The organism is Cohnella hashimotonis (assembly GCF_030014955.1).
Lineage (GTDB): Bacteria > Bacillota > Bacilli > Paenibacillales > Paenibacillaceae > Cohnella > Cohnella hashimotonis.
In genome coordinates, this window is record NZ_JAGRPV010000001.1 from 8,068,187 (window position 1) to 8,529,559 (window position 461,373).

Consider the following 461,373-nt stretch of genomic DNA (forward strand, 5'->3'; position numbering starts at 1 on the left):
ATGACATAGTTTTCCTGAAGGTTGGGGATCATCCCGTGAATGAGGTGAAGGTCCGAACCGCAAATGGCGGAACTGGTGATCTTTACGATCATATCGTCCGTTTTCTCGATCTTCGGATCCGGCACCTCTTTGACCACGACATTTTTAATCCCTTGATACGTTACCGCCTTCATGCTTTATGTCCTCCAATATGTTCATCTGGGGTACGATCGAACATCCCTTTACGCGACGTATCACCCGGGAACAAATTCATCTGCGCGATCATCGCCGTATTTTTCGCCGAAAGCTGGTCGAGTTGATACTGTTCGTTCAGCTCGTAAGGATGGAACCATTTTTTGCGAATCATGAGCTCCGTGATTTCCTGGTGCAGCGCAATCCCTTGCTTAAGATGATTGCGCAGCAGCGCTCTCACATCCGGAGAAGCGGTCTCCGTCAGGGCGACGGACAAATTTCTCACGCCTTCCTTGGCGCGAAGAAGGAAATCCATTGCGAAAGTCATATCCGCCATTTCCGGCATATTTAACGAATTAATCGGGTCTAAATAATCCGTATTCATTTGCGTTCCCCTTTTAATGAGTGATAGGTGTGGGGCTATTCGGAACAGGCGCTTGGAAAGGAACTCTTGCGTAGATGGCTTGCAGCTCGGCGATCTGTTGCGTGGATTGAATGACGTCTTTCTGCATCAACGCTTTCAGCTCTTGGTCAAAGACCAGGCCTTGCATCAGTTTTGACTTAGCGACGCAGAGCGTTTTAAAGTTTAACGCTTCATGCAGTTCCATCGATTCGTGCGGCGCTAGCGTGGTTGCATTCATTTTCATTGCGTAACGATCCTCTCCTCTCTTTCGTTCGAAATAGCTTTTCCTGAGTATTGAATCCTATACAAAATGGATTGCCCGGAATGTGGGGCCGAATATTCCCATGCAATCGTAGGAATATAAACAAAATCTCAACCGCATACTTCTTGCGGTATAAGTGATTGTCTTTGCTCAAGAAGGAGGAGTCACCTTGCCCAATGAAGACAAAATTGATCTGGCCACCGAAAATGCAAGAAAACCGGCGGAAAGTGCACTTCACTCGGTCGGCAATACGTTAGAGCAGCATACATCCAACGCGGTTTCTGAGGCGCAAACGGCTTTAAATCAGGCGATAAGCTCGATAAGCGAATCGAATGGGGCAACAAATTCACAAGCTTTGGAGACAGCCCGGCAGCAATTGACCCGAGCAGAGGAATTTTTAGATCAAGCGCAAACTTCGGCAAACGCATTACGACTGCCGGACGCCGATCCTCACCGCGTGGGCAAATGACCTGCTTGACGCTTGGACAAAAAAGAGCCTTCGATTCCACTGTAATAGTGGTTTCGAAGGCTTTTTCAGTCATATAAATAGGTGACAGCGGTTCGAACCAGTCGAGGAGGCGTTTATACAAGTGATGTTACCTAGTGAAAGGTACTTTGGTGAGTTGGAGGCGGTTTTTTTATTTAACGGAGCCATGCCTACAGGCGTTGCCGTTTCTGAAGCCGGGCGTATTTTCATTTGCTTTCCGAAATGGGGAGACGACGTTCAATTTACGGTGGCTGAAATCGTCCAAGATACCTTAGTGCCTTATCCTAGTTTGGAAGCTAATGCGGTAAGCCCATTGAACATAACTACGTCCTTTATTAGTGTCCAAAGTGCCTTTGCTGACGGAAAAGGTACGCTCTGGGTACTGGATACAGGTGCTCCTAATTTCTCGGAACCCATCAAAGGGGGAGCAAAGTTAGTCGCGGTCGATTTAAATTCAAATACAATAAGACGTGTATATACATTTACGGAAGATGTTGTCCTGCCGACCACTTATCTGAATGATGTCCGATTTGATTTTCGTGTCGGTCAAGCAGGTTATGCTTACATAACGGATTCGTCTTCCCGAGGGCCAGGAGCCATTATTGTCGTTGATTTAGAATCCGGTTATGCCTGGAGACGGTTAAACGGAGCCTGCGCGACTTCGCCCGATCTCTTTTTCTTACCGAAAGTGGAAGGCCAAATTCTGATGAATAGAAACAAGGACGGATCTACTTCGCCTTTTAGATTGGCATCCGATGGTATAGCGATTTCCCCGGACGGCAAGATGTTGTATTTTTGTCCGCTCTCCAGTCGTCATCTGTACGCCATTTCAACGGACGCTTTAAGAGACCGAGCGATACCGGATATGAATTTACAGTATCACGTGAAGTATTGGGGAGAAAAGGGCGCTTCGGATGGAATGATCACCGATGCCAAAGGAAACGTTTACGCTGGAGACTATGAAAACAATAGTATCCGAAAGATATTGCCGAATGGAATCATGGAAACCATCGCTCACGATCCGACAATTTTATGGCCGGATACTTTTTCTATCGGTCCGGATCGATACTTATATTTCATCGTAAACCAATTACATCGGCAGCCCAGATTTCATTATGGAAATGACCTGCGGCAGAAGCCTTATATTTTACTCCGTATGAAAATAGACGAACCAGCCGCGCCTGCCTTTTAGTAAATATTAAAGGGCACCGAATGTAGATTCTGTGCCCCGCTTTTTTTGTGCCTACGTTAGCTGACTGAATCAGCGCGGCCATTCGATTGTCGGCTGTAGACGGACGTCGCTGCGCAGATCCGGCGCAATCCCCCTTTTGTTGCATTCAGCTCAAGGTAGCAGTATACTAGATCTGTTATTGATCAATCACTATCTCCTAGGGGGGTCATATGTTGGCTAAATCTGATTTTACGTCCGTTAATCGCAAAGCGGAGATTATTTCCGCGGCGATCGAGGTATTCGCCGAAGTCGGCTATTACCGGGCTACGACGGCACAGGTGGCACAGCGGGCGAACATTTCACAGCCCTACGTTTTCAAGTTTTTCTCGACGAAAGAACTTCTGTTGCTCAGCGCGGTGGAAGCCTCGTGGTCCAGAGTGGTCCAATCGTTCCGTCAGGTGGTAGAGAAAACGTCGCCGGAATTGTTGGAGGCAACTCTCATTCAAGAATACGAGCACATTCAGGCGATGCACCATAACGAGATGTTACTGCAGATGCAGGCGCAGACGATTCAGGAGGAAGCGATCCAGCAGTCGATGAGGAACGGCTTTAAGGAAGTCCGCGAAATGGTGCTGGCCGCATTCCAAGAAGCCGGTATCGAGAAGGCCGAAGAGCGGACGATGCTGTTTCTTGCGCGAGGCTTACTATGTAACGTCGCTGTTGCGCTAAATATGCCCGAATTAATGAAGGGATGAGGCGCAGAGTCTTTTATTCAAAAGTAGTTATTGACCAATCACTCACTATTTGCTATAGTGAAAACACAAAGTTAGTAATTGATCAATCACTCACAGGAGGGGATTAAAATGAATTCCATGCTACAACCGGCAATTGCAAATTCTCGCACGATAGCGTATCGGTGGTGGGCGCTGATTGCGCTCGCGCTCGCGCAATTTTTAGTGGTGCTTGACGCATCGATCGTGAACATCGCGCTCCCCTCGCTTGGTTCGGAGCTCCACCTAAGCACGAATACGCTAAGTTGGGTCATCACGGCTTATGTGCTTCCTTTCGGAGGTTTGCTGCTGCTGGGCGGAAGGTTGTCAGACAGATTCGGTCACCGAAAGTTGTTTATGATCGGAGTCGCCGGATTCGCGCTAGCATCGGCCGCAGCCGGACTGTCAACCTCGGGAGCCTGGCTGCTCGCGGCGAGAGCGATTCAAGGCGCATCGGCCGCTCTCCTCGCCCCGGCCGCGCTTGCCCTGGTCACCAAGCTGTTCGCGGATCCGCGGGATCGGGCCAAGGCGCTCGGCATCTGGGGCGCGGTTGCCAGCGTCGGCAGCGCTGCGGGCGTTCTGCTGGGAGGGGTGCTGACGGCTTCGCTCGGCTGGTCCTCGGTGTTCTACGTTAATGTCCCTGTAGCCGCTTTGGTTTTGGCGGCGATTCCCTTCCTCATCGTCAAGGACTCGCTCGGCGAACGCGTAAGTCTGGATGTGCCGGGTTCGGCTTCGGTGACGGCCGGCATCGTAGCGCTCGTCGCAGCACTCTCCGGAACGGAGCAGGTCGGCTGGACGGCTCCGCAGACGCTGGTACTCGCCGGCTTGGCGGTTGTACTGCTCGGATCGTTCATTTTTCTCGAGAAGCGCGCTTTAAACCCGCTTATGCCGCTAGGCATTTTCCGCAACAAATCGGTTACGGGCGGGAATCTGGCCATGTTCCTTATCGGAGGAGCGACGACGGGACTGTTCTTCGCGCTCTCGGTCTACATGCAGCAAGTGCTTCATTACGACGCGTTAAAGGCAGGACTCACCCAGCTCCCGCTGGCCGGTGCGCTGGTCGCCATCGCCGGGGTCGTTCCCGCGGCGGTCAAGGCCGTCGGTACGCGTAAGACGCTGGCCGCATCGCTCATCCTGCTGGCCGCAGGGCTCATCTGGCTGTCTTTCTCGCCGAGCGATGCTACATTCGCAGCCAATCTGCTAGGTCCCTCCATCTTGATCGGAATCGGATTGGGCGGCGCCTTCGTCTCCGGTACGGAACTGGCCGTGAATGGCGTGGCCGATGGAGAAGCAGGGCTTGCTAGCGGCTTGGTCAATACGAGCCAACAGATCGGCGGCGCTATTGGACTCGCGCTGCTGACCACCGCGGCGTCGTCTCGAATCGATCGCCTGCTGGGCCGCGGCGCAGCCGAAGCGCAAGCGTTGACCGGGGGATTCTCCTGGGTGTTCCTTGGAGCAGCCGCATTCGCGATCATCGGGGCGATCGTCGTGCTCGCGATTGTACGATCATCGTCGTCTTCCAAAGTAAGTGACTGATCAATCACAAAGGAGCGATTCATATGATCAAAGCAATGGTAGTGAGAGCAGGCAGCGGCTGGGGAAGGGTATTGGTCAAGCACTTAATCGGGGCGAATGTCGAAGTCGTCGCCTATTCCGGATCGCGGCGCAAGCTGGAAGCATTGGAGGAGACATACGCCTCCACATCGCTTCTGCGGACAGTACGCGGAAATGCCCGGAACGAAGGCGAGCTTCTTGCGGCAGCGGAAGGCGTCGACGTGATCTTCTGCGGGGCCTACTTAACCTACGATGATGAGCCGGAGAAGGTGCGGCGGATGCTCGAGGCGGTGCGGAGCGTCTCTGCAGCGACGGGTGCCAGAACGGTCGTGCTCGAAGGCGTTTATCTCCCTGCCGACGAGAGGATACCGGACCCTGCAAACCCTCCTGTTAAATCGTCTATGCGAATCAACAGTCCGGAGCTGTACGGCGAGGGCGTATCCAACACGGTTACCCACTACGCGCTTCGCAAAGTTATTCAAGGGAAGCCCGTCAAGCGGCTCATCGATCCTTCCGTCGGAAGAGACTATCTGTATGTAGAGGGTGCTGCCAGGTATGTGTTGGAGCTGGCTTCGACGGAATCCGCTTATGGAGGCGTTTGGAATCTTCGAGGAAATGGTCCGATCTCGCAAGCGGAGCTCCTTGGCCTGCCGGGCTCCACTGTTCAAGCGATCCCGCAGTTCGAGCCGATCGACGGGTGGCGGCTGCGCTTGCTGCAATGGTATGAACCGAGGGCGAAGACGATGCTGGAGCGCTTGGCACGACTCGGCGACGATAGCGGGAGGGAAGGCACCGTATTTTGCGGCCCGTCGCCCACGCCTTACCCGGAGAGCATCGCGTCAACGATCGTGTACATGATGAGGAAACGCGATGGAGGAACTCAACTTGACTAATCGAAAAAACGTCAAACGCCTGGTTTACATCGCTATTCCTGCGATGGTGGTGCTCCTGATCGGTGCAGCGTTAACGATTTATTTCTGGCAAATGCGGCTTCAGAAGCCGGTAGAGATGAACATGGCTCATCATCAAATGGCGGCCGGCATGACGGATATGGCGGATATGGAGCACATGGAGCACGTGGCGGGCATGGAAAATTCCTCTGCTGCTGAAGGCGGGGTGTCTTGCGTCTCGCTGACGGCCCCGGACTCGTCGGCTCCGATTCGGAAGTTCGATCTGACGGCAGCGCGGACGACCTTGAAGCTCGATAACGGCAAGGCGGTTGAAGCCTGGACGTTCAACGGATCTTCCCCGGGTCCCGAGCTTCGCGTTAAGGAAGGCGACCGAGTGGTTGTCACGCTCCATAACAAGGACATCGAGGACGGCGTTACGATCCATTGGCACGGGATCGAAGTCCCGTGTTCGCAGGACGGTATCGCTGGTGTGACGCAGGATACCGTGCCGCCGGGGGGCGAGTTCACCTACACTTTCATTGCGCCGGCGCCGGGAACTTATTGGTACCACTCTCATCAAATGAGCTCGATCCAAGTCGGCAAGGGACTTCTGGGCGCGATGATCGTCGAACCCAAAGAAGGATCCGAATCCGATACGACGACTTCGGAGACGACCGCCCTTTATCAGCAATTAGGTTCTTCCATGCTGGTGAACGGCAGTACGCAAGGGCTGGCAGTCCCGGGGCGACCCGGCGATATCGTCAGGCTAAGGCTGATCAACTCGGGCAATGAAACGATGGAATTTCATGTCGACGGAGCGCCTTTCCGGGTCGTCGCTATGGACGGTCACGATCTTCATGAACCCGGCCAACTGGCGGATACGATGGTCCCGATCGGAGCGGGTCAGCGTTACGATCTGCTCATTCAAGTTCCGGCGACGGGCAAAGTTGTCGTTGGCAGCCCTTCGGCCAAAAGCTTGCCGATTACGATCGGCAGCGGAAGCGAGCCGCACCATTCGGAAGGCGGGCAGCCGTTCTCGTTCGTGGATTACGGCACCCCGTCGCCTAACGATCCCATCCCGCAAGTTCAGCCCGATCGGCATTTCGATCTCGAGCTGGGCCAGACCCTTTTCGTCAAATCGATTAACGGCAAAGCCTTCGGCGAGATTCCTCCCATGATCGTGAAGGAGGGGGACCATGTAAGCATCACCGTTTCCAACGTAGGCGGGGGCGATCACCCGTTCCATGTTCACGGGCACGTGTTCCGCGTCTTGAGCAAGAACAGGGTTGCCTTGCGCGGCAGTCCGGTGTATCTGGATACGCTCCTAACGAAGAAGGGCGAGACCTATGAGCTGTACCTTGAAGCGGACAATCCAGGCCTCTGGATGGTGCATTGTCACAATCTCAAGCATGCCTCGATGGGCATGAGCATGATGCTGAATTACGAAGGCATTACGACGCCATACCGGGTCGGAACCCAATCAGGCAATCTTCCCGATCTATAAGCCGCGCAGACGCAACGATTTTGAGAAGCATCGTTCTGTTAGTAATCAATCAATCACAATACGAAAGAGGTCGAATGGGATGACGATCACGAAGGCAATGGTCATTGGAGCAACCGGCGGAACGGGTGCCGCAATTACGGAAGAGCTGGTAAGTCGCGGGATCGACACGATTGCGTTCGGGCGTTCACGTCACAAATTAGAGCAATTCGCGAATCGGCTAGGCAACCCTGCTCATCTGACGCTTGCCGTTGGGGATGCCATGCGACCGGACGATATCGCTTCTCAAGCTGGCGGGGCGGACGTATGGTTCCATTGCGCGAACGTTCCGTACCACGAGATGACGAGTAAGCTGATTCCGCTGGGCGAGTCGGTGATGGAGGCGGCGGACCGCATGGCTGCTCGAGTCGTCGCCATTGACGGAATATACCCTTACGGCAGGAGACAATCCAACCCCGTAACCGAGGAGCATCCGAAAGCGCCGCATACGCGAAAAGGTAAAGTTCGCTTGGACTATGAACGGATGTTGTTTAGCAAGCGGTGGAACAAGGCCAAGGTTGCGATCGCCCGATTGCCGGATTATTACGGACCTACCGCCAACGAAGCCTCGTATTTGGGCTCGACGCTGGAAGCGATCGCCGCCGGCAAGATGGCGTTTTACATCGGGAATATGCATATTCCCCGCGAATTCGTCTACTTGCCGGACGCGGCGGCCATGATTGTCGAGCTGGCGGGTAAAGAAATCGCCTACGGCCAGAATTGGCATATCCCGGGTACCGGGTTAATCGCAGGGCGAGACATCGTGAAGATTGCGCAATCGGCAAGCGGCAGCGTCAAATCGGTCATTCCGTTAAAGAAGCTGGGCTTGTCTCTACTCGGAATCGGCATGCCTGTTATGAAGGAAGTGGTGGAAATGCTTTACTTAACAGAAGAGCCTCTGACGCTTAGCCGAGACAAGTACGAGAGGTTCATCGGCCCGGTCGTGGCAACACCGTTCCAAGAGGGGATCGCCTCAACGATAAAAGCCTTACAAAAGAGAATATAACCAATAGCCATCTCAGTAATTATCGTGTTGAGACAGCACAATTGATGAATGAATAGAAAAACTCAATTAACGATCATCATAAATTTATGTTAGAGTGTATTTGAGTTTATTCCGAGTGAAAAACTTGAATTTTAATCTCTTTTGCAGGGAGTCCTTTGAGGGATGAGTGAAATTTATCGTTTAGCGACACAAGAGGATGCGGAGAGAATACAAGAGGTAATCTATGAGGCTTATATCACGATACGCGAGCTTGAGCTTCATTGGCCTGCCGCCCATGCGGATTTGGCCATGATCCAGACGAATATCGCTGAACATGAATGCTACGTTTTGGAGATCGATGGTGAAGTGCAAGCTACGGTTACCCTGTCTAAAGGCAATGAGCTTAAAGGAATTACGGATCTGCCTTTCCTGAGATGGTTTGCCGTGGATCCTGCGTCTCAGGGAAAAGGGGTGGGCAACAAGCTGCTCACTTGGGTGGAGGAGCAGATCATTCGCGATAAGTTGGGTGCGCCAGCCGTTACATTAGCGACTGCCGAGAAACATCCATGGCTGCTGCCCATGTATGAACGCCGAGGCTATGAACGATTGATGGCCTTTGACCCGGGAAATGGGGACGGGACGATGCATTTATTAAAGAAAAGTGTCGCTCCGGGCAACTAAAGCTTCATTGTTTATGGCGTTGACTTCAGACAGACAAGGCTTATGCGACCGTAGATTCGGGGTCAAACCGGCTATAGCCGTACGGGGGTTCGCCCGTGCGGCTAAAGTCGGTACGATGACCCTATTTTTTAACCACCGGAACCCAAAATTCGCCGTAGAACGTGCCGTCGCCATTTTCTTTGCGATAAGTCGCATTTGGACCGCCGATATAAGCATAGTCCGTGACTTGCGACAAGACTTCGGCAAAAGCGCGGTAAGTCAACTGATCGAACAGAGCTTCCTTGTCGCCGGTTCCTGCGACCACGATGTACTCGCTCTCCGGAAACTCGATGATGCGCGTTGCGTCAGTCACCGATTTGCTAGCTTCTACCGCGAAGTAATTCCACGGTCTGCCTTGATAAACCTCGTTGACTGACCATTCACGATCATCCTTTGCGGCCGCCTTAAGCTTGTCAAAACGCCCGTCAGCCTTCAGTCCTCCCCAGAACGCCGCTTTTTCTTTTTGCAAAGTCGGCACGTCCCGGAAATTGGATTGTATCGAAAAACCATACGCGGTCAGTGTAAACGACTTTTTGTGTTCGACGGAGTAACTTTCCACGAGAGCGCTCCTTTGCTTAAGATTAGTCGCCTGCTTTTTTCGCGCGAAGCCACATTTCGCCGTAAAATTTGCCGCCTTCAGCCGCTTTGACGAATGTGGAGTTGCCGGGACCAACGTATTTGTAGTCCGTAATTTCTTGGAGCAGGCCGCCGAATACTTTGCCTGTTATTTCGTCGGCAAGGCGGTCTTTGTCGGCGCCGGTGCCGGGCACCACGAGGTATTCCCCGGCGAGGAAGTCGAGAACGACCGCGTCTTCCACGTCGTATGCGCCCATCACGCCGAAGCCGCGCCAAGCCTTGCCGCCGATGACGTAATTGATTTGATATTCCTGCCCGTCAGCAAGCGCGAGAAGCTCGTCCAGCTTGCCGTTTTCAGTGATTTCCGTTTTTTTCGCCGCCGTTTTTGCCGCATTGCCTGCCCAGTCGTTGTAGTCTTCCAGTATAACGCCGAAAGCAGTCATTTTGTAGTTTTCCGAGACGGTTTGGATGGAGTAGCTAGCCATTATTATTCTCTCCTTTGGGATGATTCTTTACAAGATTGATACTAGTCGCTAAATGTATCAAAAAACGATACTTTTTTTGGCGGATGCCAAAAAGCGATGCTGCATTTCTGATACAATACAATCATGAAAAAGACCGAACGAGTGAACCTGATCATGCGGTTTATCAATAACCGCGCGCATTTTACGATTGCGGAGATTCAGCGGGAGTTCAAGATTTCCCGCGCGACGGCGATCCGCGACATCAACGAGATTCAGGCGATGGGTTTCCCGCTGACGTCCGAGCTTGGGCGCGGGGGCGGCTACAATGTCCTGCAAAATCAGTACCTGTCCGCCGTCCGTTTCACGCCGGAGGAGCTCAAAGCGATATTTATCAGCTTTATCGCTTCCAAAAATTCGCAGCTGCCCTATTTGCAAAATCGCCGCTCTATCACAGAAAAACTCATCGGCATCGCATCGCAAGCCCAGCACGACGAGCTGATCGAGCTGAATCATATCTTGCTTTTTGAAAATACGAATCCTGCGAATCCGAATCTGCTCGAACTCGACGATGCGGCGCCTGCGGAGTTGAATCAGTTGATTTCGCTTGCCGTGCGGGATAAGCACCTGCGTTTGACTTATGAGCCGAGTATTGGCTGGCCTCAATTGATGGACGTTTTTTTGATTCATATTTTTAACTCAAACGCGCATTGGCTGGTCGAGGTTTATGATTTTGATACGGATGCGTTTCGGTATTTACCTGTCGAGATGCTGCGGGATTCGGCTATCTCCACGGAGAAGATGAAGCGTTCGGAGCAGGAGATTTTAAGCAAAAAACGGCTTGGCGCACGCGAGTCCAATCTGGTTGTAAAGCTTGATTGGACCGGCATTCAGCGCTTTAAGCGCATGCACCCGCCGGGAATTATATTGTCCTTTACAGGGATGTTCCAGTCGAGCGGGATTTTTAACGTTCAACTGGACGTGACCGATGCCGAAGCGCTGGCATACTATGCGGATTGGCTTTTGTTCTTGGGGAAAGGGGTCGAGTTTGAACGGATTCCCGATGAGCTGCGCTTGATATTGGAAGAGCGGTTAAAGGGCAGTGCCGATACGTTGGCAAAATAAATGCCGGGCGAAGATACCGGGCAACTTAGGCATCGAGGTCGTGTTTTTCGCCCTTATTTGTTACACTAATTTTCATGATGAAGGGGGAGGATGAGCCGTGGGAAGAAAACAGTTGTATACCGAATCGGAGTTGCTGGACGTGACCAAGAGATTGGTTCTGAATCACGGTTACGATGGTTTTCATCTCAAAATGCTGTCCGAGCACCTTCCCGGCGCACGAAGCACGATTTACCAGTATTACGCCAACAAAGAAGAAATCGTTGCCGCTTGCATGAAGCGGGTGATCTCGAATGTATACGACAAGGTGTCTAAAGTCGATGAATCGGATGCGATGGGCGCGCTTCAGGACGTGCTGGCGATATACGTGGAGGAATCCAAGCTTCACCAGCTTCTGGGAGATGCCAATAAGATAAACGCGAACAACTCGGAAGCCGCAGCCCGCGATCTCGCGTTCGTCGAGAACGCGCATCTGGATCTCAAAGCGCAGCTCGTGCGTCTTATCGAACAGGCGCAGCAGGCGGGAATGCTGAGAAAAGAATTTCCGCTGCCCGTACTGGTCGGCACGTTTTTTCATTTGTTTAACACGCCGAATATGCTGGAGGTTCCCCCTGCGCAATGGAGTCGGCTGCTGTTTGATATGTGGGTCGGAGGGGCCAGGGGCAGGTAAGTATTTGACACATGTGTCAATTATGGTGTTTAATATTCGAGAAGACGAGTGTGAAGCGCCGAATTTGACACATGTGTCATAAAAATGAGAGGGAGGGGAAGATCCTATGTTTTTAGCGATCAGGGAGTTCGCTCACAGCAAAATGCGATTTTTGATGATTGCTATTATTTTTGTGTTGACGGCATGGTTGGTCTTCATTTTATCGGGATTGGGCAATGGACTATCCACGCTTGCGGCGTCGACATTCAAGAACATGGATGCCGATTATGTCGTTTTTGAGCATGGGTCGCAATCTTCCATGAGCAAGTCTATATTAAGCGAGCAGACGACAGGGCAGGCCGGGAAGCTGCCGAACGTCGGAGCCGCGTCGCCCATGGGTATTTCAATGGCCACCGCCCTGACCGGCAAGAGCGACAGGAATGAAGATAAGGTGGACATCGCCATTGTCGGCGTGAGCCCGGGAAGCTTTTTGGAGCCGCGAGTCGTTGAGGGCGAAGGCCTGTCGCCCGATCGTCCCGACGGCGTTATCGTCAATGCCACTTTGAAGGACAAGGGGTTTCGCCTGGGCGACCGCTTTCGATTGGACGGTTCGACGGAGTCCTTGACCATCGTGGGTTTTGTCCAGAATCAGACCTACAATCACGTAGCTTCTGTATTTGCTTCTCTGTCGGAATGGAGGAAAATCGCCTTCGCGGCCCCGGGGTCGGACAAAGGAATCTCCAATCCGGTCAACGCCGTTATGCTGCAAGGCAAAAACATTCGTCCCGGCGACGTAGACGCCCGTCTGTCGGGTACGGACACCGTAACCCGCGCAGCCGCGATCCAGGGCCTACCTGGATACAAAGAAGAGAGTGGCTCCATTCTGATGATGCTTGCCTTTTTGCTGACCATTTCCGCATTTGTACTCGGCGTGTTCTTCTACGTAATTACGATGCAAAAATGGAACGCTTTCGGCATCATGAAAGCGATCGGAGCAACGAACGGATTTCTGGGCAGAGCGATCGTTTCCCAAGTCCTCGTCTTGTCGGCATGCAGCGTTGCCGCCGGCATCGTGCTTACGTACGGTACGGCTGCGATCATGCCCAAAGAAATGCCTTTTCAGCTCGATCCGACGCTTCTTGTCGTCTATTCGATCCTCCTTCTCGTTATCGCGGTGCTCAGTTCGCTGGTCTCCGTCCGTAAAATGACTAAAATAGATCCGCTGCAAGCGCTCGGGAGGGTCGAATAATGCCAAAGGGATTACGCATTCACAATGCCACCAAATATTTCGGCGAGGGCCCGAATCGACTGACGGCGCTGGATCGCGTATCGATTGAAGTCGAACCCGGCGAATTCGTTGCCGTCGTCGGCCCGTCCGGTTCCGGCAAGAGCACGTTCCTGTCCGTCGCGGGGGCGCTGCTTCAAGCTTCGGAAGGGGAGGTGGCGGTGAACGGGAATTCAATCTCCCGACTATCGGCGAGGGAGCTGTCTGCCGTCCGGTTGAACGAGATCGGGTTTATCATGCAGACCTCGAATCTGGTCCCTTATCTGAACGTACTCGATCAATTGCTTCTCGTGAAAAGAATGGGCGGAAAGGTCGCCGCTGCGGACAAGGCGCTTGCCCGACAGTTGTTGGAGGGCCTGGGACTTCATGCAATGCTGAGAAGTTTCCCGGAGAATCTGTCCGGCGGCGAAAAGCAACGGGTGGCGATCGCGCGGGCGTTCGTCAACGACCCGAGCGTCATATTGGCCGACGAACCGACGGCAAGCCTGGATACCAAACGTGCCTATGAAGTGGTCAACCTGATCGCGAATGAAGTAAAATCGCGCCGGAAAGCCGCGATCATGGTTACCCACGACGAACGGATGCTAAAACACTGCGACAAAGTGTACCATATGGAAGATGGCAGGTTGTCGCTCGTCCGGTAGCGCTGCAGTTTAGCCGAACTCAGGATTCTGGGCCCTGCTGTCGACATAGTTATTATTAGAACCTATTTTCCGTCGTTTCCGGAGGGTTGCCAGTTGATTGTCCAGACCAAGCTATACATTCCACGTTTGCGTAACGCTTTAGTGCCGCGGCCGCAGTTAATGCGCAAGCTCGACGAGGGGATGACAGCCAAGTTGACGCTGGTCTCCGCGTCGGCCGGCTACGGGAAGACGACGGCGCTCGGCGAATGGGCCAGACAAAGCGGCGTCCTTGTGGCGTGGGTATCGCTGGATAAGGAGGATGACGAATGGGTCCCGTTCTGGAGCTACGTCATCGCTTCGATCCAGAAGCGGATCCCCGGCTTTGCGCGAACCGTCAACCCGCTGCTGGAGAAGGGACCATCCGCGTCGTCCGAATCGCAGGAGCCCGCGATTTCCGCTTTGCTGAACGAGCTTCGTCAACTGTCCGCCGACCTGGTGGTCGTTCTCGACGATTTTCATCTGATCGAGCTGCCCGCCATTCAGAAGTCGTTGCGTTATTTGCTGGAGCGCCTGCCTCCCCACGTTCATCTCTATATCGCGAGCCGTACCGATTTGGACATCCCGACCGCCAGTCTTCTGGCCAAGGGGGAAATGCGGCGCATCACGGTTCAGGATTTGCGGTTTCGTCCGCAAGAAGGTTTGACCTTTTTCTGGGACACGAAGGGTTTGTCGTTGTCCGAACAGCAGGCGGCCGAATTGTGCGAGCGGACGGAAGGCTGGATCAGCGGCCTGCAGCTCGCGGCGCTCGCGCTTAAGAGCAGCAGCGACATCGCGAGATCGATATGGCAGTTTGACGGACAACAGCATCATATCGCCAATTATTTGCTCGAGGAAGTGTTCAGTCATCTATCGGACGAGATGCGCGCCTTTTTGCTCCGAACGTCTATTCTGAGCCGTATGAATCATGCCTTATGCGAAGCCGTAACGGGACAATCGAACAGTCAGGAGTACCTGCAGCAACTGGAACAATGGAATTTGTTCATCAGCCCGCTGGACGATCGGCGGGACTGGTACCGATATCACCAGCTGCTGTCTGATTTTCTGCAGCGGCTGTTCGCCCAAAGCGCGCCGGAGGACTGGAGGCTTGCGCATACTCGCGCGGCCGAATGGCTGGAAAGCCATGGCTTCGAAGAGGATGCGGCCAGGCACTATTTGGAGGGCCGGCAGTACGACGGCGCCGTTCGCGTGATCGAGAACAATCTGCAGGCTTTCTTGCAGAAGAAGTTCGCTACGCTGAGCAGATGGATCTTGCAGCTGCCGGAGCCCTTCATCTCGAAGCGGCCGATGGTCGAGATGTTCTATCTGTTGTTGCTCATCGGCATCCGGCAATGGGATAAGGCCTATGCGAAAGCAGAGCAAGCCAAGCGCCGCTACGAGAACCTGAAGGGGCAAATGGACGAAACGGAATGGAAGCAAATGATGGGCAATATCTGCTTCGTTTGCGCCTCCGCCAGCTATTTTGAGAAGGACCTGGACCGGGTATCGGCATATTTCGAGCTCGCGGACCGGTATACGCCGGAAGGCGGCTTCCTTCAAGCGATCGGGGACAATCGCTATAGCGGTTACGAAGAATTCGAGGATCATTTGTCGTTCATTAACGATTATCGGGCAGCGGCTGCGTTTCTATTGAAGTGGACGACCCGATGGGCGCATCAGAAGGGGCATCCGTTTGCCGGTCGGCTGTACGCTTCGTACAGCATGCTGCTTTACGAATGGAACCGGATGGAAGAGGCCGAGCGCTGCATTCGTCACGTCCTTCTCCCCGATGAAGCGCAGTTCAATACGCGGAGCTTGATGCAGATTTACATCGGCGCCTCGCGAATTCAGCAAACGCTCGGCCGTCCCGCGGAGGCGGCGGAGCTGCTGGTGCGGTTGGAAGAACGGATCGAATCTCCGGATTATGCGCTTTTTCGGCGGAAAATAGAAGCGGAGAAGGCTTGTCTGGCCGTGCGGCAGGGCGCATTGGACGCGGCGGCGGAATGGCTGGAGCGGTGCGGGATGGCCTCGACGGATGAAGTATCGATGAATGGCGTCTCGGCGTATATCACTTTGGCGAACGTGCTCGCAGCATGCGGCCGTACGGAGGAAGCGTCGGCCTTGGCGGAACGCTTGCAGCAATTGTTCCGGCAAGAGGACCGTCTCCGCGATCGGATTCGAATCCTCATTCTGCAAAGCTTGATCATGCAACGCACCGGTCGAACGAAGGAGGCGCTCGATCTGCTGACGACCGCTTTGCGCTTGGCGGAGCCGCAGGGGTTCGTTCGCAGCTTCGTGGACGAAGGCCAGGCGATGGCGGAGCTGCTGAAGTCGATTGAGGCGAGCCCGGTGCCCGAGGCTGACTATGCCGGGCAAATCTTGCGCGCCTTCGCGGATGCAGATCCGCTGTTCCGGGCGGCTGCGCGTTGAGACGGGGAGGGGAGGCGCTCAAGCGGCGGACTTATAGGAGGACGGCGCATTCGGGCCGTCGGAACATATGCGATTGAAGTTGGTTATAAACAGTGTTACGCTAACAACGGCAAGCGCCAAATCTAAGTTTTTCAAGGAAAGGTCATACCATGATCAAAGTCGAACAACTATCCTTCTCGTTTCCGCAGAAAGAACTCTATAAAAACATTTCATTCACGCTTGATGAAGGACAACATTGCGCTTTTATCGGAACAAGCGGCAATGGGAAAAGCACGTTGATAGACATGCTGATGGATCCGGAAAAATATATGTACGAGGGCATCTTGGAAATAGACCCGACTTGCAAAATCGGGCACGTCAGTCAGTTCCCGCAACTCGATCAAACGAAAGAAACAACCGTTTTCGAATATATAGGGGAAGAATTCATTAAGATACAAGATGAAATCACTTCGATTTGTACGGAAATGGAATCAACCTCGGATTTAGATTCGTTATTAGAAAAATACCAACTTGCTTTAGACGCCTTGGAGGCACTCGGCGGGGATGATTTTGAAAGCAATATTAATAGGAAACTAAACTTGGCTAACCTCATGCGGCTGAAGGATCATAGCGTATCGGACCTGAGCGGCGGGGAATTCAAGCTTATTCAGGTGATGAAGGAAATGCTTCGTCATCCGGACGTATTGATTATGGACGAACCGGATGTCTTTTTAGACTTTGACAACCTCAATGCGCTTAAAAATCTGATTAACGCTCACAAAGGAACGCTGCTCGTTGTTACGCACAACCGATATCTGTTGAATCATTGCTTCGACAAGATCCTGCACCTTGAAAACACGGAGATCCAGGAGTTTGACGGGCGGTATGTGGATTATAACTTCTCCTTGCTGCAGACTAAAGTGGAGTTGCAAGAACTCGCAGTCGCCGAGGCCGAAGAAAGTGAGAGAAACGAGAAAATCATCCATAATTTAAGGGCGATTGCGACTTATAACTCAGAAGCCTCAAGAGGTAAAGCGTTAAAGGCGAGAGTCAGGTTTCAAGAACGATTGGAAGCGCGTAGAATTAAAGCGCCATTCGTTGCGTTGAAGGAGCCGGCGATCCGTTTCGAACTGGACCATGCCATGGAAGATAGCACCGTTATACAGGTCAGCAATTATAAGGTGACCTTTGATGAATTGCTGTTAGACCATGTTGACTTCGAGATCAGGTCTACGGATAAAGTAGCCATCATTGGTGCAAACGGCACCGGGAAAACGACTCTACTCCGAGATATCTTTAAAAATAGCCATGATTCCATTGAAATCAATGCTGACGTTAAAGTGGCATACTTATCTCAGAATCAAGGCGAAGTGCTGAAGGATTCGAATACGGTAATGGATGAATTCATCGAGGCCGGGTTTAAAACTTACGATGAGATTAGAGCGTACCTCTCGAGCTATGGCTTTGAAGGAGAAATCGTTAATCAGAAGATAGCCTCTTTATCCGGCGGAGAGAAAAATTTGCTTCAAATCGCCAAAGTAGCCGCCAGTAAAGCGAACGTACTGCTTCTTGATGAACCGACCAGCCATTTGGACACCTATACGCAAATCGCACTTGAGAAAGCCATTGAAGAATATAAAGGCGCGATTCTCATGGTTTCTCATGACTTCTATTCGGTCGTAAATGGCATGGACTATGTTTTAATCATTGAGGACAAGACGATTAGAAAAATGAGCATGCGGAAATTTAGGCAGATGATCTATGCCAGCCATTTTGATCGGGATTATCTGGAAAAGGAAGAAAAGAAAAAATCGGTTGAATTGAAAATAGAGTCGGCTTTAAAAGATACGGATTTTGAACTTGCCAAAGGCTTGGTTGATGAGCTGGAAGGGCTGATTAAGCTGCTTTGAATCAATCTCCTCCATCCACCCCATGCATATACGGATACAACAAAACCAACCCAGCCAAATAAAGCACAAAGGCAAACCACGCAGGCAGCAAATGGATGAAATCAGTGTAGCCGATCCCGTAATGGACGCTCAGGCCGGCGATAAAGGCGAGGAAGCGCTCGTCGTAGGGAAGCAGCACACTCGATAGCGCGATTAGCCAAGCGATTAATCCACCGATGATCATGCCGATCCCAAGCAAACACATCCAACCCCAATGCCTCCAGAGGATGGCGTTTCAGGGACGGCGGTGCTCGCTGCCTTGTTGCTAATAATCGCATCGTTAATCCGCTTAGGCAAGCCCGGTCCTGCAAAAACAAATCCGCTGCCAAGAAGTACGGCATCTGCGTCGTTTTGGAGGAAGAGCGTCGCATCCTGGGGCTCATGGACGCCGGCGGCGACTTTGACGATCCAACTCGAAGGTCCTAATTGCCGTACGAGCCGAAGCGTCTCCAAGCCCGATGACTTCACGCAACTTCCTTGAACCGCCGCTCCGCCTTCCGCAGCTAGCTCTCCCCCGATCACAACACCGTGCCACGCAGAACAATCGATAGGTTGAAGCAGATGGTGAAGCCGATCTTCCGATAAGTCAGGCGGGAGGTATAAAAAAAACGGGCATTCTGTTTCCGCGCAATCAACCATTCGGTTCAGTATGCGATGACATACAGAAGCGTCCCCAATGAGGGACGTTATATCTACATAAATACCCGCAGCGCCAACCGCCGTCAGCCGATCGATCAGGTGAGTAAACTGGGAAATCACTTCTTCATCGGACGCGCCAGGCATGGCAGCGATTCGTACGTACTTGGGCAGACTGTGTCCTGAAGCCGCGAGTTTTTGTATGACGGCAGGCAAGCCTTCGTTTTCGAAAGGCTCGGGAAAATAAATCAGCTCTTGCTTGGCATTGAGTTCAATCGGTTCGTGGGATGCGATCGGTTGTACGGTGACGGGGCCAATCTCCACAAAGCCGAAGCCAAGCCTGGCAAGCCCGCGTTGGGCAGTGCCTTCGGGATCGATTGTGCCTGATAAACCTACTGGCGTCGCCGACCACCCCGTCTCGAGCAAAGGGGAAGGCTCCTGGTGGCCTAGCGTCTTAATGAGAAATGCGCCGCCTGGCATGCGACCGACAGCGCCGAAGGCGTTGAGCGTGATGCGCCGTGCGGTTCGAGCCGGCAGACGCAGCAGTAACGGGCGAAACAAGGTTTGATAAGACCAATCCGGCACGTATCGCGGTCTCCTTTGGACGGACAACTGTAATCAGATCATACCATTGGATGCCTTCGACGGGTATAATAAGGAAAAGATTCGACAGCCGACCCCGAGGTGCCGACATGATTCTGAGTACCAAACTGCATATCCCGCAAACGCGGCGCGACGACCTTGTCGAGCGAACGGCGATAACGGAGCTATTAAATAGAGGCTTGAAGAGCAAGCTTACGTCCCTATCGGCTCCCGGAGGATATGGCAAGACAACGGCTCTAAGCCAGTGGCTGCAGCAGTCCGCCATCCCTGCCGTATGGATCTCCTTGGGCCCGCAAGATAATGACCTGATTGCGTTTTGGAGCTATACGATCGCTGCAATCAATAGTAAGAATCCTCAGTTTGCGGAAGCGGTCACCCCGTATTTGCCCTCCTTAAAGTCGGGAGCGTTCGAGCCCTTCATCTCGGCCATGGTTCGCGAGCTTGACAGCTGCTCGGATGAATTCGTTTTAGTTTGGGACGACTATCACACGATTGATTTTGCGCCCATTCACGCGTCGGTCGCTTATTTCCTTGCTTATTTGCCCGCTCACTTCCACCTCTATGTCACAAGCCGGACTGAAATGCCTTTTCCGACGGCAAGGCTGCAGACGACTGGCCAAATGGTGAAAATCACGGTTCAGGAGCTGCGATTTCAACTTGCGGAGGGCATCCGTTACTTTCAGGATTGCATGGGATTGTCGCTGTCGGGAGATAAGATCGCGGTGCTCGTCGACCGTACGGAGGGATGGATCAGCGGCCTGTATCTTGCGGCCATTTCGCTGCAAAGAAGCGGCGATCATGCGGAATTTATCCGTGCCTTCAGCGGGGAGCACCGCAACATAGCCGATTACCTGTTTCAGGAGGTTTTTAGCCTCCAGCCGAGCGAGATTCAGTCCTTTCTATTGGAGTCCGCGATCTTAGACAGGATGAACGGCACGCTGTGCGAGGCGGTTACAGGACAAGCGAACTGTCAGGAACTGCTGGAAACGCTGGAGCAGCAGCATTTGTTCATCGTCTCGCTGGACGATCAACGGGAGTGGTATCGCTACCATCATTTGTTTTCCGATTTTTTACGGCGGCTTTTTCGGAAGCGATATGCGGGAAGATCGAAGGAACTGCACACCAAGGCGGCCCAGTGGTTGGAGGCGAACGGGTTTTTAGAAGAGGCGGTAGAGCAGTTGCTTATGGAAGGGCATTATCTGGAAGCAAGCGATCTCATGGAAAAGCATCTACAAGACTTTCGCGTGAAAAGAGGAGTGCTTTACCGATGGCTTTGCGAGCTGCCGGAGTCTTGTTTGGCGGATAAACCGGGCATTCAGTTTCTTTATGTCAAAGTGATGGTGGAAGCGGGTCAAATGGAGCTGGCGCAAGCCAGACTTCGTCAAATGGAGAACAAGCTTTCGGATCCCGAATGGACAGCGTACGTTGGGAATGTGCTTTATTTGTCCTCGGCGGTTTCTTTTTACCGGAAAGATATTCGACAAGTGGATGAATACATGGAGATGTTCGACCGGCATATGCCGGAAGGCAGCTACCTTCAGATGATCGAAGGGAATTCATATTCCATCAGTTTCGACACGCAATTGAGCTTTATCAACGATTTGCATGAAGCGGAGAGATACTTTTCGAAGTGGGTTAAGAGATGGGAGAGCAGAGAGGATTATCCCTTTGTCGGCTTTTATTATGTTACGTACAGCTTGCTGTTATACGAGCAGAACCGATTGGAAGAGGCTGAAGTTTATGCGGAAAGGGCGCTGCAGACCAAGTGTATACAGCCCTATGGCCTTATATTGTTCGGTGCCGCCGCAGTTGCTGTGCGGATCTATCAAGCCAAAGGGGCTTCGGCCAGAGCGTTTGATCTGCTGGAGCAGCTCAAATCGAAGATCCATTCTCCGGACAAAAGTATTTTCATGAGGAAGATAGAGGCAGAGAAGGCTTATTTGTCGCTTGTGAATGGTTCCTTTGATGCGGGTTGGCTGCAAGCATGCGGCATCCAATATACTGATACGGCTCCGTTTGCTTCGATCAGGGAATATTCTCACTTGGCACGGGCATGCATGGCGTGCGGCAGGGAGAGCGATGCCTTGCAGCTGCTTGAGCAAATGTACGGATTTGTCCATGATGAAGATCGAACCTGGGATAAGGTAAAGGTGACGATTCTGCAAAGCTTGGCTTTTTACCAAAAAGGAGAGACGGCAGACGCCCTTATGAAGCTGGAAGCGGCGCTCCAATTGGCGGAACCGGGGAGATACATCCGCAGCTTCCTGGATGAAGGGGTCAAGATGGCAGAGCTGCTGCGCGAATATACCGGGCACAGGCAGACTAACGCGAATCCGATGTCTCCGATCATGCGCTACGCCAGAGAATTGCTGCTGCGCATGTCGGACCCTGCGAATGAGACGGCCACATCGGGCGCCCTGATCACGAAGCAGGAATTAAAAATATTACGGATGATCGAGATGGGGCTGTCGAATAAACAGATCGCCGACCAGCTTCAGATTACGACGGAGACGGTCAAAAGCCATCTGAAAAGCATGTATCGAAAGCTTCGCGTGAACAAAAGAGAGCAGGCGCTGGAGCAAGGGAAAGCATTAAAGTGGTTGTAGCGCGCGTTGTACAATAAATACCGGTATAAGAATATCCCCCATAATTTTACCCCCCCCCCTCCCCCTTGGATGGGGGATTTTTTTTGCGCTGTAATCATCTTATAGTAGTGCAAAAGTAACATGATTCGACGTTTTTCAATCCCATTATAAGCAGCTGGGCATTATTGAAGGCAAAGGCGCCAATGCTTGCCCAACCGATTCACTCGATCCGGCAAATTCTTTGACAACTCCACCTTCGCCATATCCGCAATTGCTGTACTTTCGGAAGATCAGAGGAGAGCAGGGATGGAAAACGTGACGGACGTGCCTTTGGCCGAACTGCTCTCGATGATCAGCGTCTCGTTGTAAAGATGCTTGAGACGTTTTTGAATATTTTCCAGACCGACATTCGCCCCTCGGGCATCGCTGACGGCCATGTTTTTTGCAGGAAAGCCTACGCCATTATCCTGTACGTTCACTTGCAGCCGGCCTTCGCGAAGGTTGACGGAGATCCTTACGGTCCCGCCTTCCTCTCTGCGCATTACGCCGTGATGGATGGCATTCTCAACAATCGGCTGAAGCATAAGCGGTGGCATTCTGCACGCGCCGGCTTCCGGATCAATGTCGTATTCCACCCGCAGCTCGCTGCCAAAACGCGCAAGCTCGATATCTACGTATGCTTTTATCAAAGTGAGCTCCCGACGGACCTCGGACAGTTCCGCTTCGCCTCTAAAATCAAAGCTGTAGCGCAAATAAGCGCTGAAGTTCTGGAGCACCGTGCGAGACTTGGCGTGATCGGTATGACTTAACGATAAGATCGTGTTGAGCGTGTTGAACAAGAAGTGGGGCTTAATTTGCGCTTGAAGGAAAGCCAGCTCTTTTTGTACGACTTGCCCCATAGCCTGTTTAAGTGCGACGAGTGTCCTGACGCGGGTGCGCAGCTCCGACATGTCGTAAGGCTTCTGCAGGAAGTCATTAGCTCCGGCATCAAAGCCAAACGCCATTCCTTCCCGGCTTGAGCCTGCCGTGACGAGCAGAACGGGTAATTCGGGCAAGGTGTAGCGTTCCCTGATCTGTCTGCACAGATCGTAGCCGCTCATTCCCGGCATCATGATGTCCAGGATGCACAAGTCGTACGATTGCTCCTCGATTCGTTGAAGCGCTTCTTCTCCGCTTCCTACAGCCGTCACTTTGTAGCCGTCCAGCGAGAGAACGTTTAATAAGGTACGCAGGTTGCTATAGTCGTCGTCCACGATCAGTATGTTTACTGGGCCGTGACCTTCCATAGCATAGAATTTTTCCGGTTCCGGCGCTTCTTCGATCTCCACTGGCGGTACGGCTTCGGCCGGTACCGGCGCCGCCGGCAGCGTGAGTATCATTTGCGTACCGCTGCCGATGGAAGAGACCGCCACAATCGTTCCTCCTTGCAGCTCGGCCAACTGCCGCGCGATGAACAAGCCTAGCCCGACGCCACCGGAGAGCTGGGTGTCCGTTTCAGCTGCCTGCTCGTAGGACATAAAGACGGATTCCAGCCGATCCGGCGGAATGCCTCTGCCGGTATCGGAGACCGTAATCTTTACTTGACCGGCTGTAATGCGCGCAGTAACGGAGACGCTGCCTCGTTCCGTATATTTGACCGCATTGTCGATCAGGTTCCGGATAATCTGATACAGTCTGTTTTCGTCCGCCATCACGAAGAATGCTGCGGGAGGAATTCGATTGTCGAGCAGCAGCGGCTTACTCTTGATGGCATAACCGTATAGTCCGATTACCGCACCCACGACCGCCGACAAGTCCACGGGCGCGATGTGCAGAACAAGATCGCGGTGCTTCATGCGCGAGTAGTCCAGAATGTCATTAACCAATATCGTCAGCCGTCGGCCGATATCCCTGACCAGCTGCAGATCTTCGGACTGCTCGCGGCCAAGCGGCCCGCGCGCGCCTTCGATCAGGGATTGCGAGATATTAATAATACCGTTAAGCGGCGATTTGAACTCATGCGAAGTATTGGCCAAAAATTCATCCTTCAGCTTGTCGGCCGCGGACAGCTTGTCCGTTAAGCGCCTGACTTGATTGTAGTCGTTCGTAAACTGCAGGGACATGTACAGCGCCTGGGAGATGACAAGAATCGGCTGGGCGATCGGCAGGAAAAAGTGGCCGTCGAGCTGCCAGAGCGTGTTAAGCGCAGAGGTGAACATCATGATGAAGCAGCTTATGGCGGATAGCGTTAGATAAACGGCACCGGGCCTGCGCTTGAGCGATGCCTTGTACATATAATAACCGTTCAGTCCCATGACAAAGGCGGACATCGGCAGAATCGAATAGATATAAGGCGCGTAATACGTTGCTTTGGTGAAGATTACGAGCAACGCGCACGCCGCCAGAATGATCTCCAGCACGCGAAGCGCCTTGCGCGAGAATACGCCAGGCAACAGGTAATAAGTGAATCTGGAGAAGAAAAACAATACGCCGAGCGCGGACAAATTCTCGATCCACAGCTGCGGCATGACGTCAAGCGAAGGCAGCAGCTTCATGAGCAGGCGCTCCGAATGTGTCATCTGATAGATGCCGCCGCAAAAGCTCACAAATGCAAAGTAAATAAGTTCCTTGCTGTTGTTGCGCTGAAAATACAGGACGAAGAAGTAAAGACCGATAAAAAGAAAACCCGAAGAGACAACGCCGTCCAACAGCACGTTATACTCGCCCAGATGGGCAATCACGTCCTGCCTGCCCAACGTAATCGTCTGCACCATGCCCGAGTTGAAGCTCTTGAAGCTCGCGACCTGAACGAGAATGTCGAGATCGTTGTTTCCTTGAAGTTGAAAATAGCCTGCGTAAGGGGTATTGCGATGGATGATGGCCGAGGGATCGGCAGCCGGCGAACCGCTGTGTCCGATCTCGTCTCCATTGACGAAGATCCGGTTGGAAGCCCGGATGTTGGACGTCTTCAGCGCGAGCGTACCCTCGCTGCAGGATAAATGAGCTTGCAGGCGGTACGTGGCATAGCCGTTGATGGGGAGTGTGACGTCCCCGATCCGCTGGCCGTTCCAATGACCGGGCACGTTCATATAAGCTTGGGGCGTTATCGCGCCTTCTGCCAGATCGGCGGGAGTCAAGAGCCGGGACCAATAAAACGACCATTCTCCGTTAAGCGGGACCGTAACGTCCGAGGCACAGTCCCATTCCGTCAGATCGATCGAGCCGGACACGGCGACCGGCTTGTAAGCGTGTTGATGCTGATAGATGGGAACAAAGAAGGTTGCGGCGTAGACAAGCACGGCGATTATAAATACGAGTCGAGGCTTGTTTGCGCGTAATGCGCGTAATGCACGTAAGGTAAGATCGATGATAGGAGCCCTCCCGGCTGACGAAGAAGTCTCAGTTCGAGGCTTTTCCGGCGTTCAAAACATCCTGGTATAACTGCTTGACTCCATCGCCGGGCTGCAGACCGAATTCCCTTTCAAGTATATCGCTCAGTCGATGATAGTGCTGGATAAAACCGGCACGGTCGCCTCGCCTCTCCAGCAAGCCCAGCATCAGTTCGTGGAAGCCTTCGTCGAACGGATAGCGCCGGAGCAGCTCTCTCAGCTTGCGTTCCGTGACTTCATCGTTGCCTTTGTTTAACAGATAGCGGCAATATTGCCGGGAGCGATCGAGATACAAAAGGAGCAGGCGCTCGCGTTTGTCGATGCACCATAGCACGTCCATATCCCGGTAAAGCTCTCCCGCATACATAGCGAGCATGCGCTCGAACGCTTGGGCGTTGTAATCGTCCACCTTCGAATGGTTCATGAAAAATGCTTCAAAACGCTTAAAGTCCGCGGGGTCTCCCGACCATGACAGACGATATTTGCCGGAGGAGAACGACAGGTCGGCATGCAGTTTAGAAGCCTTTATCGCCTTGCGCGCCTGGTAGACGGTAGTATGAAGCATCGTCAGCGCTCTGTCGGCATCGAGGTCGGGCCAGAGCTGTTCGATAATCTCCCATTTGGACATGGGATGATCGCTGTACAGCGCCAGAAAGGCAACGAGCTCTTCGCATTTGGCGGTCCGCCACTTGAGCGGGAGGGAATACCGAGACTCGATCTTGAAGCCGCCAAATCCCTTGACGGCCGTATATTCGTCCTGGGGCGTCGGTGCGGATTTTCCGCCAGTTAGATTGCTTTGAACGTTAGAATGGGCGCTGAGCTTTCGTTTCAGCACGCGGTCTACCGTTTGCCTGACTCTCCCTTCGTCCGCGGGCTTGAGCAGGTAATTGATCGCATTCAGGCGAAAAGCCTCGATGGCATAATGGCCGTAGCCGGTAACAAAGACGATGTCGGCTTCGAGTCCGGGATAGCGTTCGAACAGCCGTTCGGCCAATTCCAGGCCACTCATGCCGGGCATATGAACATCCAGAAATATAGCGTCCGGCGCCAATTCGCCTACCTGCTCAAGCGCCTCGGAGGGGCGCCGAAATGCGGCTACGACTTCGGTTCGCCCATCCGAGGCGAGCAATATTTTCAGCAAGTCGATCGCAGGCTGTTCGTCGTCTATGACTATCGCTCTCAACAAGTGGACAGCCCCATTCATGGAGAAAAAATTAGTACCTCCTTTTTACCATATTTAGTTTCTTTTTTCGACATGAATTCAGGATTTTCGTCGAATATTGTTCAGAGAATGTCCAGAGTCGGTTGTTATCATGGAAGAGCGATAGTCAGAATCAACAGGAGGGTACTGCATCTACAATGAAAAACTTCGCTACGCTCAGACGACCGTTGGCCCTATTGCTGACTTTGGCGCTCATTTTGCCGTTTGTCCGCCTGCCGGCTGCATCGGCAGAATTCGTACCGCTTTACGACACATTGAATTCCGACAATCCGCCTGCGGTTCCCGCATACCGGTCGCTGCCGTCAGGCAGCTATGTGGCTACGCCGTTCCGCATCAATAACGCCTACGGCGAGATCAGTGCCGTGATGTTGAACGCCAAGTATGAAAATGAAAGCCGTCCGTCGATTACGAAGGCCAAGATGTCGGTCGCGATCTTCAGCGACGACGACGGCAAGCCGGGCGCAGTGCTTGGCGGCGCCCTCGGCAGCTACGAGCTGGACGATCAGATCGATTTGGGCGGTCCGGCGAATCCGTTTAGCCGTTTTTACATTTCGCTTGAACAGCCGGCCAAGCTGTACCGGGATCGCCAATACTGGGTCGTATACGGAACCTCGGACGCAGATGCCGCGCGGGTAAGTTTGGTTGGCGTTAACGAACAGCCGTTGCCGGAAGGACAGGGTACGAACAACCTGGTCACCGATACCTACCAGCCCGCCCGAGTCGTCGAGAGCTCCCGCGTTATATACAGCCTTCAGCATGCCGGTACCGACATCGCAGTCACAGACTGGAGCGGCGCCCAGCGGACCGACGGGCAGATCGTGCCGTTCGTGCTGGATGGATGGGTCTCGGAGCCGCACGAAAATTTAAACGTGCAATTCGCGACCGACACGATGGCGCACGTCTTTTTTGGCCAGTCTCCCGACGCGACAGAAGTCGTACTGGAGCAGTCGGAGGATGAAGGCGCGACCTGGACCGTCGCGGACGCCGGCGCGCTGGACAAGTATTCGAACGATGCCGTCGTGACCGGACTTAAGCCGGAGACGTCTTATCAGTTCCGGCTGATCGTCAAGGACGGCTTCAAGGGCGGCGTCTCCAATACGGCGCAAGCTGACACGCTGCCGGATACCGGATGGCGCCTGGTGGGGGACGCGGGCTTCAGCGGACAGCTGGTGCGCGATACCGAGCTTGTCTTAGACGCCGCAGGCGTTCCTTATATCGCTTATGTCGATCAAGCGATGACGGGCAAGATTATCGTTAAAAAATATACGGGCGCGGCATGGGAGTCCGTTGGCACCGAGGCGTCCGACGAGCAGGCAGCAAGCGTCTCGCTCGCGCTCGACAGCTACGGCCGTCCCTATATTGCGTACACGGCATCGGCTGACAGCCTGCTGACCGTACGCAAATTCGACGGAACGGCATGGTCGACCGTTGGACAAGTCGGCATCGGAGAGGCCGATCTGCCCGATCTTAAGCTGGATGCCGCGAACCGTCCATACGTCGCCTACCGCGATCTGGCCGGCCCGCTCGGCGGCGCCATCACCGTAGCGAAGTTCTCCGATGGTAGCTGGCAGCCGGCCGGTGCCGCTCAGTTTACGCCCGAGACCAGTGTCCAGCGCCTGTCGTTAGCCATCGGCAAGGACGGCATACCGTATGTCGGCTACTCCGCGATCCCGGACGGCTCGTACAGCAGCTACAAACCATTCGTGTACCGGCTTGTCGGCGGCGTCTGGACGGATATGGGTTATTCCGGCTTCGGTTCGCCCCATTCGGCGGCATTCCGTATCTCGCTGGCCGCAAGCCCGATCGACGGCGCGTTATACGCCGTCTTCGACGACACGAATGCCAACCGCAAGCCGAGCGTCATCCGCTGGAACGGGAGCGACTGGGAAGAGATCGGATCTCCGGGCATCGCGCCGCGCGCGGACGCGCTGCGGATTGCGGTAGACAGTCAAGGCGTGCCCTATGTTGCCTACACCAAACGCAACGAGGGCGGGGGCCCGGTGAGCGTGCTGCGCTGGAGCGGCACTGAATGGGTAGACGTAGGCGGCGCGGATTTTTCCGGCGGCGACGCCTACGACATATCGCTTGCGGTCGACTTCGAAGGCAGGCCTTACGTATCATACGCGGATCAATTGGAAGGCGAGAAGTCGACGGTCAAAGTGTATCCCAAGCCGATCTCGAATCTGTCTGCCGCGAGGAGCGGCGACCAGGTGCTGCTCGGCTTCGACAAGCCGTCCGGCGCGTCGCAGGTTGTCGTTCTCGTATCCGCCGACGGCGGAATGAGCTGGGAGACGGCAACCACATTGCAGCCGCTTGATTACGCATCCGGCACGGCGACCGTGACGGGACTGTCGACGGGCACTGCCTATCTATTCAAGCTTGCGGTCGTCGGCGGTAGCCGCGCGGGCGATTCGAACGCATCGCCGGTTGCGGCGTTGGAGCAAGTTGAAGCCGTCACGGCTTCGCCGGCTGCGGGTGCGGTAGCCTCGGGCACCGCCGTTGCGCTCGCTTCGCAGACCGACGGCGCCGTGATCCGCTACACGACGGACGGCGCCGAGCCGACGGCCGACAGTCCGGTTTATGAGGGGCCGATCGTGATCGATGCCGCCAAGACCATCCGGGCTATCGCATGGAAAGACGGAATGACCAGAAGCGCGGTTGCCAGCTTCGCTTATACGATCGCGGTCGGCAGCGCGCCGACGACCGTGTCCCCTTCCGTCAAGTCCGTCACACTTAACGTCGTGGACGACAAGGGTGCGTTACTGAGCGATCCGCTTACGAAGCTCGTCGGGTCTAGACTCGCGCTCACTGGGCAACTGCTGTCCGCAGACGGCCAAAGCCTTGGCTATGCACCAGTGACGATCAAGAGCGGGCAGCCGATTCAGCTGCCATCGCTTGCCGCAGGCACTTACAAGCTCGTGCTTAACGTTGTCGCGCCCGACGGCGACAAGCTCGCGGGCAAGATTGCGAAGCTGACCATCGACGCCGCGGGCAACGCAACGATCTCTTCCGAGCTTATCGATCCGTACGGCATCGTTACCGATGCTTTGACAGGCAAGACATTGGATGGCGTCAAGACGACGCTTCACTGGAGCGACACTGCGCTGAACAAGTCGAAGGGCCGCAAGCCCGGCGCGCTGGTCGAATTGCCTGAACTGCCGGATTTCGCGCCAAATCAGAATCGCGATCCGCAGATCAGCACGGACGGCGGCAAGTACGGGTGGATGGTTTATCCGGACGGCGACTACTACATTCTGGGCGAAAGGGACGGCTACGTGACGTTCGACAGCCGCCTGGATACGCGCAGCGAGCAGCATGGCGAGGACAGCTACTTAAAGGACGGCAATATCCACGTCGGCCAGGCCATCGTCGAATACAGCTTCAAGATGATGCCGAAGGCCAGCGGCTCCGGCACGCACGAGGCATATATGAAGGGCTATCCGGACGGCAGCTTCAAGTCGGCCAAGGGCGTGAGCCGGGCGGAGCTGGCTGCTGTCCTGACCCGGACGATGACGCAAAAGGAAACAGGCAATAAGGCAGTCGCCTTCAAGGACGTGTCCGCCAAGCATTGGGCGGCCGCCGGCATCCGTACCGCAGCCGCACAGGGCTGGATGAAGGGCTACGCTGGCGGCTTATTCAAGCCAGAAGGCCAAGTGACGCGAGCCGAGCTGGCGCAGGCGCTGTCCAATCTGTACGGCTGGAAGGCGCCTGCGAGCGGGGCGTCCTCGTTCAGCGATACCGGCACGCACTGGGCGAACGAAGCGATCGCGGCCGTCCAGGCTCAAGGAATCATGCAAGGCTACGAAGACGGCACCTTCCGTCCCGACCAGGCCGTCACCAGGGCCGAAGCGGTGAAGGTGTTCAACCAGCTGCTGGGACGAAGCCCCGGCCAGACGGTAGGCGTGCCTTCGGTATGGAACGATCTACCCGACACGAACTGGGCGTATTCGGATATTATGGAAGCTTCGGTTACGCACAGCTATGTCTTGTACGAAACAGGTCTGGAGCAGTGGGGCAAATAAGGGGCAGCCGACATAACGGGACGAACGGGATATTACCTGCCTCGTCCCGTTTCTTGTCCGGCCTGTCGGATCAAACGATTTTTTTCGTCGGATATTTTATGTTAATCTGAAAATAACTTTGGCGGAAGCGAAGAATAGAGGTCCCACTATGACCGTCACCAGACTATTATTAGGCAGTCCCGTTAGACAGCAAGCCCCCGTTCTCGAAGCATTCCTTGCATCGCTTGAGCGAATGGACCTAAGCGGCATCGATCTTAGCTATTATTTTATCGACGACAACGAACAACCGGATTCCTCGGCGCTGCTGGAGCGATTCGCTGGCCGATACGCTTCGGTCCGTCTTGTCAAAGGCGGGGAGGCCGATGGAGACCATCAGCCGGATAATTACCGCAACGAATACACGCATATCTGGAAGGAAGCGCTTATTTGGAAAGTGGCCGCCTATAAGGATTCGATCCTTTCCGTTGCCAGGAACGAGGGATTCGACGGCGTATTTTTAATCGACTCCGACCTTATACTCCATCCCAAGACGCTTCAGAGACTTGTCCTGGCGAACAAGGAAATCGTCTCCAATGTTTTTTGGACCAGTTGGCAGCCGGGGACGCGCCCCATGCCCCAGGTTTGGCTTCATGGCGAATATGAGCAATATCCGCTTGAACGCCGCCAGACGCCAACAGAAGCGCAAAAGGCGTTGGAAACCGAGTTGTTTTACGGACGGCTCCGAATGCCTGGCGTTTATGAAGTAGGCGGCTTGGGCGCTTGCACGCTGATATCCAGAGAAGCGATCGAAGCAGGCGTATCCTTTGCCGAAATTTCGAATCTAGGCTACTGGGGCGAGGATCGGCATTTTTGCGTTCGCGCATCGGCGCTTGGCTTGAAACTGTACGTCGAGACGACGCATCCGGCCTATCACTTGTATCGCGGCACGGATCTGGAAGGGATGCCGGCTTTCGTAGAGCAATGTCTTGCGGGTGAAGTGACAGAAGCTGCAGGCAGCCCGACTTCTCCCTATGACGATGCGCTTCGTTTGGCAAGCTTCGGTTATGAGATCGCGGCAGCGTACCGCATGCAGCAATATCTGGCGTTGGGAGATGCGGATACGGTGCCCGTACATCGGGCGCATGCCAGCCTTTTTCTTGACGATTTTCATTCGCGAAGAGGAAACGGCGACGAAGGCAGGGCAATTCTGCTCAGGGAACTGCTGAACCATAAGCGGGCGGAGCTGTACTGCAGGTTGGGCGCCAAATGCATGGATCGGGAAGACTGGAGAGAAGCCGCCATTTGGTACAAGCAGGCGACGAAGGCTTATAGGCCGTTCTCCGAGGCGGACTCTCCGGATCCGGCAGCCTGGACCTGGAAGCCTTATATCCAGCTGTGCTTGTGCTATGAATATCTCGGAGACCGCAATCTGGCCTACTATTATAATAATGAAGGCTTGCGTTTTGACCCCCGCCATCCCGGGATGCTTTCAAATAAAGAATTTCTGGAAAGGGTCATGGAGGCCTCAACGCCGGAACCTCAAGAGGCGGAAGCGCGTATCGCGAAAAGTGGGCTATCGGATGAGGACGCCATGTCCCGATTTATACGAGAGGACGACGCGTTCATGCTTCATTTTACTTATGAGCTGCCTGAAGCATGGTGGAGCCGGCGTTATGAATATGCCTGGGCCTCCAGGTTTTTAACCGCGGAGGACACGGTTCTCGATGCAGCCAGCGGCGTCTGTCATCCATTTAAATTTTTTGCCGCATCCCGCACGGCTGCAACTTACGCATTCGATCTCGATCCTCGGATTCTCTCGCGATCCGCTATTTTGGACGATATCGCAGATTCGGTCAGTCCGCGGGCAAAGTCCGAATTCGATCTTGATCTTTTCAACCGAATACAGTTTACGCAGTGCGATATGACGCGCTTGCCGTATGAAGATCAGTTCTTCGATAAAGTCTTCTGTATCTCCGTGCTCGAGCATGTCGACGAGCGGACATTGCGAGGCGCGCTGGAAGAGTTCCGCCGGGTACTCAAGAACGACGGCTTGCTCGTGCTTACCGTTGATTATCCAAACGTCGATATGAAGATGTTTGCAGCGCAGATGGATGCCGTTGGTTGGCGTTTTGCAGGCATGCATGACTTTGACGAACCGGACAATGCGATCTCGACCACGATGTGGGGGCCCGAGATTAAATGTATCCGGTTGCTGCTAGCCAAGCGTCCGGCGTCCTGAGCGCACAAGAACCTCCGATCCGCCATACGGAAAGGAGGTTCTTCTCGTTAATCCGACCAAGCGACAAGAGCGGGGTGCTCATCCATAATCGACAGGTATTGTTCTCTCCAGCCGTGTTCCCCATTCGGGTCGAGCAGCATATAGCGAATGAACTTGTTTTCCCGGTCTACGGACGAAGACCAGCCCATATGCTTCAGCCGGAGTTCGGACTTCGCCGACGGTAGCGCCAATATATTTTCCGGAAATCGTCCGCAATGCTGGGCCGTAGCGCGCCAGCGGTAGTCGAAATCCGGTCGATATCGAAGCAGAAACGGGCGGTAGTAATGGTGGGCTTGCCAGTATTCGTCGTCCCGATAGGCCTCCTTGTTCCAGAAGTCATATAACCGGAAACAGAGGCTATCCGCCTGCTCCCCCGCAAGCAGTCGATGAATGTCGGAGGCAAACCGATCTTCAAACCATTCGTCTGCGTCCAGATTCAATATCCATTGCGGATTCTCGCCAATCGTCTCCTCCCATTGCTGGAGCCGCAGTTCGATCTCGTTCTGGAAGCGCGACACGGGATTGCGTACCAGCTTGACCGGAATGCCTTCCAGAAGCTTCAAGCATGTCTCCGCCGTACGATCGGTGCTGCCATCGTCGATGATAACGGCGTTGCTGATATATTCCCTGTGTTTCTTCAGCGCTTGCTCCAGGTATCTGCCGCATTCGTTCTTGACGATCATAGAGAGCGTTATTCGCGCTTGCGGAGCGGTCGCGTTCATGGTGTCCCTCCAGTATTTGTTCCTGGACCGAGACGGCTTTGCAAATAGGTGCGATTCGCCAGGATCCGGGAGTCGCGAGGAATATAGGCAGCCGCTTGTTCGTTTTCTTCATAGGCCAGCGCATATTCTCCCATGCGATCGTAGCAGACGCATAGTTGCAGACGCGGCAGCCAGGTCCAGCACGAGTGCTGGAGCAGCGCGGAGGAATCCGAAGGCATCTCGACTTCGGTGGCCAACCGGTACCACCAGGCCGCTTCCTTGTAATTTTCCTCGGATAAATAAAACGACCCAAGCCGGCAACAGTTTTCGGCGCGGGGCAACGCATACGCGAAGGACTGAAGCGCCTTGATCTTGGCCTGCTGCGTCAGACCCAGCGCGTGGTAGCTTTCAGCCGCGCGTCCGCAAGCGCCGATCCTGTCCTCCACCCAGACTTCCGATTCGGCCAACAGCTTCTCATATTGCTCGGCAGCACGTTCCCACAAGCCGTGATCGTACAGTTCGTTGGCATAGTAGTAGGTATCTCTTGGGTTAAAAGGTTCGCCTGAACGTTGCTTGCGCTCATAAATATGAAGATTGCGGTCCGAATGGCCATGCACTCTGTCATGCGTGACGGCAATCTCGCTATGAACGATATGGCCGTGTACCTGCAAATACTCATGAACGATCCCGATCCACTTGAAGTTCATGCTGCGACGAACGAGACGATGCCGGCGAAGGCTGCTTGTCACGTTCCCGTACTCATCCTTTCCGAGATGGTAGTGCATGGATATCGCATCGGCTTGGGTGGGCATGGCAGCCGTCAATGCTGCGAATGCCGTCTGATCTTTAGGCAGGAGGACGTCATCTGCGTCCAACCATAGAATATAGTCTTGCGTCGCTTGGTCAAAGGCATAGTTTCTTGCTTGGGCGAAGTCGTCCACCCATTCAAAATCGAAGATGCGCGCCCCGAAGCGAGCTGCAATTAACTTCGTGGCATCCGTCGAACCCGTATCGACGATGACAATCTCCTGAACAAGATTCGCGACGCTGGACAAGCAGCGATCCAGCGTTCCTTCCTCATTTTTAACGATCATGCACAGACTGACCGTCGCGGGCAATTTCCAGTTTATCAACAGCTCGGTCAAGTCGCTTCCCCATTTATCCAGGGCCACCCGCTTGTTCCTGATCATGTTAACGCTGAAAGCATCCGATTCGGGTATCGTCAGGTAAGGCGAGTTGTAAGCGACAAAGCTTCCGCAGGCAATATACAGGGAATAGCCCGCAAGCAGCGCTCTATAGCATAGATCGTCGTCTTCGTAACTCTCGCCTTCGAATCGTTCGTCGAATCCGCCCAATTGCGCCAGCGCGGCACTGCGAAAAGCGATTGTCAGACCGATCAGCCTGGAGGCGCGCCGCTCCTTTCTGTTCGCTTCCCGGCTTATACGATCCAGCTTGAGCAGTTCTTCGACGTCCCCCACGGCATGTTGGGCACCGCTTACGCCATGGCTCATAGGTCCGACGGCTGCGGCTTCCGGATGCGCTTCAAGACAATCGACCAATGGCTCCAGCCAATCTTTGCCGACCGCAACCGTATCCCGCATGAAGACAACCACTTCTCCCCGGGCTTGTGCTGCGCCGAGATTATAGCCGGCCGCTACGCTAAAATCTTTGGGGGCGAGTACCACCAGCGTATTTACATCCTTCAGGGTCCCGACTTTTTTGGCAATTGCGGTTGCGCCGGACGCAAGGACGACGATGAGTTCATAAGGCCGCATCGTCCGATTGTGCAACGCAGCCAAGCACGCCTCAACCAGATTTTCGTGCTGTGCGAGCAAAACAATACTTACGGATCTCATGACGAACCTCCGTTACAGAGAGTCTCTATTCTGCTAGTATCCCAGATCAAAAATAATTTTGTCCAGGGTGTCTTTGCTTCTTTAAAATAAAGCGTCCACGCGCAGGATGAATCCGTAGCGTGGACGAGTTTGTAATGGCAAATTTCCGTTAATAGGCAATCTTAAACGCCTGAAGGTCCTGTAACACCGGTGACGCCGGTAGCGCCGGTAGCGCCGGTAACGCCGGTAGCGCCGGTAGCGCCGGTAACGCCGGTCATGCCAGTAGCGCCGGTCATGCCAGTAGCACCGGTAACGCCCGTGGCTCCCGTAACTCCAGGGCTGCCGGTGACGCCGGTTACGCCCGTAGCGCCGGTCACACCCGGATTGCCCGTAGCACCCGTAACACCAGTAGCGCCGGTGACGCCCGGATCGCCCGTAGCACCGGTAACACCCGTGGCTCCCGTGACTCCAGGGCTGCCGGTGACGCCGGTTACGCCCGTAGCGCCGGTGACGCCCGGATCGCCCGTAGCACCGGTAACGCCCGTGGCTCCCGTGACTCCAGGGCTGCCGGTGACGCCGGTGACGCCCGGATCGCCCGTAGCGCCCGTGGCCCCCGTAACTCCTGGGCTGCCGGTTACGCCAGTGACGCCTGTAGTGCCGGTAATGCCCGGATTACCCGTGACGCCGGTGACGCCTGTCGCGCCGGTAACGCCCGGATCGCCCGTAGCGCCTGTAACGCCCGTGGCCCCGGTAACTCCCGGGCTGCCGGTTACGCCAGTGACGCCCGTAGCGCCAGTGACACCCGGATTGCCCGTGACACCGGTCACGCCAGTAGCGCCAGTGACACCCGGACTGCCCGTGACGCCGGTGACGCCCGTAGCGCCGGTAACGCCCGGATCGCCCGTGGTGCCGGTGACGCCAGTAGCGCCCGTAACGCCTGGCGTGCCCGTAGCGCCTGTGATGCCAGTAGCGCCGGTAACGCCATTTTCGCCGGGGCTTCCCGGCGGGCCCTGCAGACCGGTAGTGCCGGTAATGCCCGCGGCGCCGGTTGCTCCTGTGACGCCCGGATCGCCCTTCGGCCCTTTGCTCGCTTCGGCTTTTTCCGCCAGCACCTTCAGCTGCGATGCAAAAGCCGCAGTGCTAAGCGCTTTGTCGGTCACTTCGATAAGGCCGATCTTGTTGCCGTCCGCCACCAGGGAGATCGGCTGGCCGACTTTAAGGGCGGTTGCGCCGGCTGCTTTCTTGCCGTCCTTGCCGTAAATAAACGTATTATCGTCAAGCTGGAAGCTTTGTATGGCGCCATCGATGTTGACTTCCACGACATTGCCTTTGATGGCGGATATGACCCCATATTTTACGAGCCCGGCTTTGGCGCCGTCTTCGCTGCCGGCAAGATACGGAAGCGTAGCGGTAAGAATCTTGGCCATTTGTCCGCGAGTTACGAGATCGAGCGGTTTGAAGGAGCCGTCCGGAAAGCCGTCGACGATCTTCAGCTCGCTTGCAAGGTTGATGTACGCCAGCATCTCCTGGGATACCTTGTACCAGTCGTTAAACTTGGATAACGAGCTGTACAGCGCCAGATCGTCATTGCCATGCTGGACGGCCTTGACCATCAATTGGGTCGCCCATACGCGCTGGACGGACGCACGTCCCCAAGTTGCAACGGAGCCTCCAGCTATTTCGGACTCGTCCACCAAACCAAGCTGCAAGGCCAATTTAACATAAGCCTGGGCCCAAGCATCGACGGGGTAGCCGGTAACGCCTGTCTCGAGGCGGCTCTCGGCGCCCATCAGCCGAATGACCATGATGAGCGCTTCTTGCTTGGTTACCTTATCGGCGGGATCAAATACCTGGCTCCCTCTGCCTTCGACAACTTCCAGCATGCTCATTTTATTGATTTGCCGTTCCGCCCATGGCACATGCTGCAAATCTTTAAAAAAGTCCTTCGCTGCAGCCGCGGCTTGCCCCGCATTCGACAGAATCATAACCATGCTGAGCCCTGTCATGACGGCTCTACGCTTGTCTCTCACCATTTCTCTCTCCTTCGATCAAAATAAGCCTTCTGACCTAAACCAAATTTGAAGAATCCTGACGAATTTTGTACGTACTATCATCCTAGCAACCTACACTGAACATTCGCTGAACAGAGGGCGGGATTGCTTTTTAAAGTGGGGGATGTGCTATATTGGTACTAAATTAAACGGAACCGATGGCTGCGAGAGGAGCTAACACGTGTTGCTGCTAAAAAGATTGGCGGGACTGGCGCTGACCGTCGCCTTGACGCTCGGGGTTGTCGTCTTCACTTCGCCGGGCATTGTCAATCAGGTCCGCCTGGGACTCGACTTGAAAGGCGGCTTCGAGATTTTATACGAGGCTTCGCCCGTGCAGGGAGAAGGCGAGATTCCGGTCGACACCCTCCGACAGACGGCCAAAAGCCTGGAAAAGCGAATCAATGCGCTGGGCACGGCGGAGCCCGAAATTTGGACGGAAGGTACGGATAGAATTCGCGTTAGAATTGCCGGCGTCACCGACGAGGAACAAGTCAGAGAAATGCTGAAGAAGCCGGCGGAATTGACCGTCCGCGGACCGGACAACCAAGTCGAATTGACGGGAACCGATTTTGTCGAGGGTGCTGCCCAGGTTGTTTACGACGAGATGCGGAATCCTAATATACAAGTCACCGTTAAGAATAAAGAAAAGCTGGAATCGCTGTCTACGCGGCTCCTTGGGCAGACCATCAGCATAAATCTGGATGAGCGGGTGCTGACTGCTCCCGTCATTCAAGCGGTTTTGACCAACGGGATATGCCGGATTACGGGTCAATTTACTTACGAAGACGCAAAAAATATCGTCGATACGATCAACATGGGCGCCCTGCCGCTTAAGTTGACTGAAAAGTTCAGCCAGTCCGTCGGAGCTTCATTAGGTCAACAGTCGCTGGAACAGACATTGACTGCAGGGGCGGCAGGCTCGATTCTTATATTGCTGTTCATGCTGGCGTTATATCGGCTTCCCGGCATCGTGGCCAGCATTACATTGATCACTTATTCCTGGCTGCTTCTGCTCTTTATGAACTTGATGCAAGCAACGCTAACATTGCCCGGTATCGCAGCATTTGTCTTGGGAATCGGCATGGCCGTGGACGCCAACATTATTAATTATGAACGGTTCCGCGAAGAGTTGAGGACGGGCAAGACGCCCTTGTCTGCATTTAAAGCCGGCTCCAAAAGGTCTTTTAAAACGATTATGGATGCCAATGTGACGACGCTCATTGCGGGCTTCGTTCTGTTTTCTCTGGGTTCGGGCGCGATCAAGGGCTTTGCGATTACTTTAATTATGAGCATCATTTTGAGTATATTTACGAATATCTATTTTTCTCAATGGCTTCTTCGTATGCTGCTGCGTACAGGTTTGGTTGACGACACCAGGTTTTATGGCGTCAAACCCGAGCACATCATTTTTCAAGCGGAGGCCGCGGTTATGCCGGCCACCCGCAGAAGAGTCGACTTTGTAAGCCGACGCAACACATTCTTTTCCATATCTCTCATCGCCACCTTGGCCGGCATCGCCAGCCTTCTGCTTTTTAATCTGAATTATGGCGTGGACTTCAAGGCGGGCACGTCTCTAGACGTCACGCTTAGCCGCTCTGTCGACGCATCCGCCGCGAACGAGATCGTTAGACAGGCAGGCTTCGAGCCTTCGGTCTTATCCGTCGGCGGAAATGGGCAGAATCGCGTGTCCATGCGTTTCGACCGTGTGTTGGACCCATCGGGCAAAGACTCTGCCCAGATCGTCGCCGCATTCGCCGCGGCGTACGGCAACGACATAAGCAAAGAGGAAAATACGGTAGATCCGGGTATCGCGCGCGAATTAGCGCTTCAAGCGCTTTATGCCGTCGGTCTTGCCAGCCTCGGCATTTTGCTGTACGTATGCATAAGATTCGAATGGCGATTTGCGTTGGCCGCGATCATTGCCTTGCTCCACGATGCATTTTTTGTCGTGAGCGTGTTCTCTGTATTCAAGCTGGAAGTCAATTTGCCTTTCGTCGCCGCTATGCTTACGATCATCGGCTATTCGATCAACGATACGGTAGTTATCTTTGACCGGATAAGGGAAAATATGCGGTTTGCGAGAGCCCGGACCTTCGAAGATCTCGTTGAAATTGTAAATCGGAGTGTGAATCAAACGCTTGGCCGATCGATTAATACCGTTATTGCCGTTCTCTTCGCTTCCGTTGCGCTGTTATTCTGGGGCAGCGAGTCGATTAGAATGTTCTCGCTCGCGATGTCGATCGGACTGCTGGTCGGGATGTATTCTTCGATTTGCATCGCTAGTCAGGTATGGCTGCTTATGAAGAATCGCTCCTTGCATCGGCGCTCCAAGCAAGAACAGAAGGTGGCGGACGGACTCTATCCGCTGCCGGTACTGCCCATTGCCTATGAAGACGAGGAAGACTAACAACCAAACAAGGCCGCTTTGAGATCGAACTCAAAGCGGCCTTGTGTTTCCATTTCCCAACACTCCCATGCGGTCCTGCATTCCCTCCAAAACCGCCTTCGGTATTTCCCTGACCTTGATATCGGAACCCAAGAAAAGCAGCCAATTTGTTACTTCGGCCAATTCTTCCGGTTGATGAACATGGAGGAACGTCTTTAGGATGGCCGTCGTTTGATAAGGATTCGTATATGAAATGGTCATTTTTAAAGGATGATACTTTTTGAACTGGGCAATCGCCTTGGGACCCAGTTCGACGATGAGGTTGATGGCTTCCTCTTGCTTGCTCAGCTGTTCTGCGATCTTCTTCCCGCTTATTCTTTTTTTCTCGGGGTAGGGTTTGACCTCCTCGATATAGTCGACTGGAATAATCCGCCGCTTCTCCTCCGCGAGGTCGAAGCCTTCGATTTGCCAAGCGCTTTTCTCTCGATATAGACGCATGAGATAGATGTTGTATGACTTTACTTCCCTTCCTTCTTCCACGGAGATCGTCAAATAGCGGTCCGCAAGAAGGATCTGGATGAGCTGTTCTAACATCGGATGGGGCAAGTCCGACAGATCTAGCAGGTCGGGATTGTGGGGGTTGGTGCCCTCGAAGAGCAGAATTTGATTTAACAAGACAAGATCGTCTTGCTGGTTCTGTGAAATGAGGCCGAGCAGCTTTTCTGCCAAGGAGTGGCGGCTCTTGAGATAAGGGAGCTGCAGATTGCGCGTGGCCATGAAGGCGATAAATAGCGCTTTGATCTCGTTGTCGGTAAAGCGGACCGTGGGCAGGACGGAGTTGTTCATCACGAAGTAGCCGCCGTCCCTCCCGACTTCGGCGACCAGCGGCATGCCCATCGCTTCGATCTCCCTGATATCCCGGATTGCCGTCGAACGGGAGATGTTGAACTCCCGCATGATCTCCGAGATGGTAAAGTGGGCACGGTTGTTGATGTAACGCATGATGACATTAATCCGTTCTACTTTTTTCATCGGGCCCTCGCTCTAAACAGTATCATATTTTGACATGATTAATCGTTATTATAAGCTCATCAAGAGAAAAAACAAATAACGAAATCCAGGAGGAATGGAAATGAACACGATGACCGGAAATGAAAAGATCGTAGAGGTTGGGGCTCGCCCGATGGGAAGGACGGCCGCTTATTGGATCGTCACCGTGATTCTCGCCTTCTCTATCGCCTTAAGCGGGATCGGGCAGTTGATGCGGTATGGCGGCAATGTCGATTTGGTCACCGCTATCGGATTCCCGTTATACATCACGAGCATTCTCGGAACGTGGAAATTGCTTGGCATCGTCGCGATTCTCATCCCGGGCTTTCCCCGGCTGAAGGAGTGGGCGTACAGCGGCATCTTTTTCCTCATGACGGGCGCGTCTTTGTCTCATGTGCTGGCCCACGATTACGGCGATGGCGGGTTTAACGTGATTCTCCCGCTTTTCTATGCCGCGCTCGCCGTCGCTTCCTGGGCGCTGCGTCCGAATAGCCGCAAACTTTAAAATCCGCGCGCTAAACGTAGCAGATTTTGACACCGTTTATGGTTATGATAGACCTATCAAGCGATTCGCCCCATCCATTCAACCATTTAAAAGGAGCTGGAATCATGGCAACGTATGCGTTTGAGGAAAAAGACAGCTTTATCGTGCTCGGGATCGGAACGGAGCTGAAGAGCGACTACACGGACTATGCCGGTATCAATAAGGAGAAAGAAAACTTCTGGCGGTCCGTGGAGCAGGACGGAAGGCTCGACACGTTAAAGGCGGTCGCCGCGAACGACTATATCTTTGCCGTCAACGAAGCGGTCAATCACAAGATGATGTACTACGCCGGCGTCATGACGGACGCATCGGTACCGGAAGAGCACAGAGTGATCCAATTCCCCAAGGGACAATACCTCGTCGTCAGAGGCGAAGGGAAGTCGGCCGACGAGCTCGGCAGCATGCTGACCGGCATTGCCTTCGGTCAAGCCCTGCCGGCAGCCGATAAATACGCCTATGTCGGCGGGCCCAATGCAACGGTCGAGATGGGACAGCGGGACGGCCTCGTCTATGGCGAAATGTGGGTCCCGGTCGTAGAAAAGTAAACGGGAACGATAGGAGGGAATATGGGATGTCCACGATCGTTGACTTTAAAAACGTGTCTACCGCGGGTCTGGAATCTTCGCCGGTAGCGGAAGCGCTGGCGGGTCTGCGCGCGAACGAAGCCCGATATTTCATGAACAAGTACAAGCATGAATTCACCGTTGTGCCAGCCGATGAAAGCCGTGATACGCTGGATTACGTAGAACGCGTTTTGCGAGAAGAACGGGGTATCGCTTTTGCGGCCCGACCGCTGGAAACGTCGCGTTTTCAAGTCGAAAATATCGATTGGGCCTTCGTCTTCTATGAGGACGGTCTGGGGGTCAACGTCCTGTATACGCTGGATGACCCCAAGAAGCGGGCCGTCGGCTTCAAGCTGTCCGAGGACATGGAAGTGCCTAAGGAGCTGGAAGAGAAGAAGTTCAAATTCGCAAGGCAGAAATCCAAGCTGGCGGGCACCATCCGAGGTACGTTCTTCGTCATTAAAGGCGAGTATTAAACGCGACCGAGTTGTTTAAACTTTTGGCGGCCACTGGGCCGCCATTTGCGTCTGTCGGTCTAGAAAAAGCGTCGAAGAACGACGCGCCGCCGAAGCTGGCTAACAAGAATAAATAAATTCCCTTTTAAGGCGTTCCTATCTGACCTTCGATAGAGATCGGATCGAAGTATTTTATGCGAAAATTTTAAAATTCATTGTAGTCTACGAAAACAAAATCGTCATCCGTTATTACACGGTCCTCTAACAAGAGCTGCATAAAGTTACGAAGGGTGTCTTCTAATGCCTCTGTTATGGATTGCCCATTGCCCACCCCGGCTTCCGGGCAACCATCCGTGGTATTTTTAATTCGTAAATTCGTTATTCCCATAAACCAATGATTTGCGGATTCGTAGATTCGTACTCGGAATCTTCCTGTAGGTACATCCAGTTGCGTAATTACATACTCAGCAACTAATTTTTCTATCCTGGCGACACCTTCCACCTTTAAGCGCGTCCAGTCGGCATCTCGCATTTTTTCACCTGGTCCCCTTATGGAGTTCCCTGCACCTGGCTTCAGGGCGTTTTCTATCAAACACAATAAATTCATAAAGAAGATGTAGGTGTAGATATAACAGGGCTCCCCAAAAACCATATTGATAAAATGAAATAAAAGCGCTCCACGGGTTAAAATAGGGCAAGGTTCTCAAAACAATAAGAAAATACAGGGTTATAAAAAGAAAGCCGGCAATCAGGTACAAAATCACCTTGAATAAATACTTCATTAATCGGTTTTTAAGGCTTAAATGTAAAACGACCCTTTCAATAACGAAAGAAAAAAGTCCGCCCATGATCAAAATGGAAGGAAAAGTATAGATGCAATATACGATAAGAGCAAGAATGTCGCGGTCCTCTTCCGCTAAAGTGAGAACGGTACTGCAGATGATTGAGGACACAAGGCTCAGAACAAAATGTTTGATAACCTGATTTTCAACGTAGAAAGAGCCGTTGTCCCGCTTGGCGATCAATGAATCACTTCCCTCGGAAGGCGAGATCGTAGATGATAAGTCTGATAGGAGTAACTTATCCATGCACGGCTCGTTGAAACAGCAGTCTGTTCAAAAGCTCCGCGGATAAGTCGTTATTTGTTGCGTGAAACGGAAAGGAAGTGAACGACGATCAACAAAACCGAGCGAATGTTGGCCATCGTCATTGAGCTGCAGCGCAAAGGGATCCTGCGCGCCGAGGATTTGGCCGGCCGGTTCGAGACGAGCATCCGCACAATATACCGGGACATGCAGGCGCTCAGCGAGATGGGCGTTCCCGTAGCAGGCGCGCCTGGCATAGGTTACTCCCTGATGGCGGGCTACTTTCTGCCGCCGGTAAGCTTCACGGCGGAGGAAGCGATGGCGCTGCTCGTTGGGGCGGACTTCGTCGAGCTAAGGCTGGACGCGGAGTACGGCTCGAGCGCCCGTAGCTCGCAGGAGAAGATCGAGGCCATCTTGCCGGAGAGCGTGCGCGAGGAAACGGCCCGGCTGCGGTCGGCGATTCGGCTGCTGAACGATAGAGCGGGGAGAACGCGCGGGGAAGAGAAGGAGACGTTCGAGCTTCTGCGCCGGGCGATTGTTCAGAAGCGCAAGATTCGTTTCCGCTATTCCAAGAACCTGCCGGACACGGACGGAAACCGTCACAGCGAGCGTACGGCCGATCCTTACGGGCTCGTTTTTTCCCAGGGGGCGTGGATGCTTGTCGCTTTCTGCGGTCTAAGGCAAGACGTTCGCCACTTTCGGCTGTCCCGCATGAATGAGCTTGTCGTGCTTGAACAATCGTTTGAAGTTCTTCCCGGCTTTAACCTTCGGGACCGGCGGCCCGCGGACGACCGGAACGTGATCGTGAAGATGCTGGTCGACCCGGCTGTCGCGGACCTGGTTCAGGGAGCGGATAACTTCTATATGGAATCGTTCGAGCCGGGAGAGGGAGGCTGGCTGGCGACGTTCCGCGTACGGCGGATCGAGGAGCTGCTTCAGTGGACGCTTGGCTGGGGCGCGGCGGTGCGCGTGCTGGAGCCGGAATCGCTGCGGGATCGCATGCGCGCGGAAATCGAAAACATGCGGAAAAGGTACTGACAAGCTTGTGTCAGGAGCGTTGTCGTATGCTTGAGCCATCCCAGTCAAGAGGAGTGGCTCCGCAATGAACACAAAGGAAACGCTGCGCAAATTCGAAGAGACAGTGAACGGTTATATTCAGGAATTGGAAGGCTTCAGCCTCGAGCAATTGCTATGGAAGCCTGCGGCAGACGAATGGTCGCTTGGCGAGATGCATATGCATTTGATCCGCTCCGCACAGTTTATGCATTTGTGGAATGTAGCGTTGTGTCTCGCGCCGAATGACGATGCGACGGGTTCTCCTGCTTCTGCGGGGAAGAGCGAGCAGGGAGAGGCATTGTTCCGTGCAGGGGGCTTTCCGCCGGAGCGCATTCAGGTTCCCCCGTCGCCGCAATACACGCCGCCGCAGCCGGAGAGCAAGGAACAAATCGTAGACGGGTTGCGCGATACGGTTAACAAAATGATCGAGATCGAACCGGCGGTGGCGGCTGCTTTTGCTTCGAAAGAGAATGCGACATCGGCGCTCATGCAAAATACAGTCGTTCACCCGCGGCTCGGCGGCTTGAATGCGCTCGAGTGGTTCCAACTGATCGAGATGCATTATCGCCACCATCTGCTGCAGAAGAAGCGGCTGGACGACGCTTGGAGAGAAGCGTATGCGTGAGGCTGTAAGCGTGCCCGAATCAGGCCTCAGCGATGGGGATGCCGGCTTCGAACGTACCGCCGGACCGCGCTATTGGATCGGCGTCGTCTCGGCGTCGCACGTGGAGCGAGGGGTTCAGGGCGGCTTTGCCCAGATGTGTCACGGCAAGTCAGCCCCGCTGCGCAGAATGCAGCCGGGGGACTGGCTGGTGTATTATTCTCCCCGCACCGAGATGGGAGGCGGGCAGCCGCTGCAAGCGTTCACCGCCATCGGTCGGGTAGCGGACGATCGCGTATACGAGCATGCGATGTCCGCCACGTTCGTACCCTTCCGCCGCAATATCGCTTACGTTCCCTGCCGGGAAGCGAGGATCGCGGACCTGCTCGACCGACTCAGCTTCACCAGCGGCAAGCGGAATTGGGGTTATCCGTTCCGTACCGGCCAATTCGAGATCGAGCGCGAAGATTTCTTGATGATCGCGGAAGCGATGCATGCGACGGTTAACGTGCAATAACGTCCGGATCGCTGCAAGCCAACCTCAAATCCGCACGATTCTGCGGTAAAAGGTATAATCGCCGCCGATATCGGCTTTATAGTCCGCCTCCGCGGCTGCACCCATATGCGACTGCCGGTAATAAGTCGCGGTCGGCAAATAGCCGATCGCCATCCCCGTGCCGCCGCAGATCATAGTTCCGCCATCGCCGCCTTTTAAGAAGCAAGCGCCGTCCACTACCTCGTATTTGTAAGGATCGTAGGCGATGTGGAGACCGAACTCGTTAGGCAGCTCCAGATCGTCCGGCGCGCTTTTCCGCTCGGGAGCCTGGAAATGCTTCAGGTGCATGTCGTAATCGAAGCTGTCCCCGAAGCGCCACAATGTCCGGGAGCCTCCGCCGCACAGGTATTCCCACTCGTCTTCCGTTGGCACGGAAAAGCCTTGCGCTTGAAGGCTTTGAAGCAATTCCGCATAGCTCACGGGCGCATACGTCGACAAAACCGTGATGCCTTCCGACCGTTCAAGCCGCAGCCGCTTATCGATCGTAAGCCTACTCGTGGAGGTATTCCCGAACTTCTCGATTTCCGCCTTCCAGCTCCCGACGTTCGCTTCATCGCCGGGCTGCGCCTTCGTCCAGCCGATCTCCCGCAGCTTGCGCTCCGCCAGCATCGGCGGCACCGTTACCGTGCGGACCGGCGACATGAGACGCCCGATCCACGCTTCGCTGTCCTCGATATCGAACTCTCCCAGCGTCTCGTCCACATCCTGCCGCGTCGTCTCATCAAAGCCGTCGGCGAACGAATCCCATCCCAACGTCACCGTATCCCCCGGCACAAATACGAATTCGCTCCCGTCGAGCGCATAAATCGCCGTATCCGTGCCCCTGCCGAACCGTTCGAAGCGGGCAAACGCCTTGAGCTCAAGGCCCGGATGCCTTTCGGCGAGCGTTGCCAGCAGCGCCTGCCGTTCCCGTTCCGGCAGCTTCGCATAGGTTTCCCGATATAGCTCGTTCATATCGTTCGCTCCTTCCCAGTTAAAAGACCCCTCGTCATAGGGGTCTTTGCGGTCTTCGCGGTTCAAGTCATTCCTGAAGGAGACGCACAGCTTCCCAGCCGGCAGAAGGCAGTTGCACAAGGTGCTTGGATAAATCTCCATTCGCGTCTTCGATGGCGACTAGGATGCCGTCGGGCCTGGGCAAAATATAAAGAATCTCGCCGTCCTGAACAAGGCTTCTTGCAAGGGGCGTCAGGATCGGCACCAACGCGTTCTCCAGCCATATCCGCTCGCGATACCATTGCGGGGCGGGGATGGGCGGCGGATAGCCGCCGACAGGCGCTCCGAGTGCGATTGCCATCCGGCGGGGATCGCAAGGAAGCTGCTGCCCCGCCCCGATGGCCGCTACGAAACGAAGACAAAACTCAACGGTGTTGATCACTTCATCGTAGTCCAGGGAACCATTCGCATAACGAATTTCAACTGTGCCGATATCATACCAAGCCGCCAGATTGATGCCGCACCGATGGGACTGGGGACGTCCCTTGCGGTAAAGCGCGGCGCTCCCGGGCTCCGAAATAAATCGATCGCGCATCTCCTGCGTGACTGGCGGACAGAAGGGCAGGCGAGCTTCGCTCGAATCCAGTAAGCTCCTTACAACCTCCTGATACAGCAGAGCGGCCTCGATAAAACGCGGAATCGATTCTTCCCCCCAAGGCTCTAACCCGACATGGACATGGAGTCCGCAGTTCCAATTTGCTTCGGCTCCCGTCGCTCGAAGCCGCATCAACATCTCGCGAATTTGCTCGCGATCTTCCCACTTGATCGGCGGAGGCTTAAGCTCGCTGCCCGATTCTGCTCCGTCACCGTCGATCTGGCGCTCATCATGCGCCATGATCCAGCCCGGCCATAGCTCGACTTGCTGAGGATTGCCGCCAACGAATTCGATCTCGACGCCGAATCGAAGTTCTTTCCAATCCACCAATAAAGGTTCCATCTCTTTCATTCCTCTCTTCTTCTTTTGTCAAATGATGCGGGAATGAAGAAGAGAGGCGGCGGAGCACGGGCTTAGCGGGGCACTTTTTTTCTCGGCATGGCTTTTCCTCCAATCGGAGTTTTCGTTAATCTGTTATTTCGGCGGTGAACGGCGATCTCCTGCACAGCCGAACCAACATCAAAATGCGAAAAACCAACGCCGGCCCAAGGCCTGCGTTGGTTTCTCCATCTTCGCGTAATTAAATTAGAAGCTGCTCGCCAGCTTCGTTGCCTGCGCGATGCTGTCTTCGATAATTTTCTGCGAGCGGTCCTGGAACTGGTTGTGGCCTTCGGCGATAACCGTCTCGACGTCCGTGACGCCCCAGAAGGCAAGCGTGTTCTTTACGTAGTTGACCGACATCTCGAGCTGAGCCATCGGGCCTTCGGAGTAAACGCCGCCGCGGGCGTTCAGAATGACGACCTTCTTGTCGCCGGCCAGACCGACGGGGCCTTGTGCCGTGTATTTAAATGTTTTACCTGCTTGGCCCAGGTAGAACAGGTATGTCAGGAGCTGAGCCGGAATCGTGAAGTTCCAGAGCGGGAAGCCAAAGACAATCTTGTCCGCGGCCAGAAATTGATCCAAATAGCCGTTCGCGAGATCAGCCAGCCGCTTCTCTTCGGCCGTTGCTTCGATGCCCTGCGACGCTTTGTACAGTCCGGTCATCATGTCATTGTCGTAATAAGGGAGTTCCACAGCGAACAGATCGAGTTCGGTGATCGTGTCGTTCGGATTGTTTTCCTTATACGATTCGTAAAAAGCATTGTATAACTTCACGCTGACCGCTTGCTCGGAAGGGCGGTTGTTGGCCTTGACGAACAGTACGTTTGCCATGGGGAATTGCCTCCTATGATGTTTATTCTGTCAGTGCTTAATAATAGCACAGTATATTAAAAAGTAAAGCTTCTTACGAATTTATAGTCTATTTTGGAAATTTAAGACGGCAATAAAGCGGTCCGTTTCTATATCTATGTTATATTAGATGGGATTTTAAACGCACAACGGAGGTGGAAACGGATGACGGAAATTCGAAGCCTGACGGACAGCGAACGGGAAGAAGCGGCCAGAAGGGCGGATGAAGTGTTTCGCCAAGAAGGGCAGTCTTCCATGAAGCGCGCTTATCCGTTCATATTTTCAGAAGCGGAGGCATCATGTTCGTTCGGCGCTTTTGCCGATGACGGCTCGCTCGTCGCATTCATGGGACTCGTGCCATGGAATATCCGCATCGGCGAAGCGACGGTTCATGCCTGCTCATTAGGCGCAGTCTTCACGGTGCCGGAAGCCAGGGGCCAAGGGCTGGCAAGCCGCATTTTGCAGCATATCTACCGGTACATGAGACAAGCCGGAGCGCCGCTGTTGTTGATCTCAGGCGACAAATCGCTGTATGCGCGAACCGGCTGCGTTCCGTATGGCCGCTTGTTCCGGTTCGCATTGGATCGCGCCGCGGCCGAATCGATCAGAAGCCGCGAGGGCGCGCGATGGACTGTCAGGGAGGCGCGCGAAGACGACCTGTACCGGATTCACGGATTGGCCTCGCGTCGCCCGGTCAGATACGAGATCAGCGTGCGGGAATTGGGCGCGCTCATCAAATCCGAAGGCTTCGCCAGCAATAGATGCCAGACCCATCGGATACTGTTGGCGGAGGATCGCGGACGGACGGCGGCTTTTCTGATCGTTAGCGTGTCGGATGCCGCGGACCGGCCGGGACTTGCGATCGAGCAGGCGGGCGATCCGCAGGCGATCTTGGCGTTGGCGGTCGAAGCGGTTTTACGCGATCGGTTGTCGTCGTTGGATTTCCCCGTCCCTTGGCATGAGGACGAGCTGATAGCCTGCTTGCGTTCTAAGGGAATTCCCGCGACGGAAGGCAACCAATCCGGCACGATTCGAATCGTTGACGGCGAGCTGCTGCTCGAACAACTGCGGCCCTGTCTGGGAGCCAACCTGCCGGATGACGAGACGTCACGCCTGCGATTAATCGAGAAAAGCGTGCAGGAATGGTCATTTTCGCAAGGCGATTCTGAAGCCTGGATGACCGCTCAGGAGGCCGCGATGGCCATCTTCGATTGTGCCATTCCGGGTGAGGCGTCATTGGTGGCGGTCGCCAAACCCTTCCCCGTCCCGCTTCCTCACACTGTGGGACTATGCTATATTTAGGCTATGCCGCCAAGGCAAATTCAACAGGTTGAAGAGGTTTCCCATGTCAAAGTCTGTGACGGTTCACGACATCGCCAAACTGGCGAATGTATCGTCGGCTACGGTGTCCCGGGTGCTCAGCAACAGCGATTATCCGGTTAGCGAGAAGCTCAGAACCCGGATTCTCAAGATTGCCGAGGAAGTCAACTACGTGCCGAATTTGCTTGGCAAGCAATTGAAGAAAAATTCGACGATGACCATCGGCATCATTATTCCGTCGATTATCAATCCTTTCTATTCTTCTGTCGTTTTTGGCGTTGAGGAAGTGGCCAGACAAGAGGGATTCACGGTATTTGCCTGCAATTCTCTGCAGGACCCGGAGCTGGAGGACGAATATATCCAGACCATGATGGAAATGCAGGTCAAAGGGGTCATTGTCTCCTCCATCACCACCAATAAAGAGAAGCTGAAGCGATTGATCGAAATGAACATGAATGTCATTGCAATCGATCAAAAGTTGGACGAGGAAGGCATATCGCAAATCGAATTCGATCATCACAAGGGAGGTTTCCTGGCCGCCAAATACTTGCAAGGCAAGGGCCACACCCGCATCGGTTATGTGACGACCAAGCTTAATCGCCCCAGCCGAAAAGGGATCTGCCGCGGCTACATGGATGCGATGAAGGAAGCGGGCCTTGAGCCGTTCGTGGAAGAATACCGCTCCGACGAGCCCTTTAATCCGATCTTCGAATTCGAGACGGGCAGGGAGCTCGCCCGGCGAATGATGGGTGGGGATCGCCCGCCGACCGCGATTTTCGCCTGCAACGACCTTCTGGCATTCGGCGTCATTCATGAATTGAGGGTCCGGGGGCTGCAAGTGCCGTCCGATGTATCGGTCATGGGATTCGACGGGATTGACGTGGGGCAGATGATCCACCCTCCGCTAACGACCATTAAGCAACCCGATTACGAAATGGGCAAGATGGCCTGCAGAATGCTGGTCGATATGACGATGGGCAAGGATAAGCCGATGTTCAACGTTACCCTTCAACCCAAGCTGCTGGAGCGGCACTCGGTCCGGGATTTGAATGGCTAACGCAAGATCTTTTTGCGTTTGACTAAAAAGTAATCGATTACTTATTTTATGGCTAAAAGAACAGTAAATGCGGCTTTGTAAGTGCGATTTTATTAAATATTCGCAATAAAAGTTGAACTGTAAACACTTTCATGGTACTCTCAAAATAGATATCGATTACTTTTATTAATCTAAAGAGGGTGCTCAAGTGAAAAGACGGTTCAATGTAGTCTCGTTGCTGTTGCTCGCGATCCTGGTGTTGCTGTCGGCTTGTTCTTCCTCGAAAAATGAAGAGGCATCCAGCGGGCCTTCCGGTTCCAATCAGCCGGGCTCGTCGTCCGCAGAGGCTTCGCAGAAGCCGGCCAAGCAAGTGACGTTAAAGCTCGGACTGCCGGGCAGCTACGATGTCACGAGCAAGGAGATCGTAGACGGATTCATTCAGACGCATCCGAACATCAAGGTGGAAATTCAAGAAGCGCCTTGGGGCGACTTCACGTCCAAGATCTCGACCCAGATCGCGGGCAATACGGCTCCCGACATATGGCTGCAGGAGAACGCCGCGATTCTGGGATACGGCAAGCGCGGCGTCGCCGAGGATCTCTCGCAGTATATCGAACGCGATCTGAATGCGGGGGATTATATCGACGCGCTGTTCGCCGCCAAGACGCCGGAGGGTCAAGTATGGGGTGTCCCGCACGGCATTAACCCGATCGCGCTTGCCTACAACGAAGATGTATTCAAGCAGGCGGGCGTCGCGCTGCCGACGGACGACTGGACGTACCAGGATCTGATCGACAATGCCAAGCAATTGACCGTCAAGGACCAGCGTTACGGATTCGTGGGCAGCTCCTCGATCACGACGGGCTGGTTCCCATGGATCAAGCAAGCGGGCGGGTCCGCGCTGGACGAGAGCTTGACCAAGGCGAATTTCGACGATTCCGCAACGATCAATGGTCTGTCTCAACTCATCGCGGGTATTCAGGACGGATATTTTACCGACGCAGACTTCGTTAAGGCCAACGGGGGGGAAATGGATACGTTCGCTACCGGCAAAGCAGCCTTGATGTTTTTCCAGTACAGCCAGCAGGTAGCGATGAGCGATAAGTTCCCGAATGCCAACTGGAACGTCGTGAAGATACCGAAGTCGGTAGACGGCAAGCGTTATGTGCCGATGGTGACTAATTCCTGGCTGATCTATTCGAAGGCGTCGCAAGATGCCAAGGATGCGGCGTGGGAATTCCTGAAGTATTACCTGAGCGAAGCGTCCCAGGCCATCGTGGCGAAGAGCGGTTCTACGCTCCCGGTGCGCAAGACGGCGCTGGATCTGCTGCAGGACGTGAAGACGAAGCCATTGAACAAGGCGGCGTTTACGGACGGAATCGCCGAGGGCGGCGTGACGCTCGACGAGAATGCTTCCTGGTCGGAATGGCGCTTGAAGGTGCAGCAAGTCGTCAACGAAATGGTCGCCGGTAACGTCAAGGTGGAAGAGGGCGCCAAGCAAATTCAAACCGAGGTTCAGAAGGTGCTCGACGACAACGCATAACCGAAATCGCTGTGTTCGGGGGATGGCGCTTAATCCTTTCCCCTGAACATAGGGAGGGCAGGTAACTTCATGCATAAACAAGGGTTTTGGGGTTATATTTTCACGCTACCGTTTCTAATCAATATCGTCGTATTTATTGCTTTTCCCGTCGGTTTTTCCGCCTACATTTCCTTTGCCCGCTGGGATCTGTTTAATTCGCCGGAATGGGTAGGGCTGCAGAACTGGATTCGCGTCGTCGAAGGGCGGGAATTCTGGATCGGCATGCGCAATGTCGGCGTGTTTGCGCTTATCTTTGTACCCGCCCAGACTTTGCTGGCATTCGGCGTCGCCTTCTTGTTGAATCAGGCAATCCGGGGCAAAGCGATGTGGAGGCTGTTTTACTTTTTGCCGGTCATTACGCCCTGGCTCGCCGGCGGCGTCGTATGGTACTGGATGTTCAACTATCGGTACGGCGTTCTTAACTGGCTGCTTAGTTCGGCAGGGTTAACGTCCATCAGGTGGGTGGATAGTCCACACTGGCTGGTCGTGGTCGCCAGCATCGCCATGGTCAACGTGTGGAAGGGAATGGGGCAGTCGATGATCATCCTCTTGGCCGGCATGCAGAACGTGCCCAAGGAAGTTCTCGAGTCGTCCCAGATCGACGGCGCGACAGGCTGGAAGCAGCTGACCAAGATTGTGTTCCCCATCGTGACGCCGATGGTATTCCTGGTCATGATCTTGTCGACGATCGCGGCCTTCCACGCCTTTGATGTATTCCTGGCCTTGTTTGGCTCCATCAGCGCGGGCATTCCGGAACGGAACGTGGTGCCGAATCTGATTATCTATCGCGATGCTTTTCTGCTTTTCAAGATGGGGCCGGCATCTGCGGCTGCCTGGCTGTTGTTCGTGATCATTCTGGTGATTACCCTGTTCCAGAAGTATTTCGAAAAGAGGTGGGTGCATTATGACTAAAGCGACCCCGCCTTGGACGAAAGCGTTGATGTATCTTCTGGTGCTCGCGGGCGCCGTAGTCATGATGTTCCCGTTCATCTGGATGCTGTCCACTTCCTTCAAGACGCTTGGCGCCGTATCCCAGATGCCTCCGCAGCTGATTCCGAATCCATTCCGGTTCGATAATTACGCCGAAGTCTGGAACAAGGTCGATTTTGGCCGATATACGTTCAACAGCTTCTTTATTGTCGTCTTCGACATGGCGGGATCGCTGCTTTCTTGCGCGTTCGTCGCTTTCGGATTAGCCATGTACAAGTTCAAGCTGAGAGGTCTCGTTTATGCCTTCATGCTGGGGACGCTGCTCATCCCCGGACAAATTACGATGATTCCTACCTATTTCATATGGAAGCAGTTCCATGCCTTGAATACGTATGTTCCTTTGATCGCGCCATCGTTTTTTGCCGGGGCGTTCGGCATTTTCTTGTTGCATCAGTATATCAAGTCGTTACCCAAAGAACTGTATGAATCGGCCGTGATCGACGGCTGCTCGCCGCCGGGCATTTTTTTCAAGATTTATTTGCCGTTGTGCAAACCGGCGCTGGCCGCGCTCGGAATCTTTACCTTTATGGGCGCTTGGAACAATACGCTGGGGCCGCTGATCTATTTGCAAGACCGGAAGATGTATACGCTGCCTCTGGGATTGATGTATCTGAAAAACGAGTCTTCCATCAATCAGGCGGTCATCATGGCGGGCGCGGTGATTACGACATTGCCTGTTGTCCTGGTCTATCTGCTTGCCCAGAAGCAGTTCGTTCAGGGGATTGCGTCCACCGGTCTTAAAGGTTAATCAGTCAGGAGATGTTTGGAAAGTGAAAACGTATGTGATTGCAGGAGCCGGCTCCAGATCCTTGTATATGTTCGCCAAGCCGATGGCATCGGAGTGGTCGGATCTCATCAAGCTTGCCGGCGTCTACGACAAGAATCCGGTACGAGCGGAGCTGTTAAGCAAGGCGTGCGGCCACATCCCGGTTTACCGAACGTTCCAGGACATGCTGGCGCAGACGAAGCCCGACGTCGTGTTGGTTGCCACGGCCGACCATACCCACCACACCTACATTATTGAAGCGTTGCGGGCCGGCTGCGATGTCATCTCCGAGAAGCCGATGACGATCGACGAGGACAAGTGCCGGGCCATCCTGCAGGCAGAGAAGGATAGCGGAAGGAAAGTAACCGTCACGTTCAATTTGCGATTCTCGCCGTACTTCGCCCAGGTGAAGCAACTGATCGCGGACGGCGCGATCGGGGACGTCTACCATATGCAGCTGGAATGGTTTCTGGACCGCCGGCACGGAGCCGATTACTTCCGACGCTGGCATTCCGAGATGAAGAACAGCGGCGGACTGCTCGTTCACAAGTCGACGCATCACTTCGATATCGCGAACTGGTGGATAGACAGCGCGCCCGCCGAAGTGCATGCATTCGGGAGCCGGCGCGTATACGGAGACCGTCGTGCGAATAAAGGCGATCGCTGCCTGACCTGCGACTTTAAGCAGAGCTGCGAATTCTACCTGGATGCCGAGCAGGATCCGTTCCTCAAGCAATATTATTTGCAGGCAGAGCAGGAGGACGGCTACATTCGGGACCGCTGCGTGTTCGACGATCGAATCGATATTTACGACAACATGTCCGTGAACGTGAGATACAAAAGCGGCGCCTTGCTCACGTATTCCTTGATCGCATACAGTCCGTACGAAGGCTGGCGGGCATCGATCAACGGCAGCCAAGGACGTCTGGAACTGGCGAACGTCTACCGCAACGCAGACATGTCGCCCGGCGACAGCAATTGGATCAAATTAATCAGAAACGACGGCACCGTCGAGAACATCGAAGTCCGCGTGTCGGCGGAAGGCCACGGAGGCGGGGATGCCAAGCTTCGCAAGGCGCTGTTTGAAGGCAATCTGGCCGACCCGCTCGGCCAGCAAGCCGGAAGCTTGGCGGGAGCCCAATCGTTGTTGATCGGGGCGCTCGCCAATCGCTCCATCGCGGAAGGCCGCTCGCTTCCCTTTCCTTGTCCGGGAGACTGGATGAGCTGACAACTGGAGCCAAGGAGGCAGGTTCCCATGCATTTGCCGCAAGCGCTTGAACGCACGGTATTCACGCTTTACGATACGCAGGACCAGTTGAAACGCCACGTGTACGAGCGGGCGGACCGGGCGTTTGCCCGAGGGGACCGGGAGCGGGACCGAATCTCGACCGCAAGCGGCTTGCGCGAACGACAGCTTGCGATGAGAACGGCGTTCATTCATGCGATCGGGGGGATTCCGGACCGGGAAGCGGACATGAATGCCGTGATCGTCGGACAGGTTCGGGAAGAGGGCTACCGCATCGAAAATATCGTCTACGAGCCGTTGCCGGGTTATCGCGTCACGTCTAATCTCTATTTGCCTGCGCAAGCGGAACCCGCTTCGCCTAGCCCGGTCGTGCTCTTCTTGTCCGGCCACGAGCTGGAAGGCAAGCACGGCGACTATTATCACCGGGTCATTTTACGCTTCGTGGAAGCGGGGCTTGCCGTGTTCGCCATCGACCCCCCGGGACAAGGAGAACGTGTCGGGGATGCGCTGGACGACGCCGGCAACCTCATATGGGGCACGGGGGAGCATCAGCGGATCGGAATCCGGTGTTATCCGTTCGGAGAGAGCATTGCCCGATACTTCGTCAGGGATGCAATGAGCGCGATCGATTATCTGGAGACGCGTCAGGAGCTGGATACCGCCCGCCTTGGCGTGACCGGCAATTCGGGAGGCGGAACCCAGACCGCGATGCTGATGATCTGCGACGATCGAATCGCCGCCGCGGCGCCGGCTACGTTTATCATGGACCGGCAGAGCTATATGTACGCCGGAGGCGTGCAAGACGCGGAGCAAGTCTGGCCCGGCCTGACGGAGGCGGGGTTCGATCACGAAGACTTGCTGCTGGCCTTCGCGCCGAAGCCGCTGCTTGTGCTTGCTGCCGAATATGACTTTTTCCCGATCGAGGGCACAAGGCGGACTGTGACGAGATCCCGGCGTTATTGGGAGATGCTCGGCAAGAAAGCCGATTTTGAATTTTACGTCGAGCCGTCGCTGCACCGCTATACGGACGGCATGGCGAAGAAGGCCGCGGCTTTTTTTGCGCAACGGCTGCTTGAACATCCGCGAGAATCGTCCGGGCAAGCGTTGCCAGCGGTACCGGCCGACAAGCTGTGGTGTACGAAGCAGGGCCGATTGACGTCCGAATGGCCGCAAGCGTTGACTTTGTCCGATATTGTGCAGAGTCGTTACGAGAGGTTCCGCTCGAACAACCGCGGGCGGCCGTCGGATGCGCTTGCGCCGAACGGAGAACAATGGCTGCGCGACCAGGTTTATGCCGGCCGTGCGCCGTGCCCGTTCAATACCAGGCATATGCGCCTGGCGGATACCGACGGTCTGTCGACGGCGTATTGGATGTGGTGGTCGCAGAGCGGCGTGATGAACAGCGCGCTCTGGTTCAGCGGCGCCCGGGATGCGGATGCCCGTCCGGCTGAAGTCGTAATGGCCGCCTGGGCGGGCGGCACGACTTGTCTGAGTCGGCATTGGCCCTGGATTCGCGAGCAATGCGCAGCCGGAAGAAGCGTCGTGGTGCTGAACGCTTCCGGCGTCGGTCCGCACGAACCGGCCCCGGTGTACGGTCGACCGGTACGGGGGATGTTCGGGATGCTGCACAAGCTGGCGGACGAATTGATCTGGCTGGGGGACAGCCTTGCAGCCTTGCGGACGTACGATACGATTCGATGCGCGGAGTGGATTGCAAGCGTCGCCGGGAACGTCAGCCTGTCAATTTATGCCCCGGGCAACGCCTGGCTGTCCGCCCGCCTCGCAGCGCTGTTGTGCGATCGGATCGGGCAAGTTTACTCGGATACCGAATACGCGCAAATAGCGGATTGGTTCCTGTCGGCGGGCGAACCGAACGAGGATTGGATGAGCACCGTTTTTCCAGGCTTATTGCAATATGTCGACATCGCCGGTCCAACGAGAAAGGGATGTTAAAAACGCCATGTCAAAAACCGTAACTGTAGCGCTCATCGGAGCCGGCTTGCGCGGCATGAAGTACAGCGGCTTCTCTTCTCAAAAGTCGCTGGGCATGCAGATCGTGGCAGTGGCCGATCCCGATGAAGTGCGAAGACAGCGGGCGCAGCAGCAATTCGGCCTTGCGGACGAGCGCTGCTATGCGAATTGGGATGCCTTTTTTGCAGAGCCGCGTCTGGCGGACGCCGTCTTCATCTGCACGCGGGATCGCGATCATTATATCCCGGCCATGAAGGCGCTGGAATGCGGGTACCACGTGCTGCTGGAGAAGCCGATGTCTCCCAGCTGGCAGGAATGCATGGCGCTTGGCAAGCAAGCCGAGAAGTACGATCGGAAGCTGACGATCTGTCACGTGCTTCGATACGCGCCGTTTTTCGTCGAGATCAAGCGCCTGCTGGACGAAGGCAGAATCGGCAGGCTGATGTCGATCCAGCACAACGAGAACGTCGGATACTGGCATCAGGCGCATAGTTACGTGCGCGGCTACTTCAGCAGATCGGAGGATTCCAGCCCGATGATCCTGGCCAAGTCCTGTCATGATATGGATATCATGTCGTGGCTGGCGGGCGGCGCATGTCTGAGCGTGGCTTCTTATGGACATCTGTCCTACTTCCGGCCGGAGAATGCGCCCCCGGGAGCGCCCGAGCGCTGCATTGACGGATGCCCGGTCGAGGATACCTGCGTATATTATGCGCCGAACACTTATCTGATTGAAAATGGAGGCTGGAAGGCCGAAGCCGCCAGCAACGATCCGAGTTACGAGGCGCGCTATCGCGCGATGAAGGAAGGACCGTTCGGACGCTGCGTCTTCCGGTGCGACAACGATGTCGTCGATCATCAGGTCGTCAGCATGGAATTCGAGAATGAGATCACGGCCGTGTTCACGATGAGCGCCTTCACGGAAAATACCAGCCGAACGTTGAAGCTGATGGGAACGGAAGGCGAGCTGCGCGCTACGATGGATACCGACGAGATCGAAGTCAGACGCTTCGGCAGCGGCAGCACGGAGCGGATCCAATTGTCGACGCCTGACGGACATATCGGTCACGGGGGAGGCGACAGCAGGCTGGTTAAGGATTTTCTGGACGTCATTCGGTCGGACGGCAAGAGTTACAGCGCGACTTCTGCGCACGCTTCGATTCAGAGCCATCTGATGGCCTTCGCTGCGGAACGCTCCCGATTGGAAAAAAGAATGGTCCGCCTGGACGAATTCAATCAGGAGCCGGAGCGGGAGCTCGAGCACTAGATCTTCTTCAGGATCGCTAACTTCGGAATGGAAGGGAATGGGTAACGAATGAATTTGAAAATATCGGATACGCCCGATCAATCGGGGCTGGCAGCGGCGATTGAGGCGGAGCGAATTCTGCAGGATACATTGGCACAGCAAAATGAGGCACGACTGTTGTTATCGACCGGCGCGTCGCAGTTTGAATTTCTGAAGCATCTCACAACCAGGAACGTCGACTGGAGCCGGGTCGAAATGTTCCATCTGGACGAGTATATCGGCTTGCCGGAAGCGCATCCTGCGAGCTTTCGCAAATATCTGAAGGAACGGTTCCTGCAGGACGTGAAGGTGAAGCGCGCGTATCTGGTAGACGGGGAGGGCTCGGTCCCGGAGGTGTTGAAGTCGCTTAAGGAAGAGATTGCCCGGGCCCCCATCGATCTGGCCTTGATCGGCATCGGCGAGAACGGTCATATCGCTTTTAACGACCCGCCTGCCGACTTTGACATCGAGGAACCGTATATGGCGGTCGATCTGAACGACTCCTGCAAAGATCAGCAGGTTGGAGAAGGCTGGTTCGCATCGCGCGACGAGGTGCCGAAACAGGCGATCACGATGACAGTGAAGCAGATTATGAAAAGCCGCCATATTCTCTCAGTCGTTCCTCATGCGGTAAAAGCGGAGGCCATTCGCAACACCATGCTGAAGGGCGTGGATCCGCAGTTTCCTTCGACGATTCTGAAGACGCATTCTCATTGGCAATTGTATCTGGACCAAGCATCGGCATCCTTGATCTATCAGCGTTGTTAAGGACTGTCGGGCATCACGCAATCGTCTTGACAGGAGGGGTCAGGCATGACATTGAAAGGTAGAGACGCGGTAACGGGACAGGCGGTGGAAGTGACGGTCTCTCAAGAGCGGATCGTTGACGTCAGCAGCGTGGTCGAGCCGCAAGCAGGTGCCGAAGACCTGCCCTGGATCAGCGCCGGCTGGATCGATCTGCAAGTGAACGGGTTCGGGGGATACGATCTTAACGGGGAGACGCTGACGCCCGGGGATCTGGAGGGCGTCGTTCGCGCGCTGCACCCGAAGGGGGTCTCCGCCTTCTTGCCGACGATTATCACGGGGCCGATCGAACAGATGCGGCGCGCTTTCGGGACGATTGCCGGTTATGTAAGAGAGAGGCGCTTCGGCAGCCGTTCGATCGTCGGCATTCATATGGAAGGTCCCTATTTATCGGGTGAGGACGGGAGCCGCGGCGCTCATCCTGCGGCGCATATCCGCGATCCGGATTGGGACGAATTCCAGCGTCTGCAGGAGGCGGCCGAAGGCTTGATCCGAATGGTCACGATCGCGCCGGAACGCAAGGGAGCGATACCGTTCATTCAACGCCTCGCGGACACGGGTGTTGTGGTGGCCATCGGGCATACCCGAGCCGGCGCCGAACAACTGGAGGAAGCCGTACAAGCGGGCGCCCGCGTGTCGACGCATCTGGGCAACGGCTCGGAGCCGATGCTGCCCCGGCATCCCAATTATATCTGGCAGCAGCTGGCCGACGACCGGCTATGGGCGACGTTCATCCCGGACGGGCACCATCTTGCGCCTCCGGTGCTCAAGGCGATGCTTCGGGCCAAGCGCGACAAGGCGCTGTTCGTCAGCGACAGCGTTCGCTTCGGCGGCATGGCGCCGGGCGCCTACAGCAGCCCGATCGGCGGACAGGTCGTTCTGCAGGCGAACGGGCGGCTGCATACGGCTGCCAATCCGAACATTCTGGCCGGCTCCGCCTCCTCGCTGGCGGATGGAATCGCCAATGCCGTTCGATTTACGGATCTATCCCTGGCCGAGGCGGTGCAGGCCGTAACGATACGGCCTGCGCGGGTGATGGGATTCGAGACGATCGGCGCGCTCCGGCCCGGCATGCGGGCCGATCTGACGCTCTTCCGTCACGAACCCGGCGGAGCGGTCGTCGTCGAGGAGACGGTAGCGGCAGGAGAGTCCGTGTATCGACAGTTAATATGACAGACTCGGGCCGAATAAAATCCTACTTAGGAACACCAAGGCGGCTCATACGCAAGGCTGGCCGGACTTGTTCCTCCTCAGGAACACCCCGGCGTTCCATGCGCAAGGCAGGCTGGATTGTTTTTGCATTTACCGCAGTAGAGAGTCACGTAGGGGATGGTGACCGGCAGGGTGCGGCTCGTCACATTCGTCACCAGATATCCTCGCGCCGCCACTTTTGCGTACGAACCGGTCGTGTTCCAATTGGATGAATGCCCTTTTTTTCGCTGGACCATGACCCGAATGTCAAACGGTTTGCGCTGAATTCGGGCAAGCTGCAGACGCCTCTGAACGATATAGCCGCGGCCTTTGCCCTCTTTGCGGAGCCATTTGAGCACCTTAGTGGTGTCTCTCAGGGTGACCGCATTTTTTTCGTTTTGAATGCGATAGGCGTTCGCGCCGTACCGCGTGATGAATAAAATACCCCTCCCGAAGCTCCCGTCCCGAGGCTTCAGTACGACGCTCCGATGTTGAAGCAGCATCTTGGATAAAGCGTTGACTTCTTCTGTTTACGCGTGTAAACTATCAATTGGCGTTTACGGTTGTAAACGAAAAAATGAATTCGCAATGAGGTGACGTTCGTGAACAATCTCCCCCATATCACCGATGCCGAGCATGAAGTCATGAAGCTTCTCTGGCAGAAGGAGCCGTTGTCCGCCAATGAGATCATTCTTAAGTTGACGGAGCAAATGCAGTGGTCGGATCAAACCGTCAAAACGTTTCTGAACCGCCTGCACAAGAAAAATGCGATCGGCTTCGAGAAAACAGGCAGGAATTATCTTTATTATCCGTTGGTTTCCTACGATGAATACTTAAAGTCCGAGAACCGCTCCTTTTTGAACAGGGTGTATAATGGCGCGGTAGGGACGTTGTTTGCCAAATTTTTAGAGGAAGAACAGCTCTCGGAAAATGAGATTAAGGCGCTTCAACAACTGCTGGAAGAGAAGAAGCAATCATGATCGTCCTGAAAACGATTTTCCTCCTGATCTTGAGCGCTTCGTTGGGATCGGCTGTAATCGTCCTGCTGCTGCTCTTCATTCGGCGTTTGTTACATCTGCGATTGAAGCCTGCTGTCATTCATTTTCTGTGGCTCCTGGTCTTGATTAAGCTGCTGATCCCTGTCGGTCCGTCGAGTTCGATCAGTTTGTTTAATCTGATGCCTCAGACGGTTGCAGGCAAATGGACAGTCGGACAAAGCGATATGGCCGCCCCCTTGGGATTCGTGAACGATAGAGAAGATAGCGAGCCGCAACCGAGCGCTTCTGCCGCACCCGCATCCAATACGGACACAAAGGTCGGTTCACAAGAGGATAGCGTCTCACTCGATTCGTCCCCGGCTCGGCTAGGGGAATCAATATCGATAAAGGCAACGTCTCGATGGTCAAATTTACTCAGGGCAGGCTTATTCATCTGGCTTGGAGGAATAGCGTTTCTCAGTATTTACCATATTATCGGGACACTCGTATTCAGGAAACGAGTCAGGTTCTCCCGCCCGATCCACAATGAAGAGGTGCTGTCGGCCGTTCGAGCATGCAGCGAAAAACTGGGCCTCAAGCGAACGATCCCTGTATATGAGTCAAGCTGCGTACAGAGCCCTTGCATCTATGGAACGATAAAGCCGCGCATTTTTATGCCGGAAGACATTCTCGTCATCGCTGACTCCAGGCAGTTGACCCATATCCTTTTGCACGAGCTGGCGCATGACAAGCGTAAGGATCTATGGCTTAATTCCTTGTGGACGTTAGCCGTATGGCTGCATTGGTTTAATCCTCTGGTTTGGCTGGCCCGACGCAAAATGGTCGCCGATCGGGAATTGGCCTGCGATGCGGTTGTGCTTGAAGCGCTAGGGGAAAAGGAATCCGCGTCGTATGGTCTGACACTTCTTATGCTGTCGCGGTTATTTTCCCGAAGCTCGTCCATGCGCGCCAATTTATCTCATTTTTTCAACAACACCAACGAGACAAAACGGAGAATTGCCATGATTACAAAGTTCAAACAAGGTTCGTCCAAGCTGTCTGTCATGGCGATCGTGTCGATTTTGTTCTTGGGCGCGATCCTGCTCACTAACGCAAACGCCGAGTCGAACGCCTCCAAGGCAGAGGATGCCAAAAAGGAGAACACGGTCTCCTCCTTTCGGATCGACAGGCTGATGCCCTCGTTCAAATGGTTTCATAATCTGGGCAGAGCGCTCGCTTTTGCGAGTTTTGACTTTAAGGTGCCTGACTATGTGCCTGAAGGGTATCGGCTAAAGTATATCGACATGGGAAAAAACTTCAGCAAAGCGAACCAAGCGGATTTGGTCGAATATGTGTCCATCACCTTCGTGGAAAACTTCGGCCGACAGGATGAACGGAATATCGAGGTCTATGCGTCCAGAGGGAAAGGCACAATGCTGGAGCATAATTTATTATGGGGGGCTTCCTATTCCCGTGAACCGGGCCGCGCGCTTTCTTACCGGCAAGAAGCCCTGACTGTCGGCGATCGGACAGGCACGATGTACACAACTTCAAGATCAAGGTACAAGCAGCCGCCCGAGACGGCCAAAAGCTTTGTGTGGCAGGAAAATGAGATTACGTATGCGGTCAATTACTACAGCAAGGATCTTGATCATGATGAACTGGCGAAAATCGTACAGTCGGCGGTTTGGCCGGACCAGGTTCGGCATGTAGACTATAGCGGCGCGGGCAATTCCTTCCCTTTATATGACGAGAAGGACCTGCAAGAAGCGAAGGACATTCTGGGCTTTCCGGTGAAGTTTCCGTTCGACATTTCCGCGTATGGCCTCAAGCTTTCAGATTCGATCTTGCTGCAGGCCAACGATCAGAACACCGGGTTCCCCTTGAGACCGGACACTGACGCCTTATGGCATTCTTATCGCGTTCCTTACGATTCTTCTATCTACGAGTTAAACGACTATATTTCGTTTTATCAGAGCAAAGCGCCGGTCGTGGACGTCAACAAGCTGTCGTTCTTACGCACACTTGAGATCAGTGGCATTGGCATTTCCGTTTACACGGATCCGGACCATGTCTACTCGGAGCCCATTCATTCAGACAACAATAAGTTAAAGTTCAAGTCTCAAACATATTACGTCTGGGAGCAAAATGGCATCCACTATACGGCCTATTTCGTCGGGGTGGACCGGCATCAGGAGGAAAACCTGGAGGCGTTAGTGCTCGCCCCTGTCCAGTGACTGGCGTCGCAGCGCGGTACATCGAAAGAACGGCTTATGCTGAATTCGAGCAAGCTGCAGACGTCTATGAACGATATAGCTGCGACCTTTACTTTCTTTGCGGAGCCATTTGAGCACCTTAACGGTGTCTCTCAGGGTGACCGCATTTTTTTTCGTTGCCGGAACCTCTACACAGATTGTGCGGTGATTGGGGAAGCCGGCCCCAGGTTCAAACGATTATGGTTTTCTCCCCAGGCGCACATCGTTTCCAAAACCGGAACCATCGTTTTTCCATATTCGCTCAGCATGTATTCCACTTTTGGAGGAACCGAGGGGTAAATCGTCCGCGTCACCAATCTGTCGGCTTCCAGCTCCCGCAAATGCTGCGCCAGCATTTTCTGGGTCACTTCGGGAATCAGCTTCTCCAGCTCGCTGAATCGTCTGGTGTTTTCTAACAAATGCCACAAGATCAAGGGCTTCCACTTTCCGCCCAACAAATGCATCACCGTTTCAATGGGACATTTCCGCTCTGCCGCAGTTTCAGCGTTCGCTTCCATCCTAACCCTCCTCCGCCATGCTTACTTTGAAGTAAGTGCCCTACAAAAAAGTGGGTTCTTACCAAGATTTTATGTCTCATGATAGGCTTGAGTCAATTCAGCGAGACAGAATGAGAAAAATCAATTGGAGAAAGAAGGAATGATACGATGAAGATCATTGTATTCGGCGCAACGGGGAATACGGGGAAAAGAGTGCTGGCTCAAGGCGTTCGAATGGGGCATGAAATGACCGCTTTCGTACGCAATCCGGAAAAGCTGTATGAGCAGCAAGGCACGCAGTCCGCTAAGCAAGTAAAGGTAATTGCGCAGGATATTTTGAATCCGGACAGCGTCTTTGCGGCGCTGGCGCATCAGGACGTCGCCGTTATCGCCGCCGGTCATGCAGGTCAGGGAGAAGAATTCATTGCGATCGTCGGCAACATCGTCAGCCAGTGCGAGCGTCAGCCGCTCTTTTCCGGACGCGTATGGATGATGGGAGGCGCCGGGCTGCTGGATATCCCGCATACCGGTCTTACCGGCAACGAGCTGCCGGGCTTCCCGCCGACCTTCCAATACCACAACCGGAACCTGGACCGTCTGCGGCAGACCGGACTGGATTGGTCCGTGATGTGTCCGGGAACGATGGTCGAAGCCAAGCCCGATTCCTCGCCGATTCATTTGCATGTCACCACGGATGCCTTGCCCTTGCCGTTTCCTGATACGATACAGGCGCTCTCCGAGAACGAGCTGGCGGGCCACTTGTTCAGCCGTCTTCAGGAGCTGGATGTCGCCTATGAAGATGTCGCGGATTGCATGCTCACCCACGTGGATCTTGCGGGGCCGTATAAAGGAAAAAGGGTGGGTCTCGCCTATCGGGAAGAGAAGCCGGCTCGCTAATCGAGGAAAGGAGTTGATCGCATGTTCGCCTTGCTGCTTGTATTGCATATTTTCAGCGCGGTTGCGGTAATCGGCTCGGCCTTCTTGGTGCCGATCATCCGCAGATCGGCCAAAACCGCCGCACAGCTTCGCTTTTTTTTTGATATGACGACCAAGGTGACCTGGATTTCCAAGATTGGCGCCGCATTGCTCGTGATCACCGGCATTTGGCTTATGGTTCATGCCAAGGCGGGGTTTACTCAAATGTGGCTAAATCTCTCCATCCTGTTATCGCTGGTACTCGTTGTCACGATCGGGGGATTCATCGAACCGCGTATTCAACGGATCGAAGCCGCATCCAAAGGCCAAGGTCATGAATTATCCGACGAGGTCAGGCTGGCGATGCGAAAACTGGTGCCCTTGGAAACGACGGCTCAGCTGTTAATCCTGGCCGTAACCGTGCTGATGGTCGTTAAACCGATGTTCTAAGCGAGTGCGTGTTCCGTCGGGCAGAAAAAAAGGATGGCGCCTGAGCGTCATCCTTAAGCACCTTCCGTAATCGTCATCCTTAAGCGTCATTCTTCTTCGTATGTAATCCCCTGCTCCTCAAACACCTTCATGACCACGAACATCGCATCCAGCGTCTTGGGGAAGCCCGCATAAGAGACGCAGTGCATGACGGCCTCTACAATCTCATTGGGCGTGAGGCCTACATTGAGCGCCCCTTTGATATGGAAGTCGAGCTGCGATGCCGCGCCCGATGCAATCATAGCTGCAATGGTAAGCAGGCTTCTCTGCTTTAAATCCAGGCCCGGCCGGGCATACAGCGAGCCGTAAGGAAACTCGACGATCAGCTTGGCCATATCCGGGCTGAATTTTTCCATTCGTTTAACCGTGGCGTTCAGCGTCTCTTCGCTGACCATGCGCTGCAGCACTTCGATGCCTTTATCGTAACCATTTGTTTCCATGTCCATCCTCCGTGAGCTTTAATCAAGGCTGAGCAGTCTGGTCAGAATCGGCGGAATTTCCTGCGGATCCACCATGACCTCGATGACCGTCGTTGTACTGGACCGCAAGGCGAATTGAACGGCGTTCTCGATTTCCGATCCGGTCTCGCAGCGGTAGGCCGACGCGCCCATGGATTGGGCGAACAAGCTGACGTCCAGCGGCCGCTCATAGACAGCGCCGACGGAGCGCCCCGTGTTGTAGGACATGCCCTTCTCGACCATATCCAGACGCCCATTATTCAGTACGAAGAAAATGACCGGAATCCCGTGGTTCACCGCCGTCGAGATCTCGGTGCCGTGCATCATGATGCAGCCGTCGCCGGTCACGCAGACGACAGGGCGGTCTTGCATCGCGATCTTGGCGCCGATCGCATAGCCGATGGCTGCCCCCATCGCGATGAACACTTCATCGAAGTAGAACGTCCCGGGCTCGATAATCTCGAAGTTTTGCACCGCGTGAAAGGAGTGGCTGCCTGCATCCCCGAAAAGAACGGCATCTTTGGGAAGCGCGGCCCGCAAGCTCCTGAACGCCGTTCCCGCGGATAACGCGGAAGCGGACGCCGATTCCATCGATTCCATGGCGGAGGCTGCTGCCGCCGCTTCTGCCCTTCCAGCCAGCATTTCGGTCTCCCTGGCCGCCGCTCCGCTCTGCACAATGAGCTGCGTCAGGTTGGAGTGAATATCGCCAAGGATAATTTGCGTCGGCGCCTGTATGGTCTTGCCTGCGAACTTCAGGTCGTACTCGAATTGCAAAACCTTCTCGGGCTCCATATCGGCCGTAAAACCGGACAACGACATGTCGCAAAGCTTGCTGCCGACGACGATCATCAGGTCGATGCCGGACTTCATATATGCGGTTGCATGCTTGGAACCGCCGAGACCGTACCCGCCCAGGTACAAGGGATGATTGGTGGGAAAAGCCCCTTTGCCCCCGGGCGTGGTCATGACGGGAATTCCCCAATGCTCGGCAATCGTCCGCAATTGGGGATAGGCATCCGACATGACGGCGCCTTTGCCCAGAAAGAGAACCGGCTTCTTGGCCTCGTTAAGCAGCTTGACGGCCTTATCGATGTCGCGCGATACGACAGGCGAGATATGGTCGGGCAGAGGCAGGTAGAAGGGCTCCACCTCCTCCATCAGCACGTCGAACGGAATGCACAGATGAACGGGACCTTTTTCGCCCGTGCAGGCTTTTTCCAAGGCATGCTTCAGGTACAGGTAAAGCAGATCCCCCCGCTCGATGCGGGCGCTGAACAAGGTGACGGGCTCGAACATCTTGACCAGATCTGCGCCGAACTGGCTTGAATCCTGGCTCAACGCGCGCCCGGTCTCCTGCATCGACGGCTGTCCGGTGATGAACAATACGGGCAGCTGGAACTCCTTGGCCTGCCCCGCGGCCGTAATCAGATTCGTTCCGCCCGGTCCGGAGGTGCCGATCGCAATGCCCATCGTTTTTTTCGCCAGCGCGTAGCCGGACGCTTCGAATCCGCTGCCGGCTTCGTGACGCCCCAGCACATATTCGATGCCATAGCTTTCGAGCTCGAGCATAAGAGGAGAAATGGACTTTCCAGGGATGCCGAATACGTGAGTAATTCCCCAATTTTTGAAGTGTTCGACCAGCAGGGTATACACTCTCTTTTTCATCGTATCACCTTTGCAAATTGGTTTTGACTTCAGACGACCGGGCCAACAATTGCTCGATTTCCTCTGCAGGCAAAGGCTGATGATAATAAAAGCCTTGTACTTCATGACAATTCTGGCTGCGCAGGAAGTCCAGCTGATCCATCGTTTCTACGCCTTCGGCGATCGCGTCGATGCCCATCTTGTGGGCCATCGCGATGATCGTAGCTACGATGTCCGCGTCATTCGAATCCGTCATGATATCCCTGACAAAGGAGCGGTCGATCTTCAGCCGGTCGATCGAAAATAATTTTAAATAATAAAGATTGCTATAGCCCGTCCCGAAGTCGTCGATGCAAAGGTGGATGCCCAGCTCCTTCAGCTTGCCGAGCACCTCGATCGCGACATCGACGTTCATCGTCATCGACTCCGTGATCTCCAGCTCCAGGTATTGCGGATCTATGCGGGTTTCGAGCAGAATCTCCTTGATGGTCTCTACCAGGTCATGCTTTGAAAACTGGCGAGAGGAGAGATTGACCGACACGCTCATAGGGGCAAATCCTTTTTCTCTCCACAGTTGATTTTGTAAGCAGGCGGTTCTAAGCACCCATTCTCCGAGGGGGACGATGAGCCCCGTCTCTTCCGCGATCGGAATGAACTTGGCCGGAGGAAGCAAGCCGAGCGTCGGGTGATTCCAGCGTACGAGCGCCTCGGTACCGATGATTTTCCCGGTCAGAATGTCGATCTGGGGCTGATAATACAAGACGAACTCGCCCAGCTGCAACGCTTTGCGGATCGAATTCTCCAGCGTCAGCCGCTCGATCCCGCCGCTGTTCGGATTGGGCTTGAAGACGTTATAGTTGTTCTTGCCGTCGTCCTTCATCCGGTAAAGGGCGATGTCTGCGTTTTTCATCAGCATCTCGACATTCGTCCCGTCTTGCGGATAGAAGGCAATGCCGATACTGGCCGTGATGTAGAACTCGTAGCTGTCCACCGCAAAGGGCTTCTCGAAAGCGCTGATGATCTCCTCCGCAACCTGAATGGCTTCCGTACGATCCGTGATGTCCTGCAGGAGGATCGTGAATTCGTCCCCGCCCATTCTGGATACAAGTTGTCCCGGAGCGTTGCAGCAAGCCGTCAGCCGCCCGGCAACCAGCTTCAACAACGCGTCCCCGTTGTTATGGCCCAGCGTGTCGTTGATCTTCTTGAAGCTGTCCAGATCGAGAAACATGACGGCGAAGATACTGTTTTCGTTCACCCCGTGTCTCAGCAATTCATCGATATGCCCGGTAAAAAATCTGCGATTGGGCAGACCGGTCAAGTCGTCATGGTAGGCTAAATAATTGATTTGCTTTTGCGTATGATAACGCTCCGTGATATCCCGGAATTGTGCAAATGCACCCATGACCTGCATATTCTCGTCGCGAATCGGGAAGGCATCGAACAGGCAGACCAGCTCGCCTTGTCCCGTCAGCGGGCAGAGCATGAATTCGATGTCTTCGTAATCTTTTCCCGTCTGGAGGACCTCTTTAATGAAGTCGTTGATCTTGGCATCCGGGATCGGCCTGTTAATGACATCCTGCTTTCTGGAGCCGGTTAAAATCTCGGCAAACTTGTTGAACTCGGTAATGTTGCCGTCCCGATCCGTAATAATGATGCCGTTTCTCGTGGTCTCGATGACCACTTGGTTCAATATATGCAATCTTCTATTTTGCTTTTTCAGCAGCAGTTCTCTCTCAATCGAATCTACGACCGTGCATAGCATCGCCAATAAAAAGGGGTTATGCTGATCGATCGTCGTCATGATCGTGATGGTGCCGAGCAAATTAGAGATGTCTGAATATTGGAAGGGTACGGAATAGCAGGCGGAGGACCCCAGAAATTCATAATAGTGTTCGTCGCCGACAAGCTGAATGGGCTCGCGATGATCCAAAACCAGGTTAATGCTGTTGGTTCCCGCTTCGTGCTCGTTGAATACGAGGCCAACCTTGATGCCCGATTGCTGAACCACGCTCTTGATCGCTTCATCCCCGGCCATTTCCAGAATGCAGCCGTTCTCGTCGGAGATCAGGATCAGCAGCGGAAGTCCCTTCATGAGCTCCAGCATTTTGTTGACGAAGAAATCAATGACGGACAATATTTCCTCGTACTCGGACCGTTTTAAATTTAAATCGCTTTCCGATAAAAAGTTAGAAAACGAGGGAATCCCCTTGGGATCGATCCCTCGTTGTTTGCATCTTTGTTTAGATTCCGAGATCAAGGATACTTTCGTCAAAGCAATCCCCCTACTCCATCAAGAAAATTGCAATAAATTTACTTAAATGATGAGAAACCCCGCTATTTATCGATTCTGTTTTCATTATGCCGACGCTTAAAGTTTTTTGTCAATTTAATTCTGTTAGATTTTGGGTTTTGTAAGAAAATAATATAAAAGTTGGCGCGATGCAGATGTTTGCGTTTACATCGGGGCGGTAAAAAGGCTGCCTTCTTCGGGTAAAGACGAAGGGTACGGCATGCGTCAATCGAAGAGGGGAGAACGAGCATATGAAGCAGGCGATCATTATAATGAATCCTTCGTCGGGAAAAGAGGAGGCGCCGGCCTTCGTGGACAGCGCCGCCGGGCTGCTGCGCGCGCAGGGCTACGAGACGATGGTGAAGGAGACGGAGGCGGAGGGCGACGCGACCCGTTTCTGCGCAGAGGCATGCGCGGCAGGCTGCGAGCTGGTCGTGTCCATCGGCGGGGACGGCACGCTGCACGAGACGATCAACGGATTCGAGGCGCAGGCGCATCGGCCGCGGCTCGGCATCGTCCCGCTCGGCACGGTGAACGACTTTGCGCGGGCGCTGCATATTCCGCTCGATCCGCCTCTGGCCATCGCCGCGCTTGCGTCTTCCAGAACGCGCCGGGTGGACATCGGCCGGCTGAACGGGCGGCTGTTCGCCAATGTCGTCGCCGCCGGCCCGCTCGCCGAGACCTTGTCAGCCGTCTCGTCTGAGGACAAATCCCGCTTCGGCGCGCTGGCTTACTTCAAGGAAGGCGTAAAGGATCTGCTCGGCCGCCCCGGGCATCCGTTCGTCATCCGCTACGACGGAACGGTCTGGGAAGGGGAATCGCCGCTGTTCATCGCCGCGCTGACGAACTCGGTCGGCGGCTTCGAGCGGCTCGCGCCGGACGCCGCCGTCGACGACGGCCTCATCCACGGCTTCATCGTCAAGGACCTCAGCTTCTTCCGTACGTTGACGGCGGGACTGTCGCTGCTGCGGGGTCATCTGCAGGACCACAAGGATGTTATCTACTTCACGGCCAAGCAGGTGTCGGTGAGCTCCCCGAGCCTCGCGGGCACGAATGTGGATGGCGAGGAGGGGCCGCTGCTGCCGCTTGAGCTCGACATTTTGCCGCGGCATATCGACGTGCTCGTGCCCGAGCCGGACGCTGTAACGTCATAGTTCGACAAGCCGAAGCCGCCACATGTCTCACGCCATTCCCTTCAACCGGCGTTCCCGTCGAAGGAGGAAGATAAAGTAGGGAGCTCCGATAATCGCGGTGACGATACCGACCGGGATCTCGCGGGGAACGATCAAGGTTCGGCCCAAGAGATCGCCGAGCAGCATTAGATCCGCTCCGATCGCCGCCGCCATGGGCAGGCGCCATCGGTTGCGGGTGCCGACCAGCACGCGCGCCATATGTGGCGCCAGCAGACCGATGAACCCGATCGCGCCCACGGCCGAGACGGATACGCCGGCCATCGCTACGGACAGCAGGAGCAGCCAGAGCCGTTCTCTTCGCACCAGCATGCCAAGCGATTGGCTGAGGGCGTCGCCGAGCTGCAGGATGTCCAGCTTCCTGGCGTTCATCAGCGCGATAACGGACATGATCGTGATCGGGACGACAAGCGGAGGGACCTGATCCCAGCCCCTTCCCCACAAGCTTCCGGTCATCCACAGCAGCGCCATGTTTATGTTCGTCGGATTCGTAACCATAAAATATTGGATGCCCGCCTGGAACACCGCTCCGATCGCGACGCCGGACAGCGCGAGCGATGCCGGCGACAGGGTCAGCTGACGGCTGATCAGGATCAGAATCAAGAAGGACAGCATCGCGCCGGTGAAGGCGTACAGCGGCAGGGCGCCAGCCGTCGCGCCGGGCAGCAGATAGATGGCCGCCGCCGCCGCGAAGCTGGCTCCCTGCGTAATACCGATGACGTCCGGGCTGGACAACGGATTGCGGAGCAGGGATTGCAGCACAGCGCCCGCCACCGCCAGCCCGCAGCCGGCCCAGACGGCGACCAGCATGCGCGGCAGACGAACCTGGTGCACGATAAAATAAGCCGAGCTAGTCGGATCGGTTAATCCGCCGATCACCCGGGACGGCGCGATCGGCACGGCTCCCGAGACCAGCGAGAGCCAGCAGAGATTGAACAACAGCGCCAAGGCGGCGAGAAGCAGCAGACCTCGTCTCATCGTGTCTTGCCTCCTTGTCTGCGGGCCAGGTACAGGAAGGCCGGCGCCCCGACCAGTGCCGTTACGATGCCGACCGGCGATTCGAACGGAAAAGCAATCCATCGGCTAAGCACGTCTGCGGCTAGCAGCAGCACGCTGCCGAGCAGCGCCGTGAAGGGGACGACAACGTTCAGCGAACTGCCGCGGCCGAGCAAGGCTCGGGCGATATGCGGAACGATCAGGCAGACGAAGCCGATTGGCCCGCAGATCGCGACGGCCGAGCCGGCGAACAGGACCACGAGGAGCATGGAAAGGGCCCGGATGGCATAGAGCCGCGAGCCCAATCCGACGGCGACTTCATCGTCCAGCTCCAGCAAGCGCAAGGCAGGCAGGAGACAGAGGAGCAGCGCCAGTCCCCCGCCTAATAGGGGAGCGAGCAATCGTACATCCTGCCAGCTCGCGTGATTAACGGATCCGACCAGCCAGGAGATCATGCTCTCCGTCGAATAAGAAGCCAGAATCATCGCTCCCTCCGTCAGGGAGGCAAAGAGAAAGTGAACCGATATGCCCGCGAGCGCCAGCGTGACGTACAGCTTGGGGCCGCTGCCGGCCAGGAACCAGATGACGAGCGCGCCCAGGACGGCGCCCGTGAAAGCCAAGCCGACGGAAGAGAGCAGTCCGGCTGCCGGCAGGAACAGAAGCCCCGACACGACGGCAAGCGAGGCGCCGGCATTAATGCCGAACACGTGGGGAGAGGCTAACGGGTTCTTCGTCGCGAGCTGGGTCAATAAGCCTGCAAGCGCCAGCTGGGCGCCCACGAGGGCGGATACGACCGTGCGAGGCAGCCGCAGCGTGCGAATATAGAGCTCTTCCTTGGAGGCGCCGCCGGGCTTGAACACCGCGTCGAAGATCGTGCGCCATCCGATGGCTGCCGGGCCGATCTTGAGGCTCATCATCAAGCAGAGGATGAGCAGCAGGACGCCGCCGATAAACAGAAGCAGCAGAACCGTCGCGCGGTTCTGCTTCCTGTCCGGATTTATCGTCCAGCCCATCCGTTTATTTACCAAGATTTGCCGCGATGTCCGCCATGATCTGCTCCGAACCGAGCAGGCCGCGGGACAGCGACCAGTTGCGGCGCTCGACCGTGAAGACGCGGTTGTCGGCTACGGCATCGAGCTTGCTCCAGAGCGGGTTTTTCTCCCACTCATTAACGATGGTCACATCCGCCGTCGGCATGAGGAACAACGATTGCGGGTTCAGCTCCGACAGCTGCTCCAGGGTCAGCTCCGGATAGGACGTCTCGTTCGCCAGGGGATCCGTGAAGCCGAGCAGCTTGACGATCGAGCCGGTATAAGAGTGATCCGAGTGTCCGAAGAAGCCCTTCGGATTCACGACGGCAGGGAGCACGGTCAAACCGGAAGCCGACAGCTTTTCCTGCGTGTCCTTCACCAGCGCATTATGCTGCGTCAGCCGCGCGACGGCTTCCTGCTCCTTGTCCACCGCTTTGGCGATGATATCGAAGTTTTTCAGCATCTGGTCGTAATCCGCCTGGAAGTCGTCCAGGACAAGCACGGGTGCGATCTGCCCCAGCTGGTCCAAGGCCGCGCCATGCTTGTTGATATCCGCAATGATCAGGTCCGGTTGGAGGGAGCTGATCAATTCGATATTCGGTTCATAGCGGGAACCGACGGACGTATAGGTCCCCAGCTTCTCCTTGACGGTGTCCATGAACAGATCCGCGCTGCCGTCATCGGCGATGCCGACGGGCTGTACCCCAAGCGAGACCAGCATGTCCGTGAAGCTGAAGTCCATCGCGACGATTCGCGAAGGTACCTTTTCCAACTTGAGTTCTCCGCGCGCGTCCTGGATCGTGAGAGGGCCGGATGCCGGATTGTCGCTAGCCGAGGAACTGGAGGACGGGATCTCGCTAGCCGCCAGGCTCGCGGAGGGCCTTTGTTGGTTGGACGCCGAATTCGTCTTGTTATTTTGTCCGCAAGCGGCGAGCGTCAGGACGATCATAAGGATGAGACTTAGAGCGGAAAAGTGTTTCATACGTTGCAGCATGTTGTCCTCCTGATAATGAGAATTATTATCACTGATTCTAACATCTCATTTTCAGCAATTACATGTCTAAATGCAGGATAAAGCATGCCTGTTTACTCGATTTCCTCCAGTTTGTGCATATATTCCGAAGGGCTCAGGCCGGTAAGCCCCTTGTAAGTCCGGCTAAAGTGGAAGTAATCGGCGAACCCCACGCTTTGCGCCGCCTTACTGGCGGAACGCTCGCCCTGGTCGAACAATTGCTTCGCTTTCTCGACGCGAAGACGCTTCAGATAACGACTCGGCGTCATGCCTGTCCGCTCTTTGAACAGAACGCCGTAATGTCCCGTGCTTAAACCGGCCCGCTCCGCCAGCATCGGCAGTGTCAGCTTGAGCATGTAGTGCTCCTCCAGATAGTGGACGGACTTCTCGATCTGCGCGTCCGAATTGCGCCGCTCCTCGTTCAGCCGGCTCTCGTACATGAAGAAGCTCAGAATCCGCTCCAGCATCATCCGGTTGCGGAACCGCTGGGCTTCGGCTTCTTCTCCGTCCATGCCCTGCTGATCCTCCTGGGCCTGCAGCAATCCGTCGACCATATAGCGAACCTTATTCTCGCTAAGCACACGCTGAGGACCGTTCCAATCCCACGGGGCGCCTTCCGGCGTAATCCGGTAGGTAAGAACGGCGTATTCCGCCTCCCGGCCGGCGGGGGGCTGGAGCTTGACGGGGCCGGCGGCCGAATGGCAAGCGTAGCCGTGCGACACGGGCCGCACTTCGCCGCTCTCCGTAATGGCGATCAAGTACCCCTGCCGGACGACAAGGAGCTTCTCGAAGCCGGCTTCCGGCATGATCAGGCGGGAATCGCGAGCGATCTCGATGCGTTGGAATTGCGGGATAACGGCGTTCATCTGCCGAAAACTCATGCGTAGGGTTCCCCTCTATGAAAAAACCGAATGAGCGCCGAAATCTCATCTAAAGTCTCTTTTTGGCCGTTTTTGATCCACATCAGCCAGATCTCGAAAACGCCGGCGCTCATAAAGTCGATCCAGTAGCTTCGCTTCGCCCCTGTCCAGTCCGCAAAGGGAATTAACTCGTCATAGAATTGCGTAATATGAAGCTTGAAAATTTGATAGAGCAAATCGGTATAATGGCCCTCGATGGCCATCTGAAAATCCTTGGTCATGGCATTAAAAAAGCGCGTCAAATCGGCTACTTTTTGTTCGTGACTCTTTTTATTCGCGATTTTATTGAAGATATCCGCAAATAGAGGCGTGTAGTATCTCTCCAATACTTGTTCGAGCGTATCGTAGTTCCTATAGAATGCCATCCGGCTGACGCCGGCTTTTTTGACGACTTCCGATATGGTTAGCTTTGATAACGGTTTGTTCCGCAACAGCTCCAGCAAAGCAGAAGTAATCCATTCTCTTGTGTCTTTTTTAATGTTTTGCGCGTGTTCGGTCGCTGCCATAACACTTCCCCCAGTCTGTCACAGATGCTTGTTTTCCGCTTGTTTTTGATCGATTTCGGTTTAGAATAAGTGTAATCCCGTTACAGATGTAACGTCAATGGAAGGGGCAATAGCGATGTCGAACAATAACACCCCCTTAGCGCTTGTGACCGGCGGCTCGGGGTTTATCGCCGTTCATATCATTTTGAAGCTGCTTAAGAAACAATATCGCGTGCGAACGACGCTTCGTACCATGAACAGGCAGGATGAAGTGCGCGCCATGTTGAGGGCAGGCGGCGCGGCGAATTTGGAAGGCTTGTATTTCGTTCAAGCAGACTTGTCTTCCGATCATAACTGGGACGAAGCGGTCAAAGGGGCGGACTATGTGATCCATGTGGCTTCTCCCACGCCCAATAAAGTCTATAAAGATGAAAACGAAATGATCCAACCGGCGCGCGAGGGCGTTTTGCGCGTGTTGAGAGCGGCACGCGACGCAGGCGTCAAACGCGTTGTGTTGACCTCTGCTTTCGGGGCGATCGGCGTTGGGCACAGTCATCATAAAGGACCCTATACCGAAGAGGATTGGTCGAATACGGACGCCAAAATCCATCCCTATCAAAAGTCTAAAACGATCGCCGAAAAAGCGGCCTGGGCATTCATCCGCAGCGAAGGTCATGGATTGGAGCTTGCAACCGTCAATCCTGTCGGGGTGATGGGGCCGATCCTGGGCAACGATTACTCGCATTCCAATGATATCGTCCGCCAGATAATAGAAGGCAAGCTAAAGTCCGTTCCTAAAATTTATTCCGATTACGTAGATGTCCGCGACGTTGCGGATTTGCACATTCTGGCGATGCTGCGTCCTGAAGCGAACGGACAGCGGTTTATCGCTTCCAGTTCGGAAAATCTGTCGATGCTGGACATTGCGAATATTTTACGAAAACACTTGGGCGACGACGCCAAAAGCGCACCGAAAAAAGAGCTTCCGAATCTTGCGGTTCGTGCAGCGGCGGTGTTTAATCCTAAATTGAGGATGGTTGCAACGCTCCTGGGACAAGATATGTCGACGAGCAACCGTAAAGCCAAGCAACTGCTTGGATGGCAACCGCGTTCGGCCGAAGAAGCAATCGCAGCGACAGGCAAGAGCATGGTGAAGTTGATTAAAGGGCAAATGAAGTCATAAGCCATCTGCTAAGCGCAAACGGAGATATATAACCACGCGGATCATCATGCCGGGTGGTTTTGTGTTTTGTTGTATGATAAGGGAGTGAAGGCGAGAAAACAGTAATGACGGGGGTATCATCTTGAACCATCTTCTGCTGGCTGACGACGATGCGAATATTAGGGCGCTCGTGCGCTATGTGATGACCCGGGAGGGATATCGCGTGCACGAGGCCCGGGACGGTGCCGAGGCGGCAGCGCTCATGGAGCGTACGCCGGTGGATCTCGCCATCATCGATGTGATGATGCCGCTGATGGACGGGTTCGAGCTGTGCGCGCATATACGGCAGCACTACGATATCCCCGTTATTTTGCTGACGGCCAGAGGCGAGTTGTCCGACAAAGAACAAGGCTATCTCAAAGGGACGGACGATTATGTGACCAAGCCCTTCGAGCCGGAAGAGCTTCTCTACCGGGTCAAGGCGTTGTTCCGGCGCTATAAGCGCGCAGCGAGCGACATCATCCGGATGCATCGCATTACCATCGACCGCAAAAACGTCGAAGTGTCCGACGGCGAATCCGTTTTTCTGCTGCCCATGAAAGAGTTCGAGCTGCTGGCCCAGCTTGCGCAATATCCGGGACGCCTATTCACCCGCGACGAGCTGATCCGACTCGTATGGGGGCACGATTATGAAGGAGACGACAATACGGTGAATGTGCACATCAACAGGCTGCGGCAGCGCTTTGCCGATTATGCGGACGATTTTGTCATTCAAACGGTTCGCGGCTTCGGCTACAAGATCGTGGTGAAGGAAAAATGAAGAGCCTGTACTATCGCGTGTTCCTGATCACGTTGGCGGTCATATTCGCCAGCAGCGTGCTGGGATTCCTCGCCTCGAACGTTTACTACCATATGAAGCTGAAGCCCTTTAACGACAAGAAGCTGGTGGACATTGCCGAGAACATGAGGCTTTTTATTGAATCCGACCCTGCGGATATGGAGCGTTATCTGCACAACGCGGCCGCGCTTGGATACGAGATCTATGTGACGGACGGACAAGGAGAGGCGCGTTTCTACGGGAAAAGCTTTCGTCAGCAAGATTTGAACGAGCAACGCGTTGCAGACGTGCTGGGCGGAAGCGTGTATCACGGCGTGGCGCAGTTCCCGAACAAACCGTTTATCTCAGGCTTTTTCGATAATCGCTTGAGCAATACGGTAGGCGTGCCGATCCGGACATCCGGGAAAAACTATGCCTTATTCATGCGTCCGGACGTGCTGCTGCAGTTCGGCGAGCTTCGTATTTTTTTTGCGCTGATCGGCTTACTGACCATTATTATCAGTATTCTGCTGTTCCTGATCAGCACGCGCTATATCGTCAAGCCGATTACGAGGCTGACCGATGCGACGAAGCGTCTTGCGCAAGGGAACTACAATCTCCGGCTTACGACGCGCAGACGCGACGAGATCGGTCAATTGGCTTCGCACTTCATGACGATGAGCCGCGAACTGGAGCGGGTCGACCTCGCACGGCAGCAGTTCGTATCCAACGTATCGCACGAGATCCAATCGCCGCTCACTTCCATCCAGGGCTTCGCCAAGGTGTTGGCCAAAGGGGAGCTGCCGGAAGAAGAACGAAAGCAATACGCCTCCATCGTGGAAGGCGAGAGCCGCCATCTGTCCTTGCTGAGCAAACAGCTGCTGCAGCTCTCTTCCCTTGAGCAAGGGGAAGAGGCGTTGAACAAAAAGCGCTTCTCCCTGCACGGTCATATCCGTCAAGTCGTCGATATGCTGCAATGGCAGATGGAAGAGAAGGAGCTGCTGCTCAAGCTGTCCGTTTCGGCTTCTGTTACCGTATATGGCGATGAGGTCTTGCTGCAGCAAGTGTGGTCGAACCTGCTGGACAACGCGGTGAATCATATTCCGCGCGGGCGAAGCATTGAAGTTCGCGCAGAGGACGGACCGATGCACGTCGCTGTCACGTTTAAGGATACGGGAGAGGGAATCGCGCCGGAGCATTTGCCGTTTCTGTTCGACCGGTTCTACCGCGCCGACCGCGCGAGGGAGCGCGCATCGGGCCGCACGGGTCTGGGCCTGGCTATCGTCAAGAGAATCGTGCAGCTGCACAAAGGAAACATTGAAGTGAGCAGCTCGCCAGGCGCAGGCACGCAGTTTACGGTCACCCTGCCCAAATTGTAATTCTTTATTTATGTGCCGTTTATGTTGGCTTCCTATACTGGAGACATCCAGGAGGAGGGGAAGCCGGATGTATCTAGCTATTCGAGAGATCAGATTTTCCAAAGGACGCTACGCGCTCATCGCCATTATTATGCTGCTCGTCTCGTTTCTCGTGCTGTTCGTAACCGGACTGGCCCGCGGGCTTGCCTATGACAATGCGGCATCCATTCAAAATATGGACGCTACGCATTTTATGATGGAGAAAGACTCGAATCATCGCTTCACCCGCTCGCAGATCGGGGAGCAGGCACTGGGGCAGGCAAACCAAGTCGTCGGCGAAAAAAACGCGGAGCCGCTGGGGGTCAGGATGACAACCGTGACCGCGGAAGGCGCTGCAGGCAAGCTGGACGTGACGCTGCTCGGCATGAGACCGGAGGGTTGGCTGACGCCCGCAGCGGTTGAAGGGTCGGCGCTCAACCCGCAGGACGCAGGGCGAGTGCTTGTCGATCGGAAACTGAAGGAATCTGGCGTGCGTCTCGGCACCGTTATTGTCGATCAAGCTTCCGGCACGAAGTGGACCGTCGGCGGATTCGTAAGCGAGGAATCGTTCAGCCATTCGCCCGCGGTCATCCTGAATCTATACGATTGGCGGCAGCTTCTGCTCAAATCGTCCGCAAGGCTGGCAGGAGGAGGGGCAGGTGACGGGACGACGTATAGCGCCATTGCGGTAAAGGCGACTAAAAATCAGGCGGAGCGGCTGGCCGCGACCTTGTCCGATGCCGAAGTCGTCGCCAAGTCGGATGCCGTATCGGCCATTCCGGGCTACAAGGAGGAGCAGGGCTCGCTGTGGATGATGATTATTTTCCTGTTTATCATCTCCTCCTTTGTGCTGGGCGTATTCTTTTATGTCATCACGATCCAGAAGAGCAGCCAGTTCGGCATTTTAAAGGCGATCGGCACGCGCACGGCTTATCTGGCCCGCAGCGTTGCCTTTCAAGTCTTGCTCCTGACGGCAGGCAGCCTTGCGCTCAGCATGCTGCTTGTTCAAGCCATGGCGGCGTTCTTGCCTGCCGGCATGCCATTTAGGCTGCAAGCCTCTGCGCTGGCGTTAACGAGCGGCGCTTTTATCGCGATGTCTCTGGCCGGCTCCTTGCTCTCGGTCTGGAAGGTCGCCCGAATCGACGCGCTGGATGCGATCGGGAGGACGGCGGCATGAGACACAGACTGATTCTGCGCGACATCACGCATGCCTTCGAGGATGGCGGCACGAGGCGAACGGTGCTCGATCGTCTCAATCTGCAAGTGTCGGAAGGGGAACTCGTCGCGGTGATGGGGCCTTCCGGTTCCGGGAAGAGCACGTTCCTCTCAATCGCGGGCGCGCTTCTGGCGCCGACAAGCGGCGAAGTGCTCATCGACGGAGAGTCGCTGGCCGGCAAGGAGAAGCAGGAGCTCTCCGATCTGCGGCTTCGCAAGCTCGGATTTATTTTTCAAAGCGCCAATCTGATCCCTTATCTGAAGGTAGAAGAGCAGCTGATACTGGTCAACAGGCTGGAAGCGACGAGCAAAGCGCACACGGCTGCACGCACAAGCGAGCTGCTTCATAAGCTGGGCCTGGACGGCCGCAGACATGCTTATCCCGACAAATTGTCGGGCGGCGAGCGCCAGCGCGTCGCGATCGCAAGAGCGCTCATGAACGATCCGGCCGTGCTGCTGGCGGACGAGCCGACGGCGAGCCTGGATGCCGCCAGAGGCATGGACGTGGTGCGAATGATTGCCCGGGAGGCACAGGAGCGGGGCAAGAGCGCCGTTATGGTTACGCACGACGAGCGGGTGCTGCCGCTGTGCGATCGCGTGCTTTATTTAGAGAACGGCAGTTTGGTTGAGAAATAAATCTGAAGATAAAGCCTAAACAGCCTGCTGCTTCTGCAGCAGGCGTTTTACCGCCGGTCATCATTGCCAGGAAAACATCCTCCCCGATCGCGATAACCGGTACAGCTCGGGCAGCGCGACGCCGACAAGCACGACCGCCACGCCGATCCACTGCCATCCGCTTACGTGCTCGCGAAGTACGGTAGCGGACATCAGCACCGCCACCGGCAGCTCGACGGCTCCCATGATTCCTGCCATTCCGCCTCCGATATGGGGAACGCCGTAGACGAACAGGACGGGCGGAATGAAAGCGCCGAAGAAACCGAGCAGCAGGCCAATCACAAGCAGCGGGCTCCAGAGCAGTCCGTTGAAAAGGAACGCCGGCGGGAACAAGATGCACAGCAGAACGAAGCCGCCGGTTACCATCCAGGCGCTCCGGTAAACGGGATGAGCTTCGGGCACGACCTTGCCGCTAAACAGCACGAACAGCGAATAGCTGACCGCCGACATCAGACCCAAGGCGATGCCCCAGACATTGATTTTGCCAAGCCCCTGCTCAAGAAAACCTGCGGCGATCAGCGTGCCGCCAAACAGCACCAGCAGCGTAAATAGCGTTACTTTATTGGGGCGCTGGCGTCGCATCAAAGCCTGAATCAGCACGCTGATCCAGGTGAATTGGAACAAGAGGATAATCGCGAGCGATGCCGGAATATAACGCAGCGATTGATAGTACACGAGGCCGGTGATGACCGTTGGCGTGCCGGCAACCATCAGAATCACGCGCTGCTTCCACTTTAGCCGCAGGGACCCCGAAGGCAGGCGAGCTGCGTCTTGCACTTGTCCCGCTGGGCGCTTTTTTCGGCTCTGTTTAAATTTGGTATAGATAACGAGCAACCAGGACAAAATAACGCCAATTAAAAGCTGGCTTCCGACAACCTCGCCCAGCTGGTAGCCCCGCCCGTATGCCAAAACCACGATCGTCGACAATATGCCGTAGCTCATCGCTCCCGCGAGAACGGCCACATAATATTTCATTGCTGCAATATCTCCCTTGCTTGTATTTGTTCGCGCCGGTCCGGACGCAAAAAATCCTAACTCCGTCACCTGAATCAAGCGCTAAGCTTGGTTCGAGGTTCGTAGTTAGGAAGTTTAGGCCCCTGTAGAAACCCTCGCCCTGTGTGCTGCATGCGTCTGCGAGGTTATACGAATGGAATCTAGTATAAATCGTTAAAAGGTTTGTGGCAACCTACCAAATAATTTGCGATAATTTGTGAAAGATCTACAAGTCTTACATCATACCGATCAATGCCATGAGCAGCTCATACAGCTCCCAAAAGCAAACAAGGTCGGCCTCGAGCATTTGTTCCCGATTCGTGCGGATAAGGCCATGCGTCATAGGGTGCTTCCAATAGCCGGACCTGAATAAGAAGCTTGTCGTCAGGTTCAAAACCGATAGAACAAGAGCCTTTTGAAGGTGCTCTTCTTTCGAAGCGTGATGGATTCGATTCTTAATTTCTTTTTTAATAGCGTCGTATTTCGTTTTAAATTCGCGCGTGTCCGCCTCATACTGCCATAACTCGGCGAACTGATCGTTCAACTTCTCTTCTGGTGGACTTGTTGGGGACATCAGCATTCTTTTGAGGACATCGTAAGTTTCTCGAAACTCCACAAAATACATATCGCCGCTGGCCGTATAGTTTGACTCCACAATGAACTGGAAGCAGGTGTACATGAACTCCTGGACGATTTCTTTGTCGATTGTTTCATTTTCGTCCTCGTTTTCCTGCACCAAAACGAGCGATAAGAAAAACCGCCGTAAAACTTCAGGCTGCTTCTGCTTTTTCCTGATCATCTCTAAGACTTCAGCGTTTATGTTTTGCAGATCAGCATGATTCACTTTCAGAGACCTCCTGCCGCCATTAAAACCCAGTGGAAGAGTTGCACCGATCTGTCGAGTAGTTCCATTTAGAGCTACTTTACCCCTGTTGCTTGCGCCGACCCGCCAAGTAGTTCTATGTAGAGCTACTTCGCCCCAGTTGCTCGCGCGGCCCCACCAAGTAGTTCCATGTAGAGCTACTTCGCCGCAATTGCTTGCGCCGACCCGCCAAGTAGTTCTATGTAGAGCTACTTCGCCGCAATTGCTTGCGCCGACCCGCCATGTAGCTCCATATAGAGCTACATCGCCCCGGCCACGAGTGCGGACTTGCCATGTAGCTGGGCGCATTCAGCCTGTTCGTGCAACCTGTCTCCACACTTGCCTTCTATCGCCGGCAGCGCGCCTCGCGCATCCGCGCCCGGTACTCCTGCGGACTCGTCTCGTACTTGTCGGCGAACAGCCTGGAGAAGTAACGCGAGTTGGGAATGCCGGTACCGGCGGCGACCTCGTAGATTTTCAGATCGGTACGCAGCAGCAGCTCGCGGGCGCGCTCCAGCCGGTAATCCTGCAGGTAGTCCGAGAAGCTCTGCCCCGTCTCCTGGCGGAACAGCGCGCCGAACCAGCTCGGGCTCAGGCTGACATGCCTGGCCGCCGCCTGCAGATCGAGGTCCTCGCCATATTCCGTCTCAATGAGGCGCAGCGCCTCGCGAATCTCGGACCGGATGGCCGGAGCCGGGGACGGCGTCTCCCGCAGCAGCTCCGCGGCTTCCTCCACCGCCTCCCGCAGCTCCGTCATATGGCCCGCTGCCGCGATCCGCTGCTGCAGCCGCTGCCGCAGCTGCGCCTCCGTGCCGTCGCGCAGCCTGACGGGGCCGTCATGCAGGCAGCCGGCCAGCGCCGCGCCTATCAGGCGAAGCCGGGCGGGCGCCGGCCTGTGCGCGGCGGCTTCGTCCGCCCATCGCAGCAGCGTCTCTCCTGCCGCCGCATAATCGTGGCGCTCCATCGCGGTCCGGCAATCCCGCAGCAGCGCGTCGAGCCGATCCGGTGGGTATTCGCCAGGCGCCGTCTCGTTCCGCGGCGTGACTGGCTCGCCGAGGGGCGCGTAAAATGCGGCGTCCAGCAGCCGCCGGCATTCCGCCAGCGCGCGCGGCAGCAGCAGCAGGTCGCCGCGCCGATCGGACAGCGCCTGCACGGTCGGCACGCCGAGCGCCCGGCAGGCTTCGCCGCCGCGGCGCAGCGCGTTCATCGTCCAGGCGAGGAAGTCCGCGCCCTCGCTCCGCTCCCGCGAGACGGCAATCATCGCCCACAGGCCGGGCTCTACGGGCAGGACGAGCGACGCGTAAGGCCCGCTCTCGTCCTCGAACGCCGGCTCCGCCGGGTGCAGCGTTCTCCCGCGCTCCGGCGCGAAGCGGACCAACGCCAGCCGGTGCTGTCGCGCGGGAAAGGACAGGGCGGCGAGCTGCTCCAGCGAGGCCCGCGCCTCGTCTCCGGAGAGCAGCAGCTCCAGCAAGAGCTGCCGTATCGCCTTGTGCCGGTGGCGGCGCTCCCGCCGGATATCGTCGGCGGCCTTGGACAGGCAGGCGACGAATTCCGCCTCGGACAGCAGCAGCTTGGTGATATAATCATGGGCGCCGAGGCGGAGCGCCGCCTGGATCTTGTCGAAGTCCTCGTAGCAAGTGAGCAGAATGACTTTGGGGGCCGACGCCAGTCCCCGCACCCGCTCCAGCAGCCGGAGGCCGTCCAGCACCGGCATGCCGATATCCGCGACCACGATATCCGGCGGGGACTCCCGGATCATGCGCCAGGCCTGCTCGCCGTTCTCGGCTTCGCCCGCGATGACGAAGCCGCGCTCCTCCAGCGCGAACGAGCGGATCCGCCTGCGGGCCATCGGTTCGTCGTCCACGACGAGCACCTTCATCGCCGGTTCATCCATCCGCCGTGCCCTCCTTAAGCGCCGGGCGGGCATCCGTCCCCGCCGGCAGCCTGATCGTCATCACCGTGCCTTCGCCTTCCGCGCTGTCGATGACGATCCCGTATTCGGGACCGTAGAACAGCCGAATGCGCCGGTGCACGTTTCGTACGCCGATGCCGAATTCCTCTGTGCCGCCGTCTTCGCTCTCGAGCACAGCGCGCAGCGCATCAAGCCGCTCGCGCGTCATGCCGACGCCATTGTCCGCCACCGTCAGCAGCAGCATGCCGCCCTCCCGCTCGGCCGTCACGCTCAGGCTGCCGCGGCGTCCTTCCAGCGCGTGCAGGCCGTGGAAGACGGCGTTTTCGACGATGGGCTGGAGCACGAGCTTCAGCACGGGGAGGCGGGCTAACGCTTCTCCAGCCTGCGCGACGCGGCACTCGAACCGATGCTCGTACCGGACCGATTGAATGTACAGATAGTCCTTCGTATATTGCAGCTCATCCGCCAGCGTCCGCACCTCGTTGCCGTCCAGACTGTACTTCAGCAGCCGGCACAGCACATGGATCATGGCGTGCAGCTCGTTCTTCGGGCTGAAGTCGACCATCATATCGATCGTGTTGAGCGTATTGTAGAGAAAGTGAGGATTAATCTGCGACAGCAGCGCCTGCAGCTCGGATTGCCGCTTGGCGGCCTCCGTGCGCCGGAGGTCGGAGATCAGCTCCCTGACCGTGTCCGTCATCCGGTTGAACTGGTTCGCCAGCTCGCCGAACTCGTCGCGGCGCACGACCGCAAGCTTCGTATCCAGCTTGCCTTTGGCTACGGTACGCATGCCCTTGGTCAGCAGGAGGATCGGCCGCGTGAACCACCAGGACACCGCGATGTGAATGCAAAGGAAGCCCGCTAATCCGAACAGCAGGATCGCCCAGGCGATCTGGCTGAGCGGCTCGAATCGCGACTCCAGCTTTTCCACGTCGCCCACGACGACGACCTTCCAGCCCAGATTGGCTTCCATGCTCGCGACGGAGTGGTAGACGCCCCGGCTGTCCAGATAGGCCAGCGCCGAAGAGAGCGTTTGCACTTTTTCCTCCGAAAAAAGTACCGGCGGAGAGGCCAGATCGGTCGCGCCGAGGTAGTCGATCAGCGCGTCCTCGCGGTCGTACAGCAGCGTCTGCGTCTCGTAGCTGCCGGCGAACGTCGCGCTGCGCTCCAGGAACGCGGAGAGGTCCACGAGAAAAGCCAGATAGCCGATCAGCTGTCCGCCGTCGTCGTATACAGACTTCGTGACGATGCTGGTCGGCCCGAACGTGCCGGACCGTCCGATGTCGGAGCGGATCGTGTTCGACCATTCGAACACGCCCCGGCTGCGCGACGCCTGCTCGTGGATTAGCGCCTCTTCCTTGTCGGAGAAGTTGCCCCAGAAAGCGGAGGGATAGCCGGTGATCGCGCCGTCCGCGCCGATATAGACGACGCCCCGCACGAAGTCGGCGCGCACCTTGGCGACCGTATGCATCGCTTCGTACAGGCGATCTCCCGCGCCGCCCTCCTGCTTCACGATCTCCTCCGTCTCCAGCATGTTGTACGTAATCTCGTTATTGTAAATGCCGATCAGATGCACGACCTGGCCGGCCATGCCCGCCAGCGCCTCGTTCTGTGTATCCCGCAAGAAGTGCAGGGCGTTGGCCTTGGCGATCTGCGTGACAATGATGACGAACAGCGTGCTGGGGATGACCAGCAGCAGGATAAGCTTGTAGCGGGAGCCGATTCTGTACCAGTCCAAGGCGGCCCAGCTCCTCCCTCTGCGAGGCTTATGAAATACATCGATTATACGCACGATCGTTCGCCGCGTACAAGCCTCCTTCAGAGCCATGCGCCACCGCGACATCGGTCCGCGAATCGCCTGAAACCGGTGTCCGTGGACACCGGCTCGGCCCGCCTCATTACTGCTTCTCTACCTTCAGCTGCTCGGCCGCGCTGTCGATCAGCTTCTGGCCGCCGGCTTTTTTCCAGTCCTCCACGTATTTATCCCAGTCGTCGAACGACTTTTTGCCGAGCACGAACGAGATCTCGTTTTTGTTCTGGAAGTCGTTCAGCTTGGTGACGGTCGGTCCGTCGAGCGTCAGGTACATATCGTAGTTTTTGTAGCGTGGCATGGCGACGATCTGCTGGTTGAACTTGCTGCCCGTGACGCCGACGGGCTCGTCGTCGTACACCTGCCAGATCAGCGTGTAGCCGAAGAACTGCCAGTCGGCGAGCGATTGATATTCCGGCTTCGCTTTCTGGATGTGGGTGTCCTTGATGAAAAATACGTTCGTGCCGTCGTCGTTCACCTGTACGCGGGAGTCGTCGGGAAAAATCTCCGGTCCGCCGCCCTGCGATACCGCCCAGTAGTTGACGTTCGGATAGATCATCGAGTCGATCAGATGCGCGATCCGCTTCATCTTGCCGGGATCGCTCGCTACCTTTTTCGATACGATGAAAAGTCCGCCGGGATTGCCGCCCGGACCGTACATGCCGCCCTTGCCGTCGCTGGATTTGAGCGGCTGGAGCGGCTCCCACAGTTTGACGGCTGCGGCGTCCTTTTTCTTGGCGTTGTACTGCTCGTCGACGATGTTCCAGCCCGGATACCAGACCATGCCGATCTGGTCGTTGAGACTGTAGGCCTTGAACGGCTCCCAGCCGATCGTGTACCAGTCGGGGGCGAGCAGCTTTTCGTCGTACAGCTTCTTCACGAATTGCAGGAACCGCTTCGTCGTGCCGTCGAGCATCGGATGGTTGATCTTGCCGTCCGCCACGTTCCAGCTCGGATGCCCGTACATCGTCTTCAGCGCGTCCATCATCGACCAACCGTTGCCGCCGCCGGCTGTGGCCATTAGCCAGGTGTCCGCCTTGTTGTTGCCGTCCGGATCCTTCTCGGCGACCGCCTTGGCGTAGGCGTAAAGCTCGTCTTCGTTGGTCGGCGCGCTCATGCCGAGCTTCTGCAGCCAGTCTTGGCGGATGAAGTAGCCCCAGTTGTCCGGAAATACCGGATAGCGGGGGATGCCGATCATATTGCCGTCGACGGTCGCCCAGTTCGCATAATCCTTCGTCACATACTGCATCGTCTGCGGCATATACGGCAGCATCTCGCGGGCGTCCAGCAGCTGGCCGCTGTTGTAGAGCGACAGCGCTACGTCCTTGAACGGGAACATGACGAGATCGGGCTCGTCACCGGAGGCATAGCGGACGGTGACGGCGTTTTTGAGATCCTCGCCGTTCATGCTGGAGAACGTCAGGGAGACATTGAACTGCTTCTCCAGGTAGGACTTGATCTTGTCCTCCGGTACCGGCTGGTTGAAGGCGCCCGCTACCATCACGTCCAGATCGTATTTCTTGCTCAGATCGTCGTAGGCGTAGCTGGCGCTGTCGACCGCCTTCGGCACGGCGGGGAATGCATCCGGGTAGCTCAACTCCTTGACCGGCGCTCCCATATCGCCACCGGACGGCTTGGCGCTCGCAGCCCCGCTTGCGGTTGCGGCTGCGCCGCTGGACGGCGCTGCCTGCTTAGGCTCGTTGCCGTTGCCGGAGCAGGCGCTCAGCAGCGTGCAAGCGGCGACGGCTGCGGCCATGGCGGCGTAATGCTTTCTTTTTTTCACAGGAATGCCCCCTTTATTAATAGTAGAATAGTAGGCGCCTCAGCCCTTTACGGAGCCCATGTACATGCCTTTGGCAAAATGCTTTTGCAAAAACGGATAGACGCACAGCACCGGGATGATGCCGACGACGACCGCCGCCATCTTCAGCGTCTCCGTGCTGATCGACTGCGACGTCTTCAGCATCGCGTTCATCGAGTCGCCGCTGACGGAGTCGATCGTGAGCATGTTCTTGAGCACCATCTGCAGCGGGTACATCGACTTGTCGTTCAGGTACAGCAGCGCGTCGAACCAGCTGTTCCAGTGCGCGACCAGGTTGAACAGGCCGATGGCAGCGAGCGCGGGGGCCGCGAGCGGCAGCACGATCCGCCACAGCATGCTCCAGTCGCCGGCGCCGTCGATCCGCGCGGATTCGGTCAGGCCGTCGGGCAGATTTTCGATGAAAATCTTGATGACCAGCAGTCCGAAGCTGTCCACCATGATCGGCAGGATCATCGACCAGAACGAATCGATCAGCCCGGTCTGCTTCACGACCAGATAGGTCGGGATCAGTCCGCCGTTGAACAGGATCGTGGCGAGGATGAAGAGCAGGAAGATGCCGCGGCCGGGTAGCGTCCGCTGCGCCAGCACATAAGCGCCGATGGCGGTGAGCGTCAGCGTCAGCAGCGGACCGACCGTGCTCCGCAGGACGGAGACGACGAACGAATGCCAGATGACAGAGGAGGACATGATCCGTTTGTAGGCCTCCAGCGTCGGGGCATGAGGGACGATGACGAAATAATCGCGGGCGATCATCTCCGACTTGGTCGTCAGCGACATGCCGATGACATACAGCAGGGGAAAGACGGCAGATGCCGCGACGAGCAGGACGATAAGATGGATCACGATCTGGTAGGCGCGCTCGCCAGCCGAATTGCTTTTCATATGCAGCCTCCTCTACCAGATGCCGCGGCCGGTATACCGCTTCGCCAGCGTATTGCCGGCCAGGATGACGACCATGCCGATCAGCGATTGGAACAAACCGACGGCCGTGCCTACGCTGAATTGCAGCCGGCTCAGTCCCTCGCGGTACACCCAGGTCTCGATGACGTCCGCCGTGTCGAGCACCGCTTTGTTGTAGAAAAGCAGGATCTGCTCGCCGCCCGCGAACAAAATATTGCCGAGGCTGAGGCAGAGCACGAAGGTGACGACGGACAGAATGCCCGGCAGCGTGACGGCGAAGATGCGTCGGAGCGGTCCTGCGCCGTCGATCTTTGCCGCCTCGTACAGCTGGGCGTCGATCGTGCTGAGCGCCGCGAGATAGATGATTGTGCTCCAGCCGATCTCCTTCCACAGCGCGGAGCCGATCAGGATCGGGCGGAACCAGCCCTCGGACAGGAAAAACTCGATCCTGGAGAGGCCCATGGCCTCCAGCACATTGTTGACGAAGCCCGTGCCGGTGGAGAAAAACGCGAACACGATGCCGAAAATGATGACCCACGAAAAAAAGTGGGGAATGTAGACGGCGCTCTGCAGCCATTTTTTTAACCTGCCGGAGGACAGGTCATGGAACATGATGGCCAGAATAATCGGCGGAAAAAATCCGACCACGATGCGCAGCAGGCTGATCTCCACCGTATTGCGCAGCACGTTGACGATCTCGGGGTCCTCGAACATAACGCGGAAATTGTCCAGTCCGACCCAGGCGCTGTCGAACACGCCCATGCCGAGCTTCAGATCTTTGAAGGCAACGATCCAGGCAAGTCCGATCGGCCAGTAGCGGAACACGATGTAGTAGACGGCTACCGGCAAAAACATCAGGTACAGCATGCGATGCCGCACGATCCGCCGCCACAGCGTCACTTCGGCTGCGGGCGCTCCTGGGGCGGGCACGGATGGGGCGGCCGGAACGGGCTGAGCCATTGCTCTCCTCCTTTGCAGTTCATGTTAGCGTTTACAGTTTTAGATTTTAGCACGATGCCTCGGCGGCGATGTGCACGGCACGACTGAAAATGTGCACGTGCGAATCGGATTGGTCTCAGATAGGAATGACCTGGTAGTATGATGGAAGAAGGTGAAACCGCCATGCCATGCGCAATTCGAGAATGGCTCGCATAGAGGAGAGAATTCAATGACCGAACGCATACCTTGTCAAAACGTCGGCTGCTCGGCCACGATCCTTCCCGCAACCGCGCTCAAGACAGGCGGGATCTGCATGCCATGCCATCAGAAGAAGCTGGCCAGGGAGAGGGAAGCTTATATTTTGCAAAATAGAAAAGACGTCGATCGGTACGATGGCGTTACGGATCCGGTCGAGATTCTTAAGATCATGCATGCGCCCCGACAATACGACCCGCTTGTGCGGGAAATTCCTTATCCTAAAGGCGCGCAGGAGCTCTACCATAGTTTGACCGCGGCCCAACGGGAGCAAATGGAGACGTACGCGATCTCGTTGATAGAGCAGGAGGATTTTGATCAAGCCGAGACGATCCTGCTGTCGCTGGTGTGCTTTACAAACGAACGCATCGAGCGAGGTTTGGTTGCCCTATTTCGCCAAGAAAAGTATGATCCCGGTATCCTCTATAAGGCCGCGGGTCCGGCGATCCGCGATGAACTGATTCGATTGGTTCAACGCGATACGGATAACCGGAATCATCTGCTGCTTGCATTAGCCTGGATCGGCGATGAAGAGGTTGTGCAGTTGTTTGCAAAATGGAGGAAAAGTCCACCCCGCTGGGCGTCCGACCTTTATCTTCCTCCGGAGAAATACGCGCATGAAGCCGGCTGGGAACTGGATCAAGAAGGCCGGAAGCGGCTGCTTTTCCACCCGGCGTGCTATCATTTTGAGGTTTGTGAGGAAGGTTCCGGCGAAAAAGAGCCTGCACGGTCGGCGGTCGCAGCCCTGCAGACGGATGAACAAGCTTGTCCCTGGTGCCGCGGCAAGCTGACGGTGCTGTTAGACTTTGATCTAACGGCGCCGATCGCTCGCTTTCTAAAGCTGTCCGGGCAGCGGCTAAAAATTGCGGCCTGCTTGCATTGTAACTGCTACGGCACTGTCTTTACGAAGGTGACGCTGGACGGCGGCTATTCGTGGAGTCCGCTCAATATCGTTCCCGAATATTTGCCGGATACGGATCCGGACGAGGGAATTTTTTCATTTCCATTGCGGCTGTCGGATCGGCCGAGGGGAACGTACGAAGGGGCTTACTGGACGCTTGAGGCACCCGCCTCTCAGATCGGCGGCCACCCGTCCTGGATTCAGGATGCGGATTACCCCGCTTGTCCCTGCTGCCAGGAGACGACGACATTTATCGGACAGATCGATATGGAGCAGGCGGCGGACAGCGAGGGGATTTATTATGCTTTCCTCTGCAGAGCTTGCCTGATTGCGGCCGTGAATTATCAACAGTCCTGAAAGCAACCTTTCTATAAAGTGGGGTGTTTATATATTATACGAAGGTTTCTAGGAGGGCTTGATGTTGAAGAAAAGGATCGTATCTATACTGGCTGCGGCGATGCTGATTTTGCCGACATTTGAGACATTCAGCTATGCGGACAGCGCGCCTATTCAATTAGACAGCGGAAAGCTTCAAAACAATCGGGTGCTGATTCCTTTGCGGGCGGTATCGGAAAATTTGGGCGCGGACGTACAGTGGGATCAACCAAGCAAACAAATCACCATCACGCGGGAGGGCACAACGATCGTGCTCACGCTGGATTCTCCGAACGTATCGGTGAACCAAACCCTAGTGACGCTTGACGTTCCGGCGCGGTTATTTTATGGAGGCATGACGTACGTTCCGCTGCGCTTTGTAAGCCAAACGCTGGGGGCTGAGGTCGGCTGGGATCAGCAAGCCAGGCAAGCGACGATTACTACGGGAGAACGACAGCTTGTCGTCAGTATGGACCGGAACGTCGAAGTTCCGTCGTCCAGACGAATCACGGATCAGCGAGCCCAAATGTTGGTGGACAAATTAAATGAAGCGACCGACATTTCTGCGATGAAGCAAATCCGAACGTATTTCAGCCCTTATTTTACGGACCCATTTATTAACACTCTTGTTCAAAGCAAAGGACTCGAGAATGACTTTAAGTTTAAAACGATCTATCCATCCGGCGTTACCTATAAAGATGATCGTACGGCGACCCTGGTTCAGTCTTCTGGAATGAATTCGAACAACGAGACGCTTTATCGGTATGCTACGCTGGTTTACGCGGATAAGGATAAGGGCTGGAAGGTCAGTTCCGTTTCTTTCAAGCGGGTAGACGAAATCGTAAATCCTTAATATATGCATTGACGGGCACGACATTACCGAGAAATAGAGAGAATGGTGAACCTAAAGCGATGATGACCCGCAATAAGCTTGAACATAACCAGGTTTGGCTGTATGTCGCGACATTAGTATTAGCGGCCGGTCTTGGCCTGGCGGCTCCTGATCTGATGACCGGCTTAGATCATCATAATCTCATTTCAACCGTCATCGCCGTTCTCATGTTCGGGATGTTTACGCAGATTCCGTTCACCTCCATCAAGGAGTCGCTTGGCAACCGGCGCTTCATCCTCGCCATCCTGACCGCCAATTATATCGCAGTACCGATTGTCGTATGGGCGCTAACGCAGTTTTTACCCCAACAATCTCCTGTATTGCTGGGCGTGTATCTGGTTCTGCTGGCGCCTTGCATCGATTACGTCATCGTGTTCACTCAAATCGGGCGCGGCGACGAAAAAGCGATGCTCTTGTCCACGCCTATCCTTTTTGTTACGCAAATGCTTCTGCTGCCCGTTTACCTGTGGCTGTTCATGGGCAATAAGGCGTCCGAGATTGTTAGTCCCGGACCTTTTGTGGAAGCTTTTCTGATCATCATCGTATTGCCGCTTCTGTTGGCTGTAGGACTGCAATTGTTTGCTAAGAAAGCCCGCAGTGGCGGTGGGCGACTGATGGATGCGTCTGCGTGGATTCCCGTTCCGCTGATGGCCTTAACGCTCTTTATTATCGTTTCGTCTCAGATCGGCAAGTTATCCGTCTACCGGGACACGATTATCCAAGTCATTCCTATCTACATCGCCTTCATGTGCATCATGCCGATCGTTACCCGGTTCATCGTAAAAGGGTTTCGGCTGGACGCGAGATCGGGGCGGGCCGTTATTTTCAGCGCGGGAACGCGCAACTCCCTGGTGGTTCTTCCCCTCGCGCTAGCGCTGCCTGAAGAATGGAGCACGCTTGTCGCTGCGATCATTGTAACGCAGACGATTGTCGAGCTCGCGGGCGAACTGGTTTATGTTCGCATCATTCCGAATGCGTTTCTGCGTGACTCACATTAGAGCCGGCGTGCGTCGCTGACAACGATCCTGCAAAATGGCAGCCTTTTTAGCCTGACGGTGATCCGCATTGCTGCGAGCACCCTTCGATTTCGGTAGGCATAAGCTGATAGATGCCGATTCGAGAGGGTGTTTGTGCATGTATCCTTATTATCCGGAAATTCGCCGCTTCCCGTATCTAGACCATCGCCATGCGCAGCAGCGGCTTACGTTCGTGCTGGTGCATGGCTCCTGGGCGGACGCCCGCTTCTGGGACGATATAGCGGCGGTGCTGCGCGGGAACGGGCATGTCGTCTATACGCCGGAATATGCCGGGCACGGGGGAGACCCGAACAAGAACGTTACGCATGCGATGATCACGAAGTCTGTCGTCGACTTTATAACGAAGCTGAATTTGCGGGATATCGTTCTCGTGGGGCACAGCTTTGGCGGAACGGTCGTTCAGAAGGCGGCCGAGCAGGTGCCGGAGCGCATTAAGCGTCTCGTCTTCTGGGACGCCTTTGTATTGAAGGACGGCGAATCGGTTGTAGACGAGGTGCCGCCGCAGACGAGGCAAGGCTTCGAGCAGCTTCGAGCGAGCTCCAGGGACGATACGATTATGCTGCCGTTCCCGTTGTTCCGGGATCTGTTCGTGAATACGGCTGCCTTGGACGTGGCCAAATGGATCTACGCGAGCGTCGCGCCGGAGCCGGCCAAGCCGCTTTTCGAGAAGCTGAATCTCAAAGCCTTTTATGCGCTGCCTACGCCAAAAAGCTATGTGTATTTCTATCAGGACAATGTATTGCCGCAAGGAGAGGGCTTCGGCTGGAATCCGCATATGTCCATTCGGCTCGGTCAGTTCCGGCTGATCGTCGGCGACGGGGACCACATGACGGATTCGCGCACAAGGCCGGCTATGGTGGCGCAAAAGCTTTACGAAGCGGGACGGGACTGACCGTCGACATTGTTGCCCTATGTCTATGCCCGAATGCCCCGGCGAAGCGACTGCATGCCGGGGCTTTTACGCGCTTAGGAGCGTCTCTGGATGAGGACCGTCAGGCTGACCAGGGTGACGAAGATCGTCGCGCCCATGTCGGAGAGGATCGCGATCCACAGCGTCAGCCAGCCGGGGATCGTGAGCAGCAGGGCGATGAGCTTAAGCCCCAGCGCTACGCTAATGTTGAACCGGATAATCCGGTTCACCCTGCGCGCGATCCGAATCGCGGACGGCAGCTTGCCGAGATGGTCCTGCATCAGCACGATATCCGCGGTCTCGATGGCGCTGTCCGTTCCCTTGCCCATCGCGATGCCGAGCTGGGCGGAGGCGAGCGCCGGGGCGTCATTGATGCCGTCCCCGATCATGCCGACGGTTCCGGTAGCGGCCAGTTCCTTCACCTTCGTTACTTTATCCTCCGGAAGCAGGCCGCCGTGGTATTCGCTGACGCCGACTGCTCTCGCGACCTTTTCCGCCGTCTTCCGGTGATCGCCGGTCAGCATAACCGTGCGGCGGATGCCGCTGCGGTGCAGCTCCCCGATCACGTCCGCGCTCTCCTCGCGAATCTCGTCGGCGATGCCGAACATACCCAGCACGTCGCGCTCGTCGGCCAGCAGCACGAGCGTCAAGCCGTCGTCCTTAAGACGTTGCACGGCAGCGCGGACCTCTTCCGTGAAGGTGATGTGGGACATGTTCTTCTCGTTGCCCAGCCAGTATTTGCGCCCCTCGTAGACTGCCGTGATCCCTTGGCCGGACACCGTCTGAATGTCGTCGGCTTCGCCGACCGCGGTACCGAGCCGGTCGATCTCCTTCATCACCGCTTTGGCCAGCGGATGGATGGAGACTTTCTCGATGGCACCGGCCACGGGGAAGAACCTCGCTTCGTCATACACGTCGGTCTTTTCCACATGCGGTTCGCCTTTGGTCAGCGTACCGGTCTTGTCGAAGGCGAGCGTGTCCAGCTTGCCCAGCTGTTCCAGGAAAACCCCGCCTTTAACCAGAATCCCGTTGCGCGCATTGCGGGTAATGCCGGACACGATCGCGATCGGAGAGGACAGGATGAGCGCGCACGGGCAGCCGACGATCAGAACCGCCAGGCCCTGGTAGAGCCACTTCTGCCAATCGCCTCCGAGAAGCAGGGGCGGGACGAGGAGAACCAGAAGCGCAACAAGGATGATGAGCGGCGTATAATACCTCGAAAACTTATTGATGAACAACTCCGTAGGCGTCTTGGTCTCCTGGGCTTCCTGCACCAGATGGAGAATCCTGGCCAGCGAGGAGTCTTGGTACGCTTTGTCGATGCGGACCTGGAGCACGCCTTCGTTGTTGATGCTGCCGCCGAACACGGATTGTCCGCTCGTCTTCTCCACCGGAAGAGACTCGCCTGTTATTGCGGCTTCGTTAACCGAGCTTTTGCCGCTTGCGACCGTGCCGTCGGAGGGGATCTTCTCGCCGGGCCTCACGATGACGATATCGCCGACCGTCAGGCTGGCGATGGGAACGACCGTCTCGGTGCCGTTTTCCAGCCTCACGGCTTCCTTGGGGGCGACCTGCAGCAGCGTCTCCATCGACTTGCGCGCCTTTTCCATGCCCATCCCCTCGAGCAGCTCGTTGAGGCCGAACAAGATGGCGACAAGCGTCGCTTCTTTCCAATCCCCGATCGCGGCAGCGCCGATGAGGGCAATCGTCATCAGGGTGTCGATGTTGAACTTGAACTTCGCGAGGTTCTTGAGTCCGCGCCAGAAGGTGGAATACCCGCTAAGGAGTGAAGCCAGAATATAAAGGGAGATGGAGACGGCCTGCGGCAGCAAGTCTTGCGCGAACATCGTGCCTGCGTACAAAAGAGTGGAGATGGCCAACAGCCAGACGATGCGCTTGGTGCCCCCGGCTCCATGGTCATGCGCGTGGTCGTGTCCATGATCATGGCCGTGATCATGATCGTGTCCCTGGTCGTGACCATGGTCGTGGCTGTGATCATGTCCATGGTCGGGACCGTGATTGTTCCCTTGCTCCTGTTCGTGATCATACCCATGGTCCTGGCCAGCATGCCCTTCATGAGCCCCATGTCCATGTCCAAGATCATGCGCGCGATGCTGGCGGCGCTCCAACGAAGCGCCGTCCGATTTGAGGATTCGTGCGACCTTGTCCAGATCGATCTTCTCATCGACGGTTAGCTTCCCGGAATTATAGCTTAACTTTGCGGTCTGCCCGTGCTCGAGCTGTTTGATTTCTTGCTCGAGCTCCTGGGTACAATTCGGACAGGACAGTCCCTTCACTCGAAGTTCCATCGTCATCGGCGCACAGCTCCAATCTCGTTTGCAACATATGAGTATATGTTCATATGATATGCCGGAGAAAAGAGGATGTCAATCTTTTCAAACGTTTTTCCGCGTGCGGGATTAAGCGTTCTGACGCCGGTCAGCGGTTAACCGTAATCTTTTCTAATTAGAGGGCCGTCTGTTATAATGAGTCATCGCTTACGGAAGATAAGAGGTGTCAAGGATGCAGCAGCATATAACGGACGAGTGCGAAGTTACATGCGGAGGTTCGGAGGTAGACCTGGTTCGAGTCAAATCGGAGATGATCGAAGAACCGCTCATCCATGATATCGCGGAGTGGTTCAAAGTGCTGAGCGATCCTACCCGCGTTAAAATTATAAGCGCGCTGATGCGGCGCGAATTATGCGTGCACGATTTGTCCGAGCTGCTTGAGATGGGACAATCCGCCGTATCGCATCAGCTCAGATATCTCAGGAACATGCGGATGGTCAAGCGGCGCAAGGTCGGCAAAACCGTCTACTACTCGCTGGACGACTCGCATATCGAGGAGATCGTACAGGTTACGCTGGAGCACCTGAGGCATAAATAGATCGCTTGATGAATGTCCATCTCGCGCCGCGGGATGGATATTTTTATGAGCATTCTCTGAGTGCCGGCGCTTTTTTTAATGTTTTGGCGGGTCAAAAGCCTGCATCTATACATGTATTTTTTGCCGACCAACGGCACGTGATGAAATACCTGCAAATGTGCAGGTAAATATAAAACACAAGCCGAAAATCCGGCCGATGAAGGAAAATACCTGTATTTTCGCATCTATTATGTCCAAAAGGGCTTATATCGGCAAAATTACCTGTATATTTGCAGGCATTTCGGCGAGAGAGTGACGCGGGAAAGGACTGTGACGCGGACGAACAAATATTTGCGCGAATCGGCGGCGGCGCTGCCGGGTCGCTCGCTATAACGGTTGTCTCAAAGGCCAGCAGGCCTTCGGGACAACTTTTTTTTACCTCCGCGGCCCTCTCCGAGAAATAAACCTCGGTTTCCATCTCAATTTTGTCGGCAACCCGACAGTTTTTGTTTTAAACTATCCCATATAATCATAAATACCGATGAGCTAACTTTGAATTAGCAGTCAGCCAGAGAGGGGCGCATGGACGATGAACCAAGGGGGTATTTCCTCCTATTCGGATGGGTCCGCAACGGATAACGGCGAAGCCGAGCAGCTGGCGTTAGCGAAGCTCTTCGAGGAATTCGGCGCTTCCCGCGACGTGAAGAAGAATGCCTTTATTTTCAGGAGCGAAGAGGACAGCCAGGAGATTTACTTCGTCCGGGACGGGCTGGTGAAAATCTCGCAGTTCGCGCAGGAGGGCCAGAGCATCACCCTGTTCCTGCGGCACAGGGGCGAGGTGTTCGGCGCGGCGGAGGTGCTGACGGGGCAAAAGAGGCAGCGTTACGCGCGATGCATAACGGACAGCCGCATTCTGTCGATCCCGGCATCCTCCTTCACGGATCTCCTCAAGCAGCATCCAGATGCCCTCTTCGCGCTCACGGTGGCCAACGCCCGCCGGCTGCTGCAGACGCAGCGCTACGTGGAGACGCTTATCTCGCGGCCGGTGGCCTGGCGGCTGGCGCAGCTATTGCTGCAGCTTGGCGTTCGCACGGGAAAGGAGACGGTCGTCACGCTTCCGCTGAGCCACGAGGAGATCTCCTATGTCATCGGGTGCAGCAGGCAGACGGTGACCGAGACGCTCGGCCGGTGGCGGGACGAAGGCATCGTTCGCTACGAGAAGAAGCAGGTCGTTATTTTCGATACGGATGCGTTTGAGCAGCGCTTGTAACGATACGAAAAGCCATGGGGGTAGCGGAGCATGATTCGGCTAGAGGGAATCGGCAAGACGTTTACGCAGCGGGGCGGAGCCGGCTATACCGCCTTGGACGACATCTCCTTCGAGATCGGGAAGGGGGAGTTCGTCTCGATCCTCGGCCCATCGGGCTGCGGCAAGTCCACGCTGCTCAATCTGGTGGCGGGACTCGAGCGGGCCGATCGCGGCCGCGTCGAAGCGAACGGCAGGACTGTCACGGCCCCCGGGCCCGACCGGATCGTCGTATTCCAGGACCACGCGCTGTATCCGTGGCTCACAGTCCTGGAGAACGTCGCCTTCGGTCTCAAGCAGAAGGGGGTCAACAAAAAGGAGCGCCGCGAGCGCGCCATGGAGCAGATCCGGACCGTCCACCTGGGCAAGTTCGCGGACCGTTATCCGCATGAGTTGTCCGGCGGGATGAAGCAGCGGGTGGCGATCGCGCGGGCGCTCGTCATGGATCCGGAGATTCTGCTCATGGACGAGCCGTTCGCCGCGCTCGACGAGCAGACGAGGCTGCTGCTGCACAAGGAATTGGAGCAGATCTGGCTCAGCACGCGGAAGACGATCCTGTTCATCACGCACAACATTCGGGAGGCGGTCACGCTGTCGGAGCGGGTGCTCGTCATGTCCACGCGTCCGGGCCGGATTAAAAAGGAATTCCGCATACAGGCGGCGCGGCCGCGGGAGCCTGGCGACTCCTTGCTGCACCGCATCGAGAGTCAGATCATGGACACGTTGGCCGCCGAGTTGGAGAAGGTGGCGAAGGAGGAATACGGCGATGACTACACTTTGGAGAAAAGCCCTCTTTCTCCTTCTGCTGCTCATAATCTGGGAGACGGCATATAGAACGATGCACTGGGGCTGGCGCTTCCCGTCGGCGCTGCAGACGATGCGGACGTTCTACGACGGGATGGCGGACGGTCAGCTGCTCACGGCGACGCTGGGCAGCTTGAGGCGCATCCTCGTCGCGTTCGCCCTGTCGTGCGTCATCGGCATGACGCTCGGCGTTCTGTTCGCCCGGAGCCGGCTGCTGGACGAGACTTTCGGCTTCGTCGTCGTGGCGCTGCAGACGGTGCCGAGCATCGCCTGGCTGCCTTTTGCGATCATCTGGTTCGGGCTGAGCGACTTCGCCGTCGTATTCATCACGACGATCGGGGCGACCTGGACGATGACGATCGCGAGCCGGAGCGGCATCAAGAACATTCCGCCGATCTATCTGAAGTCGGCGCAGATGTTCGGGACAGGCCGCGGGTTCCGGCTTTTCTACCAGGTGATGGTCCCCGCCGCGATTCCGCAGCTGATCACGGGCATGCGCATGGCCTGGGCGTTCGCCTGGCGGGCGCTCGTCTCCGGCGAGCTCATCGCGCGCGGCATCGGGCTCGGGCAGCTGCTGGAGGAAGGGCGCAGCCTCGGCGACACCTCCCTGATGCTCTGCATCGTGCTCGTGATCGCGATCCTCGGCACGATCTCCGACCACCTCGTCTTCAAGCGGATCGAGGACCGGATCTTGCTCCAATACGGCCTGAACACGGCTAAGACGTAAGCTTAACAAGAAAAGGGGACTCATTCATGTTCAAAAAAGCCGCTTATTCAAGTTTTTCGATCGTTCTGATCCTCATGCTGACGCTGTTGTCCGGCTGCGGCAACTCCAATTCGGGGAGCGACGACAGCGCCAAGCCGGCCGACCCGGTCACGGTGAAGATCGGATTGCTCAAAAACGTCACACATGCGCCGGCCTTCGTCTCGATCAAGAAGGGCTATCTGCAAGATCGTCTCGGCGCAAACGTGAAGATCGAAGTACAGGGCTTCAACAACGGCTCCGACTTCTCGACAGCGATGGCGACGGGCGAGATCGATATCGGTTATGTCGGTCCAAGCCCGGTCATCAATCAATATGTCAGAAGCAAGAACATCAAGATTCTGTCGGGCGCGAACAACGGCGGCGCGGTGCTCGTGGCGAGGAAGGGCGCCGGCGTGACGGGCGTCAAGGACCTGGCAGGCAAGCTGGTCGCCATTCCGACCAAGGGGAGCACGAACGAGATCTCGCTCCGCCTGCTGCTTCAGGAGCAAGGGCTCAAGGTGACGGCGGACAAGAGCGGCGTGCAGATTATCGCCATGGCGCCGGCCGATACGCTGACGGCTATGAAGCAAGGCCAGGTGGACGCGGCGCTCGTGCCCGAACCGTGGGGTACGCAGATCGCGAACGAAGGCATCGGCGAGATCGCCGTCGACTGGGATCAGATTCCGCCCAACAAGGGGAATTATCCGCTCACGATCATCGTCGCGAGCGACGGCTTCCTCAAGGCGCATCGCGACCTGGCCAAATCGGTTATTCTCGCCAACAAGGACGCTATCCAATTCATCCAGGACAACCCGGACGACACGTACGCGCTGGTCAGCGACGAGCTGAAGGAGCTGACAGGGAAGGGCCTGGACGCAGAACTGATCAAAGCCGCGCTATCGCACCTCAGCCTGACGGCGAACATCGACCGGGACGCCTTGCAGGCTATGGCGCAGGTCGCGGTCGATGCGGGCTACATCAAGGACGTGGGCGCGGACGGCCTGGATCTGGCAGGCCTGTACGATCTGTCGCTGCTGGAGGAGACGCAGGAAGGCAAATAGACCGACGAAGAGAGGAATGAGATCGATGACAGGGATATACATTCAGCCGCAAGAAAATTTGCGCCCGGACCACCACCCGCATCTGACCGTCGTTCTGCTGGGCACGGGCTCCCCCCGCGCTTTCTATGGGCGCGCGAAGCCGGGAGCCGTGGTGCTCGCGGGAGACAAGGCTTTTCTCGTCGATTGCGGGGGTGCCGCGGTGGACCAGCTGGTCAAGGCGGGCGTCATGCCTCAGCGGATATCCGACGTCTTGTTCACCCATCACCACTACGATCACAACGGCGGATTTTTCGACGTCTTCATCACGAGCTGGCGCACGCATATGACCGCCGAGCGGGTGTTTGAAGGCCGCTCGGTGCCGATGCAGGTGTACGGACCGGAGACGACACAGGCGATCATCGGAAAAATGAGGGAGTCCTTCGAGTTCGACGTCAAGCTTCGAATCAGCTATAACCTGTCGGACGAAGCGGGCTCGCGCATCGAATATACGGAGTGCAACGAGGGCGTTGTCTACGACCGAGACGGCATCCGGATTACCGCCTTCGAGGTGGACCATCGCCCGGTTTATCCGGCCGTCGCCTACAAGTTCGAGTATAACGGCAAGACAGCCGTCATCTCGGGCGATACGATTCCGGTGGCCAGCATGGAACGGCAAGCGGCCGGAGCGGACCTGCTCGTTCACGAGGCGTACAACAAACCGTGGCTGGACGCCCTGATCGGGCAATATCCGCAGCATGAGAAGGCGCTGTCGAACCCCGCCAAATATCATACGACGACGCTTGAAGCGGCGCGGATCGCGCAGCGGGCGGGGGTGAAGCATCTCGTGCTAACGCATCATATTCCCGCGCCGGAGGCGAACGAGGCCGCGGAGCAGGCGTATATCGAAGGAATGAGCGATATTTACGACGGCCCGATTACCGTCGGCCGGGACTTGATGGCCTTCGAATTAAAGTAGCGCGCAGCGGGTTGGGGCAGCCGGCGCATCCAATCGGTAGGGCATCAGGGCATCAGGGCATAGCGGCGACAAGTCAGAGCATCAAGGCATAGTGGCGACAAGGCGTGACGGCGGCTAACGATGCTGCTTGCCGGAATCGTTCTGCAAAGCCGTTTTGTACGCCAGCATCCGGTTGAGCGTAGCCAGCACTTGATCGTACTCTTCCTTCTTGCGCTCGATCTCTTTGATTTTGGATAAAACCCATTCGATCCCCTGCTGCGTAGTCGTCGTATTCGTATCCAGACCCTGCAAAATTTGCTTCAGCTCCGTCAGCGAACAACCGACGCTTTGAAATCTTTTGACCAGCGTCAGACGCTCGATCGCTTCGTCGGAATAATGACGATAATTGTTGTTGTCCCGCCGGAGGTGACGCTCGTCCAGCAGCCCTTCTTTTTCGTAATAACGAATGGTGTGAACCGATAACCCGATCCTGTCGGCGAGTTCCTGAATTTTCATTCGCGACGCTCCTTATGAACGGCTTGCCTTAGAGTCAACTCTATAGTTTACAGTAAAGCTGTGAATATCAAAAGCCGAAGGAGAGATCGAAATGCGAATTTTCGTCACGGGAGCAACGGGGTATATAGGTTCGGCCGTCGTCGGCGAGCTTATTGGTGCGGGCCATCAGGTCGTCGGCCTGACGCGTTCGGAGCGCGGCGCCGCAGCGCTTGCGGCAGCGGGAGCGGAGGCGCATGCGGGATCGCTCGATGACCTCGACAGCCTGAGGAGCGGCGCGGACGGCGCGGACGGCGTCATTCACCTGGCGTTCAGGCACGATTTTTCCGACTTTGCCGGCTCGCTTGGCATCGATCTCCGCGCCGTCGAAGCGATGGGCGCTGCGCTTAAGGGCTCGGGCAAGCCGCTCGTCATTACGGCGCACGCGAACGGGGAAGCGTCTGAGAATGCTGCGCTGGCGCTGGTCGAGCAAGACGTACGGGCATCGATCGTGTCGCTTGCCCCAACCGTGCACGGCGAGGGCGACAAGGGTTTTGTGCCGATAATGATCGATATCGCGCGCGAAAAAGGCGTGTCCGCCTACGTCGGCGACGGGACCAATCGCTGGCCGGCCGTACACCGTCTGGATGCGGCGTCTCTATTCCGCTTGGCGGCGGAGTCCGCTCCGGCAGGCTCGCGGCTGGACGGCGTGCACGACGAGGGCGTACCCTTCCGCGACATCGCAGGCGTCATCGGCAAGCATCTGAACCTGCCGACGGCCAGCATTTCGCGCGAAGAAGCCAGCGCCCACTTCGGCTTCCTCGGCATGCTGGCAGGACTCGACATCCCGCGGTCGAGCGCGCAGACGCAAGCGCTTCTAGGATGGCGTCCGGTACACGCCGCGCTCATTCCCGACCTCGAGGAAGGGCACTATTTTGCCAAGTAAATGTTTCGCCTCGCGTAATCTGCCAGAGACTCATGCAAAAGGCCCCTTGCGAAAGGGGTCTTTGTGCATGCTTGACACGCAACCCGTAAGTTGCTTATCATATGGCATATGAACGGCGACAGAGACAAGATATTCAAGGCGCTCGGGGATCCGACCCGGCGACTGATGTTGGACGAGCTGGCAGAACGCAAGGAGCAGACCTTGTACGAACTTACGGCGCGTCTTATCGTGAAGCATAATCTGGCCATTACGCGTCAGGCCATTGCGAAGCATCTTGCCGCATTGGAGGAGGCAGGGCTGGTACATTCGCAAAAAGAAGGGAAATTCCGAGTCATCTTGTTCGACAACGAACCGCTTAAACATTTACTGGAAGGATGGATCCAATGATGAAAATTATCGTAACCAGCTTATTCGTTCAAGATCAGGATCAAGCCTTGAAGTTCTATACGGAAACGCTGGGGTTTGTGAAAAAGCATGACGTGCCTACCGGGAAGTTCAGGTGGATCGCGGTCGTGTCCCCGGAAGATCAGGACGGCACCGAGCTTCTGCTCGAACCGAACGAGCATCCTGCCGCCAAAGAGTATCAAAAGAAGCTGGCGGCCGACGGTATCCCCGCGACGATGTTCGGCGTGGCCGATATTCAAGCGGAGTATAATCGGTTATCGGAAAGTGGCGTCAAGTTCACGATGAAGCCGACCAGTATGGGCGAATTCACGATCGCGGTCTTCGACGACACGTGCGGCAATCTGATTCAGATGATTCAGCGTTAATTTCTTACACTTATCCCTCGCTGGCTCATGTCCCGCACACGTGATACGCCAGAATAGCGCAGAATTGCGCTACTCTCGTGCCCGAGTCCCCCGCTGGCTCGCGTCCCGCACATGTGATGCGCAAGAATAGCGCAGAATTGCGCTATTCTCGTGCCCGAGTCCCTCGCTGGCTCGCGTCCCGCACACGTGATATGCCAGAATAGCGCAGAATTGCGCTATTCTCGTCCCGAGTCCCCGCTGACTCGCGTCCCGCACACGTGATACGCCAGAATAGCGCAGAATTGCGCTATTCTCGTCACGCGGCACCCGTCCGCCCCCCTCGCCGCGGCTCCAACGCTTCGTAAACGACCTTCGGAACGGTCGTTTTTCGAAAAAGCGGACGGTTCCTTGCAGATCAAGCATTGGATGCGTGTGTCTCGTGTAGGATTAGCGTAGCTGGAGAACGCCGCCAGCCGAGGTTAACCGGCCCTGTGCAGAACCACATCACCGGACAGCACCGCCATAGTGACGCTGTAGAGCGTTACTTGGGCGGATTTCCTGGTGGCTAGGGAGAAGTGACGCTGTAGAGCGTTACTTGGGCGGATATGCCAGGTGACAGGGGAGAAGAGGCGCTGTAGAGCGTTACTTGGGCGGATGTGCCGAGTGGCTAGGGAGAAGTGACGCTGTAGAGCGTTACTTGGGCGGATATGCCAGGTGACAGGGGAGAAGAGGCGCTGTAGAGCGTTACTTGGGCGGATGTGCCGAGTGGCTAGGGAGAAGTGACGCTGTAGAGCGTTACTTGGACGGATACGCCGGGTGACTAGAGAGAAGAGGCGCTGTAGAGCGTTACTTGGACGGATATGCCGAAGGCTAGGGAGAAGAGACGCTGTAGAGCGTTACTTGGGGGCGGATATGCCAGGTGACAGGGGAGAAGAGGCGCTGTAGAGCGTTACTTGGGCGGATATGCCAGGTGACAGGGGAGAAGAGGCGCTGTAGAGCGTTACTTGGACGGATATGCCGAAGGCTAGGGAGAAGAGGCGCTGTAGAGCGTTACATGAGCGGATATGCCGGGTGGCTATGGAAAAGTAACGCTGTAGAGCGTTACTTGAGCGGATATGCCGGGTGGCTATGGAGAAGTGACGCTGTAGAACGTTACTTGGGCGGATGTGCCTGGTGACTAGAGAGAAGAGGCGCCGTAGAGCGTTTCTTGTGAGTGTGCCGGGTGGCTGGGGAGAAGACAGAGCCGGACCCCGCCGCCGTCCGCGGTTACAACAAGAAAGACGCCTTTTCCCAAGGCGTCTTTCTTGTTGTCCAGGAGCAAGTATAATTAGTAAGAGTGCAAGCCAAGCCGGGTTTGAATCAACCCGACTGTTAAACGGGGAGGGATTGTGTTGCAGCAGCGCTTTAACGATCTGATTAAGCGGGATATCAAGCCGTTTCTTGCCGAGCGGGGCTTTGCTAAGAAGAGCCTGAATTTCAGCAAAAGCACGGATGGCCTCGTCTATATGCTCAACTTCCAAAAATCCGGCGGCAATTCGGCTGACCATGTGATGTTTTACGTCAACTGCGGCATCTACTCGGCCGATCTGGCGCGCCTGCAGTCCAAGGAAGTGCTGGCGGCGCCCCAGGAGCCGGAATGCCACTTCAGAGCAAGGATCGAGGAGTTGGCCGGGGCCGTTCCTAAGCGATTTTCCATCACGCCCGATACGAATATGGACGACTTAAGAGACACGCTGCTCAAAGGGCTGGACGAGGTCCTTCAATTCTACGATACGATGACCGGCGCCAGATCTATTGTCGATTATTACGTTGCAGGGCCCTACTTGCATCTGGGCGAAGAAAGCTTCGAGTTGCTGCTGCAAGCTGGCGATGAGACAGCGGCCAGACGCTATTTGCAGGCCCTGCAGGAAAAGCACGGGACGGAGAACCGCTGGACCATTTTCGAAAATAAATACCGTGCGATCTTCAATAAATACGGCGTGCCGTACGAATCCTAGTCCAGCGCCTCGCTCAATAATGTCGCTTCGCGCGTCCGAATCGTCCGGCGCAGCTTATTGGCGACGTCGCGCGTAATTTCGTTGCGTTCGAACAACGTTTGTACTTCGTCCCGCTCGGCTTGAATGGCGATCCACTGAAGGTCGCGCCTTACCTCTTCGTTGCCTGCAGGCGGCTTCCCGAACGAGTACGGCGACGTCAATTTTGCTAGCATATGCTCGTACTGGCTCATGACGGCCGCCCTGGCGTCGCAGGTGCGTTCCGAACGGAGAGAGGACAGCGCGGCCTCGCACGTTTGCACCTTCACGCCGCGGATCGCTTCCCGATCCGCCGGCGATAAGTCCCGTATCGCCTTGAACCGGGATTCTTGCTTGGTCAACATCGCCTTCAGCTCCCGCAGCCAGAATTTCGCCAGCAGCTTGAACAGATTCGTGCGTACCGACAATACCATCGACATCTGCTCCAGATTGCTTTGGAACAGCACGGCTTGCGTCTCGGTGATCCGGTCTTCCCGCAGCAGCTTGTTCACCGTGCGCCGCTCCTCGTCGATCGCTTTGAGCCGCAGTTCCCGCTCTTCCAGGTCGTATTTTCCGTGCTGCATGCGACGCAAGTCCAATTCCGGATTTCTGCGCCAACGCTCATAATCGGAGATGACGGACGCCGACTCGACTTCGTTGTCTTCGGTCGTCGCGGAGTGGATGGCGCGGATGGCCGCGCCCATGATCAGACGTTCTCCCTTTCGCTCGGCGGCCGCGAGTTCTGCCGCCCTGCTCTCGGCGGGGTGCTGCGCGAACAGCGGCAAGAGCGCGCTCGCCGCGACAAGCGACAGCAAAATGACGACCGCAGACAGGAAGATGACGAGGCTTCGTTCCGGGAACGGCCCCCCGTTATCCAGAAGCAGCGGGATCGAGAAGGCGCCGGCGAGCGTCACCGCTCCGCGTACGCCGGACAGGGCGGTCATCGCGAGCATGCGGAACGAAAGTTTGGCATTGGATTCCGTTTTTTTACCGATCCATCGGCCGCCTCGCGAGAACAAGTACGCCCATAAAAAGCGGAGGACAAGCAGCATGAGGAAGATCACGACCGCGTAAGCGATCACCTCGCCGTTGTTCAGCGTCGGTTCCCTGAAAACTTCATTGAACACGCTCGGCAGCTGCAGACCCAGAATGACGAAGACGAGTCCGTTGAGAATGAACACGATAACGGACCAGGTGTTGTCCGACAGCTCGTTGGACAAAGGCTTGATGCTGGACATCCGGTCTCGCTCGATCGCATGCACGACGCCGCCGGCGACCGCCGCCAAGATGCCGGATACCCCAAGCTGTTCGGCGATCATATACAGCGCGAACGGCGTCAAGAGATGAATGAGCATATGCATCGTCTCGTCCTCAAGACCCGACCGGCGAAGCCATACCCGGACGCCGGAGACGAGAAGCGCCGTGACTGCGCCGACCGCAAGGCCTCCGATCGCGATGAGGAGGAAGCTGACGCTTGCGTTCGCCAGCGAGAAGCTGCCGGTGAGCGCTGCGGCGATCGCGAACTTGAAGGCGACGAGGCCTGAAGCGTCATTCATGAGCGCCTCGCCTTCGAGCAGGTGCATCAGGCTGTTCGGCAGCCGAATGCGGCCGGCCAGGCTGCTCACCGCGACGGCGTCCGTCGGCGAGAGGATGGCCGCGAGGCCGAACGCGACGGGCAGCGGAATCGACGGGATCATCCAGTGGATGGCGTAGCCGATCAGGAACACGGTCGCGAAAACGAGGCCGACGGCGAGCAGAAGGATCGGAACGCGCAGCTTCCATAGTTCGGCCCTCGACACGTGCTTGCCGTCGTTATATAGCAACGGCGCGATGAACAGTACGAAGAACAGCTCGGGCTCAAGATGCATATGCAGGCCTGACGGGATGGCGGCGATGACGATGCCAAGCGCGATCTGCATGAGCGGCACGGGCACGAGCGGGAATTTGCCGCTCAGGATGTTGGACACGCCAACCAGCGCGAGCAAGATCAAGATCGTAAAAAATAATTCCATGATGGCTCTGAACGTCTCCTTTATCATACTGGTGTTCGTCGCAAGGACTCCATCCGCGAAAGCTGTGCGTGTAGCCTTCGAGTTACCTGGATTAATTATACTTCATCCCGGCGAACACGGGAGAGGGGGAACAGAACGAAAAACATGCGAGCCAACGCCCCCAAGGCTCGCTTTCGTCCTGCCTTGCAGTATGATAAAATTCAATCAATCAAATGATCCGAATAAACGAAAGAAGGTTCGACGATGGCCTGGAGAGAGATTTCGACGATTGACGAGTGGAATGCGCTTTTGGCTAAATCTGCTGAGCGCGGTCAGGTTATTTTAAAGCACAGCACGACTTGTCCGGTTAGCGCCAATGCGTTGCACGAATATGAAGCGTATCTACAAGCTGCGCCGAACGCCGATGTGGATTACACGCTGGTCAAAGTTATCGAATCCCGTCCCGTGTCGAACCAGATCGCAGAGGATTTGAACGTCAAGCACGAATCTCCTCAGATTATTTACATCAAGGACAAGGCTAAGTATTGGAGCGCGACGCACTGGGCTGTGACAAAGGCGCACATGACGGCCGTGTTAGACTAATTTGAATGCGGCGGTAGCTGAGGCTACTGCCGTTTTTATTTTATAGATCCGAATTTGACGTATCGGACCCTGCACAGAAAGCTCACTCAATTATGATTTCCTTCGGCTTTGACGTTAAACTGATGTCCCTCTGTGTATCTTTTTCTTCAATTCTAAAATTGGCTTTTGCCGTTATGAAGTAATGCCCTGGTTTAGATATAGACAATCTGCGGAATTGTTCTGAATGATCGTCCGTGTATGAGTATGGTTTCTTAGGAACCAGCTTCGAGCTGATGCCCAGGCTAATCACGACTACCGTTCCTTTTTGCTCGACTAACTGCCCTTCCCGATTCCTGATCTCAAATGTAAATACATCAACACCGTGAGAAATGCTCCACTCCTTACGAGAACCATTCGTTATAAAAGCTTTCGCATCGAACGCTTGGCCTGCTGCGGCCTGAGCCGGTATTTCAAAATCCACGCTGAATACGGAGTCTTCCGGCAAAGTCTCGTTTGAATTGCACCCGCACAACAGAATGAGTAAGAGGACTACAAAGGTTAGATTGCGTATCATTTTGCCCATCCTTTAAAATTATGAATATTTTACATATTCGAGAAATGCTAGCTCGGTCCTGCTACTGAGAAGAGATGACGATCAACTCCATCCATTTCACGAGGTGCGCTAGTGGGAAAAAGAAAATTCCTTTACATGATTTATAACGAGGATGAACTGTCCGTAACCTCAACGGGTATGCTGGCTGCCCGGTTGTTTAAGGATGCTCTCTTGTCAGCGCGTACGCTCTGACCATTTTTTTAGCCCGCGACACAGCCTGTCGTTCGCTAAAGGGCGCATCCGCAAGCCATTGCTGGTAATGCACGAGTTCATGAGCAATGGAGTGCAAGTATCCGGCCAACGCGTGGTCTTGTCCAACTTCAATCAGCGATTGTTCGTAATCGCCGGTTGCGACTCGGATATAGGGCTCATCGCTTTTGTTATAGGGGGCAAAAAAAGAGGCTGTGACCTGCTTGCGGTCACGGGTTCGGATGCGATAATCCTTCTTCAGATAGATGACGACTCGAATAGGAAATTCCATCGTACTGCGCAGCCACTTTATAAATTCGAGACAAGCCCTCCGTACTTCGGGATGGACGCCGGAGAGGCTCCTGACCCGCAATCCTGTTCTTGCAGGAAAGTGCGCGATAAAAATCACCCTTAAATAAAATGGAATCGACTTCTTCTCATATTTATTACACCAAGCGAATCAAAGATGACCGCGAACCGGCTCCTCGCAGCATCCGTAATCAAGCCATTTATCCGATGATGTCCGCGAGCACTCGCGTGAAGGAGCTGCGCTACAAGACGGCATTGACATGCGCCCAAACGGAATCCTATAATAAAGAGACACTAAAAGGTGTCCGGTTGTGCGGTCGGCATGAGCGCATGAAACCCGCTTTTCTGTTAAGGATAAGAGGATATATGGAGGGAAGGCCATGTCTTACGTCGTTGACTTTAAAAATGTGTCTACGGCAGGTTTGGAATCTTCGCCTGTAGCGGAAGCGCTGGCGGGCTTGCGTGCCAACGAAGCCCGTTACTTTATGAACAAGTATGAGCATGCGTTCACGGTTGTGCCGGCTAGCGAGAGCCAGGAGAGCCTTGATTACGTGAACCGAATTTTGAAGGAAGAACGCGGTATCGCGTTTGCCGCCAAGCCGTTGGAGACGTCGCGTTTCCAGGTGGAAGGTATCCTGTTTACTTACGTCTTTTATGAAGACGGTCTGTCGCTCAATGTCATGTACACGGTCGACGATGCCAAGAAGCGCGCCGTCGGCTTCAAGCTGTCCGAAGGGATGGAAGTGCCCAAGGAGCTCGAGGAGAAGTTCAAGTTCGCTAGACAGAAGTCCAAGCTGGCCGGGACGATCCGGGGCTCGTATTTCGTTATTAAGGGCGAATATTAGATCGCCGATTTAAGAAAGAAACGTCAGGGAAGGTCGCCCTGACGTTTTTTGGGTGCTTGACGGATAGCCGAAACTTGATTTGCGCGGAACGCCTGTCGACGGCTCATCAGACAGACGTTCCATGGGCCCGCGAGGTGTCGTCATCGTCGTTCTTTCGCGGCAATGCCTGCAAATGTACATCTTTTAATACCGATATCGCCCCGTTTAATCAAGATAGATGCAAAAACGCAGTTATTTCTCCTTCATCAGCCCGATTTCCGCTTGCGCTTTGCATTTGCCTGCATATTTGCAGGTATTTCATCGCATTCGTTGTTCGGCGGAAAAATACCTGTACAAATGCAGTTTTTCGATCCGCAAACCGCAAACCGCAAACCGCAAACCGCAAACCGCAAACCGCAAACCGCAAACCGCAAACCGCAAACCGCAAACCGCAACAAACATTAAAAGGCTCGGCACGCCGAAAGCGCGGTTTACCTGCAGATCCGCCGATAAGCATAGCGCCTTACAGCCTTTACGCATAGCCGGATCTTCTTTGGCGCATGCAGCCAGCAGCATCCAATTTTGCCCCGCATCCTCGTTCCAGAAAACGAACGGATCCCGCCAATCGTCGGGCTCATACTTGTCCGCCGGCGCATAGAACGCATCCTCGGGCACCTTTTCCCAGCGAAGCAGGTCGCTGCTTACCGCCTGTATAACCGCCAGCATAACCGCCTGTTCGGGGCGACCCGCGGCTTGGCTTTGTCAACAGGATCCGTGCGATCTTATCCGCGTGGTGGACGCGTATGTTCATAATGGATAGAATGTAAGCTGGACCGGAAGTCGAAAATAAAATGACGCACAAGAGAGAGTGAATGTTTATGATACAAATAACGGTACCTACGCCGGACGTCACGATTCACAAGCAGGAAGCGCCTGAGTTAAGCCATATTTACGGATTTACGGATTTTATCCTGATTCCCAGGGATAAAGCGGGAATCTTCATGTTCTATAACGATAAGGATGAGCTCCTGTTCGTCGGCAAGGCGCGGAAGCTGAGACCGCGGATCAAGAAGCATTTCGAGGATACGGCGTCGGTCATCAAGGACAAGCGGAACGAAGTGGCGAAAATCGAGGTTTGTCTGGTCGAGGATGCCGTCCATCGGGAAATTTACGAGACGTACATTATTAACGAGTATAAGGCCAAGTACAACGTGGAAAAAGTGCTGTATAAATAACCAAAATGCCCCTCGTCCACTTCGGTGGACAAGGGGCATTGTTATGCGCCGCGTTGAAAATGTAAGTTGGTTGCGGGGGCAGGATTTGAACCTGCGGCCTTCGGGTTATGAGCCCGACGAGCTACCGGGCTGCTCCACCCCGCGGCAGTTAAAAAATCAGTCGATCGATGATCGTTGGTCAGATTTATTATATTACAGCAGTTTGCAACGATATGCAAGCTAAAAAAGGAAAAATCCCGTCTGCGATCGATGCGGACGGGCATTTCCTCATTGGCCTTGGGCTGCCGCACGGACCAAGGGCAGGAACAACTCGTCCACGATCTGTGCGATCGTATCCTCGGTTACCCGCCCGTGCGTGGTCAGCATCTCGTACCGCAGCAAGTCGACCGGCAGGGAGACGATGCGCTCGGACAGCTGGCCCGGCTGCAGCTCGCCGCGCTTCTCCGCATGTCCGACGATCGCCTTCATGGCGGCGAAGAGTGCGTCCTCGGACCTTGGCGGCAGGGGCTTGGACATCGGGTGCTCCTTGCCGGGATATTCGCTCATAAGTCCATGAATGGTCTCGGGAGCGATCGCTTGCAGCGGCTTCAGGACTCCTTGCAGGAAGGTCAGTACGTCCGTCCGCAAATCGCCCGTGTCCGCAGCTTCAATGGAAGGCTTGGGCGCGAACTTAACGAGGGCTGCGATGATGAGCTGCGCTTTGCTCGGCCATCTGCGGTAGACTGCCGTCTTGTTCGTCTGCGCCCGCACGGCCACGGCTTCCATCGTCAGACGGTTATAGCCGGTCGTCTCCAGTTCGTCCCATGCCGCCTGGAGAATCGCGTTCTCAAGCACGTCTCCCCTCCGGCGCGTCCCGGCGCTGCCGCCCGCAGCTTGCTCTTTCTTCGACTCCGCCATAACGATCCCTCTCAACATTCTTGTGACATGAGGCATACGACCTTTTCGTTTATTATATTGCATTTTCCACGCAGATCGCATATCTTATTTATATAAAGCACGGTACGTACCGTACTCTAAATGAACATAGAGGTGATTTCCAATGGCAAGCGTACAAACTGAGGCACGCGCCGCCAAACCGCCCAAAGAAAAAATAGACGCAGGCGTGCTACGGATCGCGCTGATCCTCGTCTTCGGCGCCGTCGCGTCCCAGCTGGATTCGACCATGATCAACGTGGCCATCGACAAGCTGGCATCCGACCTGCACAGCACAGTGTCCGCGATTCAATGGGTCGTGACGGGTTATGTACTCACGATGGGATTGGCGGTGCCAATCTCGGGATGGGCGATCCAGCGCTTCGGCGGCAAAAAGGTGTATATATGCTCGCTCGTCATTTTCCTGGTCTCATCCATATTGTGTTCGCTGGCCTGGAATACCGGCAGTCTGATCGGCTTCCGGCTGCTGCAGGGCGTCGGCGCGGGTCTGCTCGTTCCGACGATGCAAAATGTGCTTGTGCAGTCGGCGGGCGGCCGCAATCTGGGCAGGCTCATCGCGATCATCAGCATTCCCGCGTTGATCGGCCCGATCCTCGGTCCCGTCATCGGCGGCCTGCTCATCCAGAACCTCGATTGGCGCTGGATTTTCTACGTGAACATCCCGATCATGCTCGTCGCGATCTGGCTGAGCTGGCGCTATATTCCGGCCGACGAGCCTGCCCGCGACAAGCCGCGGCTGGACCTCATGGGGCTGCTGCTGTTGTCTCCAGCCTTTGCCGGCCTTATCTACGGCATATCCGAGGCGAGCACGCATGGCGGCTTGACCAACCTGAAGGCCTCGCTCCCGCTGGCTGGCGGGATCGTCCTGACGGGTGCCTACATCGCTTATGCGCTGCGCATGAAGCAGTCGCCGCTGCTCGACCTAAGGCTGTTCAAATCCCGTCATTTTCTCGCTTCGAACGTGACGCTATTCCTCACAGGGATGGTGATGAATGGGGCGATGCTGCTGCTGCCGCTGTATTACCAGCAGGTGCGCGCGCAGGGCGTGCTGGATACCGGGCTGCTGCTGATCCCGCAAGGACTCGGGATGCTGGCGACGCGGAGCTGGATCGGCGGGCTGGCGGACCGGATGGGCTCGCGTAACATCGTGCTGCTCAGCCTGGCGGTGACGGCGATCGGTACGATTCCGTTCGCGCTCGCCGGAGCGGATACGAACCATGTCCTGCTCGCGGTCGCACAGTTCGTGCGCGGGGCGGCGTTGAACGGCATTTTTATACCGATCATGGTGTCCGCTTATACGGGGCTGAGCAAGCAGCAGATTCCGCACGCCAGCATCTCGACGCGGATCTTTCAGACGATCGGGGGCGCGTTCGGTTCCGCGATTCTGGCGACGGTCATCGATCACCAGATCAGAAGCTCGGCCGTCGCCGGCATGAACGCGGTCGCCCACGCTTATCAGGCAGCGTTCTGGTGGTCCTTCGGCTTTACGGTGCTGGCGGTCATCCCGGCGTTCATGCTCTCGAAGGGCAAGAAGTAAGGCAAAGCGCGCCGCATACAGGCAGATGGCACCCTGGCGGGTGCCTTTTTCTTGAAGGGGGAGCCTACCTCGTGTTATACAGATTGAAAAAAACGGCATTTGTACATGCATTTTCGATCGAATGGCGGCGCCTGAGGAAATAGAGGCAAATATGCAGGCAAATCCCAAGCAAGCATCAACCGGCTTTCTGGCTGAATGGGGCAAAAAGAAGCACATTGGCATCCATTTTCTCCAGATTGAACAAGAATGGCAAAAATAGATGCATTGCTACAGGTATTGCGGCTTAGGGGCATAAAGCGCAATCGTTGAGCGGCCGGTACGAAGCCCGCATCAATGGACTCGCGACAAACGGATAATCGGATACGGAAGCGAAGCGGGCTCATTTCTGCTACTATTTTGATAGTGTGTGGTTATTACAATCTGCCAGCGGAGGTGTGCGATGCTCCACATCGTAAACGGAGACAGCGTCGGCGACAAGCTTCGGAATGGGAATATTCCCGGAGAGATCCTGGTCTGGAGAGAGGTTTACCCGGTAGGTCCGACGTTTGTAAAAATGGACGAGCCTTACGCCAGAACGGCCAGAGCGTCCTACTTGGAGAGGACCATGGGGATTGCGGCAGACGAATATACGGCAGCCTGCGAGTCTCAGGAGCAGATCCTGCGGGGCTTCCGCCAGTACGATGAAGTCGTGCTGTGGTTCGAGCATGATTTATTCGACCAGCTGATGCTCGGTTATTTACTGCATTGGTTTTCGCAGCAGAAGCTTGGACATACGGCACTGAATCTGCTGTGCATCGGCGCATATCCGGGCATTGAACGGTTCCATGGCCTGGGGCAGCTGACAGTGGAGCAGCTGGAGACGCTGGCGGGCACGTGGCGGAGGATCGGGGAGCGGGAGCTCGAGACGGGCAGGAGGATCTGGGAGGCGTATGCTTCATCGGATATCGGACGGCATGTTGCCATCGTTCAGGAGGACACGTCGGCGCTTCCGTTCGCTCAGGCGGCGTTTGAAATGCACTTATCTCGCCTGCCCTCCGCATTGAACGGGCTCGGCATCGTAGAACGGACTGTTTTGGAGCTTGTCCGGGACGGGACGGATACGCCGCTGGAGCTGTTTAGAGAAATCGGAGACCGATTAAATTTGTTAGGAATGGGCGATCTGGAATTCTGGTATCGGCTCAGGAAAATGGCGGAGCAGCCCGCCGCGCTCATCGAGATCCGGAATCCTCATGCCTTGCCTGGCGATCGCGAGAATGTCGTCGGGTTGACGGAAAGAGGACGGAACGCTGCAGCAGGAGCAGGGAGCGGGCAGTTAACGGGACTGGACGATTGGTACGGCGGTCTGCACCTGCATGACGATCTGACCTGGCGCTGGGACGCCGAGCGGAGGCAGTTAACGACGCAGCATCCATAACGAAAGGGACAATAATGTTTAAAGTCGCCAATCCCGGCCTGGCGGACGTCGTCTACTCGGCGATCGATCCGAAGTAAGCGACGCGCCTGGGCGAATAAGCATTCTAGGAAGGAAGAGAAGCGCCGAATGGCCAAATGGGATAACATGCTGTCCATGCTCTGGATGCTGCGGGACGGCAGGAAGCTCACTGCCGCGCAGATCGCGGACCAGCTGGAGATCAGCATCCGCACCGTGTACCGGTATATCGACGCACTAGGCGCCAGCGGCGTTCCGGTCGTAGCGGAGTCTGGCCATGACGGCGGCATTCGCATTTTGGACAGCTTCAAGGAGACGCCTTTGTTTTTTAATGCCCTGGAGCTGAAGGCGCTTGTGGATGCTTATAAATTCGCGCAGGGCGCCGGCTATCCGTACGCGGAGGAACTGGTGAGCGCGCTGAAGAAGGTGGAGAGCGGGCTGCAGGAAGATCAGCTCCATGAGCTGTCGATCCGTACGGGCGGCCTGGACGTGATCGCTACGGCTCGTCCGCCTTCCGTCGTGGCATGGCTGAGGGATCTGGAGCAAGCGGCGGAGTCCGGGCATACGGTCCGAATCGCCTATCGCAAGGCGAATGCGGAACAGACCGACGTACGGGAGGTCGATCCGTACGGACTGGCCTACGACCGGGGCGAATGGTACGCCGTCGCGTATTGCCGTCGGTCACAGGAGACGCGGACGTTCCGCGTAGACCGCATCGAGAAGCTGGAGCCGACCGAGGCGCGATTCGAAAAGCCGGCGCGCTTCTCCGCGTCCGGCTACTTCCGCGACCAGTCCGAGCAAGCGCGGGATGCGGACGGACCGCTGGCGGTCATCCGCATTGAGGGCGGGCCCGACGCGCTGAACGCAGTGTGCGGCCACTGGCATCTGCGTCACTACTTGACCGAGCGGACCGACCGGGATGCGCTATTTCTGCTGGATATGCCGACGATGAACAAGCATCTTCCCATGTATCTGATGACGTTCGGGACGGAGATCCGCATCAAGGAGCCGGTAGAGCTGAGGCGCAGGGTCCGAGAGCTGGCATCGCGGATCGCCGCGCATTACGAAGACGGCGCCGACTGAATCGCCTGTCTCGTCCTTCAACCTGCCGCGGACCTATCCGCGAGCTGCACGCCTTTCCAGCAAGATTGGATCACCTCGTTCACATGCTCGGACGTCAGTTCGATGATCCCTTGCAGGTGCGCCTTCAGGATGTAGACGAACGACCCGTAATGCATCTGCACCATCATGCCGGGATCCAGCGCGATGAACAGCTTCTGCCGAATCGCTTCCTCGTACAACTGGTTCATAGGTCCGCACCAGCCGCCCACATAGACGGATTTCTTCACGTCGTCGTAGATATAAGGCGAGAAGGAATACTGCTCGATGAATTGAAAGCCTTGCGGATGCTGCTTGCCCAGGTCGACGACCCGCTGCCAGCCTAATTCGAACTTTTCGCGAATCGTCCCCCCTTTCGACAGACCTGCGCGAACATACTCGCCGTTGAAGGTGACGACGGCTTTGTACAGCTCGTTGACGATATCCTCTTTGCTCTGAAAATAATGATAAATATTGCCCGTCGATACGCGCGATTCCTTCGCGATGAGCGCCATCGACGTGGCCTGCAATTCCTTGCGGATAATGATATTAAGCGTCGTCTCCAGGACGGCGCGCTGCACCTTGTTGTACGTCTCGAACATTGGAAATCCCCCATTCCCGATACCAAACGAACGTTCATTCTACATAGCATAAACGGAATGCGATAAGCAGTCAATGCAGCGCCGGATGTGTTCGCCGTTCATTTGCGGCATCGGGGGATGGGGTTAATGTCAGCGCAACTTATTTATAGTTTTCTGCCATCTTCTCCAGGTATTCTTCAATAGGGAGGGCGTTCCGAAGCGCCATCAGACCGTTGCCCGCCGCGCCGACGACGGTACGGAATTTGCTGCTCTCGCCGGTCGCCTGAGCGACGATGGCATCGACGATCGTCTGCGGATCGTCCAGCTGGCCGCTATCGCCGGCCGTGTTCATGACCTGCTCCAGTTTTCCGATCATGTCGTCATAGTCTCTAATATGCTCGTCGCGGTTCCATACGATGCTTTCTTTGAACTTGTTGCCCGCGGAGCCGCCTTGCTCGATCAGCCTCAGCTCAATATTGAACGGCTTCAATTCGTAATAGAGACCCTCGGTCAATCCCTCCAAAGCGAACTTGGACATATTGTAAAGCGAACCTAGCGGAACGGCGGTCGTGATTCCCATGAAGGAGCTGATATTGATGAACATGCCTCCGTTATTCGCTCTGAAATGCGGCAAAAACTTGCGAATGACATTGATCGGGCCCCTCGTATTGACGGCGAACTGCCAATCGATGTCGCTCTCCCGGGCCAATTCCAGCGGACCGTAGGTGCCCATGCCGGCATTGTTGACGACGACGTCGATTCGTCCGAAGGAGGCGATCGCTTGTTCTACGGCCGATCGGACCTGCTCGACGTCGGTCACGTCCAATTTGAAAATCCGGATGTTGTCGTAGGACGTAAGCTCGGTTTCCTTCTCGGGCGTACGCATGGTAGCGGCAACGTTCCAGCCCATTTGCGCAAAACGAATCGCGGTCAGCTTGCCAAGCCCGGAGCTCGTACCGGTAATGAAGACTGTCTTTGTTGTCATGGGAATCCCTCCAAGTATATCGATAGAACGTTCAATCTAATCGGCGCAATCCATTAGATCGAATGTTCATTCTAATCATAGGTTGCGAAAATTTAATTGTCAAGAGATCGATCGTACCCGCTGTAAAGGCGACGATCGGCTATCTTTGCTGACAGGGTTTGTCAGCCGATCGGGTGTAAGATAGGTTCAAGACTGCTGCAGCGGCAACGACCAAGGAAGAAAGGGGAATGAACCATGCGACAACAATCCCACCAGCTCTATGCGTATCACGTTTGGGCGAACGAGCGGCTGTTCGACCATCTGGCGCAGCTTCCGAAGGAGGTATTCCATGCGGAGGTAACGAGCGTGTTCCCGTCCGTCTCGCATACGCTCGGGCATATGTACTTGTTCGAACGGCTCTTTATGTCCGTGCTTGCGGAAGTGCCGAACGACGACATTTTCCCGCGGCTCCAAGGCTGGACGGAGGAGGCGCAGGGCAGATCCGTAGCAGAGATGCGGCGGCTGTTCGCAGACGTCTCCGGCGAGTTCCGCGATTTGCTGCGGCGTACGCCGGACCCGGACAAGGCGATGACGATCGAGCATCCGCAATACGGCCGGCTCGATACGCATTTCTCCGAGATCCTGGGGCATGTGGTCAACCACGGGACGTATCACCGGGGCAACGTGACCGCGATGCTGAGGCAGCAAGGGCATGCCGGCGTACCGACCGACTATATGTTTTATTTGGTGGAGCGGCAGGCATCCGCCAACGACAAAGGCACCCGATGAGGTGCCTTTTTACTTGCCCACATACTTGAACGAGTACATATGCGTCTTGGTGAGGTCGATGACTTCCTGGATAAACGTCTCCTTGGACTCCTTGAATTCATGCCGGATCCAATTGAGCACGAGGCCGTAGAAGCCGTAGGCGGTGTAGCGTTTAAAGTAATCCATGTTGACGGGGATGTTGTTAATGGTCTCGAAAACAAACTGCTCCTGATAGATCTTCAGAATCGTCTGCGGAAATTCCGTCAGCAATCCCGGCAGCGTATCGCTGTATTTAATGAGCTCGAAAAAGTCCCGGTGCTCGTAAATGTAGGCCACGATATTAAAGGAGGGCGCGTTCAGCTTCTCCGTGTACACCTTTTGGCCGGTAACGTAGGGCTGTCCTACGGCGGCCTCCAGTCCCTGAAGCATGGAAGCGAGCAAATCCTCCGCAAGCTCGAATTTATCCTGATAGTGCGCGTAGAACGTACTGCGGTTGTAGGCGGCATGATCGACGATGTCTTTGACGGTGACGGCATGGAAGCCCTTTTCCTTGATGAGCTTGGTCAAGGACGACTTTAAATGCTCATTCGTCCGGTCCCGCCGCGGAGACGTCGCAGTTTTGTCGATATTCAACAATGGAGCTCCTTCCAAAATAGACATTTGCGCGCGATGTGTCTACGAGATAGACACTCGGCGATGTGTTGATGATTGTTCCCTGCGGACAGAATAGTACAATTAAATTGTGAACAAAATAGTCACAATTGGCATGCTGACTGGGACTATTACGACATATTTTACTGGAGGCGTCAGCGATGGGCAAACTGCAAAACAAGGTAGCCGTCATTACCGGGGGAGCGTCCGGAATCGGCGCGGCTACGGCAAAGTTATTCGTTTCCGAGGGAGCCAAGGTGGTCCTCGTCGATTTGAACGAAGAAAAAGGCAAGGCGTTCGAGCGCGAGCTCAAGGCGCTTAACGCCGAGGCGTTGTTCGTTAAAGCCAATATCACAAATGAAGAAGAAGTCGCCCATATTTTCAAACAAACGATCGAAGCTTTCGGCAAGGTTGATGTGGTGTTCAACAACGCCGGCATCGGGCGCGTTCATTCCTCGCACGACTTGGCCTACTCGGAGTGGCGCAACACCGTGAACGTCGACCTGGACGGCGTCTTCCTTGTCGCGCGCGAAGCCGCGAGATGTTGAAGACCGGCGGAGGCGCGATCGTAAACACGGCGTCGATGTACGGCTGGGTCGGCTCTCCCGGTTCGGCCGCCTATAATGCGGCCAAGGGCGGCGTCATCAATCTGACGCGCTCGCTTGCGCTCGAATATGCCGAACAAAACATTCGTATTAACTCATTATGCCCAGGTTTTATCGACACCCCGATCATTCCGGAAGAAAGCAAGCAAGCGCTGGCCCAGCTCACGCCGATGAAGCGTCTCGGCCAAGCCGAGGAGATGGCCAGAGCTGTCCTCTTCATGGCTTGCGACGATTCGTCGTTCATGACCGGCAACAGCTTGACCGTCGACGGCGGCTACACAGCTCAATAAGGAGAGTGCTAACCATGAGTTCATTTAACGATAAAGTCATCCTCATTACGGGCGCGGCAGGCGGCATCGGGAAAGCGACTGCGAAAAAGCTGGCGGACCAAGGCGCAAAGCTCGCTTTAGTAGATTTGAACTTGGAGGCTGTGAACCAGGCAATCTCCGAATTGGGGCTCGACGAATCGCGCGCGATCGCGCTGCAAGCCAACGTGGCGAAGGAAGAAGAGGTCAAGGCGTACGTCGACGCCACGGTCGCGAAGTTCGGCAAGATCGACGGCTTCTTCAATAACGCCGGGATCGAAGGCATTACCGCCAACGTCGAAGACTATCCGACCGAGACGTTCGAGCTGGTGTTCAACGTCAACGTGAAGGGTGCGTTCCTGGGGCTGAAATACGTCGTTCCCGTCATGAAAAAGCAAGGCTACGGCAGCATCGTCAATACGTCCTCGGGTGCGGGCTTGATCGGCTCGCCCGGTTTCGTCGGCTACAACAGCTCGAAGCATGCGGTGATCGGCATGACCAAGGTCGTCGCGCTGGAAGCCGCTCCGCATGGCGTTCGAGTAAATGCCGTGGCCCCGGGAGTTATCAACACCCGCATGATGCGCCAGATCGAGAAAAATACGGTTCCCCAGGACGCCGAGGGCGCAAGAAAAGCGTTCGGCGCCGCGGTGCCGCTGGGCCGATACGGGGAAGCGGAGGAAGTGGCGAGCGTGGCGGTCTTCCTGCTGTCCGACGACGCTTCGTACGTGTCGCAATCGATCTACACGGTGGATGGCGGCCAGATCAGCCAGTAAGGCAAGCAACGACATAAAAAACTCTCCGTGTCCGGAGAGTTTTTTATGTTATCCGTTATAGATTTGCATCCAATTCGCCCCGTCCCGCAGCGGTTCAAAGCCGAACTTGGTATAGAGCCCTTGGGCGTCCTCCGTCACGAGCGCAAAGCGCCTGAGTCCCTGAAGCTTGGGATGATGGACGATCAGCTCCATCATGCGGTTGGACAGTCCCTGGCCGCGATACTCGGCCACGACGAAAACGTCGGACAAATAAGCGAAAGTCGCCAGATCGGAGATGACTCGGGCGAATCCGGCAAGCTGTCCGTCCTTCGACGAATCGTGTGCGCCGACCACGATCGCGGAGTGGGCCACGGCCCTTTGGAAGACGTCGAACGTCAGCTTTTTCGCCCAATACATGTTGTCGCGCAGGTAGCGGTACGCGAAGTCCAGGTCGATCAGCGTCCGGTCCGTCGACAATACGATGCGATCCGTATTTCTTTCGCGCTGGCTCATAGCCACTCACCGTCCTCCGGAATGATCGCTTTATCCAGCAACCGGTCTGCGGTTAGACGGGTCCGCAGCCTGTCGCGCGTGACATGGCAGTGGTTGATGGCATCCATATGAACGGCTGCGACCCGGGTATAGGGCGCATACGCAATGACCTGGCTCACGTCGTCTTCGTCCATCGTGATGGCGTCGCCTACAAGAAATCTCGCCCCGCCTGCATTAACGATGGTCATATCGGGCTTATAAAGATCGAGCGCCTCTTTCACCTCGTCGCACCAGATCGTGTCGCCGGCGATATATAGCGTAGGCTCCCCTTCAGCCTGGAGCACGAAGCCGGACACCGCCCCCATTTTTTCGCCGATCTCGCCTGTCCCGTGCCGACCGTCCGTACGATGGATACGTATGCCCCGGAAGCTCGCCTCGTCTTGGATTGCCGTCGTTCGGGCGAAGCCTGACGACGCGATCGCCTGTCCATCCCCATGCTGGCAAAAGATCCGGGCTGTCTTCGGCAGCGCCTGAATCGCCGCCGCATCCCAGTGGTCGGGATGCAAGTGCGTCACAAGAACGGCATCCGGCTCGAGCCACGCGTCCAATGGGCCAGGCAGCGGGACGAGCGGATTGGGCCGATCGTCGCCGGAATTGGCGATGGGCGGCATAGTCGCCCGGTCGCCGAACATCGGGTCGACCAGAAAATTGGATCCCGCATATTCCAACCACAGGCTCGCATGGCGAATGAGCTGGATTTTCATCGGAATACCTCCTCGGAGATTCATCTGTTATGATGATAGCATTATCGCCTAGGCTTCATATATAGCCGGATGAACGCATTCGGAAGGATTTACTTTCACGCTGAAAGGTGTGGTCTGCCAGTGGCTAACCAAGCGATCGACGATATCGATCTGCGCATTCTTAATGCGCTGTTGAATAACGCGCTCCTCTCCAACAAGGAGATCGGGGAGACGGTCCATCTGACCGGACAGGCGGTCGGCGCGCGCGTGCGCAAGCTGCAGGACCTCGGCGTGATCGAAGGCTACACGCTTCGTTGGAATCCTGCGCTCATCGGCCTGCATGTGCATGCTTTCCTAATCGTATTCATGAACGCCAATTATACGCATCAAGCCTTCCTGGAATTTGTCAGGTCGACCGAAGCCGTGACGGAGGTGCATCGCGTAGGCGGCGAAGGCTGCTACTGGCTCCGTATACGAACAAGCACGGTCGCGGCGCTCAACAAGCTGCTGGAGGACGTGCTGAAGTTCGGCAATTATAAACTGAGCATTTCCATTGAAAAGGTCAAATAGGATAAGTCTTTACGCCGGTTCATACATTCGGATATCATTAATGTATGAATTTCCCAACGAAGGAGGCGTTATTGTGAGTTCATACCTGGTCGACGTTGTGGACAGGAATGAGATTCATCTCGTGGGGCTATCTATCGTGGAGAGTCTGAACAAGGTGATGGAGACGAAGATTGGCGGGCAATTGCGGGAGGAACTAGAGCGCCGCCAATCCGAAGTGGCGAACAGGGTTGGCTCCGGCATGTATCTCATCCAGGTTTATCCGATGGACGGCCATTGGACGCCGGATGTCCCGTACCGGCACATCTTCGCCTACGAGGTCGATTCGCTGGCCCGGATCCCCGCGGATATGGTCAGCTACACGCTGCCCGCCGGCCGGTTCATCAAGGTCGTACATAAAGGGGCGGAATCGCGGATCGGCAAAACGTACGATTTTATCAATGAGACTTATGGCGCAAGACCCATCGACATCGAGTACTGGAGCGACATTCATGCGCTGGAAAACGAGGATAGCCAGATCGATATCTACGTCCCTCGTTAGCGAAGGGATCGAGGAGCTGCTCGGGCAGCTCCTTTTCATTTTTCCTCCGCAGGATGATCCGCCTGAATCAACAGCTTCACCGCGCCGGCGACGGATGCTCTTAAGGCGTTCAGGTCCTTCGCGGCTTCCGGATTAAGCGATGGGCCGAAGGGATTCGTCGACGCCCAGGCGGTAGAGACCGTCATGACGGCCGTTAGCAAAAAGGCCGGCGGGAGCGTCGAGCTTAAGCGGCCGGCGCTTTGCGCTTGGCCGATTTGTCGTATCTTCTCCGTATGGGCATTCTCTCGTTCGGCGGGGTTGTCCGTCTTTTGCTCCAGATTGGCCCACATCAACAGCCGCATGACATCGGGATGCGCCACGGCGAAGTCGAATACGTTGACCGCGAACTCGGGGAGGCGGTCCGGCGAGAACGGGATTTCCTCGAACGCGCGCTCGAGGTTTTTTTGCAGTACGGTCGTAAAGAGCGTTTCTTTGCTTTCAAAATAAACGTAGATCAAGTTTTTGTTGCACCCGGCGGATTTGGCAATGCGATCGACTCTTGCGCCGGCAATTCCATAGGCGGAGAACTCGTCCATCGCGGCGTCCAGAATTCGCTCGCGCGTCGCTTCGGCATTTCTCATCGGTTGCTCATCCTTACTTTGTATTGGCGATACCGCGTCATTTCTGCCTAGTATACCACTTGACTAACCGGTTAGAACATTCTATATTGTAACTAACCGGTTAGTTATAAATAAATCGGAACTCCTAGAAAGAAGGTTATCAACGATGGCACAACGGACTTGGTTGATCACGGGAATCAGCAGCGGTTTCGGCCGGCATATGACCGAGCAGCTGCTGGAGCGGGGCGATCACGTAGCCGGCACGGTGCGCAATCTCCACGCGGCAGACGATCTGAAGGCGGCATACGGCGATCGGTTGTGGATCGCGAATCTGGACGTGACGGATACGCCGGCCGTTCATGCCGTCGTCGACCAGGCTTTCGAGCAGCTAGGTCGCATTGACGTGGTAGTCAGCAATGCCGGCTATGGCCTGATCGGCGCGGCGGAGGAGCTGACCGACGAGCAAATTATCCATCAGATCAATACCAATCTGGTCGGCTCCATCCAGCTGGTGCGCGCAGCGCTGCCGTACTTGCGCGCGCAAGGCGGCGGACGTATCATCCAGCTCTCTACGGTAGGGGGCCAAGCCGCATTCCCGGGAGGCTCCCTGTACCACGCGACGAAGTGGGGGATCGAGGGCTTCGCCGAAGCGGTCATGCAGGAGGTCGCGCCGTTCAACATCGGCGTGACCATCGTGGAGCCGGGCGGGGCGCGCACGAACTTCAGGCACCACAGCTTGAAGCTGGGGCCGCGGATGGAGGCCTACGATATCTCTCCGGCTGCCGGCGCCAGGCGTATCGCTGAAGATAAGACGGCTGTATCCATGGGGGATCCTGCAAAAATGGCCAAGATCATGATCGACAGCGTCGACCAGCATCCGGCGCCGAAGCGGATCGCGCTGGGCAGCGATTCCTACCAGGCGATCCATCGCGCGCTCACCGGCCGACTCGCGGAGCTTGAGGCGCAGCGGGAGCTCGCTTTCTCGACGGATTTTCCGAAAGGGCAGTGACCTTCTAATCGGATTATTCGGGACAATTCCGGTAATGACATGCTATGCTGGATAAAAAAGGCGGAGAGCGCATGACCGAGCGTTACGAGCTGCGTCCCTTGAAGGTACCTGAAGATTATGAAGGATTGGCCGCGCTGTTGAACGTTTTTTTCTCGGAGCCGATATCCGCCGAGCGCCTGAAGGAAGACGATGCGAACCTGTACGAGGTCGGACATACGTATATGGACGACAACGGGCTGCTGGCCGGCTATGACCGCACGCGTTATGTCGTCGCCGATGACGAGCTGATCGTCGGCTATGTCTGGTCGTGGCGGGCGCCTTGGACCGAACCGGGCTATCTCAATAATACCGTCGTCGTGAAAAAAGAATATCGCGGACAAGGCATCGGGGGGCAGCTGCTGCAGCACCTCGTGCAGTGGGGCGAAGGGCTGGGGGCAACCAAGCTCGTAGCCGAGATCTGGGACGACGACCCTGCTGCGCGGCTGTTCGCCGAGCACAGAGGCTTCTCCGTGGACCGGCATGCGTTTCAATCTGTGCTTGAACTGGAGACGGCGAACGATCGAATTATAAATGAAACCGAGTTGTTCGAGCGGCTCGAAGCGGAAGGCATCCGCATCCGGACCTTTGCGGAAGAAGGCGCGACGGAAGAAAACGAAGCGAAGATCTATCAGGTGTACCTGGAGACGCTCGCCGACATTCCGGGATTCATGGGCGAGGTGCCCGACCGGGCGGAGTGGTCGAAGTGGCACCTGCGGGTCGAGGGTTACGCCCCCGAACGGGTATTGCTCGCCGTGGACGTGAAGGACGACCGGTACGTCGCCGTATCGAATATACCTTACAAGGAAGCGACCGGCGGCATGTATCACGAATATACCGGCGTCCGCCGGGAATACCGGGGCCGCAAGATCGCGCAAGCGCTGAAGATCCGCGCCGTTCAACTCGCGAAGCGGCATGGCGCCGTCTACTTGAAGACGGACAACGATTCTTTAAACGGTGCTATCCTCAAAGTGAATCAGAACCTGGGTTATGTGCCGCTGCGGGGCTCCTATCGCATCGCCGGAGACCTTGGGCAAGTCAAGGAAGCGATCGCGAGTCGCGGAAAATAAAAAACGGCTCTTCGGACGGACGCGCGCAAGCGTTCGCCCGAAGAGCCGTCGTTCGTTTGCAGAAGACTTATCCATCGGCCAGCAGTTCGCCGGTCAGCTCCGTCATGCTAGGCGCGGCTTCCCTCCGGTACGAACAATTCGCCGCGCTCGCAAAGCTTGACGAAGGCCGAGACGCAATCGGGATCGAAGTGCGTGCCGCTTCCCTCGACGATGACCTGCAGCGCGCGTTCCTGCGGCCAAGGCTCGCGGTAGGATCTTCGCGACGTCAACGCGTCGTATACGTCCGCGATGGCAAGGATTCGCGCGGGCAGCGAGATCTCCGTGCCCTTCAGCTTGTCCGGATACCCCGTGCCGTCCCACTTCTCGTGATGGTGCCGGATGACGGACAGTTCTTCGCTCATGAATCCGATATATTTGCACATCTCATAACCGGCCACCGGATGCTGTTCGATGACGAGTCGTTCGTTCGCATCCAGCTTGCCCGGCTTATTCAGGATCTCGCCCGGCGTCCGGATCTTGCCGACGTCGTGAATGAGCCCGCCGCGGGCGAGCGCCAGCAGCAGCTCGGGATCGAGCTTCATGGCTTGGGCCAGCTGCACGCCGTACATGGCGACACGGTAGTTGTGGCCCGCGGTATAGGCGTCTTTCGTTTCCGTGGCCGCGATCAACTCTTGCATGCTCCCGGAGATGCTGATGCGCAGCCGGCCTTGCGACGATTGCCGGTCGCCCTGCTGGACGGTCTGCGTCACCGCGACGTTCGACCGATACTGGGCGATAATGCCGTACAGCAGCAGCAGGGCAGATGCGGCGAGGACGACATGGTACAGCCACCAGGCCAAGGTCCACATCATCGTGCTGATCATGAAGCATTCCGTGATCGCGAGCAGCATGGATCCGAATACGATGGCCGCATGCAACGGAAATTGGACGACCCGGAACTGCTGGTAATATCGGACGGCGGCGAAAATAAACAGGAGGACGGTTATCGCCGCCATGACGTAATTCAGCGGTTCGATATCGACCGGAATGAATTCGGAAAGGTCGGGATTCACCAGCGCGGCGACGTTCAACAGGACGATCAGCGTCACCCAGCCGACGACGATGCGCCGCCGATGCTTGGATAGGAGTCGAATAAAAGGTTGGTCCGAAGATAGCGTGGAGAGGAATATCCAGGCCGCGCAGGTCGTCAGCGCGATTTGCGAGGCGACGCCGGCCAGATGGTATTGGTCGTTGACGATGAAGCCCGGCGTGGACAGCGCATGGATCAGAAAAAATCCGTTCAGCGAAAAGATGGCCAGCGCCAGCATAAGTACGTTCATATCCCGCAGCCGGATCCCCGTCCAGCCCAGGACGATCGCACTGACGGCCAACGCCAGGAGCGTGGGTGAGATGACATAGAAGTGGAAACGAGGCAGGTCGTACATGATGTCGTGGCCGGGGAACGAGGCCAGGTACGCAAAAGCCAGGAGAAGAACGACAGACGTTGCAGACATGATGCCGATTAAAACGCGAGGCGAACGTGGCATGATCGTTCCAACCTTCCCAATTTAAGCTAAATTCCTTTGCTTACAGCCCAAATTCGACACAAAGCGTGTTGAATCCTGCCGATTGCATCGTCGTTTAGCGGTTAAATCGGGAAGCGGAATCGCGAGGAACGGAGGTGCCGGGAAGCCGCCGCTCCTTGACTTGCTTCAGCGAGGCGACGATCAGAAAGCTGATGATGACGAGCAGCAGCCAGGAGCTGATCTTGCCCAGCGAGACAAGCTGCCAGGTATCGGATTGATTCGGATATTTCCAGGCGTTGAAGAAGGTGGCGACGTTCTCGGCGATCCAGATGAAGAAGCCGATCAGCGCGAAGGAGAGGACGAGCGGCATCCGGTAGCGGCGCCGACCGACCTGATAGGTGACCCAAGACCTCCGGAATACGATCAGCACGAGAGCCGACAGCCACCAGCGAAGGTCGATCCAATAGTGGTGCGTAAAAAAGTTCAGGTAAATGGAAGCGGCAAGCGGGACTGCGATCCGAAGCGGCGGCCAACCTTCCAGACCGACATTCATGCGCCGCCATGCCTGGCAGAGGTAGCTGGCTACGCTGGCATACATGAAGCCGCTGTAGAGCGGCACGCCGCCGACCTTCGCCCAGCCCTCCCCGGGATAGGCCCAGGACCCCATATGCACCTTGAACAGCTCCAGCGCGAGGCCGATCAGATGGAACACGGTGATGACCTTCAGCTCGTCGCGCGTCTCGAGTCCGGCGAGCAGCATCCAGGCCTGCATGGCCAGGCAGATCAGGAGCAGCCAGTCGTAACGCGGCAGCCAGGGCAGGGGGAATTGCTGCGTCACGGCGAGGGAGACGAAGATCACGACGGGAAATACGCAGGACATCGACTGCACCCAGCCGAAACGCAAGAGCTGCCGCAGCTCGCGGGGAATGCCGACCGTATCGGCTGCTCTCCTCAGACTTAGAAGATTCATTGCCCGCCCTCCTCTTCGTCCGTATATTCAAGAATATCGCCGGGCTGACACTTCAATGCCCTGCAGATCGCCTCCAGCGTCGAGATGCGGATCGCCTTCGCCTTCCCGTTTTTGAGGATGGACAGGTTGGCCATCGTGATCCCGACGCGCTCCGACAGCTCGGTCACGCTCATTTTCCGCTTCGCCAGCATGACATCGATATTGATGACAATCGCCACAAGGTTCACCTCAGATCGTTAATTCGTTTTCCGATTGTATATCGATGGCGTTCTGGAGCAGCTTCTGGAGCACGGCTGCAAAGACGGCGATCACGAAGGAAGCGAACGCAATGACGAAGCCGATGGCCAGAACGCCGGGGGCGTCGACTTTTTGGGCGATCCGGTAGAGGAAAGGCAAGCATGCAATGTACAGGAGACTGATGGCGCACGCGCAATATTTGATGACGTGGAGCGCGCGGACGGACAATGGCGAGAATGCCTTGTTGTCGTCGATATAGCGTAGAAGGCGCATCGCCTGGAACAGCGCGGCATAAAAAGGAATGGCTGAGGCATACATGCCTATGAACAGGGGCAAGTAGGTCGACTTCGGATAATTCGCGGCCGCATCTTTAAAGGTCGAAGGCAGCCCGATGACGCACAAGGCAAGAACCGCGAGTCCAATCAGGAATATAACCGCCCTCAGCATGAGCGTTTTCCGTTTCATTTCCAGCACCCCGCTTAAGTATGGTGAAGTGATCTTAACACGGGATTTATCGATTTACAATAAATTATTTCCGAATAAGGATATGTTTTTGTTGAAAATAAAAATCCCAACCGCAGCGGCGCATGCCGAAGGGTTGGGATTTTAACTGCCGCCGCTCTGTCTTATTCAATTGCGCTTTTCGTCGCTTCATACATCTTTTCCGCGTATTGGTCGATCTCGTCCCGCGACATGCGCAGGCGGCCGACCGAGGTGCCGTAGCCGATCTCCGCCAATCCCGCTTCAAGCCCTTCGAAAATGCCGTCCGCGAAGGCATCGAGCGGTTCGCCTTGGACGTGCAGGCCTGTACCTCCCAGATCCGTATTGACGGCGGGAGGCGCGACTTCGATCACTTCGACGGACGTATCGGACAGTTGAAGCCTGAGACTCATCGTGAAGGAATGGAGCGCCGCCTTGGACGCCGAATAGATCGGGGCGATTGCGAACGGCGTGAAGGCCAAGCCCGATGTCACGTTGATGATCGCCGCGGCTTCTTTGGCCGCAAAAAACGGAGCGAAGAGCATGGAGAGGTGGAACGGCGCCTCGATGTTGGTGGCGATCTCTTGGCTTAGCGCGGCCCAGTCGTTTTTCGCATCCGCCTTCAGCACATTAAAACGCTGTTGGATCCCTGCATTGTTAACCAATACATTGACTTCCGGATAGTTGGCGGCGACCCATTCGAACAAGGCCGCGCGTTCGGACGCGACAGCCAGGTCGCATACGCGCGTGATAAGCTCCGGGTATTTCTCCTTGGCATCCTGCAGCGCTTGCTCGCGTCTGCCGCAGATGATGACCCGATTGCCCGCCTTCAGGAATCGCTCCGCAAAAGCGAGGCCGATGCCGGCGCTTCCGCCGGTAATCAGGATCGTATTTTCTGAAAGTTTCATGCGCGCGCCTCTTCTCTTTATCGTTTTTCTTGAAGCTGCTTCGTGTACCGCTCGATTTTGTAGTCGATTCCTTTTAAGCTCTCTGTCATTAACGCGATCTCTTCCAGCACCGCTTGCTTGTGAAGGTTCATCATCTCGAGCCGGCGCTCGAGCGTGCGCTCCCCCTCTACGATCCAATCCACATACTGCTTGATGCTGCTGATGGGCATATGCGTGTTCTTCAAGCACATGACGGTGCCGAGAAGCGTCATCTGATCTTCCGAGAACATCCGCCTCCCGGCCGGATCGCGTTCGACTAACGGAAGAAGTCCCTTTTTTTCGTAATAACGGATCGTGGAGTCCGGAATATCGAGCTCGGCCGATACTTCGCTGATGGAACGGTATTTCATTCGGAGGCCTCCAAATGGAATTCAATAGGTCGACAACAATAGGATACGACTTGAACCATGGTTTAAGTCAACAGGAAGACAGACGGACGTTTGTTGCGGGCATTCCGATGGGATACACTATACGAAAAGCATAAAACACGCGACGGAGGTCGAATCGGTGTCGACATTAGGTACGAAGGAAAATCCGTGGAAACTTAAGACGCCGCCGCAAACGTCGGAATACGAGATGTACAAGGACGAGAAGGACGGCAAAGAGATTCTCGTCTGCACGGTAGGCAAGACGGTGCTGCATTATAATTATCGCTGTCTGGCCGACCTGCAGGCGATGCTGCGCCAGCACGGCGACTGGATGGAGCTGGGCAGCGCGGATGAGCAGAAGCCTGCGAAGGAAGGAACCGTAGAGGCGTGGGCCAGATCGGCGGACAACCCGATCGGCGGTTGGTATGGGCTGAAGAAGGGTTTTCGGGGGCGCTTCGGCATGTACATCCCGCCGCTGATGGAGGAGCTGGGCCTCGCGGAAGTTGAGCATCAGCCGAGGAACAATCGGATGAAGGCGATTTAGAACATCGACAGGCCTGGAATTAAAGACGCGGAAGGGAAGTCGCGGCATGGACGCCAATCAACTGATCGCGCTATGGAATCATGCCGACTGCAAAGTCGTGGACGTTCGCCGTACCACGATCGGAGCGGGCGAATCTATCTACGGCTACCGCGTGCCCTCCAGTCTGTTTCTGATTTCGGTTCGCGGCGAAGCCGAGGCCCATGTCGGCGGTGAAGTTCACCGCATGCAGCGTGTCACCGTGCTTCATGCGGGCAAGGGCGCCGTGCTCGACATCGTCGCGGGCAGCGCGGGACTGGATTACTATAGCGTTTATTACAAGGCCGTCATAAGTGCCGCGATCTCTTCCGAGCTAGCCGCGTCCTTAGAGGAGGGGCGGCCTCATGACAGATCCTACAGCGTAGCGCCGGACAATCCGGCTGCGTTGCACCGGATCGCGGGCGATATGTTCAGGGACTGGGGGAAACGGCAGCCATTAGCACGTTTGCGCGTCCGGACCCTGCTCTACCAGTTCGCGCACGAGCTGCTGCAGCAGATGTCGGAGCATGGCCAACGCTCGGCCAAGCGCGATCTGGCTTCCCGGGTCGCGGCCATCATTCATGAACATTATGCGGATACGATCACGCTCGAATCGCTGTCGGAGAGCCTGAACTATAGCGTTCCCCATTTATCGTCTTACTTTAAGCTGCGGACGGGACTCAGCCCGATCGACTACTTGATCAAGGTTCGCATTGAAAAGGCAGCGGCGCTGCTGCGAGAGACGGATGCGTCGCTGAAGGAGATCGCGGCGGGCGTCGGCTACCAAGATCCGGGCTATCTGGGCAGGCTGTTCAAAAAGTACAAGGGCGTTTCCCCCATAAGTTTTAGAGAGGCGCATGCCGAAGAGAAGAAACGAGCAGATCGTCCTGCCATAACCATGGGATCCTCCATTGCCCCCTCCGATCCGTTTCCATATACTGATTCTGATGATAACGATTATCAGTATCAAAGTGGCGGAGAGGGAGATATCATGTTTAAACAGGGAAAGCCAATGCTGGCATCGGCACTTCTGTTCAGTCTCATGCTGTTGCTCAGCGCATGCGGCTCGAACGGCGCGGCGACGGAGACGGCCGCTTCGCAGCCCGGTCCGAGCGAGACGCCGGCGGCTTCGGCAGAGCCGCAGACTAAAAAAATTCAAACGGTCAACGGCGAGGTGGAAATCCCCGCTCATCCGCAGCGAATCGTGGCAGGCGAGTATCTGGGAAGCCTGATCGCGCTGGGCATTACGCCGGTCGGCACGTCCGATCATCATATTAAAAACCCTTACTTTCAGGAATATTTGAAAGACGTCGAAAATATCGGGGACGGCAACGGCAACGCGGAGAAGATATTGGCGATGAAGCCGGACCTGATCATCATGGACGACTTCTATCCGGAGGTAAACGAGCAGCTGGCCAAAATCGCGCCTACTGTCGTCATCCCCTACGCTTCACTAAAGACAGTGCACGAAGAGGTCGCTTATTTCGGCGAGCTGCTGGGCGAAAAGGAAAAGGCCGACGCCTGGCTCGCGGACTACGACAGCCGTATCGCGAGCGCCAAAGCGCGCGTGTTGAAGGCCGTACCCGCGGACAGCACGTTTTCGGTCATCGAATTCAATCAAAAAGAGCTGATGGCCGTGGGAACCGATTACGGGAAGGGCGGACAACCGATCTACAACGGATTCGGGTTCAAGCCTCCCGCGGCGGTCGCCGCCGAGATGGCCGATCCGGGCTGGGCTGCTTTCTCTGCCGAGGTATTGCCAAAATACGCGGGAGACTATATCGTTCTGACCTCCGATTCGAAGACGCTGGACGATATCAAGGCGGACCCGATCTGGGGCTCGCTGCCGGCCGTCAAGAACAATCGTGTATTTCTGTGGACCAGCGCCCGCTCAGGCTACTGGGACCCGATCGCGATTCTGAGCCAGACGGAAGAGTTGGCCGACTGGTTGATAAGCCTGTGAAGGGCGGCAGAATTGATAGTCGAAAATAAAAATGAGAATGAGAAGCCGACCCAAAAGTCATATCGTTGACATGGGAAGGCTTCTTCGTTTTTTGCGGTAGACAACGGCCTTCTTTTCCTCCGATTTGTTATACTTAGGCAAATGCAGGGGCTGAATGCGGACGGAGAATTTTTTTTCGGATATGTAGAAATCGCGCAAGCCGAAACGACAAGATGACGTAACTAAAATTCAACGATTTATAGGAGGCCTATCGTATGAATTACACGTTAATGTTTTATGAATCGCAGGAGGACTTCGCCGCCAGAACGGATCCGGAACGCCAAGAAGCTTATTTGGCAGGCTGGACGCACTATGTGCATGCGCTGCGGGAAGCGGGCATCGTCGTGTTCGGCTCCGGACTTTATGCGCCGGAGACGGCCGCTACCGTGAAGCGCCGCGGCGGAGATATGGTCGTGCAGGACGGACCTTTTCCCGAGACGAAGGAGCAGCTCGGCGGGATCTTCGTGATCGACGTGCCGGATATGGACGCCGCGTTGGAATGGGCGGCCCGGGGGCCGGTCGATACGGTGGAGGTCAGGCAGAACATTCCTGCGCTGAAGTAGCCGCGGATGGAGTCGCATCGAATCGTCGAACAGACGGCGCGCGAGGCATACGGCCGGCTGCTCTCCTATCTGACGGTCCATTGGCGCAATCCGCAGGACGTGGAGGATGCGCTCGGAGATGCCTTTCTGTCGGCGCTGGAAGCTTGGCCTATGACGGGCATTCCCGATAAGCCCGAGGCTTGGCTGCTGACGATCGCCCGCAGGCGGCTGATCGACCGCGCCCGCCGCAGCCGCGTATCCGCCGAGGCGCTGCCGACGCTGCTGGCCATGGCCGAGGATGCTCGGCTTCTGAATGCGTCCGGCGCCGAGCTGCCGGACGAAAGGCTTGCCATGATGCTGCTGTGCGCGCACCCGGCGATCGATCCCGCGATGCGCACGCCGCTCATGCTGCAGACGGTGCTGGGGTTGGATGCAGCCCGTATCGCGTCTGCGTTTATCGTCAAGCCCGCGACGATGAGCCAGCGGCTGACCCGGGTGCGGGCTAAGATTCGCGCCGAGCGCCTCACGTTCGAATCGGCGGATGCGATGGATACGGCAGAAATTACGGCGCGCCTTGACTCCGTCCTGGAGGCGGTCTACGCCGTTTATGGGACCGGATGGGGCGAGGCGGCCGGCAATGAAGCGACTGGCGGGGGCCTGGCGGGAGGCGGATTGGCCAAGGAAGCGGTCGAGCTTGGCAGGCTGCTGCTCCGGTTCGTACCCGGCGAGCCGGAGGCGTACGGCCTGCTTGCGCTGATGCTGCATTGCGAGGCCCGCCGCGAGGCGCGGCATGATGGGGAAGGCAATTATGTTCCGCTCGCCGAGCAGGATTGCGCAAGATGGGACCGGGGCATGATTGCGGAGGCGGAACGCTTGTTGCATGCGGCCTCGCAGGCCGGCCGAATCGGGCGGTATCAACTCATGGCCGCGATTCAATCGGTGCATGCGCAGCGTCTATGGACGGGACGTACGGAGTGGGACGCGCTTGCGCAATTGTATGAGGGACTCGTCCGCATGCAGCCTACGCTGGGCGCCTGCGTGAGCCGTGCCGCGGCGGTCGCGGAGGCCTATGGCGCGGATCGGGGGATGGACTTGCTGGCGTCTATCCCGGCTGAGAACGTTGTGAGCTATCAGCCGTACTGGGCGCTGGCGGGACATTTGTACAAGCGGATGCACAGGCATGACGAGGCGCGTTCCGCCTATGGCCGGGCGATCGGACTTAGCGCGGACGGTTCGGTCCGGCGGTTTTTAAGCAGGCAGTTAGCGGAGCTGAGCAAGCTTCCATAAAACAGGACCCTTAAGAAAGACACCGGAAGCCAGGTGTCTCTTAAGGGTCCTGTTTCGTGCGATCGTTCTCGTTTGAGCGATCGTTCGCGTGTATAATGGCGTTGACGATATCATTCCTTGCGAGAGTTGGGAGTTAGCCATGGAGCCATTTTACGGAAAAGACAAGCCGCTTCCGGAGGCGCTTAGAATCGTTTTCCTGGGAGACAGCATTACCGACGACGGTACTTATATCGCCTTTTTGGATGCCTACTTTCGCCGGCACGCCCCGGCTTCCTCTATCGAGCTGATCAGCCTGGGCGTCAGCAGCGAGACGGCTTCGGGATTAAGCGAGCCCTTCCACCCGTTCCCGCGGCCGTGCGTGCACGACCGGTTGGCGCGCGCGCTCGCCGAGACGCAGCCCGACTGGGTGGTCGTCTGCTACGGCATGAACGACGGCATCTACCATCCGCTGTCGGAGGAGCGCTTCCGCGCCTATCGAGACGGCCTTCTTCGGTTGCTCGGGCAGATCCGGCAGGCAGGCGCCAAGGCGATCGCCATGACGCCGCCGCCGTTCGATCCCGCATCGCTGCCGGACGGCGCGAAGCGGCTGCTGCCCGAAGGCCTGCCGGAGTCGGCATACAGTTACGAGACGCCTTTCGCCGATTACGAGCGCGTGCTGAAGCGCTACGCGGACTGGGTGCTGTCGCTCGGCGACGAGGCCGCGGACGCGACGGTGAGCATCCACGAAGAGCTGCTGGCGCACATCGCGGCCGAGCGGGCAGCCGATCCGGCCTACTTGTCCGGAGACGGCATCCATCCGTTCGCGCCGGGTCATGCCGTGATGGCGCAATCGCTCTTGCGCACGCTGTTCGGCGTCGAACCGGAGCGTGCGCGGGCGTTCGCAGCGTCGATGGACGGCTCGGCATACTTCGAGCTGGTCCTGCAGCGTCACCGGCTGATGAGCGCAGCCTGGAAAGAGCATGTGGGGCACACGAACCCGAACAAAGCAGAAGGGGCGCTGCCCCTGGCGGAGGCGAGAGTCGAAGCGCAAGCGCTGGAAGCGCGCATTCGGGAGCTGGCGGCAGATTCCAGTGCTTCGTCTACTTTGTAGCATCCGTTTTTGCGTCCAGGTAGGTGCCGAAAGAGGCGTCCGTCGGCGTTACTTTGACCGGTAGCGAGCTTATGCGCCGGAAGTGGCATCCCTCGGCGTTACTTTGGCCGGTTGGCGTGCCCATGTGCCGAAAGAGGCGTTGGTCAGCGTTACTTTGGCCAGTTAGCGGGCTGATGTGCCGGAAGTGGCATCCCTCGGCGTTACTTTGGCCGGTTGGCGTGCCCATGTGCCGGAAGTGGCATCCCTCGGCGTTACTTTGGCCTGTTAGCGGGCTCATGTGCCGAAAGAGGCGTCCACCAGCGTTACTTTGGCCTGTTAGCTAGCCCATGTGCCGGAAGTGGCATCCGTCGGCGTTACTTTGACCGGTAGCTAGCTCATGCGCCGGAAGTGGGCATCCCTCGGCGTTACTTTGGCCGGTTGGCGTGCCCATGTGCCGAAAGAGGCGTCCGTTGGCGTTACTTTGACCGGTAGCTAGCTCATGTGCCGAAATAGGCATCCGTCAGCGTTACTTTGACCCGTTAGCGAGCCCGACCTTCAGTCTTCCGACACGCTCATCGCCGCGAGCAGATCCTCCCGCAGCGGCGTGAACGTGTCGAACAGCGTGGCGGGCGTCAGCGCCCGGACGCCGTGAAGCGCATTGGAGGGGATATACACGGTATCCCCCTCCGAGACGCGGTGCTCGGCGTCGCCGATCCGGAAGACCAGCTCGCCCTTCGCGACGTACGTCAGCTGCTCATGCGGATGCGCATGAACCGTGCCTTCGGCGCCGGCTTCGAACGCCACGAGCATCCCCATAATGGCTGTGCCCGCGGCTACAATCTTGCGCCGCACGCCGGGTTCGGCGGGTTGCCATTCTTCGTTTCGTTTCATAGGCCGCCTCCGACCTCCGTTCTTCGTTCTTCGTTCTTCGTTCTTAATTTTCCGTACTTACAGATCAAGTACCTTCACATCGTCGAAACTCGATTGCGCCCTGTGCGAGCTGAGTCCCGCTTTTCCTGTCGACAGGCTGCTGTCCGTGACGGACAGCATCTGCGTACCGTTCACCCAGAACGATAGGCTGCTGCCGTTCGCGACGGCCTGGAAGGTGTACCAGGTACCCGTCGTCATCGTAAAAGGCACCGTAACCAGGTCCGACCATGTGCCGCCGATGCATTTGGATATTTTCAGCGTACTGCCGGTTCCCGCCCCGCCGCCGTAATAGGTGAAGTTGTACTGGTTGTTCGCGTCCTGGTACCGGGCATCGAGGCCGATTCCGGAGTAGGTGCCATTGAAGGACCCGGCCTTCACCCGCGCGGACACCGTGTAGTTGTCCCAGCCTGCGGATCCTGCGATCGCATGGACGTTGGCCGCCGTGTTGTCGGACTGCCGGTACACGTAGGTGCCGTCCGTCGCCGTCGCCCAGGTGCCGCCCGCGGTCGTCCAGCCGTTCGCGTTGCCGTCCTCGAAGTCGTCCGCGAGCAGCACCGGCGAGACGACGACATCGTCGAAGCTGGCGTCGGCGCGGTGGGCGTTCAGTCCGAATTGACCCGACGCGAAGGTGGTGTCCGTCGCGGTCAGCTCTTTGACGCCGTTGACCCAGAATTCCAGCGTGCTGCCGACGGCGACCGCTTTGAAGGTGTACCAGGTGCCCGTGTTGAACGTATAGGCCTTGGAGGCCAGCGTTGTCCATGTTCCGCCGACGGCCTTTTGGATCTTGATCAAATTGCCAACGGTGTAGTATTGGAAATTGTAGGTGTTGCTCGTATCCTGGAACCTCGCGTTAAGTCCAATCCCCGCCAGACTTCCGAGCGAAGTCGCCTTTACCTTGGCTGAGAGTTCATAGTCCGTCAACGTGCTCGAGCCGTTCAGCGCGGATACGTTGGTAGCTGCGGCATCGGTCTGCCGGAATACCTTGGAGCCGTCGGTCGCGACGCTCCACGTGCCGCCGTTCGTCGTCCAGTCCGCTGCGCTGCCGTCCTCGAAGTCGTCCGTAAAGGCCCCGGTCGCGCCGGCGCCCGGACTGGCATCCGTCGTGAACGAGATGACGACAGAGGTGGACGAGCCGCTGGCTTCGGTAAACGTCAAGGTGCGCGTATGGGCGGTGTTCGGCGCCAATCCGTTCGTGTTGATGGTGAAATAGAGCTCGTGTTCCCCGCGAAGATTGCCCGAGGTCTGCGTCAGCGTCAGGTAGCCGCCTTGGCCGATGACCGACCAGTTCGTGCTGAGCCCGCCGCCCTTGTTGATCAGCTTGATCTTGTGCAGCTGCGCGGCGTTCGAAGGGTTCTTCACGCCGACGTTGATGGCCGGCGTCACGCTGATCTTCGGCGCGGGCACGCTGCCGATGGCGCCGAGCTTATTGGTTTCCTGGAACTTCTGCACGCCGCCCTTGCTCGCCGTGAGCTTGAGCGTCAGCCACTTGGCCGAGACGCCGGTCGGCACGGAGAAGCTGATTGCCTGCTCTGTCTTGGAACCGTACGCCACCGTCGCGGCGAAGGAGCCGGTTTGGAACGACGTATAGGCATTCGTAGCGGGATCCACGTACCCGGCTTCCCAGTTGACGTTAATAGCCGTACCGTCTCTTTGTTCGTCGTTATAGACGATGATCGTCCGGTTTGCGGCGCTGCCGGCGGCGAATACGACCGGTGCCACGCCGATCCGGTTGTTGTTGTCCCCGTCCTTATCGAACGCGGCAACGGGCGAGAACGAATTTTTCGTATATTCGTAAGAGTCGGACTGAACGACCGTAGGGTACGCCGAAGAGAAGACGTTGACGACCGGACGGTCGATCTTGACGGGCTTCACGCCCGGCGCGGTCATATCGGACCACGTGGGATAGAGCGTCGCCTCGATCGGTTCGTACGCATAGATCCAATCGGCGTAATAGCGGATGTCCGCGAAGCCTGCGTAGCGCATGGCCCGGACCATCCGGTCGGTCGCCCGGTGCCATACGGCCTGTGAGACGATGTCGTCGTTCAGGTGGTCGTGCGTGCCCACCGTCTGGTTCGCCGTCGAATTGTAGGTGCCGTCGGCATTCAGGACCGGCCATCCCTGCGACGGCGTGAAGGCTTCGCCCTCGCCTCGCGGCTTCGTCGCATTGTTTGTATATAGGCTGTACATGCTGGCGGTATTAAGGTTGCCGAAGGCATAGCCGGTCGAATAGTGCTTATTCTGCTCCCAATCCGTCTCCAGGTCGTCCTGCATGATCGGCCGGCTCGTATCCGCGCTCTGGATGGCGGTCGTCACGACGGGCAGCAGCGAGCTCTCGGTTCCCCAATTCTCGTTGCCTCCGCTCCACATTACGATGCTGGGATGGTTGCGGCGCGCGGCGACCCACTGGCTGGTCCACTTGGACACGTTGCTCAAAGCGGTCGTGCCGAAGCCCTGGGTTTTCTGATACTGCCAGAACGGCGTCTCGTCAATGATAAGCAGCCCGATCTCGTCCGCATAATCGTACAGCTCGTCGATCGCGCCGCCCACATGGGTGCGTGCGACGTTGTACGTCTTGACCCACTCGTCCATCAACTTTTTGACCTGGGCAATGTTCGAATCCTTGAAGCTCTGGGAGGCGCTCGGGACCGAGCCGTGCGCGCTGCCGGCGCGCCAGTTGAACTGCAGCGCGTCGCCGCGCAGGTTCGTCTTGATGCCGTTCAGCTGGAAGTAATTCGAAGTCTTCGCGAACTGGCGGAAGCCGAACCGCGTCGTGCTGCTGTCCACCGTGGCGCCGGATTGAACGAGACTGACGGCGAGGTTGTACAGCTTCGGATCGTGGGTCCACCAATACTTGGCGTTGGTCCACGAGATATTGTTCCATACGACCGTCTGGGTGCCGCCCGCGGGGACGGTGACGCTCTGGTCGGCGAAGCTCTTCTCCAGCGTGCCCCCGACAAGCGTCGCCGCGCTCTTGACGGTCGCCGTCTGGGAGGTCGAAGTCTTATTGACGACGGTCGTCACGATCTGAATGACGTCGTCGGATGGGTCGGTGTTGTTCTGCAGGTTCGTCACGACCTGCGTATCCGCGATGTAAAGCTTGGGATAGGCGACGAGACGCACGTCGTCCTTGATGCCCCGTCCCTGTCCCCAGGGCATGTTGTCCAGTCCGATGGGGTACATCGGCTTGCCGGTGCCGGATTCGATCGCGTCGGAAGGGAAGGACTGCAGGCCCCAGACGCGCACCTCGAGGGTATTGGAGGCGCCCGCGTTCGCGACGGACGTGATGTCCAGCTTGTACGGCAGGCGGGTCATCAGATAGCCGTTCGTATCGGTCGCGATCTGCGTGCCGTTGACGAACACCTTCGCGAGCGGCGCGATCTGATCGAAGTCGAGGAAGATCTCTTTGCCCGACATGGACGAGGGAATGGTGAAATTGCGCTTGTACACGCCGTAATTAAGCGTCGCCCAGCTGGACGGATAGCCGAAGTTCTCGGCTTCGTCCCAATAGGAGGGGACGACGATGTCGTAGCGGGTCGTGCCGCCGTTCGGATAGAAGTCCCAGATGCCGTTCAACGACGCGGATTCCCGCTCTCCGGCCGCCGCTGCCGGCTTCGGGGCCACGGCCGCATAGGCGATCAGCAGACTGCAGCAGATTAGAACCTGTATCAGCCTTGTATAAGCGTTGGTGCTTGTCGAAATTCCCATTATCGAACCTCCTAATTGAGTAGCGGTTCTTTCAAGCGAGAATCGATGTTGCGCTTAAAACAAAGTTCGCTCATAGCCTTGCGGGTTTACGTCGATCCGGTACCGGACGCCGCTTGCATTCTCAAGCTCGATTGCGACGACGAGCGCCTCTTCGTCGATTCGGCACGCGACGCAGCGCCAGCCGGGATCCCCTGCGTCGTGCGGCGCGACGATGGCGACGATGCCCGCGGTGCCGCCGGCAGCAATATCCGCCCGCAGCGCAGGCGTCTCGTACTTGGTTCCGTAGCTGTCGGAACGGTACCCGGTTACGGCCGAGACGGCGGGGGCCTCGCAAGCGCCGCTAAAATGCCAGCTCATTCGAAGTCTTGCATCCCTCCCTTCAGGATTGATGAAATAAGCAAATCCGCCCTCCGCCTCGCTCACCGTCGTATCCCGGTGCAGGTAAAAGTGCTGCGCCAGGCGATGGCTGTCCGAAGCGATCAGCCAATCGACGAGAATGAGCGCGTCCAGCTGCCGGTCCGCGATCAGCCACCGGCGATGCGTCACGGGATCTGGCAGGCGCCGGTAGCCGTCGTGGGAGGCGTCCAGCAAGGTGTAATCGGCCCGATGCAGGGACCGGTGGAGCGTGACTTCCGCCTCGCGGTCCGCCCAGCGCTGGCTGGATATATACTCCGTCTGGTCGAGGCCATCGACCGCAATTGTGTTGTGCGCCTTCGTTCCTTTAAAATAGCGCCTGTCGGCGCTTTCCTCGTACGTGTACCTGCCGTTATCCAGGAACACGGCATGTCCCCGATAAAACCATTCGAGCTGCAGCGCGTCGGCATGTCCGTGCGCGCCGCCCAGCGGGGCGGCATCGAACAGCAGATAATGCTGCGGATCGCGCAGAACATGGTAGCCGGCATGCGGGAAAACCCGGTACGAGAGACCGGCACCCGAACCGCCAGCAACGAAGCCGCCGATATCCAAGCCGCCAGCAACGGCTCCAGCACCAGATCCGTCGGCATCCGCGCCGCCGACACCCGACTCGCCAGCACTGGAGCCACCGGCATCCGACCCGTCAGCCCCCGAGCTGCCGGCATCCGACCCGCCAGCACCTGAACTGCCAGCCCCCGACCCGTCAGCCCCCGAGCTGCCCACACCTGCACGATCCTCGCCTTCGCGCCCCAATCCGCCTGCGACCATGGCCGGACCGGCGATCCAGACATCCTCCCAGTCGGGCTCGCCCCGCGCCCGCAGCGCGTTGTCTTCCAGCACCTCGCCGAGCAGCGCCAGCATGCGCGCTCCCCAGCGGTTGCAGTCCGAGTCCGACAGCGGGCTCGAGCTGCCGTCCGGCCGGATCGTCGCGGCGGCGAAGTCCGCCATGGCGGCCAGCCGCGCGCGATAGGCGTCAGGGAAGCGGTCGCCCGTCTTCCGGGCGAGCAGATAAGGGAGCGCGAAGCATTCGATCGCCGCGTTGTGATAGTGAACGGCCAGCTCCGTCTGGACGCCATCCTCGCCGACCTGCCGCAGGATGCACAGCTCCAGGCGCTCCAGGGCCAGCTGCCGCCAAAAGGCGGCGCGCGGATGCTCGCTCAGCAATACGGAGATCGCGTGCAGCCCCTGCATGTGCATGATGGCGTGGTTGATCGACGGATCGCCCAGATATGCGGCGAGATACGCGGCATGCGCGGCGAGCGCCTCCTCGAACTGCGCCAGACACAACGCATCCCGGCGCCACACCGGCTCCATGCAGGCATAAGCGAAAATCCAGGAGAGCGGGCGCACGCCCGTCTCCAGCAGACGCCAAGGGCCCGGCTTCTGAAAATAAGCCGCTTCTTCGTAAGCCTCGCCGCACGGGGCGGGGCAGCTCCGGATCCACGCCGCCAGCTGCGCCGCGGCATCCGTCGCATACGCCTCGTTGCCCGTCAGCAGATATGCTTTTCCCATCGCTCGCAGGTGGCCGTGCCGGTTGAGCACCCACGTGAATTCGGGGTCGCGCGAGGGATTGCGCATCCAATCGATCGGCGTCCCGAGGTCGACCCATTCGCCGGACAGCATCGAGAAGGGGACGCGGAATTGGCCCCGTCTGGCGCGATCCGCGGTCTCCAACGCTTCCGCCGCCCCCGCCGGGTGGCCCGCCGCATAGGCCGTAGCCGCCTGCTTCAATTCGTCGAACGTCAGATAGTAGCCGTTCGCAGGGCCCATCGTCGTCGGCATGTTCTTCACGCTCCTATCCCTTCACCGAACCGGCCGTAACCTGGACGAAGGATTTGTTGGCGAGCAAATAAACCAGCAGCAGCGGCAGCAGCGAGATGCAGGCGCCCGCCAGCATCAGATCGGTCTGCATGGCGGCGGATACGCCGTACCGCAGGTTGGCGAGTCCGACCGTTAGCGTCTGCAGCTTGGGATTCGTCATCGTGAAGACGGAGGGGAGGATGTACTCGTTCCAGGCGCTGCGGAAGACGAACAGTCCGGCGACGCCGAGCCCCGGCTTCAACAAGGGGAGGATGACCGATCGGAAGGTGCGGAAAAAGCCGCTGCCGTCGATCATGGCCGCCTCGTCCAGATCGCGCGGGATCGCGCGCATGAAGCTCGCGAGCATGAAGTACGTGCCGGCATGCCCGGCGATCAGGATCAGGACGACGCCCCACAGCGTGCGGTGCAGGCCGATCGCGACCATCAGGTCGAACTGCGGCTTGAGCACGACGGCGCCGATCGAGATGAACATCGTCGAGGCCTGGACGGCGATCGCCAGTCTTTTGCCGGGAAAATCGCGCCGGTCTGCCGCATAGGCCGCCATGGACGCGACGATCAGGGTGCCGACGGTCGCCGCTACGCTGACAAACAAGCTGTTCCAGGAGAAGCGCGCGAAGTTGGCGCCTTTCCACGCCTGGGAATAATTCGCGAATTGCCAGCGCGCGGGCCAGAACGAGCCGCCGCCGTTCAGCTCCGCGTTCGTCTTGAACGAGCCGAGCACGGCCATGAGGACCGGATAGAGGATGACGGCGGCCACGAGCAAGAGAAATACCCCGGCCAGCACGCTCGCCCCCGAAGGCCGCTTGGACCATCTGTTCATCGGCGATACGCCCTTTCTAATAAAGCGAGTTGAGTTTTTTGGACGCATAGAAGTAGATCAGCGTGACGGCGCCGATCAGCAAGGCCGCGGCGAAGCCCACGGCGCTGCCGTAGCCGTATTGCTGCACCTCCGCGGTGGTCGATGCGACGGAAAAAAACATTTTGTACACGTACAGGAACATGACGTCGGTCTTGCCGAACGGCCCGCCCTGCGTGAGCACCATGATGCTCTCGTAGCCCTTGAGGGAGACGGTGATGGCGAGCAGCATGACCATCTGCAATACGGGTCCCAGCATGGGGATCGTAATGTAGAAAAACTGCTGGGCGGGGCGGGCGCCGTCGATGGATGCGCTCTCGTAGATGTCGCGGGGGATGCCCTGCAGGCCGGCGAGGAACAGCAGCATGTAGTTGCCCACCGCGCCCCAGATCGCAATCAGAATCATCGTCAGCATGGCGTAGTTCGCGCCCAGCCACTCAACGCCGCGCGACAAGCCGATCTGCTGCAGCAGCTGATTAAGCATGCCGTTGTAGGAGTTGAAGATGACGTAGAAAACGATGGACATGACGGATGCGCTCAGCACCGTCGGCATGAAGAAGATCGTCTTGAACAGTCCCGCGCCCCGCATACGGCGGTTGAGCAGGACGGCCAGCAGCAACGACAGCGGGAGCGTCACGAGGAGCTTGCCGCCGGCGTATACCAGCGTGTTGGTCACGGCGTTCCAGAAGCGCTCGTCGCGGTACAGCCTTTCAAAGTTGTAAAGCCCGACGAACTTGGGCGTGCCGTAGCCCGCGTACTCGTAGAACATGTAGCGGATCGCCCAGAAAATCGGATAGATGCCGAGCACGAGCGTGAGCAGCAGGCTGGGGAGGGTGAAAGCGACGGCCTCCAGTTTGATGCGGGTTCGATGCATGTGTGTATCTCCTTCCGGGGGAAAAGAAAGGGGCCCTCAGTCGTTGGCTGACAGGCCCCCCTTTGCGGCAGTGCGGATTACTTCGCGAGCGTGCCTTGCAGCTGGCTCAGGTTGAAGTCGGACATCGGCTCGGCCTTCACTTCGCCGGCCGCCTTGGCCTTATCGAGCGCGGCGTTGTATCTGGCGTTCAGATCCTTGATGACGGCATCCAGGTCTCCGCCGACGAGAATGTACTTGATGAACGCTTCCTGATAGCCCATGCCTTCGATCGCGACGATCGGCACCGGCGGGATGATCGCGTCGAACTTGGTAGGCATGAAGCCGTCGATGCCGTTGATCTCAGGCTTGCCGGCCTTCGCGAGCACGGAAGGCACGACGGAGATGCCGACGCCGTCCTCTTGGTACGATTTAAGCACTTCGTCGCTGTACATCCACTCCATAAATTTCCATGCTTCTTCCTTATGCTCCGATTTAGGGCTGAGGCCGATGAAGATGCCTGCGTTGCCGACGGGCACGATGCCTTGCTGCTGGCCGTCGATTGTTGGCGGCAGCGCCGAGGCCCACTTGATCTTCGCGGGGAACTGGTTCTTGTAGACGAGCGGCTCGGAGGCGGTCGAGATGTACATCCCGATCTTGCCCTCCGCGAATTGCGCGCGCAGCGGATCGATATCGAGCTGCTCTACGCCGGGGATGAAGCTGCCGTCCACCTTCATCTGACGGTAGGCTTCGATGATCGGCTTCAACTGCGCAAATTCGAAGGCGCCTTTCTTGTAGTCGTAGCCGCTGCTGCCCATGCCGCTAAGCATCCCGATCGGATCGGCGAAGCGGAGGCCCGAGCCGGTGCTCTTCAGGTTGCCCGCGATACCGTAAGCGCCGTCGGCTTTGCCCGCCGCGGTCAGCTTTTTCGCGACGTCGATCATCTCCTGCAGCGTCTTCGGCGGCTCCTTGATGCCGGCCTTCTCGAACAGCTCCACGTTGTAGATCAGGCGCTGGGTCGTTCCGTAGTTCGGCAGCGTATACGTCTTGCCGCCGATCTGGTTCACGCCCTCGCGGAGCAGCGAGCCGAAACGCTCCTTCATGTCGGGCGTCAGCCTGTCGTCGAGCGGCGCGAGATACCCCTTTTTCACGAACACGCTCAGGCTCGGGAGGCCGTTGACGCGGACGATGTCCGGCGCCTGGTTCGACGCGAAGGCGATGTCCAGCTGCTGGTCGTAGTTTTCCGCCATGATGTTGACTTCGACCTGGATATTGTCCTTGTTCGTCTCGTTGTACCGGGCGATCTCCGCCTTGATATGGTCGGTCGCGCCGCGGTCCGGCGTCCAAAAGTTCAGCTTGACCGGCTCGGCTTGCGACGCCGCAGGCGAAGCTGACGCCGATCCGGACGCCGCGCCGGTCCCGGATGCTGCGCTCGAGGCGGAAGGCGATGCGTTTCCTCCATTGCTGCCGCCGCAGGCGGCCAGGCTCGACGCCAGAATTCCCGTGAGCGCGATCCCTAACCATTTTCTAGCCATACTGTTCTCCCCTTCTTGATTGATCCGTTGGTAGCGGGGCCCGAGCATCCGCGGGTGACTCGCGGCCCCTCTGATACAAACAATAACAGCGCGCGCGGAAACGGGGAGGAGGGGTAAACGCGAATCGAGAGGGGGAAAAACGACGATTATCCTAAAATGCGCTGCCTGTATTCCGAGGGCGTGACGCCCGTATGCTTCTTGAACGCATCGCTGAAGTAAACGCGGTCCTCGTAGCCCACCATGGCCGCGATCTCCTGCACCTGCTTGCCTTCGGCGAGCAGCTCCTTGGCCCGGCCCATCCGTTCGGCGATGATGAACTGCGCGACGGTGAAGCCGGTTTGCTTTTTGAACAGGTTGGCAAAGTAGCTGGTGCTGAGGCATGCCAGTCTTGCGAGCGACTGCACGGTGAGAGACTCTTGCAGGTGCGTGCGGATATAGGCGACCGAACGCTGGATGTCCGCCTCCGATTCGTGGGTCCGTTCGGCGGCGATCCGGTCGCAGACGGCGGCGCACAGGCGATCGAGCGTCTCCTTCCAGGCGGCCAGCGTACGCGGCGCCTCGGCGCGCAGCGACCGGAGCTCGCTCGCCGCCCGGGCGCGCGCGTCCGCGTCCTTGCCGGCAGCCGCCGCGAGGACGTCATACAGCGCCTCCGCCAGCTTGAGAAAGGCGGCGGCGGTCCCGTCGGGATCGACCTGCGTGCGCTTGTCGTCGAACCCGGCGTAAATCGCGCTTAACGCTTCGAGAGCGCGCGTCTTGTTGCCGGCGCGCGCGTACAGCAGCAGCTCCTTTTCGCTATCGGACGAGTAGGGCTCGACCTCCGCCGGGCGGTCGGCCAGGTCCGCGTAGCGGAACACGCTGTTGCCGCCGGAGAAAAAGCTGTAGGACAACGCGGCGAGCGCGTGGCGGTACGATTCGGGGAGCTCTCTGACCCCGGGCGCCGGCGACCCGACGCCGATCGAGACGGTATGGCGCGAATACCGCTCGACGTGCTCTCTGCACAGCTCGGCCAGCTGGCCCGGCGCGTCGGCTTCCGGACCGGCGTTCACGATCAGCGCGAACCGGCTCAGACCGTCGCGGACGACGATGCCCCGGGTCGCTTGGGCAACGGTCTCCTCCAAAATGTTGGACAGCGAGAAGCGGGCGAGCTCGATGTCCAGAATGCCGCCCGATGCGACGGACGGCTCGGCGCCGTCGATCTCGACGGCCAGGACGACGAAGTCCGCCATCGCCAGCGGCAGCTGCAGGAAGTCCCAGCGCTTGGCCGTCTGCTCGGGCGTCGAGGCGAAGCGGAGCAGCAGCTGCACGAATTCCTGCCGGAGCAGCGGCAGGCTCTCCCGCACGCGGCGCTCCAGGCCGCGTACGCGCGCCGTTTCCTCGCTCTCCGCGACGATGCGTTCCTTCGCCTTGTTTACGACCGACACGATCTCTTCCGCGAGGAACGGCTTGCTGACGAAGTCGAAGGCGCCGAGCCGCACCGCTTCCTGCGCATACTCGAAGTCGGTATACCCGCTGATGAGGATGACCTTGCAGGGCCATCCCAGGGCGAGTACGTCCCGGAACAGCTCGATGCCGTTTTTGCGGGGCATCCGGATATCGGTGATCAGGATGTCAGGCTTGACGCGGCGAATCAGCTCCAGTCCCGCTTCTCCATCCATGGCGGCGCCTGCCGGTTCGATCCCGTGCTCGTCCCAGCGGATATGGTTCATGATCCCGTTGCATACGATTCTGCTGTCGTCGATGACGCAGAGCTTCGGCTTCATCTCTCGTTCCCCTCCGGCAATGGCAGCGTAATGGTGATTCTCGTTTGAATGAACGGCTCGCTCTCCAGGCGAAATTCGGCCCGTTCGCCATAATGCAGCAAAATGCGGCGATACACGTTGCGCAGCGCATACCCTTTTCTGCCGGATTCGATCGCTTCGCCTTCCTGCGGCTCCTGAAGGATCGATCGCGTCGCTTCCTCGGCATCCATGCCGGCGCCGTTGTCGGTCACCGCGATTCGGAGCGAACCGTCCCGGGCTTCGACGTCGATGAGGATGCGGCCGCCTTCCGTGAAGTCTTTGAAGCCATGCAGGATGCTGTTTTCGACGAGCGGCTGCAGCATGATCTTCAACATCGGCATGCTTAGCAAGGAAGCGTCGATGCGCCGCGGGACCTCGTACTCGAACAGCCCTTCATAGCTCACCTGCTGAATCCGCAAATAATGCTCGACATGCTCCAGCTCAAGGCCGAGCGTCGTCAGCTCCAACCCCTGATTGAGCCCCAGCTTGAACAGCCGGGACAGCGAGATGATGAGCCGCCGCGTCTCGTCCGCCGCGCCCGACTCGGATACCCAGACGATCGTGTTGAGCGTGTTGTACAAAAAGTGAGGGTCGATCTGGGCTTGCAGGGCCTTGGCCTCCGCGATCCGTTTCTCCTTCTCCCGCTCGCCGAGCTCCGAGATCAGGATGCCGATCTGGTCGAGCATGGCATTGAATTTGTAGCCAACCTGCGAGACTTCGTCCCGATACCCCGAGCTGTACCGCACGTCGAGATTGCTAAGCCCGACCTGCTTGATCGTTCGCTGCAGCGCGTGGAGCGGACGGAGCAGGAGCGCGGTCAGTACGTGCGAGATCAGGATCGCGACGGCGATGCCGCTCCCGATGATGACGATCGTCAGCCATTTGATCCGCTCCACCTGCTTGAACAGCTTGTCCTTCGACTGGACGCTGTACAGCGTCCAATTTTCGGCCACCTTAAGCGACGCGCGATTGACCAGGTATTCGCTGCCGTCTTGCTTATAGATCGCCGAAGGCTTGTCCTTCGACGCGAGCGCCCAGTCGTTTAGGCCGGCTTCGGGGATCAGAGGCGCCGTACCCGGATCGAAGCCGTAGCGGCCTTCGTCCGTGACGAGAAAATAATGCTTGCTGTCGCCCCCGAGATTGCTCGTGACGACGCGCTTGATCGCCGATTCGCTGACGTTGATGACCAGATAGATGTTGCTGTTCGTTTGGGAGAACGCTTTCAATACGAGGGAGACAACCCGGTCCTTGCCGGTAAAAATCGCGTCCTCGTGCCCCGCGACCCACATCGAGATGCCGGGTCTGGCGTCGATCGCCTGCTGCATGGGCGAATCCGCGAAGGAAAAGGACGGATTGCGGTAGTAGCTGGTGGGAAAAAACTCGCCGATCGGCGTGCTGACTAAAATCGACTGTACGGCCGGATTCGTCATTTTCAACTGGGTGAAGGGGGTCTGGAGCGCGCTGAGGTCCCCATAAAAGGCATCGCTCTGGCTGCGGTTCGCGTGATTGACCATCTCGGTGAACGGCGCGCTGATCATGAGCGTGAGGCTCGATACGAGCAGGCCCTTAAGCTGCTCGTCCAGCAGTTGCGCCGTCTTGCTGAGCGTCTCCTGGCTCTGGCTTGTCGCATTGCCCTCGAGCTCTCGGGTCGCAATCACGTAGGACATGGTGCTCGTGACCAGGATGGCCGCCCCGATGACCAGGATAAACGAGATCGTCATGCGGCTTCGAAAGGAAAGCTTGTACAGCAGCATGCGGACGGTTTCCATGCGGGATAACTCCTTGCGCTCGGCGCGATGGATGTCGATGTCTTTATGCTCTTAGACTAGCGGCGAAGGGGAATTTTGTAAACGATTGGTCTAGCGGCTCCATGTCTCGGCATCCCGCTTCGGTCACGCCGGATGGACTGAGGATCCGTTATTTCGCCGCACACGCTTCAAGCGCAATACCAATCGGACACTAGATCCGTTATCCGCGCATTTTCGCCGAATTATCCGCCCATCCGGCAGCAGTAACGAATCCGGTGTCCGCATCGGCATCGGCACCCGCTCCGGCACCACAGCCGTCCCGACACGCGCGCTACAGCTCTACTGCCGTGCTTCAGCCATTTCCCAAATCGCTTTGCCTCTAATTTTAGTCAAGCCACCCTTATTGCTCTTGGCGGCCTTCACCATCGCCTGCGCCAATATTTCCGTACGCAGCGGCTTTTGGGAGCGAAGAATCCCCATTCGGTTAAAAAACTGCAAGACTTTAGATGCAACAACCTCTAGTGACCGATCGCTTTTTTTCCGGACCAGCAAGGGCGGGTTAAGTATAGTCAGCCTTGCAAAACCTAATGCCTTCACGGCTTCTTCCAACCGTCCCTTCATCCGTGAATAAAAGTTGCGGGAAGCGGGCGATGCAAAGTCGGCCGACACCAGCACGCAGGCAGGGACGCCGTTTTCGCTGGCGGCTTTAGCAAACGAGTACTGATATTCGTAATCGATTTTCCATTGCGCTTCCTGGCTCCCCGCGGTCTTGAGGGTCGTTCCCAAACACGAAAACAAGACATCTCCTTGAACCAGTTCGCCCCACTGGCCCGGGTTATCGAAGTCGATAACATGAACCTTTAGTTTCTCATGCTGAATACCCGGGCTGCGCCGTACGAAAATAACGACTTGCCGGAAGGCATTGTCTTCTAGCAATAAGTCCAGCAAGTCCGCGCCTGTAGCGCCGGTTGCTCCGATTACGATGGCTTGCATGGTCCGTCACCTCTTCTCCATTCTCAGCCTTAACCTTATTGTAACGGATTGTCTGGAAGCTTGGCCGCCAGGGCTGCGAATTGCGTACGCTCGGCATCGATCATTCTAGGCCGCGCCATCCGATCCGGGAAGGCGGATCGTGCTCGCCCCTACGATCTAGAAGCGATGGAAAAGTAACCCTAGGAAAATATGTACAGCATAAACAAGTCGTGCTATCATTTCTCGTGGCACTATTTTCCTAACTTATATGCCTAAGGAGAGAAAGCGACTTGTTCAAGAAATGGTTCGCCTATGCTGCTTCAGCCCTACTGGCCGCCGCACTTGTCATTCCAGGATTCGCCGCCGCCGACGATAATTCGTTTAAGGACGTGGGGGGAACATTCTGGGCCAAGGATGAGATCAATAGCCTTGTACAGATGGGCGTCTTGAAAGGCTATCAAGATAACACATTTAAGCCGCAAGCGCCCGTGACGCGCGAGGAATTCGCGAAGATTATCACGTCGGCGTTCTTCCTGGATCTTCCCGCGTCGGACGCGCCGCAGACATTCGTCGACGTAGGCAGATCGCGCTGGTCTTTCGCTGCGGTCGAAGCGGCCAAGGACTTCTTGACCGGCTACTACCCGCCGAGCGGCAAAGCGTTTTTCAATCCGACCGGCAAGGCCACGCGCGAGGACGTAGCCGTCGCGCTGGTGAAGACGCTGGGCTATCAGCCGGACGACTTGCAGGACGCGGATATTCTGGATCGCTTCTACGACTCGGAAGACGTCTCGCCGAATCTGGAAACTTATGTCGCAATCGCGGTAGAAAAGAAGCTGCTGACCGGCTACAACGATTATACGCTCAAGCCGGGCAACAGCGTTACGCGCGCGGAAGCCGCATCTCTGCTCTACCGCGTCATTAAAAATTCGGCGGCGGATAGCGGGAACGCGTTGACCTTGAACGTCGACGCACCGGAAAAGATCAACACCCCGACGTTCTATATCACGGGCGACGTCAACAAGGGAGCGGAAGTCTACATCAACAATGAAAAGGTCGAGGTCGTTCAGGGCGCTTTCCGCGTCGGCATCCGCCTCGAGCAAGAAGGAACTTATACCTACACGATCTCCGCAAGACTGGCCGGCGGCAAGACGGAATCCGTCACGAAGAAGGTGACCTTCGAGAAGGGCGGGCCTACCCTCGAAGTCAAGGGCGTGCCAACGTCGTCGGACAAGCAATCCATCACCGTATCCTGGACGGTCAAGGACGCGAACGACAGCAGCCCGGCCGTCTACCTGAACGGGCAAAGGCAGTACGGCAGCTCTGCGACCGTCACGCTTGAGGAAGGCGACAACGTCATTACCGTGAGAGCCGAGAACGCGGACGGCAAGTCTGCCGAGGTCACCAAGCATGTCGCGTTTACAAGCGGCGGTCCGGTCCTGACGGTCGCGGATCTTCCGGAGACGACCGACAAAGAGACGATTACGGTCCGCTGGACCGTAAAGGACAAGAACGATACGTCCCCGCGCGTTTACGTCAACGACCGCGAGCAGTACTATAGCGAATCGACGACCGTCACGCTAAAAGAAGGCGTTAATACGATCGTGTTCAAGGCGACGAACGATCTCGGCAAAAGCACGACGGTGACGAAGACGATCACGTTTAGCGTTGGCACATCTACATTGACCGTCGGCGATCTGCCGGCTACGACGGACAAAGACTCGGTTAACGTGACATGGTCCGTCAAGGACACGAACGATTCGAGCCCGCGCGTCTATCTGAACGACAAAGAGCAGTACTATTCGACTTCCGCGAACGTCAATCTCGTGCCGGGGCCGAATACGATTACGGTTCGAGCCGTGAACAAGCTGGGCAAAGAAACGACCGTGACGAAGACGATCGCGTTCGAACCTTCCGCGCCGACGGTCATGCTGCTTCACGCGCCGGAGACGACCGCCTCCGACTCGATCTCGATCAGTTGGACGGCGTCCGACAAAAACGATACCTCGCTTAAAATGTACGTCAACGACAAGGAAGTTTACTACAGCACGAGCTATACGGCTTCCTTGCAGCCTGGAGAAAACAAGTTCAAGATTACCGCAACGAACAAGTACGGCAAATCGACGGATGTAATCTACACCGTCACTTACAAGCCGGAAGCATAAAGAAACGGCCCCCTTCTTCAACGAGACGAAAGGGGCCGTTTTTTAATATTCTTCACACCAGCCGCCGGTACAAATCAATCATTTCCGTCGAAGGCTCGATGCCCAGCTCTCGGTCGAGCAGTTCCTCGTACCGCTTATATCTGGCCTGAAGCGAGGCGTTGTCGCGCATTATCGCAAGCGTCCGGAAGAGCAGCAGGTTTGCCTCCTCGTCCAGCTCGTTGCGCTGGACGAGCTTTTTGGCGATCTGCATGCCCTGTTCCGTCCTTCCGGCGTCCAGCAGGTACCGAACGAGACGCTTGGCGAACGCCTCGTACAAGTCGCGGAGCCGCTCGCGCTCGGCGATCGCCCATTCATAAGGCAGGTCCTCGAACAAATCTCCGGTATACAACTGCTCGACGGCGATCGCGGCGGCTTCATTGCTCCCGTTAATTGCACGGAATTGGGACAAACGCGCCTCGAACTCGATAAAGTCGACTCGAGTTCGATCAAGCTGCAACAGATAGTAATCGCGGTCGGTGACCAGCATGTCCTTCATGCCGTGCAGGGACAAGGCCTTGCGAAGCTGATACACGGCCGTGTTCAGATAAAGGTCCGAGCTTTTTAACTCCCGGTCGGGAAATACGTCTTCGAGCGTCCGAATTTTGGCTGCAGCATGCCCGCGGTAGAGCAGCAAGTAAGCGAACAGTTCCCTGCTTTTCCGGGAGATCCATTTGACCGCTCCGCCCGCATTGCTGGCAATTCGCAATCCTCTCAAAGTTTCTATTGTCAAAGAAGGCTGCCTGTCCGTTTCCGCCGCTATCTCTTTTTCTGCCTCCGCATGACCTGCATAGGCTTTCTGCGCCTGGACACTTGCGGCTCTCGCGACCGTTTCGGCCAGCCGTTTGGCGGAGACGGGCTTGACGATATAGTCAAGCGGGTACACATCGAACGAATCCAGCGCATATTCCTTGTGAGAGGTGACGAAAACGATGTCCAGCCCGGCGTGCGCCCGCCGCAGCTCCCGAGCAAGCGCCAATCCGTCGTCCTCCGCGATCTGGATATCGATAAAGGCAAGGTCTACCGGATACAGCGCCGCATACGCGATCGCCTCGGCGGCGCTACCCAGCATCGCGGCGATCTCTACGCCCGCCGTCTTGGACAGCAGCAGCCTCATCGCCGTCAGCATCGCGGGTTCGTCGTCAACGACCATGACTTTCACAGTTTACTCACCCCAAGTCCGCGGCCGGCAGCGTAAAATAAAACGTGCTTCCTTGCCCCGGCGCGCTCTCTGCCCAGATTTGTCCGCCGCTCATCCCCACGAATTGCCGGCACACCTGCAATCCGAGCCCGGTTCCCTTCTCTCCCGCCGTGCCGGCGGTAGAACCGAGACTCATCGGATCGACTAGCGCTGCGGCCCTTTCGTTGTCCATGCCAACGCCCTGATCTTCGACAGATATGACGATCCGATCGTCGTCCCGCTTGGCGCGCACCCTGACATTTCCGCCCGGATAAGAATATTTGATCGCGTTGGTCACCAGGTTGCGGATGATCAGCGCGACAGCCTCTCTGTCCGCTTGCACCGCCAGACCGCTCTCGATCTCGGCGATCACGGCAATTTGTTTGAACTCGCTTTTAATCTTCAGCATGCGGCAGACTTCGTCGACCTCATCCGCCAGCCGCAAGGCTTGCGGGTGCAGGAGCAGGCCGTCCTTCTGGCCGCGGTACCAATCCAGCAAATTTTCAATCATGTTATACGTATTGTGAACCTGCCCGCTCAGCGCATCGATCGCATCCTGCTGATCTCGGCCGAGCTGCGGCTTGTCCGCTTCCAGCGCCTCCAGCAGGGTCATCTGGACCGCCAGCGGATCGCGAATGTCGTGAGAGACGACGGCGAACAGCCGGTCCTTCAGCTGATTGAGCCGGACGATCTGCTCCAGCGTTCTTTGCTTGTCCGTAATATCGAACAGCACCGATACGGTACCCTGCCTGACCTTGCCTCGAGGGGCCAGCGGATACACCTTGACCGAATAGACTCGCTGCTCGCCGGCCGCCAAGGCTGCGATCTCCAGCTCTCCGGCTTCCATCCGCTCGCAGGCGCGCAGCCACTCCGGCCATGGCGCGAGCAGCTCGCCGATCTGCCGCTCCGCGAGCGGACCGTCGCCGCGCCCGGCGAACAAAGGCTCGACATACTTGTTGCTGTCGATGACGCGGCCGCTATGGTTCACGATCAGAATCCCCTCCCGCATCGTCTCGACGACGACGCTGCGGGCCAGCGGCACGATGGAGAAAATACGGTATCGAATCACGATCCAAAGCATCGCCATGCCAAAAAAGCCGCAGTACACCGAAGCGGGCAGAATCCACGGCGTGAATCCGGGATTCGTCAGCTTGACGACCTCCATCGCGGAGGGGATACATCCGCAGAGAAGCAGCCACAGGCCGGGCGTCCGAATGTCGCGGCGAATGTGCCGCAGGTAGTCGAACAGAAAAAAGATGCAGGCGGCAAGCAGCAGGTAGCAGACGATATTGAAAGAGATCGAGAGGTTGCTTTTGTCGACCTCCAGATGGCCCCCCCGGAGTATCGTGCGATCGTAAAGCAGACGATGAAGGGGGTTCGTCCATACCAGCAGCGACCAAAGCGCGAACAGAGACACAAGCAGGCTTCGATGAAGCCGGCGCAGCGCGTTATTTTTACCCAGCAGATCCAGCGTAAAAAACAGAACGAGCGGAACGGAGAATATAAGCGAAGTCTGCTGTACGTTGCGAAACAACAGCTTGGCGTGCAGACTGCTGCTGGTCGTCTCCATAATGACGCTGCCCGCGTAGATCACGCGGCCGGCCATGATCCAGGCGAAATATCGGATACCCCGCTCTCGCCTGTGCAAAAAGGCGTAGCCCAAAAACGCAAGCATGAGACAGACGGAGACGAGCATGGCGACATTGGGAAGCGTTGCATTCATCGGGCGGCAATCTCCTTGGGGCTGTAAGCTTCCGTTTCTTCTCTAAGTATAGCTTAAAGCGGCGTGCCGTTTAACAATTATTTCTAAATAAAAACGACAGGACCCATTTGCCCGACCGTCCTCTTTCATAGTTCTTTCATAGGGCCGTGATAGAGTCTGAGGAAGTCTGTTAGAGGTGCTGCAAAGAAAGGATGTTGGAGATTGAAGAAGGGTTTTCTGGTTTTTATCGTGTTGTGGCTGATTGTCGGTCATTTGCTTTTGCCGCCCAAGGCGAGCGCGGCGGGCGTGAAGTTTACCTCCATCTCGAGTCAGCAAGCCATTACATTGGCACTGGACGAAGACGGAGCGATTTGGGCCTGGGGTTATAATCAATACGGTCAGTTCGGCAACGGAACCTCATCGAGCGCTTACAGCGCTCCCGCGCGAGTTGATGTCACAGATGGCGACGGCGCGCCGGTTGCCTTCAAGCAGGTGCAGCCCGGCTACTTCAGCTCGATTGCGCTGGATACCGATGGGGGGATCTGGATGGCTGGCGAAGACAGGTTTGGCTCGCTCGGCAACGGTGCGGCACTTGACTCCTACAGCTGGGAGAAGCTTGTCGTCTCGGATGGGGGCGGGACGGTGACGTTCGCCCAGGTCGCGGCTATGTGGAGTGTAACCTACGCACTGGACGACACGGGACGGCTATGGGGATGGGGCCAAGAGTTCGGGGGGCAAACCAATCAAGTGCCGGCATTGGTTCCGATCATGGATGGCGGCAGCCCTGTCGCATTAAAGTCGATCTCCGGCAATAGTTCCCATCTCATCGGCATCGACTCGAACAATCATCTATGGCAAATTCAAATGGCCGGTCTTAATGTTGAAGCGTTCATGCTGGTTGACGGCGGTGTCGCGCCTCAGTTCAAAGCGATCTCCGCCGGGGCCGGTTATGGAGACGGAGGACATCTTGCACTCGCACTCGAGGACGACGGGGACATTTGGATCTATGGCACCAACAATTACGGACAACTGGGCGATGGCGGAGTCGGTCCGACTGCATGGGAGCCGAAGAAGCTGACGATCATGGACGGCGGCAGCCCGGTCAAGTTCGCTCAAGTTTCCGGCGGCAATCATCATGTGTTGGCCCTGGATACGAACGGCAACGTTTGGGTGTGGGGGAAAAACAACTTCGGGCAGTTGGGAGACGGTACGAAGATAAGCAAGAAGCCCCCTCATAAAATTACAATTATGGACGATGGGACGCCGGTCCAATTGGCGTCGGTCACTGCAGGCTACGAGCAATCTTACGCGATCGATGCGGACGGTCGAATATGGAGCTGGGGAGAGGGACGGACCGTCGCGACGAAGCTGGCGTTCTCGTCGGAAGTTGCCTTGTCCGCCTCGAAGTCTTCCTCCACCTACCTTGAGGAGATCACGCTGACTGCTGCGGTCGCAGGCGCCATGGATACGCCGACCGGGTCGGTCGAGTTCAGAGAAGGCGCGATCGTGCTGGCCACTGTGCCGCTGGCTGGCGGGATTGCGGAGCTCGATATCTCGACGCTGTCCGCCGGGCCTCATTCGATCGAGGCTTATTACGCAGGAGAAGAGAATTATGCGGAGAGCGTGTCCACGGCGCTCGTGCATACGGTCGTTATGCCGGCTGCGCCGGTTATCACGCTGACGCCTTCCTCGACGAGCGATACGTTCGGTCCGGTGACCGTGTCCGCCAGCGTGCAGATCAACGGCGCCGGCAACGGGTTGAGCATGCTGAAGTGGCTTGCCGGGAACCGTGCCGCCTCGGACTTTGCGAGCGCAGGCACGGATATTACCGTTGCGCAAAGCTTGAATGCCGCAAGCAACGGCACCTATACGGTCTACGCCACAGACGCTGCGGGCAACGAGGCAGTGAAAACGATCAGTATCTCCAATATTTTGGCGGCTGGCGATCCGGCCGCGCTTGTGGCGGCGATCGCGGATGCGCAGCAGGCGCTGAGCGATCATCCGGCGGGCACGAATGTCGGGCAGGCACCGGCCGGTGCGCGGAGTACGCTGAGCGCCGCGATCGGCGTCGCGCAGGCGGTTGCGGCTGATGCCGCGAATCGGACGCAGGCGCAGCTGGACGCGGCGCAGGCGACGCTGGAGAGCGCCGTCGACGCGTTTGAAGGTACCGTGATCGGCGCAGGCGATCCGGCTGCGCTGGTGGCGGCGATCGTGGATGCGCAGCAGGCGCTGAGCGATCACCCGGCGGGCACGAATGTCGGGCAGGCGCCGGCTGGCGCGCGGAGTACGCTAAGCGCCGCGATTGGAGTGGCGCAGGCGGTCGCGGCTGACGCCGCGAATCGGACGCAGGCGCAGCTGGACGCGGCGCAGGCGACGCTGGAGACGGCGATCACGACGTTCAGCGGCGCTGTGATTGGTGCAGGCGATCCGGCCGCGCTGGAGGCAGCGATTGCGGATGCGCAGCAGGCGCTGGACGATCATCCGGCGGGCACGGATGTCGGGCAGGCGCCGGCTGGCGCGCGGAGTACGCTAAGCGCGGCGATTGGAGCGGCGCAGGCGGTCGCGGATGACGCCGCGAACCGGACGCAGGCGCAGTTGAATGCGGCGCAGGCGACGCTGGAAGCGGCCGTTGCGACGTTCAACGGTGCGGTGCTCGGCGCGGGAGACGCGACCGCACTCAACGGGGCGATCGCGGACGCGCAGCAGGCGCTGGACGATCATCCGGCGGGCACCGATGTCGGCCAGGCGCCGGCTGGCGCGCGGAGTACGCTGAGCGCCGCGATCGGCGTCGCGCAGGCGGTCGCGGCTGACGCCGCGAATCGGACGCAGGCGCAGTTGGACGCGGCGCGGACGACGCTGGAAGCGGCTGTCACGACGTTCGAAGGCACCGTGATCGGCGCTGGAGACGCGACCGCGCTCAACGCGGCGATTGCGGACGCGCAGCAGGCGCTGGCCGATCATCCGGCAGGCACCGATGTCGGCCAGGCGCCGGCTGGCGCGCGGAGTACGCTGAGCGCCGCGATTGGAGCGGCGCAGGCGGTCGCGACTGACGCCGCGAATCGGACGCAGGCGAAGTTGGACGCGGCGCGGACGACGCTGGAGGCGGCGATCACGACGTTCAGCGGCACCGTTATTGGCGCGGGCGATCCGGCCGCGCTGGTGGCGGCGATCGCGGATGCGCAGCAGGCGCTGAGCGATCACCCGGCGGGCACGAATGTCGGGCAGGCGCCGGCTGGTGCGCGGAGTACGCTGAGTGCGGCGATCGGGGCGGCGCAGGCGGTCGCGAATGACGCATCGAACTACACGCAGGCGCAGCTGGATACGGCGCAGGCGACGCTGGAGACGGCGATCACGACGTTCAGCGGCGCTGTGATTGGTGCAGGCGATCCGGCCGCGCTGGAGGCAGCGATTGCGGATGCGCAGCAGGCGCTGGACGATCATCCGGCGGGCACGGATGTCGGGCAGGCGCCGGCTGGCGCGCGGAGTACGCTAAGCGCGGCGATTGGAGCGGCGCAGGCGGTCGCGGATGACGCCGCGAACCGGACGCAGGCGCAGTTGAATGCGGCGCAGGCGACGCTGGAAGCGGCCGTTGCGACGTTCAACGGTGCGGTGCTCGGCGCGGGAGACGCGACCGCACTCAACGGGGCGATCGCGGACGCGCAGCAGGCGCTGGACGATCATCCGGCGGGCACCGATGTCGGCCAGGCGCCGGCTGGCGCGCGGAGTACGCTGAGCGCCGCGATCGGCGTCGCGCAGGCGGTTGCGGCTGACGCCGCGAATCGGACGCAGGCGCAGTTGGACGCGGCGCGGACGACGCTGGAAGCGGCTGTCACGACGTTCGAAGGCACCGTGATCGGCGCGGGAGATGCGACCGCGCTCAATGCGGCGATCGCGGATGCGCAGCAGGCGCTGAGCGATCATCCGGCGGGCACGGATGTCGGGCAGGCGCCGACGAGCGCGCGCAATACGCTAAGCGCTGCAATCGCTGCTGCACAAGCAGTCGCGGACGATGCCGCGAACCGGACGCAGGCGCAGTTGGACGCTGCGCAGACGACGCTGGAAGCGGCCGTTGCGACGTTCAACGGTGCGGTGATCGGCGCGGGAGACGCGACCGCACTCAACGCGGCGATCGCGGACGCGCAGCAGGCGCTGAGTGATCATCCGGCGGGCACGGATGTCGGCCAAGCGCCGACGAACGCGCGCAATACGCTAAGCGCAGCGATCGACGACGCGCAGGCGGTCGCTGACGATGCCGCGAACTACACGCAGGCGCAGCTCGACGCAGCGCGGGCGACGCTGGAGGCAGCGATTGCGACATTCAGGGCGGTCGTCGTCGGCATCGTGCTGACGCCGCCGAACGCAGGCTTGTATGGTACAGGTGACACGCTTGCTTTCACGCTGACCTATCGGGATGAAGTAATCGTAACCGGCAAGCCCCGTATCGCAGTCACGCTCGACGGCGGCTCGGAGCCCTTGGTCGTGTATGCTGCGTACACCGGCGATTCCGGCACCCCCGTTACCTCGCTGATGTTCGCTTACGAAGTGCCGGACGGATTGGCGGATACGGACGGCATCGGGCTCGCTTCATCCGTCGACTTGTCGGAAGGCGCTGCTATCGAGCCGGCATCGAGCGTCGGGACGGCTTTGCTGGGGTACGCCCTACCCGATACGAGCGCGGTGCGCGTCGTATCGATCCCGCCTGCGCTTGCACTGAGCGCAGACTCGACTCCCGGCTCCACGGCTGACGTCACCGTGGCCGCCGCCGTCTACGGCGAGGCATCGGCGGGCAATGCGCTTGCCGAGCTGCGATGGCTCGCCGGCAGCAAAGCGGCGGCCGACTTCTCCGGCGGAGACGCGGGCGCGGATATTCTGTCGTCGCGCGCATTCACGGTCGGCGCGAACGGTATCTATACCGTCTATGCCCGCGATGCAGCGGGCAATGAAGCGGTGCAGGCTGTCACCGTGAGCGCGATCGTTGCACCATCCGGCCCGGAGCCTGACCCATTCGAGCCGGAAGACCCGCTGCGCAAGTACATCGTCCGATGGACAGCTGACAAGGCCACCCGCGATACGAAGTGGAAGCAGGAAGAGCTCGCTGCCGGGGCGATTGTGCTGGACGGCCGGGCATTATTCGCAAATTCGGCGAACGCCTGGACGCTGACCTTGCCTCGGGCTACCGTCAGCCTGCTCGATCCGGGCGGCGTTCTGCAGGTCCGTACGGGCCTTGCGGATTATGAGCTGCCTGTAGCGATGCTGTCCGATCTGTCCGATCGTCCGTTCGATGAGCTTCGCGTAAGGCTGTCTCATCCGAGCGATGCCGAACAGAGCGGGTTGGAACACGCTGCGGCACAGCTGGGCGCAGCCTTGTACGGACAGCCGCTCAAGCTGGAGGTGATCCTCGTTGCGGGCGGAGTCGAGCGGCCGCTGTCCCCGTACGGTTATTACATCACGGTTACGGTCCAGCGGCCGGCACCGGCGGTTCAAGGCACGCTGTCGGGCGTACTTTACGTAGAGGGTCAGCAGACGCTTGCGCCCGTACCCGCTAAATCAGTGGATACAGCCGTCCAATGGAAGACGCAAACGGGCGGTATCTACGCCTTGATGACCTACGACAAGCAGTTTGCCGACGTTCAGGGTTCGTGGGCGGAGGAAGCCGTTCGTACGCTGGCTTCCATGCTCGTCATCAACGGCATCGACGACGACAATTTCGCGCCTCGCGCCGCCGTCACTCGCGCGGAGCTGACGGCCATGATCGTGCGTGCGCTCGGCTTGCAAGGCACAGCCGGGACACATCCGGCCTTCAGCGACGTGGACGGCAGCAGCTGGTATGCAGGCGCCGTGACGGCCGCCGTGCAGGCGGGCATCGTGCAAGGCGATGCCAACGGACGATTCCGCCCGGATGCGCCCATCAGCCGACAGGAAGCCGCGGTCATGCTCATGCGCGCGATGACGACGGCGGGTCATTCTCCGGCGGCAGGCTCGCCAACGGCGCTCGCCGGCTTCGCGGATGCAGGCCAGGTCTCGGCATGGGCCCGGGAAGCGATGACGGCTGCCGTCCATAGCGGCTTGATTCAGGGAGATCCGTCGGGACACCTTCGCCCGCAGCAGCAGATTACGCGCGCGGAGACCGCGGCGATGCTCCTGCGTACGCTGCGCGCCGTCGGCTTCGTCGACGCCTGAGCGTCGGACCGTTCGAACGCGGACCAAAGAATCTCAATTCCATAGCAATCCTATCGAGAGGGGCCGGCGGCCCCTCTTTTTTCTAGCCGCCTTTCCCGTCCGGATCAATGCCGACGGACGGCGCGTGAGACACCGGCCTTCGGGTCCGGTCGATGCCGAACATCTAGTAACCGCTCTCATTTCGTTGTAAAATGGGACAACCCTCGCAAGGAACGGATGCGAACGGAAAGGGAGCGCGCGCATGAGAAAGTTCCGGCTGAACCGCAAATACATCCCGTTTACCTATAAAACGATGCTGCCGTACCTGGCGCTGGTGCTGCTGACGGATATTCTGGTGGGCTACATCTCGTACACTATGCTCGTCGAGTCCCGGACCGAGATGGCGGAGACGAACATCCGCACCGCGATGCGGCAGACGAGCAACAATATCGAATACCAGATGGACGAGATCACGCGCATGACGAACTCGCTGTTTCTCAATACGACGTTCCAGAACGCGCTGCAATTCAAGGGTGATACCCGGGAGAACATGCTGAAAATGAAGGACGATATCGTGCCGTACATGAAGGCGCCGCTCCAGCTGTACGGCAACAAGCTGCGGCTCGTCCTGTACGCGGTCAACGAGACGATGCTCGAGATCGCCGGCGACGACATGTCGCAGCCGATCGGCCGCAGCGATTATTATGTGCTGTCGGCACAGGGCGTCGCGCAGGCGGAGTGGTTCAAGTCCGTCTCCCCGCCGAGCAGGGACAAGCTGTGGCTGCAGATCGACACCGATCGCGAGCTCGGGAACCTCTCCTATTTTCGCAAGCTGTTCGCGGCAAATGGCGCGCAGTCGCTCATCGGCTACATTCGCGTGACGGCGAGGTTCGACGAGCTGCTCGGCAACTTCGATACGTTTCCGATCGAGCAGGGCATCGCCCTCCGGCTGAAGGATAAGGCGACGGGCACGAGTCTGTACGAGCGCGGGACCGTGGCGTCGAACGCCGACGCGAGCGCCTATCTCGTCGTCAGCGAAGACATCCCCGACTCCGGCTATGCGATCGAGACCTGGGTGCCTCACCGCTACCTGAACAAAGACGCGAGCAAGATGCGAAGAGTGATCGGCGCCGTCTGCGCGATCAGCTTCGCGGTGATGGCGCTTATCGGCTTTCTGGTCGCCAGGCTGTCGGGCAAAAAAATGAAGCGGATCGTCTCGCTCGTGCGGTCGTTCCAGGAGGGCAACTTCTACAAACGGATCGGCTTCGCCGGCAACGACGAGTTCGTGTATATCGCCGACGCCTTCAATCAGATGGCCCAGAGCATCCAGGAGCTGATCCGGGACGTCTACGAGCAGGGCATGCAGAAAAAGCAGGCGGAGCTCGACGTGCTTCAGGCGCAGATCAGCCCGCATTTCCTGTACAACACGCTCTCGACGATCGGCAGCCTAGCGAATATGGGCGAAGCCGACAAGGTAACAAAGATGGTGCAGGAGCTTTCCAAATTTTACAGGCTGACGTTGAACGAAGGGCAAGTCTATATTTCTCTTGAAGCGGAAGTGGAACAGGTCAAGGCGTATCTGGACATCCAGCGGGTCAAGTATGCGAACGCCTTTCAGGTGTACTTCGACATCGACCCCGGCATCTTGCACGTGCGCATCATCAAGCTGGTATTGCAGCCTTTCGTGGAAAATATATTCAAGCACGCCTGGTTCGGGGAATCGATCGCGATCCGGATCACGGGCAGGCGGCTCGGCGGCGACCGGATCGAGCTGAAGGTCATCGACAACGGCATCGGCATGCGGCCGGATACGCTCAAAAGGATGCGTTCGAGCGAACCGAGCGCAGGCGGCTACGGCCTGAAAAACGTGGAGGAGCGAATCAAAATGAGGTACGGCAGCGACTTCGGCATCCAGATCGGCAGCTACTACGGCGCGGGGACGACGGTCGAGCTTATTTTGCCGATGGAAAACGCGGAGATTCGGGAAGACAAGGAGCGCGGCGATCAATGACGGACAACGATATCAACGTCCTGCTGGTGGACGACGAAGCGGTCGATCTCGAATGGCTGAGACGCAGGGTGGCGGGTCACGAGCAGTTGGCGGGCGCCAGCGTGCGTACGGCCTCGAGCGGATTCGCCGCGCTTAACTTGATGAAGCAGCAGCGGATCGACATCATCCTGTCCGACATCCGCATGCCGATCATGTCCGGCACCGAATTCGCGCGGCAGGCGAAGGAGATCAACCCGCAGGTATCCATCGTATTCATCAGCGGGCACGAGGACTTTGGTTATGCGAAGCAGGCGATTCAACTGAACGCCCACGGCTACCTGCTAAAGCCCGTCGAGGACGGCGAGCTGAATGCGACCTTGACGGAGCTGTGCGGCAAGATCGACCGGGAGCGCAAGCAGCATACATCGCTGACCGAGACGCTGTCGCTCGTCAACCAGGAGCTGCTGCTGCGCTGGTTTAACGAGTCTGCGCCGGGCGACGTCGAGGCGCATATCCGCAGCTTCCTGGCGCCGATGCTCCAGGGCGGCACCGCGGTCGCCATCGTCGAGATCGACGACATCGCGTGGAAGACGAGCAGCTCGACCGCCGAGGAACGTCGGGCATGGCTTGCTGGCGCGGCCGGGTTCATCCGCCGATTCGCGCAGGAACGCAACATGGGCCTTGTCATCGACGCCTACGACAGCCGCTTCGTCCTGCTGGCGGCCGTGCCCGAGCCGTCCTTCTCCGCGCTGCTCGAGGAGCTGATCCGGGCTTTTTACACCGAATTCGCCTTCTCCATGACGATCGGGACCGGGATGTACACGAGCGCGTTCGACCAGTTGCACGACTCCTACCGGCAGGCGCAGGCCGCGCTCAGCATCAAGTGGATCGTCGGCAAAAACCGACTCATCAAGGACGCCTCGCAGTGGCGCCCGAAGGAGCGGATCGCGCCTAATCTCGAGGAGATCGTCGACCGGATGCTGAAGGCGATGCTCGAGTACGACCTGACCGCGATCGACGATTGCCTGCTCCAGCTGTTCGACGGCGATCATCCGCTCTCGCAGAAGCACGAGATTTACGATCTCATCATCCGCATCACGTCCAAGCTTCATGCGGATCTGCGGCAGCTCAACGAGCATCTGTACGAGATTTTGAATTGGGACGCCCATCAGCCGCTCATCCTGTTCCAGTTCGAGACGGTGCACGACATATTGTCCTGGCTCAGAAGGCGGTTTTTCGAGCTGTCCGAGCTGCTCTACCTGAAGCGGCAGCGGCAGAAGCGCAAGCTGATCGACGACATCACGGCTTACGTGAAGGACAGGCTGGAGCAGAAGATTACGCTGAACGAAGTGGCCGCGCATTTCAACTTTACGCCGAATTACCTGGGTCAGCTGTTCAAGGCCGAGACCAACAGCCTGTTCAGCGACTTCCTGAACGACCTGCGCATGAAGCGGGTATGCGAGCTGCTCGAGGATCCGACCAAGAAGATTTACGAGATCGCGGATCAGGTCGGCTACAAAAACATCATCTACTTCAACCGCCAGTTCAAGCAGCACATGGGCATGTCCCCCGGCGAATATCGCAAGAGGCACAATATTTGAATCGCCGCCCTGACTCGACGCCCCCTTCACGAGACTCCTGTTCCCTCGGGATCAGGGGCCTCCTTTTTTTCTACGGCAGCATATCGCTGCGGGAGCCGCTAGCGGCAGCGAGTGCCGCTAAGCCCCGCGGGCCACGCGCTGCCGGGGCCGATAACGGCACCGCGTGCCGCTAAGCCCCGCGGGCTACCGCCGCCCGAGCCGATAGCGGCACCGCGTGCCGCTAAGCCCCGCGAGCGCGCGTCGCGTGAGCCGATAGCGGCACCGCGTGCCGCTAAGCCCCGCGAGCGCGCGCCGCGTGAGCCGATAGCGGCACCGGGTGCCGCTAAGCCCCGCGGGCTACGCGCCGCCAGAGCCGATAGCGGCACCGGGTGCCGCTAAGCCCCGCGGGCTACGCGCCGCCGGAGCCGATAGCGGCACCGGGTGCCGCTAAGCCCCGCGGGCTACGCGCCGCGTGAGCCGATAGCGGCACCGCGTGCCGCTAAGCCCCGCGGGCTACCGCCGCCCGAGCCGATAACGGCACGCGGTGCCGCTAAGCCCCGCGGGCTACGCGCCGCCGGAGCCGATAGCGGCACCGCGTGCCGCTAAGCCCCGCGGGCTACCGCCGCCCGAGCCGCTAGCGGCACCGGGTGCCGCTAAGCCCCGCGAGCGCGCGCCGCGTGAGCCGATAGCGGCACCGCGTGCCGCTAAGCCCCGCGGGCTACGCGCCGCCGGGGCCGATAGCGGCACCGGGTGCCGCTAAGCCCCGCGGGCTACCGCCGCCCGAGCCGATAGCGGCACCGGGTGCCGCTAAGCCCCACGGGCTACGCGCCGCCGGAGCCGCTAGCGGCACCGCGTGCCGCTAAGCCCCGCGGGCTACCGCCGCCCGAGCCGATAGCGGCACCGGGTGCCGCTAAGCCCCGCGGGCTACCGCCGCCCGAGCCGATAGCGGCACCGGGTGCCGCTAAGCCCCGCGAGCGCGCGCCGCGTGAGCCGATAGCGGCACCGCGTGCCGCTAAGCCCCGCGGGCTACCGCCGCCCGAGCCGCTAGCGGCACCGGGTGCCGCTAAGCCCCGCGAGCGCGCGTCGCGTGAGCCGATAGCGGCACCGCGTGCCGCTAAGCCCCGCGGGCTACCGCCGCCCGAGCCGATAGCGGCACCGGGTGCCGCTAAGCCCCGCGAGCGCGCGTCGCGTGAGCCGATAGCGGCACCGCGTGCCGCTAAGCCCCGCGGGCTACCGCCGCCCGAGCCGCTAGCGGCACCGGGTGCCGCTAAGCCCCGCGGGCTACCGCCGCCCGAGCCGATAGCGGCACCGGGTGCCGCTAAGCCCCGCGGGCTACGCGCCGCCGGAGCCGCTAGCGGCACCGCGTGCCGCTAAGCCCCGCGGGCTACCGCCGCCCGAGCCGATAGCGGCACCGCGTGCCGCTAAGCCCCGCGGGCTACGCGCCGCCGGAGCCGACGCATCCGATCGTATGCGTTTTCACCTCGATCGTTGAATTTGTATTATCTTTAGTTGTTCCGCTGAATTATGCCGCTTCGTCCTGCCTTCTATAATGAAAGCTACAGAGGAGAGAGGGGGAGCGGATATGCGGCTGCGCAGCTTCTGGCACGATGTGAAAAAATACAGGATGTTCTTGTTGATGCTGACCCCTGCGGTGGTCTTCTACCTTTTATTCGCTTATATCCCGATGGCGGGCATCGTCATCGCGTTCAAGCGCTACGATTACGCCGGCGGCATTTTCGGCAGCGCGTGGAACGGACTGGACAACTTCCGCTTTTTCTTCGATTCCGGCAACGCTTGGCAGGTGACGCGCAACACGGCGCTGTACAACGTCGCGTTTATCGTCGTGAACAACGCCCTGCAGATTTTCGCCGCGATCCTGCTGTTCGAAGTCGGAGGCAAGTGGTTTCGCAAAATCATTCAGTCGTCGCTGTTCCTCCCGTATTTCATCTCATGGGTCGTGGTCGGCGCCATCGCCTACAACCTGCTGAACTACGACATCGGTACCGTGAACGCCATGCTCAGAGGACTCGGGATGGAACCGGTCGACATCTACAACACGCCCGCCTACTGGCCGTTCCTGCTGGTGCTGGTGTCCGCCTGGAAGGGGCTCGGGTACGGCACGGTCATGTATCTGGCCGCCATCACGAGCATCGACACCGAGATGTACGAGGCGGCGGAGATCGACGGGGCGAACATTTTCCAGCGCATCCTGAAGGTGACGATTCCGAACCTTTACCCGACGATCATCATCCTGGTGCTGCTGGCGGTGGGCAACATTTTCCGCGGGGACTTCGGGATGTTCTACAACATGGTCGGCAACAACGGGATGCTGTTCTCCGCGACGGACGTCATCGACACCTTCGTCTTCCGGTCGCTCATCACGTCCAACGACATCGGCATGTCGGCCGCGGCAGGCGTCTTCCAGTCGGTGCTCGGCTTCGCCACGATCATGGCGGTCAACTATGCGGTACGGCGGTACGACAAAGACCGCGCCCTATTCTAAAGAGGAGGCTGATGACATGAGCGCAACGGAGCTGAATGCGGACAAGTCGTTCGCCAAAACCTCGGGCGTCAAAAAGACGGATCAGAAAATATTCGCCGCCATCGGGTACGGGGCGCTGACGATCATGGCGCTGCTCTGCCTGCTGCCGTTCCTGCTGGTCGTATCGTCGTCGCTCACGAGCGAGAACAAGATCATTACGGCGGGGTATCAGTTTATACCGACGGACTTTTCGGTAGAGGCGTACAGCATTTTGTTCAAATACCCGACCGAGATGATCCAGGCCTACCTGGTGACGATCGGGGTGACGATCGGCGGGACGCTGCTGGGATTGTTCCTGACCTCGATGACGTCCTACGCGCTGTCCCGCAGGGACTTCAAGTGGCGCAACGGCTTTTCGTTCTTCTTTTTCTTCACCACCCTGTTCAGCGGCGGGCTCGTCCCGTGGTACCTGCTCATCGTGAACTACCTGCACATGAAGGATACGGTGCTCGCGCTGATCGTGCCGCTCGTGCTCAACGTCTTTTACATCATCGTGATGAAATCGTTCCTCGGCGGCATTCCGGAGGCGATCGTCGAGTCGGCTAAGATCGACGGCGCAGGCGACTTCCGCATCTACGCGCAGCTGATTCTGCCGCTCTCCAAGCCGGCGCTCGCGACGATCGGGCTGTTCCTGGCGCTGGCCTACTGGAACGACTGGTACAACGCACTGCTGTTCGTCTCCGACGAGAAGCTGATGCCGCTCCAGTATTACTTGTACAAAATGCTGGGCAACATGGATGGCATGCGCAAGGCGATGATGGGCGCGGGGGCTGTGGTTACGACGGCGATCCCGACAGAGAGCCTGAAGATGGCGATGACGGTCGTCGCGACCGGCCCGATCCTGCTGGCGTACCCGTTCGTGCAGCGGTACTTCGTTCAGGGCCTCACGATCGGCGCGGTAAAGGGATGAATACGGGGCGACCCGGTTTATCGATAGAGCTTGATACGACTACCATTAGGGGGAAGATGGGCATGTTGAGAAAAAGCAGATGGACGATGTTCACGCTTTTGTTCGCTTTTGTGATGATCATGAGCGCATGCGGCAATAACAACAAGAATTCGGGGTCGTCAGCCAGTCAGAGTACGGAGCCGTCGAAGAGCGCATCGACTACAGCATCAGCCTCGGCCGCGAGCAGCAGTGCCGCCGCGCCGGCCGAAGGCGCCGTCGACACGTCCAAAGAAGTGAAGCTCAAAATGATCTTCGTCGGACCGAAGCCGGTGGACTACGATTCCGTTTTCGCCGAGATCAACAAGAAGCTCAAAGAGAAAATTAATGCGACAATCGAAGGCGAGTTCCTCGACTGGTCCGACTGGGCGCAGAAGTATCCGCTCAAGCTGGCCGCCGACGAGAACTTTGACCTGATCTACTCGGCTAACTGGGCGGGCTACAACGACCAGGCGCTGAAGGGCGGCTTCCTCGAGCTCACAGACGATATGCTCGCCAAGTATGCGCCGCAGGCATGGGCGAACATGTCCAAAGTCAGCTGGGATCAGGCGAAGGTCAACGGCAAGCTGTACATGGTGCCGCAGAACCGCGGAGAATCCGTTGAGAAGCTGATCCTGTACCGCGAAGACCTGCGCAAAAAATACAACCTGCCCGAGATCAACAGCCCTGAAGCGTATGCCACTTATCTGAAAACGATTGCGGAGAAAGAAAAGGGCATCGTGCCGTTTACCCCGGAGACGGGCGACTGGAAATTCCACAACCTCGACCGCGTGCTGCTCAAGCAGCAGAACGAGTGGAACATGTTCGACCTGGATATGCCGTTTGCCTTCAAGCTGACGGACGAGAAGGGGCAAGTATTCAACGTTTACAACACGCCGGAATTCAAGCAATTGGCGACGTATTACAAAGATCTCGCGGACCACAACGCCTGGTCGAAAAACGTCCTTAACAGCAAAAACGACCATCAGGCGGACTTCAAGGCGGGCAAGACGGCTTCGATCACGCACAACAATGGCACGCTCGGCGCGCTGATGGCACTCATGCGCCAGGAAAACTCGCCTTATGAAGTGGCGCTGGCGGACATCAACCAAGGCAAGAAAAAGTCGGTGGCGATCTCGACGCAGAACGGCACGTCGGTGCACGCGACCTCCAAAAACCCGGAGCGCGCGCTGATGGCGATCGATCTGCTGCAAAACGACAAAGAGCTGCACGACCTGGTCATGTACGGCATCAACGGCGTCCACTACGAGCCGGTCGGCGACGACAAGTACAAGGCGCTCGACAAGAACCCGAACTACACGGGCTTCTCCAACTGGAGCTTCAATTCGCCGCTCAACCGCGACAACGAAGCGTTCCCGCAAGAAGCATCCGACTTGGTCAAGAGTTGGGAAGCGAATGTGTACCACTACCCGCTCGAGACGTTCGTGTTCGACAACAGCAAGGTCAAGACGGAGATCGCCAACGTCGGCAACGTCATGCTGCGCTACGGCATCCCGCTCGAGTACGGCCTGGTCAAGGACATCGACAAGGGCCTGGCCGATCTGAACAAGCAGCTGGAGGCGGCGGGCATCGCCAAGATCCAGACCGAGCTGCAATCGCAGATCGACGCGTTTTTGGCTAAGAACTAAAGCGAACCGAACGGAACCGGACCGGCTATCTTCGTCAATAAGGCGAAGGTAGCCGGTTTTTTGCGTGGCGTCAGGCCCATGCAAGACATAACGTGCGTTTCCGTGCAAAACGCCACCTATATCCTGAAAATATGGCTAACGAAAGTTCATGATCTTTAGGAACGTTCATATCATTCGCAAATTTCGGGTGCGATAATAGGCGCGAAAGGAGGGTGGTTATTTAGCTTCTCTACGCGTACGAACCTCAAATTCGAAAGGGACGGTGGTTAAGTTGAAAAGGTTAAAGCAAAGATTGGGCATGATCATGAGTTTGAGTCTCTTATTCGCCTGTTTATCGCAGATCGGAATCGCAAGCGTAAGCGCGAACGATGCGTACGACGATTTGAGGATCAAATGGGCGGAAGCGCTTACCGGAGGCACGGGATACAATACGTCCGATCCGGACATTGCCAAAAAAGTCGCCATGGCGGCCCAGACGAGCTGGGGCAGCTTGAATAAGACGGCAGGCAGAACCTACTTATGGTCCGATTTAAACAATGCTGCCGATGCAACGGTCACGACCTATAATTTTGCCCGAGTCAAGGAAATGGCCGTCGCGTACAAAACGTACGGATCGAGTCTGTATGGGAATACCACGCTCAAAACGGATATCATTGATGCGCTCGACTGGTTGTATACGAATCGATATAACGAAACGACGGGGCCCGAGACATGGTATACCTGGTACGACCAGGAGATTGCCACGCCGCTCCAGCTGACCGACACCGTTATTTTAATGTACGATGACTTGATCGCGACCCCCGGTAAGATCACCAACTATATGAATGCGATATCGCATTTCTCTCCTGACCCCACTATGATATCGATGCACGATGCGGGGACTGTAAATGAAGCAACGGGCGCCAATCGCATTTGGAAGTCCCAGATCGTCGCGGTGCAAGGCGTGATTATGAAATCGAGCGCCAAACTGACGGCTGCCAAAGATGCGTTAAATCAAGTCATGGATTATGTCGTTAAAGACGACGGGTTTTATAAAGACGGTTCATTCGTCCAGCATCTTATATTCTCGTACAATGGCGGTTACGGAGCGAACCTGATACAGGATATCGCAAATGTCTTGTATTTATTGAACGGTTCGTCATGGCAATCCACCTATGCGGGCTTATCGAATGTTTATAATTGGGTCTACGATGCCTATGAGCCTTTTATCTATGACGGTTCTATGATGGACATGGTTAGAGGCAGGGAAATCGCAAGGTCCGAAACGCAAGGTAAGGTTATAGCCAATAAAGTGATGGGCGGCATTTTGCGGTTGGCTCAGATCGCCCCGCCCGCGGATGCGCAGCGGATGAAGTCCATGGTCAAATATTGGCTTCAACAAGATTCGGCTTCCAGCTTCTATAGGGACGCCAATTTGAGCGTGCTCCAGCTCGCAAAGGCGGTCATGAACGATACGAACATCGTCCCAAGAGGTCAGCTGTCGTTAGCCAAAGTATACGCGGGTATGGACAGAGCGATCAGTCTGAAGCCGGGATTCGGATTCGGCGTCAGCATGTCCTCCAAGCGAATCGCTAACTATGAGACGGGGATTAATCAAAATTATAAAGGCTGGTACACCGGCGAAGGGATGACTTATTTATATAATAACGATTCGCTTCAATATGTGGATTATTGGCCGACGGTCAACAAATACCGCTTGCCGGGTACGACGGTAGATACGATGGCTAGAGCGGATAACTCGGGTGCGGCCTACTTGAGTCCGAACACATGGACCGGCGGCACGGAACTGCTGAATCAATACACGGCGACAGGCATGGATTTGAAAGCCTATGGCAGCACGCTTAAGGCCAAAAAATCCTGGTTCACGTTCGACGATGAGATCGTTGCCCTGGGGAGCGGAATCAACAGTACGGATGGCAGAACGATCGAAACGACGATTGAAAATAGAAGTCTGAATAAAGCGAGCATCGCGCACGGGATCGATACGAACTCTGCGGCTGCGACCCCGGCGGGAAGCGAACCGATGCGATTGATGGTCAATCAAGTGACCGATAGCGGCAACGACGGCTTCAATTTACCGGAAAATACGCTGGATAATAACCTGAATACCAGATGGACTTCCTTGGGCGACGGCCAGTGGATTCAATACGATCTCGGAAAAGTGCAGACTGTCGCGTATGTCGGCATCAACTTCTTGAGTCAAACGGCCAGAGCCACCAGCTTTGATATCCAGGTGTCCAGCAACAACTCAGTTTGGACCACGGTCTATAGCGGCAGTTCCACGGTGGGGGGAACCGCAGCGGATATCCAAGTATTCAACTTCACGGATGTCAATGCGCGATATGTGAAGATTGTCGGCCATGGCAACACCTCTAACCAATATAACCACATAACAGAGGTGCAAATTTATGGCCCGAATGCGCTAAATTCAGTCATTCCGATCTCGGTTGCTCCGCTCAAAGCGTTGTCTACGACGAACAATCTCGAAACGATCGACAACGATATCTTTACGCGTTGGTCGTCCGTAGGCGATGGACAATCGCTGAAATACGATCTGGGAAGCAACGTGACGGTGGGGTATGCCGGCATCGGCTTCTTCATCGGCAATGTCCGGAAGTATTCGTTCGACATTCAGACCTCGACGGATGACGCCACTTGGACGACGGTATTCAGCGGTCAAAGCGTTTTGACTTCCGAAATACACGCTTACGACCTGACGGATTCGACGGCCAGGTACGTGAAAATCATTTTCCACGGGAATGATCTCGATCTGGGCAATCGGCTGTCGGAGATTCAGTTCTATGCGCCCAATGCGCTGGGAACGGTGCTTAATCCCCTGCACACGGCTACCAAATATAACGGCGACGAACAGCTGATCGTCAACGGCGTTACCAAGCCTGCCGGCTTGGGTTGGATAGAGCAGATGTCCGCCGTGTCCACCGTGTATATGGAAGGTACGGGAGGATACTACTTCCCTCAGCCTGCCGCGATAAAGGGCCTTAGAGAATCCAGGCAAGGCAACTGGGCGCAATTAAGCGTTCTGGGAGGGACAGCAAACGTTACCAAGAAATATTTGACCCTCTGGTACGATCATGGGACTAACCCGGTGGATAAGGATTATGCTTACGTGATGCTGCCGAATAAGACGGCGCAGCAAACGACGGCTTATAGCAACAATCCGGACATTTCCATCGTCGTCAACAATGCCAGCGTTCAGATGGTAAAGGAGAATGGATTGGGCATCACGGGGGCTAATTTCTGGACGCCGGATATCGCAGACGGTATCATCGCGTACAATCCTTCGTCGATTATGCTGAAGGATCAGGCCGGCGTCATGGACATTGCCGTATCCGATCCTACGCATCTCCAGGACAAAATTACGTATGAGATCACGAAGACAGGCGGTACCGTCACGCAAAAGGATTCGACCATCACGATCCTGCAATTAAGTCCGACGATCAAGTTCGAGGTCAATACGCAGGCCAAGGACGGGGCCTCGCATAAATTGTCGATTCAATACGATACGTCCGCCCCTATTCCGCCGACAAGCGCGATCTCGGTCGTGGACGACGTTTACGATTATTCGAAGATTTTCTCGCATACGGCCAATTTAGTGTTCAGCTCGTCCAATGCGGCCAGGATGGGAGGAGACACTTCCAAATTAGTCAGAACGAAAAATCTGCAAGAAAATGTCATCTACAAAGCATTCGGAAGCATGAATATGGATGCCTTCGACGTGGACACCTGGTTTGCGTATAACGAGCCCATCGTCGATTTTGAATTCTACGCTTCGCCGGATAATATCAACTACACGCTGGTTGCGCCTACCCGGACGGTGGTGCTGGGCACGGGAACGAATTATCACAAGGTTAGCTACAGCAATACGGTTCCGGCAGGCACCAAGTATTTAAAAATCGTATATATGAACAATACGGCCAATGCGTGGAATCCGGCGCTGGCGAGAGCCGTAATCACGAGCAAGCTCTGAAGAATATAGAAGATTCACTAGAAGATTCACTAAGAGATTCATAAGGGGACGAAGGAGCTTTCCGGCGCCTGGCGGCGACGGAGAGCTTTTTTTGATTCTGACTAAGGAAAGTTCATGTTCTTAAAAACCGATCATGTCCATCGATTTTGGCGAATGCCATAATGAGAATGCAAGATCCAATTCGAGGGGGAGTAAGATGAAACGGCATGGGAGAGCAGTCAAAGCATTAGCCGGCATCATTCTTTGCATGAGCATCATCGCCGGATGTTCGAGCAATAACGCGAAGGAATCGCAAACGAGCGAGGCCAGCGCGCAACCGTCCGCAAGCGCAAGCGCGAGTCCGACGGCATCGGCTAGTTCAACCGCGTCAGCGGCTCCCGCCGAGACGCAGGAGACGGCATTCACTAAATTCGATCCGCCCGTTACGATCTCGGCGGCGATTACGCTGCGGCCTTCCGATAAGCTCCGCTTCGGGGATACGACAGAGAACAATCCCGTCACGCGTTGGCTGAGCGAGAACCTGGGCATTATCACCAAGTTCCAATGGGTGGTCACGGATACCGCCGCATTCGAGACCAAAGTGCGCCTGGCGCTTGCTAGCGGCGAGGCTTTGCCGGATGTGCTGTACACGGGCGGAAGCCTGCTCGAAGAGCTGATCGATTCCGGCAAAATTCAAACCATCGACGAAGCCTACGAGAAATACGCCTCGCCAAGATTAAAGGACTTGTACGCCAAAAACCCGGCCGTATGGGCAACGGCCAAGAGAGACGGCAAAATTATCGGTCTGCCGGATGTCGCCAATGGTGTCGTCGGCAACAAGGTCATGTGGATTCGCCAGGATTGGCTGGATAAGCTGCAGCTGAAGGCGCCGACCAATGTCGAGGAGTTCGAAAAGGTGCTGGATGCCTTCACGAACCAGGATCCCGACGGCAACGGCAAGAAGGACACGTTCGGCATGGCATTCGGCGCCAACACTGGCTACCACAAGCCGACTAACAATTACATGGCGGACAGCGAGTTTTTGTTCGGACAGGATCAGCCTTACCTGTGGATCAAAGGCGACGACGGACAGCTGTATTACGGCGCCAACAGTCCGAATGTCAAAAAGGGATTGGCCAAATTGAACGAGTGGTTTAACAAAGGCTACTTCAATCCCGACTTCGGCACGATGGACGCGGCGCAGGCGATGGCGGACTTCACTTCCGGAAAAGCCGGAATCGCCATGGCGGCGGGCTGGGCAGGCGGTTGGCCGATCGGCACGGCGGTGCAGGAAGCGAAAAGCAAAAACCAAACGCTCAATATTAAGCCGTATCCGATCCCGTCGGGCATCACGGGCGAGGTGGGCCGTCAAGAATCGCAGCCGTCCTACGGTACCTATGTATTCCGCAAAGGCTTTAACAATATGGAAGCCGTGTTTAAATACTACGACACGATGTACGGCTGCCTGATCGAGGATCCGAAATGCCCGTTCGCCATCGGGCAGGGCGAAGGCTACGATTACGTCATGAAAGACGGCAAACCGGATTGGAAAAACGTTCCCGACGGACTGGTGAGCCTGAGCAGATACTTGATTTTCCCTTCGAACGGAACCGCGCCGACGAACGTCATGGAAGGCCCGAGCATTTACCAGCGCGTCGCCGCAGGTAAACGGGATAATGTGTTCGAACAAAAACTGGCGGCAAGCAACGACAGTTTGGCCATCGAGGGCTTCTCGGTCGCGTACCAGCAGATGGATAAAGACGTGAAAAACGGCTTCTACGGCGCGAATACGCCGACGATGAAGGAGAAATGGGAGCAGCTGAATACGCTGGAGGACCAAGCTTACTTGCAAATTATTTACGGGAAGAAGAGTCTGGATTACTTCGATACCTTCCTGAAGCAATGGCATGACCAGGGCGGCACGCAAATTACCAAAGAAATTAACGAAGCCGTTGCCAAACAGCAATAAGGCACGCCATTTATAAGGCAAAAAAATACGGAGCGCAAAGATCCACTTTGTTCTCCGTATTTTTTTCTGAATGAGCATTCCCGTCCTACGGACGAAGACAGGAGATTACCAAGGATGAAAACCTTAAACCTGAGAAAAACATGGCCGCTGCATGTGTTTTTATTGCCCTCGGTCCTGCTGCTCATCCTATTTAATTACATCCCGATGGTCGGGTTTATGATCGGCTTTGAGGACTTTAAGCCGTGGCTGGGCATTTTTAAATCTCCGTTCGTCGGTTTGAAGCATTTTAAGTTCATGTTCCATGATCCGGTGGCGCTGCAGGTGATCTGGAATACGCTCCTGATCGCCGTATTAAAAATCATAGCCGGTTCGATCGCTCCGTTCGCTTTTGCGCTGTTGCTCAATGAAGTAAGAATGATGTTATTCAAGCGGACGGTCCAATCCCTTGTTTATTTGCCCCATTTCATCAATTGGGTCATTCTCGGCGGGATTTTGACGGATATTCTCTCCACGAACGGTTTGATCAATCAGTTTTTAGGCTGGCTGGGCGTGAACAACGTTGATTTTCTCCAAAGCGGGAACTGGTTTCGCGCGACATTGATTATCAGCGATGTGTGGAAAGAGTTCGGGTTCGGGACCATTCTCTATCTGGCGGCCATGGCGGGGATCAATCCGAATATGTACGAAGCCGCCGATATCGATGGCGCCAACAACTTTCAAAAGGCGATTTATATGACGATTCCGGCCGTTATTCCGATTGCGATCGTACTGGTGACCTTGTCGCTGGGCAATATCTTGAACGCGGGCTTCGATCAAGTATTTAACATGTATAATCCGTTGGTTTACCCCAAAGGGGACATTATCGATACGTACGTGTATCGTGTCGGTTTGCAGCAAGGCTCCTTCAGCTTGGCCACGGCGGTCGGATTTTTCAAATCGGTCATCGGATTTATTTTGATCGCCACCACTTATCGATTGGCGGCCAAATACGCGAATTACAGAATCTTTTGAGAGGAGGGATAAGACATGCTCAAATTATCGTTATCGGACCGGATGTTTCAAATCGCCAACCATTTGTTTTTGGCGTTGATGGCTGTACTTTGCATACTGCCGATGGTTCACGTACTGGCCGTCTCCTTAAGCTCCGATTACGCGACGACCTCTTATTTGGTGAAGTTTTGGCCGATCGGATGGAACCTGGATGCGTATAAGGCGGCACTGGAGAGCAACAATTTTATTGTTGCCTTCAAAGTCAGCGTGCTGAGAACTGTATTGGGCACGCTGCTCACGATGTTCCTCACGATGCTGGCTGCCTATTCGATGTCGAAGGACGACCGGTACTTTAAAGGGAGAACGCTATACGCCTGGTTTTTCGTATTTACGATGCTGTTTCACGGCGGATTAATACCTACCTATCTGGTCGTTCAGAAGTCGGGCTTGACCAACTCGATCGCGGCTCTTATCCTGCCGGTCGCCGTGAACGTCTTCAACGTCGTGCTTATGATGAACTTCTTTCGAGGCATCCCCAAGGAGCTGGAGGAAGCGTCCATGATCGACGGCGCCGGGCACTTCCGCGTCCTGTTTACGATCTTTTTCCCGATCTCCCTGCCGTCGATCGCAACGCTGTCCTTATTTACGATGGTCTTTCACTGGAACTCCTGGTTCGACGGCATGATTTATATGAATCAAGCGGATCAATTTCCGCTCGCCACCTTTCTTCAAGCTTTGATCGCCGGATTCGATTATACGAAGATCGGCCTCAACCCGTCCGATTTGGAGCAGCTGTCGGAGCGTTCGCTTAAATCGGCCCTCATGTTCATCGGGATTTTCCCGATCCTGCTCGTATATCCCTTTTTGCAGAAGTATTTTGTTAAAGGAATGACTTTGGGGTCTGTAAAAGAATAGGGGATCGTCATATGATGAAGAAGTAGATTCGGGCGTGCCGGCGGCTCATGTAGATGGGCTGGTCCGGTGCCGCGGCACGTCGAATTCATCGAGGTCTTTCATGGGATGGGGAAGCCAATGAACCTGATTACGAAGGTGATCCTGCTTATCGTTATGATTCTGATCCCCATTCTAGGGCTCTATGCTTATTCGTATCGACAGTCCGTTCATGTCATAGAAAATCAGATCAATACGAGAAACGAAGAGAAGCTGGCTAACTTCCTCAATCAAATCGAAATTCTCTTGGACCAGAATATGCTTTTCGCCGCATTGGCGACCAAAGATCCCGAGATCAAAAGCGTAGCCTTCGGAAACTTGCCTGAATCGGGTTATGACCGTTTTAATGTGATTCAATCTCTTCAAAGCAAGCTCAGCTTGTTTAGCATTACGAATAAAATCATGAATGTCATCTCCATCTATTTCCCGAGAAGCCAATTGTTCTTAACAACGGATACGACCTCGGTGTTCGAGCGAGATGCGTTTTTCAAAAGCTACACGCCCAATTGGCGGCTGAACAAAGTGGAAGTTAACGGTATCCCCATGGATGCCTTTTCCCGGTTTTTTGCATCCCCTCTTCATGAGGATCCGGACGGTCTCATGAATGCCGAGCTGATCATTCGCGTGGATTTTTTCACGCAGAACATTACCAATTTGCTGGACGGGTTTAAGCTGGCGGGCAATAGCGACGCCTTTTTTTATCGAAGCGCGGACGAAGTGGTATACAGCAGTACGGCCAATACGCAAAGAATCAAGCAGCTTCTGCAAAACTATCCCATGGATCAGTATACGAGCCAATCCAAGTTCCACGATATCGTGTCCATCGACGGCAAGAAGTATCTGCTGTATACGCTCGCTTCGAGCAAGGTGGATTGGAGCCTGGTCGATATCGAGCCGCTGGACGAGATTCTGAAGCCGGTCGTTCACAGCAGAAATTTATTTTATGCGATTTTGTTGCTGCTGCTGTTGTTGGGCACCCTGGCGGCATCGCTATTGTATTTTCATATTCAGGTTCCCATTCGGATTCTGATCCGCGGCGTGGAGCACATTAAAAACAAAAATTTCGGCTATCGGATCAGGAAGCGGCGCAACAATGAATTTCAGCAGCTGTTCGATTCCTTTAACGGCATGGGCATGGAGATCGATCATTTGTTGAAGCGCGTCTACGCGGAAGAGATTCGTTCCAGAGAAGCCATCATGAAGCAGCTTCAGTCGCAGATCAACCCTCATTTTCTTTATAATTGTCTGGCCTATATGATCAATATGGCCAAGATGAACAACAACAAATCCGTCATTGCGATGGCGCATAACCTGGGGGATTACTACAAATATACGACCCGCAACGAAACGCTGGTGACGACTTTAATCAATGAAATCGAACTGGCCGTTAACTATATGAACATCATGAATCATCAATTGGATAAATTTCAGTATACTTGCGATATTCCCGAATCGATGAAAACGATCAAGATACCGAAGCTCATCTTCCAGCCGATCATCGAAAATGCGATCGTGCACGGTCTTGAAGAGATTTTAGAGGATGGATGGATTACGATCGTAGGCATAGAGGAGCCGGACGGTTATCGTCTCGTCGTCGAGGATAATGGACCGGGCCTGTCAAGGGAGGCGCTGGAAGCGCTTAAGTCGAAAATCGCCATGGAAAATAACGAAAGCGAACAAACCGGGCTATGGAACGTTCACCACCGCTTCAAATATTATTTTGGTCCGAACTCCGGTATGCTATTGAACCATTCGGCGCTGGGCGGTTTAAAGGTCGAACTCTATTGGGGCAAATGAAAGGGCGTGAAAGCGATGTTTTCTTTGTTGATCGTGGACGACCACAAGCATCAGGTCGATACGCTGGCGGCTACCGTAGACTGGAATGAAATCGGCATCACCGCCGTTCATAAAGCCTACGGGGGGCAAAGCGCGCTGGCGATCATCGAAGCGCACCCGATCGACATCTTGATCACCGATATTCACATGCCCGGCACGACAGGGCTCGATCTGATCGAATTCATCGACAGGCGCCATAAAAAAATAGACAGCATCCTGCTCACCGGCTATGCGGAGTTCGAATACGCCAAAAAGGCGATCGAGCTGCACGCAGTCGATTATTTAATCAAGCCCGTTCGGGATGAAGCGCTGCTGGAGTCGGTGAAAAAGGTGATTGCCAAACGCCAAACCGACTTGCGCCATCATCAAAGCTTCGAGCATGCGACCTCGCTTCTTCATCAAAACTTGCCTTTGCTGAAGGAAAACCTGCTGCACGATCTTTTGCAGGGGGTCATACTGACGGGTAATCAATTGGCGGAAAAGCTGGGCATGTATCAAATTCCGGTGAAGATCGGAGATTACGTTAAATTAGCCGTCATTAAATTCGATCCCGGCTTCTACGAATCCTACGACGCGTACGATATAAAGTTATTCGAATATGCGATCAAGAATATAGCGGAGGAGCTGCTGTCGCCCCATTTTCATCTGTGGTCCGGCAAAGCGATGCAAGGCAACTTAACGTTACTGCTGCTGCCCCATTCAGCGACAGCCGGGGGGGCGGACGCTTGGACGCCGTCATGCCAGGACACGTTGGCGTCTTCGGCCAAGCGTCTGGTGGAGCAGGTCGAACAGTATTTAAAAGGGAAAGTTGCCGTCTACGTCTCGAGCCCGGCGCCATTTCCAAAGGAAGTCCATTCCGTCTACCGGTCGGTGTTGTCTACCGTGATGAAGTCGGGGGAGAGACAAGGTTTTTTTGTCGTAGCGCCGGACGCTGCCCCTCATCGAAAACTGACGCCGCTTAGCACGCTCTATCAAGTACCGATGCTCGTGCAGTTGATGGATATGGGGGATATGGAGAAAATAAACGGAAAGTTCTCGACCATATTTAATGAACTGGAGCAGTTTCATCCGGATTCGCAAGCGCATATCCGCGAAGCCTATTTGCATCTGCTCAGCTGCTTCACTTATCTGGCACATAAGAAAGGCATCGTGCTGGAGGATATCATAGGGACTGTATCGTCGCATTCGGAAAGTCAGGTTTTTCATTCCGCCAAGCAATTAAAAGCGTGGAGCGGGATCATTCTGGAGGCGTTGATGAACGATGCCCCCGTTAAAAACGACGAGAACCACCGGCAGCTGGTCCATAAGATCCATAGCTATATTGAGCAAAATCTGGGGAAGGACCTCAATCTTCAAACGATCAGCGAGGCCGTCTATCTGCATGCGGTTTACTTGTCGAAAATTTACAAAGAAATCACGGGCATGAACTTGAGCGAATACATTTTGCGCGTGCGCATGGAAGAAGCCAAAAATCTGCTGGAAAATACGTCGTGTAAAATTTACGAGATCACCGAAAGAGTCGGCTACCAGAGTCCTCAGCACTTCATCAGGCGATTCAAGCAATATTACGGCGTGACGCCGGAGATCTATCGCAAGAGGTGAGCCGGTCGTAAAAGAGGCGAGCCGGTCGCAAAGGAGGTAAGCCGGTCGTAAAGGGAGAGGTGTCGTTGCGTTTGCGCCGACCGGCGCGGGCTTGCGCCGATCGGTTTCGCATTCGGATCGTTTACCGAACGCTCCCTTTCGCCTCGGCTTCGATCGTCTGCTTCATCACCTGCGACCCGCGGTCGACGCGCGCCTGGATCTCGGCAGCCAGATCGTCCGGCAGAAAGTCCGTCGTCCATACGAGCCGGGCGACGCCTTGTTCGTGCGGGAACACTTGGAGCGAAGCATGGTGATGCAGCAGCGGGGTCTGGCTCTCGACGACGGCATAAGCCATGCGATACGCCTCGTCGTCGACGGACACGATGTACTCGCGCACGACGTTGCCGCCCAGCATCGTCAGCGTCCGTTCATGACCGTTCATTCGCGTATCCTCCGTATACCTGGGAACAAGGCGGCGATGGACGGCTCCGACGTCGCGGACGGCGTCCCATACCTGTTCTGGCGTAGCATCGATGAGGATCTCCTTGCGAATCGTTGGCAAATGATCACGCTCCTTGCGTCCAGTATATGGATGCGCGTTGTTTGCGGTCAAGCGTCAGAATTACACATTTACAAACCGCCAGTCGGTATATATAATAAAGGGCAAGAATGGATGCTTGAGGGAGGTTGTACGGCAATGAAGCAAGAGGAGCGCAGGCAGCAAACGACCCAGCGATTGTTGGAGGCGACCAAGTTCTTGATCGCGGAGAAGGGCTGCCAGGCGATCACGATGCAGGACATCGTGAGCAGGTCCGGCCTGTCCAAGGGCGCCATCTTCCACTACGTAAAGAACAAAAACGAAATTTTCGTCTGGGTGCTACAGGAGCGCCTGGAAGAGACCAACGCAAGCTTCATGAACGAAGTCGAGCAGGGTAGGCGAACCTTCGACGAGCCGATGCGGAGAATCGGGGACAGTATCGTCGCTTACGACAATCCGCAGGACATCACGAACAAGGTGCTGGTGTACCTGCTCGGCAAAGAAGACGATCCCACGGTCGCTGAGGCGCTGCGGCAGTATTATGAGCGATCCGTTCAATTGTCCAAAACGTGGATCGAGACCGGGCAGCGGTACGGCGTCATTCCGGCGACGGTGGACGCGGACAAGACGGGAGACCTGTTCACGCTCATGACGCTAGGCCTTCGGATCCGTTCCAGCATCCCGCGCGCGCAGGCGATCTATAGAGCCGAGGATTTGACGGCGTTTATCCGAGATATGTTGACGAGAGGATGAGGGACTCATGCATGGATGGTTAGCGCTCCATTTGATCGGCGTCGTATTGATGGTCGGCAATATCGCCACGGCCGCCTTCTGGAAGGTCAGGGCGGACTTGACCGGGAACCCCGTCGTCATTCATCAGGCCGCCAGAAACGTCATGGCCGCCGACTACGTTTTCACCATCCCGGGTCTTGCGCTCATTCTGGTCTCCGGCATCGTTATGGCGGAGCGGTCGGGCGCTTCGCTGTCGGGTCTGAACTGGCTCACCCTGTCGCTAATCCTGCTGGCGGTCACGGGACTCATCTGGCTGGGATTGCTCATACCGCTGCAGCGCAAGATGATTCGATCGAGCGCGAGGAGCGCAGATACCGGCACGATCGCAGAGGACTACCGCCGCGCTTCGCGTCAGTGGGCGATTTACGGCATCGCCGCAACGTTTTTGCCGATCGTCATCCTGTATTTGATGGTCATGAAGGGTTTTTAAAAATCGACCGCTATTTTTCAACCAAATACGAAAATCGATCATGTCATCTCCTGCCCCCCTGCTGTCATACTGGGATCAGCCGACTCCTCCTATTCCGCTGCCGCGACGACCCGTCGGCATTCCACGAATCGAAGGGAGAAGATTGATGAAGTTGACACGCAAGGCCAGAAGCAGGTTGCTCGCCGGTCTTTGTCTGCTCCTCTCGCTCATGCCCTCCGCCTTCGCTTTCCCGCATCCAGCCTCCGCCACCGCCGTTCACACCGTCACGATCAACCCGAATACCGTCGTCCAATCGGATTACAAGGGCGTCGGCGTCAACCTCATTCCGAGCGCGCTCATGGCGAAGTCCAGGGAGCAAGGGTACACGACCGCGCACTGGGAAATGGACAAAGAGCGCATCCTGGCGATGAAGCCCAAGGTGGCCCGCGTCTGGTTCCAGGTCGACTGGATGGAGCCGTCCAAAGGGTCCTACTCCTGGGACAATCTGAAGATGCAGGCGTTTTACCAGTACCTTGACGTCCTGAAGAGCGCGGGGACCGAAATCGAACTGAATTTCGGCTGGAAAAACGGCTCGACGATCCACAGCTGGTTCCCGATCGCAGGTAGTACGACGCCGTACGAGAGCGCGCCGGCGGATCTGGACGCGTTTGCCGCTTCGGCTTCTGCCGCCTTGCAGCAGCTGATCTCGGTCAGAGGCTACACGAATATCAAGTACATGACGTTTTACAATGAGCCCAACGGCTCGTGGGACTTCGAAGCGCCGGGCGACCAGAAGCTCTACTACGCGAATATGGTCAAAAAAGTGCACGACCGGCTCGTCGCCGACGGCCGCCGAAGCCTGGTGAAGCTGTGGGGACCCGAGGAGACGGGGGCGCCGGACTGGACGCAGTATATGAAAACGAACATCGACAGCTATCTCGACGGCTACAGCTTCCACGTCTACGGCGAGCCGTATGCGACGCTGAGCACGGCGATCTCCGCCCGAACGTCGGTGGCCGGCTCCAAGCCGGTGTATCTGACCGAGTTCGGCTGGGCGGGCGACAACGACAGCGGCTGGGACTCCGGCTATGCCAACACCGTCATCAAGTCGGCCAACGAAGGCGTGAACGGCGCGCTGGTCTGGCAGCTGAACGGCGGCTACTCGACCGATCCCGACGGCAGCACGAACGGCAACTACGACCTTTACGACGCGTTGTACACGGGATTGACGCCCAAAAAAGCATTTTACGCCGCCGGGCTGCTCGCGCGTTACATTCCGGCGCACAGCTCGGTCGTGGCCGTCAATACCGGCTCCGCCGACATTCGGGCTGCCGCCTTCAAGACGAGCGGCGGCGACTACACGATCGTGCTGGAGACGAAGGCCGGCACTGATCGCAATGTCACGTTCAACTTCAGCGGCGTCAACGTCGGCAAGACGTTCCGCAAGCACGTCTACCAGGACACGGTCGCGCTGAACGCCAATGCCACGATCCCGAAGTCCGTCGCGAGCTTCGCCGCGGGCACCTCGTTCACCGATGGCGCGATCGACGCGAACTACAACGTGATCGTCTACACAACGCTGCCGGCGCAGACGCAGGTGGAGGTGTCGCCGGTCAATCCGACCGTGACGGCAGGCCAATCCGTCACGCTGGCCGCAAGCGTCGTCGACAATTCCGGCGGCGTGACCTGGAGCGTCGTCGGCAGCGGCAACGGCACGATCTCGAGCGGCGGCGTCTACACGGCGCCGCGCGTCATCATCAGCAAGCTGGTCGCCGTGAAGGCTGCCAGTACGGCCGATCCGTCGAGCTACGGCATCGCGCTCGTCCGGGTGAATCCGGACGGCTCGGCGCTGCCTGCCAACGCCGGATTCGAATCGCCCGCCACGACGGGCACCGTCGTCGGTCCGACGACCGCCGGATGGACGTTCAATTCCCGGGCGGGCATCCAGCGCAACGGCAGCGTCTTCGGCGCGATGGACTATGCGCCCGAAGGGCTGCAGACCGCCTACCTGAAGACGGACGGCGGCGTGGCGGGCGAATTCAGCCAGAGCGTGACGCTGACCGCGGGAACTTATACGCTGAGCTTCAAAGCCGCGCAGCGCGCGAGCTTCGGCGGCGCCCAGTCGTTTAACGTCCTGGTCGACGGCGCGGTCGTCGGTTCGTTCACGCCCTCCGCCGGCGGTGCCTTTTCGCTTTATACGACAGGGACGTTTGCAGCGTCGGCCGGCAGCCACGTGATCAAGTTCGCCGCCACGACGACCGCCGGGGACAATACCGCGTTCATCGACGAAGTGATGCTGAGCCCGGCGACCGCAGTCACCGTCACGGGCGCCGGCTTCGAGACGCCGTCCGTCGCCGCCGCGTCGACGAAGACGGCCTGGGGGCCGGCGACCTATGGGGGCTGGACGTTCAACAGCCGCGCCGGCATCCAGTACAACGGCAGCGTGCTGGGTCCGTCCGCGAATGCGCCCGAAGGCGTGCAGACCGCCTATCTGAAAACGGACGGCGGCGTGTCCGGCGAGTTCAGCCAGAGCGTGGTGTTCCCGTCGGCCGGCACGTACAAAGTGACCTTCAAGGCGGCTCAGCGCACGAGCTTCGGCGGCGTTCAGTCGTTTAACGTCCTGTACGACGGCGCCGTCATCGGCTCGTTTACGACGACGGCCGGGACTTACGCCTCGTTCGCCACCGTCAACTTCGCGGCAACGGCCGGCAGTCACACGATCAAATTCCTGGCCACGACGACGACCGGGGACAACACGGCCTTCATTGACGACATCGCGATTACCGCAGCATGACGCCGTGCTCTTAGGCACAAGAAAAGCCACCCAAAAGATGGCATAAGATGGTATGATATAATTTGTACGACTCGCCTAGACGGGGTAGTCCGCCTCCAGATCGGAGGTGAGGCTATGACATTTTCTTTTCAGGAAGTAATGATGCTTGGTATGTTCGTCCTGGCATTGCTTACTTACTTGAATAAAAGAAAATAACCCGCCGAGGTTGTCGCCACAGCGCGGGTTATTCGTTGGTCGCTCGACTGGAGGTAACCCCGCCGAAGCAGTTGTGCAGGAAGTCGGTGTTTGGCGCACCGGCTTCTTTTGTTATTCTAAGCATATCATACCCGCTTTAGACGTCAACTATTTTATACTGCTTTAGCTTTTGCGCAAACCATACCACATTATTTGGTTAGGATGCGCTACTAGAGCAGCGCTTGAAGCGCCGAGGTCCGGTGCAACGCCAACTACTGCCCATGGGCAGCACTTGATAAGCCATATCCCCGTGCCCCCGCCAAGTACTGCCCTAGAGCAGCGCTTGAAGCGCCAAAGCCCTGTGCCCCAGTCCACTACTGCCCTTGAGCAGCGCTTGAAGCGCCAAAGCCCTGTGCCCCAGCCCACTACTGCCCTAGAGCAGCACTTGATGCATCAAGGCCCCGTGCCCTCGCCAAGTACTGCCCATGAGCAGCACTCGATGCCCTGCCACATCGCAATCTCGCCAAACTGCGACCATTCGTCCATATTTCACAAGCGGCTGCACACCCAACCACCAGGCACTGTTTCCAGTGGTCATATCCTAACCCGGACAAACAGTCTCTTTTCACTTTGACACTAAAACATCATGTGTATACAATTGTATACATAAAGGAGCGTGTATATAGATGCGTGACCATAAAGGAAGAGGCGATAGAGACTGCGAGGGCGGTCATAAAGGCAGGCATCATCATGGCGCGAAGACGTTTCGCCGCGGCCGGGCGCTGGAGTTTTGGCAGATGCTCGACGTTAAGCGCAAAACGCTGAGGCAGCAGCTGGAAGCGCCGGAATACCGGGAGATCAAGACGATCCTGCTCGGCGAGCTCAAGGCGATCGAGCAGATCATCGACGAATACACCAGGCACTTCGAGCTGCATCGGACTGAAGAGGAGGCGGACTCGCCCGGAGAATCGTCCGGGGACTCGCCGACGGAACCGACGGCGCAGGAGACCGAAGAAGGGGGAGCTTGAACCAATGTGGGGCTTAAGGGCTTATTTCAAACCCTATTGGAAATTCCTCATTCTCGGACCGCTGTTCATGATTTTCGAAGTCTTCTTCGATCTGCTCCAGCCCAGGCTGGCCGCGCACATCGTCAACTTCGGCATCATGGACCGCGATCTCGGCATCATCGAGCGAACGGGATTCCTCATGGTCGGGGTGGCACTCCTGTCGCTGATCACGGGCGTCGGATGCAATCTCTTCGCGAGCCGCGCCTCGCAGAACTTCGGCGCCGACGTGCGGGAGGCGCTGTTCGCCAAGGTGCAGGCCTTTTCGTTCGACAACATGGACGCGTTCAAGTCGGGAACGCTTATCACCCGCATGACGAGCGACGTCGTGCAGGTCCAGAACCTGCTGCAGCTGGCGCTGCAGGGCATGGTCCGGGCGCCGAGCCTGCTCATCGGGAGCGTCGTGATGGCGCTGCTCATGAATCTGCGGCTGGGACTCTTCCTGCTCGGCACGTTGATCGTGCTGGTCGCCGCGCTCATCGTGCTCATCCGCTTTTCCAACCCGCTGTTCTCGGGCGTTCAAGCCAGGCTGGATGCCGTGAATACGCGCATTCAGGAAAATCTGGCCGGCATTCGCGTCGTCAAAGCGTTCGTCCGAACCGACTACGAGATGCGGCGGTTCCGGGAGGTCAACGAGGACTATACGGCCATTTCCATCCGGGCGGCCCGCTTCATTGCGCTGAACGCGCCCGTCGTGACGCTTATCATGAACGCCTGCATGGTGACCGTCCTGCTGTATGGCGGCGACCTGGTGTCGATCGGTTCCGTTCAGGCCGGAGACCTGGTAGCCTTCGTCAACTATGTCGTACAGGTGCTGTCTTCGCTGCTCATGGTGAGCGGGCTGCTGATGAACGTGTCGCAAGCCAATGTGTCCGCGAGGCGTATCGGCGAGGTGCTGACGACGCAGCCTCACATTGAAGGCAAGGCGCGCGAAGCGGAGGACCCGATCCCGGCCACGCACGTGGAATTCGCGCAAGTATCCTTTTCCTACGACGGCTCGAGCGATCCCAAGGACCTGGTCCTGCGGGACATCAATATCGAAGCCGGTCGCGGCGACACTGTCGCCATCATCGGCGCCACCGGCGCGGGCAAGTCGACGGTTGTCCAGCTGATTCCGCGGTTGTACGACGTCACGTCCGGCGCCATCCGGATCGACGGCAAGGACATCCGCGAGCTGCCGCTGCACGGGCTTCGCCGCCGGATCGGGATCATCCTGCAGGAGTCGTTCCTGTTCACCGGGTCGATTCGCGGCAATATCGCCTTCGGCAAGCCCGACGCGACGCAAGCGGAGATCGAGGCGGCTGCCAAGATCGCGCAGGCGCACGACTTCATCGCCAAGCTGCCGGACGGCTATGACACGCAGCTGGGCCAGAAGGGCGTCAATCTGTCGGGCGGGCAGAAGCAGCGCCTCTCGATCGCCCGGACGCTGCTGGTGAAGCCGCCGATTCTTATCATGGACGACAGCACGAGCGCGCTCGATCTCGGCACGGAGCGCCGGCTTCGCATGGCCCTGCAGGAAGTGATGAAAGACACGATCACGTTTTTTATCGCCCAACGCATCTCGTCCGTCATTGAGGCGCGGCGCATTATCGTGCTGGACGACGGCGCGATCGTAGGCAGCGGCACGCATGCGGAGCTGATGGCCGAGTGCGAGGTCTATCGGGATATTTACAGGTCTCAATTCGGCAAAAGGGAGGTGTCTTGATGGCGGGCGGCAACTCCAATCCGTCTAACGCGAATGCGAGCAAGACGCCGTCGAACATCGATCAGATGGGCTTCCGCGCGGGACCGGGCCCGCGGCCCGGCGAGGTGCCGAAGGTACGGTCGAAGGATACCGCGGGCACGCTGCGGAGAATCTGGGGCTATCTGAAGCTTCAGCGGAGCACGCTCGTATGGGTGATCGCCTGCACCGTTTTGACGACGCTGTTCTCGCTGCTCGGTCCTTATCTGATCGGGAAGATGTTCGACGATTATATCGTGAAACGCCAATATGACGGGATGTTCCGCATGGGCATGATCCTGTTCGGCGTGTACGTGCTGGGCGCGTTATTCACCTGGATTCAGCAGTATATGGCGTCGAGTCTGTCGCAAAATACCGTGCGGGATATGCGCAGCGACCTGTTCGAGCAGTACCAGCGGCTGCCGGTGCCGTTCTTCGATCGCAAGACGCACGGTGAGCTGATGAGCCGGGCGGTCAACGATATCGCTAACGTGTCCAACACGCTGAACCAGACCGTCGTCCAGCTCATTGCCAGCGTGCTCATGCTCGTGGGCAGCGTCGTCATGATGCTCAGTCTGAGCGTCTGGATGACGCTCATCACGGTTCTTACGGTGCCGCTTATCGTTTTCATCACCAAGAAAGTCACGAAGTACACGCGCCGCTACTTCACGGAGCAGCAGAAGCAGCTCGGAGAAGTGAACGGCTTCGTACAGGAGAGCATCTCGGGCCTGAAGGTCGTGAAGACGTTCGGAAACGAAGCCCGCTCGATCGAGCGGTTCCGCGAGATCAACGAGCGGCTGCGTGCGGTCGGCATCAAGGCGCAGAGTCTGTCCGGCTCGATGGGACCGATGATGAATACGATGAGGAACCTGACGTTTCTCATCATCGCGGTATTCGGCGGCGTATTCGCTTATCACGACCTGATCACGATCGGCGTCATCGTCAGCTTCCTGAACTATTCGAACCAATTCAGCCAGCCGATCAACCAGCTCGCCAACCAGTACAATCTGTTCCAGTCGGCCGTCGCGGGCGCCGAGCGCGTCTTCGAGGTGCTGGATCTGGAGCCTGAAACCTCGCACGAGGTCCGGCGTGAGGCTGCCGGAGGGGCCAGCCGTCCGATTCGGGGCGACGTCGTGTTCGACCGGGTGGACTTCAGCTACAAACCGGAAGTGCCCGTGCTGAGGCAGCTGTCCCTTCACGCGGAGCCCGGGCAGACGATCGCGCTCGTCGGTCCTACGGGGGCGGGTAAGACGACGATCATCAATTTGCTGACGCGATTCTACGACATCCAGTCCGGCCGGATTCTGATCGACGGGCAGGAGATTCGGGAACTCGACAAAGAGGCGCTGAGAGCGCAGATCGGGCTCGTACTGCAGGATGCATACGTATTTTCCGGAACGATCCGGGACAATATCCGCTACGGCCGCCTGGGGGCTACCGATCAAGAGGTGGAGGCTGCGGCCCGGCACGTGGGTGCCGACGCCTTTATCCGCAAGCTGCATGACGGCTACGACACGCATCTGAATGCAGAAGGCGGCAATCTGAGCCAAGGGCAGCGTCAACTGCTGACTATCGCCCGCGCGGTGCTCGCGAATCCCGCGATTCTGATCCTCGACGAGGCGACGAGCAATGTGGATACGCGGACGGAGCTTCACATCCAAGAAGCAATGAAGCTGCTGATGCAGGGGAGAACGAGCTTCGTCATCGCCCACCGGCTCAGCACGATTCAGGAAGCGGACGCGATCCTGGTTATCCAGGGCGGCGAGATCGTCGAACGAGGCACGCACGAGGAGCTGTTACAGCAAAACGGGTTCTACGCCGACATGTACAACAATCAGTTCGCGCATACCCAAGTGAGTTGATGTTATGAAAAAAAGCCGGGCAGCTGCACTCTCTTTAGAGGAGCTGGCTCGGCTTTTGCTATGTGTCGATACTGCGTCTCGCTCAGACCCCGCCCGTTCCGGCGAGTCCGCTTAACTTTCCGATGGCGGCCTGCGCTTCCGCGATCGTTCGTTTGACGATATCCGCTGCCGCTTGTTCCGTCGCCAGCCGCAGACCCTGGCCGGCCCAGAGGGACATGAGCGAAGGATCGTTCGCTTGAGCGGCTGCTTGACGAATGTCTCTCGTCAGCGCATTTTGAATCGGATAGTCGGGAATGGCGCCTTGGTAGCCGCTCATGTCCCGCATGAAGTCCGTGCGAATGCCGCGCGCGGCTTTGCCCGAGTACACGTCCGTAATCGCCGTGGCGTCTTCGGCGGACGACAGGACCAGCCGCTTGTGCGCCGAGTGGGCGCCGCTCTCCGGGCTCGCGAGAAACGCGGTGCCCATTTGCACGGCCGACGCCCCGAGCGCGAGGCTCGCCGCGAGTCCGCGTCCGTCCATGATGCCGCCCGATGCGATCACGGGCACCGACACCTGCTCCGCGAGCTGGGGCACGAGCGCCAAGGTGCCGATCAGCGCGTTTGCGGCTTCGCTCAGGAACGTGCCGCGATGCCCGCCGGCTTCGCTGCCTTGGGCTACGATCGCGTCCACCCCGGCCGCTTCCAGGCGAATGCCTTCCGCGACCGTCGTCGCCGTGCCGACGATGACGATCCCTCGCTGCTTCATCGCTTGTATCGCTTCCGGCGATGGGATGCCGAAGGTGAAGCTGAATACCGGCACTTCCTCCTCCAGCAGCACCTGCACCTGATCTTCGAACGACGGGGCAAACGATGAAAAAGCGGGATCCGGCGCGATGCCCAGTTTGGATCGATAAGCGTTCAGATGCGCGTTCATGCCGGCGATCTCATCCGCCGTCGCCTTTACCCTCGTCTGCTCGGGAACGAACAGATTCACGGCGAAGGGGCGATCCGTCCGCCGCCTGACCTCCCGGATCGCGTCGCGGATCTGCGCAGGCGACCAGTAGCCCGCGCCCAGGCTGCCCAGTCCGCCGGCATTAGACACCGCGGCTGCCAATTGGGGCGTGGCGGGTCCGCCCGCCATGGGCGCTTGCACGATCGGATAGGCGATGCCGAGTTTGCGCGTGAACGAGGTCTCCATTTTCATATCCCCCTCCGTAGTTCGTTCCCTAGTACAAGCATTAAAACAAAAAAAACCGGCATCAGCCGGTATATGTATATATTCGATTGCATCGCAAGCGGAGCCGTGGTATGATAAGAAACCACTGACTTTTTTTAAATAAACTCACAAGTATTGCATGTTACCTTCATAATAATCATACCACGTGGGTTTATGGATTGTCAAACGTTCTTTTTCTACCCATCGACGGAAGGGGCGGGATCGGCTATATGATCAACGAACAGGATTGGAACCAAGAGCAGGCGCGTCTGGACGAGGTAACGGAAAAGCTGCGGGCGAGGATCGCCGAGCTGGAGCCGGAAGCGGACGGCTTGCGGAACCAGGCGGGAGACCTTCGCAAGCGGTTCTGGGAAGAAGTGACGGTGAACACCGCCACCGACGAGGACTTCGAAGAGACCTTCTACAGCATCAAGCAGCAAGAGGCGCTGTTGTCGGAGCGGGAACGAAGCTATCGTCTGCGATTCCAGCAATGGAAAGGCTTGAACCGGCTTCTGCCTTCGCCATACTTCGGCCGCATCGATTTCAGCGAGGACGGTCTAGGCTTCAGCGAACAGGTGTACATCGGCGTATCGTCCTTCGTCGAATCGGACGGCCTGCAGTTTCTGGTGTACGACTGGCGCACGCCGATCGCGAGCATGTACTACGATCACTCCCCGGGACCTGCCTTTTACGATACGCCGGGCGGACTCGTGAGCGGGACGATGGAGCTGAAGCGGCAATATCAGATCCGCGACGGCCGACTGCTCAATGTGTTCGATACGAGCCTGACGATCGGCGACGAATTGCTGCAGCAGGTGCTCGGCCACGGCGCGGATGCGCAGATGAAGACCATCGTGGCGACCATTCAGAAGGAGCAGAACGCCATCATCCGCGACGACAAGAGCCGGATGCTTATCGTGCAGGGCGCGGCGGGCAGCGGCAAGACGTCCGCGGCGCTGCAGCGGGTCGCGTACTTGCTCTATAAGCACCGCGAACGACTCAAAGCGGACCAGATCGTCCTTTTTTCGCCCAATCCGATGTTCAACAGTTACGTATCCACCGTGCTCCCCGAGCTCGGCGAAGAGAACATGCAGCAGACAACGTTCCAGGAGTACCTGGAGATCGGTCTAGGCGCGGGGCTGCGTCCGGAGGACCCGTTCGATCAGATCGAATACGTGCTGTCGGATTCATCTTCGCGCGCGTACGAAGCCCGGCTTAAGGGGATTGCCTACAAGGCGTCCGCCGCGTTTCTTCATGCCCTTCGGGGTTATGCGGGATGGCTGGGGCGATCGGGCATGCGGTTTCTCGGCATCCGGTTCCGCGATCGCGATCTGATCCCCGCGGAACGCATGGAGGCGCAGTTCTACGCCTACGACGCAGCCATCAACGTGGCGAACCGAATCGCCATGCTTCAAGAGTGGCTGTTAAAGGAGCTCTCCGTGCTCGAGCGCGAGGAGCGGGAGGCGCTGTGGGTGCAGGATGAGCTCGATTATCTCGACAAGGACGATTATGCCGCCGCATTCCGCGAGCTGCATCAGGATCGGGGCGTGTTCGACTTCGCCGAGCGGTATGAGCAGGTCCAAGAGCGGTTGCAGGGGCGGAGCCGGCGGGACGAGAGCGACTTCGACTATGCCGAGAGAGAGGAAGCGCTGCTGCGCAAACAGGTCGTACAGGAGCAATTCAAACCGCTCCGGCGAAGCGTCAAGCGGCTGCGGTTTATCGACACGACCGGGCTGTATGCCCAGCTGTTCGGCGGCAGAGAGGCTTATCTTGCCATGTCGGGCGAGACGAAGGTTCCGGCGTTGTGGGACGACATCTGCGAGCAGACCCGGGAAAAGCTGGGCAAGCTCGAGCTTTTCTATGAGGATGCGACGCCGTACTTGTATTTGAAGGAGCTCGTCGAGGGCGTTCGGACGAATACGGAGATCCGGCATGTTTTCGTCGACGAGGGGCAGGACTACTCGGTGTTTCAATATGAATTTTTGAAACGATTGTTTCCGCGGGCCCGGATGACGGTGCTCGGCGACTTCGGGCAGGCGATCTTCACGCAGGCGACGGAGCTGCATGGCGCGGATTCGCCGCTGATCCGACTGTACGGAGAGTCGGATACCAGCCTCATCCGGCTGGTTCGCAGCTACCGGTCGACGCGCGAGATCGTGGCGTTTGCGCGGGAGCTGCTGCCGGACGGCCGGGAGATCGTGCCCTTCGAGCGAAGCGGGCCGAAGCCGCGGCTCGCGAAGACCGCGAGCCGCCAGCAGTCCGCGGCGCGGATGGCGGCGGACGTCGCAGCGCTGCGGGACGAGGGCTACGCCTCCATCGCCGTCATCGCGAAGACGGCGGCCGAGAGCGCCGAAGCCTACGAGGCGCTGCGCGCGCAGGGCTGCCCGTCGCTGCGGCTCGTCACGAAGGAGACGCCGACCTTCGAGAAGGGGACGCTGGTGCTGCCCGCGTACCTCGCGAAGGGCGTCGAGTTCGACGCCGTGCTCATCTACGATGCGTCCGAGGCGACTTACGGCCGGGAGAGCGAGCGCAAGCTCTTCTACACGGCCTGCACGCGCGCGATGCACCGGCTGCTGCTCTATGCGGCGGGAGAATGGACACCATTCGTTCGGGCATTGGATACCTCTCTGTACGACGAACGGTCGTAATCGGCCGGTAATCGGGCTGAAGCTGGATTTCGGCATTTCGTCCCGATTGCATTCCTCCGGATACCGAAAGTCAATCACGTATAAAAAGACACCCGCCGAAGGTGTCTTTTTGTCTTTTATCCGATTGAAAGCGCTATTTCTGGGACAAAATGTTTAGAATTGTTTTACAATTATTATTACAATATATAATAACATATGTACTTATAATACTGTGGTGGAGGCGGGTTATGAATTTTACGATCCGGAAAAAAATATTGACCGGTTTTTTGGGCGTCATCCTTCTTATTGGCATCATAAGCGCCATCTCGTACGTTCAGATCCAGCGCGTCAACGATTCTTATTCGGACCTCATCGGCCGCAGGTCCGCGATTCTGGTGCAGGCTAAAGAAATTCAAAGCTTGGCGTCCAAAGAAAACGGCAGTCTGCGCAGCGCGCTGCTTCAGGAGAAGGGCGCCTACGGGGCGCTTGCGAAGGCGATATCCAGCCTTGACGAGGCGATTCAAACGGCTCAAAAATTGTCCGGACGCGAAGAGACGAAGGAGACACTGCAGGAGCTGGCCGCGCTGAATGCCGCGTTCAAAAAAGAGTCGGACACGGTGCTCGCCTTTTTGCGGACCGATTCGGCGACGGCGAAGCAGCATTTCGTGGACAAGGCATTGCCCATCACCGTGAAGATCGGGGAGTCGGCGGACCGGATCGCCCAGGACCAGTCCCGATTCATGGATGAAGGCAATCGAGCGAATTCACGGCTGGTATCGTCCGTCATCCTGACCGTGCTCGCGCTTAGCGTCATTTCCTTGCTGCTGGCGGTCGCCATCGCGCTGCTTATCTCCCGCGTCATCTCCGGCCCGATTCTGGCGCTGGTGGGCGGAGCGGAGAAGATCGCTTCGGGCGATCTGACGCAGCCGGACATTCAAGTGAAAAATAAAGATGAAATCGCCCGGCTGGCGGCTTCCTTCAACCTGATGAAGTCCAATCTGCGGCAGCTCGTCCGCGAAGTAGGCATGAATACCGACCAGGTCGCGTCTACCTCCGAGCAGTTGTCGGCCGGTGCCGAACAGACGAGCAAAGCCACCGAGCAAATCTCGGCATCGATCCAGGAAGTGGCCGAGGGTGCAGCCCAGCAAGTATCCAATGTAACGGCGGCGGCCCAAGCGGCGGAAGAGATCTCGGAGGGAATGGAGCAAGCCGCGTCCTCTATCCAGCGCGTGGCGGCGCTCAACGCCGATGCCAAAGACAAAGCGGATGCCGGCAATCAGGTCGTGGGACGGGCGGTCGCGCAGATGAACCTCATGAGCGGCTCGGTCAGCGAGACGGCGGCCGTCGTATACGCCTTGAGCGAGAAGTCCAAAGCGATCCATCAGATCGCCGCGATGATCGCGGACATAGCCGCCCAGACGAACATCCTGTCCTTGAATGCCGCCATCGAGGCTACGCGGGCCGGCGTGCATGGACGCGGCTTTGCCGTCGTGGCCAGCGAGGTAAGGCGGCTGGCCGAGCAGTCCACCGAGGCCGCCGGTCAAGTCCGCGAGCTGATTCAAGAGGTACGGGACGAAGCCGACAAAGCGGTGCAGGCGATGGATGCGGGGACGGCCGTCGTCAGAGCGGGCATCGAGCTTGTGAACCGGTCGGGCGAATCCTTCTCGCTTATCGCAGACGCCGTCGAACAGGCGGCCGTCGAGTCGCATGACGTCGCTTCGATCGCAGAGCAAGTGAACGCAAGCGCGCAGAGCATGGTTAAATGGATGGAAGACGTAGCCGGCATTGCCGAGCAATCCGCCGCCAATATGCAAAACGTAGCCGCCTCGTCGGAAGAACAAAATGCGGCGATGGAGGAAGTGTCCGCTTCGGCCGAAGCCCTCAGCAAGATGGCGCAGGAGCTGCAGCAATCGATCGGTCGATTCAAAGCCTGATTTGTACAAAATATACAGCGCGATGAACCGGATCGCTTGTATGAAGTGCATTTGAGCGAGTGAGGATTCCATAGGAAACGGCGGTTCCAGCAGTTTTACTGGGCCGCCGTTTCTTTTTTGCATCCGTATCGGCCGTTCCGTGCGTCTATAGCGTGTAAATAGAGTCGAGAAAGCCAATCATTTTAAAAAAAAATCATCACGTCGTGAAAAATATCCGCACCCTCAGTTGTATTCAAAGGGAAAGGAGGTGCTGAGGTGTACAATTCATTTGAGCTCAATGAATCTGTGCGACGGGCCTTGGATCGATATTCGCAAAGTCTGATCAAAATCGCCTTCGCCTACTTGAAAAATATGGCCGATGCGGAAGAGGTGGCGCAGGACGTGTTCCTCGCCTATCTGCAGAAGCGCCCGGTATTCGAAAATAACGAACACGAAAAAGCGTGGCTGATCCGCACGACGATCAATAAAAGCAAAAACATGCTCAAAGCGGGCTGGTTCAGAAGCCGCAATCCGGTTCCCGAAAACCTGAGCTACCTCCCGCGGGAAGAGAACGAGGTTCTGCAGGCCGTGCTCGCGCTGGACAAGAAATACCGGATTCCGATTCACCTGCACTACTACGAAGGCTACTCGATCCAGGAGATCGCGGACATTTTGCAGGCCAAGCCCGCCACGGTCGGGACCTGGCTCGCCAGAGGACGGATGCTGTTAAAAGAGAAGATCGGAGGCGCAGAGGATGAAGCGTTCAGTATATAAATCCGCGATGTCTCAGTTGAAAACAAGCGAGGACTTTAACGAGGCCACGTATCAGAAGTTAATGCGAGAAATGGAAAAGACGGAGCCGGGCGGCCAGGTTAATCAAATACAATCCAAGGAGATGGCTAAAATGGAAAAGGCGAAGAAAAAGACGTTAACGGGTTGGACGGTTGGAGTAGCGGCGTGCGCGGTACTGGCGGTGGGCATTTTCGCAATCAATCAGAACGGTCCGACGAAGGATTCGGTCGCTTCCCCAACCGTTTCTCCGTCGGCGACGGCGCAGCCTTCCCAGATCGTGTCCGAGAAGCCGCCGATCATGGGCAAGGTACAGGTTAACATCGACGGCGTCATCACCGAGGTGAGTGCGGACGGCAAGAGCTTCAAGGTCGGCGATCTGTGGGTAGAAATCACGGATCAGACGAAGCTGGGCAGTAATGAACCGACGGCCACCGCGCCTTCCGAAGAGCTGCTGCAGAAGGAATTCAAGGTCGGCAACATCGTGTCCGGCTTTACTTCCCAGGATGTGGCTTCGGGCCGCGTGACGGCGGACGTCATCTACAACAACATGGCACCGGCAAAGGAGGAGGCTCCCATCAAAGGAAAAGCGATGGTCAACATCGACGGCGTCATTTCTGAAGTAAGCGCGGACGGCAAGAGCTTCAAGGTGGGCGATCTCTGGGTGACCGTCACGCCGGACACCGCCATGGGCATCGACGGCCCGACGGCAGCAGAGCCGTCCGATGAGCTGCTGCAGAAGGAATTCAAGGTCGGCAACATCGTGTCGGGCTTCACGAGCGAAGACGTCAGCTCCGGCAAGGTCAACGCGACGCGCATCTACAACAACATGGCGCCGCAGCAATAAGTTTCGCGCTCCGCGGGCGGGCGGAAGCCACATCCCGCCCAAACCGAAAAGCAGAACAGGAAAACCTCCGCCGCAAGCGGAGGTTTTTTGGCGCGCATCGCCGTTTGCAGGTATGTTCGGCATATTTGCACGATTGACTTTTATGCTGAATTTAAGAGATAATAGGCCATGCTAGTATTTGAGGGGGCTTGCACGGGATGGATCTTAGCGACGACGCCATCGGCTACTTATTGTCGAGAGCCTATTTTCTGCATAAGAAGAAAGCGACGCATTTGCTTGAAGGGTTCGGCATCACCCCGGAGCAATACGGCATTCTCCATCAGCTGAACAAGCAGGAGGGGATCACGCAGAAAGCGCTCGCCGAGCTTCACGGCAAGGACCAGACGAGCATCGGCAAGACGCTCGAGCGGCTGGAGAACAAAAAGCTCGTCATCCGAAAAACCGATCAGGTGGACCGCAGAGCGATTCTGCTGTACCTGTCGTCCGAGGGCAAAGCGCTTTACGGGAAAACGTTGCCTGTTATGCAGGGCTTGAACGGCGATTTGGTGAACCTCATCACGCCGGAGGGGAACGATCAGCTTACCGCGCTGCTTCGAAAGCTCAATCAGGCTTTGAACAGCTGACCCGCCAGCTGCATTTTTTTGCGCAAATACATGCACAGCCTATTATCGGCTGGGCTATTAATTGGGGGAGTACACGATGAACGCCGTTATCGCCGCATTCAGAGGTTTCTTTAAATTATTGCCGACCAAGGTCGGGCTTACTTTTGCTTTTGTCCTGCCGTTGCTGTTCTCCGTCGTGTGGATGACGGGTTATAACGGCGCGACGGAGCGTCTAGGGCAGCTTAAAGTGGGGATCGTCAATGAGGGGGGCGAGGCCGGGGCGGCGATCGAGCAGGAAATCAGGAATAGAATGCCCTACGATTATGCGAGCTACAGCTCGCTGCAAGAGGCGCAGAAGAAGCTGAACAATGGAAAGGCGGATATGATCGTGTCGATACCCGCGAACTTCTCCGCGGATGCGCAGGCCGGGCAGGGCAAGCTGACGTTCTATCTGAACAAGACCAGTGCGGAGACCGCGAATGGGATCCTGTCCGCATCGGCGGCGCAAATCTCGTCGAGTCTGAGCCAGAGCCAGCATGGCGATTCGTCTCAAGCGCATATGGCGTCCAACATCGTCACCTTGAACGATCGATCCAATTTTGCAACGAATATGCTGCCTATGATCCTGGGATTCATTACGTATATCGCCGTGATGACGATGAATATCCAACTGAATATTGCCTCTATGATGCTGGGGCGCTGGCATGGGAAATGGCAGATTTTCTGGGCCAGGCAGCTCATCTATGCGGGGGTGGCTGTGTTCGCGTCTCTGCTGACCACAGGCATAGCCAGGTTGTTTATAGATCCTGCCGCTTCTTTCGGGGCGATGTGGGGTTTCCATATGCTGGTCTATGCGGCATCCATCTGCCTCACGCAAATGACCTTCGCGCTGTTCGGCGGTCTGGCGGCCTTGGTGAACACCGGGCTGATCCCCTTCCAGCTCATGACCGCGGGGAATATCGTTCCCGCAGCCATGCTGGCGCCCGCGTACCGCCATGTCGGCGACTTTTTGCCGGCGTCCAACGGCGTCCAAGGCTTCTTCCGATTGGTCTACGGCGGCGGCTCGATCTCCTCGTTTGCGCTTCATCTGGCGCTCATCGCCGTCATTGCCTGGGGCATCGCCATTGCCCGCCTTGCCTGGAGCAAACCGAAGGCCCAGCCGGTTGCGCAGCCTGCGCCTTCGCACTAGAAGCCGGGGACCACGGATGGAACAGCGGGCGCGGCGGCAGGCACATGAAAAAGGCAGCCCGGCGAACCCGCGCGGACTGCCTTCTTTCCTGATTAAACGGTATAAACGGCGGCGCTGAGGTTGATCGGTCCGATGACCGTGGCTGTTAAGCCGGCGGTCAACTTCTCGATGGACAGCGTGTAAGCGTGGTGTCCGGGCGTCGCATTGTCGAAGGCTTGGAGCGTGACGACAGCGAACTGCTCGTAGCCGGATTCGATGCCTTGGCGCGAGTAGTAGATCTCATGCCCGTCGCGGAAGAGACGGAACAATACGCTCCCGACGCCTGCGTCGCCCCGGATGCCGACCGAAGCCATGAGCTGGACGGTATTCGGGATGGAAGGGACGGCAGCGATCACGGTAGCAAGGCCGACCCCCTGAGGCGTCTGAGGTACGGGAATTTGCACGCCATCCGTGATGGGAGTGACCGACGTTGCGTTGTAGCTGACGACTGACATTGTTGTTCACCCCCTTCGGTTAGAGATAGAATAAGGTATGACAGGCCGTCGGACCTGGAATGGACAAACTAATCGCGGTAAAGCACCATTTTCGCGCGGGAAGCGTTCGAATCGGCGATGAGACAGGCGGGAGGTTCGTATCGAATGACGCAAGAGGCATGGGTATGCCGTCCGGTGCAAGCGGAAGATTCGGCTGCGGTGGCCGGTCTTGCCATGGAGATCTGGCACGAATACTATGGGGCGCTGCTGTCCCTCGAGCAAATCGACTATATGGTGGATAAGTTCCAGTCGCCGGGCGCCATCGCGGATCAGATCGCGCAGCAGGGTTATGAATATTACCTGATGCAGGCAGAGGGGATTAACGTCGGTTATCTGGCCGTCAAGGCAGAAGGCGGCAAGCTGTTCCTGAGCAAGCTGTACGTCTTGAAGGCGCATCGGGGGCACGGCTATGCGAGCCGCGCCATGGCTTTTATGATGCGGCTGTGCCGGGAGCGGGGACTCGGCGCCGTCTGGCTGACGGTCAACCGGCACAACGAAGGCTCGATCGCGGTGTACGAAAAGAAAGGCTTTAAAAAAGTGCGCGAGCGGATCGCGGATATCGGGAACGGCTACGTGATGGACGACTTTGTCATGGAGAAAGAAATCCGCGAGACGGACGGTTGACGCCGCGTCTCCAGAGCTTCCAGGCCCACCGCCGATTCCGGCGGCGGTTTTTTTTATTGGAGGAGCAAATTGAGCGTCGATTAGCGGGAAATCAAGCGTGCGATCCTGGTGCCCGCGCTCTCGGAAGTTTGGCGGTTTAAAAAGCCTGCAAATGTACATGTATTTTCTGCCGACGCGCGATACGCGATGAATACCTGCAAATATGCAGGTAAATGCAAAGCGCAAGCCGGAAATCGGGCCGAAGGCGGAAAATACCTGCGCTTTTGCATCCATCCTGTTTAACGGGTCGACATCGGCATAAAAAGATGCAGATTTGCAGGCATTGCGGCGAAGGAACGATGCGCTCGACGGTACGCGGGCCAATGGAAGGTCTGTCGAACGCGATGCCGGCAGGCGTTCCGCACAAATCAAGCTTCAGATATATCCGCAATGGTACGATTTGCGCGATCATCCCGAATCCCCCTTCTTTTAGCCTAAACCTCGGTATACAAATAGGTACTTCGGCCCCGCAAATAAATTGGAAAATTCATCTATAATGAAGGAAACATATTTCGACATGAATCAACATTTATTCAGAAAAGGTGAATTCTTCGATGTTTTCTCCCTTCCTTAAAAAGAAGAACGGCGCGGAGCAGCAGCCTTCGCGCGATGACAGAGGCTTGAGCAAGGAACCGGACGAGACGCGGGCTGAGGGGGCATCCTTCGCGGCGGCGGCGCCTGGGCCGATTCAAGAGTCGCCGGGCGCCGTTCTAGTTCAGAAGAGCCATATGGATAAAAAGTCGCTCGATCTTATTTTCGCCGTCGAACAAATGATCAAGGAAAAGCAGCATGTCGAGATGAGCCACCAGGATTTGCAGGACCGGCTGAGCCATGCGAACGGCCAGACGGACAGGCTGAACCGGGACCTTAAAAATCTGGGCAAGGTGGTCGAGGAGCGCGAGAAAAGCATTCAGGAGCTAGAGCAGCGATTGCTCGACAAGAACCTGAAGGTGGATCAGATGATGGAGGATTACCGGGAGCTGCAGGCCGCGCTTACCGGCGAGATCGAGGAGCTCAAGGGCATCGTCGAGCTTGAGCGCCAGAACTATGGCGGCTTGCTCCAGAAGTACAACGGTACCTCCGCGGAGAAAAACAGGAAGATCGGCGAGCTTGAGGAAAAAAACGAGCGGCTCGAAGCGGAGCTCGCCCAGATGAAGCAGAAGTTCGAAGCGCTGCGTCAGGAGAAGACGCATCTGCTGACGATCGTGAACGACTTCACCAACCGGCTCTCCTCTCCGTTCGCATCGAGCGCAGGCCAGCTGGATAACGTCTCCGCCGACTAAGGCTTTAGAATCGGGATCGGGAACAGAAGGGCGAAGGCATGGAAACCTACAGCATACAGGTAATGGAGCTGCTGTCGCTCGTGCGGACCTCTGACGGCAGGCACCGGATTGAATTAGGCGTGGCCCGCGAGGACAGGCAGGATACATACGAGATCGATATCGACGAGCATACTTATTCGGAACTGGAAGCCTTGCGGCCGCTGGACGGCGGCAGGGCGAGGCTCTCGCCATACCCCAAGTGGGATCCGTACCGGCAGACTTATTATAGCGCGCTGATCAAGACGACGAGCGCGTCGAGAGACACGCTGTATTTTGCATGCAGCGAGGCGTATATGGAACAGGTCCGCCGGATTCTGCAGGCTGAACCTTTGCCGCTCGCGACCGGCGGCGCAGATCGCGAGAGCAGGCAAGGACAGCCGGTCCGTCGCCTAGCTCCGCTCTTGCGCCGGGTTGCGGCCCAACGTTCGCGGCTATCCGCGCTGATTCTCCTGCTGCTGTGCGGGGCGGTGGCCGTTCTTTACGTCTCGGCCGGCGGGAAGGCGGATGCGCTGCCGGGCGGAGAGGGACGAGGAGCGGCGGCGAAGCCGATCAGCGTTGCTGCGCCTAGCGCCCCGACGGTGCCGATCGCTTCGGGGGACACCTTGAAGGATACGGCGACCTATGCCGATGTCCATGCAGACGATCACGGGGATGCCCACGCGCAAGTGACGGCGGATCCCGTCGCGCAGACGGCGCAGGCGCAAGCTTCGCTCCAACAGGGCGCCAAGGCAACCGGGTACGTCATCGTGGACATCGACGAGAAGAAGAAATTTTACGGACTGCCCAAGGACGAGGTCGCTTTGACCTTCGATGACGGACCTTCCCCGCTCACGAAGAAGATCGTGGACATTTTGACCGATCACAAGATTGCGGCGACATTCCTGTTCGTCGGGAAAAACGCGGAGCGCCATCCGGAAGGCGTGGTCTACGCGCACGCGCACGGTATGTCGATCGGGAACCACTCCTGGGATCATAGCGTGCTGACCAAAGCCTCGGCGAAGGAGCAGAGCAAAAATCTGTCCATGACGAGCGACCTGCTGGAATCTCTGACGAAGGTACCGGTGACCCTATTCCGGCCGCCCTACGGCGCCGTCAATGACGTGCTCGCCTCCACAGCCGCGAAGCAGCGGATGAAGACGCTCCTGTGGAATCGGGATCCGGAGGATTGGAACGCCAAGAACGCCGAGGATATCATCCGGTACTTCCGCGAGGTTGAGTCCGCCGGCGGCGTGTATGTCATGCACGAGGACAAGCATACCGTGGAGGCATTGCCCGCCATCATCAAATATTTAAAAGAGAAGCATTTAAAATTCGTTATTTTTAAATAGCATTACGGTTGAAAAGCGCGGCTCCCCCACGGGAGCCGTTTTTTGGCGTTTAAGCGCTACTGGTGCGTGAACGTCCCGGTCTTCTGCGGCTTCCCGGCAGTCCGCCGGACGATGAGCTCCGCGATCGCGATCAGGATCAGGATCGTGGCATAGACGCTGACGGCGTACGCCGTCTCGTAGCGCATGCCGAGCAGGCGCGTCAGCACCGTTTCCGCCAGGTGAATGGTCACATTCGTGAAACAGAACGCGTAGCTGCGGATCATCCATTGGCGGTGCCGGACGACCTGCCGGCGTCTGATTTGCACCAGCGCGGTAACCGTCACGGCGATCCAGATCAGGTTCAGCAAGTTAAACGCCATCGAGACCGGACGTCCTCCGGTAGCGTAAGGCGCCATGTACCCGGACGTGATGCAGACTCCAAGTACGCTTATTATATAAGCGTACCCGACGGACCGGTGCCGGCGTCTGCGTCCGCGAGCGGGCGGGTTCGCGAAGTTAAGCGCTCCCGCCAGAAGCGCCAGACAGGCGAATGCAATATGGATATCGAGCACGCGCAGCCATGCCGGCAGCCGCAGCTGATGCGCGATGCCGGTCTTGTGCGAGAGAAAGGAGACGGCGCCGGGATCGATCGCGAACCGGTTCAGAAGCGTCCAGGCGACGAGCCCGGCCGAGAGGACGATGACAAGGCGGTAAGGTTTATCAATCATGGCCGCGTCTGCGGAAGCTCCGTCCTTCGCGCAGGCGGGCGAACCGGAAGGCGACGAAGACGAGCAGCGAGATCCCGAACCACAAGTTGGCCGAGAGCAAGAGTTGACTTTGGAACGACATGCGAATCTCTCCTTTGATGGGGGTTGTAAAGCTTGTAAAGCTGGTGAAGTTTCCCCACTAACTGTAAGCGGAAAGTGTCCCGAATCGGGAAGCGCAATCGTCACGAAACCATCAACGAGCCGTCACGAAGCGAGTGGGTGAGGCGTCCGACGGAACGGGGATGCTATACTGGCTTTAAGAAAAGCGAGCGGGACTCGCGTGAGCGGCGGTACGCGCAAGGGAGGATGGGGAGCATGCGGCAACGGACGATTTTGGCCGTGGACGACGACGAGAGCATCGTGGAGCTGATGCGGGATTTTCTGGAGAACGACGGCTTCCGCGTGCTCACGGCGCGCCATGCCGAGGAGGCGATGGCGCGATTCCAATCGTCCGACGTGCATCTGATCCTGCTGGATATCATGATGCCGGGGCAGGACGGCTTTGAATTCTGCCGCAGGATCCGTGCCGTCAGCGGCGTGCCGATTCTGTTCCTCAGCGCGCGGGACGACGACATGCACAAAATCCGGGGGCTCGGGATCGGCGGCGACGATTATATCGTCAAGACAGCCTCTCCCAGCGAGATCGTCGCGCGGGTAAAGGCGGCATTGCGGCGGGCGGAAGCGCCCCCGACGCATGCCGCCGTGCCGCGGCTGCTCGACTTCGGCCGTCTGCAGGTGGATCCGGCCAGCCGCGACGTGAAAGTAGACGGCGCCAGCGTGCCGCTCACGCCGAGGGAGTACGACCTGCTCCTGTTGCTTTGCGAGCATCCCGGCCAAGTGATCACTTATGAGCAGCTGCTCCGGCAATTCTGGGAGGGCATCGGCGACAAGCATACCGTTCGCGTCCATATCGCCCGGCTGCGGGAGAAGATTGAGATCGACCCCGAGCAGCCCGGCTACGTGGCGAACGTATGGGGCGTCGGCTATCGCTTCGGGGGCAGGCCCCGATGAGGCGCGTGCGCATTCGAGGCTTCCTGGCGCTCGCGCTGCTGACGGTTCTGACCCTCTCCTGGACGACGTACATGATCGCAGCGATCGCGGAGACCGGATCGCTGCATCTGGGGGAAGGGAGGCCAAGCCGGGCAGGCATCTGGATCGCCGCGCTGGCCGGCGCGCTGCTGGCCGCCGTCTTTCTCGGGTATGGCCTGCGCCGGTGGATCGTGAAGCCGCTCGAAGCGATGGGGCGGGGCGCGCGGGAGATCGCTGGCGGAGACCTGGACGTCGCCCTGCCCGACTCCCGGATCCGGGAGATCGCGGAGGTGCGGGACGGGTTTGAGGCGATGGTCGCGGGACTCCGTCAATCGCTGGCGGACCGGGAGGCGCTGGAGGAGGAGCGGCGTTTTTTCATCGGGGCGATCGCCCACGATCTGCGGACGCCGCTGTTCGCGCTGAGAGGGTACCTCGAGGGACTCGAGCAAGGGATCGCCGCTTCGCCCGAGCAGGCGAAAAAGTATGTGACGGTATGTCAGGACAAGGCCGGCCAGTTGGATCGTCTGGTATCGGATCTGTTCGCGTTCGTGAAGACGGAATATCCCTTGACGGCTCATGCGGGAGATTCGCTGGACTTGGGGGAAGAGGTCCGTCGCGCTGTCGAAGGGGTGCGCGGAGCCGCGCATGCAAAGGAGATATCGGTGGTGGCGGAACCTCCGGGCAACGGACCGATCCTTGTACGAGGCGACGCCCATCAGCTCTCCCGTGCCTTCGGCAATCTGCTGGACAACGCGGTGAGGCATACCCCGCCGCAGGGGACCGTTGTCGTGCGATGCAGACCGGAGGGCGAGCGGATTCTGGTGATCGTCATGGATACCGGTTCGGGGTTCGCTCCCGAGGATCTGTCCCGCGTCTTCGAGCCCCTGTATCGGGGCGAATCGTCGCGCAGCAGGGACACGGGCGGGGCGGGGCTCGGCCTGGCCATCGCGCGGCGCATCTTCCGGGCGCATGGAGGCGACCTGATCGCTGCCAACCGGCCGGGAGGAGGAGCGGAGCTTGCTGGCTGGATCCCGCGGGTACGCGACTGGTGACCGGGCGTTCCTGCGAGCTTCGACAAATTCGGCAAGGTCAATATGGGGTTCTTCATTTTTTGAGAACGATCGGTAAAAATAATTCTTTACTGATCGTTCCCGTTATGCTAATCTGTATTCAGCAGCAAGAACGAGGAACGACAAGCGGCATCCATTTGAGAATGATCGTTCTCTAAAAAGAATTGGGCGAAGGAGCTGGACGACATGCGTTATTTTGAATCCAAGCATGGAAAGGTCTCGTGGGACGAGGAATTGAGAAGTGTCATTATCGAGTGGAATGGCTTCGCATACGGCGAGGAGTTCCAGACGATTCTGCTCAAGGGCGCGGATCTGCTGAAGCTGCGGTACGGCAGCAAGGTGCTGATGGATACGCGCGAAGGATCGGCGATCAAGACCGAGGACAAGGCGTGGATCGGCGAGTTCTTTATCCGGCGGGCGTACGAGAGCGGCCTTCGCCATCTGGCCATGCTCGAACCGCACAGCTTGATCGCCAAGATGAGCGTGAACCGCACGGTAGATGGCCTCGGCACGCTGCCGTACCGCCAAGAGAGCTTCTCCGACAGGGAAGAAGCCGTGGCTTGGCTGTCCGCGCAGGGACGGGAGCTGCGCGCGATCGGCTGACCGTAAGGCAGGGCGGCTCGAACGTTTTGCGCTCATTCTTTACCGTTCGTTCCCATAATGATATGATGGGGAAGGAGGGGATTTTAATGGCCAGAAGCAAAGAGTTCGAAGAAGCCGCCGTCCTGGAAAAAGCGATGAAGCTGTTCTGGGAGCAAGGCTACGAGAAGACGTCCCTTAACGATCTCGTCGCGCATATGGGGATCCACCGCAGGAGCCTTTACGATACTTTTACCGACAAGCACACCTTGTTCCTGAAGGCGATGGAGCGGTTCGAGGACCGGATCGGCGCCAGACTGGCGGCCGGTGTCAAGCAATCGAAGACGGCCGGCGAAGCGCTGCGGTTCGTCTTCGGCTTCATCATCCACGGCGAGGAGGACGCGCCTGCCGGCTGCATGCTCGTGAACTCGGCCGCCGAACTGGCACTGCGGGACGCAGAGGTGGACGCCAAAGCCCGGGAAGCGTTCGCGAACACGGAGCGGCTGCTGGAGGAGATCGTCTCATGGGGGCAGGACAGCGGGGAATTCGCCAAGCGTTACGGCGCGGCGGAATGGGCCGAGTATCTGCAAAACGCGTTGACCGGACTTCGCGTCATGACGCGGACGACGGTCGCGAAGGAGAAGCTCGAGCGGGTTGCCGAGCTAACGATGCGTAATCTGGAGCGGTGATCGCATCGTCTTTTTTTTTTCAGAATTATAGAACGATCGTTCTCAATATCGAATCAAAGGAGCATGTCTGATGAAAACGTTGGTAATCGTCGCACATCCGAATCTGTCGCAGTCCAAAATCAACCGCGCCTGGACCGAACGCGCGAAACAGCTGCCCGACACGACCGTACACGAGCTCTATCGCGCTTATCCCGATGGCCGGATCGATGTCCGCGGCGAGCAAGCATTGCTGGACGTCCATGACCGAATCATTTTTCAATATCCGCTGTACTGGTACAGTACGCCTCCACTGCTCAAGCAGTGGTTCGACGAGGTGCTGGAACCAGGCTGGGCGTTCGGTCCAGGCGGGGTGCATCTGAAGGACAAGGAGATCGGGATCGCGATCTCCACCGCCGGAACGGCGGCTTCGTATCGGCCGGGCGGATACAATCTGTTCACGATCAGGGATATCGCCAAGCCGGTCGAAGCGCTCGCGAACTACGTCGGCGCGCACTACCTGCCGCCATTTGCGATCCATGACGCAAGGCACGTGACGGATGAGCAGCTGGCCGAGAGCGAAGCCGAATACGTTCATCATCTGGCGACCGCGCGTCGTGTCGGTGCCGCGGATCTGGTCGCGAACAATCGTTAACGAAGCGAAGAATTTGAAAGAAGCGAAGGATTTAAAGAACCGAGGTTTTAAAGAAGCGAAGGATTTAACAAGCAGCGACCTTTAACGAGGCGATCACATAAAACTTTAAACCGAAACGAGGAGGCAATTCATCATGGCAAACCAAGACAAAATCGCGTTAGTAACCGGTGCAAGCGGCGGAATCGGGCTTGAGGTCGCCAGGCAGTTGGGCCGTCAGGGGATTACGGTGCTCGTGTCGGCGCGCACGATCGGCGCCGCCGAGAAGGCTGCGGCCGAGCTGCGTGAAGAAGGCATCGATGCGGCGGGGGTCGAGCTGGAAGTGACCAATGCCGCGCATATCGCGGAGCTGGCCCGGTATATTGCGCATGAATACGGCCGCTTGGACATTCTGGTCAACAACGCGGGGATCTGGGCGGAGAGCGGCGCGTACGAAGGCGACGCGTTCCGGGATACGTTCGAGGTGAACACGTTCGCGCCGTTCCTCATTACGGAGACGCTGATGCCGCTGCTGCTCAAGAGCGACGCGGGGCGCATCGTGAACCAGAGCAGCGCGCTTGGCTCGATTCACTTCATCCTGAACAACGAGCTCGCGCAGCGGATCGCCACCCCGGCCTACGCGGCCTCCAAAGCAGCGCTCAACATGCTGACGGCTTACTGGTCGCAACGGTCGAAAGGCACGAGCTTGAAGGTCAATTCGGTTCACCCGGGTCTGGTAAAGACGCGCATGGGCGGCGACAAAGCGGAGCTGACTGCGGAGGAAGGCGCGGTCACGGCCGTTCGCCTGGCGACGCTGCCCGAAGACGGGCCGACCGGCGGGTTTTACTACATGGACAGCGAGCTTCCTTGGTAAGAGAAAACAAAAACTGCGCTGCAGGTCCTTCCCGGACATGCAGCGCAGTTTGGTTATGGTTATCCGGTCTTTACGGATTGTCGTAGATCACCACCGATTGGGATACCGGCTCCCACTTGACCGTCGAGTTCAGCGATTCGCTGACGAAACGCACGGGAACGACGGTGCTGCCCTTCACGACGATCGCGGTCGCGTCCAATTGAACGGCTTTCCCGTTTACGTATGCGGTCTTGCTGTTCAAGACGAGCTTGACGGATATGCCGTCGCGGGTCACGGTAACCGTGCGGTCGGCGGGGTTATAGACGACTTCTGCCTGCAGTGCCTCGGCAATGGCGCGGAAAGGCACCAGCGTACTGCCGTCGCGGATGATCGGCGCTACCGCGGGAATCGTCTCGTCCCCGTTGACGAACAGGTTCACGCCGGTCTTGCCCGACTTTTTATACAGCTTGCCAAGCTTCTGGTAGCCGGCCAGGTTTTTGGCGTTGGCTTTGATGGCTTCCTTTTGCACGTACACGGCGTCGACGACGCTGCCCTTTTGATCGAGCAAGTCGGCGATCGCGGACAGGGCCTTGTCTTGTTCTTGAATGGCTTCCAGATCCGCCTTCTGCTGATCCGTTAGCTTCATCTCGTACTTTGTGAGCAAGAGATTGGCCAAAACGGCGCCGGCGGGCTTGTCCTTGACGTTCTCGATGGCATGGAGCAGGCCTTTGTAGCCGTTCGGACCTCCGTATGTAGCGGATGTGACGCTTTCCGAATGGCCGTATGTAGCGGATGAAGCGCTTTCCTTTTTATCGTTGTCATTGGATCCGTTCTTCTTCTCTTCGACCTGCGTTTTAACGACGGCCGCGTTGCCGCCTTTGTTGCCGTGCTGCTCGGCCGACTTGGCGAATGCCGCCGTTCCGGACATCAAAGCAGTGGCCAGGACGCAGGACAGGATCGCCGTCCATTTGAGTTTATTCATTTCCGTTAAGCCTCCTTGAAGTTTGTACTGGGTTGGTTCGGGCTGTAACAGTTGTTAGGTCGCGGACTCCTCCTTCGCGGCAGCTGCCGGGGCGGCCAGATGGCGCGGCCCCGACAGATTTGAGCTTTATAATAGCACCGTGAAATATAAAAATATATGGTAGAAACGTCGCGTATAAGGATAGGCCTTGACAAACATTCATGATCAAAAATCGGTTCGCATGTTGAATGTTTGGCTTGCACGTGACGCAGCGTCAGGTTTTAAACTGAAGCTGCGAGCGGAAAATGAAAGCTAAAGGGGCGCATCCAAATGAGTAACGGCGAGAATGAACTGGCGACGTCGCGCGAGTATCGTTTCCCGAGGAAGCTTGTCTACGAGGCTTGGACGACCCCCGAGTGGCTGGCGCGGTGGTGGGGTCCGAAGGGGTTTACGAATACGTTCGAGGTGTGCGACATCAGGCCTGGTGGCGAATGGCGATTCACTATGCACGGGCCGGACGGCAAAAACTATCCGAACGTGAGCGCGTTCGTCGAGGTCATGCCGCAGGAGCGCGTCGCGATCGAGCATCTGTCGGGCCATAAATTCAGGGTGACGGCCACGTTCGAGACGCTTGCGGACGGCGGCACGCTCGTCACGTTCAACCAGCGCTTTAAGCACAAACGGGCGTTCGAGCAGGCCAAGCCTTACTGTATCGAAGGCAATGAGCAGAATCTCGACCGGCTGGGCGAACTGCTGGAAGAACTCGCTCAGAGAGTTTGATCTGAATGCGTTTGGGTAATGACGGGCACGACCGTGTCCGTGCTGCCGCTGATCGCGTTGCTCCTGGTCTTCCAGAAGCGGATCATCCAGGGCATCGCGCTTAGCGGGATGAAGTGACTTGCGCCTGCCTGGCGCAACGAGCCGGAAGCCGCCCCATCCAATCAATAAGCCGCCAATCTTTACGATTTGGCGGCTTCATTCCGTTTTTCGCTATTAATATTGGCCTTGCGTCGTCGGTTGCGCCTGCTGCTCCGTTGCCGGCATTTCCGTGTAAGACTTTTGACACATCATGTTGGAAATGCGAGGGATGTACACCATCTCTCCTGCCTGAAGCCGGCTCGGGTTGGACAGCTGCGGGTTGGCCTCTTCGAGAATCGCATGGGGGATATTGTATTTGTGGCTTACCGATGCTAACGTATCGCCGGCTTGGGCTTGATGCTGCGCGAACAGCATGTCGTCCGATTGTCCGTCCCTGAAGAAAGGGAAAAAGAACGGAGAAAAGAAGAAAAACGGAAACAAGGCGCGTCCGGGAAAAAAGGGATGGGGAAAGGGACGAAAGAATGGACGGCCAAAACCGCCGCCAAAGCCTCCCCCAAAGCCGCCACCGGGGATAAATCCACGATTCATAAAAAAACCTCCGTTAAAAATGGTCATTTGTCTATATAGAGTATTGTGCTGGGCGCAAAAGGTGACTGAATCGTAAAAATGATGGTGCAGTTTTTCGCCGGACGCGGTTTGTCACGAAACGTACCTAAGCAAAAGCGGATATGGACCGGACGGCATGCGAGCGGTAAACTGGGTTCAAGTAGCAAGGCTTGTGCACCAATTTGAACCTGAGGTGATCCGCTTGGAATGGAAAGTCATGACGTTTAATCTGCGTACCAACGTCCCTTCGGATGGAGACAATGCCTGGCCGCATCGGCCGCAAGCCGTTGCCAAGGCGATCTTGCGCCACGATCCGGACGTCGTGTGCGTGCAGGAGGCGCTTTATGCGATGCTGCTGGATCTTGCGCCGCTGCTCCCCGCTTATGCCTGGGTGGGCGAGGGACGGCGCGGCGGGCAAGCGGACGAGCACTGCGCCATTTGGTATAAGAAGCGGAAAGCAGCCGTGGCGGAATACGGCAGCTTCGGACTGTCGGAGACGCCGGAACTTCTCGGCGAGCTGGGCTGGGGCGCGGACTATCCGCGGATGTGCACGTGGGCGAGGCTGGTGGCCAAAGCGGACGAAGGCGAGAATGGCGGGAATGGCGGGAATGGCGGGAATGGCGGGAATGGCAGGAATGAAGGCGGGCTGACGGTGTTCAACACGCATCTCGACCATGTCAGCGAGCCGGCGCAAGTGAACGGGATGCGGCTGATCCTGGATCGGATCGGAGCGCTGCGTGCGCGGTCGGGGACGCCGGTCGTGCTGACGGGTGACTTCAATGTCGGTCCCGGACACGCTGTCGTGCGCGGATTGGAGCAGGCGGGGTACGTGAACGGCTATTCGGCGCTGCTTGGCGGCGGCGGAGCCGGGGCGGCCGGCGCGACGTTCCATGACTTCCGGGGCGGCGAGGCGGGGGAGCCGATCGATTACATTTTCGCTTCGCCCGACGTCGTCGTGTCGCAGATCGAAGTGGACCGTGGCCAGTACGAGGGGCGGTATCCGTCGGATCACTATCCCGTGTGCGCGGTATTGTCGGCAAAATAGCAAGCAATCGAAAAGGAGGCCGGCAGTTCGCCGACCTCCCTTTCCTATTGCCAAGGCTTACTGACAATCGAATCAAGGCGTAACGTCAGGCTTGATGCTGAAGTCGTCGACCCAGTACTCCATGCCGGCCGAGCCGGCGGACTTGATCCGAAAGCCGGCGGACCGCAGGTAGTTCAGGTTCGCGTAGATGCCGCCGAGATCCCGGATGTCCCTCGCGTCGACCTCGATCGTGTGCCATTCCCCGTCGTCGATGAGGGTGTAGGCCGCCGTCGGCTCATTCGCCGAAGCGGTCGCCGCGATCGGGTACATCTGGTTGTCCTGCTGGTCTCTGCCGACCGGATAGGCTTCGAGCGCGAGCAGGAGCGGCGTGCCCGGGTTCACCTTGTACTTGGCGCTGACGATCGGGAACTGGTTGATGTTCCAGTCCGTCGGATAGTAGGCGTACCGGAGCTGCTTGGTCTCGGTGTTGGCGCTGTTGTAGGGCACATGGATCACGCCGTTGGTGCCATCGAACTGGCGGGTGACGCTAGGCACCTCATTGCCGCGCTCGCTATAGCGGAATACCTGCGCATACAGACGATCGTCCGCGTCGAACGAGTGGTACACCATCGGCTGGCTCAAATAATCCGCCGCGTTCACGATGACGTACGTCACGCCGGAGACCGTCTTGCCGGCCGCGTCCGTCGCCGTGGCGTAGACCGTATACTGCCCCGGCTGCGAATAGGCATGGCTCGGCGTCGCTCCCGTGCCTGTCGAGCCGTCCCCGAAGCGCCAAGCGTAGGACACGGGCGTGAAGCTGCCGAATACGCCGGCATCGAACGCAATCGAGGTACCCGCGGTGGACTTGAACGTGCCGGTCGTGACTTGCAGGGACGCAGGCGCCGTCGCGCCCGTCTCCACGATGCCGAGGTCGGGCGCGCTGCCGGCATAGGCGATGCTGACGGAAGCGCCGCTCGACCAGGTGAGCGGGGTATCCAGCGTAAGCGTGCCGCCGGTTACGACGCCGGTGGTCGGATCTGTCGAATACGCGATGTTCGTGATCCGTGCGCGATTCGTCGCGGAACCGACCGAGATGACGTCGCCCGTCTCGCCGCCGATGCCCCAGCCGTCGAAGAAGTAGTTCGGGTTGACGACGTTCAGCGCAGTGCTTGCGGTGCCGGCGGCCGAGGCCGTCGTCAGATTCGTGCCGCCGTCGATCATCGGACTGCCGGACTGGAGGGTGAAGTCGTAATTGCCCGGGTCCGCGAACAGCGGATTCACGTTCGTGTTGTCGTCGAACTGCGGCACCTGGGAGCCTGCGGCGTCCGACATCGTCTCGACCTCGGCCAGCGTCCACAGCTTGTAGTCGTTGTCGCTGAATACGAAGTTGTTGTTGGTGCCGAGGATGTAAGGGGGCTTCCCGGCGCCATTCCAGAAGTTGTTGTCGATAAAGGCAAACGTCTGGGTGCCGTCGGGATTGACCTTGCGCTCGAAGTACCTTAAGTTGCGGTTGGACGCGTTCTGGTCGTTGTTGTAGAAAATGTTGTTTTTGAAAAAGTCGTTCTTGATCCTATACACGCCGTTGCCGCCGAACAGGAAGGCGAATACTTCGTTTTCGGCAAATACGTTGTTGTAGAAAGCGGAGTTCGTAAAGTACAAATCGGTCGATCCGTCATTGTATGGCGCGCTGCTCAGCGTGCCGCCGCTGTAGTTGCGGATGAAGCGATTGTTGCGGAAAATGAGCCGGTCGGCGTGGATCGAATCCCGCGACGACGCGTTGCCGGACCCATAGCGCTGCTCGGCGAATACGTTGCCCTCGAACAGGTACCGGCTGTTCGGAAATACCTCGAAGTTGCGGCTCCACTGGCTGTTGAACACATTGCTGCGCACGACAACGTCGTTGACGCTGTTATAGGCGCCGGCGTAACCGAATACGACGACGGTATGCCTGGCTTTGCTGAAGTCGTTGCCCTGGATGAGCAGCTTGGAGCTGTTGGCGAAGGAAATTAGATCGTCTCCGTCGTACGCTTCGGTCATCGTGTTGTTCAGCAGCTTCAGCTGCTCGGTATAGTTGACGGCGAATGGCGCGCGAGGCCCCCAGCCGCCCGTGGCATAGCTGAACGCGTTGTCCGAGATCGTGATGTTGGTGTTCTTGGTCCCGGTCGCAGTGCCGTCGCTGCTATCGAGGAGCAGCCATTTGCCGTAATTCAGGTTGCCCTTCACCTTAAAGCCGCTAATCGTCAGGTAAGACTTCCCTTTGATCTTGATGACCATATGATTGTCCATCGGGTTCGTCGTCACCGTATAAGTGAGTGTGGCTTGCCGCGGATTCAGCGCCTTGTAGGTGATCGGATTGCCGGCCGTGCCGCTGTTCAGCGGGACGAGCTGCTCGGTATAGACGCCGTCCATGAACAGCACGGTGTCGCCGGCCGTTACCGTGGCCGCCGCCTTGGTCAACGTCCAGGGCGAGCCGGTCGTGAGACCGGTGTTGGCTGCGCTGCCGGTCGGACTGACATAGTAAGTCGTACCCGTCGCCAGGGCGATGCCTGCGGGCAACACCGGCCAGAGCCCGAGGAACGAGGCAATCATGCTGAATGCGGTCACGAACGCGAGGATGCTTTTCTTTTTCACTGCAACTTCATCTCCTTTTTAAAATGGGATAGCTGCTCGTGCTTGGCGATGCATCGTGTACAGCGGGGATGGTGGGCTGGCATCACTCCCTTCAAATGGGCAAATCGGATTCGTCGATTGTTGGAAACGCTTACACTCGTGGACGCGGCTAAAGGAAGGGGCATGCGGCCATGACGGCCTATGCCCGCTCCATCGCGTTCATGGTCACGAGGCGTTTCCGAGCCCCTTCGCCGGGGGAATCCGTATCTCTACGGCGGTGCCTTCGCCAAGCTTGCTCTCGAAGCGCAGGCCGTACGGCGCGCCGAAGGACAATTTCAACCGTTCATGGATGTTATAGACGCCGAAGCCATGGTACTCGTCCCGCGAGGGCCGCTCAAGCATGCCGGACAATGCCGCCTCGCTCATGCCGACGCCGTCGTCCCGCACGCGGAGCACGATCGCGCCGTCCTCGAGCCTGCCGCTGACGGTCACCGTGCCGCGCTTGTCCGGCTTCATCTGGATACCGTGCATGATGCTGTTTTCGGCCAACGGCTGCAGCGTGATTTTCGGAATCTCGCAGTCCAGGATGTCCGGATCGACGTCCAGCACCAGCCGGATGCTGTCTTCGAACCGGTGGTTCTGAATGTCGACGTACGTTTGCAGATGCTGCAGCTCGTCCTCGATCGAGACGATGTCCCGGCCCTTCCTGAGGCTCAGCTTGTAGAAGCTCGAGAGGGACCCGATGAGCGACTCGATGTCCGGATTGTCATGCTTGATGGCCATCCAGTTGATCAGATCGAGCGTGTTGTACAAAAAGTGAGGATTGATCTGCGACTGCAGCGCCTTCAGCTCGGCCTGAACCAGCTTCAGCTCCGCGTTTTTCATCGCTTGGCCGGTCTTGAACTGCTCGTCGATCAGCACTTCGATTTTTTTGATCATGAAGTTATAAGAGTCCGCCAGCTCGCCGATCTCGTCCCTGCCGAAGTTCTGATGGATGACGGACAGATGGCCGCTTTGCACCTGCCTCATTTTGAAGATGAGACGATAGATGCGCCGCGTGCTGGAAAACGAGCTGATATAGGCGAGTCCGTAGGCTACGACGGTCATGGCGAGCATGACGAGGATGAGCACGTTCCGCTGGTGCGCGCTGGCGGCGAATATATCCTCGAGCGGAATGACGCTCACCATCCGCCAGTCGGATCCTGCGATCGCCCGATAGCCGACAATTGCATCTTTGCCGTTCACTTTTACGCGTTTCCAAGGCGCCGCCGGATTGTCCGCGATGCGCCAGCGCGCCGTCTGCGCCGCATCCGCGGAGGACTGGACGATGCCGCCGTCGGCGTCCGCGAGATAGACGATGCCGGAGCCCGTGAGGCGGGCGGCCTGCTCGAGCATCGCCTGTACGTCGCTCTGCAGAATGTCTACGCTCAGCACGCCCATATTTCTCGCGTAGTCGTTCGGGTTTTTCACCAGGCGCAGCGTGGACAATACCGGATGCTGCGAGACCGCGCCTGTCGTCTCGGTATATTGCGTCGTCGTTGGCGTCAGCAGCAATTTGCCGTTGCTGCCGAGCAGCCGCCCGTACCAGGGCGCTTCGCGTACGCCGCTCAGGCCGTAGATCGACTGGCCGTCGCCCGCGAATACAAGCTCGTCCGGCACGAACAGGCGGATGAGGAAGATGTCCTGATTGCGCAGCAGGTAACGGAACATCCGCAGCAGGTACGTGCCGTCCTTGACCTGCGAAGGGATGGCGTAGGCGGCGCTGTCCATGCGGCCGAAGATTCGGATCGCCTCCTCGTCGAGAATAATATAGTCGGAGATCAGCGACGCGCTGCGGATTCTGGACTCGAGCGAAGAAGCCGCTTGCTCGAACGACTGGTTGGCCGAATAGACCGTGTTTTTCTGAATGGTCTGGGCGGTCTGCCTGTAGGCGAGCAGCGTAAAGGCGCCGAGCGGCACGATCATCAGAAAAAAGAAAATCAGGATGAGCTTGTGCTGGATCTTGAGATCCTGCACGTACGACCAAAGCTTGCGCACCGGCGCGCCGAGCATCGTCATTGCCGTTCCCTGAATTCTGAGGGGTTCAGGCCCGTCATCTTCTTGAACAGCTTGGTGAAATGGTTGGCGCTCTGATACCCGACCCGGCTCGAGACGTCGGACAGCTTCACCCGGCCGTCCTTCAGGTATTCCTTGGCCTTTTCGATCCGAACCTCGGTAATGTGCCTGTTGATCGTTTTTCCCGTTCTTTCTTTGAAAATCCGGCACAGATAGGTCGGCGTGAGATACAGATGCTCGGCCATCCGGTTGATCGACAGACGGTCGTCGTGATAATGCGCCCGAATATACTGCATAATGGCGTAAACGTGCTGTCCGTTGTTGTTTTTCGACTGAATGCGACTCATCGCCGCTTCGACCCTGCGCAGCAGCTCGGCTTGGACGGCGGCCAGGTCGGGCAACCTGAAAAATTCGTCACGGGCGTAAGCGAGCTCATGCGCTTCGGCAAGCGGGACGTTGTGCTTCGCGGCGAAGGTTTCCAGCTCCAAGAGCATGCCGTAGAAGAACGTCCTGACCTGGCCGACGGGCAGATCGGGCCGCAGCCGGATCTCGTCGTGAATACGGACGATATCGCGCAGCGCCTGATCCGTGTCGAACGCATGGAGACTGGAGATAAAGGGCAGGAGACGCGAGTCGTCGAGCGGATCGGACGGCGTGCCCGGGGCCGGCTCCTCGTAGAACGCGACCTGGTTCGGACCGACGAAGAACCGGCGCTGAAGAGCCGATTCGGCATTCGCGTAGGAAGCGCTAATCTCGGAGATGCTGTCCGTCGGCTTGCCGACCCCCATGAACAAATCGACCTCGACGCCCGCCGTTTGTTCGAGCATGGCTCTGAGCTTGCCCAGCACCGCGGGCGGGAGGCTGCGGCTCGTGATGCCGATGCCGCTGAAGTGGACGACGGCGTGCCGGTTGTCGATAAAGCCGGCGACGTGACGGTAGAGCGGACTGGCGAACGCCTCGTCGATCGCGCGCCGGATCGGCTCCCTGTAATTGCGGTCGATGTCATTGCGACCGGCGTCCGCACTGCTATCCGTATGGATATCGATCCTGAGAATGCTCGCGATAAAGCGACTGCCGGTCTGCGCCTCGCCGAACGCATACTTGAGCGGCTGCGCAAGATCGGCCGGATCGGAGCGGGCTCGGCTCAGGTCCAGCGCGAGCTTCTCCCGGATGATCGCGTCGCTCTCCGCCGTCGTGATCCGTTCCAGGGCGAGGGCGTCGACTGTCTCGCGAACGGCCCGCATCAGCTCCGGCCGGTTGATCGGCTTCTCCAGGTAGTGGACGGCGCGCAGCTGGATCGCCGACTTCAGATATTCCTTGTCCGCGTAGCCGCTCAAGAAGATGATCTTGCAGTCCGGCAGTACGAGCCGGAGCCGGGTCGCGAACTCGATGCCGTTCATGCCGGGCATCCGGATGTCGGACAGCAGGATGTCGGGCCGCATCCGCGCGGCCGCCTCGAGCGCTTCCGGTCCGGAGCCGGCGCTCTCCACCTCGTCGATGCCGAGACTGTTCCATGGAATGTATTGGACCAGTCCCTCTCTCGTCGATTTTTCGTCGTCTACGATAATCAGCTTCGCCATATCCGTTGATTCTCCCCGGGCCAGACTGTGATCCGTTCCTGCGATGATGCGCCTTTTGGGAAATCATAGCATAGGTGCCTCAAAGGGCTCCAGCAGCAAATTGACCGCTAAAGCCCTTCAAAACAAACGGGAAGTTCAAGTTATTTGCTCTTCATATAAGCGTCGATCTGGGCCTGCGCGGCTTCTTTGTAACGCTCGACGCCGGCTTTTTTCAATTGATCCTTGTACTCCTGGATGCCCGCGTCCACGTCGTTCGTGAAGCCCATGTACAGCGGTCCCGCATACTGTGTGAACAGGTTGCTCAGGTTGGTGGTGACGTCGCTGATCTCCTTGGCGTCGATGGTGAAGTCGACCAGCGGATTGGGCACATACCGCGACTTGGCGTCCGCAAGCAGCTCGGCGTAGTTCGGGAACGAGCCGTCGAACACTTTGGTATAGGTCTCGTTCGTCCAGCCCCATGTGCCGGCCGCGTTCGGCGGGTACTTGCTGTCGGCAGGAAAGACGATGTCGCCCTTATCGTTGATCGTATAGTGCGTGCCCTCGAAACCATACTGCGTCAGCATGTTGTAGTCTTCGTTGTACCGCAGCAGATCGAGCAGCATGAGCGCACGCTCCGCGTTCTCGGACTTCGCGCCGATTGCCATGCCCCCAGCCATGTAGGAGTAGCGGTCGATCGAGCCCTGGAAGGCGGGGTAGATCCGCAGATCCCACTCGGGATGCGACTTGTTCACTTCGTTATAGATATTGTTCGCGCCAGGTATGCTGGTGATCAGCGCGGCGTTTTTGCCGTTTTTGAACGAATCGTTCAGGCTGACCGTGTTCGACAGCGCGTTTTTGGACCAGTAGCCGGCGTCCTTCCATTGCTTCATCTTCTTGATGAAGGCCGTCGTCTCAGGCAAGTCGAACGTGTACAGGAGCTGGAGCGACGGATCGTCTTTCTTGAGCGCGATCGGGCTCGTGCAGTTCGGCGCGCCCGGCGCCATCAGGTTGTTGTTGCCGAAGTACAGGGCGCAGAGCGTCCAGGCGTCGTTCTTGCCCATGTTATAGGGGATCATGCTCTTCTCGTTTTTGGCGACCGCATCCAGATAGACGCCGAAGTCGTCGATCGTCTTGATGTCCGGCACGTTGTACTTCTTCATCAGGTCGCCGCGAACGACGTAGGCGCTGTAGTTAAAGCTCGCTGCCAGCGTCGGGATGGCGAACATCTTGCCGCCGACGTAGCCGCCGGCCAGCTTATCCTTGTCTTCCTTGGCGGACTGCGGCGCGTACGTGCTCAGCATCTCCGGCGTGATCTCCTTGAAGGCGCCTCTTCTGGCGTTGTCCGCGTAGTTCATGTAGTTGGCGGCGAAAATGAGATCGAACTTCTCGCCGGAGGACAACATCAGATTGTAGGCGTCGTTGGACAGGAAGGTGATCTTGACCGTGGCATTGATGTCCCGTTCGGTCATCTTGTTCAGTTCCTCGTGGATCAGCTTGGCGTCGGGTGCGCCGTCCGACGGCAGATACATGCTGAGCTCGACTTTCTTCGAGATGTCAGGGCCCGATGGCGCCGCTGCCGACGGCGAGGCGCTCTGCGTTCCGGAAGCTTCGGCGGACGGACTCGCCGATGCGGAAGCGCCTGGACTCGCGTTCGAGCCGCTTCCCGCGTTATTCGAGCAGCCGGTGAAGATAATCATGGCCGCGAGCAGCGATGATAGAATGAAGCCTGAATTGGTGCGTTTTCTGTACATATCGTATCCCCCTTGAATTTATGGTGAACTGGAAGGTTCCAGCTTTACCCTTTCACCGCGCCTACGGTCATGCCTTTGACGAAATATTTCTGAATGAACGGATATACGAGGATGATCGGCCCCGTGACGACGACCGTCATGGCGAGCTTAAACGTCTCCGTCGGCATCTGGGCGACCGGCATCCCGGTCTTCTGCGCGACGATCTGGGCGGCTTGCATGGAGTTGAACACCTTGTAGAGATGGTACTGCAGCGGCATCATGTTCGGCTTGGTGATGAACAGCATCGCCTGATACCAGTCGTTCCAATAGGTCAGGGCGATGAACAAGCCGATCGTGGACAGCGCGGGCAGCGAGATGGGCAAGTAAAGCTTCAGGAATATGGTAAAGTCGCCGGCGCCGTCGATCTTGGCGGATTCGCCGAGACTCTCCGGAATGGTCGTAAAAAACGTCCGCATGATGATGATGTGGAATACGGCGAACAAATGCGGAAGCAGCAGCGCCAGAAAATTGTTTTTCATCCCCAGATTGATCATGACGAGATACCACGGTACGAGCCCGCCGCTGAAAAGCGTCGTGAAGAAAAAGAAGAAGGAAAATTTGTTGCGGTATTTGAAGTCCTTGCGGTGCAGCACGTAGGACGTCATCGCGGTAAGGAACAGGCCGAGCGCGGTGCCCGATACGACGAGCAGGATCGTGACGGCGTAGGCGCCCGTGATCACCTCCGGCGTCCGGAAGATGAGCTTGTAGGCTTCAAGGGAATACATTTTCGGGATCAGCCGGTACCCGTACTCGAAGAGCGACGCGTCCTTGGTCACCGATCCTGAGACGGTCAGCAGGAACGGGATCAGGCACAGAAGGGAGAAGAGACCAACGACGATATAGCCGATGAGGTTAAAGACGATTCTGTCTGTTTTCCGGATCTGGTTGACCGCCATGGTACCACTCCTAAAATAACGCATAATCGGGATTCACCTTCTTGATAACGTAGTTCAGCGAGATGATGATGACGAAGCCCACCGCCGATTGGTACAAGCCTGCAGCGGCCGGCAGTCCCAGATCCAGACCCTGCTGGTACAGCGCGCGGAATACGAACGTGTCGATGACGTCGGTCTTGTTGAACAAGAGGCCGTTGTTCCCGACGAGCTGGTAGAACATGTCGAGGTTGCCTCGCAGGATGCCGCCGACCTGGAGCAGGACCATGATGACGATCGTGATCTTGAGCAGCGGGAGCGTGATATGGCGGATCCGTTGAAAAATGTTCGCGCCGTCCAGCTCCGCCGACTCGTACAGCTCGGGATTGATGCCCAGGATCGCCGCCAGATAGACGATGCTGCCGTAGCCGATGAGCTTCCAGAGATAGAAACCGACGATGATGAAAAACCAGAGCGACGGCCGGCCGTAGATGTCGACCGGCTCCATGCCGATGGACTTCAGCAGCGTGTTAAGGCTGCCGAATTCGTAGTTGAAAATGCCGTACACAAACGATCCGACGACGACCCAGGAGATAAAGTATGGCAGGAGCATCGAGGACTGCATCGCTTTTTTGAGCCATTTGCCCTTGAGCTCCGAGAAGATGATCGCGACGCCGACCTGAAACGCCATGCCGACCAAAATGAAGGCCAGGTTGTAGAGGATCGTGTTCTTGGTGAGCAGCCAGGCCTGGCCGGACCGGAAGAAGAAGGAGAAGTTTTTGAGACCGACCCAGGGGCTGTGGAAGATGCCTTTGTCGAATTCGAAGTACTTGAAGGCGACGACGACCCCGCCCATCGGCAAGTAGTTGAAAATAATAAAGTAGACGACCGCGGGGGTCAGCATGAGAAACAGCATTTTGTTTTTTTTTAGCTCCGCGATCAAGCCGTGCGATTTGTGCATGCGCCTACCCCGTTTGCTGTTAAGTGGTTGAAGACTTCAAGCGTTCGTGTGGCTTTAGGTTAACTATATCAGCGCTTTCATTTTGCCGTAAGCGCGCAATCCTGCACTGATGAGCGATATTTTCTACTGTTGGTCCGCTTCGGGCTTCGGGCTGGGCTAGATCGTCAGATCGCCGTACGTGCTTGGGCGCCTCTCCCGGCGGAACAGCGAGCGGGCTTCACCGTCGGCGTCCCCGACCGACAGCCAGTTTTTGTAGAACGGCTTGCCGAGGTCGATCTCCGCGACCGCGACGCCGTGCGCTTCCTCGGACAGCTCCGCAAGCACATCGCCCCGGGGATCGACGATCCGGCTAGGCTTTTCCTCCCACATGCCCGCGACCACGACATGGACGCCGTTGTCGACCGCTCTCGCGAGCGACTGGATGCGCGCGTTGCCCTGCGTCGGCACGAAGAGCAGCTCGGCTCCCTTGAGCGCCAGCAGCCGCGCGGGCTCGGGGAAGTAGCTGTCCCAGCAGATCAGGATGCCGATCCGGCCGAAATCGGTGTCGAACACCGGGTATTCGCTGCCTGGCGTCACGCCCATCTCCGCTTCGAAGAGCGGCAGATGCGTCTTTCGGTACTTGCCCGAGATGCGGCCGTCCCGGTCGATCAGGACGGCGGTGTTATAAAGAACGTCACCGTCCGTCTCGAACAAGCTCGCGATGACGTAGTATCTGTGCTTCCGCGCATGGCTGGCTAGAAAGTTCGTGAACGCTCCCGGAATCGGCTCGCCGAATTGGCCATAGCCGCGCCCGCCGACGCCTTGCTCGTAGACGCCTTCGCTCAGGCATACGATATCCGCCCGCTGCGCGCCGGCCTGGTCCAGCAAGTCGCTCATGTCGGCGAGATTTCCCGTGCGGCTGCCGCTGAACTTATTGATCAGGGTCGTAGCGACGCGGACCGTTCTGATCGGCAGTTGCGCGGTAGCTGCGGTCTCCGCGACGGACGGTCTCCGCCAGGCGACCTCTCCGCTCGCCGACCATCTGAATGCGAGCTCGAGCTCGGCGAACGCGGCGCCGGCGGGGGCCGTCATCGTCCTGCGAAGGCCGATCCAGCCATCCGGCAGCGCTTCGCGGGATTGATCGATGTAGTCGCGCGTGAGCAGCGCTCCGTTCGCGTCGGACCAGGTGACTAGCGCGTACACGTCTGCGCGGATCGCGTCGATGCCGGTCGCGAGATAGTCGGCGGCGATGTCATAGGTTTTTCTGCCCTCGACGCCGGCCGTTTTGCCGATCCACTTCCCGTAGGCGTTCGGCGAGCCCGTAGCCCGAATGATCAGGACGGACTCGCCGTCCCGCATATCCCTGTCGAATATAGGCGCCAGCGCTTCATGCGGCGCCCAGGTTTGCCAGCCCGCCGCGCCCGGCGGCGGCATGCGATTGGTCATCGTGCTTCCCCTCTTTCCGTCGTCTTCCGTCCGCGTTACTCGGCATTATAGCATCGGCGGAGCTGAGGAGACGACGGCGGAAAGTTATCGTTTTCCTCGGTATCCTGCACGATTTAACCGGCGACCGCCTCGCCGCTCGCATAGTTATGCCGTTGCAGGCAACAATAACCAGAATGCGCCGTTGCGCAGAATCTCGCGGTTCCGGGCCGAATAAATCGAGGGGGGGCGAACGCGCATGTCGGAGAAGTCCCTGCTCGGAGAAATAGAGGATGTCCATCGAAAGCTGACCGAACTGAGACAAGACTACTGGCTGCACTACGATCTGTTTTCGCCTCAATGGTGGTTGATGCTCGCGGCTCTTATCCTGCCATGGATCGTCTGGTGGCGGCTCGTCGACAAATCGAGACTGAAGGATATTTTGTTATTCGGCGTCTCGATCGGTTACCTCATATTCTTGTTGGATCATTTCGGTTATGAGCTGAATTTATGGATATATCCGCATAAGCTTTTTAGATTTATTCCCGAGTTGTCGGCGGTCGACTTCGGGATGCTGCCCGTCTTGCACATGCTGGTTTATCAATACTTTCCCAAATGGCGGTCGTTTTTGATCGCAGAAACGATCATGGGCGCGGTGTTTGCATTTGTCTTAGAGCCCATTAGCGTATGGATCGGTGTATACGAGATGCTCCATTGGCAGCACTTTTACTCGTTTCCGATCTACGTCGCCAAATCCGCGCTCGTCAAAGGCGTTTTGGAGGGGCTGGGCCGCATACAATTCCGATCGTCTGCAAGCGCCCGGAGTACGGCGAACTATCGCGCCAACCGCGAGTAAAAAGCGTGAGCAGCCGCGTAATATCCCGGCGGAATCGCGTGTCCCATGAACGGATGGACCTCTATTGACTTGTCCGGGGAGGCGATCCGGTTGTAGGCGGCGAAGATGGTCTCGGGCAGGCAGGTCGTATCCTTCAGGCCGACCGTGACGTGCACGGGCAGCGCGATGCGATCCGCCAGATTCACGATGTCGAAGTAGCTTAGCGTGCGGAGCACATCGTCCAGGCTGTCCGGGAACCGCGTCGCGAAGTCCGCGGCTTCGGCGATCGAGCCGACCGACTGCATGATGCCGAGGTCCATGTGGCACATGTTCGGCACATGCGCGATCGCCGCCCGCAGCCCGGGAGCAAGCGCGGCCGCGAGCAGCGCCAGTCCGCCGCCCTGGCTGCCGCCGAAGGCGAATACGCGCGCGGGATCGACCTCGGGCATAGCCATCGCGCATCGGACGGCGCGCAGGGCGTCGATCGCGATCGCCCGGAAGTAGGAGCGCTCCGGATCGAGGATGCCCTTGGTGATCCAGCCCTTGGCCATGCCGTGCGCTTGCGGCAGCCCGTTGCCCGTATCGCCGCCTTGTCCGCGCACGTCGACGGCGAGTACGGCATAGCCCATGAGCAGCCATGCCGCATGCTCTTCGGGCAGACCCTTGGAGAGCGAGTAGCCGTGGAAGACGACGACGCAGGGAGCGGGCTGCTGCAGCGGATCCGGCGGCAGCAGGAACCAGGCGTGGACAGGCGTGTCGGCTGCGCCGGCATAGATCACTTTGAACACTTGCGCTTGCCGGAAAGGAGAGGCTGCGGGCTGGATCGCGGAATAGGCGGCCGATGCGTCGGCCTCCCGGCATGCGCGCGCCCAGAAGGCTTCAAGATCGTCGGGTGCGGTGTTGGAGGCGGTATATTGGCGCAGCGCTTCGATTCGCGCTTGAATGGCGTTCATTGCGGGCATAGCTCCTTTGCAATAAGAGGTGGCGTTCATCCCTGAGCCTACCGGATTCGTCGGCGGCCGAGTAGACGCAAAGCTGCACCTTTTGCGCGGGATCCTAGCTATTTTAGGGGGGGAATCTGGCGCGGAGTGGCGGAGGGGGCAAACGAGACGGTGTGTGGGTTCATGTGCTTTCCCTAGGCAGTAATTGGGCGCCGGAGTGGCGTGTGCGAGTCGAAGTGCTTTCCCTGGGCAGTACTTGGGCGCAGAGTCGCGTGTGCGAGTCGAAGTGCTTGCCCTGGGCAGCACTTGGCCGCCGGAGCCGCGTGTGCGAGTCGAAGTGCTTTCCCTCGGCCGTACTTGGGCGCAGAGTGGCGTGTGCGAGTCGAAGTGCTTGCCCTGGGCAGCACTTGGGCGCAGAGTCGCGTGTGCGAGTCGAAGTGCTTGCCCTGGGCAGTACTTGGGCGCAGAGTCGCGTATGCGAGTCGAAGTGCTTGCCCTGGGCAGCACTTGGCCGCCTGAGTCGCGTGTGCGAGTTGAAGTGCTTGCCCTGGGCAGCACTTGGCCGCCGGAGCCGCGCGTGAGTGCCGAATTTATGCGTTACAGCAAACGCAAAGAAGCCGCCCCCAAGTCAAAGGATATGACTCTGGGACGGCTCTTTGTGTTTAAGTCGGTTTAAATCAAGTCGGACTTTTGAAGCAATCGCTGCACGATCGCCGCGACCTCGGCTCTCGTGATGTAAGCCTTCGGATCCAGTCTCGTGGAAGTTCTCCCCTTGACCAGACCGGCCTGGACGTTGGCGGCGACACTGTCGATCGCCCACGTGGCGACAGAAGAGGCATCCGCAAACGAAAGAAATGCATCTTCGGCAGTCGCGCCGCGATCTCCGCTCAGCCCGGTGGCTTTCATCGCCTTGGCGATGATCACCATGGCTTGCTCCCGAGTAATCTTGTCGTTCGGGCGGAAGGTACCGTCCTCGAAGCCGCTGATCAAGTTGTAGGCAAAAGCGGTGTTGATCGCACTGCTGTACCCGGCCGATGTGCCGGCATCCGAGAACGGCGTCGTGCCATCTTCCAGCTTGAGCCCCAGGCCGCGAACGACGATCGCCGCGAATTCGGCGCGGGTGATGTCGCGATCCGGACTGAACAAGCCGTCGCCCGTGCCCCCGATGACCATGCGGGATCCCATATCGTTCACGCTGTCCTTGGCCCAATGGACGGCTACATCGCTGAATTGAAGCGGGTTCCATACGACTGCGTACGTACTGTTGGTCAGGCTGTTGATCACGACATAATCTTTGCCGTCGATCGTCGTCACTTTGCTCGGTACATGACGCACCGTTCCGTCAGGCTCCACGACGATGCCCGTGGTAATCTTGGCATGATCGGAGCCCTCAGGCAGGGCAATTTTTCGTTCGACGTAGCTGTTGAACTTCGTGACTTCAACGGTCTTATCGCCATAAGCTAGTTTGACTGTGAAGCTGATAGGCGGTACGACCAACGAAAAGTTGCCGCGGGTCGCCGCGTTCTCGACAATTTTGGCCACGTCGGCCGTCGGCGCTGCGATCTCGATCAGGACTTTGACGTCCCGCAGATCGATATTGGCGCCAAATTGTGCTACGACGGAGCTGAAGTTCACTTGCTGGACAGGTAGGTTGTAAATGGCATTTTTCGCCTGGAGTTCTACGACTGCGCGCTTCTGCTCCAAATTTTGAATGGCTTGGCCGTCGAACGCCACGATGATCCGATCCGACGCAGCCGCGACCGGAATCGTGATTATCGCACCTGTGCCTTCAACTGCAAGCCGCTCGGCCAGCTTCTGCGGGTCCAGGGTCACGGTGGTGACCGATCGTCCGTCGACTTGACTTGTAGTCGCGGAGCCTGCATATACGGCTTTGCCGTTCACGAGCACTTCGATATTAGTCGAAGCCGGTTGCCCGGTTCCCGTAGACACGTTCTCGGGGGCTTTGACGACTTGGATCACCGTAAACGACACGTCCGTCAAATGGTCGGCCGTAATCGTGACGGTAGCCGTATACGTTCCCGCGGCCAATCCGTCCTTGGCCGTAACCGTGAAGCTGGCAGCGGGGGAGCCGCTCTCCAGCGTCGAGGCAGGCTGCGTGAGGACGAAGTCCTCGGCGCCCTCGCCGCTCAGCGACACTGCGAGATTCGTCAATCCGCCGGTACCGGTATTCGCAATCGAGATCGTCTTTGTCTGCTGCGTTCCCGATGCGTAGCCTTGGAACAGCTCGGTTGCGGTCTGATCCGCGATCGGAGTAATGCTGTAAGTGAGCGGCGGTTCATGGACGACCTGTGTCACCTGGAACGATACATCCGTCAAATGCTCGGCCTTGATCGTGACCGTAGCGGTGTGCGTTCCCGCGGCGAGTCCGTCCTTTGCCTTGACCGTGAAGCTGGCGGCGGGCGAACCGCTCTCCAGCGTCGAGGCAGGCTGCGTGAGGACGAAGTCCTCGGCGCCCTCGCCGCTTAGCGACACTGCGAGATTCGTCAATCCGCCGGTACCGGTATTGGCAATCGAGATCGTCTTTGTCTGCTGCGTTCCCGATGCGTAGCCTTGGAACAGCTCGGTTGCGGTCTGGTCCGCGATCGGGGCAATGCTGTACGTTAGCGGCGGTTCATGGACGACCTGTGTCACCTGGAACGATACATCCGTCAAATGCTCGGCCTTGATCGTGACCGTAGCGGTGTGCGTCCCCGCTGCGAGTCCATCCTTGGCCGCGACCGTGAAGCTGGCAGCGGGGGAGCCGCTCTCCAGCGTCGAGGCAGGCTGCGTGAGGACGAAGTCCTCGGCGCCCTCGCCGCTTAGCGACACTGCGAGATTCGTCAATCCGCCGGTACCGGTATTCGCAATCGAGATCGTCTTTGTCTGCTGCGTTCCCGATGCGTAGCCTTGGACCAGCTCGGTTGCGGTCTGATCCGCGATCGGAGTAATGCTGTAAGTGAGCGGCGGTTCATGGACGACCTGTGTCACCTGGAACGATACATCCGTCAAATGCTCGGCCTTGATCGTGACCGTAGCGGTGTGCGTTCCCGCGGCGAGTCCGTCCTTTGCCTTGACCGTGAAGCTGGCGGCGGGCGAGCCGCTCTCCAGCGTCGAGGCAGGCTGCGTGAGGACGAAGTCCTCGGCGCCCTCGCCGCTTAGCGATACTGCGAGATTCGTCAATCCGCCGGTGCCGGTATTCGCAATCGAGATCGTCTTTGTCTGCTGCGTTCCCGGTGCGTAGCCTTGAACTAGCTCATCCGCAGTCTGATCCGCGATCGGAGCAATGCTGTACGTCAGCGCTTTGACCGTCACCTTGGCTATGGCGCTGGTCGTCGATACGACCTTGTAGCCCAGTGCTGTAGGATCCGTATTCGTAGCTACAGCATAATAGTACGTGACGCCGACGCTGTCCGTCGGTACCGCGTATTCGCCGTCAGTCGCGCCCGAGATGAGCGTGCCGTCCGTCGTGCTGTTCGTCGTGTTGCGGTACCACTGGTAGGTTAATACGCCGGTGACCGGTACGGTTGCCTCGACTTTTAGCGTTACGCTGCCGCCCTCATTCACCGTTTTATTCTTCGGATGCGTAAGGAAAACGGGTTTTTCTGCGTTCGCGTACACCGTTACTTTAATGACCTCGCCGGTCACAGAAGCGTATGTGATACCGGGAACGTCGTTGTTCGTATTCGTCACTACCGGATAATAATAATAAACTTCAAAGGCATGTCCGGGAGCCACCGCAGAATGCGCGTTAAAATTAGCATTCGTTGCCTGATTGACTGCTACGTTGCCGAATTCATCGTCTACCCGATACCACTGGTAAGTCAGCGTTCCGCCATCGGTGGAGCGAGCCGTCACGTTCAGCGTGAGCACGTCTCCCTCATTTACCGTCTGGTCGGAAGTCGTCTGGGTGTCGATTACGGGCGCTTGGGCATTTTCCAGCGCATTCACCGTTACTTTGGCGATACGGCTGGCGACCGATACGGTCTTGTTGCCCGGTGCATTAAGGTCAGTATTCGTCACGACGGCGTAATAATACGTTACGCCAGCATCCGCTGTCGGCACGGTAAGCGAGGTGCCGGTCGCATTCATAATCTGCGAGCTGCCGATGGTGCTGTTGCTATCGTTTCTGTACCACTGATAGCTCAACTGGCCGCTGCCGTTTAAGGTAGCGGCTACATGCAAGGTGATGCCGCCGCCTTCGTCTACCGTATCGTCCGCCGGCTCCGTGCCGATGGTCGGCAATTCCGCATCATCCAGCCCGTTCACCGTAACTTTGGCGGCTCTGCTGGCAACCGATGCGGTTTTAGTTCCCGTCACCGAGTTGTCGGTGTTGGTGACGACGACGTAATAGTAATTTACGCCTGCCGCTCCAGTCGGCACGGTAAACGAATCGCTTGTGGCACCCGCCAGTTGGAAGCCTCCAGTCGTGCTGCTGCTATCGTTCCTGTACCATTGGTAGCTTAACGTGCCGGTGCCGTTCGCGACTACGTGCAGGACGACGCTGTCGCCTTCGTCGACCATATCGTCTGCCGGCTCCGTGCCGATGGTCGGCGCTGCCGCATCGTCCAGCGCATTCACCGTAACTTTGGCCGCTCTGCTGGCGACCGATACGGTTTTCGTGCCCGCCACCGAGTTGTCGGTATTGGTGACGACGACATAATAATAATTGACGCCCGCGCTTCCTGTCGGTACGGTAAACGAGTCGCTGGTCGCGTTCGTTAGCTGGACGCCACTCGAGGTGCTGTCGCTATCGTTTCTGTACCATTGGTAGCTTAACGTGCCCGTACCGCTCGCAGCTACGTGAAGGATCACGCTGTCTCCGACATCAACCGAATCGTCTGCCGGCTCCGTGCCGATGGTCGGCGGCGCAGCACTGGCCAACGCGTTCACCGTTATTTTGGCTGCGTTACTGGCGACAGATGCGGTCTTCGTGCCCGCCACCGAGGCGTCTGTATTGGTGACGATGACGTAATAGTAATTTACGCCTGCGGATCCTGTAGGTACGGTAAACGAGTCGCCGATTGCGTTCGCCAGCTGGAAGCCTCCGGCGTTGCTGTCGCTATCGTTTCGATACCATTGGTAGCTTAACGAGCCTGAGCCGCTCGCGGCTACGTGAAGGACGACGCTGTCGCCTGCATCAACCGTATCGTCTGCCGGCTGCGTACTGATGGTTGGCGGCGCAGCGTTGGCCAACGCGTTCACCGTGACCTTGGCTACCGCGCTGGCGACAGATGCGGTTTTGTCGCCCGGAGCCGAGTTGTCCGTATTCGTCACGACAACAAAATAATAAAATACGCCGGAACCCCCGGTCGGTACGGTAAACGAGTCGCTGGTCTTCCCGCCGAGTTGTACGCTGCTATCGGCGCTGGCGCTATCGCTCCTATACCACTGGTAGCTTAACGTACCGCTGTCGCCCGCGTTCAAGCTAGCTTCTACGTGCAGAACCACGCTGTCGTTCTGGTCAACCACCGTATCGGCTGTCGGCTGGGTGTCGATTTTAGGCGTCGCCGCCCCCGCCAGCGCGTTTACTTTGACTTTGGCCGTACGGCTGGTCACCGATGCGGTCTGCGTGCCCGGAATCGAGGTGTCCGTATTGGTGACGACGACATAGTAATCATTTTCGCCGGCACTTGTCGTAGGCACAGTCAATGAAGCGCCGGTCTTGCCCGAAAGCGCGAAGAGGCCATTGACAGGATCGCTCCTGTACCATTGGTAGCTCAGTACGCCGCCGCCGCTAACTTGCGCCGTGACTACCAGCGTGATGCTGGCGTGGTCGCCGACATTCATCGTCTGATCGGCCGGCTGCAAGGTAATCGTAGGCTGCGGGGCGTCATCCGCCGAATTTACGGTCAGGGTTACGGTATCCGACTCTACTGTAGACACAGTATTACTCGCCACGAGCCGGTACTTATAGCCGCTCATCCCGATCGTTGCAGCGGTAATGGACAACGTATCTGAATGCACGCCGTCGTATGGCGCTGTGTTGTCAACATCCGCAAAACCCGAGCCCGTATCCACTTGCCATTGAAGAGTGTCGTAATTGCCCGCCACTGCGGTAAAGGAAGCGTCCTGGCCCGCATTGATCGTTGCATCTTGAGGTTGTTCTTCAAAATGCGGTGGAGCGGATTCTGCATAGATTCTGGTTCCGAAATTTCCGATCAGCGAGGCGTAAACAACCGTGCAGACCAAAAACATAACGGACATCCGCAGCATACGTTTCGATGTTCTTTTCCATGTTGAATAACCCATCTGCTTCGCATCGTCTCCCAGCTTAAATTGGCCTGAATGCTGCATCTCGCGATGATTAACCGTTTGCACTTCCTTTCAGCCAATGCCGTTGCCCCTCATGCAGCCCCATGAAAATATTGGATGCGACCTTAAAATTATAATATATTTTGGCAAAATGATATATCGATATCCGGTTTTATTCGCGCATTTTCGCCATTTTTCGAACGCAAAAAAGACGGCCGCGAGATTGCTCTCGCGCCGTCCTGATTTTCCCGCCGATCCGCCTTATTGCGATACCGACTTGAACCAATCGTTGACTTCCTTGGTGACTTGATCGCCGCCGTTCGCCTTCCAGCTCGTGACGAAGGTGTCGAACGCGTCGATCGGCAGCTTGCCGTAGATGATCTTGTTAAACGTCTCGAGCTCGGATTGACGCAGGAGGTTCCACTTGGAGATCATGGTCGGCGTCGCGGCGCCGGTGAAGTAGTTCTGCCTGCGGACGTCGATCTGCGACATGACGACCTTCGCTGCGTACCAGTTTTCCGGCTTGCGGGACTCGGCTTGCTGCTTCTCGTAAGGCGTCTCCGGCTTGCCGCCGTCGGCGAGCTTGACGAGGGTCTTCATGTACAGGTCCGGGATGCGCGCCGGGCCGGTGATGAACGGGAACTTGTCGTTGTAGTTCTTGATCTTGGCCGCGTCGCTCGTCGGCTGGCCGTCGACGATATCCCAGTCGTAGCCTTTGGCGAAGCCGTGCTCGTACGGGCTGCCTGCAGGCGGGTTGGCCAGATTGTCCAGCATGTAGTTGTAGTACAGCAGGATCGCTTCCGGATGCGCGGCGTTCTTGTTGATCATGAAGCTGCTGTTGACGCCGGAATTCTGCCACTTGGTGCCAATCTTGCCGTCCGGACCTGCAGGTACCGGATAAGCCTTGTACTTCGCGCCTGCCACGTTCTTGAGCAGGTCCGGCGCCGGCCAGTCCGGCACCCAGTTCGCGCCCGGCAGCACGCCGGCGTTGCCCTTCGTCCAGATCTCGGCGGACTTGCCTTCGTCCCACAGCGCGGTATCCGGGTGAATGTAGCCCTTCTTCATCCACTCCTGCAGCTTCGCCAGCGCTTGCTTCGCGCCCGGGTTCACGGAGCCGTACTCGAGGTTGCCGTCGGCGTCCTTGTTCCACTGCTCTTCGATCGTGCCGTACGCGCCGAACAGCCAGTCGAGGCCGCCCATCCACGTGTTCGTGTTGTTCTTGAGCGAGATGGCGAGCGGGTAGACGTCCTTCGGCGCCAAGCCGTCGGGATTCTGGTTCTTGAACTTGTCCATGATGTTCTCGAGATCCGCGATCGTCTTCGGTGCCTGGAGGTTAAGCTTCTCCATCCAGTCCTCGCGGAGCCAGAGCAACGTGTCGTCGTTGTCCGTGTACTCCATGATCGGCAGGTTCCAATGCTTGCCGTCCTTGGTGAACGGATACCACAGCTCCGGATGCTGAGCGGCGTGGTCTTTCCAAACCTTAGTGGCGTACTTGTCGAAAAGCTCGTCGATCGGCATGAACTCGCCGGAGTCGATCAGTTGGTTGGTCAGCACCGAGTCGGTCGGCACCATGATGAAGTCGGGCAGCTTTTCGCCGGAAGTCAGGGCGAGCTGCAGTTGCTGCTTGTATTGGTCGCTGCCTGCCGGATACCACGTATCCTTGCTCAACTTGAGGCCGAGCGTGTCGAGCATCCAGCGGTCGTGAACGTTGTTCTCTTTGGTGTCGCCGTTCGAGTACGTCGTCGGCATAAGGATCGTGCTGATCTCGATCGGCGGATCGTACTTGCCTGCCGCAAAAGCCTTGTCCGCTACGGATTGCTCGGACGATGCGGTTGCGCTGGCGCCCGATACCGCGCCGGACGGGCTTGCCGCACCGTTGCCGTTGCCGTTCCCGTTGCTCGCGCAACCGGCCAGCATGGCGACCGACAGGGCCGCGGGAACGAGCCAGGACTTCTTGAATTTAGCCATTTTTTATCCCCCACTTGTCGTGATGACTGCATGTGTTAACTGTACCAACCGTTCGGGGAGGGCTTCCATATGGCGATATTAGTTTTCGTAGGACTCTGTTAGGTTGTTGGCGAAACGTTTCAATGACGCTCCCTGTACTCCTGCGGTGTGACGTCGAACTGACGCTTGAACACCTTGATGAAGTACGCGGGGTCGAGGTAGCCGATCTCCGTGCTGATCTCGTAGATCTTCTTGTCCGTCGACTTGAGCAGGTGGCAGGCGCGGCTCATGCGCAGCGCGGCGACGTAGTCGCTGATGCCCTCGCCGGTCTCCAGCTTGTAAATCTTGGACAGGTGCGTCGGATGCAGATTGACGTGGTCGGCGAGCGCGCGCAGCGAGACGTCGAGGTGAAGATTCGCGTCCACGTAAGCCTGAATCTTCTGCACGTAATGCGAGCGCGCGTCCTGGGCGTCGTCGACCGTACCCTCGCGCAGTCGGGCGAGCGCCGCGAGCGCCCATTTGCGCAGCTTGCCTATCGAGGCGAACGTCTCCCCGAGCTGCGCCAGCTCGTCTTCCCCGCCGAGCAGGCCGGCCAGCGTCTTGCCGCCGCGATGCGCCAGATGCATGAAAGCCGACGAGATCGCGAAGCCGACCTCCATGCAGTGTTCCCAGGATTCGGAGCCTTTGTCCTCCAGCTCCGCGAAGACCGCGGCGAGCTTGTCCTCGGCGGCATCCCATCTCCCCGCCTCGAGCAGATGGAGGAGGACCGGCGGCCGGTGCAGCACCTCCAGCGCTCCGAGCGAGGACGGCTGCTCCGCGGGATCGACCTTCATGACGAACTCGCGCTCGTCCCCGACGATCCGCCGGAAATACGAAGACGCCTGACGGTATTGCTCCGCGAGCTCGCCGGGAAAGCGGAAGGGCTCCGTGATGACGACGGACAGCGAGCCCTTTAGATACTGTTTGACCTTGGCCTGCACCTGCATGGCCAGATTCTCGAGCAGAAGGTCCGGCCGGTCCGGCGTCGCACCCTGCTTCAATTGCAAGAGAAACGCCAGGTAGCCGTGCTCCTCCTTGACGCTCCATACCTCCATGAACTCGCCGAAGATTTCCTCTGCGATATTCGTGATCGCATACTCGAGGAGATGCTGCCCGTTGTTCCGATAAGGATCGAACTCGTCCTCCAGGCGCACCAGCGCGAGTGCGCAGTTCCCGTCGCGGAACGGCAGTCCATACGTATCCAGCTTGCGCGCCCACTCCTCGGCGGACATGCGCTCGCCCCGAATGGCGCCGAGCAGTAGCTGCCCGCGCAGCAGCGGCAAATTCTCGCGCAGGGCGAACTGCGTGCGCTCCAGCGAGCTGACGCGCTCCCACTCCGCGTTCAGCTGTTCGATCGCCGCGCGGACGGCCCCGAACAGCTCCTCGTCGGTCGGCGGCTTGAGCAGGTAGTCGACCGCATGGTTACGGACGGCCTCCTTGGCATAATCGAAGTCCGCATGACCGGACAGGATGATGCACTTGATCCGCTTGTCGTACGCTCTAATTTTCCCGATGAGCTCCACGCCGGTCATTTCGGGCATAATAATGTCCGAGATGACGATGTCGATCGGGTGCGTGTGGATAATCTGGAGCGCCTCGCGCGCGGAATACGCCTTGTGGACCTGCTCGATGCCGAGCGTGTGCCAGGGCTTGTGCATGGACAGATTGTCGACCCAGTGCGCTTCGTCGTCTACGATGAGCATTTGCATATGAAAGCACTCCTTGTCCGGTTCCGTAGGATATGAGTCATGACGCTGGCTTCGGCATCTCCCAGACGATCTCCGAGCGGACGCCGCCAAGTTCCGATTGCGTAAAGTGAAGGCTCGATCGCGTGCCGAAGCAGTGAACGATGCGCTGATTCGTATTCCACAAGCCTGCGCCCATGTCTTCTTCGAGCGGGCCCGTCAGCCTCTGATTCAACAGCGCTTGGCGCTCCGGGTCCATGCCCGGTCCGTCGTCGTCGACGAAGATGCGGCAGAGGCCGTCCGACATTTCCCCGCGGATGCGAATCTCGCCCGAGGCGAACGATTTGCCGACGCCGTGAATGACGGCATTTTCGACGAGGGGCTGCAGCATCAGGCGCGGCACCTGCTGGGCCAGCATCTCCTCGGGCACGTCGATCGTATAGTGAATGCGGCCGTTGCGCAGCTTTTGAATGTCCAGATAGTTCACGATCAGCTTTATTTCCTCCGCGAGGCTTGCCGTTTCCTTTTCCATCCGCGTGATGTATCGGTAATAGGCGCTGAGGTTGTATCCCATCGCGACGACGGCATCGTTCTCCTTCATCTGCGCCATGTTAATCATGTAACCGAGGCAGTTGTACAGAAAATGCGGATTAATCTGCGCCTGCAGCTGCTTCATCGTCGCCTCCTGCGCGCGCATCCGCTCCTTCAACACGTTTTCGATCAGGCTCTCGATCTGCCGCGACATATCGTTAAACCGGTAGAACAAAAACGTGAACTCGCCGTTCGCTTTAGCGTCGATGCGCGCCGAGAAGTCGCCGCGCTGCACCCTTTTGAGGCCGCCGATCAGCTTAACGATGGGACGCTGCACGTCTCTATAGAGCAGTACGGAGATGAAGGTGCCGAACAGGAAGAGCAGCAGCATCGACAGGTAAAAGAGATTGCGGCTCGAGGAGATTGGCCCCAGAACCTGGTCGAGCGGCGCGATGTCCACGAGATAGCCGCCGAGCAGCGGGGACTTCACAAGACTGACCAGGTAGCTGTCTCCGTCCAGGCGGATCGTCTGCTGCATCGTCTCGCCCAGGCTCAGCCCGTCCAGGTAAGACCGGACCTCCGTCACAAGCTTGGCGGACGACGTACGGTTGGGGATCGGGGCACGACCCTTATAGTAGAACAGCGGATCGCCTTGGCCGCCTTCCTTGTACGTGTCCAGCATGTTCTGGATGTTCTCCCGGCCGAAGCTGGCCTGCACGACCAGATTGCTCCCCGTCAGCTTGTTCTGGTGCCCGAACGAATCGGTGTAAAGCCAGCGGAACGCCTTCGCTTCTCCCATGGCTGTCGCTTGGTCGTCGTAGATCCAATTGCCCGACAGGTTGCGCGCCAGATAGTCCTCGTCGTAAGGGGCATCCGTGCTAGAGTTGGTCACGGCTTCTTTGTGCACCTGCGAGTACACCGTGAACTCGACCGGCCAGATCGTCACGATGCCGGATTGCAGCTCCATTTTCTCCTGCAGCATGTACTTCGTCTGCATCCGGTCGTACTGGTCGTCCCAAACGCCGAGCCCGTTGAACTTCTGGACGTTCGGATCCTTGGAAAACGTGAAGACGAAGTCCATCGTCTGGTTGATCCGCGAGTCGATCTGGCTCGAGAGGAACGACAGCTGACTGATGTTCGAGGCCCGCATCTCCGTGCCGATGACGCGGTTCGCGACGTTGTTGGCGTAGGCGAACACGATGCCGATCGGGATAAACAGGGCGACGATGAGTCCCGTGTACTTGGCGAACATGCTCATTTTTAGCGGCCCGCCCTTCATCGAAAGGGCGCCTTCCATATTCCAGCGCATACGCGCGTTCCTCCCTCTGCTCCAATTGCTTAACAAAACCCTATCGATCCTAACAATGTCTTATAGTTGTAAGGCCTTTCCGGTTGCTACTATGGCTTAACAAGGGTTCGCTCTGTGCCCATCAATCGATCCGCAAACGGGGGAGAGCTATGGAAGCAAATACATCCAAGTCCGCGGCTCGCGAGCTCAAGGACAGAAAACGCGGCTACAAGCAGCCTTGGACGCTGCATCTCATGGTGCTGCCGGCCGCCCTGCTCGTGCTTATCTTTTCCTACGTCCCGATGCTGGGAAACGTCATGGCATTCCAGGACTACAAGGCCAGGCTCGGGTTCGCCCACTCGCCGTGGGTCGGGTTCAAGCATTTCCACTATATGTTCACGAACGATTACTTCGTCAAGATCATCGGCAACACGCTGCTGTTCGCCTGCTCGAAGGTCGTTCTGAACCTCGTCGTGCCTTTCCTGTTCGCGCTGCTGCTGAACGAGGTGCGCAAAATGGGGCTCAAGCGTTCGATCCAGACGTTCGTTTATCTGCCTCACTTCCTGTCTTGGGTCACGCTGTCGGGCATCCTGATCGACGTGCTCGGCCAGACCGGCATCGTCAACCAGCTGCTGACGAGCGCTTTTGGCATCAAGCCGATCTTCTTCCTCGGCGACGGCACCTGGTTCCGCGTCACGATCATCGTGAGCGACGTCTGGAAGGAGTTCGGCTTCAACACGATCATCTTCCTCGCGGCGCTGTCCGGCATCAACCCGGCGTTGTACGAGGCGGCCGAGGTCGACGGCGCTTCCCGCTGGAAGCAGACGCTCAACATCACGGTGCCGTCTCTGCTGCCGATCCTCATCGTCGTCGCGACGCTGGCAATGGGCAACGTCCTGAACGCCAACTTCGACCAGGTGTTCAACCTGTACAGCCCGATGATCTACCAGCAAGGCGACATCATCGACACGTTCGTCTACCGCGAAGGCCTCCTGGGCGGACAATTCAGCTTCGCGACGGCCGTCGGCTTCTTTAAGTCGGTGATCAGCCTCGTCCTGATCGTCTTCTCGTACCGGCTCGCCTACAAATACGCAGGATACCGGATTTTCTAGAAAGGGGTGAAGCCTCGTGTATCATAAAACGCTATCTTACCGCGTGTTCAGCGCATTCAACAATACGGTGCTCCTGGTGATCGCAATCCTCTGCCTCCTGCCAATGTTCCACCTGCTGATGGTATCCCTGAGCTCCAGCGCCGCGGCCAACGCGGGGCTGGTCACGCTCTGGCCCAAGGGACTGACGTTCGATGCTTACGAGAAGACGTTCCGCAACGCCAACTTCCTCAAGTCGCTCTGGATCTCCATCGAGCGGACGGTGCTCGGCACGGCGCTCGGCATGCTCGTCAACGCGATCGCGGCTTACGCGCTGTCTAAGGACACGCGGGTGTTCCGCGCGCGCAACGTATATCTCTGGTTCTTCGTCGTCACGATGCTGTTCCCGGGCGGACTCATCCCGAGTTATATTTTGATCCTGAAGCTGCATCTGATCAACAACCTGTTCGCGCTCATCCTGCCGGGCCTGGTCGCCGTCTACAACATCATCCTGCTCCTCAACTTCTTCCGCTCCGTGCCGAAGGAGCTCGAGGAAGCCGCATTCATCGACGGCGCGGGGCATGTGCGGACGTTCTGGGCCGTCTACCTGCCCATCTCCCTGCCGTCGCTGGCGACCGTGTCTCTATTCACGATGGTCAGCCACTGGAACGCGTATTTCGACGGCCTCATCTATATGAAGGACGCCGCCAAGCTCCCGCTCGCCAGCTTTATGCAGACAATCATCGTGCAAGCGGACATGACCAAGTTCGACCCGGCCGCGATCGCGGGCCTGTCCCAGCGCACGCTGCGGGCGTCCCAAATCTTCATCGGCGCGCTGCCGATCCTGATCGTGTACCCGTTCCTGCAGCGCTACTTCGTCAAAGGCATCGTCATCGGCGCGGTGAAAGAGTAACAGGTAGTAAAGGCGCGTCCGGCAGAGCCGATCGCGCTTTTTTTGCGTGCAGCCGTATGCGTGCAAAATCTTTTCCCGTACCGGCATCATATTGCTGACAGGCTCCGGCGCAGAAACCATCGCCGGAGCGCCAGTTGCACGGAAAAACCGTGTAACTCCACAGGAACCATCGCGGGGGGACGCCAGTTGCACGGAAAAACCGTGTAACTTCGCAGGGACCATCGCGGGGGTCGCCAGTTGCACGGAAAAACCGTGTAACTCCGCAGAGACCATCGCGGGGAGTGCCAATTGCACGGAAAAACCGTGTAACTCCGCAGAAACCATCGCCCGCGAGTGCCAGTTGCACGGAAAAACCGTGTAACTCCGCAGAAACCATCGCCGGGAGCGCAAGTTGCACGGAAAAACCGTGTAACTCCGCAGAAACCATCGCCGCACGGAAAAACCGTGTAACTCCGCAGGGACCATCGCGGGGAGTGCCAATTGCACGGAAAAACCGTGTAACTCCGCAGAAACCATCGCCGGGAGCGCCGATTGCACGGAAAAACCGTGTAACTCCGCAGAAACCATCGCCGGGAGCGCCGATTGCACGGAAAAACCGTGTAACTCCGCAGAGACTATCGCCGCGAGTGCCAATTGCACGGAAAAACCGTGTAACTCCGCAGAGACTATCGCCGCGAGTGCCAATTGCACGGAAAAACCGTGTAACTCAGCAGAAACCATCGCCCGTGAGTGCCAATTGCACGGAAAAACCGTGTAACTCCGCAGAAACCATCGCCCGCGAGTGCCAGTTGCACGAAAAAACCGTGTAACTCCGCAGAAACCATCGCCCGCGAGTGCCAGTTGCACGGAAAAACCGTGTAACTCCGCAGGGACCATCGCCCGCGAGTGCCGGTTGCACGGAAAAACCGTGTAACTCCGCGTAACCCTATGCCGATCAGCGTAAAAAGGGCGCTAACGCCACATCAGGGAAACTCCTTGCTGTAGCGATGAGCGCCAAAAGGCACTAACGCCGCCGCGCAGGCGCTCAGGAAGGCGCCGATAAGCGCCAAAAGGCATTAACGCCGCCGAGCAGGCGCGCAGGAAGGCGCCGATGAGCGCCAAAAGGCACTAACGCCGCCGCGTAGGCGCGCAGGAAGGCGCCGATAAGCGCCAAAAGACACTAACGCCACCGCGCAGGCGCTCAGGAAGGCGCCGATGAGCGCCAAAAGGCACTAACGCCGACGGTGATGTCACTTTTTTGCAGACAAATCGAGTGTAATTCCGCAGAAATCACAGCCCGGAAGTACTGTGCACGCAATATAATGCAACCACTCCCGCTATGGTCTGGGGAAGGTGCCGGTGAGTATCGCGCCGCGCCCTACGTCAGCCCGAAACTTCAGCGTAGCCCATAATCCCTGCAAAGGAAAGCCCTCAGGAGCGCGCTCCGAGGGCTTTCCTTTATTTACTTGACGAGCCTGAACGGCAGCGCCGCGACGTCGCGGCTGTTCGGGCCGACCATCGCAAGGAACGCGCCGGCGTCGCTGGCGAGCGTCAGGTCCGCGTGGTAATACCGCAGCTGGCTCTCGCTCAATTCGAACGCGACCTCGGCGCTCTCGCCCGGCTGCAGCTCGATCTGGCGGAAGCCCTTGAGCTCCTTGACCGGCCGCACGACCTCGCCCGCGATGTCGCGGACGTAGAGTTGGACGGTCTCGACGCCAGCCACCGGACCGACGTTGGTGACGCGCAAACTAACCGTGACCGGCGCATCCGGCGTGATCTCGTCCGCCGACAGCGCAGCTTCGCCGTATTCGAACGCGGCATAGCCCAGGCCGTAGCCGAACGGCAGCAGCGGCTCGTTCGGAATGTCCAGGTACTGCGACACATAGCGCACCTGCGCGTCCGGCGCGCCTTGAGGACGCCCGGTGTTGAAGGCGTTGTAATACACCGGCACCTGGCCGACGCTGTGCGGGAACGACATCGTCAGGCGGCCCGACGGATTGGCGTCGCCGTAGAGCAGATCGGCGACCGCCGTGCCGCCTTCGGAGCCGGGGAACCAGGCTTCCAGCACGGCATCGGCTTCGTCGATGACGCCGTGCAGGTCGAGCGGCCGTCCGTTGAACAGCACGGCCACGACCGGCTTGCCGAACGTCTTGACGCGGCGGATCAGCGCGAGCTGCGCCTCCGGCAGGCGGATGTCCGCCCGGCAGCCGGCTTCGCCGCTCATGTCGGAGTGCTCGCCGAGCGCGAGCACGATGACGTCGGCGTCCCCCGCGGCGGCCGCGACCTCAAGCAGCTGCGCCTCGGTCGAGTCTGTCTCGATGCCGCAGCCTTCGGCGACGGTTACCGCGCCCGGCGCCGCCGCCTTGGCGCGGATGGCTTCGGACACGCGGACGACCGCGTCCTGCGATCCGGTCCACGACCAAGGCCCGAGCAGGTCGCCGCTGCGGGCGAACGGACCGATGACCGCCACCTTGCGCGCAGGCGAGAGCGGCAGGACGCCGTCGTTTTTCAGCAGCACGCACGACTTGTGCGCCAGCTCCAGCGCGGCCGCGCGGTGCGCGTCGCTGAACACGATTTCCCGCTCACGCTCGGGATCGGCCGCGCGGTACGGATTTTCGAACAGGCCGAGCTTGTCCTTGAGCTGCAGAATGCGCAAGACCGCTTCGTCGATCAGCGCCGCGTCCACTTCGCCGGCTTCGATGAGCTCGGACAGGTGCTTGGCGTAGCACGACGTCATCATCTCGATGTCGACGCCGGCCTTCATCGCCTTAAGCGCGGCTTCGCGCTCGTCCTCGGCGATGCCGTGCGCGATCAGCTCCTTGACCGCGCCCCAGTCGGAGATGAGTATACCGTCGAAGCCCCATTCCTCCCGCAGCAACTGCCGCATAAGCGGCACGTTGCCGGTGGCCGGAACGCCGTCGACCGTGTTGAACGACGTCATCACCATCTCGCAGCCTTCGTCGAGCGCGGCCTTGTACGCCGGCAGGTAGAACTCGCGAAGTTGGCGCTCCGACAGGTCGACGGTATTGTAGTCGCGTCCGGCTTCGGCTGCGCCGTAGGCGGCGAAATGCTTAACGCAGGCAGCAACCCGGTCCGGATCGCCCGACAGGTCGTCGCCCTGGAATCCGCGGACGAACGCTCTCGCGAACAACGCATTCAAATACGGGTCTTCGCCTGTCGACTCCATGACCCGCCCCCAGCGGGGATCGCGCACGAGATCGACCATCGGGGCGTACGTGACGTGAACGCCGGACACGGACGCTTCCTTGGCGGCGATCTCCGCGCTGCGCTCCGCGAGCGCGAGATCCCACGAGCAGCCGATGGCGAGCGGCACGGGGAAAATCGTCTTGAAGCCGTGCACGATGTCGGCCATCATGAGGAGCGGAATGCCCAGGCGATTGCGCTCGAGATGCTTGCGCTGGACGTTGATCGTCTCCTGCGCGCCGGCCATGCCGAGCACGGACCCGGCGTTACGCACGGTATCCTCGCCGATGCCGAGCGAGGCCATCGGGCCGGTAATCAGGCCGGCCTCCGACGCGCCTTCGAAGAAGGGGACGGCGAGCTGGATCAGTTGGGCGATCTTCTCGTCCAGGGTCATGCGTTCGAGGTAAACGTGCAGCGGCAGCTTCTCCGGAGAGGACGAAGACAAAGGAGCTTTAGGATCGGACATGATGTATATAACCCTCTTTCTGAAATGATAGCGGTTTATCGAAACGTTTCTACGGATAGTATAATTCTGCATTCGACAGGCGTCAAACCCTATATTTTCTGTTGATTACGGGGCGCGTTTCAGATAAATTTAGAGCATAGCGAACAGGAGAGGGCTTATCCGTTTAGATATACGGCCTCATTTCGAATAAATTGAAACGTTTCGCAAGTCTGACTTGTGCAAATCGCGGGTTTCGGGAAATGGAGATGAAAAGCTTGGTCAGCATCAAGGATATCGCGAGCGCCGCGGGTGTCTCGATCTCCACCGTGTCCTATGCGCTCAACGGCAGCGACCGGATTACAAAGGAGACCGCGGACCGGATTCAGTCTATCGCTAACGAGCTGGGCTACGTACCGAACCGGGCCGCCCGCTTGCTGAAGAAACGGGAAACGATGCTCGTCGGCGTCTTTTTAACGGACTTCAGCGGGCACTTCTATGGAGACCTGCTGTTCGGGCTCAAGGAGGAGTTGAACCGCAGAGACTACGATCTCATCGTCTGCAGCGGCCGCCGGTCGCACCGGATGATACCGGAGCGGGCGTTCGACGGGGCGATCATCCTCGACGCGACGTTCGCCGACGAGGAGCTGATCGGCTATGCGGACCGCGGGCACAAGCTGGTCGTCCTCGACCGCGAGCTTGATCATCCCAACGTCAATCAGGTGCTGCTCGACAACAAAGCGGGCGCGACGCTGGCCGTGGAATATCTGCTAGGTCAGGGACTCAGCCGGATCTGCGCCGTCGGCGGGCCCGAGTCGGCCTTCGATGCGCAGCAGCGGATGCGGGCGGTCAGGCAGGCAGTGGAGCGCGTGCCGGAGGCGAGCCTCGAAGAACTCCCGGGCGCCTTCGACAAGGCGTCCGGCTATGCCGCGGGTCCGCGGATCGCAGAGGCCGCCGGGGAAGGACCGGCGGGCGTTTTCTGCCTGAACGACGAGATGGCGATCGGACTATGCGACTACTTAAGGACGCAGACCGCCCTGCAGATCGGAAAAGACGTGCATGTGGTCGGCTACGACAATATCGAACTCGCGCAGTACATGCAGCCCCGGCTGGCTACGATCGACTATTCCAAACGCAAGTGGGGAGCGCTCGCCGCCGAACAGCTGCTGAAAATGCTGGAGGGCCGGCCGGTCGAGCAGGAACGGATCTACGTGCGGCTGGTTGAAGGCGAATCGGTGGGAAAAGCATACTAGGCTAAAACGCGAGCCCCCAAACGGACGGGTGGGCTTCGGGCTTCAAGATACTATCCTGAGGAGGATACAATATGACGACATCGATGATCGGCGTTCCGTTAGAGGGCTTCGCGGCGTTCAGCCGCACGGTCGCTGCGGAAGGCGCAGTGCTGCTTAGAAACGAGGGCGAAGCGCTGCCCCTGCGCCAAGGGGATAACGTTTCCGTTTTCGGGCGAATTCAGGTGAACTATTACCGCAGCGGCACGGGCTCCGGCGGCAGCGTTCATGTAGCGTATACGACGAACCTGCTTGACGGCCTTCGCGGCAAAGAAAACGTAACGGTCAACGAGACGCTCGCGGCCGCTTACGAGAAGTGGATCGAGCAGAATCCGTTCGACAACGGCGGCGGGGGCTGGGCGGCCGAACCTTGGCACCAGCGCGAGATGCCGCTGACGGAAGAACTGGTGGCCGAAGCGCGGCGCACATCGAACAAGGCGATCGTCGTCATCGGGCGCACCGCGGGCGAGGATCAGGACAATGCGGACAAACCGGGCAGCTACCTGCTCACGGACGACGAGCGGTCGATGCTCAGGCAGGTTACGGCCCATTTCGAACGGACCGTCGTCGTGCTCAACGTATCCAATATCGTCGACATGAGCTGGCTGGACGACGAGGCGTACGTTCATCCGATCGCCGGCGTCGTCTACGCCTGGCATGGCGGCATGGAGGGCGGCAACGCAATCGCCGACGTGCTGGCCGGCGACGTGACGCCGAGCGGCAAGCTGACGGACACGATCGCTTATGCGCTGGCGGATTATCCGTCCACCGACAACTACGGCAACGAACTCGCGAATTTGTATCAGGAAGACATTTACGTGGGCTACCGGTACTTCGAGACGTTCCGCCCGGATCGCGTGCAGTTCGAGTTCGGCTACGGGCTGTCGTACACGACGTTCGGCCTCGCGGCGGAGGACGCCCGTCTAATCGAGGACGAGGGCGAAGCCGCCATTGCGATCGATGTCGTCGTGACGAATACGGGGACAGTCTACGCCGGCAAAGAGGTCGTGCAGCTGTACGTCGAAGCGCCGCAAGGCGTGCTCGGGCGTCCGGCCAGAGCGCTCGCGGCCTTCACCAAGACCGGTCTGCTGCAGCCGGGAGAGTCGCAGCGCCTGACCGTCAGCTTCCCGGTCCGCGCGATGGCCGCCTATGACGATGCAGGCGCGACGGGCCAAGCATCCGCCTACGTGCTGGAGGCGGGGACCTATCGCTTCTACGCGGGGACCAGCGTGAGAAAAGCGGCGGCCGTCGCCTTCGAAGGACAAGACGGCTATGTCGTCGACGCCCTTCGGGTCGTGAGGCAGCTCGAGGAAGCGATGGCGCCGACGGCGAGCCTCTCGCGGATGAAGCCGGGGGCGCGTCGGGCGGACGGCTCATACGAGCTCGCGTACGAAGACGCGCCGAAGCGCAAGATTTCGCTGGCGGACCGCATCGAGAGCCGGCTCCCGCAAGCGATCGCGCAGACCGGGGATCGCGGCTACAAGCTGAAGGACGTCCGAGACGGCAAGGTCGGCCTGGAAGCCTTTATCGCGCAGCTCGGCGACGAGGATCTGGCAGCGCTCGTCCGCGGCGAAGGCATGAGCAGTCCGCTCGTTACGCCGGGGACCGCCTCGGCATTCGGCGGGGTGACCGACAGCCTGCTCGGCTACGGCATTCCGGTCGCCTGCACGTCCGACGGGCCGTCCGGCATTCGCATGGACAGCGGCCACAAGGCGACGCAGGTGTCGATCGGGACGCTGCTCGCGGCGACCTGGAACGCTGCGCTCGTCGAGGAGCTATACGTTCTGGAGGGCCGGGAGCTCGTCCGCAACGAGATCGATACGCTGCTCGGACCGGGCCTCAACATTCGGAGGAGTCCGCTCAACGGGCGCAACTTCGAATACTTTTCCGAAGATCCGCTGATCTCGGGCGCCTTCGCCGCAGCCTGCGTGCGCGGCATCATGAAGGGCGGCTCGAACGCGACGCTCAAGCACTTTGCCTGCAACAACCAGGAGAAGCACCGCAGCAAGGTCGACGCCGTCGTGTCTGAGCGCGCGCTGCGCGAGATCTATCTCAAGGGCTTCGAGATCGCGGTCCGGGAGGGCGGAGCCAATTCGATCATGACGTCGTACAATCCAGTTAACGGCCACTGGGCGGCTTCGAATTACGATCTGAACACGACGATCCTGCGCGGCGAGTGGGGCTTCGAGGGGATCGTCATGACGGACTGGTGGGCGGTCATGAACGACGTGGCTCGGGGCGGAGCGCCGGACCGCAAGTACACGAACTGGATGGTGCGCGCGCAGAACGACCTGTACATGGTCGTCAGCAACTACGGGGCGGAGACCAACGCCTACGGAGACAATACGATCGCGTCGCTGGCTGACGGCACGCTCACGAGGGGCGAGCTCCAGCGGTCCGCGGCGAACATCCTCGGTTTCATTCTGCGCGCGCCGGTCAGCGCCCGGGATAAGGTCACGCAGGAGACAGTCGAAGCATTCCAGGCGTTGACCGTCTCTGCCCCGGAGCAAGCGCAGAGCGCCCAGCCGCTGGCGGATGGCGCGCGGATCGTACCGGACGCCGCAGGCGCGACCTTCATCCAGGTAGAACAAGCGGGCGTCTACCGTCTGTTCGCGAGCGCGATGTCCGCCGAATCCGAGCTCGCGCAGAGCGCGTGCAACCTGACGCTGAACGGCAAGCCGCTCGCGACCGTCCAGACCAACGGCACCGGCGGCGCGTGGATGCTGCACAAGCTGGCGAAGGTCGAGCTGGCAGCAGGCCTGCACGAGCTTCGGGTGGAAGCCGTCAAGCCCGGCCTCGAGCTCGGCTGGATCGAATTCAGGCCGCTATGATAGAGCGTAGCGGCAAGCGCATACGACCAGGCCCGTCTTTAGGGCTCCCTTGGTACCTCAAGTCGCCGCACCGCATCGTCCCGCACTGTACCGCATCGCATCGCACCTCAAGCCAATCCAAGGCACCCGACCCGGGTGCCTTTTTCCTGATTATGCATAAAAAGACCGTTCCAGCGGATGCTATTACCAAAAAAGGAAGACCCTCATGGAACTGGCGCAATGGTTGAACGATCGTCTGAAGGACCGTCCCGACGTCGTGTCCCAGAAGATCGAACAGGGCAAGTTCGCTTGTACGATCTATTACATGACAGAAGCCATCGATCTGGAAATGCTGCAAACGCAAGTGCTGCGGACGCTGCTGGCTCCGTACGAAGGCAGCGACGAGGAGCGGCTCGGCGACATTCTGGAACGCAGGTCTTATTTCCCGACGATCTATTCGCTGACGCGTTCGCCCGAGGCGGCATTGGACGGGCTGCTAAACGGACAGGCCGCGTTATGCATCGACGGCCAGGCGACCGGCGTGCTGTTTCCGTTCCAGCAAAAAGCGATGCGTTCGGTATCGGCCGGGGAAAACGAGAAGACGATCCGCGGGCCCAAAGAGTCGTTCGTCGAGGACATCTGGACGAACCTGTCGCTCGTCCGCCAGCGCGTCAAGAGCGACAAGCTGGTCGTGGAGGAATTCGTCATCGGCAGCGAATCCCGCACGACCGTCTTGCTGCTCTATATGAAGGGAAGCTGTGACGAAGAGTTGGTACAGGAGGTCCAGAAAAAGCTGAAGGAAATCCGCACGAACCGCCTTCCGGGCAGCAGCTTCCTCGAGGAAGCGCTGGACGACCGGCTGGCATCCCCGTTTCCGAAAATGCTGAATACGGAAAGGCCCGACGTGTTGGCTTCCTCGCTGTTCGAAGGACGAATCGCGCTATTGACGGACGGAAGTCCGAGCAACTTGGTCGCGCCAGCGACCTTGCTGTCCTTCATGCAGTCCGCGGAAGACTATTACCAGCGATATTTTTACAGCAGTTGGGTCCGCGTCCTGCGATACGCCTTTTTCGGCTTAAGCCTGGTGTTGCCCTCGGCTTATGTCGCCATCACGACGTTCCATCCCGAGATGATGCCGTACAACCTGCTGATCTCCGTCGCTTCGAGCCGGGATATCGTGCCGTTCCCGGCCATTGTGGAGGCGCTCATCATGGAGGTGACGTTCGAGGTGATGCGCGAAGCGGGACAGCGTATCCCGTCGGCCATCGGACAGACGATCTCGATCGTCGGCGCGATCGTGATCGGGGACGCCGCGGTGACGGCCGGCATCGTAAGCGCCCCGATGGTCATCATCGTCGCCCTGACGGGCATCTCTTCGTTTATCGTGCCGCATTTCTCGTTGACGCTGACGGTTCGTTTCCTCCGGTTCATGCTGCTGTTCACTTCGGCGATCTTCGGCCTGCTGGGCTTGATCGTCGGCGTCTTTTTCGTCTACATTCACCTGCTGTCGTTGGATTCGTTCGGTACGCCTTACCTGTCTCCGTTTATCCCGTACAAGGCGGAGCGGATGAAGGATGCCGCAGGGCGGTTCCCATGGAGTAAGCGTATGGGCCCCAAGCGTTCCTAAAAAGCGAACGAAACGAGGAGAAACGATGCCCAAGCGTCTAGGAGCCCATTCCTTTGCCATAAAACTGACGATGATCGTCGTCGCGCTGACGGAGTTAACCGGTTGCTGGTCCAAGCAGGAGCTCAACGATCGCACCTTCGTGTCGACGATGATCGTCGATCGGGACGAGCAGGGCCGGACGGAGATCTCGACCATGTTCCTTCTCCCGAATCGCATCTCGATCGGCTTGAACGCTTCTCCAGGCGCCGAGAAGCCGTTCGTGTTGATGACGGGCAAAGGACGGGATATCACGGAAGCCTTTCAGCAGATCCAGAAGGACCTGCCGCGCAACGTCGCATGGGGGCAAATGCGCACGATCATCGTCGGAGACCGTTACGCGCGGGCGGGGATGGCGCCTCTGTTCGATTTCCTGATCCGGGCGACGGATTTCCGGCTTCGCGTTTACGTGTTTTACTTTAACGGCGAAGCCCGGAATGTCGCGAAGCTGACGCCCCTCTTCGAACGCTTCCCCGCGGAGATCTGGCGCGAATCCGCGCATTCCAGGCGACTGCCGCCGGTCAATATCCGGAATTTGCTGTATTCGCAATGGAATAACTTGGGAGATGCTTATATCCCCGAGTTGAGCATGCGGGATCTTAAGCTGGAGACCGAGGACAAAACCGTGCATTGGTCCGGCATCGGAGGCGCGGCGCTCATGAAAAACAACGCCGTCGTCGGCACGTTTACGGAGGACGAGACGATAGGGATCTCATTCATGAAAAGCCGCACGCCGGAAATGATGCTGACGGCGACGATCCCGGATCCCAAAGGGCTGTTCAGCGTCAGGCTGGTCGACGTCAAGCAGGTCACGAGAGCCGAACGGCGCGGCGGCAAGGTATACATCCACGTGTCCATCGACGGCAAGGCGGATCTCGTCTCCATCCAATCGAATCTGGATCTTTACGATCCGGCGAGCATGAGGAAGATCGAGCGGGCACTGAACGTGCGGGTGCGGGATCTGGCGCAATCCGCAGCCGACAAGGCGCAGGAGGAGCAGGTAGACGCTTTCCAATGGAGCGAATACGTGAAGTACAAATATCCGTCGCTATGGCGGAGGTGGGCGGACCAGCCGCGGGAGAATCTGTTCTTGAACATGAAACCGGTAATCCACGCCCGCATCACCATGCGAACCCCCGGCATCAGCCATTCGCCCAGAGTGTCCTCGAAAGGAGGCGGCATCTCATGATCATGCTGACGCTGGGCATGGGGGCCGTCATCTTGTACCAAATCTTTCTGTTGCGGCGCGGATCGGCGTGCAAGCGCGACCGGGTCGTCGCCTTTGCCGTGACCGGATTCGTATTCGTCTTCGCGGCGCTCGCGCACTATATGCCCGAATGGGTGAATCCCAACCGGGCGATCGACTTCGTCTTCGGGCCGGTGCAAAGCTGGATCACCCGCAAGTGATAGGCAAAGAGAGGAGGGACCGCCTTGAAAAACCAGGGGACGATAACGGGGCTCCAGATTGGAGCGCTCATTTTCGTATACGTGTTTTCGACGACGATCGCCTTCTTGCTCGCCCCGATGGCCAAGAACGCTCCCTTCGACGGCGTATACGGCATTGTGCTTGCCGCGGTAGCCGGAACGGCGCTTACCGCCTTCAGTCTGCGCTACGCGCTGCTCCGTCCCTCTACTTATGTCGGCATCGAAGGCGCGAAAGTGGTAGGCAAGGTGGGACATATCGCGATTTTGCTGCTTTCGGCTTTTTTCTTTCTTCACTTGTCCGCGCATATTCTCCGCGAGTTTACCGATTTTTTCGTGCCGACCTATTTGAAGGAGACGCCGTCGGTCGCGGTCGCCGTGCTGGTCATGGCGGCCGTGGCGTCCATGGCCCAATCGGGCGTTCCGGTCGCGTTTCGATTCGCGCAGGGCTGTTTTTTCGTCATCGGTTTTCTCTTTTTCATCAAGCCCTTGTTTTTTATTCCCGAAATGAGCACGCCGATGTGGCACGAATTTACGCGTATTCACGATTGGAAGGCGCTGTGGAGCCAGACGTATTCGCTGATCCCCTGGTACGGGGAATTGGTGCTGCTCGCATACATCGTGCCGCTATTCGACGGCCGTCAGAAGGTGCGCAAGGCGGTGTGGATCGGTTCGATGGCGGGAACCTATATTTTCGTCTCGGAATTTCTGCTCATGATCGTATTCTTCGGTCCGCAGCTCTCGGGCGCGCTTATGTATCCGGCGCTGGAGCTGAGCGGCTTCCTGCATCTGGGCGACTTCGTTCATAATATGGACGCGATCATCGTCTCCATCTGGTTTGCAGGCCTATTCATCAAGCTCGGCATCGTCTTCGCCGTCGGGACGTTGCTGGTCTCCCAAGCGCTCGGGCTCAGTCATTATAAGCCGATCACTTTTCCGCTCGCGGCATTCGTCGTGGCGCTGTCGGTCGTCCTGGCCCGCTATCCGGCCGAGCTGGCCCGATCTTTCGACAGGAGTTGGGCGACCTTCGCTTTGTTCGTCGAGTGCCTCGTCTTCCTGTATCCGATCATCTCCCGGCTCAAGGGCGGCCAGCGGCGCAGCGAGTAAATAGCGACTACCCGCATGCCGCCTCTCATACAATGGTGAGAGCAAATCCGATTGCGGGGAGGCGCTCATCGATGCAGCAAGACGGGGGCATGTCGATCAAGGAGGAGCATTTATTCTGGCTCGAGGTGCTGGAGGATCATGCGCATTTTCTGAGGGACTATCTGTCGCCGTCCGAGACGAGGTGGTGGCAGGAGGCAGAGCGCTTCTTCGAGCCGTTCCGCGAGGCGATCGCGCGAGCGGAGGCGCTGCCGCCCTTCGAGCCAGCCGAGGCTCCGACGATGCGGGCGTTCGCGGAGAGCGTCTATCCGCTCGCGGACGCCTACTGCCGGCTGGAAGGGCATATGCAGCACCTGCGGCTGTTCAACCAAGTCAATCTCAATCTGACGCCGTCCTACTTCAACGGCACGATCGGCGAGAACCGGGAGTATTTGCGGCAGCTCTCCTACTGGGCGCAGGGGGGGCCGGCGCCGCCTCTAGCCTTGACGCAATTGCTCGATCTGTGGATCGAGGATCAACTCGGACATGCCGTGCTGCTGCACGGGCTGCTGGATCCCGTCGAGCAGGCGCTGGGCGCGCAGGCGGAAAGGTTCGCCACGGTCTTTTCCACGTATATGGTCAAAAACCGCGCCATGCAGAGCTACGAGCGTTTTACTGCGCCCGGTTTCCCGGCCGAGACGCGATTCGCGGCCGAGGTGCTGGAGTCGGTGAAAGAATTCTACGCCTTCGTGCAGCGGATCGTAGCCGAATACGTCGACACCGAGCTGCTGTCCAAGGCTACGCTGCGGTTCCTCGAGCATCACTTTCCGGAATCGTGCTACTTCATGCGCAAGCTCGCCGTCTTCGTGCCAGGAGCGCCCTCCTTCGCCGAGTGCCCGTTGAGGAGGCTGTCCAGGGTGGGCGGGGCTTGAGGCAGGGAGGATGAGGCTTGGGCGGTTTGTATGCGATGTGCAGCCGACGCGTGAGGGGGTTGCGGGCGGTCGGCAGACGGACCGTGAGTCCGCTATTTGCGCGAAAGGAGAGGTTTGGCGAGGGTTAACGGACCGTATGGCCGATATTGCATCTAAAAGCGGGAAAACACCGCGCATTCTGGCCGAATAACGGACTGTGGGTCCGCTCGCATACGTTTTATGGCCTGGAAGGCGGAATTAGCGGAACTGTGGTCCGCTTGCCGCCGCCCTGGCCTTCGCCGCACTCACCTTCACCGCTCTGGCCTTCGCCGCCTTCACTTGCGCTAACCATCAACGCTCCTGCGTGCCATCTTGGCACCCCGCGCCTTACCGAACGCCCGTATACTTGCGCACAAGCGCCGCCAATTCCTCGCAGTAGTCGCATTGCTCCCAACGGAACGACTCCGGCAGCCGGTAGACGGTCTCCCAAGGCAGCTCCTCGAGGAACGGCTTCAGGTTCTGCTCGACGCAGATCGCCTGCATGATCGTGCGCATCCGGAATTGCAGCGGATAGCGCGCCTCCGTAGAGATTGGCTTGAAGTACGTCTGCGCCATGTAGTCGACCAGCGCTTCGCCCTTTCCCTGCTCCTCGTGCTGGTTCCATACCTGCTTGATCTTGCCCGCGAGCAGCCGCCAAGGCGTGTCTTCGCGCGGATACGCGATGCCCATGACGGCGGCGTCCTTGTACGTCCACAGCGCCCAGGAGACGTCGTTGGTCTCGCACAGCTCCAGCATGTCCTCGATGATGCTTACCTGGAAGTCGATCTCCTGCGGATTCAAGACCAGGCCGAGCTCGCCGCACCAGACGGGCTTCTTGTACTTGTCGCGGACGGCGAGCAGCTTGGCGAACGCCTCGGCGAAGATCTGCCTGCGCCGCGCGCGATCCATCTCGGGGCTGAGCACGGCCGGCTCGTCGACGAACGGATAGAAGTGGAACTCGTACGCGACCTGCGGGTCGTCGACGGGATCGAGCATGGAGAAGTCGGTCGTGAACGCATTGCCTTCGATGAAGATGATGTGATGCGGGTCGTGACGGCGGATCTCGGCGATCACTTTGTCGTAGAATTCGTTGAACACGACGGCATCCTTCACCAAGGAAGGCTCGTTCACGATGTCGTAGGCGCCGACCCACGGCCGGTCCCGATAGCGCTTCGCGATGTGTCCCCACAAGCCGATTACGGTATCGCGCAGGGCGCCGTATTCCCAGAACAGCGGAAGGCCGCTGGACGTATCGCAGTGCCAGTCGGGATTTTGCCCGCCGGGCACGGAGTGGAGATCGAGGATCGCGTAGATGCCGAACTGCTCGCACAGGTCCACGACATGGTCCAGATAGACGAAGCCTTCCTCCTTGTAGACGCCGGGCCGTTGATCGTCGATGAAGTATTTGTAGTTGAAAGGGAGGCGCAGCGAGTTCACGCCGAGGCTCTTCAGGAAAGCGAAGTCGCGCTCGTCCACGAATTCCAGCAGGAAGCGGTCGAAAAACGTCGCCGCGCGATCGGCGCCGTAGACGTCGGCGAATGCTTTCTTGATCATCGTGTCGGTGCCCGGCAGCCCGATCATGAAGTGCTCCAGGTTCATCCACGAGCCGAGCCCGAAGCCGCGCAGGAGCACCTTTTCGCCGTTTGCCGTGAAGTCCTCGCCGCGTACTTGCAAGAAATCTGTCAAATGATCGTTCATCTTGTACTCTCCTTCTGCTTCCGTTTTTGCTTTTACTATGAAGTGACTAGTTTTTCATCCCTGTCGTCGCGACGCCCTTCGTGAAGAAGCGCTCGCCGGCGAGGAAGACGGCGACCATCGGCGCCGTCGCGAGCACGGTGCCCGCCATCAGCAGGCCGTAGTCAGTCGTATGCTCGGTCTGGAACGCTTTGAGCCCGAGCTGCAGCGTCTTGAGCCCGTCGTCCTGAATGTAGATCAGAGGCGCCAGATAGTCGTTCCACATGAACGTAAAAGTGAAGATCGCCAGCGTCGACACGGCCGCCTTGGAGAGCGGCATGACGATCCGCCAGTAGATGCGCCACTCGCTGAAGCCGTCCACGCGCGCGGCTTCGTTCAATTCGCTGGGCAGCGACAGGAAAAATTGCCGCAGCAAAAAGATGCCGAACGCGCTGAAGAGCTGAACGAGCACGTAGCCGGTATGCGTGTTGTACAAGCCGAGCTTGCTCACGATGGAGAATTGCGGCACCATGATCGAATGCCAGGGCATCATGAGATTGGTCATGAACAGGATGAAGAGGGCATTTTTAAAAGGAACTTTGAGCTTGGCGAACGCGTAAGCCGCCATGGAGCAGATGAGCACCTGCAGCACGGTGATGAGGACCGACAGCTTCAGCGTGTTCAGGAAGTAGCGGCCGAACGGAATCGTCGTCCAGACTTCCTTGTAGTTGTTCAGATATAGGGAGTTGGGGATCCAGTTCATCGGATTGCGGAATAGGTCCACGTCCGTCCGCAGCGAGGTCGAGATCATCCACAGAAAAGGGAACAGCGCCGCGATCGAGCAGACGGCCAGCGCGAGCAGCAGGAGACTGTAGAACACCTTGTCCCTTCTCTTTGTTCCGAGGGCGTTCAGCATCGTTTTTCTCCCCCTTTCTAGTAGGTGACCCATTTTTTCTCGAGCCGGAATTGCACGATGGACACGACCATGATGATCAGGAACAGCACCGCGGACATGGCTGCCGCGTAGCCCATCCGGTAGTGGATGAACGCTTCTTGATAGATTCGGAACACGAGCACGTTGGTCGAGCGTCCCGGTCCGCCGTCCGTCATGACCGACACGAGATCGAACACCTGGAACGAATTGATGACGGTCAGCACGAGCACCATGAACAGCGTCGGCGACAGGCTGGGCAGCGTGACGTAGAGGAAGCGCTTGAAGGCGCCGGCGCCGTCGAGCTTGGCGGATTCGTACAGGTATTCCGGAATGCCCTGGATGCCCGCGAGAAGGATGATCATGTAGTAGCCGAAGCTTTTCCACACGGCCACGATGACGACGGCGATAAGCGCCCATTGCGAGGACATGAGCCACTCCGGCGGATGAGAAATGCCGAGGGCTTTCAGAACCTGGTTGACCGGCCCGCGGATCGGGTTCAACAGCAGCCCCCAGACGATTGCGACGGACACCATGGAGGTGATCTGCGGGAAGTAGAAGGCCATGCGCAAATACCGGCGCAGATGGAGAACGGCGTTCAGGGCCATGGCCGAGAACAGGGCGAACGCCGCCGTGAGCGGTACGAACAGGAGGGTATAGACGAGATTGTTCTTGAGAGAGACGGCGAAGTAGTCGTCCTGCAGCAGCTTCTTATAGTTGTCCAAGCCGGTGAAATTAGGTTTAAGATTGAAGCCCCCGTAGTCGGTGAAGCTCATGAAGAGACCGTAGAGCAGGGGGATAAAAATAAACGCGGCGAACAGGACGAGGGCCGGCAGAATGAATAGCGTCCCCGTCGCGTAAGCCTTGAGGGGTTGAAGACGTCTGTTCATCGGCTTAACGCTCCCTTCATCGCAGAGCGGCTGCCTGCGCTCGCGCGTCGGACAGCCGCTCTGCCAACTCTTTTACTTGTCGAGAATCGGCTGGCGCTGGGCCATGAACGTCTCGATCGTCTTCTTGGCGTCCTGCTCATGGAACAGGAACAGGTCGCGCTGCTCGCCGAACACGCCGTTCACTTCGTCGATCTGCGGGATCGGCTGATTTTCGACGACGGTCTTAGCCTCGAAGAAGGCGCTGCTGCCCGGCAAGCCGGTCGCGGCGAGGAAGGCATCCTTCGTCTTGTCGTTCGAGTAGGCGGGCAGGACGCTCGACTCCGCCATGATGGAGCCGCCTTGCTCGCCGGTGGCGAACTGCACGAACTTGAAGGCGGCATCCTGGTTTTTGCTGCGCGGATTGATGCCCATGAAGGTGCTGACGCCGCCGACGGTCGTCGGCTCGTTCAGGCCTGCCGGCTGCGGCAGCAGGGTCATGTCGTATTCGATATCCGTCTTGCCGGCCGCGATATCCGCCTTCAGCATGTTCACGGTCCATTCCCCGTTGACCAGCATGGCGACGTTGCCGCTCTCGAACTGCTTGATCCAGTCGACGCTCTCGGCTTTCATCTGCTTGTAGCTCATATGGGACTGGTCCTTTTCGTAAATGCGGTCGAGATAATCGAGCCAGCCGGCGACGTCGTCCAGGTTGTCGTCCAGGATGGTGCTGCCCTTCTGCAGCGCGCCCAGCGGCGCGGTGATCCAGTCGGCGAAGTAGCCGCCCCACTGTTTGTCCGCGCCTTCGCCCTTGGTCAGCGTTTTGGCCAGCTCCGCGTATTCGTCCCAGGTCAATTTCTCGGGATAAGGAATGCCGGCTTTGTCGAAGAGCCCCTTGTTGTAGAAAAGCGCCCATTGGGAAGTGCGGTACGGCAGCGCATAATACTTGCCGTCCGTCAGCACGTTGGTGATATCCTGGTAGCTCGGACCGTACGCGCCGATGTCCATGTTCGCCTGCTTGATGCGGTCCGTGAGATCGACGAGCTGGTTTTTGGAAGCGTACAGTCCGAGTCCGGCCGTGCCGTTCATGCTGTAGACGTCCATCTCGGAGCCGCCGGACAGGTTGGTCATGATCTTGGTGTTATACTCGTCCGCGTCGTTGCTGTAGGTGTTCATTTTGACTTCGATGTCGGCGTTCTGGGCGTTGAAAGCGTCCACAATCTTTTGCATGTAGTCGGCTTCGTCCGTCCAGGTGTAATACTCCAGCGTGACCTTCTCTTGATTGGCCTCGCCGCTCGCCGCATCATTGCCGTTCGAGCCGCAGCCTGCGGCGCCTACCGCGAGCGCGGCGACCAGCAGCAGTCCGGCCTTGCTCTTCTGTATCTTCAAGTGAACCCCTCCAGCGTTTAATTGGTGATGTCTCCATACTAGACCGAACGCTGCGCGCGCATAAGGTTGATCTTTTATCAGCCGCCCGCGGGCAGGCTTCCTGCTGCGAGACCGCGCAGGGCGGGAGACGGAGCCGCTCAGGCAGCGCTTCGAGCAGGCGGGGAGAAACGAGCAGGGGGATAAAACTTCAACCTTTCCGCATGGCTCGGAAGTGTTTACAATAGATCAAATTGGACAAAAATAACGCAGGCAAACGCAAAGGATTGAGCGTCATGTTCATCTTCTTTATGTTTATCCTCTTTATCGCGATCGCGGTCTTCTGCCTGACCCAGCAGAAATACACGAAGGCGACGCTGCTCATGCTGGGCATGGGGCTTTCTTTCCTGCTGGTCGTCAGCGCGATCATGACCTATATGTCCAAGGACGCTTATTATTACTATAGCCTGTACGACTATTTCGGCATCAGCCGCAGCGTCCAGAACCAATTGATGTTTTTGCCGGTCTCCCGCTACTTGCTTATTCGCATCCTGAACTTTTTCGCGATGGCGTTTTTGTATACGGGTCTGTGCTCCGCGATTTATTTCGCGTTCAGCGTGTCTCCGCGGACCGGGCGGCGGATCTTGCCGCTGCTCGCCATCCCCTGCGCCGTACAGGTCGTGCTGTACGATCCGTCCTTTTATACTGGCCTGTATTATCGGCTTTATCCCGCGCGCATGACCGCCCGGGGCTTCATATCGGCCTACGAAGCGGTCCATCATGTCACCTTCGCGGTCAATACGCTGTATATCGCGGCGGGCATTTTCCTCATGGCCTACGCCTGGTTCGACGCGCCCAAGGTCCGGCAGATCCGCAGCAACATCGGGATGATCCTCATCAGCTACGTTTCGCTGCAGGTTACCTATTACTACGTGAACTTCTGGGCGCCGGACGTCCTGATCACGGTGTCGAAGGCGGCAAGGTTCATCCGGTTCAAGCCGATCAACCTCGTCGGCAAGCCGTCGATGTACGCGCTGCTCCCTTATATCGCGGGCTTCTGCCTGTTCATCAGCCTGTACGGTATCTACAAGTACGCGCGCATCCAGAACCGCATCCGCAACCAGGAGACGGTCATCTCCCGCAATATCGACTCGGCGGTGCTGACCTCGCGGGTATTCAGCCACTATATGAAAAACGAGCTGCTCGCCATCATGGCGCAGACGGAGTTTCTCGAGGCGATGGTGGACAAGTCGCCGGACATCGTTCAGGAAGTCCGCGTCATCGAGGAACGGTGCCGGAGCATCTATGATAGACTGGATGTCGTGCATCAGAAGACGCTGAAGTCCAAAATGGAGCTGGAGCCGGTCGACCTGCAGGAGCTGGTGGCCGATACGCTTGGCGAGATGAAGCTCGCGCTGAAGCACATCAACGTGAGCTACGTGCCGGGACCGCAGCAGCTGACGCTGATGGCGGACCGTTACTATTTTTCGCAGGCGCTTGAAAATATATTGTCCAACGCAGCGGACGCCTTGGCGCATGTGCCGGAGAACTCAAGACGGATCGAGATCGAGATTCAGCGCAAAAACAAGTGGGTGGAGCTGATCGTCCGGGACAACGGCACCGGCATCGAGGCGGCGCAGCTCGAGCAGATTTTCCAGCCGTTTTTCTCCTCCAAGCCGACGGCGACGAACTGGGGAATGGGCCTGTCGCTCTGCCACGCCATCGTCACCACGCACGGCGGCAAGATCGCCGCGGACAGCAAGCCGGGAGAGGGAAGCGCGTTCCGCATCGTCATGCCTTTGCTCCGGACTTCCAAGCGATAGGGGGAAGCAGACATCATGAGCGAGCCGATCATCAAGGTGCTCATCGTAGAAGACGACAATCTCATCGCCAAGCGCTATCAGATGATCCTGTCCAAGGATCCGCAGATCGCGTGCGTCGGGCGGGCGGCCAGCGGCTACGAAGGGACGATGCTCGCGGCGCTGTACCGGCCGGATATCATCCTCATGGACATCGAACTGGAGGACAAGCAGGCGGGCATGCGGGCGACGTCGGAGATTTTGGCGTATATGCCGGAGATCAAAGTCGTCATGCTGACCGTGTGCGAGACCGACGACGCCGTGTTCCGCGCCTTCGAGCTGGGCGTCACCAACTATCTGCTCAAGAACATGCCGGCCGACGCCATCCTGAGCGCCGTCAAGGACGCCTACTACGACATGCCCTCGCTGCACGCCAACATCGCCGGCAAGATTACGCGCGAGTTCAAGCGCATCAAGACGGCCGAAGACAGCCTGCTGCGCAATTTTCATATTCTCACCATGCTCACGCCGACCGAGCTCGAGGTGCTAGACCTGCTGCTCAAGGACTACAACCGCCAGGAGATCTGCAAGATGCGCCACGTCGAGCCTTCGACGCTCAAGTCGCAGGTGCACAGCATCCTGAAGAAATTCGGCAAGGACAGCGTGCAGGAGGTGACCGCCGTCCTGCGCGAGCTGCACATTCCCGAGATTCTCGCACAGCGGAAGGGGAGCCTGCCGGTGCGGCAGAGCACGGAGTGAGGCGAAAGGTTGGGAGCAATCCTGTTCGGGCGCCAAGCGAGCCGCCCGACCGATAGCCGTCCCGCAAGTCCGATTACGGACTGCGGGGCGGTTTTTGTTTGTGAGGCAGGCAGGATCGAGCGGAGGGAGGAGCGTTTGGGCGCCTTGCGCATGGAGGGGCTCGTCGTTCCTAAGTAGGAACAACTTCGGCCGGCCTTGCGCAATGAACGCCTTCATGCAGCCGATCCACACCGATACAAAACCACGTCACACGCGGTGTATGGTACGAAAGTCTACCTAACGATACCCTCCAACGATCACCAATTGATAACACTTACGAGTGAGGCGTTCGATTTCCAATCCCCTTACAATGAATTTAGCAAGACAGCGCCGCGCGCCGAGGAGGGCATCCCATGAAACGGAATCGGTGGAAATGGATCGTCGCTTCGGCGGGGATCTCCCTATCGCTGGCGGCGGGCAGCATCCACGCGCAATCCGACGAAGGACGGCCTGTACTGAAGTGGTATCAGGCGCTTACGCAGCAGACAAAAAAGGGGATCGCGGACGAAACCGAAGCGCAGACGGCGCAAGCGGCAGAACGCGCGGAGAATGCGGCGGAGCGATCGGCGGCGCAGGCGGAAGCGGCGCTCGGGCAAGCGGCGCGGGCCGGCGGCGAGAAGGCCGGGGCCGGGATACGGTCGGCTGGAGAAGCTTACGCGAGCGAACTGGACGCTGCAGCCGATTCGGCCAAAGCCGAGATGCACGACCGGCTCGCGTCTTACGTGGTGGACGAGACGGCCGAGAAGAGCGATCAGCTCGAGAAGCTTGCGGCGGACACGATCTCGGAGATGACGGGCGAGCTGGACGCCAAGGGCTATGCGGCAAGCGGGAATTAAGCAGGACTACCATAAATCGATAAAACCATAACAGAGGAGACGAATAAACAATGAAACGAATCAAGAGCAAAGTAGCGGTCGGCGCCATCGTAGTCGGAATGGTCGCATCCATGGGAACGGCATTCGCGGCAACGGACGCAGGCTCCCAGCTGCAAGGCTGGTACTCCACGGCTTCCACCGCGGTAAAGGCTGCCGTATCCGGCGACTTCGCCAACTACTACAGCACGCAGAAGACTGCGCATGCGGCTGCGGTCGAGAACACGAAGGGCCAGGCTCAACGCGATATCCGCGATGCGGGCAACGCAAAGACGACTTCCGTCCAACAGTCGATCAACAGCCAAGTCACGCAATATACGAACCAAATCAACTCTGCCCAAGGCGCGATCGCAAGCAGCATGCCGGGCGAGTACGACGCTTTCGTAGCTGCCACGAACGGCACCGCGAACGCGGCTGTCGACGCGATCGGCGCCGAAGACAAGAAGGCGCTGAACAACGCCATCAAGAACCACAAGAATACGTACCTGAACCGTCTTGACGAGAAAGTCGGGGTCACGAAGACGCAAGCGGTCAACGCGCTGAACGTCGAGATCGCGTCGACCAAGTCCGAGCTGCAAGCGCTCCTCGCCGGCGAGCAAACAACTGCGACGGCCGAAGTTAAAGCGAACCTCGACAGCAAGATTGCATCGCTCGAAGCCGAACTGAAGACGCTGACGGATGCAGGCGTGGCCGAAGCGAAGACCGCGATCGATGCGAAGGGCGACCAACTGCTGACCGACAGCCTGAACGATCTGGACGCGATCGTACAAGGCATTCAATAATATCGCGCTGCGCCGCGAAGACGAAGGAAGCCCCGGCGCGGGGCTTCCGGTTCTTTGCAGATCGATACCCGGGTACGAAAGGAGAAGCGCGATGAAAAGCAGAAAAGAAAAGGCCAAAGCCTCCGGGATTCGGAGGAAGGTCGCAGTTGTAATTGTTTCTTTAACGGTCGCCGTCGCAGCGACGACGGGCATGGCTTACGCGGACGCGGATATCGCGGGCACGCTCTCGTCCTGGTTCGGCAAGAAGACGGATATCGCCATGCAAAGCCTGGCGCAGTCCGTGTCGTCCGAGACCGACAAGCAAAAGGCCCGGTTAAAGGAAGAATTAAAGCTGCGACTCGAAGCTTCCTCGCAGGAGCTCGACGCCTATACCGACGAGCAGAAAAAGCTGTACGCGCAGGCGATCGAGCAATATGCGGACGCGCTGATCGCGGGCATGAGCATCGACAATACGCAGGACCGCGAGCAGATTCGGCGCAAGCTGCTGACGATCGCGGACAGCGCCAAGGCGGCGATGAGCGCGCTGGCCGAATCCTACGCGCCGCCGGCTGAATCCTATGTGCCGCCGGCCGACCGGCCTGCAGGGGAAGCGCCGGCCGAAGCGAGGGACGGGCCGGGAGCCCCGCAAACGCCGCAGACGCAAGGTTCCCCGTCCGTCGCGGACGCGGTTTACGATTCTTAATTTTCAAGGCGGTGCCTTCCGGATATGACAGAAGAAGCGGCAATCCTGAAGCCCCGGGCGTCACGGGCTTCGGCAGCCAAAAAGAAGAACGGCGTATGGGGATGGGTCAGATTTGTGCTGCTGCTCGCCGTCGCGATGCTCATCCTCCATAATCTTATCGGGCTGACGCGCGTTTCCGGCCATTCGATGGATCCGACGCTGCAGAACGGGAGTGTGCTCCTGGTGGACAAGCTGTCGTTGTTCCTCGGCGCGCCCGAATACGGAGACGTCGTCACCGTCAAGGACGATCGTCTCGGCTATACCATCGTGAAGCGGGTCATTGCGGTCGGCGGGGATCGCGTCGCGATCAGGGAAGGCGTCACTTATGTCAACGAGGTGCCGCTCGTGGAGCTGTATACGTACGGGACTTCGGAAGATATGGCGGAGCAGACCGTCGGGAAGGACGATCTATTCGTCGCGGGGGACAACCGTACTCCGGGAGCCAGCCTCGACAGCCGGGACCCCAAGCTGGGCACGGTGCATATCAGCGATATCAAAGGCTATGCGCTGATGTCGCTGGTTCCGTTCCATAAGATCAGCAAGCCGCTGAAGCTGTAATGTATTCGAGGGTGCGCAGCATGCTTGCAGCATTCGCTACACGGAAGCCAGTTCGAACCGGACAAGCCCTTTGGTCAGCGCGTACAGCGCGGCCTGTGTGCGGTCTGCGAGATTCAGCTTGCACAGAATCTGGCTGACGTGTTTTTTTACCGTGAACTCCGTAATGTATAGCGCTCTGGCGATGTCCTTGTTCGAGCAACCGCGTCCGAGCGCGACCAGCACCTCGAGCTCCTTGGGCGTCAATTCGGCGAAGGCACGCTCTTCGGCCGTGGGTCCGCTGTCCATCAGACTGTCCATGAACAGGGGGTCGTAGTACTTGCGGCCGCGCGCGACGACGTCGACCGCGTACAGCAAATCTTCCGGAAGCGCTTCCTTAAGACAGATGCCGTCGACGCCAAGTGTCTGCGCCGTCTGCAGCTCGGCGCGTGTAGCGGAGGAGGTCAGGATGAGATATTTGCACGAATATCCCAGCTCGCCTGCCTGCCGGATGAATTCCAGTCCGCTGACGCCCCCGAGATTCAGATCGACGATCGCCAGATCGGGCAGCATCCGCTCCATGACGGAGAGCGCTTCCTGCACGGTCGATGCCTCGCCGACGACGTCGGCCTTGCCGTCCACCGATACGATTCCCCGGATGCCCTGGCGAACGAGCGGATGATCGTCCAGGATCATCAATTTGAGCATTTCTGAATTCCCCCATCGAACGAATTCGAATCCATGTGCTATAATCAAATCTAGTCATTTAAGCCTATTTATACGTTTGTTACCATTGTAGCTGAGCAGAGACTATTTTACTATAAACATTCGGAATTTTCTGGGAGAAAATTTAATGATGTCGGTTTATGGGAAATTTGGCCTCTACCTCGCGCTTGGCATCAGGTGGATGCTGTTTGCAATCGGCCTGATTCTATACGCCGGCCAGACCGAACCCGGCAGCGCGAGCGTGATCGGCGCAGCTGCGCTTCTTCAGGCCGTCTGCGCCTGCCTGTGGCTGAGCAAGCTCAAGAGCCGCGCTTCTGCCGCGGTCGTATGTGCCGACCTCCTTTTTCAACCGATATTGTTATATGCCGCGGGAGGCTTGACCGGGCCGTTCGTTTTTTATAGCCTGTCAGGCCTCGCTCTGTTGAAGCCCTTTATGCGATGGACTGCATTTTACGCGGCGACGCTGCTCTATCTGATCGCGCTTCCCGTGCCGCTCGCACTGCTTGGCGGGACGGCAGCCAACGAATACGCGTCGGCTCGGCAGGTTTATTTCACCTATCTCCTCCTCTTCTACGCGACGGCGATTATCGTTCATGCCATGCGCAAGGGCTGGACCGCCCACCTGCGAAAATTGACCGCGATCTATGCCTCCCCCCGGCTGGCCGTCGCGGACGCGGGGCCATGGACGGCGGCCCGTCACGCCGAAGACCTGCTCAAGCGGCTGCTCGGCAGGCAGGGCGTCTGGCTCTGCGTCGGCGCATCCGTCGGCAGCGATCCGAACCCGAGCTGGATCCATGCGTATTACGCGAATACGATCGCCCGGAACCCGCCGGCCGCCGACAAGACATACGCGAAGATCGTCACGCCGCTCGGAGAGACGGCCTCGCTGTATGTCCGCACGCTTCGCGACCGGCGCGGCGACGCCTACGGATGGCTCCTGATCGAGGCGGAGCAGGAAGGGCTCTCTGTCATTCAAAAGGTGTATCTCCGATTGGTCATGATGAAGTTCGAAGCCGACTATGACCTGAACCGGGGGCTCGGGACGATGCGCGACCGCGCGATCGCCGCGGAGCGGAGCGCCGTCGCTCAGAAGATTCACGACGGCATCGCGCAGGAGCTGTTTTTCTGCTCGGTACAGCTGTACCAGTTGAGGAGCGCGCTTCAAAAGGACGACTCCGGCCAAGCGATTCGTTTGGTGACGCAGATCGAGAAGAAGGTCAAGGACAGCCACCGCGACGTCCGCGGACTGATCGAAGAGCTGAAGGGCGAGAAGCGGCGGTTCAACCTGCTGGATGCGATCGAAAAAATGCTGCGGCGAATCACGGACCGGACGGGCGTGACGCTCGTCTTTGAGAACGCCGGCAGGGCGCCCCAGGAGCGGATCGAGCTCGAAGAGGCGATCTACCACTTTATCGAGGAAGCCGCGAACAACGTCATCAAGCATGCCGAAGCCGGCAGGCTCCGGGTCCGCTTGGAAGTGACGAGCGTCCAGTGGACGATCCTCGTCGAGGACGACGGCAAGGGAATCCGGCAGGACGCCGAATCGGCGGCTGCAGGCAAGCATGGCCTGCGGGGTATGGCGAGCCGCATTCAGGGATTGAACGGGACGTTCTCGATCGCGGCCGGCAATCCGGCGGGGACGACGATTATGGCCGCGATTCCGCGGGAGAGGAGCATGGCGCATGCATAGCGTCGTGATCGCGGACGACCGCGATAGTGCGCGGACAGGCCTGTACTTGCTGCTGGCGGGCAGCGGCGCTTATCGCGTGCTCGGACAGGCATCCGACGGGGATGAAGCGCTCGCGCTTGCCGGGACGCTGCGTCCGCAGCTCTTGGTCACCGATCTGAAAATGCCGGGGCTGCCCGTCATCGAGGTCGCGCGTCGGCTGAAGGAGGGCGACCCGTCCATCAAGATCGTCATTCTGACGGCTTACGACGACTGCGAGGATATTTACCTGGCCGCCGGGGCGGGCGTGGACGGCTATCTGATGAAGGATACGGATCCGGAAGAAATCCTGGCGGCCATCGGACAAGTCATGGAGGGGCGCGTCTTTTTCCAAGCGCGGGAGAATGCGTCGGGCGTCGGGAGGGAAATGCGTGAGACTCCATAAGCTGGTCACGCTGCCGGTTCACCGCATGATCCTGGCATTAGCCGGATGCATGCAATCCTTGGCGGCTCTGGCGGGGTTCGCGGACGCTGCCGTCCGTAGGGATGGCGAATCCCTGACTTACGCGGTCGTATCGGCTTGCCTTGCCGTCTTGGCCTGGAGCGCGTATTATGGCTTGGGCCTCGGCGGGCGGGACGGCAGGACTGTCCGGCTCGTCGCGCTGCTGCTCGTTACGCTGCTGGCTGTCGCCTCCGCCGCGTATGTCCCGCCGTGGCCCTGGCCGTCCTGGGTGCCGCTCGTCTTCCTGCCCGTTGCGGCTAGTCTGTTGACGAACGCGAAGGCATACGCCGTTTACGTGCTCTTTTTCTTGCCATCGTTCGCTGCCGCTGCATGCATGGGGTGGCCTGCCGCCGCGATCGAGACCGGCGATTCCGTCCTGACCGCGGTCTCGCGCATCTCGCTTGTCGCGGGAAGCACGGTCCTCGGCGCGATCGTCCTGGCGGCGCACGGTCAGCGCGAACGGCATGCGGAGGCGCGCGCGCTGCGGCAGCAGCGGCAGCAGCTGGTCAATATGCTGCAGTGCTTCATCCCCGTCGGAGAGCGCAAGACGCAGACCTCGCGCGCGGAGATCGAGCGGATGAGCGCGCTCATGAAGGCGCTGTATGCGGAATGCGGCGGCGCGGGCAGGCAGGATTGGGAGATCGAGCTGCTGTCGCTGATGCACTTCGTCAGCCGGGTGAAGCTGCCGGATTATATGTTCGAAAAGGAAGGCAAGCTGACCGGGTTCGAGCTGGAGGTCGTCAAGGAGCATTGCTTCATGGCCAAGGAGCTGTGCGAAGGCGTGCCGGGGTTCGCCGAGATTCAGAACGCCTTCCTGTACCATCATGAGCGGGTGGACGGTACTGGCTACCCTTACCGCCTGAAGGCGGACCGAATCCCGATGCTCTCCCAGATGCTTGGCCTGGCGGAGGTATACCTGGCGATGACGACGGAACGTTCCTATAGAAGGGCTATGTCCCGCACGGAGGCTTACGAGGAGATACGCAAGCTCTCCGGCACCGCCTTCAGGCCGGATCTGGTGGAGGCGCTGGGGCGGACTTTATAGTTGCTCGGATGGCGCATGAACGACTCTCCCTCGCGGGAGCAGTCGTTTATTTGCGTTCGCTACAGCTTTCCGAAAAACTGGATCGCGAACTGCCGGAAGTGCACGGCGGCTTCGGAGAGGTAATGCTTCTTGTTCCAGGCGATGCCGAACGTCCGCCGGCAGACCGGCTCCGCGATTTTCACCTGGACGGTGTCCGGGCTCGAAGCCCGGTTGCCGAGCGAGAGCGGCAGGGTGAAGGTGATGCCCAGCCCCATCTCGACGAGCGTCTGGATCGCGCTCACCTCTTCGAGCTCGAAGGCGACATGCGGCTCGAAACCCGCCTGACGGCAGAAGCTGTCCGTAATTTCCCTGAAGTTGGACCTCGGCGACAGCGCGATGAAGGGCTCGTCGGCCGCTTCGGCAAGCGCGATGCGCTCTCGCCCAGCGAACCGGTGCCGCCTGGGCACGGTCAGGCATAGTTCCTCTTCCGCCAGGGTCAGCCACTCGATATCGGGGCCCGAGATCGGCGTCGAAGAGACGCAGAAGTCGATGTCGGCATTTGCCAGCTTCATCTTCATCTCAAGTACGGAGCCGAGCTGATGCTGGATGATCCGGACATGCGGATGCGCGGTCAGAAAGTCCTTGAGCAGCGTCGGCAGCACATAGGGGAGCGTCACCGAGATCGAGACGATGCCATGATCGGGTCCCGCCATGTCCGCCAGCTCGCGCTCGCCCTCCTCCAGCTCGAGAAACGCCTGCTCGACGCGTCTCAGATACGTTTTGCCGAACGCATTGAGCTTGACCTGCCGGCCCTGGCGCACGAACAGCGGCACGCCGAGCCGCTTTTCGAGCCGCCCGATCGCATTGCTCAGCGAGGGCTGGGACACGTTAAGCTCCTTGGCGGCCTTCGTAATATGCTCGAGCCTCGCTACGGCTTGAAAATATTTGAGCTGCAAAAACTCCACCGCTTGATCGCGCTCCTTATATAACGTTGATGTGATCAATTTATCATAAAATTAGTATTATACATGATGAATTGACGAGGCTTATAATGTTTGCACACTAGAGAAGCTTTATGAGGAGATTGGAGAGCCTACCGCTGTGATCAAGGAGAAAATATGGACGAGGGACTTTGTCGTCGTTTGTTTGAGCAGCTTTTTTATGTTTTTGACGTTTTATATATTGGCCACGGCCTTTCCGCTTTACGTGAAGGACAGCATGCATGGCAGTCAGCAGCAGATGGGCCTCGCGATCACGATCTACGTCGTCGGAGGCGTGCTCGGCAGGCCGCTGTCCGGCATGTGGGCGGACCGGTTCGGCAAAAAAAGGATGACGGTAATCGGCTTGGCCGTCTTCCTGGCGGCTTGCATCGCTTATTTCGGCGCAAAAGGGATGCTGCTGTTCCTCGCGGTGCGCCTTGTGCACGGAGTCAGCTATGCCGTGGCGTCGACCGCTTCGAGCGCGGCCGCCACTTCGCTCGTTCCCCGCACGCGTCAGGGGGAAGGCGTCGGGTACTACAGCATGTTCATGAGCATCGCGATGGCGATCGGGCCGGCGCTCGGCCTGTGGCTGTGGAAGGACAAAAACGTGGACGTGCTGCTGCTTGCGGTATGCGTCATCGCGGCGTTGTCGCTCGCGTTTGCGATTGGCATGCGGGTGACCGGGACTAGGCCGGAGCCGGAGCGGCCCGCCGCGCCTGTGGCGGCAAATACCGGGGCGAAGAAGGGCCGCCTGCATTGGAGCGACGTGATCGAGCCGAAGGCGCTGCCGATCTCGATCGTCGGCTTCGTCGTATCGTTCGCCTACAGCTCGCTGTCCGGCTTTTTCGCGGCCTTTACCGAGGAGATTCATCAGACGCATGTCACGGCGCTGTTTTTTGTCGTGTTCGCGGTGATGATCGTCGCCTCCCGTCCCGTCATCGGGCGGGTGTTCGACCGGTACAAGGAGCATTACCTGTATTACCCCGGCATCGCGCTGTTCGCGATCGGCATGATCGTGCTCGGCCAGGCGCACTCCGCGGTCGCCGTGCTGCTGACCGGCGCCGCGATGGGTATCGGGTACGGGGCGCTGCTGCCCTGCTTCCAGACGCTGGCGATCAAGCTGGCGCCCGAGCACCGGAGAGGCAGCGCGACCGGCACGTTTTTTCTGATGTTCGACCTGGGCTACGGCGTCGGCTCATACGTTATGGGCGTGATCGCCTCCGTCTCGGATTATCGCATGATGTACGCCGGCGCGGGCTCGATCGCGTTGTTGTCGGTGCTGTTCTACGTCATGCTGCACCACCGCCGGCGCGCGGCGCTTCCCGCGCCGGAAGCGCGGGCAAAGACGGCATAATTATCATGCTTCAGGCTGACGGCAATGAATCAGGCCATCCCGCAGGGGATGGCCTGATTTGCTGAAAATGACTGTCGCGCTTCCGCGTATGTCCGGTCAAATAAGAATGCCGCACATCGTTATTCTCCCGCAGTGGGGCCTTTCGGATCAAATAAGAATGCGCCGCATCGCTATACCCACACGCAGCCTCGAACTCAGTACCCCGCTTCAGCGAAGCGCGCTGGTCCCGACAACGCTCAAGCCTTTCGAATCGCGTACGCACGATAACGATCCGTCACCGCGACGGGGGTGCTTCCCTTCAGATAGTAACGGTCCTCCACCCGCCACGTATGCGTCCTTTTGTCCTTGCGGCGGACATAGACGTAGTTGTAAGGCGAGGTCGCGTACACCCGATGCCCATTTCTCCGACAGCTTCGGAGGAACCGCACGTCCTCGCCCAAGGAGATGTCGGCGAACCGTGCGTCCTTCAGCACTTTTTTGCGGAACAGGATCGTGCCTCCCTGCACGAAATTCATGAAGCGCTGCCGCTCGCCGGGCGAACGGACGATCAGCCGGCGGCTCGCGGCAAGGTAGACAAGGCAGGCATGCTTGCCGACGACGGAGCTGCCGGTTCGCAGAAGCGCCCGGACCTGTTCGTTCAGGTAATACGGCGAATAGTAGTCATCGTGATCGAACTTCGCGATGAGCGGGTACTTGGCCCTGGAAATGCCGCAGTTGAGGCATTGGCCGAGGGAGATTCTCTCGGGCACCCGGTAGACGGTGACGCCCGGGCAGCGGGCTGCCTGCCGGCGCAGGGCTTTCAGATCGATGCCGTCTTTGTTAACGATAACGATCATTTGCTTGGGCGCATAACGCTGCCGCATGTAATTATCCAGCACGTTGGCGAAAAATTCGGGACGGTTCGTGCAAGCTACAATGGATACTCCGGGTTTGCTCAAGGACGCTCCCCTCCGTTCGTATCCCATTATATGAATAAAAGCCGCCTCCGCGTATCGCCATCCGCCTATTGAAATGGTAGCGAAATCTTTTCTTTTATAGGAAAATAGTTCTATGTATTTGGTATGAAAAATGATAGTATATAACCAATTGAAGAGTCTTGTGAAAGGCAAACTCGCCGAAAGGCGAGGACGCAAAGCTACGGGCCTAAGGGAAACTACGGTCGCCGGGCCGCCAAGGAATATCTGTAGAAGACAGGTTATTTCCGTGGGGAATAGCCTTTTCATTTATTCGCAATAAACGCGGTTTCACCATGTATTTCCTCGATTGCATCGCTGCACATTCTCTAGTCATCGTGAGGGATTACTATGTTACGTTCTGGACGCTTGCCTTTATTTTTGTTAGCCGGATTCACTGCAGCCATCGGAAGCTGGTATCTGATTTATTGGGATGATACTTGGATGCGCGTCTTAGGCTCGAATATGCTGCAGATCGCGGCAGGCGCAATCGGCGCTTATTGGACCTTGAGGACCGGCCTGAGACTGACCGGCAACCCCAGCAGATTTTGGCTGCTGCTCGGCATCGGCTTAATCTTCAACACATTTTCGAATTTTCAGCTGCTCTACAAGCAGCTTGCATCGATGGCGACCGAGTATTCCGCCTTCTCATACATTTTCTGGCTAATCGCATATTGTTTTTATCTCGCAGCGCTGTTCTGCAAATACAGGCAAATTCACGGCCGCTCGGGCCGGGCCGGATACGTATTCAATATCATCGTTTTTACGGTTACGGCCACCAGCGCCAGCGTCCACTTCGTGATTAATCCGATCATCTCCATCGCCGACGAATCGCCGTTCGTCACGCTGCTCTCCGTCGTCTACCCCCTGGCGTCGCTGAGCATCTTCCTGATTACCCTTATCCTTTACTATTCCTTGCTGCAGCAGGGCGCGCTGACCAGCTCGATGCTGTTCGTAGTCTGGGGCATGCTGTCACAGGTAGCGGGCGACATCGGTTACGCCTACCTCGCGGAGCAACAAGAGCAGTACTCGGGCCAGTTCGTAGACGTGCTTTGGGTGCTTGCCTTACTGCTGATCGGACTGGGCGGCCGCTATGCGGGAGAGGGACAGACGGATCCGATGCAGGAGCGCGAGCCGGACGCGCAGATTAAAGAATCTTTTTTCACGTACGCCAGCATCGCCGTCCTGGTCATCCTTTTCGTGCTTAGCAGTCATTGGGACTTCAATGCGCTCAGCTTGGGTCTGCTGCTGCTATTCCTGCTGGTCATGGGGCGCCAGCTCCGCATGATGCGCGTCCTGAACAAGCTGATGGGCGAGTACCGCTACCTGGCTTATCACGATCCGCTCACGGGCCTGAAGAACCGAATCAGCTTCCAGCAGGATCTGGAACGAATCATCGGCAAAGCGGGCGTGCGGGCCGGACTGCTGCTGATCGACCTCGACCGCTTCAAGGTGATCAACGATACGCTGGGGCATCATGCCGGGGACCTCATCCTGGTTCAGACCGCCGAACGCTTGAGGCGCTGCGTGGGTGCCCGTTCGCCTCTTTACAGGCTGGGCGGCGACGAATTCGTCGTCATTCTGACCGACGCCGAGAACTCCTGGTGCGCGGCCGCGGCAGACCGGATTTTGGGGCAATTCCGGGAGCCGTTCCGTTGGGAGGAGATCGAGATCATCGTGACGCCGAGCATCGGCATCAGCATCTACCCGGATAACGGATGTACGAGCAACGACCTGTTGAAATACGCGGATGCGGCGATGTACCTGGCGAAGGAGAGCGGCAAAAACAGCTTCCGGTTCTACAACACGGAGCTGCACGCGATCATGGCTCGCAAAATGAAGCTGGAGCACGAGCTCAGGCGGGCGATCGAGCGCAACCAGTTCAAGCTCCACTATCAACCGAAGGTCGAGCTGCGGACGAAGCGGATCATCGGCATGGAGGCGCTGCTTCGCTGGGAGCATCCGGAGCTCGGGGTCGTCTCCCCTGCGGAGTTCATTCCCGTCGCCGAGGAATCGGGCCAGATCGTCGCGATCGGGGATTGGGTACTCGAGCGGGCCTGCGAGCAGAACAAGTCTTGGCAGGACAAGGGCTTTCCGCCGCTGTGCGTATCGGTCAACGTATCGGTCCGCCAGTTCCAGCACCGAGAGTTCCTCATGTCGGTCCGCAGCGTCCTTCAGCGCACGGGCTTGCCTGCCGCCTACCTGGAGCTCGAGATCACGGAGAGCATCATGCAAAACGTGAAGGAGAGCACGGACGTGCTGCGCGCGCTCAGAAGGATGGGCATCAGCATCTCGATCGACGACTTCGGGACGGGTTACTCGTCGCTGTTCATCATCCCGAAGCTGCCGGTCGATACGATCAAGATCGACAAATCCTTCATCGACGATATCGACGACCGCGTCCAGCTGTCCATGCTGAAGACGATCATCGACTTGGGGCTAGGCCTCAACCTGGGCGTCGTCGCGGAAGGGATCGAGTCCGAGCATCAACGGCAGGTGCTCGTCGCGCACGGCTGCCCGGTGGGGCAGGGGTATCTCTATTCGAGGCCGGTGAGCCCGGAAGCGTTCGAGGAGATGCTGTCGGCCGCGGGGGAGTCGGGGGCGGAGATGTTGTTGGGATAGACGCATGCGGCGTTCATAGCGCCGGATGGGAAACTAGAAAGACTCTACAGGCCCTTATAGCGCCATAAGGCAGAGCGCTCTCCGATTGTCCGGGGAGCGCTTATTTTGTCGGCGCGGGCGCGTCAGTCAGTTCCGTTCCGGGAAAAAGGTCAGTTCGAGCTGCGCGACGATTTCCTCCGGCGACAGCCCGCGAACGTCCCGCTGCGCGGCGTAGGACTCGCTGCTGAGCGCCACGAGCAGCATGTCCGCTCTGAATACGGCGTTCGCCTGCGCGGATCCGCGCATCTCCTCGAACTGCGCGACCAGGATCTCGTGCAGCTGCCCGTACAGCGGACTGAGCGCTCTCGGCCTGGTGCGGTTGGCCGGCGGGGACTCCTCGACGCCCGCCAGCAGCTGGTTCTTTTTCTCGCGGAAACCGACGAACAGGCTCACGATGCCCCGCAGCCGCAGGCTCGGCGAGCCGTCGCGATGGGTCTCGAGATAAGCTTCGATATCGTCGAAAAGAAGGACGATGTTGTCCTTCATCAGATCGAGGCACAGCTCGCTTTTGTTGCGGTATCTGCGATAGAGCGTGCCCGGGCCGATCTGCGCCTCGGTCGCGATCTGGTTCATGCTGACCTGGCCGGCGCCGTGCCTGTTGAACAGCCGAAGCGCAGCGTCCAGTATGCGCTGGCGGTTCTCGGCGGCATCGCGCCGCTCCGGGCGCAGGGCTGCTTCTTCTTTATCGTCCATGCTGGCTTCCCCTTTCAGTCGGCTTGCGAATAGGCATGCGCTTGACAGCGGAGAGGTCTCCGCTTAATATCAAGTGGAGAGTTCTCCGGTTAATATTATCATGGTGCAGGGGAGTGTTCAACATGGAACGACAATCCGGCAAGACGGCGCTGCTCGTCATGGATATGCAGCAGTCGATCGTCGCGAGATACGCGATGGACGAGGCGCGTTGGCGGCCATTCCAGACGGCCGTTCGCGCGGCGCGAGCGCACGGCGTTCAGGTCATTTATGTCCGGCTCGCCTTCCGCGAAGGGTATCCCGAGGTTCATCCGGGCAATAAAATGTTCGCCGGACTGGCCCAATACGGCGGCGCGACGGTCGAGGACGCGGGCACGCAGATTCTCGACGAGGTGCGGCCCGAGCCGGGCGAGCCTGTGGTCACCAAGGTTCGGGTCAGCGCGTTCGCGGGCAGCGGGCTCGACGTCCTTCTCCGAGCGCGCGGGATCGAATCGCTCGTCCTCTGCGGCGTCTCCACGAGCGGCGTCGTGCTGTCGACGCTGCGGGAAGCGGCGGACCGGGACTTCGCTCTGACGGTGCTTTCTGACGCCTGCCTCGATGCCGACCCCGAAGTGCACCGCGTGCTCACCGAGAAAGTTTTCCCGCGCCAGGCGGACGTGCTGACCGCGGGCGAATGGGCGGACGGCTTGAACTAACGAATCGCGGGACCGGCTGCCGTTCCCGCGGCTGAAAGAAGGCTTGTCGGCTATGCCGATATGGAAAAGAAATCTGATCGTATGCTGGTTCGGGATGTTCGTCACGGGCATAGGCATGAGCCAGCTCGCCCCGGTGCTGCCGCTGTTTATCCAGCATCTGGGCATTGAAGATAAGGCGTACGTCTCCCAGCTGTCCGGTCTCGCGTTCGGCATTACGTTTATCGTGTCGGCGATCTTCTCGCCGATCTGGGGGCACGCGGCCGACCGGTTCGGACGCAAGCCGATGCTGCTGCGCGCGAGCCTCGGCATGGCGATCGTCATCGGCTGCATGGGCTTCGCGCATAACGTGTACGTGCTGATCGGGCTCCGGCTGCTGCAAGGCGTCATCACGGGCTACGGGACGGCCTGCACGACCATGATCGCCACGCAGACGGATAAAGAGCATGCGGGCTACGCGCTCGCTACCCTCTCTACGGCGAGCATCGCCGGATCGCTGCTCGGTCCGACGGTCGGCGGCTTCATCGGCGAGAACCTCGGGATGCGCGACGTGTTTTTTTTCACGGGCGCGCTGCTGTTCGTCGCTTTTGTCGCGACCGCGCTGTTCGTGCGGGAATCGTTCGAGCGCGAGGACAAACGGGTGCTTCGGTTCAAGGAAATCTGGGGCCTCGTTCCCGAGAAAAGTCTCACGCTCGTCCTGTTCGCCACCTTTTTCGTGCTTACGATCGCCCTGTACTCGGTCGAGCCGATCCTCACCGTATATATCAAGCATCTATCCGGCGGTGCCGGACATGTCGCGCTGATCGCGGGCATTACGTTCTCGGCGTCGGGCCTCGCCAACATCTTCGCAGCCCCGCGGCTAGGCAAGCTGTCCGACCGGATCGGCGCGCACAAGGTCATGCTTGCATCGATCGCCGTGGCGGGCTTGCTGTTCATTCCCCAAGCGTTCGTCACCGCTCCGTGGCAGCTCATGATTCTGCGCTTCCTGCTGGGGCTGACGTCCGCCGGACTCACGCCGGCGGTCAATATCCTGCTCAAAAAGATCACGCCGCAGCAGATCACGGGCAGGGTGTTCGGATTTTCCATGTCCGCGGGATATCTCGGCGTGTTCGCCGGCTCCGTGCTGGGCGGCCAGGTCGCGGCGTGGTTCGGCCTTCGGTACGTGTTCGGCTTGACCGGCGCGCTGCTGCTGATCAACGCCGTATGGGTGTACGCGAAGGTGTACCGCAAGCTGGCGACACAGCAAGCCGATGCTACGGTCGGTGCGGTGAAATAAGAATGAGGGATATCGCTATCCAGAGAGAGAGGGGGCTCGCCCCCTCCTTTTTGTGCTGTTCAAAACGCGCCGCATCTGCTAAACTTGCGACAACTACTTATTAAAATGTTTTAATAAGTCGGCGCAGCGAAAGGCGGTAACCCCGTGAAGGAACGAATCGCGACACCCAAAGACCGCAGCCGACTGATCTACAGCGGCATACGCGCCGCGCTGCTCACGCATGGCAGCATGACCAAGGTCGAGCTCAGCGCCATGCTGGGCATCAGCTTCCCGACGATCAGCAAGTTTCTGTCCGACATGGAGAGCGAAGGGGAGCTGGTTGCGGCGGGACTCGACGAGTCGAGCGGCGGACGGCGGGCGCAGCGGTATGCGTACAATCCCGAGCATATGCTGGGTCTTGCCCTGTTTCTGGAAAAGAACGAGACCCATTACGCGGTCTTCAATTGCCTGGGCGAAGCCAAGGAACGGGGATCGACTACGAGCCTGCTCGAAGGGAACGCGGAGACGCTATCGGCGTATATCGCGCAGATTCTCGAACGGCACCCCAGGATTCGCGCGATAGCGGTCGGCGTCCCCGGGGCGGTAAACAACGGAAAAATCATTTTTATTCCTTGCTACGAGGCTTTCCACGACTTCGATCTGAAAGGATATCTGGAGGAGCGGTTCCGGATCCCGGTCGTCGTTGAGAACGACATGAATGCCGCCGTCCTGGGCTTCAACGAAAAGAAAAGCGAGCACGTCAATCCGTCGATCGTCTACCTGTACTTCGGTCAGAACGGTCCGGGCGCCGGCATCCTCGTGAACGGGGACATCGTGCGCGGGAGCACCTTTTTCGCCGGAGAGGTGTCCTTCCTGCCTCAGTATGAGGACCGGAACTTTACGCAGGCGCTGGATCGCGCTCATGCATCGCCGCCGGGCCGGATGAACGAAAGGGAGCTGGATGCCGTCAGCCGGATGGTCGCCTCCTGCACGGCGATTCTGAACCCGCATACGATCGTATTTTGCCGGGACGAGGTAAGCGAGACGCTGCTGGACCGGATCGCGGAGCGAAGTGCCGCCTACGTGCCGCCGGCGCATCTGCCTGACCTGACCGCGAGCGACTGGCGGCAGGATTATCTGGACGGGCTGCGGAGTCTCGGGCTTCATCGGATGATCTCCGGCGCGAGCGTATGATTGCGGCTTAAGATCTTCCAGCATACTCACTTCCAGTTGCAGATTTCTGCATGCGGATTTAAAGGAGCAAGCGAATGGCAACCTTCTTTTTATTGATTATTTATCTCGCATTTATCAGCCTGGGCTTGCCGGATTCGCTGCTGGGCGCGTCGTGGCCCGTCATGCATGCAGACATAAACGCGCCGCTCGGGACCGCGGGCGTTCTTTATATGATCGTCGCCGCGGGCACCATCGTGTCCAGCCTGGCGAGCGGAGCCGTCTTGAAGCGGTTCGGCACGGGAAAAGTCGCGGCGATCAGCTGCGTCATGACCGCGGGGGCCCTGCTCGGCTTTTCCCAGTCTCCCTCGCTGATCTGGCTCATCCTCTTCGCCATCCCGCTCGGACTCGGCGGCGGCTCCGTCGATGCCGGGCTCAACAACTATGTGGCCGAGCATTACGAAGCCCGGCATATGAGCTGGCTGCACTGCTTCTGGGGCGTCGGCGCTACGCTGGGGCCGATGATCATGGCACGCTATATCGCGGGAACGGGCTCGGGTTCCTGGAGAGACGGGTACCTCGCCGTGGCGGGGATTCAATTCGTCCTCGTCGTCATTTTGTTCGCCACGCTGCCCTTGTGGGACCGCGTGGCGCGGAGCCGCCGGAGCGCTTCCGCGCATCGGGAAGGGGAGGACGCCGCCCTGCCGGAAGGCGACGCCGATACAAGGCCGGTCAAGCCCCTGCAGGTCAAGGGCGTCAAGCTGGCGCTCGTTTCCTTTTTGTTCTATTGCGGCGTCGAATCGACCGTCGGTCTGTGGGGCAGCAGCTATCTCGTTGGCGTCAAAGGCCTGTCAGCTTCGACCGCCGCGCAATGGGTGTCTATGTACTATATGGGCATCACGATCGGCCGGCTGATTACGGGCTTCGTCACCTTCAAGGTCGGCAATCGCGCGCTCATCCGCTGCGGGCAGGCGACGGCGCTCGCGGGCGCCGCGCTGCTCGTCCTCCCGCTGCCGGCGGGCTTCTCCTTCGCGGGCTTGATGATCATAGGCTTAGGCCTCGCGCCGATCTATCCGTGCATGCTGCACGAGACGCCGATCCGGTTCGGCAAGCGGCATGCGCCGTCCATCATGGGCTACCAGATGGCCGTCGCTTATACGGGCAGCACGCTGATGCCGCCGCTGCTCGGCTTTCTCGCCTCGCATTCGACCATCGGCGTATTCCCGTCTTACCTCGCACTCTCGGCGGCTGCGATGTTTTTATTTTCGGAACGGTTGAACGTTTACCTGAGAAAGGCTTAGCCGTCTCTTCACACATCCTTGCGATTTAGTGTGATCGAGATCACACAGGCGCGACCCCCCGCTTTTATATACTTGGTTCATCCCAAGTAATGAAAGCGAGGAGAACTGACATGCTTAGTTCCCGCACGATAGAGATCATTAAATCCACGGCGCCCGTGCTCGAGGAGCACGGCACGACGATTACTAAGCACTTCTACAAAACCATGTTCGCGGCGCATCCGGAGCTGCTGAATCTGTTCAATCATGCGAACCAGAGCCAGGGCAGGCAGCAGACCGCGCTTGCCAACGTCGTATACGCCGCGGCGCTGCACATCGACAAGCTGGAATCGATCCTGCCGGTCGTGAAGCAGATCGCGCACAAGCACCGCAGCCTCGGCGTGAAGGCCGATCAGTATCCGATCGTCGGCAAGTATCTGCTGGGCGCGATTAAGGACGTACTCGGCGACGCGGCGACGGATGACATACTGGGTGCCTGGGCGGAGGCGTACGGCATCATCGCGAACGTCTTCATCCAAGTTGAGGAAGGCATGTACGAGCATGCGGAAAAGCAGGACGGCGGCTGGGCGGGCTTCAGAGCGTTTCGCGTCGCGCGCAAGGTGGCGGAGAGCGACGTCGTCACGTCGTTCTATCTAGTGCCGGCGGACGGCGGGGCGCTCGCGGCCTTCGAGCCGGGGCAGTATATCAGCGTGCGGCTCGACATTCCGGGCGAGGCCAATACGCATATTCGCCAGTACAGCCTGTCCGATGCGCCTGGCAAGCCGTATTACCGGATCTCGGTGAAAAGAGAAGATGCGCTTCCCGGCAAGCCGGCAGGCAAGGTGTCTTCGTACCTGCACGCGCAGGTTGAAGAAGGGGACGCGCTGCATCTGTCGGCGCCGGCAGGCGAGTTCGTGCTTGACCTGACGGACACCCGGCCGCTCGTGCTCATCAGCGGCGGCGTGGGGCTGACGCCGATGGTCAGCATGCTGAAGGCCGCGGCGGAAGCGCAGCCTGGACGCGAGATTACGTTCATTCATGCGGCGCGGAGCGGGGCCGCTCATGCGCTGCGGCAAGAAGCGGAGGAAGTCGCGGCGAACGGCCCGCACGTGTCCGCGCACTGGTGCTATAGCCGCCCGTCGGCATCGGACCGGGAGACGGGGGCTTTTCACAAGGAAGGATACGTCGATCTGTTCTGGTTGCAGCAAGTGGTCCCGACAACGGAGGCGAGTTTCTACTTCTGCGGGCCGACCGCGTTTATGAGGACGGTATATGCCGCGCTGCGGGCGTGGGGGATTGGGGAGGAGCGGATGCGTTTCGAGTTTTTCGGACCGTCCGGCAGCTTGCTGGGGGCGGAAGCGGAGACTAAGACAAATACCGTTGAAGCTTGAACCGGCTCCCGAGGAAACTACGGCAGCGGCTGCTGTTTGCGCAGCAGCCGATTGACCGTCTCGCGGCGGAGCCCGACGAACTGGCCGATCTCTTCTTGCGTCAGCACGTCGGCGAGCGGCGCCGGCCCGATATACGTCTCGAACCAGGCGGCGAGCTTTTTGAGCTTTTCCGCCGGAGACGTCTCGGTCAACTGGTCGAATCGCTGCTGCAGCAGACTTAGCCGGTCCTGCAGCAGGAGCGCCACGTTCCGGTATCGCGCGGGATCCTGTGCCAGTTCCTCATACCACTCCGCTGCCGGCAGCACGTCGATCTCGCTGGTGGACAGCGCGACCGCTGTGCCGAAGTACGGTTTGGGGCTGATGAGCGAGTGGTGGGGGATCGTTTCTCCGGGAACGATGATGTTGACCAGATACTGCGAGCCGTCCGGATGGAGGCGCACGATCTTGAGCAGGCCGCTTTTCAGACGATACAGCGGTCCCGACTCTCCTTGCCGAAACAAAATCTCGCCTTTATGCAAAATCAAGCTTGCCGCCTCCTCCGGGAGGATATAAAAAAAGCGAATGCGCCGCGGCAGAGGGCGATTCGCTTCTTTTAGTGTTAGCCGGACTCCGCCTGACTGGCGCGCCGTGTCTGCACGGGAATAATGCGCTCTACATGATGGGCGATCCACAGCGTGAGGACCAGCCCGATCAGGGAGACGCAAACGGACGCCGGAATGACCCAGATGTAATTCGTATGCACGAAAAACGGAATCAGCGACACGGCGAGAATCGGCGGCGCATTCCATTTAAACCGGTTGATCAAGTAAATGACGACGAGCAAGTCGATCAACAAGGACAGCGCGCTCTGGGAAACGTACGATAAAGTCGTACCGATCAAGACAGCAACGACTGCGCCAAAGGCCACCTTTCCCAGTTTGCCCGGAGAAAACGGATGCGCGATAAAAAGCAGGCTAAAAGCGCCTAGCGTCGGGAAAAATAAAGCGTGCATGGCGGGCATGCGCGACGAAAGCCAATAAATGCCGACGATATATAAGCAAATTGCGACAGCCTTAAAATTCAAAACGGTTCAACCTCTTCCTTTGTTCATGCCTGATCTACTTCTATGGACTTACCGAAGAATTATTTTACGCCTCATTCTTTCCGTGCGTCAATGCTTTGCTGCGGGAGGCAGCCCCGTTGGTTGAGTGGGCGTAGTTTAGGTTTAAATAATACGGAGAGCGTCGAAAGGCGTTATTCTAAACGATGAGGTGAGGACATGCCAAATATTCATACGGCCAGCCAGGAAGCGATCGATAAGGTAAGAGACCTGATCAAGGGAATCGATACCGCCATGCTCACGACGGTGACGCCCGAAGGTCTGGTGTCGCGCCCGCTCAAGACGCAAGAGGTGGAGTTCGACGGGGACCTGTGGTTTCTGACGTCCAAGGATACAGACAAATACGAGGAGCTGCTGGAGGATCCGCGCGTAAACGTCGCCTACGCGGGCAAATCGTACGTGTCGGTGCGCGGCGAAGCCGAGCTGGTGAGCGACCCGGCCAAGATCCGCGAGTTCTGGAACGTCGCCTACGAGAAGCTGCTCGACACGACGTACGACGATCCGAATCTGGTGCTGATCAAGGTCAGGGCGGAGACGGCCGAGTATTGGGAAACGGGCAGCAAAATGAAAATGGTCACGCACCTGTTCCAGCGGCTGACCGGTCACGACAGACCGGACTCGGATCTGAACAAGACCGTGGACTTGCACTGAGATAAATCTATGCCCCAAGGATGGAGCGGCGCCTGCTGCCCCATCCTTTTTGCTGCGTCGGCGCTCCGTCTCGATGGCGATGGGTCAAAGGACCGGCGCGCTCATGCAAGGCTGTTGCGGACGGAGGGAGAAGGGAAGTCGCTAGAAAGAGATGCGCGTCAGCTTCTCCGGATTGGACACCATGTAGATGGCGCGAATCCCGCCGAGGCCGTCGGGCTCAATGGCGAAGGCGATCGGCGTCAGTTGCTCCCGCTCCAGCAATAGCCCTGGCTGACCGCTGATGCGCACGCGCCGCCAGCGGCCGTCGAGGGAGCCCTTGCCGGCGATGCCCACGAAGAACGCGGCGATGCGCGCCGGGCCTTCGATCGGATTGATCGCCGCGCGCACGATACCGCCCCCGTCGCTCAGCAGCACCGCATCCTCGGCGAGCAGGTGGATCAAAGAATCCGGGCGTCCGGATGCGAGCGCCTCTTCGAACGAGCGGACGAAGCGGTCCATCGCGGGGTCCGGCGACGTCTCCTGCTCTTCTGCCGTCAGGTGGCCGATCTTGGCGGAGGCGCGGCTGAAAATTTTTCGGCAGGCGGCCTCGCTTTTGTCGAGCATAGACGCGATCTCGGCGTAGTCGTAGCCGAACGACTCCCGCAGCACGAACACGGCCCGCTCCGGCGGCGTGCACGTCTGCAGCAGGACGAGCATCGCGTAGCCAAGCCGTTCCTGCCGCAGCAGTTGCTCAAGCGGCTGCTCCTTGTCGTCCAGCTCGATGATGGGCTCGGGCAGCCAGGGTCCCGGGTAGCTCTCCCGGCGGCGAGGCGCGGCCTTCATCATATTGAGCGCGCGGTTCGTCGTCATTTTGACGAGATATGCCTTCGGATGCTCGATCTCTCCGCTGCCGCTCAGCCGGCTGACGGCGACGAACACGTCCTGCACGGCATCTTCGGCTTCGCTCATCGAACCGAGCATCCGGTAAGCGATCGAAGTCAACAGGGGCTTGTATTCGCGGTAGAGCCGATCGACGTCTTGCGTCGCGTCGCTGGTGTTCAAGGAGCCCGCCTCCGTTTCTGGGTTGCCTTTATTTTATCCAACTTTGGGCGACGCCAACAAGCCACCCGGCGGGTGGCTTGATTGAATACGGCGGCTATCTGCTGCGGATGGCCAATCGGACACAGAATCCGCTATTTACGCCAAGATCCGCGCGACCGGGAACACACCGCCTTAGCGGTCCATTCCGATCTCCGCTCCCTTCGCTGCACACAGCCTTACGCCTGCGTCGCCTGCTTGTCGAAGCAGCCGGGGAACATGCCCGTCGCGATCGCGATGCGATTCCAGCTGTTAATCGCGTTGACCGCCATAATGATCGCGATGTACTCGCTCTCGCTGAAGTGCCGGCGCGCTTCGTCGTAGATATCCTGCGGCACGCCTGCGTCGGAGATGCGCACGACGGCCTCCGCCACCGCGAGCGCGGCACGCTCCTTCGCGGTGAACTGCGGGGCTTCCCGCCATACGGCGATCAGGTTGATGCGGCGTTCGGATTCTCCCATTTTTCGAAGATCGGTCGTGTGCATGTCGACGCAGAAAGCGCAGCCGTTGATCTGCGAAGCCCGGATCTTGATCAATTCGTAGAGCACGGGATCGAGGCCCAGTTTTTTGACCGAGTCCTCCAGCTTCAACAACGTCTGGAAAGCGGCCTTGTTCGCCGTCATATAGTTCATTCGCAATTGCATGTCGATTCCTCCATTTTGCTCGTATTTGTCGTTCCTGCTATCTAAGACAACGATGCGGCCGGATTTGTGACAGCATGCGAATGCTTAAAAGTCCAGTATTGCCGTCGACTGATAGAATGGTATAATGTTCCTGCCCATAAAGTCCCATACCATCTAGTTACAGATAGAACTATATAAACGAATGGGAAGGGCGGCCATTCATTATCAAAGGGGAAGAGAACAAATGAAAGCAAGATTGTTAACCATGATGCTGGTTATCTGCCTCACGATGGGGGTTCTCCCTAATCTGGCGGGCGCAGCTACACCTGGCATCGCGGTGTTTGTGAACGGGACGAAGATCGTATACAAGCAGGCGCCAGTGACCAGGAACGGTACGACGATGGTGGCGGCGAAGGAAACGATTGAGGCGCTAGGGCTTGCCTTCAGTTGGGACTCGGGCAACAAGCGCATCATCGCAGCAAGGGACGACGTGGCGTTGTCCATCACGCTCGGGGAACCGGTCGGTTATATGAACGGCGTTGTCTCCGTTCTTGGCGCCCCGGCCGCCGAGATCAACGGCCGCGTCATGGTGCCGCTGCGCTTTTTGACCGACGGGCTCGGCGCTTCGATCGTCAACAAAAACGGAACCTACCTGATCCAAACGGCGAATCTCGATAAAAGCGCCTATTACAGCGGCCTGCCTTTGCAAATCACCGATACCACCGTTAAAAACCTGGGAACCGAGACGCTAAAGGTAAGTTACGTGGAGTATTTCGGCCAAAACGGAGAGGTGCGCACGCTGGAAAGCGAGATGTCCGTGGCGCCGGGTCAAAAGGGCGCGTTCGCACACGCCGCGACGCGGATGTTGGGCTCCGCTACGATCGACTATGCGGATAGCACTTACATCGGCAGAGCAGTCAAGCAGGTCGCCGCGGCTGGTCAAGTAACTCCGAGCCGGAGCTATCAAGCCGCTAACCGCATGTATACTTCCGATGCGTATGTCGATAAGCTGCTCGACTACTTGGAATTACAGCAAAGACAATATGACCGGCAGCTTGACGCCTATTTAAAGAAGGAGCTAGCGGCCAACAAAAACATTCCTTTGCGCATAGACGGCTCCAGCATTTCTTACGATGTACTGGGCTATCCTGAGGCGAACATCAAGGTATTGAACCTGACGAGCAAAACCATAATCGCCTTCGATTTGTCCTTCAGCTGCTACGATGTATACGGCAGTCCGATCGAAACCTATTACAGCTCGGGCAACCGATTCCAAGGCCAGGCTACGCCGATCACTTTGGAAAAGGGATATACCGGAACATATTCCTGGGATTTGGGCATCGTCTTCTCGAATACCGCCAAGCTCGTCAACATCCGCATCGACAAGGTGGCTTTTTCGGACGGTACGGTGTGGAAAAGAAAATAAGTAGGCTGCCTCGCGCATCCGCTAACTAAGAAACCCGTCGGGAGGCTGCTCCCCGACGGGTTTTTCGCGCTAACGCCGTTTACCAGTTGTTCCCCGAACCCGACGCCGTGAAGCTGGACGAAGTATTCAGGAATTTGCCCGAAGGCGCGCCGTTCACCGTGTTGTTCGTGAAGGTCGAGCTGCCCGTAGCCGTGCCCCTGACATAAACGCCGTACGTGCCGGCATTCGTGATGGTGTTGCCCGAGTAAGTTACGGAAATATTGGGCGCCGGCTCTTCGATGAAGATTCCGGAATAGGTGCTGTCCTGAATCGCGTTGCCCGATACGGTCACGGTCAGATTTTGCGCTCTGCCGTTATTGTTGAGCCAGTACGCCCAGATGCCGCCGATCTGATAGCCGTAGTCTTTGTGCAGAGAGCCCGTGCGCAGCAGCATATTGTTCTGGATCGTCAGCGTGCCCGTCATTGACGGCGGGTCGAAGTTCGTGCCGAAGGAAATGCCGGAGCCGTTCACGACGGTATCCGTCAGCAGATTGCCGATGACTTTGTTGCCCTGGCCGCCGTAGATCGCGATATTGTTCGCCAGCGTCGGGATCTGGACCGTGTTGTAGCTGAACGTATTGTTCGTATCCACGTACACGTCCGACCACATCGCGAGCCCGTCGTCGCCGCTGCCCCGAACCGAGTTGTTCGTGACCGTCGTATTGGATGTGCCCCGATGGAGATTCATGCCGTCCGCCCACACTTGCCGCACGCGGGAATTGGAGATCGTGGCGCCGTTCGTCTGATCGGTCAGCCAGAAGCCGACCTTGGCGTGCTCGATCCACAGATTGGTCAGCGTAGAATTGGTGCCGACGCCTTCGACGGCCGTCACGCCGTTATAGTCGTCGCGGATGACATCGTTCGCGCTAATCTTGAAGTCCGACAGCGTAACATTGCCTGCTCGCATAAAAATGCCCGCATAGTTGCCCGCAAGCGTCGAATACCAGATGCCTGCCCCTTTGATCGAGATGCCGCTGTCGAGATACAGCCGCGTGCCCGAGCCGTCGAAGCCGGCGCCGCGATTGCCGTTGTTGAGGTTAAAGGTACCCGCGGGTAGCCAGATGCCTTTGAGCGAGCCGCCCGAATTTTTGACCGCATTGATCGCGTTGTTGATGGCGGTGGTATCGTCCGCGCCGTCGTTCGCGATCGCGCCGTAAGTGGCGACGGACACGTAATTGGCCGGCATCGAGATCGCGGCCGGGATCGGCTCCGCCTCGACAAGGTCGACGGTGACATTCGCAACGGAGCTGAAGTTCAGGTTGGTCGCGTTGCGCTGCAGCTTGATGACCGTGCCTGCCGGATATTGCTGATCCAGCACGACGGCGACTTCGTCGTACATATGGTGCGGCGTGTTCGGCGAGGCGTTCGGATTGTTGGACCACCGGATCTGGCCGCCCTCCGTCCCCCAAGCGCCATAGATCCAGCTGTATTTGGACGTCAAAGGGACGTCTTTGATCAGTGTGCCTCCCGCGTACAGGCTAATGGCGGAGTCGACGCCGGTGCCGGCCGCGTTGTCCGGGATCGAATAGCGCAGCGTGAGCCCCTTGGCAGCCTTGGACAGCGTGAACTGCACGTACTGGCCGGCCGAGGTGAGCCGCACGGCCTGGCGTCCGGACGCCTCGGAAGCAATGTTGCCAAACGTCGTATTCGGACCGACGAGCGTACCTGTGTACGTCATGCCTTCCGCTTCGTACGTGTCGTAAGGCATCGTTGCGCCATACGTGCCGACGGGCGGCGTCGGTGTGGGCGTAGGCGTCGGGGTGGCAACCACGATCGCCAGGTCGAGCCGGTCGAGATTGACGTTGCCGGTGTCGGTCGTATCGTATTTGTACATAATCGTGTTGCTGCCGGCATTGAGGGTGACCGTGTCGGTCTTGACGGACCACGTATCCCAGTTGGACGTCGCAGGCAGCGCAGTTTGCGTCTGCTTCGTGCCATTGGAATACAGGCTGAGCGTCTGCGTGACGGTGGAGCCGTTGGCATAGCGCAGGTTCAAGGCGTAGTTGCCCGCCGCGGCGACGTTGACGTTGAATTGGAGCGCCGCGCTGCCTTTGTTGGCGTCGGTGAAGCCGCCGACGAAGCCGGAGCCGCTGTAGCCGGCATGGTCGGTCGCTACGACCGTGCCGCCCGTACGGACGCCCGACTCGGCTTCATAGGCGCCGCTTGGCGGCGTCGGAGTAGGCGTCGCAGTTGGCGTAGCGGTTGGCGTCGAGGTCGGCGTCGCAGTTGGCGTTGCCGTAGGCGTGGCCGTTGGTGTCGGTGTCGGCGTTGTGCCGCCCCCGTACACCTCGAATTCGGCGACCTGTCCGCCGGTAGAGCCGGTGTTCGCCGTGAAGCTCAGCCTGACGTACCTGGCGGATGCTGCGGTAAACGAGATGCTCACCGTGTTGTTCGAACCGGGGTTAAATGCATACGTCTGCGATGCTTTCAGTGTGCTGAAGCTCGCATTGTCCGTACTGCCGGACACGGACAGAGTCTGCGAGCGTGCGCCCCAAGAGGCCGGCAGCTTGAGGACGACGGTGCCGACGTTTTGCGCGCTGCCGAGGTCGACGGTCAGCGTGTTGGGATAGGCGCCTGACGCGCCTTCATAGTAGGTGGAGGCGTTGCCGTCCACGGCGTTGGAAGCAGGGAACCCGCCGTAGCTGTTGTTGGCGACGGCAGACTTGCCGAGCGCCAAGTTTGCGCCCAAGGAGACATCGACCGTCAAGCTGTCCAGATTGACGTTGCCGGTGTCTGTCGTGTCATACTTGTAGGCAATCGTGTTGGTTCCGGACGCCAGCGTCACGGTTTCCGTCGCGGTCGCCCACGTGTCCCAGTTTGCCGACGCGGGCAGCGACACTTGCTTCAACTTGCTGCCGTTCACGTACAGACTCAGCGTCTTTGCCGCGCCGGTGCCGTTGGCATAGCGAAGGGCGGCCGTATAGCTGCCCGATGTTGAAGCGCTTACAGAAAATTTCGTTGAAGCGCCGCCCTTGTTGGCATCCGTATAGCCGCCCACGAACCCGGTGCCGCTATAGCCTGTGTGGTCGGTCGCCGTGGCGACGCCGCCTGCCTTGGCGGCGGATTCGGCTTCGTACACAATAGGAGCGGCCGAGGCGACGCCCGGGCGTTGGAACTGCAAGGCCAGCGAGACGAGCAGCGCTATAGTAAGCGTGCAGGCCGCCATTTTTTTAAGCCGTGGCATGTTTAACATTTCATAACCTCCGTGTCGTTGAATATGGGAGTCGGTCGTGCCCGTTCTTGCTTGCCGTAACAGACGCCTCCTTCCTCAAAATGGGCGATTAGCCGCAGGGGCCGGCCGCACCGTGAACCCATTGTAGGAGCGCCGTTGTCTTGCCGGCTACCAAGCTGGTGACCTCGGACGTCAGGATTGTGACCAAGGGGGGCGATCCGCCTGATTTTTTGGGCGTTCGGAGACAGGACAGGCCTCCCCGGCGGCGAATATAGCAAGAGACGGGTCTTGTCATTCTCAATTCCACTTTGCGGAGGTGCTTTTTAATGAAAGCGTTATTTATCGGCGGAACGGGTACGATCAGCGCGGCGATCACGAGACAGCTGTCGGCGCAAGGCTGTGAGCTGTACTTGCTGAACAGAGGTACGCGCAACGGGGAGCTGCCCCCGAACGTCAAGACGATCGAGGCGGACATCAACGACGAAGCGCGCGTGGCGGAGCTGATCCGCGACTTGTCGTTCGACGTGGTGGCGGACTTCATCGCTTTCGTGCCTGCCCAACTGGAACGGGATTACCGACTGTTCGCGGGGAAAACCAAACAATTCATTTTCATCAGCTCCGCCTCCGCCTACCAGAAGCCGCTATCCGACTACCGGATTACGGAGAGCACGCCGCTCGCCAATCCGTATTGGGAATATTCGAGAAACAAGATCGCCTGCGAGGAATATCTGATGAAGCAGTATCGCGAGCAGCGCTTCCCGATCACGATCGTGCGGCCGAGCCACACATACGACGAGCGCTCGATACCGCTGGGCGTGCACGGCAGCAAGGGCTCGTGGCAGGTGGCCAAGCGGATGCTCGAAGGCAAGCCCGTCCTCATCCACGGCGACGGCACCTCCTTGTGGACAATGACGCACAACGAGGACTTTGCCAAGGGCTTCATCGGCCTCATGGGCAACCTGCATGCGATCGGAGAGTCGGTACAGATCACGTCGGACGAGTCGCTGACCTGGAATCAGATTTATGCGGCCATCGCCGACGCGCTTGACGTACCGCTATGCGCGGTGCATGCGCCTTCCGAATTTTTGGCGGCGTGCAGCCGGGAAGATTTTACGGGCGGGCTGACCGGGGACAAGGCCAACTCCGTCGTCTTCGACAATGCCAAGCTGAAGCGGCTGGTCCCCGGCTTCACGGCCGACATCCGCTTTGATCAGGGGATCCAGCGGACCGTGGCGCACATCCTCGCGCATCCGGAGCTGCAGCGGGAGGATCCGGAATTCGACGGGTGGTGCGACAAGGTCATTGAGGCGCTGGAGGAGGCGGCTTCGGCCGTTAAGAGGTCGTTGGCGGAGTAGAGGTCATGCTGGCAAATTTCCGATTATAGCGATACCGAAGCGCTTTCTGCCGGCTTAATAGCGGCGAGGAGGCGCTTTTCTAAATAAATAGCGTGAAACGCCTTTAAATAATGACTCGGATATTCGATATATTGTACATCCGATGCGAGCGTCTGCCGATGAGGCCCCGCTTGCAGAGCGAGAGTCATGAAGTAAAGGCGGGAAGTACATGTCGGACCGCAATATCAGACAAAAACGCAACGGGAGCGGCTTGACGGTCAAGCTGATGCTCGTCGCGGTCCTCTTCGCGAGCCTCGTGCCGTACGGGGTTCATTCGCGCGCCTTCGCGTCCGCGTACGACGGTACGATAGACGCCGATCGGGAGTCGCTCCCCGCGGACGGGGCAAGCCGCACGAGCGTGACGCTTCTGCTCGCGGACGATGCGGGCAATCCCGTGTCGCTCCCTGCGGAGCAGGTGCGCTTTACGACAACGCTGGGCTCCTTCGACGACAGCGTGACCGTCTCGGGCGACGGACGGTACGAATCTATGCTGACCGCGCCGACGATGGCGGGCGTTGCGCTCATCCGAGCGGAGGTTGGCGGCGTGGTTCTGTCGGATATGGCTCGGGTCAGCTTTGGCGCCGGCGCGCCGTCCGCGACAACCTCGACGATCGAGTCGGCCCATGCCTCGATTCCCGGAGACGGCGTCAGCCGGACGCTCATCACCCTCCGCCTGAAGGACCGGTACGGCAATGCGGTATCTGAGCCCGCCGATTCCATGCAATTGTTCGCCACGCTGGGCACGCTCGACAGCGTGACGCACGCGACTTACGGCCGCTACGAAGCGGAGCTGGTCTCGTCCGAGTACGGCCATATGGGCGATTGGTCGTCCGAGCCGGGACCGGTCGGCGATTTGGCGCCGAGCTTTACGGACGGCGCAATCCCTGCCGACCTACCAGAAGGGAGCGATCTGCCGGTCACCGTATCCCTCGTCTACAGGACGGACGGTGTCTATCTGGCGACGCTGACCTCGGAAGCATCCGTTGGCGTTTCGGAAATAACGGCTAGCCTGAATGGCGAACCCTTGGCGGCCAGCGTGCGCGTCGAGTTTACGGATCCGGAGACTACGCCGACACCGACACCAACGACATCGGCTACGCCGACACCGACACCAACAACATCGGCTACGCCGACACCGACACCAACAACATCGGCTACGCCGACACCGACGCCAGCGACATCGGCTACGCCGACACCGACGCCAACGACATCGGCTACGCCGACACCAACAACATCGGCTACGCCGACACCGACGCCAACTTCGGCTAACACGCCGCAACCGGCCACGCCCACCCCGACGCCGGCCGCGCTGTCCCTGCAGGACGAACAGGGCAACGTTTACCCGATTGCGATCGAGGCCGTGCAAAAGGGGCTCGTCGAGCTCCGGCTCCCCGAGAACGGAGGCACCGTCAGCATCCCGGCCGCCGACATAGGCACGCTCAGAAAGATTAATCCGCAGGCGGTGCTCGACGTGTCGGCAGGCGCAGCGACGATGCGGATTCCACTGTCGGAATTCGACGCCGCGTCATACGGCGACGCGTTCGGCATGTCGGAAGACTCCATCGTATTCGCCGTTAACGTCGGTCCGCCTGACGAGGCGTTAGACCAAGCGATCCGTCAGAAAGCGTCCAACATGCAGGCGCGAGTGCTGGGGTCGCCAACCGCATTTGAGGTTTCGGTCACCGGCGGAAACGGCAGGAGCGTGTTTCTCAGCGCGTTCAAACATTACTTGACTCGCTCGCTGCCTCTTGGTACGGAGGAAGTCCCGCGTACGGCGACGGGCGTCCGCTGGTTGGCGGATACGAACGAGTTCGCTTTTGTGCCGACGAACTTTTCGAAGCTGAACGACGGAACGTGGACCGCGAACATGATGCGGCCGGGCGCCAGTATATACACGGTCATCGACCGGCCTGCCGCATTTGCTGACATTGGGAATCACTGGGCTGCGGACGATATCGGCCTGCTTGCCTCCAAGCTGCTCGTTCAAGGCCGCAGCTCCGACGCGTTCGCGCCGAATGCGACGCTCACGCGCGCGGAGATCGCTGTCTTGCTGGTCAGGGCGCTAGGTCTGAATGAATCGACGGCTGCGAGTCCGTTCAAGGACGTTCGGGGCGGATGGTACGGCGCAGCCGTAAGCACGGCATACCAAGCGGGGCTGCTCACTGGCTATCAGGACGGCACGTTCCGGCCGCAGCGGAAAATTACGCGCGAGGAACTGGTCGTCATGCTGATGAGGGCCATGAGGTATCCGGGAGCAGATACGATAGAGCCGTCCACGCCTTATCAGCGGTACGGCGATGAGACGGCGATCTCCAGGTGGGCGGCCGAAGACATCAAGGAAGCGCAAGCTGCAGGAATCGTCCAGGCGGCGGATGCGTTCCGTCCGGAAAGCGATTCGTCTCGCGCGGAAGCGGTGGCGATGCTGGCCCGAATGTTGAGAGCTATTCATTTTATCTAAACGATAAAGCTGGCGGGGAGTGGACTTTGATATGAAGGTAAAGGGATTCAAAACTAAGATTGCGGCGATCATCGTCGTCGCGTTTGCAGGCTTCAACATTCAAGGGTCTTGGGCGGCGACGACGGTGCTGGATAAGATCAGCATCTGCGTCAGCAACGACGGCAAAATGAATCTGATCGACCCGGAGGGCAGTTGCAGGTCCGACCAACGGGCGTACCAGTTGAACCTGAAGGGCGATCGGGGGCTACAGGGACCGGCTGGAGCGGTAGGCCCGAAGGGCGATAAGGGCGCCGACGGCGCGGTCGGACCGCAAGGGCCGGAGGGTCCTCAAGGACTTGTCGGCCCGGCCGGTCCTACGGGTGAGACCGGACCGGAAGGGCCGGCGGGCGCAGACGGCAACGACGGTGAGACCGGACCGCAAGGGCCGGCGGGCGCAGACGGCAACGACGGTGCGGTCGGACCGCAAGGGCCGGCGGGCGCAAACGGCAACGATGGCGCTATCGGTCCGCAAGGTCCGCAAGGTCCGCAAGGGCCTGCGGGCGCAAACGGCATCGATGGCGCTATCGGTCCGCAAGGGCCGGCGGGCGCAAACGGCAACGATGGCGCTATCGGTCCGCAGGGGCCGGCGGGCGCAGATGGCATCGATGGCGCTATCGGTCCGCAAGGGCCGCTTGGCCCCGCAGGTCTGCAAGGGGAAAAAGGCGCCGACGGCGCAATCGGCCCGCAAGGACCTGCCGGTCCGGCAGGCCCGACGGGATCGCAAGGCCCGACAGGCGCGACCGGTCCCCAAGGCCCGATTGGCGCCACTGGCCCGACGGGTCCGCAAGGGCCGCAAGGTGCCAGCGGCGCGGTCGGCATTTATGGAGACGGAAGCGGCGGCGTGCTGAGTGTCGCCCCCGGTACCATCTTGGATTTGTCCTCGGGGACGACAAACATAACTAACCTTCAATTTACGTCGATTGTCGTCAACGGGACGTTAATCGTACCAAGCGGCATTACGCTTAGAGCGACAGGCGATATTACGGTATCGGCCACTGGGACGATCAATGTCCTGCCGGGCGCACAGGACAACGGGGACGGCGACCCGAATCCGGGCGTTTCTCTGGCGCCTGCCGGGCCTGGCGCTGCCGGCATCGGTCTCGCCAAGCTGCAGGCCGCCCAATTGACGAGCCCTCCGGCAGCGGCCGGCGGTGCGGGCAGTCGGGACGCGAATGGCAGCGGAGGCAGCGGCGGGGGCTCCATCGTTCTGGCCGCAGGCGGGAACGTCAGCATCGCCAGCGGCGGGATGATCAATGCCAACGGACTGGACGGAACGAATCCGAATACGGCCGGCGCAGGCATCGTAGGCGCGGGCGGAGGCGGAGGCGGCATCGTGGTGATCGGCGCGAAAGGCAGCATTTTGTTGTCGGGCACGATCCGGGCTAACGGCGGCAGCGGCGGCAGCGGCTTCGACGGCAATGGCGGCACTTCCGAAGGCGGCGGAGGCGGTGGCGGTGGCGGCATTATCCACTTGCTGGGCGCAACGGTCAACGTGACAGGCAACATAAGCGTAAATGGCGGACCGGCGGGCAACTACGCGGGCTCGTCGAGCAATTACAACACGGGCGGCGGCGGCGGCGCCAGCGGCGGAAACGGCGGCAAGGGCAGCACGACGGCGAGCCCTGTTGCAGGCGCGGGCTCTCCCGGATACGCGATCACGACGATCACGTCGACACCGGAGAATCTGTTAATCAAGTAAGCAAATAAGCAAGTGGGAAAGGGGAGCCGAAGACGAATCGGTTTCCCTTTTTTGCGGAAACCTAAGATACCGTGCCTTGACATCCGGCACAAGTTGTAACTATAATTATTACAACGAAAGGGTGTTGCTTATGCAAATCAGCAGCAGATTTTCCATCGGCGTGCATATCTTGTCCCTGCTGGCGATTCGGCCGCAGGACCACCATACGTCGGAGTGGCTGGCCGGCAGCGTCGGGACGAATCCGGTCGTCATCCGCAGGGTGCTCGGTCATCTGAAGAAGGCCGGACTCGTTAACGTCAAGGCAGGCAGCGGCGGCGCCACGCCGGCGAAGGAACTGGACGAGATCACGCTGCTTGACGTTTATCGCGCGGTTGACGTGGTGGAGGCGGACCATTTGTTCCATATGCACGAGCAGCCGAATCCGGCTTGTCCGGTAGGCGCCAACATCGAGCAGGTGCTGCGCCTGATGATGGTCAAGGCGCAGGCGGCGATGGAGGGCGTACTGGCGGCCGTGACGATGAGAGAGCTCGTCGACGTGCTGGCCCGGGAGATAGAAGAAAAGCGTGCCGCGAACGGCTAAGCGCTTTTCTCTGCCTGGGTTGTATCTGGTGTGGTTACAACTATAGCCCGCCTCCGACGCATAAGCATCACCCATTTGCAAAAAAGCGATCTCTTTAGAGGAGGACATGAACATGAACATCGGAATCATCGGAGCAAGCGGAAAAGCGGGCGACGCGATCGCCAAGGAAGCGGCGGCGCGTGGCCATACGGTGACGGCCATCGTCCGCAGCGCGGCCAAGATAGCCGGCAAAGGCTGGCCGGTGCTGGAGAAGGACATCTTCGATCTGCAAGCAAGCGACCTGCAAGCGTTCGACGCGGTCGTGAATGCGTTCGGCGCGCCGCTCGACCAGGCGCATCTGCATGCGGAAGCGGGACGGGCGCTGATCGCGGCGCTGCAGGGTGCGCCGGATACCCGCCTCATCGTCGTGGGCGGCGCGGGCAGCCTTTTTGTCGACGAGGCCAAGACGCTTCGCGTCGTCGATACGCCCGATTTTCCCGAGATGTTCAAGGCGACCGCATCTAACCAGGCGCAAAACCTGCAGGACCTGCAAGCCGCGACCGGCCTCCGCTGGACGTTCGTCAGCCCGTCCGCGTTTTTCGATCCGGCAGGCAAGCGCACCGGCGCTTACCGTAAGGGAGGGGACCAGCTGCTGGTCAACGCGAAGGGCGACAGCTACGTGAGCTACGCGGACTATGCGATCGCGGTCGTAGACGAGATCGAACGGCCCGCGCATGAGGGCGAGCGCTTCACTGTCGTGGGCGAAGCGGAATAACGCAATCCGAATGACGGCGTCGTATTTCCATATAGGGAATACGGCGCCGTCTATTTTCGTCGAAATTTGTCATTTCTCCATCATTAAAGGGGTGTATACTGGAGAAACGGAGCGTGCGGCCTGCTGATTCGGACGACGACTCCCGCATCTGCGAACGAATATTCAGCCCACCAGCTGCACGAGGAGCCTCCTCATTTATGAACTTCAATTTATACTTGTCCGCCTTGCTCATTGCGTCTGCCTGCTGCTCCGCGGTGGTCGTCTACCTGTGCTGGAAAAGAAGGGAACTGCCGATCGCGGTCAGCTACGGCCTGTGCATCTTGAGCACGGCTTTCTATACGTTCGGCTACGCATCCGAGCTCGTGAGCGCGTCGCTCGAGACCATCCGCTTCTGGCTGCGAATTGAATATATCGGCATTCCGTTCGGCACCGTATTTTGGTTTATCATGGTCCTTCAATATACGGGCAGGCAGGCTTACATACGCAAATGGACCGTTGCCGTCGCGATGGTCATCCCCTTCATGACTTTTATCGCCCACAATACGAACGAATGGCATCATCTTTTTTACAAAAGCCTCACGCTCGATTACTCCGAGGGCTTCCCGCTGGCCCGGATCGTCAGGGGGCCGCTGTACTACGTCCACGTCGTGTACGCTTACGTTCTGATCCTCGTCGGGGTCGTTCTTCTCGTTCGAATGTATTTCAAGTCAGCGCCTTCCATGAAAAAGCATGTCGTTCTTATGCTCATCGGATCGCTTGCGCCTTACGCCTCCACCCTTGTCTATCTTAGCGAGGTTCTGCCCACGCCCTTCGATATCTCTCCCTTCGGCTTCGTCCTCTCGAACATCTTTTTCTTGTTCGGCATTTACCAGTTCAACCTGCTTCGGCTAGCGCCGATGGCGCTGCAGAAGGTATTCGAATCCATGCAGGACGCCGTCGTGCTGCTGGATCTGGAGCACAACATTACCGGCTTCAATCAAGCTGCGGGGCGCACGATCCAGGGCTTGGGCCGCAAAAATGGCATCGGACAGCCTGCTGCGACCGTTTTCGCAGCCAATCCCGAACTTCTCCGCAGGATCGACCTCGCGTCTGCCTCCGAGGACAAGGAACTGTTGATGGACGAAGCGGCGGACCGTTATTACAGCGTACAAGTGTCGCTCATTGCCGACTTTCGATCCAGACCTGCGGGGAAGATGCTGCTGCTGCGAGACGTAACGGATGCCGTACGCTCGGAGGAGCGTCTGCGCGAGAATGCCAGGCAGCTGCGCGAGCTGAACGCGTTCAAGGATCAAATGTTCAACGTGGTGGCGCATGATATCCGGGATCCGATGGCGGTGCTCCTGAATCTGACCGAGCTGCTGGAGGAAGAGGCATCTGTCTGCGGGGAGGATCACGAAGAGATCGTACAAGAGATGAGCCGGCAGGTGCACAGCACGTTCGCGCTCGTCGAGAGCTTGCTTGAGTGGTTCCGCAGTCAACGGGGCGGCATGGTGTTCGTGCCGATCGTGCAGAGCCTGTCCCATTCCGTGCAGCGGAATGTCCGGCTTCTGCAAGGCCGCAGCGACGGCAAGGGCATTCGGATTACATCTGACATCGAGCCGGCCGCTTGCGTATTCGCGGACAAGGAGATGCTCGACCTCGTACTGCGCAACCTGCTGTCCAACGCGATCAAGTTCACCGAGCTTGGCGGCGACATCCGGGTGCGTGCATGGCAAACCGGCGGTTTCTACACCGTCAGCGTCAGCGACTCGGGCATAGGCATTCCCGAAGACAGACTGTATACGCTGCTGCGGGAAGACAATGTCGTGTCTACGGGAGGGACGGCGGGCGAGCGGGGCGTCGGGCTGGGACTTGCGCTATGCAAGGAGTTCGTGCGGCTGAACGGAGGCGAGTTCTGGTTCGACAGCACGCCCGAGCAGGGCAGCACCTTTTACTTCACCGTGCCGGCCGCGCAGGAGAATGCCGCGCCTGACCGCGATCCGATGGCAGAGAGGGAGATCGGATGAAAGTCATGATCGTGGACGACGAGAAAGCGATGCATCTGATTATGAAGCGCATGCTGGCCAAAATCGACGGCGTCGAAATCGTCGGCAGCTTCGCGGATACCGCATCGGCGGAAGCTTTCTTAAAAAACGCTGCGGCCGACCTGATTTTTATCGACATCAACATGCCTAAGGAGAGCGGAATGGCCTTCGCCCAGCGGCTCCGGGAGAGCGGCAGGGAGATTAAGCTCGTCTTTGTGACGTCTCACACCGAGTTCGCACTGGCTGCGTTCGATGTTTATGCCTTTGACTTTATGGTCAAGCCTGTCGTTCAGGAGCGGCTGCAGCATACGGTTCGAAGGGCGCTGGCGGAAGAGACGGCTGGCAAGGGGAGCGAGGGGCGTCCGGAACTACCTGGCCCTCGGGTACAGATCAACTGCCTCGGCCGCATGGAAATTCGCGGCGCGCAGCGCGAGCTGGTCAAGTGGAAATCCAGCAAGAGCGCGGAGCTGTGCGCCTATCTGGTGCTGTATCGCGGGAGCCTCGTCTCCCGAGCCCGGTTGATCGAGGACATCTTCGTCGGCATGCCCCGCAAAAATGCGGAGGTCTACCTCAACACGACGGCTTATCAGCTCCGCAAGCTGCTTGAGGCGATCGGCATGAAGGGGAGCTTGCATTCGGATGCCAATCACTATGCATTGAACCTGACGCTGGCGGAGGTCGATATTCACCGCTTCGAAGAAGGCTGCCGGGAGATGGCCGTCATCGATGCGCTTAACCTGGACCGGGCGATAGAGCTTGAACGGACATACATTGGACAACTGTTCGGGGACCTCGCTTACCCGTGGGCGTGGAGCGAGGTTGAGCGCATCTCCCAGCTGTACGCATCATTTGCCCGGCGACTTGGCCAGGCGCTGCTTGAACGGGGGGATACGCAGGTCGCTATCCGTCTGCTTGCGAAGCTTATGGCATACAACGAACTGGACGAAGACACGGTCATGCTCTATATGAAGGCGCTGGCCTCTCAGCACAATCGCGATGCGATGGTCCGGCTGTTCATGAAGTACTCGGACATGCTTGAGGAAGAGCTGGGCGTCCGGCCATCGGCGGAGGTGACCAAGCTGTATGGACAGCTGCTGACGCAGCTGGAAGCCGCCGAATAAGAAGAGGCCGCAAAGGAAAGATGTTGACGAGAAGACTCGATCCGCAAGGATTCGAGTCTATTTCGCATGCCGGCACGCCGATCGGATGGATTCTCGTCGAAGTTTGTCATTTTGCCGTCATTGGCTTTCTTTATACTAAAATCTGGGCTAAAAGAATCACTAAAAACATATAGGAGTGACAAAAGAAGAATGAAAAAAGTTTCAGTTTTCATGATGCTGGCGATGATGGTCTTCGCGGCATTCTCGTATGCGCCTGCGGCGAGCGCGACCACGACCGTTGACAATATGCCGGCATGGACCAAGTGCGCGGATGAACAAGGGGTATGCGACTTCACTGGGACCAAAGAAGTGAGGTACGGGACGGACGGCAATTATTTCTCGGATACGGCAACGGACGGCATCGAATGCTCGAACGAGGAGTGGGGCGATCCTGCGCCGTTACAGAGCAAACATTGCGATGCGCGCGACCTGCTGCCTGAGGGAACGCCCAACGTGACGGGCACGCTCGACGACGACTTCAAGACGTTCACGATTCGCTTCGACAGGAGCATAGCGCCGTCGGGTACGCCGGAGCAACTGAAGAGCGCCATCACGATTAAACAAGTGGGCACCCCGGAATTTGCGGCACTTGGCGAAGCGGATTCCGTAGCATATAATGTCCAGGATCCTGATGCGATCGTGCTGAAATTGGATCAGCGGCTGGTCGGCGATCACCATGCGGTTCGCATCGCAGCGGGTGCGGTCGTCCTGGAAGGCGAGACCGTGCCTTATGCCGCGCCGATCGAGCTGAGCGGCATCGTAGGGGCGGACATCGTGCCGCCGGCGTTCGTCGGGGCGGAGAGCTTAAACGATGGTGAGGGCGTGAAGCTGCACTTCGACGAAGCCATCACCCCTGTGTTCCCCGATACGATGGAGGACGAAGGAGAGGCTATCGCTTATCTTCAAAGCCAAATTCAAGTTGCGCAGGACGGCGAGCATTTTTCGCCTCTCGTCAACGATCTTATTAATTTTAGCGGAGACAGCAGTTCCATTCAAATTAGTTATCAGAACGATCTGAAGATCGTATCCGGCCCGAAAACGAAAATTAAACTTGCCGTCGGCTTGTTTAAAGATGCAGCGGGTAATACGACGCCAGAGTTGATTCTGGACGTGAGCCCGCCTGCCATTAAGAGCGCCGCTTTGAGCAGCGACAATCACGATGTCACGGTTACGTTCGACCGGAATATTTACACCACGCCCTTTTATAACGCATCGATGCAATTGAAGTCGAGAATTTGGCTGAAAGAAGGATCCGGTCATCGCAGGGATTTGGGCGCCAATGACACGGTAGAGGTTGTTGGAGACAAGCTTAATATCCATTTCGCGACTGCTCTGAACGGCGAGAGCAGCCAAATTGTCATTAGCGGAGGTACGCTCCAGGACGCGAACGGGAATTACTATTCGGATGAATTGGCTTCTCCGTACCTTCAGGCGAATCCGGAGGGAGACATATCCGATACGGCGGGTCCGGAGTACATCGATTACCAACTTTCAAGCGATCTGAAAGAATTGACCTTAAAGTTCAATGAGGAAGTGGCGATGTCCACACAAGATCTTGCCGCGTTCAAGCAAAACTTTAGCTGGTACAATTCACAAGTCGGGTATGTAAACGGGCTTCCATCGAGCGCGACGGTAACGGTTTCCGGACGAACGGTTAATATTCATTTTAATACGCTAATCGACGAAAATGTTTTCTATGTGGGTTTCGATCTAAGCAAAATCGCCGACTTGGCAGGCAATTATTCAGATAATGGTATAAGGTGGACCAATTGGATTGATGTGAATAATGATGCGACATTCCGTATGAGAAATGCAAACATCGGTATTAATGGCCGTTTTATCAGCTTATATTTCGAAGCCGGCCCATTAGAGGATCTCACCGTGGATGAAAACGGATCGCATCTAAAGGAAAAGATCAAAATCTCGACGGATAATGGCGTTACGTTTAATCCATTGTCCACAGAAGACAAGGTCATCTTGAGCGGTTCCAGTATCGGCATTCTCCTGCATAATCGAATCGTGGCAGGAACCATGCAAGTCGAGATTGATTCAGGCATCCTTACGGATTCGCATCACTACCTAGTGAACGTCGAGGGAAGGCAGACGATCACCTACAATATGCCTCAAATGAGCGGCTATTTGTTCAGCAATGCGGATACGGTGCTGAAGTTCGAGAACAGTCCCGAGTGGAAAAGCCATATTCAAAGCGTTAAGATATGGGACTACGCAAACAGAACTTACAGAGAGCTGTCGAAATCCGAATATGACCTTACAGACAGTGAGATCAAGATTCACAAGGGCATCTTCCTGAAAGACCGGAGCTATGAAATCACCGTGGAGTCGGAAGGGTACAGCACGCAATACTATGACGGCTATGCCTACAAGTCGTCCGATATCTTCTATATGACGGCTCCGTCGATCACGAAGACGAGCGGCATTACTGCTAAAGTGTTTATTTACAATCTGGTTTACGGCAACGGCAACAAAAACAACGCTAGTTTGTTGAGCTCCTCCGAGTCAGGCGGCAATACAGGTACGCAAGCCGTCGTGTTCGAGCTGTTCGACGGCAATACGCCGGTCAGCATCGCGGCAGCCGAGCTGGCGATCGGCACGGGCACTTATTCGGCGAACTTCAATGTGACGGATGCAGCTACAAAGAATTACACGGTCAAAGCATTCGTCGTCAGCAGCTTCGACAGCGATACGTTGAATCTCGGACTGAACCTCGGCACGGTCAAGACGCAAGCGGAGATCGACGAGGCGATGATCATGTCGCAAAATAATAATAATCAAGATTGATAAGGGAGCGGGGAAACGAGCAGTGAAATCGCGCATGCTTCGTATATTCATGATTTTGACGCTGTGTCTGGCCTTCGTGCCGGCAGCAGCAGCTTACGCCGAGAGCTCGGTCGTCTCGCTGCAGGATGTGGCGGATGTGACGGCGGGCGGACAGGTCGATATCAAAGGCGCCTCTACGTTGGATGAGGTCATCGTCAAAGTGCTGCGTCCTGACAGCAGCGTCGTGTACTTCAATATCGTGCCTGTGACCGCCGGACAATACGCGTCGCCGTTCACGATCGGCTCCGGCGAGCCGGGGGGCACTTATACCGTAGCTGTGGGGCAAGGCGGCGATGTGGCGAGCAAGACTTTTAAGGTGACGGGGGGGACAATCATTCCGTCTCCCGGCGGAACCGTGTCGACGCCAACACCACCTCCTACGACGGGCAAGGTCATCACGCCGGTAGGCGGCGTTGAGCCGGTCGTGGTCGACACGAGCAAGAATAAGACTTCGACGGTGGACGCAGGCGGACGCTCGACGACCGTCGTCACGCAGGACGGTGCATCGCTCGCCGATGCGTTGAAGAAGGCTGCGCAACAGGACAATAAAGGCGCTGCGCCTGTCGTGTACATTGCCTATGAAGGCAAGCAAGGCGATGCCGTGCAGTTCAACCTGCCCTTCTCCGCGTTGAAGGACGCCGCCTCTTCGGGCGCGATCGTATCGCTACAAACCGGCGAAGGCGAATATTCGCTGCCGCTCGGCGTGCTGAACTTCGACGCGATCGCCGCGAATCTCGGCGCATCGGCACAGGACATCACCATTCAGGTCAACATCGTCCCGTCCGCAGATGACATCAACGCCAAGATTAAAGCTAGCGCGGCCGGCATCGGCGCCTCGCAGCAGGGCGGCGCGATCGAGTTTTCGATCGTCGTATCCGGCGGGGGCAAGACTTCCGAGCTGAATGAATTCGGCTCGACCTATGTGTCGCGTACGGTCGTCACATCGGGCACGATCGACGCTTCGCACGCGACCGTCGCGCTGTACGATCCGCAGACAGGCGCACTAACCTTCGTGCCCGCACAATTCACGAAGCAGTCTGACGGCACTTTTAAGATTACGTTCAAGCGCAACGGCAACAGCATCTATACCGTACTAACGGCTAACAAGGCGTTTACCGATCTGACCGCGCCTTGGGCCAAAGCGGACGTCGAGCTACTCGCCTCCAAGCTCGTCGTCAACGGCGTGTCCGATACGCAGTTTGCGCCGAACAGCAGCATCACGCGCGCCGAATTCGCGGCGCTGCTCGTCCGCGCGCTGGGCCTCACGCCTGACGCATCCGGCGCTGCAGGCTTCAAGGATGTCGCATCGGGCGCATGGTACGCAGGCGCAACGGGCGCAGCCGTAAAGGCGAAGCTGATCGAAGGCTTCGAAGACGGCAGCTTCAAGCCTGGAGCCACGATCACACGCGAGCAGATGGCGGTCATGATCTCGAGAGCCGTCGCGTACGCGCAAGGCTCCGCGCCGTCGTCTTCGGAAGCCTCGCTGAGCGGCTTCAAGGACAAAGCTGCGATCGGCAGCTGGGCGCGCGCATCCGTGGCGCAGGCCGTTGATGCCGGCATCATCACCGGCATGACGAGCGACACGTTCGTGCCTTCGGCGCAGGCAAGCCGCGCTCAGGCGGCTGTCATGCTGAAGCGGTTTATGCAGTACTCGGATTTGATCGACTGATCACGCCGTATTCGAAACGGAGAACCGTCAGGATCGCATCCGGCGGTTCTTCTGTCTTGGCAAGGGGCGCCTGAGCTCCGGAGTTGGGCGGAAGCGCTAGAGAATGGAAGCGCGTCGGATTTGTCAACGTTCAGTCATTGACGAAGATCATAATGACCTTTAGGCTTATGAATGGCCGAGGTGCCCCGACTCGAATCGCATGCGCAGCATCAGGACAATACATCAAGAGGACGGGATCACATTGGCGACGAATTGGAAAGCAGTATTATTGGCAAGCATGATCGCCACATCGGCATTCGGAGCGAGGAACGTGCTCGCCGCTCCTCTTGCTTCCGTGGAGCAGGCTTCATTAAAAGATATCGGTTCGGTGTCGGCCGATCGGCAGGCAGCCATCCGCGAAGCGGTCTCGCTTGGGCTGATCAGCGGCTATCCGAATGGAGAATTCAAACCGGAAGAGTCGCTCACGCGAACGCAATTAGCCGTGTTGTTGGCTAAAGCTCTGCATCTGCCGTTGGATACGAATGCAGAATCAAGCTTTAAGGATGTTGCCTCCGACAGTTGGAGCACGAGTTATATTGAGGCCGTGCGCAAGGCCGGCTTGATGAACGGAACGGATACCGGTTTCGATCCGAACCGCAAGGTTACCCGTCAGGAGCTGGCGTCCGTATTCGTGCGCGCCGTCAACGGCCTGAACACGACAGGCGGGCTGGAGATGGACCCTGCGCTTGCCTCGGGAACAAGCGGTTGGGCGGCAGCATCCGTGCAAGCCGCGCTCCGGCTAGGTTTGATGACCCCGGAGGACGATGGCTTCCAACCGAAACAGGCGGTAGCGAGGGCGGATATCGCGCAGCTCCTGGTAGATATTTTTGCGGAAAAAGAGTTAAGCGCAGTGGTAACGAAGGTCGACGGCGACGTAATTATGGCGGATGGTAAGCCGCTGCTGGTATCGGACAAGCTTAAGCAGCTTTTGCTGGCTGAAGGAAATAAAGAGGCGCTATCAGGCGCCAAGCTTCGGTTCAAATCCGCCGTTCGCAGCGTGAACGCGCTATCGGAGCTGGAGATCGTCGCCACAGGTACGGCAGGGACTCCGGTTAAGTTAGATACGACAGGGATGCCTGTCGGAGGTACGCTGAAGGTATCGGGCGATTACATAGCGATCAACGGAGGAACGATTAAAAATCTGATCCTTCAAAATCAAGCAGCTAACGTGTCCGTCGACGCAAGCGTCGATCGTCTGGAGCTGATGGGGCAGGCGGCGACGCTGTCCGGTAAAGGCGCCTATCGCGAGATCCAGATTAGCGATCCAAGAGCTAAACTGACCATCGGCGGCGACGTGCGGATCGACCGGCTGGTCTTGCCGGAGGGTATCGCGCTGGCGGACATCGTAACCAATCTGAGCCAGGTGCAGTCGCAGATCGGCAGTATCGTATCGGCAAGCGGCGTGCCGGTAACGAAGCCATCGGCACCCGTATCCTACAATCCGCCCACGGTTGCGGACAAGAGCGCGCTAGGCGCAGCGATCGCCGACGCTTCGGGCCTTGCCGATACGGCGGTGGCTGGCAAAGCGGAAGGTCAGTACCCGCAGAGCGCGATCGATGCGCTGAAGGAAGCGGTCGAAGCTGCCGGCGCGGTAAAGGCCGATATTCAGGCCACACAGTCGCAGGTAGACAGCGCCCTGGCGACATTGCGCACGGCGATCAATGTATTTAAAAATGCTGTCGTACATGTCGGTACCACGCTCCTCGACGATGCGATCGCCGACGCATTGGGCTATGCCAATGCCTCGGTGGCAGGCGGAGCGGAGGGTCAGTATCCTCAGGGCGCGATCGACGCGCTGAAAGAGGCAATCGAGGCTGCCGAAGCTGTCAAGGCCGATATAGGGGCAACGCAGACGGCGATCGACGGCGCAGCCTTCACGTTGCGAGAGGTGATCGATACATTTAAGAATGCGGTCGTCCATATCAATCTCACGCAGCTGAATGCGGCGATCGCAGCTGCATCGGGCTATGCCGGTGCGGCAGTGGCTGGAGGTGCGGAAGGCCAGTACCCGCAGAGCGCGATCGACGCGCTGAATGATGCGATCGAGGCTTCAATTGCCTTAAGGAACGACGCCGCGGCAACACAAGCGGGGATCGACAGCGCCGAATCCACGCTGCAGGATGCCATCGATACGTTTAACAATGCTGTCGTTCACATCGATTTGGCGCAGCTGGACGCAGCGATCGCAGACGCTTCGAACCTTGCCGATGCGGCGGCCGTTGGCGATGCGGAAGGCCAGTACCCGCAGAGCGCGATCGACGCGCTGAATGATGCGATCGAGACTTCAATTGCCTTAAGGGACGACCCCGCGGCAACACAAGCGGGGATCGACAGCGCCGAATCCACGCTGCAGGATGCCATCGATACGTTTAACAATGCTGTCGTTCACATCGATCTGACGCAGCTGGACGCAGCGATTGCCGATGCTTCGAACCTAGCCGATACGGCGGTGGTCGGCACCTTGGAAGGCCAATACCCGCAGAGCGCGATCGATGCGCTGAATGACGCGATTGAAGCTGCGGAAGAAGCAAAGGGGAAAGCCGGAGCAACGCAGTCTGAGATCGACAGCGCAACGGGGGCACTGCAGAATGCAATTACGGCGTTTCAGGACGCTGAGTCGCATTCGCTGAAGGCCTCCTTGGAGGGGCGTCCATTCTACCTCAACAGCGGCAGAACCGGCACGACCGGAGATACGGTTCTATCTGCCGACAGTTATGAGCAATACAACAAGCGCAATATTAAAAATTATCTGAAAATCAAACGCGGCGCGGTAAATGAGACGATTGAATATGATGACGTCAACAATCAGTTTACCGTAACGGAGAGCGGAAGCGGCGTGGTGGGCACCATCACTGTGGAATCCACATCCCCGCTTGTGGAGCTCACGCCGGGCACTTCCGGGATTACCGTTCATCCGTTAGATGCCGCCACCGAGAGCACGGAGGCTGCCCTTGTGTTTCATGTCAAGGAGGGTAACGAGGAGGTCAGCCAGGTGACGCTGCCGATCGTCATGGATGAGACGGCTCCGATCTTGAGCAGCAGTGTCTACGGCAGTGGTCAGTTCACGCTGACGGCAAACGAAATGTTGACGACGGCAATAATGGGATATAGCATGCAGGTGCAGTTTTCGCAGAGCGGCAATGCCGTCGATTTCCAGCCATTGACTGCGAACACTCATTATTCTGTCAGCTTCGTCGACAAGCGCATTATCATTACGTTGACAGCCGAGGCCAGATCCAATTTTGTGCTTCAGTCGTCCAGCAAGTTCAAGATTACTATGACGGGCATTACGGATAATGCCGGGAACGATCTTTACGTCGATACAACGATAGACGTACCGCAATACTGAGTTGGCAGCCCTGGAGATCGAGGCGATTCAGGACGCAGTGCCCGGTGTTTACACAGGCCTGATCCCCCCTGAGTTAAGCCATGTGTTGAAGCAGCGGCTTCCGGCGTCGTTTCTGGCGCTCGGAGCCTGTCGGGGAGGCGAGCCCGTCGGGCTGGCGCTCGCCGAGCGGAGAGAGGCAACGGATACGGCGAGTCTGCTCGCGTTGACTGTGGCGGAGTCAGCGCGCCGTCAGGGCGTGGGACGCGCGCTATTCGACGAGATTGAGACGGCGCTGAAGCAGACGGGGACGCGCGCGATCGGAGCCGAATATCTCGGAGGCACCGATCCTGGTACGTCGGAGGCCGCTTTCTTAAAGGCATGCGGATTTGATGAACCGCTGCACGGTATCCATATCTGGGGCGGTTCGACCGGGCTTCATCCGGAGATGCCGTGGGTTCACCAATTACGACTGCCGGATGTATTTACGGTAAGTCCCTTCAAGACGTTGACGACGCAGGAGTACGAGGAAGTACGGCAAGGAGAGGGCGTTTGGTATACGCCGGACTATTCGCCGTTTGCGGATGAAGACCTGATCGACAAGGAACGCAGCCTGCTGCTGCGCTATGGCGGTGCGGTCGTCGGCTGGATGATCTTCGAGCCGTTCGATACCCGAACGATACTGTTCAAAACGATGTTCGTGCATCCCCGTCATCAGCGCATGGGACGCGGCATCGCGCTGGCTGCCGAGGCGGGGCGGCGCTTGATCCGCGATTCGGATTTCTCGGAATGGCTCCTGTTCGTAGAAGGACGCAACATGGATATGGTCCGTTTTTTGCACAGGCATGTTGCCTGCCCCGGCGTTCAAAAAGAAGTGCTTTGGAGAACGGTCAAGCGTTTTTGACCGTTCTTTTTTTGTCGTTTTTATGCTTCAACCGCCAGTTACTCCGCTCCAGCGGCGCGCTTCCACCCAAATAAGAATGTGCCACATCGCTATCCTGTCACATCGACGCATTTCCCATACTTATCCCATCCCAATCGGCGCCCCAGCATCAGGACGAGTGGACCGTACGTCCGCTATTTTCGCAAAAGTGTGGATTAAAGAGGGCGTTGCGGACCGTGGATGCGCTATTCCTCCTGAAAGCTGCCCCCAAGCTGCGGATTCATGCAAATAACGGATGCTGTGTCCGAAACCGCTGCGGAAACGTACAATCGGCGTGAATAACAGATCCTGTGTCCGGAGGAGGAACGGAGCGGACGCAAGAAAGGCGTAAACGGAGCCCGATAAAGGGTAACACGTTGCGCAGAACAGCCACACCGTATTTCTACAACGCGCTTTTATTCCACCAACTCCGGCTTTTTCCGAATGCCGCTCGATACGAGCGGGCCGTAGCTCAATAAGTTGACCATCATCTTGGCCATCTGTCTGGGCGCGAGCTGGCGGCCGGTGTCCAGCCAGTGCGTGACGATACCGAAGTTCGCGGAGGCGATGTAGGAGACGAGGTAGTCGAGCGGTACGGCCCGATCTTCGGGCGACAAGGTCCCCAGCTTGGCCTGAATCCGGGTGGCGAACAACTCCCGCAACTGTCGGGCGAAGGACAAGTCGCCTTGCTGGCCGAGCATGATGCGCAGAAATTCCCCATGACGGGCGATCTCCTCGAAGATGGAGATGCTGATCGGATAAGGCTCCTCCTTGTCGATATATTGAATCGCTTCCGTAATATCGAGCTTCTCGACGCAGCCCCGCACGCGGGTGAATACGTCGTCCTTCAACTGCTGCAGCATGTCCCCGACATCCCGGTAATGCAAATAAAACGTGCCGCGATTGACGTCTGCGCGGTCGGCGACATCGGTGACCGTGATCGCATCGGCGCTCTTTTCTTGCAGCAGCGTCATGAGCGCATCGTAGAGCAGCTGCCGGGTTCGCGCTTTTCGCCTGTCCAACTTTTCCGTCATCGCGACTCCTCCGTTCTTTTTTCGCGTTAATCAACAGCTCGTCGTCGATCTGCCGATTAATGAACATCGCGTCCTTACATTGACGATTGAACGTCGCTCTCTCTTCATTATAATGAACGTAGTGAGCGTTAATCAACACGATGTTCAATAAAGTGTACAAGAGGAGCGGATAGTGAGATGTCGATATTCAAACAAAAAATCGTATGGATCGGGACGCTGATCGTCCTGCTCGTACTGGTCGTATTCGGAGCCGCGATGATGGGCTCGGTGCTCGGAGCCAAGCCGAAGGAGGTGCCGGTGGCGCTTGTCGTGCTCGACCAACCGGCCGAGCTGCCGGGCGGCTCGACGCTGGCCGTCGGAGAGATGCTGAAGGAGAAGCTGACGTCGAATGCGCAGCTGCCGATCATCTGGACCATCGTCGGCTCCGAGGCCGAAGCGCGCAAGGGGCTGGACGATCGGCAATATTATGGCGCGTTGATCGTACCGGCCGATCTTAGCTCGGGCGTCGCCTCTTTGGCCGGCGCCGCGCCGAAGCCGGCAACGGTTAAGATCATTGCGAACGAAGGCTGGAATACGCAGGCTGCCACCGTCGTAAAGCAAGGGCTCGCTCAGGCGATGCGGCTCGCCGGCGCGGAGCTGTCGAAGACGATGCTCGAGCGAATCGGCGCACAAACGCAGCAAGTGTCCGTGACGACCGCGTCGGCGCTGCTGTCTCCTATTGTCGTACAGGAAGAGATCATGCATGCGGCAGGCGTCAACAACGCATCCGGCAATGCGCCGGGCCTGCTCACGCAGATCATGTGGATGGGCAGCCTGGTATCGGCGCTGATTCTATTTTTTGCAGGCGGCGCGGCCATGAAGGCGGGATCGCGCCGACCGGCCGCGATCGTCTGGCAGTCCATCGCGGGCATCGTGCTAACCGGGCTCGCTTCGGCCTTCCTCGTCTGGGAAGCGTCCTCCTGGTACGGCATGGAGCTGGCTGACGCGACGCAAACCTGGCTGTTCCTGTGGCTTGCCGGCGCAGCCTTCTACATGATTCAATCCGCGCTGCTCAACTGGATCGGAATGCCGGCGATGGCGATCCTGGTCCTGCTGATGTTCTTCTCGATGCCGATGCTGAACATGGCGCCGGAGTTCCTGTCGACGGCATCGCACGACTGGATCTACGCCTGGACGCCGCTGCGCTTCGCAGCCGTCGGGCTGCGGGAGGTCATGTATTTTGGCGGTCTGGACGCTGTGTCCTCGAATGCGACCGTCCTATGGAGCGTCGGAGGCGGCTTCCTCCTGCTGCTGATCGGTTCCGGCTGGAAGCGGATGAAGCCCAAGACCCAAGCGCTACCAACGCCGGAAGCGGCCTGACGCTATACAACGGTCTAATAGGTTGCGGAGCGCCTTGCGAGGCGCTCCGCATTTCGTGATGACGCCGACCTGCGCGCTGTCCGATTGGGCGATGACCGACGAATCCAAATATGCGATTATCGCTGAATTGTTCAAAAACGAAGCGGAAAAGGGAAAGCGTCTTTCCCGGCGCGCCTGCATAATACAGGAGACTCTAACAACGCTAACGACAACTATCGCAGGAGGAATCGATCTTGGAGGCATCGTTCTGGAAAGGGAAGCTGACGGATATCGAGGAAGCGATGGCGAGCCTGAGCCTTGGCAGAGCGAGCGTGCTGACGGCGTCCGCGGGCGGGCGCAGCGTCTATATGGCGGAGTACGGCGACAAGCAGGATTTCGGGCGGCAGGCGAACTACAGCTCGGCTTGCGGCGCCCGCGCTCCGTCGAAGTACGCGGACAAGGGCGAGGACGCAAGGCCCGTGCTGCTCATCGTCGGCGGCGTGCATGGCGGAGAGCTCGAGGGCATCGTCGGCGTCATGAACCTGATCCGTTTGCTCGAGACCGGCGAGGATTACCGAGGACGGCGGCACGATTACCTTTACGATAACGCCGGCCGCTTCCGTCTCTTGCTCATTCCTTGCATGAATCCGGACGGCCGGGCGCGTCTGCCCGTCGATTCGCTGATCGGCGTGCCGTACGAGCAATTCGTTTATTATATGCAAGGCTCCTGGAAGGACGGATCCCTCTGCCGATGGCCGGATTGCAAGGCGGTTCATCCGATCAAGGAAGCATCGGCGTTCCTTGGCTCCTACTTCAACGACGACGGCGTCAACATGATGCACGATAACTTCTTCGCGCCCATGGCGAAGGAGTCGGCTGCGCTGCTCGGGCTGGCGGACCGAGAGGCGGTCGATTTCCATATGACGCTTCATGGCGGCGCGGATACGGCAGTGCATTTCCCATGGATCCCGTACCTGCCGGTCGACGTGAAGCGCAGGCAGCAGGCGTTCAACCTCCGGATGGCGGAGGCGCATCGCGTGCACGGGCTGCCGTTCGACGTGGTCGAGCAGATGGTGCAGGACGGGGAATCGTATCCGTATCCGTCCTTTAACCTGACGACTGCGGTTCACCATGTATGCGGGGGCCTGAGCATGACGTACGAGTCCAACATGGGCATCGACGGGCCGGGACATCGCTTTACGCCGGATGAGATTCTCGACTGCCACTTCCTCCTGTTCGAGCAAATGTTCCGGTTTGCGCTCGAGGAGCGCGCAAAGGCATAAGGCGGGCATGTGCAGCTAAGTGCGAACGTGCGCGGCATGTGAGAACCTGCGATACCGTGCGCTACCCATGTGCAACCATCCGTAATTAAGCCGCCTTCCATAGGCGGCTTTTTTGTGCTGCAGAGCCGGTATGACCGGTCCGTCCGCCAAGGCTAGTGCCGAGGTGCGGCCATGTGGCGCTGTCCAGCGCCTCTTTGCCTCGGCCGGTCCCGCGGTTCAGCGATGTGGCGCCGTCCAGCGCCTCTTTGCCTCGGCCGGTCCCGCGGTTCAGCGATGTGGCGCTGTCCAGCGCCTCTTTGCCCCGGCCGGTCCCGCGGCTCAGCGATGTGGCGCTGTCCAGCGCCTCTTTGCCCCGGCAAGTCCCGCTGCTCAGCGATGTGGCGCCATCCAGCGTCTCTTTGCCCCGGCCGGTCCCGCGGCTCAGTGATTTGGCGCCATCCAGCGTCTCTTTGCCCCGGCCGGTCCCGCGGCTCAGCGATGTGGCGCTGTCCAGCGCCTCTTTGCCCCGGCCGGTCCCGCGGCTCAGCGATGTGGCGCTGTCCAGCGCCTCTTTGCCTCGGCAAGTCCCGCGGCTCAGCGATGTGGTGCTGTCCAGCGCCTCTTTGCCTCGGCAAGTCCCGCTGCTCAGCGATGTGGCGCCGTCCAGCGCCTCTTTGCCTCGGCAAGTCCCGCTGCTCAGCGATGCGGCGCCGTCCAGCGCCTCTTTGCCCGGCCGGTCCCGCGGCTCAGCGATGTGGCGTTGTCCAGCGCCTCTTTGCCTCGGCGGGTCTCGCAACCCAGCGATGTGGCGCCGTCCAGCGCCTCTTTGCCTCCAACGCCTTTGCGTGGATTGGCCAAGCGAGTCATCCGAAAACGAAAACGGGATGAGGCAGAAAACCATTCTGCTTCATCCCGTTCTGTGCTTCGTTCGGAGCCATCCCTTGAATTAAGCGTCGAGCGAAGCCGCCAGCACGATCTCGCCGCGCGGTTGGTCGCCGAACGCATCCGGCTCGAGCGTGATCGCGACCGTATCGTAGCCGCCGTTTTTCAGCGTGTAATAAAGGGCACCGGTTCCCTCGGCGGATAAGAAGGTGCCGGCACTGAATTTCTCCTGGCCCTTGATCAGCCAAACCTGGTAAGCCTCGTTGCCCTGCAGCTTCGGCAGCTGTTCCGCCTGCACGAGCAGGTGGGTGCCGTTTTTGTCGATGACGATGGTCGCGAGGCCCGTGGCGACAATATCCGCCGCAGCCGGATTCAGCTTGACGGCCTGGTTCACCTTCAGCTCTTGAACCGGCGCGCTGCCGACGTCCGCGAGCTCGCCGCGCAGGTCGCCGACTTGTCCCCGCAGCTGGGCGGCGTACAGCGCGAGCGCGAGCAGCGCCGCGACGAGTCCGGCTGTTACGAGCTTCATGTAGACCGGCGTGCGTTTCTCGGTTGTCGTGAAAACCGGTGGGCTCCCGTTCGGCTCGGCCGGCTTCGGCGGAGGTTGTATCGCATGCCGCGCTTCGGCTTGCGCCGCGGCGATCGGCGCTGCCGTCTCTTGCCCGGCGGAGACGTTCCCTGCAAGCACGTTTTCCAGAATTCTCTTTTTCATTCCTTCCGGAACCGGCTGAGGCTCCGCGGCCGTCGGCAGCAGACCGACGATATCCGCCAGCTCATGGCGCTGCTCCCGACAGGATGCGCAAGAGGAGAGATGCGCTTCGAAGCGCGTGGCCTCCTCCTCCGTGAGACCGCCCAGTACATACAGCTCGAGCAGGTCGCAAGTCCGATCATGAGGTTGTGTCATAGGGTATTCGCCTCCTTTCCAGGTCTCCGAGCCGTTCCTTGAGCTGCTTCATCGCCAGTCGCACGCGGCTCTTGACCGTACCTAGCGGGATGCCGTGCCGCTCGGACACCTCGTGCTGCGTAAAGCCTTGATAATATATGAGCTCCAGCACCTGCTGCTGGTCCGGATTCAGTGCCGACAGAGCTTCTCTTAATTGCTCGCCCGTCCACTTGGCATCGTATTCTTCCTCGGGACCGCCTGCCGTATCGGGCATGCGCGCGAGCTGTTCGGCGTCCGCAGTCTGGCTGGTCGTACGATTCTGCCGCTTGCGCAGCTGATCGATCGCGATATTGCGGGTTACCGCGAAGATCCAGGTCGTCAGCTTGCCCAGCGAGGCGTCGTAGCGCTCCGGTTGATTCCATATTCGCATGAATAATTCCTGTACGATCTCTTCGGCCAGCATCGCGTCTTGGGCGAACCGGTAGGCGAAGGCGTAAACCGACTTCTCGTACCTGTCGTAGAGCGCTTCGAGCGCCGTGGCGTCTCGTCCGGCGATGCGGCGCATCATCTCAGTATCTGACGCGATATCGTTCATCGAGGAGCTCCTTTCCTGAACTCCCATTCATTATAAGGGTTCGTAATTGAAATTACAGCGGATCACTTTTTTAAAAAAATAGGTCCGGGCGGTGATCCGAAATTTCGCGGAGCCCGTTACACCTTGCAGAACCGTCAAGGAAGCTGACGGCCACCCCATTATAAAAGGAGTGTTCCTCATGAACGGACTACGCGTCAAAATCACAGGTTTGCTCTTATCGCTATTGCTGCTGGTGCCCGCGTTCGCGAGCGCCCATACGGTCAGTTCGAAGGGGCCGACGCCCGACTTGCGCTCGGCGCTCGGCCAACTGCTTGGCGAGCATGCGCTGCTCGCGATCGTCGCGATGCAGAAGGGCTACGACGGCGCTCCCGACTTCGCGCAGGCGGCAGGGGCGTTGAATCAGAATACGGACGACCTGTCCGCCGCGGTCGCCTCCGTATACGGCACCGACGCCGGCGCGGCGTTCAAGAAAGTATGGTCCACGCACATCGGCTACTTCGTCGACTATGTCAAAGCGACGTCGGACAAGGATGAAGCGGGCCGCGCCAAGGCCGTCGCCGATCTGGAATCGTACCGAATGGCGCAAGCCAAGTTTTTCGCCGACGCCAATCCGAAGTACTTCGACGAGAAGACGATCGCTGACGGCCTCAAGATGCACATCGACCATCTGCTCGCAGCATTTAACGCTTATGTGAGCAAAAACTATACGGCTGCGTACGACGATGCCAAGACGGCTTATGCGCACATGTACCTGACAGGCGATGCGCTGGCTGGAGGCATCGCGGCGCAGTTCCCGGCGAAGTTCACGGATGCCGTCGCCTCCAATCCCGCATCCGACCTGCGCTCGGCGCTGGAGCAGAAGCTGGGCGAGCATGCGCTGCTGGCGATCTTCGCCATGCAGAAGGGAATCGACGGCACGTCTGACTTCGCAGCGGCAGCCGCATCGCTGAACCGCAACACCGACGAGCTGTCCGCCGCAGTCGCTTCCGTATACGGCGCGGATGCAGGAGAAGCCTTTAAAAAGGTATGGTCCTCGCATATCGGCTATTTCGTGGACTATGTAAAAGCAACCGGCACCAAAGACGAAGCCGGCAAGAAAGAGGCGGTCGCCGAGCTGGAAGAATACCGGATGGCGCAAGCCAAGTTTTTCGCGGACGCGAATCCCGCGAACTTCAGCCGGCAAGCGATCGCCGACGGCCTGAAGATGCATATCGACCACCTGTTGAACGCGTTTGATGCCTATGTGGCCAAAGATTACGCCGCTGTCTATAAAGACGCTCGCACAGCGTATGCCCATATGTTCCCGACAGGCGCGGTTCTCGCCGCCAGCATCGCGGCTCAATTTCCGGAAAAATTCCACACGGCGGCAACGGCTCCCGAGGTTATGAAGGTCTGGTTCAAGGTCGGATCCAACCAACTGATCATTGACGGCAAGGAAACGACGATGAACACGAAGCCGTACATGGACAACGGGACCAACTATATCCCGCTGCGCTATCTCGCCGAGGGCATCGGTGCCAAAGTGACTTGGGATCGTGGCGCTCAATCCGTATGGATCGACGCGGGCGATGCCAAGGCGCAGTTCTGGGTCGGCAAAAACTACATGGAGCTGAACGGCAAGCGCATGGAGATCGGGAATCCTGTCATGCTGAAGGACAACCGCGTGCAGGTGCCGGTACGCTTCATCGCCGAGCTGTTCGGCTGGGATGTCGCCTGGAGCGCCAAAGACTGGTCGATCACGCTTACGAAGGCCATGGAGACGAATACGTCAGCCGATATGGCGGACATGCACCACTGAAGATCGAGAAGCGGGGGAGCGATCCCTCGTTTCTTTTTTTGACACAAGGAATCGAGGGCGGTCAGGTTGCGCGAAGCGCGCCGGGCATATAGGATGGAATAGAATGCGCCGCTTCCCGAGCGGAACGTCCGCAGGCAGTCGAAGGCGCTCACTTCACGAGGTATCGAGGAGGCATTTCACTAATGAACCAAGCTGTATCCACCGCCCAAGCGCCGGCCGCAATCGGGCCTTATTCCCAAGCCGTGCTCGCAGGAGGCTTCCTGTTCGCGTCAGGCCAGATCCCGCTTGATCCGGCTACAGGCGCGATCGTCGAAGGCGGCATCGAAGCGCAGACGCATCGCGTGCTGCAGAACCTGAAGGCTGTCGTCGAAGAAGCCGGCCTCTCGCTCGAAGATGTCGTGAAGACGACGATCTTCCTGGACAGCATGGACGACTTCGCGAAGGTCAACGAGATCTACGCGAGCTACTTCGACGGGGGCGTGCTGCCTGCCCGCGCGACGGTCCAGGTGGGCAAGCTGCCTAAAAACGCGCTCGTAGAGATCGACTGCATCGCGCACCGCGGTTAAGAGGCAGGGGCATTGCTGTTGCCTCGGGCTTTGCTTGCATCAAGCCATGCCTGCACAAGCCCCTGTTCCGAATAAAACCGTACCAGCATGAAGCCGCCGCGAATGGCGGCTTTTATTATTTTTCAAATATTCCTTTACAGGAATATTCCTTGTGGTGTATATTTAACTCATCAGGAAGGTAACCTGAAGGCGAAGGAGATGGGACTCCCGGGAGATCACACGCTGAAGAGGTGAACGACATGTCGGGACATCGACCGGGCATGGACATGGCGGCGCTCAGCGCGCTGGCCGAACCGAACCGCATGCATATCGTCGAGCTGCTGCGCGACGGCCCCCTCACCGTAGGGGAGATCGCCGACCGGCTGGGCATGCGGCAGCCCCAAGCCTCCAAGCATCTGAAGGTGCTGGGGGAGGCGGGGATCGTAGAAGCGAAGGCTGACGCCAACCGGCGGATTTACAAGCTGCGGCCCGAACCGTTCCGAGCGATGGATACGTGGCTGGGCACCTTCCGCCGCATGATGGAAGAGCGGTACGACAAGCTGGACGATTACTTGCGGGAATTGCAGGACAAGGAACGAACCGAACGAACGGAAGAACCCAAATAACGAATTAAAACGAGGAGGAATTTACAATGTCTAGCAATGCGATGGTTTCGAGAGTAGAAGGAGATCGGGTGCTGGTGCTGGAGCGCGTGTTCGACGCGCCGCGCGAGCTCGTGTTCAAAATGTTCAAGGAAGCCGAGCATCTGAAGCACTGGTGGGGACCGCGCGGCTGGGAGATCCCGGTTTGCAACGTCGACTTCCGTCCGGGCGGCGTGTGGCACTATTGCATGAAGTGCGAAGATCCGAGCCAGGGCCAGTTTTACGGCATGGAGTCGTGGGGGAAGGCCGTTTACAAGGAGATCGTCGAAGGCGAAAAGATCGTGTACGTCGACTACTTCTCGGATGCCGAAGGGAACGTCAATGCGGAAATGCCGTCGACCGAGGTCACGCTGGAATTCGTCGACGAGGCCGGCAAGACGAAGCTGGTCAATCGCGGCGAATACGCGTCCGCGGAAGCGCTCAAGACCGTCATGGACATGGGCATGCTGCAGGGCATCACCGAGACGTGGGACCGTCTCGAGGAGCGTCTGAACGCACTCAAGTAAAACCGATTACGGCCGCCGGCTCAAGAGCCTGGCGGCCGTTTCTTTTTGCGCGTGCTGAAAAAGCCCCGATCCATCAGGACCGGGGCCGTACGCAAGGCTGCGCTTAGGGCAGAATATTGCCTGCAGCGCGGTAAATCTCGTACCACTCTTCGCGCGTCAGGTGAACATCGCTCGCCTTGACGCAGTCGCGAATGCGCTCGATGTTCATCGTGCCGGTGACCGGCTGCATGCGCGCCGGGTGGCGAAGCAGCCAGGCGATCGCGATCGTCGTGTTGCTGACCTCGTATTTCTTCGCGATCTCGTCGATCTGCGCGTTCAGCTCCGGGAACTCTTCGTTGTCCAGGAACACGCCCTTGAAAAACCCGTATTGGAACGGCGACCAAGGCTGAACCGTGATGTCGTTCAGGCGGCAATAGTCCAGGATGCTGCCGTCGCGATCGATCGCGGACTCGTTTTCCATGTTCACGTTGACGCCGTTCGAGATCATGTTGGCGTTCGTGATGCTCAGCTGCAGCTGGTTCGCTACGATCGGCTGCTTGACGTATTTTTTCAGCAGCTCGATCTGCATGGGCTTCTGGTTGGACACGCCGAAGTGGCGGACTTTGCCGGAACTCTCAAGCTTATCGAACGCTTCGGCGACTTCCTCGGGCTCGACCAGCGCGTCGGGGCGATGGAGCAGCAGAATGTCCAGGTAGTCGGTCTTCAGGCGCTTCAGAATGCCGTCGACCGAGGTCAGGATATGATCCTTGGAAAAGTCGAACGAACCTTTGCGGATGCCGCATTTGGACTGCAGGACGATCTTCTCCCGGATGTCGTCGTTCATATGAATGGCGTCGGCGAAAATCTCCTCGCAGGCGCCTCCGCCATAGATGTCGGCATGATCGAAAAAGTTCGCGCCCGCCTCGAGCGACGCTTGAACGAAGCGCTCGGCCTCCGCCTTTTCCAGCGAATTGATGCGCATGCAGCCGACCGCGACTACGGGTACCTCGAGCGAGCTTGTCCCCAATTGAATCGTTCTCACTTCGAATGCCTCCTGCCCATGGTAAGTATCGTTTACGGCACTATCATAACGCTTTCGCGTCCGTTCGCCAAGCAAACGCGCGTTTATTTATTCATAGTTAATAAATGGTTATCCGCATGTGCTTGAGAAATGTAAGCGCAAATGCCCTGCCTGGAGCCCTTGCTCCGGCACGGCATTTTCTCCTTTTTACAAAAAGTGCAGGGCCGAGCCAATCCGTTGAGTGGCATTTCGCAAAAAAGTGTAAGGCGATTACCGAATTGTAAAGTATACACGCAAATTTACATTATCTACGATAGGAATCAGGAACCGTGCCAAGATCCCGATGGTTCCCGGTATGTACGGCGTTGCTTAATCTGCTGTTTGCGGCGATGGATGGGAGGCGAGAGGAACCGAAAACAGGTGATTGCCGGACTTGCTGCAATGTCTGTAACGAGTTGATCCGCTCATAAAGAAAGGGTGAAAGTAATGATCGGTGCGTTAACCGGGATAAACAGAAAATGGATCGCCGTCGCGCTAGGTTTTGCCATGCTGGGCCAGATCTTATTCGGATGGGCTCCGCAGAAGGCTGGGGCGGCGGAAGCGGCAGACGAATCTGCGGTCGCGGTTCGCTTAATAGACAGCCAGGGCCATCCGCTCGCGGGCGCAAGCGTCGATTATTACGACGCGGGATGGAAAACGTTCGGAACGACGGACGCTTCGGGAACGGCGAGCAAAGCGCTGCCGGATAAATCGTACACGTTCCACGTCAATTATGAAGGAACCCGGTTGGATATCGCGCAGGACACCGGCGTCGATCCGGTCGTCGTCTTTCAAACCGTGAACGTGAAGCTGCAGTTGAAGGATAGCCAGGGCAACCCGCTGAGCGGGGGCGTGGCGTCCTACTATGCGACAGGCTGGAAAACGTTCGGGGACGTGACCGACGGCGAAGTCAGCAAGGAGCTGCTGCCGGGCAACTATACGTTCCATGTCGATTACGAAGGCACCCGTTTGGATATCGCGCAGGATACGGGCGTCAATCCGGTCGTCGACTTCAAGACCGTGAACGTGAAGCTGCAGCTGAAGGATAGCCAGGGGAACCCGCTGAGCGGGGGCGTGGCGTCCTACTATGCGACAGGCTGGAAAACGTTCGGGGATGTGACCGGCGGCGAAGTCGGCAAAGAGCTGCTGCCGGGCAATTATACGTTCCATGTCGATTACGAAGGGACCCGGATGGATAAAGCGCAGGACACGGGCGTGGATCCGGTCGTCGTCTTCCGGACGGTCAATGCCAAGGTGCGGTTGACGAACCAGACGGGGTATCCGCTGAGCGGCGGCGCCGTGTCCTATTATGCGACCGGCTGGCGGACCTTCGGCACGACCGCAAACGGCGAGGCGAGCAAGCAGCTGCTGCCCGGTTCGTATACTTTCGCGATGAATTACGGCGGAAAGACGACCGAAAAGGTAGGCGATCTGTCGGCGGATCCGACTGTCGCGTTCCAGGTGAGCACGCCATCGAGCGTGGTCGTCGCGCCTAAGCAATCGCATATGTACGATCCGATTCCTCAGCCGCCGAACGAGCGTCCGCGGGTGCTGGTCAACAAGAATACCCTTCCGGCGCTGAAGGCGAGAGTGACCGATGCGGCCTTCGACGACGTCTGGGCGAGCATCAACACGAAGGCGCAAAGAAACGTGGACGGCAATCTGCCGCCCAGAACTGGAACCGCTTTCACCAACGTAGACCCGAGAATGATGGAGGTCATGAAGGCCAACGCCGTGCGCTATCTGATCTACGGAGACGAAGCGGCCGGTCAAAAAGCGGTCCGGATTGCCGTGAATATGGCGAAAACGGTGGAATATATCACGGATCGCAGCAATTCGACCACCGTGTTCAATGTGGCCAGGGATATCGGCAGCCTCATTTTCTTCGAGTCGATCGCCTACGACTGGACCTACGATCTGATGAACGAAGAGCAGCGGACGACGATCCAAGCAGCGCTCGGCCATTGGGTGAAGACGGGGCTGGAGTACCCTTATCCGATGGATGAGCGGCAAAAGGTGATCATTGCCGGCCACGCCAACGGCGAGGTTCACCATTCGTTCAAGCTCGCCATGGGGATCGCGCTTTATGACACGAATCCCGAATACTACAATGACATCGCCGACTACCTCTTGAACATCGCCTTGCCCGGGTTCAACGTGCTGCTGGACGGGGAGATGCCGTTCGAAGGCCCAGCCTACGGAGACAACCGGATGAAGACGATCATGATGGGCAATCAGCTGTGGAAGGCCATCGGCATCGAGCCGCTCACGGAGAAGGTCGGGCTCGCGCTCGACAGGCTGGTGTACATCCGCAGGCCGGACGGCAACATCATGACGGAGGGCGATGATTTTAATACCGCGTACGAACAGCCGTGGAAGCGGTTTTTGCAAGGCAACATCACGACGATGATCGCAGGCAGCGTATACAACAATCCGAGGGCGCAGTATGAGTTTCTGAAGCAGAATACGTACCTGGACGAACTGTATTATCTACTGTTCTTCAATCCGGACGCGCCGTCCCAGTCGGTATACGACACGCCGCTGTCCAGATACTTCCCCGCCCCGTACGGCTCCATCGTCGCCAGAACGGGATGGGATGAAGGGCGGGACTCCAATGCGGTCGTCGCTGTCATGAATATCGGGGAGAGGACCCAGTCCAATCATCAGCATGTCGACCCGGGCGCATTCTCTCTATACTACAAGGGCAATCTGGCGATCGATTCCGGGATGTATTCGGGCGTAGATCCCGTTACCGGCGCGGAGATGGAATACAACAGCGTGCACGATCTGGACTACCATAAGGAAACCACCGCGCACAATGTCGTGCAGATCGGCGACGCCACCGATCTTTTCTTCGACCGGTATCCCAAGTCGGTCGAGCAGTGGAACACCGAGGCCGCCTACCAACGGGGCAAGATCATCTCCCACGCCATCGGAGACGACGAGACGTACCCCGATTACTCGTACATCAAGGGCGAGCTCAGCGCGGCCTACAGCAAGACGAATACCGATCATTATACGAGAAGCATGGCCTTCCTGAACTTCAAGGATGACGAACATCCGGCCGCCATGCTCGTCTACGACAACATCGACACGCCGGATGCGGGCACCGCGAAAAAATGGCTGCTTCATACGATCGGCGAGCCGATCGTCGAGGGCGGCAGATACACGAGCGTCATGACCGAGCAGGGCTATAACGGCAAGCTGGTCACCGACACGCTGCTGCCGAAGAGCGATGCGCTGAAGGTCGATAAGATCGGCGGCCCCGGTCATGAGTTCGAGGTCAACGGCGTGAACAAGGCGATTAGGGCAGCTTCGCCGACCAGTCTAGCCGCCTTGGAAGCAGGTCAATGGAGACTCGAACTTTCCGATAAGACCCCTGTGAACCGCACGCAGTTTTTGAACGTGATGCAGGTGATGGACGCCGTGTACGGCCCTGCGCCGCAGGACGTCTATTATTCCGAGACGGACGATTATGCTGGCGCCAGAATTTACGATCGCGTCGTCTTTTTCGCCAAGGACTTCGACTTGACGGACGACGAGGCGACGATTGCCTTCACGGGCGAGGCGGACCAGCGTTATAAGATCTTGGTGACCGATCTCGCGGACGGCTATTGGACGGTCGCTAAGGAAGGCGAGACGGCAACGGTGAAGTACAAGGTGGTCAATGAAGGCAATACGCTCTACTTTGAGGGGACCCCGGGTACTTACACTTTGCACAAGGCCGATTCCAGCGCGCTTCCGCTCGCCGGCAAGGTCGCTTCGGAACCGTTGGAAAGAAAGATCCGCGTCAGAATCGACGGACAAGGACAACCGTTCGGCGCATCGTCCGAGCTGGCGGGCGGCGTCCCGATGATCCCGATGCAGGACACGCTTGAAGCCTTAGGCCTACAGGTGGAATGGAACGAGAGCGCCCAAACGGCGAAGGCGACCAAAGAGGGGCTGACCATCGAGCTTGCGGCGGGCAGCGCCACGGCGACGGTCAACGGCGAGAGCAAGCCGATGGAGGTGCCGGCTACAGTAGTCAACGGCCAGATGCGCATACCGCTCGGCTTTATTACGCAAAGCACGGGTTATAAAACGTCTTGGGATGCCGAAAGTCTGGTGGCCGAGATCTACACCCTGCCGCCGGTCGAGAAGCTTCCGTACGAGAGAAAGCCGCTGGCTCCCGTCACGCCGATCCCGATCGGGGATTTGAAGGAAGTCCAGTATCAGAGCTATACGGCAACTGTCAATCCGGATCTGGTGCCGAAGTTGTTCGACAACGTGCAGGCCAATGCATCGCGCTGGGCGGGCGATCTCGGAGCGAATGTCGTATTCGACTTCGGCTCGCAGATTCAGTTGGAGCGACTCGACGTGGCGGTGTATAACGGCCATACCCGGTCCAGCAGGCTGATGTTCTCCGTTTCGAACGACGGCGAAAATTGGACCAACGTGTACGGCGGAGACACCATAGGCGATACGAGCGACTTTATGCCGTTCAACTTTCCGTCCCTGAACGCCAGATATTTCAGGCTGGCCGTCTTCGGGTCGACGGACGGGACGACCAATCCGGAGTGGGTGTCGATCTCCGAGCTGAAGTTTTTCGTGAAAAAGTAGATTGGCCAAAGTATTCACGCAATATCATTCACGTAACCCATATCGCATCGCTTCGTGAAGCAGCGGCAGCCCAGACATTGATTTCCCGTCCGAGGCTGCCGCTGTTTTACGCGAACGACCATTACGGCCATAAGAGAGGATGAGGCGCATGATCGATTCGTTGACCGGGACCCCTAAAAGGTGGATCTCGACGCTTCTAGCTTGGGCTATGTTAGGCGGCCTCTTATTCGGATTCGCTCCGCAGAAGGCCGAAGCGGCGGTGTCGGACGTCACCGTTCAATTGACGGACAGCGACGGGGACCCGCTCGCGGGCGCGACCGTCAGTTATTACGACGCAGGCTGGCTGACGTTCGGCACGACCGACGCGGCGGGGACGGCCTCCAAGTCTTTGACGGATAAGTCGTATACCTTTCATATCGAATATGAAGGGACTTCCTTGGAAAAGGCGCAGGATACCGGCTTCGATCCGCTCGTCGCCTTCCGGACGGTGAACGTGCGCGCGCAGTTGAAGGACAGTCAAGGGAATCCGCTCAGCGACGGCGTCGTCTCTTATTATGGTGCGGGCGGGTGGAAAACCTTCGGCAACGTCATCGGCGGCGAAGTCGGCAAAGAGCTTCTGCCGGGCAATTATACGTTCCATATGGATTATGAAGGCACCAGCATGGATAAAGCGCAGCATACCGGCACGGATCCGGTCGTACTCTTCCAGACGGTGAACGCCCGTGTGCAGCTCAAGAACAGCCAAAATAATCCGTTAAACGGGGGCGTCGTATCCTATTACGCGACGGGCTGGCGCACGTTCGGCACGACCGCGAACGGCGAAGCGAGCAAGCAGCTGCTGCCCGGATCGTATACCTTCGCCATGAATTACGGCGGCACGACGACCCAGAAGGCAGGCGATCTCGCCGCTAACCCGATCGTGCTTTTCCAAGTGCAGACGCCTGGCGTCATCGCCCCTAAGCAAACCGGCCAGTACGATCCGATCCCGGTGCCGCCCGGCGATCGCCCGCGCGTGCTGGTCAACAGCCAGACGCTGCCGGCACTGAAGACGAAGCTGGCCCATCCGGCGTTCAACGCGGTATGGACGAGCATCAACGCCAAGGCGCAAATCCAAAAGACGGGCAACTTTCCGCCCAGAAGCAGCGCCGCAAACACCAATATCGATGCGAGTACGGTGGACGTCATGAAGGCGAATGCGCTCCGCTATCTGATCTACGACGATGCGGCCGCAGGTCAAAAAGCGGTTCAGATCGCCGTGAATATGGCCAACACGGTACAATTCAATCCGGACCGGAGCAATTCGACGACCGTTTTTAACGTGGCCAGAGAAATCGGAGACTTGATCTTCCTTGAATCGTTGGTCTACGACTGGTGCTATGCGCTTCTGAACGAATCGCAGAAATCGGCTATCCGCCAAGGGCTCGACACTTGGGTCAGGAACGGACTGGAGTACAACTATCCGCTGCCCGAGAATCAAAAGGTGATCCTTGCCGGACACGCGAACGGCGAGGTGCACCATCAATTCAAGCTTGCGATGGCGATCGCGCTCTACGATACGAATCCCGAGTACTACGCCGACATCGCGGACTATCTCTTAAACAAGACGATGCCGGGATTTAACGTCATGCTGGACGCGGAGATGCCGTTCGAAGGTCCCGCCTACGGGGACAACAGGCTGAAGTATATTATGCTGGGCAATGAGCTGTGGAAGGCGATCGGCGTCCATCCGCTCACGGACAAGGTGGGGCTCGCGCTCGACCGGGAAGTATACACCCTCCGACCGGACGGCTATATCATGACGGAAGGCGACGACTTCAATACCGCCCTCAAAACGCCATGGACGCGCATCGTTCACGGGAATATTACGAGCATGATCGCGGGCAGCGTCTACAACAATCCGAGAGCGCAGTATGAGTTTTTAAGGCAGAACAGGTACGAAAACGAGCTGTATTACCTTTTGTTCTACAATCCGAATGCCGCGTCGCAATCCGTGTACGACACGCCGCTGTCCAGATACTTCCCCGCGCCGTACGGCTCCATCGTGGCGAGAACGGGCTGGGACGAAGGGCAGGATTCCAAGGCGGTCGTCGCCGTTATGAACATCGGCGAGCGAACCCAGACCAACCATCAGCACGCCGATGCCGGCGCCTTCTCGATGTACTATAAAGGCTACCTGGCGGTCGACTCCGGCATTTATTCCGGCGTAAACCCGGTAACCGGCGCAGCGATGGAATACAACAGCGTACATGACCAGGAATATCACAAGCAGTCGATCGCGCACAACGTCGTGCAGATCGAAGATCCGACCGCGCAGGAGCAGGGACCTTATTCCCCTTCCAACCAGCTCTATCTGGATCGCGTTCCCAAGTCGCTCGAAGAGTGGAATACGGATCCGCGATACCAAAGAGGCACGATCCTCTCCCATGCCATCGGGGATGACGAGATGTATCCCGACTACTCTTACATCAAAGGGGAACTGAGCGAGGCTTACGGCCAATCGAGGACCGAGAACTACACGAGAAGCATGGCGTTCCTGAACTTCAAGGACGACGAGCATCCGGCCGCGATGATCGTGTACGACAATATCGACACGCCGAACGCGAACGCGGAGAAAAGATGGCTGCTTCATTCGGCTTTCGAGCCTGCGGTCGACGGCAATCGCTACACCAGCGAAGTGACGGAGCGGAGTTATAACGGCAAGCTGGTCACCGATACGCTGCTGCCCAAGATCGACGATCTGAACGTCGAGAAAATCGGCGGCCCGGGCTGCGTAAACGAAATCGACGGAAAATGCGAATTCGAGGTCGACGGCGTCAATAAGCCGATTAAGCCTGCCGATGTATCCAACATCGCCGTCGTCGACGCAGGCAAGTGGCGGCTCGAGGTTTCCAGCGAGACGGCTTCGAATCAAACGCGGTTTTTGAACGTGATGCAGGTGATGGATGCCGTGGACGGTCCCGCGCCGCAGGAGGTTTACTACTCCGAGACCGACGACTATGCGGGCGCCAGAATCCAGGATCGCGTCGTGTTTTTCGCCAAGGACTTCGATCTGACCGATCAACAAGCGACGATCGCCTTCACGGGCGAGGCGAACCGGACCTACAAGATTCTGGTGACCGACCTCAAGGGCGGATTCTGGACGGCCGTGAAGCAAGGCGAGACCGCTGCAGTGAAGTACCAAGCCGCACAGGAGGGCAACGCGATCTACTTCGAGGGCACGCCCGGCACCTACACGCTGCAAAAAGCGGATGCCAGCGCGCTTCCGCTCGCCGGCGAAGTGCCGTCGGAACCGGCGGGCAGAAAAATCCGCGTCCGGATCGACGCGCAGGGGCTGGATCTGGATGTCCCGCCCGTGTTGAACAACAACGTCGTCATGGTCCCGATGAAAAACGTGTACGAAGCGATGGGCATGACGGTGAGCTGGAACGCCGCCACCCAAACGGCGACGGCGACCAAAGGCGCGTCGACGATCCAGTTTACCGCGGGCAGCAGCATCGCGAAGGTAAACGGCGCGAACAAGACGATGGACGTGCCGGCGACGGGCGCCGATCATCAGATGCTGATTCCGCACACGTTCATTCCGCAGAGCGGCTTGCGATTCGCCGCAGCCTGGGATGCCGTCAATCAAGTCGTCGGCATCACCTGGACAGGGCCGGCCGCGAAGCTGCAATTCCAGGAGCAGGCGCTCGCTCCCGTGACCCCGATTCCGATCGCCGACTTGAAGGCCATCAAGTATAAGAGCTTCAGAGCCACGCAGACCGCGCAAAATGTGTGGAAGATGTTCGACGACATCCCGTCGGAGGCTTCGCGCTGGGCGGGCGACAAGGCTGCCCATGTGATCTTTGATTTTGGGAGCGCCACCCAGCTCGAGCGGTTGGACGCGACCATGTACAACTGGGGCCAGACGAGATCCAACAGGCTCATGTTCTCCGTCTCGCAGGACGGCGACACGTGGACGAACGTGTACGGCGGCGTGACCTCGCCAAGCACCGACGGCCATACGCATACATTCAATTTTCCGTCGGTGAGCGCCAGATACATCAGGGTCGCCGTATTCGAATCGCCGGACGCGACCGTGAACCCGGGTTTCGTATCGTTTTCCGAGCTGAAGTTCTACGTGGAAAAGTAGAAACGCCGAAAATGCCATGCCTGGAGCCCCTGCTCCGGCACGGCATTTTCTCTTTTTTATAAAAAGTGCAGGCTCAAGCAGATCCGTTGAGTGGCATTTCGCAAAAAAGTGTAAGGCTTTTACCGGTTTGTGAAGTATACAGCAGACTGCCAAGGCGGCTACGATAAGACTCAGGAACCGGTCATCCTGCCTAACGTCGCAAGCTGGAGGAGTTCGATGGCGCTTAAACCTGCTACTGAAAAATACGTCTTTAATATCGTCGGCTATGCGTGGGTATCCATCTTTGCGGCCTTGTGCCTCATCCCGTTTCTAATGATTGTCGTCGGCTCCTTTACGGAGGAATCCCACATCGTAAAGAACGGATACAGCCTTTTCCCGGACGCTTTGTCCTGGGACGCCTACCGATTCATCTTTAACAATCCGGCGCAGATCCTCTCCGCGTATCGGGTCACCATCCTGGTCACGGTCTTTGGCACGCTGCTTGGTTTGTTCATATCCGCGATGACGGCTTACGTGCTTCAACGCAAAGACTTCAAAAACCGGAACGTGTTCGCTTTCTACTTTTTCTTTACCACGTTGTTTTCCGGCGGCCTTGTCCCCTGGTATATCCTGGTCGTCAGGTATCTGGGACTGAAGGAATCGATGCTCGCGCTGCTGCTGCCGCCGCTTCTCAACGTGTTCTACATCATCATCCTGCGCAGCTTCATCAGCTCCACAGTTCCGGACGCGATCAGCGAATCCGCCAAGATGGACGGCGCAGGCGATTTCCGCATCTTCCTCTTCATCATCCTGCCGCTGGTCAAGCCGGCGCTTGCGACGATCGGATTGTTCATCGCGCTGAACTATTGGAACGACTGGTATCACGCCATGTTGTTCGTGAACAAGGAGCATTTATTTCCGCTTCAATATTTTCTATACAAAATATTAAGCAGCATCGCGTTCGCGAATTCCTCGGTCTCGCAAAGCGCGATCGCCGTCGAATCGCCGAAGGAATCGTTCAAGCTGGCCATGACGGTCATCGCGACAGGGCCTGTCGTGCTGCTCTATCCGTTCGTTCAGAAATACTTCATCCAAGGTCTCACGATCGGCGCCGTCAAAGGATGAACCCGGCGTATGCCGGTTTATCATATAGCCTTGTTAACCATCACTGGGGGAGGATTTATCGATGAAAAATGCAAGGGGACTCATGGCGATCGGATTGGCGGCTACCATGGTCATGGCAGGCTGTTCGTCCAATTCGACCAACTCGACCAACTCGTCCAAAGAACCGGCTTCGCCTAGCGCAAGCGCAGGGGCGACTACCAGCGCGGCGGCGAGCACAACCGCAGCGCCGGCGGAGAACAAGCCCGACACGTCCAAGGAAGTCAAGCTGAAGATGTACCTGATCGGCGACCCGCCGAAGGATCTCGGTCTCGTATACGACGAGATCAACAAAAAGATGAAGAACGATATCAACGCGACGATCGAACCGATCTTCCTTTCCTGGGGCGATTACGCCCAGAAGTATCCGCTCCTTTTCGCGACGGGAGAGGACTTCGACCTGGTATTAACCGCCGATTGGCTCAAATACGGCGCGCAAGCGGACAAGGGCGCGTACCTCGAGCTTACGCCGGAGATGCTCTCAACCTACATGCCGAAGACGATGGAGGAAATGCCGCAGGACGCCTGGGACCAGGTGAAGATCAAGAACAAGATCTTTATGGTGCCGGCTACCGTGAAGGAATTCTCGCATACGGTCGTCGGGGTCAGAGGGGATCTGCGGGAGAAGTACGGCATTGCGCCGCTCAAGACGATGGACGACTTCGAGAAATACCTCGACGCTGTCGCGAAGAACGAACCGGGTCTGGTGCCGTACGACGAAGGCGCGGCCGGCTATGCGCTGTTCGATCAGCTCCTATTTACCAAGTTTACGTCTAAATTCATCATCAGCAACTCGCTCGTCACCGTCGATCTCAAGGACCCCTCGGGCAAGCTGGTAGACATCGCGCAGACGCCGGAGTATCTGGCTTTCGCCCAGAAGATGGTCGACTGGAACAAGAAGGGCTACTGGTCCAAAAACGCGATGGTCAACAAGACGCAGATCAAAGACTCGTTCCTGGCCGGCAAGAGCGCTTCGATGTCCGGCAATATCGCGAATACGGCTCAAACGGTCGCAACAGCGCGCGAGACGCATCCGGAGTGGAAGACCGAGATGTACGATCTTTATAACGGCGCGGCAACTTATGTGAATCCTTACGTCGGCGGCGGCATGGCGGTCAACGCGAATTCGAAAAATCCGGAAAGAGCGCTGATGGCGCTCGAGCTGTTCCGGAACAACGAGGAATACTTCAACCTGACGACCTACGGGATCGCGGGCAAGCACTACGAGCTGACGGCCGACAGAAGAATTCAGGAGTTGGGCGGCGCAGAGTCCGGCTTCAAGACCGATTCGGCATCGCCATGGGGCTGGAGGACGCCGGCGATGGTCAAGCCGCCGGTCAACGAACCTAAAGAGGTGGCCGAGATTAGAGCGGCTTGGGAAAAAACGGCGGTATCGAATCCGCTCCTCAACTTCGTGTTCGATACGACGAACGTGAAGAACGAGCTTGCGGCGATCAAAAACGTAAGAGATCAATATATGGTCCCGCTCACGTTCGGCGACCTCAGCGATCCGGCATCGGCGATCGATACGCTGAATGCCAAGTTCAAGGAAGCGGGTTTGGACAAAGTGAAGGCAGAGGCGCAGAAGCAGATCGACGAGTTCTTGAAAAATAAACAGTAAGGCAGAGAAAAGACGAGAGAGACTGCGGTCGGCTGCCAGTCTCTCTCCTTTTCGGTTAACGGGAGGGGAATCGCATGCGTTCCAAAGGCTTACTGGGCGATCTGCTTCGCAATCGCTCGCTTTATTTAATGATTTTGCCGGCCTTCGTCTTTTTTCTCGTCTTCTGCTACGTGCCCATGGCGGGGATCATCGTCGCGTTCAAGTCTTATTCGTATACGGACGGCATCGCAGGCAGCCCGTGGGTCGGATTGGACAACTTTCAGTTTTTCTTCGAGTCGGGCAAGGCCTGGCTCGTCACGAAAAATACGGTCATGTACAACTTCATCTTCATGATCGTGAACAACGTGCTGGAATTGACGTTCGCGATCATCTTGTTCGAGCTGGCAGGCAAATACTTTAAAAGATTTCTGCAATCCGTCATCTTTTTGCCGTACTTTATCTCCTGGGTCGTAGCCGGCGCGATCGCCTACAACATGTTCAACTTCGAGTTCGGCGCGATTAACACGTTTTTGGAATCGATCGGGCTCTCGCCCGTGAACATTTATAATACGCCTGGTTATTGGCCGTATATCCTCGTGTACTTCAGCGCGTGGAAAACGGTCGGCTACGGGACCGTCGTCTACCTGGCCAGCATCTCCGGCATCGATACGGAAATGTACGAGGCTGCGAAGATCGACGGCGCCAGCCTCATGCAGCGGATTATCCATATCACGGTGCCCTCCGTGATGCCGACGATGATCATTCTGCTGCTGCTCAAAGTCAGCCAGATCGCCAGAGGCGACTTCGGCATGTTCTATCAGCTGATCGGCAGCAACGGACTTCTATACGACAAGACCGACGTCATCGATACGTTCTCCTTCCGGGCGCTCCTGGACCTGCAGGAATTCGGCATGGCGGCGGCAGTCGGCGTGTACCAATCCGTGCTGTGCTTCGCGATCATCCTCTTGACCAATGTCGCCGTGAAGAAGGTTAGAAACGAGAGCGCTTTGTTCTAAGCGGCGGCTTAACCGTCGCGAGCGCAGGATCAAAGGAGCAGGTCACCGATGAAAATCGAGCAAGTCACGTTAAGGCGGGTTCAAGTCCCGCTGCAAGCGCCGTTCGAGACCAGCTTCGGGCGGATGGACCGGAAGGATTGCGTCATCGTCAGCGTATATGGCGAGGGGGCGACGGGATACGGAGAAAGCGTCGCTTTCGCGGCGCCCTACTATAACGAAGAAACGACGGATACGGTCTGGCACATGCTCGAGCATTTTCTGGTCCCGGATTTGCTGAGCAAGGAAGTGAAGCGTCCTGAGGACGTATCGGCTTTGTTCGCGCCCGTCCGCCGCAACCATATGGCGATCGCGGCGATCGAGACAGCCTTATGGGATTTGCATGCGAAACAGAGCGGCATCACGCTGGCGCAGGCATTGGGAGGCGACAAGCGGGAGATCGAGGTGGGCGTCAGCATCGGGATCGAGCCTACGGTCGACCAGGTCGTCCGCAACGTGGAGCGGTATGTGGAGCAAGGCTACAAGCGCATCAAGGTGAAGATCAAGCCGGGATTCGATATCCGCTTGGTCGAAGCGATCCGCAAGCGGTTCGGCGACGAGCTGCCGCTCATGGCGGACGCGAACTCCGCTTATACGCTTGATGACCTGGCTGTTTTGAAGGAAATGGACAACTACAAGCTGATGATGATCGAGCAGCCGCTCGCGCACGACGACATCATCGAGCATGCCGCGCTGCAGCGGGAGCTGCGGACGCCCGTGTGTCTGGACGAGAGCATTCACACCCTGACGGACGCCCGTCATGCCATCGAGCTGGGCAGCTGCCGGATTATGAACATTAAAATCGGACGCGTGGGCGGGTTGACGAACGCCCGGCGCATCCACGATTTGTGCCAGGAGCGGGGCATGCCGGTTTGGTGCGGCGGGATGCTCGAGCTCGGCATCGGCCGTCTCCATAATATAGCGCTGTCCTCGTTGTCCAATTTCTCCATCCCGGGAGACGTATCGGCTTCGAAGCGATTCTGGGCGCAGGACATCGTCGTGCCGGGCATCGAGATGGTCCGGCCGGGCGTGATCGCCGTGCCTGCGGGAGCGGGAATCGGTCACGAGGTGTGCGAGCAGTCCCTGGAGCGATTGACAGTCAAGAAGCTGACTCGAAGCCGGGGCGCTTAAGCGCCGGAGGAAAGGGAGTGCCTGCATGTCCCGATACGTGAAAATAAGCTGTATGGCGCCGCCTAATAAAGAGGTGGATGCCGAGTTGGGGCTCGAAGAAACCGTCCTTCAAATGATAGCGAGATGGAAGGAGCGGCTGCAGCATGTGCTGCCCGAACGGCCGGATCTCATCGTATTGCCCGAGTGCTGCGACGATCCGGCCTTCGAAGGGATGCGCGCGGAATGGCTGTACGAGTACTACCGCTATCGGGGAAATCGCGTCCGCGACTTCTTCGCGGGGATCGCGAGCGCCAACCGGTGTTATATCGCCTACTCCGCCATGATCGAGCTGCCGGACGGCACCTTCCGCAACGCGACGCAGGTCATCGGCCGCGGCGGAGAGATTTGCGGCGTTTATCACAAAAATCATATTACGATCCGGCAGAAGTCGACTTCCGATACGCTATACGGGAAAGAAGCGCACGTGATTCAGACCGATTTTGGCCGCGTGGCTTGCCTGATCTGCTTCGATATCAACTTCGACGAATTGCTAGAGGCGTATGCGAGGCAGAAGCCCGACGTGATCGTGTTTTCTTCCGCGTACCACGGCGGCCTGATGCAGGCTTATCGGGCGTATACGTGCCGGGCGCACTTCGCGGGCGCGATCTGGCAGCCCGATCCATGCTCGATCGTGAACCCCGTCGGGGAAGTCGTCGGGGAGAGCACGCACTTCTATCCCTTTGTGACCCGAACGATCAACCTGGATTGCGCGGTCGTTCATTACGATTACAACAAGGCGAAGCTGGATGCGGTGAAACGAAAGTACGGCGACAAAGTTAGGATCAGCGATCCCGGACGACTCAATGCCTTCCTGATCTCGAGCGAGTCCGAGGCATTCACGATCCAGGACGTCGTGCGGGAGTTCGAGCTGGAGCTGTTGGACGATTATTGGGTCAGATGCCGGGCGGACCGCGGAATGCCGGGACATCTGGAGCCTTAATGACAGACGGTTGAGGGAAGCTGGAAGGGAAGGACGAGTGGAGAGAGATGGCGACGGTCGATGACGAAAGCATTCATTATCGGATCATTGCAAACGTAAGCGAGCTCCATGCATGCGTGAAGCTGCAGAAGCAGGTGTGGGGGCCCGACACGATCACCTCCATGCAGCAGATGCGCGCCGCGATCCTGCACGGGGGATCGGTCATCGGGGCGTTTTGCGGCGAGGCGCTCGTCGGATTTTGTTACAGCTTCATCGGTTATGACGGCAGGGAGCCCTATGTAGGCTCGCATATGATGGCGATTCAGCCTGAATACCGCGACCGGGGAATCGGCATGCGCCTCAAGCTGGAGCAGCGGCTGTGGGCGATGGAGGCCGGGTACGGCAAAATCGTGTGGACCTTCGATCCTTTCGAATCGCGGAACGGCTACCTGAATATCGTCAAACTGGGCGGCACGGTGTCCGCTTATATTCCCGAGTTCTATGGGACGGATGACGCCGGTTTCCCGACGGATCGCTTCGTCGTGACGTGGGACTTGTCCTCGGAGCGCGTCTTCCGCGCGATCGGGGGGCAGCAGGAGCGGGGTGATGAAACGTCGGGCTATCCGCGGCTGCTGACCGTCGAGGGTGCCGGCGGCCAGCTATCGGATGTGGGAGTCGTGCAGGCAGCGCGCAGGGATTTGATCGGGACGACAAGTCGCGTCAGGCTGCCTATCCCGCGTTTCGCATCCAAGCTCAGGCAGGCTCGACCGGATATCTATCAGATCTGGCAGCGGGGCGTGCGCGATTTGGCTATGGCCGCTTTTGCCCATGGTTATCAAATCGTGTCCTGTCATCCTTCCGAGCCCGAGACACTAGATTATATTCTTGAGATGAAGAGATGACAGAAGCGATGAAGGAACCTATGAAAGAAGCCATCGCGGCATGGCTTCACGCGCACCGGCAGGCGATGAAAGAAACCTATGCGGAACTGCATGCGATCCCGGAAGCGAGCTGGCGAGAGCATCGGACGACGCAGTACTTGCAGCAGGCATTGGACGGGATGGGCGTCGCGTACGAGCGCTTCCCTGCGCATACGGGGCTCGTCGCGCGTTGGAAGAGAAGCGCGAGCGGGGACGCTGCTCTTCGGGGGACAGGGCCCGTCGTTGCGCTGCGTACGGATATCGATGCGCTGTGGCAGCGGGTGGACGGGGTCGATCGGGCCAATCATTCCTGCGGGCACGATGCGCATATGACGATGGTGCTCTATGCCATAAAGGCGTTGCTGGCGGTCGGGTTCGAGCCCGCGCGCGAACTACGGGCGCTGTTCCAGCCCGCGGAGGAAGTCGGGGAAGGCGCACTCAAGCTGCTTGAGGCCGAATGCCTGGCGGATGTGGATTACTTGTTAGGCATCCATCTGCGTCCGGCGAAGGAGCTGGCTTACGGACAAGTATCGAGCGCCATTTATCACGGCGCGTGCGCCGTATTGGAAGGGAGCGTCGCCGGACTCCAGGCGCATGCTTCGAGACCGAACGACGGCATCAACGCGATCGAAGCGTTGGCCGATCTGATATCGGCCGTGCGCGCGGTATCGAATGCCTTTTCCGCCGTCCCCGCCTCTTGCAAAGTGACCAAACTTCGCGTGCCTAACGAGAGCAGCAATATCATCCCGGACTACGGCGCCTTTACGATCGACGTACGCGCCCAGACGAACGAAGCCATGGATGCCCTGCTTCTCGAGCTGGAGCGGGTCGTTCGTTCGGTCGGCGCGGATGGCGGCTGTCTGGTGGAGTTGCGTTTGAAGTCTCGCACGGCGGCGGCGCGTCCGGATCCGTATCTGGAGGCGCTGGTCGGAGCGGTCGTATCGGATCTTCTCGGAGACGAGGCGCATGCCGAGCCTCCAGTGTCGCCTGGCGGGGAGGATTTCCACTTTTACGCCCTGCACAAGCCTGAACTCCATGCCACGATGATCGGTCTCGGCTGCGATCTGCTGCCCGGGCTGCATCACCCCGGCATGCAATTCAATTTGGATGCCTTGGAGGTCGGGGCGGCGGTCTTGGCATTGTCCGCTGTACGGTTATGCGCCGGACGCGGAGAAGCAGCGGGCCGATGAACGCATCGTCGCTATACGATTTGCATTTGCATTACACTTTTTGCATATTCCCTTACTTGTCGCTGCGTTATTCATTATAATAATGAGCACATAACCGCCCGACGAAGGAGCCTGGACTTCCGATGAACCCCGCCGAGGCCCGCACCTCCGACAAGCTCTATGCCAAGATTTTTCTCTCGTTTTGCGTTTGCATCGTCCTCACCATCGGGGCCCTTTCCGCCGCGCTGTATACTAGCTTCGAGAAGATCGCGCTGTCGAACATCTACGCCTCGGAGAAGAGCAGCCTGTCCCAGACGAGCTACGGCGCCAAGTCGATGATCGACTACTCGACCAACTACGCGCTGCAGATTTATGCCGATCCCCAATTAGACAAGCTGCTTCATTATGCGTCCCCCGGCACCGTCTCGGAGACGAACATGGCGATCAATCGGCTGAACACGTACTTGAACGTCAACTATTCCTTTCATTCGATCTATATTTATAGCAAAAGCTCGAAGACGTTCTACACCGCCTCGATGTCCCCCGTCAGCGCGGTACAGGCATATCGGGACTTTTACGACGCGGACGCGCGAAGGCTGGTCGAGCGGTTCGGCGACTACAAGCGGCTCGCCCCGATTCCGCGAATCCTCCCCGTCTCGACGCCCTTCCACGACCCGAAGACGGCGAATGTCTATACGTTCGTCTTCTACGATCTCCCGGGCGCGTCGCGCGACATCGACAACATGGTTATGCTCAACGTGCCGGAGAGCTGGATGAAGGACGCGATCGCGAGCCTGGACCGCAATCAGAACGGATCCACGTTCGTCGTCGACGGCGAGGGAACGCTGGTGACCAGCACCGAGGCGTTTCCGTTTCTTGAGAACCTCAGCGCCAAGCCGTATGTCAAGGAAGCCTTGAGCGGCTCTGCGGCGCATGAGACCGGTTACTTCGTCGGCGACGTAGAAGGAGAGCGTTCGCTCGTCGTCTACTCCAGGCACGAGGCGACCGGCTGGATCTTCATGCGGGTACTTCCCTACGACACGATCATGGGCAAGATCGATTCGATGAAGAAAACGGTACTGATCGTGTGCTTCGTCATCCTGCTGCTGGGGCTGGCTGTATCCTTCTTCTTGTCCAGATCGCTATACAAACCCATCGAGAGGGTCTTGGTCCGGCTTAACGCGCTCATGAAGGAAAAGCGCAACAACGATTATCAGCTGAAGCAGAACTTTCTGCGCCAGCTGCTGCTTCATAGCGGGCATCGGTGGCAACCGAATCTGGAAGCGGAGATGGACGCCTTCGGCATCGGCATGGATCCCGCCGGCGATTATGTCGTCGTCCTGCTCGTGATCGACCGGTACGACGCGTTCGCCGGCCAGTATCCGTTCAACGACCGGGTGCTGCTTAAGTATGGGGTCATGAACATCGCCTCCGAATGCTTTGCCGGCATCGGTGGCGCCCGCGAATGCGCCGACGTGGACGAGAAGACGATCGCCGTGCTGGCGAGCGGCGGCGCGCTGACGGAGGCGTCGGTCCGCGACGTCGTCAAGCGCGTCCAGGACTCGGCCGAGCGGTACCTGCGCCTGTCGCTGTCCGCATCCGTCAGCCGGATTGGCGACGGTCTGGCGGGCGTGTCCGACTTGTACGAGGAGGCGCGCCTGCAGCTGGAATTCAAGTTTACGGAGGGCTACCGCTGCATCCTGCATGGCCGACAGCACAGGCCGCAGGCGACCGCGGCCTTCATCTACCCCGCGGCGCTCGAGCACAACATGCTGGAGACGCTAAAGCTGGGCAAGGCCGAGGAGGCCAAAAAATGGTTCGCCGACATCGTCCGCAGCGTCGATCCGCCCGTCTATATCGTATACAACATGCTGTTCAACCAGCTCGCCTTCTCGATCAGCGCGGCCGCGGCTTATATGGATAAAGGCTCCGGCGCGGCGGCCGACTACGACTTCGGCGCCTTCGTCCAGCGGATGCACCAGCTGGAGACGCTGCAGGACGTCCGCGACCACTTCGGCGTGCTGATCGACCAGCTGTGCCAGGGCTTCCGGGAAAAGAAAAACAATGCGAAGCACGATAATCTGGTCGCCGCGATCGACGAGATCGTCCGGCAGCAGTATGCGGACCGGGAGCTGTCGCTGTATAAGATCGCGGAGCTGCTCGATATGTCGCCTGCGTACCTGGGGCGCATTTTCAAGAAGCTCACGCTGAAGTCGGTTCCCGACTACGTAAACGAGTACCGCGTCGAGCGAGCGAAGGAGCTGCTCGCTTCCACGCCTTGCTCGATCGAGGAGATCTCGCAGAAGACCGGGTACAATAACAGCACTTATTTCTACAAGGTGTTCAAGAAATATACCGGGCTGACGCCGGCAGAGTATCGGCAGACGGGGAGTTGAGGGCGGGGAGTCGTCGCGGGCGGCCTACTGTAAGCGAGGGAGCCCGCGCGCATCGCGCAAAAGTGCGCGATAGGCGGCCCGAAAGCGGGTTTTGCAGCGTCAACCGCGCACATCTGCGTGATGCATCCCGGTGCGTAGGGATGGCAACAAAGAGCGCAGTAATCGTCCCCGGCGGTTCGAGAAGGGACAACAACTGCGCTATGATTACTATAAAAACGAATGAATGCCGCGCAGGCGCACCATGCCGAGAAGCTGCCCGACGGTCAATGCCGCTTCGGGCTCGAAGCGTTCGCCCAAAGCATAGTCCAGCAGCTCGCCGAACAAATAGGCGGATTCGGGCCGTTTGAAGTCGGCTGGCGTCCGCCAAGCCAGCGTGGACACGAGCAGGCGGCCATTGCCTACGCGCGCCTCGAAGACGGCGGCGAGGCGCTTGGCGCGGTTGAAGTTGTCTACGATCTCGAGGATCGGACGAATGCCCGGCGTCGCGTCCAGACAGATGGCCGGCGTGCCGTTCAGCAGGTGGTACCACTGCCAGTCGGATTTCCCGTCGTGCGGGAAGCCGCCGAGAGCCGGATGGTCCCGTACGATCGCTCCCATCGTGCCGCCCGCTTGCTCTGAGAACATGAGATAGTTCCAGAACACGGGCAGGTACTTGGTCATGACGGCGTCGTATAGCTCCGATTCGCCGGCGAGCAGCAGCACGCGGCCGCCGGCGACGAGATGCTGGAGCACGTTGGTCGTCAAGCGCTCGACGATCGCGAGGCGGACGCCGCGCCGGGCGGGGTAGACGCGCGGATCAAAGCGCGCATTGGGCTCGTGGATCGCGCCGTACAACACGGATATAAGGGAGGGTGCGCTGGTCCATATCGCCTCGGTATCGCCGTATGCGACCCGGGGAAACGCCCAGAACGACCAGGCATTGCGGATCTCGGCGGCGTCCGCCGCGGCGCCGAGGCCAGCCCACCGCGCCTCGAGCACAAGCTCGGCCGCTACCGAGTCCGCGCCGCAGCCGACCTGAACGACGCCGGCCTCGGCCACTTCCCCGGCGTTTAGGCCTGCCACGGTCAGTTCCCCTTCCGCAAGCGTCAGCCCGCCCGAGGACAATCGCCATGCTACGCGTCCTTCCAATACGGGCGCCTCGCCGTAATGGGAGACGGACAATCGGGCGGACATGCGCTCGCCTGCGAAAAGCGTACGCGTGGCGCAGGACATCAGCAGCACCGTCGGTCCGTTGAAATCCAGCACGCGCTCCGGCTCGATCGTTCCCTTGCTGTCCCAGAACGCGTCTAGCAGTCCGGTCGTCGCATGGCCTTGCCCGGGAAAGTCGCGAATGTCCAGCAGCTGCACGCCCGCCGCGTCCGGCGTACGCCTCGCCCGCTCCATCGCTTCCTTGAGCGCCCGGGCCTGATGGGTGCCGGTCGCTTCAATGAACGCAGGCACGCGCGACGCCAGTCCTTTGTCCGCCAACGTTTCCTCGATCGTCTCCAGCCAAGTCGGCCGCAAGACACCGGTATACTTGGCCTTTTCCTCTGGGCGCGCGTACATCGCGAACTGCGCATGCTCGTGCCCGATGACGGGCTTGGCGCTGAGCCTGGCGACGGCGGAAAAGTCGCGGTCGGTGGCGGGCATCGCGATCTCCTCGGTCTTGAGCGGCGCGTGCCAGTTGAACGACGGGATGAAGAAGTCGCCCTCGCGGTCCTGCTCCGGCAACTGACCGAAGCCGGTGTTGTCCGTGACGAGCCGCGTCGGATCGTGCTCTCGGGCGAGCCGGACTAGCTCGTTCAAGCGCGGATGTCCGTTGTCGGGGGCAAGCTCGTTGCCCATCGCGAACAGGACGAAGGACGGATGCGCGTTCAGTTGCGCATAGATGCGCCTAAGCTCGGCTTCGAGAAAGGCGTCAACGTCGGCGGGAGGCTCGGCCTCGCGCGGCTGATAGTGCGCCGACCAATGCGGCAGCTCGGCCTGTACGAGCATGCCCGCCTCGTCGGCGGCTTCCCAGAACGGCTCCGGGGCCGTCCAGCCGTGCAGCCGGACATGGTTAAAGCCGTACGACTTCGCGATGCGGAACTGGCGCTCGTAATGCGCTTTGTCCCAGACGGGATACCCGGTCAGGGGGAAGATGCAGCAGTCGACGTAGCCGCGCAGCCAGACGGGATGCCCGTTCAGCAGCAGCCGCTTGCCGTCGGCTGCGAGTCGCCGCAGGCCAGGGCGCCTTGCCGTCCGGTCCAGGGTATCGCCGTCCCGCACAAGAGCGAATTCGGCGTCGTACAGCTGTGGCCGGGCGTCGGTCCAGAGCGCGGGCACGTCGCCGACCGCGCAGATCAGCTCGGCGAGGAAGCCGGCCGCGGCGGAATCGCGCGATCCGCTCGCGCTGTCTCCCTCGCCCGGCACGGCGCTAGCCGCATCGGACGGAACGAGCGCAGCGGTCGCGCTGAACGTCCCGCCGTCCGGCGCGCGGAACGTCGCGACGACGGCGTCGCCCGCCGCGAGGGCCCCGCCTGCCGTCACGCGGCAGCGGAACAGACCCGCCGCGGGATCGGGAGCGATCGCGACCGCCGCGATCCGCGCGGGGGCGAGCCGCGCGAGCCGCACGCCGCCGGTGATGCCGCCCCAGGCCGTGGCCGTATGGCGCGTATGGATATGGCTGTCCGCAAGCGGCAGCCGCATCCGGTTGTCCACGCGGACGGCCAGCTCGTTGGCGCCTTCGCGGACAAGGCCTTCCAGCAGGTGCACATGAGGCGCGGACAGGCTGTCTTGCCTGCCTGCATACGCGCCGTTGACCCATACCTCCGTCGTCCAGCGCGCGCCTTCGATCGTGAGCTCCCAGGACGCCCCGGACAGGCCGTCCGCCGCGCCGCCAGGTTCGCCGACCGACCGGCCAGCTGCTTTCGCGCTGCCGTCCGCCGTTACGACAGACCCGCCGATCCCCTCCGCGCCGATCGTTTTCGCCGATCCGGCCTCCGCACGCTCCTCCCCGTCTCTTATAAGGAACGTCGTCCGATACCACGCCGCGCCTTCGTACTCGCGGACCTTGGTCCACGTATCGATCTGGCCGAACGGCGGTTCGTCCCCGTAACCCTGCTCCTCCCAGGAGCCGGGCACCTGGATCGTGCCTTCGCCGAAGGCGCCGTACGGCGGCGGCGCATCCGCGTACCGGTCGTCCGGATCGAGCAGGAACCGCCATTCTCCGTCCAGCCGCATCTGTCTGTCGTTCATCCGCATCGCCGCAACACTCCGTTCTACTAAGTAACTTTAAGTAACCTTCGCGCACCTGCATCGTTCCGAAGTCTGTGTCGTGGAGTCGACCGACTGGTTTAAAGCGCATATTTGCATCTCTTTTGAGCCGAGTCCGACCGGCCGTTCCGTATAGCTGCAGATGTGCAGTTCATCGATCCGGTACGCCCCCTGAATGGTATTCGGACTCGGATTAGCTGCATCTTTGCAGTTATCCGCGGAAAGAAGAGGCCGCCCGACACGAATACCTGCATAAATGCAGTTATCGCCGACCAGCCTCGAATTGGGAGCGCCGCGCATCACACTGTTAACCAGTCACCTTATCGCGCATCGCAGCAGACGCAACCCCTCAACCCTTGACCGCCCCCGCGGTCAATCCCTTCATGAACGTCTTCGAGCCCAGCACGAACAGGATCAGCACCGGCACGGTCGTCAACGTCAGTGCGAGCATGCGGGCCGCATAGTCGGTGCGGTGGACGATGCCGAGGTTAGAGATGAAGATCGGCAGTGTGTACCATTCCGATTTGTTGATCGTCACGAGCGGGAGCAGGTAGTTGTTCCACGACCACAGAAAGACGAGCGTGGCGAGCGTCGCGAGTCCCGGCTTCATGATCGGCAGCACGATCCGGACAAAGATGCCCGGCTCCGAGCAACCGTCGATGCGCGCGCACTCCAGCAAGTCGTTAGGGATCGAGTCGCGGATGAACTGGACCATGAAAAACGCGCCGAACGGAAACGCCGCCCACACGAGGATGACCGGCCACAGCGTATTGCCGACGCCGAGGTTGCGCATTTCGATGATATAGCCGATCAGGCCGACCTGCGTCGGGACCATCATCGTCAGGACGACGAACGTCTGCAGCGCCTTGCGTCCGCGGAATTCGAACTTCGCGAGCGCGTAGCCGATGAGCGTGCTCGTCAGCGTCGCCAGGACGACGGACACGACGGACACGATCAGGCTGTTGAGGTAGACGCTCATGAAGTCGGCTGACATAACCGTCTTCAGGTTGTCGGCAAGGTAGTCGCCGGGCAGGATGGGGATGCCTTTGAACAGGTCCTCGTTGTAGTGCGTGCCCATAACGATCATGATGTAAAACGGAAACAGGGACAGCGCCGAGATGACGACGAGACAGATCCACATGAGCGTTTTTGCCGTTTTGGCCGCGTTCATCGCTTGTCCTCCTTCGGCGCCGTCAGGCGGTAGCTCAAGATCGAGAAAAAGACGATGATGACGAACAGCGAGTAGGCGATCGAAGAGGCGTACCCGAAGCGCGTATTGGAAATGAACGATTCGTCCACGAATTTCCAGATTACGGTAAGCGCCGTGTTGTCCGGTCCGCCGACCTGCGCGGAGCCCGACCAGCCGCCGTACAGCAGCTTCGGCTCATCGAACAGCTGCAGCCCGCCGATGACCGATGTTACGACGAGGAAGACGGTGATGTTGCGCAGCAGCGGCATCGTGATCTTGCGAAACGTATGCAGGCCCGTCGAACCGTCCATTTTGGCCGCTTCGTACACATCCTGCGGAATGACCGTCATGCCGGCCATGAAGATGATCATGAAGTAGCCTAGATTGCGCCAGATGACCATCAAGGCGATGATCGCGCGCGAGCCCCAGGGGTCTTGCAGCCAGTAGAAGCCTTCTTGCAGCCAGCCGAACTTCGTCAGCAGCAGGTTGACGAGCCCGGTCTGCCAGTCGAACAGGTAAGAGAAGATGAAGCCGATCGCGACGGGCGTCGTGATGTAGGGCAGCACGTTGATCGTCTGGAACAAGCGCTTGCCCCGCGTCAGCTGGAACGTCCAGTACGCGAGCACGAGGCCGAGGATCAGCGTGAGGGGGATAAACATGAGCATCATGATCAGCGTGTTCCACAGCGACTTGATGAACAAGGGGTCGTTGGTCCACAGCTGGACATAGTTTTTGAAGCCGATATACGTTTTCTCGCTGATGCCGTTCCAGTCATGCAGACTCAGCACGAAGGAGTAGATGACCGGGTACAGTTGAAAAGCCGCGTAAGCCAGCACAAACGGCAGGGCGAAAAGATAGGGCCACAAATGTGGCCCCCATCTGCGTTTGCGGGATGCGGCGGAGGTAGCGGCGGCCGGTGCGAGGCTTTGTTCCGCGTTCACGTTCATCCCTCTATTCTGTAGGTTACTTGACGGTCGCGTCAGACGCCTTGTTTTTCGTCTCGGAGATGAACTTTTGCAGCGCGGCGTCCGCGGTGACCGACGTATCCTTGGTCCAGAGCGGATACAGCGCGTTGAACACGCCGTCCACGACCGAGTCGTACTTCGACTGCGGCTCGCCCTTCATGTCGGGCACGATTTTCTCCATGAAATACTTCGCCAGGTTCTGGCCGCCGAAGAACTCGTCGTACGGTCCCGGCGCGTCGATCAGATCCTTGTGCGTCTCGTAGAACGACTTGGAGCCGGTCATGTTGCCGAACGTCTTGAAGTTGTAGGCGGAGCCTTCGTCCGACAGGTACGCATACTGTACGAACGCCCAGGCCGCTTCCTTGTTTTTGCTGTCCTTGTAAATGCCGACGGCGGTGCCGCCGCGGGTAAAGCCGCCTTCGGGCGCCTTGACCAGTCCCCAGCGTCCCTTGCCGTCCGGATCGTTGGCCGAGATATGCCATTTCGGCCCCCACGGCGCCATCGGGTAGAACATGAACTCGCCCTTTGCCATCGAGGCCGACCAGGCCGGCGTCCACAGCTCGTTCTTGCCCAGGATGCCCGCGTCGCGCATCTCGAACAGGCGAGTCAGCGGCTCCTTGACCTTGGCGGTCAGATCGACTTCGGTACCGTTCACGTAGGAGGCGAAGTTCTGGCCCTTCAGCGCGATGAACGCGTCGCCGAGCCCGGGCATCATGAGCACTTTGCCGCCGCTCTTGTCTTTCAGCTCCTTGCCCTTGGCGATGAAGTCGTCCCAGGTCGAGATCAGCTTCTCCAGCTCGGCGGGATCGTCGGTGCCCCAGTATTCCTTGGCGAGGTCGCGGCGATAGGCGAAGCCGGCTGGCGTGATCGCCTGGTCGACCGCGATGACCTCGCCCTTGCCGTTCGAGATGTACGGAACGGTGAAGTCCAGAACCGAGCTCTTGTCGAAGTTGTAAGGCGCGCCTTCGAGCTTGTCGAGCACGCCGAGATCGAACAGCTTGCCGCGGTAGGCGGATTCGCCGAGGATGACGTCCGGCACGTCCGAGCCGGAGGCGATGCCGCTCTGCAGCTTCTGCAGATAATCGTTCGGGTTGACGACGGTGACTTCAACCTTGATGTTCGGGTACGTTTTGTTGAACTCCGCGATCATGCCCTTCTGGAACGCTTCGTCCCAATCCCACACCTTGACCGTGCCGCTGAGCTGCTTCGGATCGGCGCTGGCCGCGGGCGCGGAGGACGAGGCGCTTGCGCCGCTTGCTGCAGGAGACGACGCGGACGGCGAAGCTCCGTTGTTTTCATTGTTGTTGCCGCCGCACGCCGCGAGCGCGCCGGAGAGCAGGAGCAGCGAGAGCGCGCCGGCTGTACGGCTTTTTGTAAGCAAGTGATTCACGTTGGATAGACCCCCTATAGATCTTCGTTGTAAGTGCTTGCATGAATATCGTAACCCGGGGAGACCGTCCGGATAATGCGGGAAACCGGCGATTTTGTATAAAATCCGGAGGTTCGGAGGATAAGACGGCACCCGAGAGCGGAATTATACGGAAAAACCGCGTAACGCCATGCCTGTAAGAGCAAATGGGCGCTAAAGCCGCATCTGCAACGCTCCGGACGGTGCCGATAAGTGCATTTAGGCATTAACGCCACCTCTGCGACGCTTCAGACAGTGCCGATAATTGCATTTAGGCACTAACGCCACCTCTGCGACGCTCCGGACAGTGCCGATAATTGCATTTAGGCACTAACGCCACCTCTGCGACGCTTCAGACAGTGCCGATAATTGCTTTTAGGCACTAACGCCACCTCTGCGACGCTCCGGACAGTGCCGATAATTGCATTTAGGCACTAACGCCACCTCTGCGATGCTTCGGACAGTACCGATAAGCGCAAATGGCGCTTAACGCCAACCATTCCGTCACGTTCTTTGCAGGGATTGAGCATAAGGCAGCGCGGCAATAAGAGCCCATCAAGCCCATCAAGCCCATCAAGCCCATCAAGCCCATCAAGCCCATCAAGCCCATCAAGCCCATCAAGCCCATCAAGCCCATCAAGCCCATCAAGCCCATCAAGCCATCAAGCCAAGCTAGCCGAGCCAAGTAAGCCAACCCAAACTAAAACTAGCAAGCCGACGCTGCATCTCATCTCATCGCACCGCACCTCGTCAGCCTCCCTCCGTCCAGGGGAGCCGGATGCGGGCGAGCGTGCCGCGCCCCGGTTCGCTCTCGACCTCGAGGCGCGCCCGGGCGCCGAAGTGAGAGCGCAGACGCTCTTGAATGTTGGACAGGCCGATGCCGCGCGTCCGCTCGTGCCCGGCGCCGCCGCTCGGCAGCCAGCCCGTCGCGGGCAGCGTCATCCCGAGGCCGTCGTCCTCCACCTCGAGGCAAAGGTCCGGGCCTTCAAGGTAAGCGCGAAGCGTGATCGTGCCGGTCTCCGCGTCGGCGGGAACGATGCCGTGAAGGATCGCATTTTCCACGAGCGGCTGCAGCGCCATCCGGGGGACCGGGCGGGAGAGCAACGTTTCGTCGATCTCCCAGACCAGCCGGAACCGGCCGGGATAGCGGGTCTGCTGGATGACCGCATACTTGTCCACGATTCGCTTCTCGTCAGCGAGCGGCGCTCGCACCGCGCCTTCGCCCGTCTTGATCGTATCCTGCAGAATCGCGATGAGCGCCTGGGTCACCTCGGCGGCTTCGGCGCTGCGTCCGGCATGGGACAGATAGATGACCGTATTCAGCGCATTGTACAAAAAGTGGGGATTGATCTGCGCCATAAGCAGGTCGATCTGCATTTGCCTTTTGTCCGCTTCGCTGCGTACCGAGGCCTGGATCGTCTCCTTCAGGTCTCCGACCATGCGGTTGAAGCCGCCGCCCAGAATCTCCAGCTCGTCTCCACTGCGGATGTCGACCGTCGTGCCGAGATCGCCGACCGCTACGCGCTTCATTGCGTTCGTCAGGCGGATGAGCGGACGGGTGAGTCCTACGATGATCGGGAGCATGACGACCGTCGACGCGACGATGCCGCAGAGGATAATGAGGATGTAGAAGTAGAAGATCCGGTTAATCTTTTCGAACAGCGTATGCTTGGAAAGGAGCGCCGTCTGCCGCCAGCCGTAGTTCATGCCGTCGTCGGCGAGCGCGATGCGTCTGTCGTCCTCGGCGTAGTCCGCGCCTTGGCCGAGCGCGCTCGCCATGAATTCGCGGTCCGCGGCAGGCAGCTCCTCGTTCGCGGCGTACAGCAGCGCGCCTTGGCCGGAGTAAAGCTCGATCTGCTCGAAGTCCCGCGCCGTCTGGAGAAAGACGTTGGACAGCTCCGAGTAGGCGACGTCGATGACAAGATAGCTGTCCGCCGCCGAATTGATGCCGATCGGCCGATACTTGAGCACGTAGCTGACCACCTGCCGCTGCCCGCTGATATAGAAAAACGAATGCGGCTCGCTGTAGGCGCTTCGTTCGCGCGACAGCTTGGCGAACCAGTCCTGCTTGAGATAGTCCGCAAAGTAGTCTTCGTAGCCGCTGGCGTTGGAATACGTCTCTCCGCTCGGTGGCACGATGAGCACGTTCAGGATGAAGTTGCCGAGCGCGACGAACCGGCCCAGCTTCTCCTGGACCGCCTGCTTGCGGAAGTAATCGGCTTCGATGTTCCCGGTCGGCTGCGCATAGATCTGGCGGGCGATCTCCTCGTCGGACACGATGTATTCGGCCGTCTTGGCGACCTGCTCCTGGATTTTGCCGAGCTGAAAAGAGATTTGCGCGAGCTTCGTCCGGCTGTCCTTGATCGATTGATCGCGGATGATATTCCGGGCGTAGTCGTAGATAAAGAAGCCGCTCAAGGCGAGCGACAGCGAGACGACAAGGGCGGCGCTCGCCACGATCTTGGTGCGGATCTTTATGCGCATGACGCGCTCACCTGCGTTTCTCCGTATATTCGTTCGGATTCATGCCCGTCTGCTTGCGGAACACCTGGCTGAAATATTGGCCGTTGCGGTAGCCGACGCGCTCCGCGATCTCGTAAATCTTGAACGAGCCGTCCGCGAGCAGCCGCTTGGCCTGCTCCATGCGAATCTCGGTCAGGCGGTCCAGCACCGTACGTCCGGTCTCCTCCTTGAAGACGTGACGCAGGTGATCGCGGCTGATGCCCAGATGGGCGGCCACGGCGTCCGCGCCGATATCCGGATCCGCGTAATGGCGCTCCAGATAAGCGATGGCCGCGCGAACCTTGCGCGAGGCGGCAGGCGTGCCGGCGGCCGCTTCGAGCGCGGCGATCCGGGCGGCGAATGCGGCCTCGATCGCCGTTAGCGAAGTCCAATCTGCGGCATCCTGCGGCTCAGCCGAGTCCGACAAGCCGAGCTGCGCGCGGCTGTGCGCGATCGAGGCGGCCAGCTGGCGGCACAGCTCGGTCAAGCCCGGGACGTCCATCGCCGCACGCGCCTGCGCGAACAGGCCGGGCAGCCCGAGCGCAGCCTCCGCATACCGGCCTTCCTGCAGCATTCCGCGCACCGAGGCGAGCCCCGCGCTCCAGTCGAAGGGCGCGGGCGCCGCTGTCTCTTGCGGCATCGGCGGCTCGTTCAGCCTGAACAGCTGCCGCGGACCGTAATAGACGGCGAGCCCAAGCCGCCTTAATCCCTCGGCGAGCCGGCCGGGCACGGCACCGCGGTCCGCCAGCCCGTAGGCGCTGGCGGCGGACACCGTGCCGCCGGTCAGCCGCGCCAGCGCGGCAGCCGCCTCGCCCGCCCGCGCTTCGGCGGTCTCGCGCAGGCGAGCTTCGCCGCGGGCGCCCGCATCTCCGTAGAGGAGCACGAAGTACTCCTCCAAGAACGGGAGGGCCGCCAGCAGGCCGGGCTCGTCCACGTCGGGCCAGGCGGCCGGCAGCGGCAGAGGCTGCGGCATCCCGGGCAGCGAGAACGGCGGCCGGTCGGGCCGGAGGACGACGAGCTGCCAGCGGTCAAAGCCGTCGCAGCGTCCGTCTGTCGCCGTTCGCCAGCCGGCGTCGGACAGCTCCCGCCCGCCGAGCCAGTCGACCAGCAGCCGGTCCCGCCCGCTGCGCAGCGCGCTGCGGGCTTGCACGATCTCTTCGCGCAGGCCGCCCAGCTCGCGGCTGAAGGTATCGGCATCCATCTCGTGCTTCACCCAATAACTCGCGACGCCGAGCCGGACCGCCTCCTTCGCGTATTCGAATTCCTTGTACGAGGTCAGCAGCACGATTTTGAGCGCCGTGCCTTCCGCAAGCAGCGTCTTGCTGAGCGCCAGGCCGTTCTGACCGGGCATGACGATGTCCATGAGGACGAGGTCCGGGCGATGCTTGCGGGCCAGCTCGGTCACCTGGGCGGGCCGCGTCGCCGTGCAGACGATCTCGTAGCCGAGCGCTTCCCAGGAGACGAGGCGCTTCAGATGCTCGATCGCCAGCACTTCGTCGTCCACGATCATGACTTTGACGGGATTCATTCCGGTCGGCTCCTTCCTTGCCCTTGGGGCATCCGAATGATCAATAGAAGTATCATCCGTTAACGGAGGCCGGTTCGTCAATCGGGTCTATTTGGGCGTACTTCCCGCATAGCATTCGCCGGAGAGCCGCAATGCACGCAAAAAGGACGAATGGAGGCGACCCTCCATTCGTCTTTCGATTGCTGCTTGATTTCAGCATGCCGAATTAAAGATTGCAAATGCGCAACGGGTTGCCAAGCTGCGTTGGACTGTGATTTCGCAAGCTGCTACCGATGCTTCAGATCGCACGAGGCGAGCAGCGTGAACCGGAAGAGGGAGCCTGCGCCTTCCTCGCTATGGGCTTCGATCCGGCCGCCCATCAGCTCGACGAGACGCTTGCAGATGGCGAGTCCGAGACCGGTGCCTCCATATTTGCGATTGAAGGCCGGGTGGAGCTGCGAGAAGGAGTGGAACAGGCGGTCCAGCTTGTCCGCCGGGATGCCGATCCCGGTGTCCTCCACCTCGAATTCGAGCATGTCGGCCGCGAGTTCTTCGTTTCGCACCCGGCGCAGCCTGACGGTGACGCTGCCCGACTCGGTAAACTTGACCGCGTTGCCGACCAGATTGACGAGCACCTGCCGGATACGGGCGGCGTCACCGTCGAAGGTCTCAGGCGTGCCATCCGCAATACGAACGTCGAGCGCGATCCCTTTTTCGTCGGCTTTGACCGCAAACAGCTCGCGGACGGATTCGAGCAGCTGGGCGGATACGACGGATTCGCATTCGAGATCGAGCTTGCCGGCCTCGATCTTGCTGAAGTCCAGAATGTCGTTCAGGATCCGAAGCAGGCTGCGGCTGCTCTTCATCACGATCTCCGCGTATTCGCGCTGCGACTCCGAGAGCGGCGTGTCCAGCAGGAGGTCGGTCATGCCCATGATGCCGTTCATCGGGGTCCGCAGCTCGTGGCTCATGATCGCTAGAAACTCCGACTTGGCGTGATCCGCGCGCTCGGCGGATTCCTTGGCCTTCAGCACCTCGACCTCGCTCGTAATGTCCCGCCACACGACGACGGCGCCCCGGATTTCGCCCCGATCCACGATCGGCGTCACGCGATAGTCGGCAAGGAAGCTCGAGCCGTCCGTCCGCCAGAAAATATCCTCGCGCGCAGCGCGCGGCTGGCCGTCCCGAATGGTCTGGTGGATGGGGGACTTGCCCTCGGCATAGGCGCTCCCGTCTGCGCGGGTATGGTAGACCGTTTCCTGGTACGGTGTGCCGGCGAACAGCTCCGGCTCGCAGCCGAGCATGCGGGCGCCGGGCGGATTCAGGAAGATGCCCCGGCCGTCCCGATCGACGCCGAAGATGCCTTCGGACACCGAGTTCAAGATGAGCGCATGCTCGGAGCTGAGCTTCTCGATCTGCTCCATGTGGCGATTGCGCTCGGTAATATCGGAGGCAATCCCGAATACGCCGACTACGCGGTCGTCTACGAAGATCGGTACGTTCGTGACGGCCAGGTCAAGCAGGGAGCCGTCTTTGTGGAGGACGACGGCTTCATAGTTATGCGGCTCGCCCTGTGCGGCCCGGTTGAAGTTGGCTTGCGTGCGCGGCAGGTCCGGCGGGTAGACGAGGTGGACGAACGAACCCGGCATCAGCTCCTCGCGCGTGTATCCGAGCATTTTCTCCAGACTTCCGTTGAGCGAAGTGAAGTTGCCCGCCAGATCGAACGAATAAACGCCCGACGGATTGTAGTCGAACAGCGACTTGTAGCGCTGCTCGCTCTCCCGAAGCTGCGCTTCCATCTTCCTGCTCTCGGTAATATCCTGCAACGTGCCGAGGAGCCGGTCGACCTCGTCGCTGTCCGGCACTCGGAGCGCCTGAACGCGGGCATGGATCAGCCGCGTATCCCCTCCAAGGGTCACGATGCGGAATTCCGCCTCATGAAAGCCGCCTTTAAGCGCTTCCTGCAATCTCGCCCGGACGCCGCTTCGGTCGTCGGGATGCAGGCAGGCGATAAACGCTTCGAGATCGATCCGATGCCGGTCGATCCGAGCTTCGAACATGCGGTGCATCTCGACGGAGCAGGAGAATCTGCCCGCGGCGATATCCCATTCCCACGAGCCGATGCGGGCCATCCGCTGCGCCTCGGCCAGATTGTCCTCGAATTTCTTGCGAGCCGTAATGTCCCGTCCGATGCCGACGATCTTGTCGAGCGCGCCGTCCGGGGTCCGCAGCATCTCGAACGTGGTCTCGAAACAGAGATAATGGCCGTCCCGGTGGCGAACGCGGCATTCGAACGCGCCAATGTCGCGGAGGGGCTGCGCCTGAAGCTGCTTGACGTCGTCCGGATGGTACAGCGCCGCGTTATTGCGTCCGATGAGCTCGGCCGGTTCGTAGCCCAGTACCGAATGGATCGCCGGAGAAACGTAACGGGTGATGCCGTCGGGCGTAGATATGGTGATGAGGTCCTGAGCATGGTCGAGCACGAGCCGCAGGATCGTCTCCTCTGACAGCGAATCCGAGGATTCGGTCCGGATCACCTCCGTCGCTTGGACTGCGAGGCCCCGAACGATGCCTTCGCTTTTTATAGGGAACAGATGCAGGCGGGCGCTGACGGCCGACCCGTCTTTACGGGCATAGGTTTCTTTGAATGCCAGGATCGGCAGACTGCCGTCCAGCAAAGAGGCGACACGCTCCGCGTGCTCTCCGGGGACGTGAATCGCCAATTGCGCATAGGGCATGCCTTGAAGCTCTTCTTCGGAATAACTGAGCATCTCGCAGAACGCGGGGTTGACGCCTATTAAGACCGCCCCGTCGGGGGAGAGGAAAGCCGTGCCCAGCGGTGACTGACGATAGAGTTGTTCGTAAGGCAACGATTGATTCACGAATGCGTGCTCCAGAGAAGCTCCTCCTCCCGCGTTATACTGAGTGTATCAGGAAGTGCGGCGAAGGCCTAGTCGTACCGCGCATAAAAGCCGGGGAAGCGCGAATCTCCGCGAAGCTCGTCGTTCCGCGTCCCGGCAGCGAGTCATACGTCATCTCATTTACCCATAAATATAGTATACTGACTGCAAAGGACGAAAGTCCGAGCAAGTTAGAGGAGGTTGTGCCAATGGGATTTCTGGATAAGGTCAAATCCGGACTGAACGATGCGGGCAACAAAGCCAAGGTGCTGGTCGACGTGAATCGCCTCAAGCTTCAGAACAGCTCTAAGAAAAAAGAGATCGAGGAGATTCAGCAGCAGATCGGCCAGCTGGTATTCGAGGCGGCCGTCGGCCGGCGCGTCGAAGCCGGGCTTCACGAGCTGCAACCCAAATACGACCGGATCCTCTTGCTCGAGCAGGAGATCCAGGAGAACAAGGCGCAGATCAACGCCCTCTCCGACGAAAAGGAATGCGTATGCGGCAAGACGGCTCCGCTCGAGGCGAAGTTCTGCTCCTCCTGCGGCAGGACGTTCGATGCGACCCCGGGCTTATAAGCGAACAAAATGACGCAAAAGCTTGGCTATGAGCGCGTGACACGCCGCTCGCAGCCGGGCTTTTTTGTTTGCGGTTGGCCGCGCGATTCCCGGACCGATAGACGACGAACCTGTCGCGGCCTCAGTTGAACAGTAAAGCGAGTATAATGACGTCCATGAACTGCCTGGTCGCTTCATGCATCAGATAGTGCTTCAGCAGCCCTTCCTCCTGGAAGCCCAGCTTCTTCAGCACCTTCAGCGATGCGGCGTTGTCCGGATGCACCTCGGCCTGGATCCGGTGCGGACCGATGAACGCGCGGCTGAAGTCGAGCACGGCGCGTACAGCCTCGGACGCGATGCCGCGGTTCCAGAAGCGCGGCTTGAGATCGTAGCCCAGCGCGAGCGGAAACCGCGGCAGATCCTCGAAGCTGCCGCGCGTCGGCATCAGGGTCACCGTGCCGATCAACGGACGGCTTCCGCGCAGCGTCACGCCCCAGGCGACCACGCGTTTCTCCGCATAGCCCTGGCGCCAGCCGTCGATGATTGTCTCGGTCTCCGCTACGGAGGCGGGGCCGTGCCAGTCCTGCAGGCTGTTGACCTGCGGGTCCGTACATAAGGCGTACAGGTCCTCGGCGTCCTCGGCCGTGACCTGGCGCAGCAGCAGGCGCTCCGTGCGGAGCGCGGGAAATGGGGAATGCCAGCTCATGATGTCACTAACCTTCGATTGTTGGATGAATGCGGTTATTATAAGCCGCCAGCCTTAAAGGAACATGAATGAAGCGTCCGGCGGCGCGAGCTGGCCGGATTGCGGAAGCTGCGTTCCGCGGCTATCGTAAGGAGCAGAGAGGAGGTGCGCCATGCGACGGATTGCGCATGAGAAGGGCCGGTACGGTGAACTGAGCATTTCTGATACGACGGAGCTTTACGGCGAGCTGGGCAGATTCCGCATTTTGCAGTTTGCGGACGGCGCCGTCCAAGGGGCGATCGATCTAAGGGATCCTTCGCGCGTCGTGCTGGCCTACCAGCGTGCCATTGTGGGCCTTATGGATGCGATCCGTCCGCACTTCACAAGGGCGTTCGTCATCGGACACGGGGCGGGGACAATCGCAAGGCATTACGGGCACATGCGGATCGAGACGGCGGAAATTAATGCAACCGTTGTCGAGTGGAGCCGCGCCTACTTCGGCTGCAGGCAAAGCGACATCGCGATCGGCGACGGGCGCGAGCTGCTCTGCAAGACGGAGCCGGGCAGCTTCGACTATATCGTGGTCGATGCCTTTACCGCAGACGGGACGCCTCCGCATCTGTCGACGCTCGAGTTTTACAGCCTGGCCAGGGAGCGGCTGCGCGAAGGCGGCACGATGCTGCTCAACGTCATTGGGCGCGGCAAGGGCGACAAGCGGATCGCCTCGATGCTGGCGACGCTGCAGGCGGTTTTTCCCTATGCGGCTGCGGTCTCGGTAGCCGGGCCGGGCGGAGAAGCAGGGGACAATCTGATCCTTATGGCCGGGCCTTGGGAGACGGCGCGCGTCGACATGCCGCAGGACTGCAAACGGGTCGCTATCGAACCGGGTTACGTACGCAGGGATCGAGGTTGAGGCGGGGTCTTCAGGCATGGGAAAAAGGGCTTAATATTTCTAAAATTTGTGAACGCGATTACAGAATTTCAGGCTTCCCTGCGGTATGATAGAAGCATTGAACGTGCCCCGCGCTCCGCCGCAACCACAGACGCGACTGCGAAGAGGGGCGCCTTACATACTGGAGGCCTCTTCATGAAAACCGTACAAGCCGAGCCGGAAGTCGCAAGCGAAATCGCGAACGTATTCGCGGAAGCCGCGGCGGGAGCGGAAGCCTACCCGGAGCCGCTAAGCACCGCTATTCGCGGGCTCGTCATGCGGGCCGACCCGACGGGTCGGGACCGCAAATCCAATTATATCGCTTTTTTGTTGCCGTCCTGGATCGGTATGCGGACAGGCGCCGATCCCGCGCTGTGCCGAGATCTGGCCGTAGGGAACGTTTATGCGATGCTGCACTTTTTTCTGCTCGACGATATGATGGACGGCAGCGACGCCGGCATGGAGAGCAAGCGCGCCCTGGCTGTCGGCCAACTGCTGCATGCGCTTTTCATGGAGCGTTACGGCCGCTACTACCCGCCTGAATCCCTCCTATGGACCTACTACCGGACTTATCTGGCCGAATGGGCAACCGCCGTCTCCGGCGAAGGCTTGCGGCGCGCGGATCCGCGCAATCCCCGCGCGCTCGCGCGCAAGTCGGCGCCGGTGAAGCTTGGCGCCGTCGCCATATTGCTCGCAGCGGGACTTCCGGAGCAGATCGCCGACATGGAGGAAGCCGTAGAACTGGCCCTCGCGTCCCTTCAGCTCGCGGACGATTGGGCCGACTGGCGGGAGGATCTGCCGGCGGAGGAGCGGAGCAATGCCTTTCTGACGCTGGTCAGGCGCGAGAGCCTGGCCTTGCCGGAGGATCAGCCCCTGCAGGAACGGCTGGTATTGCAGGCGATCTACCGCAAAGGAGCGCTGGAGCAGCTGGCCTCCATCGTGCTCGGACATGGCGAGCGGCTGTCGGGGCTGTCAGATGCCGCGCCGGGACTGATCAGATTCCAGCAGGAGATCGTGGCCGGGATTTTGAACGACGTTCAAGCGACCCGGGACACGACGGATAAATTGGCTGGAGGTGGCGGTTTTTCATATTTTTTATCAAAAATGCAAGATTTATAGGGACGAAACGCCTAAACGTATGGTAGGATATGGGTGGATATGCCCAAACATACGAAAAGGTTGTGAATCGAATGTCCCTCGAATCGCTTAAAGTCCAGGTCATCAAAAAAGCATGGGAAGATCCGGCATTCAAGCAACAGCTGCTGGCAGACCCCAAGGCTGCGGTCAAAGACGCGTTCGGCGTAGAGCTCCCGCAAGAGATTCAAGTAACGACCGTAGAAGAGACCGCTTCGCACTACTATCTGGTCATCCCGCCGAATCCCGAAGACATCGCGGGCGGCAATTCAAACGTCGAAGTTGTTTGGTAAGACGCCTGCTGCAGCGACCGCAGCCTCTTCGCGGGCTGCATCGCTGGCAATCGGGAGCCGAATTAACACTTCGGTTCCCTGCCCCTTGCGGCTTTTAAAATCGATCGTACCTTTCATCACCTCGATGATGCGGAAGGTGACCATCGTCCCGAGACCGGTACCTTTGGACTTGGTCGAGAAATAAGGCACGCCGAGCTTGGCGATCTGCGCTTCGTCCATTCCTTCCCCGTTATCCTTGATCCATATGACCGCCTCGCCGTCTTCCTCATAAGCGTTGATCTCGATATAACCGTCTTCCTTGAATGCTTCGATGCTGTTCTTTAATAGATTGATCAGCGCCTGCTTGAACTTGGACGAGCTGCCGATTACGGTCAGCCCGGGATCCGCGTTGATGTGCAGCCTGCCGCCGTACATCGCCGCATGCGGCGCGATAATGACTTCGAGCTGCGCCAGCTCTTCCGCGAGGTTCAACGGCGAGACCGTCTCCAGCTCCGGCTTCGCGAAGGTCAAAAAGTCCGTGATGATGCCGGATGCGCGGTCCAGCTCGCTCACCGCGATGTTAAAATGCTTTTTGCTCTCGTTGTCTCCCCGCCCCGCCAGCAGCTGCAGGAACCCGCGCGTGACCTGCAGCGGATTGCGGACCTCGTGCGCCACGGATGCGGCGAGATCGCTGATGATTTTCAGCTTCTCCGTTCGCTCGAGCCGATGATTGAACAGCTCCAGACGTTTGGAATAGGAAAGCAGCATTCGGTAATCTGCGGATATGCGCCTTGCGAGGATAATGACGAGCCCCACGATCAGCAGGACGACCCCGATTTTCCACAGAAAAAGGATGTAGCTTTTCCCGCTCGCGTAATAGAGAACCAAATCCGTGGCGCCCGAGAGCGCGAGCAAGAAGAGGCACGCGGACAAGATAATGGCGTCCGTGTTCTTGCGCATGGCATGAACGACGGACAGCACGGCGATAATAATCAGCTGCACAAGGATCAACGACCCGAGGATCGGGTTCGTGAGCAGATAGTACAGATCGTAATATCGCTCGCTCGTCGCCTTATATACAATAAAAGCCAGAAAACAAAAAGCGGAAAAGCCGGCCTGCCACTTGCGAAATCTCGTAAAGAAGCGGAATCGGCCGCCCAGCACTTCGTCCACGTAATAACTGAGCGCGGGAAAGAGCACGAACATCGACAAATCGAATAGTGATAAGAAGAGATTGGCATACGATTTGTAATAGATATACAGCATCGGCGAATAGACCGATATCAGCGTGCCGATCGTCAGCGCGATGAGGCAGAGCGAGATCCAGGAACTTCGCTGCCGGCGGTTCAGGTAGCTGGAGCAGATGAGCATGATCAGCGCCAGAAACGAGATCGAGCCGCCGAGCAGCAGGTCCGGCAGTTCTCTGCGGACGTAGCTCTCCTCAAGCGGAGCGAACTCGCCGATGCGGGCGCTCGTAATGAACCCCGCGCGCGTCCCCGTCGTAAGAATCCGAACGTCGATGGTGGACGACCGATCGTAGGCGCCGAGGGGCAGGAGCAGCCGGTTCAAGTGAAAGTCGAAGCTGCGCTTCGATTCAAAGAGCAGGGTCCCCTCTCGGAAGGCGGCCAGCTCGAGTCCGTACAATCGCCTTACCAGCAAGCCTGGCCGCTGCCATTCGCTCGTCGGAGGCACCTGCAGACGGATCCATGCGCCCTGGATCCCTTCCGGCAAATCGAGCAGGGGCGCGCCCGCCTCCGCTTCGACCCATTGCCCGCCTGCCGGGGGCGTGACGCCGGGCTGCTCGCCATCCGGAATCCACATGATCTGCCAATGGTCGATTTTCGCTTCCGGCGCCGCCGCCCAGCTCGTATTCGGCCCTATAATGAACAACGCGGCGATGACGACCGCGCACGCCAACGCTGCGATTAAGCGAACCGCTTTCATATTGCACCCCATTTTACCTGTCGCATCGATTTGGTAAGATCTGACGCGGGAAAAATTGCCTGTTATCAACTAAAATTCGACAGCATGAATCAAACTCCTGTAAGAAACGTCAATTCATCGGGCAAAAGTTCAGGCGATAATGGGCCTTATTGCCTAGGGGTGAAAACGGCGAGACACCAGGCCTCCCAATCGATGCTGTCCTCGTAGCTGACGCGCTCCCACTGCGTTCTTTTGGCGTTTCGCGGACCGAAGCCGATGCCGCCCAGCAGGACGCGAAGCCCGGGATAGCGGTCGATCGTCTGACTCAGCCATACGGAAAGCGATTCGATATGAAGCGGATCGGTAACGGATATCGCCGCCGCCCGCACGTCCTTCAGCTCGATCAGCTGGCCTAGCCCTTCATAAGGCGTATGGGGGCCAAGATAAATCACGTCGATGCCCCTTTTTCGCAGAAAAAGACTGAACAGGAGCAAGCCGAGATGATGGTGCTCGCCCGGCGGACAGAAGGCGACTGCGCTGGGCATGCTCGGATCGACGGGCAGCGAACGGAAGATCTGCATGAACCGCTGCAAAATGAGCTGCGAGGCAAAATGCTCCTGGGCAACGGCGATTTTTCCCGCTTCCCAATCGGTGCCGATGCGGACGAGAAGCGGAGCGAGGAGCTCGTGGAACGTTTTTTCGTAGCCGTAAAGCGACAGCGCGAGATCGATGGCTTGATGGGACTCTTCCGTATTGAAAGCAATGAGTGCCGGATAAAGGCGATCTGCGATGTGCAAGTCGATCCGGGACTGTCGCGGTGATGCTGGCGGCGGCAGGAATGGGAGCGGCGCGGCCTCCGCTTCGGAGCCGTCCGTACGCAGCGGCCGGTCTTGCCTCAACTGCTGCGCGATCTCTCCGATCTTCATTCCCTGATCTTCCATCCGCCGCTTGACCCATCTGAGCGTAGCAACGTCGGCTTCGCTGTATAGGCGGTGTCCCCCGGCGCTGCGAAGCGGATCGACGATGCGGTGGCGGGCTTCCCAGGCGCGAAGGGTGACGCCGGGAATCCCGAGCATATCGGCCACTTTCTGAATGCTGTACACGTGGCGCACCTCCGCCTAAATTTATACATAATTGATACAAAACTTCTTCATTATAGCTTTTAGAATGCGTTTTGGCGTGCGAAATACCAAATTTCATTGCTTGTATTGTATAGGTTGTGTACAATTAAAATCAAATAAATGTCAATAATATCTATACATAATATATCAAATAACCGCGAAAAAAGGATGGTAAAGACCTCATGGACGAGCGGGGGCAATACGAGGACAATACGCAGGTGCTGGATGCGGGAGCCGTGTTGGGAGCGATGGAGCGCTCCCTGGCGATGATCGAGTTCGATATGGAAGGCGTCACGCTGTGGGCCAATCGCAAGTTTGCGGACGCCCTGGGCTATAACCAGGCGGAAATGCGCGGTTTGCCCCACCGGCGGTTTTGCACGCCCTCGTTTGCGGCTAGCGACGCTTACCGGGAGCTGTGGACCAACCTTCGGAGCGGCAAGGCGTTTCAGGAAAAAATTCAACGGGTCGCCAAGGACGGACGCCTTCTCTGGCTCGAAGCGACTTATATGCCGGTGCGGGGGGCGGACGGGACATACGATGCCGTGATCAAGATCGCGACCGACATTACGTCCCGGGAGCAAGCGGCGATCCAGCATACCGAGGAGCTGAAGCGCACGGCCCAGGAGCTGTCGAACCGGGCGGGCGAAGGCATATCGAGAAGCGGAGAGATCGAAGCCGCGATCGAAAAGCTGCGTGCGGATTCGCTGGAGAATTTCGACCGGCTGCAGCGGCTGGAACGGCAGACCGCCGCCATAAGGGGCATCGTGCGGGTCATCCGGGAGGTGGCGTCGCAGACGCAGCTGCTCTCTTTGAACGCCGCGATCGAGGCGGCCCACGCGGGAGAGTTCGGACGCGGATTCGAGATCGTCGCTTCGGAGGTGCGCAAGCTCGCGGGTGAGGTGCAGGAAGCCGCCAAAAAAGCGAATGCAGAGGTGGAGGAGGTCGTCTCCCGGATGGCGGAGATCGGCAGCGGGACGAAACGATCGCAGTCTTCGGTGGAGGAGAGTCAGCGCAGGCTTCAGGACGCCATCGTCGCTTTCCGGAAGATCGAGGACGCGGCGTACCGGCTGGAGGAGCAGGCGAAGACGCTGGATCGCGCTTAAGATGCGTCAATGGTTCTACGCATCGCTAATTTCAAGTATTTCCATTTTGATCGTCGTGATTTAAGATGGAGAAAGACAGGTCCAATGTCCCATATCGGAGAAATGGAGTAAAAAGCCGATGAACGCACGCTCTCTGCTTGGTCCGCTCGCCGCCTCGATTCTTCCTTATGTCGCGTTCGTCGTATTGAGCAGGAATCCCGGCTGGGACGGTCTATTCGTGATGCCCGGCGCGCACTTTTACATCGTCAGCTCCGTTGCGATGCTGGCGTTGATCGTGGCCGGCTTTGTCGCCGTGGCCGGCAGGCGCGTACGCAATATCAAGGTCAGCTTCCTTGCGTTGTCCTTCGTCTCGTTAGCCGTGCTTTTCATGGTACACGGCTTGTCTACGCCTAATTTTCTTATAGGCGCCACGCCTTTGCCGAAGATCAGCGCCCCGATCAGCGTTATTTTCGCCACCGTCTGGCTCTGGCTTTCCTCCTGGCGCTCCGACCACCCTATTATTCATTTTTTATCCTGCCGCGAACGGCTTCTTCTTCCGCTCTGGACCGTGCTGCTGGCGTTCGCCGGCTTAATCGTCCTGCTGCGTCCGGAGATTGTCGACTTTATCCGGCTCGACGTCCATCCATTGAACAGCTCGGCGACGCTGTTCGTCATCGCCGTCAATATCGTCACGGGATACCGGTATTACCGTTCCTACTTGTACTCGCGCTTCCCCCTTGAGCTGGCGATCGTCTACAGCACGGCTTGGCTCGTCGCGGCCCAGCTCATCATGACGCAAGGCACGGTATGGCGCAGCAGCTGGTGGCTGTACCACTTCCTGCTCCTGGCGGCGATGGTCGTCGTGCTGTTCGGGCTGTACCGTCAGTATGCCTCCAGGCGTTCGCTCACAGGCGCGATCAAAGGGTTGTTCACGACGGATCCGGTCGAGCGTATCACGAATGCGCTTCAGCCGAGCGTCCGCGCGCTTATGCTGGCCACCGAGAGCAAGGACCCGTACACGGCGGGCCACAACTTCCGCGTGACACTGTACGCGCTTAAGATTGCAGAGGAGCTGCAGCTGCGTCCGGAGCAGCTGCGCGCGCTCGTCGGCGGCACGATCGTGCACGACGTCGGCAAGATCGAGACGCCCGACGCGGTGCTGAACAAGCCGGGGCGGCTGACGCCCGAGGAGCGGGCGATCATCGAGGAACACCCGGTTCGGGGATACGAGATGTGCAGAAATCTCGGATTCATGGAGGAGGAGCTTGGCATCATCCGCTCGCACCACGAAAAGTGGAACGGCGAAGGCTATCCCGACCGCCTGGCGGGCGAAGAGATTCCCCGAATGGCGCGAATCGTAGCGGTCGCGGACGTGTACGATGCGCTGACGAGCAACCGCGCTTACCGGCCAGCGATGTCCCACGAGGATGCGATGGCGATCCTGAACGCCAGCAAGGGTACGCACTTCGAGCCTGCCTCCGTCGAAGCCTGGGAGCGGGCCTGCCAGGCCGAGCCCGAGATGATCCGGGAGGGCTCTGCGATGTGGGAACGGGGCTTCGGCAGATCGGCGCTCGCTTAACCGCAACGCCGGTCATCCGGCGAATCGAGAACGGCGCCGCTCCCGGCTGGGATGCGGCGCCGTTTGTTTATTTAGAAACCGGAAGTCGAGAAGATTGTTTAAAAATTGAAGTTGTCGGGATCTGGACCGACCCGCAAGCCGCGGTCCATCGCGGCGATCTGGCGATGATCCTCCTCCGTCAGCGAGAAGTCGAAGACATCGGCATTCTCCGCGATCCGGTGCGTTCGGGTCGACTTGGGAATGGTCGCCACGCCAAGCTCGAGGTCCCAGCGGAGGATAACCTGGGCGACAGATCTGCCATGCCGCCGCGCGATTGCCGTCAGCGTCGGATCGTCGAGCAGTTCTCCTTGCATAAGCGGGGACCACGCTTCTATTCGAATGCCGCGCTTGGCCGCATAAGCCCGCAGCTCAGGCTGCTGCAGCCGCGGATGCAGCTCGACCTGATCGACCATGGGCGCAACGGTTGCGGCTTGCAGCAGGTCCTCTAGATGGTGAACGTGGAAGTTGCTTACGCCGATCGCCTTCACGCGCCCTTCCGCATACAGCTTTTCGAGCGCGCTCCAAGCCGCTTTGTATTTTCCCGCGACGGGCCAGTGGATGAGATAGAGATCGAGGTAATCAAGCCCCAGCTTGCGAAGGCTTGTCTCGTAAGCGGCGAGCGTCTCCTCGTATCCGAGGTCCGCGTTCCATACCTTCGATGTGACGAACAGCGATTCGCGGGCAAGTCCCGTCTCGGCGAGCGCCTCGCGAATGCCGGTGCCGACGCTCATCTCATTGTCGTAGATTGCGGCCGTATCGATGCTGCGGTAACCCAAGCGAACGGCTTCCTTGACCGCGTTCGCCGCTTCGTCGCCCTCCGGCACTTTGAATACGCCGAGGCCGAGCCATGGCATACGGACGCCGTTGGCGAGCGGAAAGGCGCTTTGGAGATTGTGAAGCTCAGTATGCGTAGTCATAATCGGAATGATCCCCCTTATTTTAGTGTGAGGCTGTTGCCGCGGGCGCTTGGCATTCTTTTCTTGCGCGGTTTTCCGCGTTTTCTCCGCGCAGGCTCGCTGCCGTCAGCAGCACCGCGCCGGCGACCATGACGGCGCCGACCCAGGGTGTATGCGCGACGCCGAGCCGGTCCACGACGATGCCGCCGAGGAAGGCGCCGATCGCGATGCCCGCGTTAAAAGTGGCGATGTTGAGCGAAGCGGCGAAGTCCACGGCATTTTTGGCGTGTCGTTCCGCCAGCATCACTACGTAGAGCTGGAGCCCGGGGACGTTCATGAATGCGAGCAGGCCCATGAGCAGGACGGCCGCCAGTCCGGCCGCGCGATAGGGTGCGGCGTAGTTCAGCGCGAGCAGCACGATGGCCTGCAGCGCGAACATCGCGAGCAGCGCCGGAACGGGGCGCTTGTTGGCGGCTTTGCCGCCGACGATATTGCCGATCGCGATGGCGATGCCGTAGAAGAGCAAAATTAAGGCGATCGACGATTCGCCGTATCCGGTTATATCCCGCAGAAGCGGAGACAAATAAGTGAAGACCACAAACGTGCCTCCGTAGCCGAGCGCCGTGATGGAGAAGGCGAGCAGCAGCTTGCGGTTCCCAAGCAGCGGCAGTTGGTGGCGCAGCTTCGTCCGGACGGATCCGCGGAGCCCGGCAGGTATGAGCGCGAGATTGGCTGCTAGGGCGACGATGCCGACGGCCGCGATCGCGGCGAAGGCGGTCCGCCAGCCCAGGTGCTGGCCAAGCAGCGTGCCGAGGGGAACGCCCGTCACGGTCGCAATCGTAAGACCCGAGAACATGGTGGAGATTGCGCTGGCTCTGCGATCCCGCGGCACAAGATCAGCCGCGATCGTCGAGCCGACGGACATGAAGACGCCGTGCGCGAAGGCGGACAGCACGCGGGCGGCGAGCAGCAGAACGATGCCGCCCGAAGCGGCGGCGAGGGCGTTGCCGGCGATAAAGACGACCATGATCCAGAGCAGCAGCGTCTTGCGCGGCACGCCTGCCGCGATCGAAGTCAGGACCGGTGCCCCGACCATGACGCCCAGCGCGTATAGCGTGACCGTAAGGCCGGCGAGCGATTCGGATATATGAAGATCATCCGCGATGAGGGGCAGCAGCCCGACGCTGATGAATTCGGTCGTACCGATGGCGAACGCGCTGACTGCGAGCGCAAGCAGCGCGGCCGTGCTTTTTTTGACTGCAAACCTCATTGGAGCATCACTCCCGTAGTAGATATCCCGGCCGGTGAATGCTATTATGGATGAATGTCGCCCGAATGGACAGTACGTACTTTTAAGTGATATAGGTACTAAAAAGTACCCATGGCGACATACGGAAGGAGCGACCTCGCGTTGGCTAAAAAATACAACATCTCCGTGGAAGCGACGCTCGAAGTCATCGGCGGCAAATGGAAGTGCGTCATCCTGTGTCATCTGACGTACGGCAAGAAGCGTACGAGCGAGCTCAAGCGCCTCATGCCCGCCATCACGCAGAAGATGCTCACGCAGCAGCTGCGCGAGCTCGAGGACGACGGCATCGTCAACCGGATCGTATATAACGAAGTGCCTCCCCGCGTCGAGTACGAGCTCAGCGCTTACGGGTGGAGTCTGAAGTCGATTCTGGATTCCTTGTGCAACTGGGGCGAACAGCATATTATCAAGGAATACGGGGATAAATACGCGGTGCTCGAAGACAACGTGCTGAACCGCTAGAGGAGAGGTATATGGAGATGACCAAGCCATCGATATACGGCTTGCCTTACGATAAGCTGGCCGCTTGGCTGGCGGAGCGGGGCTTCAAGAAGTCGCGCGCCGACCGCGTGTGGGAACAGCTCTACCGCAGCCGTGTCGCGGACTTTGCGGAGATGGACCCTGCGCTCGAGCCCGCCGTGACGACAGTGCTCGAGAAGAGCTTCGCGCTTCGGACGATGACGGAGCACGTGAAGCAGCAGTCCGCGGACGGAACCGTGAAGTTCCTGTTCCGCCTGGCCGACGGCAATCTCATTGAGACGGTGCTCATGCGTCACAAGTTCGGCCTGTCCGTCTGCGTGACGACGCAGGTCGGCTGCAATATCGGCTGCAGCTTCTGCGCGAGCGGCCTGCTTGCCAAGAGCAGGGATCTTTCCGGCGGAGAGATCGCGGAGCAGATCATGCAGGTTCAGGCGCATCTCGATGCCGCAGGCAATGGAGAGCGCGTCAGCCATGTCGTCGTGATGGGCATTGGGGAGCCCTTCGACAACTACGACAACATGGCGGATTTCATCCGCGTCATGAAGGATCACAAGGGTCTGGCGATCGGACCGCGTCACATCACCGTGTCCACGAGCGGGCTGGCAAACAAGCTGCGGGAATTCGCGGACTCGGATTTGCAGACGAACCTGGCGGTATCGCTTCATGCGCCGAACGACGAACTGCGCACCCGGATTATGAAGATCAATCGCGCCATTCCGATCGCGAAGCTGATGGATGCGATCGATTATTACCTGGAGCGGACGAACCGGCGGCTTACGTTGGAGTATATCTTGCTGCGGGACGTGAACGACCGCAGGGAGCATGCGGAGGAGCTGGCGGATCTGATCGGCGAGGCGCGGCGGAGCCAGGTGAACGTGAATCTTATCCCGTATAATCCGGTAGATGAGCACAGCCAATATCAGCGCAGCGAGCAGGAGGCGGTACGGGGCTTCTACGACGCACTCAAGAAGCGCGGCGTGAGCGTCAGCGTGCGGTTGGAGCACGGCGCCGACATCGACGCGGCCTGCGGGCAGCTGCGAAGCAAGCAGATTGCGAAGGCGAATTAAATCATGCGAAAGGGGCCGCGTCGAACGGCCCCCTTTCTTCTATTTGGGCTCGGCAAGCTGCCGAATGCGCTGCGGGGACAGCCCGGTAAGCCTGGCGATCGTATCGAGGTCCATACCTTCTCGCAGCATGTGAAGCGCGATTTCCGCTTTCGCAGATTCTTGTCCGGATTCCCAGCCCGTCTCCCGGCCTTCTTCCCACGCATCCTTCAAAAAGCTGATCCGGTCTCGTTGCGCCTTTTCCCGCGCTTCGTACAGCATTCTTGTCATGTCGTCCTCGCTCAGGTGAGACAAACGTTCTTCGGCGTTTCGAATCGTCGGATCCATCTCGATCAACTCCTCCAACTGTTCTGGGGTCGTCCGTTCGTCCAAAAACCGCAGCCAGCGATGCAGCGGATCTTCTGAGCGATAAGGCCCGGCTCGAAACTTGGGACATTCGATAAAATTCAGCTCGATCAGGTCTGTGAGCCGATATTGCCTGGCCCTGTCTTCGTATAATTGAAACGAATGGTGGTAGTGTTCAAGCGTCAGAAAAGCAAAATCCAAAATATTGATGCAGATCGTCTTTTTGAGCTGGCTGTAATCCTCGCCTTCGCGAATGGAGTCGGCGAGCAAGCGCCCCATGTAGAACAAGCTTTTCCATGTGCCGGTAGCGCCCGACCTGCATCTCGACGTTGATTTGCTCCCGGTCCGCGGTCTCGCAGCGGATATCGAGCACGCCTTCTTTGTCTTCGATGAGGCGCTTGGTAAGCAGCTTGCCGTCCAGGATAGTAAGATCGGCGATCGCCGCCCGGTCCGTCCGCCGCAAAATCGCGTTCAGCAGTCCGATCAGCAGCGGCTTGCTGTCGGCTTCGCCGAACAGCCGTTTGAACAAGTAATCGTTTTTCGGATTCAATCGTTTCCTCATGTTCCCCGTTCTCCCTTCAGTATATCACAGCCCTTTGCGCGCTTGGAGGACGCAAAAAAAAGCACGCGCCGTCCGCTAAGCCCGCAAAATCGGGGTTAACGGCGGCGCGTGCTTCGCGTCCGCTTTTATGCATGAATCTATCTTCGCTTGAACGGCAGGGTTTGTCAAACCGAAGGAGCTACGCCTGACTCGCGACGACGGGGATCCATACCTCGCAGCGGTAATCCTCCGCGTTCGTGTCTCCCTCCAGGTATACCTCGAGCTCGGGTGCCGGGGCATGCTCATAGCCGCAGGAAGGGAACCATTCGCTATAGATCCGTCCCCATAGCCGCTGAATCGAAGCCGTCACGGGGCCGATCGAGGTGAATACCGCCCAGGTGGCCTGAGGCACCGTCCACGAGACGCAGCCTTCCGGCGTCTCCGTTTCCGCGTCGCACTCGACGGCGACCAGATAGGTGAGCAGCTCTTCGCCGGGCGGCATCGAGCAGATGCCAAGCAACGGGTTGCCGGAGCCGATCTCCGCTAACCTGGACAGCGTGCCGTCGGCCTCGCACTCTCCCCAGTAAGCCGGAATTCTCCGCATGTTCTCTCCGTTCTCGGTGCCGACCCTAATCATTTTGCCGATGACCTTGAATGCTTCTTTTTTGACGATCCGATAATCCATTTCTTTGTCTCCCTTCAACGACAGGTGGAAGGAAATGCGCGGGTAAGCCTTAAGCGAGGCGCCTTGGGCTTTGGCTTCAGAAGGTGCGATGCCATGCGCTTTGCGGAATGCCTTCGCGAACGACTCCGGAGATTCGTACCCGTACTTCAACGACACGTCCAGCACTTTGGCCGCGCCCATCGCGAGCTCCTGAGCCGCCAGCGTCAGCTTGCGCTTGCGCATGTATTCCGCGACCGTCATGCCCGTCAGCATGTGGAACATGCGTTGAAAATGATAAGGCGAGGTGCACGCCGCATGCGCGATCTCAGCGATATCGAAAGGCTCCTCCATCATCTGTTCTATCCGGTCCAGCGCGTGCCGCATTCGCTCAAGCCACTCCATGCGCACTCCCCTCTCTGACTCCACTCTATCATCCGGGGACCGCGATCGCCTGTCTTGGCGTGCTGTTCGCGAACAGCCCCGTAATGCCGATCAGATCGATTCCCGCCGGCGGGACATGAGCGCCAGCGCGCCCGCTCCGATCAACAGGATTGCCAGAATGGAAGAGCCGCCCGTCAGCTTGCCGAGCACGTAGCCGACCGAGAAGATCGCGAAGAAGAGGAGGGAAAGGAAAGTCAGGATGTTGATCGGGATCAGCAGCCACTTGTTGCGGCCGCCGAACCAATACAGCTCGAACAGACCGACGGCGGGGGCGAGAATGAATCCGGGCCACATCATCGACCAGTTGTCCAGCAGCATGGCGATCTGACAGACGCCGTACACCGTGAGCAGGACGCCGCCTGGAACGAGCACGCCTACGCCTTTGCCGCCGAGCACCGAGAAGTACAGCCAGTGGAAAAAAATGCCCAGCGGCAGCACGAACAGCGTCGGCCAGAAATAAGCGAAAATCGAGCCCGTGCCCAGATGCAGATCGCCGCGGAACAGCAGAAAGAGGCCGGCCAACAGCAGGAGAGGGCCGAGCAGCGTGCCGCGATGGATTTTCATAAGTGATCGCTCCTTATAAGCAAAGCTTGGTTGCTTATAGCTTAACACCTTGAGCTCGAATCTGTCGTCCAACTCGCGCATAGCGCAAAATCAGACTGGAGACGGAGGCGCCGGGCCGGGCATTATGGTAAAAGAAGCGCGCGGGCACGCAACTGATGCGAGCGGTCGCGCAGCTGCGGACATCAGAGCGTCTGCCCGCTGTCCACGGTGACGAGCTGTCCTGTCATCGCCTCCTGTTCCAGCGCGAAGCGGATGGCGCGGGCGATATCCTCGGGCGACGAAATGGCTTCCAGCAGCGTCGAGGGCGCGAGCTTGCGCATTTGCTCTTCGCGTCCGGCCCACCAGCGCGTGCTCACGGCGCCGGGCACGATCGCGTTAACGCGGATCTTCGGAGCGAGCGCTTGCGCCAGCGACAGTGTGAGGCCGTGGACGGCCGCCTTGGAGACCGCATATGGCAGCGAGGAGCCGCGGCCGGTCTTGCCCGCGATGCTGCCGACGTTCACGATCGCGCCTCCGCCTCCGCGGGCCATGAGCGGCGCGGCCGCTCTGGCGCAGTAGAACATCCCTTTAACGTTAACGCTCAGGAGCTCTTCCCATGCGTCGTCCGTCACCGCCTCCAGGTCCTGCAGCGGAATGTGCCGGGTGACACTCGCGTTGTTAACGAGCAAATCTACCGAACCGAACGCCCGGTCGGCGGTGCTGAACATGGCTCTAACCTCTGCGTCCGAAGACACGTCCGCCCGCGCCGCGATTGCCTGCCCGCCGAATCCCCGGATCGCCTCGACCGTTTCTTCTGCATCTGATCGAGACCGCGAATAATTAACGACGACGGCCGCGCCCAGTGCCCCCAGTTCCAGCGATACCGCTCTTCCGATCCCGGTGCCCCCGCCGGTAACGATCGCCGTACGATTTTTTAAATCCATCGCGGTTCCTCCTCCAAGATCTTAGTTCTGTCCATCCTTTCGTATTAAGTTTAAAGGCTTGCTCGCGTTTCGTATAATTGAATGTATTGAAGTTTTGGTTCACTAAAATCGATCGGAGATGCATCGCATGGATCCCAAATCGCTTCGCGCTTTTCATCGAATCGCGGCGCTTGGAAGCTTTCGCCTCGCGGCCGAGGAGCTAAACTACGCCCAGTCTACGGTGACGATGCAGATTCAGCGGTTGGAGGAAGATCTCGGAGTTATGTTGTTCGAACGTACCGGGGGACTTCGGCTGACCGGGGAAGGCAGATTGTTAAGGGAACGCAGCCTGCCGATCCTGCAGGACATGGACCGTCTGCGGAGGTCGCTGACGGAGCTGCGCGAAGGGGACGCGGGGGAGGTCAGGCTCGGCGCGACGGAGCCCGCCGTCAGCTGTCGGCTGCCGGCACTGCTGAAGCGCTTCGCGGAACGCTACCCCAAGATTCGAATCTCCGTCGAGTCCGCCAGCACGCCGGTCTTGAGCGAGCGGCTGCGCAAAGGGGGGCTCGACCTGGCGCTCTGCGCCACGCCCGAGCATGCGGAGGGCCTCCACTTCGAGCAGCTGTATCGCGAGCCGTTCGCCGCGCTTATGCCTGCCGATCATCCATTGGCATCGCAGGCGCATGTCCGGTTGGATGATCTCGTCGCCTATAAGCTGCTCGTCACAGCCTCGAATTGTCCCTATCGCCGCAAGCTCGAGCTTCTGCTGGCCGAGTCCGGCGCGCCGGCGGCGGAGACGATGGAGATCGGCAGCATGACCGCCCTCGCATCTTATGTCGCGATGGGTCTGGGCGTCGCCCTTGTTCCCCGCGTGTTGGCGGACAAGCCGCCGCCTGGCGTCCTCTCCCGGCCGATTCAGGGAGCGGCGGTCGATATGGCTTGCGGGTTGCTCAGCCGGACCTCGGAGTCGCCGCTGACGCCGGCGGGGGCGAAGCTGTACGCGGCGTTGCGCGATAAACTCGCGGAATAGGCGGCGCCGAACCGAACTCTTTTCCAAGTTGAAGTGTATTAGTGGCGATACGCTTGGAGAGGAGGAGACAGCATGGACATCGCGAAAGCGGAAGCGCAGCGGCTTTACGAAGAAAATGCCGTTTATATCTACCGTCTCGTGCTGATGCTGACGAAATCCAGAGCGCTGGCGGAGGACATTACCCAGGACGTTTTTATGCAAGCCTTTCGCAAATACGGCAGCTTTGATCCGCAGCGAACCGGTTCGGCGCGGCCGTGGCTGTCCCGGATTGCGATCAATCAAACGCGCAATTCGTTGCGGAAGAACCGCTGGCTCAGTCTGATCGGCCATACGCCCGAGCGGGCGGCCCCGGATTCGATCGAAGACGTCGTCCTGTCGGACGAGCGCGATCGGGAGTTATGGCGCGAGGTGCTAGGACTGTCGTTGAAAACGAGGGAGGTCGTAACGCTCCACTTTTATGGGGGGATGACCCTTCAGGAGACGGCCGACTTGTTGGGAATACCGCTTGGAACCTGCAAGTCCCGGCTCCATTCGGCGCTGAACAATCTGAGGGCGCGTCTGCCGAATAAGGATCGCTATTTCGCATACGGGAGCGGGGGTAGCCATGAGTGATGTCTCGAAGTATCGACGGGTGATTCATGAGGCGCTCGAATCTGAAAAACCGGCGGCTTCCTTCGACCAGCTCTGGACGCGGGCTGAGAATGTGGCGCGCAGACCCTTGCGGCGCTATTGGCTGATCGCGCTGCCCTTGCTCGCGGCGCTGTTGGCGGGGGCATGTACGGCCGTTTACCAAAGCGTGACGAACTGGTCTAACACGACCGTCTCTTTTAGCGATAAGAAAGACGATCTGACGGATATGCTGACGCCGCTGGAAAAGTTCGACGACATGGTCTTGCTGCGGGATAATCCGCTGCTGTCGCTGGAAGAAACGAGAAAAAAAGCTCCGATCCCGATAAGAAATCCGATTTTGCCGGACGGGTGGACGGAGGTCCGATCCACAGGCGTGAATCCGGGCAACGCCGAATACTGGAGTTCCTTGCTCGATCCCCAAGGCAGGCGCGTCGTTGTAAAACAAGCGTTCGACAGCAGTTACACGATGTCCTTAAGGAAGAAGTCCAACGAGACTTTTTTCGTTGGATATCCGAAAGAATCCAAGTTCATTAAGGGCTTCGGCGACGATCTCGCGATTCTGATCAATCTGCAGAAAGGGAGATGGCAGATGATGCTTTACCACAAGGAGGCCACAAAAGAAATCGTGACCTGCATCAGCATCTGGAGCATGGATCCGGACGAGGCGGTTGCGCTCGCTCGTTTATACTTGGAGGCGCCTTCGTCTTAATCGCTTTCGCGTCTCCTATAAAAGGAAAACGGCCGATACGGAAAGCCAGGCTCCGCTGTCGGCCGTTCATTTTAATTTGTTTTGACCAGCGCGGACACGACCTCAACCAGCGGTGTCGCCGGCCGCCCGAGCAGCTGTTCCAGATCGCCGCTTTCCACGGCGAGCGTGCCTGCGCGAATCGCCTGTTGGATCGCGACGACGATCGGGAGGGCGAACTCGGGAACGCCTGCGCTCTTCATCACGCCCGCATAAGTTTCATCGTCGACCTGCTGCACCGGAACTTCGCGTCCGAGCGCCTCCGACACCACGCTTGCAAGCTCCGCATACGTACGCAGCGGTCCGCCGAGCTCGTACACTTTGTTCTCGTGTCCGGTGCCGGCGAGCACGGCTGCAGCCGCCTCCGCATAGTCGCTGCGCGCAGCCCAGCCGACTTTGCCGCCGTCTGCGGACGTAACGAGCGGAGCGCCGGCGACGATGCCCTGGATCGCGCCGGCCTCGTTTTCGATGTACCAATTGTTGCGTAAAAAGGCATACGGGATGCCCGTCGCGCGAATCGCGTTTTCCGTCTCGCGGTGTACTTCCGCCAGGAACAGCTCGCTCTCTTGAGCGTTCGGAGCGCTGGTATAGGCGATGAAGCCGACGCCGGCGTTGCGGGCTGCCTTCACGGCGTTCGCGTGCTGGCGAATACGCGTCTCCGTATCTCCGTCGGTCGAGACGATCAACAGGCGATCGATGCCTGCGAAAGCTTGCTCAAGCGAAGCCGGATCGTCGAAGTCGCCGCGCCTGACGTCCACGCCGAGCTCGGCTAGCGCAGCCGCCTTCTGCGGGTCACGAACGCTGACGGCGATCTGCTCCGCGGATATGCGGCCGAGCAGCGTCTTTACGACATGGGAGCCGAGATGGCCCGTTGCGCCGGTCACTAGTATTTTCATAGAAAATCAACCTCCTGGGAATTCGTATTGGATAGCCTCGACATCTTGGTGTGCGAAATGGGGAATGTCTCGGCATCTGTTGTAACCATCATAGCTACAACGAGGGCGCGAGTCAAGTCTCCGAGTCAGGCATATAGGCTTCCCGGTCGGGTGCAGCGTATGGACGCGGATTTCTCCGGCGATGTGCGACCCTTTTCATAGACAAAGGTCGGACGACCCGCTATCATTAGGGCATAACTGCATATCCTCGTACCAGGCGCGCGCATGCTGCCATGCCGCTTAATAGGGAAGTCCGGTGAGAGTCCGGCGCGGTCCCGCCACTGTATATGCCGAGCGCTCCGAGCGATGCCACTGTTCAGCCGAATGGGAAGGCGTCGGAGCCGCGATGAAGCAAAGCCAGGAGACCTGCCTCGATACGACTGTATCCCGCCCGCTTCGCGGAGTGAGCGGCGGGACCGGCTGTGCCAGCTAAGCCGCCCCTCGGCGGACGCGGCCTGTGGCGCGGCGTCATGCTGCGATCTTGAACCACTCCTTTGCGGAGTGGTTTTTTAATGCGGTACGGACGAGCGGCGCGGGTCAAGAGGACTCATCATTTTTTCGGGAAAAGGGGTATGACTCATGTTGGGCTTCAAACGTTTTAAATCGCTGGCATCGCTCGCGCTGTCGGTATCGCTCGCGGTCGCCGGGCTGTCGGCTGCGCTGCCTGCGGGCAAGAGCTACGCGGAGGGCGCCAGCGCCACGACGGTTGCCGCTTCCGTCAACGTGCAGGCGGACATCCAAGCCGCGATCGGCTACGTCAACGCGAACGGCGGAGTCTCGTCGGACTGGCTGGCCTTCAGCTTCGCGCGCGCGGGACAATCGGTTCCCGCCGACTATGCAGCGAAGCTCGCTGCGGGCGTAGAGGCCGAATGGACCAAGGCTTCGCCGGATCCGACGGCGCTGGCGCGCCTTGCGCTGGTTGCGAACGCGATCGGTCTGGACGCCCGCAGCATCGGCGGCCGCGACTTGATCGCGAAGCTGGCGAGCTATCCGTCCTTCGCCAATGTGTACGCCGACATTTTCGTGCTGCTGGCGTTCGATTCCGGCAATTACGAGCTGCCTGCCGGCACCGCGTGGACGCGCGGCGATCTGATCGCCGCCATCGTCTCCGGCATCGACGGCTCCACGGTTCCCGATCTGTACGGCATGGCGCTCAGCGCCCTGGGCAAGTATAAGGACCGCCCCGAGGTTGCTGCCGCGGCGGACAAGGCCGTCGCTTGGCTGGCCGCCAATCTCGCTGGCGACAACAGCGAGGCGATCGCGCAGACGATTATCGGCCTCTCCGCTTACGGCATCGATCCGGCGGACTCGAAGTTCGCCAAGGGCGGATCGAACCTGGTCCAGCGCCTGCTGGCGTTCAAAAATACGGACGGCGGCTTCAAGCACCAGCTGTCCGACGCCGCGTCGGACAAGGCGTTCGCCACCGAGCAGGCGCTGCGCGCGTTGGCCGCTTACGGGCTGTTCGGCACATCGCACCGCTCCGTGTACGTCAACGCTGCCAGCCAGTGGGTCGCGACGGGCGTCGCCATCGAAGGGCTGAACGGTCCTCTCGCGGCGCTTAGCGCTACGCAGGCGGTGTACGCGTGGGACGCGCTGGTCGAGATCGCCGATCGCAACAAGCTGAAGCTCGGCTATACGGACGATCCGCAGTACGGCAAGTTCCTGTCCGCGATCGGCGACGCCAAGGGCGACCAGAGCGTCTACTGGTTGTTCGCTGTTAAGCGCGGGGGCGTCTATGCAACGGTAGATACCTCGCTGGAGAAATTCCGCCTGCAAACGGGGGACGAGCTGTACCTGTATCTGTCCGGCTCGGACAGCGGCCTCGTAAAGTCCGTCACGGCAAAGGCTGCGGCGGGCGGCGCTACGGCAGTGAACGTGCAATACACGTACTATGACAGCAGCTTCAAGGAAGTGACGGGACCGGCGGCAGGCGTGCAGGTCGCGATCGGCGGACAGACCGCGACGACGGACGCGAGCGGCACGGCAACCTTCAAGGGGCTGTCCGCACGCGAGCTTACCTACACCGTGACGGGATATCGCGCCGGCGCAGCGCCGCTCGTGCTTAAGTATTCGGGCAAGGTAGCCGTGGGCGCAGGTCAGGCAGGCGGCGAGTCGTTCGCCGACGCTGCGGACATCGCTGCTTGGGCTAGCGACGCTGTGAGCGAAGCGTATGCCGCCGGCTGGCTTCAAGGCGTAAGCACGACGGAGCTGAAGTTCGCGCCGAAGCAGCAGCTGACCCGCGTGCAGTTCGCTGCGCTAATCCTTCGTCTGCTCGGCGAGACGCCGGCCGCCGGCGCCAAGCAGTCGTTCGCCGACGTCGCGCCGGGCGCCTGGTACTTCGATGCGGTCATGACCGCGAAGTCCAAGGGACTGATCGGCGGCCTTACGGCGACTTCGTTCAAGCCGAACGAGGCGATCTCCCGCCAGGATCTGGCGGTCGTATTGGCCCGCGCCTTCAAGCTTGACGGCACGGGATCGAAGACCGCGTTTTCCGATCAAGGCCAGATCTCCGGCTACGCGCTCGCGTCGGTTCGCGCGGTCTACGACAAGGGCCTGCTGAAGGGCACCTCCGGCACCGCGTTCGATCCGAAGGCCAAGGTGACCCGCGAGATGGCGGCAGTCATCGCGTCGAACCTGCTCAAGCAGGGATTGATTTCGAAGTAAGCGGCATAAGCGCAAAGGCATAAGCGTAAAGGCATAAGCGCAAAGGCATAAGCGCAAAGGCATAAGCGCAAAGGCATAAGCGCAACAAAAAGACGGCGGGGGCAAAATTCCCAAGCCGTCTTTTTGTCATTCGCCTATTTCTCCAGCTGTGCGGCTAGACGTCGTATGTGCTCTTCGGGCAGCTCTGCCATACGGGTGACGACGGCGATGTCGGTGCCGGCCTTCAGTAAATTGATCGCGACGGCGATCCTGCCCTGCTCAATGCCTTGTTCAATGCCTTCCTCAATGCCCAGTTCCCTGCCCTCCTCCAAGCCCTGTTCCCGCGCATCCTTCAAAAAGCTAATCCGATCCCGGTTAGCCTTCTCCCTGGCCTCGTACAGCATGCGAGTCATGTCGTCTTCGCTGAGATGACTCAGCCGTTCTTCGGCCGTACGAATCGTCGGATCCATGGCGATCAGCTCCTCCAATTGTTCGTGGGTCGTACGTTCGTCCAGAAACCTCAGCCAACGGTGCAGCGGGTCCGTCATGGCGTACGGGGCCGAGCGAAACTTCGGAAATTCGATAAAATGCAGTTCGATCAAATCCGTCAATATGAACTGCCGTTCCGTGTCCTCATACAGATGAAACGAGCGATGGAAGCCTTCCAGGGGAAGAAAAGAAAAATCCAGCATATTGATACAGATCGTTTTCTTGAGCTGGCCATAATCCTCGCCTTCGCGAATCGAATCCGCGAGAAGCCGGCCCATGTAGAACAGACTTCGCTTTTCCATGTGCCGATAGCGTCCGACCTGCATCTCCACGTTGATCTGCTCCCGGTCCGCCGTCTCGCAGCGGATATCGAGCACGCCCTCTTTGTCTTCGACGAGGCGCTTGGTGAGCAGCTTGCCGTCCAGCACGGCCAGGTCCGCGATCGCGTCCCTTTCGTCCCTGTGCAGGACCGCGTTAAGCAGCCCAATCAGCAGCGGCTTGCTATCGGCTTCGCCGAACAGACGCTTGAACAGGTAGTCGTTCTTCGGGTTCAATCGCTTTTTCAACACATTTTTGCCTCCAGTATATCATAATCGCGCAATTTTCCGAACGGCGCCGCACGCCGGGAAAACGCAAAAAAACGCGCCCTTCGCCGTCCTGCAGGAAAACACAGGATCGACGCAGGGCGCGTGCTTCGCGCCTTGAAACGATTTAAACTCATCTTCACCTAGACCCGCAATATTGTCAAGAGAGGGCGGGCTGCCTGGCGGCGCCTCTCTCCTCCACCGCAGTCGTCTTGATCGTAAATACGAATGCCGCGCCTTGAGTGAAGTCGCTTTTCGCATAAATCCGGCCGCCCATCAGTTCCACCAGCGTCTTGCAGATCGACAGGCCGAGTCCCGTACCGCCGGTCTTGCTTCCCTGCGTGCCATCGAGCTGGGAGAACGGCTGGAACAGCCTGTGGTACTGCCCTTCCGGGATGCCGGCTCCGGTATCCTCCACGGCGAATTCGAGCTCAAGCTCCGCGTCCTGCCGGCGCAGCAGCCGCGCATAGACGCGAACGCCGCCGGCGGAAGTGAACTTGACGGCATTGCCGATCAGATTGTTGAGCACCTGACGCAGCCGGTTGGGATCCCCGAGCAGCAGCGAAGGAATCGCGGGATCGATCTCAGTCGTCAGCGTCAGCCCTTTCTCGCGGAGCAACGCGATGAACAGGTCAGCCGTCTCCTTCATGCAGCTCGCCAGGTTGAACGGCGTGAGCTCCAGGTCCATTTTGCCGGACTCGATCTTGGAAAAGTCGAGAATGTGGCTGATGATCGAGAGCAGCGCGTTCCCGCTGGTGCGTATAATGTCAACCATGTCGCGGTCCGAAGCGGGGAGCTGCGATTCCATCAGAAGCTCCGACATCGCGATGATGCCGTTGAGCGGCGTGCGCAGCTCGTGGCTCATCGTCGCGAGGAAACCCGACTTGATCTGGGAGGCCGTCTCCGCCGTTTCCTTCATCTGCGTCAGCTCGCGGTTCGCTGCTTCCATCTGCTGCGCCTGAGCCTCAAGTTGTTGCGTTTTCGCTTCGAGCTCCTGCGTCTTGGCGGCTAATTCCCTGGTCTGGCGCTCCAGCTCGAGCCGCGTCAGGTAGAGGCGCACGAAGCCGTCGATCTTGCTCTTCAGCACCTCGGGATGCACGGGCTTCGTCATAAAGTCGATCGCGCCGGCCGAATACGCCTGCTTGTAATTGTCGAGCTCCGACGTCAGCGAGGTGAGGAAGATGATCGGAATATCCTGCGACTTTTTGCGCGTTTTGATGCGCCGGGCGGTCTCAAAGCCGTTCATGTCCGGCATCAGCACGTCCATAATGATGAGCGCGAAGTCGTTTTTGAGCAGGCACTTGAGCGCCTCGGCGCCCGATGAAGCGGATACGAGCTTGTATGGCGAATCGGCAAGAATCGCTTGAATGGACAAAAATTCGTCGGGCCGATCGTCGACAAGAAGGATGTGAACGCAGTGTCCCATGCTGGCTGTCATTCCTTCCGGCGGGTCTATTTAATGAGCCACGCCTTGAGAAGCGTGACCAGCTGAGTCGTATTAATCGGCTTGGCGATATAGTCGGAAGCGCCGGCTCGAAGGCATTTCACCCGGTCGCCCTCCATCGCTCTGGCGGTCAACGCGATGATGACCAAGTTTTCGAACTGCGACATCAGACGGATGCGCCGCATCGTCTCGTAGCCGTCCATCTCCGGCATCATGATGTCCATGAAAACGAGATCCACGTCCGGGTGGACGCTCAGATGCTGCAGCGCTTCCTTGCCGTTCTGCGCGAAGCTGATGTCCATATTGTAGCCTTCCAGCACGCTGGATAGCGCATAAATATTGCGCATATCGTCGTCCACGAGCAAAATCTTTTTGCCCTCGAACGCGGCTTCCGGGTTATGCAGCTTTTCGATGAGGAGCTGCTTGTCCGGCGGCAGGTCCTCATGCTTGCGGTGCAAATACAGCGCGGTCTCGTCGTAGAGGCGTTCCATCGACTGGACGTTTTTGAGCACGATGCTCTCGGCGTAATGCCGCAGCCGTTGTTCTTCTTCCTTGCTCAGATCGCGGCCCGTATAAATGATGACCGGCAGCGTCTGCAGCTTGCGGTTCGTCTTGACCTGCTCCAGCAGCTCGAAGCCGGAGATGTCGGCAAGGCCGAGGTCGAGCACCATGCAGTCGAAATGCTGGGCATTCAGTTGGTCCAACGCTTCCTTGCCGGTGGCCGCGGCGATCACGGATACGTCGGGGTGCGCGATAAAGGCGACCAAACTGCCACGCAGCGCGGCGTTGTCCTCGACGATCAGCAGGTTTTTGACCGGACGCCGGATGTACGATTCGATCCGAAGGAACGCGGCTTCAAGCTCCGAACGGTCGGTCGGCTTTTTCCAGAAGTCCAATGCGCCCATGGAGAGCCCCTGCTTGCTATCGTCTGCCGTCGATATGACGTGCACGGGGATATGCCGCAGCTCGGGCCGGCTCTTGAGCCTGCTGATGATCGCCCAACCATTGAGTACGGGAAGGTCCGCGTCGACGACGATCGCGTCCGGCTTGTAGGCATGAGCGAGCGCGAGCCCCTGATCGCCCTGCAGGGAGACGATCGCCTTGAAGCCGCGCTTGCGCGCAAGCTCCAGCAGGATGGCCGCGAACGACGCTTCCTCCTCGATGATCAGCAGCGTCGTATCTCCGGGCTGCAGATCGTTCCGGTCGTCGTCCATCACGGCATGCTGGAGCAGCTTCGGGTTGGAGATCGAGATGTCGGGCACGAACGATTCGTAAAACTCGGAAAAGGCGGCGCCGGGACGCGACGAAGCTTTGAATTCTACCGGGGCCGGTTCTTGGAAGGCCGTTTGCTGCGCCGGCTCCTGGGCCGGCGCAGGCTCGGGCCGGGGCGCCGAGGCTGCCGGGGCTGCCTGAGCGACGGCGGTCGTAGACGTCGTCTGCCCGGAGGTCTGCTCCTCTTCGCGGTCTTGAACAGCCGTCTCGGCCCGCTCCGACAGGATCAGGGTAAAGGCGCTGCCTTTGCCGGGTTCCGACGCGGCTTCGATTCGTCCACCGAGCAGCGCGGCGAGCTGACGGCAGATGCTGAGACCGAGCCCCGTACCGCCGTACTTGCGGCTGGTCGTGCCGTCCGCCTGCTGGAACGCCTCGAAGATGCTGTCCAGCTTCTCTTTCGGGATGCCGATGCCGGTATCTCTGACCTCGAAGAAGATGCCTTCCGGATCCGCTTCGCTTCGGCCGACCGTGAGCGACACCTCGCCCTTCTCCGTGAACTTGAAGGCGTTGGAGAGCAGGTTCGCCAGAATCTGCTGCACCCGGTGGCCGTCCGTTCGAAACGAGGCCGGCAGCCTTGAATCGACGCGAACGCGCAGTTCGATGCCTTTGCCGCGCGCGACCTGGTCGAACGTGCGGTACGCATGGTCCACGACATCCTGGACTTGTACTGTCTCGAACACGGCTGTCATCTTGCCGGCCTCGAGCTTGGCCAGGTCTAGAATCTCGTCGATAAGACGAAGCAGGTCCCTGCCCGCCGAAAAGATCGTATGCACGTACTCGAGCTGCTTGGGCTGCAGATTGCCGGCCCGGTTCTCCGCCAGGATTTGCGACAGAATCAGGAGGCTATTGAGCGGGGTGCGCAGCTCGTGGGAGACGTTGGCGAGAAATTCGGATTTATACTGCGCGGCCCTGAAAATCTCTTCGGCCTGCTGCTGAATCTCGTCTTTCTGCCGCGCGGTAAGAACCATCTCCTCCTGCAGATGCTCGTTGGAGACGCGCAGCTCGTCCGCCTGCACCCGGAGCTCCTCAGCCTGATTGGCGAGCGAATCTGCCTGCTGCTGGATCTCTTCCTTTTGCTGTGCGAGTGACTCGGCTTGCTGCGCGATCTCTTCCTTCTGCCGCGCGGTAAGCAGCACTTCCGTGCGCAGCGTCTCGTTGGCCTCGCTGATCTGCCTGGCTTGGGCATCGAGTTCTTCGGTCTGCGTGCGAAGCTCCTCCGTTTGCGCAGTCAACTCTTCGGTCTGCGCTTGCAGTTCCTCCGTTTGCGCTTCGAGCTCTTCTTTCTGGTTCCGGGTATGGCGCAGCAGCTCGTCGATGCGCGCGATATCGGCCAGCGTGTTGAACAAAATGCCCATGCTCGCGGACACCCGGTCGATCAATTGCCGTTCGCGCGGGGAAAAGGCGTGGAGCGAAGCCAGCTCTACGACGCCGACGGTGTCATCCTCGTAGCGGATCGGCACGAGCGTGAGGTAGGCGGGGGGCGTCTCGCCCAGCCCCGAGCGGATCTTGATATAGTCTGCCGGCAGGTCGCTCATGACGATCGGATGCTTGTCCAGCGCGGCCTGACCGACCAGACCCGCGCCAAGCGGAATGGGCTTGCGAGTCTCTCCTGTATCGTCGTAGGCATAACCCGCAACGAAGTGCAGCGCGTCGTCGCGCTTCACGTACAACGCGCCGCAGCTTGCGCCGAGCGCGCCGGCCAGCTTGCCCATAAAGATGCGGGAGGCTTCCTGTACCTGCACGGAGCCCTGAAGCAGGATCGCCATCTCGGATACGTTGGCATTGATCCAAATCTCGTTTTCGGCGTCCTCGCGAAGCTGCCGTTCTTGCGCTGTCTTTTGATGCAGCGACACCGCCAACTCCCGGAAACGGCGCGCCAGCTGGCCGAACTCGTCATCGGCCGAATTATCGTGCGCGGACACGTCCGCTCTTCCGGCGGACATATCGTCCACGATCCGGGAAATGCGCCGCATGCCCTTGAAGATGCTGCGATGCACGGTTGTGATCAGGTAGGCGCCGGCGGCAAGACCGAGCACGCCAAGCGTTATCGATAGCCCCAATATTGGTCCGCTCGTATAGACGGAAGCGATGGCCGTCATGCCCCCGAGAAGGAGCAGAAACGCGAGGCCAAGGCCCCAAATCCTCTTGGTGATATTCATAAAGACCGCCTTTGCGTTGGATGATAGACTGATTAGATATACTTGTTGATATCTGCTGCATACAATTATAACTTTACTGCCGGCAGATAGATATAGAACATCCCGTGCGATCGGCCTAAGTTTACCCCGGGTGCCGAAACTGGGCTCTATAGCTTCGCGGCGTCATGCGCGTAAAGGCCTTGAACACCTTTTCGAAATGCGAAAAATTGTCGAAGCCGGCTTCTTCCGATACTTCGGTAATTCGCGCTTCCGACTCCCGGAGCAGCCGCTGCGCCTCCTTGACCCGCGTGATCCCGACGTACTCGGCGATGCCGAAGCCGGTGCATCTCTTGAAGGTGCGGCTCAGGTAGCTGGGACTCAAGTAGAAGCGGCCGCTCAGCTTGTCCAGCGTGATCGGCTCGCGAAAATTCGCGGCGATATAACGCGCGACCTCGGTCATTTTGGCTGCCGTGGGCGACGGCGTCTCGTCGGCGGCTTCCGCCTCCGCGCCGAGCGCGTGCCGGGCCGCGAACAGCAGCAGCTCCGCGGCCGCATGCCGGATCGGAAGCTCGAAGCCGGTCGGGCGCTCCTGGATCTCGCGCAGCATGCCGTACAGCAGCTGCTCGAACCGCAGGCGCTCCGGGGCGCCGAGCCGCAGCAGGCGGCGGGCGCCAAGGAACGGCGAGCGCAGCAGATCCGCTTCCGCTTCGCGGAATTGCGCGAAGTACCGTTCGTCATAATAGAGGACAACGCGCTCGTGGTTAGGCACGCCGGTATCGCTCGTCTTGTGCACCTCGTCGCCGGGGACGATGACAAGATCCCCGGGCTGAACCTGATACGCGCGGTCTTTGATGAAGTAGAACCGTTCGCCGCCGAGCAGGTAGTAAAGCTCGTGCTGTCCGTGCATATGGTCGGAGACCATCGAATAGTGGCCTTTTCTCCGATTGTATTCTACGTAAAAAGGATCGCGAGAGTCTCCGTATCGAAGCGTGCTGCTCAAGTTCAAGCCAATCGCCTCCATGAGGACAAAAAATGCGGGTTTTCAAAAATAATAACATAAATTGCGGAGCGAATAAGCAAATTTTGCGGTACATTTTCCTCATAAGAACCTTAACGACGAGGAGAGATGGCAAAGATGGCAAAAAAGACATACGTACAGGTAGGCGCAGGAGGGAGAGCGGAGTTTTTTTACTCGGCGATCGCCACTTTTTATCGCGAGACGAGCGAGCTGCTCGCCTTTTGCGACATCAACCAGACCCGCATGGATTACGCGAACAAGCTGCTGACGGAAAAGTACGACTATCCGGCGGTGCGCACCTATAAGAGCAATGAATTCGACCGGATGATCGAGACCGAAAAGCCCGATGCCGTCATCGTCACGAGCGTCGACCGGACGCACCATACGTACATTATCCGCGCGCTCGAGCTCGGCTGCGACGTCATCACCGAGAAGCCGATGACGGTCGACGAGGAGAAGTGCCAGGAAATTCTCGACGCGGTCGAACGGACGGGACGGAGCGTGCGCGTGACGTTCAACTACCGCTATGCCCCCCACCACACGAAGGCGCGCGAGCTGATCGCGAGCGGCGTCATCGGCGACGTGACGTCGATCCACTTCGAATGGCTGCTGAACACGCAGCACGGCGCGGATTACTTCCGCCGCTGGCACAGGGACAAGCGCAACAGCGGCGGCCTGCTCGTGCACAAGTCGACGCACCACTTCGACCTGGTGAACTTCTGGATCGGCTCGCAGCCGGACACCGTGTTCGCGATGGGCGACCTGCTCTTCTACGGCCGCGAAAATGCGGAGAAGCGCGGCGTCACCAAGTTCTACGAACGCGCGACGGGCAATCCCAACGCCGCGGGCGATCCGTTCGCCCTGCCGCTCGACGACAATCCGCATCTGAAGGCGATGTATCTCGACGCCGAGGCCGAGGACGGCTATCGGCGCGACCAGAGCGTATTCGGCGACGGCATCTCGATCGAAGACACGATGAGCGTGCTCGTAAAGTACAAGAACAAAGCGCAGCTTACTTACTCGCTGAACGCCTACCTGCCTTGGGAGGGCTATCAGATCGCGTTTAACGGCACGAAGGGCCGCATCGAGATGAAAATCGTCGAGCAGTCGTACGTCAATTCGGGCGGCGACAAGGCGCTCGAGGGCGCGGTGCAAGGCGTCACGATTCTCGTGTTCCCGATGTTCGGCGAGCCGTACAAGGCCGAATTCGAGATGGGCGAGGGTGGACACGGGGGCGGCGATCCGGTGCTGCTGAATGACATCTTCGGCGTCCCGGTGGAGGACGAGTACCATCGCGCGGCAAACCACGTCGACGGCGCGCGCTCTATTTTGACGGGCATAGCGGCGAACAAGTCGATTCGCACCGGCCAGGCGGTCAAGGTCGACGAGCTCGTGAAATTTTATTAAAAAAGACTGGGTCGCAGACAGGCGCCTCTCCGGACGGACGGGGAGGCGCCTTCGCAGTTTGGCGGGACATCGGGACGAAGCCCGAGCTATGTTGGCTGGTTTAGCGTTTTAGCCGCGCGGCCGATCGTGCAGCTTGCGGTACTGCATCGGCGTCAGCTTGGCCGTCTTTTTGAACGTGCGCTCGAAATGCGTGACGCTCTCGAAGCCGCAGGCAGCCGCGACGTCGATGATCTTGCGGTTCGTCTCGCGCAGGAGCGCCTGCGCCTCCCGGACGCGCACAAGGTTCAGATAGCCGACCAGCGTAAAGCCCGTCACCGCCTTGAAGGTCCGGCTGAGATGGGAGGGGCTCATGTAAAAGCGTGTGGCCAGGACCGGCAGCGTCACGTGGTCCGCATAGCGCGCGTTCAAATGCCTGACGACGTCCGCGATCTTGCTGTGGAGCGGATGTGCCTCGGCCTGCCCTTCCTCGCCGTCCGGATCCGGGAGCCGGGAAGCCAGCAGCAGTAGCTCCGCGAGGAGCAGGCGCAGCCCGGTCTCGAAGCCCGGCTCGCGGCCTGCAATCTCGGCGCCCATCCGGTTCAGCAGGGCGAGCACGCCGGCCTGCTCGTAGGACGACAGGCGGAAGACGCGCGAGCCGCCGCGGAACACGCGGAACAGCTCGTCGTAATAGGGCACTCGCTCCATACCCAGGAAGGCGTCGCTGAAGTTGATGACGACGCGCTCGTGCGCGTGCGAGTCCTTCATCGAAGATTTGTGCACCTGCTGCTTGTCGATGAATACGAGCGAGCCGGCGGCGATATGGTGTGTCTCTTCTTTAATGAAATAAAGCCGCTCGCCCGAAACGAGGTAATAAATTTCATACGTGCGGTGGTAGTGATTGGTCCGCTCGAAGGGCCGGGTGCGGCGTATGCGGTGGTAGTAAAAGTCCGCTTCTTCGTCGCCGTAGGTCAAAGCGTCCGTCTCGTCGTACATCCTCGCCGCTCCTTTCAGCGCCAACCTGAGTTCGATCGTCGTTTTCCGAACAAAATAAGTTGATTTTTTATAATATAAGCAAAAATCGCGGAGACTTCCAACCTTTTTTGCGATACTCTGTGAACAGAAAGCGATTGCATATTACGATGTGGAGGTTGAATAACCTGTGAGAGCGTTCATGGACGACCGCTTCCTGCTGAATAATGATACGGCCGCGATGCTTTACGAGCAGTTCGCGGCGCCGATGCCGATCATCGACTACCATTGCCATCTCGATCCGAAGGCGATCTACGAAAATAAACCGTTCGCGAACCTGACCGAGGTATGGCTGTACGGGGACCATTACAAGTGGCGGGCGATGCGCGCGAACGGCGTCCCGGAGCAGTATGTCACGGGCGGCGAAGGCGTCTCCGACTACGACCGGTTTCTGGCTTATGCGAAAACCGTGCCGATGGCGATCGGCAATCCGCTGTATCACTGGTCGCATCTCGAGCTGCGCCGGCTGTTCGGCATCGACGAGCTGATCAACGAAAAGAACGCGCCCGTCATTTGGGAAAAAGCGAACGCCAAGATCAACGGCGGCGGCTTCACGCCGCAGGATCTCGTGCGCGGCTCGAACGTGCGCGTCGTCTGCACGACCGACGATCCGGCGGACGCGCTCGAATACCACCGCAAGCTGATCGAAGAGGACCGCCACGGCTTTCAGGTGCGCCCGTCGTTCCGTCCGGACAAGGCGCTCGAAATTAACCGGGCGACGTTCCTCCCTTGGCTGGCGCGCCTTCGCGAGGCTTGCGGCTACGAGCTGTCCGACTACGGCCTGCTCTTGAAGGCGCTGGGAGAGCGCGTGCAATTTTTCCACGACACCGGCTGTCTGCTGTCGGACCATGCGATCGATACCGTCATGCATGCGGACGCGACGCAGGAGCAAGCCGCCGCGATCTATGCGAAGGCGATGCGCGGCGAAGCCGTGTCCCTTCACGAAGAGGCGCAGTACAAGACGTGCACGCTGCTGTTCCTGGGGCGCCAATACGCCGAACGCGGCTGGACGATGCAGCTGCACATTCACGCGCACCGCAACAACAATACGGCGATGTTCGAGCGCCTCGGCCCGGACACCGGCTTCGACTCGATCAACGCGGGCGCGCTCGCGGGTCCGCTCGTCAAGCTGCTCGACGGGATCGAGAAGCTGGGCGGCTTGCCGCGCACGATCCTGTATTCGCTGAACGCCGGAGACAACGACGTGCTGGCCTCGATCATCGGCAGCTTCCAGGGGGACGGCATTCCGGGCAAAATCCAGCTCGGCTCCGCCTGGTGGTTCAACGACACGATCGACGGCATGCTCGCGCAGCTGAAATCGCTCGCGAACATGGGGCTGCTGAGCCGGTTCGTCGGCATGCTGACGGATTCCCGCAGCTTCCTGTCGTATCCGCGGCATGAGTATTTCCGCCGCATTCTGTGCAATCTGCTCGGCGACTGGGTCGAGTCGGGCCTCGTCCCCGCCGATACGGAGCTGCTCGGCGAGATCGTCGAGGGCGTCTGCTATCGCAACGCGGAAGCCTACTTCCGCTTCGGCGCCGACTCCGCCCGCATCGAGATCGCGCGGACGGCGAGCGGCGTATGAGCGGGGGGGCGGGCGCGGAGCGCGCAAACCAAGCGAACGTAGCGGCTCCTGAGGACGTGGAGGCGCTGCCCCGGCTGAGCCGGGCGACGCTGGACGGAGAAGCGGCGGTGCGTTACGACCGGATGAAGGCGTATCCGGTCAAGGTGCTGCAAATCGGAGAAGGTAACTTCCTGCGGGGGTTCGCGGACTGGATGATCGACCGGTGCAACCGGCAGGGGCTATTCGAAGGCGGCGTGGCCGTCTGCCAGCCCCGTCCTTCGGGCGCGGCCAAGCTGGCCGAGCTGCGGGAGCAGGACGGCTTGTATTATCAGTGGATTCGCGGTCTGCGGGACGGTCGTCCGGTCGACGAGCTGGACCTGGTATCGGTGTTCGCGCTGACGGTCGATCCGTACGCGCAGTGGGACCGCTTCCTGGCGCTTGGGGAAGAGCCGGCGCTCGAGATCGTCGTCTCCAACACGACGGAGGCGGGCTTGGTCTATCAAGCTTCCGAATGGCAGCCGGACCGGCCGATCCTGTCGTATCCGGGCAAGCTGACGGCGCTGCTGCACAGGCGGTTCGAGACGTTCGTCGGCGATCCCGCGAAGGGCTTGCTGCTGCTGCCGTGCGAGCTGGTCGAGCACAACGGCGACAAGCTGCGGGACATCGTGCTGCGTCATGCGGAGGACTGGGGACTGCCGGAGGCGTTCAAGGCCTGGATCCGCGAGCACAACCGGTTCCTCAACAATCTCGTCGACCGGATCGTGACCGGCTATCCGGCCGAGGAGGCCGAGCGCGTCTTCGCGGCGCATGGCGCCAAGGACCGGCTTCTGAATGCGGCCGAGCCGTATCATCTGTGGGCGATCGAGGGCGAGGCCGCGCTGGACGAGAGGCTGCCGCTGGCGCGCGCGGGGCTGAACGTGCTGTGGACGGACGACCTGCGGCCGTACCAGCTGCGCAAGGTGCGCATCCTGAACGGCGCGCACACGCTGATGGCGAGCGTCGGACTGCTGAATGGGCTGGAGACGGTCGGCGAGGCTGTGGGTCACCCCGTCTACGGCGAGCTGATCCGCGACGCGATCCTCGGCGAGATCGTGCCGTCGCTGCCGCTGCCGGAGGACGAGATGCGCAGCTACGCAAGCGAGGTGCTGGAGCGCTTTGCGAACCCGCATGTCCGGCACAAGCTGGCCGACATCGCGATGAACAGCCTGTCCAAGTTCAAGGTGCGGCTGCTGCCGACGCTTGAAGCGTACGCCGAGCGGACCGGCGGGCTGCCGCCGCGAATCGTAGAGGCGTTCGCCTCGCTGCTGCGGCTGTACCGCGCGCGGGAGACGGGGGACGGCGGGTTCGCGGGCAGCCGTCTGAACGGCGAGCCCGTTGCGTTGCGCGACGATGCGGCTACGCTGACGGAGCTGGCCGGGCTGTGGGCGCGGCTGGACCGGGGAGCGCTGACGCTGGAAGATCTCGTCGCGGACATCCTTGGCCGGCACGGCTGGTGGGGGCGGGACCTGGGCGAGATCGAAGGGCTGCGCGCGGCGCTTACCGTCGCGCTGACGAAAATGGAGGCGAGCACATGATGAGCGAGAGGGATAAGGGGCAGCCGACGACGGCCGGAATGGATGCCACGGCGGCAGCCGGATCGGTTGTCGACGGCGCCATAGCAGCCGGCACGGCGGTTGTCGGATCCGCGGAAGCGGCGGTTGCGGCTGCCGCTGCAAGCGACACCGTTGTGCTGAATCCGCGCGACCAGGTGGCCATCGCACTGCGAGACATTCGCGCCGGCGAGACCGTTGACTGGTCGGACGGTGCGGGCGGCGAAGGCGCTGTGCGGGCGCTGCGGGACATACCGCGCGGGCACAAGCTGCTGATCAGGCCGGTCGCGGCCGGACAGCACGTGAACAAGTTCGGCTATTCGATCGGCATCGCGAAGGAAGACATCGCGGTCGGCGACTGGGTGCATACACACAATCTCAAGACTGGTCTCGGGGCGGTGCTGGATTATACGTATCGGCCGAAATCCGCTGCATCCGGCACAGCGGCGGCATCGACGACGTCTTTTCCCAGCGGACAGTCGACCTTCAAAGGCTACGTACGCGACGACGGCGAGGTCGGCATCCGCAACGAGATCTGGATCGTGAACACGGTCGGCTGCATTAACAAGACATGCGAGACGCTCGCGCGCCTGGCGTCGCGACAATATGAGGGCCGCGGCATCGACGGCGTGTTCCACTTTCCGCATCCGTACGGCTGCTCCCAGCTCGGCGACGACCTGACCGCCACGCAGAAGCTGCTGGCCGCGCTCGTGCGGCACGGCAACGCGGCCGGCGTGCTCGTCGTCGGTCTCGGCTGCGAGAACAATCAGGTCGACGCGTTCAAGAAAGTCATCGGCGACTACAATCCCGAGCGCGTGAAGTTCATGAAGTCGCAGGAGGTCGAAGACGAGCTCGAAGAGGGGCTGTCGCTGATCGGCGAGCTGGTCGATTATGCGGAGCGCTTCGTTCGGACGGACGTGCCGTTGTCGAAGCTGCGCATCGGACTTAAATGCGGCGGCTCCGACGGCTTCTCCGGCATCACCGCGAATCCGCTCGTCGGCCGCGTAGCCGACGCGATCACGTCGGTCGGCGGCACGGCGCTGCTGACCGAGGTGCCGGAAATGTTCGGCGCGGAGACGATTCTCATGGAGCGGGCCGCCGACGAGGCGGTGTTCGGGGACATCGTGAAGCTGGTCAACGACTTCAAGGACTATTTTATCCGCCACGGCCAGGAGATCTACGAGAATCCGTCCCCGGGCAACAAGGACGGCGGCATCACGACGCTGGAGGAAAAGTCGCTCGGCTGTACGCAAAAGGGCGGCCACGCGACGGTCACCGACGTGCTCGCGTACGGCGACCCTTCGCGCAGGCCGGGACTCAATCTCGTGCAGGCGCCGGGCAACGATCTCGTCTCTGTCACCGCCCTGTCCGCTGCGGGCGCGCATGTCGTGCTGTTCACGACCGGTCGCGGCACGCCGTTCGGCGGTCCGGTGCCGACCGTGAAGATCGCCACCAACTCCCAACTCGCGGACCGCAAAAAGAATTGGATCGACTTCAACGCGGGGCGTCTGATCGAAGGCATGAGCATGGACGCGCTGCGGGACGAACTGCTCGCCCAGATCGTGGACCTGGCTTCCGGCGAGAAACAGACGAACAACGAGCGCAACGGGTTTCGCGAGATCGCCATTTTCAAGGATGGGGTCATCCTGTAATATAGCGCCTTTTACGCTTACGCCGGTCGGACCATGGATTTGCTATTGTCCCCATAACGAGCATGCTCCCGATATTCCGGAATCAACATCCGCTATTCGAGATGAAGCACATAGACGAGGAGCGCCCTTCGGTCATTTTGATGACGCCGGGGCGCTTCTTTTTTCTTCCTGCCCGCCTTTGTACAGTAAAGTTAAATATGGACAGTCCGGAAGGCAACAAAATGGATATTTTACAGTAGGCGCGCCCTGCCCAAGACTCCATACTGGTCGATGAACGCACTCAAAACGCAGGTGGCCGGCACGACCGGCATGCAGGCTTGGAAGGGGAAAACAACATGCTTACAAACAACAATCATAAGCTTCGCGACGTCAAGCTCGCGGACTTGTCCGTCAGGGAGAAAATCGGTCAGACCGTCGTCCTGCTGTCCGGCCGGGCGCAAGAAATCGAGAAGCACGGCAGCCTGGAAGCCTTCTTGGACCGTTACCCGGTTGGCGGCTTTTTCGTCGGCGCCGAGATTATCAAGGATGTCATGACGAGCAACGGCTTCGAGCAGGTAAAAGAAGCGACCGAGCAGTATCGGGCGGCGACCCGCATTCCGCTCATTTTCGCCTCGGATCTGGAAAATGGTTGCGGCAGCATGATTCCCGGCCTCACGAAGCTGCCGTTCCCGATGGCGCTCGGCGCGACGCGCAGCGAGCAGCTCGCGTACGATTACGGCAAGGCGACCGCGCTCGAAGCGGGTCTTGCGGGCGTGAACTGGACGTTCTCGCCGGTTGCCGACCTGAACGTCAACCGTTTTAATCCGATCACGGCCATCCGGGCGATCTCCGACAAGCCCTCCTGGGCGATCCCGCTGCTGAAGGCGATCGTGCGGGGCATGCAGGATCACGGGCTGGCCGCGACCGCGAAGCACTTCCCCGGCGACGGCGTCGACTATCGCGACCAGCATATGACCACGACGACCAACTCGCTGTCACGCGAGGAATGGCTCGCTCAGCATGGCGCCGTGTTCCAGGCGCTCGTCGATGACGGTCTGGCGTCTATCATGACGGGCCATATCGCGCTGCCCGCCTTCCAGTCGCAGACGGCCCTTGGCGGCCGGTACCTGCCGGCGACGCTGTCCGCGGAGCTGAGCGACGGACTGCTGAAGCGGCAGATGGGCTTCAAGGGCGCTATTGTCAGCGACGCGCTGATCATGGGCGGCTATCTGAAATGGTACGAGCGCAACGAGGCTTACCTGCACACGCTGAACGCAGGCACCGACATGCTCCTGTGGCCGGAGCTTACGTACTTCGAGGAGGCGGAAAAAGCGCTCGAAACGGGGGCGCTGACGATGGAGCGGCTGGACGATGCGGTGGAGCGCGTGCTGCAGATGAAGCGGCGCTTCGGCGTGCTGGCGGCGGTCGATGAGGCGTCTGAGACCGCGGCGCGCAGCGAAGCTTCCGCGGCGAGCGAGCCTGCCTACGAGGTGAAGGCGACGGCTGTACCCGCGAGCCAGGCAGAGATTGCCGCCTTCGCGCAGCGTACGGCGCAAAGCGTAGCGGAGGGTGCGCTGACGCTCGTCCGCGACGAGGACGGCCTGCTGCCGCTGGCTTCCGGCTCCGTGCGCAAGGCCCTCATCATCGGCATCAGCCCGTCGACGGCGGACTATGACGACCTGATCACGCTCAAGCAAGCGTTCGAGCGGCGCGGCATCGAGGCGGAGCTTATCCGCAACGTCTGGTACGAGGATCTCATCGCGCGCGAGCCTGGGGTCGACCTGATCGTCTATGCGCCGATCCTGCGCCACCATCACCCGATGGGACCGCTCGCCTTCAGCGCCGAGGAAGCCTCCGCTTGCTGGAGCGCCTTGACGGCCGGCAGAGACAAGTCGGTCGTAGCTTCGTTCGGCTCGCCGTACCTCATCGCCGACTACTTCGACATGGCGCCGGTCGCCGTGAACGCCTACAGCAACGTGCCGGCGTCCCACGAAGCGTTCGTGCGCGCGCTGTTCGGCGAGATTCCTTTCACGGGCGTCGCGCCGGTCGGCAATCTGTAACTAGAAAAACGGGATGAAGCAGATTGGTTTTCCTGCTTCGTCCCGTTTTTCATGTCGTTCGATAGCGTTGCGCCAAGCGCTCACAAGAGTTCCTATATAGGAACAAATTAAGCCAGCGTTGCGCTCAGTGACCCCGGAGTTCCTACATAGAACCACATTCGGCCGGCATTGCGCCCAATGCTCCCAGGAATTCCTTCATAGAAACACATTCGACCAGCTTTGCACCCAACACTCCCAGGAATTCCTGAATAGAAACACATTCAGCCCGACTCGCGCAGTTGGCGCCTACTCTCGCACATGCCGCCCTCAACGGCGGATTCCTCTGAATTTTGAACATTTCTCCCGGATTCGCTGCGGGGCGGAGATGCCGCGATATGTAGTAAAATGAGGCTAACGGCCGGCCTGGCCGCCGCGCGGCGCGGGCTTATCCGATCGCTTGCCGGCGCTTCCGAGCCGGTCCTCCCGCGAAGGAGCTTATCCCGATGCGCATACGGCTCGGATTCCATTTTTACCGCAACATGCGGATACGCAACAAGCTTTCCCTGTTGATCGCGCTTATCGTGGCGCTTTCCTTTTCCGCCACGCTGCTCGTGCAGCAGTACGCGTTTTCCATTTACGACAGCCAGATCTACACCAAGTCGTCGCAGGTGCTGAATCTGTCCTCCTCCGCCATCGAGGCGGAGCTGAAGCGCATCCGGCAGATCTCCTACAACGTGACGGCGGACGGGCAGGTCCAGTCGCTGCTGAAAAAGATCGCGAATCCGGACACCAGCGATTACGACCGGCTGCTGCTCCGGCGCGATCTCGTCGACCGGCTGCTGAACTATACCGGCACGGAACCGTACCTGCTCTCGATCCAGCTGTACGACGCGCTCGGGCACGAGAATGCCGCGGGCAACGTCAAGGCGCTCAATGATGCGAAAATCGCCGATCTGTTAAGCCGGTCCGACCAGGCGGAGGGCGAGCAGGTCATGCTGTATCCGGACGAGAGCGACAGCGCGCTGATCACGGCGAGGAAGGTGCGGTCTTACGAGGGCACCGACTTCAGCCTCAAGCGGCTCGGCATGCTTGTCATTCGCATCAATATCGAGCGGATCGTTCGCGAAAACGCGCCTGCAGAGGGCGAACTGCTCATCCGGTCCGGCCCGGACATCGTATATCCCGTACATCCTGCGTTTGCCGACGTCGGTCTGGTCGAGAAGGAGAGCCGCAGCGGCAGCGGTTATTTTGTCGGCAGCTTCGGCGGCGAGCGGTACTTCGTATCCCATATCGAGTCTGGCAATTCGGGCTGGATGTACTTCAACCTGACGCCGTTCAACCAAATCTTCGAGCGCATCATTTTTATCAAAGAACTCGTGGTATTCGTGTTCGTCGGGCTGCTCGTCGTAGTGATCGCTTGGGGCTTCCGATTCTCGCGCAGCCTGACGCGCCCGATCGACGATCTGATCGCTCGCATGCGGCTCGCCGAACGGGGCAACTTCGAGGAGGCGAACCTGGAGTCGATCGACACGGCCAGCGTGCCGCGCGACGAGGTCGGCCTGCTGCACCGTTCGTTCCGCATCATGATCGAGCGCATCAACACGCTGATCACGGAGAATTTCAAGAGCCGGCTGTTAGTGAAAGAGACTGAATTCAAGGCGCTTCAAGCGCAGATCAATCCGCATTTTCTGTACAATACGCTCGAATCGATCAACTGGATGGCCAAGATCAACCGGCAGCCGCAAATCTCGCAAATGGTCGAGGCGCTCGGCTTTCTCCTGCGCAACTCGATCTCGCTCGGTGATCCGCTCATTCCGCTGCGTGAGGAGCTGGGACTGGTGGAAAGCTACGTGACGATCCAGAAGTACCGGTTCGAGGAACGCCTGGAATTCGAGACGGACATTCCGGAGACGCTCCTCGGCCGCACGATTCCGAAGCTGACGCTTCAACCGCTCCTCGAGAACGCCGTCAATTACGCGGTTGAACCTTCGATGTCGCCCTGCAGAATCGTGATTCGCGCCAGGGAGTCGACCGCGGAAGGGCTGCTTCTGCTGACCGTCGAGGATTCAGGGCCGGGGATGGACCCCCGCATGCTGGAGCGGTTGCGCAGCGGGGAAGCTCGCGGCCAGGGCAGAGGCATCGGCCTGCTCAACATCGACGAGCGCATCAAGATTGCGTTCGGCGAAGTCTACGGCGTCCGCGTGGAGAGCGAGCCGGGACGCGGCACCCGCGTTTCGCTGGCGCTGCCAGCCGATGACGCGCGGACCTAAGCCAAACGGTACGAAGGAGGACTGACCATGTACAAGGTATTGCTGGTAGACGACGAACGGCTCATATTGGACGGAATCTCCCGCATCGTGGACTGGGCTTCGGCGGGGACAACGCTCGCGGGCACGGCGCGCAACGGGGCGGAGGCGTTCGAGCGAATCGGGGAGCTCGCGCCGGATATCGTCATCACGGACGTTAAGATGCCGGTCATGGACGGCCTGCAGCTGGTGGAAAAGGCGAGCGAGGCGTACCCGCATATCCGGTTTATCGTGCTGTCCGGCTTCGGCGAATTCGAATACGCGAGCCGCGCGATGCAGCACGGGGTGAAGCATTACCTGCTCAAGCCGACCAACGAGCACAAGATCGCCGGCGCGCTCGCCGAGTTGATCGCCGAACTCGGCCAGGAGGAGCGGCGCGAAGCGTTTTTGCAGCAGATGAAGACGGAGATGGACGCCGTCATGCCGCACGTCAAAGAGCAGTTCCTCAAGGAATTCGTGACGAACAAAACGTTCGGGATTCGGGACTGGGAGCGGTACAGACAGCTGTTCAAGCTGGACTACGATTACCGGGTGAGGCTCATTTTGTTCCAGCTGCAGCCGCCGTTCGAGTTCGAGCATCTGTTCGCGATCCGGAACATCGCCGGAGACGTGCTCGCACAGCCGCTGCTCAGCACGACCATCGGCGACCATGTGCTGCTGGTCATTCGGGAGGAAGACGACGGCGAGGGCGAAGAGCTCCAGCACAAGCTGGGCCGCATACGCGATATTTTCCAAGACTACTACAAACTGAAGGCGACCATTGCGCTGAGCGAGCCCGATCACATCACCAACGCCCGCGGCTTATACAGGGAGACGTTGTCCTGCCTGAACTACGGCTTCTACGTTGAGGAAGGTAGCCTGATTACGCGCAAGGACACGCTCCTGCCGAGCAGGGACGACTCGTTCGCGTTCGACGAGGAGCGGCTGTGCATGGCTGTGCGTTCGGGCCATCTCGAGGAGGCCGAGGCCGCGCTGGCCGAGTTCATCGGGGGACTGAAGGAAGCCCAGCTCGACATCGGCGTCGCCAAGTCGTACGTGCTCCAGCAGTTCGTCGCGCTGATCCGGCTGTGCGAGCCCGGCCGAATGGGCGACTATTATCAGCGGATCCCCGCACTGGTAGAACTGACGTCGCTTCACGCGATCCAAGCTTTTCTCGAAGAGGCGGCCCAGGGAATCGCGCGCTGGAACTACCAGCAGAACGTGAACAAGCACAGCGCGATCGTGCGAAAGGTGATTGCGATCGTCGAGGAGCAGCTCGGCAATCCGGAGCTGTCGTTGAACTGGGTGGCCCAGGAGATGCTGTACATGAACGCAGACTATCTGGGCAAGCTTTTCAAAAAGGAAACGGGCGAGAAATTTTCCGCCTTCGTCACCCAGTCGCGCATCAAGCAGGCGATGGCGGACATCTCGGCAGAGCCCGACGTGAAAATATTCGAGCTGGCCGAGCGGCTGGGCTTCGGGGACAATCCGCAGTATTTCAGCCAGATTTTCAAAAAGTATGCGGGCTGCACGCCGTCCGAATATATCAGGAGCCTGGGGTGAGCGGGGCGCGGGCGTCCGAACTTGCGGCTGCATGCCCAGATATAGTGCATGACGGAGCCGTGAGGGGCACGGCGCGCAGTCGTGATGATGGTCGACCTCGCAATCGTGCACTAAATATGTGCATGGTGCGTTGTGCGAAGGCTTGCGGGTAACTGACGCCGCGATCGTGCACAAGAATAGTGCACGATGGAGCCGCGCGCAGTCGTGATGATGGTCGACCTCGCAATCGTGCACTAAATATGTGCATGGTGGCGTTGTGCGAAGGCTTGCGGGTAACTGACATCGCGATCGTGCACAAGAATAGTGCACGATGGGGCCGCCCGCAGTCGTAGTGATGGCCGACCTCTCTATCGTGCACCAAATATGTGCATGGTGGCGTTGTGCGAAGGCTTGCGGGTAACTGACATCGCGATCGTGCACAAGGATAGTGCATGACGGAATTGCGCTCAGGCGCCAGCAAGCCTCGTTAAAGCGCTTTCCGATACTCTGTTTTTTATACAAACACCTCTGTTTTTTGAGTTAAAATCCTCCCGCATAAACGCAATAATAGTAAATGTAAGCACTATCAATGACGGACTTCATCGATCCTGGGGGAGGAACGAAATATGAAGAAATTAACGACGACGCTGGTTGCCGCGAGCTTGATGATCGGCCTTGCCGCGTGCGGCTCCGGGAACAACGATAACAACGCGGGCAACGCAGCCGCATCCGGCAGCGCAGGAAGCAGCGCGAGCGCGACGGCGAAGAGCGACGACAAGCCGGTCACGGTGCGCGTAGCCTGGTGGGGCGGACAATCGCGCCACGACTACACGCTTAAGGTCATCGATATGTACGAAAAGCTGCATCCGAACGTGACGATCGAGCCTGAGTACGCGGCGTTCGACGATTACTGGAAGAAGCTCGCTCCGCAAGCGGCCGCCAATCAGCTGCCCGACGTCATCCAGATGGATATCTCTTACCTTAACCAGTACGCGGGACGCAATCAGCTGGCCGATCTGACGCCTTACACCGAGAGCGGCAAGCTCGACGTGAGCGCTGTGGCCGAGACGACGCTGGCCGGCGGCAAGATCGACGGCAAGCTGTACGCGATGAACGCGGGCTCCAATGCGCTCACGATGATGGTCGACCCGGCGATGCTGAAGTCGCTCGGCATCGAGGAGCCGGCGGCCGACAAGGGCTGGACCTGGGATGAATTCGCCGCGCTTGGCGACAAGGCCAAGGCACAGGGCAAGCTGCTGTTCTCCGATCTGCGCCACGACGTCTTCTTCCCGTTCTACCTGCGCGGCCAGGGCAAGCTGATGTATGCGGCCGACGGCACGAAGCTCGGCTACGACGACGACAAGCTCTTTATCGATTACTACAACAAATATCAGCAATGGTACGACAAAGGCTACACGATGTCGCTCGATAAGTTGTCGCAGAGCAAGGGAACGCCCGAAGAGGATCTCGTGGCGCTCGGCACGGCGCTGTCGTCGAACCAGTGGTCCAACCAGTTCATCGGCATCTCCGCCGCGGCCAAGCGCGATCTCGATCTGCTGCCGGTCCCGGGCTGGGATACGAACAAGGCGCTCTTCCTGAAGCCGAGCATGTACTTTACCGTAGCCAATTCGTCCAAGGTGAAGGACGCGGCCATCGACTTCATCAACTATTTTATCAACGACGTCGAAGCGAACAAGGTTATCCTCGGCGAGCGCGGCGTGCCCGTGTCGTCCAAGGTGCAGGAAGCAATCCGTCCGAATCTGACGCCGGAGCAGACCAAAGTATTCGACTACGTCGCTTGGGCGGAGAAAAACAGCAGCGAGATGAACCCGCCGAACCCGGTCGGCGCCGTCGAAGTCGACGCGCTCCTCAAGGCCGAGGTCGAGAAGATTTTGTATAAGCAGATTACCGTCGAAAAGGGCGCCGCGGAATTCCGCGAGAAAGCGAATGCGATCCTGGCGAAAAACAAGTGACGTCAAGCCGCCCGGTCATCGGGCGGCAAGGTGCCGGTCCTGGCGCGAGCAATCGCGCGGGGCCGGCTTTTTTTGCGGCACTTTGCGCTGGTCAGCGGCCGAATCGCCCGAATGAAGACGCAGATCAGCAATTAGCGGACACCCGCTCCCCGGCATTCTTTTTCAACTCCGCGGGAGAGGCCTGTTTTTTGAACAAAGAGAACGGATTTTTGCCTTCTGGTTTCTGGCTCGAAATTTATAATTGAAGTATAAGGTATACGCTTACATTCCCGTACGCGACCTAGTTAGGAGTGATCGAGATGACGAAGTTCCGCGAAAACAACCATTTGGTCGGATACTTGTTCACCGCGCCCTTTATTATCGGCTTTCTGATCTTCACGATGTTCCCGATGCTGGCATCGCTGTATTATTCGTTCACCGACTACAACCTGTTCGAGGCGCCGAATTGGGTCGGGTTCGACAACTATAAGACGATGTTCACCGGCGACGATCAATATTGGAAATCGGTGAGTGTCACGTTCACGTACGTGGTCGCGAGCGTGCCGCTGCGGCTGGCGTTCGCGCTGGCGGTGGCGATGCTGCTGAACAAGGCGATCGGGGGCATCGGCCTGTATCGCTCAGCTTACTATTTGCCTTCGCTCATCGGCGGCAGCGTCGCCGTATCGATCATGTGGACACAGGTGTTCGGCGACAAAGGCCTGCTCAACTCGTTCCTGAACCTGTTCGGCGCCCACGCGACAACATCCTGGATCGGTTCGCCGGGCACCGCGATCTGGACGCTTGTCGCCCTCTCGGTCTGGCAGTTCGGCTCCTCGATGCTCATCTTCCTTGCCGGCCTCAAGAGCATTCCTGCATCGCTGCACGAAGCCGCGAACGTGGACGGCGCCGGCGCCGTCCGTCGCTTCTTCAAGATTACGCTGCCGATTCTGAGCCCGATCATCCTGTTCAACCTGATCATGCAGACGATCTCAGCGTTCATGACCTTCACCCCGGCTTACGTCATCTCCCGCGGCGAAGGCGGCCCGCTCGACAGTACCCTGCTCTACTCGCTGTACCTGTACAAACGCGCTTTCCAATTTACCCAAATGGGTTACGCCTCCGCCATGGCCTGGGTCATGCTGCTGACGGTCGGCATCATCGCGCTGATTCTGTTCCAGACGTCCAAGTACTGGGTCCACTACGAGTCGAAGGGAGAGAGCTAAGATGGCGATACCGGCAAAAGCGATGCTGACGACCAGTCCCGCGCAAACGAGGCTGAAGGCCAATCCGAGAAAGAGATGGAAACCGATATTGTTCCACCTCGTCGTCGGTCTCCTCGCGCTCGTCATGATCTATCCGATTCTGTGGATGATCTCCAGTTCCCTGAAGCCCAACGGCGAGATTTTCTCGCAGGCGTACAATCTGATCCCGAGCCGGATCGCCTGGGAGAACTACCGCAGCGGCTGGGCCGGTTTTGCGGGCAATACGTTCACGACGTTCTTTAAAAACTCGCTCATCATCGTGGTCGTATCGACGATCGGCGCGGTTGCCTCTTCGGCGGTCGTCGCTTACGGATTTGCGCGCATCCCGTTCGCCGGCAAGGGCTTCTGGTTCGCCTGCATGATGATGACGATGATGCTGCCGCATGACGTGACGATGATTCCGCAGTACGTCATGTTCTCCAAGATCGGCTGGCTGTCGTCGTTCAAACCGGTCATCGTGCCGCAATTTTTCGCCGTACCGTTCTTCGTATTTCTCATCATGCAGTTCATCCGCACGATCCCGCACGATCTCGACGAGGCGGCCAAGATGGACGGCTGCAGCAAATACGGCATCTTTTTCCGCATCGTCCTGCCGCTCATCGTGCCGTCGATCGTCACCGCCGCGATTTTCTCCTTCTACTGGAGATGGGACGACTTCATCAACCCACTGCTGTACCTCAACAATCCGAAGCTGTACCCGGTCTCGCTGGCGCTCAAAATGTTCCTCGACGGCGATTCGGTCAACAACTGGGGCGGCATGTTCGCGATGGCCACGCTGTCGCTCGTCCCGATCTTTCTCATCTTCTTCGTCTTCCAGCGCTATATCGTGGAAGGCATCAGCACCAGCGGTCTCAAATAATGATCAGCGCCAAGGGGGAAACGGACATGCCGGCATTGCAATTCGACGAGGCGGAAGTGCGCGCGGCCATCGATAGGGTGGTCGACCGCACGTTTCGCATGGACTTCAACTGGGACTGGCCGGCGGGCGTCGCCTTTTACGGCGTATGCGAAGCCTACGAGGCGACAGGCAACAAGGCGTATTTGGAAAAGTTAAAGGCGTGGGTCGACGAACAGCTGGAGGACGGCATTCCCAAGTTGACGGTCAACGCGGTCTCGGTGGGCCATTCGCTGCTTACGCTGCACAAGGCGACGGGCGAGCAGCTGTATCTGGACAAAGCGACGGAAATGGCGGAGTTCCTCACGCACGAGGCGGTGCGCTTCGGGGAAGGCATCTTCCAGCATACGGTCAACTCGCATACGTACGACTTCCCTGAGCAGGCATGGGTGGACACGATGTTCATGGCGGGCTACTTCCTGCTGCGGGTCGGTCATCTGCTCGGCCGACAGGACTACATCATGGACGGCATTCGCCAATATCACGGTCACGAGAACTGCCTGCAGGATCCGAAGACGAACCTGTACTATCACGGCTGGGACAATCTTGGGGGCTCGCATATGTCCGGCGTCTTCTGGGCGCGGGGCAACGCCTGGGCGGCGCTGACGATGGCGCGCGCGCTCGAGCTCGTCGACGTGCACCATGCGTCGTTTATGATCATCGAGGGCTCGCTGCGGGATCAGCTCAGCACGCTCGTGCGGCTGCAGGACGAGGAGACGGGGCTGTGGCACACCGTGCTGGACGATCCGTCGTCGTATTTCGAGACGTCGGGCTCGGCAGGGATCGCCGCGGCGCTGCTGTCGCGCGGGCGTCTGTACAACAAGTACGTAACCCGTTCCGTGCGCGGCATTCTGGATAGCATCACCGAGGACGGCATGGTCTCCGGCGTATCGGCCGGCACCGCCGTCATGCGCGACGTCCAAGGTTATAAGGACACGTCTGAAAAGCGCATCCAGGGCTGGGGCCAGGGGCTCGCGCTGGTGTTCCTGTCGTCGCTGCTGGCGCGGCAGGAGTGGTAGGGCGGAAGCAGGGGCGGCGAATGAGAAAACCGCTGTAGGCACTGCGCAACCGGAGCCGTGAATCGCGTGTGTTCCGCGTATTCCGCATGTTACGCGCGTTCCGCGTAGTCCACATGTTCCGCGTGTTCCGCGTAATGCGCATGTTACGCGCGTGCCCGCATAGTCTGCGTGTTCCACGTATTCCGCGTGTTCCACGTATTGCGCGTGTTACGCGCGTTCCGCGTAGTCCACATGTTCCGCGTGTTCCGCGTATTTCGGAGTCCGCAGAAACTGCTGCTGCCGGAGGGGTACCGCTGGCTCGGCTTGTATCGCTTGAATAACTGCATATCAGCAGGTAAATTCCTTACGAGGCAGCGGATTACCCAAAATAAATGCAAATGTGCATCTATTTTAACAGGATTGTCATCAAAAATCGGCTTCGACCCAATTTACCTGCAGATATGCAGGTATTGCTGTAGTCATGGTCGGCGGCCAGTAAATAGATGCATATATGCAGCAATCCCGCTCGCGTTATGGTGCACGAAAGGCCCTTGCGGCTCGCAACTTCCGGATCATCGGTTTGCGAGACGCAAAGGCCTTCTACTTGTATCCGCAGCGCCTTCAAAACGCTGTATCTCGCTATGCTCTGCCAATCGCCATGCGTCTCAGGCCGCTTTTCGGGCGAACATGCTGCTGCGTCAGGCCGCCACGCCGCGCAAGGGGTTCGCTACTTCGCGACGCGCAAGTATCACACGCTTCAGACCGCCGCTCCGCGCACGACCGCGCGCTGCTTCGCGATGCGAAGCGCCATAAGCGCGGCAACCAGACAAACGAAGCCTGCCGCGAAAAACGGCACCTGGTAGCTGCCCAGCCACTCCCGGACGGTGCCGGCCGCATAGGCGGCCACGGAGGCGCCGAGCTGGTGGGTGACGACGACCCAGCCGAAGATCATGCCGGCCCGCTCCTTGCCGAAGGCGTCCTGCGACAGCTTGACGGTCGGCGGGACGGTGGCGATCCAGTCGAGCCCGTAGAAGACGGTGAACAGCGTGAGCTGCGGCTGGCCCGCGCCCAAGGCGTAGGGCAGGAACAGCAAGGACAGGCCGCGCAGGCCGTAATACCAGAACAGGAGCTTGCGGCTGTCGAAGCGGTCGGACAGCCAGCCGGAGAGCGTCGTTCCGACGAGGTCGAACATGCCCATCAGGGCGAGCATGCCCGCGGCTGTCACCTCGGGGATGCCGAAGTCGCCGCAAGCGGGAATGAGATGGGCGCCGATCAGGCCGTTCGTGGAGAAGCCGCAAAAGAAAAACGTGCCGCTGAGCAGCCAGAACGTCTTTGTGCGCGCGCCTTCCCGCAGGGCGGCAAGCGGTGCGAGAAACAGGTTGCCGCGAAACGGCACGGGCTTCGCGATCTGTGTCTCGCCGTACGGAGCGGCGCCTACATCGTAGGGATGGTTGCGCATCCAGATCGCGACGGCGGCCAGCACGACAAGCGTCGCGCCGACCGACGCGTAGACGGCGTTTCGCCAGCCCGCCGCCTCCGTGATGCTCGCGAGCAGCGGCAGGAACAGCAGCTGTCCGGTCGCCGCGCTGGCCGTCAGAATGCCGACGACAAGTCCGCGACGATGCGCGAACCACTGGCCTGCAACCGTAACGCCGAGCACGTTGGCCATCATGCCGGTTGCGAGCCCCGACACGACGCCCCACAGCAGTTCGAACTGCCACAGCGCCGTCATGTAAGGCGTAACCAGCAGACCGGCCGCGAGTACGGCCAGCGACAGCACGGTCATGCGGCGAATGCCGAAGCGCAAGAGCAGCGCCGCGGAGAAAGGACCCATGAGGCCGTACAGCAGGATGCCGACGGAGATGACGCTCGAGATGCCCCCGCGGCTCCAGCCGAATTCCTGCTCGAAGGGCAGCATGAAGATGCTGGGCATCGAACGGACGCCGGCCGACACGATCAGCGTGGCGAAGGTGACGGCAAGCACGGTCCAGCCGTAGTGGAATCTTCGGCGGCGCCTGTATGATTTGCCGTTCGTTGGGCCGCTCTCCATGCTTTCGTCCGCTGCGCCGCTCGTACTGCTTTCGTCCGCTGCGCCGCTCGTACTGCTTTCGTCCGCTACGCCGCTCGTACTGCCTTCGCCCCCTGCGCCGTCCACAGTACCTTCGCCTGCCGCAACGCTCTCGCTACCTTCGCTCGCCGAACCGCTCCCCACGCCTTCGCCCGTTTCAACCGCATCATTCTTGCCAGGCTCACGCTTCGCGCTCATCGGCGGCTCCCCCCCTTTTCCAAACGCGTGCCTGCCGTCAAGATGCCGTCGGACAGCGCATCGGCGGCGACATCGCCCAGAATCTCTTTATATCTCGCCTTCAAGCGCTTCGAGGCAAGCCGGATCTCGCCCTCCAACGCCTGCCCCTTGGGCATCGGATAGAGCAGCACCGTCTTTCCCTGCACGCTTCGGCGGACGAGCTGCTTGGTCTCGAGCTTGTCGACGAACCGAGTCAGCGTGGACGGCGCGATGCTGAGCTTTTCCGCCAACTCCTTCTGCGTAATGCCGGGCCTTCCGTTGACGAGCCGAATCGCATAGCCGTACATTGGGGTCAGGCCGGTCGGCGCGAACTCCTCTTCGGCGATTCGCGTGATCGCCCGGCCGAGCCGATTGGCGGTGAAAAACAGGCAGCTTTGCAGGAAGCCTTCATCGGGCAAAGCGTCCGTCATCGTGTATCTCTCCATTCATTTGTATGTACAACAAAAATAAAGCACATCGGTCCGTTTGTCAACGGTCCGACGCCAAGGCTTGGGCTTGCGCGCGGAAACGAAGATTAGGCTATGCTATAATGAGTTGTTCGAACGACTCAAGGGCTCTCTTTGAGCGAGGAAGAAGACACCTGCCGCTCGGGAGGGACGTTCCAAAAAGCTTCGTTCACGAGATGCCAAGCGACGGCAAGCGCGAGCGCGCCGCAGAGGCCGATGAGCAGCATTTTTTTGAAGGTTCGGTACATAAGGGTTTCTCCTTTGAACGGCTTCGCCCTCCATTATCGTCGATGCGGGCCGGTCAGTTCTGTAACCATGCTTACAAAACCGAACTTTTTTTGCCGATCAGGGCGGCGTTACGCAATTAAACTCAACAATAATGGAGGCAGACCCATGGTACCCGATGAAGTGATATTGACCGCAGAAGGATTGGCGCAGCTGGAGCAGGAACTGGAGGAACTGAAGACGGTGAAGCGCAGGGAGCTGGCGGCGCGGATCAAGACGGCGATCAGCTACGGCGACTTGAAGGAGAACAGCGAGTACCACTCCGCGAAGGAAGAGCAAGCTTTTATGGAGACGCGTATTCTGACGATCGATCGTATGCTGAAAAAGGCGCGCGTCGTCAAAAGCGTCGGAGCGGATTCGGTATCCGTCGGCTCGACGGTCGTGCTCAGGGATAAGGAATTCGACGAGATTATCGAGTACCGGATCGTAGGACCGGCCGAAGCCGACGTCCTGGCCTCCAAGATCTCTTACGAGAGCCCGCTCGGCAAGGCGCTGATGGGCAAGTCCGTAGGCGATGCGGTCAGCGTCGAAGCGCCGGTGGGCATGATTCAGTACGAGCTGCTGGAGATCAAAGTTTAAAGACAGGCTCGTACGGCGAGTACGGTCGTCTAAACGGCGATTGCGCGGACGTTTCGGAGGACGGGTGGTATGCGGGGCGGATTTCTGGATAAATAATGAGCAGTACCGGAAATCCGATTAGCGAGGAGTGACGGCCATGAGCTGGTCATTGGAGCAAGCGTACGCCTATGTGAACAAAATCAAGGAGCGCGCGGCGGAGGACGAAGCATTCCGGCTGCTCGCGCTGAACGACCCGGAGATGGCCTGCCGGCTGCTGACCGGCGAGCCGCTGCCCGACGGCATCCGAATGTCCGCGCAGCAGCATGGCTCGGACGGTCTGGATATCGTCGTGCACGGGCTGCAAGAGACGTGGCCGACCGGCGAGCTCGGCCCCGACGAAGCGACATTGGATTAAAGCGACGGGCGGGGTGCCCGAACGGCTTCGCCTTTCTTCGGAGAGGCGGGGCTTTTATTTTGCAATGGAGAAAGGAGCGGAATAACGATGTCAGACGTACACTTACGCAGACTGAAGGCGGGGGATGCGACTGCGCTGCTGGAGCTGCGGCGCCGCAATCGCGCGTTTTTCGAGCCGTTCGAGCCGATTCGCGCCGATCGGGAATTCACGCCTGCGGGAATCCGCGACATGCTCGACCAGGAAGAGCTGCATTGGGCGCAAGGAAGCGGATACGGCTTCGGGATCTTTCTACGGGACCGGGAAAAGCTGGTCGGCCGCATAAACCTGAGCAATGTCGTGCGAGGCGCATGGGAAAGCTGCACGGTGGGCTACTATATGGACGAGGCGGAAGGCGGCCGCGGCCTCATGACGGAGGCGCTCGGGCTAGCGGTGGATTTCGCTTTCGGCCAGGCGGGGCTACATCGCATTCAGGCGGCGGTCATGCCGCGCAACCGGGCTTCGATCCGCGTCATTGAAAAAAACGGATTCCAATACGAGGGGCTGGCCGAATATTACTTGAAAATCAACGGCATTTGGGAGCATCACCGCATTTACAGCCTGACGAGGGAGCATCTGGTTCGATCGACGTAATCCGGCTGGGAGCAAGGGCATGACACCGTTGGATGCAGCCGGCAAAATAGGAAAAGAAGCGCCAAGTACCGATTCGCTAGAATCGGTTTTTTCTATTGACAGTCTCATAGAGCGGTGCTAATCTGAATTTGCCTTTGATGATACATATTGTATCTGAATAGGAAGACCTACATTCTGATTGGAAGGGAGCCGTTTCTATGAAAAAGGATTGGGAGAGTCCGGTGCTCGAGGTGCTCGAAGTCAGGATGACGATGAAGTTCTTCCCGCCGATACATCCTCCGGGCGGCGGCGGTCCTGGCGGTGGCGGGGGCGAAGATTGCCCGCCTGAGTTGGACAGCTAGACGGCACGACAGCTTGCTGCGCCGCGGCTGCATCGGCATTGCCCGGCTGCCGCGGCACTGACTTGCCGGGCAGGGCCGAGCGGAAGTGCGCGACCTCGCGCAGTTCCCGGCGCGAGGTGAGGCGGCGCTTGTCGGCTGTCAACCTCACCCGGGGCGGAGCCGGACGGGCTCCGCGCTCGGAATTGCCTGACATAAGGGGGAGTCGCGATGTACGCGCTTGTCGGAAGCAAGCGCCAGGACCGTTCGTTCCGCAGGACCTGGGCGTTTTTCTGCAGCAAATACGGGTGGGGCAACGATCCCTGCGCCAAGGAAGGGGTTCGATACGTACTGTTGCGCGGAGGGCGCATGCCCTTTGTCCGCCGCCGAACGATCGGAACGATCGAATTTATCCCTTATCGTCCGGGCAACCCGCGCAGCACGGTCGAAGGTCCGTACAAGCATCCCTTCTCGTCGGAGCCGGAGATTCGGGAATCCCCTTATCGCATCTGGGAGATCGACAAGTTGTGCATTGCAGAGGCTTATCAGCGTCAGGGACGCTTCGGCACATTCCTCGAGATTTTCTACGATCATGCGGAGCGCTTCGCGCCCCGCTATTATATCGCGCTCATCGAGCGCAGGCTGTACCGCATGCTCCGGATCGTCTTCGGGCTCGGCATCGAGCAGCGGGGACCGGTCATGCAAGGGCCGACTTCCGCGCTGATCCCCGTCATGTTCGATATCGAACGGATCATGCGGGACAAGGCCAGGGTCGCTCGTCTGCTCGATGAAGCGAAGCGCCGGCAAGCAGGGGCCGGCGGCGGACAGGGATTCCCGCCAGGCCGCCACCCGGTCAAAAAAAGAGTCTGACGGGCGCCCGTCAGACTCTCCTGCCTGTCATGCTCTCCGTCCCGGCCGCAGCAGGGACATCGCATCCTCATAACGCGCATAGCTGACGCCGCTTCCGAAGCCGCTGTCGAACGCCCAATTCGCCAGGCTCTCCGCTTGCGTTGCCTGCAGGTCCGTGAAGCCGAACCGCGTTTTCATATCGGCCAAATATTTGCGCTTTACTTCCTCGAAAAACCGCTCGTTCTCCTGCCGCTGATCGTTGGCATCTCCCATGGCGCCGCCCAGCCTCCCTTTAACGGTCAGTATTGACGGATCCCGCCGGGAATAGACGCCGCTTCGGCCGGTTGTATTCGCGTGGCGGCATTGTATACTGTTAAGACGGCTAAATTAAGGGAGGACAACAGATGAACATAACGGCATATTCGGTCGAGCTGGTCAAGGATCCGTTCGGCATCCTGAGCGGACGGAGATACGAGTTCAAGCTGGAGGTCGAGGTGGAAGAGGAGGACGAGCTTTATTCGGAGCAAGGCGTATACGCGCGGATCGTCTATAAGGTCGAAGACGGGACGTCGGATATCTTGACGTGCGACTGGATGGAAAAGACGACGAACCGTTACCTGGCGCTGGATGCGGAGCCCGAAGAGCTTGCCGAGCTGGCTGCCTTTTGCGCGTCGCACCTGCCGGAAGACGAATGAATCCAGGCGAACGGCAAGCAGGCAAGGCCAAGCGTCCCTGACTTCGAAGGGGCGCTCGGCCTTGCCTGCTTTTTCATGGCGTCAAGCTCCAGATCTGAACTCAAAACTTCGGAATGATATAGCGGGCCAGGAAATACAAAACGCCGAAGAAGATGAGGACGTACGCGGCATACTTGATGAAGGTCGAGGCGACGAGGCTGGAATCGTACTTCTTTTCTACGTTGTGTTGCTCGAATTCAACATTGCGCTGTTCGATGGACATAGCCGAACCCTCCTAGTCTAATATTGAAAACTCGGAAGCACGTATTGGGCAAGGAAGTAAAGCAAACCAAGCAGTATCGCAAAGTAAGCGGAGTACTCGATGAACGAGACGGCGACGGGATCGCTTTCTAGCGGACGCTCGTAGTCTTCCTCAAGCAGCTCCGAGTGACCCAGATAACGCTCGGGCATGGACATCGCTGCACCCTCCTTCCGGCTCATGCATCGCTTTGATATCCTCCATTACCCGCGGTCCGTTCCGGCCAATCATCCCGGGGCGTCCGTCGCATCCGGTATCATTTTGTTCTCTTTAAGTGAGAGGCCGAATTGTTTAAACTGGAAGAGGCGTCCAAAAAATCAAATGGACGACAGGAGGAAAGCCCGATGAGACATGCCGAGCTCCTGGGCAAGATGGTCAAGCACGATATCGTCCACAACGGCTTGGTGCTCGTGCCGGCAGGAGTTGCACTCGAGAAGGCGCATATCGATTTGTTGGAAAATTACCGGGTGGATCCCGATGAGGTTCGCCTGGCCGAAGGGACGGACAGACCGTCGCAGGACGCGGATTCGGCCTCGATGATGTCGCAGGCCGTGCAGTTCACGAGGGAGATGTTCGAGCGGGTACGGGAGGCCGGCCATCTCGATCCGGAGGAGATCGAGCACACGCTGACGCCGATGGTCTTGCAGATCTCGCAGAACAAGGACATGTTCAGCCTGTTCCATACGGTTAAAGCGAAGGACGAATATACGCATCAGCATAACATCGGCGTCAGCGTGCTCTCCACGCTGATCGGCCGCTGGCTGGGATGGGGGGACGACGAGGTCGCCCTGCTGTCGCTGGCCGCGTCGCTGCACGACGTTGGGAAGGTCAGGATTCCCGACGAGATTCTGCTCAAGCCGGGCAGGCTGACAGCGGACGAGTATGCGGAGATGAAGCTGCATACCGTGTACGGCTACGAGATTCTGAAGGCGAACCGGAAAATCGATCCGCGCGTGGCGGCGGTCGCTCTGCAGCATCACGAACGCGACGACGGACGCGGCTACCCGTATGGCATCCGGAACAATGAGATGGACCCGATGAGCCGGGTCGTGGCGGTAGCCGACATTTTCCACGCGATGTCCTCCAGGCGTCCCTATCACGAGCCGATGCCATTTTACAGGGTTGTCAGCGAGATGCGCAACGGCTCGTTCGGAGAGCTGGATCCGTACATTGTGGGCGTGTTCCTCGAGCAGATCATCCGGCACTTGCTGGGCCGTCAGGTCAAGCTGAGCGACGGACGCTGGGGAGAGGTCGTCTACCTGGACCCGCAAGAAGACATGCACCCGCTCGTGAAGGTCGGCGGCAGCTTCATCGACCTGAAGCGGGAGCGGCATCTCAACATCGAGGAGATCATCATTTAAAAAGCGGAGCCGGGCCCCGCATTACCAAGGGATCGGACCCTTGTCTCCGAAAAAGCCGCCGCTCGGACCGTCGTCCTGGAGCAGCGCGAGGCGGACGGGCGTCCTCGCGCCTTCGGAAGCGAACCTGGGGGAGGCATAACCCGTCATGGCGGTCGCGCAGTAGCCGGGATCCGCGGCATTGACCTTGATGCCGGCCTCGGCGAGCTCCTTGGCCCACATGACGGTCAGCGCGTTGACGGCCGTCTTGGACGAGTTATAGCCGAGCATCAGGAACGTCCCCAGCTCGAACGACGGATCGCCGTGCAGCTGCAGCGAGGCGAGCGAACTCGACATGTTGACGATCCGGCCGCTCTGCGACTTGCGAAGCAAGGGGAGCATGGCCTGCGTGACGCGGACGACACCAAGCACGTTGGTCTCGTATACTTGGCGGACGATCTCCGCGCCGGATTCGCTAGGGCGGGACTCGGGCAGAAGAATGCCTGCGTTGTTGACGAGGATGTCCAGCCTTCCGTACCGCTGTCCGATCGCTTCCGCAGCCGCTTGCGCGTGGTCCTGGTCGGTGACGTCCAGCCTGATGCTCGCTGCGTCCGCGCCTTCGGCGACCAGCATGCGGACGGCTTCGGCCCCGCGGCCGAGATCCCGCGCGCCGACGAGGACGCGAACGCCCGCTTGGCCGAGCTGGCGGCAGATCTCGAATCCGATGCCTTGATTGCCGCCCGTGACGAGCGCGATTTTTTTATTTTTATCGTTCATGAAAACGTTCTCCTTTGCAGGTAGTTGGCCTCCCCTCCATTCTAAATGTCATCGTTATTCTCCTATAAGTGAGACAAGTCACCGATTCTGTCATCGTACAGCCTGACAGAATCGGTGACTTGTGATTGCGTTTGGATCAGATAAAAACCGACAGCAGCTTGCCGACCGCCGTCTTGGCGTCGACGTCTATGCTGACCTGAATCGGCGTGCCGACGCTCGGGCTCGGACGCAGGTCCGCGACCGTCATGCCGGCGCACAGCGCGCTCTCGCACTCGACGGTGACGCGCATCGTGCGGTTGGTCACAAGGCCGGGTTCTTCGGCAGCGAGCACGGTGAGCGGGTCGTGCATCGGCGCCGCGTCGACGAAGTGGTTGGCCTGCCGGTAAAACTCGAAGTAATAGGCCATCGAGGTCCGCAGGAACTCGACGATCTCGCGGTTCTCCGGCCGGCAGCGCCGCTGCAGGAAGTCCAGGTGCTCCTGGGCGAGGTGCGTCTTCATCGTAACGTCTAGTCCAATCATCACGATATCGAGTCCGGAAGCGAAGACGATGTCGGCGGCCTCGGGGTCGCCCCAGATGTTCGCTTCGGCGACCGGCGTCACGTTGCCGGCGGCCTGAACGGCGCCGCCCATCACGTAGACCTGTTTGATCTTGCGCGCCAGGCCGGGATCCTTGGCGAGGGCGAGCGCGACGTTCGTCAGCCGTCCGAGCGTGATGAGGACGAGCTCTCCGTCCAGCTCGTCGGCCTTGCGGACGATGAAGTCTTCGGCGCGCTCCGCGACCGCCCGCTGCCCGGACGGGGGAAGCTCGGCTTCGCCGATGCCGTTATGCCCGTGCACGTGCGCGGAGAAGCCGGTCGGCGGCCGCTTCAGCGGACGGTCGGCGCCCATCGCGACGGGCACCTCGTAAGCGGGCGAAGCCAGCTTGATGACGCGCAGCGTATTCTCCGTGGCTTGCTGCACGTCCACGTTGCCGAAGACGGTGGTAATGCCCTCGACGCGGAGCGCGGGGGACTTGAGCGCGTATAAAATGGCGAGCGCATCGTCGATGCCGGTGTCGGCGTCGATGATGACTTTGCGGACTTGAGTCAAGGGGATAAGCTCCTTTGTTCATCGGATGTTCCGCGCGCAGGGCGGCGCGTCATTCGAATTATAACACGCAGATTGTCCGTGAAGCATGCAAGAGGCGCGCGGACTGCTCCGCGCGCCTACAATAGCGAATATTAGCTGAGCGAGCCGAGCGCTTCCCGCGCGAACGCCTTAAGTTCATCGGTGCGGTCCTCATGAATTTTCCTCGCCCATGCCGGATCGTTCAGCAGCGCCCGGCCGACCGCGACGAGATCGAACTCTCCGCGTTCCAGGCGTTCGACGAGCGCGTCCAGACCCACGTTATCGGCGCCCTTGCCTTCGGCGAAGAGGCTCGTGAACTCGGAGTCGAGGCCGACGGACCCGACCGTGATGGTCGGCTTGCCGGTCAGCTTCTTGGTCCAGCCTGCCAGGTTCAGTTCGGAGCCCTCGAATTCAGGCTCCCAGAAGCGGCGCGTGGAGCAATGGAAGATGTCGACGCCGGCCGCGGACAACGGGGCGAGGAACTGCTCCAGCGCTTCCGGCGTAGGCGCGAGCTTGGCGTTGTAGTCCACCGGCTTCCACTGCGAGAAGCGGAAGATAATCGGGAATTCGGGCCCGACGGCGGTGCGGACCGCTTCGATGACTTCGACCGCGAACCGCGTGCGGCCGACCAGGTCGCCGCCGTATTCGTCGGTGCGCTTGTTCGTATTTTCCCAGAAAAACTGATCGATCAAGTAGCCGTGCGCGCCGTGGATCTCCACGCCGTCGAAGCCGATCCGCTTCGCGTCGGCCGCCGCCTGCGCGTAACCCGCGACGAGACTTCGGATCTCTTCCGTCGTCAGGGGCTCCGATACCGGCTGGCCGGTCAGGCTCAGACCAGAAGGACCGATCGGCGCGGCATCGGACTCGGGAAACTTCTCGCGCTCACGCGCCGTGCCCACGTGCCAGATCTGCGGGACGATCTTGCCGCCGGCTTCGTGAACCTCGCGGACGACGTTCGCCCAACCTTCGAGCGCCTCCTCGCCGTAGAAATGAGGGACGTCCCGGTCGGCCGCGGCCGCCGGATGGTTAATCACCGTGCCTTCCGTGATGATCAGGCCGACGTTATTTTCTGCTCTGCGGCGGTAGTAGCCGGCTACGTTGGGACCGGGAACGCCGTTCGGCGAGAAGCCGCGGGTCATCGGCGCCATGACGATCCGGCTGCCGAGCTCCAATTTTCCTTGGGCGAACGGTTCAAACAGCGGTGCTGCATTTCGGGATGCGCTCATTCGTTTTCTCTCCTTGGGGGCAATCGCCCTTATTTTTATATATCTATAAATATGAATATATAGATCGGCGTGAGAGAACGCAAGCAGCAACTATTTCTATTCGGTCTTCGCCTGCATCTGTGCCGCCAATTCGCTCAGGAACGACGCGATTCCTCGCTCGTTGCGCCTATAGTATGTCCATTGTCCGCACCGACGCGATTCGAGCAGTCCGGCTTTTTGCATGGAGGCCAGGTAGGATGAGATGACGGACTGCGTCAGCCCGGCCTTTTCCTGGATGCTGCCCACGCAGACGCCGCCGGGAAACGTCGCTTGCACGTCTGCGGGCTGGGGGCTGAACTGCTTGTCGGGCTCCCGCAGCCAGCACAGAATGTTGAGACGCGTTTCGTTGGACAGCGCCTTCAGCGCCGCGAGCTGGTCGTCCTGGGTCATGTAGGGCGCCTCCTTGGATTCCGTGATCGATATTCGTGCTCTAAGTATAGCAAAGCCGGGGTTGTTCGAAAACGAAGCGCAGCCAGTCTTCGGCTCGACTAGCTCGGCGTGCCTGCTTAACTCGTTGCGAACGCGGGTAAAGAGTTCCGGTTAACCGTCGCTACATAGGAAACGCTGGTGAATATGTCGGAAACGCCGGTGAATACGACCATTACCGAGGAGGAAGCGCGCGCATGGCGAAGAAAAAAGACGGCAAGCCGGAGAAGACAGTGAAGGACGAGCAGCTGGAGCAGTTCACGGTGGACGCGACCGGGCAGAAGCTGACGACGAACCAGGGCCTGCGCATGGCGGAGGACGAGTTTTCCCTTAAGGCGGGCGAGCGGGGACCGACGCTGCTGGAGGACTTTCATTTCCGCGAGAAAATGACGCACTTCGACCATGAGCGCATCCCGGAGCGGGTCGTGCATGCGAGAGGCTTCGGGGCGCACGGGTTCTTTCAAGTATACGAGCCGCAGGCGGACATCACGAAGGCCGGCTTTTTGCAGGATCCGTCCGTCAAGACGCCGGTATTCGTCCGCTTTTCGACTGTCGCCGGCTCTCGCGGGTCGGCCGACACGGTACGGGACGTGCGGGGCTTCGCCGTTAAATTTTATACCGAGGAAGGCAATTACGACCTCGTCGGCAACAACATCCCGGTATTCTTTATCCAGGATGCGATTAAATTCCCCGACTTCATCCACGCGGTGAAGCCGGAGCCGCATAACGAGGTGCCCCAGGCGCAGTCGGCACACGACACGTTCTGGGATTTCGTCACGACGAACACCGAGGCCGCGCACATGGTCATGTGGGCGATGAGCGACCGCGCGCTGCCGCGCAGCTACCGCATGATGGAGGGCTTCGGCGTCAACACGTTCCGCCTGGTCAACGCCGAGGGCGTGGCGCGCTTCGTGAAGTTCCACTGGAAGCCGGTGCTGGGCGTGCACTCGACCGTCTGGGACGAGACGCAGAAGATCGCGGGCAAGGACCCGGACTTCCACCGCCGCGACCTGTGGGACGCGATCGAGCAGGGCAACTTCCCCGAGTGGGAGCTCGGCGTCCAATTGATCGAGGAGGACGAAGAGTTTAACTTCGACTTCGACATCCTCGATCCGACCAAGCTGTGGCCGGAGGAGCTCGTGCCGGTGCGGCTGATCGGGAAAATGACGCTGAACCGCAACACGGACAATTTCTTCGCGGAAACGGAGCAGGTCGCCTTCCACCCGGGACATGTCGTGCCGGGCATCGACTTCTCCAACGATCCGCTGCTGCAGGGGCGCCTGTTCTCCTATACCGATACGCAGCTCAAGCGCGTCGGCGGCCCGAACTTCCACGAGCTGCCGATCAACCGCCCGGTTGCGCCGGTCCACAACAATCAACGCGACGGCATGGCGCGCATGACGATCAATCCGGGTCAGGTTGCGTACCACAAGAACGGAATCGCTGGGAACACGCCTGCGCCTGCGCCTGAATCCGAGGGCGGGTACAAGCATTACGAAGAGAAGGTGGAAGGCCGCAAGGTCCGCGCGCGCAGCGACAGCTTCAAGGACCACTTCGGCCAAGCCGCGATGTTCTATCAGAGCCTGAGCGAGGTCGAGCAGCTGCATATCGTCAAGGCGTTCCAGTTCGAGCTGAGCAAGGTGATGAACAAGGACGTGCGCCAGCGGACGGTCGACGTGTTCGCGCAGGTCGATCCGGGGCTCGCGGCGCAGCTCGCCGACGCGATCGGGGCGCTGCCGCCGGCCGATACGACGCAGCCGGCGGTGACGATGAAGTCGCCCGCGCTCAGCATCATGAACAAGGCCAAGTCGGCCAAGACGCGCAAGGTGGCCGTGCTGACGGCCAAGACGTTCGCGGACGCCGAGCTGAAGGAGGTGCTCGCGCCGCTCGCCGCGGCGGGCGTCACGGCGGAGCTCGTCGGCACGAAGCTCGGCTTCCTGCCGACGGACGCGGACGGGCAGGTCGAGGTCATGCACCATCTGGAGTCGGCGGACTCCGTCCTGTTCGACGCGGTCTACGTCGCGGGCGGCCGGGAGAACGTCGATGCGCTGCTGGCGCAGCCGCTGGCGGTGGATTTTGTCCGCCAGGCGTACCGCCACTACAAGCCGATCGCCGCGATCGGCGAAGGCGCGGACCTGCTGACCGCGGCGGGCGTCGGCGCGCCGACGCCCGTTGGCGCCAAGGCGACGGGTTCGGTCAACCAGCCCGCGTGGAACGAGCCGGGCGTCGTCGTCGCCGCTGCGCCGGACGCGGCCTTCGCCAAGTCGTTCGTCGAGGCGATCGAGGCGCACCGTCATTGGACGCGTAAGGTGCAATAACGCTGGAACGGGAGAAGGAAGGAGCAGCCTCTGCGGGGGCTGCTTCTTTTTGCGTTCAGGCGTTTTATCTTCATGCAGCCAGCGGGCTCAGGGAGGTCTCGGGGTATGCAGGAAGTCTCGGTTAGGAACAAACTGGTGAACTCGTATGCAGGGTTGCGTCGTGAAGTCTCGGTCAGGAACAAACTGGTGCTCTCGAATGCGTGATGGCGGCAGGAGGTCTCGGTCAGGAACAAACTTGTGCTCTCGTATGCGATTTGCGTCAAGAAATCTCGGTTAGGAACAAACTCGTACTCTCGAATGCGGGACTGCGCCAGAAAGTCTCGGTTAGGAACAAACGGTTGAACTCGTATGCGGGGCTGCGTTAGGAAGTCACAGCCAGAAAAAAACTTTTACTCTCGTATGCGGGATGGCGTCAGGAAGTCTCGATTAGGAACAAACTTGTCCTCCCGCCTAACGCCCAAGCTCTCTGGAAAGGCTTGGATCGTCCGCTTAAGTTCAATATCGCCTCCTTACCAATAACCTTTAACGGATGTAAGCTTTTGTAAGATCGGCGCCAACAGATTTGAAAGCCCTTACACACCCGAGCTGCCGATCGCGAGGGAGGTGGGACGCAGCGGTTAGCAAGCGGACGGCCGAGGCGGTGGTGTTGGCGTGTAGGCGCGGAACATCAAGGCATCAAGGCACGTGACATCATTGCTTCAAAGCACGTGACATCACTGCATCAAAGGCAGCAGGGCGACGAAGCGAGCTTCACGATACGTAAATGATGCGCACAGGGCCGGCAATGTCCGGCAACTTTCAAACAAACGAGGAGGCATGCATTAATGAACGTCAACAACCGTTTTCGTTTGACATGGCCGCGTTTCTTCGCGGCGCTGCTGGCGGCGGCATTGCTGCTCGGCCAATGGGCCTGGTCTCCGTCGATCGCATCCGCCGCTTCCGCCTTCGTGCAGACGGCGGCATCGGGGTACGGCAGCCAGTCGGGCATTCAGCTGGAGACGTCGAGCGAAGGCGGACAGAACGTCGCGTTTATCGACAACGGCGACTATATCGCTTTCCCGAGCATCGATTTCGGCAGCGGCGCGAGCACGTTCCAGGTCCGCGTCGCCAGCAACGCGAGCGGCGGCGCGATCGAGGCGAGGCTCGACGGCGTAAACGGGACGCTGATCGCGACAGCGCAGGTCCAGGGCACCGGGGGATGGCAAAATTGGACGACGGTGACGGCGAACGCGTCGGGCGCGAGCGGCGTTCACACGCTGTATTTGAAGTTTACAGGCGGCAGCGGCAATCTGTTCAACCTGCTCTGGTTCAAGTTTGCTTCGGGCCTGTCGGCTTATAGCCAGATTGAGGCGGAAGCCTACAACGGCCAATCCGGCATCCAAACGGAGCCGACATCGGATGTAGGCGGCGGGTCGAATGTGGGCTTCATCGACAACGGCGACTATTTGCTGTTTAACGGCGTGGACTTCGGCAGCGGAGCCTCCAGCGTTCAGGCGCGCATAGCAAGCGCGGCCAGTGGCGGCACGATTGAATTCCGGCTGGACAGCTTGACGGGAACGCTGATCGGGACCGTCGCGGCGAGCGGCACGGGCGGCTGGCAGAACTGGACGACCGCAAGCGGGCAAATATCGGGCGCGACGGGCATCCACAACTTGTACGTTAAATTCGTGGGCGGCGCGGGCAACCTTTTTAACCTCAACTGGTTCAAGTTCGGCACGGGAGCATCGAGTTCCGGCGGCGACGTCGTCGGCAAGCTGTTCGCCGGTTACCAAGGCTGGTTCAACGCGCAGGGCGACGGCTCGCCGAACGGCGGATGGGTCCACTGGTCCAAGAACAGCAGCGCGCCGACCGCCGGCTCGAACGTGAACTTCGAGCTGTACCCGGACATTCGCGAGTATTCGAAGCTGTATCAAACGAATCTGGCGAACCTCGGCAACGGCACGCAGGCGAAGCTGTTCTCCTCCTACGACCAGGAGACGGTCAACAAACACTTCGAATGGATGCAGACGTACAACATCGACGGCGCGGCGCTGCAGCGCTTCGGGGCCGACGAGAGCGATACGCCGAACAACTGGAAGACGAACCGCGACAGCGTGGCCGTAAAAGTAAAGAACGCTGCGGAGACTTACAACCGCAAATTTTATGTCATGTATGATATTACAGGGATGAATGCGAGCAACTGGCTGAACGCGGTGAAGCACGATTGGACGACGAACGTCGTGAACAATATGCATCTGACCTCTTCAGGCGCCTACGCGAAGCAGAACGGCAAAATTGTTGTCTGCATCTGGGGAATCGGATTCACCGACCGGCCTGGTACGGCTGCCGAGCACCAGAATCTGATCAACTGGTTCAAGGCGCAGAACGTCTATGTGATCGGAGGCGTGCCGACTTACTGGCGGACGGGCAACAACGATTCGAAGCCCGATTTTATGAGCGTATACGAATCGCTCGACATGCTCTCGCCGTGGTTCGTAGGACGCTTCGGCAATGCCGATGTCGACAACTACAGTACGAACCAATACGGGCCCGATCTCGCGTATACGCAGCAGCGCAACATCGCCTATCAGCCCGTCATCTGGCCCGGCTTCGCCTGGTCCAACCTGAACGGGGGTCCGACGAATCAAATTCCCCGGCAGCATGGCGACTTCATGTGGCAGCAAGCCTATCGTTTAAAGCAGCTCGGCATCAGCACCGGCTATATCGCGATGTTCGACGAGTACGACGAAGGAACGGCAATTGCCAAGGCAGCGGAGAACAGCGCGATGATCCCGACGAACCAGTACTTCCTGACACTCAATGCGGACGGCGTAGCGGTATCCTCCGACTTCTATCTCCGTCTGGCGGGCGATATCAACCGGATGTTCAAGGGGCAGATTCCGGTCACGGCCTCGCATCCGACCACCCATCAATAAGGCATACGGCGGCTTTCGGGAGATGCGTCTTCCGGGCCGCTTTTTCCGTGCGTACGGCTGCAAAGAAGACAAGATCGGCGGCCTTCGTTTTCGATCGCCTCATGGGAGCGTCCGGACGCGTGCTTTAAAATGAGGGAGAAACGCGCGCGTCAAGCGGTGAAGGAGAGTGTAGCATGAACGGTAAAAATCCGATTATTACCTCGATATTTACGGCCGACCCATCGGCCCACGTATGGGAAGACGGCAGAATCTATATTTACGCCTCGCACGACATGGACCCGCCGAGGGGCTGCGATCTGATGGACCGCTACCACGTCTTCTCGTCGGACGATATGGTGAACTGGGTGGACGAAGGGGAGATATTGCGGTCGGACGACGTGACGTGGGGAAGACCCGAAGGCGGCTTCATGTGGGCGCCCGACTGCGCCTTTCGGAACGGCACCTACTACTTCTATTATCCGCATCCGAGCGGCTCCGACTGGAACGCTACGTGGAAAATCGGCGTCGCCACGAGCGACAAGCCTGCCGAAGGATTCGTCGACCGCGGCTATATCGAAGGACTCGGCGGGTTCGCGATGATCGATCCGTGCGTCTTCCAGGACGATGACGGGCGCGCATACATGTACTACGGCGGGGGCGGCGTCTGCCATGGCGGCGAGCTTAACGACGACATGATGTCTATTAAGGGCGAGATGGTCGACATGGTCGGCCTGGAAGATTTTCACGAGGCGGCATGGACGTTCAAACGCGAAGGCGTCTACTATTTAACCTACGCGGACAATCTGCACGACAACAACCGGATGCGTTACGCCACGAGCGATCATCCGCTCGGTCCGTGGACCTACCGGGGCATCTTCCTGGAGCCGACAGGCTGCTCGACGACGCACGGATCGGTTGCCGAGTACAAAGGACAATGGTATCTGTTTTACCACAATCAGGCGATCTCCGGCCACGGCAACTTGCGCAGCGTATGCATCGACGAGCTGCACTTTGACGAGAACGGCGCCATTCGCACGGTGCGGCAGACGGAAGAAGGGGTTCGTGCCGTACAAGCCGATTCCGCCGGGGGAAATGAGCGAACCTTTTACCCGGTCGACGGCTGCGAGACGGGCGGGGATGCGGCGATCGTCGCCACGGAGCGGGGAACCTTCACCGTCGTGGGGATGAAGGGGACTTCGTCTTCCTGCGAGTTCCGAGAGGTCGACGGCGGCCGCGGCGGCCGGGCCGCTCTCGCCGTGCGCTACACGACTGGCGAGCGACTGGCGAAGCTGCGGCTTGTCGTCAATGGCGCGGACTGCTCGTTATTGAACGCGCTGCAGGCGGATGGCGGGCATACTTCGCTCACCGTGAGACTGGATCCGTGGGCGGTCAATACGGTCAAGCTCGCAGGCGGTCATGGGGACGTGAGGATCGAAGGTTTGTCCGTCGAATGGCTGGATTAGCGCTATCCTGCAAAAGTGTATCATCCAAGGCTGGTATGGCGTTTTTTGCGAGCTATCGCGCGAAAGTGCACGGGAGCTCGTCTTTTGCACGATAGCCCCAAGTATACCTTTTCACCGGCGGAAAGCGACGACCGCGAAGCTAAAAAGGAAGAGTCCCCTCCCAGGCGGAAATGCTCGAACCGCCAAAAAGGGGAACTCATAGCTTGACGAAGGGCACTAAGCCTCTTCCGCCAGCACGATATCCCACTCGTGGATCTCGTAGCCCCGGGCGCCCAGGACGACATACGGATCCTGCTTCACCCAGGCTTCGGCTTCCTCCAGGGAACGCGCCTTGTAGATGACGAGGCCGCCGGCGCCGTCGACGAACCGGCCGTTGGCATGAAGCTTGCCTTCGGCACGGCGCTCCGCCAGAAATTGCAGGTGCTCCTCGCGATGCTTCACGCTGAGCTCGGGATCCTTCATCGGCAGGAAGACGGCGAAGTGCTTGATCGGCTCCCCTGGTTCGTCGCGCCGGAGCTGGTAATTCAGCATCGCCGCCATGTCCTGCTCGGCGAAGCCGTCGCGCACGGCGCCGTCGAGCAGGCCTTTAACCCGGCGTCCCGCGGACAGGCCGACGCCGGACTGCGCGGCGAGCTCGGCGGCGAGCGTCAGATCTTTGGCGAGCAGCTTGATGGCGAAGCCGGCTTCGAAGCGCCCGGGTCCGATATGGTTGTTGTAATGCCTGTCGAGGATGCGGCTGCTGGCGAAGCTGGCCAGGAGCACGTTCACCAGCTGCTCCTCGTCCAGGCCCGCTTTTCTGCCCAGCGCCAGCGCTTCGCTGACGGCCTGCGTGTGAATGCCGACCATGAGCTGATTGACCAGCTTGACGACGGAGCCGCTGCCGACGGGACCGACGCGGTCGATCTGCTTGCCCATCGCAGCCAGCACCTGCTGCGCAACGCGAAATGTCTCTTCGTCGCCGCCGACCATGATGCTGAGCGTGCCCGCGGCGGCGCCGGTCGTTCCGCCGCTGACCGGCGCGTCGAGAAATCGGATGCTGCGCTCGGCCGCGGCGGCGCCGATCTTGCGCGACAAGGCAGGGCCGACCGTGCTGCAGTCGGCCAGGATCAAGCCTTCCCTGCCTAGCGCGATGAGCCCGTCGGTTCCGAGGTAGACCTCTTCTACGTCGGCGGGCATCGGCAGGCAGGTGACGATCAGGTCCATCTCCGCCGCCAGCTGCGCGCGGTCTAAGCCGGTTCGACCGCCCGACGCGGCCAGGCGTTCCTCGGCCGGCTTGCTGCGATTCAAGCCGTAAACTTCGTAGCCTGCCTTGATGAGGTTTTCCGCCATCGGCAAGCCCATGTTCCCCAATCCGATGAATCCGATTTTTTTCAAGTCGATCACGCTCCTCGGCGTTATGTTTTCGTCTTGATCAGCCTTGCGACATTGCGCGCGGTACGGGCCAAGTTGTCCTCGGCCTCCGCCAGGCATTCGTCCAGCGTCGACGGCCGGCCGACGATCGGGAAGACGGCGGCGAACGTCTCGTAGAGCGGTTCGATATCCGGGCCCAGACCGCCGGACACGAGGATGGCGGGGACGCCTTCGGCCGCCGCCCATTCCGCGACGCGGAATGGCAGCTTACCGCTCAGCGTCTGCGCGTCGGTGCGCCCCTCGCCGGTCAGCACCCAATGGGCGCCCGCGATTCGCTTCTTCAGCCCGGTCGCTCGCGCCGCCACCTCGGCGCCGGATTCAATCCGGGCGCCGAGCCGCAGCAGCGCGAAGCCGAGCCCGCCCGCGGCGCCTGCGCCGGGCCGCTCCGACAGACGCTGCCCATTCGCGCCGGCTTTATCCGACTCGGCTCCGCTAAGCCTGATTTCGCCATCCTCGACCGCCGAGCTTGCCTCGACCGCCCGGTTTGCGCCCACGCTCGGCTCGCCCGGCAGCTCCAGCAGCGCCGCATAGGCGGCCATGGCCGCGTCAAGCTCCGCCGCTTGCGCCGGCGACGCGCCCTTCTGCGGTCCGAACACGAGCGACGCGCCCGCCGGTCCCGTCAGCGGACTCGTCACGTCGCTGGCCGCCGTGATCTCGCACGCCGCGAGCCGCGGATCCAGGCCGCTCCAGTCGACCGCGGCAATGCGGAGCAGATCGCCGCCTTTGCCTTCAAGCAGGCGGCCGTCCCGATCCGCGAAACGCACGCCGAGCGCCGTTAGCATGCCGATGCCGCCGTCGTTCACGGCGCTGCCGCCGAGTCCGACGATCAGGCGCCGGGCGCCGCGGTCCAGCGCGTGCGCGATCGCTTCGCCCAGCCCGCGCGAAGTCGCTGCGTACGGATCGCGGCGGTCCGCGGGAATCATCGGCAGGCCGCATATGTTCGCCGTTTCGATGACGTAGACCGGCTCGCCGTCTTGCTCGATCAGGCCGATGAGCGCCGCGGCGCCCGGCTCCAGCGGGCCGTGCACGACGATTTCCTCGCTGCGGCCGCCGCAGGCGCCGACAAGCGCCTCGACGGTACCCTCGCCGCCGTCCGCCATCGGAAAGACGTCGATCTCGGCTTGCGGAATTTCACGGCGGATCGCCGCCGCCATAATAGCGCCGACCTCGCGCGAGGACAGGCTGCCTTTGTATGAATCCGGGGCAATTACGAAGCGCATTGCAGGTTCTCCTCCCAAATGGACAGCTGATATGAGATGCTAACCTCTATCATACGCCTGTCCGGGACCGATGCGTACCTTTTCCCCGCTGCGCGCGCTCTCGATCGCGGCGAATACCATCGCCATGCTTTTCAGATTGTCCGAGCAGTCCGTCTCGGCCGGCCGGTCCTCGGCAAGCGCGGCCAGCATCTCGTCGAAGCAGCCGTCGTGCCCCTCTTGCCCGGTCCAGGGCGCGGAAGACTCGACCTGCCTGTACGCATGCATGCGGGCGCCCGGCCTCAACTCGCCTTCTGCTATGCTGCAGTACGAATCGTTCGTACCGTCCCAGATCAATGTGCCTTCGGAGCCGACGACGCGCCAGTCGCCCTGCCAGGAGGTAGGCTCGCCTTCTGCGCACCAGGAGCCGTTATAAGTAAACACCGAGCCGTCGCTCATCTCGAAAATGCAGACGGCCGAAGCGTTGCCCGCATACCAGGAATGGGACGGGTTGAACTCATGGCAGTATACCGACACGGGATCGGACTGCAGCAAATAGCGGGCCTGATCGAACGTATGGATCGCCATGTCCAACAGCAGCGGATGGTCCATCGTCTCCCGGAAGCCGCCGAAATGCGGGCCGAGGAAGAAGTTCGCCGTCGCATGCGCCGGCTTGCCGATCGACCCCTGCGCGATCAGTCCGCGCGCCTCCCGGATCTGGCGGGCGAAGCGGCGGTTCTGCATGACGGCGTAGTGGCGTCCGTGCCGCCGCACGATGTCTTCGATCTCGTAGGCGTCCGCCATCGTCACGGCCATCGGCTTCTCGCCAATGACGTCGCAGCCGAGCTCAACGGCAGTCGTCACGACGGTTTTGTGGACTTGCGGGATGGTGACGTCGAACACGAGGTCGGCGCCGGTCTCGCGGATCGCCGTCCCGAGGTCGGTATAGCAGGGGCAGTCGAGACCGAATTCCCGGGCCAGCGCTTCGGCTGCGGGCAGATGGATGTCGACGAGCGCGGCGAGCTCGATGTCCGGCCGGCCTGTCGCATACTTGACCCAGCGCCGGGCCATATTGCCGCAGCCGACTTGAACGAGGCGGAATTTGCGGGCCGCTTTGTCGGTCGTATCGGTCATAGCGGTCGCCTCGGCTTTGCCTGTCGTTTTCGTCGTGTCGGCGGTGCCCGTCGTATCGGTCGCATTTTGCAAGTCGGTCTTGATCTCGGTCATGCCGTTACGCCTCCTGCCGCGACTTCAGCGGCTCGAGCGGCTTGCGGTTGCCGAACAGCGGGGCGGGACGTCCCGTCGGCGCGGCCCAGTGCACGGCGTTGCGGATGACCTTGCGGATCTCTTCGTTGTAATAGGTCGGATAAGTCTCGTGCCCGGGGCGGAAATAAAAAATCTTGCCCTGACCGCGGGTATAGGTGCAGCCGCTGCGGAACACCTCGCCCCCCTCGAACCAGCTGACGAACACGAGCTCGTCGGGTGCCGGGATCTCGAAGCTTTCTCCGTACATCTCTTCCTGCTCCAGCTCGATATATTCGCCGATGCCTTCGGCGATCGGATGGCCCGGCGACACGACCCACAGCCGCTCCTTCTCGTCGGCTTCCCGCCACTTGAGGTTGCAGGTCGTGCCCATCAGCTTCTTGAAAATTTTGGAGAAGTGGCCGGAATGAAGCACGATGAGCCCCATGCCGGCGAGGACGCGCTTATGCACGCGTTCGACGATCTCGTCGGACACCTCGCGATGGGCTTTGTGCCCCCACCAGACCAGAACGTCCGTATCCTCCAGCCGCTGCTCGGAGAGGCCGTGCTCTTCTTCGTCGAGCGTCGCGTATCCGATCGCCAGATCGTGCCCGAGTCCTTCTCCGATTGCGCGGTGGATGCCGTCCGGGTAGACGGCCTTCACCTTCTCGTTATTTTTCTCGTGACGGAATTCGTTCCAGATTAACACGCGCAATTCGTCCTTCATACCGCCAACCTCCTCATTTTCGTTCAGCCGTGACCCCCACATTATAGGCTTCGCCGCTCAGGCAAGAATAGTTTCAAAGCTGACCGATTATTCTCCAAAAATGACATATGTGCTATACTGAGGGCTCCAAAAACTCCTGCGCGCCAAGCGAGGTGTAAGCGATGACAACATTGACGGACGATCTCCGCGAACCGGTCCGCGAGGAGGCCGTGGTCTACGGCCACCCGCTCCTGTACATGAAAATATGGGAGGTCGGCATGAACCCGCCGGCACCCGCGCAGGAGGCCTACGGGCCCTGGCATCATCATAAAGAGGTCGAGCTGCTCGCGATGGTCGAAGGCGAGATGGGGATGCAGACGCAAGAAGGCTACATGCGCCTTGCACCGGGGGACGTCGCGCTGTTCGGCGCCTCCCAGCTGCACCGCACGCATCGCGCGGGCGCTGCGCCGGTCCGCTTCGTCGTGCTGCAGGTCGACCTTGGCCGGCATATGGAGAGCGCCGCGCTGCCCTACGCGTATGGCTTCGCGGACGGCGCCGCGCCGCTCGAACGGCTGAACGGCCTGTTCCGCGAAAAGCACGAAGTCCGGCGAGAGATCCATGACTTGATCTCGCATATGTACGAGGAGTATCGGGGACGCGAGCGCGGCTACGAACTGGCGCTGGGCTCCGCGATCCAGCGGCTGCTCTGGCTGTTCGTCCGGAACGGCGACGAAGGCTTGCTTCCTGCCGCGGCGGAGCCGGATCTGCTGCGCCTGAGGCCGGCGCTGGACTACGTCGACCGGCATCTGCAGGAGCGGATTACCGTCGAAGAGGTCAGCCGGCTGCTTAATTTCAGCTATCACTACTTTATTCGCTACTTCCGTTCGGCGATGGGCTGCTCGTTCGTCGATTATGTCAACCGCAAGCGGATCAAGGCCGCGGAGCGGCTGCTGCTGACGCGGGACATCAGCATCGCGGAGGCCGCGCTTCAAGCCGGGGTGCCGAGCATCGCCCAGTTTTACAAGCTGTTCAAGCGCTTCAACCGGTGCTCGCCCAAGGAATTCGTCACCCGCATGAGCGGCCGCGAGACTGTCTGATCGCCTGCCGCGGGACCGGACTTTTCTTACCCGCACGCTGCAGCCGTCGCTCGCAAGCCTTGCCCTGCCTGGGTTTTCGGCGGACATTTCTTTCTCCCGGCCCGATTCAAGTAATGTCCCTACCATGCCTTGGGCGGCGGTCGTACGATGGGTTTGCAGCGACAGGCCAAGGCGGCAGCGAGCCTGCGCCGAGCATTTCAATCCGGGGAGGACATGACAGGATGAAGCCGACGATAAAAAATGCATGGCTGGCAACCGTACTTTTGACAGCGATTACAGGTACTGCGGCATGCGGGGGAAACGGCAACAATAGCGCGACTCCGGCAGACAATGGCGCAAATGGCGCGACGCAGGCGAGCTCCCAGGGAGCGGACAAGACGGGGGATAGCGGCGAGCCGCTCTCTATCCAGATGTTCGCCGGACTGTACAATGAAGTGCCAGACATGAACGACGCCTTCTGGACGGAGTGGCAGAAGCAGACGAACACCAAGCTGAACGTCGAGTGGGTGCCGTCGGGCGATCTCGACACGAAGCTGGACCTGCTGCTGGCCTCGGCGCAGCTGCCGGAGGTGCTGGCGGCGCCGGACTTCAAGCGGCCGACGCTGATCAACGCAATCAAGGGCGGCGCGTTCTGGGATCTGACGCCGTTCCTCGGAGACTTCAGCAAGTACCCGAACCTGAAGAACAACGTGCCGGAGAACGCTTATAAGTACCGGACGATCGACGGCAAGATTTATTCGCTGCCCGGCTCCCGCTCGCAGATCGACCCGGGCATCAAAATCCGCAAGGATTGGCTGGACAAGCTGAATATTCCGGTGCCGACGACGCTGGACGAGTATGCGGACGCACTGGTCAAGATAACGAAGGGCGATCCGGACGGCAACGGGCGCGCAGACACGCTCGGCCTGATCGGCGGCGGCGTCATCATCAGCGACGGCGACGCATCCTTCGCCTCGGCGTTCGGGGCGATGGAGCCGACTTACAACGACGAGGGCGGGCTCATTTACACGAACCTGAATCCGGGTTACACGGACGCCATCGCTTACTTCCGCAAAATGTACGAGATGGGCGCGCTGTCCAAGGAGTTTTCCGTCATGAAGCGCACGCAGGCCCAGGACCTGTTCACGACCGGCCGCGCCGCCTCCTATACCCGCAGCATCTGGTGGGACAAGGAATGGGAGGACCTGATCAAGAAAAACGGCCAGCCCGACGCGAAGATTCTCAACCTGACGCTCAAGGGGCCCAAAGCGTACGCGGTCAATCTGACGCTCGGCGGCACCGGCAGCTTCCTTATTTCCAAAAAGGTGCCTGAGGAAAAGGTATGGAAGCTGCTCGACTACTTCGAGAAGACGGCTTCGACGGAGATGAGCGATCTCGCCTACTACGGCATCGAAGGCGTGCACCATACGGTCGAGGGCGGCCAGAAGGTGCTGACGGAGCAGGGCGTGAAGGAAGTCAACACGACCAGTAAAAACGCGGGCGTCCTGGCCACCCAGAAGTGGGGCAAGGTCATCAGCGCGTCGGGCGACAAGGCGTACAACGACGCCAAGATCGCAGAGGTGCAGAACTTTGGCGAGATCGGGAGCATCGACCCGTTCGCCTACCTGATCTCCGACACCTGGAACGACGTCTGGGCGAAATATCAGAACGAATGGAAGTCCACGGTGACGCAGGCGATCGTCGGACAGATCACGATGGACCAGTACAAGCAGTTCGTCGACAAGATCAACAATCTGCCGGAAGCCAAAAAGGCGTATAAGGAATTCGCCGAGAACTTTAAAGCGATGAACCCGTAAACGCGGCAAAACAAGACTCACAGAAAAGCGGAAGGCGACCGGCCGGGAGCCGGTTGCCTTCCTTGTCTGTCGCGCCCCAACCGCCGTTCCGAGGGAGGTCCCCATGAAGCCGCTGCTGAACAAAGTCCGACAAGCCGCCTACCGGGCGTTTCCGCGATCGAATTATTTCAGAAGGCTCGTCTGGCTGGGATGCGTCTCCGTGACGGTTCCGATCCTGATCCTGGGCCTCGCTTATTACCGGTACTCCGTGAACAAGATCGAGGAGCAGTTCCAGGCGGACAGCCGCACCTCCCTGACGCTGCTTCAGGAGCGAACGGAGAACTTGATGACGGACATCGAATACCAGTCGATGCAGCTTGCCGCGAACGCCACGATCCGTTCCTGGCTGGGCAGGCCGGGCTTCGCCGAACAATACGTGATTCAATTGAGCATGCTAGACCTGATGACCGTGCAAAAAAACGCGAGCAGCCTCGTGCAGGATATCGTCTTCTACGCCAGCGCATCGGATACGGTGTTGTCCAACGCCTATGGGAAATCGACGCTCGCTGACTCGCCCGAGCGCGTTAATATAGCGGCGGTCCTGAAGGGGACGCGCAGCGAGGGCTGGACCTACCTGCCGGCGTACGCGAGCAACGGCTATATCTCGTACGTTCGCCAGCTTCCGGTCATGCGGACGGGGCAGCCGATGGGCGCGTTGATCTACGAGCTGAAGGCGGCGGATCTCGGCCGGCAGCTGTTCCAGTCGGGCGTGCCTGCGGGCGAAGAGTCTTATGCCGTTGTGGATGCGGACGGCACGATCCTGCTGCACTCCTCGGACGCGTCTCTTCTGGGCAAGCGAGCCGACACGATCGAGCTGTTCCGGAGCGTCCTGTCCGGCAGCGGCGGCGAGGGACAGTTCGTCATGGGGGAAGCGGACGGCGGGAAGGTGCTGACGGCGACGTACAAGACGGCGCTGGGGCGGACTTATATCTCAATGCTGCCGGAAAGCGCGATCGCGGGCCAGCTGAACTGGATGCGGCTGTTCGTCTTGGGCTCGGTGCTCGTCATTTTGATCTTCGGCATCGTGCTGACCGTCGCTTCGTCCAAGTTCGCCTATAGTCCGATCGACAAGCTCATCTTGTACGGCCGGCAGCTGCGGCACGGTCAGGGCACGGCGGGAGGGAGCAACGAGATTGGCTATATCCGTTCCAGTCTCGCCTACCTGAACGACCAGGCTGAGTCGCTGCGAGCGTATATCGAGCGGATCCAGCCGGATTTGCGAGACCGCTTCGTGCTCAAGCTGCTGACGGCGTCCGCGCCGCTAAGGCCGCAGAAGGTCGAGGCGGAGGCGCAGGCGTACGGGATGCCCGCGGCGGGAGGGTTCGCGGTGCTGGTCGTGCGGCCCGAGAATTTGTTCAAGGAGAAGCGGTTTTTGCCCAGCGAGGGACCGGTTATCGTTTTTGCGGTGAAAAACGTCATGCAAGAGTTGCTGCAAGGCGGTCCCTTCTCGAGCGGCTATGTGGTGGGCAAGGAAGACAAGGAGGCCGTCGCCGTGCTTCGCTGGGAAGCGCCCGTTCGCGAGGAGGAGGCCGCTTGTATGCTGGACGCCTATGCCGGCAGCGTATGCGAAGCGCTGAAGACGCATCTGTCGTTTACGGTATCGGTCGGCATCGGCGGCGTGCGCCAAGGCCTTCATCTGCTGGCTGAGTCGTACCGTGAGGCCGAAGCCGCGCTCCAGCAGCGCCTTTTCGACGAGCATCGCCGGATCTTCCGCTACGACGCGCTGCCGGCCCCTTCGGGCAAGCTGGCGACGTTTAACTATCCGAAGGAGCTGGAGCTGGAGATTACGGAGCATCTGCTTCAAGGGGAGCTCAGTCTGGCGGAGGCGTCCCTGGGACGTTTTTACGAGCGCATCCGGCAATCCGAATCGTACAATACGGCGATGCACTGCTACCACATTCTGCTGTCGTCGATCATTCAGTCGCTTGAGGAGATGGGCTACGGCGTGCTGGACAATCTCGGGGACAATCTGTTCGAGCAGCTCAAGGCGAGGCAGACGTATCGCGAGGTGCAGGAGTGGTTCGTGGAGTTTCTGTTTCCGATGCACCGGCAGATCACGGAGGAGAGCCGGGCGAACGCGACGCGGATCGCCGTGCAGCGGGTGTGCGCCTATATCGAGACGCATCAGGGCATGCCTTCGCTGATCGAATGCGCCGAATATGTGAGCATGAGCCCTTCGTACCTGAGCCGGCTGTTCAAGCAGGAGGCGGGCATGACGTTTATCGAGTACCTGATGAAGTACAAGGTCGACCGCGCGAAAAAGCTGCTGGAGGAGACGAATCACAGCGTGGCGGAGATCGCTGAGCTCATCGGCTATTCCGAGCGCAACCTGAACCGGGCGTTCCAGCGGCATCTGTCGATGTCGCCGAAGCAGTACAGGATGTCGCTGCGCTGAGCGCGGACGAGAGAAGCCTGCCCGAAGAGGGCGGGCTTCTTTGCCGTAGGGGACGAGTTGCCGGGAAAGACCGTGCAACTCCGCACTACCCTCTGCTCGAGAGCTGAGATACCCGGAAAGACCGCGCAATTCCGCAATCCACCTTCGCTTGGGAGTGAGTTGCCTGGAAAAACCGTGCAACTCGGCAACTAACCTTTGCTTAGGAGCGAGTCACCCGGAAAAACCATGCAATTTCGCAATCCACCTTCGCTTGGGAGTGAGTTGCCTGGAAAAACCGTGCAACTTCGCAAATAACCATCGCGCTGCCTAAGCTAAATCGCTTGCCCCCGTCCGGACGAGCAGGCACTCCCACACCTCCAGCTTCGGAATGTCGATGAAAGCCGCGCCATCTACCTCGCTATGCGGCAGCGCATCCTCCGCGATGAGGCGTTGCACGCCCGTGACGCGCCGGCCCGGGAGCCGCAGCTTCAGCGCAATATCGTGCAGCGGGAGGTTGGTGGCGAGCGGCCTTCTGCCGGCGCCGTTGACCAGGTGGACCAATACGTAGTCGTCCCGTTCGAACAACGTGATCTGCAGCCCCTGATAGTTCGTGACTTCGACGAGCTTATCCTCGCCCAGGGCCAGGTCGATCGCGTTGGCGAGCAGCTGGTAATGCTCGCCGAGCTTGAATTCGTTGAGCATGCCGCTGAGCGAGAACGGGAAGTACAGGAAGCCGCCGAGACCGCTCCGGCGATGCAGCGCCAGCGGCAGGTCGGTGCGGATCACGGGCAGCGAAGCCCGTTCGGGCGGCGCGCCCACGCACTCGAGCGGGGCGAACGGCGGGACGAGCGTCGCCAGCACCGCGGTCTCCGCCGTTGGCTGCGCATAGTAGACGGCGCCCCGCAGCGCGATCAGCTCCGTGTCCGCGAGCCCGGCCTGGAGCGGATTGTCCGCGCCCTCGAACCGCAGGTAGGCGGCCGACAGCAATTCTCCGGCGGCGCCCTGGTCGCGGACGCCGAGCAGGTCCCGCCATTCGGGCTTGTCGGCGGCATCGCCCTCAGTGATGACATGCCCGCCCGCGGCGGCATAGCCGGCCAGCGTGGCGGCCATGCCTTCGGTCAGCGCCAGCCCCTCCGGCGCGATCAGCGCCTTGTAGCGCGCGAGACGCTCCGGCGTCGCCTGCTCCTCGAGCAGTACGTCGAACGGGACCTGGCGGTTGATCAGGCCGTCCGCCCAGCCTTCGGCGGCTGCGTTCGCCGTCCACAGCAGCGCGACCTGCGCCAGCGTCCCGGCGCCGTCCATGTACGGCTCCACTTTGGCGACGTCATGGTTGAGCGCCGCGACCGTCTCCAGGATCCGCTTGTCGCCGATCGTCTCCGGGATGCCGGTGAGCGAATGCCAGATGCTGCCCCCGTGCGCAGGGATCTGCGACAGCCAGAAACGGTATTCCGCGGGCGGCAGGCCGGTGTGACGCCACTCCATCCCCGGACTGGAGTGTACGATGCCGAGCGGCGCGGGGACGCCGGGCGCGGAGCGGCCGAGCTTGATGCTGAGCGCAGGCTTCCAGAACTCCGGAATCCGGCGGTGGCCCTCGGACAGCACATCCTGCGGCTCCGTGCACAAGAGATCCGTCGTCTCCAGCCGATGGTACAGATTGTCCTTGTACAGGTTGTAGTACAGGATCATCTGAACTTCCGGCCGCTTGGCCTTGATGAAGCGATACATCTTGTCCATGTTGTCCCGGATGCACGCCGACGGCCAATCCGCCGCGAATTCGGCCTGGTCCACCGGCAGCGGGACGCCATACAGCCGCTCGTACTTGCGTTTGCAGATGCCGCACCAGCACGGGAGGAAATGCGGCGCGTTGAAAAAGACGGCGTCCACGTCGTAGCGCGACAACACCTCGTCCAACACCGGGACGGCGACGTCTTCGTTGCGATAGCCCGCATTCAAGCACGTGCTCATGAGAAGCGACCATGCGCCGGGGCGATGCGCGCCGATGATCTCCGGCTGTCCGTCCTGCTTTCGCACGAACCACCCCGGCCGTTTCAGATAGACGATATCGTCCGTCTTGCTGAAGTCGAGCCGGGCGATGAAGCGGATGCCCTCGTCATGGCAGGCGTCTACGACGCCCTTCAGCAGATCGAAATCCTGCGGCAAATATTCGTTGACATGATGGCCCTCGACCTCGGAAGGGTACCAGGCATAGATGCCGCCGACATTAAATACGAGGGCGGTCGCGCCGAGCTCTTTCATCTGGCGCGCCAGGCGGCGGGGCTCGATCAAATGCGTGTCCTTCACCTGCAGATTCGTCTGAATGATGCGTTGGGGTTTGTGCCACCAGCCGCGTTCGTTGTTTTCCAAAAGAGATCGACCTCCAGCATTCATGAAATTTATCCCTTCACCGAGCCGAGCATGACGCCCTTCGCGAAGTGCTTTTGCAGGAACGGGTAAACGAGCAGGATCGGCGCCATCGCCAGCATGATGGAGGCCATGCGGATCGTCTCCTGAGGGACCGAGCGCTCGTCCCCTCCCGCGCCGGCCATGCCGGCGTTGTCCGAGTCGATGACGAGTGTCTTGACCAGCACCTGCAGCGTCCACTTCTTGGCGTCGGACAGATAGATAAGCGCGTTGAAGTACGTATTCCAGTGGGACACGGCGAAGAACAGCGTGAACGCCGCGACCGCCGGCATGGACAAGGGCAGGACGACGCGCAGGAAAACGCCGATGTCCGAGCAGCCGTCGATGCGGGCGGCGTCCTCCAGCTCCGAGGGCAGCGACTCCAGGAAGCTCTTGATGATGATGAGGCTCCAAGCGTTGGTCAGGACCGGCCAGATGAGCGACCAGTAAGAGTTTAGCAGCCCGAGGTTTTGCACCAGCAGGTAATTAGGCACGATACCCGCGCTGAAGACGAGCGTGAAGATGACGAAGCCCATCATCGGGCCGCGTCCTGGCACATCCTTCTTGGTCAGCACATAGGCGAGGGAGAAGGTGACGATCAGATTCAGAATCGTGCCGACGGCGGTGATGAAGACGGTGCTTTTCAACGCATTGAGGAAGCTGTCCGTCGATAAAATGTAGGAATAGGCGGCCAGCGACCATTTTTCCGGGAACAGATAGAAACGTAGCGGCACGTACACGTCAGGGTCCGTAAAAGAGACACTGAACACGTATAGGAACGGAAATACGCATACGAGGGAAATGAGGGCGAGCAGCGCGTAGTTGATCCAGTCGAACGCCGTCATTTTTTTGCGGGATACGAAGCTCATGCGAAATGCCCCTTTCTGGCCTTAGTAGATGCCTTCCTGGCCGGATTTTTTGACGATATAGTTGGATGCCATCACGAGAACGAAACCGACGACACCCTTGAACATACCGACCGTCACGCCCGTGCTGATCTGTCCGCGCAGGATGCCCTGCGTGTAGGCGTAAGTGTCGAACACCTCGGCTACCTGCATAACCAGCGGGTTCATCATAAGCAGCATTTGCTCGAAGCCGACGTCCGCCATCTGGCCGAGGCGCAGAATGAGCAGAATGAGGATCGTGGGGCGGATCGCGGGCAACGTGATATGCCAGATCTGGCGAAACCGGCTCGCGCCGTCCACGACCGCCGCTTCGTACCGCTGCGGGTCGACGCCCGCCATCGCGGCGAGGAAGATGATCGTGCCCCAGCCGGCTTCCTTCCACATCGTCTGCGCCGTGATGAGGCCCCAGAAGTACTTCGATTCGGAAAGGAAGCTGATGGGCTCGTGTCCGGCTTCGCCGATCAGCTTGTTGACGATGCCGACGTCGGTGGACAAGACGAAAAAGGTCATGCTCGCCACGACGACCCAGGACAGGAAATGCGGCAGGTAGACGATGGATTGGTTGAAGCGCTTGAAGGCGCCGTGCCGCACTTCGTTCAGCATAAGGGCGAGCAGGATGGGCAGCGGGAACATGAAAACGAGCCCGAAGACGTTGATGGCGAACGTGTTGCGCAGCATGATGTAGAAGTTGCTGTCGGCGAACAGGTCGGCAAAATGCTTGAAGCCCACCCACTCGCTGCCCGCGAAGCCCGAGTAGGGATTGTAGTCCTTAAATGCGAGCAGCAGACCCCACAGCGGGGTGAGCTTGAACAAAATAAAAAACAGCACGCCCGGCAGCGCGAGCACATACATCGCCCGATGTTTGACGATGCGCGCGCCGAGCCGGGACCAATAGCCTTTTTCCTTTCGGACCGGCAATGCGGCTAACGCCTTCTCCATGATCCGAAGCACCTCGTTTCCGTCCGCTGGCGGACCTAATCTGGATCTGCCTCCAGTGTAGGCGCGCGGCGATCAGCGGAATACGGACATAAATTGAAAAGGACCGGCTGCGTCAGCCGGTCCTGCGTTTATGCAATTGATGTCCGCGCTCCGCAAGGGGCGGCCGGACGGAAGAAGCCCGGCATGGCGCGGGTAAATTAGCGGTGGAGCGGTAGCTTGGCGGGCCGCGGGAAAGAAATGTCCGGTTTGCGGGAGCTCAAAAATGCGCTATCCCGCGGTTTATCAAGGTCAGCGCCTCACCCGTCGCCCTGCAATGCTTGCGGTCAGGACCTCAACCGCCGTCCTACAACGCCCGCGGTCAGCGCCTCGCCCGCAGCCTCGCATATGCCCCGCTGTAGCTCAAAATTGCGTTATTATGCAACGGCCGCGGCCAGCGCATCACTAGCCACCTCGTATAAGCTCCGTTGTAGCTCAAAATTGCGCTATTCTGCAACGCCCGCGGTCAGCACCTCACCCGCCGCCACGCATAAGCCCCGTTGCAGCTCAAAATTGCGCTATTCTGCAACGCCCGCGGTCAGCACCTCTCCCGCCGCCACGCATAAGCCCCGCTGTAGCTCAAAATTGCGCTATTCTGCAATGCCAGCGGCGAGCGCCTCACCCGCCTCCGTAATAGCTCAAAACAGGTCGGTGTCGGCGATTACTTTTCCGCTCAGTGACGCGTCCGCTCAGTGACGCGGAACGGCCAGCTCCTCGAACGAACGCGCGAGCTCCCCCAGCCCCTCCGTCAACGCCTCGCCCGCCATCGGCTTGCCGTGGCCGGTGATCGCGGCAGCCGGCTTTAACGCTTCCAGCTTACGGACGGACTCGGCGGCATGGCGCCAGTCAAAAGTGAAGTACGGCGGAGGACCGTGTATCTCCTCTTCCTGCAAGAGCACCGCGAACGCGGACGTTTGCTTCACGGTGATAAAGGCATCGCCGGCCACCACTGTCCGGTCGCGCTCGCGGAAGAGCGAGATATGCCCCTCTGTGTGACCGGGCGTATGCACCCAGCGCCAATCCGGCAATGTCGGGACCGTACCATCCTCGGGCAGCGGACGTACCTCGCCCGAGATGTCGATGCCTTTGTGCGGATACAACGGGGAGATTCGCGCCATGAGCCCGCCCCCGACGTCGGGATCCGCTTCCGGGTAGTCGGCTTGTCCGGTCAAGTACGGCAGCTCCAACTCATGCGCATACACGGGCACGCGCCAGCGCGCAAGCAGCGGTCGGAGCGAGCCGACGTGGTCGAAGTGGCCGTGCGTCAGCACGATCGCTCCAGGCGGCGCATCTCCAAATCTGGCGGCAGCCGCTTCGACGATGACGTCCGCGCAGCCGGCGACGCCGGCGTCGATCAGCGTCCATTCCCGTCCGCCCGGCTCGCCGATCAATACGACGTTCGCAATCAGCGTCCGCACGCCGTGCACGTCGGAGGGGAGTCGATTTTCGATGTTCATCCGTTCGCTTCCTCTCGGCGGTCTTTTAGTAACAATAGGCTGTACAACGGGAATGGATTTATTCGCAAATTCCGTACGTCCGCGCAACCTGAAATTGAACTGCGGTTAACGCCACGCAGGTCAAGTCGAGCTGCGGCCGCGGGCGAATTCAGAGGGCGTTATGCCGGTTTTCTTTTTGAACGTCTTGAAAAAATAGCTGGCGCTATTGAAGCCGCATAAGGCGGCGATGTCCTTCATATCCTCGCGCCCGTCCTCCAAATACGCCTTGGCCCGCTCGAGGCGGGCGTCGGACAAGTACTCGGCGAAGCCGATCTTGACTTCGTTTTTAAATAACGTGCTTAAGTATGCGCCGCTGATGCCGATCCGCTCCGCTACTTCGGTGAGCGAGATGCTGTCCGCGAGATGGCTGCGGATATAACGGATCGCCTCCGCAGTATACGCCGAGTAGTCTCCTCTTTCGTCGGCCTGCAGCAACTCGAAGTACCGTTCGAACAGCGAACGGAACCACGCCTTGACCTCCTCCAGCGTCTCGAAGGCGGCAAGACGCTCGTGAGGCGGAACCGCGTCCGCATAGAGCGCCCCCAGCTCCAGGCCATGCTCGCGGATGGCGCGGTGCAGCAGGCTGAGCAGGTCGTTGAACAGCAGCTGGGAGCCGGCCATGCTGAGCGCCGCCGTCTTGATTCGCGCGAACAGGCCATCCAGAATCGACAGCAGGCCGGCGGCGTCCCGCGTTTTCAGACAGGCGAGCATGTCTTTCTCCGTCCCGATCTCCAGCCCGGCCAACGCCTCGGTTTCTTGCACGATGGATGCACGCCGCAGCACGACGTTTTTCCCCAGATGAAAACGATCCTGCATTTGCTTCTCCGCCTGCTTATAGCTTTGCGGGATATGCGCAGGCGCCGAGCAGGTCGGCCCGATGCTGAAGCTGGCGGACAGATTCAGGAAGGTCCGCAGACAGCTCGCGATGCGGGATACCGCTTCGCCGACGGCAAGTGCCAGTGCATTCTCGCTTCGTACGTTGGGGAACGAGAACAGGATGACGAACCGGTCGCCGCCGATGTGGCCGACCGCGCCGTTGCCGAGCTCGCCCGCGACCTCTTCGACAATGTTGAGAATGGAGAAGCGCTCCAACTCAGCCGCTTTGAGCGTCGAGCGGGACTGCCGGGATCGGTAATCGTCGATCGACAGAAGGACAGGAATGAGCTGTCTGGTATCCAGCTTCAAGTCCAGCGTCCGGATATGGTGTCCGATCTCCTCCGGGCTGTAATGAAACCCGGCGATTAATTGGGTGATGAACCGGGTTCGCAGCTCCAGCCGCTGGTTCGCGTCCGTGCGGTCGCCGCCCGTTCGCTGCGGCCGGTCATCGAGCAGCGCCTTGACCCGTGCGAGCGCCGCGGATAACGACGCCGCGTTCAGCCGGTGCTTGAGCAGGTAGTCGACAGCGCCGTTCTGCAGGGTGCCCTTCACGTATTCGAAGTCGTCGTAGTTGCTGAGCACGATCATTTTGGTGCCCGGATAGCGGCCGGCAAGCTCGGCCGAGAGCTGTAGGCCGTCCATGACGGGCATGCGCAGATCGGAGACGACCAGCTCCGGCCGCTCCCGTTCGACCAACGCCAGCGCTTCGGCGCCGTTCGCCGCTTCGCCGCACAGCGAGAAGCCTTGCGCCCGCCAGTCCGACATCAGCTTCAGATTCGTCCGCACGAGCAATTCATCGTCGACCAGCAGCGCTTTATACATAACGCATCGCCTCTTCCTCGCTCAGCATTGGAAAGGACATCTCCACCGCCGTAAACCGCTGCGCCTCGCTCCAGATGCTTAAGCCGTACGGTTCCCCGAACAAGGTGCGAATCCGGGACCGGACGTTGGCAAGTCCGATATGATCGGCGCCCCGGGCCGAGGCTTCAGGCGCTTCGAGCGCTTTGAGCTGCGCCGGACTCATGCCGACGCCGTTGTCCTGCACGCGAACCTTGAGCTGCGCGTCGCTCGTGAACAGCTTGATCTGGATAGCCCCCTGCGTCTTCAGCGGCGCGATGCCGTGCAGCAGCGCGTTCTCCGCGATCGGCTGAAGCAGCATCTTCGGAATCATCAGCTTGCCGACGCCCTCCTCCAGACTGAAATGAACCGCGAATTTGTCGCTGTACCGGAACTTTTGAATGCTGAAGTAGCTGCGCAGGCAATCCATCTCCTCGTCGACGCTGACGAACGGCCGCCCGTCCATCTGCGCGTGCATCAGACCGGACAGCGACTCGGCGACCAGCTTGATGTTGTCGGCACCCTGCAGGATCGACAGGAACTTGATCGTATTCAGCGTATTGTGCAGGAAATGCGGATTGATCTGCGCCTGCAGCGCCCGGATCTCCGCCCGGCTGCGCTCGCGCTCGGTCGAGCGAACTTCGGCGACGAGGTCGCTCATGCGGCGGGTCATGGAATTGAACTGATGGTACAGCTGGCCGATCTCATCCTGCGACTTGGTCTCGATCGCGACGTCGAGGTTGTTTTTGGCGACCTCCTTCAGCGCCCGACCCAGCCGCAGCAGATTGCGGGTGAGGAGCGAGGACATGGACAGGATGAGCAGGACGGCGACGGCGGAAAACAGCAGCGAGACGTTCAGCATCTTGTCGCGCGTAGAGGAGGAGTCCGCGAGCAGACTGGCCTTGGGAATCAGCACCATCGTCGTCCATTTGGTGAAGGCGGAGGTGCGATACACCGCGAACGTATTTCCCGTCGACAGGCGGGCGTAGAAGCTGCCCCCGTCGGCATCCGGGCGCGAGACGAGGCGTTCAAGATCGGAGGGAGCCAGGCCGAGGTCCGGCTGTTCGAGCACGGGCTGACCCGTTCGCGTATTAAAGATGAGCATACGGCCGGCATTGCGGATGTTGGTGGCGAAAAGGTCCTCGACGATCTCGTAGTCGACGTCCGCGGCGACGAAGCCGATCGCCCGCCCGCCGCTGCGGATCGGCCGCGCGATCGTAATAACCTTGCCCTTCTGCGGGTCCGCGCTGCTGCCAAGACGCGGATTCAAGTGGGGAGGCAGCAGCAGCGCTTCGTTCTCCATGCCTGTCAGTTCGCCGAACGAAGGCTGAGAACGCAGCGCGTCGAACGGGGTCGTCACGCCGTACTCGATGGTGTGCCCCTCCAGATCGGAGAGGGTGACGCCGGTCAAATAATGCTTGAACATCGATACGTTGACCAGATAGTCCTGAATTTCCCGCTCGATATGGATCAGTTCCACCTTGTCCATCGTGTCGTACTGCTCGATATACTTGCGCACGAGATCGTTCATGTATTCGCCGGTGTCGACGGAGAGCAGCGCGACGATCTTGTCGATGTCGCGCAGCGACGTCTCCAGATTGTCGCTCGAAACGTTGATCATAGCCGCCGCGGCCTGTCCCGCCTGCCGCTCGGCATCGGCCGTCGAGTTGGCGTACCACATGTATACGGTTACGGACATAAACGTGACGAACAGGAGGAGAATCGCGGCGGACAGCTTGAACTTGATGCTGTTCAGTCGGGTGCGAAGCGGCCGGTGCATCGGTGTCATCTCCCAATCGCGTCGCTTCTCTCGCGAAGTAATGGCGCGGATATTTAATAAAAATAAAGCGTTTTTAAAAAAAATACAATCCTTCCGCCTCCGAATCTTCGCTATATTCAAAGTGCGAAAACAAACAACCGACAAGGGGCGAAACAAAAAATGCAACAAAGGCGGCTGCATAAAAAAGCGTTGTTCCTGACCGCGCTCTCGGCGACGATGGCGTTCTCGCTGGCGGCGTGCGGAGCGAACGGAAAAAACGAAGGCGCGTCTCCGGCAACCTCGACAGCGCCGGCATCCTCGTCGGCCTCCCAAACGGCGCAGGCATCGGATTCGGCCGGCAGCAAGCCGCAGGAGGTCAAGACGCTGTCGCTGCTCATGTTCACCGATTGGTACACGCCGGGCTGGCAGGCACTGGAGAAGTACATCGGCGATCATGCCTCCGAGCTCGGCTTCAAGCTGGACATTCAGAAGATTGCCGGCGGCAGCCAGGGCGAGCAGCTGCTGAAGACGAAGATCGCCACCAACGATCTGCCGGACCTGCTGCAAAACTACGGGCCGAAATGGATGGATCAGAACGCGGACGCGCTCGACAAGCTCGTCGATCTGACGGGGCTCGCCAGCTACGCGGATTACGACGAGAGCGCGATGGACGGCGTTTACAAGTACAAAGGCAAGTATTATTCCGTGCCGATCGACGCGACGACCTTGATGGGCGTGTTCTACAACAAGAAGGTGTTCGCCGATCTGAACCTGACGGTTCCGAAAACATGGGACGAGTTCCTGGCGGTGTGCGAGAAGATCAAGGAAGCGGGCAAGACGCCGGTCTACTACTCCGGCAAGGATACGTGGACGCTTCAGACGGTTCCGCACTTCGGCTTCTCGCAGGATATCGTGCAGAGCGGCAAGTCTTTCCCTGACTTCTGGCAGGACATGAACACGAACAAGAAGCATTACGCGGATCTGACGAACTTCATCGACACGATCAAAAAGTCCAAGGACCTGATCGACAAAGGCTACGTCAACAAGTCGTATCTGTCCGATACGTACGATTCCGCGCAGCAGGCGATCGCGGACGGCACGGCGGCGATGCACGTGAACGGCACCTGGTTCATCGGGGAGATCATCAAGAAGTTCCCGGACAAGGTGAACGACATCGGCGCGTTCCCGTTCCCGCTCAACGGCGACAACTACGTCAATATCTCGCCGCCGGGCTCCTTGTCGGTGACGACCTCCGCGAAGGACGTCGAGCTGGCCAAACGCGCGGTCGACTTCATCGCTTCGGCGCAAGCGCAGCAAATTTTCGCCGAAGCGCAGCCGGGCATCTACCTGAACAAAAAGGTGGAAGTAGCGCTGTCGCCGGCGATCGCCGACCTGAACGCGGCGCTCAAGGACGGCAAGGGCATTCTGCACTGGCAGGGCAACGGAGAGCTGTATCCGTACGGCTCGTTCGACAAGTTCATGCAGGATTACTACGCCGGAGGCAAGACTGCGGAGCAGGTGGCGCAGGCGCTCGATCAGGAAACGGCCAAAAACGCGAAGGCCAAAGACGATCCGAACTGGAAATAAAGCCGGTCGCCCCTCTCTCCATTCCCCGGGAGGGGCGATTCCTTACACAAATAGGAGCGGAGCAAGATGAAACCAACTAAAAACAAGCCTTACACGTATACGCTCATCCTGCCGGGCATGCTGCTGTACGCCGTATTTTTCCTCGTGCCGTCGCTCTTCGGGGGCGTGCTCTCGTTTGCGAACATCGGCCGCTTTTCTTTCTCGGACATCCGCTTCACGGGCTGGACCAACTACATGAATGTGCTCACCGACGATTATCTGAGCGCGGCCATCCGCAATTCGTTTGTCTTCGCCTTCGCCACGACGCTGCTCAAGGTCGGCATCGGCACGGCGCTCGCCGTCTTCCTCAACCGCAGGCTGCGCACGACCAACTATTTGCGTACGGTGGCTTTCCTGCCGGCGGTGCTCAGCACGGTGGCGGTCGGCGTCTTCTTTACCTCGGCGATGCATCCGACGAACGGAATGATCAACCGCTTTTTGCACGCCGTCGGCCTCGGCGCGATCGCGCCGGACTGGCTGACCGATCCGCATCTGGCCATCTATTCGCTCGTCGGCATCGAGACGTGGAAGTGGTCGGGCTTCACGATGGCGATCGTGCTGGCGGGATTGCAGTCGATCTCCAAGGACTACTACGAAAGCGCCAATCTAGAGGGCGCCTCCGAATGGCAGCAATTCCGATCGATTACGTTCCCGCTTGTGCTCCCCTACTTCAACAACGCGCTGATCGTCAACCTGATCGGCGGGCTGAAAGTGTTCGACCTCGTGCAAGCGGTGACGCAAGGCGGTCCCGGCTCGGCGACGGAGGTGTTCGGCACGCTGGTGTTCAAGTCGTTCGGCAGCGGCCGGCTAGGCGAAGGCGCGGCCGCGAGCATCCTGCTGTCGCTGATCGTCATCGCGATCACGCTGCCGACGTGGAAGCTGATCGCGCGCAAGGAGGTGGAGCTATGAGCCGCAAGCGGCCGCGGTGGGCCGCGGAGGCGGCCGGGCTGCTCCTCAGCCTGCTCGTCGTCGTCCCGCTTTATTTTATCGTCGTCAATTCGTTCAAGGACAAAGCCAGCGCGGCGGCCATGAGCCTCGCGCTGCCGAGGAAGTGGTTCCTCCTCTCCAACTATGCCGAGATGATCGACGCTGGCGGCGTGCTCACCGGGCTGAGAAACAGCGCGATCGTCACGTTCGCCACCGTGGCGCTGCTCATCGTGCTCTGCTCGATGACCGCCTTTACCCTTCAGCGCAAAAACACGCGGATGTCCGGTCTGCTCTATTTGCTCATTTTGCTCGGCTTGATGATCCCGCTGCAGATCATTCCCGCGTATTTCATCACGTACTATCTGCATGTCAAGACGTATCTGGCGGCCGTTGTCATGCTGGCGGTGACGAATTTCTCGTTCGGCACTTTCCTGTACACCGGGTTTTACAAGAGCATTCCGCGCGAGATCGACGAATCGGCCATCGTGGACGGGGTCGGGCCTTACCGCCTGTTCTTCGGCATCATTTTCCCGCTTCTGCGGCCGGTGACCGTCACGCTGGTCATCATTTCATTTATGGGCGTCTGGAACGACTTCGGCATTACGATCTACTTCCTGAACAGCCCCCGCAACTATACGGTGACGCTGACCATCTTCAACTTCCTGGGTACGTACAGCTCGGACTGGAACCTGATCTTCGCCAACGTCGTGCTGGTCTCGGCGCCCGTCGTTATCGTCTATTTGCTGCTGCAGCGCTACATCATCGACGGCATGACCGCAGGTTCCGTCAAAGGATAAAGGGGAGAAGACGAAGTGTTCGAACAAAAAGGAGCAGGCTACCGGATCAGGCTCGGCGGAGCCGACATCGCGGTCGAAGGCGAAGCGATGACGCTCGCGCTGGGTGGAAAGACGTACGCGGTCTGCTTAAGGCCGGTACTGGACGGCTTCAAGCTGCCGATCTCGGGATGGACGCAAGAAGGCGGTGCGTTGCTCGGGGAACTGTCGGACTGCGGCTATCGCGTCAAGCTGACGGCGGGCGCGTCCTGGCTTGAATATACGATCGACGGATCCAGCTCGCTGCACGGAGAGATCCGCTATTTTGCCGGCACGGAGCTGGTCGATTCCGTCGTTCGCGGCTTTCTGCCCGACCATTACAACCGGGTGTTCCAGCCGGGCGAATCGGCCGAATTCGTATTCAGCGCGACGGCCAAGGAATCGCAGTTCGACCGCGGGCTGGAGCGGATCTGGATGACTTGCCCGGCGCCGAAGACGCTGGCGTTTCGGGATAAATGGGTGGAGGCCGGTCCGTGGTGGGGCATCGTCGTGCCTGACCCGCTTCCCGTCCGCGAGACGGTGGCGACGTTCCGGCAGGGCCGCTTCGATATCGCGTTCACCCATTTTTACGGTGCCGCGTACGAGGGTCGTTTTCCCCGGGTGCAGTTCCATTTCGGACTCGAAACAGAAGACGCGGTGCTGGATCGCTATGTGGCTTATTACAGAGATAACGGATACCTGCGGGAAAGGGGCGAATGGTTCGATTGGTGGAACCGGCCGATTTTCTGCACCTGGGGGCAGCAGGAATATCTCGAGCTTAGCTGCGACTTCGAGCGCAATCCGCTGACGGCGGACACGTTGATGGATTGGGTCGTAAGCCTGGAGGAGAAGACGGGCGGCCATCCGTTTACGCTGATCGTCGATTCGCACTGGTTCGATCATTACGGGGAATACGGCGTGCATCCGCAGAGGTTCGGCGATACGGCCCGTTTCCGCCGGCTGATCGAATCCGTCAAGGCGCGCGGTCACAAGGTCGTGCTCTGGTACACGCCGCTATGGGTGTCGAAGACGTCCCGTATCGTGCGCGAGCATCCGGAGTGGCTGGTGAAAACCCTGGAGGGGGAGCCGGCCCGCGTCACGAACACCGAAATCTACGACTACGTCTACTTGCTCGATTGCTCGCGCCGGGACGTGCGGGCGCATATCCGCAGCACCGTGCGTTACCTGCTGTCAGACGAGGCTGACGGCCTGAATGCCGACGGCTTCAAGATCGACATGAACTACTACGGTCCGGTCGGCGGCAAGCATGCGATCGACAATTACGAATGGGGCATCGGCGAAAAGCTCTGGTACGAGCTCGTCCGGTTCATCGGCACGGAGGCGGCTGCGGTCAAGGCGGATGCGCTTCTGACGCTGAGCGGGGCGGAGCCGTACTTGCAGCCGTGGGCGCCGGCGCAGCGGCTGAACGATCTGTTCCCCGTCGTGCCGGAGTCGCCCGATCCGTGGTACCGCCGGGCCGCGCTCGTGAGTAAGATGCTCCCCGGCGTGCTGATCGACGTGGACGGCTGGCCGAGTACGCGAACCCGGTCCGCCGAGTATTGGATGGTGTCGCCGACCTTCGGCGTGCCGGTCACCTACCATCTTGATGGCTTCGATAACAAAGAGAAGCTTAGCGACGCCGACTTCGCGCGAATGCGGGCGGCCTGGAACGTCTATGCGAACGCGCCGGTCAAGGCGGACATGGCGCTGCATATCGATCCGGATCGCCGGGTGTTCTACCGGACGTACGGGTCGGGACCGCTGGCGGGCTTCTACGCGGCGCTGGCGATGCATAGCTGCTGTCTCGTCACCTACGGCGAGCGATGGATGATGGCGGCCTCGATCGCGGACATGACGGTGGAGGTGCCGGTGCCGCCGGGCCGTACGATTAGCGCCGCCTGCAAGCGGCTGCCGGGAGGTGATGTGCCGATCGTCTGGGAGGAGGATCGCGAGGCCGGAACCGTTCGATTCAGAATTGAGGATTGCGGCAGGGGCATCGAAGCGTTCGTATTGGAATTCGCGCAGGTTGACGGTTAAGGAGGGAATGGCGGTATGCTGCACAGAAGCGACATTCAAATCCGCGATCCGTTCGTCGTGCCGGTGCCGGAAGAGGGATTGTACTATTTGTACGGCACGACGGATCGTAACGCTTGGTCCGGTCCGGGCATCGGCTTCGACGTCTACCGAAGCCGCGATCTGGAGCAGTGGGAGGGGCCGTTCCCGGCGTTCCGGCCCGAAGCCGGGTTCTGGGGGATCGAAAATTTCTGGGCGCCCGAGGTTCATCGCTGGCGGGGCATGTACTATATGTTCGCCAGCTTCAAGGCGCCCGGACGGCGGCGCGCGACGCAGATTCTGGCCGCGGACGGGCCGCTCGGCCCGTTCAGGCCCTTGTCTGACCGGCCGGCGACGCCGCCGGACTGGGAATGCCTGGACGGCACCTTGTACGTGGACCGGCAGGGCGAACCGTGGATCGTATTCTGCCGCGAGTGGCTGCAGGTGACGGACGGCGAGATGTACGCCCTTCGGCTTAGCGGGGACCTGGCCGAGACGGTGGGTAAGCCGGTTAAGCTGTTCTCCGCGACGGAGGCGCCGTGGGTGCGGAGCACGGTGTACGAAGCTGAGGGTCAGCCGGACGTTCGCGGCTACGTGACGGACGGGCCGTTCCTGTTCCGACCGGCCGAGCGGGAGCTGTGGATGCTCTGGTCGAGCCACGGTGCCGAAGGGTATGCGATGGGCATCGCGATGTCTGCGTCCGGAGAGATTGAAGGGCCGTGGATGCAGGAAGCGCTGCCGTTCTTCCGCCGGGACGGCGGGCACGGGATGCTCTTCGCCGATCTGGAGGGTCGGCTGACGCTCGCGCTGCACTGCCCGAACCGGACGCCGGACGAGCGCCCCGTATTTTTCCGCGTGAAGACGGAGGGCGGTACGCTTGCGCTATAGGAAGACTGAGACGTTCCGGGAGGATGGGCAGCTCGCGCTGGAGCGGGGCTGGGCGGCGTGGGGCCCGCTTTCCTGCTCCGCCTCAGGCGCTTGCCGGCGTGAAAGGCCTTTTTTTACATCTTTATGAAAGCGTTTTATATTAATGATCCTCATTACTTCATATCAGGAGGTAAATCGCTATGAGAAACATCGGTTTGCGTTTCGTTCGTCTTCTGATCGCGGCGGCTTTATTCGTCGCACCTCTGGCCTTCGGCGTGCCGGCGACGCACGCCGCCGGTACGGTCACCGCCTACGCGGCGCCCACCGGCGCGCCCCGCTCCTCCGACTTCACGGTCACAGCCGGCAGCAGCGCCATCGATTTGTACGGAGACAACAACGGCTGGGGCAACAAGGTATCGTACGGTTACTTCGACATGACCGGCTCCGTGACCGTGTCGGTGACGGTCAACTTCTCTTTTTCCTCCTATAAACTGGCGCCTGCTTCCCTCGGTCTCGCCTCTACCCGAAGCGGGAACACGATACAGTTCACGCTGAACGGTCCGACCAACGTATCGCTTATTTTGGACGGGAATTATCAGGGGCGCACGCTCCACCTGTTCGCCAGCGCGCCAGAGACGAGCGTGCCGAGTCCGTCCGATCCGAACGTCATCTACATCGGACCCGGCTATTACGACTACTCTTCCACGCCGACGACGACGATCACGGTCGGTTCGGGCAAGACGCTGTATATCGCCGGCGGCGCGTTCCTGAACGGGCATATCGAAGTGCGCGGCGCCTCGAATGTCGCGATCCGGGGCCGTGGCATCGTCAGCATGAATTATACGTCGACTTATCTGAATCAGCCGATCAGCATCTTGTCGAGCACGAACGTGCAGATGAGCGGCATCATCGTGGACCGGCGAGTCGGTGCCTGGTCGAGCCTGATGGACAACAGCAGCCAGGTCAGCGTCACCGATTACAAAGTCGTCAGCCCGACTTATGCGAGTACGGACGGGCTGAATCTCGTCAATTCCCACGACGTGACGATCGACCGCTCTTTCTTTCGGACCGCCGACGACTGCATCGCGATCAAAGGCGTCGTCACGCCAGGCTACAACGCAAGCGATAATCCGGCGAGCGGAGCGCCCAACTACAACATCACCATCCAGAACAGTCAATTCTGGAGCGATGCCAACGACGTATGGGCGCTCGGCGCGGAGACGCAAGCGGCCTATTACGAGAACATCAAGTATTTGAACAACGACGTCCTGTACAGCTATGACGACCGCGACAATCACGGGGTCATTCAGGACCGGGCCGTTATGGATATCACCGCCTTGAACGGCACGCAGTTCCGCAACATTCTGTACCAGGACATCCGGGTCGAGCAGAGCGTCCGGCTCGTCAATCTCTCTTTTGCGGACAGCTTCTGGTTCGGCTCGCTGCCGGGCAACCAGTCCTTCCCGGGGCTCATCAGCGGCGTGACGTTCCGGAACATTACCGCCGTCGGCACCGGTTCGAAGGAGATTCGGCTGTGGGGCTGGGACCTGGGCAAGCCGGTCAGCGACATTCTGTTCGAGGACGTATCGATCGACGGACAATATTTGACCGATCTGGGCGATAAGCCGTTCAACGTCAACAATTACGTGAAAAACGTCGTCGTCAGGCGCTCTGCCTCACCGGTCGATGCGTATGTCGGCGGGCTGGACTTTTCCTCCGTACAGGGGGCGAATCAGTGGTACTACAAGGAGTGGAACGGCAGCAGCTACGCCAATATGACGTGGAACGCGACGGACCGAAAATGGAAGGGGACGGGCTCGTACATCGGCATGTGGGGGCCGAATTTCGTCCACCCGGAGAGCAACGACGCGGTCAAAGCATGGCTGGCCCCGAGTACGGGCACGGTGATGATCAAAGGAACGGCAGCCAAGTGGGATACGGGCGGCGGCGACGGCGTGCGGATCAAAATCATGAAAAACGGCACCCCGCTGTGGCCATCCAGCGGCTGGCAGACGATTGCGGCGACCGATCGGCTCGGCGTACAGTTCGGCGTCATCGCGAACGTCGCTGCCGGCGATTACGTTTATATCGTCGTCAACAAGAACGGCACCGACAGCTATGACACGACCGTGCTGGATGCGATGATCTCCTACAAACCGGTTTTTAACGCATCGACCGACTTCCTGACGTATCAGGGCGGCTGGAACTGGAGCTATCTGCAGGGCAATGCCGCTCCCTATACGAACATGAACTGGAACGCGGCCGACAAGACGTGGCGGGGCACGAACGCGTGGAATATCATTCACGACGGCGGGCTGATGCATCCGGACGCCGACGACACGGTGCGGGCGTGGACCGCCCCGGCATCGGGTACGGTGCGCGTCACGGGCAACGCGCGGAAGCAGGATACGAACGGCGGGGACGGCGTCCGGGTCAAGATCTTGAAGAACGCCGCGCAGCTATGGCCGGCGAGCGGCTGGCAGGCGATCGCCTACAACGACGCGACGGGTGCCAGCCATTCGCTGACCGTCAGCGTGACGGCGGGCGACGTGCTCTACTTCGTCCTGGACAAGAACGGAAATAACAGTTACGACACGACGTACTGGAGTCCGAACATTTTGTATACGTAACGCGACCGCAAACAGGTCCGCAACCCGACCGCACCGACCGCAACCCGACCGCAACCCGACCGCACCGACCGCAACCCGACCGCAGTCCGACCGCACCGACCGCAACCCGACCGCACCGACCGCAACCCGACCGCAGTCCGACCGTATAGCGAGGATCGCCTGCCCGCAGCCCATGGTCGGCGGCAAGCTCTTCCCTTTCTTTCGATTCGCTTCGTTCCGGGTACAATATACCATCGGAAACGTCGGGATGACGGACGGAAGGGGAGAGACGGGCGGATGATCAATACGATAATCGTGCTGGCGCTCATCGCATGCACGGCTTTCTTCGTGGCCGCGGAATATGCGGTCATACGGGTGAGAATGAGCCGGATCGAGCAGATGGTCGCCGAGGGCAACAAAAAGGCGTCGGCGGTCAAGCAGATCGTGGCCAGATTGGACGAGTACCTGTCGGCATGCCAACTGGGCAACACGCTGACCAACCTGGCGCTCGGCTGGCTGGGCGAATCGACGGTGGAGCATTTGCTGAGTCCGGTTTTCGGGCTTTTCGCGCTGCCGGAGTCGGTGGAGACGGTCGTATCCTTCGTGATCGCGTTCCTCATCCTCACCTTCCTCGAGGTCGTGGTCGGGGAGCTGCTGCCCAAGATCGTGGCGATTCAGAAGGCTGAATCGCTGGCGCTCGCGTTGGCAAGACCGCTTATGATTTTTTTCAAAATCACCTATCCGTTCAGCTGGCTGCTTAACCGTTCGGCGCGGCTGCTCACGGGCATGTTCGGGATGAAGCCGCTCTCCGAAACGGACAACACCCGCACGGAAGCCGAGCTGCGCCTCATTTTGTCGGAAGGCTACAAGAGCGGCATCATCAACTCCTCGGAGTTTCGTTATGTGACCAACATCTTCGAGCTGGACGATATGGTCGCCAAAGGGATCATGATCCCGCGGCGGGACGTGGCGTTCATCGACGAGAGCGAGACGGTGCAGGAGGTCGTGGCCCGTACTTCGCTGGACGCCTATGATCTATATCCGGTGACGGCGGGCGGCGATAAGGATACGGTAGTCGGGCTGATCGATTACAAGGAGCTGCTGACGACGTATATTCGCCATCCGGGAGAGCCGGACATGCCCGTCAAGCCTTACATCGAGCCGGTGCTGCAGCTGCTGGACACCGTATCCGTACAGGAGATTCTGCTGCTCATGCAAAAAAAGGACATCCATATGGCGGTGCTCCTCGACGAATACGGCGGAACTTCGGGCATCGTCACGATCCGCGACATCATCGCGCGCATCGTCGGAGAGCGGAGGCAGCAGCGCGACGAGGACGGCCGCCCGCTGATCCAGCAGCTCGGGGACGGTCAATACGCGCTGAGCGGCACGCTTATGATCGAGGAGACCAACCGCCTGCTGAAAACGGAGATCGAAGACGACGAAGGCGTGTACACGTTGGGCGGCTGGCTCATGTCCGAGCTGGAGGAGGCGATGCCTGGCGCCGAAGTGTCCGCGGACAACTATACGTTCGTCGTCGCGGAGATGGAAAACCGCCAGATCAAGCGCGTTAACGTGCGACGCTCGGCCGCGGCGGTGGACGATATGCAGGAGGCCGCGGCCCCCTCTGCGGAGTATCATTCTTAAAGCGCAGTTCGTGATTTGCAGAACGCGCGGCAAAGCGAATGCGCTCAGGAACCGCACAGCGATGTGCGGTTTTTTGAGCGTACCTGAAAGTGAAAATTTGGCGGCGATTCGCGGGCAGGGCAGTAAGCGCGCTATCCGCGTATCGGCTATCGGCTATTGGCGTTTCGGCGTGTGGCGCTGTTCGGTTGTGCTGCGGCTCGAAATAACTGCATTTGTGCAGGTATTTTTCTCGGACCAACGACGCGCGACGGAAAAACTGCAAATATGCAGGTAAATTTAATCCGTAAGCCGAAATTCGGGCTGATGGGGCAAAAAAGCTGCATTTTTGCATCTATCCAGTCTAAAAGAGGTTAGACCGGCAAAAATAGATGTATATTTGCAGGCTTTGCGGTGCAAGAACGGCGCCGCAAGAAGCCGCCGCTGCAAGCGCGAAAGCAGCGTTACAAAACGACGAGGGCGCTGAAGCGTGCGGTAAGCGAGGAAACCGGCGTGTTTACAGGGAAAGGGCACGCTCGAAATCATTTGGCGGAGGAATTGTAAAAATAAAATGCGGTTTGTGTAAAAATAAAAGAAAAAACGAGGATTTTAATGGATACGGGAGCATGCGACGGGCTGACGCCGCCTCGTGGGCGGAGAGGCTCGTTTATCAATATTCAGAAAATTTGAATAATTGAATCCGCTGTCTTATAATGAGGGCAACTCAAACGAAAGGGGATAGTCCAATGGGCCAGGTAAGCGAAGCATATCCGCAGCGTACGGAAATGTGTCGAACGCAACCGCCCGGCAATTGACGTAACGCGGCGGTCCGGGTATGCGGGAATCCAACGATTACGAGCAAGGGACGACTCTTCGGCAAGCAAGGCGCGAACCGGTCGGTTCGGACGGCGAGCGGATAAGAAAGCGCACGATGATGCAGAGAACGACGATTAAACGAACGGCAAATAAACGAACGATGCAGTAAACGAACGATGCAATAAACGAACGACGAATAAACGAACGATGAGCAAGAGAACGGCGAAAAAAGTATGAGGTGAGAGGTGTCGCGGCAAACGAGCGCCAAGGGCGCCGGCAAGACCCTTTAAACGCACGAATGCGCGTACGACCTTTTGGAGGTCACATTTAAAATGAAGTCTAAGAAGATTACGATCATGCGCAAGCGAATCTGGATGAATCTTCGGAAACTTAAGATGGGAGCGTCTTGAGACAATTGAATAGCAAACCAGAACAGTAGAACACCCGGTTATCAGCTGTTAACCGGGTGTTCTGTTTGTCGTGGGCGCATATTCGGAGCGGCTGATCAGCGGCGGGCGCTTCGGCTTTCGAGCAGTCCGTACTTTTTGCGGATGCGATCGAGCAGCCGTACCCAGCTGAGGCCGAAGAAGCCGAGGAACAGCACGTTCGCCGCCGCGTGAGCGAGATCGAAGTAGAAGCTCTGGGCGTATGTGATCAGGAAGAGCTGCCAGCCGAAGGCGTCGGGGAGGCTGAGCAGCGACCACACGTTCATGATCCAGCCGAAAAGGAAGCCCCAGACGAGGCCGAAGGCGCACAGGCCGATCCGCGACTTCATGAAGCGCGTATGGCGCAGCCAGCCGGCCGAGGCGCCGACCATGCCCCAGGCGAACATTTGCCAGGGCGTCCAGGGGCCCTGACCGAGGAACAGATTCGAGGCGAGCGCGGCGACCGCCCCGACGATGAAGCCGGCTTCGCTGCCGAAGACGAGCGCAGCGACGATAACGACGAAGGACGTAGGCTTAAAGCTCGGCAGCGGCGCGAACGCGATCCGTCCCAGCGCAGCGACGGCCGCCATCGCGGCCAGCATCGCGATCTCGCGCGGCTCGAGCCTGCGCCGTTCGAAGCGGACGAATAGCGGCGCCATGGCCAGCGTCATCGCGACGGCCGACAGGAGCAGGTAGTGGCCGTCCCAGATCGCCGAAGCGACGGCCAGGCCGGCGGCGAGGAGAATGGCGGCGATCAGGAGCGCGCGGCTTCGCTTGTCCATCTGCGCATAACCTCCTCCGCCGTAACGGCGTCCGGATACCGGTGCCTGACCGCCCGGTTTACGGCTGTCGTGTAAAAATAGTTGCCGCCGAAGAAGAGCGGCGGCTCCGCGGCGGCGGCGATCTCTCCGTCGTAGAGCAGGGCGCACCGGTCGGCGTGGCGGGCGGCGAATTCGGCGTCGTGCGTCACCATGACGATCGTCATGCCTTCCTCGCGCAGCTGCAGGAGGAGAGCTGCGAAGGCTTCCTTGGCATCGGGATCGAGCCCCTTGGTCGGCTCGTCGATGCAGAGGATGTCCGGGCGCGGGAGAAGGGCGAGCGCGAGCGCCAGCTTCTGCTGCTGGCCGCCGCTGAGATCGTGCGGATGCCGGTCCGATAGCGCGCCGAGATCGAACGCCTCCGTCCAATGCGCGATCTCGGCGGCGGCCGCGCCGCCCCTGTATCCGGCGTGCTCGGCCTCTCTCTCGAATTCTTCGCGTACGGTGTCGCTGCTGAAGTAGAGCATCGGGTTTTGCGCGAGATAGCCGAGCTTGCGTCCCGGCGCGATCGCGATCTTGCCGCGCTGCGGCTTGCGCAAGCCCGCCATGAGCTGCAGCAGCGTGGACTTGCCCGCGCCGTTGCCGCCAAGGATGGCGAGCAGCTCGCCTTCGCGCACTTGGAGACTCAACTTGCGCAGAACATCGGGGAGGTCGCGCTCGAAGCGGTAGGTAAGCTCGCGACAGGACAGCGCTTCGGCGAAGCCTTGGGCGCCTTGGCGGGCTGACAAGCGAAGCAGGCTGCGCAGCTGGGAGACGCCGCTTGAAGCCGGCGGCCGGCGGGTCTCTGCGCCGTCCGCGGACGCCTGTCCGTGCGGACCGCCTGCCATAGGCGCATGGTCTGCCGGTCCGTCCGAAGCCGCGCGTTCCTCGGCCAGCCGGTCGAGCGCGGCGACCGCCTCGCGCACGGTAAGCGGTAGCGGCGTGTCCGGCGCGGCCGCCGTTCGATCCGCGGCGCCAGTACCTGCGTCGTCTAGCGCGGCGAGCAATCTGGCGACGGACGGCACGTACAGCCGCTCGCGCGGATCGTCGGTCGCCCAGATCCGCCTGCAGACTTCGCCGGGCGAGCCGTCATGCCGGATTCGGCCGTCCGCCATGACGACCAGCCGGTCCGCAAGCGGCAAAATGTCGTCCAGCCGATGCTCGCTCGCGATGACCGTCACGCCGAACTCCTCGTTCAGCCGGCGCAGCAGATGCACGAACTCGCGGGCGGCGACGGGATCGAGCTGGGACGTCGGCTCGTCGAGAAGCAGCAGACGCGGCTGGAGCAGGAGCACGGACGCCAGGTTCACGAGCTGGGTCTGTCCGCCGGAGAGCTCGTGCACGGAGCGCTGCATGAGCGGCTCCAGCCCGAAGAAGCTGGACAGCTCGGCCAGCCGCTGACGCATGACGACCTGCGGAAAGCCTCTGTTTTCCATCGAGAATGCCAGCTCGTGCCATACCGTATCCATCACGATCTGGCTCTCGGGATGCTGGAAGACAAAGCCGATCTCTTCGGCCGCGCGCCCGTCCGGCAGCGCAGCCAGCGGCCAGCCATCATAGCGCACGCTGCCGGACAGATCGCCGACGGGCGCAAGCTCGCGCTTGAAGTGGCGGAGCAGCGTCGTTTTGCCGGAGCCGGAAGCCCCGCACAGCACGACGAACTCGCCTTTGCGTATGGACAGGTCCACTTCCGTCAGCGCAGGCTGGGCCGCGTCCGGATAGCGGAAGGTCAGGCGCTGCGCCGCGACGATCTCCATCGGTATCTCTCCCTCGTTTCGAATACGATCGGCATGCCTACGAAAAGCGCGAATATCGCGAAATGAATCCATTCAAAGGACCCGAGCCGGAGCGTCTCCATCCGCGGGAAAAGCGTGAGCAGGCCCCACCCCTCCCGCCAGCCCGCGAGCGCGAGCAGCAGCAGCAAGCCGAGTATGGCGAGCGTCGCCCGGTCGCGGCGATCCATTCGGTACGGGTAAAAGGCGGTCCGCTTGGCCGTGCCGTAGCCGCGCGCTTTCATCGAATCGCCGGTGCGCATCGCGTCCTCAAGCGACCAGGTCATCAGGATGCGAAGCAGCAGCGCGCCGTTCCGCAATCTGCGAATCGGACCGCCGGTCCGCATGTCGATGCCGCGCGACCGCTGGATCAGCTCGATCTGCTTGAACCTGCGGGCGAACAGCGGGATAAACCGCAGCGTCATCCAGGCGTGCAGGGCCGTCTGGGGCAGAATGGCGGAGAACAAGTACATGAACTTGTCCGTCGTCATCACCACGCGATAGGAGACGAACATCAGCAGCACGGCGAGGATGGTCATCATCGTCATGACGCCGTAGAGGACGGCCTCAAGCGTGATCGGCTGATCCATCATATAAAAAAGAATATGCCGTCCGCGGTGGGACAGCAGCGGATTGACGATCGCGAACAGCCCGCCGATCAGCAAGTAGTAGGGAAGCGAGCGCGCCAGAATCCGGCCCTGCCGCTGCAGAAGCAGGAGCGCTGTCAGCAGAACGAGCGACGCCAATTGGTAGACGGGATGAGTCAGCATCAGTCCGAGCAGGATCACGCCGGCGTAATAGATGAAGCAGACGAGCGGATGGAGGCCGGCAAAACCGCCTGCGTTCACGACCCTGTCTCCGTGCCGTCCGTGCCTTTTCCGACATCCTTGCCCATGTCGAGCGTATACAGCCATTCTACGACGTCGCCGGGTTTCAGCTTGTAAGCGCCCGCGCTCTTGCCCGGAAATTCCCCGTTCACGCGGAACAGCCAGCCGCTCTTCGCGCCCTTGTCGAACTCGTATAAATTATCGATGCCTTCTACATAAGCGGCCGCGCCGCTGCCTTGATACTCCATTTGCATCTTGCGGCTGCGGGTCGCGCGCTTCAGCGCGTCGAGCACGCTGTCCCCGGACTTGAGCTCGACCGCGGCGGGAGACAGGATCGTGCCTGTATCGCTGTCGCCCACAATCGAAAGGGTGATTTCGGCCTTTTGCGGCGCCTGGGTCGCAGCCGGGGAAGGGCTGGTCGTCGCTTGGCCGGACTGCGGAGGGGACGAAGGCTTGCCGCCGACGGTCCCGTTAGGCGTAGGCGACGTTGTCGGCGTGGCGACGGGGGCAGAGGCTTCAGGTTGTGCCGAAGCCGAGCCGGCATTGGCAGTCGCCGGCGGTATCCGGCCGCCGGAAGGCTTGGCAGTACCGGCGGTGGACGCGGCGCCTGGCGTGGCCGTCGGGCTGGCGCCGTCGGGCATGACGCCAGGCGTCGTTGTGTTGCCCGTCGCCGTTGCGGAAGCCTGCGCGCTTGCATGCGGGCTTGCTTTCGGGTCTGCTTGCGGGCTTGCCGAGGACTCGGCGACTCCTGGCTGCCGTGTCTGTGCCGCCGGTGATGACGGAGCGAAGGCGCTCGACTGACCGGACGCCGCCCCGTCATCGGAGCCGGACCCGCCGCAGCCGGCGGCCATGAGCAGCGCGGCCAGCAGGACGAACAATGCCGCGAGCCGGCCCTTGCGAATTTGCTTCACTTCCAGTCCCTCCTTGCGTATGCGCATGCTGTCTATTTAGATGAAGCCAGATTTAGATTTTTAAGCCGGAGGGCGGTCACGGCAGCCATCTCGCGGGTTACGGTGCCCGACGGATCGAAGACGCCGGCGGCGCCAAGCAGAATGCCCTTGTTCGCGACCGCATTAACGTAAGGCAAGGAAGCCGCGCGAATGCTGGAGGCATCCCGCCAAGCCGTGCCGCTCTGCGACTCGGACAGGCCGAAGGCGCGGCCGATCATGACAGCCATCTGCTCGCGCGTGATCGGATCGCCGGGCTTGAAGGCCGTCGCCGATACGCCGTTGACGATGCCGGCGCGGGCGGCTTGCATGACGGCCCCATAGTACCAGGCGGACGGCTGGACGTCGGCGAACGAGACTTCGCCGGTCATGCCGGCGAAGCCGGGACCTTGCGCTGCGCTCAGCCTGTCGCCGGCCAGCCTGACAAGCAGGGCGGCGAACTCGGCGCGCGTGATGCCGCGCTTCGGTTCGAAACGAAGCGGAGAGGCGCTCGTGCCGGATAGCAGCTTGGCCGTGTAAGCTTGATGCACCGCATCTGAGGCCCATCCGGCGATCTGCCTTTCGTCCGCGAACCGTTCGGCGGCGATCCGGTACAGCCCGGGAGCTCCGTCCGCATAACGGTCGTATGCGACCAGCGCCAGCATCGCTTGCTCCGTCGCGATGGCGTCGGAAGCGCCGCCCGGCGTGTGCGCGAAGCCGCCTTCAGCCGTCCGATACGCCAGCAACGCTTCCAGCAGGCCTCCGCCGGCCTTGACGAAGTCAGCGCCGGCAGGATCGCGCCCCGCCGCGGTCAGGCCGATGACGACCTGCGCGGCCGTCTCGCTGTTTTCGTCGCGCTCGAGCTTGAAGCCGCCGTCCGTCAACTGGACGGACGAGAGATAGGCGACGGCGCGGCCGATCGCCGCAGCTACGGCGGCCGAGCTGTTGCCGCCTTGCACGGCAGCGCCGGCCCCGGCGGCGCCGCCTTCGGCGGCATTCGCGTAAGGCGCGAGCGCGGCCAGCGCCATCGCGGTAATGTCCGCGTTGCCGGCTTCGCCGGCGGCCAGCGGGAAGCTGCCGTCCGCGTTCTGCAGCGCGAGCAGCCAATCGACGAGCTTGGCGCGCGTCCAGACCGCGCCGACCGGGACGTCGTAGCCGCCGCTGTCGAGCGCGAGCAGCGCGAAGATCGGGCCGTTGGCGCCCTGGAGCGTCAGCTTGGCGTGGTTATACACCGCGGCCACGAGATCATAGCCCGCGAACGCGCGGGGATCGGCTCCGGCCGCCCGGACGGCGAGGACGATGCGTTCCAGGTCCGTCGCCTTGCGATACGCGCCGCCTGCGGCCTTCACCTGCGCAGCCAGCTCCGCAAGGTAGGCATCCGGAACGCCGCCTCCCGAGCGTCCGAGCGCGAAGGCTTCCCATTCGGACAGCCCGGCGGCAGGCTTGGCAAGCAGAAGCTTGCGGAGCGCCGCGACGTCGGCTTTGTAGGAGGGGCTCGATCCGTCGCCCCCATCCGGCTTGACGCCCGCATTCCCGCCGGAGCCGGAATTCGGAGCGCCTACGTCAGCGCCCAGATCGAGCGTATAGCGCCAGACGACCGAATCGCCCGGCTTCAGCCGGTACATGCTGGCGCTGCCGGCGGGATATAATCCGCCGACCTCGTACATCCAGCCGCTTTTCGGTCCGAGATCGAGCTCGGACAGTCCATCGATGCTGCTCACATAAAGCGTTTCGCCCGACCCGGAAGACTTGACCTTGCCCGGGAGCGTTCGCTCGAGCACGGAGTAGGCCGTATCCCCGTTCCGCAATTCGACCTGCGTCGCAGGAAGCAAGGTGCCGCGCTGGGCGTCTCCGACGACCGACAGCGTGACGGTGCCGGTTGCAGCGCCGTTGGCGTCGGTAACCGCAGCCGCGGCGGGAGCCGCCAGGCACACGGCCAACGCGACGATCAGCATGAGCGCCAGCGGCCAGGCGCGATATGATCTGAGCGAAGGGGATAAGGTGTGTTGAAATAAAGATCGGACGTTCGGCATGGATCGGACCTCGTTTCCGGTAAAGTGGCGGCAGCATGAGGGGGCGAGCGGCTGACGAGTGATCGAGCGGACGACAGTGTCGCTGTCGGTTAGCCGGTCGGACGACAGATCCGCGGCCAAGACGGCCAAGCGGACTACAAATCCGCTATATGGCCAAGAGCCGGCGAATAGAACGCATTAGCGGACCACAGATTCGCTAAAGGCATGATCGGCGGCACAAAAGGGCGCGATATTGAAAAATAAGAGATCCGGAGTCCGCAGAAAAGCGATAAAGTGTCTGGAAATCGAAATTAGCGGAAGCTCGGTCCGTTCGAATAGAGTAGACAGCGCGCGCCGACAATTCAAAAAGCCCCTGCCGTTAACAGGGGCTGACATGAAATACCACGCCAAAGTCGAGCCGCGCAAGCGTTTTTCGCAGCGCATTCTCTTCCTTTAGCCCCCGAAGAAAGAGAATCGACGTTCAAGGCAGGTCTCCTGGCTCTTGCCTCATCGCTGCGCGGCGCCTTCCCGTCCGCTTGGACAGTGGCAACAAGCCGCTTCGCTCCGCAATTACAGTGGCGGGACCGCGCCGGATTCGCACCGGCTTCCCTATTAAGCCCTTCCGCGCCGATCGCGCCGGGGCACCTTGCCGTCATTCGGCTATTCGATTCCTTCTCATGATAGACCCCCGTCGCCGCTTTGTCCATCGGGCGTGCCGAACAAGGCGATGAAGCGCTGCGCCGCGCGGGAGAGATAACGGTCCTTAAGCCAGACGAGCCCGACCTCCGACAGCAGGTCGGCGTCGCGGATCGCGCGGCATTCGATGCCCGCCAGCGGAAACGTCGACATGACGGACTTCGGCAGCAGCGCGGCGCCGAAGCCGTGGGCCACCAGCGTGAGCGCGATCGCCACGCTCGCGCATTCGCACAGAACGCGGGGGCTTAGCTCCGCGGCCGCGAAGGCGCGCATGATCGTCTCGTGCATGACGACCGTGCGATCCGTCTTTAGCGAGACGAGCGGAAAAGCCGCGAGCTCGGCAAGGGACAGCGGCTCCGTGCCGGCGCTGATCGCCGGTCCGCCCTGTGCCGGTCCGCCCTGCGCCGGTCCGCCCTGCCCCGGTCCGCCCTGCGCCTGCGCCGCGCCGTCCGCAGCTTTCCAGGCGCCCGTCGGCAGCAGCGCGACGATCGGGTCGGAAGGGAGAGGCCGAATCTCGTAGCGGTCCTCGCCGCCGGGCGCTTCGAACGGCAGCCGGGCGACGGCGATCTCGATCTCGCGCCGTTCCAGCCGTTCGCCGAGCAGATGGTGGTCGCCTTCGCTCAGCTTGAAGCTCACGTCCGGATACCGCTCCCTGAATCGGCCGAGCGGACCGGGAAGCAGCGACGTGCAGGACACGACGGCGCCGACCGACAGCACTCCGCGCACGCCCTCGTCCAGCTCCCGCACCTCCGCCACCGTCTCCTCCAGTTGTCGGAGCAATCCGGCGGAACGCTCGCGAAGACGCTCCCCGGCCGGCGTAAGCCGCAGCCGCCTGCCCGACCGGTCGAAGAGCGCGACGCCGAGCTCCTCCTCGATCAGCCGCATCTGCCGGCTTAGCGGCGGCTGCTCCATATGAAGCTTTTTGGCCGCGGAAGTGATCTGGCCTTCCTCGGCTACCGTCAAAAAATAACGCAGCTGCCTGACATCCATCGTTCCCGCACCTCGCTAGTTCTGTTTTCAGCATACTTTAAAGGTATGGTATTCGTACAAATCAGATATTTCAAATATATTTCCGTTCGCGTTATTCTACAAGCAACACTTTGCAGGAGGGAATGACGATGGAACGAAGCGGGCAGGAAAGCATGCCATTGCATGGAATCAGGGGGCTTCAAAGCAAGGTTCGCGAGCTGCAGGAGAGCCCGGGCGGGCTCGGTTTCGGACGTTATTTTACCGATCATATGCTGCTCATGGATTACGAGGAAGGCACCGGCTGGGGCGAGCCGCGGATCGTCCCCTACGGGCCGCTGCTGCTGGACCCGGCGTCGAAGGTCTTTCATTACGGACAGACGGTGTTCGAGGGCATGAAGGCGTTCAAGTGGAAGGATGGCCGGGCGAGGCTGTTCAGGCCGCTGGATCATGTCCGCCGGCTGAACCGCTCCTGCGCGCGCATGTGCGTGCCGGCGGTGGATGAAGCGCGGGTGTTGGGAGCGCTGCGGCGGCTCGTGACCGCGGACGCGGATTGGATTCCCGAAGCGCCCGGCACTTCGCTCTATATCCGTCCGTTCGTCGTCGCGACCGAGACGCAGCTCGGCGTGGCGCCTTCCCGGTCGTACGCGTTCGTCGCGATCTGCTCGCCGGTCGGCGCCTACTACGCGGAGGGCGTGCGTCCAGTCCCGATATATGTGGAAACGGAGCATGTGCGCGCGGTCGCCGGCGGCGTGGGAGACGCCAAGACGGCGGGGAACTATGCGGCGGGGCTCAAGGCGCAGGAGGCGGCTGCGCGGATGGGCTGCGCCCAGGTGCTGTGGCTGGACGGCGTCGAACGCGAATACGTCGAGGAAGTCGGGAGCATGAACGCGTTTTTCCGCTTCGGCGACGAGATCGTCACGCCGCCGCTCGGCGGCAGCATCCTGGCCGGGGTCACCCGGGATTCGGTCATTAGGCTGCTCCGGGGCTGGGGCGTATCCGTCAGCGAGCGTCCGGTCTCGATCGGCGAGGTAGCGGCGGGCTTGCGGGACGGCAAGCTGCGCGAGGCGTTCGGCACGGGCACCGCCGCGGTCGTCTCCCCGATCGGCAGCCTGCATTGGCGCGGAGAGCGGTTGACCGTCGGCGACGGGGAGCCCGGCGAGCTGTCGAAGCGGCTGTACGAGACGCTGTCGGGCATTCAACGCGGCGAGCTGCCGGATGCCTATGGCTGGATGGAGGTCGTGCCATCCGCGGCCGAATAGCCGGATCGTGGCGGACGGGGGTCCGGTGATGATATCATCGGAGTACCGGCCCTGGGGCCGGCCGTTCGACCATCAGCCAGAGAGAAGGTCTTTTTTCATATGATAACGCTCATCGTCCTGCTCGCCGTCGTACTGCTGCTGGCAGCGACCGTCTACGCGGTGCTCGCCTTGGATCCGGTATTCGGCGCCCAGGCTTACCGGGATCGCGGACATCGCCTTCACAAGTCTCCGCAATTCAAAGACGGCAAGTTCCGCTATCCGCTGCCGACCTCGATGGTGACGTCCGCGGCGGACTATCTGTCCATGCTCCGCGACTTCGCGAAGCGGCGGCCGAACGCGCGGCCTGCGCCCGGTCGTCTCCCCGTCGTGAAGCTCGACACGGCCGCGATCGGCCGTCCCGGGCCGCTCCGCGTCACCTGGTTCGGGCATTCCGCGTCGCTGCTCGAGATCGGCGGCTGCACGATTCTCCTCGATCCGATGCTGGGCCGCGCGCCGTCGCCATTTCCCCGCTTCGGCGGCAAGCGCTACGCCGATACGATGTCCTTCGAGATCGAGGCGCTGCCGCCCATCGACGCGGTTATCTTTTCGCACGACCATTACGACCATCTGGACTACGGCACCATACGCCGGCTGCATGCCAAGGTCGGCCGCTTCTTCGTGCCGCTCGGCGTTGGCGCGCATTTGCGCCGATGGGGTGTGGACGAGAGCCGCATCGAGGAGCATGACTGGCACGAGACGTTTGAATGGGAAGGGCTGCGGCTGTCATGCTTGCCAGCCCGGCATTTCTCGGGCCGGGGGCTGGCCGGGCGGGATGCGACCCTTTGGTGCGCTTGGGCGATCGAGGGCGGCGGCCAAAAGGTGTTTTTCAGCGGAGACAGCGGCTACGGTCCGCACTTCGCGGAGATCGGCGAGCGATTCGGTCCGTTCGATCTAACGCTCATGGAATGCGGACAGTACGATCCGCGCTGGGCGGCCATCCATATGTCGCCGGAGGAGACCGTTCAGGCCCATATCGACGTAAAAGGAGGAACGCTGCTGCCGATTCACTGGGGCGCGTTCACGCTTGCGATGCACGATTGGAACGATCCGATCCGCAGGGCGTCCGCCGAAGCGGCCCGCAAAGGCGTGCGGATCATCTCGCCTCGCATCGGGGAGACCGTCGAGATCGGCTTCGAGATGAGCGGCGCGAGCGCCGACGCGGCCGCGGCCGTGGAATGGTGGAGGTGACAGCGGCCTATGCCCAAGGTTGTTTATGCCGCGCTGATCCTGCTCAGTCTCATTTGGGGCGGCTCGTTCTACTTTATTAAAGTGCTGGTGGAAGACTTCGGGTCATGGGGCGTCTCCTTCCTGCGGTCGGCGTTCGGGCTCGTTGCCGTGACGGCGATCATGCTGGCGATGCGCAAGCCGTTCGGGCTGCGCGGCGTCCGATGGCCTGCGATGGCCCTCGTCGCGATCGTGAACACGGCCTTGCCCTGGTACCTCATCGCGCACAGCGAGACGCGGCTCGACAGCAGCGTCGCCTCGATCCTGAACGCCACGACGCCGCTCTGGACGGTCGTCATCGGCGTAGCCGCTTTCCGCGCGTCCTCGAACCGGTACCAGTGGATGGGCATCGCGATCGCCTTCGCGGGCGTCGCGCTGCTGCTTGGCATCACGCCGTCCGCCGTCTCGTCGATCGATGCGACCGGCCTGCTGCTCATGATGGCCGCCACGCTGTGCTACGGACTGGGCTCGCAGCTGTCCAAACGCGTGCTGACCGGTTACTCCATGTACCAGTTGACCTTCGGCACACTGCTCTGCAGCACGGTCGCGAGCGGCGTCATGGCGCTCGTCGTCGATCCCTTCCCGGTCGAGCCGCTCGCGGACGGCACGAACCTGCTCATGCTGCTCGGACTCGGCGTCTTCGGCTCGGGCATCGGCTACATCCTGTTCTACTACATCATCCTGGCCGCGAGCGCCGAATTCGCCACGACGGTCACTTACCTCGTGCCCTGCACGGCGCTGGTCTGGGCGTACACGCTGCTCGGCGAGCGCGTCGGCTGGAATATGCTCGCGGGGCTGATCGTTATTCTCTGCGGCGTTTACTTAGCGGGGAAAAAGAAGCAGGCATCCCCCGCACTGCCGGCCGCAAAAGCATAAAATCAATAAACGGAGCGGTCCCGCCAGTCTTTGACTTGGCGAGGCCGCTCCGCTTTTAATGACCGTCGATCAGGCGCCCTTCTCCGGCGGAGTCAAAATGATCTGCCCGTCGCTAAGCTCCAGTCTGACTTTATTTGTATCTTTAATCCCAATCGCCTGCAGATAGTCCGCGGGCACCTGCAGCCGCCCCGCCTTATCCAATATTGCATATTCGACATGAGACTCTTCCTGCTCGGGGCTCGCCTCGAGCTCTTTTAATTCCTCGTCGTATGACTTGCGCCGCAGCATCTCCGAGCTGATCTTGCCGTCCCGGATCGCGACGACGCGGTCGACCTTCTTCGCGAGCAGCGGATCGTGCGTGACGATGACGATGGTCAGGTTCAACTGCCGGTTGAGGTCGCGGAACAGATCGAGGATCTGCTCGGCCATGCGGGAGTCGACCGATCCGGTCGGCTCGTCGGCCAGCAGCAATCGAGGCTGGTTGGCGAGCGCGATGGCGATGGCGACGCGCTGCTGCTCGCCGCCGGACAGCTGATGCAGCTTGTTCCGCGCCCGGTGTCCGAGCCCGACCGCTTCCAGCAGCTCCAGTGCCCGCAGCCGCTTGCGCCGGCCGGACAGCAGGATGGGGAGCTCCACGTTTTCCAGCGCGGTTAGATACGGAATGAGGTTGCGGGCGTTGTTTTGCCAGACGAACCCTACGCTTTCGCGTTTGTAACGGACGAGCTCCGACTCTTTCATCTTCAGCATGTCTTTTCCGTCGACGGTGAGCGAGCCTGCCGTGGGACGATCCAGCCCGCCCAGCATATTGAGAAGGGTGGACTTGCCGCTGCCGCTGTTGCCGATGATCGCCATCAGCTCCCCGCTCTCGACCGACAGGTCGAGCCCCTGCAGGGCGAATACCTCTAGATTCGAGGCTTTGTAGATTTTCACCAAGCCGTCGCATTGGATCATCGGTTAATCCTCCCCCAGCTTGAGCGCTTGATGGATGCGGATGCGCGTCAGCATGAACCCGAGTATGCCGAGCCCGACCGCCAGCATGAAGAACACCGTCGAATAGAGCCTGATATAATCGAGCCGCGCGAAGATGACCTCGAAGGGCGGAACCAGCGTGCTCGGATTGAAGGCGATCTGGAAATGAGGCACGTACAGGCGCGCGGCCAGATTGCCGACGACGACGCCGATCAAGACGGCGACGCCAGACGTCAGCAGCTGCTCCACGGCCAGCATGCCGGCCATCTGCCGGACGGACAGGCCGAGCGCGCGCATGACGCCGTTCTGGAGCGCGCGGCTGCGGAGCGACAACACCCAATAGAGCATGAAGCCGACGAAGCTGACGAGGATCGATAAAATGAAACCAAGCGTCAGGATGCCGTTCAGCGCCAGCAGAAACGGATCGTTTTTCGCTTCGATCAGCTCCGTCTGCGCGTTGCGCACGGAGGTGACCGCGATCGGACTGTCCTCCAGCGCCTGATACAATTCGGCGGACTCAAAGCCAGGCTTCATCTTCAGCCACACCTCGTAAGGCTCGAGCCCGAGCTGGAACTGGATGCGGGACAGATGGCCGACGATGAGCATCGGCGCGTTCGCCTGCGCGGCTTCTTCGCCTGCGGTCACGGAGCCGGCAGGCGGCAGCGGATTGAACGTCGGGAAATAATCGACCGTGCCGTAAACGGTGAACGGCGCCTGCTGTACATTGTCCCATCCGATCCATATCGTATCGCCCGGCTTTACCTTCATCTGCGCCGCGAGCGACGTCGATACGAGCACCGCCTTGGCGTCGCCGGCAATCAGGTTGAGGTATTCGTAAAACGGATGCGCGAGCAGGCTGTTTTTGAACCAGGCGGCGCGGCCGAAGTCGTCGGTGTCGACGCCGATGAGCGTCGCTTTGCCCGAACTGCTCGCAGCCTCGCCGTCGCTCGCGGCGCTGAAGCCGACCGATTTGCGAAACACCTTGGCCGCTTGCTCCACGTCCGGCAGCTTTGTATAGGGATCGAAGGACGGCTCGAGATAGTGTACGATGCTTGAACCCATCGTCGCCGGCGCTTGCTCGGATGCCGGGCTGCCGGGCGCGGGGGGCGGGGGCTTGTCGTTCGGCCATTGAGACGTAACCACGATGTCCGAACCGGCCGAATAGCGGATGCGGTCCGCCGTATTTTCATTGATCGTGCGGGCGGCGCTCGCGCCGAACAAGCCGGTGGCGATCGTCAGGATAAGGAACACCATCAGAAATTGATATTGGCTGTTCGAGCGGCCGACCTGGATGAGCGTGTAGTAGACGGACGGGCTCCACCATTTGCGGCCGGCGATATAAATAAGC

The 461,373-nt window shown here is 58.9% G+C and carries 366 protein-coding genes, 1 tRNA gene, 3 pseudogenes and 3 riboswitches (2 of these 373 only partly in view); of the genes and pseudogenes, 214 read left to right on the forward strand and 156 right to left on the reverse strand.

Annotated elements, in window-relative coordinates; all coding sequences use genetic code 11:
* The 3 genes in view from KB449_RS32210 to KB449_RS32220 are tightly spaced (at most 13 nt apart) and all read right to left on the reverse strand, a layout consistent with a single transcriptional unit that may run on beyond the window.
* Positions 1-173: the 5' portion of a zinc-dependent alcohol dehydrogenase gene (locus KB449_RS32210; protein WP_282912252.1), read on the reverse strand. It extends 964 nt beyond the left edge of the window; 173 of the gene's 1,137 nt are visible here — the first part of the coding sequence; its start codon is at positions 171-173; its stop codon lies off the left edge, out of view.
* On the reverse strand, positions 170-556 hold the full coding sequence (locus KB449_RS32215) for a spore coat protein (RefSeq protein WP_282912253.1): 387 nt from the start codon (positions 554-556) through the stop codon (positions 170-172). Before KB449_RS32215 ends, KB449_RS32210 begins: the two co-directional genes overlap by 4 nt.
* Before the next feature lie 13 nt (positions 557-569).
* The gene (locus KB449_RS32220; RefSeq protein ID WP_282912960.1) at positions 570-812 is read right to left on the reverse strand and encodes a spore gernimation protein GerQ; all 243 of its coding nucleotides are present in this window, start codon (positions 810-812) and stop codon (positions 570-572) included.
* Positions 813-1,005: 193 nt separating this feature from the next.
* On the opposite strand from KB449_RS32220, the gene KB449_RS32225 reads away from it, so the two are divergent.
* The 8 genes from KB449_RS32225 (at position 1,006) to KB449_RS32260 (ending at position 8,914) form a co-directional block, all read left to right on the forward strand.
* A complete protein-coding gene (locus tag KB449_RS32225; RefSeq protein WP_282912254.1) occupies positions 1,006-1,305 on the forward strand; it encodes a hypothetical protein in 300 nt (99 codons plus the stop codon).
* Positions 1,306-1,420: 115 nt separating this feature from the next.
* A complete protein-coding gene (locus KB449_RS32230) occupies positions 1,421-2,515 on the forward strand; it encodes an L-dopachrome tautomerase-related protein (protein WP_282912961.1) in 1,095 nt (364 codons plus the stop codon).
* Positions 2,516-2,727: 212 nt separating this feature from the next.
* The gene (locus tag KB449_RS32235) at positions 2,728-3,249 is read left to right on the forward strand and encodes a TetR/AcrR family transcriptional regulator (RefSeq protein ID WP_282912255.1); all 522 of its coding nucleotides are present in this window, start codon (positions 2,728-2,730) and stop codon (positions 3,247-3,249) included.
* A gap of 108 nt (positions 3,250-3,357) precedes the next feature.
* Complete coding sequence (locus tag KB449_RS32240; protein ID WP_282912256.1) at positions 3,358-4,800, forward strand: DHA2 family efflux MFS transporter permease subunit; 1,443 nt, start codon at positions 3,358-3,360, stop codon at positions 4,798-4,800.
* A gap of 23 nt (positions 4,801-4,823) precedes the next feature.
* Positions 4,824-5,711, forward strand: a complete 888-nt coding sequence (locus KB449_RS32245; protein WP_282912257.1) for a Rossmann-fold NAD(P)-binding domain-containing protein — start codon at positions 4,824-4,826, stop codon at positions 5,709-5,711.
* Complete coding sequence (locus tag KB449_RS32250) at positions 5,704-7,212, forward strand: multicopper oxidase family protein (protein WP_282912258.1); 1,509 nt, start codon at positions 5,704-5,706, stop codon at positions 7,210-7,212. The genes KB449_RS32245 and KB449_RS32250 overlap by 8 nt, the downstream gene beginning before the upstream one ends.
* Positions 7,213-7,291: 79 nt before the next feature.
* A complete protein-coding gene (locus tag KB449_RS32255; RefSeq protein ID WP_282912259.1) occupies positions 7,292-8,254 on the forward strand; it encodes an NAD(P)H-binding protein in 963 nt (320 codons plus the stop codon).
* A gap of 162 nt (positions 8,255-8,416) precedes the next feature.
* Positions 8,417-8,914, forward strand: a complete 498-nt coding sequence (locus KB449_RS32260) for a GNAT family N-acetyltransferase (protein WP_282912260.1) — start codon at positions 8,417-8,419, stop codon at positions 8,912-8,914.
* Between the two features lie 121 nt (positions 8,915-9,035).
* Here KB449_RS32260 and KB449_RS32265 read toward each other — a convergent pair whose 3' ends face one another.
* Both KB449_RS32265 and KB449_RS32270 read right to left on the reverse strand, forming a co-directional pair.
* On the reverse strand, positions 9,036-9,512 hold the full coding sequence (locus KB449_RS32265; protein ID WP_282912261.1) for a GyrI-like domain-containing protein: 477 nt from the start codon (positions 9,510-9,512) through the stop codon (positions 9,036-9,038).
* Positions 9,513-9,534: 22 nt separating this feature from the next.
* On the reverse strand, positions 9,535-10,014 hold the full coding sequence (locus tag KB449_RS32270) for a hypothetical protein (RefSeq protein WP_282912262.1): 480 nt from the start codon (positions 10,012-10,014) through the stop codon (positions 9,535-9,537).
* Positions 10,015-10,167: 153 nt separating this feature from the next.
* Between KB449_RS32270 and KB449_RS32275 the strand changes: the two are divergent.
* The 7 genes and pseudogenes from KB449_RS32275 to KB449_RS32305 all read left to right on the forward strand — a co-directional run.
* Positions 10,168-10,257 (forward strand): annotated as a pseudogene (locus KB449_RS32275) (hypothetical protein); the annotation flags it as partial.
* 165 nt (positions 10,258-10,422) lie between these two features.
* The gene (locus tag KB449_RS32280) at positions 10,423-11,115 is read left to right on the forward strand and encodes a WYL domain-containing protein (RefSeq protein ID WP_282912976.1); all 693 of its coding nucleotides are present in this window, start codon (positions 10,423-10,425) and stop codon (positions 11,113-11,115) included.
* Between the two features lie 97 nt (positions 11,116-11,212).
* On the forward strand, positions 11,213-11,782 hold the full coding sequence (locus KB449_RS32285) for a TetR/AcrR family transcriptional regulator (protein WP_282912263.1): 570 nt from the start codon (positions 11,213-11,215) through the stop codon (positions 11,780-11,782).
* A gap of 106 nt (positions 11,783-11,888) precedes the next feature.
* Positions 11,889-13,010: an ABC transporter permease gene (locus tag KB449_RS32290; RefSeq protein ID WP_282912264.1), complete on the forward strand. Its 1,122-nt coding sequence runs from the start codon at positions 11,889-11,891 to the stop codon at positions 13,008-13,010.
* The gene (locus KB449_RS32295; protein ID WP_282912265.1) at positions 13,010-13,690 is read left to right on the forward strand and encodes an ABC transporter ATP-binding protein; all 681 of its coding nucleotides are present in this window, start codon (positions 13,010-13,012) and stop codon (positions 13,688-13,690) included. Before KB449_RS32290 ends, KB449_RS32295 begins: the two co-directional genes overlap by 1 nt.
* A 180-nt stretch (positions 13,691-13,870) precedes the next feature.
* Positions 13,871-16,135: a winged helix-turn-helix domain-containing protein gene (locus KB449_RS32300; protein WP_282912266.1), complete on the forward strand. Its 2,265-nt coding sequence runs from the start codon at positions 13,871-13,873 to the stop codon at positions 16,133-16,135.
* A 149-nt stretch (positions 16,136-16,284) separates the two neighbouring features.
* On the forward strand, positions 16,285-18,024 hold the full coding sequence (locus KB449_RS32305; RefSeq protein ID WP_282912267.1) for an ABC-F family ATP-binding cassette domain-containing protein: 1,740 nt from the start codon (positions 16,285-16,287) through the stop codon (positions 18,022-18,024).
* 1 nt (position 18,025) lies between these two features.
* On the opposite strand, the gene KB449_RS32310 is transcribed toward KB449_RS32305, so the two are convergent.
* Together KB449_RS32310 and KB449_RS32315 are read right to left on the reverse strand one after the other, a co-directional pair.
* Positions 18,026-18,262 (reverse strand): hypothetical protein, encoded by a 237-nt coding sequence (locus KB449_RS32310; RefSeq protein WP_282912268.1) that lies wholly within the window; start codon positions 18,260-18,262, stop codon positions 18,026-18,028.
* Positions 18,244-19,284, reverse strand: a complete 1,041-nt coding sequence (locus KB449_RS32315) for a dihydroorotate dehydrogenase (protein WP_282912269.1) — start codon at positions 19,282-19,284, stop codon at positions 18,244-18,246. Before KB449_RS32315 ends, KB449_RS32310 begins: the two co-directional genes overlap by 19 nt.
* 107 nt (positions 19,285-19,391) lie before the next feature.
* Between KB449_RS32315 and KB449_RS32320 the strand changes: the two genes are divergently transcribed.
* The gene (locus KB449_RS32320; RefSeq protein WP_282912270.1) at positions 19,392-21,908 is read left to right on the forward strand and encodes a winged helix-turn-helix domain-containing protein; all 2,517 of its coding nucleotides are present in this window, start codon (positions 19,392-19,394) and stop codon (positions 21,906-21,908) included.
* A 269-nt stretch (positions 21,909-22,177) separates the two neighbouring features.
* Here KB449_RS32320 and KB449_RS32325 read toward each other — a convergent pair whose 3' ends face one another.
* Positions 22,178-25,096 carry a hybrid sensor histidine kinase/response regulator gene (locus KB449_RS32325; RefSeq protein ID WP_282912271.1) on the reverse strand — a complete coding sequence of 973 codons (2,919 nt, stop codon included), beginning with the start codon at positions 25,094-25,096 and terminating at the stop codon, positions 22,178-22,180.
* A 169-nt stretch (positions 25,097-25,265) separates the two neighbouring features.
* The gene (locus KB449_RS32330) at positions 25,266-26,441 is read right to left on the reverse strand and encodes a response regulator (protein WP_282912272.1); all 1,176 of its coding nucleotides are present in this window, start codon (positions 26,439-26,441) and stop codon (positions 25,266-25,268) included.
* Positions 26,442-26,614: 173 nt separating this feature from the next.
* Between KB449_RS32330 and KB449_RS32335 the strand changes: the two genes are divergently transcribed.
* A complete protein-coding gene (locus KB449_RS32335; protein WP_282912273.1) occupies positions 26,615-30,499 on the forward strand; it encodes an S-layer homology domain-containing protein in 3,885 nt (1,294 codons plus the stop codon).
* A 148-nt stretch (positions 30,500-30,647) separates the two neighbouring features.
* Entirely contained in the window at positions 30,648-32,717 is a 2,070-nt protein-coding gene (locus KB449_RS32340; RefSeq protein WP_282912274.1) for a methyltransferase domain-containing protein, read from the forward strand.
* A 47-nt stretch (positions 32,718-32,764) separates the two neighbouring features.
* Here the strand turns inward: KB449_RS32340 and KB449_RS32345 are convergent, their stop codons facing one another.
* The 3 genes from KB449_RS32345 to KB449_RS32355 all read right to left on the reverse strand — a co-directional run bounded on the left by KB449_RS32345 (position 32,765) and on the right by KB449_RS32355 (position 37,322).
* Positions 32,765-33,478 (reverse strand): glycosyltransferase, encoded by a 714-nt coding sequence (locus KB449_RS32345; protein ID WP_282912275.1) that lies wholly within the window; start codon positions 33,476-33,478, stop codon positions 32,765-32,767.
* A complete protein-coding gene (locus KB449_RS32350; RefSeq protein WP_282912276.1) occupies positions 33,475-35,313 on the reverse strand; it encodes a glycosyltransferase in 1,839 nt (612 codons plus the stop codon). Before KB449_RS32350 ends, KB449_RS32345 begins: the two co-directional genes overlap by 4 nt.
* Before the next feature lie 161 nt (positions 35,314-35,474).
* Positions 35,475-37,322, reverse strand: a complete 1,848-nt coding sequence (locus KB449_RS32355; RefSeq protein ID WP_282912277.1) for an S-layer homology domain-containing protein — start codon at positions 37,320-37,322, stop codon at positions 35,475-35,477.
* Positions 37,323-37,524: 202 nt separating this feature from the next.
* Here KB449_RS32355 and secD point away from each other — a divergent pair, with 202 nt between their 5' ends.
* Positions 37,525-39,750 carry a protein translocase subunit SecD gene (gene secD, locus KB449_RS32360; protein ID WP_350356258.1) on the forward strand — a complete coding sequence of 742 codons (2,226 nt, stop codon included), beginning with the start codon at positions 37,525-37,527 and terminating at the stop codon, positions 39,748-39,750.
* A 30-nt stretch (positions 39,751-39,780) separates the two neighbouring features.
* Here the strand turns inward: secD and KB449_RS32365 are convergent, their stop codons facing one another.
* Positions 39,781-40,761, reverse strand: a complete 981-nt coding sequence (locus tag KB449_RS32365) for a helix-turn-helix transcriptional regulator (RefSeq protein WP_282912279.1) — start codon at positions 40,759-40,761, stop codon at positions 39,781-39,783.
* A 100-nt stretch (positions 40,762-40,861) separates the two neighbouring features.
* Here KB449_RS32365 and KB449_RS32370 point away from each other — a divergent pair, with 100 nt between their 5' ends.
* The 3 genes from KB449_RS32370 (at position 40,862) to KB449_RS32380 (ending at position 42,362) form a co-directional block, all read left to right on the forward strand.
* Positions 40,862-41,284, forward strand: a complete 423-nt coding sequence (locus tag KB449_RS32370) for a DoxX family protein (RefSeq protein WP_282912280.1) — start codon at positions 40,862-40,864, stop codon at positions 41,282-41,284.
* A gap of 104 nt (positions 41,285-41,388) precedes the next feature.
* Complete coding sequence (locus KB449_RS32375; protein ID WP_282912281.1) at positions 41,389-41,868, forward strand: GyrI-like domain-containing protein; 480 nt, start codon at positions 41,389-41,391, stop codon at positions 41,866-41,868.
* Between the two features lie 26 nt (positions 41,869-41,894).
* A complete protein-coding gene (locus tag KB449_RS32380) occupies positions 41,895-42,362 on the forward strand; it encodes a phage tail protein (RefSeq protein WP_282912282.1) in 468 nt (155 codons plus the stop codon).
* 184 nt (positions 42,363-42,546) lie between these two features.
* Here the strand turns inward: KB449_RS32380 and KB449_RS32385 are convergent, their stop codons facing one another.
* Both KB449_RS32385 and KB449_RS32390 read right to left on the reverse strand, forming a co-directional pair.
* Positions 42,547-42,873, reverse strand: a complete 327-nt coding sequence (locus KB449_RS32385; protein ID WP_282912283.1) for a hypothetical protein — start codon at positions 42,871-42,873, stop codon at positions 42,547-42,549.
* Positions 42,874-42,877: 4 nt separating this feature from the next.
* A complete protein-coding gene (locus KB449_RS32390; RefSeq protein WP_282912284.1) occupies positions 42,878-43,366 on the reverse strand; it encodes a hypothetical protein in 489 nt (162 codons plus the stop codon).
* 150 nt (positions 43,367-43,516) lie between these two features.
* Between KB449_RS32390 and KB449_RS32395 the strand changes: the two genes are divergently transcribed.
* The 3 genes from KB449_RS32395 (at position 43,517) to KB449_RS32405 (ending at position 45,600) form a co-directional block, all read left to right on the forward strand.
* A complete protein-coding gene (locus KB449_RS32395; protein ID WP_282912962.1) occupies positions 43,517-44,464 on the forward strand; it encodes a helix-turn-helix transcriptional regulator in 948 nt (315 codons plus the stop codon).
* Positions 44,465-44,528: 64 nt separating this feature from the next.
* Entirely contained in the window at positions 44,529-45,107 is a 579-nt protein-coding gene (locus KB449_RS32400) for a DinB family protein (protein ID WP_282912285.1), read from the forward strand.
* Positions 45,100-45,600 carry an EVE domain-containing protein gene (locus KB449_RS32405; RefSeq protein ID WP_282912286.1) on the forward strand — a complete coding sequence of 167 codons (501 nt, stop codon included), beginning with the start codon at positions 45,100-45,102 and terminating at the stop codon, positions 45,598-45,600. The genes KB449_RS32400 and KB449_RS32405 overlap by 8 nt, the downstream gene beginning before the upstream one ends.
* 24 nt (positions 45,601-45,624) lie before the next feature.
* Here KB449_RS32405 and KB449_RS32410 read toward each other — a convergent pair whose 3' ends face one another.
* The 3 genes from KB449_RS32410 to KB449_RS32420 form a co-directional block, all read right to left on the reverse strand.
* Complete coding sequence (locus KB449_RS32410; protein WP_282912287.1) at positions 45,625-46,593, reverse strand: formylglycine-generating enzyme family protein; 969 nt, start codon at positions 46,591-46,593, stop codon at positions 45,625-45,627.
* A gap of 67 nt (positions 46,594-46,660) precedes the next feature.
* Positions 46,661-47,578 carry an amidoligase family protein gene (locus KB449_RS32415; protein WP_282912288.1) on the reverse strand — a complete coding sequence of 306 codons (918 nt, stop codon included), beginning with the start codon at positions 47,576-47,578 and terminating at the stop codon, positions 46,661-46,663.
* Positions 47,579-47,812: 234 nt separating this feature from the next.
* Positions 47,813-48,439, reverse strand: coding sequence for an FMN-dependent NADH-azoreductase (locus KB449_RS32420; protein WP_282912289.1), 627 nt, complete (start codon positions 48,437-48,439; stop codon positions 47,813-47,815).
* 183 nt (positions 48,440-48,622) lie between these two features.
* Here KB449_RS32420 and KB449_RS32425 point away from each other — a divergent pair, with 183 nt between their 5' ends.
* From KB449_RS32425 to KB449_RS32470, 10 genes are all read left to right on the forward strand, one after another.
* Positions 48,623-49,759 (forward strand): GNAT family N-acetyltransferase, encoded by a 1,137-nt coding sequence (locus KB449_RS32425; protein WP_282912290.1) that lies wholly within the window; start codon positions 48,623-48,625, stop codon positions 49,757-49,759.
* 43 nt (positions 49,760-49,802) lie between these two features.
* Positions 49,803-50,834: a LacI family DNA-binding transcriptional regulator gene (locus KB449_RS32430; RefSeq protein ID WP_282912291.1), complete on the forward strand. Its 1,032-nt coding sequence runs from the start codon at positions 49,803-49,805 to the stop codon at positions 50,832-50,834.
* Positions 50,835-51,021: 187 nt separating this feature from the next.
* Positions 51,022-52,356 carry an ABC transporter substrate-binding protein gene (locus KB449_RS32435; protein WP_282912292.1) on the forward strand — a complete coding sequence of 445 codons (1,335 nt, stop codon included), beginning with the start codon at positions 51,022-51,024 and terminating at the stop codon, positions 52,354-52,356.
* 69 nt (positions 52,357-52,425) lie between these two features.
* The gene (locus KB449_RS32440) at positions 52,426-53,307 is read left to right on the forward strand and encodes a carbohydrate ABC transporter permease (protein WP_282912293.1); all 882 of its coding nucleotides are present in this window, start codon (positions 52,426-52,428) and stop codon (positions 53,305-53,307) included.
* Positions 53,300-54,133, forward strand: a complete 834-nt coding sequence (locus KB449_RS32445; RefSeq protein WP_282912294.1) for a carbohydrate ABC transporter permease — start codon at positions 53,300-53,302, stop codon at positions 54,131-54,133. The genes KB449_RS32440 and KB449_RS32445 overlap by 8 nt, the downstream gene beginning before the upstream one ends.
* Before the next feature lie 22 nt (positions 54,134-54,155).
* The gene (locus KB449_RS32450; protein ID WP_282912295.1) at positions 54,156-55,379 is read left to right on the forward strand and encodes a Gfo/Idh/MocA family protein; all 1,224 of its coding nucleotides are present in this window, start codon (positions 54,156-54,158) and stop codon (positions 55,377-55,379) included.
* Positions 55,380-55,406: 27 nt separating this feature from the next.
* Positions 55,407-57,350, forward strand: coding sequence for an alpha/beta hydrolase family protein (locus KB449_RS32455; RefSeq protein WP_282912296.1), 1,944 nt, complete (start codon positions 55,407-55,409; stop codon positions 57,348-57,350).
* Positions 57,351-57,357: 7 nt separating this feature from the next.
* Positions 57,358-58,635, forward strand: a complete 1,278-nt coding sequence (locus KB449_RS32460; RefSeq protein WP_282912297.1) for a Gfo/Idh/MocA family protein — start codon at positions 57,358-57,360, stop codon at positions 58,633-58,635.
* 48 nt (positions 58,636-58,683) lie between these two features.
* Positions 58,684-59,421 (forward strand): glucosamine-6-phosphate deaminase, encoded by a 738-nt coding sequence (locus KB449_RS32465; protein ID WP_282912298.1) that lies wholly within the window; start codon positions 58,684-58,686, stop codon positions 59,419-59,421.
* A gap of 45 nt (positions 59,422-59,466) precedes the next feature.
* The gene (locus KB449_RS32470) at positions 59,467-60,630 is read left to right on the forward strand and encodes an N-acetylglucosamine-6-phosphate deacetylase (protein WP_282912299.1); all 1,164 of its coding nucleotides are present in this window, start codon (positions 59,467-59,469) and stop codon (positions 60,628-60,630) included.
* Between the two features lie 77 nt (positions 60,631-60,707).
* On the opposite strand, the pseudogene KB449_RS32475 reads toward KB449_RS32470, so the two are convergent.
* Positions 60,708-61,160, reverse strand: a pseudogene (locus KB449_RS32475) (YheC/YheD family protein); the annotation flags it as partial.
* A gap of 90 nt (positions 61,161-61,250) precedes the next feature.
* Here KB449_RS32475 and KB449_RS32480 point away from each other — a divergent pair.
* Together KB449_RS32480 and KB449_RS32485 are read left to right on the forward strand one after the other, a co-directional pair.
* Positions 61,251-61,628 (forward strand): BlaI/MecI/CopY family transcriptional regulator, encoded by a 378-nt coding sequence (locus tag KB449_RS32480; protein WP_282912301.1) that lies wholly within the window; start codon positions 61,251-61,253, stop codon positions 61,626-61,628.
* Positions 61,625-63,862, forward strand: coding sequence for a M56 family metallopeptidase (locus KB449_RS32485; RefSeq protein ID WP_282912302.1), 2,238 nt, complete (start codon positions 61,625-61,627; stop codon positions 63,860-63,862). Before KB449_RS32480 ends, KB449_RS32485 begins: the two co-directional genes overlap by 4 nt.
* A 167-nt stretch (positions 63,863-64,029) precedes the next feature.
* Here the strand turns inward: KB449_RS32485 and KB449_RS32490 are convergent, their stop codons facing one another.
* On the reverse strand, positions 64,030-64,398 hold the full coding sequence (locus tag KB449_RS32490) for a winged helix-turn-helix transcriptional regulator (protein WP_282912303.1): 369 nt from the start codon (positions 64,396-64,398) through the stop codon (positions 64,030-64,032).
* 147 nt (positions 64,399-64,545) lie between these two features.
* Here KB449_RS32490 and KB449_RS32495 point away from each other — a divergent pair, with 147 nt between their 5' ends.
* Positions 64,546-65,274: an NAD(P)-dependent oxidoreductase gene (locus KB449_RS32495; RefSeq protein ID WP_282912304.1), complete on the forward strand. Its 729-nt coding sequence runs from the start codon at positions 64,546-64,548 to the stop codon at positions 65,272-65,274.
* Between the two features lie 21 nt (positions 65,275-65,295).
* A complete protein-coding gene (locus tag KB449_RS32500; RefSeq protein WP_282912305.1) occupies positions 65,296-65,742 on the forward strand; it encodes a DUF2269 family protein in 447 nt (148 codons plus the stop codon).
* An 86-nt stretch (positions 65,743-65,828) separates the two neighbouring features.
* Here the strand turns inward: KB449_RS32500 and KB449_RS32505 are convergent, their stop codons facing one another.
* The 3 genes from KB449_RS32505 to KB449_RS32515 are packed head-to-tail and all read right to left on the reverse strand — an operon-like array spanning position 65,829 to position 70,017.
* Positions 65,829-66,221: a carboxymuconolactone decarboxylase family protein gene (locus tag KB449_RS32505; RefSeq protein ID WP_282912306.1), complete on the reverse strand. Its 393-nt coding sequence runs from the start codon at positions 66,219-66,221 to the stop codon at positions 65,829-65,831.
* 18 nt (positions 66,222-66,239) lie between these two features.
* Entirely contained in the window at positions 66,240-67,904 is a 1,665-nt protein-coding gene (locus KB449_RS32510; RefSeq protein ID WP_282912307.1) for a thiamine pyrophosphate-binding protein, read from the reverse strand.
* 4 nt (positions 67,905-67,908) lie between these two features.
* Positions 67,909-70,017, reverse strand: a complete 2,109-nt coding sequence (locus tag KB449_RS32515; RefSeq protein ID WP_282912308.1) for an EAL domain-containing protein — start codon at positions 70,015-70,017, stop codon at positions 67,909-67,911.
* A gap of 407 nt (positions 70,018-70,424) precedes the next feature.
* On the opposite strand from KB449_RS32515, the gene KB449_RS32520 reads away from it, so the two are divergent.
* Positions 70,425-71,327 (forward strand): diacylglycerol/lipid kinase family protein, encoded by a 903-nt coding sequence (locus tag KB449_RS32520; RefSeq protein ID WP_282912309.1) that lies wholly within the window; start codon positions 70,425-70,427, stop codon positions 71,325-71,327.
* 27 nt (positions 71,328-71,354) lie between these two features.
* On the opposite strand, the gene KB449_RS32525 is transcribed toward KB449_RS32520, so the two are convergent.
* The 5 genes from KB449_RS32525 to KB449_RS32545 all read right to left on the reverse strand — a co-directional run bounded on the left by KB449_RS32525 (position 71,355) and on the right by KB449_RS32545 (position 75,828).
* Positions 71,355-72,341 (reverse strand): FecCD family ABC transporter permease, encoded by a 987-nt coding sequence (locus tag KB449_RS32525; RefSeq protein ID WP_282912310.1) that lies wholly within the window; start codon positions 72,339-72,341, stop codon positions 71,355-71,357.
* Positions 72,338-73,387, reverse strand: a complete 1,050-nt coding sequence (locus tag KB449_RS32530) for a FecCD family ABC transporter permease (RefSeq protein ID WP_350356259.1) — start codon at positions 73,385-73,387, stop codon at positions 72,338-72,340. The genes KB449_RS32525 and KB449_RS32530 overlap by 4 nt, the downstream gene beginning before the upstream one ends.
* Positions 73,377-74,384 carry an ABC transporter substrate-binding protein gene (locus KB449_RS32535; protein ID WP_282912311.1) on the reverse strand — a complete coding sequence of 336 codons (1,008 nt, stop codon included), beginning with the start codon at positions 74,382-74,384 and terminating at the stop codon, positions 73,377-73,379. The genes KB449_RS32530 and KB449_RS32535 overlap by 11 nt, the downstream gene beginning before the upstream one ends.
* A gap of 92 nt (positions 74,385-74,476) precedes the next feature.
* On the reverse strand, positions 74,477-75,283 hold the full coding sequence (locus KB449_RS32540; protein ID WP_282912312.1) for a helix-turn-helix domain-containing protein: 807 nt from the start codon (positions 75,281-75,283) through the stop codon (positions 74,477-74,479).
* Positions 75,280-75,828, reverse strand: coding sequence for a TetR/AcrR family transcriptional regulator (locus KB449_RS32545; RefSeq protein WP_282912313.1), 549 nt, complete (start codon positions 75,826-75,828; stop codon positions 75,280-75,282). Before KB449_RS32545 ends, KB449_RS32540 begins: the two co-directional genes overlap by 4 nt.
* 115 nt (positions 75,829-75,943) lie before the next feature.
* Between KB449_RS32545 and KB449_RS32550 the strand changes: the two genes are divergently transcribed.
* From KB449_RS32550 to KB449_RS32570, 5 genes are all read left to right on the forward strand, one after another.
* Positions 75,944-76,990, forward strand: a complete 1,047-nt coding sequence (locus KB449_RS32550) for an SDR family oxidoreductase (protein ID WP_282912314.1) — start codon at positions 75,944-75,946, stop codon at positions 76,988-76,990.
* Positions 76,991-77,111: 121 nt separating this feature from the next.
* Entirely contained in the window at positions 77,112-77,789 is a 678-nt protein-coding gene (locus tag KB449_RS32555) for a response regulator transcription factor (protein ID WP_282912315.1), read from the forward strand.
* On the forward strand, positions 77,786-79,165 hold the full coding sequence (locus tag KB449_RS32560; RefSeq protein ID WP_282912316.1) for a sensor histidine kinase: 1,380 nt from the start codon (positions 77,786-77,788) through the stop codon (positions 79,163-79,165). The genes KB449_RS32555 and KB449_RS32560 overlap by 4 nt, the downstream gene beginning before the upstream one ends.
* Positions 79,166-79,232: 67 nt before the next feature.
* Positions 79,233-80,360 (forward strand): ABC transporter permease, encoded by a 1,128-nt coding sequence (locus tag KB449_RS32565; RefSeq protein ID WP_282912317.1) that lies wholly within the window; start codon positions 79,233-79,235, stop codon positions 80,358-80,360.
* A complete protein-coding gene (locus tag KB449_RS32570) occupies positions 80,357-81,034 on the forward strand; it encodes an ABC transporter ATP-binding protein (protein ID WP_282912318.1) in 678 nt (225 codons plus the stop codon). Before KB449_RS32565 ends, KB449_RS32570 begins: the two co-directional genes overlap by 4 nt.
* A gap of 60 nt (positions 81,035-81,094) precedes the next feature.
* Here the strand turns inward: KB449_RS32570 and KB449_RS32575 are convergent, their stop codons facing one another.
* The 7 genes from KB449_RS32575 to KB449_RS32605 form a co-directional block, all read right to left on the reverse strand.
* Complete coding sequence (locus KB449_RS32575; RefSeq protein WP_282912319.1) at positions 81,095-82,048, reverse strand: EamA family transporter; 954 nt, start codon at positions 82,046-82,048, stop codon at positions 81,095-81,097.
* 253 nt (positions 82,049-82,301) lie between these two features.
* The gene (locus tag KB449_RS32580) at positions 82,302-82,910 is read right to left on the reverse strand and encodes a hypothetical protein (protein ID WP_282912320.1); all 609 of its coding nucleotides are present in this window, start codon (positions 82,908-82,910) and stop codon (positions 82,302-82,304) included.
* 364 nt (positions 82,911-83,274) lie between these two features.
* Positions 83,275-84,822, reverse strand: a complete 1,548-nt coding sequence (locus KB449_RS32585; RefSeq protein WP_282912321.1) for a response regulator — start codon at positions 84,820-84,822, stop codon at positions 83,275-83,277.
* Positions 84,815-86,578 carry a cache domain-containing sensor histidine kinase gene (locus KB449_RS32590; protein ID WP_282912322.1) on the reverse strand — a complete coding sequence of 588 codons (1,764 nt, stop codon included), beginning with the start codon at positions 86,576-86,578 and terminating at the stop codon, positions 84,815-84,817. Before KB449_RS32590 ends, KB449_RS32585 begins: the two co-directional genes overlap by 8 nt.
* 160 nt (positions 86,579-86,738) lie before the next feature.
* Positions 86,739-88,433, reverse strand: coding sequence for a type 2 periplasmic-binding domain-containing protein (locus KB449_RS32595; protein WP_282912323.1), 1,695 nt, complete (start codon positions 88,431-88,433; stop codon positions 86,739-86,741).
* Between the two features lie 39 nt (positions 88,434-88,472).
* Complete coding sequence (locus KB449_RS32600) at positions 88,473-89,354, reverse strand: carbohydrate ABC transporter permease (RefSeq protein WP_282912324.1); 882 nt, start codon at positions 89,352-89,354, stop codon at positions 88,473-88,475.
* A gap of 12 nt (positions 89,355-89,366) precedes the next feature.
* Positions 89,367-90,332, reverse strand: a complete 966-nt coding sequence (locus KB449_RS32605) for an ABC transporter permease (RefSeq protein ID WP_282912325.1) — start codon at positions 90,330-90,332, stop codon at positions 89,367-89,369.
* 208 nt (positions 90,333-90,540) lie between these two features.
* On the opposite strand from KB449_RS32605, the gene KB449_RS32610 reads away from it, so the two are divergent.
* The 4 genes from KB449_RS32610 (at position 90,541) to KB449_RS32625 (ending at position 94,663) form a co-directional block, all read left to right on the forward strand.
* The gene (locus KB449_RS32610) at positions 90,541-91,824 is read left to right on the forward strand and encodes a DUF1963 domain-containing protein (protein WP_282912326.1); all 1,284 of its coding nucleotides are present in this window, start codon (positions 90,541-90,543) and stop codon (positions 91,822-91,824) included.
* A 64-nt stretch (positions 91,825-91,888) separates the two neighbouring features.
* A complete protein-coding gene (locus KB449_RS32615) occupies positions 91,889-92,695 on the forward strand; it encodes a copper amine oxidase N-terminal domain-containing protein (RefSeq protein ID WP_282912327.1) in 807 nt (268 codons plus the stop codon).
* Positions 92,696-92,754: 59 nt separating this feature from the next.
* The gene (locus KB449_RS32620) at positions 92,755-93,732 is read left to right on the forward strand and encodes an arsenic resistance protein (RefSeq protein ID WP_282912328.1); all 978 of its coding nucleotides are present in this window, start codon (positions 92,755-92,757) and stop codon (positions 93,730-93,732) included.
* Positions 93,733-93,868: 136 nt separating this feature from the next.
* Entirely contained in the window at positions 93,869-94,663 is a 795-nt protein-coding gene (locus KB449_RS32625) for an alpha/beta fold hydrolase (RefSeq protein WP_282912329.1), read from the forward strand.
* A gap of 74 nt (positions 94,664-94,737) precedes the next feature.
* On the opposite strand, the gene KB449_RS32630 is transcribed toward KB449_RS32625, so the two are convergent.
* Positions 94,738-96,996 carry a heavy metal translocating P-type ATPase gene (locus tag KB449_RS32630; protein ID WP_282912330.1) on the reverse strand — a complete coding sequence of 753 codons (2,259 nt, stop codon included), beginning with the start codon at positions 96,994-96,996 and terminating at the stop codon, positions 94,738-94,740.
* 208 nt (positions 96,997-97,204) lie between these two features.
* Here KB449_RS32630 and KB449_RS32635 point away from each other — a divergent pair, with 208 nt between their 5' ends.
* The 6 genes from KB449_RS32635 to KB449_RS32660 all read left to right on the forward strand — a co-directional run bounded on the left by KB449_RS32635 (position 97,205) and on the right by KB449_RS32660 (position 102,420).
* Positions 97,205-97,570, forward strand: a complete 366-nt coding sequence (locus KB449_RS32635; RefSeq protein WP_282912331.1) for an ArsR/SmtB family transcription factor — start codon at positions 97,205-97,207, stop codon at positions 97,568-97,570.
* Between the two features lie 568 nt (positions 97,571-98,138).
* The gene (locus KB449_RS32640) at positions 98,139-98,819 is read left to right on the forward strand and encodes a Crp/Fnr family transcriptional regulator (RefSeq protein ID WP_282912332.1); all 681 of its coding nucleotides are present in this window, start codon (positions 98,139-98,141) and stop codon (positions 98,817-98,819) included.
* Between the two features lie 30 nt (positions 98,820-98,849).
* Positions 98,850-99,689, forward strand: coding sequence for an ABC transporter ATP-binding protein (locus KB449_RS32645; RefSeq protein ID WP_282912333.1), 840 nt, complete (start codon positions 98,850-98,852; stop codon positions 99,687-99,689).
* A complete protein-coding gene (locus KB449_RS32650; protein ID WP_282912334.1) occupies positions 99,622-100,386 on the forward strand; it encodes an ABC transporter permease in 765 nt (254 codons plus the stop codon). The genes KB449_RS32645 and KB449_RS32650 overlap by 68 nt, the downstream gene beginning before the upstream one ends.
* A 26-nt stretch (positions 100,387-100,412) precedes the next feature.
* Positions 100,413-101,465, forward strand: a complete 1,053-nt coding sequence (locus KB449_RS32655) for an ABC transporter substrate-binding protein (RefSeq protein WP_282912335.1) — start codon at positions 100,413-100,415, stop codon at positions 101,463-101,465.
* Between the two features lie 25 nt (positions 101,466-101,490).
* A complete protein-coding gene (locus KB449_RS32660; RefSeq protein WP_282912336.1) occupies positions 101,491-102,420 on the forward strand; it encodes an MBL fold metallo-hydrolase in 930 nt (309 codons plus the stop codon).
* A gap of 114 nt (positions 102,421-102,534) precedes the next feature.
* Here KB449_RS32660 and KB449_RS32665 read toward each other — a convergent pair whose 3' ends face one another.
* On the reverse strand, positions 102,535-102,915 hold the full coding sequence (locus tag KB449_RS32665; RefSeq protein ID WP_282912337.1) for a MerR family transcriptional regulator: 381 nt from the start codon (positions 102,913-102,915) through the stop codon (positions 102,535-102,537).
* 91 nt (positions 102,916-103,006) lie between these two features.
* Between KB449_RS32665 and KB449_RS32670 the strand changes: the two genes are divergently transcribed.
* From KB449_RS32670 to KB449_RS32685, 4 genes are all read left to right on the forward strand, one after another.
* Positions 103,007-103,837: an SDR family oxidoreductase gene (locus KB449_RS32670; protein WP_282912338.1), complete on the forward strand. Its 831-nt coding sequence runs from the start codon at positions 103,007-103,009 to the stop codon at positions 103,835-103,837.
* A 108-nt stretch (positions 103,838-103,945) separates the two neighbouring features.
* Positions 103,946-104,224 (forward strand): ArsR/SmtB family transcription factor, encoded by a 279-nt coding sequence (locus KB449_RS32675; RefSeq protein ID WP_282912964.1) that lies wholly within the window; start codon positions 103,946-103,948, stop codon positions 104,222-104,224.
* Positions 104,224-104,607: a VOC family protein gene (locus tag KB449_RS32680; protein WP_282912339.1), complete on the forward strand. Its 384-nt coding sequence runs from the start codon at positions 104,224-104,226 to the stop codon at positions 104,605-104,607. The genes KB449_RS32675 and KB449_RS32680 overlap by 1 nt, the downstream gene beginning before the upstream one ends.
* Positions 104,608-105,974: 1,367 nt before the next feature.
* On the forward strand, positions 105,975-106,583 hold the full coding sequence (locus tag KB449_RS32685; protein ID WP_282912340.1) for a DUF4304 domain-containing protein: 609 nt from the start codon (positions 105,975-105,977) through the stop codon (positions 106,581-106,583).
* On the opposite strand, the gene KB449_RS32690 is transcribed toward KB449_RS32685, so the two are convergent.
* Complete coding sequence (locus tag KB449_RS32690) at positions 106,580-108,610, reverse strand: Na+/H+ antiporter (RefSeq protein ID WP_282912341.1); 2,031 nt, start codon at positions 108,608-108,610, stop codon at positions 106,580-106,582. The two genes, KB449_RS32685 and KB449_RS32690, sit on opposite strands and share 4 nt — an antisense overlap.
* 243 nt (positions 108,611-108,853) lie before the next feature.
* Between KB449_RS32690 and ytxJ the strand changes: the two genes are divergently transcribed.
* Entirely contained in the window at positions 108,854-109,192 is a 339-nt protein-coding gene (gene ytxJ, locus KB449_RS32695) for a bacillithiol system redox-active protein YtxJ (protein WP_282912342.1), read from the forward strand.
* A gap of 82 nt (positions 109,193-109,274) precedes the next feature.
* Here ytxJ and KB449_RS32700 read toward each other — a convergent pair whose 3' ends face one another.
* Together KB449_RS32700 and KB449_RS32705 are read right to left on the reverse strand one after the other, a co-directional pair.
* Positions 109,275-109,745 carry a hypothetical protein gene (locus KB449_RS32700; protein WP_282912343.1) on the reverse strand — a complete coding sequence of 157 codons (471 nt, stop codon included), beginning with the start codon at positions 109,743-109,745 and terminating at the stop codon, positions 109,275-109,277.
* Positions 109,746-109,941: 196 nt separating this feature from the next.
* Complete coding sequence (locus KB449_RS32705; RefSeq protein ID WP_282912344.1) at positions 109,942-110,265, reverse strand: hypothetical protein; 324 nt, start codon at positions 110,263-110,265, stop codon at positions 109,942-109,944.
* Between the two features lie 397 nt (positions 110,266-110,662).
* On the opposite strand from KB449_RS32705, the gene KB449_RS32710 reads away from it, so the two are divergent.
* Positions 110,663-111,127 carry a phage tail protein gene (locus KB449_RS32710; protein ID WP_282912345.1) on the forward strand — a complete coding sequence of 155 codons (465 nt, stop codon included), beginning with the start codon at positions 110,663-110,665 and terminating at the stop codon, positions 111,125-111,127.
* Positions 111,128-111,424: 297 nt separating this feature from the next.
* On the opposite strand, the gene KB449_RS32715 is transcribed toward KB449_RS32710, so the two are convergent.
* Positions 111,425-111,682, reverse strand: coding sequence for a hypothetical protein (locus KB449_RS32715; protein WP_282912346.1), 258 nt, complete (start codon positions 111,680-111,682; stop codon positions 111,425-111,427).
* Between the two features lie 302 nt (positions 111,683-111,984).
* Here KB449_RS32715 and KB449_RS32720 point away from each other — a divergent pair, with 302 nt between their 5' ends.
* On the forward strand, positions 111,985-112,341 hold the full coding sequence (locus tag KB449_RS32720; protein WP_282912347.1) for a nucleotide excision repair endonuclease: 357 nt from the start codon (positions 111,985-111,987) through the stop codon (positions 112,339-112,341).
* 67 nt (positions 112,342-112,408) lie between these two features.
* On the opposite strand, the gene KB449_RS32725 is transcribed toward KB449_RS32720, so the two are convergent.
* Both KB449_RS32725 and KB449_RS32730 read right to left on the reverse strand, forming a co-directional pair.
* A tRNA-Met gene (locus KB449_RS32725) sits at positions 112,409-112,485 on the reverse strand.
* 123 nt (positions 112,486-112,608) lie between these two features.
* Positions 112,609-113,238 carry a TetR/AcrR family transcriptional regulator gene (locus tag KB449_RS32730; RefSeq protein ID WP_282912348.1) on the reverse strand — a complete coding sequence of 210 codons (630 nt, stop codon included), beginning with the start codon at positions 113,236-113,238 and terminating at the stop codon, positions 112,609-112,611.
* A gap of 142 nt (positions 113,239-113,380) precedes the next feature.
* On the opposite strand from KB449_RS32730, the gene KB449_RS32735 reads away from it, so the two are divergent.
* From KB449_RS32735 to KB449_RS32745, 3 genes are all read left to right on the forward strand, one after another.
* Positions 113,381-114,811 (forward strand): MDR family MFS transporter, encoded by a 1,431-nt coding sequence (locus KB449_RS32735; RefSeq protein ID WP_282912349.1) that lies wholly within the window; start codon positions 113,381-113,383, stop codon positions 114,809-114,811.
* Positions 114,812-115,250: 439 nt separating this feature from the next.
* Entirely contained in the window at positions 115,251-116,225 is a 975-nt protein-coding gene (locus tag KB449_RS32740; protein WP_282912350.1) for a DUF1835 domain-containing protein, read from the forward strand.
* A 126-nt stretch (positions 116,226-116,351) separates the two neighbouring features.
* The gene (locus KB449_RS32745) at positions 116,352-117,323 is read left to right on the forward strand and encodes a helix-turn-helix transcriptional regulator (RefSeq protein ID WP_282912351.1); all 972 of its coding nucleotides are present in this window, start codon (positions 116,352-116,354) and stop codon (positions 117,321-117,323) included.
* 17 nt (positions 117,324-117,340) lie between these two features.
* Here KB449_RS32745 and KB449_RS32750 read toward each other — a convergent pair whose 3' ends face one another.
* Positions 117,341-117,940 (reverse strand): TetR/AcrR family transcriptional regulator, encoded by a 600-nt coding sequence (locus KB449_RS32750; protein ID WP_282912352.1) that lies wholly within the window; start codon positions 117,938-117,940, stop codon positions 117,341-117,343.
* Positions 117,941-118,079: 139 nt separating this feature from the next.
* Positions 118,080-118,904, reverse strand: a complete 825-nt coding sequence (locus KB449_RS32755) for an SDR family oxidoreductase (RefSeq protein ID WP_282912353.1) — start codon at positions 118,902-118,904, stop codon at positions 118,080-118,082.
* Positions 118,905-119,138: 234 nt separating this feature from the next.
* Here KB449_RS32755 and KB449_RS32760 point away from each other — a divergent pair, with 234 nt between their 5' ends.
* Positions 119,139-119,672 carry a DinB family protein gene (locus tag KB449_RS32760; RefSeq protein ID WP_282912354.1) on the forward strand — a complete coding sequence of 178 codons (534 nt, stop codon included), beginning with the start codon at positions 119,139-119,141 and terminating at the stop codon, positions 119,670-119,672.
* A 9-nt stretch (positions 119,673-119,681) separates the two neighbouring features.
* Here the strand turns inward: KB449_RS32760 and KB449_RS32765 are convergent, their stop codons facing one another.
* Positions 119,682-120,278, reverse strand: coding sequence for a TetR/AcrR family transcriptional regulator (locus KB449_RS32765; RefSeq protein ID WP_434082571.1), 597 nt, complete (start codon positions 120,276-120,278; stop codon positions 119,682-119,684).
* Positions 120,279-120,463: 185 nt separating this feature from the next.
* Here KB449_RS32765 and KB449_RS32770 point away from each other — a divergent pair.
* Together KB449_RS32770 and KB449_RS32775 are read left to right on the forward strand one after the other, a co-directional pair.
* Positions 120,464-121,197 (forward strand): annotated as a pseudogene (locus KB449_RS32770) (SDR family NAD(P)-dependent oxidoreductase).
* 14 nt (positions 121,198-121,211) lie between these two features.
* Complete coding sequence (locus tag KB449_RS32775; RefSeq protein ID WP_282912356.1) at positions 121,212-121,985, forward strand: SDR family NAD(P)-dependent oxidoreductase; 774 nt, start codon at positions 121,212-121,214, stop codon at positions 121,983-121,985.
* Positions 121,986-122,033: 48 nt separating this feature from the next.
* Here the strand turns inward: KB449_RS32775 and KB449_RS32780 are convergent, their stop codons facing one another.
* Both KB449_RS32780 and KB449_RS32785 read right to left on the reverse strand, forming a co-directional pair.
* Positions 122,034-122,477: a GNAT family N-acetyltransferase gene (locus KB449_RS32780; protein ID WP_282912357.1), complete on the reverse strand. Its 444-nt coding sequence runs from the start codon at positions 122,475-122,477 to the stop codon at positions 122,034-122,036.
* Positions 122,474-123,220, reverse strand: coding sequence for an MBL fold metallo-hydrolase (locus tag KB449_RS32785; protein ID WP_282912358.1), 747 nt, complete (start codon positions 123,218-123,220; stop codon positions 122,474-122,476). Before KB449_RS32785 ends, KB449_RS32780 begins: the two co-directional genes overlap by 4 nt.
* Before the next feature lie 114 nt (positions 123,221-123,334).
* Here KB449_RS32785 and KB449_RS32790 point away from each other — a divergent pair, with 114 nt between their 5' ends.
* Together KB449_RS32790 and KB449_RS32795 are read left to right on the forward strand one after the other, a co-directional pair.
* A complete protein-coding gene (locus KB449_RS32790; protein ID WP_282912965.1) occupies positions 123,335-123,769 on the forward strand; it encodes an Lrp/AsnC family transcriptional regulator in 435 nt (144 codons plus the stop codon).
* Positions 123,770-123,842: 73 nt separating this feature from the next.
* Positions 123,843-124,307: a GyrI-like domain-containing protein gene (locus KB449_RS32795; RefSeq protein ID WP_282912359.1), complete on the forward strand. Its 465-nt coding sequence runs from the start codon at positions 123,843-123,845 to the stop codon at positions 124,305-124,307.
* Between the two features lie 35 nt (positions 124,308-124,342).
* Here the strand turns inward: KB449_RS32795 and KB449_RS32800 are convergent, their stop codons facing one another.
* Complete coding sequence (locus tag KB449_RS32800) at positions 124,343-124,927, reverse strand: TetR/AcrR family transcriptional regulator (RefSeq protein WP_282912360.1); 585 nt, start codon at positions 124,925-124,927, stop codon at positions 124,343-124,345.
* Between the two features lie 145 nt (positions 124,928-125,072).
* On the opposite strand from KB449_RS32800, the gene KB449_RS32805 reads away from it, so the two are divergent.
* The gene (locus tag KB449_RS32805) at positions 125,073-125,915 is read left to right on the forward strand and encodes an SDR family oxidoreductase (protein ID WP_282912361.1); all 843 of its coding nucleotides are present in this window, start codon (positions 125,073-125,075) and stop codon (positions 125,913-125,915) included.
* A gap of 71 nt (positions 125,916-125,986) precedes the next feature.
* On the forward strand, positions 125,987-127,021 hold the full coding sequence (locus KB449_RS32810; protein ID WP_282912362.1) for a GNAT family N-acetyltransferase: 1,035 nt from the start codon (positions 125,987-125,989) through the stop codon (positions 127,019-127,021).
* A 107-nt stretch (positions 127,022-127,128) separates the two neighbouring features.
* Here KB449_RS32810 and KB449_RS32815 read toward each other — a convergent pair whose 3' ends face one another.
* From KB449_RS32815 to KB449_RS32840, 6 genes are all read right to left on the reverse strand, one after another.
* Entirely contained in the window at positions 127,129-128,547 is a 1,419-nt protein-coding gene (locus KB449_RS32815) for an HD-GYP domain-containing protein (RefSeq protein ID WP_282912363.1), read from the reverse strand.
* A gap of 94 nt (positions 128,548-128,641) precedes the next feature.
* A complete protein-coding gene (locus tag KB449_RS32820; protein WP_282912364.1) occupies positions 128,642-129,496 on the reverse strand; it encodes a DUF817 domain-containing protein in 855 nt (284 codons plus the stop codon).
* On the reverse strand, positions 129,493-129,714 hold the full coding sequence (locus tag KB449_RS32825; protein ID WP_282912365.1) for a helix-turn-helix domain-containing protein: 222 nt from the start codon (positions 129,712-129,714) through the stop codon (positions 129,493-129,495). The genes KB449_RS32820 and KB449_RS32825 overlap by 4 nt, the downstream gene beginning before the upstream one ends.
* Positions 129,715-129,724: 10 nt before the next feature.
* Entirely contained in the window at positions 129,725-130,198 is a 474-nt protein-coding gene (locus KB449_RS32830; RefSeq protein WP_282912366.1) for a DUF2975 domain-containing protein, read from the reverse strand.
* Positions 130,199-130,359: 161 nt separating this feature from the next.
* On the reverse strand, positions 130,360-131,121 hold the full coding sequence (locus KB449_RS32835) for an SDR family oxidoreductase (RefSeq protein WP_282912367.1): 762 nt from the start codon (positions 131,119-131,121) through the stop codon (positions 130,360-130,362).
* A gap of 17 nt (positions 131,122-131,138) precedes the next feature.
* Positions 131,139-131,510: a MerR family transcriptional regulator gene (locus KB449_RS32840; protein ID WP_282912368.1), complete on the reverse strand. Its 372-nt coding sequence runs from the start codon at positions 131,508-131,510 to the stop codon at positions 131,139-131,141.
* Positions 131,511-131,667: 157 nt separating this feature from the next.
* Between KB449_RS32840 and KB449_RS32845 the strand changes: the two genes are divergently transcribed.
* The 5 genes from KB449_RS32845 to KB449_RS32865 all read left to right on the forward strand — a co-directional run bounded on the left by KB449_RS32845 (position 131,668) and on the right by KB449_RS32865 (position 137,008).
* Positions 131,668-132,072, forward strand: coding sequence for a DUF6855 family protein (locus KB449_RS32845; RefSeq protein WP_282912369.1), 405 nt, complete (start codon positions 131,668-131,670; stop codon positions 132,070-132,072).
* 46 nt (positions 132,073-132,118) lie between these two features.
* Positions 132,119-134,050: an AraC family transcriptional regulator gene (locus tag KB449_RS32850; RefSeq protein ID WP_282912370.1), complete on the forward strand. Its 1,932-nt coding sequence runs from the start codon at positions 132,119-132,121 to the stop codon at positions 134,048-134,050.
* 254 nt (positions 134,051-134,304) lie between these two features.
* The gene (locus tag KB449_RS32855; RefSeq protein WP_282912371.1) at positions 134,305-134,652 is read left to right on the forward strand and encodes a YciI family protein; all 348 of its coding nucleotides are present in this window, start codon (positions 134,305-134,307) and stop codon (positions 134,650-134,652) included.
* 6 nt (positions 134,653-134,658) lie between these two features.
* Complete coding sequence (locus KB449_RS32860; protein WP_282912372.1) at positions 134,659-135,918, forward strand: RNA polymerase sigma factor; 1,260 nt, start codon at positions 134,659-134,661, stop codon at positions 135,916-135,918.
* A gap of 139 nt (positions 135,919-136,057) precedes the next feature.
* Positions 136,058-137,008, forward strand: a complete 951-nt coding sequence (locus KB449_RS32865) for an SGNH/GDSL hydrolase family protein (protein WP_282912373.1) — start codon at positions 136,058-136,060, stop codon at positions 137,006-137,008.
* Between the two features lie 534 nt (positions 137,009-137,542).
* Here the strand turns inward: KB449_RS32865 and KB449_RS32870 are convergent.
* The 9 genes from KB449_RS32870 to KB449_RS32910 all read right to left on the reverse strand — a co-directional run bounded on the left by KB449_RS32870 (position 137,543) and on the right by KB449_RS32910 (position 151,617).
* Positions 137,543-137,878 carry a cupin domain-containing protein gene (locus tag KB449_RS32870; RefSeq protein ID WP_282912374.1) on the reverse strand — a complete coding sequence of 112 codons (336 nt, stop codon included), beginning with the start codon at positions 137,876-137,878 and terminating at the stop codon, positions 137,543-137,545.
* A gap of 57 nt (positions 137,879-137,935) precedes the next feature.
* Positions 137,936-141,622 carry a 3-keto-alpha-glucoside-1,2-lyase-like domain-containing protein gene (locus KB449_RS32875; RefSeq protein ID WP_282912375.1) on the reverse strand — a complete coding sequence of 1,229 codons (3,687 nt, stop codon included), beginning with the start codon at positions 141,620-141,622 and terminating at the stop codon, positions 137,936-137,938.
* 54 nt (positions 141,623-141,676) lie between these two features.
* Positions 141,677-143,818 carry an alginate lyase family protein gene (locus KB449_RS32880; protein WP_282912376.1) on the reverse strand — a complete coding sequence of 714 codons (2,142 nt, stop codon included), beginning with the start codon at positions 143,816-143,818 and terminating at the stop codon, positions 141,677-141,679.
* Between the two features lie 13 nt (positions 143,819-143,831).
* Positions 143,832-144,677: a carbohydrate ABC transporter permease gene (locus KB449_RS32885; RefSeq protein ID WP_282912377.1), complete on the reverse strand. Its 846-nt coding sequence runs from the start codon at positions 144,675-144,677 to the stop codon at positions 143,832-143,834.
* A gap of 16 nt (positions 144,678-144,693) precedes the next feature.
* Complete coding sequence (locus tag KB449_RS32890) at positions 144,694-145,587, reverse strand: carbohydrate ABC transporter permease (RefSeq protein WP_282912378.1); 894 nt, start codon at positions 145,585-145,587, stop codon at positions 144,694-144,696.
* A 77-nt stretch (positions 145,588-145,664) separates the two neighbouring features.
* The gene (locus tag KB449_RS32895; protein WP_282912379.1) at positions 145,665-147,098 is read right to left on the reverse strand and encodes an ABC transporter substrate-binding protein; all 1,434 of its coding nucleotides are present in this window, start codon (positions 147,096-147,098) and stop codon (positions 145,665-145,667) included.
* A 146-nt stretch (positions 147,099-147,244) separates the two neighbouring features.
* Positions 147,245-148,858: a helix-turn-helix domain-containing protein gene (locus KB449_RS32900; RefSeq protein ID WP_282912380.1), complete on the reverse strand. Its 1,614-nt coding sequence runs from the start codon at positions 148,856-148,858 to the stop codon at positions 147,245-147,247.
* The gene (locus tag KB449_RS32905) at positions 148,855-150,645 is read right to left on the reverse strand and encodes a cache domain-containing sensor histidine kinase (protein WP_282912381.1); all 1,791 of its coding nucleotides are present in this window, start codon (positions 150,643-150,645) and stop codon (positions 148,855-148,857) included. Before KB449_RS32905 ends, KB449_RS32900 begins: the two co-directional genes overlap by 4 nt.
* A 318-nt stretch (positions 150,646-150,963) precedes the next feature.
* Positions 150,964-151,617: an NAD(P)H-binding protein gene (locus tag KB449_RS32910; RefSeq protein WP_282912382.1), complete on the reverse strand. Its 654-nt coding sequence runs from the start codon at positions 151,615-151,617 to the stop codon at positions 150,964-150,966.
* 269 nt (positions 151,618-151,886) lie between these two features.
* Here KB449_RS32910 and KB449_RS32915 point away from each other — a divergent pair, with 269 nt between their 5' ends.
* Entirely contained in the window at positions 151,887-153,758 is a 1,872-nt protein-coding gene (locus KB449_RS32915; RefSeq protein WP_282912383.1) for an S-layer homology domain-containing protein, read from the forward strand.
* Positions 153,759-153,810: 52 nt separating this feature from the next.
* On the opposite strand, the gene KB449_RS32920 is transcribed toward KB449_RS32915, so the two are convergent.
* Both KB449_RS32920 and KB449_RS32925 read right to left on the reverse strand, forming a co-directional pair.
* Positions 153,811-154,947 carry a response regulator gene (locus tag KB449_RS32920; protein WP_282912966.1) on the reverse strand — a complete coding sequence of 379 codons (1,137 nt, stop codon included), beginning with the start codon at positions 154,945-154,947 and terminating at the stop codon, positions 153,811-153,813.
* A gap of 16 nt (positions 154,948-154,963) precedes the next feature.
* Positions 154,964-156,697 (reverse strand): sensor histidine kinase, encoded by a 1,734-nt coding sequence (locus KB449_RS32925; RefSeq protein WP_282912384.1) that lies wholly within the window; start codon positions 156,695-156,697, stop codon positions 154,964-154,966.
* Between the two features lie 201 nt (positions 156,698-156,898).
* Between KB449_RS32925 and KB449_RS32930 the strand changes: the two genes are divergently transcribed.
* The 12 genes from KB449_RS32930 (at position 156,899) to KB449_RS32985 (ending at position 182,836) form a co-directional block, all read left to right on the forward strand.
* Positions 156,899-162,856, forward strand: coding sequence for an S-layer homology domain-containing protein (locus tag KB449_RS32930; protein ID WP_282912385.1), 5,958 nt, complete (start codon positions 156,899-156,901; stop codon positions 162,854-162,856).
* A gap of 241 nt (positions 162,857-163,097) precedes the next feature.
* Positions 163,098-164,846 (forward strand): sensor histidine kinase, encoded by a 1,749-nt coding sequence (locus tag KB449_RS32935; RefSeq protein ID WP_282912386.1) that lies wholly within the window; start codon positions 163,098-163,100, stop codon positions 164,844-164,846.
* Positions 164,843-166,426 carry a response regulator gene (locus KB449_RS32940; protein WP_282912387.1) on the forward strand — a complete coding sequence of 528 codons (1,584 nt, stop codon included), beginning with the start codon at positions 164,843-164,845 and terminating at the stop codon, positions 166,424-166,426. The genes KB449_RS32935 and KB449_RS32940 overlap by 4 nt, the downstream gene beginning before the upstream one ends.
* 1,561 nt (positions 166,427-167,987) lie before the next feature.
* A complete protein-coding gene (locus KB449_RS32945) occupies positions 167,988-168,908 on the forward strand; it encodes an ABC transporter permease (RefSeq protein WP_282912388.1) in 921 nt (306 codons plus the stop codon).
* Positions 168,909-168,924: 16 nt separating this feature from the next.
* A complete protein-coding gene (locus KB449_RS32950) occupies positions 168,925-169,857 on the forward strand; it encodes a carbohydrate ABC transporter permease (protein WP_282912389.1) in 933 nt (310 codons plus the stop codon).
* 62 nt (positions 169,858-169,919) lie between these two features.
* On the forward strand, positions 169,920-171,521 hold the full coding sequence (locus tag KB449_RS32955) for an ABC transporter substrate-binding protein (protein WP_282912390.1): 1,602 nt from the start codon (positions 169,920-169,922) through the stop codon (positions 171,519-171,521).
* A 298-nt stretch (positions 171,522-171,819) separates the two neighbouring features.
* Positions 171,820-175,509, forward strand: a complete 3,690-nt coding sequence (locus tag KB449_RS32960) for a polysaccharide lyase family 8 super-sandwich domain-containing protein (RefSeq protein ID WP_282912391.1) — start codon at positions 171,820-171,822, stop codon at positions 175,507-175,509.
* 196 nt (positions 175,510-175,705) lie between these two features.
* Positions 175,706-177,457, forward strand: coding sequence for an extracellular solute-binding protein (locus tag KB449_RS32965; RefSeq protein ID WP_282912392.1), 1,752 nt, complete (start codon positions 175,706-175,708; stop codon positions 177,455-177,457).
* A gap of 114 nt (positions 177,458-177,571) precedes the next feature.
* On the forward strand, positions 177,572-178,468 hold the full coding sequence (locus tag KB449_RS32970; protein WP_282912393.1) for an ABC transporter permease: 897 nt from the start codon (positions 177,572-177,574) through the stop codon (positions 178,466-178,468).
* A gap of 15 nt (positions 178,469-178,483) precedes the next feature.
* Entirely contained in the window at positions 178,484-179,362 is an 879-nt protein-coding gene (locus KB449_RS32975; protein WP_282912394.1) for a carbohydrate ABC transporter permease, read from the forward strand.
* A 117-nt stretch (positions 179,363-179,479) separates the two neighbouring features.
* Complete coding sequence (locus KB449_RS32980; RefSeq protein WP_282912395.1) at positions 179,480-181,195, forward strand: sensor histidine kinase; 1,716 nt, start codon at positions 179,480-179,482, stop codon at positions 181,193-181,195.
* A gap of 15 nt (positions 181,196-181,210) precedes the next feature.
* Positions 181,211-182,836 carry a response regulator transcription factor gene (locus tag KB449_RS32985; protein ID WP_282912396.1) on the forward strand — a complete coding sequence of 542 codons (1,626 nt, stop codon included), beginning with the start codon at positions 181,211-181,213 and terminating at the stop codon, positions 182,834-182,836.
* Between the two features lie 121 nt (positions 182,837-182,957).
* Here KB449_RS32985 and KB449_RS32990 read toward each other — a convergent pair whose 3' ends face one another.
* Positions 182,958-183,377 carry an SRPBCC family protein gene (locus KB449_RS32990; protein ID WP_282912397.1) on the reverse strand — a complete coding sequence of 140 codons (420 nt, stop codon included), beginning with the start codon at positions 183,375-183,377 and terminating at the stop codon, positions 182,958-182,960.
* A 135-nt stretch (positions 183,378-183,512) separates the two neighbouring features.
* Between KB449_RS32990 and KB449_RS32995 the strand changes: the two genes are divergently transcribed.
* The 6 genes from KB449_RS32995 (at position 183,513) to KB449_RS33020 (ending at position 192,168) form a co-directional block, all read left to right on the forward strand.
* Positions 183,513-184,106 (forward strand): TetR/AcrR family transcriptional regulator, encoded by a 594-nt coding sequence (locus KB449_RS32995; protein ID WP_282912398.1) that lies wholly within the window; start codon positions 183,513-183,515, stop codon positions 184,104-184,106.
* Between the two features lie 7 nt (positions 184,107-184,113).
* A complete protein-coding gene (locus KB449_RS33000; RefSeq protein ID WP_282912399.1) occupies positions 184,114-184,575 on the forward strand; it encodes a DUF2269 family protein in 462 nt (153 codons plus the stop codon).
* A gap of 40 nt (positions 184,576-184,615) precedes the next feature.
* Positions 184,616-187,348, forward strand: coding sequence for a DUF642 domain-containing protein (locus KB449_RS33005; protein ID WP_282912400.1), 2,733 nt, complete (start codon positions 184,616-184,618; stop codon positions 187,346-187,348).
* Between the two features lie 860 nt (positions 187,349-188,208).
* A complete protein-coding gene (locus KB449_RS33010) occupies positions 188,209-188,550 on the forward strand; it encodes a hypothetical protein (RefSeq protein WP_282912401.1) in 342 nt (113 codons plus the stop codon).
* A gap of 4 nt (positions 188,551-188,554) precedes the next feature.
* A complete protein-coding gene (locus tag KB449_RS33015; protein ID WP_282912402.1) occupies positions 188,555-190,291 on the forward strand; it encodes an ABC transporter ATP-binding protein in 1,737 nt (578 codons plus the stop codon).
* Positions 190,291-192,168 (forward strand): ABC transporter ATP-binding protein, encoded by a 1,878-nt coding sequence (locus KB449_RS33020; protein ID WP_282912403.1) that lies wholly within the window; start codon positions 190,291-190,293, stop codon positions 192,166-192,168. Before KB449_RS33015 ends, KB449_RS33020 begins: the two co-directional genes overlap by 1 nt.
* Positions 192,169-192,250: 82 nt before the next feature.
* On the opposite strand, the gene KB449_RS33025 is transcribed toward KB449_RS33020, so the two are convergent.
* On the reverse strand, positions 192,251-193,351 hold the full coding sequence (locus KB449_RS33025) for an NAD(P)H-dependent flavin oxidoreductase (protein WP_282912404.1): 1,101 nt from the start codon (positions 193,349-193,351) through the stop codon (positions 192,251-192,253).
* Positions 193,352-193,593: 242 nt separating this feature from the next.
* On the opposite strand from KB449_RS33025, the gene helD reads away from it, so the two are divergent.
* The 6 genes from helD (at position 193,594) to KB449_RS33055 (ending at position 201,330) form a co-directional block, all read left to right on the forward strand.
* Positions 193,594-196,011 carry an RNA polymerase recycling motor HelD gene (gene helD, locus KB449_RS33030; protein ID WP_282912405.1) on the forward strand — a complete coding sequence of 806 codons (2,418 nt, stop codon included), beginning with the start codon at positions 193,594-193,596 and terminating at the stop codon, positions 196,009-196,011.
* 227 nt (positions 196,012-196,238) lie between these two features.
* Entirely contained in the window at positions 196,239-197,924 is a 1,686-nt protein-coding gene (locus tag KB449_RS33035; RefSeq protein WP_282912406.1) for a methyl-accepting chemotaxis protein, read from the forward strand.
* Positions 197,925-198,179: 255 nt separating this feature from the next.
* Positions 198,180-198,677, forward strand: a complete 498-nt coding sequence (locus tag KB449_RS33040; RefSeq protein ID WP_090116672.1) for an RNA polymerase sigma factor — start codon at positions 198,180-198,182, stop codon at positions 198,675-198,677.
* Positions 198,658-199,539 (forward strand): DUF5666 domain-containing protein, encoded by an 882-nt coding sequence (locus tag KB449_RS33045; RefSeq protein ID WP_282912407.1) that lies wholly within the window; start codon positions 198,658-198,660, stop codon positions 199,537-199,539. Before KB449_RS33040 ends, KB449_RS33045 begins: the two co-directional genes overlap by 20 nt.
* A gap of 197 nt (positions 199,540-199,736) precedes the next feature.
* Positions 199,737-200,162 carry a MarR family winged helix-turn-helix transcriptional regulator gene (locus tag KB449_RS33050; protein WP_282912408.1) on the forward strand — a complete coding sequence of 142 codons (426 nt, stop codon included), beginning with the start codon at positions 199,737-199,739 and terminating at the stop codon, positions 200,160-200,162.
* 76 nt (positions 200,163-200,238) lie between these two features.
* A complete protein-coding gene (locus tag KB449_RS33055) occupies positions 200,239-201,330 on the forward strand; it encodes a YhgE/Pip domain-containing protein (protein ID WP_282912409.1) in 1,092 nt (363 codons plus the stop codon).
* 92 nt (positions 201,331-201,422) lie between these two features.
* Here the strand turns inward: KB449_RS33055 and KB449_RS33060 are convergent, their stop codons facing one another.
* Positions 201,423-201,824 (reverse strand): exosporium protein C, encoded by a 402-nt coding sequence (locus KB449_RS33060; protein ID WP_282912410.1) that lies wholly within the window; start codon positions 201,822-201,824, stop codon positions 201,423-201,425.
* Between the two features lie 144 nt (positions 201,825-201,968).
* On the opposite strand from KB449_RS33060, the gene KB449_RS33065 reads away from it, so the two are divergent.
* Positions 201,969-202,487, forward strand: coding sequence for a GNAT family N-acetyltransferase (locus KB449_RS33065; protein ID WP_282912411.1), 519 nt, complete (start codon positions 201,969-201,971; stop codon positions 202,485-202,487).
* A 136-nt stretch (positions 202,488-202,623) separates the two neighbouring features.
* Here the strand turns inward: KB449_RS33065 and KB449_RS33070 are convergent, their stop codons facing one another.
* Positions 202,624-202,938 carry a hypothetical protein gene (locus KB449_RS33070; RefSeq protein WP_282912412.1) on the reverse strand — a complete coding sequence of 105 codons (315 nt, stop codon included), beginning with the start codon at positions 202,936-202,938 and terminating at the stop codon, positions 202,624-202,626.
* 142 nt (positions 202,939-203,080) lie between these two features.
* Between KB449_RS33070 and KB449_RS33075 the strand changes: the two genes are divergently transcribed.
* Together KB449_RS33075 and KB449_RS33080 are read left to right on the forward strand one after the other, a co-directional pair.
* Complete coding sequence (locus tag KB449_RS33075; protein WP_282912413.1) at positions 203,081-203,809, forward strand: hypothetical protein; 729 nt, start codon at positions 203,081-203,083, stop codon at positions 203,807-203,809.
* 38 nt (positions 203,810-203,847) lie between these two features.
* Complete coding sequence (locus tag KB449_RS33080) at positions 203,848-205,176, forward strand: polysaccharide deacetylase family protein (protein WP_282912414.1); 1,329 nt, start codon at positions 203,848-203,850, stop codon at positions 205,174-205,176.
* 56 nt (positions 205,177-205,232) lie between these two features.
* Here the strand turns inward: KB449_RS33080 and KB449_RS33085 are convergent, their stop codons facing one another.
* Together KB449_RS33085 and KB449_RS33090 are read right to left on the reverse strand one after the other, a co-directional pair.
* Positions 205,233-205,883: a DUF2306 domain-containing protein gene (locus KB449_RS33085; protein WP_282912415.1), complete on the reverse strand. Its 651-nt coding sequence runs from the start codon at positions 205,881-205,883 to the stop codon at positions 205,233-205,235.
* Positions 205,876-206,004, reverse strand: a complete 129-nt coding sequence (locus KB449_RS33090) for a hypothetical protein (protein ID WP_282912416.1) — start codon at positions 206,002-206,004, stop codon at positions 205,876-205,878. The genes KB449_RS33085 and KB449_RS33090 overlap by 8 nt, the downstream gene beginning before the upstream one ends.
* 233 nt (positions 206,005-206,237) lie before the next feature.
* Between KB449_RS33090 and KB449_RS33095 the strand changes: the two genes are divergently transcribed.
* From KB449_RS33095 to KB449_RS33120, 6 genes are all read left to right on the forward strand, one after another.
* Positions 206,238-206,933, forward strand: coding sequence for a response regulator transcription factor (locus KB449_RS33095; RefSeq protein ID WP_282912417.1), 696 nt, complete (start codon positions 206,238-206,240; stop codon positions 206,931-206,933).
* On the forward strand, positions 206,930-208,003 hold the full coding sequence (locus tag KB449_RS33100; protein WP_282912418.1) for a sensor histidine kinase: 1,074 nt from the start codon (positions 206,930-206,932) through the stop codon (positions 208,001-208,003). Before KB449_RS33095 ends, KB449_RS33100 begins: the two co-directional genes overlap by 4 nt.
* Positions 208,004-208,207: 204 nt before the next feature.
* Positions 208,208-208,624: a hypothetical protein gene (locus tag KB449_RS33105; RefSeq protein ID WP_282912419.1), complete on the forward strand. Its 417-nt coding sequence runs from the start codon at positions 208,208-208,210 to the stop codon at positions 208,622-208,624.
* An 86-nt stretch (positions 208,625-208,710) separates the two neighbouring features.
* Positions 208,711-209,289 (forward strand): TetR/AcrR family transcriptional regulator, encoded by a 579-nt coding sequence (locus tag KB449_RS33110; protein WP_282912420.1) that lies wholly within the window; start codon positions 208,711-208,713, stop codon positions 209,287-209,289.
* A 70-nt stretch (positions 209,290-209,359) separates the two neighbouring features.
* On the forward strand, positions 209,360-209,920 hold the full coding sequence (locus tag KB449_RS33115; RefSeq protein WP_282912421.1) for an NAD(P)H-dependent oxidoreductase: 561 nt from the start codon (positions 209,360-209,362) through the stop codon (positions 209,918-209,920).
* 133 nt (positions 209,921-210,053) lie between these two features.
* Complete coding sequence (locus KB449_RS33120; protein WP_282912422.1) at positions 210,054-210,770, forward strand: SDR family oxidoreductase; 717 nt, start codon at positions 210,054-210,056, stop codon at positions 210,768-210,770.
* A gap of 70 nt (positions 210,771-210,840) precedes the next feature.
* Here KB449_RS33120 and KB449_RS33125 read toward each other — a convergent pair whose 3' ends face one another.
* Entirely contained in the window at positions 210,841-211,731 is an 891-nt protein-coding gene (locus KB449_RS33125) for a copper amine oxidase N-terminal domain-containing protein (RefSeq protein WP_282912423.1), read from the reverse strand.
* Between the two features lie 309 nt (positions 211,732-212,040).
* Between KB449_RS33125 and KB449_RS33130 the strand changes: the two genes are divergently transcribed.
* The gene (locus KB449_RS33130; protein ID WP_282912424.1) at positions 212,041-212,490 is read left to right on the forward strand and encodes an SRPBCC family protein; all 450 of its coding nucleotides are present in this window, start codon (positions 212,041-212,043) and stop codon (positions 212,488-212,490) included.
* 213 nt (positions 212,491-212,703) lie between these two features.
* Here KB449_RS33130 and KB449_RS33135 read toward each other — a convergent pair whose 3' ends face one another.
* A complete protein-coding gene (locus tag KB449_RS33135) occupies positions 212,704-213,144 on the reverse strand; it encodes a LysM peptidoglycan-binding domain-containing protein (RefSeq protein ID WP_282912425.1) in 441 nt (146 codons plus the stop codon).
* A 184-nt stretch (positions 213,145-213,328) separates the two neighbouring features.
* Between KB449_RS33135 and KB449_RS33140 the strand changes: the two genes are divergently transcribed.
* Positions 213,329-214,180, forward strand: a complete 852-nt coding sequence (locus KB449_RS33140; protein ID WP_282912967.1) for an endonuclease/exonuclease/phosphatase family protein — start codon at positions 213,329-213,331, stop codon at positions 214,178-214,180.
* Between the two features lie 72 nt (positions 214,181-214,252).
* On the opposite strand, the gene KB449_RS36680 is transcribed toward KB449_RS33140, so the two are convergent.
* The 7 genes from KB449_RS36680 to KB449_RS33175 form a co-directional block, all read right to left on the reverse strand.
* Entirely contained in the window at positions 214,253-216,790 is a 2,538-nt protein-coding gene (locus KB449_RS36680; protein ID WP_282912426.1) for a PKD domain-containing protein, read from the reverse strand.
* Between the two features lie 204 nt (positions 216,791-216,994).
* The gene (locus KB449_RS33150) at positions 216,995-218,827 is read right to left on the reverse strand and encodes a cache domain-containing sensor histidine kinase (protein WP_282912427.1); all 1,833 of its coding nucleotides are present in this window, start codon (positions 218,825-218,827) and stop codon (positions 216,995-216,997) included.
* Positions 218,824-220,404, reverse strand: coding sequence for a response regulator (locus KB449_RS33155; RefSeq protein ID WP_282912428.1), 1,581 nt, complete (start codon positions 220,402-220,404; stop codon positions 218,824-218,826). Before KB449_RS33155 ends, KB449_RS33150 begins: the two co-directional genes overlap by 4 nt.
* A 140-nt stretch (positions 220,405-220,544) precedes the next feature.
* On the reverse strand, positions 220,545-222,134 hold the full coding sequence (locus tag KB449_RS33160; RefSeq protein WP_282912429.1) for an ABC transporter substrate-binding protein: 1,590 nt from the start codon (positions 222,132-222,134) through the stop codon (positions 220,545-220,547).
* A 44-nt stretch (positions 222,135-222,178) separates the two neighbouring features.
* The gene (locus KB449_RS33165; protein WP_282912430.1) at positions 222,179-223,069 is read right to left on the reverse strand and encodes a carbohydrate ABC transporter permease; all 891 of its coding nucleotides are present in this window, start codon (positions 223,067-223,069) and stop codon (positions 222,179-222,181) included.
* A gap of 10 nt (positions 223,070-223,079) precedes the next feature.
* Positions 223,080-224,006 (reverse strand): ABC transporter permease, encoded by a 927-nt coding sequence (locus tag KB449_RS33170; protein WP_282912431.1) that lies wholly within the window; start codon positions 224,004-224,006, stop codon positions 223,080-223,082.
* A 156-nt stretch (positions 224,007-224,162) separates the two neighbouring features.
* Entirely contained in the window at positions 224,163-225,431 is a 1,269-nt protein-coding gene (locus tag KB449_RS33175; RefSeq protein WP_282912432.1) for a carbon-nitrogen hydrolase family protein, read from the reverse strand.
* A 235-nt stretch (positions 225,432-225,666) separates the two neighbouring features.
* On the opposite strand from KB449_RS33175, the gene KB449_RS33180 reads away from it, so the two are divergent.
* A complete protein-coding gene (locus KB449_RS33180; protein WP_282912433.1) occupies positions 225,667-226,263 on the forward strand; it encodes a CBO0543 family protein in 597 nt (198 codons plus the stop codon).
* Here the strand turns inward: KB449_RS33180 and KB449_RS33185 are convergent.
* From KB449_RS33185 to KB449_RS33205, 5 genes are all read right to left on the reverse strand, one after another.
* A complete protein-coding gene (locus KB449_RS33185) occupies positions 226,242-227,195 on the reverse strand; it encodes an acetylxylan esterase (protein ID WP_282912434.1) in 954 nt (317 codons plus the stop codon). The two genes, KB449_RS33180 and KB449_RS33185, sit on opposite strands and share 22 nt — an antisense overlap.
* A 660-nt stretch (positions 227,196-227,855) precedes the next feature.
* Positions 227,856-233,432 carry an S-layer homology domain-containing protein gene (locus KB449_RS33190; RefSeq protein ID WP_282912435.1) on the reverse strand — a complete coding sequence of 1,859 codons (5,577 nt, stop codon included), beginning with the start codon at positions 233,430-233,432 and terminating at the stop codon, positions 227,856-227,858.
* Positions 233,433-233,696: 264 nt separating this feature from the next.
* Positions 233,697-235,403, reverse strand: coding sequence for a type 2 periplasmic-binding domain-containing protein (locus tag KB449_RS33195; RefSeq protein ID WP_282912436.1), 1,707 nt, complete (start codon positions 235,401-235,403; stop codon positions 233,697-233,699).
* 119 nt (positions 235,404-235,522) lie between these two features.
* On the reverse strand, positions 235,523-237,130 hold the full coding sequence (locus KB449_RS33200; RefSeq protein WP_282912437.1) for a response regulator transcription factor: 1,608 nt from the start codon (positions 237,128-237,130) through the stop codon (positions 235,523-235,525).
* A 37-nt stretch (positions 237,131-237,167) separates the two neighbouring features.
* Positions 237,168-238,946, reverse strand: coding sequence for a sensor histidine kinase (locus KB449_RS33205; RefSeq protein ID WP_282912438.1), 1,779 nt, complete (start codon positions 238,944-238,946; stop codon positions 237,168-237,170).
* Between the two features lie 149 nt (positions 238,947-239,095).
* On the opposite strand from KB449_RS33205, the gene KB449_RS33210 reads away from it, so the two are divergent.
* Together KB449_RS33210 and KB449_RS33215 are read left to right on the forward strand one after the other, a co-directional pair.
* The gene (locus tag KB449_RS33210) at positions 239,096-240,037 is read left to right on the forward strand and encodes an ABC transporter permease (RefSeq protein ID WP_282912439.1); all 942 of its coding nucleotides are present in this window, start codon (positions 239,096-239,098) and stop codon (positions 240,035-240,037) included.
* 16 nt (positions 240,038-240,053) lie between these two features.
* Positions 240,054-240,926: a carbohydrate ABC transporter permease gene (locus KB449_RS33215; protein ID WP_282912440.1), complete on the forward strand. Its 873-nt coding sequence runs from the start codon at positions 240,054-240,056 to the stop codon at positions 240,924-240,926.
* A 1,441-nt stretch (positions 240,927-242,367) separates the two neighbouring features.
* On the opposite strand, the gene bglX is transcribed toward KB449_RS33215, so the two are convergent.
* Positions 242,368-244,503 carry a beta-glucosidase BglX gene (bglX, locus tag KB449_RS33220; RefSeq protein WP_282912968.1) on the reverse strand — a complete coding sequence of 712 codons (2,136 nt, stop codon included), beginning with the start codon at positions 244,501-244,503 and terminating at the stop codon, positions 242,368-242,370.
* A gap of 326 nt (positions 244,504-244,829) precedes the next feature.
* On the opposite strand from bglX, the gene KB449_RS33225 reads away from it, so the two are divergent.
* From KB449_RS33225 to KB449_RS33255, 7 genes are all read left to right on the forward strand, one after another.
* Positions 244,830-245,804, forward strand: a complete 975-nt coding sequence (locus KB449_RS33225; protein WP_282912441.1) for a LacI family DNA-binding transcriptional regulator — start codon at positions 244,830-244,832, stop codon at positions 245,802-245,804.
* 71 nt (positions 245,805-245,875) lie between these two features.
* Entirely contained in the window at positions 245,876-248,671 is a 2,796-nt protein-coding gene (locus KB449_RS33230) for a glycoside hydrolase family 3 protein (RefSeq protein WP_282912442.1), read from the forward strand.
* A gap of 205 nt (positions 248,672-248,876) precedes the next feature.
* Complete coding sequence (locus tag KB449_RS33235) at positions 248,877-250,277, forward strand: spore germination protein (protein WP_282912443.1); 1,401 nt, start codon at positions 248,877-248,879, stop codon at positions 250,275-250,277.
* Positions 250,278-250,302: 25 nt separating this feature from the next.
* A complete protein-coding gene (locus tag KB449_RS33240) occupies positions 250,303-251,502 on the forward strand; it encodes a Ger(x)C family spore germination protein (protein WP_282912444.1) in 1,200 nt (399 codons plus the stop codon).
* Positions 251,499-251,720, forward strand: coding sequence for a hypothetical protein (locus tag KB449_RS33245; protein ID WP_282912445.1), 222 nt, complete (start codon positions 251,499-251,501; stop codon positions 251,718-251,720). Before KB449_RS33240 ends, KB449_RS33245 begins: the two co-directional genes overlap by 4 nt.
* Positions 251,721-251,744: 24 nt before the next feature.
* The gene (locus tag KB449_RS33250) at positions 251,745-252,842 is read left to right on the forward strand and encodes a GerAB/ArcD/ProY family transporter (RefSeq protein WP_282912446.1); all 1,098 of its coding nucleotides are present in this window, start codon (positions 251,745-251,747) and stop codon (positions 252,840-252,842) included.
* 71 nt (positions 252,843-252,913) lie between these two features.
* On the forward strand, positions 252,914-253,750 hold the full coding sequence (locus tag KB449_RS33255) for a DUF2935 domain-containing protein (protein WP_282912447.1): 837 nt from the start codon (positions 252,914-252,916) through the stop codon (positions 253,748-253,750).
* Between the two features lie 366 nt (positions 253,751-254,116).
* Here the strand turns inward: KB449_RS33255 and KB449_RS33260 are convergent, their stop codons facing one another.
* The 4 genes from KB449_RS33260 to KB449_RS33275 form a co-directional block, all read right to left on the reverse strand.
* Positions 254,117-255,466 carry a glycoside hydrolase family 5 protein gene (locus tag KB449_RS33260; protein WP_282912448.1) on the reverse strand — a complete coding sequence of 450 codons (1,350 nt, stop codon included), beginning with the start codon at positions 255,464-255,466 and terminating at the stop codon, positions 254,117-254,119.
* Between the two features lie 46 nt (positions 255,467-255,512).
* A complete protein-coding gene (locus KB449_RS33265; RefSeq protein WP_282912449.1) occupies positions 255,513-256,358 on the reverse strand; it encodes a carbohydrate ABC transporter permease in 846 nt (281 codons plus the stop codon).
* Between the two features lie 17 nt (positions 256,359-256,375).
* A complete protein-coding gene (locus KB449_RS33270) occupies positions 256,376-257,263 on the reverse strand; it encodes a carbohydrate ABC transporter permease (protein ID WP_282912450.1) in 888 nt (295 codons plus the stop codon).
* Positions 257,264-257,335: 72 nt separating this feature from the next.
* Positions 257,336-258,628 (reverse strand): ABC transporter substrate-binding protein, encoded by a 1,293-nt coding sequence (locus KB449_RS33275; protein WP_282912451.1) that lies wholly within the window; start codon positions 258,626-258,628, stop codon positions 257,336-257,338.
* A gap of 272 nt (positions 258,629-258,900) precedes the next feature.
* Between KB449_RS33275 and KB449_RS33280 the strand changes: the two genes are divergently transcribed.
* From KB449_RS33280 to lepB, 6 genes are all read left to right on the forward strand, one after another.
* A complete protein-coding gene (locus KB449_RS33280; protein ID WP_282912452.1) occupies positions 258,901-260,427 on the forward strand; it encodes a sensor histidine kinase in 1,527 nt (508 codons plus the stop codon).
* Positions 260,428-260,442: 15 nt separating this feature from the next.
* The gene (locus KB449_RS33285) at positions 260,443-261,162 is read left to right on the forward strand and encodes a response regulator transcription factor (protein WP_282912453.1); all 720 of its coding nucleotides are present in this window, start codon (positions 260,443-260,445) and stop codon (positions 261,160-261,162) included.
* 392 nt (positions 261,163-261,554) lie between these two features.
* Positions 261,555-262,037 (forward strand): hypothetical protein, encoded by a 483-nt coding sequence (locus KB449_RS33290; RefSeq protein ID WP_282912454.1) that lies wholly within the window; start codon positions 261,555-261,557, stop codon positions 262,035-262,037.
* Between the two features lie 50 nt (positions 262,038-262,087).
* Positions 262,088-262,855, forward strand: a complete 768-nt coding sequence (locus KB449_RS33295) for a hypothetical protein (RefSeq protein WP_282912455.1) — start codon at positions 262,088-262,090, stop codon at positions 262,853-262,855.
* Positions 262,856-262,946: 91 nt separating this feature from the next.
* Positions 262,947-263,537 carry a hypothetical protein gene (locus KB449_RS33300; protein ID WP_282912456.1) on the forward strand — a complete coding sequence of 197 codons (591 nt, stop codon included), beginning with the start codon at positions 262,947-262,949 and terminating at the stop codon, positions 263,535-263,537.
* A 24-nt stretch (positions 263,538-263,561) separates the two neighbouring features.
* The gene (lepB, locus tag KB449_RS33305; protein WP_282912457.1) at positions 263,562-264,134 is read left to right on the forward strand and encodes a signal peptidase I; all 573 of its coding nucleotides are present in this window, start codon (positions 263,562-263,564) and stop codon (positions 264,132-264,134) included.
* 36 nt (positions 264,135-264,170) lie between these two features.
* Here lepB and KB449_RS33310 read toward each other — a convergent pair whose 3' ends face one another.
* Positions 264,171-264,818, reverse strand: a complete 648-nt coding sequence (locus KB449_RS33310) for a response regulator (RefSeq protein ID WP_282912458.1) — start codon at positions 264,816-264,818, stop codon at positions 264,171-264,173.
* Positions 264,819-264,963: 145 nt separating this feature from the next.
* Here KB449_RS33310 and KB449_RS33315 point away from each other — a divergent pair, with 145 nt between their 5' ends.
* Genes KB449_RS33315 through KB449_RS36685 form a run of 3 tightly spaced genes read left to right on the forward strand, consistent with a single transcriptional unit; the run spans position 264,964 to position 268,049 of the window.
* Positions 264,964-266,526: a sensor histidine kinase gene (locus KB449_RS33315; RefSeq protein ID WP_282912459.1), complete on the forward strand. Its 1,563-nt coding sequence runs from the start codon at positions 264,964-264,966 to the stop codon at positions 266,524-266,526.
* On the forward strand, positions 266,519-266,947 hold the full coding sequence (locus KB449_RS33320; protein WP_282912460.1) for a response regulator: 429 nt from the start codon (positions 266,519-266,521) through the stop codon (positions 266,945-266,947). Before KB449_RS33315 ends, KB449_RS33320 begins: the two co-directional genes overlap by 8 nt.
* Positions 266,934-268,049 (forward strand): HD-GYP domain-containing protein, encoded by a 1,116-nt coding sequence (locus KB449_RS36685; RefSeq protein WP_282912461.1) that lies wholly within the window; start codon positions 266,934-266,936, stop codon positions 268,047-268,049. Before KB449_RS33320 ends, KB449_RS36685 begins: the two co-directional genes overlap by 14 nt.
* A 59-nt stretch (positions 268,050-268,108) precedes the next feature.
* On the opposite strand, the gene KB449_RS33330 is transcribed toward KB449_RS36685, so the two are convergent.
* On the reverse strand, positions 268,109-268,993 hold the full coding sequence (locus KB449_RS33330; RefSeq protein ID WP_282912462.1) for a LysR family transcriptional regulator: 885 nt from the start codon (positions 268,991-268,993) through the stop codon (positions 268,109-268,111).
* Positions 268,994-269,129: 136 nt separating this feature from the next.
* Between KB449_RS33330 and KB449_RS33335 the strand changes: the two genes are divergently transcribed.
* Positions 269,130-270,362 carry an MFS transporter gene (locus tag KB449_RS33335; protein ID WP_282912463.1) on the forward strand — a complete coding sequence of 411 codons (1,233 nt, stop codon included), beginning with the start codon at positions 269,130-269,132 and terminating at the stop codon, positions 270,360-270,362.
* Between the two features lie 236 nt (positions 270,363-270,598).
* On the opposite strand, the gene KB449_RS33340 is transcribed toward KB449_RS33335, so the two are convergent.
* Positions 270,599-271,300, reverse strand: a complete 702-nt coding sequence (locus tag KB449_RS33340) for a glycosyltransferase family 2 protein (protein WP_282912464.1) — start codon at positions 271,298-271,300, stop codon at positions 270,599-270,601.
* A 156-nt stretch (positions 271,301-271,456) separates the two neighbouring features.
* Positions 271,457-271,537: riboswitch (cyclic di-GMP riboswitch) on the forward strand.
* A 222-nt stretch (positions 271,538-271,759) separates the two neighbouring features.
* Here KB449_RS33340 and KB449_RS33345 point away from each other — a divergent pair.
* Positions 271,760-273,937 (forward strand): putative bifunctional diguanylate cyclase/phosphodiesterase, encoded by a 2,178-nt coding sequence (locus KB449_RS33345; RefSeq protein ID WP_282912465.1) that lies wholly within the window; start codon positions 271,760-271,762, stop codon positions 273,935-273,937.
* Positions 273,938-274,063: 126 nt separating this feature from the next.
* Here the strand turns inward: KB449_RS33345 and KB449_RS33350 are convergent, their stop codons facing one another.
* The gene (locus KB449_RS33350; RefSeq protein ID WP_282912466.1) at positions 274,064-274,669 is read right to left on the reverse strand and encodes a TetR/AcrR family transcriptional regulator; all 606 of its coding nucleotides are present in this window, start codon (positions 274,667-274,669) and stop codon (positions 274,064-274,066) included.
* Between the two features lie 122 nt (positions 274,670-274,791).
* Between KB449_RS33350 and KB449_RS33355 the strand changes: the two genes are divergently transcribed.
* From KB449_RS33355 to hmpA, 5 genes are all read left to right on the forward strand, one after another.
* Positions 274,792-275,361: a cysteine hydrolase family protein gene (locus tag KB449_RS33355; RefSeq protein WP_282912467.1), complete on the forward strand. Its 570-nt coding sequence runs from the start codon at positions 274,792-274,794 to the stop codon at positions 275,359-275,361.
* Between the two features lie 52 nt (positions 275,362-275,413).
* The gene (locus tag KB449_RS33360; protein ID WP_282912468.1) at positions 275,414-276,634 is read left to right on the forward strand and encodes a multidrug efflux MFS transporter; all 1,221 of its coding nucleotides are present in this window, start codon (positions 275,414-275,416) and stop codon (positions 276,632-276,634) included.
* Between the two features lie 144 nt (positions 276,635-276,778).
* Positions 276,779-277,807: an ROK family transcriptional regulator gene (locus tag KB449_RS33365; RefSeq protein ID WP_282912469.1), complete on the forward strand. Its 1,029-nt coding sequence runs from the start codon at positions 276,779-276,781 to the stop codon at positions 277,805-277,807.
* Positions 277,808-277,881: 74 nt separating this feature from the next.
* Complete coding sequence (locus KB449_RS33370; RefSeq protein WP_282912470.1) at positions 277,882-279,084, forward strand: MFS transporter; 1,203 nt, start codon at positions 277,882-277,884, stop codon at positions 279,082-279,084.
* 110 nt (positions 279,085-279,194) lie between these two features.
* Positions 279,195-280,451, forward strand: coding sequence for an NO-inducible flavohemoprotein (gene hmpA / locus KB449_RS33375; protein ID WP_282912471.1), 1,257 nt, complete (start codon positions 279,195-279,197; stop codon positions 280,449-280,451).
* Between the two features lie 17 nt (positions 280,452-280,468).
* Here the strand turns inward: hmpA and KB449_RS33380 are convergent, their stop codons facing one another.
* Together KB449_RS33380 and KB449_RS33385 are read right to left on the reverse strand one after the other, a co-directional pair.
* Positions 280,469-280,975 (reverse strand): Crp/Fnr family transcriptional regulator, encoded by a 507-nt coding sequence (locus KB449_RS33380; protein ID WP_282912472.1) that lies wholly within the window; start codon positions 280,973-280,975, stop codon positions 280,469-280,471.
* Between the two features lie 74 nt (positions 280,976-281,049).
* Positions 281,050-281,514 carry an HPP family protein gene (locus KB449_RS33385; protein WP_282912473.1) on the reverse strand — a complete coding sequence of 155 codons (465 nt, stop codon included), beginning with the start codon at positions 281,512-281,514 and terminating at the stop codon, positions 281,050-281,052.
* Positions 281,515-281,709: 195 nt separating this feature from the next.
* Between KB449_RS33385 and KB449_RS33390 the strand changes: the two genes are divergently transcribed.
* Positions 281,710-282,201, forward strand: coding sequence for a pyridoxamine 5'-phosphate oxidase family protein (locus tag KB449_RS33390; RefSeq protein ID WP_282912474.1), 492 nt, complete (start codon positions 281,710-281,712; stop codon positions 282,199-282,201).
* A gap of 141 nt (positions 282,202-282,342) precedes the next feature.
* On the opposite strand, the gene KB449_RS33395 is transcribed toward KB449_RS33390, so the two are convergent.
* Positions 282,343-283,242, reverse strand: a complete 900-nt coding sequence (locus KB449_RS33395) for a sigma-70 family RNA polymerase sigma factor (protein WP_282912475.1) — start codon at positions 283,240-283,242, stop codon at positions 282,343-282,345.
* Between the two features lie 215 nt (positions 283,243-283,457).
* Complete coding sequence (locus KB449_RS33400; RefSeq protein WP_282912476.1) at positions 283,458-283,922, reverse strand: carboxymuconolactone decarboxylase family protein; 465 nt, start codon at positions 283,920-283,922, stop codon at positions 283,458-283,460.
* Positions 283,923-284,145: 223 nt separating this feature from the next.
* Here KB449_RS33400 and KB449_RS33405 point away from each other — a divergent pair, with 223 nt between their 5' ends.
* Positions 284,146-285,327: a stalk domain-containing protein gene (locus KB449_RS33405; protein ID WP_282912477.1), complete on the forward strand. Its 1,182-nt coding sequence runs from the start codon at positions 284,146-284,148 to the stop codon at positions 285,325-285,327.
* A gap of 79 nt (positions 285,328-285,406) precedes the next feature.
* On the opposite strand, the gene KB449_RS33410 is transcribed toward KB449_RS33405, so the two are convergent.
* Positions 285,407-288,559, reverse strand: coding sequence for a CBM35 domain-containing protein (locus KB449_RS33410; protein WP_282912478.1), 3,153 nt, complete (start codon positions 288,557-288,559; stop codon positions 285,407-285,409).
* 305 nt (positions 288,560-288,864) lie between these two features.
* Between KB449_RS33410 and KB449_RS33415 the strand changes: the two genes are divergently transcribed.
* The 11 genes from KB449_RS33415 (at position 288,865) to KB449_RS33465 (ending at position 307,421) form a co-directional block, all read left to right on the forward strand.
* The gene (locus tag KB449_RS33415; protein WP_282912479.1) at positions 288,865-289,893 is read left to right on the forward strand and encodes an SDR family oxidoreductase; all 1,029 of its coding nucleotides are present in this window, start codon (positions 288,865-288,867) and stop codon (positions 289,891-289,893) included.
* Between the two features lie 208 nt (positions 289,894-290,101).
* Positions 290,102-292,390 (forward strand): invasin domain 3-containing protein, encoded by a 2,289-nt coding sequence (locus tag KB449_RS33420; RefSeq protein WP_282912480.1) that lies wholly within the window; start codon positions 290,102-290,104, stop codon positions 292,388-292,390.
* Between the two features lie 31 nt (positions 292,391-292,421).
* Positions 292,422-294,128: a collagen-like domain-containing protein gene (locus KB449_RS33425; RefSeq protein WP_282912481.1), complete on the forward strand. Its 1,707-nt coding sequence runs from the start codon at positions 292,422-292,424 to the stop codon at positions 294,126-294,128.
* A 130-nt stretch (positions 294,129-294,258) separates the two neighbouring features.
* Positions 294,259-294,708: an Rrf2 family transcriptional regulator gene (locus KB449_RS33430; protein ID WP_282912482.1), complete on the forward strand. Its 450-nt coding sequence runs from the start codon at positions 294,259-294,261 to the stop codon at positions 294,706-294,708.
* A 112-nt stretch (positions 294,709-294,820) separates the two neighbouring features.
* A complete protein-coding gene (locus tag KB449_RS33435) occupies positions 294,821-295,462 on the forward strand; it encodes an NAD(P)-dependent oxidoreductase (RefSeq protein WP_282912483.1) in 642 nt (213 codons plus the stop codon).
* 197 nt (positions 295,463-295,659) lie between these two features.
* Positions 295,660-297,468, forward strand: a complete 1,809-nt coding sequence (locus KB449_RS33440; protein ID WP_282912484.1) for a sensor histidine kinase — start codon at positions 295,660-295,662, stop codon at positions 297,466-297,468.
* A complete protein-coding gene (locus KB449_RS33445) occupies positions 297,465-298,607 on the forward strand; it encodes a response regulator (protein WP_282912485.1) in 1,143 nt (380 codons plus the stop codon). The genes KB449_RS33440 and KB449_RS33445 overlap by 4 nt, the downstream gene beginning before the upstream one ends.
* Positions 298,608-298,796: 189 nt before the next feature.
* The gene (locus KB449_RS33450; protein WP_282912486.1) at positions 298,797-301,445 is read left to right on the forward strand and encodes a hemoblobin-interacting domain-containing protein; all 2,649 of its coding nucleotides are present in this window, start codon (positions 298,797-298,799) and stop codon (positions 301,443-301,445) included.
* A 22-nt stretch (positions 301,446-301,467) separates the two neighbouring features.
* Complete coding sequence (locus KB449_RS33455) at positions 301,468-303,153, forward strand: S-layer homology domain-containing protein (protein WP_282912487.1); 1,686 nt, start codon at positions 301,468-301,470, stop codon at positions 303,151-303,153.
* A 241-nt stretch (positions 303,154-303,394) separates the two neighbouring features.
* Entirely contained in the window at positions 303,395-306,541 is a 3,147-nt protein-coding gene (locus KB449_RS33460; RefSeq protein WP_282912488.1) for an S-layer homology domain-containing protein, read from the forward strand.
* 82 nt (positions 306,542-306,623) lie between these two features.
* Positions 306,624-307,421 carry a GNAT family N-acetyltransferase gene (locus KB449_RS33465; RefSeq protein ID WP_282912489.1) on the forward strand — a complete coding sequence of 266 codons (798 nt, stop codon included), beginning with the start codon at positions 306,624-306,626 and terminating at the stop codon, positions 307,419-307,421.
* Between the two features lie 434 nt (positions 307,422-307,855).
* Here KB449_RS33465 and KB449_RS33470 read toward each other — a convergent pair whose 3' ends face one another.
* Entirely contained in the window at positions 307,856-308,473 is a 618-nt protein-coding gene (locus tag KB449_RS33470; RefSeq protein ID WP_282912490.1) for a TetR/AcrR family transcriptional regulator, read from the reverse strand.
* A gap of 177 nt (positions 308,474-308,650) precedes the next feature.
* Between KB449_RS33470 and KB449_RS33475 the strand changes: the two genes are divergently transcribed.
* Together KB449_RS33475 and KB449_RS33480 are read left to right on the forward strand one after the other, a co-directional pair.
* The gene (locus tag KB449_RS33475) at positions 308,651-309,832 is read left to right on the forward strand and encodes a YhgE/Pip domain-containing protein (RefSeq protein ID WP_282912491.1); all 1,182 of its coding nucleotides are present in this window, start codon (positions 308,651-308,653) and stop codon (positions 309,830-309,832) included.
* A gap of 233 nt (positions 309,833-310,065) precedes the next feature.
* The gene (locus tag KB449_RS33480; protein ID WP_282912492.1) at positions 310,066-311,094 is read left to right on the forward strand and encodes a M14 family zinc carboxypeptidase; all 1,029 of its coding nucleotides are present in this window, start codon (positions 310,066-310,068) and stop codon (positions 311,092-311,094) included.
* An 85-nt stretch (positions 311,095-311,179) separates the two neighbouring features.
* Here KB449_RS33480 and KB449_RS33485 read toward each other — a convergent pair whose 3' ends face one another.
* From KB449_RS33485 to KB449_RS33495, 3 genes are all read right to left on the reverse strand, one after another.
* Positions 311,180-311,869 (reverse strand): hypothetical protein, encoded by a 690-nt coding sequence (locus tag KB449_RS33485; RefSeq protein ID WP_282912493.1) that lies wholly within the window; start codon positions 311,867-311,869, stop codon positions 311,180-311,182.
* 150 nt (positions 311,870-312,019) lie between these two features.
* Complete coding sequence (locus KB449_RS33490) at positions 312,020-312,859, reverse strand: anti-sigma factor (RefSeq protein WP_282912494.1); 840 nt, start codon at positions 312,857-312,859, stop codon at positions 312,020-312,022.
* On the reverse strand, positions 312,843-313,433 hold the full coding sequence (locus tag KB449_RS33495; RefSeq protein WP_282912495.1) for an RNA polymerase sigma factor: 591 nt from the start codon (positions 313,431-313,433) through the stop codon (positions 312,843-312,845). Before KB449_RS33495 ends, KB449_RS33490 begins: the two co-directional genes overlap by 17 nt.
* A gap of 178 nt (positions 313,434-313,611) precedes the next feature.
* Here KB449_RS33495 and KB449_RS33500 point away from each other — a divergent pair, with 178 nt between their 5' ends.
* From KB449_RS33500 to KB449_RS33515, 4 genes are all read left to right on the forward strand, one after another.
* Positions 313,612-315,231 carry a copper amine oxidase N-terminal domain-containing protein gene (locus KB449_RS33500; protein WP_282912496.1) on the forward strand — a complete coding sequence of 540 codons (1,620 nt, stop codon included), beginning with the start codon at positions 313,612-313,614 and terminating at the stop codon, positions 315,229-315,231.
* A gap of 182 nt (positions 315,232-315,413) precedes the next feature.
* Positions 315,414-315,797 (forward strand): RidA family protein, encoded by a 384-nt coding sequence (locus tag KB449_RS33505; protein ID WP_282912497.1) that lies wholly within the window; start codon positions 315,414-315,416, stop codon positions 315,795-315,797.
* Positions 315,798-316,036: 239 nt separating this feature from the next.
* Positions 316,037-316,402: an ArsR/SmtB family transcription factor gene (locus KB449_RS33510; RefSeq protein ID WP_282912498.1), complete on the forward strand. Its 366-nt coding sequence runs from the start codon at positions 316,037-316,039 to the stop codon at positions 316,400-316,402.
* 26 nt (positions 316,403-316,428) lie between these two features.
* A complete protein-coding gene (locus KB449_RS33515) occupies positions 316,429-316,944 on the forward strand; it encodes an SRPBCC domain-containing protein (RefSeq protein ID WP_282912499.1) in 516 nt (171 codons plus the stop codon).
* Between the two features lie 103 nt (positions 316,945-317,047).
* Here the strand turns inward: KB449_RS33515 and KB449_RS33520 are convergent, their stop codons facing one another.
* Positions 317,048-317,965: an aldo/keto reductase gene (locus KB449_RS33520; protein ID WP_282912500.1), complete on the reverse strand. Its 918-nt coding sequence runs from the start codon at positions 317,963-317,965 to the stop codon at positions 317,048-317,050.
* A 465-nt stretch (positions 317,966-318,430) separates the two neighbouring features.
* Between KB449_RS33520 and KB449_RS33525 the strand changes: the two genes are divergently transcribed.
* The 10 genes from KB449_RS33525 (at position 318,431) to KB449_RS33570 (ending at position 337,077) form a co-directional block, all read left to right on the forward strand.
* Positions 318,431-322,582, forward strand: a complete 4,152-nt coding sequence (locus KB449_RS33525; protein WP_282912501.1) for a stalk domain-containing protein — start codon at positions 318,431-318,433, stop codon at positions 322,580-322,582.
* Positions 322,583-322,730: 148 nt separating this feature from the next.
* Entirely contained in the window at positions 322,731-326,711 is a 3,981-nt protein-coding gene (locus KB449_RS33530) for a stalk domain-containing protein (protein ID WP_282912502.1), read from the forward strand.
* Positions 326,712-326,927: 216 nt separating this feature from the next.
* Positions 326,928-327,815 (forward strand): carbohydrate ABC transporter permease, encoded by an 888-nt coding sequence (locus KB449_RS33535; protein WP_282912503.1) that lies wholly within the window; start codon positions 326,928-326,930, stop codon positions 327,813-327,815.
* 61 nt (positions 327,816-327,876) lie between these two features.
* Entirely contained in the window at positions 327,877-329,472 is a 1,596-nt protein-coding gene (locus KB449_RS33540) for an ABC transporter substrate-binding protein (RefSeq protein ID WP_282912504.1), read from the forward strand.
* A gap of 74 nt (positions 329,473-329,546) precedes the next feature.
* Entirely contained in the window at positions 329,547-330,467 is a 921-nt protein-coding gene (locus KB449_RS33545; RefSeq protein WP_282912505.1) for an ABC transporter permease, read from the forward strand.
* Between the two features lie 48 nt (positions 330,468-330,515).
* On the forward strand, positions 330,516-331,634 hold the full coding sequence (gene menC / locus KB449_RS33550; protein ID WP_282912506.1) for an o-succinylbenzoate synthase: 1,119 nt from the start codon (positions 330,516-330,518) through the stop codon (positions 331,632-331,634).
* Between the two features lie 25 nt (positions 331,635-331,659).
* Positions 331,660-332,613, forward strand: coding sequence for a carbon-nitrogen hydrolase family protein (locus KB449_RS33555; RefSeq protein WP_282912507.1), 954 nt, complete (start codon positions 331,660-331,662; stop codon positions 332,611-332,613).
* A gap of 47 nt (positions 332,614-332,660) precedes the next feature.
* The gene (locus tag KB449_RS33560; protein WP_282912508.1) at positions 332,661-333,494 is read left to right on the forward strand and encodes a GNAT family N-acetyltransferase; all 834 of its coding nucleotides are present in this window, start codon (positions 332,661-332,663) and stop codon (positions 333,492-333,494) included.
* Between the two features lie 8 nt (positions 333,495-333,502).
* The gene (locus tag KB449_RS33565) at positions 333,503-334,702 is read left to right on the forward strand and encodes an amidohydrolase (protein WP_282912509.1); all 1,200 of its coding nucleotides are present in this window, start codon (positions 333,503-333,505) and stop codon (positions 334,700-334,702) included.
* 122 nt (positions 334,703-334,824) lie between these two features.
* Positions 334,825-337,077: a helix-turn-helix domain-containing protein gene (locus KB449_RS33570; RefSeq protein WP_282912510.1), complete on the forward strand. Its 2,253-nt coding sequence runs from the start codon at positions 334,825-334,827 to the stop codon at positions 337,075-337,077.
* Between the two features lie 207 nt (positions 337,078-337,284).
* Here KB449_RS33570 and KB449_RS33575 read toward each other — a convergent pair whose 3' ends face one another.
* The 7 genes from KB449_RS33575 to KB449_RS33605 all read right to left on the reverse strand — a co-directional run bounded on the left by KB449_RS33575 (position 337,285) and on the right by KB449_RS33605 (position 350,764).
* A complete protein-coding gene (locus KB449_RS33575; protein ID WP_282912511.1) occupies positions 337,285-340,299 on the reverse strand; it encodes a glycoside hydrolase family 2 TIM barrel-domain containing protein in 3,015 nt (1,004 codons plus the stop codon).
* 361 nt (positions 340,300-340,660) lie between these two features.
* Positions 340,661-341,482 (reverse strand): carbohydrate ABC transporter permease, encoded by an 822-nt coding sequence (locus KB449_RS33580; RefSeq protein ID WP_282912512.1) that lies wholly within the window; start codon positions 341,480-341,482, stop codon positions 340,661-340,663.
* Positions 341,479-342,366: a carbohydrate ABC transporter permease gene (locus KB449_RS33585; RefSeq protein ID WP_282912513.1), complete on the reverse strand. Its 888-nt coding sequence runs from the start codon at positions 342,364-342,366 to the stop codon at positions 341,479-341,481. The genes KB449_RS33580 and KB449_RS33585 overlap by 4 nt, the downstream gene beginning before the upstream one ends.
* A gap of 97 nt (positions 342,367-342,463) precedes the next feature.
* The gene (locus KB449_RS33590; protein ID WP_282912514.1) at positions 342,464-343,855 is read right to left on the reverse strand and encodes an extracellular solute-binding protein; all 1,392 of its coding nucleotides are present in this window, start codon (positions 343,853-343,855) and stop codon (positions 342,464-342,466) included.
* A 768-nt stretch (positions 343,856-344,623) separates the two neighbouring features.
* Positions 344,624-346,357: a sensor histidine kinase gene (locus KB449_RS33595; protein ID WP_282912515.1), complete on the reverse strand. Its 1,734-nt coding sequence runs from the start codon at positions 346,355-346,357 to the stop codon at positions 344,624-344,626.
* A gap of 7 nt (positions 346,358-346,364) precedes the next feature.
* Positions 346,365-347,903, reverse strand: a complete 1,539-nt coding sequence (locus tag KB449_RS33600; RefSeq protein ID WP_282912516.1) for a helix-turn-helix domain-containing protein — start codon at positions 347,901-347,903, stop codon at positions 346,365-346,367.
* Positions 347,904-348,169: 266 nt separating this feature from the next.
* On the reverse strand, positions 348,170-350,764 hold the full coding sequence (locus tag KB449_RS33605; protein WP_282912517.1) for a PAS domain S-box protein: 2,595 nt from the start codon (positions 350,762-350,764) through the stop codon (positions 348,170-348,172).
* 227 nt (positions 350,765-350,991) lie between these two features.
* Between KB449_RS33605 and KB449_RS33610 the strand changes: the two genes are divergently transcribed.
* Positions 350,992-351,357 carry a zinc ribbon domain-containing protein gene (locus KB449_RS33610; RefSeq protein WP_282912518.1) on the forward strand — a complete coding sequence of 122 codons (366 nt, stop codon included), beginning with the start codon at positions 350,992-350,994 and terminating at the stop codon, positions 351,355-351,357.
* A 121-nt stretch (positions 351,358-351,478) separates the two neighbouring features.
* Here KB449_RS33610 and KB449_RS33615 read toward each other — a convergent pair whose 3' ends face one another.
* Complete coding sequence (locus KB449_RS33615; protein ID WP_282912519.1) at positions 351,479-352,042, reverse strand: GNAT family N-acetyltransferase; 564 nt, start codon at positions 352,040-352,042, stop codon at positions 351,479-351,481.
* 151 nt (positions 352,043-352,193) lie between these two features.
* On the opposite strand from KB449_RS33615, the gene KB449_RS33620 reads away from it, so the two are divergent.
* The 3 genes from KB449_RS33620 to KB449_RS33630 all read left to right on the forward strand — a co-directional run bounded on the left by KB449_RS33620 (position 352,194) and on the right by KB449_RS33630 (position 354,379).
* Positions 352,194-352,934 (forward strand): spermidine synthase, encoded by a 741-nt coding sequence (locus tag KB449_RS33620; protein ID WP_282912520.1) that lies wholly within the window; start codon positions 352,194-352,196, stop codon positions 352,932-352,934.
* Positions 352,935-353,108: 174 nt separating this feature from the next.
* Positions 353,109-354,071, forward strand: coding sequence for a hypothetical protein (locus tag KB449_RS33625; RefSeq protein ID WP_282912521.1), 963 nt, complete (start codon positions 353,109-353,111; stop codon positions 354,069-354,071).
* Positions 354,072-354,142: 71 nt separating this feature from the next.
* Entirely contained in the window at positions 354,143-354,379 is a 237-nt protein-coding gene (locus KB449_RS33630) for an NHLP leader peptide family RiPP precursor (RefSeq protein WP_282912522.1), read from the forward strand.
* Here KB449_RS33630 and KB449_RS33635 read toward each other — a convergent pair.
* Positions 354,356-356,302: a sensor histidine kinase gene (locus KB449_RS33635; protein ID WP_282912523.1), complete on the reverse strand. Its 1,947-nt coding sequence runs from the start codon at positions 356,300-356,302 to the stop codon at positions 354,356-354,358. The two genes, KB449_RS33630 and KB449_RS33635, sit on opposite strands and share 24 nt — an antisense overlap.
* 146 nt (positions 356,303-356,448) lie before the next feature.
* Entirely contained in the window at positions 356,449-357,384 is a 936-nt protein-coding gene (locus KB449_RS33640; protein WP_282912524.1) for a MerR family transcriptional regulator, read from the reverse strand.
* A 200-nt stretch (positions 357,385-357,584) separates the two neighbouring features.
* On the opposite strand from KB449_RS33640, the gene KB449_RS33645 reads away from it, so the two are divergent.
* Positions 357,585-358,505 (forward strand): methyl-accepting chemotaxis protein, encoded by a 921-nt coding sequence (locus tag KB449_RS33645; protein WP_282912525.1) that lies wholly within the window; start codon positions 357,585-357,587, stop codon positions 358,503-358,505.
* Positions 358,506-358,623: 118 nt separating this feature from the next.
* Positions 358,624-360,063 (forward strand): HD-GYP domain-containing protein, encoded by a 1,440-nt coding sequence (locus KB449_RS33650; protein ID WP_282912526.1) that lies wholly within the window; start codon positions 358,624-358,626, stop codon positions 360,061-360,063.
* Between the two features lie 98 nt (positions 360,064-360,161).
* Here KB449_RS33650 and KB449_RS33655 read toward each other — a convergent pair whose 3' ends face one another.
* Both KB449_RS33655 and KB449_RS33660 read right to left on the reverse strand, forming a co-directional pair.
* A complete protein-coding gene (locus tag KB449_RS33655) occupies positions 360,162-361,019 on the reverse strand; it encodes an aldo/keto reductase (RefSeq protein WP_282912527.1) in 858 nt (285 codons plus the stop codon).
* A 22-nt stretch (positions 361,020-361,041) separates the two neighbouring features.
* A complete protein-coding gene (locus KB449_RS33660; protein ID WP_282912528.1) occupies positions 361,042-362,268 on the reverse strand; it encodes an MFS transporter in 1,227 nt (408 codons plus the stop codon).
* A gap of 111 nt (positions 362,269-362,379) precedes the next feature.
* On the opposite strand from KB449_RS33660, the gene KB449_RS33665 reads away from it, so the two are divergent.
* Positions 362,380-362,769 (forward strand): winged helix-turn-helix transcriptional regulator, encoded by a 390-nt coding sequence (locus KB449_RS33665; RefSeq protein ID WP_282912529.1) that lies wholly within the window; start codon positions 362,380-362,382, stop codon positions 362,767-362,769.
* Between the two features lie 17 nt (positions 362,770-362,786).
* A complete protein-coding gene (rlmN, locus tag KB449_RS33670; RefSeq protein WP_282912530.1) occupies positions 362,787-363,854 on the forward strand; it encodes a dual-specificity RNA methyltransferase RlmN in 1,068 nt (355 codons plus the stop codon).
* A gap of 39 nt (positions 363,855-363,893) precedes the next feature.
* On the opposite strand, the gene KB449_RS33675 is transcribed toward rlmN, so the two are convergent.
* The 5 genes from KB449_RS33675 to KB449_RS33695 all read right to left on the reverse strand — a co-directional run bounded on the left by KB449_RS33675 (position 363,894) and on the right by KB449_RS33695 (position 367,329).
* Positions 363,894-364,475, reverse strand: a complete 582-nt coding sequence (locus tag KB449_RS33675) for an Rpn family recombination-promoting nuclease/putative transposase (RefSeq protein ID WP_282912531.1) — start codon at positions 364,473-364,475, stop codon at positions 363,894-363,896.
* Positions 364,372-364,758 (reverse strand): PD-(D/E)XK nuclease family transposase, encoded by a 387-nt coding sequence (locus KB449_RS33680; protein WP_282912532.1) that lies wholly within the window; start codon positions 364,756-364,758, stop codon positions 364,372-364,374. Before KB449_RS33680 ends, KB449_RS33675 begins: the two co-directional genes overlap by 104 nt.
* Before the next feature lie 178 nt (positions 364,759-364,936).
* Positions 364,937-365,803, reverse strand: coding sequence for an AraC family transcriptional regulator (locus tag KB449_RS33685; protein WP_282912533.1), 867 nt, complete (start codon positions 365,801-365,803; stop codon positions 364,937-364,939).
* 90 nt (positions 365,804-365,893) lie between these two features.
* Complete coding sequence (locus tag KB449_RS33690) at positions 365,894-366,400, reverse strand: hypothetical protein (protein ID WP_282912969.1); 507 nt, start codon at positions 366,398-366,400, stop codon at positions 365,894-365,896.
* A 188-nt stretch (positions 366,401-366,588) separates the two neighbouring features.
* A complete protein-coding gene (locus KB449_RS33695) occupies positions 366,589-367,329 on the reverse strand; it encodes an SDR family NAD(P)-dependent oxidoreductase (protein WP_282912534.1) in 741 nt (246 codons plus the stop codon).
* A 127-nt stretch (positions 367,330-367,456) separates the two neighbouring features.
* Here KB449_RS33695 and KB449_RS33700 point away from each other — a divergent pair, with 127 nt between their 5' ends.
* From KB449_RS33700 to KB449_RS33710, 3 genes are all read left to right on the forward strand, one after another.
* Positions 367,457-368,338, forward strand: a complete 882-nt coding sequence (locus KB449_RS33700; protein WP_282912535.1) for a LysR family transcriptional regulator — start codon at positions 367,457-367,459, stop codon at positions 368,336-368,338.
* Positions 368,339-368,410: 72 nt separating this feature from the next.
* The gene (locus KB449_RS33705; protein WP_282912536.1) at positions 368,411-368,950 is read left to right on the forward strand and encodes an RNA polymerase sigma factor; all 540 of its coding nucleotides are present in this window, start codon (positions 368,411-368,413) and stop codon (positions 368,948-368,950) included.
* Positions 368,943-369,677 (forward strand): hypothetical protein, encoded by a 735-nt coding sequence (locus KB449_RS33710; RefSeq protein ID WP_282912537.1) that lies wholly within the window; start codon positions 368,943-368,945, stop codon positions 369,675-369,677. Before KB449_RS33705 ends, KB449_RS33710 begins: the two co-directional genes overlap by 8 nt.
* A gap of 71 nt (positions 369,678-369,748) precedes the next feature.
* Here the strand turns inward: KB449_RS33710 and KB449_RS33715 are convergent, their stop codons facing one another.
* The gene (locus KB449_RS33715) at positions 369,749-370,609 is read right to left on the reverse strand and encodes an SDR family oxidoreductase (RefSeq protein WP_282912538.1); all 861 of its coding nucleotides are present in this window, start codon (positions 370,607-370,609) and stop codon (positions 369,749-369,751) included.
* Positions 370,610-370,847: 238 nt separating this feature from the next.
* Positions 370,848-371,036, forward strand: a riboswitch (cobalamin riboswitch).
* A gap of 191 nt (positions 371,037-371,227) precedes the next feature.
* Between KB449_RS33715 and KB449_RS33720 the strand changes: the two genes are divergently transcribed.
* Entirely contained in the window at positions 371,228-373,312 is a 2,085-nt protein-coding gene (locus KB449_RS33720; protein ID WP_282912539.1) for an S-layer homology domain-containing protein, read from the forward strand.
* A gap of 134 nt (positions 373,313-373,446) precedes the next feature.
* On the opposite strand, the gene KB449_RS33725 is transcribed toward KB449_RS33720, so the two are convergent.
* The 4 genes from KB449_RS33725 to KB449_RS33740 form a co-directional block, all read right to left on the reverse strand.
* Positions 373,447-374,346 carry an Rpn family recombination-promoting nuclease/putative transposase gene (locus KB449_RS33725; protein WP_282912540.1) on the reverse strand — a complete coding sequence of 300 codons (900 nt, stop codon included), beginning with the start codon at positions 374,344-374,346 and terminating at the stop codon, positions 373,447-373,449.
* A gap of 178 nt (positions 374,347-374,524) precedes the next feature.
* On the reverse strand, positions 374,525-375,790 hold the full coding sequence (locus KB449_RS33730; protein WP_282912541.1) for an ATP-binding response regulator: 1,266 nt from the start codon (positions 375,788-375,790) through the stop codon (positions 374,525-374,527).
* A 26-nt stretch (positions 375,791-375,816) separates the two neighbouring features.
* Positions 375,817-379,239 (reverse strand): response regulator, encoded by a 3,423-nt coding sequence (locus tag KB449_RS33735; protein WP_282912542.1) that lies wholly within the window; start codon positions 379,237-379,239, stop codon positions 375,817-375,819.
* Positions 379,240-379,360: 121 nt separating this feature from the next.
* On the reverse strand, positions 379,361-380,224 hold the full coding sequence (locus KB449_RS33740) for an AraC family transcriptional regulator (RefSeq protein WP_282912543.1): 864 nt from the start codon (positions 380,222-380,224) through the stop codon (positions 379,361-379,363).
* A gap of 129 nt (positions 380,225-380,353) precedes the next feature.
* On the opposite strand from KB449_RS33740, the gene KB449_RS33745 reads away from it, so the two are divergent.
* Positions 380,354-381,643 (forward strand): Gfo/Idh/MocA family protein, encoded by a 1,290-nt coding sequence (locus KB449_RS33745; protein WP_282912544.1) that lies wholly within the window; start codon positions 380,354-380,356, stop codon positions 381,641-381,643.
* 108 nt (positions 381,644-381,751) lie between these two features.
* Here the strand turns inward: KB449_RS33745 and KB449_RS33750 are convergent, their stop codons facing one another.
* Positions 381,752-382,615, reverse strand: a complete 864-nt coding sequence (locus KB449_RS33750; protein WP_282912545.1) for an AraC family transcriptional regulator — start codon at positions 382,613-382,615, stop codon at positions 381,752-381,754.
* A gap of 166 nt (positions 382,616-382,781) precedes the next feature.
* Here KB449_RS33750 and uxaC point away from each other — a divergent pair, with 166 nt between their 5' ends.
* The 10 genes from uxaC (at position 382,782) to KB449_RS33800 (ending at position 398,429) form a co-directional block, all read left to right on the forward strand.
* Complete coding sequence (gene uxaC, locus KB449_RS33755; RefSeq protein ID WP_282912546.1) at positions 382,782-384,236, forward strand: glucuronate isomerase; 1,455 nt, start codon at positions 382,782-382,784, stop codon at positions 384,234-384,236.
* Positions 384,233-385,789 (forward strand): tagaturonate reductase, encoded by a 1,557-nt coding sequence (locus tag KB449_RS33760; protein WP_282912547.1) that lies wholly within the window; start codon positions 384,233-384,235, stop codon positions 385,787-385,789. The genes uxaC and KB449_RS33760 overlap by 4 nt, the downstream gene beginning before the upstream one ends.
* Positions 385,789-387,456 carry a UxaA family hydrolase gene (locus KB449_RS33765; protein ID WP_282912548.1) on the forward strand — a complete coding sequence of 556 codons (1,668 nt, stop codon included), beginning with the start codon at positions 385,789-385,791 and terminating at the stop codon, positions 387,454-387,456. Before KB449_RS33760 ends, KB449_RS33765 begins: the two co-directional genes overlap by 1 nt.
* Before the next feature lie 335 nt (positions 387,457-387,791).
* A complete protein-coding gene (locus KB449_RS33770; protein ID WP_282912549.1) occupies positions 387,792-389,495 on the forward strand; it encodes a glycoside hydrolase family 3 protein in 1,704 nt (567 codons plus the stop codon).
* A gap of 482 nt (positions 389,496-389,977) precedes the next feature.
* On the forward strand, positions 389,978-391,744 hold the full coding sequence (locus tag KB449_RS33775) for a sensor histidine kinase (RefSeq protein ID WP_282912550.1): 1,767 nt from the start codon (positions 389,978-389,980) through the stop codon (positions 391,742-391,744).
* 27 nt (positions 391,745-391,771) lie between these two features.
* Positions 391,772-393,322 (forward strand): response regulator, encoded by a 1,551-nt coding sequence (locus tag KB449_RS33780; RefSeq protein WP_282912551.1) that lies wholly within the window; start codon positions 391,772-391,774, stop codon positions 393,320-393,322.
* A gap of 605 nt (positions 393,323-393,927) precedes the next feature.
* On the forward strand, positions 393,928-395,274 hold the full coding sequence (locus tag KB449_RS33785) for an ABC transporter substrate-binding protein (RefSeq protein WP_282912552.1): 1,347 nt from the start codon (positions 393,928-393,930) through the stop codon (positions 395,272-395,274).
* A gap of 299 nt (positions 395,275-395,573) precedes the next feature.
* Entirely contained in the window at positions 395,574-396,476 is a 903-nt protein-coding gene (locus tag KB449_RS33790; protein ID WP_282912553.1) for a carbohydrate ABC transporter permease, read from the forward strand.
* 22 nt (positions 396,477-396,498) lie between these two features.
* Positions 396,499-397,374, forward strand: coding sequence for a carbohydrate ABC transporter permease (locus KB449_RS33795; RefSeq protein WP_434082572.1), 876 nt, complete (start codon positions 396,499-396,501; stop codon positions 397,372-397,374).
* A 26-nt stretch (positions 397,375-397,400) separates the two neighbouring features.
* Positions 397,401-398,429, forward strand: a complete 1,029-nt coding sequence (locus tag KB449_RS33800) for a glycoside hydrolase family 88/105 protein (protein ID WP_282912554.1) — start codon at positions 397,401-397,403, stop codon at positions 398,427-398,429.
* Between the two features lie 736 nt (positions 398,430-399,165).
* Here KB449_RS33800 and KB449_RS33805 read toward each other — a convergent pair.
* From KB449_RS33805 to KB449_RS33815, 3 genes are all read right to left on the reverse strand, one after another.
* Complete coding sequence (locus tag KB449_RS33805; protein WP_282912971.1) at positions 399,166-400,458, reverse strand: MFS transporter; 1,293 nt, start codon at positions 400,456-400,458, stop codon at positions 399,166-399,168.
* 212 nt (positions 400,459-400,670) lie between these two features.
* Positions 400,671-401,123, reverse strand: coding sequence for a MarR family winged helix-turn-helix transcriptional regulator (locus KB449_RS33810; RefSeq protein WP_282912555.1), 453 nt, complete (start codon positions 401,121-401,123; stop codon positions 400,671-400,673).
* A 137-nt stretch (positions 401,124-401,260) separates the two neighbouring features.
* Complete coding sequence (locus tag KB449_RS33815) at positions 401,261-401,407, reverse strand: hypothetical protein (protein WP_282912556.1); 147 nt, start codon at positions 401,405-401,407, stop codon at positions 401,261-401,263.
* Between the two features lie 145 nt (positions 401,408-401,552).
* Here KB449_RS33815 and greA point away from each other — a divergent pair, with 145 nt between their 5' ends.
* The 5 genes from greA (at position 401,553) to KB449_RS33840 (ending at position 404,234) form a co-directional block, all read left to right on the forward strand.
* Complete coding sequence (gene greA, locus KB449_RS33820; RefSeq protein ID WP_282912557.1) at positions 401,553-402,023, forward strand: transcription elongation factor GreA; 471 nt, start codon at positions 401,553-401,555, stop codon at positions 402,021-402,023.
* Between the two features lie 136 nt (positions 402,024-402,159).
* Positions 402,160-402,417 (forward strand): hypothetical protein, encoded by a 258-nt coding sequence (locus tag KB449_RS33825; RefSeq protein WP_282912558.1) that lies wholly within the window; start codon positions 402,160-402,162, stop codon positions 402,415-402,417.
* A gap of 87 nt (positions 402,418-402,504) precedes the next feature.
* Entirely contained in the window at positions 402,505-403,047 is a 543-nt protein-coding gene (locus KB449_RS33830; RefSeq protein ID WP_282912559.1) for a GNAT family N-acetyltransferase, read from the forward strand.
* A gap of 197 nt (positions 403,048-403,244) precedes the next feature.
* The gene (locus KB449_RS33835) at positions 403,245-403,388 is read left to right on the forward strand and encodes a paeninodin family lasso peptide (RefSeq protein ID WP_282912560.1); all 144 of its coding nucleotides are present in this window, start codon (positions 403,245-403,247) and stop codon (positions 403,386-403,388) included.
* Positions 403,389-403,595: 207 nt separating this feature from the next.
* The gene (locus tag KB449_RS33840; protein WP_282912561.1) at positions 403,596-404,234 is read left to right on the forward strand and encodes a hypothetical protein; all 639 of its coding nucleotides are present in this window, start codon (positions 403,596-403,598) and stop codon (positions 404,232-404,234) included.
* 27 nt (positions 404,235-404,261) lie between these two features.
* Here the strand turns inward: KB449_RS33840 and KB449_RS33845 are convergent, their stop codons facing one another.
* Positions 404,262-404,486, reverse strand: coding sequence for a hypothetical protein (locus KB449_RS33845; protein WP_282912562.1), 225 nt, complete (start codon positions 404,484-404,486; stop codon positions 404,262-404,264).
* 131 nt (positions 404,487-404,617) lie between these two features.
* Here KB449_RS33845 and KB449_RS33850 point away from each other — a divergent pair, with 131 nt between their 5' ends.
* Entirely contained in the window at positions 404,618-404,908 is a 291-nt protein-coding gene (locus tag KB449_RS33850; RefSeq protein WP_282912563.1) for a DUF6509 family protein, read from the forward strand.
* 100 nt (positions 404,909-405,008) lie between these two features.
* On the opposite strand, the gene KB449_RS33855 is transcribed toward KB449_RS33850, so the two are convergent.
* Together KB449_RS33855 and KB449_RS33860 are read right to left on the reverse strand one after the other, a co-directional pair.
* Complete coding sequence (locus KB449_RS33855) at positions 405,009-405,170, reverse strand: hypothetical protein (protein ID WP_282912564.1); 162 nt, start codon at positions 405,168-405,170, stop codon at positions 405,009-405,011.
* A gap of 17 nt (positions 405,171-405,187) precedes the next feature.
* Complete coding sequence (locus KB449_RS33860; RefSeq protein ID WP_282912565.1) at positions 405,188-405,364, reverse strand: hypothetical protein; 177 nt, start codon at positions 405,362-405,364, stop codon at positions 405,188-405,190.
* Positions 405,365-405,550: 186 nt separating this feature from the next.
* Here KB449_RS33860 and KB449_RS33865 point away from each other — a divergent pair, with 186 nt between their 5' ends.
* A complete protein-coding gene (locus tag KB449_RS33865; RefSeq protein WP_282912566.1) occupies positions 405,551-406,567 on the forward strand; it encodes an HD-GYP domain-containing protein in 1,017 nt (338 codons plus the stop codon).
* A gap of 21 nt (positions 406,568-406,588) precedes the next feature.
* Here KB449_RS33865 and KB449_RS33870 read toward each other — a convergent pair whose 3' ends face one another.
* The 4 genes from KB449_RS33870 to KB449_RS33885 all read right to left on the reverse strand — a co-directional run bounded on the left by KB449_RS33870 (position 406,589) and on the right by KB449_RS33885 (position 410,083).
* Complete coding sequence (locus KB449_RS33870; protein ID WP_282912567.1) at positions 406,589-407,320, reverse strand: SDR family oxidoreductase; 732 nt, start codon at positions 407,318-407,320, stop codon at positions 406,589-406,591.
* Positions 407,321-407,456: 136 nt separating this feature from the next.
* A complete protein-coding gene (locus tag KB449_RS33875) occupies positions 407,457-408,410 on the reverse strand; it encodes a nucleoside hydrolase (RefSeq protein WP_282912568.1) in 954 nt (317 codons plus the stop codon).
* Positions 408,411-408,541: 131 nt separating this feature from the next.
* Positions 408,542-409,654 (reverse strand): NADH:flavin oxidoreductase, encoded by a 1,113-nt coding sequence (locus tag KB449_RS33880; RefSeq protein WP_282912569.1) that lies wholly within the window; start codon positions 409,652-409,654, stop codon positions 408,542-408,544.
* Positions 409,655-409,750: 96 nt separating this feature from the next.
* Positions 409,751-410,083, reverse strand: a complete 333-nt coding sequence (locus tag KB449_RS33885) for an ArsR/SmtB family transcription factor (RefSeq protein WP_282912570.1) — start codon at positions 410,081-410,083, stop codon at positions 409,751-409,753.
* Between the two features lie 233 nt (positions 410,084-410,316).
* Between KB449_RS33885 and KB449_RS33890 the strand changes: the two genes are divergently transcribed.
* The 3 genes from KB449_RS33890 (at position 410,317) to KB449_RS33900 (ending at position 416,794) form a co-directional block, all read left to right on the forward strand.
* Positions 410,317-412,437, forward strand: coding sequence for a catalase (locus KB449_RS33890; protein ID WP_282912571.1), 2,121 nt, complete (start codon positions 410,317-410,319; stop codon positions 412,435-412,437).
* 824 nt (positions 412,438-413,261) lie between these two features.
* Positions 413,262-415,352 (forward strand): carbohydrate-binding protein, encoded by a 2,091-nt coding sequence (locus tag KB449_RS33895; RefSeq protein WP_282912572.1) that lies wholly within the window; start codon positions 413,262-413,264, stop codon positions 415,350-415,352.
* A gap of 173 nt (positions 415,353-415,525) precedes the next feature.
* A complete protein-coding gene (locus tag KB449_RS33900) occupies positions 415,526-416,794 on the forward strand; it encodes a family 43 glycosylhydrolase (RefSeq protein ID WP_282912573.1) in 1,269 nt (422 codons plus the stop codon).
* A 216-nt stretch (positions 416,795-417,010) separates the two neighbouring features.
* On the opposite strand, the gene KB449_RS33905 is transcribed toward KB449_RS33900, so the two are convergent.
* From KB449_RS33905 to KB449_RS33920, 4 genes are read right to left on the reverse strand one after another with little or no spacing between them, the layout of a single operon-like run.
* Entirely contained in the window at positions 417,011-418,264 is a 1,254-nt protein-coding gene (locus KB449_RS33905) for an NAD(P)-binding domain-containing protein (RefSeq protein WP_282912574.1), read from the reverse strand.
* Positions 418,189-419,424: a glycerate kinase gene (locus KB449_RS33910; protein ID WP_282912575.1), complete on the reverse strand. Its 1,236-nt coding sequence runs from the start codon at positions 419,422-419,424 to the stop codon at positions 418,189-418,191. Before KB449_RS33910 ends, KB449_RS33905 begins: the two co-directional genes overlap by 76 nt.
* Positions 419,425-419,463: 39 nt before the next feature.
* Positions 419,464-420,627: a Gfo/Idh/MocA family protein gene (locus KB449_RS33915; RefSeq protein WP_350356262.1), complete on the reverse strand. Its 1,164-nt coding sequence runs from the start codon at positions 420,625-420,627 to the stop codon at positions 419,464-419,466.
* Positions 420,628-420,631: 4 nt separating this feature from the next.
* Positions 420,632-421,369, reverse strand: a complete 738-nt coding sequence (locus KB449_RS33920) for a ThuA domain-containing protein (protein WP_282912576.1) — start codon at positions 421,367-421,369, stop codon at positions 420,632-420,634.
* A 161-nt stretch (positions 421,370-421,530) separates the two neighbouring features.
* Here KB449_RS33920 and KB449_RS33925 point away from each other — a divergent pair, with 161 nt between their 5' ends.
* From KB449_RS33925 to KB449_RS33935, 3 genes are all read left to right on the forward strand, one after another.
* A complete protein-coding gene (locus tag KB449_RS33925) occupies positions 421,531-422,445 on the forward strand; it encodes an AraC family transcriptional regulator (protein ID WP_282912577.1) in 915 nt (304 codons plus the stop codon).
* A gap of 221 nt (positions 422,446-422,666) precedes the next feature.
* Complete coding sequence (locus KB449_RS33930; RefSeq protein WP_282912578.1) at positions 422,667-424,241, forward strand: type 2 periplasmic-binding domain-containing protein; 1,575 nt, start codon at positions 422,667-422,669, stop codon at positions 424,239-424,241.
* Positions 424,242-424,344: 103 nt separating this feature from the next.
* Positions 424,345-426,675 (forward strand): helix-turn-helix domain-containing protein, encoded by a 2,331-nt coding sequence (locus tag KB449_RS33935; protein ID WP_282912579.1) that lies wholly within the window; start codon positions 424,345-424,347, stop codon positions 426,673-426,675.
* Positions 426,676-426,981: 306 nt separating this feature from the next.
* Here the strand turns inward: KB449_RS33935 and KB449_RS33940 are convergent, their stop codons facing one another.
* From KB449_RS33940 to KB449_RS33965, 6 genes are all read right to left on the reverse strand, one after another.
* The gene (locus KB449_RS33940) at positions 426,982-429,018 is read right to left on the reverse strand and encodes an alpha-amylase family protein (protein ID WP_282912580.1); all 2,037 of its coding nucleotides are present in this window, start codon (positions 429,016-429,018) and stop codon (positions 426,982-426,984) included.
* Between the two features lie 29 nt (positions 429,019-429,047).
* Positions 429,048-429,923: a carbohydrate ABC transporter permease gene (locus KB449_RS33945; RefSeq protein ID WP_282912581.1), complete on the reverse strand. Its 876-nt coding sequence runs from the start codon at positions 429,921-429,923 to the stop codon at positions 429,048-429,050.
* A 21-nt stretch (positions 429,924-429,944) separates the two neighbouring features.
* Positions 429,945-430,898, reverse strand: a complete 954-nt coding sequence (locus KB449_RS33950) for an ABC transporter permease (protein ID WP_282912582.1) — start codon at positions 430,896-430,898, stop codon at positions 429,945-429,947.
* Positions 430,899-431,623: 725 nt separating this feature from the next.
* Positions 431,624-432,391, reverse strand: coding sequence for an MBL fold metallo-hydrolase (locus KB449_RS33955; protein WP_282912583.1), 768 nt, complete (start codon positions 432,389-432,391; stop codon positions 431,624-431,626).
* A gap of 120 nt (positions 432,392-432,511) precedes the next feature.
* A complete protein-coding gene (locus tag KB449_RS33960; protein WP_282912584.1) occupies positions 432,512-434,128 on the reverse strand; it encodes a helix-turn-helix domain-containing protein in 1,617 nt (538 codons plus the stop codon).
* Entirely contained in the window at positions 434,121-435,923 is a 1,803-nt protein-coding gene (locus KB449_RS33965; protein ID WP_282912585.1) for a cache domain-containing sensor histidine kinase, read from the reverse strand. The genes KB449_RS33960 and KB449_RS33965 overlap by 8 nt, the downstream gene beginning before the upstream one ends.
* A 159-nt stretch (positions 435,924-436,082) precedes the next feature.
* Between KB449_RS33965 and KB449_RS33970 the strand changes: the two genes are divergently transcribed.
* The 7 genes from KB449_RS33970 to KB449_RS34000 all read left to right on the forward strand — a co-directional run bounded on the left by KB449_RS33970 (position 436,083) and on the right by KB449_RS34000 (position 446,442).
* Positions 436,083-437,489, forward strand: coding sequence for an ABC transporter substrate-binding protein (locus tag KB449_RS33970; protein WP_282912586.1), 1,407 nt, complete (start codon positions 436,083-436,085; stop codon positions 437,487-437,489).
* A gap of 66 nt (positions 437,490-437,555) precedes the next feature.
* Entirely contained in the window at positions 437,556-438,437 is an 882-nt protein-coding gene (locus KB449_RS33975; RefSeq protein WP_282912587.1) for a carbohydrate ABC transporter permease, read from the forward strand.
* On the forward strand, positions 438,434-439,252 hold the full coding sequence (locus tag KB449_RS33980; RefSeq protein ID WP_282912588.1) for a carbohydrate ABC transporter permease: 819 nt from the start codon (positions 438,434-438,436) through the stop codon (positions 439,250-439,252). The genes KB449_RS33975 and KB449_RS33980 overlap by 4 nt, the downstream gene beginning before the upstream one ends.
* 15 nt (positions 439,253-439,267) lie before the next feature.
* A complete protein-coding gene (locus tag KB449_RS36690; protein ID WP_282912589.1) occupies positions 439,268-441,304 on the forward strand; it encodes an alpha-galactosidase in 2,037 nt (678 codons plus the stop codon).
* A gap of 15 nt (positions 441,305-441,319) precedes the next feature.
* Positions 441,320-442,207, forward strand: coding sequence for a glycoside hydrolase family 43 protein (locus tag KB449_RS33990; RefSeq protein ID WP_282912590.1), 888 nt, complete (start codon positions 441,320-441,322; stop codon positions 442,205-442,207).
* A gap of 179 nt (positions 442,208-442,386) precedes the next feature.
* Positions 442,387-444,816 (forward strand): glycosyl hydrolase family 28 protein, encoded by a 2,430-nt coding sequence (locus tag KB449_RS33995; protein ID WP_282912591.1) that lies wholly within the window; start codon positions 442,387-442,389, stop codon positions 444,814-444,816.
* Between the two features lie 276 nt (positions 444,817-445,092).
* On the forward strand, positions 445,093-446,442 hold the full coding sequence (locus KB449_RS34000; protein WP_282912592.1) for a hemolysin family protein: 1,350 nt from the start codon (positions 445,093-445,095) through the stop codon (positions 446,440-446,442).
* Between the two features lie 1,297 nt (positions 446,443-447,739).
* Here KB449_RS34000 and KB449_RS34005 read toward each other — a convergent pair.
* The 6 genes from KB449_RS34005 to KB449_RS34030 form a co-directional block, all read right to left on the reverse strand.
* Positions 447,740-448,441: an ECF transporter S component gene (locus KB449_RS34005; protein WP_282912593.1), complete on the reverse strand. Its 702-nt coding sequence runs from the start codon at positions 448,439-448,441 to the stop codon at positions 447,740-447,742.
* Complete coding sequence (locus KB449_RS34010) at positions 448,414-450,213, reverse strand: ABC transporter ATP-binding protein (protein ID WP_282912594.1); 1,800 nt, start codon at positions 450,211-450,213, stop codon at positions 448,414-448,416. Before KB449_RS34010 ends, KB449_RS34005 begins: the two co-directional genes overlap by 28 nt.
* Entirely contained in the window at positions 450,186-451,076 is an 891-nt protein-coding gene (locus tag KB449_RS34015; RefSeq protein WP_282912595.1) for an energy-coupling factor transporter transmembrane component T, read from the reverse strand. Before KB449_RS34015 ends, KB449_RS34010 begins: the two co-directional genes overlap by 28 nt.
* Positions 451,073-451,966, reverse strand: coding sequence for a DUF4430 domain-containing protein (locus KB449_RS34020; RefSeq protein WP_282912596.1), 894 nt, complete (start codon positions 451,964-451,966; stop codon positions 451,073-451,075). Before KB449_RS34020 ends, KB449_RS34015 begins: the two co-directional genes overlap by 4 nt.
* Before the next feature lie 32 nt (positions 451,967-451,998).
* Complete coding sequence (locus KB449_RS34025; RefSeq protein ID WP_282912597.1) at positions 451,999-454,014, reverse strand: S-layer homology domain-containing protein; 2,016 nt, start codon at positions 454,012-454,014, stop codon at positions 451,999-452,001.
* Positions 454,015-454,461: 447 nt separating this feature from the next.
* A riboswitch (cobalamin riboswitch) is annotated at positions 454,462-454,656 on the reverse strand.
* A 12-nt stretch (positions 454,657-454,668) separates the two neighbouring features.
* A complete protein-coding gene (locus KB449_RS34030; protein ID WP_282912598.1) occupies positions 454,669-455,679 on the reverse strand; it encodes a LysR family transcriptional regulator in 1,011 nt (336 codons plus the stop codon).
* Positions 455,680-455,831: 152 nt separating this feature from the next.
* Here KB449_RS34030 and KB449_RS34035 point away from each other — a divergent pair, with 152 nt between their 5' ends.
* From KB449_RS34035 to KB449_RS34045, 3 genes are all read left to right on the forward strand, one after another.
* The gene (locus KB449_RS34035) at positions 455,832-456,917 is read left to right on the forward strand and encodes a branched-chain amino acid aminotransferase (protein ID WP_434082573.1); all 1,086 of its coding nucleotides are present in this window, start codon (positions 455,832-455,834) and stop codon (positions 456,915-456,917) included.
* Between the two features lie 99 nt (positions 456,918-457,016).
* Positions 457,017-458,144: an MBL fold metallo-hydrolase gene (locus KB449_RS34040; protein ID WP_282912600.1), complete on the forward strand. Its 1,128-nt coding sequence runs from the start codon at positions 457,017-457,019 to the stop codon at positions 458,142-458,144.
* 9 nt (positions 458,145-458,153) lie between these two features.
* Positions 458,154-459,056 carry a DMT family transporter gene (locus tag KB449_RS34045; RefSeq protein WP_282912601.1) on the forward strand — a complete coding sequence of 301 codons (903 nt, stop codon included), beginning with the start codon at positions 458,154-458,156 and terminating at the stop codon, positions 459,054-459,056.
* 69 nt (positions 459,057-459,125) lie between these two features.
* On the opposite strand, the gene KB449_RS34050 is transcribed toward KB449_RS34045, so the two are convergent.
* Positions 459,126-460,007: an ABC transporter ATP-binding protein gene (locus KB449_RS34050; protein ID WP_282912602.1), complete on the reverse strand. Its 882-nt coding sequence runs from the start codon at positions 460,005-460,007 to the stop codon at positions 459,126-459,128.
* Between the two features lie 3 nt (positions 460,008-460,010).
* A protein-coding gene (locus KB449_RS34055; RefSeq protein WP_282912603.1) for an ABC transporter permease crosses the window boundary here: on the reverse strand, positions 460,011-461,373 show its end. Its footprint extends 1,541 nt past the window's final position; only the last 1,363 of its 2,904 coding nucleotides appear in the window; its start codon lies off the right edge, out of view — the gene reads right to left on this strand; the stop codon is at positions 460,011-460,013.

What these genes read in the sequence shown, in the direction of transcription:
- KB449_RS32215 (WP_282912253.1), bottom strand. Translation starts at nt 556, where the DNA reads ATGAATACGGATTATTTAGACCCGATTAATTCGTTAAATATGCCGGAA.
- KB449_RS32220 (WP_282912960.1), bottom strand. Translation starts at nt 812, where the DNA reads ATGAATGCAACCACGCTAGCGCCGCACGAATCGATGGAACTGCATGAA.
- KB449_RS32240 (WP_282912256.1), top strand. Translation starts at nt 3,358, where the DNA reads ATGAATTCCATGCTACAACCGGCAATTGCAAATTCTCGCACGATAGCG.
- KB449_RS32245 (WP_282912257.1), top strand. Translation starts at nt 4,824, where the DNA reads ATGATCAAAGCAATGGTAGTGAGAGCAGGCAGCGGCTGGGGAAGGGTA.
- KB449_RS32255 (WP_282912259.1), top strand. Translation starts at nt 7,292, where the DNA reads ATGACGATCACGAAGGCAATGGTCATTGGAGCAACCGGCGGAACGGGT.
- KB449_RS32260 (WP_282912260.1), top strand. Translation starts at nt 8,417, where the DNA reads ATGAGTGAAATTTATCGTTTAGCGACACAAGAGGATGCGGAGAGAATA.
- KB449_RS32270 (WP_282912262.1), bottom strand. Translation starts at nt 10,014, where the DNA reads ATGGCTAGCTACTCCATCCAAACCGTCTCGGAAAACTACAAAATGACT.
- KB449_RS32290 (WP_282912264.1), top strand. Translation starts at nt 11,889, where the DNA reads ATGTTTTTAGCGATCAGGGAGTTCGCTCACAGCAAAATGCGATTTTTG.
- KB449_RS32295 (WP_282912265.1), top strand. Translation starts at nt 13,010, where the DNA reads ATGCCAAAGGGATTACGCATTCACAATGCCACCAAATATTTCGGCGAG.
- KB449_RS32300 (WP_282912266.1), top strand. Translation starts at nt 13,871, where the DNA reads ATGACAGCCAAGTTGACGCTGGTCTCCGCGTCGGCCGGCTACGGGAAG.
- KB449_RS32305 (WP_282912267.1), top strand. Translation starts at nt 16,285, where the DNA reads ATGATCAAAGTCGAACAACTATCCTTCTCGTTTCCGCAGAAAGAACTC.
- KB449_RS32320 (WP_282912270.1), top strand. Translation starts at nt 19,392, where the DNA reads ATGATTCTGAGTACCAAACTGCATATCCCGCAAACGCGGCGCGACGAC.
- KB449_RS32335 (WP_282912273.1), top strand. Translation starts at nt 26,615, where the DNA reads ATGAAAAACTTCGCTACGCTCAGACGACCGTTGGCCCTATTGCTGACT.
- KB449_RS32340 (WP_282912274.1), top strand. Translation starts at nt 30,648, where the DNA reads ATGACCGTCACCAGACTATTATTAGGCAGTCCCGTTAGACAGCAAGCC.
- KB449_RS32345 (WP_282912275.1), bottom strand. Translation starts at nt 33,478, where the DNA reads ATGAACGCGACCGCTCCGCAAGCGCGAATAACGCTCTCTATGATCGTC.
- KB449_RS32350 (WP_282912276.1), bottom strand. Translation starts at nt 35,313, where the DNA reads ATGAGATCCGTAAGTATTGTTTTGCTCGCACAGCACGAAAATCTGGTT.
- KB449_RS32365 (WP_282912279.1), bottom strand. Translation starts at nt 40,761, where the DNA reads ATGAAAAAAGTAGAACGGATTAATGTCATCATGCGTTACATCAACAAC.
- KB449_RS32370 (WP_282912280.1), top strand. Translation starts at nt 40,862, where the DNA reads ATGAACACGATGACCGGAAATGAAAAGATCGTAGAGGTTGGGGCTCGC.
- KB449_RS32375 (WP_282912281.1), top strand. Translation starts at nt 41,389, where the DNA reads ATGGCAACGTATGCGTTTGAGGAAAAAGACAGCTTTATCGTGCTCGGG.
- KB449_RS32380 (WP_282912282.1), top strand. Translation starts at nt 41,895, where the DNA reads ATGTCCACGATCGTTGACTTTAAAAACGTGTCTACCGCGGGTCTGGAA.
- KB449_RS32385 (WP_282912283.1), bottom strand. Translation starts at nt 42,873, where the DNA reads ATGCGAGATGCCGACTGGACGCGCTTAAAGGTGGAAGGTGTCGCCAGG.
- KB449_RS32400 (WP_282912285.1), top strand. Translation starts at nt 44,529, where the DNA reads ATGAACACAAAGGAAACGCTGCGCAAATTCGAAGAGACAGTGAACGGT.
- KB449_RS32405 (WP_282912286.1), top strand. Translation starts at nt 45,100, where the DNA reads ATGCGTGAGGCTGTAAGCGTGCCCGAATCAGGCCTCAGCGATGGGGAT.
- KB449_RS32410 (WP_282912287.1), bottom strand. Translation starts at nt 46,593, where the DNA reads ATGAACGAGCTATATCGGGAAACCTATGCGAAGCTGCCGGAACGGGAA.
- KB449_RS32415 (WP_282912288.1), bottom strand. Translation starts at nt 47,578, where the DNA reads ATGAAAGAGATGGAACCTTTATTGGTGGATTGGAAAGAACTTCGATTC.
- KB449_RS32420 (WP_282912289.1), bottom strand. Translation starts at nt 48,439, where the DNA reads ATGGCAAACGTACTGTTCGTCAAGGCCAACAACCGCCCTTCCGAGCAA.
- KB449_RS32425 (WP_282912290.1), top strand. Translation starts at nt 48,623, where the DNA reads ATGACGGAAATTCGAAGCCTGACGGACAGCGAACGGGAAGAAGCGGCC.
- KB449_RS32430 (WP_282912291.1), top strand. Translation starts at nt 49,803, where the DNA reads ATGTCAAAGTCTGTGACGGTTCACGACATCGCCAAACTGGCGAATGTA.
- KB449_RS32440 (WP_282912293.1), top strand. Translation starts at nt 52,426, where the DNA reads ATGCATAAACAAGGGTTTTGGGGTTATATTTTCACGCTACCGTTTCTA.
- KB449_RS32445 (WP_282912294.1), top strand. Translation starts at nt 53,300, where the DNA reads ATGACTAAAGCGACCCCGCCTTGGACGAAAGCGTTGATGTATCTTCTG.
- KB449_RS32455 (WP_282912296.1), top strand. Translation starts at nt 55,407, where the DNA reads ATGCATTTGCCGCAAGCGCTTGAACGCACGGTATTCACGCTTTACGAT.
- KB449_RS32460 (WP_282912297.1), top strand. Translation starts at nt 57,358, where the DNA reads ATGTCAAAAACCGTAACTGTAGCGCTCATCGGAGCCGGCTTGCGCGGC.
- KB449_RS32465 (WP_282912298.1), top strand. Translation starts at nt 58,684, where the DNA reads ATGAATTTGAAAATATCGGATACGCCCGATCAATCGGGGCTGGCAGCG.
- KB449_RS32470 (WP_282912299.1), top strand. Translation starts at nt 59,467, where the DNA reads ATGACATTGAAAGGTAGAGACGCGGTAACGGGACAGGCGGTGGAAGTG.
- KB449_RS32485 (WP_282912302.1), top strand. Translation starts at nt 61,625, where the DNA reads ATGATCGTCCTGAAAACGATTTTCCTCCTGATCTTGAGCGCTTCGTTG.
- KB449_RS32490 (WP_282912303.1), bottom strand. Translation starts at nt 64,398, where the DNA reads ATGGAAGCGAACGCTGAAACTGCGGCAGAGCGGAAATGTCCCATTGAA.
- KB449_RS32495 (WP_282912304.1), top strand. Translation starts at nt 64,546, where the DNA reads ATGAAGATCATTGTATTCGGCGCAACGGGGAATACGGGGAAAAGAGTG.
- KB449_RS32500 (WP_282912305.1), top strand. Translation starts at nt 65,296, where the DNA reads ATGTTCGCCTTGCTGCTTGTATTGCATATTTTCAGCGCGGTTGCGGTA.
- KB449_RS32505 (WP_282912306.1), bottom strand. Translation starts at nt 66,221, where the DNA reads ATGGAAACAAATGGTTACGATAAAGGCATCGAAGTGCTGCAGCGCATG.
- KB449_RS32510 (WP_282912307.1), bottom strand. Translation starts at nt 67,904, where the DNA reads ATGAAAAAGAGAGTGTATACCCTGCTGGTCGAACACTTCAAAAATTGG.
- KB449_RS32520 (WP_282912309.1), top strand. Translation starts at nt 70,425, where the DNA reads ATGAAGCAGGCGATCATTATAATGAATCCTTCGTCGGGAAAAGAGGAG.
- KB449_RS32525 (WP_282912310.1), bottom strand. Translation starts at nt 72,341, where the DNA reads ATGAGACGAGGTCTGCTGCTTCTCGCCGCCTTGGCGCTGTTGTTCAAT.
- KB449_RS32535 (WP_282912311.1), bottom strand. Translation starts at nt 74,384, where the DNA reads ATGCTGCAACGTATGAAACACTTTTCCGCTCTAAGTCTCATCCTTATG.
- KB449_RS32540 (WP_282912312.1), bottom strand. Translation starts at nt 75,283, where the DNA reads ATGAGTTTTCGGCAGATGAACGCCGTTATCCCGCAATTCCAACGCATC.
- KB449_RS32545 (WP_282912313.1), bottom strand. Translation starts at nt 75,828, where the DNA reads ATGGCAGCGACCGAACACGCGCAAAACATTAAAAAAGACACAAGAGAA.
- KB449_RS32550 (WP_282912314.1), top strand. Translation starts at nt 75,944, where the DNA reads ATGTCGAACAATAACACCCCCTTAGCGCTTGTGACCGGCGGCTCGGGG.
- KB449_RS32560 (WP_282912316.1), top strand. Translation starts at nt 77,786, where the DNA reads ATGAAGAGCCTGTACTATCGCGTGTTCCTGATCACGTTGGCGGTCATA.
- KB449_RS32565 (WP_282912317.1), top strand. Translation starts at nt 79,233, where the DNA reads ATGTATCTAGCTATTCGAGAGATCAGATTTTCCAAAGGACGCTACGCG.
- KB449_RS32570 (WP_282912318.1), top strand. Translation starts at nt 80,357, where the DNA reads ATGAGACACAGACTGATTCTGCGCGACATCACGCATGCCTTCGAGGAT.
- KB449_RS32575 (WP_282912319.1), bottom strand. Translation starts at nt 82,048, where the DNA reads ATGAAATATTATGTGGCCGTTCTCGCGGGAGCGATGAGCTACGGCATA.
- KB449_RS32585 (WP_282912321.1), bottom strand. Translation starts at nt 84,822, where the DNA reads ATGGATGAACCGGCGATGAAGGTGCTCGTCGTGGACGACGAACCGATG.
- KB449_RS32600 (WP_282912324.1), bottom strand. Translation starts at nt 89,354, where the DNA reads ATGAAAAGCAATTCGGCTGGCGAGCGCGCCTACCAGATCGTGATCCAT.
- KB449_RS32605 (WP_282912325.1), bottom strand. Translation starts at nt 90,332, where the DNA reads ATGGCTCAGCCCGTTCCGGCCGCCCCATCCGTGCCCGCCCCAGGAGCG.
- KB449_RS32610 (WP_282912326.1), top strand. Translation starts at nt 90,541, where the DNA reads ATGACCGAACGCATACCTTGTCAAAACGTCGGCTGCTCGGCCACGATC.
- KB449_RS32620 (WP_282912328.1), top strand. Translation starts at nt 92,755, where the DNA reads ATGATGACCCGCAATAAGCTTGAACATAACCAGGTTTGGCTGTATGTC.
- KB449_RS32625 (WP_282912329.1), top strand. Translation starts at nt 93,869, where the DNA reads ATGTATCCTTATTATCCGGAAATTCGCCGCTTCCCGTATCTAGACCAT.
- KB449_RS32630 (WP_282912330.1), bottom strand. Translation starts at nt 96,996, where the DNA reads ATGACGATGGAACTTCGAGTGAAGGGACTGTCCTGTCCGAATTGTACC.
- KB449_RS32635 (WP_282912331.1), top strand. Translation starts at nt 97,205, where the DNA reads ATGCAGCAGCATATAACGGACGAGTGCGAAGTTACATGCGGAGGTTCG.
- KB449_RS32640 (WP_282912332.1), top strand. Translation starts at nt 98,139, where the DNA reads ATGAACCAAGGGGGTATTTCCTCCTATTCGGATGGGTCCGCAACGGAT.
- KB449_RS32645 (WP_282912333.1), top strand. Translation starts at nt 98,850, where the DNA reads ATGATTCGGCTAGAGGGAATCGGCAAGACGTTTACGCAGCGGGGCGGA.
- KB449_RS32650 (WP_282912334.1), top strand. Translation starts at nt 99,622, where the DNA reads ATGACTACACTTTGGAGAAAAGCCCTCTTTCTCCTTCTGCTGCTCATA.
- KB449_RS32655 (WP_282912335.1), top strand. Translation starts at nt 100,413, where the DNA reads ATGTTCAAAAAAGCCGCTTATTCAAGTTTTTCGATCGTTCTGATCCTC.
- KB449_RS32660 (WP_282912336.1), top strand. Translation starts at nt 101,491, where the DNA reads ATGACAGGGATATACATTCAGCCGCAAGAAAATTTGCGCCCGGACCAC.
- KB449_RS32665 (WP_282912337.1), bottom strand. Translation starts at nt 102,915, where the DNA reads ATGAAAATTCAGGAACTCGCCGACAGGATCGGGTTATCGGTTCACACC.
- KB449_RS32670 (WP_282912338.1), top strand. Translation starts at nt 103,007, where the DNA reads ATGCGAATTTTCGTCACGGGAGCAACGGGGTATATAGGTTCGGCCGTC.
- KB449_RS32675 (WP_282912964.1), top strand. Translation starts at nt 103,946, where the DNA reads ATGAACGGCGACAGAGACAAGATATTCAAGGCGCTCGGGGATCCGACC.
- KB449_RS32680 (WP_282912339.1), top strand. Translation starts at nt 104,224, where the DNA reads ATGAAAATTATCGTAACCAGCTTATTCGTTCAAGATCAGGATCAAGCC.
- KB449_RS32690 (WP_282912341.1), bottom strand. Translation starts at nt 108,610, where the DNA reads ATGGAATTATTTTTTACGATCTTGATCTTGCTCGCGCTGGTTGGCGTG.
- ytxJ (WP_282912342.1), top strand. Translation starts at nt 108,854, where the DNA reads ATGGCCTGGAGAGAGATTTCGACGATTGACGAGTGGAATGCGCTTTTG.
- KB449_RS32700 (WP_282912343.1), bottom strand. Translation starts at nt 109,745, where the DNA reads ATGATACGCAATCTAACCTTTGTAGTCCTCTTACTCATTCTGTTGTGC.
- KB449_RS32705 (WP_282912344.1), bottom strand. Translation starts at nt 110,265, where the DNA reads ATGGAATTTCCTATTCGAGTCGTCATCTATCTGAAGAAGGATTATCGC.
- KB449_RS32710 (WP_282912345.1), top strand. Translation starts at nt 110,663, where the DNA reads ATGTCTTACGTCGTTGACTTTAAAAATGTGTCTACGGCAGGTTTGGAA.
- KB449_RS32715 (WP_282912346.1), bottom strand. Translation starts at nt 111,682, where the DNA reads ATGCTGCTGGCTGCATGCGCCAAAGAAGATCCGGCTATGCGTAAAGGC.
- KB449_RS32720 (WP_282912347.1), top strand. Translation starts at nt 111,985, where the DNA reads ATGATACAAATAACGGTACCTACGCCGGACGTCACGATTCACAAGCAG.
- KB449_RS32730 (WP_282912348.1), bottom strand. Translation starts at nt 113,238, where the DNA reads ATGGCGGAGTCGAAGAAAGAGCAAGCTGCGGGCGGCAGCGCCGGGACG.
- KB449_RS32735 (WP_282912349.1), top strand. Translation starts at nt 113,381, where the DNA reads ATGGCAAGCGTACAAACTGAGGCACGCGCCGCCAAACCGCCCAAAGAA.
- KB449_RS32740 (WP_282912350.1), top strand. Translation starts at nt 115,251, where the DNA reads ATGCTCCACATCGTAAACGGAGACAGCGTCGGCGACAAGCTTCGGAAT.
- KB449_RS32745 (WP_282912351.1), top strand. Translation starts at nt 116,352, where the DNA reads ATGGCCAAATGGGATAACATGCTGTCCATGCTCTGGATGCTGCGGGAC.
- KB449_RS32750 (WP_282912352.1), bottom strand. Translation starts at nt 117,940, where the DNA reads ATGTTCGAGACGTACAACAAGGTGCAGCGCGCCGTCCTGGAGACGACG.
- KB449_RS32755 (WP_282912353.1), bottom strand. Translation starts at nt 118,904, where the DNA reads ATGACAACAAAGACAGTCTTCATTACCGGTACGAGCTCCGGGCTTGGC.
- KB449_RS32760 (WP_282912354.1), top strand. Translation starts at nt 119,139, where the DNA reads ATGCGACAACAATCCCACCAGCTCTATGCGTATCACGTTTGGGCGAAC.
- KB449_RS32775 (WP_282912356.1), top strand. Translation starts at nt 121,212, where the DNA reads ATGAGTTCATTTAACGATAAAGTCATCCTCATTACGGGCGCGGCAGGC.
- KB449_RS32780 (WP_282912357.1), bottom strand. Translation starts at nt 122,477, where the DNA reads ATGAGCCAGCGCGAAAGAAATACGGATCGCATCGTATTGTCGACGGAC.
- KB449_RS32785 (WP_282912358.1), bottom strand. Translation starts at nt 123,220, where the DNA reads ATGAAAATCCAGCTCATTCGCCATGCGAGCCTGTGGTTGGAATATGCG.
- KB449_RS32800 (WP_282912360.1), bottom strand. Translation starts at nt 124,927, where the DNA reads ATGAGAAATGCCGAAGCGACGCGCGAGCGAATTCTGGACGCCGCGATG.
- KB449_RS32805 (WP_282912361.1), top strand. Translation starts at nt 125,073, where the DNA reads ATGGCACAACGGACTTGGTTGATCACGGGAATCAGCAGCGGTTTCGGC.
- KB449_RS32810 (WP_282912362.1), top strand. Translation starts at nt 125,987, where the DNA reads ATGACCGAGCGTTACGAGCTGCGTCCCTTGAAGGTACCTGAAGATTAT.
- KB449_RS32815 (WP_282912363.1), bottom strand. Translation starts at nt 128,547, where the DNA reads ATGCCACGTTCGCCTCGCGTTTTAATCGGCATCATGTCTGCAACGTCT.
- KB449_RS32820 (WP_282912364.1), bottom strand. Translation starts at nt 129,496, where the DNA reads ATGAATCTTCTAAGTCTGAGGAGAGCAGCCGATACGGTCGGCATTCCC.
- KB449_RS32830 (WP_282912366.1), bottom strand. Translation starts at nt 130,198, where the DNA reads ATGAAACGGAAAACGCTCATGCTGAGGGCGGTTATATTCCTGATTGGA.
- KB449_RS32835 (WP_282912367.1), bottom strand. Translation starts at nt 131,121, where the DNA reads ATGAAACTTTCAGAAAATACGATCCTGATTACCGGCGGAAGCGCCGGC.
- KB449_RS32840 (WP_282912368.1), bottom strand. Translation starts at nt 131,510, where the DNA reads ATGAAATACCGTTCCATCAGCGAAGTATCGGCCGAGCTCGATATTCCG.
- KB449_RS32850 (WP_282912370.1), top strand. Translation starts at nt 132,119, where the DNA reads ATGGACGCCAATCAACTGATCGCGCTATGGAATCATGCCGACTGCAAA.
- KB449_RS32855 (WP_282912371.1), top strand. Translation starts at nt 134,305, where the DNA reads ATGAATTACACGTTAATGTTTTATGAATCGCAGGAGGACTTCGCCGCC.
- KB449_RS32860 (WP_282912372.1), top strand. Translation starts at nt 134,659, where the DNA reads ATGGAGTCGCATCGAATCGTCGAACAGACGGCGCGCGAGGCATACGGC.
- KB449_RS32865 (WP_282912373.1), top strand. Translation starts at nt 136,058, where the DNA reads ATGGAGCCATTTTACGGAAAAGACAAGCCGCTTCCGGAGGCGCTTAGA.
- KB449_RS32870 (WP_282912374.1), bottom strand. Translation starts at nt 137,878, where the DNA reads ATGAAACGAAACGAAGAATGGCAACCCGCCGAACCCGGCGTGCGGCGC.
- KB449_RS32875 (WP_282912375.1), bottom strand. Translation starts at nt 141,622, where the DNA reads ATGGGAATTTCGACAAGCACCAACGCTTATACAAGGCTGATACAGGTT.
- KB449_RS32880 (WP_282912376.1), bottom strand. Translation starts at nt 143,818, where the DNA reads ATGCCGACGACGATGGGCCCTGCGAACGGCTACTATCTGACGTTCGAC.
- KB449_RS32885 (WP_282912377.1), bottom strand. Translation starts at nt 144,677, where the DNA reads ATGAACAGATGGTCCAAGCGGCCTTCGGGGGCGAGCGTGCTGGCCGGG.
- KB449_RS32890 (WP_282912378.1), bottom strand. Translation starts at nt 145,587, where the DNA reads ATGCATCGAACCCGCATCAAACTGGAGGCCGTCGCTTTCACCCTCCCC.
- KB449_RS32895 (WP_282912379.1), bottom strand. Translation starts at nt 147,098, where the DNA reads ATGGCTAGAAAATGGTTAGGGATCGCGCTCACGGGAATTCTGGCGTCG.
- KB449_RS32900 (WP_282912380.1), bottom strand. Translation starts at nt 148,858, where the DNA reads ATGAAGCCGAAGCTCTGCGTCATCGACGACAGCAGAATCGTATGCAAC.
- KB449_RS32905 (WP_282912381.1), bottom strand. Translation starts at nt 150,645, where the DNA reads ATGGAAACCGTCCGCATGCTGCTGTACAAGCTTTCCTTTCGAAGCCGC.
- KB449_RS32910 (WP_282912382.1), bottom strand. Translation starts at nt 151,617, where the DNA reads ATGCAAGCCATCGTAATCGGAGCAACCGGCGCTACAGGCGCGGACTTG.
- KB449_RS32920 (WP_282912966.1), bottom strand. Translation starts at nt 154,947, where the DNA reads ATGGTCGTTGACGACGAACCCGCGATGCTGACGGCGATGAGGCTGCTG.
- KB449_RS32925 (WP_282912384.1), bottom strand. Translation starts at nt 156,697, where the DNA reads ATGAATGCAACGCTTCCCAATGTCGCCATGCTCGTCTCCGTCTGTCTC.
- KB449_RS32935 (WP_282912386.1), top strand. Translation starts at nt 163,098, where the DNA reads ATGAGAAAGTTCCGGCTGAACCGCAAATACATCCCGTTTACCTATAAA.
- KB449_RS32940 (WP_282912387.1), top strand. Translation starts at nt 164,843, where the DNA reads ATGACGGACAACGATATCAACGTCCTGCTGGTGGACGACGAAGCGGTC.
- KB449_RS32945 (WP_282912388.1), top strand. Translation starts at nt 167,988, where the DNA reads ATGCGGCTGCGCAGCTTCTGGCACGATGTGAAAAAATACAGGATGTTC.
- KB449_RS32950 (WP_282912389.1), top strand. Translation starts at nt 168,925, where the DNA reads ATGAGCGCAACGGAGCTGAATGCGGACAAGTCGTTCGCCAAAACCTCG.
- KB449_RS32955 (WP_282912390.1), top strand. Translation starts at nt 169,920, where the DNA reads ATGTTGAGAAAAAGCAGATGGACGATGTTCACGCTTTTGTTCGCTTTT.
- KB449_RS32960 (WP_282912391.1), top strand. Translation starts at nt 171,820, where the DNA reads ATGATCATGAGTTTGAGTCTCTTATTCGCCTGTTTATCGCAGATCGGA.
- KB449_RS32965 (WP_282912392.1), top strand. Translation starts at nt 175,706, where the DNA reads ATGAAACGGCATGGGAGAGCAGTCAAAGCATTAGCCGGCATCATTCTT.
- KB449_RS32970 (WP_282912393.1), top strand. Translation starts at nt 177,572, where the DNA reads ATGAAAACCTTAAACCTGAGAAAAACATGGCCGCTGCATGTGTTTTTA.
- KB449_RS32975 (WP_282912394.1), top strand. Translation starts at nt 178,484, where the DNA reads ATGCTCAAATTATCGTTATCGGACCGGATGTTTCAAATCGCCAACCAT.
- KB449_RS32980 (WP_282912395.1), top strand. Translation starts at nt 179,480, where the DNA reads ATGAACCTGATTACGAAGGTGATCCTGCTTATCGTTATGATTCTGATC.
- KB449_RS32985 (WP_282912396.1), top strand. Translation starts at nt 181,211, where the DNA reads ATGTTTTCTTTGTTGATCGTGGACGACCACAAGCATCAGGTCGATACG.
- KB449_RS32995 (WP_282912398.1), top strand. Translation starts at nt 183,513, where the DNA reads ATGAAGCAAGAGGAGCGCAGGCAGCAAACGACCCAGCGATTGTTGGAG.
- KB449_RS33000 (WP_282912399.1), top strand. Translation starts at nt 184,114, where the DNA reads ATGCATGGATGGTTAGCGCTCCATTTGATCGGCGTCGTATTGATGGTC.
- KB449_RS33005 (WP_282912400.1), top strand. Translation starts at nt 184,616, where the DNA reads ATGTCATCTCCTGCCCCCCTGCTGTCATACTGGGATCAGCCGACTCCT.
- KB449_RS33010 (WP_282912401.1), top strand. Translation starts at nt 188,209, where the DNA reads ATGCGTGACCATAAAGGAAGAGGCGATAGAGACTGCGAGGGCGGTCAT.
- KB449_RS33015 (WP_282912402.1), top strand. Translation starts at nt 188,555, where the DNA reads ATGTGGGGCTTAAGGGCTTATTTCAAACCCTATTGGAAATTCCTCATT.
- KB449_RS33020 (WP_282912403.1), top strand. Translation starts at nt 190,291, where the DNA reads ATGGCGGGCGGCAACTCCAATCCGTCTAACGCGAATGCGAGCAAGACG.
- KB449_RS33025 (WP_282912404.1), bottom strand. Translation starts at nt 193,351, where the DNA reads ATGAAAATGGAGACCTCGTTCACGCGCAAACTCGGCATCGCCTATCCG.
- helD (WP_282912405.1), top strand. Translation starts at nt 193,594, where the DNA reads ATGATCAACGAACAGGATTGGAACCAAGAGCAGGCGCGTCTGGACGAG.
- KB449_RS33035 (WP_282912406.1), top strand. Translation starts at nt 196,239, where the DNA reads ATGAATTTTACGATCCGGAAAAAAATATTGACCGGTTTTTTGGGCGTC.
- KB449_RS33045 (WP_282912407.1), top strand. Translation starts at nt 198,658, where the DNA reads ATGAAGCGTTCAGTATATAAATCCGCGATGTCTCAGTTGAAAACAAGC.
- KB449_RS33050 (WP_282912408.1), top strand. Translation starts at nt 199,737, where the DNA reads ATGGATCTTAGCGACGACGCCATCGGCTACTTATTGTCGAGAGCCTAT.
- KB449_RS33055 (WP_282912409.1), top strand. Translation starts at nt 200,239, where the DNA reads ATGAACGCCGTTATCGCCGCATTCAGAGGTTTCTTTAAATTATTGCCG.
- KB449_RS33060 (WP_282912410.1), bottom strand. Translation starts at nt 201,824, where the DNA reads ATGTCAGTCGTCAGCTACAACGCAACGTCGGTCACTCCCATCACGGAT.
- KB449_RS33065 (WP_282912411.1), top strand. Translation starts at nt 201,969, where the DNA reads ATGACGCAAGAGGCATGGGTATGCCGTCCGGTGCAAGCGGAAGATTCG.
- KB449_RS33070 (WP_282912412.1), bottom strand. Translation starts at nt 202,938, where the DNA reads ATGATCGCGCAAATCGTACCATTGCGGATATATCTGAAGCTTGATTTG.
- KB449_RS33075 (WP_282912413.1), top strand. Translation starts at nt 203,081, where the DNA reads ATGTTTTCTCCCTTCCTTAAAAAGAAGAACGGCGCGGAGCAGCAGCCT.
- KB449_RS33080 (WP_282912414.1), top strand. Translation starts at nt 203,848, where the DNA reads ATGGAAACCTACAGCATACAGGTAATGGAGCTGCTGTCGCTCGTGCGG.
- KB449_RS33085 (WP_282912415.1), bottom strand. Translation starts at nt 205,883, where the DNA reads ATGATTGATAAACCTTACCGCCTTGTCATCGTCCTCTCGGCCGGGCTC.
- KB449_RS33090 (WP_282912416.1), bottom strand. Translation starts at nt 206,004, where the DNA reads ATGTCGTTCCAAAGTCAACTCTTGCTCTCGGCCAACTTGTGGTTCGGG.
- KB449_RS33095 (WP_282912417.1), top strand. Translation starts at nt 206,238, where the DNA reads ATGCGGCAACGGACGATTTTGGCCGTGGACGACGACGAGAGCATCGTG.
- KB449_RS33100 (WP_282912418.1), top strand. Translation starts at nt 206,930, where the DNA reads ATGAGGCGCGTGCGCATTCGAGGCTTCCTGGCGCTCGCGCTGCTGACG.
- KB449_RS33105 (WP_282912419.1), top strand. Translation starts at nt 208,208, where the DNA reads ATGCGTTATTTTGAATCCAAGCATGGAAAGGTCTCGTGGGACGAGGAA.
- KB449_RS33110 (WP_282912420.1), top strand. Translation starts at nt 208,711, where the DNA reads ATGGCCAGAAGCAAAGAGTTCGAAGAAGCCGCCGTCCTGGAAAAAGCG.
- KB449_RS33115 (WP_282912421.1), top strand. Translation starts at nt 209,360, where the DNA reads ATGAAAACGTTGGTAATCGTCGCACATCCGAATCTGTCGCAGTCCAAA.
- KB449_RS33120 (WP_282912422.1), top strand. Translation starts at nt 210,054, where the DNA reads ATGGCAAACCAAGACAAAATCGCGTTAGTAACCGGTGCAAGCGGCGGA.
- KB449_RS33125 (WP_282912423.1), bottom strand. Translation starts at nt 211,731, where the DNA reads ATGAATAAACTCAAATGGACGGCGATCCTGTCCTGCGTCCTGGCCACT.
- KB449_RS33130 (WP_282912424.1), top strand. Translation starts at nt 212,041, where the DNA reads ATGAGTAACGGCGAGAATGAACTGGCGACGTCGCGCGAGTATCGTTTC.
- KB449_RS33135 (WP_282912425.1), bottom strand. Translation starts at nt 213,144, where the DNA reads ATGACCATTTTTAACGGAGGTTTTTTTATGAATCGTGGATTTATCCCC.
- KB449_RS33150 (WP_282912427.1), bottom strand. Translation starts at nt 218,827, where the DNA reads ATGACGATGCTCGGCGCGCCGGTGCGCAAGCTTTGGTCGTACGTGCAG.
- KB449_RS33155 (WP_282912428.1), bottom strand. Translation starts at nt 220,404, where the DNA reads ATGGCGAAGCTGATTATCGTAGACGACGAAAAATCGACGAGAGAGGGA.
- KB449_RS33160 (WP_282912429.1), bottom strand. Translation starts at nt 222,134, where the DNA reads ATGTACAGAAAACGCACCAATTCAGGCTTCATTCTATCATCGCTGCTC.
- KB449_RS33165 (WP_282912430.1), bottom strand. Translation starts at nt 223,069, where the DNA reads ATGGCGGTCAACCAGATCCGGAAAACAGACAGAATCGTCTTTAACCTC.
- KB449_RS33170 (WP_282912431.1), bottom strand. Translation starts at nt 224,006, where the DNA reads ATGCACAAATCGCACGGCTTGATCGCGGAGCTAAAAAAAAACAAAATG.
- KB449_RS33175 (WP_282912432.1), bottom strand. Translation starts at nt 225,431, where the DNA reads ATGACCAATCGCATGCCGCCGCCGGGCGCGGCGGGCTGGCAAACCTGG.
- KB449_RS33180 (WP_282912433.1), top strand. Translation starts at nt 225,667, where the DNA reads ATGTCGGAGAAGTCCCTGCTCGGAGAAATAGAGGATGTCCATCGAAAG.
- KB449_RS33185 (WP_282912434.1), bottom strand. Translation starts at nt 227,195, where the DNA reads ATGAACGCCATTCAAGCGCGAATCGAAGCGCTGCGCCAATATACCGCC.
- KB449_RS33190 (WP_282912435.1), bottom strand. Translation starts at nt 233,432, where the DNA reads ATGGGTTATTCAACATGGAAAAGAACATCGAAACGTATGCTGCGGATG.
- KB449_RS33195 (WP_282912436.1), bottom strand. Translation starts at nt 235,403, where the DNA reads ATGGCTAAATTCAAGAAGTCCTGGCTCGTTCCCGCGGCCCTGTCGGTC.
- KB449_RS33200 (WP_282912437.1), bottom strand. Translation starts at nt 237,130, where the DNA reads ATGCAAATGCTCATCGTAGACGACGAAGCGCACTGGGTCGACAATCTG.
- KB449_RS33205 (WP_282912438.1), bottom strand. Translation starts at nt 238,946, where the DNA reads ATGCGCTGGAATATGGAAGGCGCCCTTTCGATGAAGGGCGGGCCGCTA.
- KB449_RS33210 (WP_282912439.1), top strand. Translation starts at nt 239,096, where the DNA reads ATGGAAGCAAATACATCCAAGTCCGCGGCTCGCGAGCTCAAGGACAGA.
- bglX (WP_282912968.1), bottom strand. Translation starts at nt 244,503, where the DNA reads ATGACCCTGGACGAGAAGATCGCCCAACTGATCCAGCTCGCCGTCCCC.
- KB449_RS33230 (WP_282912442.1), top strand. Translation starts at nt 245,876, where the DNA reads ATGACGACATCGATGATCGGCGTTCCGTTAGAGGGCTTCGCGGCGTTC.
- KB449_RS33235 (WP_282912443.1), top strand. Translation starts at nt 248,877, where the DNA reads ATGGAACTGGCGCAATGGTTGAACGATCGTCTGAAGGACCGTCCCGAC.
- KB449_RS33240 (WP_282912444.1), top strand. Translation starts at nt 250,303, where the DNA reads ATGCCCAAGCGTCTAGGAGCCCATTCCTTTGCCATAAAACTGACGATG.
- KB449_RS33245 (WP_282912445.1), top strand. Translation starts at nt 251,499, where the DNA reads ATGATCATGCTGACGCTGGGCATGGGGGCCGTCATCTTGTACCAAATC.
- KB449_RS33255 (WP_282912447.1), top strand. Translation starts at nt 252,914, where the DNA reads ATGCAGCAAGACGGGGGCATGTCGATCAAGGAGGAGCATTTATTCTGG.
- KB449_RS33260 (WP_282912448.1), bottom strand. Translation starts at nt 255,466, where the DNA reads ATGAACGATCATTTGACAGATTTCTTGCAAGTACGCGGCGAGGACTTC.
- KB449_RS33265 (WP_282912449.1), bottom strand. Translation starts at nt 256,358, where the DNA reads ATGCTGAACGCCCTCGGAACAAAGAGAAGGGACAAGGTGTTCTACAGT.
- KB449_RS33270 (WP_282912450.1), bottom strand. Translation starts at nt 257,263, where the DNA reads ATGAACAGACGTCTTCAACCCCTCAAGGCTTACGCGACGGGGACGCTA.
- KB449_RS33280 (WP_282912452.1), top strand. Translation starts at nt 258,901, where the DNA reads ATGTTCATCTTCTTTATGTTTATCCTCTTTATCGCGATCGCGGTCTTC.
- KB449_RS33285 (WP_282912453.1), top strand. Translation starts at nt 260,443, where the DNA reads ATGAGCGAGCCGATCATCAAGGTGCTCATCGTAGAAGACGACAATCTC.
- KB449_RS33290 (WP_282912454.1), top strand. Translation starts at nt 261,555, where the DNA reads ATGAAACGGAATCGGTGGAAATGGATCGTCGCTTCGGCGGGGATCTCC.
- KB449_RS33295 (WP_282912455.1), top strand. Translation starts at nt 262,088, where the DNA reads ATGAAACGAATCAAGAGCAAAGTAGCGGTCGGCGCCATCGTAGTCGGA.
- KB449_RS33300 (WP_282912456.1), top strand. Translation starts at nt 262,947, where the DNA reads ATGAAAAGCAGAAAAGAAAAGGCCAAAGCCTCCGGGATTCGGAGGAAG.
- lepB (WP_282912457.1), top strand. Translation starts at nt 263,562, where the DNA reads ATGACAGAAGAAGCGGCAATCCTGAAGCCCCGGGCGTCACGGGCTTCG.
- KB449_RS33310 (WP_282912458.1), bottom strand. Translation starts at nt 264,818, where the DNA reads ATGCTCAAATTGATGATCCTGGACGATCATCCGCTCGTTCGCCAGGGC.
- KB449_RS33315 (WP_282912459.1), top strand. Translation starts at nt 264,964, where the DNA reads ATGATGTCGGTTTATGGGAAATTTGGCCTCTACCTCGCGCTTGGCATC.
- KB449_RS33320 (WP_282912460.1), top strand. Translation starts at nt 266,519, where the DNA reads ATGCATAGCGTCGTGATCGCGGACGACCGCGATAGTGCGCGGACAGGC.
- KB449_RS33345 (WP_282912465.1), top strand. Translation starts at nt 271,760, where the DNA reads ATGCGCGTCTTAGGCTCGAATATGCTGCAGATCGCGGCAGGCGCAATC.
- KB449_RS33350 (WP_282912466.1), bottom strand. Translation starts at nt 274,669, where the DNA reads ATGGACGATAAAGAAGAAGCAGCCCTGCGCCCGGAGCGGCGCGATGCC.
- KB449_RS33355 (WP_282912467.1), top strand. Translation starts at nt 274,792, where the DNA reads ATGGAACGACAATCCGGCAAGACGGCGCTGCTCGTCATGGATATGCAG.
- KB449_RS33360 (WP_282912468.1), top strand. Translation starts at nt 275,414, where the DNA reads ATGCCGATATGGAAAAGAAATCTGATCGTATGCTGGTTCGGGATGTTC.
- KB449_RS33370 (WP_282912470.1), top strand. Translation starts at nt 277,882, where the DNA reads ATGGCAACCTTCTTTTTATTGATTATTTATCTCGCATTTATCAGCCTG.
- hmpA (WP_282912471.1), top strand. Translation starts at nt 279,195, where the DNA reads ATGCTTAGTTCCCGCACGATAGAGATCATTAAATCCACGGCGCCCGTG.
- KB449_RS33390 (WP_282912474.1), top strand. Translation starts at nt 281,710, where the DNA reads ATGCCAAATATTCATACGGCCAGCCAGGAAGCGATCGATAAGGTAAGA.
- KB449_RS33400 (WP_282912476.1), bottom strand. Translation starts at nt 283,922, where the DNA reads ATGCAATTGCGAATGAACTATATGACGGCGAACAAGGCCGCTTTCCAG.
- KB449_RS33405 (WP_282912477.1), top strand. Translation starts at nt 284,146, where the DNA reads ATGAAAGCAAGATTGTTAACCATGATGCTGGTTATCTGCCTCACGATG.
- KB449_RS33410 (WP_282912478.1), bottom strand. Translation starts at nt 288,559, where the DNA reads ATGTTAAACATGCCACGGCTTAAAAAAATGGCGGCCTGCACGCTTACT.
- KB449_RS33415 (WP_282912479.1), top strand. Translation starts at nt 288,865, where the DNA reads ATGAAAGCGTTATTTATCGGCGGAACGGGTACGATCAGCGCGGCGATC.
- KB449_RS33420 (WP_282912480.1), top strand. Translation starts at nt 290,102, where the DNA reads ATGTCGGACCGCAATATCAGACAAAAACGCAACGGGAGCGGCTTGACG.
- KB449_RS33425 (WP_282912481.1), top strand. Translation starts at nt 292,422, where the DNA reads ATGAAGGTAAAGGGATTCAAAACTAAGATTGCGGCGATCATCGTCGTC.
- KB449_RS33430 (WP_282912482.1), top strand. Translation starts at nt 294,259, where the DNA reads ATGCAAATCAGCAGCAGATTTTCCATCGGCGTGCATATCTTGTCCCTG.
- KB449_RS33435 (WP_282912483.1), top strand. Translation starts at nt 294,821, where the DNA reads ATGAACATCGGAATCATCGGAGCAAGCGGAAAAGCGGGCGACGCGATC.
- KB449_RS33440 (WP_282912484.1), top strand. Translation starts at nt 295,660, where the DNA reads ATGAACTTCAATTTATACTTGTCCGCCTTGCTCATTGCGTCTGCCTGC.
- KB449_RS33445 (WP_282912485.1), top strand. Translation starts at nt 297,465, where the DNA reads ATGAAAGTCATGATCGTGGACGACGAGAAAGCGATGCATCTGATTATG.
- KB449_RS33450 (WP_282912486.1), top strand. Translation starts at nt 298,797, where the DNA reads ATGAAAAAAGTTTCAGTTTTCATGATGCTGGCGATGATGGTCTTCGCG.
- KB449_RS33470 (WP_282912490.1), bottom strand. Translation starts at nt 308,473, where the DNA reads ATGACGGAAAAGTTGGACAGGCGAAAAGCGCGAACCCGGCAGCTGCTC.
- KB449_RS33475 (WP_282912491.1), top strand. Translation starts at nt 308,651, where the DNA reads ATGTCGATATTCAAACAAAAAATCGTATGGATCGGGACGCTGATCGTC.
- KB449_RS33490 (WP_282912494.1), bottom strand. Translation starts at nt 312,859, where the DNA reads ATGACACAACCTCATGATCGGACTTGCGACCTGCTCGAGCTGTATGTA.
- KB449_RS33495 (WP_282912495.1), bottom strand. Translation starts at nt 313,433, where the DNA reads ATGAACGATATCGCGTCAGATACTGAGATGATGCGCCGCATCGCCGGA.
- KB449_RS33500 (WP_282912496.1), top strand. Translation starts at nt 313,612, where the DNA reads ATGAACGGACTACGCGTCAAAATCACAGGTTTGCTCTTATCGCTATTG.
- KB449_RS33505 (WP_282912497.1), top strand. Translation starts at nt 315,414, where the DNA reads ATGAACCAAGCTGTATCCACCGCCCAAGCGCCGGCCGCAATCGGGCCT.
- KB449_RS33510 (WP_282912498.1), top strand. Translation starts at nt 316,037, where the DNA reads ATGTCGGGACATCGACCGGGCATGGACATGGCGGCGCTCAGCGCGCTG.
- KB449_RS33515 (WP_282912499.1), top strand. Translation starts at nt 316,429, where the DNA reads ATGTCTAGCAATGCGATGGTTTCGAGAGTAGAAGGAGATCGGGTGCTG.
- KB449_RS33525 (WP_282912501.1), top strand. Translation starts at nt 318,431, where the DNA reads ATGATCGGTGCGTTAACCGGGATAAACAGAAAATGGATCGCCGTCGCG.
- KB449_RS33530 (WP_282912502.1), top strand. Translation starts at nt 322,731, where the DNA reads ATGATCGATTCGTTGACCGGGACCCCTAAAAGGTGGATCTCGACGCTT.
- KB449_RS33535 (WP_282912503.1), top strand. Translation starts at nt 326,928, where the DNA reads ATGGCGCTTAAACCTGCTACTGAAAAATACGTCTTTAATATCGTCGGC.
- KB449_RS33540 (WP_282912504.1), top strand. Translation starts at nt 327,877, where the DNA reads ATGAAAAATGCAAGGGGACTCATGGCGATCGGATTGGCGGCTACCATG.
- KB449_RS33545 (WP_282912505.1), top strand. Translation starts at nt 329,547, where the DNA reads ATGCGTTCCAAAGGCTTACTGGGCGATCTGCTTCGCAATCGCTCGCTT.
- menC (WP_282912506.1), top strand. Translation starts at nt 330,516, where the DNA reads ATGAAAATCGAGCAAGTCACGTTAAGGCGGGTTCAAGTCCCGCTGCAA.
- KB449_RS33555 (WP_282912507.1), top strand. Translation starts at nt 331,660, where the DNA reads ATGTCCCGATACGTGAAAATAAGCTGTATGGCGCCGCCTAATAAAGAG.
- KB449_RS33560 (WP_282912508.1), top strand. Translation starts at nt 332,661, where the DNA reads ATGGCGACGGTCGATGACGAAAGCATTCATTATCGGATCATTGCAAAC.
- KB449_RS33565 (WP_282912509.1), top strand. Translation starts at nt 333,503, where the DNA reads ATGAAGGAACCTATGAAAGAAGCCATCGCGGCATGGCTTCACGCGCAC.
- KB449_RS33570 (WP_282912510.1), top strand. Translation starts at nt 334,825, where the DNA reads ATGAACCCCGCCGAGGCCCGCACCTCCGACAAGCTCTATGCCAAGATT.
- KB449_RS33575 (WP_282912511.1), bottom strand. Translation starts at nt 340,299, where the DNA reads ATGCGGATGAACGACAGACAGATGCGGCTGGACGGAGAATGGCGGTTC.
- KB449_RS33580 (WP_282912512.1), bottom strand. Translation starts at nt 341,482, where the DNA reads ATGAACGCGGCCAAAACGGCAAAAACGCTCATGTGGATCTGTCTCGTC.
- KB449_RS33595 (WP_282912515.1), bottom strand. Translation starts at nt 346,357, where the DNA reads ATGCGCATAAAGATCCGCACCAAGATCGTGGCGAGCGCCGCCCTTGTC.
- KB449_RS33600 (WP_282912516.1), bottom strand. Translation starts at nt 347,903, where the DNA reads ATGAATCCCGTCAAAGTCATGATCGTGGACGACGAAGTGCTGGCGATC.
- KB449_RS33610 (WP_282912518.1), top strand. Translation starts at nt 350,992, where the DNA reads ATGGGATTTCTGGATAAGGTCAAATCCGGACTGAACGATGCGGGCAAC.
- KB449_RS33615 (WP_282912519.1), bottom strand. Translation starts at nt 352,042, where the DNA reads ATGAGCTGGCATTCCCCATTTCCCGCGCTCCGCACGGAGCGCCTGCTG.
- KB449_RS33620 (WP_282912520.1), top strand. Translation starts at nt 352,194, where the DNA reads ATGCGACGGATTGCGCATGAGAAGGGCCGGTACGGTGAACTGAGCATT.
- KB449_RS33625 (WP_282912521.1), top strand. Translation starts at nt 353,109, where the DNA reads ATGAAAACCGTACAAGCCGAGCCGGAAGTCGCAAGCGAAATCGCGAAC.
- KB449_RS33630 (WP_282912522.1), top strand. Translation starts at nt 354,143, where the DNA reads ATGTCCCTCGAATCGCTTAAAGTCCAGGTCATCAAAAAAGCATGGGAA.
- KB449_RS33635 (WP_282912523.1), bottom strand. Translation starts at nt 356,302, where the DNA reads ATGAAAGCGGTTCGCTTAATCGCAGCGTTGGCGTGCGCGGTCGTCATC.
- KB449_RS33645 (WP_282912525.1), top strand. Translation starts at nt 357,585, where the DNA reads ATGGACGAGCGGGGGCAATACGAGGACAATACGCAGGTGCTGGATGCG.
- KB449_RS33650 (WP_282912526.1), top strand. Translation starts at nt 358,624, where the DNA reads ATGAACGCACGCTCTCTGCTTGGTCCGCTCGCCGCCTCGATTCTTCCT.
- KB449_RS33655 (WP_282912527.1), bottom strand. Translation starts at nt 361,019, where the DNA reads ATGACTACGCATACTGAGCTTCACAATCTCCAAAGCGCCTTTCCGCTC.
- KB449_RS33660 (WP_282912528.1), bottom strand. Translation starts at nt 362,268, where the DNA reads ATGAGGTTTGCAGTCAAAAAAAGCACGGCCGCGCTGCTTGCGCTCGCA.
- KB449_RS33665 (WP_282912529.1), top strand. Translation starts at nt 362,380, where the DNA reads ATGGCGACATACGGAAGGAGCGACCTCGCGTTGGCTAAAAAATACAAC.
- rlmN (WP_282912530.1), top strand. Translation starts at nt 362,787, where the DNA reads ATGACCAAGCCATCGATATACGGCTTGCCTTACGATAAGCTGGCCGCT.
- KB449_RS33675 (WP_282912531.1), bottom strand. Translation starts at nt 364,475, where the DNA reads ATGGGGCGCTTGCTCGCCGACTCCATTCGCGAAGGCGAGGATTACAGC.
- KB449_RS33680 (WP_282912532.1), bottom strand. Translation starts at nt 364,758, where the DNA reads ATGAGGAAACGATTGAATCCGAAAAACGATTACTTGTTCAAACGGCTG.
- KB449_RS33685 (WP_282912533.1), bottom strand. Translation starts at nt 365,803, where the DNA reads ATGGAGTGGCTTGAGCGAATGCGGCACGCGCTGGACCGGATAGAACAG.
- KB449_RS33695 (WP_282912534.1), bottom strand. Translation starts at nt 367,329, where the DNA reads ATGGATTTAAAAAATCGTACGGCGATCGTTACCGGCGGGGGCACCGGG.
- KB449_RS33700 (WP_282912535.1), top strand. Translation starts at nt 367,457, where the DNA reads ATGGATCCCAAATCGCTTCGCGCTTTTCATCGAATCGCGGCGCTTGGA.
- KB449_RS33705 (WP_282912536.1), top strand. Translation starts at nt 368,411, where the DNA reads ATGGACATCGCGAAAGCGGAAGCGCAGCGGCTTTACGAAGAAAATGCC.
- KB449_RS33710 (WP_282912537.1), top strand. Translation starts at nt 368,943, where the DNA reads ATGAGTGATGTCTCGAAGTATCGACGGGTGATTCATGAGGCGCTCGAA.
- KB449_RS33715 (WP_282912538.1), bottom strand. Translation starts at nt 370,609, where the DNA reads ATGAAAATACTAGTGACCGGCGCAACGGGCCATCTCGGCTCCCATGTC.
- KB449_RS33720 (WP_282912539.1), top strand. Translation starts at nt 371,228, where the DNA reads ATGTTGGGCTTCAAACGTTTTAAATCGCTGGCATCGCTCGCGCTGTCG.
- KB449_RS33730 (WP_282912541.1), bottom strand. Translation starts at nt 375,790, where the DNA reads ATGGGACACTGCGTTCACATCCTTCTTGTCGACGATCGGCCCGACGAA.
- KB449_RS33735 (WP_282912542.1), bottom strand. Translation starts at nt 379,239, where the DNA reads ATGAATATCACCAAGAGGATTTGGGGCCTTGGCCTCGCGTTTCTGCTC.
- KB449_RS33745 (WP_282912544.1), top strand. Translation starts at nt 380,354, where the DNA reads ATGGCAAAAAAGACATACGTACAGGTAGGCGCAGGAGGGAGAGCGGAG.
- KB449_RS33750 (WP_282912545.1), bottom strand. Translation starts at nt 382,615, where the DNA reads ATGTACGACGAGACGGACGCTTTGACCTACGGCGACGAAGAAGCGGAC.
- KB449_RS33760 (WP_282912547.1), top strand. Translation starts at nt 384,233, where the DNA reads ATGAGCGGGGGGGCGGGCGCGGAGCGCGCAAACCAAGCGAACGTAGCG.
- KB449_RS33765 (WP_282912548.1), top strand. Translation starts at nt 385,789, where the DNA reads ATGAGCGAGAGGGATAAGGGGCAGCCGACGACGGCCGGAATGGATGCC.
- KB449_RS33770 (WP_282912549.1), top strand. Translation starts at nt 387,792, where the DNA reads ATGCTTACAAACAACAATCATAAGCTTCGCGACGTCAAGCTCGCGGAC.
- KB449_RS33775 (WP_282912550.1), top strand. Translation starts at nt 389,978, where the DNA reads ATGCGCATACGGCTCGGATTCCATTTTTACCGCAACATGCGGATACGC.
- KB449_RS33780 (WP_282912551.1), top strand. Translation starts at nt 391,772, where the DNA reads ATGTACAAGGTATTGCTGGTAGACGACGAACGGCTCATATTGGACGGA.
- KB449_RS33785 (WP_282912552.1), top strand. Translation starts at nt 393,928, where the DNA reads ATGAAGAAATTAACGACGACGCTGGTTGCCGCGAGCTTGATGATCGGC.
- KB449_RS33790 (WP_282912553.1), top strand. Translation starts at nt 395,574, where the DNA reads ATGACGAAGTTCCGCGAAAACAACCATTTGGTCGGATACTTGTTCACC.
- KB449_RS33795 (WP_434082572.1), top strand. Translation starts at nt 396,499, where the DNA reads ATGCTGACGACCAGTCCCGCGCAAACGAGGCTGAAGGCCAATCCGAGA.
- KB449_RS33800 (WP_282912554.1), top strand. Translation starts at nt 397,401, where the DNA reads ATGCCGGCATTGCAATTCGACGAGGCGGAAGTGCGCGCGGCCATCGAT.
- KB449_RS33805 (WP_282912971.1), bottom strand. Translation starts at nt 400,458, where the DNA reads ATGGAGAGCGGCCCAACGAACGGCAAATCATACAGGCGCCGCCGAAGA.
- KB449_RS33810 (WP_282912555.1), bottom strand. Translation starts at nt 401,123, where the DNA reads ATGACGGACGCTTTGCCCGATGAAGGCTTCCTGCAAAGCTGCCTGTTT.
- KB449_RS33815 (WP_282912556.1), bottom strand. Translation starts at nt 401,407, where the DNA reads ATGTACCGAACCTTCAAAAAAATGCTGCTCATCGGCCTCTGCGGCGCG.
- greA (WP_282912557.1), top strand. Translation starts at nt 401,553, where the DNA reads ATGGTACCCGATGAAGTGATATTGACCGCAGAAGGATTGGCGCAGCTG.
- KB449_RS33825 (WP_282912558.1), top strand. Translation starts at nt 402,160, where the DNA reads ATGAGCTGGTCATTGGAGCAAGCGTACGCCTATGTGAACAAAATCAAG.
- KB449_RS33830 (WP_282912559.1), top strand. Translation starts at nt 402,505, where the DNA reads ATGTCAGACGTACACTTACGCAGACTGAAGGCGGGGGATGCGACTGCG.
- KB449_RS33835 (WP_282912560.1), top strand. Translation starts at nt 403,245, where the DNA reads ATGAAAAAGGATTGGGAGAGTCCGGTGCTCGAGGTGCTCGAAGTCAGG.
- KB449_RS33840 (WP_282912561.1), top strand. Translation starts at nt 403,596, where the DNA reads ATGTACGCGCTTGTCGGAAGCAAGCGCCAGGACCGTTCGTTCCGCAGG.
- KB449_RS33845 (WP_282912562.1), bottom strand. Translation starts at nt 404,486, where the DNA reads ATGGGAGATGCCAACGATCAGCGGCAGGAGAACGAGCGGTTTTTCGAG.
- KB449_RS33850 (WP_282912563.1), top strand. Translation starts at nt 404,618, where the DNA reads ATGAACATAACGGCATATTCGGTCGAGCTGGTCAAGGATCCGTTCGGC.
- KB449_RS33855 (WP_282912564.1), bottom strand. Translation starts at nt 405,170, where the DNA reads ATGTCCATCGAACAGCGCAATGTTGAATTCGAGCAACACAACGTAGAA.
- KB449_RS33860 (WP_282912565.1), bottom strand. Translation starts at nt 405,364, where the DNA reads ATGTCCATGCCCGAGCGTTATCTGGGTCACTCGGAGCTGCTTGAGGAA.
- KB449_RS33865 (WP_282912566.1), top strand. Translation starts at nt 405,551, where the DNA reads ATGAGACATGCCGAGCTCCTGGGCAAGATGGTCAAGCACGATATCGTC.
- KB449_RS33870 (WP_282912567.1), bottom strand. Translation starts at nt 407,320, where the DNA reads ATGAACGATAAAAATAAAAAAATCGCGCTCGTCACGGGCGGCAATCAA.
- KB449_RS33880 (WP_282912569.1), bottom strand. Translation starts at nt 409,654, where the DNA reads ATGAGCGCATCCCGAAATGCAGCACCGCTGTTTGAACCGTTCGCCCAA.
- KB449_RS33885 (WP_282912570.1), bottom strand. Translation starts at nt 410,083, where the DNA reads ATGACCCAGGACGACCAGCTCGCGGCGCTGAAGGCGCTGTCCAACGAA.
- KB449_RS33890 (WP_282912571.1), top strand. Translation starts at nt 410,317, where the DNA reads ATGGCGAAGAAAAAAGACGGCAAGCCGGAGAAGACAGTGAAGGACGAG.
- KB449_RS33895 (WP_282912572.1), top strand. Translation starts at nt 413,262, where the DNA reads ATGAACGTCAACAACCGTTTTCGTTTGACATGGCCGCGTTTCTTCGCG.
- KB449_RS33900 (WP_282912573.1), top strand. Translation starts at nt 415,526, where the DNA reads ATGAACGGTAAAAATCCGATTATTACCTCGATATTTACGGCCGACCCA.
- KB449_RS33905 (WP_282912574.1), bottom strand. Translation starts at nt 418,264, where the DNA reads ATGCCTGGCGGAGGCCGAGGACAACTTGGCCCGTACCGCGCGCAATGT.
- KB449_RS33910 (WP_282912575.1), bottom strand. Translation starts at nt 419,424, where the DNA reads ATGCGCTTCGTAATTGCCCCGGATTCATACAAAGGCAGCCTGTCCTCG.
- KB449_RS33915 (WP_350356262.1), bottom strand. Translation starts at nt 420,627, where the DNA reads ATGACCGAGATCAAGACCGACTTGCAAAATGCGACCGATACGACGGGC.
- KB449_RS33920 (WP_282912576.1), bottom strand. Translation starts at nt 421,369, where the DNA reads ATGAAGGACGAATTGCGCGTGTTAATCTGGAACGAATTCCGTCACGAG.
- KB449_RS33925 (WP_282912577.1), top strand. Translation starts at nt 421,531, where the DNA reads ATGACAACATTGACGGACGATCTCCGCGAACCGGTCCGCGAGGAGGCC.
- KB449_RS33930 (WP_282912578.1), top strand. Translation starts at nt 422,667, where the DNA reads ATGAAGCCGACGATAAAAAATGCATGGCTGGCAACCGTACTTTTGACA.
- KB449_RS33935 (WP_282912579.1), top strand. Translation starts at nt 424,345, where the DNA reads ATGAAGCCGCTGCTGAACAAAGTCCGACAAGCCGCCTACCGGGCGTTT.
- KB449_RS33945 (WP_282912581.1), bottom strand. Translation starts at nt 429,923, where the DNA reads ATGAGCTTCGTATCCCGCAAAAAAATGACGGCGTTCGACTGGATCAAC.
- KB449_RS33950 (WP_282912582.1), bottom strand. Translation starts at nt 430,898, where the DNA reads ATGGAGAAGGCGTTAGCCGCATTGCCGGTCCGAAAGGAAAAAGGCTAT.
- KB449_RS33955 (WP_282912583.1), bottom strand. Translation starts at nt 432,391, where the DNA reads ATGAACATCGAAAATCGACTCCCCTCCGACGTGCACGGCGTGCGGACG.
- KB449_RS33960 (WP_282912584.1), bottom strand. Translation starts at nt 434,128, where the DNA reads ATGTATAAAGCGCTGCTGGTCGACGATGAATTGCTCGTGCGGACGAAT.
- KB449_RS33965 (WP_282912585.1), bottom strand. Translation starts at nt 435,923, where the DNA reads ATGCACCGGCCGCTTCGCACCCGACTGAACAGCATCAAGTTCAAGCTG.
- KB449_RS33970 (WP_282912586.1), top strand. Translation starts at nt 436,083, where the DNA reads ATGCAACAAAGGCGGCTGCATAAAAAAGCGTTGTTCCTGACCGCGCTC.
- KB449_RS33975 (WP_282912587.1), top strand. Translation starts at nt 437,556, where the DNA reads ATGAAACCAACTAAAAACAAGCCTTACACGTATACGCTCATCCTGCCG.
- KB449_RS33980 (WP_282912588.1), top strand. Translation starts at nt 438,434, where the DNA reads ATGAGCCGCAAGCGGCCGCGGTGGGCCGCGGAGGCGGCCGGGCTGCTC.
- KB449_RS33990 (WP_282912590.1), top strand. Translation starts at nt 441,320, where the DNA reads ATGCTGCACAGAAGCGACATTCAAATCCGCGATCCGTTCGTCGTGCCG.
- KB449_RS33995 (WP_282912591.1), top strand. Translation starts at nt 442,387, where the DNA reads ATGAGAAACATCGGTTTGCGTTTCGTTCGTCTTCTGATCGCGGCGGCT.
- KB449_RS34000 (WP_282912592.1), top strand. Translation starts at nt 445,093, where the DNA reads ATGATCAATACGATAATCGTGCTGGCGCTCATCGCATGCACGGCTTTC.
- KB449_RS34005 (WP_282912593.1), bottom strand. Translation starts at nt 448,441, where the DNA reads ATGGACAAGCGAAGCCGCGCGCTCCTGATCGCCGCCATTCTCCTCGCC.
- KB449_RS34010 (WP_282912594.1), bottom strand. Translation starts at nt 450,213, where the DNA reads ATGGAGATCGTCGCGGCGCAGCGCCTGACCTTCCGCTATCCGGACGCG.
- KB449_RS34025 (WP_282912597.1), bottom strand. Translation starts at nt 454,014, where the DNA reads ATGCCGAACGTCCGATCTTTATTTCAACACACCTTATCCCCTTCGCTC.
- KB449_RS34030 (WP_282912598.1), bottom strand. Translation starts at nt 455,679, where the DNA reads ATGGATGTCAGGCAGCTGCGTTATTTTTTGACGGTAGCCGAGGAAGGC.
- KB449_RS34035 (WP_434082573.1), top strand. Translation starts at nt 455,832, where the DNA reads ATGCCATTGCATGGAATCAGGGGGCTTCAAAGCAAGGTTCGCGAGCTG.
- KB449_RS34040 (WP_282912600.1), top strand. Translation starts at nt 457,017, where the DNA reads ATGATAACGCTCATCGTCCTGCTCGCCGTCGTACTGCTGCTGGCAGCG.
- KB449_RS34045 (WP_282912601.1), top strand. Translation starts at nt 458,154, where the DNA reads ATGCCCAAGGTTGTTTATGCCGCGCTGATCCTGCTCAGTCTCATTTGG.
- KB449_RS34050 (WP_282912602.1), bottom strand. Translation starts at nt 460,007, where the DNA reads ATGATCCAATGCGACGGCTTGGTGAAAATCTACAAAGCCTCGAATCTA.